Origin of the sequence: Kaistella antarctica, assembly GCF_900109615.1 — a bacterium.
Lineage (GTDB): Bacteria > Bacteroidota > Bacteroidia > Flavobacteriales > Weeksellaceae > Kaistella > Kaistella antarctica.
Map to the genome: position 1 here is coordinate 57,672 of NZ_FOIX01000004.1, position 461,373 is coordinate 519,044.

The 461,373-nt window shown below is 36.2% G+C and carries 386 protein-coding genes, 7 tRNA genes and 4 pseudogenes (2 of these 397 running past the window's edge); 145 read left to right on the forward strand and 252 right to left on the reverse strand.

What is annotated here, in order from left to right:
- A protein-coding gene (locus BMX49_RS11940) for a phage tail-like protein (RefSeq protein WP_051803759.1) crosses the window boundary here: on the reverse strand, nucleotides 1-2,003 show its 5' portion. The gene continues 850 nt to the left of window position 1, outside the view; the window shows 2,003 of its 2,853 coding nt (coding positions 1-2,003); the start codon lies at nucleotides 2,001-2,003; the stop codon falls past the left edge of the window.
- Between the two features lie 390 nt (nucleotides 2,004-2,393).
- Nucleotides 2,394-3,971, reverse strand: a complete 1,578-nt coding sequence (locus BMX49_RS11945) for a helix-turn-helix domain-containing protein (protein ID WP_051803757.1) — start codon at nucleotides 3,969-3,971, stop codon at nucleotides 2,394-2,396.
- A 564-nt stretch (nucleotides 3,972-4,535) separates the two neighbouring features.
- On the opposite strand from BMX49_RS11945, the gene BMX49_RS11950 reads away from it, so the two are divergent.
- From BMX49_RS11950 to BMX49_RS12035, 19 genes are all read left to right on the forward strand, one after another.
- Nucleotides 4,536-5,387 carry a transketolase gene (locus BMX49_RS11950; protein ID WP_034719795.1) on the forward strand — a complete coding sequence of 284 codons (852 nt, stop codon included), beginning with the start codon at nucleotides 4,536-4,538 and terminating at the stop codon, nucleotides 5,385-5,387.
- A 264-nt stretch (nucleotides 5,388-5,651) separates the two neighbouring features.
- A complete protein-coding gene (locus tag BMX49_RS11955; protein ID WP_034719792.1) occupies nucleotides 5,652-6,599 on the forward strand; it encodes a transketolase family protein in 948 nt (315 codons plus the stop codon).
- A gap of 335 nt (nucleotides 6,600-6,934) precedes the next feature.
- Nucleotides 6,935-8,185: a GTP pyrophosphokinase gene (locus BMX49_RS11960; protein ID WP_051803754.1), complete on the forward strand. Its 1,251-nt coding sequence runs from the start codon at nucleotides 6,935-6,937 to the stop codon at nucleotides 8,183-8,185.
- 385 nt (nucleotides 8,186-8,570) lie between these two features.
- Nucleotides 8,571-9,134 carry a CIA30 family protein gene (locus tag BMX49_RS11965; protein WP_051803752.1) on the forward strand — a complete coding sequence of 188 codons (564 nt, stop codon included), beginning with the start codon at nucleotides 8,571-8,573 and terminating at the stop codon, nucleotides 9,132-9,134.
- A gap of 188 nt (nucleotides 9,135-9,322) precedes the next feature.
- A complete protein-coding gene (locus BMX49_RS11970; RefSeq protein ID WP_034719790.1) occupies nucleotides 9,323-10,147 on the forward strand; it encodes a BRO-N domain-containing protein in 825 nt (274 codons plus the stop codon).
- Between the two features lie 296 nt (nucleotides 10,148-10,443).
- The gene (gene betT, locus BMX49_RS11975) at nucleotides 10,444-12,624 is read left to right on the forward strand and encodes a choline BCCT transporter BetT (protein ID WP_051803750.1); all 2,181 of its coding nucleotides are present in this window, start codon (nucleotides 10,444-10,446) and stop codon (nucleotides 12,622-12,624) included.
- A 136-nt stretch (nucleotides 12,625-12,760) separates the two neighbouring features.
- A complete protein-coding gene (locus tag BMX49_RS11980) occupies nucleotides 12,761-13,342 on the forward strand; it encodes a Crp/Fnr family transcriptional regulator (RefSeq protein ID WP_034721343.1) in 582 nt (193 codons plus the stop codon).
- A gap of 77 nt (nucleotides 13,343-13,419) precedes the next feature.
- A complete protein-coding gene (locus BMX49_RS11985) occupies nucleotides 13,420-14,226 on the forward strand; it encodes an SDR family oxidoreductase (protein ID WP_034719788.1) in 807 nt (268 codons plus the stop codon).
- Nucleotides 14,227-14,523: 297 nt separating this feature from the next.
- Complete coding sequence (locus BMX49_RS11990; RefSeq protein ID WP_126337129.1) at nucleotides 14,524-14,928, forward strand: hypothetical protein; 405 nt, start codon at nucleotides 14,524-14,526, stop codon at nucleotides 14,926-14,928.
- Between the two features lie 8 nt (nucleotides 14,929-14,936).
- Nucleotides 14,937-15,488: a hypothetical protein gene (locus BMX49_RS11995; RefSeq protein ID WP_034719785.1), complete on the forward strand. Its 552-nt coding sequence runs from the start codon at nucleotides 14,937-14,939 to the stop codon at nucleotides 15,486-15,488.
- 162 nt (nucleotides 15,489-15,650) lie between these two features.
- Complete coding sequence (locus BMX49_RS12000; RefSeq protein ID WP_034719783.1) at nucleotides 15,651-16,403, forward strand: carboxypeptidase-like regulatory domain-containing protein; 753 nt, start codon at nucleotides 15,651-15,653, stop codon at nucleotides 16,401-16,403.
- A 102-nt stretch (nucleotides 16,404-16,505) separates the two neighbouring features.
- A complete protein-coding gene (locus BMX49_RS14735; protein ID WP_156030684.1) occupies nucleotides 16,506-16,667 on the forward strand; it encodes a hypothetical protein in 162 nt (53 codons plus the stop codon).
- Between the two features lie 415 nt (nucleotides 16,668-17,082).
- Complete coding sequence (locus BMX49_RS12005; RefSeq protein WP_034719780.1) at nucleotides 17,083-18,564, forward strand: potassium/proton antiporter; 1,482 nt, start codon at nucleotides 17,083-17,085, stop codon at nucleotides 18,562-18,564.
- A gap of 5 nt (nucleotides 18,565-18,569) precedes the next feature.
- Nucleotides 18,570-19,388, forward strand: a complete 819-nt coding sequence (locus tag BMX49_RS12010; protein WP_034719777.1) for a universal stress protein — start codon at nucleotides 18,570-18,572, stop codon at nucleotides 19,386-19,388.
- A 170-nt stretch (nucleotides 19,389-19,558) separates the two neighbouring features.
- Nucleotides 19,559-20,104 carry a DUF488 domain-containing protein gene (locus BMX49_RS12015; RefSeq protein ID WP_034719775.1) on the forward strand — a complete coding sequence of 182 codons (546 nt, stop codon included), beginning with the start codon at nucleotides 19,559-19,561 and terminating at the stop codon, nucleotides 20,102-20,104.
- 52 nt (nucleotides 20,105-20,156) lie between these two features.
- Nucleotides 20,157-20,369, forward strand: coding sequence for a hypervirulence associated TUDOR domain-containing protein (locus tag BMX49_RS12020; protein WP_034719773.1), 213 nt, complete (start codon nucleotides 20,157-20,159; stop codon nucleotides 20,367-20,369).
- Nucleotides 20,370-20,553: 184 nt separating this feature from the next.
- On the forward strand, nucleotides 20,554-21,435 hold the full coding sequence (locus BMX49_RS12025) for a LysR substrate-binding domain-containing protein (protein WP_034719769.1): 882 nt from the start codon (nucleotides 20,554-20,556) through the stop codon (nucleotides 21,433-21,435).
- An 80-nt stretch (nucleotides 21,436-21,515) separates the two neighbouring features.
- On the forward strand, nucleotides 21,516-22,451 hold the full coding sequence (locus BMX49_RS12030; RefSeq protein ID WP_034719765.1) for a YeiH family protein: 936 nt from the start codon (nucleotides 21,516-21,518) through the stop codon (nucleotides 22,449-22,451).
- A gap of 175 nt (nucleotides 22,452-22,626) precedes the next feature.
- Nucleotides 22,627-23,907, forward strand: a complete 1,281-nt coding sequence (locus BMX49_RS12035; RefSeq protein ID WP_034719763.1) for a chloride channel protein — start codon at nucleotides 22,627-22,629, stop codon at nucleotides 23,905-23,907.
- A 230-nt stretch (nucleotides 23,908-24,137) separates the two neighbouring features.
- Here BMX49_RS12035 and ric read toward each other — a convergent pair whose 3' ends face one another.
- The 5 genes from ric to BMX49_RS12060 form a co-directional block, all read right to left on the reverse strand.
- Nucleotides 24,138-24,857, reverse strand: a complete 720-nt coding sequence (gene ric / locus BMX49_RS12040) for an iron-sulfur cluster repair di-iron protein (protein WP_034719762.1) — start codon at nucleotides 24,855-24,857, stop codon at nucleotides 24,138-24,140.
- 125 nt (nucleotides 24,858-24,982) lie between these two features.
- Complete coding sequence (locus BMX49_RS12045; protein ID WP_034719760.1) at nucleotides 24,983-25,414, reverse strand: RrF2 family transcriptional regulator; 432 nt, start codon at nucleotides 25,412-25,414, stop codon at nucleotides 24,983-24,985.
- 13 nt (nucleotides 25,415-25,427) lie between these two features.
- Nucleotides 25,428-25,802, reverse strand: a complete 375-nt coding sequence (locus tag BMX49_RS12050) for a hypothetical protein (RefSeq protein ID WP_034719759.1) — start codon at nucleotides 25,800-25,802, stop codon at nucleotides 25,428-25,430.
- A gap of 69 nt (nucleotides 25,803-25,871) precedes the next feature.
- Complete coding sequence (locus BMX49_RS12055) at nucleotides 25,872-26,342, reverse strand: Lrp/AsnC family transcriptional regulator (protein ID WP_034719758.1); 471 nt, start codon at nucleotides 26,340-26,342, stop codon at nucleotides 25,872-25,874.
- Nucleotides 26,343-26,473: 131 nt separating this feature from the next.
- A complete protein-coding gene (locus tag BMX49_RS12060; RefSeq protein ID WP_034719755.1) occupies nucleotides 26,474-31,237 on the reverse strand; it encodes a translocation/assembly module TamB domain-containing protein in 4,764 nt (1,587 codons plus the stop codon).
- Between the two features lie 4 nt (nucleotides 31,238-31,241).
- On the opposite strand from BMX49_RS12060, the gene tsaD reads away from it, so the two are divergent.
- The 3 genes from tsaD (at nucleotide 31,242) to BMX49_RS12075 (ending at nucleotide 33,500) form a co-directional block, all read left to right on the forward strand.
- Complete coding sequence (gene tsaD, locus BMX49_RS12065; protein ID WP_034721330.1) at nucleotides 31,242-32,294, forward strand: tRNA (adenosine(37)-N6)-threonylcarbamoyltransferase complex transferase subunit TsaD; 1,053 nt, start codon at nucleotides 31,242-31,244, stop codon at nucleotides 32,292-32,294.
- 18 nt (nucleotides 32,295-32,312) lie between these two features.
- Nucleotides 32,313-32,711, forward strand: a complete 399-nt coding sequence (locus tag BMX49_RS12070) for a hypothetical protein (RefSeq protein ID WP_034719752.1) — start codon at nucleotides 32,313-32,315, stop codon at nucleotides 32,709-32,711.
- Nucleotides 32,712-32,792: 81 nt separating this feature from the next.
- Nucleotides 32,793-33,500 carry an RsmE family RNA methyltransferase gene (locus tag BMX49_RS12075; RefSeq protein WP_034719750.1) on the forward strand — a complete coding sequence of 236 codons (708 nt, stop codon included), beginning with the start codon at nucleotides 32,793-32,795 and terminating at the stop codon, nucleotides 33,498-33,500.
- 38 nt (nucleotides 33,501-33,538) lie between these two features.
- On the opposite strand, the gene BMX49_RS12080 is transcribed toward BMX49_RS12075, so the two are convergent.
- The gene (locus BMX49_RS12080; protein WP_034719748.1) at nucleotides 33,539-33,895 is read right to left on the reverse strand and encodes an SdpI family protein; all 357 of its coding nucleotides are present in this window, start codon (nucleotides 33,893-33,895) and stop codon (nucleotides 33,539-33,541) included.
- A gap of 25 nt (nucleotides 33,896-33,920) precedes the next feature.
- Nucleotides 33,921-34,586 (reverse strand): TrmH family RNA methyltransferase, encoded by a 666-nt coding sequence (locus tag BMX49_RS12085; protein WP_034719745.1) that lies wholly within the window; start codon nucleotides 34,584-34,586, stop codon nucleotides 33,921-33,923.
- 502 nt (nucleotides 34,587-35,088) lie between these two features.
- Between BMX49_RS12085 and BMX49_RS12090 the strand changes: the two genes are divergently transcribed.
- Both BMX49_RS12090 and BMX49_RS12095 read left to right on the forward strand, forming a co-directional pair.
- Complete coding sequence (locus BMX49_RS12090) at nucleotides 35,089-36,108, forward strand: asparaginase (protein ID WP_034719744.1); 1,020 nt, start codon at nucleotides 35,089-35,091, stop codon at nucleotides 36,106-36,108.
- A gap of 68 nt (nucleotides 36,109-36,176) precedes the next feature.
- Nucleotides 36,177-36,263, forward strand: a tRNA-Ser gene (locus tag BMX49_RS12095).
- 741 nt (nucleotides 36,264-37,004) lie between these two features.
- On the opposite strand, the gene BMX49_RS12100 is transcribed toward BMX49_RS12095, so the two are convergent.
- The 5 genes from BMX49_RS12100 to BMX49_RS12120 form a co-directional block, all read right to left on the reverse strand.
- Entirely contained in the window at nucleotides 37,005-37,346 is a 342-nt protein-coding gene (locus tag BMX49_RS12100) for a hypothetical protein (RefSeq protein ID WP_034719742.1), read from the reverse strand.
- Nucleotides 37,347-37,527: 181 nt separating this feature from the next.
- The gene (locus BMX49_RS14620) at nucleotides 37,528-38,238 is read right to left on the reverse strand and encodes a hypothetical protein (protein WP_051803747.1); all 711 of its coding nucleotides are present in this window, start codon (nucleotides 38,236-38,238) and stop codon (nucleotides 37,528-37,530) included.
- A gap of 237 nt (nucleotides 38,239-38,475) precedes the next feature.
- Nucleotides 38,476-39,018, reverse strand: a complete 543-nt coding sequence (locus tag BMX49_RS12110) for a hypothetical protein (protein ID WP_034719740.1) — start codon at nucleotides 39,016-39,018, stop codon at nucleotides 38,476-38,478.
- An 80-nt stretch (nucleotides 39,019-39,098) separates the two neighbouring features.
- Entirely contained in the window at nucleotides 39,099-39,308 is a 210-nt protein-coding gene (locus BMX49_RS12115) for a LysM peptidoglycan-binding domain-containing protein (protein ID WP_034719739.1), read from the reverse strand.
- A gap of 177 nt (nucleotides 39,309-39,485) precedes the next feature.
- Nucleotides 39,486-40,508, reverse strand: a complete 1,023-nt coding sequence (locus tag BMX49_RS12120; RefSeq protein WP_034719736.1) for a DUF2931 family protein — start codon at nucleotides 40,506-40,508, stop codon at nucleotides 39,486-39,488.
- A 317-nt stretch (nucleotides 40,509-40,825) separates the two neighbouring features.
- On the opposite strand from BMX49_RS12120, the gene BMX49_RS14945 reads away from it, so the two are divergent.
- Nucleotides 40,826-41,188, forward strand: a complete 363-nt coding sequence (locus tag BMX49_RS14945; protein ID WP_375600481.1) for an integrase core domain-containing protein — start codon at nucleotides 40,826-40,828, stop codon at nucleotides 41,186-41,188.
- Here BMX49_RS14945 and BMX49_RS12135 read toward each other — a convergent pair.
- Nucleotides 41,175-41,549, reverse strand: a complete 375-nt coding sequence (locus BMX49_RS12135; RefSeq protein WP_074726736.1) for a hypothetical protein — start codon at nucleotides 41,547-41,549, stop codon at nucleotides 41,175-41,177. The two genes, BMX49_RS14945 and BMX49_RS12135, sit on opposite strands and share 14 nt — an antisense overlap.
- A 601-nt stretch (nucleotides 41,550-42,150) precedes the next feature.
- Here BMX49_RS12135 and BMX49_RS12145 point away from each other — a divergent pair.
- Nucleotides 42,151-42,351, forward strand: coding sequence for a hypothetical protein (locus tag BMX49_RS12145; protein ID WP_126337133.1), 201 nt, complete (start codon nucleotides 42,151-42,153; stop codon nucleotides 42,349-42,351).
- A gap of 61 nt (nucleotides 42,352-42,412) precedes the next feature.
- Here the strand turns inward: BMX49_RS12145 and BMX49_RS12150 are convergent, their stop codons facing one another.
- The 11 genes from BMX49_RS12150 to tssD all read right to left on the reverse strand — a co-directional run bounded on the left by BMX49_RS12150 (nucleotide 42,413) and on the right by tssD (nucleotide 55,303).
- A complete protein-coding gene (locus BMX49_RS12150) occupies nucleotides 42,413-42,907 on the reverse strand; it encodes a hypothetical protein (RefSeq protein ID WP_034719726.1) in 495 nt (164 codons plus the stop codon).
- Between the two features lie 3 nt (nucleotides 42,908-42,910).
- Nucleotides 42,911-43,324, reverse strand: coding sequence for a hypothetical protein (locus BMX49_RS12155; protein ID WP_034719724.1), 414 nt, complete (start codon nucleotides 43,322-43,324; stop codon nucleotides 42,911-42,913).
- Between the two features lie 7 nt (nucleotides 43,325-43,331).
- On the reverse strand, nucleotides 43,332-44,264 hold the full coding sequence (locus BMX49_RS12160) for a hypothetical protein (protein ID WP_126337136.1): 933 nt from the start codon (nucleotides 44,262-44,264) through the stop codon (nucleotides 43,332-43,334).
- The gene (locus tag BMX49_RS12165; protein WP_034719720.1) at nucleotides 44,261-44,650 is read right to left on the reverse strand and encodes a hypothetical protein; all 390 of its coding nucleotides are present in this window, start codon (nucleotides 44,648-44,650) and stop codon (nucleotides 44,261-44,263) included. Before BMX49_RS12165 ends, BMX49_RS12160 begins: the two co-directional genes overlap by 4 nt.
- 1 nt (nucleotide 44,651) lies before the next feature.
- Nucleotides 44,652-45,596, reverse strand: a complete 945-nt coding sequence (locus BMX49_RS12170) for a hypothetical protein (protein WP_034719719.1) — start codon at nucleotides 45,594-45,596, stop codon at nucleotides 44,652-44,654.
- 36 nt (nucleotides 45,597-45,632) lie between these two features.
- On the reverse strand, nucleotides 45,633-48,908 hold the full coding sequence (locus BMX49_RS12175) for a hypothetical protein (protein WP_034719717.1): 3,276 nt from the start codon (nucleotides 48,906-48,908) through the stop codon (nucleotides 45,633-45,635).
- Nucleotides 48,909-48,918: 10 nt separating this feature from the next.
- Nucleotides 48,919-49,404: a DUF4280 domain-containing protein gene (locus BMX49_RS12180; protein WP_034719716.1), complete on the reverse strand. Its 486-nt coding sequence runs from the start codon at nucleotides 49,402-49,404 to the stop codon at nucleotides 48,919-48,921.
- A gap of 30 nt (nucleotides 49,405-49,434) precedes the next feature.
- Nucleotides 49,435-50,415 carry a hypothetical protein gene (locus BMX49_RS12185; RefSeq protein WP_034719715.1) on the reverse strand — a complete coding sequence of 327 codons (981 nt, stop codon included), beginning with the start codon at nucleotides 50,413-50,415 and terminating at the stop codon, nucleotides 49,435-49,437.
- 418 nt (nucleotides 50,416-50,833) lie between these two features.
- Nucleotides 50,834-52,531 carry a lipase family protein gene (locus BMX49_RS12195; protein ID WP_034719711.1) on the reverse strand — a complete coding sequence of 566 codons (1,698 nt, stop codon included), beginning with the start codon at nucleotides 52,529-52,531 and terminating at the stop codon, nucleotides 50,834-50,836.
- Nucleotides 52,532-52,533: 2 nt separating this feature from the next.
- Nucleotides 52,534-54,498 (reverse strand): type VI secretion system Vgr family protein, encoded by a 1,965-nt coding sequence (locus tag BMX49_RS12200; protein ID WP_034719708.1) that lies wholly within the window; start codon nucleotides 54,496-54,498, stop codon nucleotides 52,534-52,536.
- Nucleotides 54,499-54,895: 397 nt separating this feature from the next.
- Nucleotides 54,896-55,303 (reverse strand): type VI secretion system tube protein TssD, encoded by a 408-nt coding sequence (gene tssD, locus BMX49_RS12205; RefSeq protein WP_034716375.1) that lies wholly within the window; start codon nucleotides 55,301-55,303, stop codon nucleotides 54,896-54,898.
- A gap of 322 nt (nucleotides 55,304-55,625) precedes the next feature.
- On the opposite strand from tssD, the gene BMX49_RS12210 reads away from it, so the two are divergent.
- The 9 genes from BMX49_RS12210 (at nucleotide 55,626) to tssR (ending at nucleotide 65,682) form a co-directional block, all read left to right on the forward strand.
- Nucleotides 55,626-57,500 (forward strand): type VI secretion system baseplate subunit TssF, encoded by a 1,875-nt coding sequence (locus BMX49_RS12210; protein WP_034719706.1) that lies wholly within the window; start codon nucleotides 55,626-55,628, stop codon nucleotides 57,498-57,500.
- Nucleotides 57,501-57,511: 11 nt separating this feature from the next.
- Nucleotides 57,512-58,456: a type VI secretion system baseplate subunit TssG gene (locus BMX49_RS12215; protein WP_034719704.1), complete on the forward strand. Its 945-nt coding sequence runs from the start codon at nucleotides 57,512-57,514 to the stop codon at nucleotides 58,454-58,456.
- A gap of 34 nt (nucleotides 58,457-58,490) precedes the next feature.
- Complete coding sequence (locus BMX49_RS12220) at nucleotides 58,491-59,393, forward strand: TssN family type VI secretion system protein (protein ID WP_034719702.1); 903 nt, start codon at nucleotides 58,491-58,493, stop codon at nucleotides 59,391-59,393.
- Between the two features lie 6 nt (nucleotides 59,394-59,399).
- Nucleotides 59,400-60,545 (forward strand): hypothetical protein, encoded by a 1,146-nt coding sequence (locus BMX49_RS12225; protein ID WP_034719700.1) that lies wholly within the window; start codon nucleotides 59,400-59,402, stop codon nucleotides 60,543-60,545.
- Nucleotides 60,546-60,617: 72 nt separating this feature from the next.
- A complete protein-coding gene (locus BMX49_RS12230) occupies nucleotides 60,618-61,289 on the forward strand; it encodes a response regulator transcription factor (RefSeq protein WP_034719697.1) in 672 nt (223 codons plus the stop codon).
- 6 nt (nucleotides 61,290-61,295) lie between these two features.
- Entirely contained in the window at nucleotides 61,296-61,820 is a 525-nt protein-coding gene (gene tssO, locus BMX49_RS12235) for a type VI secretion system TssO (protein ID WP_051803745.1), read from the forward strand.
- Between the two features lie 9 nt (nucleotides 61,821-61,829).
- Entirely contained in the window at nucleotides 61,830-62,357 is a 528-nt protein-coding gene (tssO, locus tag BMX49_RS12240) for a type VI secretion system TssO (RefSeq protein ID WP_034719694.1), read from the forward strand.
- 11 nt (nucleotides 62,358-62,368) lie between these two features.
- A complete protein-coding gene (locus BMX49_RS12245) occupies nucleotides 62,369-63,298 on the forward strand; it encodes a PKD domain-containing protein (RefSeq protein WP_034719692.1) in 930 nt (309 codons plus the stop codon).
- A gap of 14 nt (nucleotides 63,299-63,312) precedes the next feature.
- Nucleotides 63,313-65,682, forward strand: a complete 2,370-nt coding sequence (gene tssR / locus BMX49_RS12250) for a type VI secretion system protein TssR domain-containing protein (RefSeq protein WP_034719690.1) — start codon at nucleotides 63,313-63,315, stop codon at nucleotides 65,680-65,682.
- 659 nt (nucleotides 65,683-66,341) lie between these two features.
- Here the strand turns inward: tssR and BMX49_RS12255 are convergent.
- The 13 genes from BMX49_RS12255 to BMX49_RS12315 all read right to left on the reverse strand — a co-directional run bounded on the left by BMX49_RS12255 (nucleotide 66,342) and on the right by BMX49_RS12315 (nucleotide 80,946).
- Nucleotides 66,342-67,568, reverse strand: coding sequence for a hypothetical protein (locus BMX49_RS12255; protein ID WP_034719688.1), 1,227 nt, complete (start codon nucleotides 67,566-67,568; stop codon nucleotides 66,342-66,344).
- Nucleotides 67,531-67,863 (reverse strand): hypothetical protein, encoded by a 333-nt coding sequence (locus tag BMX49_RS12260; protein ID WP_034719686.1) that lies wholly within the window; start codon nucleotides 67,861-67,863, stop codon nucleotides 67,531-67,533. Before BMX49_RS12260 ends, BMX49_RS12255 begins: the two co-directional genes overlap by 38 nt.
- Nucleotides 67,864-67,905: 42 nt before the next feature.
- Nucleotides 67,906-68,727, reverse strand: coding sequence for a hypothetical protein (locus BMX49_RS12265; protein WP_126337140.1), 822 nt, complete (start codon nucleotides 68,725-68,727; stop codon nucleotides 67,906-67,908).
- Nucleotides 68,727-71,081: a M15 family metallopeptidase gene (locus tag BMX49_RS12270; protein WP_051803740.1), complete on the reverse strand. Its 2,355-nt coding sequence runs from the start codon at nucleotides 71,079-71,081 to the stop codon at nucleotides 68,727-68,729. Before BMX49_RS12270 ends, BMX49_RS12265 begins: the two co-directional genes overlap by 1 nt.
- A 16-nt stretch (nucleotides 71,082-71,097) precedes the next feature.
- A complete protein-coding gene (locus BMX49_RS12275; RefSeq protein ID WP_246005129.1) occupies nucleotides 71,098-71,889 on the reverse strand; it encodes a DUF4280 domain-containing protein in 792 nt (263 codons plus the stop codon).
- Nucleotides 71,890-71,893: 4 nt separating this feature from the next.
- A complete protein-coding gene (locus BMX49_RS12280) occupies nucleotides 71,894-72,925 on the reverse strand; it encodes a hypothetical protein (protein WP_034719684.1) in 1,032 nt (343 codons plus the stop codon).
- Nucleotides 72,926-73,154: 229 nt separating this feature from the next.
- Nucleotides 73,155-73,595: a GPW/gp25 family protein gene (locus BMX49_RS12285; RefSeq protein WP_034719682.1), complete on the reverse strand. Its 441-nt coding sequence runs from the start codon at nucleotides 73,593-73,595 to the stop codon at nucleotides 73,155-73,157.
- A gap of 9 nt (nucleotides 73,596-73,604) precedes the next feature.
- Nucleotides 73,605-74,489 carry a lytic transglycosylase domain-containing protein gene (locus BMX49_RS12290; RefSeq protein ID WP_051803739.1) on the reverse strand — a complete coding sequence of 295 codons (885 nt, stop codon included), beginning with the start codon at nucleotides 74,487-74,489 and terminating at the stop codon, nucleotides 73,605-73,607.
- Nucleotides 74,490-74,513: 24 nt separating this feature from the next.
- Nucleotides 74,514-76,997 carry an ATP-dependent Clp protease ATP-binding subunit gene (locus BMX49_RS12295; RefSeq protein WP_034719680.1) on the reverse strand — a complete coding sequence of 828 codons (2,484 nt, stop codon included), beginning with the start codon at nucleotides 76,995-76,997 and terminating at the stop codon, nucleotides 74,514-74,516.
- Between the two features lie 111 nt (nucleotides 76,998-77,108).
- The gene (locus tag BMX49_RS12300; RefSeq protein WP_034719677.1) at nucleotides 77,109-78,470 is read right to left on the reverse strand and encodes a DUF5458 family protein; all 1,362 of its coding nucleotides are present in this window, start codon (nucleotides 78,468-78,470) and stop codon (nucleotides 77,109-77,111) included.
- 6 nt (nucleotides 78,471-78,476) lie between these two features.
- Nucleotides 78,477-78,929: a type VI secretion system contractile sheath small subunit gene (locus BMX49_RS12305; protein WP_034719675.1), complete on the reverse strand. Its 453-nt coding sequence runs from the start codon at nucleotides 78,927-78,929 to the stop codon at nucleotides 78,477-78,479.
- A gap of 456 nt (nucleotides 78,930-79,385) precedes the next feature.
- Nucleotides 79,386-80,471 (reverse strand): alpha/beta fold hydrolase, encoded by a 1,086-nt coding sequence (locus tag BMX49_RS12310; RefSeq protein WP_198412581.1) that lies wholly within the window; start codon nucleotides 80,469-80,471, stop codon nucleotides 79,386-79,388.
- Nucleotides 80,472-80,511: 40 nt separating this feature from the next.
- Nucleotides 80,512-80,946: a PA2169 family four-helix-bundle protein gene (locus BMX49_RS12315; protein ID WP_034719672.1), complete on the reverse strand. Its 435-nt coding sequence runs from the start codon at nucleotides 80,944-80,946 to the stop codon at nucleotides 80,512-80,514.
- Nucleotides 80,947-81,280: 334 nt separating this feature from the next.
- Here BMX49_RS12315 and BMX49_RS12320 point away from each other — a divergent pair, with 334 nt between their 5' ends.
- Entirely contained in the window at nucleotides 81,281-82,867 is a 1,587-nt protein-coding gene (locus BMX49_RS12320; RefSeq protein ID WP_170166238.1) for a sensor histidine kinase, read from the forward strand.
- Nucleotides 82,864-83,934, forward strand: a complete 1,071-nt coding sequence (locus tag BMX49_RS12325; protein WP_034719669.1) for a response regulator — start codon at nucleotides 82,864-82,866, stop codon at nucleotides 83,932-83,934. Before BMX49_RS12320 ends, BMX49_RS12325 begins: the two co-directional genes overlap by 4 nt.
- Nucleotides 83,935-84,016: 82 nt before the next feature.
- On the opposite strand, the gene BMX49_RS14625 is transcribed toward BMX49_RS12325, so the two are convergent.
- The 3 genes from BMX49_RS14625 to BMX49_RS12335 form a co-directional block, all read right to left on the reverse strand.
- Nucleotides 84,017-84,172, reverse strand: a complete 156-nt coding sequence (locus tag BMX49_RS14625) for an LPXTG cell wall anchor domain-containing protein (RefSeq protein ID WP_126337143.1) — start codon at nucleotides 84,170-84,172, stop codon at nucleotides 84,017-84,019.
- Between the two features lie 141 nt (nucleotides 84,173-84,313).
- Entirely contained in the window at nucleotides 84,314-92,998 is an 8,685-nt protein-coding gene (locus BMX49_RS12330; RefSeq protein ID WP_034719666.1) for a glycoside hydrolase family 94 protein, read from the reverse strand.
- A 156-nt stretch (nucleotides 92,999-93,154) separates the two neighbouring features.
- Nucleotides 93,155-93,532 (reverse strand): hypothetical protein, encoded by a 378-nt coding sequence (locus tag BMX49_RS12335; RefSeq protein ID WP_034719664.1) that lies wholly within the window; start codon nucleotides 93,530-93,532, stop codon nucleotides 93,155-93,157.
- 486 nt (nucleotides 93,533-94,018) lie between these two features.
- Here BMX49_RS12335 and BMX49_RS12340 point away from each other — a divergent pair, with 486 nt between their 5' ends.
- The 4 genes from BMX49_RS12340 to BMX49_RS12355 all read left to right on the forward strand — a co-directional run bounded on the left by BMX49_RS12340 (nucleotide 94,019) and on the right by BMX49_RS12355 (nucleotide 96,106).
- Nucleotides 94,019-94,228, forward strand: a complete 210-nt coding sequence (locus BMX49_RS12340) for a hypothetical protein (protein WP_034719662.1) — start codon at nucleotides 94,019-94,021, stop codon at nucleotides 94,226-94,228.
- 175 nt (nucleotides 94,229-94,403) lie between these two features.
- Nucleotides 94,404-94,586 (forward strand): hypothetical protein, encoded by a 183-nt coding sequence (locus tag BMX49_RS14805; RefSeq protein ID WP_034719661.1) that lies wholly within the window; start codon nucleotides 94,404-94,406, stop codon nucleotides 94,584-94,586.
- 75 nt (nucleotides 94,587-94,661) lie between these two features.
- Nucleotides 94,662-95,198, forward strand: a complete 537-nt coding sequence (locus BMX49_RS12350; protein WP_177169193.1) for a PepSY-like domain-containing protein — start codon at nucleotides 94,662-94,664, stop codon at nucleotides 95,196-95,198.
- A gap of 404 nt (nucleotides 95,199-95,602) precedes the next feature.
- Nucleotides 95,603-96,106, forward strand: coding sequence for a GNAT family N-acetyltransferase (locus BMX49_RS12355; protein WP_081864365.1), 504 nt, complete (start codon nucleotides 95,603-95,605; stop codon nucleotides 96,104-96,106).
- A 222-nt stretch (nucleotides 96,107-96,328) separates the two neighbouring features.
- On the opposite strand, the gene BMX49_RS12360 is transcribed toward BMX49_RS12355, so the two are convergent.
- From BMX49_RS12360 to BMX49_RS12425, 13 genes and pseudogenes are all read right to left on the reverse strand, one after another.
- Nucleotides 96,329-96,583, reverse strand: a complete 255-nt coding sequence (locus tag BMX49_RS12360; RefSeq protein WP_034719658.1) for a hypothetical protein — start codon at nucleotides 96,581-96,583, stop codon at nucleotides 96,329-96,331.
- Nucleotides 96,584-97,069 (reverse strand): hypothetical protein, encoded by a 486-nt coding sequence (locus BMX49_RS12365; protein ID WP_051803737.1) that lies wholly within the window; start codon nucleotides 97,067-97,069, stop codon nucleotides 96,584-96,586.
- 27 nt (nucleotides 97,070-97,096) lie between these two features.
- Entirely contained in the window at nucleotides 97,097-97,885 is a 789-nt protein-coding gene (locus BMX49_RS12370; protein WP_034719656.1) for an META domain-containing protein, read from the reverse strand.
- The gene (locus tag BMX49_RS12375; protein WP_034719653.1) at nucleotides 97,882-98,313 is read right to left on the reverse strand and encodes an META domain-containing protein; all 432 of its coding nucleotides are present in this window, start codon (nucleotides 98,311-98,313) and stop codon (nucleotides 97,882-97,884) included. Before BMX49_RS12375 ends, BMX49_RS12370 begins: the two co-directional genes overlap by 4 nt.
- On the reverse strand, nucleotides 98,310-98,957 hold the full coding sequence (locus tag BMX49_RS12380; RefSeq protein ID WP_034719651.1) for a Pr6Pr family membrane protein: 648 nt from the start codon (nucleotides 98,955-98,957) through the stop codon (nucleotides 98,310-98,312). Before BMX49_RS12380 ends, BMX49_RS12375 begins: the two co-directional genes overlap by 4 nt.
- Nucleotides 98,958-99,001: 44 nt before the next feature.
- The gene (locus BMX49_RS12385; protein ID WP_051803736.1) at nucleotides 99,002-99,766 is read right to left on the reverse strand and encodes a hypothetical protein; all 765 of its coding nucleotides are present in this window, start codon (nucleotides 99,764-99,766) and stop codon (nucleotides 99,002-99,004) included.
- A gap of 483 nt (nucleotides 99,767-100,249) precedes the next feature.
- A complete protein-coding gene (locus BMX49_RS12390; RefSeq protein ID WP_034719648.1) occupies nucleotides 100,250-101,029 on the reverse strand; it encodes a glucose 1-dehydrogenase in 780 nt (259 codons plus the stop codon).
- A gap of 74 nt (nucleotides 101,030-101,103) precedes the next feature.
- Entirely contained in the window at nucleotides 101,104-102,456 is a 1,353-nt protein-coding gene (locus BMX49_RS12395) for a serine hydrolase domain-containing protein (protein WP_246005130.1), read from the reverse strand.
- A gap of 63 nt (nucleotides 102,457-102,519) precedes the next feature.
- Nucleotides 102,520-103,599: pseudogene (locus BMX49_RS12400) on the reverse strand (PCMD domain-containing protein).
- Entirely contained in the window at nucleotides 103,596-104,375 is a 780-nt protein-coding gene (locus BMX49_RS12405) for a hypothetical protein (protein WP_034719644.1), read from the reverse strand. The pseudogene BMX49_RS12400 and the gene BMX49_RS12405 overlap by 4 nt, the downstream one beginning before the upstream one ends.
- Nucleotides 104,376-104,378: 3 nt before the next feature.
- Complete coding sequence (locus tag BMX49_RS12410; RefSeq protein WP_034719642.1) at nucleotides 104,379-104,840, reverse strand: hypothetical protein; 462 nt, start codon at nucleotides 104,838-104,840, stop codon at nucleotides 104,379-104,381.
- Nucleotides 104,841-104,905: 65 nt separating this feature from the next.
- Nucleotides 104,906-105,544: an HdeD family acid-resistance protein gene (locus tag BMX49_RS12415; RefSeq protein WP_034719640.1), complete on the reverse strand. Its 639-nt coding sequence runs from the start codon at nucleotides 105,542-105,544 to the stop codon at nucleotides 104,906-104,908.
- Between the two features lie 332 nt (nucleotides 105,545-105,876).
- Entirely contained in the window at nucleotides 105,877-108,582 is a 2,706-nt protein-coding gene (locus BMX49_RS12425; RefSeq protein WP_034721294.1) for a phosphoenolpyruvate carboxylase, read from the reverse strand.
- A 354-nt stretch (nucleotides 108,583-108,936) separates the two neighbouring features.
- Here BMX49_RS12425 and BMX49_RS12430 point away from each other — a divergent pair, with 354 nt between their 5' ends.
- Together BMX49_RS12430 and BMX49_RS12435 are read left to right on the forward strand one after the other, a co-directional pair.
- On the forward strand, nucleotides 108,937-110,847 hold the full coding sequence (locus BMX49_RS12430) for a fumarate reductase/succinate dehydrogenase flavoprotein subunit (protein ID WP_034719639.1): 1,911 nt from the start codon (nucleotides 108,937-108,939) through the stop codon (nucleotides 110,845-110,847).
- A gap of 85 nt (nucleotides 110,848-110,932) precedes the next feature.
- Nucleotides 110,933-111,676: a succinate dehydrogenase/fumarate reductase iron-sulfur subunit gene (locus BMX49_RS12435; RefSeq protein WP_034719637.1), complete on the forward strand. Its 744-nt coding sequence runs from the start codon at nucleotides 110,933-110,935 to the stop codon at nucleotides 111,674-111,676.
- Between the two features lie 90 nt (nucleotides 111,677-111,766).
- Here the strand turns inward: BMX49_RS12435 and rny are convergent, their stop codons facing one another.
- The 6 genes from rny to BMX49_RS12465 all read right to left on the reverse strand — a co-directional run bounded on the left by rny (nucleotide 111,767) and on the right by BMX49_RS12465 (nucleotide 116,529).
- Nucleotides 111,767-113,341, reverse strand: coding sequence for a ribonuclease Y (rny, locus tag BMX49_RS12440; RefSeq protein WP_034719635.1), 1,575 nt, complete (start codon nucleotides 113,339-113,341; stop codon nucleotides 111,767-111,769).
- A 287-nt stretch (nucleotides 113,342-113,628) separates the two neighbouring features.
- A complete protein-coding gene (locus tag BMX49_RS12445; RefSeq protein ID WP_034719633.1) occupies nucleotides 113,629-113,916 on the reverse strand; it encodes a cell division protein ZapA in 288 nt (95 codons plus the stop codon).
- Nucleotides 113,916-114,218, reverse strand: a complete 303-nt coding sequence (locus tag BMX49_RS12450) for a hypothetical protein (protein ID WP_034719632.1) — start codon at nucleotides 114,216-114,218, stop codon at nucleotides 113,916-113,918. Before BMX49_RS12450 ends, BMX49_RS12445 begins: the two co-directional genes overlap by 1 nt.
- Nucleotides 114,219-114,442: 224 nt before the next feature.
- Nucleotides 114,443-115,228 (reverse strand): type IX secretion/gliding motility protein PorT/SprT, encoded by a 786-nt coding sequence (gene porT, locus BMX49_RS12455; RefSeq protein WP_034719628.1) that lies wholly within the window; start codon nucleotides 115,226-115,228, stop codon nucleotides 114,443-114,445.
- A gap of 1 nt (nucleotide 115,229) precedes the next feature.
- Nucleotides 115,230-115,949, reverse strand: coding sequence for a bifunctional demethylmenaquinone methyltransferase/2-methoxy-6-polyprenyl-1,4-benzoquinol methylase UbiE (ubiE, locus tag BMX49_RS12460; RefSeq protein ID WP_375600478.1), 720 nt, complete (start codon nucleotides 115,947-115,949; stop codon nucleotides 115,230-115,232).
- 10 nt (nucleotides 115,950-115,959) lie between these two features.
- Nucleotides 115,960-116,529: a hypothetical protein gene (locus BMX49_RS12465; RefSeq protein ID WP_034719621.1), complete on the reverse strand. Its 570-nt coding sequence runs from the start codon at nucleotides 116,527-116,529 to the stop codon at nucleotides 115,960-115,962.
- A gap of 102 nt (nucleotides 116,530-116,631) precedes the next feature.
- On the opposite strand from BMX49_RS12465, the gene BMX49_RS12470 reads away from it, so the two are divergent.
- The 4 genes from BMX49_RS12470 to BMX49_RS12485 all read left to right on the forward strand — a co-directional run bounded on the left by BMX49_RS12470 (nucleotide 116,632) and on the right by BMX49_RS12485 (nucleotide 119,816).
- Complete coding sequence (locus tag BMX49_RS12470; protein ID WP_034719618.1) at nucleotides 116,632-117,699, forward strand: 3-oxoacyl-ACP synthase III family protein; 1,068 nt, start codon at nucleotides 116,632-116,634, stop codon at nucleotides 117,697-117,699.
- A gap of 67 nt (nucleotides 117,700-117,766) precedes the next feature.
- The gene (locus BMX49_RS12475; RefSeq protein WP_034719616.1) at nucleotides 117,767-118,972 is read left to right on the forward strand and encodes a metallophosphoesterase; all 1,206 of its coding nucleotides are present in this window, start codon (nucleotides 117,767-117,769) and stop codon (nucleotides 118,970-118,972) included.
- A gap of 17 nt (nucleotides 118,973-118,989) precedes the next feature.
- Nucleotides 118,990-119,484, forward strand: coding sequence for a GNAT family N-acetyltransferase (locus BMX49_RS12480; protein WP_051803735.1), 495 nt, complete (start codon nucleotides 118,990-118,992; stop codon nucleotides 119,482-119,484).
- A gap of 89 nt (nucleotides 119,485-119,573) precedes the next feature.
- Nucleotides 119,574-119,816, forward strand: coding sequence for a hypothetical protein (locus BMX49_RS12485; protein ID WP_034719615.1), 243 nt, complete (start codon nucleotides 119,574-119,576; stop codon nucleotides 119,814-119,816).
- A gap of 80 nt (nucleotides 119,817-119,896) precedes the next feature.
- Here the strand turns inward: BMX49_RS12485 and alaS are convergent, their stop codons facing one another.
- Nucleotides 119,897-122,554 (reverse strand): alanine--tRNA ligase, encoded by a 2,658-nt coding sequence (gene alaS / locus BMX49_RS12490; protein WP_034721290.1) that lies wholly within the window; start codon nucleotides 122,552-122,554, stop codon nucleotides 119,897-119,899.
- 284 nt (nucleotides 122,555-122,838) lie between these two features.
- On the opposite strand from alaS, the gene msrA reads away from it, so the two are divergent.
- Nucleotides 122,839-123,498, forward strand: a complete 660-nt coding sequence (msrA, locus tag BMX49_RS12495) for a peptide-methionine (S)-S-oxide reductase MsrA (RefSeq protein WP_081864389.1) — start codon at nucleotides 122,839-122,841, stop codon at nucleotides 123,496-123,498.
- 90 nt (nucleotides 123,499-123,588) lie between these two features.
- Here the strand turns inward: msrA and BMX49_RS12500 are convergent, their stop codons facing one another.
- Nucleotides 123,589-124,248: a YceI family protein gene (locus BMX49_RS12500; RefSeq protein ID WP_034719613.1), complete on the reverse strand. Its 660-nt coding sequence runs from the start codon at nucleotides 124,246-124,248 to the stop codon at nucleotides 123,589-123,591.
- 78 nt (nucleotides 124,249-124,326) lie between these two features.
- Between BMX49_RS12500 and BMX49_RS12505 the strand changes: the two genes are divergently transcribed.
- Nucleotides 124,327-125,259 carry a sulfate/molybdate ABC transporter ATP-binding protein gene (locus tag BMX49_RS12505; RefSeq protein WP_034719610.1) on the forward strand — a complete coding sequence of 311 codons (933 nt, stop codon included), beginning with the start codon at nucleotides 124,327-124,329 and terminating at the stop codon, nucleotides 125,257-125,259.
- 83 nt (nucleotides 125,260-125,342) lie between these two features.
- Here BMX49_RS12505 and BMX49_RS12510 read toward each other — a convergent pair whose 3' ends face one another.
- Complete coding sequence (locus tag BMX49_RS12510; protein WP_034719608.1) at nucleotides 125,343-125,675, reverse strand: zinc ribbon domain-containing protein YjdM; 333 nt, start codon at nucleotides 125,673-125,675, stop codon at nucleotides 125,343-125,345.
- 162 nt (nucleotides 125,676-125,837) lie between these two features.
- On the opposite strand from BMX49_RS12510, the gene BMX49_RS12515 reads away from it, so the two are divergent.
- Nucleotides 125,838-126,476, forward strand: a complete 639-nt coding sequence (locus BMX49_RS12515; RefSeq protein WP_034719605.1) for an alpha/beta hydrolase — start codon at nucleotides 125,838-125,840, stop codon at nucleotides 126,474-126,476.
- 43 nt (nucleotides 126,477-126,519) lie between these two features.
- Nucleotides 126,520-127,884, forward strand: a complete 1,365-nt coding sequence (locus BMX49_RS12520; RefSeq protein ID WP_051803734.1) for an alpha/beta hydrolase-fold protein — start codon at nucleotides 126,520-126,522, stop codon at nucleotides 127,882-127,884.
- Nucleotides 127,885-127,958: 74 nt separating this feature from the next.
- Here the strand turns inward: BMX49_RS12520 and BMX49_RS12525 are convergent, their stop codons facing one another.
- Complete coding sequence (locus BMX49_RS12525; RefSeq protein ID WP_034719603.1) at nucleotides 127,959-128,414, reverse strand: Lrp/AsnC family transcriptional regulator; 456 nt, start codon at nucleotides 128,412-128,414, stop codon at nucleotides 127,959-127,961.
- 156 nt (nucleotides 128,415-128,570) lie between these two features.
- Here BMX49_RS12525 and BMX49_RS12530 point away from each other — a divergent pair, with 156 nt between their 5' ends.
- Nucleotides 128,571-129,773 carry an aminotransferase class I/II-fold pyridoxal phosphate-dependent enzyme gene (locus tag BMX49_RS12530; RefSeq protein WP_034719601.1) on the forward strand — a complete coding sequence of 401 codons (1,203 nt, stop codon included), beginning with the start codon at nucleotides 128,571-128,573 and terminating at the stop codon, nucleotides 129,771-129,773.
- Nucleotides 129,774-129,847: 74 nt separating this feature from the next.
- Here the strand turns inward: BMX49_RS12530 and purE are convergent, their stop codons facing one another.
- From purE to BMX49_RS12545, 3 genes are all read right to left on the reverse strand, one after another.
- Nucleotides 129,848-130,351, reverse strand: a complete 504-nt coding sequence (purE, locus tag BMX49_RS12535; protein WP_034719599.1) for a 5-(carboxyamino)imidazole ribonucleotide mutase — start codon at nucleotides 130,349-130,351, stop codon at nucleotides 129,848-129,850.
- Nucleotides 130,352-130,482: 131 nt separating this feature from the next.
- Nucleotides 130,483-131,649: a BaiN/RdsA family NAD(P)/FAD-dependent oxidoreductase gene (locus BMX49_RS12540; protein WP_034719598.1), complete on the reverse strand. Its 1,167-nt coding sequence runs from the start codon at nucleotides 131,647-131,649 to the stop codon at nucleotides 130,483-130,485.
- Nucleotides 131,650-131,794: 145 nt separating this feature from the next.
- Nucleotides 131,795-132,265 (reverse strand): CYTH domain-containing protein, encoded by a 471-nt coding sequence (locus BMX49_RS12545; protein ID WP_034719596.1) that lies wholly within the window; start codon nucleotides 132,263-132,265, stop codon nucleotides 131,795-131,797.
- Between the two features lie 204 nt (nucleotides 132,266-132,469).
- Between BMX49_RS12545 and BMX49_RS12550 the strand changes: the two genes are divergently transcribed.
- Nucleotides 132,470-133,369 carry a DMT family transporter gene (locus BMX49_RS12550; protein ID WP_034719594.1) on the forward strand — a complete coding sequence of 300 codons (900 nt, stop codon included), beginning with the start codon at nucleotides 132,470-132,472 and terminating at the stop codon, nucleotides 133,367-133,369.
- Between the two features lie 177 nt (nucleotides 133,370-133,546).
- On the opposite strand, the gene BMX49_RS12555 is transcribed toward BMX49_RS12550, so the two are convergent.
- Nucleotides 133,547-134,269, reverse strand: coding sequence for an ABC transporter substrate-binding protein (locus tag BMX49_RS12555; RefSeq protein ID WP_034719591.1), 723 nt, complete (start codon nucleotides 134,267-134,269; stop codon nucleotides 133,547-133,549).
- Nucleotides 134,270-134,274: 5 nt separating this feature from the next.
- The gene (mgtE, locus tag BMX49_RS12560; protein WP_375600479.1) at nucleotides 134,275-135,594 is read right to left on the reverse strand and encodes a magnesium transporter; all 1,320 of its coding nucleotides are present in this window, start codon (nucleotides 135,592-135,594) and stop codon (nucleotides 134,275-134,277) included.
- A gap of 296 nt (nucleotides 135,595-135,890) precedes the next feature.
- On the opposite strand from mgtE, the gene BMX49_RS12570 reads away from it, so the two are divergent.
- The 16 genes from BMX49_RS12570 to BMX49_RS12645 all read left to right on the forward strand — a co-directional run bounded on the left by BMX49_RS12570 (nucleotide 135,891) and on the right by BMX49_RS12645 (nucleotide 149,358).
- Complete coding sequence (locus tag BMX49_RS12570) at nucleotides 135,891-136,496, forward strand: hypothetical protein (protein ID WP_034719584.1); 606 nt, start codon at nucleotides 135,891-135,893, stop codon at nucleotides 136,494-136,496.
- Nucleotides 136,497-136,577: 81 nt separating this feature from the next.
- On the forward strand, nucleotides 136,578-137,207 hold the full coding sequence (locus BMX49_RS12575) for an NUDIX hydrolase (protein ID WP_034719581.1): 630 nt from the start codon (nucleotides 136,578-136,580) through the stop codon (nucleotides 137,205-137,207).
- Nucleotides 137,208-137,232: 25 nt separating this feature from the next.
- On the forward strand, nucleotides 137,233-138,030 hold the full coding sequence (locus BMX49_RS12580) for a lysophospholipid acyltransferase family protein (protein WP_034719579.1): 798 nt from the start codon (nucleotides 137,233-137,235) through the stop codon (nucleotides 138,028-138,030).
- A gap of 10 nt (nucleotides 138,031-138,040) precedes the next feature.
- The gene (locus BMX49_RS12585; RefSeq protein WP_034721285.1) at nucleotides 138,041-138,478 is read left to right on the forward strand and encodes a hypothetical protein; all 438 of its coding nucleotides are present in this window, start codon (nucleotides 138,041-138,043) and stop codon (nucleotides 138,476-138,478) included.
- Nucleotides 138,479-138,497: 19 nt separating this feature from the next.
- Nucleotides 138,498-139,034, forward strand: a complete 537-nt coding sequence (locus tag BMX49_RS12590) for a hypothetical protein (protein WP_034719578.1) — start codon at nucleotides 138,498-138,500, stop codon at nucleotides 139,032-139,034.
- Nucleotides 139,035-139,118: 84 nt separating this feature from the next.
- On the forward strand, nucleotides 139,119-140,306 hold the full coding sequence (locus tag BMX49_RS12595; protein ID WP_034719575.1) for a homogentisate 1,2-dioxygenase: 1,188 nt from the start codon (nucleotides 139,119-139,121) through the stop codon (nucleotides 140,304-140,306).
- Nucleotides 140,307-140,406: 100 nt separating this feature from the next.
- The gene (locus BMX49_RS12600) at nucleotides 140,407-141,687 is read left to right on the forward strand and encodes an acetyl-CoA hydrolase/transferase family protein (protein ID WP_034719574.1); all 1,281 of its coding nucleotides are present in this window, start codon (nucleotides 140,407-140,409) and stop codon (nucleotides 141,685-141,687) included.
- Nucleotides 141,688-141,863: 176 nt separating this feature from the next.
- On the forward strand, nucleotides 141,864-142,652 hold the full coding sequence (locus BMX49_RS12605; protein ID WP_034721282.1) for a hypothetical protein: 789 nt from the start codon (nucleotides 141,864-141,866) through the stop codon (nucleotides 142,650-142,652).
- A gap of 222 nt (nucleotides 142,653-142,874) precedes the next feature.
- Nucleotides 142,875-143,456, forward strand: coding sequence for a Crp/Fnr family transcriptional regulator (locus BMX49_RS12610; RefSeq protein WP_051803732.1), 582 nt, complete (start codon nucleotides 142,875-142,877; stop codon nucleotides 143,454-143,456).
- Between the two features lie 55 nt (nucleotides 143,457-143,511).
- Nucleotides 143,512-143,910: a hypothetical protein gene (locus BMX49_RS12615; protein ID WP_034719573.1), complete on the forward strand. Its 399-nt coding sequence runs from the start codon at nucleotides 143,512-143,514 to the stop codon at nucleotides 143,908-143,910.
- A gap of 54 nt (nucleotides 143,911-143,964) precedes the next feature.
- Nucleotides 143,965-145,095 carry a 4-hydroxyphenylpyruvate dioxygenase gene (hppD, locus tag BMX49_RS12620; protein WP_034719571.1) on the forward strand — a complete coding sequence of 377 codons (1,131 nt, stop codon included), beginning with the start codon at nucleotides 143,965-143,967 and terminating at the stop codon, nucleotides 145,093-145,095.
- Nucleotides 145,096-145,133: 38 nt separating this feature from the next.
- Nucleotides 145,134-145,592: a hypothetical protein gene (locus BMX49_RS12625; protein WP_034719568.1), complete on the forward strand. Its 459-nt coding sequence runs from the start codon at nucleotides 145,134-145,136 to the stop codon at nucleotides 145,590-145,592.
- Nucleotides 145,593-145,669: 77 nt separating this feature from the next.
- Entirely contained in the window at nucleotides 145,670-146,917 is a 1,248-nt protein-coding gene (gene fahA / locus BMX49_RS12630) for a fumarylacetoacetase (RefSeq protein WP_034719566.1), read from the forward strand.
- Between the two features lie 37 nt (nucleotides 146,918-146,954).
- Nucleotides 146,955-147,158, forward strand: a complete 204-nt coding sequence (locus BMX49_RS12635; protein ID WP_034719563.1) for a hypothetical protein — start codon at nucleotides 146,955-146,957, stop codon at nucleotides 147,156-147,158.
- A 46-nt stretch (nucleotides 147,159-147,204) separates the two neighbouring features.
- Nucleotides 147,205-148,026, forward strand: coding sequence for a flavin reductase family protein (locus tag BMX49_RS12640; RefSeq protein ID WP_034719561.1), 822 nt, complete (start codon nucleotides 147,205-147,207; stop codon nucleotides 148,024-148,026).
- A 252-nt stretch (nucleotides 148,027-148,278) separates the two neighbouring features.
- Nucleotides 148,279-149,358 carry an AOC03_06830 family ribosome hibernation factor gene (locus BMX49_RS12645; protein ID WP_246005131.1) on the forward strand — a complete coding sequence of 360 codons (1,080 nt, stop codon included), beginning with the start codon at nucleotides 148,279-148,281 and terminating at the stop codon, nucleotides 149,356-149,358.
- A gap of 69 nt (nucleotides 149,359-149,427) precedes the next feature.
- On the opposite strand, the gene BMX49_RS12650 is transcribed toward BMX49_RS12645, so the two are convergent.
- On the reverse strand, nucleotides 149,428-150,261 hold the full coding sequence (locus BMX49_RS12650) for a T9SS-dependent choice-of-anchor J family protein (RefSeq protein WP_034719559.1): 834 nt from the start codon (nucleotides 150,259-150,261) through the stop codon (nucleotides 149,428-149,430).
- A 274-nt stretch (nucleotides 150,262-150,535) separates the two neighbouring features.
- On the opposite strand from BMX49_RS12650, the gene BMX49_RS12655 reads away from it, so the two are divergent.
- Nucleotides 150,536-151,450: a T9SS type A sorting domain-containing protein gene (locus BMX49_RS12655; RefSeq protein ID WP_051803731.1), complete on the forward strand. Its 915-nt coding sequence runs from the start codon at nucleotides 150,536-150,538 to the stop codon at nucleotides 151,448-151,450.
- Nucleotides 151,451-151,529: 79 nt separating this feature from the next.
- On the opposite strand, the gene BMX49_RS12660 is transcribed toward BMX49_RS12655, so the two are convergent.
- The 7 genes from BMX49_RS12660 to BMX49_RS12690 all read right to left on the reverse strand — a co-directional run bounded on the left by BMX49_RS12660 (nucleotide 151,530) and on the right by BMX49_RS12690 (nucleotide 162,001).
- Entirely contained in the window at nucleotides 151,530-152,357 is an 828-nt protein-coding gene (locus BMX49_RS12660; protein ID WP_034719557.1) for a TerC family protein, read from the reverse strand.
- A gap of 60 nt (nucleotides 152,358-152,417) precedes the next feature.
- Complete coding sequence (locus BMX49_RS12665; protein WP_034719555.1) at nucleotides 152,418-153,272, reverse strand: alpha/beta hydrolase family protein; 855 nt, start codon at nucleotides 153,270-153,272, stop codon at nucleotides 152,418-152,420.
- Nucleotides 153,273-153,383: 111 nt separating this feature from the next.
- The gene (locus BMX49_RS12670) at nucleotides 153,384-155,612 is read right to left on the reverse strand and encodes a redoxin family protein (protein ID WP_126337148.1); all 2,229 of its coding nucleotides are present in this window, start codon (nucleotides 155,610-155,612) and stop codon (nucleotides 153,384-153,386) included.
- Nucleotides 155,613-155,617: 5 nt separating this feature from the next.
- Complete coding sequence (locus tag BMX49_RS12675) at nucleotides 155,618-156,526, reverse strand: ABC transporter ATP-binding protein (protein ID WP_034719552.1); 909 nt, start codon at nucleotides 156,524-156,526, stop codon at nucleotides 155,618-155,620.
- Nucleotides 156,527-156,690: 164 nt separating this feature from the next.
- Nucleotides 156,691-158,772: a M13 family metallopeptidase gene (locus BMX49_RS12680; RefSeq protein ID WP_034719551.1), complete on the reverse strand. Its 2,082-nt coding sequence runs from the start codon at nucleotides 158,770-158,772 to the stop codon at nucleotides 156,691-156,693.
- A 390-nt stretch (nucleotides 158,773-159,162) separates the two neighbouring features.
- Nucleotides 159,163-161,244, reverse strand: coding sequence for a M13 family metallopeptidase (locus tag BMX49_RS12685; protein ID WP_034719549.1), 2,082 nt, complete (start codon nucleotides 161,242-161,244; stop codon nucleotides 159,163-159,165).
- 94 nt (nucleotides 161,245-161,338) lie between these two features.
- Entirely contained in the window at nucleotides 161,339-162,001 is a 663-nt protein-coding gene (locus BMX49_RS12690) for a head GIN domain-containing protein (protein WP_034719546.1), read from the reverse strand.
- 184 nt (nucleotides 162,002-162,185) lie between these two features.
- On the opposite strand from BMX49_RS12690, the gene BMX49_RS12695 reads away from it, so the two are divergent.
- The 4 genes from BMX49_RS12695 (at nucleotide 162,186) to pdeM (ending at nucleotide 168,031) form a co-directional block, all read left to right on the forward strand.
- Complete coding sequence (locus BMX49_RS12695) at nucleotides 162,186-163,208, forward strand: ligase-associated DNA damage response exonuclease (RefSeq protein ID WP_034719545.1); 1,023 nt, start codon at nucleotides 162,186-162,188, stop codon at nucleotides 163,206-163,208.
- Nucleotides 163,205-164,785 (forward strand): ATP-dependent DNA ligase, encoded by a 1,581-nt coding sequence (locus BMX49_RS12700; protein ID WP_034719544.1) that lies wholly within the window; start codon nucleotides 163,205-163,207, stop codon nucleotides 164,783-164,785. The genes BMX49_RS12695 and BMX49_RS12700 overlap by 4 nt, the downstream gene beginning before the upstream one ends.
- A 151-nt stretch (nucleotides 164,786-164,936) precedes the next feature.
- Nucleotides 164,937-167,390 (forward strand): ligase-associated DNA damage response DEXH box helicase, encoded by a 2,454-nt coding sequence (locus BMX49_RS12705; protein ID WP_034719542.1) that lies wholly within the window; start codon nucleotides 164,937-164,939, stop codon nucleotides 167,388-167,390.
- On the forward strand, nucleotides 167,387-168,031 hold the full coding sequence (gene pdeM, locus BMX49_RS12710) for a ligase-associated DNA damage response endonuclease PdeM (protein ID WP_034719540.1): 645 nt from the start codon (nucleotides 167,387-167,389) through the stop codon (nucleotides 168,029-168,031). The genes BMX49_RS12705 and pdeM overlap by 4 nt, the downstream gene beginning before the upstream one ends.
- Nucleotides 168,032-168,178: 147 nt before the next feature.
- Here the strand turns inward: pdeM and BMX49_RS12715 are convergent, their stop codons facing one another.
- The gene (locus BMX49_RS12715) at nucleotides 168,179-169,432 is read right to left on the reverse strand and encodes a CinA family nicotinamide mononucleotide deamidase-related protein (protein ID WP_034719537.1); all 1,254 of its coding nucleotides are present in this window, start codon (nucleotides 169,430-169,432) and stop codon (nucleotides 168,179-168,181) included.
- Between the two features lie 136 nt (nucleotides 169,433-169,568).
- On the reverse strand, nucleotides 169,569-170,111 hold the full coding sequence (locus BMX49_RS12720) for a lipocalin family protein (protein ID WP_034719534.1): 543 nt from the start codon (nucleotides 170,109-170,111) through the stop codon (nucleotides 169,569-169,571).
- Between the two features lie 263 nt (nucleotides 170,112-170,374).
- Here BMX49_RS12720 and BMX49_RS12725 point away from each other — a divergent pair, with 263 nt between their 5' ends.
- Together BMX49_RS12725 and BMX49_RS12730 are read left to right on the forward strand one after the other, a co-directional pair.
- A complete protein-coding gene (locus BMX49_RS12725; protein WP_034719531.1) occupies nucleotides 170,375-170,884 on the forward strand; it encodes a pyridoxamine 5'-phosphate oxidase family protein in 510 nt (169 codons plus the stop codon).
- 25 nt (nucleotides 170,885-170,909) lie between these two features.
- Entirely contained in the window at nucleotides 170,910-171,386 is a 477-nt protein-coding gene (locus BMX49_RS12730; RefSeq protein ID WP_034719528.1) for a Dps family protein, read from the forward strand.
- 76 nt (nucleotides 171,387-171,462) lie between these two features.
- Here the strand turns inward: BMX49_RS12730 and BMX49_RS12735 are convergent, their stop codons facing one another.
- Together BMX49_RS12735 and lipA are read right to left on the reverse strand one after the other, a co-directional pair.
- Complete coding sequence (locus BMX49_RS12735; protein WP_034719525.1) at nucleotides 171,463-172,299, reverse strand: dienelactone hydrolase family protein; 837 nt, start codon at nucleotides 172,297-172,299, stop codon at nucleotides 171,463-171,465.
- 100 nt (nucleotides 172,300-172,399) lie between these two features.
- Nucleotides 172,400-173,266 carry a lipoyl synthase gene (gene lipA / locus BMX49_RS12740; RefSeq protein WP_034719523.1) on the reverse strand — a complete coding sequence of 289 codons (867 nt, stop codon included), beginning with the start codon at nucleotides 173,264-173,266 and terminating at the stop codon, nucleotides 172,400-172,402.
- A 147-nt stretch (nucleotides 173,267-173,413) separates the two neighbouring features.
- Here lipA and BMX49_RS12745 point away from each other — a divergent pair, with 147 nt between their 5' ends.
- Nucleotides 173,414-176,092 (forward strand): zinc-dependent metalloprotease, encoded by a 2,679-nt coding sequence (locus BMX49_RS12745; RefSeq protein WP_051803730.1) that lies wholly within the window; start codon nucleotides 173,414-173,416, stop codon nucleotides 176,090-176,092.
- Nucleotides 176,093-176,165: 73 nt separating this feature from the next.
- Here BMX49_RS12745 and BMX49_RS12750 read toward each other — a convergent pair whose 3' ends face one another.
- Nucleotides 176,166-176,726, reverse strand: coding sequence for an RNA polymerase sigma factor (locus BMX49_RS12750; RefSeq protein WP_034719521.1), 561 nt, complete (start codon nucleotides 176,724-176,726; stop codon nucleotides 176,166-176,168).
- Nucleotides 176,727-176,844: 118 nt separating this feature from the next.
- Here BMX49_RS12750 and BMX49_RS12755 point away from each other — a divergent pair, with 118 nt between their 5' ends.
- Nucleotides 176,845-177,141, forward strand: coding sequence for a hypothetical protein (locus BMX49_RS12755; protein ID WP_034719520.1), 297 nt, complete (start codon nucleotides 176,845-176,847; stop codon nucleotides 177,139-177,141).
- Between the two features lie 105 nt (nucleotides 177,142-177,246).
- Here BMX49_RS12755 and BMX49_RS12760 read toward each other — a convergent pair whose 3' ends face one another.
- From BMX49_RS12760 to BMX49_RS12810, 10 genes and pseudogenes are all read right to left on the reverse strand, one after another.
- Nucleotides 177,247-177,660, reverse strand: coding sequence for a hypothetical protein (locus BMX49_RS12760; RefSeq protein ID WP_034719518.1), 414 nt, complete (start codon nucleotides 177,658-177,660; stop codon nucleotides 177,247-177,249).
- Between the two features lie 17 nt (nucleotides 177,661-177,677).
- The gene (locus BMX49_RS12765) at nucleotides 177,678-177,938 is read right to left on the reverse strand and encodes a hypothetical protein (RefSeq protein WP_034719517.1); all 261 of its coding nucleotides are present in this window, start codon (nucleotides 177,936-177,938) and stop codon (nucleotides 177,678-177,680) included.
- A 36-nt stretch (nucleotides 177,939-177,974) separates the two neighbouring features.
- Entirely contained in the window at nucleotides 177,975-178,970 is a 996-nt protein-coding gene (locus tag BMX49_RS12770; RefSeq protein ID WP_034719514.1) for a cbb3-type cytochrome c oxidase subunit II, read from the reverse strand.
- Nucleotides 178,971-178,979: 9 nt separating this feature from the next.
- Nucleotides 178,980-180,731 carry a cbb3-type cytochrome c oxidase subunit I gene (locus BMX49_RS12775; protein WP_034719513.1) on the reverse strand — a complete coding sequence of 584 codons (1,752 nt, stop codon included), beginning with the start codon at nucleotides 180,729-180,731 and terminating at the stop codon, nucleotides 178,980-178,982.
- A gap of 47 nt (nucleotides 180,732-180,778) precedes the next feature.
- Nucleotides 180,779-181,213, reverse strand: a complete 435-nt coding sequence (locus tag BMX49_RS12780; protein WP_034719511.1) for an RrF2 family transcriptional regulator — start codon at nucleotides 181,211-181,213, stop codon at nucleotides 180,779-180,781.
- 133 nt (nucleotides 181,214-181,346) lie between these two features.
- Nucleotides 181,347-182,230: pseudogene (locus tag BMX49_RS12785) on the reverse strand (DUF72 domain-containing protein).
- Between the two features lie 115 nt (nucleotides 182,231-182,345).
- Nucleotides 182,346-184,001, reverse strand: a complete 1,656-nt coding sequence (locus BMX49_RS12790) for a ribonucleoside-diphosphate reductase subunit alpha (protein WP_034719509.1) — start codon at nucleotides 183,999-184,001, stop codon at nucleotides 182,346-182,348.
- Nucleotides 184,002-184,400: 399 nt separating this feature from the next.
- Nucleotides 184,401-184,655, reverse strand: a complete 255-nt coding sequence (locus BMX49_RS12800) for a hypothetical protein (protein WP_034719506.1) — start codon at nucleotides 184,653-184,655, stop codon at nucleotides 184,401-184,403.
- Nucleotides 184,656-184,799: 144 nt separating this feature from the next.
- A complete protein-coding gene (locus BMX49_RS12805; RefSeq protein WP_034719504.1) occupies nucleotides 184,800-185,495 on the reverse strand; it encodes a toll/interleukin-1 receptor domain-containing protein in 696 nt (231 codons plus the stop codon).
- A 37-nt stretch (nucleotides 185,496-185,532) separates the two neighbouring features.
- Nucleotides 185,533-186,507 (reverse strand): ribonucleotide-diphosphate reductase subunit beta, encoded by a 975-nt coding sequence (locus BMX49_RS12810; protein ID WP_034719503.1) that lies wholly within the window; start codon nucleotides 186,505-186,507, stop codon nucleotides 185,533-185,535.
- 407 nt (nucleotides 186,508-186,914) lie between these two features.
- Between BMX49_RS12810 and BMX49_RS12815 the strand changes: the two genes are divergently transcribed.
- The 4 genes from BMX49_RS12815 to BMX49_RS12830 all read left to right on the forward strand — a co-directional run bounded on the left by BMX49_RS12815 (nucleotide 186,915) and on the right by BMX49_RS12830 (nucleotide 191,727).
- Nucleotides 186,915-187,607 (forward strand): ABC transporter ATP-binding protein, encoded by a 693-nt coding sequence (locus tag BMX49_RS12815; RefSeq protein ID WP_034719500.1) that lies wholly within the window; start codon nucleotides 186,915-186,917, stop codon nucleotides 187,605-187,607.
- 60 nt (nucleotides 187,608-187,667) lie between these two features.
- Nucleotides 187,668-188,897, forward strand: a complete 1,230-nt coding sequence (locus BMX49_RS12820; RefSeq protein ID WP_034719498.1) for an ABC transporter permease — start codon at nucleotides 187,668-187,670, stop codon at nucleotides 188,895-188,897.
- Nucleotides 188,898-189,053: 156 nt separating this feature from the next.
- Nucleotides 189,054-190,322: an ABC transporter permease gene (locus tag BMX49_RS12825; protein ID WP_034719495.1), complete on the forward strand. Its 1,269-nt coding sequence runs from the start codon at nucleotides 189,054-189,056 to the stop codon at nucleotides 190,320-190,322.
- 208 nt (nucleotides 190,323-190,530) lie between these two features.
- Nucleotides 190,531-191,727: an efflux RND transporter periplasmic adaptor subunit gene (locus BMX49_RS12830; RefSeq protein WP_034719492.1), complete on the forward strand. Its 1,197-nt coding sequence runs from the start codon at nucleotides 190,531-190,533 to the stop codon at nucleotides 191,725-191,727.
- Nucleotides 191,728-191,880: 153 nt separating this feature from the next.
- Here BMX49_RS12830 and BMX49_RS12835 read toward each other — a convergent pair whose 3' ends face one another.
- The 5 genes and pseudogenes from BMX49_RS12835 to lptB all read right to left on the reverse strand — a co-directional run.
- On the reverse strand, nucleotides 191,881-192,492 hold the full coding sequence (locus tag BMX49_RS12835; RefSeq protein ID WP_051803729.1) for a hypothetical protein: 612 nt from the start codon (nucleotides 192,490-192,492) through the stop codon (nucleotides 191,881-191,883).
- Nucleotides 192,493-192,549: 57 nt separating this feature from the next.
- Nucleotides 192,550-193,197: an HD domain-containing protein gene (locus BMX49_RS12840; protein ID WP_034719491.1), complete on the reverse strand. Its 648-nt coding sequence runs from the start codon at nucleotides 193,195-193,197 to the stop codon at nucleotides 192,550-192,552.
- Nucleotide 193,198: 1 nt separating this feature from the next.
- A complete protein-coding gene (locus tag BMX49_RS12845; RefSeq protein ID WP_034719490.1) occupies nucleotides 193,199-193,789 on the reverse strand; it encodes a hypothetical protein in 591 nt (196 codons plus the stop codon).
- A gap of 15 nt (nucleotides 193,790-193,804) precedes the next feature.
- Nucleotides 193,805-195,532, reverse strand: coding sequence for an ABC transporter ATP-binding protein (locus tag BMX49_RS12850; protein ID WP_081864388.1), 1,728 nt, complete (start codon nucleotides 195,530-195,532; stop codon nucleotides 193,805-193,807).
- Nucleotides 195,533-196,049: 517 nt separating this feature from the next.
- Nucleotides 196,050-196,775: pseudogene (lptB, locus tag BMX49_RS12855) on the reverse strand (LPS export ABC transporter ATP-binding protein); the annotation flags it as partial.
- A gap of 139 nt (nucleotides 196,776-196,914) precedes the next feature.
- On the opposite strand from lptB, the gene BMX49_RS12860 reads away from it, so the two are divergent.
- Nucleotides 196,915-197,409: an RNA polymerase sigma factor gene (locus BMX49_RS12860; protein WP_034719488.1), complete on the forward strand. Its 495-nt coding sequence runs from the start codon at nucleotides 196,915-196,917 to the stop codon at nucleotides 197,407-197,409.
- Nucleotides 197,402-198,073: a DUF8845 family protein gene (locus tag BMX49_RS12865; RefSeq protein ID WP_034719486.1), complete on the forward strand. Its 672-nt coding sequence runs from the start codon at nucleotides 197,402-197,404 to the stop codon at nucleotides 198,071-198,073. The genes BMX49_RS12860 and BMX49_RS12865 overlap by 8 nt, the downstream gene beginning before the upstream one ends.
- A 40-nt stretch (nucleotides 198,074-198,113) precedes the next feature.
- Here the strand turns inward: BMX49_RS12865 and rpoN are convergent, their stop codons facing one another.
- From rpoN to BMX49_RS12915, 10 genes and pseudogenes are all read right to left on the reverse strand, one after another.
- Nucleotides 198,114-199,589, reverse strand: a complete 1,476-nt coding sequence (gene rpoN / locus BMX49_RS12870) for an RNA polymerase factor sigma-54 (protein WP_034719485.1) — start codon at nucleotides 199,587-199,589, stop codon at nucleotides 198,114-198,116.
- A gap of 24 nt (nucleotides 199,590-199,613) precedes the next feature.
- Entirely contained in the window at nucleotides 199,614-199,910 is a 297-nt protein-coding gene (locus tag BMX49_RS12875; protein ID WP_034719483.1) for a type II toxin-antitoxin system RelE/ParE family toxin, read from the reverse strand.
- Nucleotides 199,888-200,124: a DUF2683 family protein gene (locus BMX49_RS12880; protein WP_034719482.1), complete on the reverse strand. Its 237-nt coding sequence runs from the start codon at nucleotides 200,122-200,124 to the stop codon at nucleotides 199,888-199,890. The genes BMX49_RS12875 and BMX49_RS12880 overlap by 23 nt, the downstream gene beginning before the upstream one ends.
- A 36-nt stretch (nucleotides 200,125-200,160) precedes the next feature.
- Nucleotides 200,161-201,606, reverse strand: coding sequence for an asparagine--tRNA ligase (gene asnS / locus BMX49_RS12885; RefSeq protein WP_034719480.1), 1,446 nt, complete (start codon nucleotides 201,604-201,606; stop codon nucleotides 200,161-200,163).
- Between the two features lie 272 nt (nucleotides 201,607-201,878).
- Entirely contained in the window at nucleotides 201,879-202,421 is a 543-nt protein-coding gene (gene rimM / locus BMX49_RS12890; RefSeq protein ID WP_034719479.1) for a ribosome maturation factor RimM, read from the reverse strand.
- A gap of 322 nt (nucleotides 202,422-202,743) precedes the next feature.
- Nucleotides 202,744-203,286 (reverse strand): annotated as a pseudogene (locus BMX49_RS12895) (30S ribosomal protein S16); the annotation flags it as partial.
- 369 nt (nucleotides 203,287-203,655) lie between these two features.
- On the reverse strand, nucleotides 203,656-204,174 hold the full coding sequence (locus BMX49_RS12900) for a membrane protein (RefSeq protein WP_034719473.1): 519 nt from the start codon (nucleotides 204,172-204,174) through the stop codon (nucleotides 203,656-203,658).
- 107 nt (nucleotides 204,175-204,281) lie between these two features.
- On the reverse strand, nucleotides 204,282-206,504 hold the full coding sequence (locus BMX49_RS12905) for a TonB-dependent siderophore receptor (protein ID WP_034719471.1): 2,223 nt from the start codon (nucleotides 206,502-206,504) through the stop codon (nucleotides 204,282-204,284).
- A 153-nt stretch (nucleotides 206,505-206,657) separates the two neighbouring features.
- A complete protein-coding gene (locus tag BMX49_RS12910; RefSeq protein WP_034719465.1) occupies nucleotides 206,658-208,034 on the reverse strand; it encodes an APC family permease in 1,377 nt (458 codons plus the stop codon).
- 240 nt (nucleotides 208,035-208,274) lie between these two features.
- Nucleotides 208,275-210,152, reverse strand: a complete 1,878-nt coding sequence (locus BMX49_RS12915) for an ABC-F family ATP-binding cassette domain-containing protein (RefSeq protein WP_034721265.1) — start codon at nucleotides 210,150-210,152, stop codon at nucleotides 208,275-208,277.
- A 230-nt stretch (nucleotides 210,153-210,382) separates the two neighbouring features.
- Here BMX49_RS12915 and BMX49_RS12920 point away from each other — a divergent pair, with 230 nt between their 5' ends.
- Nucleotides 210,383-211,561: a thioredoxin family protein gene (locus BMX49_RS12920; protein ID WP_034719463.1), complete on the forward strand. Its 1,179-nt coding sequence runs from the start codon at nucleotides 210,383-210,385 to the stop codon at nucleotides 211,559-211,561.
- Between the two features lie 50 nt (nucleotides 211,562-211,611).
- Here the strand turns inward: BMX49_RS12920 and BMX49_RS12925 are convergent, their stop codons facing one another.
- Nucleotides 211,612-212,475: a glycoside hydrolase family 25 protein gene (locus BMX49_RS12925; RefSeq protein WP_034719460.1), complete on the reverse strand. Its 864-nt coding sequence runs from the start codon at nucleotides 212,473-212,475 to the stop codon at nucleotides 211,612-211,614.
- A 138-nt stretch (nucleotides 212,476-212,613) separates the two neighbouring features.
- On the opposite strand from BMX49_RS12925, the gene BMX49_RS12930 reads away from it, so the two are divergent.
- Nucleotides 212,614-213,414, forward strand: a complete 801-nt coding sequence (locus tag BMX49_RS12930) for a hypothetical protein (RefSeq protein ID WP_051803727.1) — start codon at nucleotides 212,614-212,616, stop codon at nucleotides 213,412-213,414.
- Between the two features lie 3 nt (nucleotides 213,415-213,417).
- Here the strand turns inward: BMX49_RS12930 and uvrC are convergent, their stop codons facing one another.
- Together uvrC and BMX49_RS12940 are read right to left on the reverse strand one after the other, a co-directional pair.
- The gene (uvrC, locus tag BMX49_RS12935; RefSeq protein WP_034719457.1) at nucleotides 213,418-215,211 is read right to left on the reverse strand and encodes an excinuclease ABC subunit UvrC; all 1,794 of its coding nucleotides are present in this window, start codon (nucleotides 215,209-215,211) and stop codon (nucleotides 213,418-213,420) included.
- A 323-nt stretch (nucleotides 215,212-215,534) separates the two neighbouring features.
- Nucleotides 215,535-217,349, reverse strand: a complete 1,815-nt coding sequence (locus BMX49_RS12940; RefSeq protein ID WP_034719454.1) for a hypothetical protein — start codon at nucleotides 217,347-217,349, stop codon at nucleotides 215,535-215,537.
- A 193-nt stretch (nucleotides 217,350-217,542) separates the two neighbouring features.
- Between BMX49_RS12940 and hutH the strand changes: the two genes are divergently transcribed.
- Nucleotides 217,543-219,033: a histidine ammonia-lyase gene (gene hutH / locus BMX49_RS12945; RefSeq protein WP_034719452.1), complete on the forward strand. Its 1,491-nt coding sequence runs from the start codon at nucleotides 217,543-217,545 to the stop codon at nucleotides 219,031-219,033.
- 95 nt (nucleotides 219,034-219,128) lie between these two features.
- On the opposite strand, the gene BMX49_RS12950 is transcribed toward hutH, so the two are convergent.
- The 9 genes from BMX49_RS12950 to BMX49_RS12990 form a co-directional block, all read right to left on the reverse strand.
- The gene (locus BMX49_RS12950; protein WP_034721260.1) at nucleotides 219,129-219,797 is read right to left on the reverse strand and encodes a porin family protein; all 669 of its coding nucleotides are present in this window, start codon (nucleotides 219,795-219,797) and stop codon (nucleotides 219,129-219,131) included.
- Nucleotides 219,798-219,819: 22 nt separating this feature from the next.
- The gene (gene sucD, locus BMX49_RS12955; RefSeq protein ID WP_034719451.1) at nucleotides 219,820-220,692 is read right to left on the reverse strand and encodes a succinate--CoA ligase subunit alpha; all 873 of its coding nucleotides are present in this window, start codon (nucleotides 220,690-220,692) and stop codon (nucleotides 219,820-219,822) included.
- Nucleotides 220,693-220,714: 22 nt separating this feature from the next.
- The gene (locus tag BMX49_RS12960; protein WP_034719448.1) at nucleotides 220,715-221,308 is read right to left on the reverse strand and encodes a hypothetical protein; all 594 of its coding nucleotides are present in this window, start codon (nucleotides 221,306-221,308) and stop codon (nucleotides 220,715-220,717) included.
- A 45-nt stretch (nucleotides 221,309-221,353) separates the two neighbouring features.
- Complete coding sequence (locus tag BMX49_RS12965) at nucleotides 221,354-222,265, reverse strand: LpxD N-terminal domain-containing protein (protein WP_034719447.1); 912 nt, start codon at nucleotides 222,263-222,265, stop codon at nucleotides 221,354-221,356.
- A gap of 16 nt (nucleotides 222,266-222,281) precedes the next feature.
- Nucleotides 222,282-222,845, reverse strand: a complete 564-nt coding sequence (gene efp, locus BMX49_RS12970) for an elongation factor P (protein WP_034719445.1) — start codon at nucleotides 222,843-222,845, stop codon at nucleotides 222,282-222,284.
- A gap of 64 nt (nucleotides 222,846-222,909) precedes the next feature.
- The gene (lpxA, locus tag BMX49_RS12975) at nucleotides 222,910-223,698 is read right to left on the reverse strand and encodes an acyl-ACP--UDP-N-acetylglucosamine O-acyltransferase (protein WP_034719442.1); all 789 of its coding nucleotides are present in this window, start codon (nucleotides 223,696-223,698) and stop codon (nucleotides 222,910-222,912) included.
- Entirely contained in the window at nucleotides 223,699-225,096 is a 1,398-nt protein-coding gene (locus BMX49_RS12980) for a bifunctional UDP-3-O-[3-hydroxymyristoyl] N-acetylglucosamine deacetylase/3-hydroxyacyl-ACP dehydratase (RefSeq protein ID WP_034719440.1), read from the reverse strand.
- Entirely contained in the window at nucleotides 225,089-226,120 is a 1,032-nt protein-coding gene (lpxD, locus tag BMX49_RS12985) for a UDP-3-O-(3-hydroxymyristoyl)glucosamine N-acyltransferase (RefSeq protein ID WP_034719438.1), read from the reverse strand. The genes BMX49_RS12980 and lpxD overlap by 8 nt, the downstream gene beginning before the upstream one ends.
- A gap of 62 nt (nucleotides 226,121-226,182) precedes the next feature.
- Entirely contained in the window at nucleotides 226,183-227,394 is a 1,212-nt protein-coding gene (locus tag BMX49_RS12990; RefSeq protein ID WP_034719437.1) for an HD domain-containing protein, read from the reverse strand.
- 235 nt (nucleotides 227,395-227,629) lie between these two features.
- Here BMX49_RS12990 and porX point away from each other — a divergent pair, with 235 nt between their 5' ends.
- The gene (gene porX / locus BMX49_RS12995; RefSeq protein WP_034719436.1) at nucleotides 227,630-229,171 is read left to right on the forward strand and encodes a T9SS response regulator signal transducer PorX; all 1,542 of its coding nucleotides are present in this window, start codon (nucleotides 227,630-227,632) and stop codon (nucleotides 229,169-229,171) included.
- 127 nt (nucleotides 229,172-229,298) lie between these two features.
- Nucleotides 229,299-230,060, forward strand: coding sequence for an exodeoxyribonuclease III (locus BMX49_RS13000; protein ID WP_034719434.1), 762 nt, complete (start codon nucleotides 229,299-229,301; stop codon nucleotides 230,058-230,060).
- A gap of 415 nt (nucleotides 230,061-230,475) precedes the next feature.
- Here the strand turns inward: BMX49_RS13000 and BMX49_RS13005 are convergent, their stop codons facing one another.
- From BMX49_RS13005 to BMX49_RS13195, 39 genes are all read right to left on the reverse strand, one after another.
- Nucleotides 230,476-230,853 carry a septal ring lytic transglycosylase RlpA family protein gene (locus tag BMX49_RS13005; RefSeq protein ID WP_034719432.1) on the reverse strand — a complete coding sequence of 126 codons (378 nt, stop codon included), beginning with the start codon at nucleotides 230,851-230,853 and terminating at the stop codon, nucleotides 230,476-230,478.
- 343 nt (nucleotides 230,854-231,196) lie between these two features.
- The gene (rimO, locus tag BMX49_RS13010) at nucleotides 231,197-232,498 is read right to left on the reverse strand and encodes a 30S ribosomal protein S12 methylthiotransferase RimO (RefSeq protein ID WP_034719429.1); all 1,302 of its coding nucleotides are present in this window, start codon (nucleotides 232,496-232,498) and stop codon (nucleotides 231,197-231,199) included.
- Between the two features lie 45 nt (nucleotides 232,499-232,543).
- Nucleotides 232,544-233,761, reverse strand: coding sequence for a cation:proton antiporter (locus tag BMX49_RS13015; protein WP_034719427.1), 1,218 nt, complete (start codon nucleotides 233,759-233,761; stop codon nucleotides 232,544-232,546).
- Between the two features lie 119 nt (nucleotides 233,762-233,880).
- On the reverse strand, nucleotides 233,881-234,738 hold the full coding sequence (gene rfbA, locus BMX49_RS13020; RefSeq protein WP_034719425.1) for a glucose-1-phosphate thymidylyltransferase RfbA: 858 nt from the start codon (nucleotides 234,736-234,738) through the stop codon (nucleotides 233,881-233,883).
- Nucleotide 234,739: 1 nt separating this feature from the next.
- Nucleotides 234,740-235,819, reverse strand: coding sequence for a dTDP-glucose 4,6-dehydratase (rfbB, locus tag BMX49_RS13025; RefSeq protein WP_034719423.1), 1,080 nt, complete (start codon nucleotides 235,817-235,819; stop codon nucleotides 234,740-234,742).
- A 9-nt stretch (nucleotides 235,820-235,828) separates the two neighbouring features.
- Nucleotides 235,829-236,374, reverse strand: a complete 546-nt coding sequence (gene rfbC, locus BMX49_RS13030) for a dTDP-4-dehydrorhamnose 3,5-epimerase (RefSeq protein ID WP_034719420.1) — start codon at nucleotides 236,372-236,374, stop codon at nucleotides 235,829-235,831.
- A 9-nt stretch (nucleotides 236,375-236,383) separates the two neighbouring features.
- Nucleotides 236,384-237,382 carry an MraY family glycosyltransferase gene (locus tag BMX49_RS13035; RefSeq protein WP_034719417.1) on the reverse strand — a complete coding sequence of 333 codons (999 nt, stop codon included), beginning with the start codon at nucleotides 237,380-237,382 and terminating at the stop codon, nucleotides 236,384-236,386.
- On the reverse strand, nucleotides 237,383-238,279 hold the full coding sequence (locus tag BMX49_RS13040; RefSeq protein WP_034721259.1) for an NAD-dependent epimerase/dehydratase family protein: 897 nt from the start codon (nucleotides 238,277-238,279) through the stop codon (nucleotides 237,383-237,385).
- Between the two features lie 26 nt (nucleotides 238,280-238,305).
- The gene (locus BMX49_RS13045; RefSeq protein WP_051803726.1) at nucleotides 238,306-239,562 is read right to left on the reverse strand and encodes a glycosyltransferase family 4 protein; all 1,257 of its coding nucleotides are present in this window, start codon (nucleotides 239,560-239,562) and stop codon (nucleotides 238,306-238,308) included.
- Entirely contained in the window at nucleotides 239,562-240,695 is a 1,134-nt protein-coding gene (wecB, locus tag BMX49_RS13050) for a non-hydrolyzing UDP-N-acetylglucosamine 2-epimerase (RefSeq protein ID WP_034719416.1), read from the reverse strand. The genes BMX49_RS13045 and wecB overlap by 1 nt, the downstream gene beginning before the upstream one ends.
- Before the next feature lie 104 nt (nucleotides 240,696-240,799).
- Complete coding sequence (locus tag BMX49_RS13055) at nucleotides 240,800-241,918, reverse strand: polysaccharide biosynthesis C-terminal domain-containing protein (RefSeq protein WP_034719414.1); 1,119 nt, start codon at nucleotides 241,916-241,918, stop codon at nucleotides 240,800-240,802.
- Between the two features lie 9 nt (nucleotides 241,919-241,927).
- On the reverse strand, nucleotides 241,928-242,341 hold the full coding sequence (locus BMX49_RS13060) for a WxcM-like domain-containing protein (RefSeq protein WP_034719413.1): 414 nt from the start codon (nucleotides 242,339-242,341) through the stop codon (nucleotides 241,928-241,930).
- A gap of 10 nt (nucleotides 242,342-242,351) precedes the next feature.
- Complete coding sequence (locus BMX49_RS13065; RefSeq protein WP_034721256.1) at nucleotides 242,352-243,386, reverse strand: polysaccharide biosynthesis protein; 1,035 nt, start codon at nucleotides 243,384-243,386, stop codon at nucleotides 242,352-242,354.
- Entirely contained in the window at nucleotides 243,376-244,152 is a 777-nt protein-coding gene (locus BMX49_RS14740; protein WP_034719411.1) for an AglZ/HisF2 family acetamidino modification protein, read from the reverse strand. The genes BMX49_RS13065 and BMX49_RS14740 overlap by 11 nt, the downstream gene beginning before the upstream one ends.
- Before the next feature lie 3 nt (nucleotides 244,153-244,155).
- Nucleotides 244,156-244,770, reverse strand: a complete 615-nt coding sequence (gene hisH / locus BMX49_RS14745) for an imidazole glycerol phosphate synthase subunit HisH (RefSeq protein ID WP_034719409.1) — start codon at nucleotides 244,768-244,770, stop codon at nucleotides 244,156-244,158.
- Nucleotides 244,771-245,904 carry an N-acetyl sugar amidotransferase gene (locus tag BMX49_RS13080; protein WP_034719407.1) on the reverse strand — a complete coding sequence of 378 codons (1,134 nt, stop codon included), beginning with the start codon at nucleotides 245,902-245,904 and terminating at the stop codon, nucleotides 244,771-244,773. It lies immediately after the preceding gene.
- Between the two features lie 142 nt (nucleotides 245,905-246,046).
- A complete protein-coding gene (locus BMX49_RS13085) occupies nucleotides 246,047-246,994 on the reverse strand; it encodes an NAD-dependent epimerase/dehydratase family protein (RefSeq protein ID WP_034719404.1) in 948 nt (315 codons plus the stop codon).
- Nucleotides 246,987-248,096 (reverse strand): glycosyltransferase family 4 protein, encoded by a 1,110-nt coding sequence (locus tag BMX49_RS13090; RefSeq protein ID WP_051803725.1) that lies wholly within the window; start codon nucleotides 248,094-248,096, stop codon nucleotides 246,987-246,989. The genes BMX49_RS13085 and BMX49_RS13090 overlap by 8 nt, the downstream gene beginning before the upstream one ends.
- A gap of 10 nt (nucleotides 248,097-248,106) precedes the next feature.
- Nucleotides 248,107-249,435, reverse strand: coding sequence for a hypothetical protein (locus BMX49_RS13095; protein ID WP_034719403.1), 1,329 nt, complete (start codon nucleotides 249,433-249,435; stop codon nucleotides 248,107-248,109).
- 11 nt (nucleotides 249,436-249,446) lie between these two features.
- Nucleotides 249,447-250,655, reverse strand: a complete 1,209-nt coding sequence (locus tag BMX49_RS13100) for a glycosyltransferase (RefSeq protein ID WP_177169195.1) — start codon at nucleotides 250,653-250,655, stop codon at nucleotides 249,447-249,449.
- On the reverse strand, nucleotides 250,652-251,899 hold the full coding sequence (locus BMX49_RS13105) for an O-antigen polymerase (protein ID WP_034719398.1): 1,248 nt from the start codon (nucleotides 251,897-251,899) through the stop codon (nucleotides 250,652-250,654). The genes BMX49_RS13100 and BMX49_RS13105 overlap by 4 nt, the downstream gene beginning before the upstream one ends.
- Nucleotides 251,900-251,904: 5 nt before the next feature.
- A complete protein-coding gene (locus tag BMX49_RS13110) occupies nucleotides 251,905-253,233 on the reverse strand; it encodes a hypothetical protein (protein WP_034719397.1) in 1,329 nt (442 codons plus the stop codon).
- Nucleotides 253,220-254,470 carry an oligosaccharide flippase family protein gene (locus BMX49_RS13115; protein WP_034719395.1) on the reverse strand — a complete coding sequence of 417 codons (1,251 nt, stop codon included), beginning with the start codon at nucleotides 254,468-254,470 and terminating at the stop codon, nucleotides 253,220-253,222. The genes BMX49_RS13110 and BMX49_RS13115 overlap by 14 nt, the downstream gene beginning before the upstream one ends.
- Nucleotides 254,471-254,480: 10 nt before the next feature.
- A complete protein-coding gene (locus BMX49_RS13120; RefSeq protein WP_034719394.1) occupies nucleotides 254,481-255,215 on the reverse strand; it encodes an SDR family oxidoreductase in 735 nt (244 codons plus the stop codon).
- Nucleotides 255,212-256,114 carry a Gfo/Idh/MocA family protein gene (locus BMX49_RS13125; protein WP_034719392.1) on the reverse strand — a complete coding sequence of 301 codons (903 nt, stop codon included), beginning with the start codon at nucleotides 256,112-256,114 and terminating at the stop codon, nucleotides 255,212-255,214. The genes BMX49_RS13120 and BMX49_RS13125 overlap by 4 nt, the downstream gene beginning before the upstream one ends.
- The gene (locus tag BMX49_RS13130; protein WP_034719390.1) at nucleotides 256,114-256,836 is read right to left on the reverse strand and encodes an acylneuraminate cytidylyltransferase family protein; all 723 of its coding nucleotides are present in this window, start codon (nucleotides 256,834-256,836) and stop codon (nucleotides 256,114-256,116) included. The genes BMX49_RS13125 and BMX49_RS13130 overlap by 1 nt, the downstream gene beginning before the upstream one ends.
- 3 nt (nucleotides 256,837-256,839) lie before the next feature.
- Nucleotides 256,840-257,886 carry a nucleotidyltransferase family protein gene (locus BMX49_RS13135; protein ID WP_034719388.1) on the reverse strand — a complete coding sequence of 349 codons (1,047 nt, stop codon included), beginning with the start codon at nucleotides 257,884-257,886 and terminating at the stop codon, nucleotides 256,840-256,842.
- The gene (gene neuC, locus BMX49_RS13140) at nucleotides 257,873-258,982 is read right to left on the reverse strand and encodes a UDP-N-acetylglucosamine 2-epimerase (protein ID WP_034719386.1); all 1,110 of its coding nucleotides are present in this window, start codon (nucleotides 258,980-258,982) and stop codon (nucleotides 257,873-257,875) included. Before neuC ends, BMX49_RS13135 begins: the two co-directional genes overlap by 14 nt.
- Nucleotides 258,979-259,992 carry an N-acetylneuraminate synthase gene (gene neuB, locus BMX49_RS13145; RefSeq protein ID WP_034719384.1) on the reverse strand — a complete coding sequence of 338 codons (1,014 nt, stop codon included), beginning with the start codon at nucleotides 259,990-259,992 and terminating at the stop codon, nucleotides 258,979-258,981. Before neuB ends, neuC begins: the two co-directional genes overlap by 4 nt.
- 8 nt (nucleotides 259,993-260,000) lie before the next feature.
- A complete protein-coding gene (locus BMX49_RS13150; RefSeq protein WP_034719382.1) occupies nucleotides 260,001-260,648 on the reverse strand; it encodes a NeuD/PglB/VioB family sugar acetyltransferase in 648 nt (215 codons plus the stop codon).
- Nucleotides 260,645-261,793 carry a LegC family aminotransferase gene (locus BMX49_RS13155; protein WP_034719381.1) on the reverse strand — a complete coding sequence of 383 codons (1,149 nt, stop codon included), beginning with the start codon at nucleotides 261,791-261,793 and terminating at the stop codon, nucleotides 260,645-260,647. The genes BMX49_RS13150 and BMX49_RS13155 overlap by 4 nt, the downstream gene beginning before the upstream one ends.
- A gap of 4 nt (nucleotides 261,794-261,797) precedes the next feature.
- Complete coding sequence (locus BMX49_RS13160; RefSeq protein WP_198412565.1) at nucleotides 261,798-262,985, reverse strand: UDP-N-acetylglucosamine 4,6-dehydratase; 1,188 nt, start codon at nucleotides 262,983-262,985, stop codon at nucleotides 261,798-261,800.
- A 9-nt stretch (nucleotides 262,986-262,994) separates the two neighbouring features.
- The gene (locus BMX49_RS13165) at nucleotides 262,995-265,352 is read right to left on the reverse strand and encodes a GumC family protein (RefSeq protein ID WP_034719377.1); all 2,358 of its coding nucleotides are present in this window, start codon (nucleotides 265,350-265,352) and stop codon (nucleotides 262,995-262,997) included.
- A 19-nt stretch (nucleotides 265,353-265,371) separates the two neighbouring features.
- Nucleotides 265,372-266,157, reverse strand: a complete 786-nt coding sequence (locus BMX49_RS13170; RefSeq protein ID WP_034719375.1) for a polysaccharide biosynthesis/export family protein — start codon at nucleotides 266,155-266,157, stop codon at nucleotides 265,372-265,374.
- Between the two features lie 43 nt (nucleotides 266,158-266,200).
- Nucleotides 266,201-268,141: a nucleoside-diphosphate sugar epimerase/dehydratase gene (locus BMX49_RS13175; protein WP_034719373.1), complete on the reverse strand. Its 1,941-nt coding sequence runs from the start codon at nucleotides 268,139-268,141 to the stop codon at nucleotides 266,201-266,203.
- Nucleotides 268,142-268,255: 114 nt separating this feature from the next.
- The gene (locus BMX49_RS13180) at nucleotides 268,256-269,386 is read right to left on the reverse strand and encodes a DegT/DnrJ/EryC1/StrS family aminotransferase (protein ID WP_034719372.1); all 1,131 of its coding nucleotides are present in this window, start codon (nucleotides 269,384-269,386) and stop codon (nucleotides 268,256-268,258) included.
- A 352-nt stretch (nucleotides 269,387-269,738) separates the two neighbouring features.
- Nucleotides 269,739-270,011, reverse strand: coding sequence for a hypothetical protein (locus tag BMX49_RS13185; RefSeq protein ID WP_034719370.1), 273 nt, complete (start codon nucleotides 270,009-270,011; stop codon nucleotides 269,739-269,741).
- Between the two features lie 58 nt (nucleotides 270,012-270,069).
- Entirely contained in the window at nucleotides 270,070-274,293 is a 4,224-nt protein-coding gene (locus BMX49_RS13190; protein WP_034719368.1) for a RemA C-terminal-like gliding motility protein, read from the reverse strand.
- A gap of 423 nt (nucleotides 274,294-274,716) precedes the next feature.
- Nucleotides 274,717-277,872, reverse strand: a complete 3,156-nt coding sequence (locus BMX49_RS13195) for a RemA C-terminal-like gliding motility protein (protein ID WP_034719366.1) — start codon at nucleotides 277,870-277,872, stop codon at nucleotides 274,717-274,719.
- A 757-nt stretch (nucleotides 277,873-278,629) separates the two neighbouring features.
- On the opposite strand from BMX49_RS13195, the gene BMX49_RS13200 reads away from it, so the two are divergent.
- Entirely contained in the window at nucleotides 278,630-285,766 is a 7,137-nt protein-coding gene (locus BMX49_RS13200; protein ID WP_034719364.1) for a RemA C-terminal-like gliding motility protein, read from the forward strand.
- Nucleotides 285,767-285,960: 194 nt separating this feature from the next.
- On the opposite strand, the gene BMX49_RS13205 is transcribed toward BMX49_RS13200, so the two are convergent.
- The 4 genes from BMX49_RS13205 to BMX49_RS13220 form a co-directional block, all read right to left on the reverse strand.
- Nucleotides 285,961-290,478, reverse strand: a complete 4,518-nt coding sequence (locus BMX49_RS13205; protein ID WP_034719362.1) for a RemA C-terminal-like gliding motility protein — start codon at nucleotides 290,476-290,478, stop codon at nucleotides 285,961-285,963.
- A 351-nt stretch (nucleotides 290,479-290,829) separates the two neighbouring features.
- Nucleotides 290,830-291,075 carry a T9SS type A sorting domain-containing protein gene (locus BMX49_RS13210; RefSeq protein ID WP_034719360.1) on the reverse strand — a complete coding sequence of 82 codons (246 nt, stop codon included), beginning with the start codon at nucleotides 291,073-291,075 and terminating at the stop codon, nucleotides 290,830-290,832.
- Nucleotides 291,076-291,111: 36 nt separating this feature from the next.
- Nucleotides 291,112-291,435 (reverse strand): DUF8693 domain-containing protein, encoded by a 324-nt coding sequence (locus tag BMX49_RS13215; protein WP_034719358.1) that lies wholly within the window; start codon nucleotides 291,433-291,435, stop codon nucleotides 291,112-291,114.
- A gap of 827 nt (nucleotides 291,436-292,262) precedes the next feature.
- A complete protein-coding gene (locus BMX49_RS13220; protein WP_034719356.1) occupies nucleotides 292,263-292,532 on the reverse strand; it encodes a hypothetical protein in 270 nt (89 codons plus the stop codon).
- Nucleotides 292,533-292,759: 227 nt separating this feature from the next.
- On the opposite strand from BMX49_RS13220, the gene BMX49_RS13225 reads away from it, so the two are divergent.
- The 3 genes from BMX49_RS13225 to BMX49_RS13235 all read left to right on the forward strand — a co-directional run bounded on the left by BMX49_RS13225 (nucleotide 292,760) and on the right by BMX49_RS13235 (nucleotide 304,069).
- Nucleotides 292,760-299,992 (forward strand): RemA C-terminal-like gliding motility protein, encoded by a 7,233-nt coding sequence (locus tag BMX49_RS13225; RefSeq protein WP_034719355.1) that lies wholly within the window; start codon nucleotides 292,760-292,762, stop codon nucleotides 299,990-299,992.
- A gap of 145 nt (nucleotides 299,993-300,137) precedes the next feature.
- A complete protein-coding gene (lplA, locus tag BMX49_RS13230; RefSeq protein WP_034719353.1) occupies nucleotides 300,138-301,121 on the forward strand; it encodes a lipoate--protein ligase in 984 nt (327 codons plus the stop codon).
- 392 nt (nucleotides 301,122-301,513) lie between these two features.
- Nucleotides 301,514-304,069 carry a M4 family metallopeptidase gene (locus BMX49_RS13235; protein WP_034719351.1) on the forward strand — a complete coding sequence of 852 codons (2,556 nt, stop codon included), beginning with the start codon at nucleotides 301,514-301,516 and terminating at the stop codon, nucleotides 304,067-304,069.
- A gap of 264 nt (nucleotides 304,070-304,333) precedes the next feature.
- On the opposite strand, the gene BMX49_RS13240 is transcribed toward BMX49_RS13235, so the two are convergent.
- From BMX49_RS13240 to BMX49_RS13260, 5 genes are all read right to left on the reverse strand, one after another.
- The gene (locus tag BMX49_RS13240) at nucleotides 304,334-304,645 is read right to left on the reverse strand and encodes a GIY-YIG nuclease family protein (RefSeq protein ID WP_034719348.1); all 312 of its coding nucleotides are present in this window, start codon (nucleotides 304,643-304,645) and stop codon (nucleotides 304,334-304,336) included.
- Between the two features lie 1,393 nt (nucleotides 304,646-306,038).
- On the reverse strand, nucleotides 306,039-306,632 hold the full coding sequence (locus tag BMX49_RS13245) for a sugar transferase (protein WP_311316295.1): 594 nt from the start codon (nucleotides 306,630-306,632) through the stop codon (nucleotides 306,039-306,041).
- Nucleotides 306,629-307,246: an acetyltransferase gene (locus BMX49_RS13250; RefSeq protein WP_034719346.1), complete on the reverse strand. Its 618-nt coding sequence runs from the start codon at nucleotides 307,244-307,246 to the stop codon at nucleotides 306,629-306,631. The genes BMX49_RS13245 and BMX49_RS13250 overlap by 4 nt, the downstream gene beginning before the upstream one ends.
- A 3-nt stretch (nucleotides 307,247-307,249) precedes the next feature.
- On the reverse strand, nucleotides 307,250-307,855 hold the full coding sequence (locus tag BMX49_RS13255; protein WP_034719345.1) for a sugar transferase: 606 nt from the start codon (nucleotides 307,853-307,855) through the stop codon (nucleotides 307,250-307,252).
- The gene (locus BMX49_RS13260; protein ID WP_034719342.1) at nucleotides 307,848-308,996 is read right to left on the reverse strand and encodes a glycosyltransferase family 4 protein; all 1,149 of its coding nucleotides are present in this window, start codon (nucleotides 308,994-308,996) and stop codon (nucleotides 307,848-307,850) included. Before BMX49_RS13260 ends, BMX49_RS13255 begins: the two co-directional genes overlap by 8 nt.
- Before the next feature lie 1,341 nt (nucleotides 308,997-310,337).
- On the opposite strand from BMX49_RS13260, the gene BMX49_RS14900 reads away from it, so the two are divergent.
- On the forward strand, nucleotides 310,338-310,463 hold the full coding sequence (locus tag BMX49_RS14900) for a hypothetical protein (protein WP_260242699.1): 126 nt from the start codon (nucleotides 310,338-310,340) through the stop codon (nucleotides 310,461-310,463).
- Between the two features lie 57 nt (nucleotides 310,464-310,520).
- Here BMX49_RS14900 and BMX49_RS13265 read toward each other — a convergent pair whose 3' ends face one another.
- Entirely contained in the window at nucleotides 310,521-311,165 is a 645-nt protein-coding gene (locus BMX49_RS13265) for a DUF6266 family protein (RefSeq protein ID WP_034719340.1), read from the reverse strand.
- A gap of 484 nt (nucleotides 311,166-311,649) precedes the next feature.
- Between BMX49_RS13265 and BMX49_RS13275 the strand changes: the two genes are divergently transcribed.
- Entirely contained in the window at nucleotides 311,650-311,940 is a 291-nt protein-coding gene (locus BMX49_RS13275; protein WP_034719336.1) for a helix-turn-helix domain-containing protein, read from the forward strand.
- A gap of 4 nt (nucleotides 311,941-311,944) precedes the next feature.
- Here the strand turns inward: BMX49_RS13275 and BMX49_RS13280 are convergent, their stop codons facing one another.
- From BMX49_RS13280 to glyA, 28 genes are all read right to left on the reverse strand, one after another.
- Nucleotides 311,945-313,321: a phenylacetate--CoA ligase family protein gene (locus BMX49_RS13280; protein WP_034719333.1), complete on the reverse strand. Its 1,377-nt coding sequence runs from the start codon at nucleotides 313,319-313,321 to the stop codon at nucleotides 311,945-311,947.
- Between the two features lie 74 nt (nucleotides 313,322-313,395).
- Nucleotides 313,396-314,352, reverse strand: coding sequence for a polysaccharide deacetylase family protein (locus BMX49_RS13285; protein WP_034719331.1), 957 nt, complete (start codon nucleotides 314,350-314,352; stop codon nucleotides 313,396-313,398).
- A 3-nt stretch (nucleotides 314,353-314,355) separates the two neighbouring features.
- Nucleotides 314,356-315,390: a GNAT family N-acetyltransferase gene (locus BMX49_RS13290; protein WP_034719329.1), complete on the reverse strand. Its 1,035-nt coding sequence runs from the start codon at nucleotides 315,388-315,390 to the stop codon at nucleotides 314,356-314,358.
- A gap of 109 nt (nucleotides 315,391-315,499) precedes the next feature.
- A complete protein-coding gene (locus BMX49_RS13295) occupies nucleotides 315,500-316,615 on the reverse strand; it encodes a glycosyltransferase family 1 protein (RefSeq protein WP_034719328.1) in 1,116 nt (371 codons plus the stop codon).
- Nucleotides 316,612-317,730 carry a sugar-transfer associated ATP-grasp domain-containing protein gene (locus tag BMX49_RS13300; protein ID WP_034719325.1) on the reverse strand — a complete coding sequence of 373 codons (1,119 nt, stop codon included), beginning with the start codon at nucleotides 317,728-317,730 and terminating at the stop codon, nucleotides 316,612-316,614. Before BMX49_RS13300 ends, BMX49_RS13295 begins: the two co-directional genes overlap by 4 nt.
- On the reverse strand, nucleotides 317,727-318,611 hold the full coding sequence (locus BMX49_RS13305) for a glycosyltransferase family 2 protein (RefSeq protein WP_034719323.1): 885 nt from the start codon (nucleotides 318,609-318,611) through the stop codon (nucleotides 317,727-317,729). The genes BMX49_RS13300 and BMX49_RS13305 overlap by 4 nt, the downstream gene beginning before the upstream one ends.
- On the reverse strand, nucleotides 318,608-319,699 hold the full coding sequence (locus BMX49_RS13310; RefSeq protein WP_034719321.1) for an EpsG family protein: 1,092 nt from the start codon (nucleotides 319,697-319,699) through the stop codon (nucleotides 318,608-318,610). The genes BMX49_RS13305 and BMX49_RS13310 overlap by 4 nt, the downstream gene beginning before the upstream one ends.
- Nucleotides 319,700-319,762: 63 nt before the next feature.
- The gene (locus BMX49_RS13315; RefSeq protein WP_034719319.1) at nucleotides 319,763-320,878 is read right to left on the reverse strand and encodes a glycosyltransferase family 4 protein; all 1,116 of its coding nucleotides are present in this window, start codon (nucleotides 320,876-320,878) and stop codon (nucleotides 319,763-319,765) included.
- Nucleotides 320,875-321,960, reverse strand: coding sequence for a glycosyltransferase family 4 protein (locus BMX49_RS13320; RefSeq protein ID WP_034719316.1), 1,086 nt, complete (start codon nucleotides 321,958-321,960; stop codon nucleotides 320,875-320,877). Before BMX49_RS13320 ends, BMX49_RS13315 begins: the two co-directional genes overlap by 4 nt.
- A gap of 140 nt (nucleotides 321,961-322,100) precedes the next feature.
- Nucleotides 322,101-323,012, reverse strand: a complete 912-nt coding sequence (locus BMX49_RS13325; protein WP_034719313.1) for an acyltransferase family protein — start codon at nucleotides 323,010-323,012, stop codon at nucleotides 322,101-322,103.
- Between the two features lie 36 nt (nucleotides 323,013-323,048).
- Nucleotides 323,049-324,920, reverse strand: coding sequence for an acyltransferase family protein (locus BMX49_RS13330; RefSeq protein ID WP_051803723.1), 1,872 nt, complete (start codon nucleotides 324,918-324,920; stop codon nucleotides 323,049-323,051).
- Nucleotides 324,921-324,997: 77 nt separating this feature from the next.
- Nucleotides 324,998-326,074: an acyltransferase family protein gene (locus BMX49_RS13335; protein ID WP_034719311.1), complete on the reverse strand. Its 1,077-nt coding sequence runs from the start codon at nucleotides 326,072-326,074 to the stop codon at nucleotides 324,998-325,000.
- On the reverse strand, nucleotides 326,074-327,048 hold the full coding sequence (locus BMX49_RS13340) for a glycosyltransferase family 2 protein (protein WP_034719308.1): 975 nt from the start codon (nucleotides 327,046-327,048) through the stop codon (nucleotides 326,074-326,076). The genes BMX49_RS13335 and BMX49_RS13340 overlap by 1 nt, the downstream gene beginning before the upstream one ends.
- A gap of 59 nt (nucleotides 327,049-327,107) precedes the next feature.
- Nucleotides 327,108-328,067 (reverse strand): glycosyltransferase, encoded by a 960-nt coding sequence (locus BMX49_RS13345; RefSeq protein ID WP_034719305.1) that lies wholly within the window; start codon nucleotides 328,065-328,067, stop codon nucleotides 327,108-327,110.
- Nucleotides 328,068-328,073: 6 nt separating this feature from the next.
- Nucleotides 328,074-329,561: an O-antigen translocase gene (locus BMX49_RS13350; RefSeq protein ID WP_034719304.1), complete on the reverse strand. Its 1,488-nt coding sequence runs from the start codon at nucleotides 329,559-329,561 to the stop codon at nucleotides 328,074-328,076.
- Between the two features lie 7 nt (nucleotides 329,562-329,568).
- Nucleotides 329,569-330,669 carry a DegT/DnrJ/EryC1/StrS family aminotransferase gene (locus BMX49_RS13355; protein ID WP_034719301.1) on the reverse strand — a complete coding sequence of 367 codons (1,101 nt, stop codon included), beginning with the start codon at nucleotides 330,667-330,669 and terminating at the stop codon, nucleotides 329,569-329,571.
- The gene (locus BMX49_RS13360; protein WP_034719299.1) at nucleotides 330,666-331,130 is read right to left on the reverse strand and encodes an acyltransferase; all 465 of its coding nucleotides are present in this window, start codon (nucleotides 331,128-331,130) and stop codon (nucleotides 330,666-330,668) included. Before BMX49_RS13360 ends, BMX49_RS13355 begins: the two co-directional genes overlap by 4 nt.
- On the reverse strand, nucleotides 331,123-331,542 hold the full coding sequence (locus BMX49_RS13365) for a sugar 3,4-ketoisomerase (protein ID WP_034719297.1): 420 nt from the start codon (nucleotides 331,540-331,542) through the stop codon (nucleotides 331,123-331,125). Before BMX49_RS13365 ends, BMX49_RS13360 begins: the two co-directional genes overlap by 8 nt.
- Nucleotides 331,532-331,933, reverse strand: coding sequence for a sugar 3,4-ketoisomerase (locus tag BMX49_RS13370; protein WP_034721247.1), 402 nt, complete (start codon nucleotides 331,931-331,933; stop codon nucleotides 331,532-331,534). The genes BMX49_RS13365 and BMX49_RS13370 overlap by 11 nt, the downstream gene beginning before the upstream one ends.
- Nucleotides 331,934-331,943: 10 nt before the next feature.
- A complete protein-coding gene (locus BMX49_RS13375; protein ID WP_034719295.1) occupies nucleotides 331,944-332,960 on the reverse strand; it encodes an NAD-dependent epimerase/dehydratase family protein in 1,017 nt (338 codons plus the stop codon).
- Nucleotides 332,961-333,033: 73 nt separating this feature from the next.
- Complete coding sequence (locus tag BMX49_RS13380; RefSeq protein ID WP_034719293.1) at nucleotides 333,034-334,200, reverse strand: nucleotide sugar dehydrogenase; 1,167 nt, start codon at nucleotides 334,198-334,200, stop codon at nucleotides 333,034-333,036.
- Between the two features lie 7 nt (nucleotides 334,201-334,207).
- Nucleotides 334,208-335,488 carry a nucleotide sugar dehydrogenase gene (locus tag BMX49_RS13385; protein WP_034719290.1) on the reverse strand — a complete coding sequence of 427 codons (1,281 nt, stop codon included), beginning with the start codon at nucleotides 335,486-335,488 and terminating at the stop codon, nucleotides 334,208-334,210.
- A 3,000-nt stretch (nucleotides 335,489-338,488) separates the two neighbouring features.
- Entirely contained in the window at nucleotides 338,489-339,457 is a 969-nt protein-coding gene (locus BMX49_RS13390) for an SDR family oxidoreductase (RefSeq protein ID WP_034719288.1), read from the reverse strand.
- Between the two features lie 2,465 nt (nucleotides 339,458-341,922).
- Nucleotides 341,923-344,244, reverse strand: a complete 2,322-nt coding sequence (locus BMX49_RS13395; protein ID WP_034719286.1) for a GumC family protein — start codon at nucleotides 344,242-344,244, stop codon at nucleotides 341,923-341,925.
- Nucleotides 344,245-344,250: 6 nt separating this feature from the next.
- Nucleotides 344,251-345,054 carry a polysaccharide biosynthesis/export family protein gene (locus BMX49_RS13400; RefSeq protein ID WP_034719284.1) on the reverse strand — a complete coding sequence of 268 codons (804 nt, stop codon included), beginning with the start codon at nucleotides 345,052-345,054 and terminating at the stop codon, nucleotides 344,251-344,253.
- A gap of 61 nt (nucleotides 345,055-345,115) precedes the next feature.
- Nucleotides 345,116-345,751: an outer membrane beta-barrel protein gene (locus tag BMX49_RS13405; RefSeq protein WP_034719283.1), complete on the reverse strand. Its 636-nt coding sequence runs from the start codon at nucleotides 345,749-345,751 to the stop codon at nucleotides 345,116-345,118.
- Nucleotides 345,752-346,254: 503 nt separating this feature from the next.
- On the reverse strand, nucleotides 346,255-346,692 hold the full coding sequence (locus BMX49_RS13410) for a regulatory protein RecX (RefSeq protein ID WP_034721245.1): 438 nt from the start codon (nucleotides 346,690-346,692) through the stop codon (nucleotides 346,255-346,257).
- Between the two features lie 1,508 nt (nucleotides 346,693-348,200).
- Nucleotides 348,201-349,469: a serine hydroxymethyltransferase gene (gene glyA, locus BMX49_RS13415; protein ID WP_311316297.1), complete on the reverse strand. Its 1,269-nt coding sequence runs from the start codon at nucleotides 349,467-349,469 to the stop codon at nucleotides 348,201-348,203.
- Nucleotides 349,470-349,764: 295 nt separating this feature from the next.
- On the opposite strand from glyA, the gene BMX49_RS13420 reads away from it, so the two are divergent.
- Nucleotides 349,765-350,259, forward strand: coding sequence for a DUF8465 domain-containing protein (locus BMX49_RS13420; protein WP_034719279.1), 495 nt, complete (start codon nucleotides 349,765-349,767; stop codon nucleotides 350,257-350,259).
- Nucleotides 350,260-350,372: 113 nt separating this feature from the next.
- Here the strand turns inward: BMX49_RS13420 and BMX49_RS13425 are convergent, their stop codons facing one another.
- Complete coding sequence (locus tag BMX49_RS13425; protein ID WP_034719277.1) at nucleotides 350,373-350,675, reverse strand: DUF6370 family protein; 303 nt, start codon at nucleotides 350,673-350,675, stop codon at nucleotides 350,373-350,375.
- Nucleotides 350,676-350,857: 182 nt separating this feature from the next.
- Here BMX49_RS13425 and BMX49_RS13430 point away from each other — a divergent pair, with 182 nt between their 5' ends.
- Together BMX49_RS13430 and BMX49_RS13435 are read left to right on the forward strand one after the other, a co-directional pair.
- Nucleotides 350,858-351,580, forward strand: coding sequence for a DUF3822 family protein (locus tag BMX49_RS13430; protein ID WP_034719275.1), 723 nt, complete (start codon nucleotides 350,858-350,860; stop codon nucleotides 351,578-351,580).
- A 202-nt stretch (nucleotides 351,581-351,782) separates the two neighbouring features.
- Complete coding sequence (locus BMX49_RS13435; protein WP_034719272.1) at nucleotides 351,783-352,403, forward strand: RsmD family RNA methyltransferase; 621 nt, start codon at nucleotides 351,783-351,785, stop codon at nucleotides 352,401-352,403.
- Between the two features lie 341 nt (nucleotides 352,404-352,744).
- Here BMX49_RS13435 and murI read toward each other — a convergent pair whose 3' ends face one another.
- From murI to BMX49_RS13460, 5 genes are all read right to left on the reverse strand, one after another.
- Nucleotides 352,745-353,575 carry a glutamate racemase gene (murI, locus tag BMX49_RS13440; protein WP_034719270.1) on the reverse strand — a complete coding sequence of 277 codons (831 nt, stop codon included), beginning with the start codon at nucleotides 353,573-353,575 and terminating at the stop codon, nucleotides 352,745-352,747.
- Between the two features lie 141 nt (nucleotides 353,576-353,716).
- On the reverse strand, nucleotides 353,717-354,841 hold the full coding sequence (hemW, locus tag BMX49_RS13445; protein WP_074726741.1) for a radical SAM family heme chaperone HemW: 1,125 nt from the start codon (nucleotides 354,839-354,841) through the stop codon (nucleotides 353,717-353,719).
- Between the two features lie 125 nt (nucleotides 354,842-354,966).
- Nucleotides 354,967-355,911: a PorP/SprF family type IX secretion system membrane protein gene (locus BMX49_RS13450; RefSeq protein ID WP_126337153.1), complete on the reverse strand. Its 945-nt coding sequence runs from the start codon at nucleotides 355,909-355,911 to the stop codon at nucleotides 354,967-354,969.
- Nucleotides 355,912-355,959: 48 nt separating this feature from the next.
- Nucleotides 355,960-357,036, reverse strand: a complete 1,077-nt coding sequence (locus tag BMX49_RS13455; RefSeq protein ID WP_034719268.1) for an RluA family pseudouridine synthase — start codon at nucleotides 357,034-357,036, stop codon at nucleotides 355,960-355,962.
- A gap of 64 nt (nucleotides 357,037-357,100) precedes the next feature.
- On the reverse strand, nucleotides 357,101-358,183 hold the full coding sequence (locus tag BMX49_RS13460; RefSeq protein ID WP_034719266.1) for a PASTA domain-containing protein: 1,083 nt from the start codon (nucleotides 358,181-358,183) through the stop codon (nucleotides 357,101-357,103).
- Between the two features lie 127 nt (nucleotides 358,184-358,310).
- Here BMX49_RS13460 and BMX49_RS13465 point away from each other — a divergent pair, with 127 nt between their 5' ends.
- The 6 genes from BMX49_RS13465 to lnt all read left to right on the forward strand — a co-directional run bounded on the left by BMX49_RS13465 (nucleotide 358,311) and on the right by lnt (nucleotide 364,112).
- Nucleotides 358,311-359,168, forward strand: a complete 858-nt coding sequence (locus tag BMX49_RS13465) for a YicC family protein (protein WP_034719263.1) — start codon at nucleotides 358,311-358,313, stop codon at nucleotides 359,166-359,168.
- 72 nt (nucleotides 359,169-359,240) lie between these two features.
- Nucleotides 359,241-359,804, forward strand: a complete 564-nt coding sequence (gene gmk, locus BMX49_RS13470; RefSeq protein ID WP_034719261.1) for a guanylate kinase — start codon at nucleotides 359,241-359,243, stop codon at nucleotides 359,802-359,804.
- The gene (locus BMX49_RS13475) at nucleotides 359,801-360,520 is read left to right on the forward strand and encodes a Rossmann-fold NAD(P)-binding domain-containing protein (protein WP_034719260.1); all 720 of its coding nucleotides are present in this window, start codon (nucleotides 359,801-359,803) and stop codon (nucleotides 360,518-360,520) included. Before gmk ends, BMX49_RS13475 begins: the two co-directional genes overlap by 4 nt.
- Nucleotides 360,521-360,523: 3 nt before the next feature.
- Nucleotides 360,524-361,543, forward strand: a complete 1,020-nt coding sequence (nadA, locus tag BMX49_RS13480; protein ID WP_034719259.1) for a quinolinate synthase NadA — start codon at nucleotides 360,524-360,526, stop codon at nucleotides 361,541-361,543.
- Between the two features lie 404 nt (nucleotides 361,544-361,947).
- Nucleotides 361,948-362,307, forward strand: coding sequence for a dihydroneopterin aldolase (gene folB / locus BMX49_RS13485; RefSeq protein WP_034719257.1), 360 nt, complete (start codon nucleotides 361,948-361,950; stop codon nucleotides 362,305-362,307).
- Between the two features lie 143 nt (nucleotides 362,308-362,450).
- Entirely contained in the window at nucleotides 362,451-364,112 is a 1,662-nt protein-coding gene (lnt, locus tag BMX49_RS13490) for an apolipoprotein N-acyltransferase (RefSeq protein WP_034719256.1), read from the forward strand.
- 74 nt (nucleotides 364,113-364,186) lie between these two features.
- Here lnt and BMX49_RS13495 read toward each other — a convergent pair whose 3' ends face one another.
- Entirely contained in the window at nucleotides 364,187-366,316 is a 2,130-nt protein-coding gene (locus tag BMX49_RS13495; RefSeq protein ID WP_034719254.1) for a helix-turn-helix domain-containing protein, read from the reverse strand.
- Nucleotides 366,317-366,607: 291 nt separating this feature from the next.
- Between BMX49_RS13495 and BMX49_RS13500 the strand changes: the two genes are divergently transcribed.
- The 3 genes from BMX49_RS13500 (at nucleotide 366,608) to BMX49_RS13510 (ending at nucleotide 369,068) form a co-directional block, all read left to right on the forward strand.
- Nucleotides 366,608-367,342 carry a hypothetical protein gene (locus BMX49_RS13500; RefSeq protein ID WP_034721238.1) on the forward strand — a complete coding sequence of 245 codons (735 nt, stop codon included), beginning with the start codon at nucleotides 366,608-366,610 and terminating at the stop codon, nucleotides 367,340-367,342.
- Between the two features lie 176 nt (nucleotides 367,343-367,518).
- A complete protein-coding gene (locus BMX49_RS13505; protein ID WP_034719251.1) occupies nucleotides 367,519-368,187 on the forward strand; it encodes a hypothetical protein in 669 nt (222 codons plus the stop codon).
- 422 nt (nucleotides 368,188-368,609) lie between these two features.
- On the forward strand, nucleotides 368,610-369,068 hold the full coding sequence (locus BMX49_RS13510; protein WP_034719250.1) for a hypothetical protein: 459 nt from the start codon (nucleotides 368,610-368,612) through the stop codon (nucleotides 369,066-369,068).
- 36 nt (nucleotides 369,069-369,104) lie between these two features.
- Here the strand turns inward: BMX49_RS13510 and BMX49_RS13515 are convergent, their stop codons facing one another.
- Nucleotides 369,105-369,620 carry a gamma carbonic anhydrase family protein gene (locus BMX49_RS13515; RefSeq protein WP_034719248.1) on the reverse strand — a complete coding sequence of 172 codons (516 nt, stop codon included), beginning with the start codon at nucleotides 369,618-369,620 and terminating at the stop codon, nucleotides 369,105-369,107.
- A gap of 210 nt (nucleotides 369,621-369,830) precedes the next feature.
- Here BMX49_RS13515 and BMX49_RS13520 point away from each other — a divergent pair, with 210 nt between their 5' ends.
- The 4 genes from BMX49_RS13520 to BMX49_RS13535 all read left to right on the forward strand — a co-directional run bounded on the left by BMX49_RS13520 (nucleotide 369,831) and on the right by BMX49_RS13535 (nucleotide 372,511).
- Nucleotides 369,831-370,709, forward strand: coding sequence for an iron-sulfur cluster biogenesis protein NfuA (locus tag BMX49_RS13520; protein WP_034719246.1), 879 nt, complete (start codon nucleotides 369,831-369,833; stop codon nucleotides 370,707-370,709).
- A gap of 199 nt (nucleotides 370,710-370,908) precedes the next feature.
- Nucleotides 370,909-371,937, forward strand: coding sequence for a ferrochelatase (gene hemH / locus BMX49_RS13525; RefSeq protein ID WP_034721236.1), 1,029 nt, complete (start codon nucleotides 370,909-370,911; stop codon nucleotides 371,935-371,937).
- 66 nt (nucleotides 371,938-372,003) lie between these two features.
- Nucleotides 372,004-372,240 (forward strand): addiction module protein, encoded by a 237-nt coding sequence (locus BMX49_RS13530; RefSeq protein ID WP_034719244.1) that lies wholly within the window; start codon nucleotides 372,004-372,006, stop codon nucleotides 372,238-372,240.
- Entirely contained in the window at nucleotides 372,230-372,511 is a 282-nt protein-coding gene (locus tag BMX49_RS13535) for a type II toxin-antitoxin system RelE/ParE family toxin (protein WP_034719242.1), read from the forward strand. The genes BMX49_RS13530 and BMX49_RS13535 overlap by 11 nt, the downstream gene beginning before the upstream one ends.
- Before the next feature lie 8 nt (nucleotides 372,512-372,519).
- On the opposite strand, the gene BMX49_RS13540 is transcribed toward BMX49_RS13535, so the two are convergent.
- From BMX49_RS13540 to BMX49_RS13550, 3 genes are all read right to left on the reverse strand, one after another.
- The gene (locus BMX49_RS13540; protein WP_034721234.1) at nucleotides 372,520-373,731 is read right to left on the reverse strand and encodes a type IX secretion system plug protein; all 1,212 of its coding nucleotides are present in this window, start codon (nucleotides 373,729-373,731) and stop codon (nucleotides 372,520-372,522) included.
- A gap of 135 nt (nucleotides 373,732-373,866) precedes the next feature.
- Nucleotides 373,867-374,988, reverse strand: coding sequence for a 3,4-dihydroxy-2-butanone-4-phosphate synthase (gene ribB, locus BMX49_RS13545; RefSeq protein WP_034719240.1), 1,122 nt, complete (start codon nucleotides 374,986-374,988; stop codon nucleotides 373,867-373,869).
- A 213-nt stretch (nucleotides 374,989-375,201) separates the two neighbouring features.
- Nucleotides 375,202-376,218 (reverse strand): LLM class flavin-dependent oxidoreductase, encoded by a 1,017-nt coding sequence (locus BMX49_RS13550; RefSeq protein ID WP_034719239.1) that lies wholly within the window; start codon nucleotides 376,216-376,218, stop codon nucleotides 375,202-375,204.
- Between the two features lie 159 nt (nucleotides 376,219-376,377).
- Here BMX49_RS13550 and BMX49_RS13555 point away from each other — a divergent pair, with 159 nt between their 5' ends.
- The 3 genes from BMX49_RS13555 (at nucleotide 376,378) to BMX49_RS13565 (ending at nucleotide 378,410) form a co-directional block, all read left to right on the forward strand.
- Nucleotides 376,378-377,754, forward strand: a complete 1,377-nt coding sequence (locus BMX49_RS13555) for a DUF4403 family protein (protein WP_034719237.1) — start codon at nucleotides 376,378-376,380, stop codon at nucleotides 377,752-377,754.
- Nucleotides 377,755-377,781: 27 nt separating this feature from the next.
- On the forward strand, nucleotides 377,782-378,291 hold the full coding sequence (locus tag BMX49_RS13560) for an RDD family protein (protein ID WP_034719236.1): 510 nt from the start codon (nucleotides 377,782-377,784) through the stop codon (nucleotides 378,289-378,291).
- Nucleotides 378,292-378,339: 48 nt separating this feature from the next.
- Nucleotides 378,340-378,410, forward strand: a tRNA-Cys gene (locus BMX49_RS13565).
- A gap of 172 nt (nucleotides 378,411-378,582) precedes the next feature.
- On the opposite strand, the gene BMX49_RS13570 is transcribed toward BMX49_RS13565, so the two are convergent.
- Together BMX49_RS13570 and BMX49_RS13575 are read right to left on the reverse strand one after the other, a co-directional pair.
- Nucleotides 378,583-379,005, reverse strand: a complete 423-nt coding sequence (locus tag BMX49_RS13570) for a DUF2141 domain-containing protein (protein WP_051803722.1) — start codon at nucleotides 379,003-379,005, stop codon at nucleotides 378,583-378,585.
- A 5-nt stretch (nucleotides 379,006-379,010) separates the two neighbouring features.
- Nucleotides 379,011-380,042, reverse strand: a complete 1,032-nt coding sequence (locus tag BMX49_RS13575) for an NAD-dependent epimerase/dehydratase family protein (protein WP_246005086.1) — start codon at nucleotides 380,040-380,042, stop codon at nucleotides 379,011-379,013.
- Between the two features lie 345 nt (nucleotides 380,043-380,387).
- Between BMX49_RS13575 and BMX49_RS13580 the strand changes: the two genes are divergently transcribed.
- The 9 genes from BMX49_RS13580 (at nucleotide 380,388) to BMX49_RS13620 (ending at nucleotide 388,747) form a co-directional block, all read left to right on the forward strand.
- Entirely contained in the window at nucleotides 380,388-381,674 is a 1,287-nt protein-coding gene (locus BMX49_RS13580) for a DUF389 domain-containing protein (protein WP_034719234.1), read from the forward strand.
- A gap of 204 nt (nucleotides 381,675-381,878) precedes the next feature.
- The gene (locus tag BMX49_RS13585; RefSeq protein WP_246005087.1) at nucleotides 381,879-382,466 is read left to right on the forward strand and encodes a YMGG-like glycine zipper-containing protein; all 588 of its coding nucleotides are present in this window, start codon (nucleotides 381,879-381,881) and stop codon (nucleotides 382,464-382,466) included.
- A 55-nt stretch (nucleotides 382,467-382,521) separates the two neighbouring features.
- Nucleotides 382,522-384,144 (forward strand): LIC_10190 family membrane protein, encoded by a 1,623-nt coding sequence (locus BMX49_RS13590; RefSeq protein ID WP_034719231.1) that lies wholly within the window; start codon nucleotides 382,522-382,524, stop codon nucleotides 384,142-384,144.
- A 52-nt stretch (nucleotides 384,145-384,196) separates the two neighbouring features.
- Nucleotides 384,197-385,270 (forward strand): chorismate synthase, encoded by a 1,074-nt coding sequence (gene aroC / locus BMX49_RS13595; protein WP_034719228.1) that lies wholly within the window; start codon nucleotides 384,197-384,199, stop codon nucleotides 385,268-385,270.
- Nucleotides 385,271-385,389: 119 nt separating this feature from the next.
- A complete protein-coding gene (locus tag BMX49_RS13600; protein WP_034719227.1) occupies nucleotides 385,390-385,953 on the forward strand; it encodes a thioredoxin family protein in 564 nt (187 codons plus the stop codon).
- A gap of 20 nt (nucleotides 385,954-385,973) precedes the next feature.
- Nucleotides 385,974-386,525 (forward strand): TlpA family protein disulfide reductase, encoded by a 552-nt coding sequence (locus BMX49_RS13605; protein WP_034719225.1) that lies wholly within the window; start codon nucleotides 385,974-385,976, stop codon nucleotides 386,523-386,525.
- Nucleotides 386,526-386,596: 71 nt separating this feature from the next.
- Complete coding sequence (locus BMX49_RS13610) at nucleotides 386,597-386,938, forward strand: YkvA family protein (protein WP_051803721.1); 342 nt, start codon at nucleotides 386,597-386,599, stop codon at nucleotides 386,936-386,938.
- 253 nt (nucleotides 386,939-387,191) lie between these two features.
- A complete protein-coding gene (gene miaA, locus BMX49_RS13615; RefSeq protein ID WP_034719223.1) occupies nucleotides 387,192-388,094 on the forward strand; it encodes a tRNA (adenosine(37)-N6)-dimethylallyltransferase MiaA in 903 nt (300 codons plus the stop codon).
- 92 nt (nucleotides 388,095-388,186) lie between these two features.
- Nucleotides 388,187-388,747: a thioredoxin family protein gene (locus BMX49_RS13620; protein ID WP_034719221.1), complete on the forward strand. Its 561-nt coding sequence runs from the start codon at nucleotides 388,187-388,189 to the stop codon at nucleotides 388,745-388,747.
- 179 nt (nucleotides 388,748-388,926) lie between these two features.
- On the opposite strand, the gene BMX49_RS13625 is transcribed toward BMX49_RS13620, so the two are convergent.
- Both BMX49_RS13625 and BMX49_RS13630 read right to left on the reverse strand, forming a co-directional pair.
- Nucleotides 388,927-389,565, reverse strand: a complete 639-nt coding sequence (locus BMX49_RS13625) for an MBL fold metallo-hydrolase (protein WP_034719219.1) — start codon at nucleotides 389,563-389,565, stop codon at nucleotides 388,927-388,929.
- A 265-nt stretch (nucleotides 389,566-389,830) separates the two neighbouring features.
- Entirely contained in the window at nucleotides 389,831-390,334 is a 504-nt protein-coding gene (locus tag BMX49_RS13630; RefSeq protein ID WP_051803720.1) for a thermonuclease family protein, read from the reverse strand.
- Between the two features lie 356 nt (nucleotides 390,335-390,690).
- On the opposite strand from BMX49_RS13630, the gene BMX49_RS14750 reads away from it, so the two are divergent.
- From BMX49_RS14750 to BMX49_RS13710, 16 genes are all read left to right on the forward strand, one after another.
- The gene (locus BMX49_RS14750) at nucleotides 390,691-390,855 is read left to right on the forward strand and encodes a hypothetical protein (RefSeq protein ID WP_156030681.1); all 165 of its coding nucleotides are present in this window, start codon (nucleotides 390,691-390,693) and stop codon (nucleotides 390,853-390,855) included.
- Between the two features lie 136 nt (nucleotides 390,856-390,991).
- The gene (locus tag BMX49_RS13635) at nucleotides 390,992-391,663 is read left to right on the forward strand and encodes a hypothetical protein (protein ID WP_126337154.1); all 672 of its coding nucleotides are present in this window, start codon (nucleotides 390,992-390,994) and stop codon (nucleotides 391,661-391,663) included.
- A 297-nt stretch (nucleotides 391,664-391,960) separates the two neighbouring features.
- On the forward strand, nucleotides 391,961-392,488 hold the full coding sequence (locus tag BMX49_RS13640; protein WP_034719216.1) for a hypothetical protein: 528 nt from the start codon (nucleotides 391,961-391,963) through the stop codon (nucleotides 392,486-392,488).
- A 717-nt stretch (nucleotides 392,489-393,205) separates the two neighbouring features.
- Nucleotides 393,206-393,883, forward strand: a complete 678-nt coding sequence (locus BMX49_RS13650) for a hypothetical protein (RefSeq protein ID WP_034719213.1) — start codon at nucleotides 393,206-393,208, stop codon at nucleotides 393,881-393,883.
- A 167-nt stretch (nucleotides 393,884-394,050) separates the two neighbouring features.
- The gene (locus tag BMX49_RS13655; protein ID WP_034719211.1) at nucleotides 394,051-394,866 is read left to right on the forward strand and encodes a GLPGLI family protein; all 816 of its coding nucleotides are present in this window, start codon (nucleotides 394,051-394,053) and stop codon (nucleotides 394,864-394,866) included.
- A gap of 161 nt (nucleotides 394,867-395,027) precedes the next feature.
- On the forward strand, nucleotides 395,028-395,435 hold the full coding sequence (locus BMX49_RS13660; RefSeq protein ID WP_034719209.1) for a hypothetical protein: 408 nt from the start codon (nucleotides 395,028-395,030) through the stop codon (nucleotides 395,433-395,435).
- 4 nt (nucleotides 395,436-395,439) lie between these two features.
- Nucleotides 395,440-395,826, forward strand: a complete 387-nt coding sequence (locus tag BMX49_RS13665) for a hypothetical protein (RefSeq protein ID WP_034719208.1) — start codon at nucleotides 395,440-395,442, stop codon at nucleotides 395,824-395,826.
- Nucleotides 395,827-396,005: 179 nt separating this feature from the next.
- Nucleotides 396,006-396,803, forward strand: a complete 798-nt coding sequence (locus BMX49_RS13670) for a CPBP family intramembrane glutamic endopeptidase (RefSeq protein WP_051803719.1) — start codon at nucleotides 396,006-396,008, stop codon at nucleotides 396,801-396,803.
- A 612-nt stretch (nucleotides 396,804-397,415) separates the two neighbouring features.
- Entirely contained in the window at nucleotides 397,416-398,009 is a 594-nt protein-coding gene (locus tag BMX49_RS13675; protein ID WP_034719206.1) for a hypothetical protein, read from the forward strand.
- A 363-nt stretch (nucleotides 398,010-398,372) separates the two neighbouring features.
- Nucleotides 398,373-398,657, forward strand: a complete 285-nt coding sequence (locus BMX49_RS14815) for a hypothetical protein (protein WP_034719204.1) — start codon at nucleotides 398,373-398,375, stop codon at nucleotides 398,655-398,657.
- A gap of 185 nt (nucleotides 398,658-398,842) precedes the next feature.
- The gene (locus tag BMX49_RS13685) at nucleotides 398,843-399,367 is read left to right on the forward strand and encodes a GNAT family N-acetyltransferase (RefSeq protein ID WP_034719201.1); all 525 of its coding nucleotides are present in this window, start codon (nucleotides 398,843-398,845) and stop codon (nucleotides 399,365-399,367) included.
- Nucleotides 399,368-399,552: 185 nt separating this feature from the next.
- Entirely contained in the window at nucleotides 399,553-400,089 is a 537-nt protein-coding gene (locus BMX49_RS13690; protein ID WP_034719198.1) for a hypothetical protein, read from the forward strand.
- A 174-nt stretch (nucleotides 400,090-400,263) separates the two neighbouring features.
- On the forward strand, nucleotides 400,264-401,403 hold the full coding sequence (locus BMX49_RS13695; protein WP_034719195.1) for an FAD-dependent monooxygenase: 1,140 nt from the start codon (nucleotides 400,264-400,266) through the stop codon (nucleotides 401,401-401,403).
- Between the two features lie 573 nt (nucleotides 401,404-401,976).
- Entirely contained in the window at nucleotides 401,977-402,819 is an 843-nt protein-coding gene (locus BMX49_RS13700) for a carboxypeptidase-like regulatory domain-containing protein (protein WP_051803718.1), read from the forward strand.
- Between the two features lie 108 nt (nucleotides 402,820-402,927).
- Nucleotides 402,928-403,386: a GNAT family N-acetyltransferase gene (locus BMX49_RS13705; RefSeq protein ID WP_246005088.1), complete on the forward strand. Its 459-nt coding sequence runs from the start codon at nucleotides 402,928-402,930 to the stop codon at nucleotides 403,384-403,386.
- A gap of 248 nt (nucleotides 403,387-403,634) precedes the next feature.
- On the forward strand, nucleotides 403,635-404,276 hold the full coding sequence (locus BMX49_RS13710) for a class I SAM-dependent methyltransferase (RefSeq protein ID WP_034719190.1): 642 nt from the start codon (nucleotides 403,635-403,637) through the stop codon (nucleotides 404,274-404,276).
- 57 nt (nucleotides 404,277-404,333) lie between these two features.
- Here the strand turns inward: BMX49_RS13710 and BMX49_RS13715 are convergent, their stop codons facing one another.
- From BMX49_RS13715 to rpoB, 4 genes are all read right to left on the reverse strand, one after another.
- Nucleotides 404,334-404,615 (reverse strand): DUF427 domain-containing protein, encoded by a 282-nt coding sequence (locus BMX49_RS13715; protein WP_034719188.1) that lies wholly within the window; start codon nucleotides 404,613-404,615, stop codon nucleotides 404,334-404,336.
- 411 nt (nucleotides 404,616-405,026) lie between these two features.
- On the reverse strand, nucleotides 405,027-405,350 hold the full coding sequence (locus BMX49_RS13720; protein ID WP_034719185.1) for a DUF3467 domain-containing protein: 324 nt from the start codon (nucleotides 405,348-405,350) through the stop codon (nucleotides 405,027-405,029).
- Between the two features lie 87 nt (nucleotides 405,351-405,437).
- Entirely contained in the window at nucleotides 405,438-409,703 is a 4,266-nt protein-coding gene (gene rpoC / locus BMX49_RS13725; RefSeq protein ID WP_034719183.1) for a DNA-directed RNA polymerase subunit beta', read from the reverse strand.
- An 82-nt stretch (nucleotides 409,704-409,785) separates the two neighbouring features.
- Entirely contained in the window at nucleotides 409,786-413,613 is a 3,828-nt protein-coding gene (rpoB, locus tag BMX49_RS13730; protein ID WP_034719180.1) for a DNA-directed RNA polymerase subunit beta, read from the reverse strand.
- Nucleotides 413,614-414,250: 637 nt separating this feature from the next.
- Here rpoB and BMX49_RS13735 point away from each other — a divergent pair.
- Complete coding sequence (locus tag BMX49_RS13735) at nucleotides 414,251-415,510, forward strand: putative DNA modification/repair radical SAM protein (protein ID WP_034719177.1); 1,260 nt, start codon at nucleotides 414,251-414,253, stop codon at nucleotides 415,508-415,510.
- Nucleotides 415,511-416,275 carry a TIGR03915 family putative DNA repair protein gene (locus tag BMX49_RS13740; protein ID WP_034719175.1) on the forward strand — a complete coding sequence of 255 codons (765 nt, stop codon included), beginning with the start codon at nucleotides 415,511-415,513 and terminating at the stop codon, nucleotides 416,273-416,275.
- Between the two features lie 86 nt (nucleotides 416,276-416,361).
- Here BMX49_RS13740 and BMX49_RS13745 read toward each other — a convergent pair whose 3' ends face one another.
- The 21 genes from BMX49_RS13745 to rpsU all read right to left on the reverse strand — a co-directional run bounded on the left by BMX49_RS13745 (nucleotide 416,362) and on the right by rpsU (nucleotide 432,028).
- Nucleotides 416,362-416,919, reverse strand: a complete 558-nt coding sequence (locus tag BMX49_RS13745; protein WP_034719173.1) for a phage tail-like protein — start codon at nucleotides 416,917-416,919, stop codon at nucleotides 416,362-416,364.
- A 64-nt stretch (nucleotides 416,920-416,983) separates the two neighbouring features.
- Entirely contained in the window at nucleotides 416,984-419,827 is a 2,844-nt protein-coding gene (locus BMX49_RS13750; RefSeq protein ID WP_126337155.1) for a phage tail-like protein, read from the reverse strand.
- A 497-nt stretch (nucleotides 419,828-420,324) separates the two neighbouring features.
- Nucleotides 420,325-420,969 carry a hypothetical protein gene (locus BMX49_RS13755; RefSeq protein ID WP_034719169.1) on the reverse strand — a complete coding sequence of 215 codons (645 nt, stop codon included), beginning with the start codon at nucleotides 420,967-420,969 and terminating at the stop codon, nucleotides 420,325-420,327.
- A gap of 122 nt (nucleotides 420,970-421,091) precedes the next feature.
- On the reverse strand, nucleotides 421,092-421,661 hold the full coding sequence (locus BMX49_RS13760; RefSeq protein ID WP_034719167.1) for a phage tail-like protein: 570 nt from the start codon (nucleotides 421,659-421,661) through the stop codon (nucleotides 421,092-421,094).
- Nucleotides 421,662-421,743: 82 nt separating this feature from the next.
- A complete protein-coding gene (locus BMX49_RS13765) occupies nucleotides 421,744-424,080 on the reverse strand; it encodes a phage tail-like protein (RefSeq protein WP_051803717.1) in 2,337 nt (778 codons plus the stop codon).
- A gap of 214 nt (nucleotides 424,081-424,294) precedes the next feature.
- Nucleotides 424,295-424,897, reverse strand: a complete 603-nt coding sequence (locus BMX49_RS13770; protein ID WP_170166239.1) for a hypothetical protein — start codon at nucleotides 424,895-424,897, stop codon at nucleotides 424,295-424,297.
- A gap of 231 nt (nucleotides 424,898-425,128) precedes the next feature.
- Nucleotides 425,129-425,494 (reverse strand): 50S ribosomal protein L7/L12, encoded by a 366-nt coding sequence (gene rplL, locus BMX49_RS13775; protein ID WP_034719163.1) that lies wholly within the window; start codon nucleotides 425,492-425,494, stop codon nucleotides 425,129-425,131.
- A 52-nt stretch (nucleotides 425,495-425,546) separates the two neighbouring features.
- Complete coding sequence (gene rplJ / locus BMX49_RS13780; RefSeq protein WP_034719161.1) at nucleotides 425,547-426,149, reverse strand: 50S ribosomal protein L10; 603 nt, start codon at nucleotides 426,147-426,149, stop codon at nucleotides 425,547-425,549.
- Between the two features lie 14 nt (nucleotides 426,150-426,163).
- On the reverse strand, nucleotides 426,164-426,856 hold the full coding sequence (gene rplA / locus BMX49_RS13785; protein ID WP_034719159.1) for a 50S ribosomal protein L1: 693 nt from the start codon (nucleotides 426,854-426,856) through the stop codon (nucleotides 426,164-426,166).
- Between the two features lie 11 nt (nucleotides 426,857-426,867).
- Nucleotides 426,868-427,311 carry a 50S ribosomal protein L11 gene (gene rplK / locus BMX49_RS13790; protein WP_034719157.1) on the reverse strand — a complete coding sequence of 148 codons (444 nt, stop codon included), beginning with the start codon at nucleotides 427,309-427,311 and terminating at the stop codon, nucleotides 426,868-426,870.
- A gap of 262 nt (nucleotides 427,312-427,573) precedes the next feature.
- Nucleotides 427,574-428,116, reverse strand: a complete 543-nt coding sequence (gene nusG / locus BMX49_RS13795; RefSeq protein WP_034719153.1) for a transcription termination/antitermination protein NusG — start codon at nucleotides 428,114-428,116, stop codon at nucleotides 427,574-427,576.
- A gap of 14 nt (nucleotides 428,117-428,130) precedes the next feature.
- A complete protein-coding gene (gene secE / locus BMX49_RS13800; protein ID WP_034719151.1) occupies nucleotides 428,131-428,334 on the reverse strand; it encodes a preprotein translocase subunit SecE in 204 nt (67 codons plus the stop codon).
- 13 nt (nucleotides 428,335-428,347) lie between these two features.
- Nucleotides 428,348-428,418: transfer RNA gene (locus BMX49_RS13805), tRNA-Trp, on the reverse strand.
- A gap of 54 nt (nucleotides 428,419-428,472) precedes the next feature.
- Nucleotides 428,473-429,660 (reverse strand): elongation factor Tu, encoded by a 1,188-nt coding sequence (gene tuf / locus BMX49_RS13810; RefSeq protein WP_034719150.1) that lies wholly within the window; start codon nucleotides 429,658-429,660, stop codon nucleotides 428,473-428,475.
- A 355-nt stretch (nucleotides 429,661-430,015) separates the two neighbouring features.
- Nucleotides 430,016-430,087: transfer RNA gene (locus BMX49_RS13815), tRNA-Thr, on the reverse strand.
- Between the two features lie 50 nt (nucleotides 430,088-430,137).
- A tRNA-Gly gene (locus BMX49_RS13820) sits at nucleotides 430,138-430,210 on the reverse strand.
- An 85-nt stretch (nucleotides 430,211-430,295) separates the two neighbouring features.
- Nucleotides 430,296-430,378: transfer RNA gene (locus BMX49_RS13825), tRNA-Tyr, on the reverse strand.
- Nucleotides 430,379-430,397: 19 nt separating this feature from the next.
- Nucleotides 430,398-430,471, reverse strand: a tRNA-Thr gene (locus BMX49_RS13830).
- 100 nt (nucleotides 430,472-430,571) lie between these two features.
- Complete coding sequence (locus BMX49_RS13835) at nucleotides 430,572-430,862, reverse strand: HPF/RaiA family ribosome-associated protein (protein WP_034719149.1); 291 nt, start codon at nucleotides 430,860-430,862, stop codon at nucleotides 430,572-430,574.
- The gene (locus BMX49_RS13840) at nucleotides 430,852-431,748 is read right to left on the reverse strand and encodes a tyrosine-type recombinase/integrase (RefSeq protein WP_034719147.1); all 897 of its coding nucleotides are present in this window, start codon (nucleotides 431,746-431,748) and stop codon (nucleotides 430,852-430,854) included. Before BMX49_RS13840 ends, BMX49_RS13835 begins: the two co-directional genes overlap by 11 nt.
- An 82-nt stretch (nucleotides 431,749-431,830) precedes the next feature.
- Nucleotides 431,831-432,028 carry a 30S ribosomal protein S21 gene (rpsU, locus tag BMX49_RS13845; RefSeq protein ID WP_034719145.1) on the reverse strand — a complete coding sequence of 66 codons (198 nt, stop codon included), beginning with the start codon at nucleotides 432,026-432,028 and terminating at the stop codon, nucleotides 431,831-431,833.
- Nucleotides 432,029-432,118: 90 nt separating this feature from the next.
- On the opposite strand from rpsU, the gene BMX49_RS13850 reads away from it, so the two are divergent.
- Nucleotides 432,119-435,274 (forward strand): UvrD-helicase domain-containing protein, encoded by a 3,156-nt coding sequence (locus BMX49_RS13850; protein WP_034719142.1) that lies wholly within the window; start codon nucleotides 432,119-432,121, stop codon nucleotides 435,272-435,274.
- A 66-nt stretch (nucleotides 435,275-435,340) separates the two neighbouring features.
- Here BMX49_RS13850 and BMX49_RS13855 read toward each other — a convergent pair whose 3' ends face one another.
- From BMX49_RS13855 to BMX49_RS13930, 15 genes are all read right to left on the reverse strand, one after another.
- Nucleotides 435,341-435,850, reverse strand: a complete 510-nt coding sequence (locus BMX49_RS13855; RefSeq protein ID WP_034719140.1) for a ferritin — start codon at nucleotides 435,848-435,850, stop codon at nucleotides 435,341-435,343.
- Nucleotides 435,851-435,976: 126 nt separating this feature from the next.
- The gene (locus BMX49_RS13860) at nucleotides 435,977-436,360 is read right to left on the reverse strand and encodes a DUF4890 domain-containing protein (RefSeq protein WP_074726747.1); all 384 of its coding nucleotides are present in this window, start codon (nucleotides 436,358-436,360) and stop codon (nucleotides 435,977-435,979) included.
- Between the two features lie 206 nt (nucleotides 436,361-436,566).
- The gene (locus tag BMX49_RS13865) at nucleotides 436,567-437,538 is read right to left on the reverse strand and encodes a hypothetical protein (protein ID WP_074726744.1); all 972 of its coding nucleotides are present in this window, start codon (nucleotides 437,536-437,538) and stop codon (nucleotides 436,567-436,569) included.
- A gap of 242 nt (nucleotides 437,539-437,780) precedes the next feature.
- Nucleotides 437,781-440,438 (reverse strand): 4-alpha-glucanotransferase, encoded by a 2,658-nt coding sequence (locus tag BMX49_RS13870; RefSeq protein WP_081864359.1) that lies wholly within the window; start codon nucleotides 440,436-440,438, stop codon nucleotides 437,781-437,783.
- Nucleotides 440,439-440,673: 235 nt separating this feature from the next.
- Complete coding sequence (gene cysS, locus BMX49_RS13875; RefSeq protein WP_034719135.1) at nucleotides 440,674-442,140, reverse strand: cysteine--tRNA ligase; 1,467 nt, start codon at nucleotides 442,138-442,140, stop codon at nucleotides 440,674-440,676.
- A 469-nt stretch (nucleotides 442,141-442,609) separates the two neighbouring features.
- Nucleotides 442,610-443,275, reverse strand: coding sequence for a GTP cyclohydrolase I FolE (gene folE, locus BMX49_RS13885; RefSeq protein ID WP_034719129.1), 666 nt, complete (start codon nucleotides 443,273-443,275; stop codon nucleotides 442,610-442,612).
- Between the two features lie 249 nt (nucleotides 443,276-443,524).
- Nucleotides 443,525-450,628: a T9SS outer membrane translocon Sov/SprA gene (gene sov / locus BMX49_RS13890; protein WP_034719127.1), complete on the reverse strand. Its 7,104-nt coding sequence runs from the start codon at nucleotides 450,626-450,628 to the stop codon at nucleotides 443,525-443,527.
- A 3-nt stretch (nucleotides 450,629-450,631) separates the two neighbouring features.
- Nucleotides 450,632-451,216, reverse strand: coding sequence for a Holliday junction branch migration protein RuvA (ruvA, locus tag BMX49_RS13895; RefSeq protein WP_034719125.1), 585 nt, complete (start codon nucleotides 451,214-451,216; stop codon nucleotides 450,632-450,634).
- A 41-nt stretch (nucleotides 451,217-451,257) separates the two neighbouring features.
- Nucleotides 451,258-453,543, reverse strand: coding sequence for an NADP-dependent malic enzyme (locus BMX49_RS13900; protein ID WP_034719123.1), 2,286 nt, complete (start codon nucleotides 453,541-453,543; stop codon nucleotides 451,258-451,260).
- An 88-nt stretch (nucleotides 453,544-453,631) separates the two neighbouring features.
- On the reverse strand, nucleotides 453,632-454,492 hold the full coding sequence (locus tag BMX49_RS13905) for a BadF/BadG/BcrA/BcrD ATPase family protein (RefSeq protein WP_034719121.1): 861 nt from the start codon (nucleotides 454,490-454,492) through the stop codon (nucleotides 453,632-453,634).
- Between the two features lie 151 nt (nucleotides 454,493-454,643).
- The gene (locus BMX49_RS13910) at nucleotides 454,644-454,892 is read right to left on the reverse strand and encodes a NifU family protein (RefSeq protein ID WP_051803714.1); all 249 of its coding nucleotides are present in this window, start codon (nucleotides 454,890-454,892) and stop codon (nucleotides 454,644-454,646) included.
- A gap of 49 nt (nucleotides 454,893-454,941) precedes the next feature.
- Entirely contained in the window at nucleotides 454,942-456,054 is a 1,113-nt protein-coding gene (locus BMX49_RS13915; protein ID WP_034719120.1) for an Mrp/NBP35 family ATP-binding protein, read from the reverse strand.
- Nucleotides 456,055-456,186: 132 nt separating this feature from the next.
- Nucleotides 456,187-457,155, reverse strand: coding sequence for a hypothetical protein (locus tag BMX49_RS13920; protein ID WP_034719119.1), 969 nt, complete (start codon nucleotides 457,153-457,155; stop codon nucleotides 456,187-456,189).
- A gap of 126 nt (nucleotides 457,156-457,281) precedes the next feature.
- Nucleotides 457,282-458,442 carry a GlmU family protein gene (locus tag BMX49_RS13925; protein ID WP_034719117.1) on the reverse strand — a complete coding sequence of 387 codons (1,161 nt, stop codon included), beginning with the start codon at nucleotides 458,440-458,442 and terminating at the stop codon, nucleotides 457,282-457,284.
- 212 nt (nucleotides 458,443-458,654) lie between these two features.
- Nucleotides 458,655-458,906: a type B 50S ribosomal protein L31 gene (locus tag BMX49_RS13930; protein ID WP_034719115.1), complete on the reverse strand. Its 252-nt coding sequence runs from the start codon at nucleotides 458,904-458,906 to the stop codon at nucleotides 458,655-458,657.
- A 184-nt stretch (nucleotides 458,907-459,090) separates the two neighbouring features.
- On the opposite strand from BMX49_RS13930, the gene BMX49_RS13935 reads away from it, so the two are divergent.
- The 3 genes from BMX49_RS13935 to BMX49_RS13945 form a co-directional block, all read left to right on the forward strand.
- A complete protein-coding gene (locus BMX49_RS13935; RefSeq protein ID WP_034719112.1) occupies nucleotides 459,091-460,476 on the forward strand; it encodes a hypothetical protein in 1,386 nt (461 codons plus the stop codon).
- 93 nt (nucleotides 460,477-460,569) lie between these two features.
- Complete coding sequence (locus tag BMX49_RS13940; RefSeq protein ID WP_034719110.1) at nucleotides 460,570-460,896, forward strand: nucleotide pyrophosphohydrolase; 327 nt, start codon at nucleotides 460,570-460,572, stop codon at nucleotides 460,894-460,896.
- Nucleotides 460,897-460,926: 30 nt separating this feature from the next.
- On the forward strand, nucleotides 460,927-461,373 hold the 5' portion of the coding sequence (locus tag BMX49_RS13945) for a 3-phosphoshikimate 1-carboxyvinyltransferase (RefSeq protein WP_034719108.1). 777 nt of this gene lie beyond the right edge of the window; the window shows 447 of its 1,224 coding nt (coding positions 1-447); it begins with the start codon at nucleotides 460,927-460,929; its stop codon lies beyond the right edge, outside the window.

Genomic DNA, 461,373 nt, shown 5'->3' on the forward strand with positions numbered 1-461,373 from the left:
CAAACTCCGCCTAATCCATTATTAGCACACTCAAATGCGGCGTTGGTCGGAGGAACATTGAGATCAGAATTCGTTGCGTCAGGATCTGTAACATCGTTCGGTCTCAAAATAGACGCATTAAAATCTTGATTTCCTGGAGTCACAGCAGAAGTGACAAGGGTGGCGAAGTTGTAGGTGATCTCACAACCGTTCGGCAGATCGAGACTGGAGGAATACGTTCGGGTTGCTGAATTATAAGTAATCGCAAGAGATTCTGTTCCACAACCGTTTCCGATAAAAGAAAGACTTTGCGGATTAAAACCAAGTGGAAGAACGAATTTAAACTGAGCGCCTTCCACACTACTCGGTCCATCATTTTTCACTTTGATGCTGAAGTTCAGAATGTCTCCAGGCACAACTGCAGCTTTACTGGCAATAACATGAGAAATTTTAAGATCAGCAATCTTGGTTTCGATGTTGGTCGGTAAGGTTACTGAAGGTCCAGTTACGAAAGCCCAAGTATCCATGGATTTCTTGTCTCCAAATTGGCCTGCAGTTCCGGTGCCGCCTACTCCCCAAATATGTCCATTCGTATTACTGCTAATTCCGGCACTGCTCGTCGGGGGCAACTGGCTGTTATTTTTCGGATTGGAATTCGTTCCATTGGTTACATCAGGAATGTCGATATCATTCCAGTACACAATATCTGAAACCACATTGTTCAGGTTCGTATCATCTAAAAGCTCGATCACAGTACCAAATTGATTATATTCCATATCAATGTAGGGAAAGTGAACTTCAGCTCCCTGCAATTTTACAGTGGTCGCGACTGGTTCAATTCCGGCGGGTAACAAATTGCCACTTCCATCTTTCCCATCCCAATAAATGCTGTTATCTCCAGTGGCGGCAAAACCAATCAGAACTCTGGCAGGAAAAGCCTCCGGATTCTCGGAACTTTTAATATTAATATTATATTTACCATCACGATTGGAGGTAAATTTCACGTAGCCACCTTTGTTACTCACCTGTCCTTCAACACCTTCAACACCCTGAAAAGTTAAACCTGTTACGACAGGAACTACGGGTGCTTTTTTCAGCCACGTGGAATTTCCGGGAACTGCACCGATCGAAGTCAACGGAAGATCACCAGCAGGTAAATTGTAAAATATTTTATGAGTAACGTGCGTTGGGGTGTCTGCATTCAGAGGATTCTGAACGTCTGAATTGCTTAAATTGCTTTTGTTTAAACTTTTGTAAAGAGGAACGCCACCTGCTCCCAGGAAACCATTATTGTTCACAAAAAAGGTAAAATATAAACCGTTATTTCCATTGTTGTTGATACGATACGTAAAACCGTCATCCGTTAAAGCGTAAACAATTCCCCGAAAACCATTGGCGTTAGAGCTTGTATTCCCATTGGAAAGATTCAGCACATTGGTATAAACCCGACCTTTAATAAAAGCAGTGTTAGCGGTATTAATTACGGAAACATCCCAAGATGGAATACCATTATCTCCCTGTGTCCAACTGGCATTTGCCAAAATCGTCGTACCTGGATCTCCCGTAGTTCTTCCAATAAATTCTACGCGGTAGATCCCAGTGGCTCCGGTAGGAACTTGATAATAGATTGGCGTGTATCGATTGCCGCCAGTTTGTCCAGACAGTTGCGGTCCGGCAAGCTCCGCTACACGATTCGAAATTTGACCTGCGATCGTAGCATCATTCAGAAGTAGGCCTCCGGAAGGACTATAAAGTTTAATTGCTGAAGGGCCTGTTGCCAATTGCGCGCTCGATGCCAGGGTGATTCGTTCTCCCACTTTAGCATAGACGAAATGCGTTCCTTGTGTGGGGAAAGGCCATCGCTCTGCATCAACAGTAGGACTGGAACGCAGAAATGCGCGATAGCCAAGTTTTCCATCTGGATAAAGATCTTTCGAACCGTCCGCCAAAAGTTGATTGCTAAAAAGCAGAAAAAGCCCGATAAATGATATCCGAAGTTTAAAAAAAGTAGTTAGTTTTCTCATATGTCTAGTAAATAATGATGTAAAATCTAATCCTGAGTGTGTTTTTGTAATGGTGACCGGAAAGCTTTAAGTTTTTAAATATTCGGATTTCTACTACTTAAGAATAAGTGTGTAAAATCTTTTATCGTTGTAAAGAGTGCTGTTTCACAATTTCAGACGCGGAGCATAGTAACTCCGCATTCTGTCCTTGCTTTTCATCATTTGCCCCGAAGGGACATTCTTTAGTTTGGATCAAATCCGTATATCGATTTCAACTGTAAGTCTTTTTATTTGTCGGAAGCAAAAGTAAGTGCCGATGAGACATCAACAAAGGACAAGACTTACCACTTTCCCTAAAGTGGTAAAACAAACATTTTTAAAAACTTGACTTTTAGTATTTTAGCGAGATTACTATTTTTCGATCTCTTGTAAATAAGCGATGAAAACAGACGGCGACATCGTCATAATCTTTTTGAAAACCGTAGAAAATTTGTTTTGAGAGGAGAATCCGGCTTCTTCGGAGAGAACTGCCATTTTATATTTACGGTAAATGGGAAAGTCTTTTAATTTTTTAACGATATAATTAATACGCAGCTCATTGATGTAATTATTGAAATCCTTCTTTTGATACGTATTAATAATATAGGAAAGGTATTTTGAATTGGTTTGGCAATAAGTCGACAGACTTGAGAGTGAAATAGTGTTTTCTAAAAATAAAGTGGATGCCTCAAATTCCTGCAATTTCAGTAGGAGCTTACGTTCTGTTTCTTCATTCATCATTGCAGATGATTCTGTTTTCGAACAGTCAGAAACCGCCTCACTCACTTTTATTTTGTCACTATCTAATTGCGAAATATATTTATTTTTTTCGTTGAGTTTTTCGTCCAGATCTTTCAACAGCTTTTTAAAATCTTCAAGATTTCTTTTATGTCTTCTTTTTGAAAGGATAAAATAGACCGCGCCCAAAACAAACAATAAACCACAAACAACGATAATAATTGTTTTAGTATGGTTTTTTTCTTCTGAAATTTTATTGGTTGTTTCTAAAGAATTAAAGGATTTGTTAATAAAATCGGAAGTTTCCAAATTGATTTTTTCTACCACAGAATCCTGCTTTTTCTGCACGATCAATACCTTCTCAACATCATTTGTCAGCGTGTAGAATTTTGTAGAAGTTTCATTGAACTCTTTTTTCAAGGCTAAATAGTCGGACTTATTACAGATTTTCTCTGCTAAAATTAAATACTTTTTTGCTTCCTTTAAATCTTTTCGATCGATGTAAATATTTGCAAAACCATTATAGATTAAACCGACTATAAAGTTTTCAGGGTCGGCTTTGGTAAACTCCAAAGCCTTCTTATAGTGAATCAAGGATTGATCGAGGTCTTCAAGTTTATAATAGCTCAAACCCAGTAACTGCTCATTGTTAGCCGTGAAAAAATCGAGATTTGCCTCTGCTAAATTGAAATGCTTCTGAGCTTGACGAACATTTTGTATCGCGATTTTATATTTCTTCTGATCGATCTGGTTGTATGCTTTCTCCTGGAACATTAACCCTTTTAAATTATTTGCCGATTTTGGATTTTCGATTTTATCGCTTATCTCCAACGCTTTATCTAAATATTTTTTGGAGTAATCATGTAATTGCAAGAGTCGGTACTGGGTGCCCAAAAAACCATAGACCTTCGCTTGCCAGGAATAATTATCGGTCTGCCCGATGATCTCCGCCGATTGCAAAGCGTAGTCGACTGACTTTTTTACTTCTCCGGACTGTTTGTACAAAGAAGCAGAAAGCATTAAACTTCTGGTTTTCAGCAAAGGTGTTTCAGAAATAGTATAAAGCGAATCGGCCGTCTTCAGTGCTGATTTAAAATCAGTGTGAGCCGTTTCTAAATAAGTTTTAGTATAAATTTTATTGTAAATCTCAAGATCCTGAGAAAAAGAAAGGGAGTAAAAAAATAAGCTAACTAATAAAAGAGCGTTCTTCATAATATTTTTTGCTGAGATTTTGCCGTAACCGATTGAGACGTTTAGATATTGAAAATCTAATGAAACTGAAATGGAATAATTTACAATTCAATTACTAAAATTCTTGGTTCAATAATAATCGTAGCGAATTTAAAGCTTTTATTGAACAATCGTTTAACATTATTAACTATTTAATGAAAACTTATTTTTCAACTAAAACCAACTGAAGCGGTACAAAAATTAAATGGCGCAACAAACTTAAAGACCGTCATACAAAGGTATAGACAATGAAATCACCTTCGAATACAAACAACTGCAATCTTTTAATTATCGATAACTAATTTACCGTTTTCCCGAAAACGGTAAAGACAAAAAACCATATCGGCGGCCACTTTCACTAAACTTCGGCTCAAATTAAAATACCTGTGTAACCTTTTACTATAAGATTGCTAGAAGCTAAAAAATAAACAATTAAATGTTTAAAATTAGATCATCACCCTCAAAACGGATTCCCAATAGGTGGTTTATATCATTTCTTTAACCCATCTATAATTCGTAAATTTGCCCACACATAAATCAACAATAATGAGTAAATCTACTGAAGAGCTGAAATCTCTTACCACACAGATTAGAAGAGACATTTTAAGAATGGTTCACGCCGTAAATTCTGGCCACCCCGGCGGAAGTTTGGGCTGTACCGAATACTTCACCGCACTATACGGGAAAGTGATGAACTACAAATTTCCTTTCACCATGGAAGGAAAAAACGAAGATCTTTTCTTCCTTTCCAACGGACACATTTCCCCCGTGTTCTACTCCACTTTAGCGAGATTCGATTTTTTCCCAGTTGCAGAATTGGCAACCTTTAGAAAATTAGGAAGCAGATTGCAAGGTCACCCAACCACGCATGACGATCTACCCGGAATCAGAGTCGCTTCTGGTTCTCTAGGACAAGGTTTATCCGTGGCGATTGGCGCCGCTTTAGGGAAGAAATTAGACGGTGATGACAGTATCATCTACACTTTACAAGGTGATGGCGAACTGCAGGAAGGTCAAAACTGGGAAGCATTTATGTACGCTGCTGCTAAAAAAGTAGACAATATAATTGCAACTATTGATTACAACGGTCGTCAGATCGATGGCGACACCGATGATGTTTTAGATCTTGGAGATTTACACGCAAAAATGGAAGCTTTCGGTTGGACTGTTTTGAACGAGAAAAACGGAAACGATTTAGAAGCCGTCATTGCAATTCTTGAAAGAGCAAAATCGGAGACTGGCAAAGGAAAACCCGTGTGTATTCTATTGCATACCGAAATGGGTTATGGTGTTGATTTTATGACAGGAACGCACGCGTGGCACGGAAAAGCGCCTAGCGATGAGCAGCTGGATACGGCTTTCAAACAATTGTATTTAGAAGCTCCGGCTGATTATTAAAAATGCATTGCGAGGAACGTGGCAATCAGGGCAGACATTTCCGCCTTCCACTCCCGCTTTTTTTATTGCTGGCTTCGACAGGCTCAGCCACCAAGAAAAAAGAGCTCCGTTCAAGTCGGGCTGCAGATTATTTATAATTAGAAAATTCGTTATTAATTCCGAGAGATTCGGAAAATTTAAAATTTATAATTTAGAATTCAAAATTTAAACGTCGTCATGAAACCAGAGGTTCCATGAGTCCATAAAAAAAAATGTAAACTCCTCATGAAATATACATACACAGAACAAAAAGATACAAGAAGCGGATTCGGCGCTGGATTAGCAGAATTGGCAGATACCAACCCCAATGTCGTCGCACTTTGTGCAGACCTTATCGGATCTTTGAAAATGGAGAAATTCATTGAAAAAGCACCGGAACGTTTTTTCCAGATCGGAATCGCAGAAGCCAATATGATGGGAATAGCAGCCGGATTGACCATCAACGGAAAGATTCCTTTCACTGGAACGTTCGCTAACTTTTCCACCGGAAGAGTCTACGATCAGATCCGTCAGTCAATTGCTTACTCCAACAAAAATGTAAAAATTTGTGCTTCTCACGCCGGTTTAACTTTGGGTGAAGATGGCGCCACGCATCAAATTTTAGAAGACATCGGCATGATGAAAATGCTTCCTGGAATGACCGTGATCAACACTTGCGATTACAACCAAACCAAAGCAGCAACACTTGCCATCGCAGATTTCCAAGGGCCAGTTTATTTAAGATTCGGAAGACCAGTTGTTCCAGTTTTCATTCCAGAAGATATGCCGTTTGAGATCGGAAAGGGAATTCTTTTGAAAGAAGGAGCTGACGTAACCATCGTAGCTACCGGACATTTAGTTTGGGAATCTCTTTTGGCTGCAGATACATTAGAAAAGGAAGGAATTTCTTGTGAAGTCATCAACATCCACACCATCAAACCTTTGGACGAAGATATCATTTTAAAATCTGTAGAAAAAACAGGAAGAATTGTAACTGCCGAAGAACACAACTACATCGGAGGTTTAGGAGAATCCGTTGCCGGAATGTTGTCCCGTAAAAGACCAACCATCCAGGAATTCGTAGCCGTAAATGACACTTTCGGAGAATCTGCCACCCCAGCAGAATTAATGAAAAAATACGGAATTGATTCTGACGCTGTTCAGGCAGCAGTAAAGAGAATTATGAAAAGATAATTTTAAAAAGACGAAAAAGATCATAGATCGCTTCGCTTTTAGAAAAAAGACCAATCCACTGTTCATTTCAGTGGATTTTTTCATGAAACTAGATTAAGACTAGAAACAAATTGAGTTGACGATGGTTTTGTGAGGAAGAAGTTATAATTCATATTTTAGACATGAGAAAAGGATTTTGTTTTAAATCGAAGTTCTATTTTGGCTAATTCTATTAATATTTATCTACTTGAATTAAATTCAAATTTTAATCTATTTTCTATTAATATGCTGTAATTCAAAAAAGAATTTAATCTCAAACTTATGTATATTTGGTAATTAATACTATTTAGCAAACTATGGGAATAATTGACAATTTTATTAGGCAATACGAAAAAGAATATGACTTTTACAAGCAACTTGCCCGTTTAGGTCATGAAGTACTAGAGACAGAAATTTTTAATCGTGGTATTAAAGCTATGGTTTCAAGTCGAGCAAAAAGGATTGATAGATTACGAGAAAAAGTTGAAAATAGAAATAAAACAAAAAAGTATAAAAGTAAAGTTTCAATTGAAAAAGATATCGTTGATTTAGCAGGGATAAGGGTTGCTTTGTATTTTCCCGCAGACAGAAAAATTATAGGGGAATTAATTGAGGATTTATTTGAAATAGTAGAAACAAAAAATTTTCCAGAAAAATCACATAAACCAAAATTTGAAAAAAGGTTTTCTGGATACTGGGCAACTCATTATCGAGTCAAATTAAAAAAAACTGATGAAATTGACAAAAGATTTACGGAAACTGTTTTTGAAATCCAAGTTGCTTCAGTTTTAATGCACGCGTGGTCAGAAGTTGAACATGATTTAGTTTATAAACCTTTCTCCGGAGATTTATCAGAGGAAGAGTTATCTATCTTAGACCAAATTAATGGATTAGTTTTAGCTGGAGAAAATGCTTTAGAAAGACTACAAAAAGCAATCACTGAAAGAACCGCAAAACAAGATGAAGTTTCCGACAAATATGAATTAACAAATCTTATTCATTCAAGTTATAATAATAGTATTAGTAATAAAATTTTAAATTTCGGAAATACTGAATTCGTCAACAACTATTTAAAGGCAGTTGAAAAGTTGCAAACATCTGACGTCCTAAATTCTTTAAGTCATATTAATTTAAATATCAAAGATTCATTTTCAGACCAATTTTTTCAAAACATAATAAAAATCAATGATAGTTCAGAAAACTTGAAAAAATACTTTGGACAGTATACAACTGACAAGAGAAAAATATCTGGCTTTGAATCTTTCACAAAAACATGGATAACATTTGAAAAAATTATTTTCCAACTTCTAAAGGAATCAGGTCAAGAAAACAAAAAGAATTATGTTCCGACTCTTGAATTAATAAAAAATGTTTCAAATCTGACCGAAAATGAAATTCAACAAATCAAAGATTTTAGAGAAGTTAGGAATGCGTTATTACATGGACACCAATCTTATTCAAATGATGAGTTAGAGAAATATTTTGAGCAATTAAAATCTTTAGTTACGAAAACGTTAAGTAAGGTTGATAAAAATATGCAAGATCAACTTAGTGAAGAATTGCCATAAACTGCCAATAGAAATTTCTAAGCATTACATTGCGTCGTCAATATTAAGAAATAGCCAACCCGCAATCCCGAAGACTGGCTTTTCTCTCAGAATATTAAAAGCACAATCTACCCTGACCTTTGCCGAAATCCGCATCTTTCACTTCTTTTATTTTAGCACCCAATAATATTCAATCTTTTTTTTTACTTCATCAAAAATATTTACAAAAAATAATATCTAAAAATTCTTGTTTTGCGCTTCAGTCATAGATCACAAATTAAAATCTGCGATTGTGGATGTTTATAAACTCAAGACTCGGCGTAAAAAATTCTTTTATATTTTTTTTAGATTCAACAAAAGCAAAATGCGACTCCTAATCTTTCTATCACTTTTAATAATTTCTTGTATGTCAAATTCAAATAAAAATCCAGCTGACGAAACATCGGATAAAACTGTAGCAAAAGCCGAAAAAAATAGCCAGATGCTTTATGATTTCACGAAACAGGGCAAAGGCAAATGGCGCATCCAAAATGATGTGGTGATGGGTGGCAGATCTGAAAGTCAACTAAAAATGACTGATGAAAATTACGCCCTTTTTACCGGCAGGGTTTCATTGGAAAACAATGGTGGATTCTGCTCGATCCATCAAACTTCCGAGAAAGAGCCTTTTATCATTAATAAAGAATCTGACGCTTTTATATTGAATATAAAGGGAGACGTCAAAGATTACAATTTTAGGATAAGAACTCCGAAAGGCAGACATTCTTATGCTGCTACATTTTCAACGAACAACAATGGAGATTGGGAAACCATCGCGATTCCATTTAAATCGATGCAAGCCACTTACAGAGGCGAAGTTGTGAACGTCCCGAACTACAATGGAGAAGATATCGTCGAAATGCAATTATTGATCGGTAATAAAAAAGAAGAAAAATTTGAAATACTCGTGAAATCAATTTCGGCAAACTAATTTTTAAATCGCTTTTCAATTGTTTTAATCCTTTAAGGAACGAGTCGTCTGTGTTGAGTAATAATTAGAAAATCTGAATTTTAATATTTAAAAATTCTTGTTTTGTGTTTTAATGAAAAGTCACGGATCACACTTCCGCGCCACGGAAAAACTCTTATCTTTAGTAGTCCAAAAAAACACAAATCACCATGGATAACATTAAACTATTTGAAGAAAAAAAAGTTCGTTCGCACTGGAATGAAGTAAATGAAACGTGGTATTTTTCCATTGTTGACGTAATAGCAATTCTTACGGAAAGTGCAAATCCACAGGTTTATTGGAGAGTGATGAAAAAGCGGCTTTTGGCGGAAGGAAATGAAACCGTTACAAATTGTAACGCTTTGAAAATGGAAGCTGCAGATGGAAAAATGCGGACGACTGATGTTGCAGATACAGAGCAATTACTTCGCCTCATCCAATCCATTCCTTCCCCAAAAGCAGAACCCTTCAAACAATGGTTAGCAAAAGTAGGTTATGAAAGGATGCAGGAAATTCAAAATCCAGAAATGGGCTTAGATCGAGCTCGGGAGAACTGGCAAAAATTGGGGAGAAGCGAAAAGTGGATTCAGCAAAGAATGACGGGCCAAGACACGCGAAATAAACTCACCGATTACTGGAAAGAAAATGAAGTTTCAAAATCTGAGGACTTCGCTTTTTTAACGAACGTCATTCATCAAGAATGGACAGGATTAACCGTAAAAAATCACAAAAATTTAAAAAAATTGAAAACCCAAAATCTGCGGGAGCACATGAGTGAAGCGGAATTAATTTTCACGGCCTTAGCTGAACTTTCGACAAGACAAATCGCCGAAGCAGAAATAGCAAAAGGCGTGATAGAAAATGCGAAAGCGGGCAAAAAAGGGGGATCTGTTGCAAAAAATGCCAGAAAAGAATTAGAATCGAAAACAGGCAAAACGGTGATTACCGGCGAAAATTTTTTACCGCCTGTAAAAGATAAAAAGAAATTAAAATAATTTTAGAAGCTCGTTGAACAGTAATGATGCAGGAGTTTCTGAGAATCGATGAGGAAGAGTTGATCACTGCTTTAAAATATTTTGAAACCAATGTATTTTTTTTTGATTTCAAACTTAAAATCTTATTTTAACCATATCATATGAGAGCAGTAACTTAAACACCTTTTATTAAATTAAGGCAATAATCATTATATTTTTCAAAATATAACGGTCTATTGATTCAATGTATTCTATTATATTAGCGTAGCCAATTGAAGAATGAAATCTTTCGCTCGGAGATTATAAATACGATTCCCATGAACCAAAATTCCAATACAGATAATCCGAATGATCGCACCCATTCAGACAAAACGCCGTTTGAACGCAGTCGCTTCGGTGGCAGCATAAAGTCGCCTAAAGTTAAAAGTGAGGTTCCTGTCTCAAAAAGTGATTTGGGGAAAGGCGCTCAAAAACTCTGGCAGAATAAAACCACGCAAATTAACTGGAGCGTTTTAATTATATCATCTTCGGTAATTGCGGCATTTTCATTTTGGGTCATTGCGATGCCTGATCAAGCGAGATCAACAATGAAATTAATCGTTAATTGGATCGCCACCAATTTAGGCTGGTACTACGTTTTGACGATGGCGCTTGTCATTTTCTTTGTCGTCTGGGTAGCAGTATCAAAAGCAGGAAGCCTGCGTTTGGGACCTGATGATTCGCGGCCACAATATGGTCTGGCCACCTGGGCAGCAATGCTTTTTGCGGCAGGAGTCGGAATTGATCTTTTGTTTTTTTCGGTGACGGGACCGGTCGTTCAGTATTTGACGCCACCCTCGGGTGACTCAGCATCTGCCGCTGCTTTACAGGATGCGGTCGTTTGGACCATGTTTCACTATGGTATAGCCGGTTGGGCGGTTTATGCACTACTCGGTATGGCGATGGGATATTTTGCTTATCGATGGAATTTACCTCTTTCAATTAGAGCAGCACTATATCCACTTTTTGGCAAACGCGTAAAAGGTGCATTAGGTGACGCCATCAGCATCATTGCATTGATAGGAACTGTTTTTGGCGTCGCAACCACCATGGGAATTGGCGTGGTGCTGCTTAACGTTGGTTTCGCAAAGTTGTTTGGCTTTAACGAAGGTCTGACATTGCAAATTGCACTGGTTATTGGCGCTGTGATTTTAACTATTGCGGCAACAACATCAGGCGTAGATCGTGGGATCCGCTGGATCTCTGAATTGAATCTGTGGAGCGCCGTGGCCATGATGGCATTTATTCTGATTGCAGGCCATACGGCATTTTTGCTTAACGGCCTGGTAGAAAACATCGGTCAATTTTTGGTGACGCTGCCTTCCAGAATGTTTAAAACTTTTGCCTACGTTCCAGACAGCAGTGACTGGATGGGCAGTTGGACCCTTTTCTTTTGGGCCTTTTGGCTCGCCTGGGGACCATTTGTCGGCGTATTTCTGGCTCGGATTTCTCGGGGCCGAACTTTGCGAGAATTTGTAGTTGCGGCGATTACGGTACCGGTACTTTGTGACTTTATTATCGTGTCCTTTTTTGGCAACTCGGCACTATACGAAGTATTACAAGGCAACACAGAATTTGCCCAATTGGCAATCGAAAGTCCTGAACACGGCTGGTATGCCCTTTTAGGAATGTTCCCGGCACCTATGTTTTTGATTGCTCTTGCCACGTTTTCAGGCTTGTTGTTTTACATTACCAGTGCCAACTCAGGTGCAATGGTAATGTCTAATTTTTCAGCCTCGATTCCTGATCCAAGTGAGGATGGTCCTAAATGGTTGCGAATGTTTTGGGCCATACTAACGGCAGTGTTAACCATTTCTATGCTTTTGGCGGGCGGCGTTATTACCATGGAATATGCTACACTAATTTTTGCGCTTCCGGTAACTGTTATTGCCTATCTGGTCATGTTTTCATTTTATAAAGCGTTACGGATAGAGCGCGCAGAACAAGAAGGAAAAGTGCTTCGCGATCCCACCATTACTCCAAGTGGTGGTCATATTCCGGAGCGTTCCTGGAAGCAGCGACTTGGGCAAATGGTTACTTTCGCTTCAAAAAAAGAAAGCGTGCAGTATTTAGAGCGCGTGATTCGCCCTGCTCTTGATGACGTGGCGGCGGAATTTAGAGGTCAGGGTTATGATGCCGAGCGTCAGAATGCAGACCACGACGAAAAAATCTCAACGATTGATCCTACCCGTCCGTCGGGACCTTTATTAAGGGTGTCGACCGACAGTGTTCATGATTTTTATTATCAGGTGGCTATGGTGGCGACACCAGCACCGACCTTTAGCGGAAAAATGGCGGCAGATACCGATGTTTATTATCGTCTTGAAGTCACCACCCAAACTGGATCAGGTGGCTATGATTTAATGGGATTGAGCCGTCAGCAGGTGATTGATGATGTTCTGGAACAATATGAGGCGTATATCATCTATATCAACGCGGCACCAGAGCGAGAAGAATAAAACCGCAAAACTTTCTCAAGGTTTTAAAAATAGACTCTGTATTTTAAGAAATAAACCCAAACTTGGCTGTTTGAATCATTTTATATAATCTATAAACCAATTGCCAATTCTAGAAAAAGCTTCTTATAATTTAACAATGCAAAACAAACTTGACAATATAAAGAAAGTAATCTCAAATTATATTGAAATTAGCGATGAAGAATGGACATCTTATTCTTCTAAACTTTGTGTAAGAGAAATTCAGAAAAAGGAAATAATCCTTAACCAAGGAGAAATTTGTCGCGACGTATTTTTTGTGGTTGACGGATTGTTACGAGTGTTTTTTGTCGATCAAGACGGAGAAGAAAAGACTTTTCATTTCTCCTTTGAAAATACTTTTTCGGCAGATTATGAAAGTTTTTTGAAAAAGATTCCCTCCAACTACTCTATACAAGCCTTAGAAGACACCACCATCGTTTTAATGTGTTACGAAATGCTGCACGACGGTTATAAAAGTTTGAGGAATGGAGAGCGGCTCGGTCGATTATTGACAGAGGAATATTTCTTTATTTTCAACGATAAAATTCAAGCCATTTACACTCAAAGTCCCATTGAAAGATATCATAATCTCACTGAAAAATTCCCCGATATTCTACAGCGAATTCCGCAGCATTACATTGCTTCTTATCTCAATATCAGTTCCGTGCATCTCAGCCGTTTGAAAAATTCCAAACCATAAACTGATAACATTTGTTATCGTCGTTGGAAAATTGGCTCCTTAACTTTGTCTCTGTAATAAAAGTCAATTATTAAGAGATGAAAAATTTAGAAAATAAAATAGTTTTAATTACTGGAGGAGCCTCCGGTATCGGAAAAATAATGGTTCGTTTGATGTTAGAACGAAAAGCCAAAGTGGTTATCTGGGATATTAATCAAGAAAGTATTTATCAAACTTTAGCCGAATTCTCGACCCAAGGAAGCGTTTTTGGTTATAATATAGATGTTTCTAATGTGGAGCAAATACAAGAAACCGCTAAAAAAGTCAAACAAGAAATTGGCGTAGTTGATGTCGTGATCAATAACGCCGGAATCATTATCGGTAAATATTTCAGCGAGCATTCCATATCAGACATTTCAAAAACAATGGAAATCAACGCCAACGCACCCATGTTCATCACCAAGGTATTTCTAGATGATATGTTGGCTCAAAATTCAGGACACATTTGCAATATTGCTTCCTCTGGCGGACTCGTTTCAAATCCCAAAATGTCTGTTTACGCAGCTAGCAAATGGTCGCTCATCGGTTGGTCAGATAGTTTGCGATTGGAGATGAAACAAATGAATAAAAAAGTAAATGTTACCACCATAATGCCGTACTACATTAATACTGGAATGTTTGATGGCGTACAATCTAATATTCCCATTCTTGAACCTGAAGCCGCCGCATTGACAATCGTAAAAGCCATTGAACAAAACAAAAAGATGTTAAGTATGCCAGGCTATATTTACAGATTTACCCGCTTGGGTCAGGCAGTACTATCAATGAATATTTTTGACTGGTTCGCTGGAGATGTTCTCGGAATTTACAAAACGATGGAGCATTTCACAGGCCGTAAAAAGTAAAGGTTGCTGCGCTTCTACAATAAAAAATTAAAATCCACTGATCATTTCAGTGGATTTTTTGGTTGATACTTTTTTTAGTGCGTTTTATATTAAATAAGAAAATCTTACATCGATTCGACCTTATAAATGATTTCACAACTAAAAAATTGTTTTGATGATTTATAAGTAATTGTTTTTATATTTGTTTGCGAATAAAGTATAACGAATGTGATATTTATCAGCCCAATTTAATTCGCCTAGATATCATTTTGTGAGACTGACAATCGAGTTATCTATAATAAGAAACATATTATGTTTATGAAAGAGAATTCATTAATTCTAATATTTGCAATTTTTTTGGGATTGACCCTTAATTCTTGCGACAGAATTTCCGAGAATTATAGGAAAGAAAAAGAGATTGAAAATTATACTTCTCCCTACAAAGGATTATGGACTGGCAATTATTCAGGAAACGAAAATGGAACTTTAAAAATAGAAGTTTTTAAAGCTGGCAATTTAGAGATTGTTAGAACATTAAATAATTCACAATATTCTGAAACCTTTTACGGCACCATTACAGACTACGGAGCTTTTAATTCTACAAAATCCCAAAGTTCTGGGTTTACAATATTAGGAAACTTACTATCACAAAATAACACTGATCCCTCTGGAACCTGGAATAAAAACAATGAAGCGGGCACCTGGCAATTAAAAAAACAATAAAAAATTATATGCACAAAAAACTTTTATTTATTAGCATTTCTCTAATTACGATTTACGGGAAAGCGCAAAATTCAGATGTTGAAAAAAACATTACGGGAGTTCAATTAGGACTTTTTGGTCTTGATCTTTATAATGAAACAAAACTTGCCAATAAAACAACATTGCGAGCAGAAGCTAGTCTTTTTCCAGCAATTTGGGGCGGTGGTTTATATGCAGAAAAAGGATTTGCATTTTATCCGGCACTGACAGTTCAACCAAAGTATTATTATAACATAGAGCAAAGAGCTGAGAAAGGAAAAAATATAAAAAATAATGCGGGAAATTATTTTGGTTTACAAATTCGGTACATCCCAAATTGGTTTGTGATTTCCAACACAAAAAACTTGAGTCTCTCCAACCAAATTAATTTTATACCAACTTATGGTCTTAGAAGAAATTTTGCTGAAAATTTCAATTATGAAGTCAAAGCTGGCTTTGGCTATGGCACAACTTTCGGAAATAACTTTAACGAATCAGGAGCAGTTCTAGATTTGAGTATAAAAGTTGGATATGATTTCTAAACGATACTCCAGATAGCAAAATATTCTACCAGCGACTATGAAGTTTCCGTCATAACTTTAATGCTACTTGTTCACTTTGTTAAATTTATAAAAAAGTTCTCGCCATCAGAAATATTTAAACGTTCATCATTTGATAAAAACCCACCACCTAAAACATCTTTTATGAAAAACAGTTTACTATTAATCATATTCTTGCTTTCTATTCTAAGTTGTAGAGATGAAGATGACAGCAAGGATAATTGCACCTCTAATTGCACCATTGTTAAAGGGAGAATTTTTTCCGTCAATAACGAGCCGGTCGCAAATGTGAATATTACGGTAGAATATAGAGTTGGCGGAATTGGGTCGACCACTCGAAAGATGGTAGATGTAAAAACCGATAAAGATGGAAATTATTACAAATCTTTTTATGTAAAAGATGCTGAAATGGGCGAAGATGCTGCAGGATATTTTAAACTGAATATCGACGATTCCAAAATTGATATCAACAAATATATTCGAACAAATAATCTGATTGGAAATACATCGAGTGTAATTTCGACCACTTTTCAAATCAGTAAAAGGGACACCATCATTGAAAATAATTTATACATTCCTCAAAAAACTTTTATTAAAGTAAATCTCAAAAACTTTGTATCGCAGCAAGAGGGAGATTTTTTTGAAGTCCAAACTTTATATCCCTTCGGAGGAAATGTGGGTTATAATGCTTTCCTAGATTCACCTTACGATACTGGCTTTAGTGGCTATGGAAACTGGCAGGCAAAAAATGCGAATACCACTCACACTATTTTTGTAGCCGCGGACGAAAAAAATGTTGTTCGTATTTTCAAACGAAAAAATGGAATTAATACCAGTAAAGATTCTCTTTTCTTTATTCCCCGAAACAACAATATTCAGTTGAATTACAATTATTAAAATCAGTCGGTTTTCCCTTCGAAACACTCATTATACTGAGTTAAGAACACCAATTACCTTTTGATTCACCCAGAATTGATCTTGATTCACTAGGATTGCCTTTTGATTCACTGGGATAATCCTTTGATTCACTGGGATAATCCTTTGATTCACTGGGATGAGCCTTTGATTCGTTGGGATGAGCCTTTGATTCACTGGGATGAGGTTTTGATTCACTGGGATGAGGTTTTGATTCACTGGGATGAGCCTTTGATTCACAATTAAGCAATTTTATCGAGATATTGCCCTTCTTAAATTCGCGGAGACTTTTTTGCAAAATGAGGACGCCGGTTGGTAGTTCCTTTTTCTTATTTAATATAATCCTCCACTTTTCCGACCTGAGCAGTGCGTTTTCTTTCTGAAGCACTTTTAATTCTTTCTACTATTACCTTGCTATTTTGCCTCATTTTTTTTATATTGGGGAAACGATATCGTTTGCGCCATTCATCTATTGAACAATGATTGGTGCTGTTCAGGGTTTAGCCACCCAATGTTTTAGAAAACAACACACCGCATTTCTCATTAACCAACTTCCTGCTCCATTCCTGGAGCAGAGAACTGATTTAGGAATAAGGTGAGAAAGCAAATATAAAATGGACTTACCTAAATAGATCTATTTAAAGAAGAAAAGAAAGAACGAATGAATTTAACAACCGAAAACATCCTATTGATCGGGTCTCTGTTACTTTTTATCAGCATTATTGTTGGCAAGACTTCCTACAAATTTGGAGTGCCGACTTTATTGCTCTTTTTATTAATTGGCATGTTGGCGGGTTCCGATGGGATTGGCGGAATCCATTTCGACAACCCCAAAATCGCTCAGTTAATTGGCATCGTCGCCCTCAACTTTATTTTGTTTTCTGGTGGCCTCGATACCGACTGGACTTCGGTAAAACCCATACTGCGCGAGGGAATTGTTTTGTCCACGGTGGGCGTTTTACTCACCGCCTTATCGCTCGGAACGTTTGTTTTTTTCGTTACCGATTTTACCATTTATGAAAGTATGTTGCTGGGTTCCATTGTTTCCTCCACCGATGCCGCCGCGGTATTTTCTATTCTGAGGTCCAAAAGTCTTGCCTTAAAAAGTAATCTACGACCCACTTTAGAACTCGAAAGCGGAAGCAACGATCCCATGGCGTACGTGCTGACCATTGCGTTTTTAACCTTAGTCATTCATCAGGATCAAAGTTTAACTTCTATTATTCCCATGTTTTTACAACAGATGATTCTGGGTGGAATTGCAGGTCTTGGTTTTGGGAAACTTAGCAAATTGATTATCAATCATATCAATCTTGACTTTGAAGGTCTTTACCCTGTTTTAGTAATTGCTTTAATGTTTACCACTTTTTCTGCGACCGATTTCGTGGGTGGTAATGGGTTTCTGGCTATTTACATTTGTGCCGTTTATTTGGGAAGTCAGGAGTTGATTCACAAGAAAACCATTTTGAAAATGTATGACGGTTTGGCTTGGCTGATGCAGATTGTTCTGTTCTTAACTTTAGGTTTACTCGTTTATCCATCGGAAGTTTCACCATTTATAGGAATCGGACTTTTAATTTCTCTGTTCTTGATTATGGTTGCGCGCCCCGTAAGTGTCTTTCTGAGTTTAATGTTTTTCAAAATGAAATTAAGAAGGCGCTTCTACATTTCCTGGGTTGGTCTGCGCGGCGCTGTTCCGATTGTATTTGCTACTTATCCGCTTTTAGCTGGAGTTGACAAAGCGCATATGATTTTTAATATCGTCTTTTTCATCTCAGTTACCTCAGTTCTTATCCAGGGAACTACCCTATCAATCGTTGCGAAATGGCTGAATGTTGCCTTACCCGCCAAAAGTAAAACCATCACCAACTTAGATCAATTTACTTTAGACCTTCCCAAAAAAACATTGAAAGAATTCACGATCCTGTCAGAATATCATTGTGTCAATAAAAGAGTTGTTGATCTGGATTTTCCTAAATGCACTTTTATTGTGATGATCAAAAGAGACGGAGAATATATTCGCCCCGGTGGTTCCACCCAGATAAAAGCTCAGGATGTATTAATGGTTCTTGCAGACGATGACAAAGAATTTAGCATCTTAAATGATTTTCTAAATAAGCCAAAGAAGCTCTTACAATCCTAAAAAAAATGAAAAAAAGATTTATCATTCTTGTCGACTTTTCAGAGTATACCAGCAACTTAATTCGCTACGCTTGTGACTGGAGTAAGCAGGCAAATGCAGACTTAGTCCTGGTACATGAAACGATTGTGATTGCACCATCTCTGGTCGACATTGCGATTAAAGAAAAAATCACGCAACAGGCCAGCAATGCCGCTTTTCAAAAAATGAAAGCCTTGACCGATGAATTTATTCCCGCCTCCATTGAAGTTTCTTTTGTGATTTCAGAAAACCATATCCAAACTACGCTGAACAATCTATTAGCAGAACCGTTTGAAAACTTTATTTTCACGGGACTTTCGGGTACAGGATTGCTGAAGCAACTATTGATCGGAAGTATGGCGCTTCAGATTATTGAAAATGTAAATGATATTGTTATTGCAATGCCCAAAGATCTTTACACCTTTTCGCACGAAAAAATCTTTGTAGCGGTAACCGAACAGCATCCCTTAAATATTTTAGAATTAAATAAAATTCTGAATATTATGGACAAAGCAGAAACTTGTATTACCTTCTTTTATCTAGCCAAACCAAACGAAAAAACGGAAGGAATAGAAAAACTGCTCACCGATTTAGCCAACTTATTCGCCGACCGTTACCAAACGAAAACGGCTATTTACAAAGGACGCAAGCGCATTGAAGATATTAAGAAAGTCATCAATAATAAAGAAGAAGAACTCCTGATTGTGCAAAAAGGCTCCCGACTTTTGACCGACCAATTTTTTAGAAAGTTTTTAATAAACGAATTAGTTTACGAAGGGCAAACCCCTCTAATTGTATTACCGTAACAATTACAAAAGGCTCTATTTTTCAAAAACTGAGAGATTCTTTGACTAAGTCTCTTTTAATTAGATTGCTTCAAAATATTACCGGTGAAATTTTTAAAAAAAATATTTTCTCTTTCTATAAATGATTTAAATTTTTAATTTTACTAATCAAAAGAATTTTAATTTTCAAAATGAAGTCATCAGAAAAACCCACCCTCTACACCATCGGTCATTCTACCAGAACGATTGAAGAATTTCTGGAACTACTGTTTTCATTTGACATTAAAATTTTAGCAGACATCAGAAGATTGCCGGGTTCCAGAAAATATCCCCAGTTCGATCAAGATGCTTTGAAAAAATCGTTAGAAGAAAACGGAATTAAATATGTTTATATCGAAGATTTAGGAGGACGGAGACCCGCAAAAAAAGATTCAAAAAATACGACTTGGCGCAACAAATCCTTTCAAGGATACGCCGATTATATGGAAACTGAACCCTTTGCAAATGGTGCTGCAGAATTGGCAAAGTATGCCCTGGAAAAACCAACGGCAATGATGTGTTCGGAAGCAGTTTGGTGGCGGTGTCACCGTTCGATGGTTTCTGATTATTTTAAAGCAAAGGGTTGGGAAGTTTTGCATATTATGGCGCTCGGAAAAGCTACGGAACATCCGTACACTGCTCCCGCAAGAGTTGTGGGAGATCAAGTTTTATATTCTGCGGCAGAAGATCCGCATTAACCTTGTCAAGGTTAATAAGATGATGTTTCTTTAATTCTTTAAATAAATTACCATGTCAAACAAATTTAAAGTAGGCGATAAAGTCAACTGGAATTCTGAAGCAGGAAAAGTTTCAGGAACGATTATTAAAATTCACACCAAGGATTTCGACTATAAAGGATACACGCATCACTGTTCGGAAGACGATCCGCAATACGAAATCAAAAGCAGCAAGACCGATCATATTGCGGCGCACAAAGGTTCGGCTTTAACCAAAGAAAAATAATCTTAGAATACATTTAACCGCAAAATAGACAATATTTTTAATTTAGCAAATCAAAATTTTGCAAAATGCAAATAGACTAATGCGTTTACTTTTTGCCTTCTTTTGCTTCATCTTTATTTAAATTTGTCTTTTGCCACTTTTGCGGTAAAAAAGAACTTCTCAATAAATCCTTAATTTCAAATTGATGTTCGATTACCGACTGAAAGTTTTCTACACCGTTGCCAACCGTTTGAGTTTTACCAAAGCCGCAAACGAATTGAACATCTCGCAACCTGCGGTGACCAAACACATCAAAGAAATTGAGAATCAACTCAACACCAAACTATTTGATCGAAAGGGAACCACAATTCAACTCACCGAAAGTGGAAAAATACTTTTTGTTTATGCTGAAAAAAGTCGCCAACTCTATCGGGATTTAGAATTTGCGATTGCTCAACTCAATAAACAAGAAAAAGGAAAATTGAAAATCGGTGCGAGTACGACGATTGCACAATATATTCTACCAGAAATTCTAGCCAAATTCAATTCTTATTACAAAAACATCAATATCGAACTTGTCACTCATAATTCGGAAGACATTGCTACTTTACTTAAAAATGGAAAAATTGATTTAGGAATTGTAGAAGGAGAATCAAAGTCTTCTTACTTTGATTATCAAAAATTTAAAAAGGATGAAATTGTATTGGTTTGTAAAGAGGATCATCCTTTGGTCAATAAAAATTTTAAAACCAAAGACTTGTATGATGTTGATTTAATCGTAAGAGAGCAAGGCTCAGGTACGCAGGAATTTATTCAAAATCAGTTAAAAAAATCTGGAGTCGATCTACAAAAATTAAATATTATCATGCAGTTGGGCAACAGCGAAAGCATTAAGAATTATTTACTTCATTCCGAGGCCATGGCTTTTCTATCCATCAGCACCATTTTACCTGAATTGAAAAATAATCAACTCAGCGTCATCGATATTAAAAATTTCAGTATTGAAAGGGATTTTAACTTTATTACTTTGAAAGGAGAACAGTCAGACCTAATCGATCTATTTAGAAAATTCATCAGTTATAACTAATCGTTATACCCAACAACAATATATGATGAAAATCTGAATGATAAAAGATCGAAATTTGTCCTTTCAAAATCAACTGAATCATGCAAACTACTTTAAACAAAGACCTTTTACGAAAAATATTATTTTTCCTTTTAGTCGTATTCTGTGTTTCTCCTTTCGCAAGTTCTCCCCTAGCTTTGGCTTTGGGGATCGGCTTTACCATCATTATAGGAAATCCTTACGAGCAGAAGGTTCACAAATACATTCACTCATTGCTACAAATATCCATTGTCGGATTGGGATTTGGATTACAGTTAGATGAGGCCTTGAAAGCCGGAAGAGAAGGAATTACCTTAACCATCATGAGCATTACAACGGTCATGGTTCTCGGTTATTTCCTCGGGAAATTTCTTAAAATCGAAAGACCTTTATCTTATTTAATTTCCGTTGGAACCGCAATTTGTGGTGGAAGCGCCATCGCGGCTGTAACGCCAATTATTAAACCGACCACGAAACAAATGTCTTTGGCTTTGGCGATTGTGTTCACTTTAAATTCCGTCGCTTTATTTATTTATCCAGCCATCGGCCATTTATTGAATATGACTCAGGAGCAGTTCGGATTGTGGTGCGCCATCGGAATTCACGATACCAGCTCCGTTGTTGGAGCCGCTAATAAATACGGTGATATCGCCTTGAAAGTGGCAACTACCGTTAAATTATCCAGAGCCTTATGGATTATTCCAATGTCTCTTTTAACGATGGTTTTATTTAAAACAAAAGGAGCGAAAATTAAAATCCCCTGGTTCATCGGCTATTTTATCATCGCTATTTTACTCCATACTTATTTTCCAATTTTTGAAGGATTCAGCCACATCGCGACGACTGCTGCAAAATCAGGTTTGAACTTAACTTTATTTTTTATCGGTTCTACGATTTCAATTCAGACTTTAAAAACAATCAGTTGGAAACCTTTATTCCTGGCCATTGTACTTTGGGTCATCATTAGTGTCGGAAGTTTGTTGATGATTTTAAAATAAGATTTTTTACTGAATCTCATCTCTTTAAGATAACAGAAACTTCGCTGAATTCCATTTTAGCGAAAGTTTTTATAAATTTGCACCACCGAATTTTGCCTGTTTTAAGTTCTACTTCTTAGAAAATATTGATATTACAGCAAATTCATTTCGTCGCTACTCATCTTAAAGCAATCCTTTGGAAAGAAAAAAAATCGTTACCCAGCACTATTTCAGACTTGTCGTTGCCTCAATGATGGTTGGGTTGGCAAGTGCTTTACTGGCTTTTACTTTAAAACATCTGACTGAATTTTTTGAACATTATTTCTTCAATTTCGTTCAGAACAAATATGCGGCGCTCTTTATTATTCTACCTTCAATTGGAATTACCGCCATTTACTTTTTAAGGAAATATCTTTTTCAAAACAGAAAAAACAAAGGAATTACCGAGATTTATAAAACCCTGGATCAGCGAAAAGATCATTTGCCTTTATTCAAAATTCCGTCTCACTTTTTCAATGGATTTCTGACCGTTATTTTCGGAGGATCGACTGGAGTTGAAGTTTCAACCGTTGTTGCTACGGCGACCATTGGAAATTACGCGTATGAAAAAGAATTCTCGGCGAGAATGTACAAACGGGAACTCATCTGTGCGGGAGTTGTGGCTGGCGTTGCCATTTTATTTACAAGTCCGCTGGCGGGATTTTTATTTGCCATGGAAGTCATCGCGCGGAAAACAAGAAAATCCTTGATCATCGCCTGTACTGCCTCAGCCTTGATAAGTTGGCTATTTATTGAACTCTTCGATTCTGAAAGAATTCTTTCTACCAAAGTAGAAGATTGGAATTACAATGCGATCCCTTTCTTTGTGGTGCTCAGTATTTTGGGTGGAATACTTTCTGTCTATTTTACGCTTTTAGTCACCAGAATGAAAAAGTTATTTAGCAATATTTCTAATAATTTCATTCGGGTCAATTTGGGAGCCATCGCAGTTGGAACCTTGATTTTCTTTTTCCCCACTTTATATGGCGACAGCTATCACGGCTTACGTGAAGTACTCACCAACCCTTTAGAATCAGCATCTGCAATCCCTGTTTTATTTCTGCTAGCTGTGGCAGTTTTGAAACCATTAGCTTCCTCCTTAACTTTAGGAGCTGGCGGTGATGGCGGAGTATTCGCCCCGAGTATTGTCGCTGGAGCTTTCTTAGGGTTAATGGTCGCCTTTATTGGAAACACCTATTTCGGAATGAAATTAATTCCAGTTAATTTTGCGTTGCTCGGTGCGGCGGTTACTTTATCTGCGTCTTTGTATGCGCCTTTTACATCGGTGATTTTAATTTGCAATCTGTTACCAGATGGATATAATTTGTTTGTCCCTATTTTGGTTTGCTGTTTTATAGCTACTCAGTTTGCGAAGATATTGCTACCGTATAATGTGTATACGTATGACTTTTATCTGAGTTCGAAAGCTTCTTCGTAAAGCACAATTTTCTTAACCGCAAAAGGCATAGAAGCTTCATCCGGACAAGATTAAAACCTTTCTCCTAAACCATAAAAACTTTAAAGATATTTATATTTCAAACTTTTCTGAACTTCTATCCGCTGTTTTTAAAAGTATTCTTTTTTGACTTTTGTGGTTGCAATAAAATAGAAACCCACCTCATTAAAATGAAGTGGATTTCAGTAAAAAAACAGAAAATTTAATTTAGTCTAATTTTGAAAAGTCTTTTCCAACTCGATTGCTTTCGGGAAAAGAATATTGTTTTCTAAGTGAATGTGCGTATGTAAATCTTTTTCAAAATCTTCAAGCATTTTATAAGTCACTTGATACGTTCCACAGGCATCTTCAGGGAACTGATAGTTATTGGTTAAGTCGTCAATCTTTACAAACAGGTCACCAACTACAGTGTGCTCATGTTTCATCATCGCTACTGGACTTTCAACGGTTCCGAATTTTGGAGTTTCTATATTCTCTCCTTTTTGTTTGGCGTTGACCATTTTTTTAATGAAAGGGAAAAGAATTAATTCTTCTTTTTTCATGTGTGCGGCTAATTCTCCAGAAATTTCTGTAAAAATGCTGGTGATTTCAAACAATTCAGGATGTCTGTCGCCGTGAACTTTGCACAATTTGTTTAAATATTGAATGAGTACAGTAGAATTTTCTTCTACATACCGGTGATGCGTTTTCTCAACATAGTCTGCCAATAAATCTAAGGGCCAAGAATTAAAATCGATCTCTCCAGATTTCAAGTTGCCCACATTTGATAATTCGTTATAAATATCTTCTGCCTGGTATTTTTTATTTTCGCAAGCTTCTTCTACCGTTCTGTCGCCCTTGCAACAAAAATCTATTTTATATTTACGGAACACTTGTGCTGCTCTGAAATCTTCTGCTACAAATTCACCGATGGTTTTTTCTTTCGTTAACATGATGTCTTATTTAATATTAGAGTACAAATGTAAACATTATTTTAATTCGGACAAAATTATCTTAATTAAAGTTTCAGAAATTTTTAATCGATATTAATGGAAAAATTTAAAGTGATAAAGTTGCATTACTTTAGCCAGACCAAACCGTTTTCAGTTCTGATCGCTAAGTCATAGAAAGAATATTTTTGCGTCATCGCCACGAGATTATCGCGTACAATTTTAAAATCATCATGAACAGGACAAGGATTTACAGAAGAACACTTGTGCAAACCTAATCCACAATTGGTGAAAATACCGTCGCCATCAATCAGCTGAACCACATCAAAAATCTTAATTTGCTTCTGTTTATCGAGCTGAAAAATAAAACCTCCCTGTTTACCACGAACAGATTCGAGCACATTTGCACGGCAAAGCTGTTGCAGAATTTTAGCGGTAAAAGCTTCGGGAGCATTGACCGATCGCGCCACCTCTTTTACATTCGCTCGGCGGTCCTGATGGCTTTGTTGTGCAATATAAATGGTTGCTTTGATGGCATATTCGCAGGCTTTCGAAAACATATTTGAAAATTAATTATTTAAAAAACTGCCATTTGGGAATAATTGCCAGCAATCCAACACCAACGTACAAAAACATGTTCGTAACATCAGTATAAAGAAAAGTGGAAAGGAAAAAGTTATGCGCCAGGAAGTGAGTTACTAAAGCGGCCGGAAAAATATAAACTCCAATTTTTTTATAAAAAAAGATTAATATCAATGACAAAATCATGAGTGAATCAACCAGAAAAATAAAGTAGAAATATCCTAATGGAATATTTATTTCCTGATGTTGCGAATACTCATCAAAGTCAATCCCAACGCCCATAAGGGAAAATAGCATCAAGGCGGCAAGCGTTAAAACAAATCCGAAATCTTTGTTTGGACTTTCGCCTTCAAAATTATCATTCATAATGGTAAAAATAAAAAAACTTTTGATAGTAAATCAAAAGTTTTAAATTTTGTTGATATAAATCAGTCTTTAAATAGAAACTGCTTGAATCAATCTGTTTTTATCTGAAATATGCTCTTCCATAGAAATCATACTTTCAGTTCTCATGACATCTTGAATGTCGTCAATTTGATAAATAATTCTTTTTGCATCTTCCGTATTCTTGGCTTTTACTTTGCAGAAAATATTATATTTTCCAGAAATTACGCTTGCTTCAATTACGTTAGGAATTACAGCAAGTTCTTTCAATACTTCCTGAGTTCTGTTTGATTTAGTCAAGAGAATTCCGATAAATGCTGTAAAATGGTAGTCTAATTTTGCGTAATCAATATTAAGAGAAGAACCTAAAATAATCCCTGCATCTTCCATTTTCTTTACACGAACGTGGATTGTTCCCGCAGAAACATCCATTTGTTTTGCTATCTCCGTAAAAGGCATTCTGGTATTTTCAACTAAAAAGTCCAGGATCTTTTTATCTATTTCGTCGAGTTGATAGTTCATTTTTATATTTTATAAATTTATTTCTAGTTTGCTGAATAATTTGCAAATCTACAAAAAAAAAATGAATACACGAAAATAATATGAAATATTAATAGATTTTAACTTAAAATTGAGCTTTTACTTAAATATTCTTAATTTTTAACATTGTTTTTAATAGAATCTGTTTTAATTTCTTGCACTTTAGCTTTTTTAGTTTTATTCTTTCTTTTAAAGATGGTGTTAAAACTCTTGCTATACACAACTCCTACCCCATAACTTTGATTGGCTCCGGCATTCCCAGCAGACGCTCCGTTAAGTCCGATATTAGTTGGTTTAGAGTACGCTCGCAACAATCTGGTTCCGTCGTTTTTCTTCGACCAATCATATTCTACAATCCCCTCTCCAGAAAGATAGTCGCTGCCGGCATTCTCTGATTTAGAAATAGGAATCCCTAACCCTGTTTTCACCGTGACTCTGGGTGACAGTTCGAAACTTAAGCTTGCGTTGGCGCGGTCGCCTGTATTCGAGCCGGCATCACCTTTCAGATAATTTAAATCGACCTGAAATTCATTGCTGATTGCATTTAAGACAGAACCTAACTGTTTAAACAACATGCTATATCCTGAAGTTTCTAACGTATTTCCTAAATTTAAATCAAATCCAGAATTGCTTACATTAAAACTGTTGAGCACCAGAACAGATCCGAACTGGATAATCTTCTCGTCTTCATTGCTCATTTTTTCCGCCAGGACATCTTTTAAATTACTCGAAACATCTTGAGCAGAAACGCCCAACTCAATTTTAGGATTGTTTAGAGTTTGGGTGATTTTGGTAGAAAGCAAAACATTAATCGGTTGCAAACTTCCCATATTCAGATATTGACCAGCATTGGTAACAGTTCGTAAGTAAGTGGCATCGATGTTTAACTGCGGCGCGATCGCATCACCATCCCAACGGATTGAGCTGCCTTTTACAATCTGAAATGTTCTGTTGAGAATTGCCTTAGAAACAAAAGTTCCATTATCGACGATGTAATTCCCGTTCATCGAAATGGCGCCAGTTCTGCTCATGGTAAACCTTAATCGTTCAGAATTTCCACGAACAGTAATATCACCAATATCATCACCGACCAAAACATTTACAGTCGTTCCTTTATCAACCTGCAAGTTGAAATCGACGTTCATGTTGGCCGAAGTTTTTTTCTTTTTCTCTGTTGTAACGAGGCCAGTTTCATCTCTTTTTAAGAAACGCAACATTTTAAACTCTTCAACATTGCCAGTGGAATTGGAGTTAAAGGTAAATACCGAATTACTCAATGCACGAATTTCCGGTGTTGAAATATTTAAGCCCGAAACAGGTCCGTCAACATAGACGGTTCCGTTGCCGTAAACTCTTCCCCAGAATAAATCATAATCTTTCTGAGTCGTATTTAATAATAGTAAATTATCAGCACGCATCACCAAGTTGACTCCCATTGATGACAATGTTTCAAACTGAATTGCACCAGAGATTGAACCTTTAGAGTTGCTTCTACCATCCTTTACGCCGATATCATTCAGTATTGCTAAACCTTTAGATAAGGAAACTACGGTATCGTCAAAGGAATAATCAACGCCAGTAAAATCAAGCTTTAAGCCGAATTTTGTTAAGGCAATATCGCCACTGTAGTCAATATCTTTCAATTGTCCGGTAATTCGTAAATCGCCTGAGGCTTTCCCACGGATGTTGGAGAATATTCCCTCTACAAACTGTTGGGCAAAAGCCAAGTCGAAATTATCCATTTTGGCAAGCAGATCCAGCGACGGAGATGAAGTGTTATTGTTAATAGTTCCGGTAAGATGTAAATCATTATTACCAATAATCCCCGTAGAAATCGCCTTTATATCCACATCAAAAACATTAGGAATAGGACTGTTCTTGGTTAGAATTTCAATTCTACCCATCTCCTTGCCATTCATAAAAATATCGGTGATTTTTAAATCGATGAGTGGTTCGAGATTGTTTTTATTCATTTTAATATCAAACGTACCATTGGCAATTCCTTTGATATCCAGATCGTTTTTATTCTTGATCAACGCAAATACTTTTGCAAGATCTACGTTCCGAACTTCGCCTTCTGCAGAAAAATCTTTAGCAGATTTAAAAATGGATTCCTTTAAAAACAATTCACTTTTATCAGAATAAAGCCGGAGATTTTGAATGAAAAAATCACTCGTTTTTTTCCGATACGTAATGGAATGATTTAAAGCAGGATCAGTATCTACACTCCAGGCGACATCATTTAATTTAACTGTTGTTGGCTCGAATCGGAAAACAAAATCGCCAGCACTGTTAGTCGATTGATTGAGATTGATGGCGTATTCTTTTAATTCCTGTTTTATTTCTTCTTCCGGCGAGCCGAGTTTAAAGTTCGCCGCGATATGCAGCAACTGGTTATCTTCATTATTACCACTTAAAGTGATGTCTTTCAGGATATTTTGATTGTACTCAATTCTGTCGATTTTAGCGAAAATCTGTTCATTTTCATTGGCGGTATTAATTCTAATCATCAACTGATCAATCATTGCGCTATCTCGGGAAATTTTAGTTCTTTCATTAATTTTATACGCAGGATTTGCAAGGGCAAGCGCTCGGTCTGCATCGGTAATCTCTTCTTTTTTAGTCATCAGATATTTCAAGACTTCAGCATCCACATTTAAAATGAGATTGTTTGAGTTTCCATCATACGATCCATCCACTTTTGCACCTTTAGGAATATGAAGTTCGGGCATAAAATAATTGACGAGACTTTGCTTCACCTCGAAATCCATATTAAAGTTTTGACCACGATACAATTTTCTAGGTGGCGGGCCCACCAATATTTTACCAAATCCGTTCTCCATCATCCCGACGAGATCTCCCAAATTAAATTTACCCGCAATTTGTCCATTTACGGCACCGGGCGCATCCACAGAAACAATCCGATTTCCATTTTCGAAAAAGGCTTTTACATTTGCAATTGGGATATGAAATTTCTGATCAGCGGTGGCAAAATTCACATTTTGCAAATCAGCATTTAAGGTTAAATCATTAAGATTAGTCATCGAAATTTTTCCATCAACAATCCCGCTTACCGCTTGAGTTCCTTTTGCTCCCGTAAAATAATTGATATTTAAATAATCGACATTGGCATTAACATCGGCAATTAATTTTGGGCTACTAAAATCAATTAAACCTTTGATTTTTGCTTTGGCCTGATCATCATTTACATTAATAATTCCGTTGTATCGCTTATGATCCAGAATTCCTTCCAGATAAACGTTGTTGATGACTTTATCGGTAATTTCGATTTTTGAGATTTGAGATCGGGTTCGGATCACCATCGTATTAACGTCGAAACTACGACCGTCAACATTAAACTTCCCACTGATTAACCCAACTTCTTTACTTTTGGTTATCACTGAGGTGTTCAAATCATTGACTTCAGCAAAACCTCGATATTTAGGAACGTTAGTACTATAATCTTCCAGATAAAACTGATTTATTTTCGCTTGTCCGATCCCAGTAATTAACCTTGCATTCGGGACAAAAACCTGTTTAGGCGTTACGCGTGCTGCGCCATCGAATTTAATTCTACCAAAATCATCTGCAAAATTTTTCATTTTCGCCGAGATAAAAGTGGGCATCATGGCTTTTAAATCTTTGTAGGTAAAGTCGGCTGCGAGCGTATTACTCTCAATTTTAAAGTTTCCATCCAGAAGATTCGTAAACTTCATCGCCTTCGTCTTAATATTGACGGTAGGATTTCTAATAAGGAAATTTTCGAGTACGAATTGATTTAAAGGACCCGTCATTTGCCCAGAAATATTGATAGGTTTATAATTGTCCCAATCGGTGACAAAATAACTAATATCATAGCCGCTGATCTGACTGCCCTGCTTTAAATCTACCACCCATTTTACTTTGTTAGTAAAGTCTTGCCAAGAACCTTCATGAAGTTTAAACTTAATATCACCTTGAAGCAGCGAATTATTGGTATTAAAAGTCAAATCGTCCAGAAATAGAAATTTACGATTTAGAGTAAAGTCTGTGGAGAAAGTATCTACATAATGTTTTTTCCCCCATCTCTCCGTAGAAAAACGCATATTATTAATTTGCGCAGAAACATTAGAACCGTTCACATTTAATTCAGGAACTACCAAGTTCACATCTTTTGCATCCAACCATTTCCCAGCATCGCCTTCCGAATTTTGATTGACTATCGACACTTTTGAATTGGTAATAAAGACTCTCGACTTTAGCTTAAAGGGATCTTTCACGTTGGCCGGAGATCCAGAATCAAACAAATCTACAAACCGAATAAAATTTGAAATACTGTCTCCTTTATAGGTGATCACTTTTAAATCAAGTTGATCAAGCGACAACGATTGAAACTGTAAATTCCGGGAGTTGCTGATGATTGAAAACCAATCGGAATCAGCATATAATTCTTTTGCTTTTAAAAATTTGAAATTTTTGTGATCACGTACCGCAACCTTATGAATATGAATATCGCCGAAGTAGCTCACATCAACACTTTCGAAGGACATTTTAGAATTTAGGTCCTCATTCAGTTTTATAATTACTTTTTGAGCCGCCCAGTTTTTGGTTGCCGGTAAACTTACCACTATGAAAAAAGTAGCCACTAATAAAAGGGTTCCCCAAAATCCAACGAGCAAAAGTTTAGCCCACCACTTATAACTCGTCACATCTTTTGCGGCTTGCTCCCCAAACTCTTTGACTGTTTCTACCGGATGATTAATGGCGTCTGACGCGAGATTTGCCGCCCCTTTCACCGTATCCTGAACACTATCTACGCCTTTCTGAACAGAATCGCCAATGTTTTCCGCAAGCGATTTTTTATTTTCGTTATCGTTATTATTCTCTAAATTTGCCATTGTTATGAGTGACTCAATAATTTTAGGGATAGAATCTTCTTGCGACGACACTTCTGCGGCCGTTCTCAAAGGTAACAAAATCCTCTCCAACATCGCTGCTAATCAAGAAATCCACAACGAATATGGTGGCGTGGTTCCCGAGTTAGCATCCCGCGCGCATCAACAAAATATCATCCCGGTTGTTGCAAAAGCAGTCAAGGAAGCAAATATACATAAAAAAGATATTTCTGCCATTGGTTTTACAAGAGGTCCGGGACTTTTGGGCTCTTTGTTAGTCGGCACTTCCTTCGCAAAATCACTGGCGATGAGTTTAGAAGTTCCGTTGATTGAAGTCAACCATCTTCAAGCGCACATTTTAGCGCATTTCATTGATGATGCCAATCCAGAACCGCCAAATTTTCCCTTTTTATGTTTAACGGTTTCTGGTGGACATACCATGATTGTTTTGGTGAAAGATTATTTCGACATGGAAATCATCGGAAAAACTATTGATGACGCAGCTGGTGAAGCTTTTGATAAGATTGGAAAGATCTTCGGCTTGGATTATCCTGCAGGACCTATCATTGATCAGTTAGCGAAAAATGGTGTAGAAAACTCCTTCAAATTCAATAAGCCGAGAATAGAAAATTTTAATTATTCTTTTAGTGGAATTAAAACTTCCGTTCTTTATTTTATTCAGAAAGAAGTCAGAAAAAATCCAGCTTTCATTAAAGAAAATCTAAACGATTTATGTGCGTCGGTTCAGCAAACGCTTGTTGAAATTTTGATGGATAAGCTTGAAAAAGCAGCTCTAGAATTAAATATTAATGAAATTGCAATTGCGGGAGGCGTTTCTGCTAATTCTGGGTTACGGGAAGCGATGCAGAAAAATGCGGAACGATTGGGTTGGAATATTTACATTCCAAAATTTGAATATACTACCGATAATGCCGCCATGATCGCAATGGTTGCGAAATTGAAATACGATCGTGGCGAATTTGCAGACTTATCGATTTCAGCATCGGCGAGATATGATATTGAGGAAAGTTTTAAGAAAGACGTTACGATCATCGATTAAACAATTACCAATCTACAGATGAAAATATTATTAGAAGAAAAAATACTGGCAACCCATTCCAAAAAAAACTCAAGATATTACTGGGTATTAGAAACTGTTACGGGAAAAGTACTTGCTTCGGAAGAGCCGATAGAATACCTGCCTTCAAGTTCTGAAAACGGCTACCTTCAAGATATCAAAGAGGAAATCTTAGATAAAATCAATGCCGAAAACGTCTTCAGTTTTCCCTTTACGCCAAAAGAGGGAGATTATTTATCGCTGAAAAATAATCTTAGAAAGAGTGAATATTTAAATTTAATTTTCATTAATAATAAATGGATTGAAGAAATTTACACCTGCAGTTACAGAGAATGTGAGACTGACATTTATACAACCATAAAAACTGGCGTGGCTTTCTTAAGCGAAAACATTGTATAAAATCGGATTAATTTGAAATCGCTTTCGTCTAATAAAAATACAGCGATTACATCTGACCTTCAAAAAAATAAATAGATTTAAATGAAATTGTTTTACGGAGAAGTAATTCCTGAAGTTAAAATTAACGAAGAAGAGCAAACGCATATTGTTAAAGTATTGCGGATGAGATCTGGAGAAGAAATTTTCGTGACAGATGGCAAAGGAAATTTAGCAAAAGGAAATCTTCATTTTGAAGGAAAAAAAGTATCACTGGATATTTCAGAAATTAAGGAGAATCTTCCGAATTTTTCTAATCAACTTCACATTGCGATTGCTCCAACCAAGAATATTGACCGAATTGAATTCTTTGTAGAAAAGGCTACGGAAATGGGAATTGCAGAAATTACTTTATTACAAACTGAAAAAACTGAGCGTAAAAATCTGAATATTGATAAGTTGCGAAAGCAAAGTATTGCTGCTTCTAAACAAAGTTTGCGTTTTCATTTTCCGATCATCAATGATCTTACTAAATTTTCTGATTTTATTAAAGAAGTCGATTCAAGAAACACTTTTGTTGCACACTGCAATGAAAACCTAGAGCGGATTGATATAAAGATGCTTCGACAAGCTCAGCATGACAGCGTTAAGAATCTCACTTTTTTGATTGGACCAGAAGGAGATTTTTCTGATAAAGAAATTGCCTTATTAGCAGAAAACGGAGTGAAAGGAGTATCGCTGGGAAGCCAAAGATTGCGTACAGAAACCGCGGGAGTTTTTGTGGCAGCTTGGAACTATGAGATGATGATGTGATGATTTGCTGATGTGATGATGTGATGAATTAGAAATATTTAATTACTAAATTTTCTTTTTATTGCTTTTTCGACTTTTACAAAAAGAAGGGTAAGTCCAATTAGCGTCAAAGAAACTCCGATGATCAAACTAAGAGAGTTAGAAAAGTTGGTAAAAAGTGGTAATAAAGAAGTGAGCATTAAAAATGCTCCTAATTTCAGCATTTCTATTGCAGAAAGTCTTTGGGCAAAATTCCATCTGTCCTGATTTTTCATAGAACTAGTCGTTCGGTAACCGTATAGAGAATTAATCTTTTTTGGGGGCAAGTAAAACATTAACAATCCGGCAAAAATAAATATTAAACCTACTGGAAAGCAGATATTAAATAAAGCGTTTTGCCATAAAGAATTGGTCATGTTTCTTATAATTTGGTTTGAAACATTAAATATAAAAATTTTCTCTTAAATATTTAGCTAAAATCTGTTCGCCACTTTGCAAGGAATTTACCGCCCAGCGAACTTTCATTTCCCAAAGCTTTTCTTCGGAAAGTTTGTAATCCAAATTGGATTTCATCAATTTTTGTTTGAGTTCATACACACAAATTGCAGCCGCGACCGAGACATTAAAGCTCCTTGTAAATCCATACATCGGAATGGCTAAAGTTTCATCCGCAAAATCTAAAATCTCATCAGTGACTCCCGCGGCTTCCGTTCCGAAAACTAAAGCAACAGGATCTGTCAATTGATAATCTGGTAAGAGAGTTGCATTTTTCTCAGGTGAAACCGCAAGAATTTTATATCCTCGACTTTTTATTTCCTTTAAAGAATCGATATTGTGTGGAAGTCGCTCCACTTCTATCCAAGTTTCAGCACCTTTGGTTACTCGCAGGTTGGGAACAAAATCATGCTCACTTTCCATGGCTACGATTTTATGAAAACCACACGCTTCTACCGATCGCACAATCGCCGCCGCATTTCTAAACTGAAAAACATCTTCGATCACTGGCAAAACAAAATCGGAACTTTCGGGCGCAAAATGATTGATTTTTTGAAGTCGTTCCTCCGTTAAAAATTGCTGCAGATATTCGAAGGTTTTCTGATTATTCATGGGTGTAAAAATAAGGATTATTTATTTTTGCCACGAATGCACGAATAATGATGGATGTTGGACGATGAGTAATGAGTAATGAGTAATAATTAAAATTATATTTTCAAACGGCTACTAAAATTTCGGGCGATTAGAAGATACTAGAAAGAAAAAATGAAATTCGGGAATTAGTGGCGAAATGTTTTATGGACTGAGAGACGCGAGCGAAACGAGCTCTGATAAGTCTGATTTTTGCGTAGTTGCTTTCTATGAGCGTCATTAGAGCTTAGAGCTCTAAAAACGCTTTATGCAGCAGAATCGTTGCGATAGGGATCGCGGTGGAAATCCCAGAATAGGCGGAGGGAAAATTAGTGCAGTGATTTCATCAGCGGCTGCATGAGGAATTGCAACGGAGAGCCCGGTTTTTTAAATTTTTTGGGAGGGAATTTGGTGTGGCAAAAATCTAAAAAAATCGCCCAAAGAGGAATTTTTAATATTCTGCGAAATGCTGTATTTTTGAAAGATGAAAAGAAAAGTGCTGCTGATCTACACCGGTGGAACGATCGGCATGGAAAAAAATTATGAAACGGGCAGTTTGCAGGCGTTTGATTTTGGCAATATTTTCGAAAAGTTGCCCGAAATGAAATTGATTGAATGCGAAGTGGAGGTTTATCCTTTCAAAAAACCTTTGGATTCATCAGACATGGGTCCGAAAGAATGGAAAATGATCGCCACTCATATTGGTAAAGAATATGAAAATTACGATGGATTTTTGATTCTGCATGGTACGGATACGATGTCTTACAGTGCTTCGGCTCTGAGTTTTATGTTGAAGAATTTACGGAAACCCGTGATCTTAACAGGTTCCCAATTGCCCATTGGCGATTTGCGAACGGACGCGAAAGAGAATCTTTTGACGAGCTTATATTACGCCAGTTTATATGATCAGGACGAAGCAGTGATTCAGGAAGTCGCGGTTTATTTTGAGTATAAACTGCTGCGTGGAAACAGAACTTTGAAATATTCGGCGGAATTTTTTGACGCCTATCAATCGCCGAATTATCCGGTTTTAGGACAGTCGGGAGTTCATTTAAACGTTGAGAAAGACTTTTTGTGGCGCTCAAAAACTGACCAGCCTTTTACGGTGGACACTCATATTTCGCAAGATGTTTTATTCTGGCGAATTTTCCCTGGAATGCACTTGAACCACTTTACGGAAATTCCGAATATGAAAGTTTTGGTATTGCAGGTTTTTGGGTCGGGCACGATTTTCAACACTGTTCAAACGAAAAAGATTTTGCAAGCACTCAGAAAAAACGGAACTGAAATCGTAGTGATTTCGCAATGTGTCTCGGGTGGAATAAGTTTCGGAAAATATACGAACTCTAATATATTTCGGGAAATCGGCGCCATAAGCGGAAATGACATTACGGCAGAAAGCGCGATTACGAAAGCGATGCATCTGTTAGACAATCCAAATTACGAAGGAAGTTTTGCGGAAAATTTTGTGAAAAATTTGTGTGGTGAAGTATCGGAAAATTAAACTTTAAATTTTTAAGGTTTTCTGTTTTTAGAATTCAATTAATTAAGCTATTTTTGCAGTCTTCAATCAGAGAGGTGTCCGAGTGGTTGAAGGAGCTAGCTTGGAAAGCTAGTGTACGGGCAACTGTACCGTGGGTTCGAATCCCATCCTCTCTACAACAATTACTTTCCGAATGTAATTATAGAAAAACAGGAATAAATATTCCTGTTTTTTTGTTTGGAAGATATTTTTAAAAATATTAAAGTTGTAATCGAAAGTACCGCAATATTTAATAGAATTCCTTCTGCTACACTTTTCACTTTCACCGCGAAGCATTTTATAAAATCGCAGTATGTAACTTTGGAAACTACATGATTTCGAATTCTGTTTTGCCTTTTGGAATATAGAAAGCGACATCCAACATTCGGTCATAAAAATAAGGATTAAAAGCAGGGTTTTCCCCGCAATGAATTCATATGAACTTCTAAGATGCTTTTTGCTACTGATTTTTTTTTCAAGGTCAGCAATAAAACTTGTTACCTTAAAACTGTTCTTTTTGAATTGGGTAATAATAAGATTACTCCTGTTACTACCAAAATTGCTAGCGGAAAGTAAGTAACTATTTTAGAATCAAAGAAATCATAGTTATCCATTAGATACTTACGGGGTAAATGCTCTTTCTAAATGCGAAGCGACAGTTTCTGATAATCCTTCGGATGTTGCTTGATTATCAACAATCTATAGAATAGATGAAATATTTGGCTTTCTATCTGTGTATTCATAATATTGCACGAGTACAGTTCTTTTATTATTTAATTCCCATTGATAAGCTGCATTTCCTAAAATCTGTCCTTCGCGATTCTTTTCAGGAATTTTTGAAATAATTTCAGGATTTTTATATTTTGCTTTTAGATAGGTTAAAATACGATCACTGTTGAAGTGTCTTCGATCTCTATCTTAAGACCTTTGGTTATCCTCTCTGTTGAATTATTAATTAGTACTCCCACAGTAGGACTTTTGGCTGATGTGCTTGCATTGTTTACAAATGAAACAGTACCAAATTTGTAACCTCCAACGTCTTTCGTATATGCAATAGGTAGCGTAGTTACAATTTCTCGCGCATCTGTTTGAAATTTAGTGTTTTTTAAAATTTCTTTATAATCTTTGGTAAATTCAACTTTTTCTAAGTCCATTTTTTGTTGTGAGTTACAACTGTTCATTACCACAAAAGATAAAAGCATTAAAATAACTTTTTTCATAAAATATTAATTATTCAGTATAATAAAGGTTTGTAGAAAGAATCAAATTTTGTAGTGTAGACAACAATAAGAAATGAGTATCATAGATTTACTAACCTTAGATCAGAGCTAAATAATAATTAACCTTCAAATTTATAATAAGTTCATTGTCTACAATATAAGAAATCAAAAAGCGTAAACTTTAATTTTTTATAAAATGGCTATCATGATATAAAGCAAAATCGATATCTCGATCGACTATAGTATTTATAGCGTTTTTTAGGAATGAACTGTCATAAATAGTTAATTTTACGTAAGTACTTTTCTGTTTTGTGGTCTTGCCATCAATCATTGTTTCTTCAACACCTTCCTTGTCATCTTTCACTAATTGTATAATTCTATCATCAGAAAACCACTGATAAACCGTTAAGTCTCCCAACATTCCATTTTTTGTCATTTTCATTGATTTGTTTTCCTTTTTTAAATACTCAACAAAATCATTTATATCTTCCATCTTTCCGTCATAAAAAATAGTTGCGTTGAAAGCAATTATCTTATTTTTCGGATCGGTAAGAATTTGTAAACTGTTAAAATCAAAGTGACCATTATAAGTAAATGGCTTACTTCCTAAAATCAAGTTTTGAGCATTGGCAAAAGAATATTTATATAATTTCGCAACATCCTTTTTTGTTACTTCTTCTTCCGATTTTAATTCATTGTCATCATTTACTATTGCTGATTTCCAAACTTCGGTCTTTGCAGTAAGGTCAGAAATTTTTTCAGTGAATGTGATTTTGCTCAGATCGAAACTACCGCAATCTTTACAGATGTTTTTCGGATTTTCAATTTTTTGACAGCTGTAAAAAGTAATCAGAAGTAAGATTACACTAGTGGTAAATAATTTTATTTTCATTTAATTGGATAATTTGAGGAATTGCTACGTATATACTATTAGTTGATTTAATTTATAGGTAAATATCTAATTAGTGATTATGGTAAGTGGACTTCATTTGTTCTTGATCGGCCAGTGTAGCCACAGACTTCCATTCTCTTCATAATGAGAATAAATAAGAATGTCATTGAGCCAAATTTCTGTATTACAATAAAAGAATTTTACTTCTATTTCATAAATAGGATATTTCATTTTTTTTTATTTCTTTGTTTCTTCTCGAAATCGATTTAACAGTGCATCTTCAAGTTTTGTGTTCCAGTCAAAGATCTTGTAAAAACCAAAGTATTTAAGAGATTTGCCTTCTGTATAATATTGATTGTTGGTTTTTTTTAGATCCTCAACCTTATTTCCAAACTTCATTGAGAGAAAAGATTTCTGGTTTGTATTCGTAATTCCTAAATATTTTTCAATTGCTGGTGCAATGGATTTAAAATCTTTTTGAATATGATCATCTGTCTCATATGTCGGCAGTCCACTTATTTTTACTTTTGGTAATATTTTCCCAATAATTCGATTGAACCAGCTTTGATTTTCATTCTTAACTATTTCAGGCTCCTTATTTAAGAAAAAAGTATATTTAAAATTGTGATAGTCACCATCTCTAGGAGTCTGATTGCTTAAAAATATAGCTTCAACTGATTCCCAGAGTATAACCATGCATTCTTCTGATCCTGGACTGTAGGTTCTAAATTCATTCTCGTTAAACTCACTGTGCCATTTACATTTCCATTGACTTTTCATAACTGGTTAGACTCACTACATCATAGGATGAGTAAATAAACAAAAATATTAATAATAAAATTACCGTAATTATAATCCAATTAAATTGTGTCGAAAAATTCTTCACCATGAATTGCCACACGGCTCCAATGATCAGTGATAAAATGTCGGATATTTATTAAAAGTTCATCATTCTCTTTACTCTGATTATTATGGAACACTAAAAGTTCTTCCACAGGAATTTCGTAGAGAAGGGCAATACTTTTCAATGTTTCGTTTTCTTGGATGGTATGTTTGTTAAAATTTTCCACAGAAATTATTAATTTAAAATCAATTCTTGTTAGTTTTTATTTTCACACCTATTTTCGAAATCTATTTACAAACAAAAAATTCTTTTTCTACCTACTTTACACCTAATCTAGAATTAACGTAGCGATAACTTTAGAATTAATATAAATAAGATAGAACTATAAATAAAATACTTCATTTTACTGTTGAAAAGTTTTTCCTGTAATTTTTCTAATGTTAAAACTTGTGTTTTCCTGCTTTAAGTTAACATTAATTTCTCTGCTGGTAGAAAGATTAAAAATTAATTCTGCAGGATGACCCGGCTTAATTTTTATGAAGTTCTGGTAAATCTCCTCTTTTGTTAAATCTGCAGGATAAGGATTGTCGCTACTTGCTATTGTTGCTTTGTAGATCGTGTTATAATAATTCTCACCTTCTGCAAAAATAATTCTCGATTCATATCTTTTTCCGTTTAAAGTCCAAATTATTTCCGCTTGATATGGTACCGCTCTTTGTGATGGCTGATCAGTGCTGATCTTTAAATAATTTGTCTCGGCTTCCGCATTGATCATTTTTAAATATACTGAATTCACAACTGCATTTTGTGGAACATTCACGCTATAATTCCAAGAAAATTTTTCGCGGTATTTCTCCCATAAATCAATTGGTAAGGTTTTGTTTAAAACTTCTTCTTTAACCTTATTAGTAAAAACCTTTTCAAGATTATACTTAACCTCCTCTTCTCGGGTTCCATTATCAAAAATATCTTCCCAATGATGTTTAACTATTTTCGCGTTATATTTTCCAACTTCTCTTTGTTCACCTTCACCCTTCATCCAAACCACGATCATTCCTCCGAGCGCCACACCGATCTCAATTCTATCATATTTATGCTCATTAATATTCTGCGATTTTACGCCAAAATTTTTAGATTTCTCTTCCAGAAATTTTTCTATTTCCTCACTTGGAAGTTGAAACTCACCTTCGTAAAATTGATCCTCAGTATCTGAATAGTAGCCTATATTAAGGGTCTTGGGTACTGAATTTTCCGACGGCGAATTTTTTATAAAAGTTACTCCGCCATCGCCCCACGGCGAGCGCAAAGAACCTACTCCATCTATCATAATCATTTCGTCACTATCTGAATACATTACCTGTTCATAAGTCGTAATACCGTAATATGACGGACATGAACTCCCTGTGTTGTATTTAAATCTCTTCATGCTATTGTCTTGTTGGCAAGATATGATTGCGAAGTTGAATATGACCAAAACAATCTTTGTAAGATTTAGCAATTTTCTCATCTATTTATAGTTTTTCGTTACCATTTCAAACCAAAAATTTAATCATTAATTTTATTAATGCGCATAAAGTCCACTATTAAAATTACTACACTAAATACAATATATTTTCTTTGTGGTCAAAAAATAAAATTTTAATTTGTATTTTCTATGCTGCTAGACATTATCAAAAATTTTTTTCTGAATTGAAAACTCTATATGAAGTTATTTCGAAGTAATTTTTTGCCTATTAAAAAATCATCTTCCTAAATGCCTATATTTTTGAAAATCTGGATGATGTAAGGAGTGTTACCCAGCAATGGGTTACAGATTACAACCACGAAAGGCCACATGATTCCCCGGGCGGATTATCACCTGTAATGTGGAAAAATAGACAGCAAGCCATCGCTAAAGCCAGTGCTTTTCCTGACCACTTGCCCACAACCGACAACAACAGAATCGAACTATCAAGAAAAGATTCTATTTTTGAACCGTACTTAAAATTGGGACTCTACAGGTTCATAAGCAAATTTTTTTGTTGGATATTATCTTGTGTAATGTTTTTGCTGAAGGAAAAAGTAAATAATAAAACGACAAAATGTAATAATTTCATTTTGATTTGAATAAAGCAACAAAGCCAAAAAAAATAAAAACTACAGAAATAATAGAAAAAACGACATGAACTGCAGAAAAACCGCGACTGATTCCATATTTTTCGCTATAATAAATAGTAAGCAGAACATTTCTTTTATCCTTATCAACGTCACTACTTTTATCCGTAATTTTCCTTAGTTTATTTTTATAAGTAAATTCAATAACAGGATAATATACATATGTAAATCTCTTATTTTTAACCTGTTCCACAGTAGTAATTTTTGCTTTGAGTTTAGTACCGTATACAATCGGTAAAGAGCTTCCGATAACACCATATGTTAAAAAACTCCCCAGCAATATCATAATAATTCCAAATATTCTTATGACCATAACTTAATATATCTTTAAAATTGTACTTCCTTTTGGACGATATAGATATAAAACTAGATAAGTTGTAGTGATCTCACCATCCACTTTTTTCTCAAATGTACCCAAAAGTGCAAATATTCTATTATTAGTTTATTTTAAACGTTCATGCAGATTTTCAACAAACAAAATAAATTCTTATAAAGATTCCAAGAATACATAATAAAGGAATATCCATATATAGATTAGGAGAAGGTGTATTAAATTCCGAATCTCTTTTATAAGTTTTTACGTTCACAGCTTCTCCTAAAATCTTCAATTGTTCAACTAAAAATCACTCGGTAAATTTCGTAAATTTCGATACATATACCAATTCATAATAGCCATAAAACCATACATCAAAAATCCAAAAATATACTTTTCGAATAGGTCAACCTTCAATATTTTCGCAATAACATGAGATAAGAAAAGAATTAAGAAACTCGCAGCAAATAGCACCCAAGTTAATACGTCACCATCGTACGACTTTAACAATAATTTGTTCTTCAACGGTTCCAAGAGCGCAAAAGCAATCAACATGGACAAAGGAGTTTCCCAAAATTTCGCAATTAATGCAAAACAAATTATGAGAAAGAAAATCACAAAAAATCCGGATAAAAGTTTTGTGGTCTTGTTTTCATTCGAAAAAATATTAAGAAAAATTTGGAAAGAAATTGCAATCCCACAAGTAAATGGAAGTAACATAAGTCCATTTACATTAAGTATTTGCGCTTCTGCTCCTAAAGAGAAAAATTGTTTGAAAGAAATTAAACTGAAAACAGCGTAAATAATGATGGAAATTACAATACTACTCTTATCTATGTTTTTCAATTAAAAAGTTTATTTAATTACCTGATTACTTCTAACGGGGTTCCTGGTTTTGGACGATGTAAGAGAATTACATAATAATACAAATTTTCTGAATCATCAGCGTAAAGAGCACTTTTTCCGTCATTTTTTTCTAATGCTATCACTTTCCCATTTCCATACATTTTAACATGGTAATCATTTATCTGCACCATATTATTTTTACTTTTCGAAATTCTTTCTTCTAAATATTGTTTATCTTCTGCTATAACTTCTTTATCATTATAGAAACCTTCATAAACTTCTCTATCTCTTGCTTTATTTTGATTTAGAAATTCTTTTATTTCACCTTTATTAATAATTTCTCGCAGCTCACTATACTTTAACAGAACCTCGTTCTTTAAAACAGTTTGGTTTTCTTTAGATAAATCAACAGACCCTAACCATCCTGTCACTTTATATGGTATATCAATATCCACAAATTCTGATTTCTCAACAACAGGCATTTCCTTTTGATCTTTGAGATTGATTTCCAACGTTCACGAAGATTTACGAAAAACAAAATAAATTCTGGTAAAAATTCCAAGAATGCATAACAATGGAACAGCCATATATAGATTAGGAGAAGGCGTACTAAATTCCGAATCTTTTTTGTACGTTTTTACGTTTACAGCTTCTCCGATTTGATGAGTTTTCTTTTTATAATTACCTTCAGAGATCTTTACTTTCTCTCCATTCTTTAGTCTAATTTTATAATTAAATTGATATTTATAATATCCTTCATGAGTACTATCGACATCTATAACTAACCCTTTAGAATCTACTCCTAAATAATTAATCATGTAAGATTTCTGCGTTAAAAATAGTAAGTTGATAATTATGAAAAATATAATTATCGCTAAAACTATGTTTTTCGCAAATGTATCTTTACCTTTTTTGCTTGAAAATGACATGTATTTTTTACGTGTTATACGATTTTTCTAAATTTTGATATACGATCACTTCGAGCGAATTATTATTTTGCGGCATATAAAAATTAAGATCATCAATATAAACCTTTTCTTGTCCAGATTCTATAAATTTTCTTCTCAAAACACCTTCTACAGTATTATATCCATCTGTTCTTTTTAATGAAACAAGCTTTTCATCACTAGATATTTCTAAAGAATAATTTTCCAAATTTTCTAGAGGAGTAAGTTCTTCATTAATAAAATCTAATTCATCTTTTTTTAATGTTTCATATTCATTTGGTTTTAAATAACCTCCCTGTGCAATGTTAAACATTCCTTTCTCAACAAGCCTTATATAATCTTCGCCTTGTTGATTTTCGTAATGTGATTTAATTTTTCCATACAATTTAAGGACATCTTCTGCTAACATTACACTGTGAATTTTTTTCAAATCTTTTCCATTTTTCCAATCGATAAGTTGATATGAAACTTCAGCCTTAAAAATACTTTTAGTACTGTATAATTTTTTTTGAGAATAATCACCTTCCGGTAATTCGTGTTTATATATTACTCTTGGTTCAGATAGGCTTCCATTTTTCCACGAAGTGCGTTCGACTTCCAATTCAAATGATTTATCATTTCCAATAAATTCCATGTGCTTTAAACCATCAGAGTTCATCTGAGGTGAGATTGTAACTTCAATATCTTGCTTGCCTGATTTCGGAATACAATTATTAATTAGAAACCATCTCGTATTACCAGCGTTTTGATTTTTAATAGCGATGGTAATACCATTTATTTTAATAAGGTATGATAATGAACTTGTTATTTCTAATCGATATATTGGTTCGTAATTAAAGTTTTTTTTAACATATCTATCTTGTGCAGTGTGTTTACTACACGACAAGATAGGTACTAACACGATAAGATATAATAAATTCAATTTGATTTGAATAAAGCAACAAAGCCAAAAAAAATAAAAGCTAAAGAAATAATAGAAAAAACAACCTCTACCGCAGAGAAATCTCTGCTAATACCGTATTTTTCACTATAATATATGTATATGTAAGTGTTTAGATCTTCTGGATTGCTACCAACACTTTTATCTACTTTTTTTATAGTTGTGTTTTTATAATCAAATTGAAGAATGGGGTAATTTGAATATGTTGAGCTTCCAAATTTTTCATAATTATTATTAACTTTCTCAATTGCAACAATTTTTGCTTTTGTCTTCGTCCCTGACATAATTCTTAATAAAGAACCAATCATACCAAAAGCTAAAAAACCGCCAAGTAAAATTAAAATTATGCCAAAAATTTTTACTATCATTTTAGAAGACTTGCAATTTTGTACTTCCGTTTGGTCGATATAGATATACAATTATATAAGTTGTCGTCCCTACATCTTTATCTTTTCTCTTGAAACCTCCCCATAGTGCAGATTTTTTATTATTTATTTTTTCTAAACAAACTAATTTTCCTTCGGCGTAAAAGGTCATTTTGTAATTTTCTACAGGTTTCAAATCAAAAAATTCCAAATTAGAATCCGTTCTAAATTGATAATCATTGTCCCAACCATTTTTAATTTCTTCTTTATTATAATACAACTGTTGAGCAATTCTTTTTTCTTTACCATAATTAATGCTTGCAAGTTCGTCTTTTGTGCCAGTCATATAAATATCCCTTATCTGGTTATATTTCGAAACAGCCTCCTTCTCCAATTGTTTCAATTTTTCAGAATTATCTGTATATAATTTTTGCGCATCATTCAATGTTGATATTTCAAAAGGCACTGCTAAATCAACAAAAATTGTTTCTTCATAATATGTTCTTTCAGGATATAAAAATCCACCACCACCTTTTCCATCAAAATCTTTAAATGGAGTATTAAATTCTAAGATTGTTTCGTCTTCTTGGTTAATTTCTTTTTCAATACTAAATTTTACACCAGCATTTACTCCTAAATTTTTGTCTACTTCTTTTGTATCCGCATTATACTTTGGATACATTTTTATTGTTATTTTCTGCTTACCTGATTTTTCAATATTCCAATTCATGGGTAGAGAAGTTGCCCCAACACCGCCACTTTGTCCAAAAAATTTATATAAAGGTATGTCGTTTACCAATACGTAAAAAGAACACTCACTTGAAGTAAGGATAAGTTTATACATCGGTTCTTCGTTGTATTTTTTTATTTCTTTATAGAGGGAGTAAATGTCTCTGCTTGTTTTCATTGTTTCTTTTTTTTCTTGTGAACATGCTGTTAAATAAATCATTAATAGTATTAAAAAAAATCTCATAACTTAAATATTTTATGTTAAATATAATTGAATTTTTTCTCCTTGTGAGTTTTCAAAACTTCCTTCGTATTCATGCATAAGAACAAGTTCAAAACTACCTTCAATGCTATCAGAAAAATATTCGCCTCCGTCAGAATTTTCAACTTTATATCCCGCTTCTGCAACGCCCGAAACAATTAGACCATGAAAAGTGAAAAGTGGATCTATAAAAAATCCTTTATTATCCGCCTTTATTGCACCTGAAAGTGTTAAACCTGTTTTCACTTCAAAGCCGGCATTGGCGTATGCGGTTACACTGCCAAAAATATAAGAATTTGCTTTCTTGGAAAATTCTATTTTGCCGGTTATTTCGAGTTTTAAAACCCCGCTTACAGTTAGTGGACTGTCATCTTCGGAATCTTGTGATAATGAATTTCTATTAAAATTTGTTGTAGTGCTTGCACTATTATACATAAATTTTCCTTCTATTTCAAGTTCTCCACTTACTTCCATTTCGAGAGTAATTTTAGGACCAACTTCAGCTGCATCAGCAAAATCAATAAGAGTAATAATCCCTCTTGCGATAGGGTGTGCTTTTTGTGCTAAGGCTAAAAAGTCCATTGTAATCGCTGCTCCAATAAAAGGTTTAGCCATAATTTGAATCTCGCCAACGATACCAACTTGATTTATATTTACATCTTTGGGGCTTTCTGCGTACCAAGAACCTAAAAAAGCTAAAGACGGTGGAATAATTTCAACAGACAATAAAGGTCTTCCCTTTAAAGCATCCCCCATATTTTTTAATTTTTCATTGGCATCAACTTCATCTATTTCTTTAAATTTTTTATCTAATTTTTTTTGAGATTTCTTTTTGCCATCTAAAATCAGTTCAATTGTATTTTTTACATCAATTAATTGTTTAACCAGATTTATATACCTCTTATAACTTGCAGAAATTTCAATAGCTTCACCTGGACGATCGTACTCAACATTTAATGATAACACCAAATCGGATAACCCAGAACTTATATTGTCTTTGAAATTAAATAAGTCTGGTCTATCACTTTTATACGTTTTTTTTGCATTACTGCTTTTCTTATTGTATTTTTTTTGCTTTGATTGTTGTTTTGCTTTCTTTTGTTCTAATTTAGAGATTAGCTTTTGTGCATTTTTTTTCTTTTCTTTCTTTGCAGTTTTCGAAGTCTCTCTTGCATTTTCAATATCTACATCAATTCTGGAAATTTTATCCTCTAGCTTTTCTGGTTTATACTTACCTTCTAAATTTTCAATCTTTACCAAGTATTTATCATATTCATCTTTTCGCATTTCCTGAAATTCTTCAGGATCACAGTCATAAGCAAACTGTACGATCCATTTTATATCAGGGTATACAGCAATATTTAGTGTTTTTTCTGGATAAGCACATGTATGTAGTAATATTGGATAGTTTTGTATCACAGTTTCTTTTATAGGCCAAATATAATTTATCAAAGATTTTTTATACTCAAAGCCTACATCTACCACAATTTCAGTATCTGAATTTGGATATTTACCAATTTTTCTTTCATCCTTATATATTGTGGATTTGCTCGTTGCACTTATTCCTACTGGTGATTTTATTTCTGGTTTTATAGTAGTATGTGAAGCGTTTATTTCATTATCATCATTTGTATCTCCGTGTCCCTCTTCTTCTTTGGTAAATTTGATTCTATCATAAATTAAACTAAAGTTTGGTTTATTTATCATTAAATGTTCATCCACTCTATGGCTTTCTTCAATCACAATCGCTTCCTGTATTAATGACAAATCAAAAACTTTGTGTGTATGATCTAAATTTTTATCATCTTCATAAATACATTCTGTAGTAACTGCGTCCGTTTTTATTTTTACATTTCGCCGTGCCTGTTTATTACCCGCAATAACAGGCATTGTAAGAATAGATCTTTCAGAAATTAATTCTGAGTTAAACAACACTATTTCGATGGGTTCATTCTGATCTCTATTATCTAATTTTGCGTATGAACCAGTAATAATATCATACCTACAATGCTGAAATTCCTGAAAATTAGTTTCCACTTTGTCTACATATACCGGCATATTACCCGTTTCTGGTATTCGCATATCAGGGTTTTTATGACCCAATACTTTTAAGGGTGCCGCTAAAGTCTTTATTGTTTCGCCAAAATGTATGGTAGGATTTATTGTTATTTCGGGTACACCAAAACACCATGCAGGATCTATATACAAATCAAGAACTGCTTTCTGTACATTAGGAAGTGACTTAATACTACCGTCCGCAAAATCATCACCAGAAATAAGCAAACTTCCCGTTATGGCACCCGCAGGAGGCTGAATGCTATTAGGATCAGAATAATCATATACCTCTACTTCCGCTAAGAATAACTCTTTCGAATCCATTACTTCGTACTTGGTTTCCGATTCTTTTGGTTTTGTGTTGGGGTTTTTACTTGCGTATAGGTACAGATTATTGCTGTAACTACTAGCTTTCAAGGTTTTTCCGTTTGCCTTCAGCTCTACACCTATATTTTGACCATACATACTTTTGGTATAAATGTGTAATTGCACTTTATCGGTAGGAGCAATTGGCTGATTTAGTTTAACTGGTTTTTTATCTTTGTCATAACCGTACCATTCAGCAGTAACAATTTCACTTGATTTACCAATTGTGTGAACAAAAAGCCCATTTTTGGTGCTACAAGTTGGCTTAGATCCTTCAAAAAAAGGTTCTACCCAAGCAAAACCACCACCTTGCAAATGTTGGTATAACACTAAAGTGATTTCCTTAAGTCCTTTATCGTAAGCAAAATTTCGAGTTGCGGATAATCCACTTCTTGAGTAAGCCAAATTCCAAGCCCAAACTACAGAATCGAAAGAAGTTTCAAATTTTGCTAAATCATCTTTCAGAGTTGTTATCTGTGCATCTTTTTGGGTCTGTAATTTTCCTGCTTTTGCTATAGCTTTTTTAATATTTTCATCCATACTCACTTCTGCATGAGTAACTTCTTTGCCATTGTGATTTTCTAATTTTATCCAATCACCGCCGTCTTTATATCTCCGTGTGGATTGATCAAAAAGACTATTTTTCTCTATCAATAAATCCGAAGCAATGGTCTTTTTTTCGGTTTTTAATATCTCTATTTTTTCTGTTAATTCCTTCTTTCCGTCAATGTACTCTTTTATACCTACCGTAAAACCTTCACCTTCTTGTGTGGTCAACGCTCTATACTGCTCACTATATTCAGCATTTTTTGGTTCTAAAATAATTGCAGTCAGTGTTAAGTTTTCCATTTTCTTTATATTAAGAATCTATTATATCTGATTTCCTGATGTATTTATTAAGATCCACGAAAGGAAATAATTCCATCAAAACCTCTTTATGCGCATTTTCCACATTCTGTGAAGAAACTTCCGCAGTCTGGCCATGATTAATAATCGTAATACAGTCTGGCCCGCCAATTGGGCAAGTGGCTTTGCTGTCTTCCAATAGCGCTTTTCCATTGTTGTCTTGCAAAGTTATTTTTTCATAAAAGCCACTCCACGCTGTTACTACAATTTGGCAAGGTTTAAAGCCACCTCCAGGAATTGGTTGCATTTTGCAGGGTCCAAATGTATTTTTTTCAAAAGTGGAAGCGCCAATATCCATGTTGGTAGCCATCAGTTTATTACTTCCTTCTTTATCGTTGATAAAGTGTTTTGTTTGGGTCAGTACCTTTAATGTATCGGGTGTTGTTCCAAAGTTACACTTGCAAAGTGCACCTTGACAAACTAAATGTTTTTCACTCATATTTCCAGATTTTACTGAATTCTAAATTTACTAAGAATTTTGCATTTCATACAGTTGAAAGACAATTTTGTGCGGAACTCCATCTTCTACCGCAGAAGCAAAACCTGTAATTGAGAAAATTTCTTTGCTTTTTTTATGAAATTTATAAAGCAATTCTATTTCTCCCTTTTCTATATTTTCATTAAATATATTTCCCTCCTCTTTTCCAGAAATACGTAAGGCAATTTTATCCCCTCTTGTAAACTCTCTTTCTAAAGTGCAATCTGCTCCATAACTAATTTCATTGCTAATACTTGAAAAATAGATTTGCAAGCGTTTTTGTTTGAAAAAATCGGGATAGCTTGTGTAAAGTGGTTGAAAAAAAAGTTTGTAAAATAAATTCCTTTCTAGTAATTCTTTTTTTTCATTCACATCTTCGAAAGACTGATCCAACTTACTAATTATATTTTCCGCCGTTTCAGATTTATAATAGTCTTCAAGTTTTGGTTTGCAATCTTTTTCCCATCGTTTCTTGATTTCTTCGCTATTTATAATCTGGAATAATCTACCTTTTTCATCGGTTATAATTTGCAGTGGATAAAGCACTTGTTCGGCTTTTTCAAATAATTGTTCAATAGTCTGATTAATCTCTTCATTATTAATATAAGTTTTTTCTTTAAATATTTCCAGAAAATGTGCGGTGCGTTTTACTTTTATTTTATAATGAATTTTAAGATCTTTCGGCAAAAAATTTATCATAACACCATAAGTTTTATCGCTCAATTCTTCAGGTAGAGTAAGTTTCGTGCTTTTCAAAAGTTTTATATCCCTTTCTAAAAAATTCTTTGTCGGTAAATAAATATATTCCACATATTTTGGTAGTGATAATGGAAGCAATTCATGAATAGCGCAGTATTGATTGTGAAAAGCAACTAATTCTGCAGTCGTCAGGTTAAACTCTTTTGCCGTCTGATTCAGATTAAAAACTCCCTCAGTTTTAACTTTACTATACTTTTCCTCTTTTTTGCTCATTTCAGTTGACGTTTATTGATGCACTGATCCTTCGGTATTAACTTGTAAATCCTGTTACTAGCACCTGATCAGTGTATTGGATGAAATTGAATCATTGGACTGAACTCGTGAAAAGTCATATACATCATAAATCTAATGGCTAAAATTACAGCTAAAGCCGATATCACAACGATTGCCAAAGAGAGCATTACTTTATTTTTATTTGTACGAGTTACTAAATAAAGCGACACGAATAATAGTGCAGGAATTAAGGCGCCAAGTAGACCTAGCTCTAGAAAAATTTTGATAATTGATTGAGCTTGAATCTCTGCCAAATCAGAATGAAGGTGGCTTGCAATATAGAAATAGGTAATTCCCAATGATGAGATTATAAATATCAAAACGCTCGAGATTATTATTTGGGGGCTAGTTTTCATATTTATTTCTTTTTGTAACCAAGGTTTTTTCCGGATCCAAAGGCTTCTTTTAAACCAGTTTCAACTTTTGGCCAAAATTGGGTGTGGCTCAAACTGTGAGATGAGGTCGCTAAGTAAGGAATTGTCCCTGGTCGCTGCATTAATTTTATGCTTTTATCTTTTTCTGCAACCAAATCTGCATGAAATTGATTTACAAGTCTTTGGTAGACAATTATGTTTCTCCCCAATCTTTTAACTTGCGTATCTAAATTACCAGTTACCACATATTCAGCTGCATTTAGACCATTAATGATAGTAACCAAACTAGCAGGAGTAACAAACTGACTAAATAAACGCATTAAGACTTCCTCCAGATTATTATTTTGAGAGGCGATCGCAGCTCCTTTTATAAATCCCTTGCAGATCGCTAGTTTTCCACGGGAGTGATAAGGATCTTTTTCGGTGATTTTCACTGGAATTATGCTCAGACCTTTTGTTTGTTTATCTGGTGACCAAGATGTTTTATCAATACTGTCAGTGATTCCATTTTTTTCTGCAAAAATTTTTGCAAGAAGTGTTAATAAGTAACTGTCTTTAACACCAGACTCAATATGGAATAAGGTATTAAGGACCGTTATACCTTGAGTTAGATTTAAATTTTTCGTCCACGTTATTTTATCGTATTTCTTATTGGCACCAGAGGTAGCATAATTTCCGTGCACGTTTGCCGTCCACGTTTGAAAACTTTTTAGCAGCGCGATGAAGGTGTTTTTTTCTTTCTGCAAACCAGCATTATTCGGCTTAATTGTTTGGATATAACTGATGACTTCAACAGTAATTTGATTCAGTCCCAAGAAAGTTTTAGACATTTCTCTCCAGGCCAAGATGGCTTTTTTCTCCGAATACCACCCTTTGAGATAACTTGTGATGAGATCTGCCTCAACGCTTTTCATTGTGGCAATCCCTTTATCAAACTTTTTCATTTCAAAAGATTTCAATAAACCTTCTAAATTGACTAAACTGAAATCGGCAATAAGCTGTTGCGTTAAATCATATTCATTGTAAACATTGATTATTTTACATTTCGAATGTAGTTTACTGTGATTTAATTGATGCTTTTTTTGAAAAAAAGGAGTAGATAAATAGGTGATGCTTTTCACCTTCCAGGTTTTAGGATACTTTGCATCTTTTGCAATTAATTCTGTAAACTGATTAATTACATTTCCACCGTGGGAATGTCCAATTAGATGGAGATTGACTTCTTGATTTTTCCAGAATTTATAGACCCGTAAAAACAGATCTAATAAACGAGCTGCTGCAATATTGCGCTCTTCCGTATTATTATCTCCAGACCAGCTGAAAAAACTTCCTTCAATATGCAGGTCTAAATATTGTGGTTTTAAATCTTTGACTTTCGCCCAAAAATTAACTTTGCTATCTTGATCCTTTTTGTTTTTATTACGCCAGTAATTGGTATTGGCTTGGTGTTTCTCGCCCGTAGTGTTAACCGGATCTGTTGTTCCTGCTACAAACATGATGATGTCAATAATTCTTTCTGTTTTGGCTGGAGTTTTAGGTTTGGTGTAGAGCAGTCCAGAATCATCACCTTTTTCAGTAATCATTTTTCCCGCAGAACTTATGATGCTTTCTTTGGCAAACATGCTATGGCCTCCTGCGGAAATTTTGGTGTAAGTGCCTTTTACAATTCTTGTTCTACTCATCTTTAGTGTGCTTTTGATTTCTCACCACTATTATTCTGAACTTCCTTTTGAGCATGTTTATGAATAAATTCTTTGGATTGAATATTCATCGTTTTTTCACTGACTTCATTTCTTTCCATTTTCGTTTCACTATGCACATCACCTTCAATAACTTCCATCAATTTGCCCGTAATAAACATACTTGCATCTCCCAAGACAGAAGTCATTTTCATCGCACCAATACTTTGGGTAGTGTTCATGCCTACTGTTTGAGTATTATTCATACCAATCATTTCACTCGCATTCATTCCCACATTTGTAGTCATATTTTCCCCTACATTAATATTCATATTCTTACAATTCAGCGTCATCGTTTCCGGTGCTGTAATATTAATATTACTTCCTGTCGTATCTAAATGAATTTCGTTTCCAGATTTGTCGGTGATAATGATGCTTTCATCTTCTGTGAAAACGATTCGGTGTCCACTTCTGGTTTGGATAGATTTCACGCGGTTATCCGCTCCACCTCCCAATCCAACCTGGCCATGAAACATTCCACCCATCACAAAAGGTCTATCAGGATGATTGTGAACAAAACCAACCATCACTTGATCACCCACTTCCGGAATCGCAACGTAACCACGATTCTGAGAAACCTGATCCGTGCCTCCCGCATCCGGACTCATCATTCTGATAAAATCAGTCGTGTCGTGCAATTGCCAGTCGAATTTTACCGTTACTCTTCCTTGTCCTGAGGGATCGGTGTTGGAAATAACGGTTGCTAACTGTGGTTGTGCAATCGGGATCGTAAACTCCGGTTTTGGTAAAAATCCAGTGTCACTTGCGATAGCCTTGAACGTTCCTTTGTAATGTCCCAAAGTATCGACATCGTGCGTTGTTTCAATGATCATTAATCTTGTAAAGTAAGAAGTCTGATTGCTGTCTTCTTTGCGCATTTCCAGATCTGCTACACAACCTGGATATAAAAACGGGATTGTGGTTGTCCCGCTTACGTTTAAAACTTCCACGGCTTTACTTCCTGCCGCACTAGTTTGAGAATTCACTACATCTTTATCAGTAGTAGCCCGGATTGGTGCTATCTGTAAAGCTGGTGTTTTAAAGATTGCGCTTTCCGAATCATTCTTTTTGTAGGCAATATTAGCCAGATCACTTTTATGTTTTGCTGGAGTTGCACCCGAAGTTAGTTTAGCATTCTGACTGCTGTTGTACCCGTAAAACTGGGGTTTGGTGTGAACTGCTTTTATTTCTATTTTAATGTCATTGACGTTGCTGCCATAAATTAGGGATAAAGGTTGATTTTGAGCAGGTAATTTACCAAAGTGCAAGACTTCGCCGTCATAATAAAACTGCTCGCCGTAGGCTTCAGCCATTCTTGCCAGATAGTTGTAATGGGTTTCATTGTATTGAGAACTATAGATAATTTCTGAATAGTCATTCGCATCAACTCTTACGTCGTAACTGCCGGTATTAATTCCTTCTTTGATCAATTGATTCGCAATGATACTCATGTTCACGGGTTGCGCTCCACCAAAACTTTGGGTATGTGGCGCTGCATCCAATAAAATGGTTGGACTGTAACCCGAAAGCACAATATTTCCAAGTCCACTTTGATCCTGTAAATAACCAACCTCAGTGATTACGCCTACAAATGTTCGCTCTGGACTGTCTGGAATATCTTTATATTTTTGAACAATGGTAATTCTTTTTCCTAAAAACTCGTTGGAGGATTCTAAATTTTGATTCTCGCGGTTTCCCAGAGAATCATAAGCCAAGACGATTTCAAAGCGGTGGTGTTTTCCACTATGTTGACTTAAATTGAAATGCTTGTAATGGGAAATGACTTTTCCTTCGATGACCACCAAAAGTTTCACGAGTCTGTTGATCCCAAAAACCTGACTGGCAGAAATCGATTTCGCACTATTATCAGGCTTGAAAGTAGGTGCTGAAGTTCCGTTTGTTTTTGCCATAATTATTGGGTGTTAGGTGATGGGTGTTTGATGATTGATAGTTGATGGTTGATAGTTGATAGTTGATTACAAATATTGCTTAAATTTTTATTCAATTAATACGTTCCCCATCTTTCTCGTAAAAATTGATGTACTAAAATTAAACCTTTAATCTTAAAAACAGACACTTAAATTGTACTTAATTGAAAGATTTATCAAACATAAAAACTATTCTTTATTAAAATGTTAATCCTTTAATAAAAAAAGGTTGCTTTAAAATAAATAAGTTTTTAAGTCCTGAAAAATGATAGAAATGAAAACGGATTTAAAAAAAATTCCCGATAAAATCTGCATACAGCACCTCTATCAGGAATTTTAATAAAGTTTTAAAATGTATTGTAATATTTACACTTTATCTCTATTTACCAGGCCAAACTCCTTCATAAGCTGATGTACCGTAGTCGATTTTCTCTGCACTTACGACGAAAGAAATCAACATATTGTCTGAATCGATCGCGTCGAAATCAACTTCGTGCTGGATTACGTAACCGTTGTTCCATTTTAGATTGATCAAAGTTCCTTCTTCGTGGGATTTATTGAAAGTAATTTCACCCGTTGTTGGTTTGTATTTACCGTTTAATAAACTTTCCAATACGTGTGCATCTTCGGTCGCCTCGATCGTAATTTTAATTAAAGCATTTGAAGGATCAGAAGCTACCCGTCCGGAAACGTCAGTCGATCTTGATACACTATAGTTCAGTTTTAACACTTTTTGTTCTGCTCCTCCATTGAATTTCAGAACGCCTCTTGAATTGTTTGCTGCCATGATTTCTAAATTTTAAATTGTTATTTGATTGTTAAATTTTTTTTGTTTCATCTAAAGTCTTACGCTTTTGATATCTCAAAGATAAAACCACTTTATTAAAATCTTTGTAGTAATTCTACTACAATTTTGATTTTAATTTCAGGATAAGCCAAAATACCGACAAGATTTTGAATGTCTCAAAATAATAAATTTTATAAAACATTATATTTCAAAGGATTAAAATTTCGAGAAGTTGATTTTCAATTAAAATAATTTTTGTAGATTTAATTTTTGAGAGAAATAAACTATTTTTAGTGAAATGCCGAATATTCAGTAAGTAATTATGAATTTAAATCAACAAATATATTCTAAAGAAGCCATAAAGGCGAGAATGTTGCAAAACGCAACAAAATTATGGGGACTAAAAAATATTCAGTCTCTTGATCCTTTTGTAAAGTTGCTGATTGACGCTTTTAGTACAGAAATTTTTAAAGCGAATAATGAAATTGAAAGCATCAACGGTAGAATTTTAGAAAAATTATCACGGTTATTAACGCCTACTAAATATGCGCACCCCAATCCTGCGCACGCGATTGCTTTCTCTTATCCAGACGAGGATAAGGAAATGATTATGGAACATTCGGAATACTTCCTCAAGAAGCAACTCAATTCCCTTCAGAAAAACCAATCTGACAAACAAGTCGAGATTTCTTTTACACCTATTGACACTGTGGAATTAATTAAAGCTCAGACCGCTTTAATTATTGTAGGAAATACAGCTTATAGTATTGATGAAGAATTAAATAAAATTCCGATTGTTAGGATAGAGGCTAAGGTTGAAGATTACCGAACGATCAAATTAGGAATCGATATCAGTAACTACCACTCAGAAGTTTTCCCGTCTAAAATTGCCTTATTCTGCTCAAATCCGACGTATGAAAATGTTGATTTTGTTTATCGTCTTTTGCCTCACGTGAAAGTTTTCCACAATGATATTCCTCTAGAGGTTTCTTCAGGATTAAGTTATCATGAAGACGTTACGACCGAGGGTTTTGAAAAAATCTTTGAGTTCCAGTCCATTAAACAGAAAATTAAAGAAGATATTAAAAACACCTACCGAGAAAAATTTATCGAAGTTACGGGTCTTTATCCTTCGATGTTCAAAAAAATAGAACCTGGATTGCCACACGATATTGACGATGGAAGCTCAGCTTGGGCGCCTTATCGAGATAAAAAAATTCTTTGGCTAAATCTTGAATTCCCTCCCCAATTTACTGCCGAAATTCTGGAAAATTTTCTTTTTGTATTAAACGCTTTTCCGATCTACAATCGCGGCTGGAAAAAGACCGAATATGCTTTGGATATTATGGGAAATAATATTCCGCTGGAAACAACCGATGACGAATTCTTTCTTTACGTGGATGAAGTTATTGATGGGAAAGGAAAAAAATACCGGGAAATCCCTTTCACCCCCACAGGAAATTTTGACTGTGATCTATATACTTTACGAAAAGGAGGTATGGAAAGATTTACCAAACGCAATGCAACCGATTTAATGGCGCACGTGATGGAATTACTTCGCGATGAAGTTGCAGCATTTTCAATTATCAATCGGGACAAAGTAAAAGATGTTCTGGGAGAAATTTCTGAAAAGATGAAAGGTTTGATGAAGAAAGTAGAAATCGCCAATCAGGAATTAAAGGAAGATGTCAACTATGTCATCATAGAACCAGTCGAAAGCGCAGCGCACACTTACGCTTCTTTCTGGATTTCTCATTGTAATTTGGCTAATAGTATTCGGCCAGGAACGGTATTTAATTCTCAAAAAAGAGCGCAGTCTATAACACTTCTTACCCAAACTTCAGGCGGTGCAGAAGAGCAGAAACAGTCTGATACTATTTTAGCGTATAAATATGCACTCACCACGAAAGACAAAATAATTTCGGTAGAAGACGTAAAAAATTATTGCAAAATGATCCTGAAAGATTCTCTAAAAAAAATAGAGGTCTCCAGAGGAACTATGATCAGTGATCGCCCGCACGAAGGATTTATAAGAACAGTAGATATCGATATTGTGGTACAGGATTATTCGTATTACGGAAGTAAATACTGGAATAACATGGCGACCACCATGAAAAATAATATTAAAAATAAAGCGATAGATGGAATAGAATACAGATTGAAGATCAACGAAGACGCAGCCATTCTACAAGTTTAAAGGGTCCATTTATGAAAAAAGATATTACCTATTTAGCGCGACTCGATTATAACACTTTAGGAACAGACTTTAAGGTAGAAGCTGTCGCAGCCAACCTTTTGAAATACTATAATGAAACTGCCAATATTTTCATCAAACGAATTGGGGTCAATGACAGACCTTATTTAAAAGATTTAAAGAAAGTATACTTCAGTAATTATGGTTTAGATGAAGAAACAATCATCATGGAAACCTATCGGGAAAGTCTCTACGATTACCTTCCAGAAGGACTTTTTCATCCACCAACTCTTGGCAACTTCAACAGAGGAGTAGAAAGTGTCGTAAGAGAAATACGTCGGCAAAAAGAAGTAGAAGAAAATGCACGGAATTTTTTTCAGCCTTTTGAATTAGAAATTTTTCATACCGAAATTCTAGCGCTCTTAAAAGAATCAGAATACTCTATTGCTGACAAGTCGGATGTCTTAACGAAAACTCTAGCAGAGCTTTGGCCTTTAATCAAGGAATTAGATCGCGACACCGCCAATCTTTTTTTCTATATGATCCCGTTCTTACATGAATTCAGAGGAAATATTGAATCGATTGAAAATTTTCTTTCTGCCTTTTTAAAATTAAAAGTAAATATTTCATTTGTTCCAAATACAGTAGAATCCTTTGATGATAAAGACGATATGATGGTTTTAGGAAAAGCAAAACTGGGTATTTCATTAATCCCAAACGGTAAACATATGGATGGAGAACGAAACTGGAAAGTTAATATTGGACCTATCAAATATGACCATATCTTTAAATTTATACCGGGACATCCTTTTCGTGAATTGCTATTGAAAGTGTACGATTATCTTTTTCCCCTTTCTGTTAAAATCTTTGAAAATTTTATAACGGAAAAAGAAGCGAACTCTTTTTATTTAAATGATAACGAAAACACGAGTAGGCTTAGTTATTCGACCTTCATATAATTTACTCATATTTAAAAATTAAAACAAGAATACAATGGAGGTGAGCTCTATTAAAGGAATATTTTTAAGGTACTTGTTGATACCGATTTTTGCAGTCATTATGGTTTTCATAATGGGGCTTATTCGCAAGGGAAAACCAGATATCAAGATCAGGACAATTATCATTTATGTTCTACTAACCTCGCTTTCTTTTGCGCTGCTGGGTTTTTTAGGCTTTTCTGGTAATCTTTTTAATCCTTACTGGTATCTTTTAAGCATGTTAATCAGTTTAGCTTTGGGGATTTTACATGTTAATCTTCTGCACTTCTATTTCAGAAAACATTTTGAAAAAATGTGGAAGGCGATCGTATTTGAATTGGTTTTAACAATTACCTGTTTAATCGTCGGAGGTTATTTTTTCTCTCTGATTTTTAATTTTATTGGTAAAGGTTTAGGCAATGAATATATGGCCGCTACAAGTTTGGTAGTTTTCATCATTCCTTTAGTTTTTTACTACAGTTATCTGCAATTTATAAGTATCCCTTTTGATATTTATAAAACCTGGCAGTTTGATCCAGAGCAGAAAGCCTATAATTTTAAAGGAGTTGATTTTGACCAATTATTGGTTTTAAATGTGGAGCTGAGTAAAAATGTTGATGATGAACAGCGATTTAATATTAAGGCAAAAACGCTTCCGACAGAAATTACTTTTGGCGAATGGTTTTTCCGAGTAGTTGATGATTATAATTTTAAAAACGCCAATTCCAAAATTCAACTTTTTGATGAAACAGGAAAAGCTTTTTACTGGATATTTTATGTGAAGAAATCATTTTTCAGTATGAGAAAATATATTGATTTTGAGAAGGATATCATATCCAATAATCTGACAGAAAACGAGTACGTAATATGCAAGCGGGTGATTAACAACAAAGAAGAAGGCCGCGCATTTGAAAAATAAAATAGTATGATAGAGCCAATAAAACATTACGCAGTCAATTGGGTTGATGGAATGAAGATTTCCAGAGAACATTTGATACAACAGGAAAATTTTATAATTGATTCCATTCGGGACGCTAATTCTGTAAAAATAAATGCGTTTAATTACGGTCTGCTTCCCATTTCAGACAGTTATGGAGATAAAAGAATTTTTGAAATTCAGTCTACGGCGACGAATGATGCCCAGCTCATTATTAAAAAATTGTCCGCAGTCACTTTAGCAGGTCATCGAATCGAAGTGAATGATTTTAAGGTGAACATTCGCAGCCTGGCCAAGGATCTCAATACAGAAGAAAATGACAGTAGTGGAGATTATTATATTCTGGCATCTGTAAATCCGTTTGATAAAATTTCTTTTGGCGAAATTAATTCCGAAGAAATACCCCCGAGACATCCATTTACCCGAGCAAATTCTAAAATAGAACTGGTTGACACCGCACTTTTATTGAGTGGTTATTCCGGCGGAAACTTTATTATTTTAGGTAAAGTCGCTATCAAATCTGGCATCGCGCAGATCGATGAGCATTTTATTCCGCCGTGCACCTCAGTTGAAGCTCATCCAAAATTAGTAGAATATTACAATCAATATTCTCACTCCATGAGTAATTTAAGAGTTTACGCATTTAAAATACTTCAGAAAGTTGCGCATAAAAATCAGAATAATGAGTTGGCCGATAACGTGAAAACAGTCTGTAAAACGATTGTCAACCACGTCAGTGAAAACTATTTTGAATTTAAAAATATGGTGTACAATCAGCCACCAATTTACATGATGAATGTTTTTTCAAAATTAGCCCTGCATCTATATAATGATATGCAGATGATGATTCCGGCAGAATTGGAAGAGATGCTCAACTATAGTTTAGAATGGAGTGAAGTTGCGCCGCATACCCTTTTGAACCAACTTTCAATTGTTGCAGAAATAGATTACGTTCACCACGATACTGGTGAAATATTCCGCAATGCGCAGGTCATGTTAAAGAGTCTGGAGCAGGTTTTAGGAAAACTAAGTGAACTGGATTACATCGGTCAGAGAAAAGAAAATGTAATTGTAAATGAGCAGCAGGTGAAATCTACCAATGATCCTAAGAAAGGCTGGAGCGTACTCGATTAAAAGAGTGTTGCTACAGAGTTTGAAAGTATAAGTGTCTTCGAAAAAATTTAAGGAATAATTAAATGAGTTTTTATGAACAGTAAGTCTACTAATTTAGTTCGTTTTTCTATTGCAGAAAGTGATTATTACTTTAAACAGTTTTTAATTAAAATGCTTTTAGAAAATCCCTTCTACTCCATTGTTAATGATTGCAACAATGGAAATGAACTGATCAACAGACTGTACCGTAAACAGGAAGATATTTTCATTCTCAACCTCTTCATGCCTATTCTTAGCGGTATCGAAGCTATAAAATTCATCAGAGAAACCAATAACACGGCACCAATACTTACTTATTCTGCTACTTATCAAGAAGACATGGCCAATTTATTGGGAGAAATCCCCAATGTTTTCTATTGTCAGAAAAGCAGTATCATCATCAAAGACTTGCTTAGAAACTGCGTTTTTTCGGAGAATGACAATTATGAACATTATAAAAAAGAGTGGGCGTCGCAATCGCAGTCTGTGCAGAATTACATGGACAGACAAAAGCGCGAACAACAAGAAATTTCTGTAACGGAGATCCAGATTATTAAACTTTCCTATGAAGGCTACAGCAATAAAGAAATCGGGGAAAGAATCAACCTCAGCGCCAGAACTATTGACACTTATATAACGCGACTCACAGAAAAACTGGGCTTAAAAAGCAAATTGGATTTGGTGAGATTTTGCGTGGAAAAAGGTTACTATAACTCAAGTATTTAAAAGGTTATGAAATCATACGGACAAAAAAGACTCAATAAAGATGATGTGCAAAAGGGGACAAGAAATTTCATCATTTCTTTCATCCTTTTATGTGCAATGGCTTTCAGTGTCGTTTTTTTATTTTTTAAAAGTGCTGAAATGCAAAACAGGCAAATTCGGTCTGATTTGGATGCTTATCAAGACATGCTTGGTAGAAATGAATTATTGAATATCAAGCTAGATACGATCTACGATAAAATGTCGCTGATGAGTAATGATAAAGTGTCTAATGATTTGTTTCTTAGAAATTCTGTCATTCAAGATATTCAAGTTGCGAACCAGCTTATTGCAAAAGACAGCGTCGCAGATTTAAAACAGATCTCACTTCTCTTAAAACAAATGCAGCCCATGCTCACTTATAAAAATGAGTTGCTCAAGAAAAAAATGGAAAAAAGCAGTATTTCCAGATTGCTAAATGAATGTATGGGAAATGTGGGAAGAGTAAGTGAAGGAATAAAAAAGAAAAATAAGCCTAAAGGAAAACTTTATTAAAAATTGGACATGCAGGTAAATATTACATTATCAAACAAAGAAAAAAGACATTATTTCCTTTACTTACTGGGAATGATGCTTATTACGATATTAATAGTATCGGTGATCACGCTTAGAAAATTCCATTCGCCATTTTCTGATGCTGATCTTCACACTGTCTTAATATTGCAGGAGAAATCTAGATTTGACGAAGCTCAAAAATCAATTCAGAAAACTATTGACAGTACCTTTGCAAAACTGGATAAACTGGATCCTGAAAAATCTGATCCAATGATGGAGAATGCCATAGATATCGGAATAAGTGAAATCGGCAATGCTTTTAAAATCACGGTGGTAACCGATCCCAGACAAAAGGGATATGCACGAATCGCCAATTTTTATAAAATGTATCAGCTTGATAAACAAGACATGCAAAACACCAAAGAAAATGTCGCACTTTTCAAACAACAATATGATAATTGCCTCATCAACGTGAAAGAAAAAGCGCAACAGATGAACCAGAGAGATAACGCACTCCTCATGCATAACGGTAGATAAAACATACAAAAATGAATTACGTACAAAAGAACAGAAGAAACATTTTGCTGATTTCAGGTGGAGTGATTATTCTCGTAGCCTTGCTCATCTGGGCGCTACAAAACAAAGGCTATACCTCTGAAGATATGGTGGGAACAGTTACTCCAAATTCGGTAAATGTGGAGGAACCCGTCAATTTCGAAGACAAAACACCCTTCGGAAAAACCCGAAAATGGGTTTTTGGTGATGGCGCGGAAAGCACTGACCAAAAGGGATTGCATATTTATAAAAAACCTGGCTATTATCAAGTATCACTAATCATCGATAATGAGTTCACCAAAACTTTCAACGTTCTGGTTTCATCAGCAGCGTTAGCAATTTTAAATGATACTGAAGTTCGGGCTTCTACGGTAATCGATGCACCGTCTCAAGCGATGCAGTTGGAAAATGTACTTTTTCGAGCGGTCTCAAATGATGCAAAAATCTATTCCTGGAAGTTTGGCGAGTCCGGCAATATTGACGCCAAGGACAAAATGGTCTCGTACTCCTTTAAAAATCCTGGGAGCTATCTCGTCACTTTATTCACGGATGCTGACACTGATCCCATTATTCATCAGATCAGAATATTACCTTCTTATCCCGTGGAAAGTCAGCAAGAGATTCAGCCAATTGCACCAACTCAAGGTGAAGTCATTAATAAAATAAATGACGATTTCAGATATCACCTTCAACAAATAGCCAATGGAAGCAATTTTAATTTCCATTACTATTATTTATTGAGAACTTACTTGTGTAATAAAGATAATGTCTCAGTTTCTGCAAACGATAAAAACATCTCCTTCTACTATTATTGCACAGGTCTTCAGTTTGATAAAAACAATTTAATACAAGAAGTAACCACTACGGTTGATCCTGGTCAGAACTGCGTAACGAAAGTAGAAGTAAAACAAAGCAAAGAATAATAAAGACAACCATTATGAATCATAAACTATTACAAGCTTCAGCGCTACTTGCCGTAACCTTTATTATTGCCGGTTGCAACGTAAGAATTCCGTCGAACACCACGCCGAAACCTTCGCAATACGGAACGATAGATCAAATGAAAATTACAAATGGATTTCCCTTAGAAAAAGAACCTTGGGTTGTAATTTCTGATAGAAACAGCAATGTCGTTTTTATGAAGAAAGGCGATAAAAAATCACCGAAAGAGATTAAATTCCTAGAGCCACTTCTGGTAGTACAGCACAAAAACACCAAAGGCTTAGTTAAAGTAGCAGAATATAATCCTGATGCACTTTTGCAAAAAGTATCTTCAAAATCTGTGAAAACTTACGGTTGGATTCCAGAAGACCAGCTTTTACTCTGGACCAATTCAGTAAAAAATAATGCTAATGGTTTTACGGTAAAAGCCACGCTCACTCCCAATAAATCTGACGTTTTAAAGTACGGAGAAAAATATTTGAAAAATGATTCTGTGCTTGTCTTCACTTCTCCCGATTTAACAAATCCGGCCAAAATGAAACTGCCGATTGGCGATTTGGTTTATATCTACAAGAAAGCTGAAGATGGCAAACGCTATTTGATCGGAAAATCTCCTTCTGTTAAAATCGATAGCATTGCCGGAAATCTCTATGGCTGGGTCAACTCGAATATCGTAACGCTTTGGGGCGATACGTCTGCACTTCGCGTGTCCCCTGATTACAGATTTACAGACGAAACTGATTTATCGATTGCTAAAGAAAGTTTTGGTAATGATGCAAAAACAATTTTCCCAGTATCAGATGCAATTAGCCGAGATCCGATAGAAAATATAATCAGTACATCGCCCCTGAACCCAGCGATGGAAGGAAAGGGAAAATTCTTTACTAACGGATTAGACTACAGCAAAAATTTCATTAATAACATATTGGGTCAGCCTCTCTACCATTCTCAGTACAAAGAAATCATTTCTAAAAATAAAAATCTAAACATCATTTTAACGGTAGATGCAAGTAATGAAAATGATCAAAATATAGCGGTGGCAAAATCTACCTTGCAGGATTTATCTTTAAAGCTGAAAGACATTAAGTATTTCAGACAAGTTAATTTCGGCGTGGTATTATTTAAAAACAATTCTTGTACTGATAATGTTGTTGCCTCAGAATTAACATCAGATCCAGAAAAAGTTTCACAATATATTGACAAACAGTTGGTCTTAATGAATTGCAGTGGTTACGGCGCACAGCCTATGCAGCAAGGAATGGAAATGGCAGGTCAAGTTTTGGAAGCACATAAAAATGAGACAAACGTGGTAGTTCTCATCGGATCAAACTCTAACCAAAGCAATATGGTGGGAGCAATCTCCTCCCTATCAGCAGCGCGGGCAAGGATCATTTCTTACCAAACTTATTCTGGGATGTCTGAATCAGCAAACAACTTTGTTCTTCTCTCAGAAAACATCATTACCAACTCTGGGAAAAATATTGCAGAACTTGAAAAAGAAAGAATTGCAGATCAGGCGATGGTTTTAAATAAGAATGACTATAGTCTTTTGCAACAGGAAGCCGGACTTTACTCGCTTGATTATCCTAAGAAAAGTATGTGGCAAGGATTTGTGATTTACCCGAAAAAAGGAGATTTCAATTCCAGCGCTTTACTCTCAAAGAGTTTAGACAGTCTTTTGTCTCAGGCAACTACACAGAATAAAATTTTAGAACAATCTTTGACAAAATATTTTCAATCGTCTCTGGCAAATACGAAGACTGAGATCAAACCAGATTTCCGCTCAGAGTATTCTGATGTTCCTGTTCCTTTACCTACAGAAACTTCGGCGCAATTTGTGAAGCACAATTATCCATTTTTAACGAAAGGAGTTTATACAGAAGAATTTAAAAATGCCTTTCCGGTTGTTCAAAAAGGGATCTTAATTTCTGAGCTGGAATATAACCGCCTGAGAAACTTATATGAAGAAATTTATAAAGAAACGCTCTCTTTCAGTACCAACTTTTCACAAGGAAAGGCGGTAAATGCCTATATGAAAGTATTAAAAAGGTATAATCTATCAACAGAAAAATTAAGATCCAGCGATTTGAAAAATAAATCAATGGCTTATTCTGTAGGTTTGAGTACAGGTTTCGACACTTCGGGAGATGAGATTCTTTCAAAATATATGCTTGCCGGCTGGAAGCAATCTAAGATAATGCCTGAAGCTGCCGTGAAAGCGTATTTCAAACAATATCGTTTATTGGCAAACCGTTTACTCGAAAATAAAAGCAATCCAAAAATAACAATTGATCAAAATGGTGAGACCTATTATTGGTTAAGCAATTACTTTGCGCCACTCATTACACCACAAGAAAGTTTATAAAAGTAAGACTGGGATAGAAAATCTCAGTCTTTTTTTTATTTGTTTTTTAAATTGTGGAAGATAGGGGATCAATAATTTTTGAGCTTATGAAAAATTGATCATGACGGTCTTAACAGTTTCATAGATTTAAAACAATTTCTGCGAAACTTTTTATAGTATGCTTTTGTTTCAGGCAAATTGCTTTTTTTCTCTTTATCTTGACCTTTACAATTGGAAAGAAATAAATCGATGTAAATAGAATTAAAAATAAATCTTTCATAATTATACTTTATAAATATTCTTTGATTGCATTGTACACAATCTGACCTTCGCCTTTTTCCTTTGCAGCTAAAAGTTCATGACAATCAATATTACTCTTGTCAAGGCTATAATAATTTAATAAACCTTTTACTAAACAAGCAACATACTTCGCCTACAAATCTGTCACTGCTTCCCATCCTACAACTGGGTTTCGATCTTTCAACCCCAATGTTGGTTTACCATTTTTATCAATTGCCGATCCTACAACTTCGATTCCAATAGATTTTGAAAACTACCACTTTTATGTGTATCCGACCTTTAATTATATTCTATACTGCACTTCAAGTTAGAGGTAGGTATTCAAATATTTAAAATTAAAAAGCATCCTCTCGAATGCTTTTTATATTGAATATTTTTGATTATTCTGCTGGACCAATACCGCCAAATCTTGTATGCTCGTAAATTTCTTTAAAATCAGAAATGTTGTAGTAATTGGCTTTCTTAAATTCTACAGCAAAGTGAGGGTCATTAAGAAGTGGAAAAAAACGATAATAGAATTTTTGATTAGCTTTAGTGGCATGATAAGCAATTAAACCCATTATTTTTGTTCGTTCAGAAAAACTTACAGATTCATCTAATTCTATTTCTTTATAAAGATCAACCAACACATCTTGCACTTTTCCTGAAAAAAGTTGGAAATCCTTATCATCCCATTTTTTCACTATATCAAATACTTCTTTATTTACTTTTATTTTTCCAGCGCAGCTCTCATTCCAAAGAATTGACCTAATATTCATTTTATCTTTATAATTATTTTTTACAACAAAATCTAGAAGATCCAAGTCCGAAGTATATCCAAAGGTTTTTACCAGAGATTCTAAGAAAACTTTATCATTAGCTTTTAACCACACTAAATCTCCTTTGCTGTCATTGAAAAGGTATTTATTACGAGCAGCAATTGTTTGGATATTATAAAAACGTTGTTCTTCTAAATCTTCTACTTCCCGCCATTTCTGTATCTCCACTTTTAAATTATATCTTGTGTTATAAATTACACTATTAGCCGTCTTTTCCGCGTTATAAAGCTTATTATAACTTTTTTCATAATTTAAAACTTCCGGTAAATAGTAAAAATCTGTTATAAAGTTTTTCTTTTTAATGATATAAAAACCATTGTAGTAAATTCCATCAGATTTAAAATTAACAAAATTGTGATCACATTTGTCTTTTAAACTTATATATAAATATTCTTTGTCAGAATTACTTATAATCTGTCTGTCAAAAAATAATTTAATTTTGTCGCCGAATTTTACATTATCCGGAAATTGATATCCTTTTTGCTTTAAAAAAGCTTCTTCTACATTCACCATTGCACGCATTTCTTCACTGTCAAATGAAGGCTTGCCAACGTCGCTCCCATCTGGGGCAAATTGGTAAGCCCCTTCTTCTAATTGTTTTTTTAAAGCGATTTCAGTTTTTGAATCCATACTTTCATTTTGTGGTGTTATGAAAGTATTTTTGCTATTATTTTCACTTTGCCCATTACAACAAATCATTATTATATTACTGATAATTATTACTGATAATTTTCTTTTCATGTTGATAGTATCATCTTGTTGAGTTAAAATCATTTTCACTTTCGACATTGTATGTGGGAAGTTTTTTTTCTTCATCGTCAATTAAATAATCTTTAGGTTTCATAATTGCAAAAATATCTGAACTTTTTTTACTTATTGAAGAAATACTTATGACTTGTGTCCCGGCTGTCTTACCTTCCCAGCCAGTCTGATTTCCGCCAATATACACGTATTTGCTTTTATCTATATTTTCCCCAACGATAAATGCGACGTGTGACCAACTAAAAACAATCACCGCGCCAATGAATGGTGCAGTCTTAGAGCATGAAAAGACTAAAACAGATAGGAAAATCGGATATTTCATATTGATTTATTAGTTGAAATTTTCACTAATATCAGCATGCTATTATTTAGCTTTTACAACCTTAAAATTAATTAGTTTACTATCATTAAAATACATGTTTAAATATGGAGAAGACCACTTGTAGTCTTCCCCCTTTAAGGTTAATGTTCCAAAATTTTTCGTCTTACTTAAAGCCCAACTTTCAGTATTATCCAAAGAATTTTGGTAATGTAAAGTTAAATCACCATTTTTTTCTTCAGCTGAAAGATTAAAATACTGGTATAATTGAAAACCTTTAGCTAAGTAGGTTACAGATTTCGAGGAAATATTTAACTCTATTTCTTTGCTATTTCTCCAATCATCATCATCACCATTTAATGTTAGAGTATATTTCCCAAACCACTTAGAATTTAATTCTTTTTCAGTTTTTAATGCAAAAGCTGGATTTAAAACTTTTTGATAACTATGAAATATAGCAGTGAGTCTTTTTGAAGCTTCAACGGAAGTTGCTAAATCTTCTTTTTTTTCATTCGAAATTATTGGATTAGAATTAATGGAAATTGGCTCTTCATACCGATACGTTATGCAAGACGCTTTCTTGAGAAATTTATTAAAAACAAATTCATAACTAGATTTGCCCATTTCACCGTACATATTGCTTTGTATAACGGAATCATTACTATTAGCAGCTAATAAAAGTTTGACATCTTCACCTTGAGTTGAGTTAATAAATAAAGTAGTGTCCTTCACTAGTAGTAAGCCGTCATCATTTTGTTTATTGTCAACTTCAACTTTTTTGTCGACAGACAATTTCCCTGTGTTTTGTTTACATTGAAAAATAATAAACAATGACGTTATCAAAATCGGTATGTTAAAGTTTTTCATTAAAGTGAAATTTTTGTGTGATCATTTCCGTTTTTTTCATATTCTTTTCTTAATTCTGAAAGAGACTTTCCAAAAGTCATTTCAAAATGAGGTTTATCAATAATGCTTTTCCAATCACCTCCCCAAGAGAATCCCCATTTTTTTCCAATAGGAGCTATTTTTGGCAAAACTTTTTCCTGCTCTTTCCAATCAATCGTTCCATTTTTTATTTCGGCTACATCAATTGCAACTCCGAAATTATGATTACTCTGCCCACCTTTAGCTCTCGTTACTACAGCGCCTTTTTTGGTTCTTCCTTGTGCATACAGTGCATTCTGTTCTGCATAAGTTCTTAATCCTTGTATAACTCTCAATTTGATACCCATCTCACTTTCAACCTCATTAATAAAATTCTTAACAGCACATCTTATTTTTGGATGTAGCTTGGATATCTTGCTGTTAGTATTAGAATCCCAAGTATCTAAACAATCTCCTGATTTTGGTATTTTACTTATAGGACTAACTGATTGTTCACATAAAAATTCTTTTTCTTTAACATCCAACCCTTTTGTATATATTTCTTGTGCTACCAGAGCTATCTCCCATACATATGTTTTTCCATTGGGATCCACAGCTTTTTTATATTTAATCTTTTTTCCCTTTTTATTAAGTTTAGTGGCATACTCCCATTCTCCTTTCTCCTTAAAAAATAAAGGATTGCTGCGGTAAGCATTACCATCTAAAACTATGTATTCTCTTTCAGCTCCATGACCAGAAGCCGATGGATACAAAACTCCAAGATACAGATCTGTTAAAGTTTTATACTTTGTTTTATTTTTTTCTAGAAATTTCTGAACATATTTCATTTGCTCAATAAAATTCATCTTAACTAACGCATTTTGAGTGACGCCTAAATCTTTAGAGGCATCCTTGCCAAATTGAATCAGACCAACATAACCAACTCCATTATCAATGGAAGGGCTGAACGTTTCGGCTGTTTCTAAAGCTATGACAGTCATTAACCAATTAGGATCGACACCAAGATTTTTTGAAACCTCTATCACTTTTAACCTCTCCTTACAACCAATTTTATCACCCCAAACCAAACTATTTTTTTCACAAACACAAGATTCAGAACTGGGCTTTTCTTTTTGTGCAATTGCGGGCGCTTTCCCATTATTTTGTTTTTTCGGTTCGGTATTTAAGGCGACATTAATTACAGAAGACTCAGCAGAAACCTTTTCAAAGATAACCTCTGCAAAAATCTCCTGATAATTTCCTGTGGAGTATTCGCCACTGTCTGGATTCTTGGCATCATTACCAATTTCGCCGATTTTCCTAAACTCATCAACTAAACGGATAGAAACTGACTGTCTGACATTCACTACATTTTTATCATTCTTAAAAGTGTGAACTTTATTATAAAGCAAATCATTTTTGCCCGCATAGTCATGCTCCCAAAGTTTAAGGGTATAATTTAAACCACCAACATTTTTAGCCTCAATTAATAGCTGAATAATATCTCCAAATTGCGGACGGGTTGTAATTTTTTTCAGATCTTTATCGTAGAGTTCGATTTTAGTCACATATCCTTTTGGATCTGCTTGATTGTTTGGAGATGAAGGATTAGTGGAAGTTTTAGGACTATTTTGTTTAGGCTTTGGTGAGGGCAGCGTATACTCTGGATTATTAACATTTGTATTTCGTGAAGCTCTTAATTTTCCATTATACTCGGCGGTTACGTAATATTCATGTTTTTTCTTTTCATCTTCCCTTTTATTTGCTAAATTTATATACGTATTAAAAAGCGTAAAATTCCAGCGTGCATAACCTTTACTATCAACTTTCATCTCTGGTGATTTGGTTATGTATTGATTTTTTGTATTGTGTCCGTCTTTATCTTCATCGTCCTCCCAAAGTGTAAAAACAACTTTTAACCCTTCCAAACCTTGACATTTAGCAACAGCTTTCAAACGATCCATGTAATTGAGAGCTTTGGTAATTTTAGAACCGTCATAATAAGTCAAGCTTACCCCTAGAATATCCTTTTCTACAGCTTTAACTTTTTCATTTTTCTGAGGCTGGACAAAAATTGCCATAGGTTCTTTGCCTTCAGCTGCATGGAGATAGCCTTCTACTTTATAAGAAAACTTGTGTGCATTGGGTCCGAAAGTGAAATGATTTACTCCGCGCTTTTTAATTCCCGTGCTTCTATATCCATTATCTCCTTTTACATACAGTTCCCAAGTTACCAATTCTTCTTTTCTCTGAGCCAACGGCGTGTTTGCATACCAATCTACAACATTGTAGAAAGTTTTTACACCGGTAAGTGGATTCTTATCCCCCTTTATTCTATAAACTCCTCCTTTTGCCATCATTTAAAATTTATATTTACCATGCATGTCGATCGTCAGTTTCTTCAATTTCTTCCTTAAACTTATCATAATCCATCGCGGGATTTAGAATTTCTTGTTCCGTGGAACTAGCGTTGGTAGCATTACTTTTCCCCGCCTCACTCTGCTGCCCGTGTTTCATAATGGTAATTTTTCCACCCACCGCACACATTAATTCAGATATTTCCGTGAGACAACTGTGTCCCATTACTTTTACTTTGTCATAAGGTTTCTGCCACTTTCCGACCGGTGCGTAACTGCAAGGTAAATATCCTCCAGAACTAGGTTTTAATTTACATTGTCCGAAAGGCATTGCAGGTGGATCAAGAGTGAGATCATCTTCAGTTACAGCCAGATAATCCGCTTGTCCCTCGGCATCATTCCAATAATGTTTTTTATGACTCGTAACTTTAAATTTTGGAAATTTGAAACCTTGATCGCATTGGCACATTCCTTTTTGGATGACAAAATATTTTCCGTCGTGCTCGCTAGATTTACTTTCGCTTTCCGCCGCCTTTTCCTCCTCCTTTTTCTCTTCTTCTTTTTCAGAAGCTTTCTCATCTTCGAGATTTTGCGCAGCATTTAGTTCTTCTGAATCTAAATCTGATCCTAGATCTTCACCTCCATCAATTCCATACATGAAATCTTCATTTTCATCTTCACCATCTGATAAGCCGCTGGAAGACTGATCAAATTCGCCTTCAAAATCTGCAGAAAATTCGCTATTTTCCGTGTTTTTTGACGGCATTTTTAAATCTGGTAATTTTCCACTTTTATCTAATTCATCCATCTGTTTAGATTTTTGATAATTTTATTTTCTGCTTTCTGTAAATCTCACCTTCGTGCAACAGTGCAATGCCTGCTTCTGCGGAAAGTAATTGTTTCGTATTTTTCTCTGTCGTATATTTTAATTCTACAACTCCAACTAAAGGCTCATCTGGCTCTTCCTCAAATTTTCTTCCTTTAAGCAATTCCTGCAGACTGATGTTATCTTCAATTTCTCCTTTAATACCTGTTTGAATTTGCTCTTCATCCAAATGGATAAATTCTGCCTTAAAAACACAATTTAGAGGGAAGGAATTTTTAACCAAATAGAATTCATCCTTCCATACATCATACTTGTGAAACCAAGTCATTCTCGGAAATAAAACCTGATAGAGCAATGTCGAACTAAGCTGTTTTTCAAAATATTCTTTATTCGATAAACCTTCTGCAAACTTATCCATGTATTTTTTTGAAACCTCACCGATATAAAAGTCTTCTAAGTCTTTTCTTTTTTCCTCAAAAGTTTTAAGAAGATTTTCAAAGTGAGAAATGCCGGAAACTTTTCCTTCACTTGAAATGTAGAATTGGATTGGTGCGATACTTTGCGCGCAGGCAATAGATAGTTCGCTCATCTTATCATCTGGCTTTTCTCCATTCTTTTGAAAATTATAACAGTGAACAGATGCAGCGAAACTCTTTACCTGATTTTCTTCGATTTTGGTAAGTTGAATATCGAGCGTGTAATTAATCTCCAGTTTATTTTCGAAATCACTTTCATAAGATTCTACAACTTCATAGGTTTCTGCATAAAATTCTGGAGATAAAATCTTAGCAGGAACGGAATCTGTATTTTCTTTTTTAATCTGAACCGCACTTTTATGATTTTTTGGAAGAATTATCTTTTCAATACCAATTAAACTATTAAAATACATCATCCCATGCTGCTCACAATTTGCATTGTGAAAATCCCGCACCTCATCTCCTGTCATGCCAATTCCACTACCTATTTTAGATAGGGTGTCGCTGGCTTTTACCTCATAAATTTCCAATAGATCATTCATATTATTAATTAATGTCAATGAATATATTTCGCTAGTAGTAAATTTAAGTAAAAAACAATACCGATTAAGATATATTGAAAATAATATGAAATTTGTAGTAATTCTACTACAAAAACAAGATACTGTGGATAATAATTAGTAATACTTACATTTAAAAATATGGCATACAACCAAAAAAAAATGCAATAATACTTTATTACATTTAAAAATTTTCACGAATTCAAGCTATTTAATCAATAGACATCGGACTCAAAAATATTTCGGTAGAAAAATTAAAAGCTTCATTGGTCGACTCTAATTTTGCATTGATCACAATTTTTACTTTCTTCTTGACTTCAGTAAAACCTTTTGTTTCGTAGTTGTGTTCTACAAATTTGATGTTTGCCTGAACCCGTGCATTGAGTAAGCGAGGTTCATAATCATCAATCTGTCTTTGCAAACTTTTCACAAATATATTTTCCCACATGGCTGACGTGATTCCATTATCGAATTCTAAATTCCAGACATCATTGCCATAATGCTCATCATATCTATTCTCTCCTTTTTTAGTAATGATCAAAAGCATGATGTTTTGCGCAATACTTTCGCCCACGCCACAAGTGTCGATATGACCACCATTCATCATCATCGATAAAGGATTCAGGGGCAATCTATAATTCTCATTATCCATATTAATCTATTACTTTTTAAGGGATTCCGTTAGAATTTTATATTTGTTAATGGTGAAAATATCCATCAAATTTCGTGGTAAAACTAAAATGGTTTCGCCCTTCTGAATAAGGTTTTTCTCCATTTCCGGATTCCATTTTAAAAATTGAATTCTTTCAACTTTTAAATATTTTAAAATGACATCTAAACGGTAAGCTCCATTAATCGTCGTCTCAAGTAAATCAATTTTAGCGCGATTCTTCAGCGTGTTTTCTTTAAACTTTTTAACATCAACCGTTGGTTTACTAGTCGTTTCTTTTACTTTAAAAGACGTTTTGTAATAATCCTGCAAAACAGCGTTCAATTCTCCGGTTGCATAACAGGCGTTTAAATATTTTTGAACATGATTTTGCGTTTCTACTGGCAAGAACGAATTAAAGTCGGTGTAATTTTTTGAGCCCGCTCTCTGCATCGCTTTATTTACATTTCCTTCCCCACAATTGTAGGCTGCCACTACTGTAACCCAATTCTTATATTTATTGTACAGGTTGATGAGCGAGTTGGTAACCGCTTTTGTACTTTTATACATATCTGCGCGGTTGCTTTCGGTTAGCCCATAATCATTTGCGTGTCCGATCATAAATTGCCAAATCCCTGAGGCACCTGCGGCAGAAATCTGACTTTTATCTAGATTAGATTCTATAATTGCCAGATTTCGCATATGTTTCGGAATGCCTCTTTGGGTAAAACTATATTCTATAAAACGGACCAACTGCTTATTATTATTGATCACATTTTGATATCGCCGAACGCTTTTCTCCGAAGTGTCAGTCGCCGTCAAACGTTGTGCAACGAAATTTTGAGAAAAAATTATAGCAAAAAAGAAAATACAATATTTAACAAAAAGTTGTTTCAAAATAGTTCTAATAAAAATTTTAAGTTAGTTGACGCTCCAAATTAACTCATTTATTTCGGCGTCCCAGTCCACCTTGATATTCTCTCCTGCTTTTACTTCTTCGCGCACAATCCGCTTAGATATAGGTCTCGCAATTTGAGAACGGATCACACCCGTGATTTGTCTTGCGCCATATTTACTACTAAAACCATTTAAAGCCAATTCTTTAACCGCAGCATCGCTAATTTCGAAAGTCATTCCCAATCGCTGCAGTGCATTTCTTAAAGGTTTAAGCTGAATTTTAAAAATGTTTTCCGCCATTGCTTCGGTGATTGGGGAGAACGGAATAATCTCCGTAATTCTGGCTAAAAACTCTGGACGAAACCGACCTGAATCGGTCATAATTTTCAACAACGATTTGATCCCTGGGATTTCGTTCTTCTCAAAATGTTCTACAATTTCTTCACTGCCAATATTTGAAGTAAAAAGAATTAAGGAGTTACTGAAATCCCCTTCTTTTCCTAATTTATCATGTATTTTTCCTTCATCCATTATTTGAAGAAAAACATCGAAAATAGAACTGTGGGCTTTTTCAATTTCATCAAATAAAACCACCGCATAAGGTTGTTGACGAATTTTATTGACCAACATTCCACCTTCTTCATAACCAACATATCCGGGAGGCGCGCCATATAATAAAGCAGCAGAATGTTCTTCTTTAAATTCTGACATGTCAAATCTGATCATTGATTTTTCATCATTGAAAAGCAATTCTGCCATCGATTTTGCCAGTTCTGTTTTCCCCGTTCCAGTTGGTCCAAGTAAGAAAAAGGAACCAATTGGCTGGCCAGGTTTATTAAGACCACTTCTGTTTTCTATAATAGCGTCGGCCAAAGTTTTAAGTGCATGATCTTGTCCAACTACTCTTTTCTTGAGCAGATCTACCATGTTCATGAGTTTCTCTTTTTCACCAGACTGAATTTTACCAATAGGAATCCCAGTTTTGGAAGCCATGACGGCGGCAAGTTCGAGTGTTCCTACTTTTTCCCGCTTTACGGCGGCGTGTTTTAAAAGTTCCTCGAACGTTTCATTGATAATCTTTTTAATTTGAGTAACATCCATTGAGTTATCTAAAACGTGCTGTTCTGATAAGGAACCCCAAAGAATTGGACTCAATTTATTTTGAAGCAATTGGAAATTCCAAAGTAATTCATCAACTAATAAAGGATCATCTTCTGGTATTTCTTTGATGATTTCCTCATAATTCTCTTTCCATTTTTCGAGTTCGCCCTCCGACAGTTCATCCAACATTTTAATGGAAGCCATGGTTCTATCTAATAAATCAATCGCGGAATCTGGCAGTTTTTTTCCTTTAGAATATCTTTTTGCCAATTTTACGCAATCACCCAAACTGTTTTCATCGACATCGACGTTGTGATGTTCCTTATAGCCATCCAATATTTTTTTAATCATTTTCACACACGCCGCTTCATCAGGTTCTTCAACCAATAAAACTTCAAATCTTCGATCAAAAGCGCGTTCAGGTTCAATAATTTTTCGGTATTCTTCCTGCGTCGTTGCCCCAATCACCGTGATTTCTCCTCTTGCAAGTTCAGGTTTTAAAAGATTTGCGACATTTCCCGCACTTCCTTTCGGATCTAAAAGCGCATGAATCTCATCAATAAAAAGGACCGCTTTGTTTATCTTCTTACATTCGGTAATCACCTTTTTAAGCCTGTCTTCGATTTCGCCTTTATAAGAAGTGCCTGCTAATAAAGAACCCGTATTTAATTCTAATAAAGTAGCTTCTTTTAATAATTCTGGGACATTCCCATTAATTATTTCTGAGGCAAAACCTTCTAATAAAGCTGTTTTTCCCACACCTGGCTCTCCAACAATTATTACATTTGGTTTTGTTTTTCTGGAAATAATTTCTACCAACATTCGTAATTCTTTATCACGTCCAACGATGGTTTCAAATTTTCCATCTCTTGCCATTTGCGTCATGTCTGTGCAATAGCTAGAAATAGCCGGAAAAGAAGATTTTTGATCCTGAAATCCTGAAAGAAGATTATTCTCCTGTGACGCTACTTTTTGAGTTTCGCCCTGAAAATAATTTAGAATTTCATGTTCGCGTAGAGGCAGAGATTTTAATTCCTGCGAGGTGTAGGCGATATTTGATTTGGTAATCGCGGCTAAAATGCAAATCGCTGAAATATCATCAAGGCCCAATTTTACTCTGATATCATCAGCTTCTGATAAAATGGTATCGATTTTTTCATCCGGAGTTGGTTCTGTAGGAAGGTTGCCCGTTTTAGCATATTCTTCGATTCGCACTTCCGCCCATTCATAGATATAAGTAGGATCTTTATCAATACTTGTTAGAAATTCCCGCAACCCTGCGTCTTTATGCATCAAAGCCTGCAGAAGATGTGAAGCAGCGTAAGTAGAATTATAGTTTTCCCGTGCAATGGATTGTGCAATATGGATGACCTCCTTTACGGTTTCATTAGTTATTATAACACTCATATTATTAAGCTTTTGAAGATGATATTTATTAAAAACATGAAAATTTTAAAAAAAATAAGACAAGATCACATGAAATTGTCCCATTTTTTATAAGTAGTTTGCTCAACTATTTTATTCCTGCTGGTATTCAGATTCCCACTCATTACCGTCATCACCTTTGTGACCATCTAGTTTTATAACAAAACTTTTGGTAGGAAAATACGGGGTCATTCTGATATCTAACCAAACTCTGTCTTTATTCACTTTATCTTGTTCAAAACGAACAATTTTAAATTTCTCGATTAATTTATCAGCTCCTTTAATACCGTCTAGAAACGTAACAATCTGTTTTCTAAGATCATCTTCATTTTTTGGTGTCCAGTTTTCAAAAGCTCTTCTGTTTAAGAAGTCCAAAAGTACTTTCGTTACATAATCAAAAACGCGAACTACGGAATAAGTCTGAAGACCAATGTTATCTCCAGTAAATAATGTTTTAGCAGAGAATGCCATGATTTTCCCGTACTCGTTCACCATAGGAACTAGGCCCATTTTCTCTAGTTGGGAAATTTCGCTTTTCTTTAAATCAAATTTTACAGCATCTACTTCATTAATGTTACCATGCTTTTTACCGGCCGCAACTTGTGACATCAAAGTTCTATGAATTTTACCTGCCAATGAAGTTGACGGTGGTAAATCTACATTATCTTCCTCACCAACTTCTTCGGCTCTTCCTCGTCCGACCAACCAGTTGGTCGTCATAATTACATTACTTCTGTGTAGTTCTCCACCGGTAAGATTTGCGGAATGGAACATATCGACAACATCATCGGGTTTATCTAAATTTGCGAAATCTGTGACCATCATCACTTTGTTTTCATTACAAATTTTCGCCCATTTTTCTACCACTTTATTGGAGCCTAAATAGCCTGGTAAAGCAAGGATTGAATAGCTGTCCCGAAGATCTAATCGATCATAATTTTGCTTAAATTCGTCTGCGATTGCTTCTACAAAAAGTGGATTATCCAAATCCGTCAGCTGATCCATGGAAGCATTTACGATACTTACATTGTCTACTTTATCAAGTTCTGTATTCTTGTAAAATTGCGCGACCGTTCTATAATTGGTTTCCATCTCGCGAACACTGTCTAAAGTATTTTTGAGATTACTCTTTAAATTCTTTTCAGCAGATAACGCTTTATCTTTGCAAGATTCGGCCATGTTTTCCGCAGTATCACCACTTTCGAGCAGAGAAATCCAGAGATTTAATTTTTGAAGTAAATCTTTTCTTTCAGTGTCCTTATTATTGTCGTTTAGAAAGATTTCTTTCCGTGCTTTCCGAGACGGATTCATATTGGCAACGCCATCTACAACCGTTTCTATAAAATTAAAACCACCAACTTTATTTAATTCATCTAATGAACTTTGCTTTTGCTGTTGATGACCTTGTTGCTGACTTTGTTCTTTTTGACTTTCTTGTTGTTTACTCTTTTCCATCTGTACTTAGTTATCGTTTTTCAATTCTCCGGCCACGTCTTTTAAAACTTCTACGAGCGCATTTCTGGTAGCATCGTCGGTCAAAATCTTTTTCAAAATTTTGTTGCTTTTTAACTGTCTCAATATTTTATTGTACTGCTCTTGCTCAACGCTTAATTTTTTAAGGTATTCTGAATTTTGAGTTAAGCTTTTTGGTGTAAAATCACCAACGGTATTAAATCTAAACTCTTCGTCAACAAAAGTTCCGTCTTCAGTTTCATGCTGAACACCGACGGAAGGTTTAAAATGTCTGAAGACATCTTCTACTGTTTTCAAGCCTTTCACAATTTCCGGAGCAAAGGGTTCTTCTTCCGTAAGTTTACTTACGATTAAAGATCTATTTTCCTGTATATGTGTTATTGCTTCGTTAGCGTCGACTTTTACTTCGCTGCCACCAACACCATAATCAAACATTGCCATAATCTTACTATTTTTTGAATGTTATTACTTAAAGTTTAAAGATAATTATTTTTTCTTAATAATAGCAGATTTTGAAATAAAATAATAAATATCAAAATTGAGGGTAACATTGCGAAAATTTTGAAGCTAATTTCTTGAAATGCAATATTTAGTTTTTTCAATACCTGTTTTATAAATCAGGGTCTACATCGGGGATTGTCTAAAGTGTTTTAGGAATAAATAGTCGCTTAGATTTCACATAGAGAAATTATTTTTAAAATAATGAGTTTTTAAAGTGGTTTATTTTCTTACGTGTAAAGTTGCATCCTCTACACCTCAATTACTCCTTATATATAGTACAAAAAAACAGGAACTAAAATTCCTGTTTTTTGATTTATCGAGATAGCTAAAATGATGCGACTAATTACGTCAACTTAAAATTCAATGCAGTTGAAATAATTGCTGCAAAAAACCTCATTAAAGTGATGTATTTAAAGAATTCACGAATTCCGCAAGATGTTTATTAAACTCATCTGGTTGTTCCAGATTAGAAACGTGTCCCGCATTATCGATGACTTTCAAAATTGAACCTCTGATACGTTCGTGCATCAATTCAGACTGGGCAAGTGGCGTTACTTCATCTTGTCTGCCGCAAATGATCAATGTCGGTACCCGGATCTTTTCTAAAGTTGAACAAGTTTCGGAGCGCTCTGCCAAAGCCATCAGACCTGCACTAATTATTTCGTTGGAGTTGGCAAAAACGATATTTCTTAAACTGTCGACCAATTCTGTTTTGTAGACTAAAGAATCAGGATGAAAAACACTGGTCACAAATTTCTCCTTAAACGCATCTGCGCCTTCCTGGTTAATTTGCTCAATTGTTTCGTTTCGTTTTTCTCGTACTTCAGCACTGTCGGCAATGCATTGTGTATCGCACAAAACTAAGGCTGTAAAGCGCTCAGGGAATCTTTGGATGACATTAAGTGCAATATAACCGCCCATCGATAATCCGCAAATTATTGCTTTTTCAATATTTAATTTATCCAGGAACGCAATTAAATCATCGCCAAATAAGTCCATGCTTAATGGTGATTTTTCATCGGTTGACTTGCCAAAGCCACGAAGGTCAATCGCTATAACTCGGTTCGAATCTTTTAAGCGGTCTATTTGTCCCTTCCACATTGACTTATCAAAGGGAAATCCGTGGAGAAATACGATGGGAACGTCGCCTTTGCCGACATCTTTATAGGATATAGTCGTGTTGTTGACTTCTGTCATAAGGTTTTGATACAAATTTTCTTGTTCCATAATTACAATTTCTGTTAGAGGTATATTTAAAGAATTTTCTGAGGCTGATTTTGCAGGATCATTTTTATGCTCTTCAACCAAAGCTACGAGTGATTCGTAAAACGATGCTAATGTTTTAAGATGTTTTGGCGGATTTTCTTCATAAGGAATCGTCACCGGCATTTCGTCAAGGAACTTCAGCAACTCTGGCTTTTTTTCTCTGATATTTTTCCTGAGGTTTAAGATCAACTCGTTCAATTCCAGTTCTGTTTTCATCCTTTTTATTTAAAATGTTTTATTTAATACTTTAGCAGAATTATCCTTCCATTATTTTCAGATGAGCCAACGCTTCATCAATCGCTCTTTTTTGCTTGGTGATGACTTCTTTTATATCCTGCGGAATAAGATTATCCGAAAGTATTTCGCCAAATTCGCTAGAGAAGGCTTCTTCGATTCTGATGCATTCGGCGTAAATTCCTCTTCCGCCTTTGGTAAAAACATCTATAAGTGCAGTCCAGGTCGGATAAAAACTAGTTCCTTCAGTAGTTCCTTCATGTGGAACTCCTCCGTATTTCGTTACTAACTGTTTCAAATCTTTACCAAAACTGAAACGCATTTCAGCTTGCTCCTTAAAATATGATTTCAGCGTATGAAGGTCAATTTTCGAAGCAGCTTCTCGATACCCTTTTTCAGCATCGTAGTTTTTTGTGAGCAAATCATTTAATAAGGTTACGATCTTTTTATTTTCCATTGGTTTTTATTTTGGGTAATTAAATTTTTTTTAAAAACTACTTCATCAAATTCTTCAACCATTTTAGGGAGAAGTCCCGATGAGTACAATCTACTTCAAAAATAGCAAGATCTGATTTAAAAACAAATGATCTGGGTCAGCCTGCCTTATTAATTAAAGTTTTCCGAGATCGTTAAATCTGTAAAAAAACGCTACATTTAGAAAACGTGGTTTCATCCAATGATTGAAAGATTCCATCAAAAAAATAATGCAAGAAATTCTTAAAGATAACACCAGGGATATTTTAGATTTAATCATCCAGAATAAACCCATAAAAATAATTTGCGTTCAAATTATGAAAACCCTTGAGGCATATTTTAAGGAAGAAACTTTGTCTATAGCGCTTTTGGATCAAGAGAATAAAACCTTCAACCATCTTTCAGGCTCAGAACTGCCAAAATACATTGCTTCCAAAATTAATATTTTCCTTAAAAACGAATATGATGTAGACGATAAAAATGGTTTAGAATCATACAAGATATTTCCCATGATGTCTGCTAATGAAAAGATTTTAGGAGTAATTACAATTAGCAATATATCATCTACGGAACATTCAAAAGAGGAAAAAGATTTCATTGAAGAGATGAGCCAACTTGCAACGATCGCCATAGAAAACAATTACAATAATAAAACTTTACGACAGAATGAAATTAAGCTGACTGAATACGCGCAAAAATTAGAACAAAAAGTACAGCAGCGAACCAAAGAAGTTATGGCTACGGTTCAAAAACTTATAGTCTCCAATTTAAATCTAGAAGATCAAATACGGCTGGCTCAATTGGCAGAAAGTGAAGCGATTTCCAACAAAAATATTGCATCCAAAATTGCGAAAAATTTCCCCAACGGTTTTGTCGCCGTGATGAATAAACATGCACAGGTCATGTTTGCAGAAGGTGACGCTTTAGCACAGTTGGGAATGAAAGCCATTTTTAAAGAGGGAATGAAACTGGATGATATTTCTTTCTTTAGCCAAGGAAGAAAACAAGAGATCAAAGAAAATATAAGAAAAACTTTTTCAGGCGAGCACCTTTCTTTTGAGATTAAATATAAAAAAAGATATTTTGCCGTAAACACCGCGCCACTGGTCGATAAAAACAATATCATTACTAATGTACTTCATGTTTATAACGATATTTCTAAGCAGAAAGATATTGAATTTGCCATACAAAATGCTTTAGAAACTGAACAGGAATTGAATGATTTGAAATCCCGTTTTATTTCTATGGCCTCCCACGAATTCAGGACGCCACTGAGCGCTATCCTTACCTCAGCTATTTTAATTGGTAAACAAAATGGTCAGGGGAAAGAGGAGAAAAGGGAAAAATATCTGGCTCAGATCGAAAGAAATGTAAACAATCTCACAGTAATTCTCAACGATTTTCTTTCCCTAAGCAAACTGGAGGAAGGAAAATTAGTGGCAATTCCCGAGCGATTCGATTTGGTTTCCTATTCGGAAAAATTGGTGAAAGAGATCAATATGAATTTGAAAAAAGGTCAAATCATCAACGTCTCTAGTTTAAGTGTTGACCTTTTTGTGCAGTTAGATGTGAAATTACTTAATCATATTCTAAACAATCTTTTATCTAATGCTATAAAATATTCGCCGGAAGAATCAATTATCAATTTACATATTTCAAAAGACGAAGAAAATGCAGTCATCGAAATAACCGATCCTGGAATCGGAATTCCACTGGAAGAACAAAAGCATTTATTCCTACGTTTTTTCAGAGCGAAAAATGCGGCAAATATTGAAGGCACCGGCTTAGGTTTAAATATCGTGAAACAATATACTGAACTTATGGACGGAACCATTCAATTTAAAAGTGAAATCGACAGCGGAACAACTGTTTGGGTCTCACTACCAATACAAAACAAACAATGAAAAAAATACTAGTGATCGAGGATAATCAGGATGTTCGGGACAATACCGCTGATATTTTAGAACTCGAAGGTTTTGAAGTGACGACTGCCGAAAATGGAAAAATAGGCGTCGAACTGGCAACGGAATTACTTCCCGATGTAATTATCTGCGATATTATGATGCCGGTCCTAGACGGTTATGAAGTATTGGAAGAACTCAACAATCACCCAGAAACTTCAAGTATTCCCTTTATTTTTCTCACGGCTAAAACTGAAAGGACGGATTTGCGAAAAGGCATGAACTTAGGCGCAGATGATTATTTAACCAAACCCTTTACTGATCAAGAATTATTAGAAGCCATAGAAAGTCGCTTAAAAAAGTATGATTTTTTAAAAGAAGAATTTTCACAATCTATTTATGGCGTTTCGCAATTCATGGACGCTGCTGTAAAATATTTGGATCTAGATCACATTTCCAGCGACTACCCTTCGACAACATTCGAAAAGAAAGAGGAAATCTTCAGAGAAGGAGAAACCGCAAATCATTTATATTATATCGAAAGTGGTGTAATAAAAACATTTAAAACCACTGAAAAAGGAAAAGAATTTGTGACGGGTTTGTGCAGCGCAGGGGATTTTGTCGGGCAGTTATCGCTATTGTCTGAGACTGGAACTTACACTGAATCTGCGTCTGTGCTCGAAGATGCCGTAGTTTTTGAAATTCCAAAAATTCACTTTACAAAACTTGTACAGGAAAACCGAATAGTGGCCAATAAATTCATGAGTTTAATTTCTAATAATTTGGTAGAAGCCCAAGACCAGATCGTCAACGTTGCGTATGCAACCGTAAGACAACGCGTTGCTAAAGCACTGCTAGAAATTCACCATCAAGAAATTTTAGTATCCGAGGAAGATCCTGGAATTGGAATTTCCAGAGAAGATTTTGCCAGTTTGATCGGTACCGCTACTGAAACCGCCATTCGGATGCTGACTCAATTTAACGAAGAAGGAATCATCAGTTATGGCCCAGAAAGAAAAATTATAATTGAAGACAAAAAAGCATTAGATCATATTGTTATGTTTGGATAAAAACCTGAACATCTTTATAGATCTAATGCTTTTTTGTCTGCTCTAAATGTTTCCTAAGAAAATAATTTTGGCATTTTACTGATTAATTACTTCCTACTTTGCAATTGCATTTCAGCGCTGACTTCAATTTCTTTCTGCATTTTTTTCCTTTGTAAGGGGCAAAAAGTAAGGCGAGTCCTGCGCTCAACAAACCAACTGCTACAATTGTAATCATTGAATTTCCGGTACACTTTTTCATATTATTTTTATTTTATATTATTTATTCTTTTATAAAGGTCGCTAAAAAAAGCCTTCCTACCAATGACGCAAGTCATTAGTAGATTTAAAAAGATAGAATAATGGACGAATTTTCATTCTTAAAAAAACTCGCCCTTATTCTTTAAATTAAAACATGAACCTCCACCTCATGATGCTTTCCATCATCCAATAATGAGAAAATATTTCCTTTTCCTTTTTCATTATCCATTTTCCACCAAGAATTTTCAATATCGTTTTCCTGATAAACGGTGATGATATAAGTCGCTGTTTTGAAACGGTATTTAATCGTTACTGAAGGCCATTCTTCCGGGAAACACGGCGTCAATTTAATTTGATCAACCATGATTTCCATGCCCAGCAACGAGCCGATAATAAACTGGTTCATCCAACCCGAAGAACCCGTGTACCAAGTCCAGCCACCGCGACCACGATGGGTTTCATTAGCGTAAACATCAGCAGCCATCACATAAGGTTCAACTTTGTAAATTTCTACATCATCCTGATCTAAAGCATGATTAATAGGTTGCACCAGACTAAAAAGTTCATACGCAGTTTTCCGATCTCCAAGGGCAGCAAATGCCATCAGCGTCCAAATCGCCGCGTGAGAATATTGTCCGCCATTTTCTCGCACGCCTGGAACATAGCCTTTAATATAACCTGGATTCAAATCAGATTTGTCAAACGGTGGATCAAGAACCTGAATGATTTTCACATCTCTTTTCACCAGATATTTGTTTAAAGAATTCATCGCCTGATTTCTTCTAGCTTCCGGTGCGGCATTCGTTAAGACCGACCAACTTTGGGAAATGGCATCAATGCTGCATTCTTCATTAATTTTCGAGCCAAGCGGCGTTCCATCATCAAACCAAGCGCGCTTATACCATTCGCCATCCCACGCATTTTTTTCAATGTTGGATTGTAACTGAATGGCCTCTTCTTGACAAGTCTTGGCAAATTCAACATCGCCGTATTCAAGAGCCACGTTTTCAAAATTCGTAAGAATATCAAATAGAAAAAACGCCAGCCAAACGCTTTCGCCTTTTCCTTTATTTCCGACCTGATCCATCCCGTCATTCCAGTCACCCGAACCCATTAATGGTAAACCGTGTTCCCCGAAACGCAGACTATGTTTGATGGCGAGCACACAATGTTGGTACAAATCTGCACTTGCATGTCCATTCATCGGCAAATCATAAAGGGAATCTTCTCCTTCATGCAGCAATCTGGATTCTAAAAATCCTGTTTGCTCTTTCAAAATTTCTACATCGCCCGTCACATTTAAATATTTGTAAAGGACAAACGGTAACCACAAAAGATCATCGGAACAATTGGTTCGAACTCCACGGCCTTCTGGCGGGTGCCACCAATGCTGAACATCGCCTTCTTTAAACTGTCGAGAAGAATTTAAGAGAATTTGCTCCCGTGCGAATTCAGGTTTTGTATTCAGTAAAGAAAGAACATCCTGAATCTGATCTCTGAAACCAAATGCACCGCCCGACTGATAAAAGCCACTTCTACCAAATAACCTGGAGACAATCGTTTGGTAGGTGAGCCAGCCATTCGCCAGAAGATTCAGTGCTTCATCTGGAGTTTCGACCTGTACTGTTTGAACCAAATCATTCCAGTATGTTTTTACCAAATCAAACGATACCTGCACCTCATCTAAATCTGAAAATGTCTGAATCAACTCTATCGCTTGGGCAGTGTTTTCTCCACTTCCAATTAGGAAAACAATTTCCCTTTCTTCTCCCGGAAGTAAATTAAATTTGCCTTGTAAACCAGCGCACGTGTCGTGTCCGGCACCTACTCTTCCTCGCAAATCCTGACGCAGCATCGCTTCTGGATTAGCCAATGTTTTATTTCTGCCTAAGAACTTAGCGCGGTCAGTCGTATAACTATACTTCCCAGCTCCGATGATTTTGAAAAAGGCTACCCGATCAGCAAAAGCATCATTGTATCTATTTCTAAAGAGCAAGGCTCCGTTTTCTACGTCGTATTCCGACAAAATATGCATATTCGTTTTGGAGCGGACATTGCCCAAGACGATTTCAAGATAACCAGTGGAAGATAGTTTTCTCAATCGGTCTGTTTTATTTTTAAGGGTAAGCACGACAAATTTAATGGGTGCTTCTTTGTCCACAAAGACTTTCATTTCCGAAGATATGCCGTTCTCAATATGGTCGTATTTCGTATAACCAAATCCGTGAGTCGCGATAAAATTAGAATCACTTTTTACCGGAAAGGGCGCCGGCGACCAAAACATTCCGGTTTCTTCATCACGCAGATAAAATGCTTCCCCACTTAAATCTAGCACGGGATCATTATGCCAAGGAGTTATGCGGTATTCATGCGCATTCACCGCCCAAGTATAGGCCGAGCCACTTTCTGAAACGACTGTTCCAAGGGTCGGATTCGCAATCACGTTAACCCACGGTGCTGGCGTGGTGGAGTGCTTGCCGATCAGGATTTTATATTCTTTTCCTTCAGTCGTAAAACCACCCGTTCCGTTAAAGAACTTAAGATCTGAAGGTAATTCTAAGTTTTCCGCTTTAATTTTTTCAACTGGTTTTACGTCAATTTCAATTAAAGGTGAGGAGCCAATTTCTCTGATTTGTCCAGCAACCTGATCAGATAAAGATCCATTGCTATCGCTGATGATTATTTTGGCAACACTTTCAAATAAAGTTCGATCCTCAGAAGATATTTGATCGGTTGATTTTACATATATTTCTCCAGGTACATGACCTGTTAAAGTATTAACCGCTGAAATCATTCCCAAGATTTGATCTTGCAACTCGTGTCGGTAAGAACCATGATCTTCATTCCAAATTACCAAATCTACATTCAATCCTTTGAGTTGCCAATAGGAATGCGCCTTGATCATTTGAGAAACCAAATCGAGATTATCCATATCAAAAATCTGCAGCAAGACAATCGGTAAATCACCAGATACAGAATGACTCCAAAGGCCAGATTGACCTCTAAAATTGTTTTCAATAATGGCGGCCGGAGCGCGTAAGGCAGCGTTTGAATAAATAACAGATGAGGCTAGTTTGCCATAAAGTTGCGCCTCCGATTCGCTGGCGTTAATTTGTTTTAATAAAACCTGACTGTGCGTCCAGGAAAGATCAAGGGCACGTCTCTTTAAATTTTTGTCTCTGTATTTATGCATCAGCGCCGTACTTTCATCGCGACTTTCTGAAATTCCATAAATCAAATCAATGGTCGCCGTGCTGTAAGGCTTGATGGTAATTCGACATTTAGTCGACATTATTGGATCTAAAACCGCACCTTTATTTCCAGCTAATTGACCAACTTCCAGTGCCTGCGGATTGGCTAAAGTTCGTCCTCTGCCGATGAATTTCATTCGGTCTGTTTCAAAGGAAACTTCTTTTACTTCCGCGCCATAAGCGTCGACTAAATGGAAAAAATGCGGTGGCAATTCATCTTTAGAGCGAGGTCTTCTGGTTCCAAATATTGCCTGATGCTCTGGCTGAATTTCAGTCTGCACAAATAGATTGCTAAAGGCAGGATGCGCCTCATCAGAAGCCTGGCTTGCCAAAACGAGTTCTGTATAACTGGTAATTTCCAGCGTCTTTTCAACTTGTGAGCGGTTGGTAATCTGAATTTTTCTGATTTCTACATTATCTTCCGGAGAAACTACAATTTGGGTTTTGGTTTCGAAACCGAAATCCCATCGGTAAAACTCAATCGTGCCCAAAGAATAGACGGCCTCATAACTTTTCGATGGTTGAAGCGTAGGTTGATACGTATTTGACCAAAAGTTTCCGCTGTTTACATCTTTGATATAACAGAAAATTCCGTAATTATCTTTGATCGCATCTTCTCGCCAGCGGGTAACTGCAATGTCTTTCCAGCGGCTGTATCCGCCACCTGAATTGGAAACCATCACTTGATAATTTCCGTTACTCAATAACTGTAATTCCGGTATTGGTGTGTTTGGAGTATCGACAATTCTTAACTGTGGATCGGCTTCGGTTGTATTGGTCTCACTAATTTTAGCCGTATGAGCATAAAAAATAGACGTGGTCGGAATGCGCTCCTGCAACAATAATAAGGTCGCCTGAAAACGCAGTTCCGCCGCAAATCGATTTTGCATCGGTTTATTTAATAATACATAAGCGAAAGATAAAAAGCCCATTCCTTGGTGGTGCGCCATGTAGGAATTAAGCACCACATGCTTCTCACCACGAGGGACCCGAGTTTTAGTGTAATCAATGGCTTCGTAAAAACCATATTCTCCCTCAAAACCTTCTTCAGCCAGAAGTTTTAAATTGGAGGTTGCACTTTTTGGAGCCACCATCAAACCGAGCATACTGGCATAGGGCGCAATCACTAAATCATTCTCTAAACCTCTCTTTAATCCTAAGCCTGGAACTCCAAAAGCCTGATATTGGTAGTTGAGACTCCCATCGACACTATTGTAACCCGACTCTGAAATTCCCCAAGGAACATCCCGTGTTTTAGCATATTCTATTTGCCTTTTTACCATCGCGATGTTGGTTGCATGAAGCAAGGTATTTTCGTAAGTCGGCATTACCAACTGTGGCATTAAATATTCGAACATCGATCCGCTCCAGGATAATAGGACTGGTCCATCTTTCGAGTCGGTCAACAAACGACCTAATGAAAACCAACTTTCCTGCGGCAGCAATCCTTGTGCAATTCCAACGAAAATACCCATCCTCGCTTCGGAAGCAAGCATGTCGTAAAAACTGTCATCGCGCCTGAGTTCATCTACATTGTAACCAATCGAAAGGTGACTGGTATCTTTATCCATCAAAAATTGATAATCTACAATGCTCAATTGCTCCATTTCTTCTGCTAATTGCTCGAAAAGTTCAAGTTTTGCCGGGATATAACTTAAACCAGTTAAAAAATAATTTTCTAATTTTAGCAACCAATCCACTTCCTCATCGTCTTTCGTTTCTTCTCTGTACTGATTAATCTGCTCGAGAACTTCGTCTTTCATTTCCAAAAGAGACACATAAGAAGGATTGGTATCTAACTTTGATAAACCTGAAAATGCTTTAGGCAGAGGCAAAAGAGCTAACCAAGGAATTTGAGAATATAATTCTGTACGAATATTTTCAATTTGATTTTTTAATTTCAGAATCCATTTGCCCGATTCTTCATTTTCATCAAACCCAAATAATTGGTCAGTGAAACCGATCAGATCATCTAAATTTCTTTTGATTCCTGATAAAGAATTATTTTTTTCACGATCAGCCTCAAGGAGTAAACTCGCTATGTTTTCAATATTTTCGTTCTTTTCCTCTTTAAAAAAATCCTGTATAATTCCAATTGTGGCTTGCAGACCATTAAAGGTTTCCACATTGAAAAGAGCGTTTGTTTTAAAGGCTAAAATCCCTTGACGTAAAATTAAAAGATGCCCAACCAAGTTTCCACTATCCACGGTTGAAACATACGCAGGTCTAAGGATTGACAAGTCACGCGTATCATACCAGTTATAAAAGTGGCCTTTGAAGCGATCCATTTTATTTAAAGTTTTAAGCGTATTACTTGACCTTAAAAGAACTTCCTTCATGGTAATATATCCGAAATCGTACGCGGTAAGATTCGCCAGCAAATACAAGCCAATATTCGTGGGAGACGTACGGTGAGCGATAATCGGATGTGGGTGATTTTGATAATTATCAGGTGGTAGCCAATTCTCAGTTTCGTTCACAAACAGTTCAAAAAAGCCCCAGGTTTTTCGGGCTGCTTTGTGTAGAAATACTTTATCCTGTACTGAAATATCAGGCGCTTCTTCTTTTTCCGTCAAACTCAATCGCCACGCAATTGCCGGTGAAACAAACCATAAGATAAGGATAGGAATCGCCACAAATAGGGCGGGTGCGTTTCCGTAAATTAATGAAAATAAACAAATTAAGGCCAGCGCAGGGCCAATCCACATTTTTTGAAACAAGTAGGAAATACTATTTTTTGACTGTGGTGAAACTGCGGCCGAGGGCGTCCATTCCAATAATTTTTTACCACTGAAAAGCATTCTCCAGGTAGTTCTTATAATTGCATCTGAAAATCGGTAGGCTTCGTAAGGCAAGACTGCAAGACCAAACATAAAACGCAGCAGCACTTCCTTTACCGTATTACCTACTTCAGAAATATGGGCTTTGTAGTTCAAATCTTCGGGGCGACGGAATAGCTGCAGAAATGCTGCCGCCATTACAGGCAAGGAAATAATTAGCGTAACAGCCAAAGTCCAAAACCAGGGATGAGGTAAAACCGACCACCCCAGAATTAGAATTGATAATAAAGATATCGGCAGTAAACTTCTACGCAGATTGTCAGTTATTTTCCAACGAGCGAGAAGAGACAGTTTATTACGGACGAGCTTGCCAGATTTATTTTTGACAAAGGGTAAAATCCAGGCGGCTATTTGCCAGTCACCTCTGATCCAGCGATGCTGCCTTTTTACATCAGCCTCATAATTCGACGGATCATCTTCATACAAAACAACATCGCTCAGTAAGCCAGACCGCACATAACTTCCCTCCAATAAATCATGGCTAAGGATTCGGTTTTCGGGAAAACGATCACCTAAAACTTTTTCAAAAATATCCACCGCATAAATTCCTTTTCCGATAAAAGATCCTTCTCTAAAAAGGTCTTGATAAACATCGGAAGAAGCGCGGGTATAAGGATCGATCCCGTTCATATCTCCTTGTAAACGGAGGTATAATGAAGTTTTATCTTTAGGAAAATTGGACGCAATTCTCGGTTGTAAAATTCCGTAACCTTCTACTACTCTATTTTTACTTTGGTCGTAAACTGCGCAGTTTAAAGGATGTGCCATCGTCGCGATTAATTTCCAGGCTGCCTCTCTCGGAAGTTGGGTATCAGAATCGAGGGTTATGACATATTTAATATTTTGGAGAATAGTAAAGTCGCCTATAATCCGGCTAAAATCAGCAGTTATCCCTTTTGTAATTAAGGTATTTAAAGCAGAAAGTTTTCCTCTTTTACGCTCGTAGCCGATCCATTTACCTTCTTTTGGATTCCATTTTCTAGGTCGATGGAAAAGGTAAAATAGGTCTGGTTGCCTGGTCTGGGAATATTTATCGTTGAGGTGTTGAATGCTTTCAATCACCAAATCAAGAAATGAATCGTCGGTCGGCATTATTTCCGTCACCGCATCTGTAAAATCGGTTAAGAGACTGAAGTGTAAGTGCTTTTCACGGTTGGCTAAAAATCGTATTTCGAGCGCTTCAACATCTTCTTCAATTCCCTTTTTGCTGGAGAGCATGGTGGGAATCGTGACGAGCGTACGATATTCGGCAGGGATTCCTTTTGAAAAATCTAGCCTTGGTAAAATTTTAGGGGTAACCCAAATTGTGGCAAGCCAGTTGGAGAAAGAAATTGCCAGATGAGCACCGCCAGCAAGAGATAGCAGAACCATCAAAGCAAGAAATTTCCAACTAAAAACTCCTGTCGCTGAGGCTACCGAGAACAGTAGAAAAGCGATTGATAAAGTAAAAATTGAAATCAAAGTCAAGTAAATAAAAACTGGATTTTTCGCCAGGAAACTGGTCAAACTTTGCTTAGCATTAAAGCGAGTCTGCGAAACTTTCTTTAATTGATCGAAACCTTTATCAATCAAATAATAGCCAACATACTGTCTTCTTGGATCACCGGAAGAACTGGATTCTTTAGATAAGTCAACCGCTTTTTCTGCAATTTCAGCTTCGGAGAGTGGGCTGTGCAGGGCAATCGTTTCGATGACGTGTCGATATCGATCACGCGTGGCAAAATCTAATTTAGAATACGTGTTGGTGATATCTTTCTTTAAAATTTGCTCTACGATACTACAGGTCTCAACGAATTTCCGCCAGTCATTGGTGCCACTAAATCTTAAAGTTTCAATAGAATTTTTAACAGAGACTTGATCAGCAGCTTGTTTTTGGTTTTCATTCCAGATCAAATCCTTTCCATTTAATCCGTCTTTAGACAATCTTTGCTCTAACCAACTCAAGGGAAGCGCAAAAGCGGGACCTTTACCTTGAAGTTTGCGCGTAAACTTCGCCACAAAAGCACTATTAAAAATCACATTCGCTCGAGCCATATCAGCAATGATCAACATTAAATCCGCCGGATCCTCGCTCACTGTTTCGATGATTTGCTCGCTCCAGTACACGGCAATATTATTATCAATCATATCAACCGCTGTTTTTTCAGCAATCCTTCTAAGGTTTTCGATAATGGCGAGTTTCATCATGATGGGAATTGCCCACAACTCCCCTAAAGTCAACGTTTTTTCTGATTGATAGGCTAAAGTATAAGCAGTTAAACCGCCCGAATCAATGCGGCCATCACTGTGCGAAATTATTTCTAGAACAAGGTCATAAACACGAGGCATACTCTCAGAATTCCCGTTGGCCAAATAGGGCAAGCCTTCACTGTATTTTTTGGGGAAATGTTTTCTAACGGTAACGATTTGTTCTTCTATCAAATAGAAATTATCCAACAGCCATTCGGCCGCAGGCGTAACCGAGTGACCTGCCCGAATACTTTCTACCAGCAAATCCCTTACTTCCACTAAGATTTTCTGGTTATCATCTAGCCTTTGTAAGAGTTGGTCTTTTCGTTTGCCTTTTAGCAATTGATGAGAACGCGCCACGGTGCCAGCGTGCGTTTTCATTTGATTAAAATTATATAATTCGGAACGTATCGGATCTTCCGACGTCATATTTGAAAAAGAGTTGCTCTTTTGAAAATAGTCACGCATCCGAGATAGCATTTCGAAAACGGTAGTTTTTTTAATCATTATATTTAATTTATAAAATGTTTCTGGATGAAAGAATTACTAATATTTATTTGATAGTTTATATAGTGTCGTTCGATTCAAGTCAAAAGGTTCGTTGTATTTTAAATCGGAAATTAGATTCGTACTTGATGGCAGGGATTATTGAAAGCAATAATCTTACTCCAGAAACCTGAAAATATTTTTTTTGAGCTCGGCGTATACGTCTCTTTGGGTTTCCATGCGATTCCGTAACTCAATATGCTTTTCAGATAAAACTGAATTCTCTCTTAGATCATTTGAGTTATTAAGCGATGATATGCGCATTTCCTTTTGCTCAATGGATTCCAGCAAATCCTCGATGACTCCGCCATGATAAATAAATTGTTTTTGATAATACCCAACTTCTGCTAGTTCTTCCTTATCTGCCCACCGGGTTATCAATTCGCTAAGTTTACTGTTGAATGATTCGAGTTCGTTTTTCCAAAAAGAGATTTCACCTTTCCATCGCTGGTGTTCAAACTCCATATTATCGCTGTTTAAAAATGGTTTTTCCATGATTTCATCTGCTTAGATCAAGCCTTTTTTTTCCACTAATTTTTAGGAGGTCTAATTTCATCTTGTGTATTCTTTTCTGTTTTAAATCAAATGATAGGACAATCACGAGTTATCTTTAGAATTTCACTATTTTCAAAGATATATTGAACTGATCGCATTTCAAATGATCTTAGTCAGTTGCATCGTAATTCTCAGACATTACTATTCGACCATCCTCAAAAAAATGAATTATCCGCGGACTGACGGTGGTCATTTTGATTTAATAAGATTAAGGCTATGTTTGAAGTAATAGAAAATTAATTTTTTAATCACTAATAAATCAAAGTCTTAAGTAACAATCTTATGTTGCTTCCCAATAGCAGTGATGTAAATCTAAAAATCTGTTAACGCAGATGACTTGGTGACAAGTGCCTGGTAAATTATGGAGCCTTGCTATGAATGAAATCATCGACAAAGCTTGTGATCACTTCCAACAGGCGAAGGGAAATGAACTCGGAAGTAATTTCATCAATAAAGTTTGCTGTCAAAATAACGGGTGATGCGGGAACCATTGAAAAAGGTGACTTAGGTAATCATAAGATCGATGACTTACTGGATGATTTGGGAGAAATGGTTACTAAAATGGGCGGCAACGTAATGGTGATTCCACAACATAAGATGCCAACTGAGACTGGTGTTGCCGGAGTGTACCGTTAGTAATCTATTCGTAGGAAAATTTAACATTAAAAAAAGTAAAGAATGGAAATTATTATCAATACAGATAGCAATATTGAGGGAACTGAGGAATTAAGAACGCGCTTGGGCGTTACAATCGCGACTGCTTTGGACCGATTTAGCACTCATTTAACGAGGTTAGAAGTGAAACTCAGCGATGAAGATCGCGATAAGAAAAGTGAAAATGATAAGAGGTGCGTACTCGAAGCGCGCCTTGAAAGGAATGCAACCGTTGGTCGTAACAGGTTCGGGACACTCTGTTGACAATGCGGTTGATGCCGCGATAGGAAAAATGAGATCATCGCTTGATTCCATGAAGGGGCGATTGAAAGACTTTTAGTATCCGACCTTTTAATGATCCGGTGCAAGTATTTAGATTGGAAAAGGTTGATTTTAGTACAACTAAAAAATGAAAATGAGAATAAAAACTTTGGTAACAGTGGCATTCGCAGCAATTGCGGTGATTATGACCTTAATAAGTTGCGATAAACATGAAAATGTTCCTGCTGCTGAATTCCCGGTTGAAATAACTAAATATGTTTCCGCGCACTTTCCGGCCAGTTCAATAACGGAGATTGTTAAAGTGGTTCCCTCGTCTGATTTTCCTAAAATGGTTACAGATTTATTTTCAACTCATGCCAGACCCAGCTCGACTACCCGGCGCATAGCCCGAAAAGATGAGTTGATCGGGATCTACGATGTCAATTTGTCGGGGAATACTGCTTTAAAATTCAATTGCAGAAAAGAGATTATTTGCATTAGCAGCACGTCACAATTACCAGAGGGTGTTACTCCAGAACAAATCAATAATTATGTTTCAGAAAATTTTTCAAATAATTTCATTCTCGATTGGAAACTGACTAAAAAAAATCAAGCTATCAAGCTTAATAACGGACAAATCTTACATTTTAATATGAATGGTGATTTTTTGAAATCTACCGGACAGAAATAGGCGTAGTAGATGGAAATAACTAGGGAGTTTAAGATTTTAAAATTTCACCTTGTACATTAAGATCTTTGAATTGGTATTTAATTATAAAGTCACAAACTGCCGCATCTTTTAATAAATTAAATTTACAATTAAACCATCTACAAAAACCACTTTAAATAACTGAAATTAAAAAGACAGGAACTTTTGGTTCCTGTTTTTATTTTCAATCTTTATCAAAAAAAAAAATTCTCTGATTTTTGTTACATATCCAACGTCTGTTCACCTCCACCATTAATGAAAATCACTTGACCACTGGTCCAGCTGGATATTGGGGCGGCAATATTTTAACACCAAAATAGAATTTAATCATCTAAACTTATTAAAAACAAAGCAAAAAAAACGTTATTTGTAATAACTTAAAAAGGATGGGTGCAGCAGAAAATATTATTATAAAATTAGCCAGCCTACATGATGTAGAGGGAATCGTAAAACTTCAATCTAAAAATCAAAAATCAGAAGGAGGAACTTTGTCAGGCGAATTAGATGCAAATCAAATTCAAGAAATGATGAAAGATATGCCTCAAATTGTGGCTTTGGTAAATGAAGAAATTGTAGGTTTTCTTTTGACAACATCACAAGCTGTACATAAAAAAAGGAAAGTCTCAATTGTTGATGCCATGTTTACATCGTATCCAGGAAATATGGATTCATACATTTACGGTCCTGTTTGCGTTGATAAAACACAACGAGGAAAAGGCTTAGCACAACTTATGTTTCAAGAACTTTTACGTCAAGAACCAAATCGGGAAGGAATTCTCTTTATTCAAAATGATAATGAAGCTTCGTTAAGAGCTCACGAAAAAATGGGGATTAAAAAAGTAAGTAGTTTTAATTTTAATGATAAAGATTATTATGTATTCACCTATTAATTTTCATCGATCGATGGCATAGCTTGTAATACTTAGGATTTCTATAAATCAAAGAGAAGTTCCTTTAGATTTTTTTGACATCAAATTTCGTTTCTGAGAATTATTAAATTTTGTATCTAATCCTTGCCAACAGCTATACTAAATCGTTATTCGTGATGTATAATGGTATTAGGATTATCCTCCAAAAATTGCTTTGCTTTCTTTTTAAAGAACATAGCCTCTTCATGCGATTAAATTATATTCACCGTTACTCCAATTTCCTTCTACGGTCTTTTTTAAAATAATTCCTTTGTCTTGCAAAGGCAGAAAAATTTCGCCATTATTATTTTTATTATCAAATAAAATATAGCAAATATTTCCTTTAGTTGATGCACCATTTTCTAAAGGATTCAGTTGAATGTTTACAGTAGATAGTTCTAAACAGGAATGTTTCAAATTGGAAAAGCTTTGTCCATTTTTAAACAAACAATCTGCCACTCATTTTGCACAATCTACTTTTAATAAAGGTGTTGTAGAGGTATATTTAATCGTATTTACATCTTTAAATTTAGTGCCGCTGTCATCTAAATCTCCATAACCTTCGATTAATTGGTTATCTTTAAGTTCGTAAGCAACTTCTCTGGAACTTGAAGTTCCTTCTGAATCAAAAGTGTAAGTACCAATCAATTTATCGCCATTTAGTTTACCAACGAAAGTTCCTTTGTTAGAATCTTTACCGGAATATGCAGTAGCTAAATTTGCAGTTACCTCGTCTGCAACTTTGGTAATTTCCATTTTCACGTTATTTCCGTCTTTGATATATTCATAACAACCTGGCTCCAGAACCGCAGTTGTAGTTTCGGATATTACGGGGTTTTCTGTTGCAGTTTCTGGTGCAGTCTCTGTTGCAACTTCGGTTTTTTTATCATTCTCACATGCGATCGTAGTAAGCGCAAACAGTGATAGGAACATTAATTTTTTCATAATTATTATTTTTTAAATTGTTTTTTATTAATCTATTTTTTTAAATATTAACATTAATCCTGAAGGATTAGAAAGCCAAAGTCGGTTAACTTCTATTTTGTAAGTTGTTGTACTTTTCAGGGCTTTTAGAAAAGCATTTTCTTGGTTATTCGGATCGCACATCATTTTTGTAGTTGCAACATCTGTAAATCGCAGTAAACCCTTTTCATAAAAAAGTTTGCCGTTCATTGTGTTGCATCCTGAAAATCCAGAAAAGGAATTAGTTGCTGAGTTTATTTCCATAGAAGGCAACTTGTTTTGGAAATTTTTTGATTCCACTTTATTTCCATCAAGTGTTTCTAAAACCCAAATATCGTTTAACCGATAATCGGTAACATAATTGCCACAACCTTTCAGTTTTTGCAGTTTAGCTGCAGCATACTTTTGATACTCGACTGAAACGGAATAAGGTGAATTTTTTCCTGACATCTTATCGGTGCAGTTATTTTGAATAATTTGAATGCTAAGAGTGCTTTCCCCTACTTGTGTTCTATACAATTTCACATTATGATCTGCTGCTCGGATTGCATCAACGGACGGAGTTACAATAGAATCAGTAATTGTTTTTAATTTAATATCTGCATCTGAGATTTCCACATTCCAGAAAGGTTCATTTCCTGATCCTTTAAAGTATATATCTTGAGAAGTACTTACGGAAGTCTCAGAAGATTTTGATTCAGATATTCCCGGATTTTCAGCAGGACTTTTTGTAATGACACTACAGGAAATACTGGAAACCATTAGAATGAAGAAGTTGAAAATGGTGAAGATTTTCATCGGCCAAGTGCTCTTTTAAACCTCATCATGGGAACATCATTCATCATTAAATTTAACTTTCCATTGGCGTCAATACTGTACTTATTGATTTTTTTCATCGTATTTCGGAAAACCTGTTCTCCTTCGCCGCAAAACATCATGGTCGACATTCCTGGTTCGCCAAAAGAAATGGTATTTCCCGCCATTTTATAATCTGCAGAATATCCGTTGCAACCACTGTTTCCAGAAACATTCATCGTTAAAGGATTGAAAGTGATTTCCGGTTTTTTATCCGGATATAATCCTTCAAAAGCGATTCTAGGTCCTGTAATATATTCGAGCTCCCATGGAGTTGTACCCAGTTGATTTTTCACGGGCATAATGGACGACATACAGGAAACAATTACTAATGTTACCGCGACTAGTAGTAAGACACTTAACTTTTTCATAATTTTTTGGTTTTTAGATTAAGGATATAATTTCCTATAATTTTAAGCATTAAGAATATAGAAATAGTAAAAATTAAAATAAATAAACTGTTATATAAAACTTGATCAAATCCAATTTGATCTCTGTTAATAAATGGATACGGATAATAATGAGAAAAATACCCTGTTGTCATTATCAAAATTAGATAAACAACCGGATATAATAGCCATTTAAAAAGAGGTTTCATTTGCAGATTTTCTTTTTGAACGTTCATTAACCAGTATCCCAACATAAAAAGAGGAATAAGGGTATGTAATAATTCATCCACGATCATTTGAAGTCCTGTTGGATGCCATGTTTTTCTTAAGATAAACTGATATACCAAACCAACGATGAGTATGAATGTAGTAACGGCCGTTAGTGAACCTTTAGAGCGAAATAAATTAAAAAAAAATCCTTTTAAATTACAAACCTTTGCAGTGAAAAACAGTGCCACTAAAATATTGGTCAAAATCGTAAAGAAACTAAAAAAGCGAATAATGGTTTCGGAAATATCCGCTTGCCTATTTTGTATCATTAATATAAATTGCGCACCAACACTTATCCATCCCAAAGAAAACCCGATGAATTGAAAGGTTTTTTTTGCACTTGTAGATTTATTCATGTAGAGCATTAAATTTTTAAACGAATACAATATTTAAAAAAACATTAATATTGCCGCCTGTTTAATTTCGCCCTCATTGGTAATAAGACCGAATTTGAATTCTGTGTGAAGATAATTTCATTAGAAGAATTAACCAAAAGCGATCCTTCCGCAACCATATTTCCTCTTTGATCCAAAAACTTCACATACGATCTTGTTCCTTCTACATTTCCCAGGACGGATAACACGCCGGAATTGCTCTGACCATATCCCGCATTATAATTAGCAGTTCCTGAAATTTTACCTAAATTTTCAGTCAATTCCATTGTAAAATTTGAACCGTTTGCATCACCTGTGGTAGAATATTTACCATTGATTTTTATTGGGGCAGTTGGTGGCTGCGGGGAATTGTCTCCATAAGATTTTTGTAAAACACTGGTTTTAGGCAAACGCGAAGATCTTGTGGTTTGTTTAAAAATCATCATTTTGTTAGAATTAAAACTTAAAACACCGTCTGCTACTATATTACCTCGCTGATCTCTAAACCTTATGAAAGCTTTGCCCAGAGCTGTATATCCATTTACGGAAAGTACGCCGGTACTAATTTGTCCATCGAATGTCTTGTAAGTTGCTACACCTTCAATTTTTTTACCGGTATTGGTTAATTCAGAAGTTAAAATGCCTTGCTGGTTGATGTCGCCTTCACTACTGTAATTTCCCGTGAACATGTCCTTCACAGGTTGTGTGGAAGGTCGTTGTGCTACTATATTATTAATACTTAAAAAAGAAAGTTGAAATAAAATCTTTAGAAAAAATGATTTATTAAGCATGATATTTAATAATGAGTGGTTAAGAAATTCTCTTTGATTTTTTGTTTTGCTCAAGTATATTCAACAAATATAGAGATTATCAGAAACATATGGTGATTTAATTTTGAAATTTGCAGGAAAATACTCGGAAAAAAACTAATATCGTAATAATAACAGTTATTACAGAAAAAAAAACATTAATAAAATATCGATGAGGATCGTGAAAAAAAATGAAAAAGCGAATAATAGTTTTGGGATTATCGGCTTGCCTATTTTGTATCGTCAAGACCAATTGTGTGACTAAAACAATAAGTCTTTAAAACACTCTATTGGGTTTCAATAAATGCCCCATACGCTCTACAAAAATCACGCTCAAGCCGGAAAATTAAAAAACAGGAATTTTTAGTTCCTGTTTTTGTTTTCATACAAAAAAGCTGAATTGCTCCTACCCGCTCTAGGTCATATTTTTATTTCCCTCGAAATATAATGAGGTTCTTCTTTCTACTACATATCCAACGTCTGTTCACCTCCACCATTAATGAAAATCACTTGACCACTGGTCCAACTGGAAATTGGTGCAGCGAAATACAAGACCGCTCCAGCGATATCTTCGGCCTCACCTAATCTATTTATTGGAGTATGTTTCAGCATTGCTTTTTCTAATTCTGGAGTCAAGACGGTACTTAAAGCCGCAGTTCTTGTGGCTCCAGGTCCAATTGCATTTACGCGGATATTATTTGGGCCATAATCAAAAGCCAAGTTTCTGGTCATGTGATTAATCGCTGCTTTGGAAGATGCATACGCACTAATTGCCGGACTTTTATTGATGGAAGCCATCGATGACATATTGATGATACTTCCATAACCCGCTTTCCCCATGTGTGGCGCAACCAATTGGCATAGTCTCCACATGCTGAACACGTTCATGTCAAATACTTTTTTGAATTGTGCTACTTCGATATCGTACGGACTTTCCTTTCCTGCACCACCACCGCCAACGTTGTTGACCAAGATTTCAATGCTGCCAAAATGCTCTATTGTTTTATCTACCAAATTCACCAACGCTTCATCCTCCAAGACATTACAATCAATTGCGATTGATTTCCCGCCATTATCATTGATTGATTGCGATGTTTCTTTTGCCGCCTCCAGATTATAATCTGAAACGACCACATTGGCACCGAACGCTGCCAACATTTCGCAACATGCCTGTCCAATTCCTCCGGCACCACCTGTAACGATGGCTGTTTTTCCTGTTAGGTCAAATAACTTTTTTGTATCCATTTTATTAAAATTTATTCTTTATATTTTCTTTTATTGTCTATTATCTATCGGTCTATCATCTATCCGTCTAAACGCTATTTCTTCTTTTTTAAATAATCTGTCACGGCTTGATAAGCCGGCAAAGAAGTCGCATCATTCGCAGCGTTTCCGGCAATCGGATGAGAAGCCATTCTTACCAAAACCATTTCGGCCGCGGGATCGACGTAGATCGTTTGACCGTGAACGCCTCTCGCAGCAAATGCACCGTCTTTATTTTCGGTCATCCACCACATATTTCTGTAAGACCAACCCTTTAATTCCGGATGATCGGATTTCGCAAAAGCCGATTTATCACCGCCTTTTTCAATATCTAAAACTGACTGCGCTGGAATAATCTGTTTACCGTTATACATTCCCCTATTTCGAATCAATTCTCCAAATCTGGCTAAATCACGCAAGCCGGCATTAAAACCTCCACCCGCAAAAGCAATTCCTTTTCCATCAACTTGATAATAAGCGTCCTGCTCCATTCCTATTTTACTCCAGATTTTTTCTGATAATAATTCGGTTACTGATTTATTGGTGGCTTTAGAAATAATCCATCCCAATGCATCAGCATTCACGGTTTTATATCCAAAAATTTCGCCGTGTGTTCCTTCTTTTTTTACGGTTTCTAAATATTCGTAGTATCCAATCGGACCTTTATAATTAGCAGGTTTTTGGGATGGATTTCCAGCATTAGAGAATTTCCAAACGTCTGCATTTGGATCTGCGTAATCTTCAGAATATTGCAGTGCAGTTGTCATGTCCATTACTTGTCGAACTGTTGCATCTGCGTAGGCAGAATTCTTTAATTCAGGAACGTAGAACGTCACTAATTTGTTTTCATCTAAAGTTCCTTCTGCCACTAAAATTGAAGCCAATGTTCCGGTGAAAGATTTTGTCAAGGACATCACCGCATGAACATCATGTTCCGTTAATTCTGAAAAATATCTTTCGTACACTACTTTTCCTTTGTGCATGATGATCATCCCATCGGTATAATTGGCCCAAAGTGATTCTTCCCAAGTCATTTTCTTTTTCGCATTCCAGGGCATAAAAGTTAAACCGTCGATATTCTTATCTAAGTTGTAAGATAACTTTGAAGGTGCTTCTGTTCCTCTGGAAACATTTTGGGTTGGTAACATTTCACGCATGTGAACCACACTCCACCGAATGGCGGGAAAATTAAAAAACGATCCATCCCAAGTATGTAAAACCTTATCTGCGGGTGGTGGAAAACCTTTCATCCAGCCGAAATTGCTGGGTTCGCTTTCTTTAGCGCTGAGAAATTCTGTTTTATTTTGTGCCATACAATTGGTTGTTAGTGATAAAATCATTGCCGCAGAAAAAACCTTAGCGGAATGTTTCAAAATTTGATTTTTTTTCTTCATCAGTATATTTGTCATCTTTGATTTTTTTTAAATATTAATGTTTTAGTGAGATTAAATATTTGCGGTATTATTTTTAATTTAATCATAAATCATTTTCACATCGTCTACGACCAATTTACTTCCGACCGCGCCGGCAAACTGCGCTCCTGCAAAACTGGAAGAGGCAACAAAACTGATACGCGTCGGCAAAATTTAAGCGGCTTCTGCAGCATCGACGTAGAGATTATTTTTAGGTTTCATGTAAGCCGGAAAACTACTGTCTAAAGGTCCGTAAGTGAAAACGACTTCTTTTATAATAAGTTGATTTTGCAAATCTTCACCTCTAAACCAAGCGGTTGCTAGTCTTTTCACAACTCCATCTTTGTGAACTTCTAAAATCGCGTAAATATCACACGCATCACCGTAAGCCAAAACATTCCCTTGTTTATCTTTATTCACGGCACCGGGCTCATAATTATATTTAAACTGAAGTTTCTCTGGCCGTCCGCTAAAGAGCGTTCCAAACTCAATTGCTGCTTCTGGATTTACGGGATCAATTTTGTCCGGATTAAAAAAGCCAGTGAAGATAGAGCCGGCAGAAATAGGCGCGCCGAAGATGTTTCCTAAAGGTCCATTATTTAATGTTTCCATTTGCGCCGCACGGTTTCCAGCACTTAAGTTAATCGGTTTGGTGGCTAATTTATTTAATAATTGAGTTCCACGATTTCTGGTGCCCCAAATGGTATTCGCCGCACTTTCGCCTGGTTCTTCGTAATTAGTTGCGGTCATATACCAGAGATTGAGATCGTAGTTATCCAATTGCGGCGTGGCTGAAGCGACATCTGCTTTAATCGTCCACTGTCTCGATGTTCCATTTTCTGAAATGATATTGATTTTAACCTCTTCATTTAGATTAATGAAATCACCAGTATTGACATCACTTTTTGCAAAAGAAGAAAGTTCCAAAGTTTCGATTTTAATTTTTGAAAGATCCACGCCTGCCGGAATTTCAACTACAACTAAAGCGTTTTCATTATTAATGATCGCATTCCCAGATTGATTGCTGACTACAATATTTTTAATATTGGCGTATTCTGATTCCCCGAAATAATCTTCACGAATACAAGAACTTAGAAACAACGCACCGAAAAAAAGCATCCAAATATATTTTATTTTCATTTTTTCGATTTTTTATTGTTCATAATATAATAAGCCAAGCCCACTTTTACGCTCAAAATATTTAATTTAAAATCCACATTCTGGCGCACATCACGTGATCTTTCTAAATCATTTTTAACCTTTTTCTCTACGTTCAATTCATATCCCAAGACATCTAATTGAACTTCAAGCGCAAAATTTTCCATGGCGAAAAAACTTACGCCTGGACTGATGCCTGCTCGTAGATTATAATTTTCGGTAAAGGATTTTTCAACCTCATCAAAATTCTTTGTTTCCCGTTTCAGCGTATTGCTTTTGCCTAAAGTGACTCCAACCGTGGTGAAAAAACTTAATCTTTCATTGGCTGTCAAAGGAAGTGTTGTTCTATAATTTGGTGTAATGCTAAATCCACGCGTGATGGTTTTCTGTTCTAAATTATCTGGATCTTTAAATAAAACACCTTCAAATCTTTTTTCAAAAACGTTAAAATTCAACCCAATCATGCCATAATCAGTGATGTAGTAGCCACCTTTTAAGGATAAATCAAAATTAACCTTATCACCTTCCAAAGTTTTCTGGAAGATATTTTCGGTGTTTTCAGATTGTCGATCTTCCAGAGACATGGCAAATCCGGTATAGATGGTTCCTTTTTTAAATGGCTTGAAGTCTTTGTTATAATAACTGGACAGCAATTCATAAGGAGTGTATTTTTTTGAAGAAATCGAATCTTCTTCAACCTGAGCCTTTGCAACACCGGTAATGATCAACCCAAGAAAAATTAAGAACTTTATTTTCATATTTTACCTATTTTGTTCTTCCGAAATTACGCTTTCTTTCAATGTAAAATAGTTAACAAAGCCAGAAACCAGCCCTGCAATTACCCCAATAATGATTAAAGCAGCAACAAGTGAAACCTCAACAGTTCCCATATACTTTTGCCAGACAACCGCCAAGGACGTGAGGATACCAAAAGTAACAAAACCATGTTTTAAAGTTAATAAAAATGTGGTGGGAAACAATGCTGCTTTTTTACCTTTAATACCGAAATAGGCAACCAAAGTTAAGATCATTGACAAAGTTATGGCTAACATCACGGCAGTTCCCAAAACTGTTTCGGTCGTATTGGTAATAGAATCCACGGAAATGGGAATACTGCTATGGCCTTTCAAAAAGAAATATTGAATTCCGCCATTGATCACTGCGTTGATGACTCCAGTTAAAGCCGCCCCTTTTAATAATTTAGATTTTTGTTCGCTGTTCATAATTGATATTTAATAGTTGATAAAAGAGCGTTCTGATTTAAACTTTGGTCAAGGCTGCACTTCAATTAATCATCCCATTCATCGTGAATTTCCTCCATCAAATCATCGTAACGTGCTTTTAATGTTGCCGAAATTCCTTTAGATGAGACATGGATTTTTCTTAATTGTAATGCTAAGAAAATACTGAATAAACCGGCAAATAAAATACTGACAGCCATTAAAATAGTGAGTCCTATTCCTGTAAATAAAGGATTCCAGATTAAAAATAACGAAGCTAAGGCACCTAAAATTCCGAAGGCTAAAAGACTTCCCCAATTTTTACTTCCATATTTTTTCACATCGAGCGCAAAACTAATCGACGCGATAGAACGGAAAAGCAACAAAAAGCCAATATAAAATGCAAGAACGCTTATTGATAATCCTGGATGAACAACTAGTGAAAGTCCGATAATCGTTGTTAAAATTCCGAAGGCTAAAGACCAACCCCAGTTGGGAAGCGTATTTCTATTGGCGATAGAGAAAAAGACTTCCGATAAGCCGCCAAATAAAAAGGATAGCGCAAAAAATATAGAGAGTGCTAATAAGGAACTTAAAGGTGAGGTAAAAACCACGATACTCAGGATCACAAATAGAATTCCGACGATTAACGGAATGTACCAATGTTTTACTGAATTCTTGATTGAGTTGAGAAATGATGTTTTCATGTTGATTAATTTTTAATAAATTTAATGTAAGCAATGATTATTGCTATTCCGTATTTCGTAATAAAACCAATCAATTTTAATCTTATTATTTAACAAAAATAGATTTGGTTGTTATTTATTGGGGCAAAATTAGATATTGTAAAACACGTACACCATGACTATAACGAGGGTTGTAATGTTCAAATGTATTATTTTGAAGTTTTGAATTTCGTTGGTAACTCGAATTATCCGCAGTCAGAAATTCAGTCTTTCCTTTTCAATGATTCTCCCAAAAAAATATCGCAAATCAAAACTGATTTGCGATAGATATATAAGGAATGATGCGATGAATTTTATCCTGTGCTTTTTAACCCGCTCGAAATTGCGTTTATTATTCCCAGTAATTTCGTTAATAATTTATCTTTTTCCGTGCTATTTTCATCACTAAGGTTTCTCCACTCATTCAAATACTTGAGATGCAATTGATGAAGTGTTTTCAGTTTGCCCTCACGCCATTTTAGATTGTCGTATTGGCCATTTCTTCTGATGGCTTTTGGGTCGTCAAAAAGACCTTCTATCATTTCAAAACCATTCTGGTGGTCGTTCAATATCTTATCTAAAAATAAGTTTCTTCTATGTGCGTCTTCATCTAGCGTCACATAAAGTTTCATTATTTCCACATTAGAAAGGATTAGGTTAGTTTCAACTTGTATCATTAAGAACTTTAAGAAACTCCAATGCTCCATCGATTTTTTTAAAGAATCATATTCCGTTGGTCTTTCTATTTTCAATGTTTTCAACGCTTCACCCAGTCCGTACCAACCCGTCAAGGCAACTCTGGAAAGGTTCCAACTAAATACCCACGGGATTGCGCGTAAATCATTCAATGTTCTGGTTCCCGTTCTTCGGGCCGGTCTCGACCCAATTTTACTTTTCTCCAAAACATCGATACACGTCGCTTTGCTGTAAAAATCAATAAATCCTGGCGTGTCGATCAAGTCTTTATAATGTTCAAAAGATTTCTGAGCTAAAAACTCCAGCGTATCATAAGGGAAAACATTGTCTTGAGAGTCCGTTGGTTTTTTAATAAGATGTTTAGCAACACCTGAAGACAGAGCATTCAGATTATAAGTCGCCGTCAATGGATTTCCAAAAAGTTGTGCGACCGACTCACCCTGAACGGTTATTTTAATGGTTCCGCTTACCGTATTTTCAGGCATACTTTCTAAAAAACGATGATATTTCCCACCACCTCTACTAATCGTTCCACCAGTTCCGTGGAAAAAGTAAATTTCAACATTATTTTGTGCACCCACGGCTGCGAGTTCCTTTTCAGCTTTGTAAACATTCCATTTGCTGGCGATGGTGCCGCCGTCTTTATTACTATCGCTGTAACCTAACATTACTTCCTGTGTGCGAATCAGTTTTTCACCTCTTTCTTTGGTTATCGAATGTTGCAAGAATTTTTCTAAAATGTCAGGACCATTATTAAGGTCCTGAATGGTTTCTAATAAGGGAACGACTTTAATCGTAGTATTCAGCAACTGAGTTTCTCGCATCAATAAATAAACAACCAATAAATCACTCAGATTTCTAGTCATACTGACGATAAACGAACCGATGCCAGCGGCTCCGAATTGATTGATGTGTTGGCGAACGACGCGGTAACAATCCAAGACATTGTCTGCTTCCAAACCATACGAAACCGTAACATCGGTAAGAAGTGCATTGCTTTCTAACAAATTATTCAAAAGAGTTACGCGCTTGTCTTCGTCCCATTTTTCAAAATCGTAATCTGGCTCACCATTGGCCTTTAAAATCTGCGAAATCGCTTTATCGTGAAAATCACTATTCTGCCGAATATCTAGTGTTGCCAGATGAAAGCCAAAACATTTAACGGTTCTTTCCAAGGGGAAAAGCAAATCTTCCGCAAGACCTTTTAAACCATTTTCAATTAAGATATTTCTCAATAATTTTAAATCTTCCTCTAAAATTAGGCTTGATTTATAATGGGAATGCGAATCAACAGAATTTTCAGAAGAAGTGTTTTCCAGTTGTACCAACATCAAATTTACAAACTGTCTCCAGGGTTCATACGGATTTCGTTCCATTGCTTTCAATCCTCTTTCTCCTAAAGCTTTCGATTTTTTTTCAATGGCTTCAGACAAGGCAAAAGGGACAGGATTGGTGATGGCCGAAACGGAAAGCTTGACAAGTAATTTGGATAATTCTCCTTTGATCAGAGAAAGTGCGGTTTTCCGATGAAGCTGTAAAGTCTCATGCGTTACTGCCGGTGTTACGAACGGATGTCCGTCTCGATCTCCACCAACCCAACTTCCGAAATTAATTTTTGGGAATAAATCGGGATTTTTTATTTTGTCTGGATTTAGGCCTAATTCAATCCAGGAACTTTTTAATTGCTGATCACTTTTCTTTAAAACTGTCGGGAAAACTTTGTTTAAATAATGAATAACATTCGCTCTTTCATCTTTAATGTCGGGCTTTTCTAAATATATTTCGCCGGTGCGCCACCATCTTTCCAACAAATTGATCATCTTTTCCGTCACCTCATTTTGCTCCAACTTGCTTAAAGACGTATTTTCTTTTTTCACCAAAAGCAAATAAAGTTCGCGGTGAATTTCAATAACAGTCACTCTTTTAGCTTCCGTAGGATGCGCGGTCAGAACTGGAATCACGGTAGTTTTAGAAATAGCTTGCACCATATCGTCTTCGCTCACGGCAGCATCTTTCCAGATTTTAAAAGCTTCTGCCCACGATCCGCGAATGGAAGTGAAATCTTCTTCGTTCGCCATTTTTCTCCGGTACTGCGTCGCAGCATTCTCTTCTACCAAAGTCATGAGTTGAAAATAAATACTCAGAGACTGAACTATTTTTTCGCTTAAGATAGGCTGATCTTCCAGGATAAACTCTTTTGAAGTGTTGCTTAGCAGCGCGATAATTTCGGGCTCATTAATCCGACGCAGCATTTCGGTATAACAATCAATAATAAATATTCTATCATCAGAAATTTTCTGAAAAGGACTTTTTTTAAGGGTCATATTTTTAATCATAAAATAAAATTCTAAACTGAAAGTCGGCCACAACAACCGATTTTCCAAGGAAGTAAGATACGGAAAAATCACAGGGAGATCGAAGGATATTCGAAACATATATCACCTTAAAACATCCATTTACATTTAAAGAAAAGAATCAATTTAAAGTATAATCTTTCACCACTGAAAAACAGTTCCACAATTTTTGGCGCTAAAATTTTAGGACAATTCATTTATATTATCCTAAAACTTTCATGTTACATATCAGTGTGCAATACATAGATTATCAGAATTAGTTGCCTACCTTTATTTTTAGTACTAAGAGATTAGTAAATCATTCATTGTTTATTCTAAAGGATTATGAAATTAAATTCAAAAGTTCCAGAAGGAAAGTTAGAAGATAAGTGGAAAAATTATCAGGCTAAATGTAATCTGATTAATCCCGCCAACCGTAAGAAACTAAATATTATCGTTGTCGGTTCTGGATTAGCTGGCGCTGGTGCGGCCGCGACCTTAGCGGAACTTGGTTATGATGTGCAATGTTTTTGCTATCAAGACTCAGCTCGCCGTGCGCACTCCGTTGCCGCTCAAGGTGGAATTAATGCCGCAAAAAACTACCAACATGATGGCGACAGTGTTTACCGTATGTTTTACGACACTTTAAAAGGTGGAGATTTCAGATCGCGCGAAGGAAACACCTACAGACTCGCTGAATTATCGGCTCCTTTGATTGATCACTTTGTACAACAAGGCGTTCCTTTTGCGCGGGAGTATGGCGGCGTTTTAGTGAACCGAAGTTTTGGTGGTGTTCAAGTTCAACGGACTTTCTATGCCAGAGGACAAACCGGACAACAATTATTAATCGCAGCCTATTCACAACTCTATAAAATGATTCGTGCGAAAAAAGTCGAGATGCTGCCGAGACATGAAATCTTAGACCTTGTGCTGATTGATGGGAAAGCAAAAGGCGTGATCGCACGAGATTTAAAAACAGGAGAAATAAAACGCTTTGCCGCTGATGCGGTTGTACTGGCAACAGGCGGATATTCCAGAGTTTTTAGATTATCAACTTTGGCGATTGGCTGTAATGGAAGCGCCATCTGGAAAGCTCATAAACGCGGGGCTTACTTTGCCGCGCCCAGTTTTACGCAAATTCATCCCACTGCTCTTCCGCAGTCCAGTGATGCCCAATCGAAATTAACCTTAATGTCGGAATCCCTTCGAAATGATGGCCGAATCTGGGTACCTAAGAAAGTAAATGATCAAAGAAAGCCAGAAGACATTCCTGAAGAAGAACGCGATTACTATTTAGAAAGAAGATATCCAAGTTTTGGTAATCTTGCGCCACGAGATATTTCGTCCCGTGCTGCAAAAGAACGCATCGATTCTGGACATGGAGTTGGTCCTTTAAAAAATGCCGTCTATCTTGATTTTAAACATGCTATTAAAAACTTTGGAAAAGAAGTCGTTGAAGATCGATACGGAAATCTCTTTTCGATGTACGAGAAAATTACCGGAATCAACGCTTACAAACAACCCATGAAGATTTCGCCGGCAGCTCATTTTTCTATGGGCGGACTTTGGGTTGATTATGAATTAATGACGACGATTCCGGGTTTATATGCGATTGGTGAATGTAATTATTCCGATCACGGAGCAAATCGTCTCGGAGCGAATTCGCTTTTGCAAGCGAGTATCGATGGTTATTTCATCTTGCCGAATACTATCAGTAATTATTTGTCTGGAGAATTAAAAGAGAAACATCCTGGCATCGATCATCCCGAATTTCTTAAAATAGAAAATGAAGTTAAGGAGCAGATTAAAAAGATATTAGATATTAACGGAACTAGAACGGTCGATGATTTTCACCGGGAATTAGGAAAAGTAATGTGGCAAGAATGTGCGATGAGCCGAAATAAAATCGGTTTAGAAAAAGCAATTGTTGAAATAAAAGAAATACGCAAAAAGTTTTGGACTGATGTAAAAGTGACTGGCAATGCAAATGAATTCAATACTGAATTAGAAAAAGCCTTACGTCTGGCAGATTTTATTGATCTGGCAGAACTCATGTGCACGGATGCACTGCAGCGCGACGAATCTTGTGGGGCGCACTTCCGAGAAGAATATCAAACTGCAGACGGAGAAGCGATGAGAAATGATGAAGATTTTGCCTATGTTTCTGCCTGGGAATATAATGAAGGGAACTTTATTCTGCATAAAGAAAAATTAGAATTCGAATTCGAAAAACCAACGGTTCGGAATTACAAATAGCCTTTGCAGCGTTAACTGAAGACTTTAAATAAGATAAAAATAAAATCTGTGACCAACCAGTCGAAAGATTTAAAATAGAATAGCAATGAAAGTAACATTTAAAATTTGGAGACAGGAAAATGTAAATTCAAAAGGCGAGCTTAAGACTTATGAGACCGATGGAATTAATGAGGAGATGTCTTTTTTGGAAGCTTTGGATCATTTGAACGAGAGTCTTGTTTTAAAAAACGAAAAGGTAATTGCTTTTGAACACGATTGCCGCGAAGGAATTTGTGGTCAATGTGGTGTGGTTATCAATGGTAGGGCGCATGGGCCTCACGACAATACAACGACTTGTCAATTGCACATGCGTAGTTTTAAGGAAGGCGACACGATTATTGTGGAACCTTTCCGGGCTGGATCTTTTCCAATTATAAAAGATTTAGTGGTTGATCGGTCTGCCTTTGATCGGATTATCGAACAAGGAGGCTACATCACCGCTAAAACCGGTACGGCGCCAGAAGCGAACTCAATTCTGATTTCAAAAGGAATTTCAGATAGTTCCATGGATGCCGCAGCTTGTATCGGATGTGGCGCGTGTGTCGCAACGTGTAAAAATGCGTCGGCAGTTTTATTTACCTCCGCCAAAATAAATCACCTGAACAAATTACCACAAGGAAAACAGGAAGAGCATCAACGAACGCTGGATATGGTTTTTCAAATGGATCTCGAGCAATTTGGTAGCTGTACTTTCACTGGGGCTTGCGAAGTAGAATGTCCGGCGGGAATCACCATCAGCAATATTTCTGAAATGAATGCGAGATACTTTAAAGCAAAATTATTTAGCTAGTGATTTGCGTATTCTTAGAATTATATTATAAAAACAAAAAACTCCTTTCATCGCTGAAAGGAGTTTTTTTATATCAATTATTCGCAAAATTTATCTCGCAATATTTACGGCTCTAGTTTCCCGAATTACCGTTACCCGAACTTGTCCTGGATAGGTTAATTCATTTTGAATCTTCTCCGAAATATCATAAGAAAGCTGGGCAGACTGGTCGTCAGTCACTTTTCCACTTTCTACCATTACTCTAAGTTCTCTACCAGCTTGAATTGCATATGCACTGGAAACGCCGTCGAAACTTAACGCTGCTGCTTCAAGATCTTTCAACCTTTGGATATAAGACTCCAGAACTTGTCTTCTAGCTCCTGGTCTTGCTCCCGAAATTGCATCGGCAACTTGGATGATTGGTGATAATAAAGTCGTCATTTCTACTTCATCATGGTGAGCTCCGATTGCGTTGACAACCTCTGCATTTTCGCCATATTTTTCAGCCCACTGCATTCCTAAAAGTGCGTGTGGGAGTTCTGATTCCTGCTCTGGAACTTTCCCGATATCGTGAAGTAAACCAGCTCTTTTCGCCAACTTAACATTCAATCCTAATTCTGCTGCCATGGTTCCGGCAATGTTGGCAACTTCTCTCGAGTGTTGCAATAAGTTCTGTCCATAAGAAGAACGGAATTTCATTCGTCCCACGATCTTCACCAATTCTGGGTGAAGTCCGTGAACTCCTAAATCAATCACAGTTCTTTTACCAACTTCGATGATTTCTTCTTCAATATGTTTTTTCGTTTTCTCAACTACTTCTTCAATTCGCGCTGGGTGAATTCTTCCATCAGTTACCAACCGGTGTAGTGATAATCTTGCGATTTCTCTTCTTACAGGATCAAAGCAAGAAAGTAAAATAGCTTCCGGCGTATCATCAACAATGATTTCAACCCCTGTTGCAGCTTCTAGAGCTCGGATGTTCCGACCTTCTCTACCGATAATTCTACCTTTAACTTCATCAGATTCGATATTGAAAACAGAGACTGAATTCTCAATCGCCTGTTCCGTCCCAATTCTTTGAATGGTCTGAATGACGATTTTCTTAGCTTCTTGTTTCGCATTCAAACTGGCTTCCGCCATTATGTTTTGAATGTGCGACTGCGCTTTGGTTTTGGCTTCTGCTTTCAAAGCTTCTACCAATTCGTTCTTAGCATCTTCTGCAGAATATCCTGAAAGTCTTTCCAAGATTTCTACTTTTTGAGCAGTGATAGAATCTAATTCCTGCTGCTTTCTTTCGATCATCTCCTGCTTCTTACCGTAATCAACTATTTGTCGATCGAGATCTTTTTCTAATTTGCCGGCTTTGCTAAGATCATCATTGAGCTTTTGCTCTTTGTCTTTAACTCTCTTTTCAGAATCCTGCATTTTTCGTTCTCTAGACTGAATGTCGGCATCATGCTGAGATTTCAGTTCCATGAACTTTTCTTTTGCTTGAAAATGTTTTTCTTTTTTAATGGATTCTGCCTGTACCGTAGCTTTTTCTATAAGGTTCTCGGCGTTTTTATTTGCATCTTGAACGATGAATTTTGCTTTTGCGTTAAGCGTGCTTTTGGAAAACATCATTCCAATTACCGCACCTACAGCCAAACAAGCAATACCGATAATTATAGCAATTGTTGTTGTCATATATGTTTAGTTTTAATATTAATCTGTTAAAAATCAGAATTTTAAACTTAAAAACCAGTTGGTTTTAAACTCTTTAAATCTGATTATTGGTTAAAAAAAAGCCTACAATAATTCACGGATTTAGAGTAAACTCCTAATCAACACGATTTGAACTGTTTTCTATTTTCTGTAATCCGAGCATGTCGGCACGCCATTAAATAAACTTTCGTTCGGTAATAGTTTTGCGTTGAGTTTACCTGTAATGTGTTAGAACTATTGTAGGCAGTCGTTAATTGGAAAAGAAAAATCTACTTTTCCAACGTTTCCAAAAATTGATTGATATTTTTCAATCGCTCCGTGGAATCTTTAATATTTTTATCGTTATTGATTTGGGCTACTTCTGCATTGGTCCCTAATTTTAAGCAACACATTGCTAAAGCATCTTGTTTATCTCTAACGTCAAAATTCTGTTCAAAATCTTTAATCATCGCCTCAATTTGCTTCCCAACTAATCGCAGCGTTTCTTCTTCTGCGGAGGGCACATTCAGCGGATAACTTCTTCCAGCAATCGTGATGGTAATTCTTCTTACATCCATTACAAACCGTTGTTTTGAAGTTCTGCAATACAATAATCCACTTCTTTCATCAACCTGTTGATATGACTTTTCATCAATCGGTTATGGTCTGGATTTCCTGAAATTGCTGAATAAAGTTTAATATTTTTTTGTTCTTCTGCTAAAACCTGATTTTTCTTCCTCTCCTCTTCATATTTCATCTTCAACTCTTCATGCTCTTGATTCAGTTCTAAATAAGTATCGTTAAGACTTTGGTAATTCTTACTTACCGCTAAAATCTTTTTTTCTAAAAGCGAAAAATTATTTTCTAAATCTTTGAGCATTTTTCAGGTTAATTTATTCTAACTCGTTAGCAAAAATATAAAAAATTAATTTGAAACTGTCACTTATTGCGTAGTAATTTAAGAAACCGCTGAATATTCATATGAAATGAAAATCTCAAAGTGAAAAGAAGAGAATTTTAAGAAAAAATTGTATTCTTTAATGCAAATAAAAAAAGAGAACGTTGTAAAACCTTCTCTTGTAATATTGAAATGTCTATTTAGTTTTATTCAAATTTTAGAACAAACATAAATGCTCTTGTTTTTACACTCGACATTGCAGACGACCAATAAGGCGGCGTTTCAGCGTTGTCAGCGACCGATTCATTGTTAATCATAAAAGTTCCTCTGAAACCTGGCGTTAATTTAAAACGGCTGAAATAAAATTGCATTCCGATTTCTGCAGACCAGGCAAAATTGCTGGCAGTTGTTCGAAAAATTCCTTGTTGATTATCATCCTCAGATTTACTGTTTGACTGTAGGTTCATCATCCAGTTTACTCCTGCAGCTGCGTACGGACGGGAATTATACCAGCGATCGCCATGAACTTCAATCAATAGAGGAATATCAACATAGGTAGATTTTACGGTCCGCAATTTATCCGCGTCTGTTAAAACAATAGGCAAAAAAGGTTCATTGGCAGGCGTTCCTGCCGTATACTGATCGTTAGACTGCGTATTAAAAAATATTTCACGTTCTACAAATTGCAATCCGGGTTCTATTCGTAAATCGAAATAATCATTTAATCTTAATTTACCAATTAAACCTGCGCCGAAACTGTACGCAGATTTAGTTTGAACTAAGTTTTTCTGACCATCCATTCCAAACCGAGGATCGAGTACCAGTTTGTAATCGTAGTTGTTACCGGCAAGAAAAAATCCGTAGCTGAATTTCTGGCCGTCAAATCCTTCCAGATTATCCATTCGGTCTTTGGTTCGGAACAATTGAGCATCAGCAAAACTGCAAAATAAAAATGCTGCAATGAAAGTAATTTTTATAAAAGTGTTCCCCATATTATTTTGTTGCCTTGTAAATGGTTGCGATTCCTAAGCTTAATTTTTTATATTCCACTTTTTTAAACCCAACATCCAACAAGATCGTTTTCATTTTTTCTCCGAATGGAAAGGCATTGACTGAATCTGGTAAGTAGGTGTAAGCACGAGTATCTTTGGAAACCAATTTACCAATCTGCGGCAAAATATTTTTAAAGTAAAACATATAAAAGGGAGCTAAAACTCCTTCCACCTTAGAAAACTCTAAAATATAAACGCTTTTGTCGTCCTTCACCACTCTTTTTAACTCTTCCAAGCCTTTGTTTAAATTTTCAAAATTCCGCACTCCAAAAGCAACGGTAACGGCATCAAATTTATTGCTTTCGAACGGAAGATTTTCTGCATCACCTTTGATCATTTCGATCTGGTTATTCAATTTAATCTTCTTAATTTTCTCAATACCAACGTTCAACATTTGCAGGGAAAGGTCTAATCCAACTATTTTCGCGCCTGTTCCTTTTTGTACGGCAATGGCCAAATCTCCAGTTCCTGTAGCGACATCTAAAACCTCTTTTGGTTGATCGGCATTGAGCCACTTTACCAAAGTATTTCTCCACAAAACATCGATTTTCATCGAGAGTACATGATTTAATAAATCATATTTTGGTGCGATGTTGTCGAACATATCTTCAACTTCTTTTTTCTTGCCGGCTTCGGTATTGTAAGGGGTAACTTGCTTCAAAATGTGTTTATTAAAATTTGTAATATTCTCTGTAATAATTCAAAAAATCGGCTTTCCGAAAAATCTTGGTTCTGGATTCAACTTTCTGAATGTTTTTCACGACACCATCATATTCCTCATCAATATTGTAGTAAAAATCATCAGTGTATAATTTGCTAAAACGAACGGGCATATTCACAAATAATTTGCCATCAATAGTCGTTTGTTTTCTTGTTGCAATCAAAGAATCTTTATTCAAGCCATACCCATAAAACTGCTCATTGATATAATAATCCTGATGCGCGATGTTCAATAAACCACGGTTTTTCTTAACCACGAAGCTAGAATCGAACAACATCTTATTTTTATTATCAAAAACTTTAATATCGTTTTTACCTTTCTTTAAATCAACTTGAAATTTTTGTCCAGCCGTAATGGTCTTTTGTTCACCATTATTAATTTTAAAATAAAAAATATTTTCGGAAGGATTATCGACGAGGTAATAATTTCGTTTGGCTAAAAAGAAATTATAAATCCCAAAAGCAACCAGTACGGTTACGACTGATATTATTAAACCTTTGGTTGATGGACTGATTTTCATATAATAGGGTAGTAAAAAAGCTTTTGCAAATTTAATAATAATTTTGTTTCTCCACGATACAATAATATCCTTAACTTTGTCCTAAATTTTTGACTCAAATATATGCCCAATACAATCATAATCGGCTCAGGAAGTTACATTCCGACAAAAGTGATCGGTAAAGAACATTTCATGGACTCCGTTTTTTATACCGATGAAGGAGACTTAATTGACAAACCTAACGATGAGGTCATTCAAAAATTTATAGAAATTACGGAAATTGAAACCCGTCGTTATTTAGAAGATGATGAATTCAATTCTGATCTCGGTTACAAAGCCGCAAAAGAAGCAATCTATGATGCTAAAATTGACCAGGAAGATTTAGATTATATCATTTACGCCAGTAATTTTGGTGAAGTTAATCAAAATGGAATGACGAATTTCATGCCTTCCATGTCTTCCCGCGTTAAAAACAAACTCGGCATTAAGAATAGGAGAACCGTAAATTATGATATGATTTTTGGTTGTCCAGGCTGGGTAGAAGCGATGATTTTAGCAGACACTCTTATTAAAGCAAAAAAAGCAAAATTGATTTTAGTCGTAGGTTCAGAAACTTTGAGTAGAGTTACCGATACCTTTGACCGCAATAAAATGATTTTTGCTGATGGTGCCGGAGCGGTTGTGGTACAAGCAACTGACGATGAAACCGTCGGAATTATTGCGGATTCTACGATTTGCGATAATGGTCCAGAATTAAATTATCTTGAAAACTCGCCTTCATTAAAAAGAGATGAAGACCGCAGACCTTTATATATTAGAATGCACGGCCGTAAAATTTACGAATACGCTTTGAAAAATGTACCTGACGCGATCAAAGAAACCATTGACAAAGCGAATTTACATATTGACGATATTGATAAAATCTTAATTCATCAAGCAAACGCTAAAATGGATTACGCCATGATTTCTCGATTATTTAAATTATACGGAAAATCCGATTACGACCATGACGTTTCCCCAATGACGATTCAGTTTCTAGGAAACTCTTCTGTGGCTACCATCCCAACAATGTTCGACCTTATTATCAAAGGAGAGATGAAAGGCCAGTCCTTCAAAGAAAAAGGAAATATCGTGTTCACGTCGGTCGGCGCTGGAATGAACATCAATGCGATTGTTTACCGTTTTCCCTAACTAATCACTTTAAAAAAATAGAATAGCACAAAATTTGTTTTGTGCTTTTTTATTGATTAAAACAAACATGCAAAGAAATATTTTAATTATTACAGGACTTCTATTCGCTCTAGAATTTTATGCCTATCAAGCCTTTAAAACGGTTACCAGCAACAACTACCTACGAATCGCCTACTGGACCGTCACCATTTTGGTGTATTTATTTTTTCTTTATGAAGTTTTCAATTTTAAAAGAACCGATCGCGACCATTCTCGGGTCCAGCTAATTTCTTCGGTTTTTATGGTTTTTATGCTTCCTAAACTTCTGGTGGTTTTCTTCCTTTTGATCGGAGATATAGGTCGAGGAATTCAATTTGTATCTCAATCATTTGGCGAAGGTGAAAACCATTTACCAGATCGCCGTAAATTTTTGAGTATCGTAGGAATTGGAAGTGCTGCGGTACTTTCAGGTTTATTTTTAGACGGAATTATTTTTGGAAAATACCGTCATACGGTTAGAAGAGTAAAAGTAAAAATCGCGGGTTTACCAAAGAGTTTCAAAGGTTATAAGATCGTTCAGATTTCAGATGTGCACGCCGGAAGTTTCTTGCATCCAGAACGATTACAAGGTGCTATCAATATGATTAATGAGCAGAAGCCAGACTTGGTTTTGTTTACGGGTGATATGGTTAATAATTACGCTGATGAATTTCAACCATTTGTAGAAATGTTTAAAGGCATTGGCTCCACAGACGGGAAGTTCTCGATTCTCGGAAATCACGATTATGGTGATTATGGAGAGTGGGAATCCATGCAAGAAAAAGCGCAAAACGTGCCTAATTTAATTGAATTGCAAAAACAGGCGGGTTTTGAAATGCTGCGAAATGAGCACCGGATTATCGAGAAAAATGGCGAGCAATTGTATATTCTCGGTGTTGAAAACTGGGGTGAAAAACCGTTTCCACAATATGGTGATTTAGATAAGGCTAGCTTGGGAATCCCTGCTAATGCTGCAAAAATATTAATGAGTCACGATCCAACCCATTTTGATGCAGTTGTGAAAAATCACCCTTCCAATGTTCACCTTACTCTTTCTGGACACACCCATGGAATGCAATTCGGACTTGATTTGAAAAATGTTCGATGGTCTCCGGTGCAGTACCGTTATAAAAAATGGGCAGACTTGTATGAAAGTGCAGGTAAATTGCTTTATGTTAATCGAGGTTTCGGCGTAATCGGATATCCCGGCAGAGTTGGTATTGATCCTGAAATTACCTTATTTGAACTGAGTTAAATTGAAACAAAGAACTGATGGTTGATTTTAAAAAAGCGATTGAAACAGACATTCCACTTCTTCGGGAACTAGCTCAAAAATCCTGGAAGTCAGCATATGCTAATATTCTATCACCGGAGCAAATCGACTACATGTTGGCAGAAATGTACTCCGAGAAAGAAATTTCCAGCCAACTTCAAAACTCAGACTACCATTATTATCTGATTTTAAGTAATGAAATTCCAGCAGGGTTTATGGGCTTTGAATTGAATTATGAAAAAGACACTACGAAACTTCACCGCATCTATCTCTTAGAAGAATTTAAAGGAAAAGGTTTGGGAAAAAAAGGTCTTATTTTTTTAAAAGAAAAAGTTAAGGAAAACGTAAATCATCGGATTATTCTTAACGTTAATAAAAATAATCCCGCCATAAAAATTTACGAATCGCAAGGTTTTAAGGTTTTCTCGGAAGGCATCTTCGACATTGGTAATGACTATGTAATGGACGATTTCCTGATGGAATTCAATTTTTAATTTTACAAATTCACTCCGAAAACATTCTGTTTATTTATTTTGGTACGGTTTTAGAATCATAATTTTTATTAACATTAAAAAAATAAATTATGACACGTTCAAACTTGTTTTCAAAGATTCAGATTTTCGCCTTAGCAGTAATGGCAAACTTTGCAGTAGTTCTAGTAAAAGCTCAAGAAAAAGGAGCCGATTTAAAAGTTGATGTAGACGTTAACAAAGGTAGCGACATGATGGGCGGCGATTGGATGAGCAATCCTTTAGTTTGGGTTGTTGGTGCTTTAGTGATTATCGTAATTATTGCTTTAGTAGCAAGAGGTGGCGGAAATAAATAAGCGCAGTCTATAATATATAAATAAATCCCGAAAATTAATTTTCGGGATTTGTTTTTTGATATAAAAATATGTCGTGTTTTCTACAAGGCAAGCGCTTTCTGATAAGCATTCTCAACACCTTCTAAATTTTTTCCACCAGCGGTTGCAAAGCCAGGGTTTCCACCGCCGCCACCTTGAATTTCTCTGGCTAAATCTTTTACGATATTTCCAGCATGGTATTTCGATTCTAAATCAGCTGAGACGCCAACAGTGATCATTGGTTTTGCATCTGCGTCAGAAATAATAACAATGACAGAGTTCTCAATCTCTTTCTTCAACTGAAAAACAATGTCTTTTACACTTCCGGCATCTAAGGAAACCTTCTTTACCAATAATTTCTTATCGTCTTTTTCTACAAAATCATTCGCCCAATTTGACGTCTCTGATTTTGCTTTTTCTCTTTTCAACGATTCTATTTCTGATTTCAAAGAAGTATTCTCTTCCATCAATTTCTCAACTGATTTTGTTAGATCTTTTGATTTTAATAAGGAAGAAATTTCTTTCAGCTGAGTTTCTAAATTTCTAAAATAAGTAGAAGACTGATCTCCTGAAATGGCTTCAATTCTACGTATTCCTGCAGCGGTTGAGCTTTCAGACTGAATTTTAAAATGACCGATTTCACCCGTGTTTTTCACGTGCGTTCCGCCGCACAATTCCTTGGAAGAACCAAACTGAATCATTCTTACTTTATCGCCATATTTCTCACCGAACAAAGCTAAGGCACCTTTTTCCATTGCTTCCGTGATGGGGATTTCTCTAAATTCTTGAAGGGCTATATTTTCTTTGATTTTCGCATTTACTTTTTCCTCTACCACTTTCAATTGCTCTTCATCCATTTTAGAAAAATGAGAAAAGTCAAAACGCAAATAATCTGGACCAACAAAGGAACCTTTCTGCTCAACATGCGTTCCTAAAACTTCACGTAATGCTTCATGCAACAAATGCGTCACAGAGTGATTTGCTTGGGAATTGTTTCTTTCAGATTCGTTGACCTTCGCGTAAAAAACGGCTCCAGCATCTTTCGGCAATTCTTTAATTAAAGACACGATTAGATTATTTTCTTTTCTTGTTTCCAGAACTTCGATGATCTCAGAACAATCTGTAATTGAAGTAATACTTGGATTGGAAATATCAAAACCTTCCGCATAACTTGGAATTAAAATTCCCTTATCACCAACTTGTCCACCACCTTCAGGATAAAAAGGCGATTTCGATAATACGATCTGATAAAATTCACCATCTTTATTTTCAACTTTTCGATAACGGGTAATAAACGTTTCGGTTTCAGTGTGATCATAACCAACAAAGGTTTCCTCCTTTTCTTCTAAAACAACCCAGTCGTACACTTTCTGGGCGGAGGATTTTTTCGAACGTTGCTTTTGCTTGCTCATTTCTTCCTCAAAACCTTTTTCATCAACAGTTAAATTCTTTTCTTCAGCGATGATGCGGGATAAATCTGCAGGGAATCCATAAGTATCGTATAATTCGAAAACTGCGGTACCAGGAAGTGTTTTTTCGTTTTTAGACAGAGTTTCGTTAATAACCAAATCAATTCGTTTTAAACCAAGTTCGATCGTTTTTAAGAAAGAAGTTTCTTCTTCTCTAATCACTTCTGTCACCAGTTTTTCCTGCTTAACTAGTTCTGGGAAAAAGTCTCCCATTTCGTTTTTTAAAACGCCAACCAATTGGTAAAGGAAAGGTTCTTTCATATTTAAAAATCGGTAAGAATACGAAATCGCTCGTCGCAAAATCCTACGAATTACATAACCAGCTCCTCCATTTGAAGGCAATTGTCCATCGGCAATTGCAAACGAAACCGCACGAATGTGGTCTACCAAAACGCGAATCGCAATATCTTTTTCATCTTCTAGAATTCCCGTATATTTTTTTCCTGAAACCTCCTCCACTTTAGCAATTAAAGGAGTGAAAACATCGGTATCATAATTAGAAGTTTTTCCTTGTAAAGCCATACACAAACGCTCAAAACCCATTCCCGTGTCAACGTGTCGGGAAGGCAATTTTTCTAAGCTTCCATCTGCTTTTCTGTTGAACTCCATGAAAACTAAATTCCAAACTTCCACCACTTGCGGATGATCATTGTTGACTAAATCTAAACCAGAAACAGCTGCTTTTTCGTCTGCAGTCCGCATATCAATATGTATTTCCGAACAAGGGCCACACGGGCCGCTCTCGCCCATTTCCCAGAAATTATCTTTTTTGTTTCCATTAATAATTCGGTCTTCAGAAATATGCGCTTTCCAAAAATTATAGGCGTCTTGATCACGATCTAAATCCTCTGAAGCATCGCCTTCGAAAATGGTTACGTAAAGATTTTCCTTTGGAATTTTGTAAACATCAGTCAATAATTCCCAAGCAAAATCAATTGCTTCCTTTTTAAAATAATCGCCAAAGGACCAGTTTCCAAGCATTTCAAACATCGTGTGATGATAGGTGTCGCGACCAACATCATCCAAATCATTGTGTTTTCCAGATACTCGCAAACATTTCTGAGTGTCTGCGATTCTAACGTTGGACGGAACTTTGTAGCCCAAGAAATAATCCTTAAACTGCGTCATTCCCGAATTAGAGAACATCAAGGTTGGATCGTCCTTTAAAACAATCGGTGCAGAAGGAACAATTTGGTGTCCTTTTTCTTTAAAATAATCAAGAAATTGTTGGCGGATCTGTTGTGAAGTCATAGTTGAAGTGGCTTTAGCTTGCATATAGTTGGCAAATTTAATGATTTTTAATAGGACTCTCGAATAATGTTTTGGTGAATTGAAAAGTATTAACCTTTGAAGTTTTTCTGCTTTAAATTTTTAAAAACAAACCTTACTTGGAAAATACTCGTATATAAAATTGCTGGAATTAAGTTGCTCAATATTTAAATGATAATGATAGATAATTAGGTAAAGTAGCTTCCAATTTCAGCCTCATATTTGCATGTACCCTAAAATTAATTTAAAAAATAATGAACAAAAAAATGAAAAATATTTTAACAGTCGTGGCATTAATATTTGGTGTTGCCGTTTTCGCTGCAACAACCTTTTCTTGCTCGAAAGCACAGGTAAAACCTATTAAAGAAAATAATAAAACAGAAACGAATATGGAAGGAAAAAACATTAAAGAAATCTACTTCGCTGGTGGGTGCTTTTGGGGAACTGAGCATTTATTTCAACTGGTAAGAGGCGTGGTCGCTACTGAAGTTGGATACGCCAATGGAAAAATTAAAAATCCAACTTACGAACAAGTTGTAAGTCATACTACAGGTTTCGCAGAAGCAGTTAAAGTGCAGTATGATGCTGATGAAGTTAACTTGCCACTTTTGATTGAGTTATACTTTAAGTCAATTGATCCTACAACCTTAGATAGACAAGGAAATGATGTTGGTGACAATTACAGAAGCGGAATTTATTCTACTGACGAGGCTACTGCGACAGTTGTAAAAACGGAAGTCGCTAAACTGGCTAAGAATTACCAAAAACCTGTCGTGGTCGAAACGATTCCATTACAGAACTGGTACAAAGCTGAAGATTATCACCAAGATTACTTAGTAAATAATCCAGGTGGATATTGCCACGTGCCGTTATCGGTATTTGAAGAAGCAAAGAATGCTAATCCACTTCCTACAGCGAAGAAATAAGAGAAAAGGTTGTCGAAAGGCAACCTTTTTTTATGAAAAAATCCGTCTCAAAGAATGAGACGGATTTTAGTTTTAAACTTTGTTAAAGTTTTATTTCTTTTCCATGGCTTTAATTAAAATCTGAAGATTCACTTCATCTTTAACTACTCCATTCGCAAGTGGCATTTGAAATTTCACTCCGAAATCTTCTCTCATAATATCTTTAGGCTCTGTCGCAATACTTGCTTCTCCATCTTTTATAGACACATTCGCCTGAAATTGGATTGGCTTTGTAATTCCTTTGATGGTTAAGTTTCCGTCAAGTAAGGTGTTGTAATCGCCCGATTCAGTTGGTGATACTTTGGTAATCTCGAAAGATGCTGTCGGAAATTTATCAGCTTCGAAGAAATCGCCGCTTTTCAAATGACCGTTAAGTTTTCCTAATTGTTCTGCATCATCTTTTAAATCAACAGAAGTCAAAGAGTTCATGTCGGCCACGAATTTTCCGCTTTCTAAAACTCCGTCTTTCACTGTTAAATCTCCACTTTCGAACTTAATCGTGCCGAAATGACTTGATTGTTCAGTTTTTACCACTTTATATCCTTTCCATTCGATTCTACTATTTAAAGTATCCAACTCGTAAGTTGCGCCTTCATTAGTTGTAGAAACTTCAGTTACTTCACTGGTAAGTGGCTTGTCTTTACCACATGATACTAAAACCATTGCTGAAAATAAACCTAAAAACACCGAATTTGTAATTGTTTTGATCATTAAATATCTCTTTATTAATTGTTTCTGCTAAAATAACAAAAATATCCTTAGTATAACTAAATATGTTATTTTTGCAATATGCTATTAGAAATCAAAAATCTATTTTTTTCTCATCGGTCTGACCAAAAGCTTTTCCAAAATTTTAATTTAAAAGTTGAAGAAGGAAAAATCATAGCGTTGGCAGGCGAAAGTGGCTGCGGCAAATCCACGCTCTTAAACTTAATTTATGGGTTATTGGATTGGGACAACGGTGAAATTATTTTTGATGGAAAACCAATTTTAGGTCCGAAACAAAATTTGGTTCCAGGCGAAGAAAATATGAAACTGGTGGCCCAAAATTATGATCTGATGCCCTATTCCACTGTCGCAGATAACGTAGGAAAGTTTATTTCTAATATTAATTTAGACGAGAAAAAAGAAAAAGTTCAGGAACTTCTAAAAGTGGTTGGACTAGAAGAATTCGAGTATACTTTACCAAAATATTTAAGCGGCGGACAAATGCAGCGCGTCGCCATCGCCAGATCACTTTCGGTAATGCCGAAACTTTTACTACTGGATGAACCTTTTAGCAATATTGACTTTTCCAGAAAAATAGAATTGCGGGAACGCCTGTTCAATTACGTTCGTGAAAAGAATATATCACTCATCATCTCTACGCATGAAATTCAAGAAGTGATGCCGTGGCTGGATCAGATTATCGTACTACAGGAAGGCCGATTAATTCAAAATGATAATGCGGAAGAAACGTTTAACAATCCGTACAACCAATATGTAGCTGCTTTGTTTGGTGAAGTAAATGTTTTTACGGACGAAGAAAAATCAAATAACAATCTGTCGAAAAATTTTTGGTATCCGCATGAGATCAAAATTTCGACTGAAGGAAAAGAAGTGGAAGTTTTAGAAAGTCGCTTCGCTGGCAGTTATTATTGGAATAAAATTTCTCTTCAGGGCAAAAACCTGATTATTTATACACCTGAAAAAATACAAGGGAACTTAAAAATCGATATTTAAATAAGGAATAATCAAGATAATTCTAAAACAAATGACACGCAAAATAGGTGTCATTTGTAGTTTTTATGGGTGCTATTTCCAAATTAAGCTTTCTTGACGAATTCAGATTTCAAAGCCATCGACCCAAAACCATCAATTTTACAATCAATATTATGATCGCTATCTGGGCGTAATCGGATGTTCTTAACTTTCGTTCCAGCTTTCACTGGTTTTGGAGCACCTTTTACGGGTAAATCTTTAATCACAACCACTGTATCTCCATTTTGTAACTCATGACCGTGCGCATCTAAAATTTTATCTTCATCGGCTGTTTCACCTGGCGTCCATTCATTGAAACATTGAGAACAAACCATTTTACCATCTTGCTCGTAAGTGAATTCCGATTCGCATTTCGGACAAACTATTGTATCGCTCATAATTATAATTTTTACAAAGATATTATTAAATAGAAGAGATTACAAGTTTGGGGAAAACGGATCAATTTCATCATAAGTTAAATCTTATTTTTATTTCAGATACCGCTCAAATCCTGTAGACCGTGACCTTCAACCCTCATTCTAAATCATTATATTTGTAACATGGATTTACAATACATCGTTCGCGAACCTGAAAACATTACCTCAAAAACTTCTTTACTAATTTTGCTACACGGTTACGGCAGCAATGAACAGGATTTATTTTCTTTCGCGCCGACTTTGCCAGAAGATTGGTTGATTGTAAGTTTCCGAGCACCGTTTAACACTGATTATGAAGGCTATTCCTGGTATGACATTGATTTAATGGATGAAGAAAATCGAATTGATGTTCCACAAGCCAAAGAATCCCAAGAAGCAATTTTAGAAAGTATTTTGAAAATAACGAATCAATACGGTTTAACTGATAATCAAACCCATTTATGCGGTTTTTCGCAAGGTGGAATTTTAAGTTACGCTTTGGCTTTAAACAATCCCGATTTATTTACTAAAATTGCCTGCATGAGTTGTTACGCTGAAGAAAAGCTCTTAACAAACATGGTCAAAGATAAAAAGAAAATCGAAAAGTTGCGGTTCTTTATTTCTCATGGAACAGACGACGCTATTATTCCTTTAGATTGGGGTCGCAAAGCAGCGGATCTTTTATATGAAATGGGAGCATTCTTTTCCTTCCGCGAATATATGAGCGGACACGGCGTCAATCAGAAAAATTATATGGACTTAATGGATTTTTTCAAGAAATAAAATTCGGTTTTAAAATAAACTCACTAATATAAAATAAAATTTAATGAAAAAAGCTTTCCTTTTATTGGTCTTAATTTCAGCATACACTTTTGCTCAAATCACGCTTAAGATCACTTCCCTACCTGCAAATACGCCGGCGGCGTCAACGATTTATGTGGCTGGAAATTTTAACGGCTGGAATCCTGGTTCTACCGCAATGGTTGCTGATGGCTTGGGGAATTATTTCTACACTATTCCTGAAGGCACAGGAGTTTTGGAATATAAATTCACCCGTGGAGCTTGGTCTTCTGTAGAAGCCAACGCTACAGGAAGTGATATCCAAAATCGAACAGCAAATTTCACTGGAGCTGCTCAAAATTTAAGTCTAACAGTTCAGTCCTGGAAAGGTTTAGGCGGAGCAGGAAATCCAAGTACGGCGGCATCTAACGTTCATATTTTAAGCAATAATTTTGCGATTCCACAATTGAATCGCAATAGAAAAATCTGGATTTATTTGCCGCCAGATTATGAAACAAGTACAAAAACCTATCCCGTAATCTATATGCAGGACGGCCAAAATTTATTCGACAACGTCACATCGTTTTCAGGAGAATGGCAAGTTGATGAAACCTTAAATGCACTTTTCGCACAAGGAGATTACGGCGCGATTGTAATCGGAATTGATAATGGCGGCGGAAGCAGAATCGATGAATACACACCTTGGAATAATCCGCAATATGGTGGTGGCGAAGGAGATTTGTATATGCATTTTGTGGCAGAAACATTGAAGCCATATGTGGATTCAAATTATAGAACCAGACCTGGCAAAGAATATAATGCTTTAATCGGAAGTTCTTTAGGAGCCTTAATCTCGAATTATGGCGGTGTAAAATACAGTCAGACTTTTTCAAAAATCGGGTCTTTCAGTCCAGCATACTGGATTGTGAATAATCAATTTAATAATTACATCACCAATTCAACAGCAGATTTATCAGGGACGAGAATTTATTTTGTGGCTGGATCTGGCGAAAGCTCCACCGTTGTTAATGACATTCAAACGGTAAAAAATAATTTACAAACCAAAGGACTAACTGCTACAAACACTTTGGTAAAAATTGATTCTTACGGTCAACATAATGAAAATTACTGGAAAGGTGAATTCAGCGCGGCTTATCAATGGCTGTTTCAAACGACGCCATTAAAAACTCTGAACGTTTCGAAAAAAAAAATAAATGTTGGTTTCGAAAAAAATCAGCTTCACATTAATGGTTTAACAAAAAATTCTTCGGCAACTGTTTACGATCTTTCCGGAAAAATGATTGAAAAACTGGAATTAAAAAACGGGTCGAATCAAGTGACAAATCCCTTAATTAAAGGACCTTATATTCTTCAGATGGAAAATGAATCAGTACGATTTATGGCTAAATAATTCCAAAAAAAAATTGTTATAAATAACGAAGTTGATTGTTTCAGCTTCGTTATTTTGTTTTAACAGACAGTTTCTTAAGGTTCAATGACCGTAGAATTCTTCACTTCTTTAATCATAAATGAACTTTGAGTACTGGCAATATGTTGCAGATTAGTTAGTTTGCTCACCATAAACTCGCGGTATTCCTCAATATCTCGCACACAAATTTTCAGAATATAATCGTAATCACCAGAAACGTGAAAGCATTCTAATACTTCGGAAAACTGGGTAATTTCTTTTTCGAACTGCGAAATGTATTCCTTTTTGTGTTGCACCAATTTCACGTGACACAAAACAATGAAACTCTTCTGCAGTTTCGTCTTATCAACCAAAGCGACATATTTATTAATGATATGTTGACGCTCTAATTTTTTAATCCGTTCAAAAACTGCTGTCACTGATAAATCCAATTCAGAGGCCAATTGTTTGGTGGTTTTCTTGGAATCATTCTGGAGTAAAATCAAGAGTTTCTTATCTTTTAAATCTAACATAAGGTGAAATATTTTCGGTTATATTTTAAATATTGAGTAAATATAAATCTTAAATCTAACTATTATTAAAAAATTAGATTTAAAATCTAAACTTTCCAATAAATATTGTATTTAAGTTTAAAAACCCTGACTTTTATCAAAACAAATCATACCCTTATGGAAAACTTTGATGCAGCAAACAATATTCAGGACTTACAATATTTCGGCGAATTCGGCGGCGTAAATCCCTCAATTTCAGATTCTTCAACCTATACTTTTCTCTCGGCGAAAACGATGTTCGATACGTTTGAAGGCAACACGGAAGGTTGCTATTTATATTCCCGCCATTCCACGCCGAGCAATCTCTACTTAAGCGAAGCTTTGGCTCAAATGGAAGGAACAGAAAGTGCCAATGTGACAGCGTCGGGCATGGGCGCGATTACTTCTACCCTGCTTCAACTCTGTAAAAGTGGTGATGAAATAGTTTCCAGCAGAACCATTTACGGTGGCACTTACGCTTTCATGAAGAATTTTCTTCCCAGCTATCAAATCAAAACTTCCTTTGTAGATATTACCGATTTAGCGCTCGTTGAAAAAGCAATTACCAAGAACACGAAAATACTTTTCTGCGAAACGGTGAGCAATCCACTTTTAGAAATTGCTGATCTTCGGGAGCTTTCTAAAATCGCTAAAAAGCACAATCTCAAACTTATTGTTGACAATACGTTTTCTCCGTTATCGATTTCTCCGCAAATGCTCGGAACCGATATTACCATTCATAGTTTAACGAAATTCATCAACGGGAGCAGCGATGCGGTGGCAGGAGTTGTTTGCGCTTCGACTCAATTTATTAATGATTTAAAAGACGTGAATTCTGGAGCGTGTATGTTACTCGGACCAACCCTTGACAGTTTTCGGGCAGCAAGCATTCTTAAAAACTTGCGAACACTTCATATCAGAATGAAGAAACATAGTGAAAATGCGCAATATTTAGCAGAACAGTTTGAAAAAGACGGCTTGACCGTGAAATATCCTGGCTTAAAAAATCACAAACAGCATGAGCTTTACAAAAGCATGATGAATCCAGAATATGGCTTTGGTGGCTTATTGACTTTAGACGTAAAGACCGTTGGGAAAGCCAATGAACTGATGGAATTAATGCAGCAGGAAAACTTAGGTTATCTGGCAGTAAGTCTTGGTTTTTATAAAACTCTGTTTTCCGCATCGGGAAGTTCGACCTCATCTGAAATCCCAGAAGAAGAGCAAAGAGAAATGGGACTTTCCCAAGGATTGATCCGCATGTCTATTGGCTTAGACCACGACATTAAACGAACGTATGAAAAAATGAAATGGTGTATGAATGAAGTTGGTGTCTTGTAGAGTTTCTAAATGAAATAAATAATTGAAAAAAGACTTCTTAACGAGGTCTTTTTTATTTTTGTAAATGAGTTTCTTTACTGGTCAAAACCATTGGGATGCTTGCTTTTAATCTCCGTTACGGTTCCCAAAACTTTATCTTTCAACGTATTTTGATATGCTTCTAACTTTGCTGAAATTGCTTCATCAGCAGTTCCTAAAATTTTCGCCGCCAAAATCCCAGCATTCATTGCTCCATTGAGTGCCATTGTCGCCACCGGAATTCCCGATGGCATTTGTAGAATTGATAAAACCGAATCCCAGCCATCGATAGAATTCGAGGATAAAATAGGAACACCAATAACGGGTAAAGTCGTGCAACTCGCCACCATTCCAGGTAAATGTGCCGCGCCTCCTGCTCCGGCAATAATTACTTTCAAACCTCGTGACTTTGCCGATTTTGCATAGTCAAACATTCTTTCTGGCGTGCGGTGTGCTGAAACAACCGTCAATTCGTAAGGAATATCCAACGACTTTAAAAAATCTGAAGCTTGTTCCATAATTGCCAAATCACTCTGACTTCCCATTATTATTCCGACCATTTTTTATATGAATTTTAAGGTTTAAAGTTAATAAAATTTCGACGCTTTAAAATAACTGCTTAATAAAGCAAATTTCTCTATCAAAAAAATAAAATTAAATGGTAGATCTGCAGAAAAATTAAAAAAGTGCTCTAAGAATTCGCAATCGATTTCGCCACCCAATAACCTGTACTGAAGCACGCCTGCAAAAGATATCCACCGGTTGGCGCTTCCCAGTCTATCATTTCACCAACACAATATACATTTGGATAATCTTTCAATTCTAGGTTTAGATTTAGGGCGGGGAAAGCAACTCCACCCGCGGTAGAAATAACCTCGTCAATGGGTCTGAAACTCAAAACTTCAATCGGAAATCTTTTGATGGATTTACTTAAGTATTCGATATCGAGATAACTTTCCTTATCCAAAGTTTTCAAAAGATTGATTGCAGGTGTTGATAATTTTAGGTTTCTTTTTAATACGGGACTTATTTTTGATCCAGTATTTAACTGGTCGAAAATATTGCTTTCAGTTAAATTTGGTTTTAAATCAATATAAATAGTTAAGGGAAAATGATGTTTTCTGGTAAACCGATTCAAATAATAAATCGGACTTCCTTCGATTCCATATTTGGTAAAAACGACTTCTCCAATTTTAGAATTTCCTTCAAAAGAAAATTTAATGTTTTTTAAATACTGACCTTGTAACTGATGAAACTTAGAATCGGTATTGTAGCCGGAATTAGCAGATTGCAAGGGAGTAATTTCAATATTCTTAGCAACCAAAGTTTCAACCCATTTTGCATCAGAACCGGTCTTTTTCCACGAACCGCCGCCCATTGCAAAAATTAATTTTGAATAGTTTACGGAAAATTCTTTCCCATTACTTTTAAAATAAACAAAAGATTGATCAAAATCTAAAAAGGTATGCTCGTAATGAATGATGATGCCCAGTTGCTCCAACCGATCCAACCAAGCCTTTAAGACCTGAATAGGTTTAAAATTTTTGGTTGGAAATATCTTACCCGAACTCCCAACATACGTTGTTATGCCTAAATCTTCCAGCCACTGAATTACTTTTTTATTATCAAAACTCTTAACAATATTTTGAATTTCTGAAGCTTCATATTTATCTACAAATGGCTCGATTTCTTCACTGTGTGTCAAATTAAAACCACCATTTCCTGCCACCAAAAACTTACGAGCTGCGGCTTTATTTTGGTCATAAACATGAACTTTAAATCCTTGTTCGGCCAATTGTTGAGCCGCCATTAAGCCAGCTGGACCAGCGCCGATAATGATAATTTGATCTTCTTTCATCTGCTGCAAAAGTAGGCATTTAGTTTTTCGATAGAACTCGATTTATAAACCTTCATCTCAATGTGAATAACCTTGAAGACATTTGATTAACTTCCAAAAATGAATTTATCGAATTAATCGCATCAGTTCGTCAGTCTGTAACTTTCTATTTCCAGTTTTCGTACGGTTCAGTAACCAAGTTTGAATTGTAATATTTTTCCGCTCCCGTCACTTCTCTTCCGATCCAGTCGGGAATTTCGAAATCTTCATCTTCACTTGTCAGCTCGATTTCTGCTACGATTAAACCTTCATTCTTTCCTAAAAATTCGTCGACTTCCCAAACATGATTTCCAACACGAATCTTACATCGGATTTTCGAAAGTTCTGCGACGGCAAATAGATCCAACAATTCTTTGGCCTCTTCCAAAGGAATTTCATATTCATATTCCTTACGAGTCGCGCCAACAGAAATTCCTTTGATGGTCAGAAATCCTCGTTCTGAAGTTTGTCGAACTCGAATTGTTTTGGTCGGATCCGTCAATAAATAACCTTGTCGATAAAATTCGCACACGGGTTTTTCCAGTTGTTCCCATTTTTCTGGATTCATTAAAAACTTTCTTTCTATTTCTATTCCCATTTCGAGCTTATCTATTATTTATTAAATTGAATTTTAATCGGCACAAATTACAACAATTGCAGCGACGGAAAAATAGATTACTAGAAATAATTGGCAGACTCAGTTGGTCATTATCGTCATAAAATCTACCTTTGCAAAATCATAATGATGACCATTTCTATCCTGAATTCCCTCGGAATTCTCAACTAAAATCTTACTTTTTTCATGTTCAAAGATCCCAAATTAGCACTTGCAATCATCACCGTCGCTTTGGTTTGGGGAACCACTTTTCTGGGAATTCGCGTCGCCGTAGAAACCATTCCACCTTGGTTTGTAGCCGGACTTCGTCAGTTTTTAGCTGGATTTATTTTACTGATCGTCCTTATATTTACAAAAAATTTACAATGGATCGGCTGGAAAAACTTAGGCAGTCAAATCGTGCTGGCTTGCTTAATGTTGATCGTCGCAAATGGAATGACCACCGTCGCCGAAAAACATTTAACCAGCAGTTTAGCTTCCCTAATCAGCGCCACTTCACCTCTGGCCGTTTTTATTCTGAGCCTTATATTCAGAATGCAAAAATTCAGCATTCGAGGTTTGGTCGGCGTTCTACTAGGCTTTACGGGGATTCTTCTTATTTTTAAAAATGGCTTGGAAGATTTACTTAATCCCGAATACAGGATGGGAATTCTCTTTATGTTTTGTGCAATCTCGGGCTGGGCTTTCGGTACCATTTTCACTAAGAAAATTAATCATCAACCGCAGAATATTTCGCTCAATCTTTTTTATCAATTTAGCTTTGCCGGACTCATCCAGATTCTATTTGGCTTCATTTCGTCCGATCAAAGCGACGTTTCCACTTGGAGTCTTAAAAGCATCTTAGCTACAGTATATCTAGCAATTTTTGGTTCTGTGATTGCGTTTTTCGCTTTTCATTACGCCTTGAAAAAAATTACACCGATCCAGATTTCCATCCTTTCTTATGTCAATACCATTATCGCGATCTTTTTGGGTTGGCTGATTTTAGATGAACCTATTTCGTTTACTTTTATTACGGCAGCGGTGTTAATTATTTGTGGTGTGTTCATCACCAATTACAAACCGGGAATGTTTAAAAGATCCTGATTTTTTTAATTTGGGCGCCTTCATCCATCTGAATTTATCCTGAACCTGTCGAAGGACTACGCTTCTCCCTTCTAGCGATGGGCGAGAGCTCCGTTCAAGCTGTGGCGCAGATTTGTTTGAGAATTAAATGAAGTTTCTAAAAATAAAGCTAATTATCCCTGAGACAACTGCTAAATTTTAAAATTGTTGCGATAATTTTTTGAAAAAATCACCAGCTTTCATCAAATGCGAACCGAACCAGGAAAACGCTTCTCCATCAACTAAAATAATTTCTTTTTCGGGAAGTTGTAGTTGCAATTCGTCAATATGTTTTTGCTGAAAAGGAAAGGGTTCCGAGGAAAGAAAAATTACGTCGGCAGCTTGTAATTCTTTAACTGAAACTTCAGGATACCTTTTTTGATCCTTGAACAGATTTTCAAATCCGAACTTTTCTAAAACTTGATTGATAAAAGTATCTGAACCGACGGTCATGTAAGGATTTTTCCAAATAAGATAGGCGACGTTTCTTTTTTGAGAAAAATTAACATCGATAAAAACAGAATTGATTTTCTGGTTAATATCAAGCGCTAAAGCTTGTTTATTTAATCGAGCTCCAAGCTCAGAAATAAATTCTTGATTATCTTCTAAAGTTTCAATATCGGTTACCCAAACTTTAAAATCTTTCATTAATTCTTCAACCTGAAGCTTTTCATTTTCCTCTTTATTGGCAATGATCAGATCCGGTTTAAGCGCTTTTATTTTAGCAATATTGAGATTTTTCGTACCTCCAATAACAGCAACATTACCAACTGAATCTGCAGGATGAATGCAAAATTTCGTTCGCCCGATAACCTCATCAGTTGATAACCCGAAATCAAAAAGTGTTTCGGTAATACTGGGAACCAGTGAAATGATTTTCATGTCAATTAGAGAAGTTTACCGGCCAAGAACATTCCAGCGATGGTAAAGTAAATAATTAAGCCCGTAACATCGACTAACGTTGCAACGAAAGGAGCTGAAGAAGTTGCCGGGTCTAATTTGAATCTTTTCAAAACGAAAGGAATCATCGAACCAGAAAGCGTTCCCCAAAGCACGATCATTACAAGTGAAACTGCAATACTTAAAGCGATATAAACCCAGTGAATTCCGTAATCGTATAAACCGGCTTTTTGCCAAACCATAATTCGCACAAAACCAATAGTACCCAGCATTGTTCCCAGGAATACGCCCGAAACGATTTCCTTTTTCATCACATACCACCAATCTCTCAATCGGATTTCCTGAAGTGCCATGGCACGAATAATCAGCGTTGCAGCTTGGGAACCAGAGTTACCACCACTTGAAATAATCAGCGGAACAAAAAGAGCAAGCACGACTGCCTTCTCAATTTCATGTTCAAAAAAGCCCATGGCCGAGGCGGTTAACATTTCCGAAAAGAAAAGGATTACCAACCAAGAACCCCTTTTTTTAATCATATCGGTCCATGAGGTCTGCGTATAAGGCATATCGAGTGCATCTACACCCCCGAATTTCTGAATGTCTTCGGTGTTTTGTGCTTCGATCTGATCTAAAATATCATCAATCGTTACGATCCCAACCAAGACTCCAGCTTCCGTTACAATTGGCAAAGCAGATCGGTCATATTTCTCAAAATATGCGACGGCATCTTCTTTACTGGTCGTTGTTGTAATGGCTACAAAATGATTATCGGTAATTTCGGAAATCAAGGTATCTTCTTCGGCGAGCAATAATGAGCCAATGGCAATATCGTCTACGAGGCGGTTTTTCTCATCAACCACATAAAGATGGTTCATGGTTTCTACCTTCTTGCCGACTTTTTTTATTTGTTGAAAACATCTTTTGACCGTCCATTCTTTACGAATCTGAATATAATAGGGCGTCATCAATCGCGCAATAGAATCAACGTGATAACCCAAAAGCTTCAACGCAATTCTTCTTTCTTGTGGGTTAAGATGATTGATGGAATACCGAATCAATTCATCTGGGAAATCCTCTAAAAGTGCGGTTCTATCATCCGGACTCATTTCGTTCAGAATTTCAGAAACCTCTTCACTCCCAATGCTGCGAATGGTTTCTTCCTGAAAATCGGGATCCAGATGCGAAAAAACATCAGCTTTGTATTGTTTGGGAACTTTTAGAAATGCAATAAGTCGCGCATCCGCTTTAAGCTGGCTGAGCGTTTCTGCAATATCTTGAGGATTAAAAATAAGTTCCTGAGTTTCCAAACTGTTGATTTATAAGAAATGCAAAAGTAGCGAAAATATTAAGGATGGGAAGGTAAAAAAATTTGTAGTTTTGAGAATTGACGGGTCAATTCATCAGTTTAAATTTAAAAATGAAAAAATAAGGAAAAGAGATATCAAATTTTTTCTTTTAGGAGTGTTAACTTTATTTTTAATCGAAAGTGTCTTTAATTGGAAAGAGCACGCCTCTCCATTTAAAGAAGGATTCGATTGTGGTTATCATGGCACTCCGAAACAATCTAAATCCTCTTTAAAATAAACATCCTAAAAACACCACCATGAAAAAGCTAATCATCTTGCTTTCAGTAAATCTGATTTTAAGTTCTTGTAATCAAAACAAAGAAACGATGGTTTCTCAAAGCATCGAGCAAAATAAAAATACACCAGATTCCCTACAGGTAAATGAGGAAGCTTTTGCGCTGCATGAAAATGAGACCTCGATGGAAAATCCTGCTTCAATAGACCCTGCAAAAGAATGGCTGGAAGATTTATTTAAATGTACCAACGGAAACAAATTTTGCTTTTACATGGAAACAGAAGAGCGCGCAACGACGAAAAGATTTTATCAATTTATGGTTGATTCAGAAGAAATTTATGGTGCTTCTGCTTTGTCAGAAGAAGAAATGCCCCTCGCGAAAAAGAAGTACAAAGATAAATGGGCCAAGATTTATAAGTTAAGAAAGGATATGGAACCCTGGCTGTTTGGTCGTGCTCAAGATGATATGGAAAACATTAAAAATGTTACAATAGAAAAGATTTCGGATTTAAAGTATCGCGTATTTGTAGATTACGGCGAATCTTATCAAACCTCAAATGAAGTAACGCTCATCAAAAATAAAAATTCTTATCTCATCGATTATTGTGATACTGAATATTTGGATTGAGCTTAAACGATCACTTATAATTCCAGAAAAATTAACTTATCCTTAAAACAGTTCCACACTCGAATTGCTTAAATTTGAATTATGAAAACCTTTGGCAGAGATTTACTTACAAAAATACAACAGGCAACACTTCAGGGCGAAGCAGCTCACGAAATTTATTCCCCACCGTATCGTCCGCTTTATTCTTACGATGAAATTTTAACTAAAAACCCCAAATTTGCAGCGGTAAATATTTTATTATATCTAAAGGACAACGAGTGGTACTTACCGCTCATTGTTCGAAGTGAACATGAACGCGATCGCCATAGCGGACAAATTTCTCTCCCAGGTGGAAAAAAAGAAAATTTTGATATCAACTTCGCGGCAACGGCAAAACGCGAAACTTCCGAAGAAGTGGGAATCGAGGAGCATTATATTCGGATTATACGGGAACTTTCGCCGATTTACATTCCGCCGAGTAATTTTTATGTCAACGCGTATGTCTCCTACACCAAGAAAAATCCAACTTTTATTTTACAGGAAACAGAAGCGGTAGAGCTCATTGAATTCCCCATTTCCTCTATTTTAAGTTTAGATAATAAACCAGAAATGCGGGTCTTACCTAGTTCAAGAGGTGTGATGGTTCCAGTGATTGATTTCAATGGTTATATCATCTGGGGTGCGACTTCCATGATTTTAAGTGAGTTTAGCGAGTTACTGAAAAATTTGTAAATTCGCGGATTATGTAAATTAGATAATGGCCAAGAAAAATATTTTCACGGATGCCTTTGGTAATCTGTATTTTCTAAAGAGATTAATCATTTTTATCTTAGGAATTATTTCCTATCGAAGATTTAATGGTTTTAACAAACTCATTATTACAGGTACTGAAAACTTGGTCGATCTGCCCGATACCAATGTGCTTTTCGTCTCCAATCATCAAACCTATTTTGCCGATGTTGCAGCGATGTACCAAGCTTTTTGCGCGGTAAATAATGGCTATTTAAATTCCATTAAAAATCCGATTTATCTCTTAAATCCAAAAGTTGATATATACTATGTCGCGGCGGAAGAGACCATGAATAAAGGTTTGATGACCAAAATTTTCAAAGTAGCTGGCGCCGTAACCGTAAAAAGAACATGGCGCGCAGAAGGTCATAACGTGAATCGAATGGTGGATTTAACTGAGGTTGAAAACATCATGAAGGCACTCGATAATGGTTGGGTAATTACCTTTCCACAAGGCACAACTTCTGCATTTGCGCAAGGTCGAAAGGGAACTGCTAAGTTGGTTAAAAACCAAAAACCGATTGTAATTCCAATTAAAATTGACGGTTTCCGACGCGCATTTGACAAACAAGGTTTACGCTTAAAAGTAACTGGCGTAAAGCCGACGATGGAATTTAAACCAGCATTAGACATCGATTATGAAAACGATAATGCCCAAGCCATCATGCACAAAATCATGGTTGCCATAGAACAAACCGAAGATTTTAACGTTCTACATGATTACGATGAAGAGCTTAAATTGCAAAAAGCAGAAGCTAAAGAATAATAAAATTGTTATGAAAAAACTGATTTTCGTCTTTCTAATACTAATCTTAGGTGGATGTACGAGTCAAAAAGCTTACACTGATTTTGATTACAGTTTTGCACGAAGTGGCGGCCGAATCCCGATGTACGAGAATTTACTGATTACGGGAAATAACGTGCATTATTCTTTTGAAGGACAAGGAAAAGACATTAAAAAAAACTTTACTATTTCTACCAAAGTTTTAAGAAATATCGAACATACTCTGGCCGAAAACAATTTCACTAGAATTCAGGAGGATTACAAAAAAATATACGATAATGTTGCGGTAGAAATCAACATTAAAAAGGGAAAGAATGCCGGCAATAAAAGCGACGCTTCTTTAATTATGCCAAAGGATCAGGCACGTTGGGACGAAATTGTTTCTGCCTTTCAGGAGGTAATCGACCGTAATATTAAAACTGAATCTTAAGACTAATTCACCCAGACCAATGGCAAATATTTTTGATGAAGCTAAAAACAAAACCAGAGTTTTAGTCTTCAGTACCCATTCTTCAATCGCAAAACTTTTGCATGAAGTTCTTCATTTTTATGACAAAGATTTCGGTTATTATCTAGAGAATGATGATTTCGAAAATCCGTCTAGCGATTTCGCGATTCTTGAAACTGGTGATATTGAAAAAGCAACTTTATTTCAACCGAGCATCGCTTTAATAACCTCCGAAATTTCTGGTGAAACTGTCATTCCGTTGTTTTCAAAAATTACAGCTGGCGGCGTTTTGATTTATCATTCAAACCTTTCTGAAGCCGTAGAAAAGTCGGAAAACTTCTTTAGAAAATTAGAGTTTGATCATCCTCAATTTCAAAAATCAGTTGCTGGTTTTGTTTTAGAAACCAATATTGGTGCTATTCCTATTTCGAGTTCTGAGGAGGATTTACTTAAAGACATTGAAGGTGCAAAATTACTTTCGCAGCAATTTGGTGTGATGGAAGAGGAATTCTACGAGCCGCTGATGAGTTTCATTTAAAGAGATTTGGTCGATTCAACAGATTTCTCAAATTCTTAGTAAAATAAAATTCATTAAATTTACCTTATCTAAAAATTGTAAGAAATGAGTTACCAGCAATCTGGAAAAATTCCACAGAAAAGACATACGGTATTCAAATCACCGGAAGGTCAATTTTACTATGAACAACTTTTTGGCACCGAAGGATTCCACGGTATTTCATCACTTTTATATCACATTCACCGACCGACCCAAATAAAATCAATCAGCGAACCGAAAGATGTCACGCCGAAAATTGCGGTCGCAAAAAACGTAACGCCACGCATGTTCAAAGGAATGAATGTTGCGGCAGAGGATGATTTCTTAGACAGTCGAAAAGTTTTATTAGTGAACAGCGACTTAAAATTAGGTCTTGCAAAACCGAAAAAATCCACCGATTATTTTTACAAAAATGCCGAATGCGACGAGCTTATTTTCATTCATGAAGGAAGTGGGACTTTAAAAACTTTTCTCGGTAATCTGGACTTTTCCTACGGTGATTATCTCATTATCCCAAGAGGAACGATTTACTCCATTAAATTTAATGACGAAAAAAATACATTACTTTTTATAGAAAGTCATTCCCCAATTTACACTCCGAAACGCTACAGAAACGAATTTGGACAAATGCTGGAACACTCTCCGTTTTGTGAACGAGATATGATTGCACCTACTTTTGTAGAGCCTATCGACGAGAAAGGAGAATTTTTAATTAAAGTAAAAAAAGAAAATCAAATCTGGGATTTCATTTACGCTACGCATCCCTTTGATGTCGTCGGTTGGGATGGGTATTTCTATCCTTATAAATTCAATATTAAAAACTTCGAACCGATTACGGGTCGCGTTCATTTACCACCGCCGATTCATCAGAATTTCGAAGCGCATAATTTTGTGGTTTGTTCTTTTGTGGCGAGAATGTATGATTACCACCCAGAAGCGATTCCAGCTCCATACAATCATTCCAACATCGATTCAGATGAAGTTCTCTTCTATACAGAGGGCGATTTTATGAGTCGCAATCACATTGATTTAATGGATTTCACGCTTCATCCCGGTGGCATTGTTCACGGACCACATCCAGGAGCGATGGAACGCAGCATCGGCAAAAAATCCACCGAAGAATTTGCAGTGATGGTCGATCCTTTCAGACCTTTTCAAATTACGGAAGAAGCCCTAAAAGTTGAAGATCCCTCTTACGTGACATCTTGGTTAGAAACACCAGACAACCATCTGGAAGACCGCAGTCAAGAATAAGTTCCTTATGATTTTTATCAAAAATGATATTCCTCATTTCAAAGTTGAAATGAAAGAATTACTTTTGAGAGATTAACAATAGCAATTAAAAAAATAAAATATGATTCAATATGTTAGTGCCGAAGACGCAATTTCATTAATAAAAAGTGGCGACCGCATTTTTTCTCACGGGAGCGCTTGTACTCCCAATCTGTTGATCACTGAACTGGCTAATCAGGCCGCCAGATTAAGAGATGTGGAGTTCGTTTCCATTACGCAGCAAGGAAATGTAGAAGTAGCAAAACCGCAGTATAAAGATAGTTTCTATATCAATTCCCTTTTTGTTTCTACGCCTGTTCGCGAGGCAGTAAATTCTGATCGTGGCGATTTTGTACCTGTTTTTTTAAGTGAAATTCCCCTTCTTTTTAAAAGAGGAATGCTTCCACTTGATGTTGCGATTGTTACGGTTTCTCCGCCAGATGCACATGGATACTGTACTTTGGGAACTTCAGTTGACGTCGCAAGGAGCGCCGTGGACACTTCAAAAATCGTGATAGCTCAAGTCAATCCAAGAATGCCACGAACGCATGGCGACGGCATGATCCATTTTTCTAAAATTGATAAAATGGTCTGGCATGAAGAAGAATTATTGACTATCGATTATGGGGCGAAAGTTGGCGATTGCGAAATGTTGATTGGTAAAAATGTAGCCGAACTGATTGATGATCGATCTACGATTCAAATGGGTATCGGAACCATTCCAGATGCGGTGTTGAAATGCCTTCAAAACCACAAAGATCTTGGTGTTCACACCGAAATGATTAGTGACGGAATTGTAGATTTGGTAGCCAATGATATCATTACCAATAAATACAAAGGCACGCATATTAACCGAACCATTACCAGTTTCGCTTTCGGAACTAGAAAGCTGTATGATTATATTGATGATAATCCGGCCTTTTCATTTATGGATGTGGAACATGTGAACTATCCGATCAATATTATGAAAAATAATAAAATGGTCGCGATTAACTCCGCTATAGAAATCGATTTAACCGGACAGGTTTGCGCAGATTCTATTGGAACTTATCAATTTAGTGGCATTGGTGGACAAATGGATTTTATGCGTGGTGCAGCACTTTCTGAAGGTGGAAAACCAATCATTGCTATTTCTTCACGAACTAAGAAAGGCATCCCGAGAATTGCTCCTTTCCTGAAACAAGGCGCAGGTGTTGTGACTACCAGAGGTCATATTCATTATGTGGTTACGGAATATGGTGTTGCCTATTTGTACGGAAAAAATTTACGTCAAAGAGCGAAAGCACTCATTGAGATTGCGCATCCTGATGACAGAGAAATGCTTGATGCTGCAGCCTTTGACCGATTCAAAGTCTTGCTTTAAAAAAACATATTCATTCTAAATCCTCAATGTAAGTTGGGGATTTTTGTTTTGTTTTTAGGTTATGATTAATTATTATGTTAAAGTTTGAACAATATATTGAAATAAATAGTTCAATAATCGCATTTATAGTGTTCATTTGTAAAATATACCACTTGTGTAACCCAAAATTAACGAATTTGGAAAAGATCTATAATTCCATCAAAGAAGATATTAAAAATCATCCTGATGTTAAATCCTCTCTATTGGGGATGGTGGAAGACTGGAAGAGAAGCCAGTTTGTTATCTTGGCCGACCTCATTTCTAAAAATTTATCAAATTCTTTATTGTTGACAGACAAGCGGAGAATAAGTTTAGGAACTTCGCTTTCTGCCATTACGTTACAGCGTTTTTACGAAAATGAATATCAGATAAAAATGCACAACGATCTGCGCTTTATAAAAACCTTAGATAAGCTGTGCATTTTTCTGGGCAAAAAAGATTTGAATGAATATATTTACGAAAACCTGCAGGGAAAAAATATTTTAAACAAAAAAGAAGACCTCAATAATCAATTTTCCGAGAAAGAGTTGATCGTAGAATTTTGTCGCCTACAGTTTGAAACTTTGAAATATTTACCCGCCATAAATTTGGGTGAAATTGCAAATACCGTTTGGAAAGAATCACCGTTGGTGGAAAGAATTACCCTTTATTTAAAGGAAAAAAGTAAAAATAATTTAAGATTCGTTACAGAAAATAACCGCTCTAATTATGAGGTTTTCCAAATCGTTAAAATTTCTGATGATGCTGATCTTAAAGTAATTAAAACTCAGGAATTCTGGAATTTAATTTTTGAAGACGAAAATGGAACCGACTTCATCTTACATCACTTAAATACACAGTTTTATTTTATGAAAAAACTGGATGGTGAGTGGAAAATTTGGGACAATTACAATCCCGATTATGGCAAAATTATAAAAATAAACTAAGCTCCAAATTGGGCTTAGTTTATCATTTGTGTTTTTAGAACCATCGTACGTTTCTTTCTGAATTACAAATATAATAAGTAAAGTATTATTAAAATTTAGACTTAAAAAAACTTAAAAATACATATCACATCTATTATTCCACACACCATTTTTAAGCCTTCTTCTGGAAATATAAATAGACCGTATTAAATTTAATTCTTCATATAATCTAAAAATCACTCAATGGCATCACCCGTTTCTTTTACAGATTACCTTAAACAAATTTTTGAGTTGTCAAAAGAGGATGAGGATTTTACGGAAAAACATTTCGAGAGACAGGAGTTTAAAAAAAATGAAATTTTGCTCAATGGTGGCGAGGTTTGTACCAAATTACATTTCGTCTCAGAAGGATTACTGCGTACTTTTCACATCAATAAAAACGGAACCGAATTCACCCGGCTATTTGTGCCAGAAGGAAAGTTTTGCACCGTGCTGTTGAGTTTTCAAGAGAAAATTCCCAGTCCCGCGACCATTCAAGCTATAGAAAACAGCGTCTTGTATTCTATTTCTCATACCAATTTTATAAAAATAATTTCGGGATCTGCCGCGGCTAAAAATATATACACGAGCATTCTAGAAAATTATCAAAATTTTCAAATTACCCGACTGGAGTTTTTAACAACCCTTTCTCCCCAAGAAAAAGTAGAAGAATTTTTGAAAGAGAATACAGACCTAGAGTTGAGAATTTCTGATAAAATCATTGCTTCTTATCTGCAAATCACGCCTGAAACTTATTCGCGGTGTAAAAAGAAAATGAGCTCTTGATTGTAATCAAGATTTTTAAATTTTATTCAACCTAAATTTAACGAAAAATAAACTTATGAGGAATCTAATTTTAGCGTTGATCTTTATCTTACCCTTAACGATCAATGCACAGCAGAACAATGTTCCAGAGATCGATCTTTACATGAACAAAGCAAATAAACAGCGAAAGACAGGAAATATTCTTTTAATTTCTGGTGGTGGTCTAATTGTGACAGGACTTATTGTAGGGACTTCAGGAGATGGCAAGGGTTTTATTGATGCCAATGCATTAGTAGGCAGTGGAATTTTTCTCTTGGGTGGGTTAACTGCACTCACCTCAATTCCATTCTATATTTCTGCGAATAACAACAGAAAAAAATCTCTGAAATTCACACCTGTCATCGGGATCCTCGAAACAAAATCCAGTCTTATTTCTCAGAATTATGCGATGGCAGGAATAAAAATCAATTTCTGAAAATTTTATAATTATTAAATTTTTTGTAATTTGGCGTAACTTAAAAAAAGAAAAATGTCTACACTCACCTTTGCAGAAAAAATCGCGAAAGCCGAAAATTTCTTACCGATCAACGGTACCGATTATATTGAATTTTATGTTGGGAACGCTAAGCAAGCAGCACATTACTACAAGACTGCTTTCGGATTTCAATCTGTGGCTTATGCCGGACCAGAAACTGGAATTCGAGACCGAGCTTCTTACGTTTTGCAACAGGGGAAAATTAGATTGGTACTAACATCAGGTTTGAACTCGGATTCGCCAATTTGTGAGCATCAAAAAAAACATGGCGACGGTGTAAAAATTCTCGCCCTTTGGGTTGACGACGCTTATTCTGCTTTTGAAGAAACGACTAAGAGAGGTGCAAAACCTTATCTGGAACCACAAACTTTAACCGATGAAAACGGTGAAGTAAGAATGTCTGGAGTCTACACTTACGGCGAAACGGTTCACATGTTTGTGGAACGTAAAAATTATACCGGTGAATTTATGCCAGGCTTCCAAAAATGGGAAAGTGATTATGCGCCCGCTGAAGTCGGCCTTCTCTACGTCGATCATTGCGTTGGGAATGTTGGTTGGGATCGAATGATTCCGGTGGTGAAATGGTATGAAGACGTCATGGGATTCGTAAACATTTTAAGTTTTGACGATAAACAAATCAACACCGAATATTCAGCTTTGATGTCGAAAGTGATGAGCAACGGAAACGGTTTTGCAAAATTCCCGATTAATGAACCAGCTGAAGGAAAGAGAAAATCTCAGGTAGAAGAATATTTGGATTATTATGAAGAAGAAGGCGTACAACATATTGCCGTAGCAACGAAAGACATCATTCATACCGTACTAGAACTAAAAGCACGTGGCGTAGAATTTTTGTCGGCTCCACCTGAAGCTTATTACGATATGGTGCCAGAAAGAGTTGGTCATATTGAGGAAGATCTGAAAAAACTTCAGGATTTAGGAATCTTAATTGATCATGATGAAGAAGGTTATCTATTACAAATTTTCACCAAACCAGTGGAAGATCGCCCTACTCTTTTCTTTGAAATTATCGAAAGACACGGCGCGCAAAGTTTCGGCGCGGGTAATTTCAAAGCGTTGTTTGAAGCTTTAGAAAGAGAACAAGCCAAAAGAGGAAATCTTTAAATCTTATTTAAAAATAGATTGCTCTCAAAAAAAACTTTATGAAAAAAATAGTTGCCCTATTCCTTTTCTTTTCAGTTCTCGGGTTGAAAGCTCAATACGGAAGCATTAATGCAATTCTGGATGAGTTGGAAGAAAGAAGAGGCGTTAATAAGAATTTGAAAAACGTCAGCATCGATAATGTCAAATTCGTTTTAATTAAAGAATTCGATGATCATACGGAAAGAAATTTCATCGTTATTAAAGGTAAACAAGCGACGTATGTAGAAGTCTTTGATGACAAACAAACAGGTCAAAGTACTTCAAATGTTTTTTCTGGCGATATCGTTCGTTCAAAAAATGAAATCATTTCTCTTCGCGCAGATAAGCTAGAAGGAAAAAAAATCCCCATCGCGCTCACCAAAACCTTCCTGATGACGAAGCAGAAAAAAATTCTTTATCTCATCGACATTAATACGCAGGAAAGATGGATTGAGGAAGGCTCCATCAACAAAAAATAAATATCAATCTTAAATATCAGGTTCAAAGTGAAACGTAATGACGTTCGCTTTGAACCTTTGTTTTAAATACAATTACTATGAAATCATTTATCAATTATTCTGAAAATTCAGATTTTTCAATTTACAATATACCTTTTGGCGTTGGCGTTTTCAACAAAGAATATATCGCCTGCTGCTCTAGAATTGGCGATATGGTGATTGATTTGGCCACACTTTACGACTATGGATTTTTCGATGACATCGATGGAATTGAGGAGAATGTTTTTGAAGCCTTTACTTTAAATGAATTTATAGAATTAGGAAAACCAGTCACAAAAGCGGTGCGACTAAAACTGCAGGAAATTTTAGGAGAAGATTCAAAATTGGCGGGTGATCAAAAAACCATCGACGAATGTTTTTACGATTGTAATCAAGTTCAAATGATGTTGCCTGTTCATGTTCCTAATTACACCGATTTTTACAGCAGCATCGAGCATGCGACCAATGTTGGAAAAATGTTTCGTGATCCGGAGAATGCTTTGTTACCCAACTGGAAACACATGCCGGTTGGTTATCATGGACGAGCTTCTTCTATCGTAGTTTCTGGCGTAGAATTTCACCGTCCGAAAGGTCAGACCAAACCAGTTGCTGATCAGGATCCTATTTTCGGACCTTGTAAGCAACTTGATTTCGAATTGGAAATGGCGTTTATCGTGAATAAAAATACCGAGATGGGCGACAGCATTTCAACTGCTGAAGCCGAGGATGCAATTTTCGGCCTGGTCCTTTTTAATGATTGGTCCGCGAGAGATATTCAAAGTTGGGAATACGTGCCGCTTGGACCATTTTTAGGCAAGAATTTTTGCTCCACCATTTCACCTTGGGTCGTTACTTTAGAAGCCTTGAAACCTTTTAAAACTGATTCTCCAAAACAGGAACCTGAAGTATTAGATTATCTAAAATTCGAAGGTCAACAAAATTTCGATATTCAGCTTCAAGTCTATCTTCAACCAGAAAATGGCGCCGAAAATTTAATTTCTGAAAGTAATTATAAGTTTATGTATTGGAATATGTTGCAGCAACTGGCTCATCATACGGTTAACGGTTGTAATGTAGAAGTTGGTGATCTGTATGCTTCAGGGACGATCTCTGGCGCTGATAAAAGTTCTTACGGTTCGATGTTGGAATTAACCTGGCGCGGAACCGAACCTTTACAATTATCCGATGGGACGGAGCGTAAATTTATTAATGATAATGACACTGTAATTATGAGAGGTCACGCGCAGAAAGACGGAATGCGCGTTGGTTTCGGTGAAGTAAAAGGGAAAGTGTTGGCAGCAAAGTAATTTTTATAATCACCTTAAAAACCTTGAAAACCTTGAAATGAAGTTAACCATTTTCCAGATTTTTACAATCGTTTCGTTGATTGCATTTTTGATTTACGAATTTTGGTATCTCCCAAAATGGATGGCTGCACTATCAGCAAATGATCCTGTAATACGAACTGATATCATTTTATTTGTTCCCATCTTGGTGATTTTCATCATCATTTCGCTTGTGCAATTTTTCAGAAAAAAGAAGTCATAACTCTTTATAAAAAATCTAAAATTTCTTTCTCTATTTTATTAAAATAATGAAAACAATATCTCCTCAAGACCTCAACAATTTCGAATTACAAACGCTTTTGCAAACCGCCATTGCGCCACGGCCAATTGCCTTGGCTTCAACGATTAATAAAGATGGAAACGTCAATTTAAGTCCATTTAGTTTTTTCAATATGTTCAGTTCGAATCCGCCCATTGTCATTTTTTCACCAGCGCGTAGAGTTCGGGATAACACGACCAAGCATACCTTAGAGAATGTTTTGGAAGTTCCAGAAGTGGTGATTGGAATTGTCAACTACAAAATCGTGCAACAGATTTCGCTAGCTTCCACTGAATATGGAAAAGAAGTGAATGAGTTTGTAAAATCGGGTCTGACGATGAAAGATTCAGAACTAGTAAAACCAAAATTAATTAAGGAATGTCCCGTCAATTTAGAGTGCAAGGTTTTAGAGGTAAAACATTTAGGCACAGAAGGTGGCGCCGGAAATTTGGTGATTTGTGAGGTGATTAATATTCATGTTCGAGAAGAATATCTAAATGATCAGGGAATTTTGGATCAGAAGAAATTAGATCTTGTTGCCCGCTTAGGCGGCAGTTGGTATTCCAGAAATAATGCAGATAATCTATTTGAAGTTCCGAAACCTTTAGTAACAAAAGGAATTGGGTTTGATCGTTTGCCGAACGAAATTAAATTCAGCAAGATCTTTACTGGAAATGACTTGGGCATTCTCGCAAACGTAGAGGAATTACCAAGCGGAAATTTCACTTCAACTGAAACGATACATCAGGAAGCCCAGAAACTTCTTCAGCAAAACAAGATTTCAGAAGCCTGGAATCTTTTACAGAAATAAATTAGAGAGTGATTCAGTCACTCTTTTTTTTGTGCCTAATTCAAGACTGCATCTTCCTAGACAACTTAACCATAAACCATCTCAATCGCCCTGAAATTAGGATTCTTGGTTAATTTTTCGTATGTTATAGTCAGACAGAAAAAGCCCACTTCTATTTAAGTAATGAATAATCTTAATAAAGAATGAAAACTTTACAACCAAAAGGAAGGGGCACTACTAAAATGAATTCCTAAATTTTTAAATAACATCCTCATGAACAAAAAATTAAATGCGCTCAAGAAAGTAAATGCAAAAAATTGCATCTCCATTATTTTGAACACACATCGTACGGCGCCCGATAATCAGAAAGATGTAATCACTTTGAAAAACCTGATTAAAGAAGTTGAAGAAAGGTTGATGAACTCTTTAGATAAAAAAGAAGCGCAATCGATCGTCGAAAGTTTAACGAAACTGGAAGCTTCAGTTGATCACAATTATAATTTAGAATGTTTAATCCTTTTCGTAAATGTTGAGCAGCAAATCGCGGAATATATGCGTTTGCCGATTGCAGTCGTCGATCGGGTAATTATCGATGATACCTTTGCAACACGGGACCTATTGCGTGCGATTCACCTTACGTCAAGTTATTATGTTTTGGTTTTAAGCCAGCAAAAAGTTCGATTAATTCAGGCTATGAATGATGAAGTCATTAAGGAATTTACCAGTCCATTTCCGCTTGAAAACACAGGATTCTACACCAATGCAGGTCGCGAATCTTCTTACGCAGCACGACAAACAAATTTGATGGCTGACTTTTTCAATCTCGTAGACAAAGAAGTGAACACCATTAGAAAAGAAAATCCGCTGCCAGTTTTAATCTGCACTGACGAAGCCAACTTTCATGAGTATCTAAAAATTGCTGATGAAAAAGACAGTATTTTTGAAATGCACCTTAACGGTAATAAACTGGAAGAAAAAGCAGATGCGATTGTGAGAGAAACCTGGCCAATCATTAAAGCGGCGACAGAAAAAAGAAATAGCGATCGAAAGGCAGAGCTCGACAAAGCCGTGGGAACAGGCCGATTTTTGAGTGATGTGAATGAAATCATGAACGCCATTAAAGAAGGAAAAGTTCAGACCCTTTTCGTTCAGCAAGGATTATTTCAACCAGCAGTGATGGAAAATGGATCCATTACGCTTTTGGGAGCAGACGATGAAAAACCGAAGGTTATGGTTGACGATATTTACGACGAAATGATTGAGATGAATATGAATTACGGCGGAGATTCGGTCTTTTTACAAAAAGAAGCTTTAGCAGATTTCAATGGTTTCGGAGCCATAACCAGATATTAATAGAACCACTTATCAAACCAAAAAGCCACAGAAATCTGTGGCTTTTCTCATGATCATTCAAGATGATTACTATTTTTTAATGAATTTAAATGTTTTCAAAACTCCGGCTGACATTGCTTTTACAACATACACTCCTGGTTTTAATTGAGAAACATTCATCTCTAATTTTGCAGATTTGGCAGTTTCTGAGATTACTTGTTTTCCAGTAATATCGAAAATAGTAATTGCTGAAATTTCCTGAGCATCAGAAATCGTTAGAATCTCTTTTACAGGATTTGGATAAAATTTCAAACTTGATTTACTCACATTCTGAGTCGCTAATACACCATCGAAAACTTTGATATTATCTAAGGCTAAGTAGAAAACATCTGCATCTGAAAACACTCGAAATGCAATATAGTAAACGCCGTCCGCAGGAACCGTAAAATTAATGCTAGCCGTGTCATACGGATAATTCCCAATATCTTCGTTAATCCATAACTGAGTGGTTTGCCCCGCAACGGTAGCGGCAGTGCCAATTCTGACTTCCATCTTTTCTGCGAAAAAAGGATCAATGCCTTGATAATCAAACTCTAAAGTGATGTTCTTACCAGCCTGTAAATTCAGACCTCTGGAATAAAGATAAGAATTAGCAGCATCTGTCGGATGATACTGATAAAGCATATAATAGGTTCCTTCTGAAGGATCGGGCGTCGAAGGTGAGGCAGTTGTTCGTTCCCAAACGTTACCGCTACCTTCATTGGTTACCAACCATTCATCCAGATCGGCTGTTTCAAATCCATACGAATACGGAAGGTTGACAGCTGCGGTTGGCTTTGCTGAAGCGGAATTAACAGTCGTATTTTGAGCAATTAAGAAAGAGCCAAAAAACAACGAAATTCCAAATAATAAAGAATTTTTCATATTTATTTTATTTTTAAAGTGAATTCAAATCTACCAAAACTAAGTTTAATAAAAGAATTTATTTTAAAAGTAAATGCTATTTCTGTATATATTAAAACTTATTAGTGCTGTTTTAATATATTTATCCTAGAATTTAGGAGCATTTGATAGAATTTTCTCAATTGCACTAGTCGTGATTATTCCTTTTTTTAAATTGGTTTTTATGTTTAACCAATGACCGCTTCAAAGAAATAAACTAAATTATTTTCCTTATTATTGACTAAAATTATATGATATGAAGAAGATTTATTTTATCGCACTAGGATTCGTATCCCTATTTTGCGCGGCACAACAAACGATTTCTTTCGAAAGTTCGGAGAATTTCACCGTTGGAAACGTTCACAATCAAAATGGTTGGGAAGTCACTTTAGATGCTGACAATCAACCAATTCAAAATCAGACTATTTCAAACGAGTTTGCTTCCAGCGGAACGCAAGCACTAAAAATTGCGGTGGATGAAAATGAGGATTTTGGGTGGTTTCCAATTTTTGGTGCGGCGAAACCATTAACTCCAGCTTTGAATTACAGTAATTTGAATTTGGAATTTGATGTTTATATTTCTGAACTGGACGGCTCTACTTTCGAGTTTGGCACCTACGGAATTGTAGCTGACGAATTTGTACCTGTCTTCGTTTACTCCTTTAATTACACGGGAAATCTGGAACTGGTGAACAGCGCAGATTATGACTATGAAGACGCTAACTTCACTTGGGAAGCGAACAAATGGTATCAACTAAAAGTGGAAATCAGAGAAAATAATATTAAATATTACATTGATGGGAATTTAGTTTCTACTGGAACTAATTTCACGAAAACCAACATCGAGGGTTTAAATTTTGTTCATGATAACTTTGGCGGCGCGGCTTATATCGATAATATTAGAATCAATAATATCAACATGGCCACCCAGTCAGTTGCTAATAAGAAGCTCGCTTTCTATCCCAATCCCGTAAAAGATCAACTGCATGTTGTCATTCCACAAGGTGAAAAAATAACTGCTGTTGAAATCTATAACCCGGTCGGACAAAAGGTTTTGAAATTTGCAGATCAAAAAGAACTGTCTTTAAATTCATTAAAAGCAGGAATTTACATCGTTAAAGTGCTGACGGATCACAATTCGGTTTATTCAGCTAAAATTATTAAAGAGTAAGACTTTAAAAAAAACAGAAATCCTGCTTCAACAATTGACGCAGGATTTTTTTTACATTTTAAAAGAACAATCTTAAATTCTATTCGATATCATCTTTCAAACTTAAATCTGGATTCAAATCAGGATTCAGTTTTAAAGCTTTCTTATTTTGATTATTTCTGAGTTTGATATTCAAAACTTCGACCAGCAAACTGAAGGCAAGACAAGAGTAAATGATATTCTTGCTCACATGTTGATGAATTCCTTCTGAAACCAACATCACTCCAATCACTACTAAGAATGACAACGCAAGCATTTGTAAACTCGGATATTTATTAATAATCGCTGAAATCGGTCCGGCAAAAGCCATCATGATTCCGATGGAAATAACAACGGCGATAATCATTAACATGACATTATCTACCAACCCAATCGCGGTTAAAATAGAATCTAAGGAGAAAACCATATCGATGATAATAATTTGAATAATCACCATGGCCATTAGCGATGAACCTGCTGATTTTGGTTTATGATTCTCATCGTGAACCTGCATTTTCCCATGAATCTCAAAGGTGCTTTTTCCGATTAAGAAAATCCCGCCCAATAATAGAATCAGATCTTTCCAACTTAAGGCGAGTGGCAAATCTGTACCTGGCTCGTCGATAAATGGTAAGGTCATAATAGGTTCTTTCAACCCAATGATCCAGCTGATCATCAGTAATAGAATAATCCGGAAAATCATGGCAAAAGCCAAGCCCAGATTTCTGGCAAACTTCTGTCTTTCCTTGGGTAATTTATCAGAGATAATGGAGATGAAAATGATATTATCGACCCCCAAAATAATCTCTAGAAAAGTAAGCGTTAATAAACTAATCCAGATTTGCGGCTGGGCAAAATCAGGAAATTCAAGCACCGATAAAAGCATCATAAATAAAATTTAGTGCGCAAAACTACCTAAATATTTATTTAATCTAATATTAATTTTTATTTACATTGACTCATTGAATTCGGCAGATAAAAAGTTGATCATATTGGTGGTGGCTATCTCCAGATCAGCAGGAAGTTGTTCTTCTGTCCAAGGCTCTTTCGCGCCAAAAGTATGATTGGCATTCTCCAGCATCACCAAGTCAGATCTTTTGCACCATTCATTTAATAATTGCGCTTCTTTATCTTTTACCGCTTCATCATTCGTTCCCTGAATAATCAGAAGAGGTTTTTCTAAATGTTGGGCCGCATATTGAATATCAAACCGTCTTTCATTTTTTTCAAAGTCTTCGTAAAACTGAAAGTAATGCGGCATTTGCTGGTGCGTTCTTTTATTTTCAGAATACATCACGCCTTCAGTTTTCCACTCTTCGAAACGGTCTTGAGACGGAAATCGATATTTAAAATTACTAACACCTGCCAAAGCGACTATTGCTTTTACGCGGTCATCTTCGAAACCTTTGATCACGGTAATTCCGCCACCACGACTGTGACCGATGATGGCAACTTTATCTTGATCAATTTTCGAATCATTATAAAAGTGATTGAGGACCTCATCATAATCTGACATTTCTTTGGAAAAATTATTGTTTCCAAAAGCTTCCAGATCGGCAAAATCAGTGGGTTGATGTAGCGTGGTTCCATTGTGTGAAAAATTAAATTTAACAAAGAAAAAGCCGGCATCGGCAAATTTCTTCGCCATCAAATCCCAGGCGCCCCAATCCTTATAGCCTTTGTATCCGTGGGCAAAAATAACAAGTGGCAATTTCTGTCGGGTTTCCTGATAATAGGCGTCGGCTAAAAAATCTTGTGTTTCTGCATTCTTAATGATGATATTTCTATCGATATGAAGTTCCATTTGAATTTGATTTATTTTTACTAAAGTTACTGCTTTAAAACAAAAATTCTTTCACCTCTTGAGATGAAAGAATTACTTTAATAAACAAATGCTGATTTTTAGACAATCGCTTTAAAAAACCTGAACCATATAATTAGAAGATTTGCCCGTGATTTTTTCCAGGATGTCAACGAAATTGGTTTCATTCGGTCGTGGCATATTCGCGTTGAAAATTTTACCATCGGGATCCAGCATCATAAACCGTGGAATGCCTTCGATGCCAAGCTGCTTCAAAGCGTTCGGATCAGAAAGCCACCATTGTTTAACATTTGACTGGGTATTCTTTAAATCTAATTTCCACTTACTTTTATCTTCATCAATACTGATGGCAAGAAAAACGATTTGATCATTATTTTTATTTTTCTTGGCTTGATACGCAAAAACGGGCGAAGTTTCTTTGCACGGTCCACACCAGGTTGCCCAAAAATCAATAACCACAAATTTTCCTTTGAACTTTGACAAACTGACTTTCTTGCCATCGGCATCTTCAAAAACCATAATTGGGAAAGCTTTTCCTTTTTGCTGATTGTTTAATATTTCTACTTTCTTCGCAACGTAATTCTTAAACTTTGGATTTTGAATGCCGGCAATATTTTCATTAAAAATTAAATTACGCTTACCTTCATTATTTTCCAACGTGGTCATAGAAATGATATGGGAACTTAATAATTGATCTTTAGAAACTCCAGCAGGCATTGCCTTTAATTTTGCAAACACAATGCTGTCCGAATTTGCATTGCCTTCTTTCGGCAGAAGTTCTTTCAATTTCCAGGATTTGTAAATATCTCTCGAGTACAATAAAGGACTTGGTTTTTGAATTGCACTTTGTAACTCTGTTAGAAATTGAGCTTCTGGCGCAAACTTCTTATCGGTAAAAGAGGTCATTTTTTGGTAATCATAAATTGCAGAAAGCATTTTGGTCGCGTTTTTCTGAATTTGATATTCCTTAAAATCTTCCGCAAAATAGATATTCTCTGCAGTTCTAAACTTATTCAATTCCTTCATTCTATTTTTCCATTCTTTCCGAGCTTCTTTGTAAAACAAACTTGGATTATCCGCATGCATTTTTGTGGCCGCGATAAAATTATAAAAATTAGAATTTTCGCGATTTCTACTTTCGTAAAGATCTTCTGCTTTTCTGGTTCCTTTCATGAAAACTTCTGACAACTTCGCATTCATCTTGATATCAAAATGAACATCGTCACCTTTAGAAAAAAGAAACGGATAAGATTTACCGTCATAGTTAATACTGTACTCCGCAAAGGGAAGATCATCTTTACTGTCCCATCTAAACATCCCATCTGTAACTGGAATTTCGGCTATTTTATCTCCAAACTCTGTAGAGATTACGGTAATGTTTTTAACAGGTTTTGGAGATTGGATGGAACCACTGATGACAGAATGATCTTTAAATTTTTGAGGATAAATGGGTTTTGTAATAAAGAAATACAAACCTACAAAGAAAGCAAGACCTATTACTGAGAATACTTTTGCTTTAGTTGTACTCAAAAAAGCACTCTTAAATCCTCTTCGGCTGTACCAAAAATAGCCGATGGTAAAAAATAAAACCGTCCAAAATAAACTCAAATATTCGGTGTAATTAAAGAAGTGATTTAGCTTAAAAGAATCTTTAAAAGTTAAACCCGTATCTACATTATTGTAGGGAACAAAATCATAAGTCTCTTCTCGTATGGCCGCTACAATATTAATCACAAATCCAACAAACCCAATCGCAAAAGGCCAGATGAAACCAGTGATGATGGTCGATAGCATTAATTGAAAAGAGATGATACACAAACTTAAAACAAAAAGTCGCACGAGTGTTTGAAATAACCAGTACATCTCGACGCCCGTTTGCAATCCTTCTTGAGGGTAAATTAAAATTAGCAGATTAGAAAATAGGATCGAAGATAAAAAGTACACCGCGAACATCATTAACGTCAGTGTTGTTAAGACCAAAAATTTTGCACTGTAAATACTTAATTTTGAAACGGGCTGCGTTTCAAGGAAAGTCCAGCCATTATTTTTATGATCGATTTGGGTGATTCTGGTTGCCGCGATAATGACCAATAACAACATGAAAAAATTACCGAATTGACTTATGGTATCTGTTATTGTTTTCGTAGCAGCGTTGATTGGAAGTCCTTCATAAAGACGTGAGTCTTCACTAAACATATCGATGGTAAATAGCAATGCCGGAATGATGAGTCCAAATATTATTGCAATCGTAAGTAAACCTAAACCTTTTATTTTGAGCCATTCTGCTTTGAAAGCCATGGCTAAAGTAGATCTTTTCTTCATCGTTCTTAATTTTGTTTTGAAATTTCCATAAACCACTCTTCTAAACCACCGGCTGGAGAAATTTGATGAATCTCGGCGCCATTTTCTACTAAGATTTTATTAATCTCAGCAATTTGCTTCTGAGAGCTTGTCACAATTTCACAATCTGTTTCATTCTTGAATTCTACCTGATAGTTGTCTGCAAGAAGTGGTTCAAAACTCTTCGCATTTTTTAAACTAAATTTTGTCTTTTGGAAGCGATACAATTCATTGAGTTCTTCCTTGCTGCCTTGGAATTTAATTTCACCATGAGAAATGATCCCGATGTGCGTTACCATTTTTTCAATTTCTAAAAGCAAGTGGCTCGAAATGAAAACAGTTACTCCATGCTCTTGGTTCAATTTAATAAGGAGTTCGCGAACTTCTTTCATTCCATTAGGATCTAAACCATTTACGGGTTCATCCAACACCAATAATTCTGGATCACTGATCAAAGCCAAACCAATTGCCAGACGTTGCTTCATACCGAGTGAATACTTTTTCATTTTAATATTTCTCGCCTCAGAAAGACCGACCAATTCTAAAACCTCATCAATTTTACCTTCATTTAAATTTCTTAGAATACACACGATTTTTAAATTGTCGTAGCCGGAGAGATGATCGTAAAAAGCGGGATAGTCAATTAGTGATCCGATTTTTTTCAAACCCTCTGGATATAAGTTTGAAACAGAAGTATCAAACACTTTAACAGAATTCTGATCATCATTAAATAAACCCATGATCAGCCGCATGGTCGTGGATTTGCCAGCACCGTTGGAGCCAAGAAAACCGTAGATGGAACCTTTTGGAACATTCAAATTGACATCTTTTAATATCAGTTTGCTTTTATCAAACCCGAAATTCAGATTTTTTATTTCTATAATGTTATCACTCATTTTATATTTTTCTAAATAATTGCCTGAAATAGAATAACTATTTCCGCTTAATCAAATAATTATATAAACAATTAGTGCTAAGATAAGTTAAAGTGTTACAAAAAATAAAAAACCCTTTCAACTATTGAAAGTTGAAAGGGTTTGAATTATTTAATCGTAAAAGTCTACCAAATTTTAATTCTTTCACTTGGCGCTCTGTACAATTTATCACTCGGTTTAAGGTCGAATGCTTTGTAGAATGAATCTTGGTTCACTAAAGGTCCAAACGCTCGGAAATAACCTGGCGAGTGAGGATCGGTCTTCACTTGATTCACCATATATTTCTCCGTTGATTTGGTTCTCCAGACCGTTGCCCAACTCATAAAGAATCTTTGATCTTGCGTAAATCCGCTGATTAAACCTGGATTTCCTTTATCCTTCAGATACATTTGAAGCGCAGTATAAGCTACGGCTACTCCACCTAAATCTCCAATGTTTTCACCACTTGTAAATTTACCGTTAATGAAACTTCCTTTTACTGGTTCGTAAGCATCGTACTGCGTTGCTAAAGCTCCCACCTTCGCATCGAAGTTTTTACGATCCGCTTCAGACCACCAGTTGTTCAAGTTTCCATCACCATCAAATCTTGAACCTGAATCATCAAATCCATGAGAAATTTCGTGACCGATTACAGCACCAATTCCACCAAAGTTCACGGCAGGATCTGCTTTGAAATTAAAGAACGGCGGTTGAAGAATTGCTGCTGGGAAAACGATTTCGTTATTCGATCCACTGTAGTAAGCATTTACAGTTTGTGGCGACATTCCCCATTCAGTTTTGTCTACGGCTTTTCCGACTTTATCTAAATTTTTAGCATAAGCCCACTCTGTAATATTCTGCAAGTTTTTGTAGTACGTTGCACCATCATCCTTACTGTTCAATTGAAGTTTAGAATAATCCTTCCAAGTATCTGGATATGCGATTTTCACGGAGAACTTCGCTAATTTTTCTTGTGCTTTCACTTTCGTTTCTGGCGTCATCCAATCGTTATCGGCAATGTGTTGCTTGAACGATTTTTTGATGTACATAATATACGTTTCCATCTGGCTTTTTGCCTCTGCCGGGAAATATTGATCCACATATAGTTTACCAAAGGCTTCTCCTAAAACACCGTTGATTACACCCAATCCTCTTTTGTTCATCGGTCTTTGCTCTTGCTGACCCTGGAGATATTTCGAATAGAAGTTGAAATTCAAGTCATCTAGTTGTTTGTTTAGATTTCCAGCATTGCCAGAAACCATTCTCGCTTTCATATATTCTTTGATGATTGGCAGATTTTTATCCGTCATCCAAGAATCCATTTTCTGGTAATATTTGATTTCGCTAACAATTACTTTATCAGTGCTCACTCCAGCATCGGCAAAATATTTTGGAAGGTTTACATTCTTAACCAGTTTCCCTAACTCAGGCAATGTTCTCGGATTGTAACGCAAATTCGCATCACGATTTTCCTCATTCGTTAACATGTCTTTAGCTAAACTCTTTTCAAAATTAACAACATGCATCGCACTTTGGTCAGCTTTGGAATCGCCAATAATGCTGAAAAGTTGCGACAGATAATTTTTGTACTCTTCTAAAGTTTTAGTGTTTGATTCACTATCTTTTTGATAATAATCACGACCTAAACCCAGAGAAGCTCCACCAAGATAAACTGCGTTCATCACAGAGTTTTTCATATCTGGACCAACACGCCAAGCGTAGAAAGGATTGTCGTTGGTTTTAGTCGCTTCTGTTAAATACGTTTGTAACTGTGCAACATTTTTAATGTTGTCAATCTTCTGCAGATCTGCTTTAATTGGATTAATTCCATCAGCGTTTCTTTTGTCCCAATCCATATAAGTTCCGTAGAGATTTTGGATTTTTTGACCTTCAGATCCTGTGGTAAATTTATCGGTTAGAATTTTATCTAAAATTCCGAGCGAGGCATTGTCAACATCTTCTCTCAAAGCGTTGAAACTTCCCCAACTTGATTTATCAGATGGTATTTCGGCAGTTTTCATCCAGTTTCCGTTGACATAATTAAAGAAATCATCTTGCGGACGAATATCGGTGTCCATGTAAGCAAGATTGATTCCTTCATCTTTCATCTTTGCTGGTTTTACCTCAGTTGTTTCGGTAGGTTCTGTAGTTGCAACTTTGGTAGTTGAACAAGAATTCAAAAAAACAACGCCTGTAAAAGCAAGGACAGTAATGGTAATTCTTTTCATAAGTAAATTTTATTAATTTTTAAAGGTCTTACGCTATCGTCAATTTCCATTGAGGTTTATTTACCAAACTTCTCAATGACGATTTCATAAGACTATTAGTGATTTTTTATTAAGATTATTGTAAAGATAATAATTATCTGTTGCTCATAAGTCGTCTGATTTCCAGAAATGTTACAACATAGAGGATTGGGGTAGAATTTTTTTGTTGAAGTATCTCACCTTTTAAAAAAGATTTGGGGTCAGCATAAATAAAACGAAGCGGATATCTTGGGCTGAATTGCGTTACAAAGTCGCTCTTCTAAATGGGTGCGACAACGATAAGTCGCCAAGTTTACACAAAAAAAACACTCCAAAAAGTTGGAGTGATTTCTAGAGTTGTTCCCTATTATTTTACCAGATGATTACTCTGTCTGCTGGCTTTTTGTAAAGCTTGTCACCTTCTTTCACATCGAACGCTTTGTAGAAAGCATCGGTATTGATCAATGGTCCGTACGCGCGATACAAACCTGGCGAATGTTCATCTGTTTTGATTTGGTTGATCAAAGCAGCTTCTTTCTGAAGGGTTCTCCAAACGGTTGCCCAACTCATAAAGAATCTTTGATTTTGGGTATAGCCACTGATCAATCCTGGATTCTGGTGGTCTTTCAAATACATTTGAAGCGCGTCATAGGCAATATTCACTCCACCTAAATCAGCGATATTTTCACCATTGGTAAAGGTTCCGTTCACGAAAGTTCCTTTTACCGGCTCGTATTTATCGTATTGTGCAGCAAGTGCTTTGGTCGCTTTTTCGAAGTTGGCTTTATCTTCTGGCGTCCACCAATCAACCAAGTTTCCATCAGCATCAAACTGGGAACCCGAATCATCAAAACCATGCGTAATTTCGTGACCAATCACAGCTCCGATTCCACCGAAATTAATGGCAGCATCTGCATTTGGATTAAAGAAAGGCGGTTGTAAAATCGCGGCTGGGAAAACGATTTCGTTATTTGTCGGATTGTAATAAGCATTTACAGTTTGAGGTGTCATTCCCCATTCTGCACGATCTACTGGCTTTCCGATTTTTTCTAAATCACGATTGTATTGCCAAGCCGTAACATTTTGAAGATTTGAATATAAACTTCCACCTTTATCTTTCGACTCTACCGCAAGTTTTGAGTAATCTTTCCAAGTATCAGGATAGGCTACTTTGACGGTAAATTTATTGAGTTTGTTTAAAGCTTTTTCTTTCGTAACGGGCGACATCCATTTTAAATCCGAGATGTGCTGACCGAAACTTTTCTTTAAATAATCAATCAATTCCACCATCTGCGCTTTGGCTTCTGCCGGGAAATATTTTTCTACATATAGTTTACCGAAAGCTTCACCTAAAGTTCCATTGATTAATTCAAAACCTCTTTTGTCCTGCGCTCTTTGAACATCTTGACCTCTTAAATATTTTCCATAGAAGTTAAATTTCATGTCATCCAGATCTTTCGAAAGGTAACTTGCGCTCCCGGAAAGCAGGTGAAATTTCATGTAATCTTTAATTAAAGGGAGATTTTTCGTATTAATAAATTGATCTAGATTTTGGTAATATTTCAACTCGCCAATGATTGCTTTATCGGTATTGACACCGACAGACGTCAGGTATTTTGGCAAGTTTACATTTTTCACCAACTTAGAAAGTTCTGGCATTGTGCGTGGATTGTACTGCAAAGTGGCATCTCGAATCTGCTCATTGGTTAAAAGATCCTGAGCAATGCTCTTTTCGAAGTTCACAATATTCTTTGCAGTGGCGGCAGAGTTTTTATACCCTAAAACATCCAACATGGAAGAAACATACTTGCTGTATTCCGCTAGAGTTTCAGTGTTTTTCGGATTAGTCTTCTGATAGTAATCACGACCTAAACCTAAATTGGCGTCGCCCAAGTAAATCGCGTTCATTTTCGAATCTTTCAAATCCGAATAAACGTACCAAGAGTAAAATGGATTCTCTCCATTTTTAGTCGCTACTACCAAATAAGTTTGTAAATCTGAAAGTGATTTAATTCCATCAATCTTTGCTAAATCAGCTTTAATTGGAGCAATTCCATCCGCATTTCGCTTACTCATATCCATATAAGTAGCGTATAAATCCTGGATTTTTTTACCTTCACTGCCGGCCGCAAATTTGTCGTTTAGCAATGAATTCAAAATCGTCATTGAATTATTATCGGTGTCTTCAGCTAATTTGTTGAAAGAACCCCAAGTCGATTTATCAGCTGGAATTTTAGCAGTTTTCATCCACGATCCATTAACGAAACTATAAAAATCATCTTGTGGACGAACATCTTTATCAAACGTGGTAAAATCTAAACCATTTTCAACAATTGCTTTCACCGTTTCAAGTGGCGTAGCTTCCGGCTCTGGAGTAGTTGCGACTTTAGAGGCACAAGAATTAAGGGCTATGATTCCAGCAAGTGCTAAAATACCAATATTTATATTTTTCATTAGAAAGTACTTTATTATTTAGTCTACCAAAATTTTTATTTGTTACATACCATTAAAATAAAAAAGCCATTCTCACTGAATGACTTTGCGTTACCTATTTGAAATTGATCTTTCCCCCAATCACATTTTTAAATTTTCGCTCGTCAGGATCACCGTAAACATCGATCACTCCACCAGCTCTTGTTTTTGCATCAACCGATTCGGTGGCGTACACTTCTGCAAGGCCGCCAGCATTTGAAGTTACAGTGGCACTTTGAGATTCTAAATTTTGTCCCTTAAATTTTCCACCAGAATTAATGATGATATCTTGATGGTCGGCTTGACCCGTTAAGACAACTTCTCCGCCCGAGTTAGTTTTTACATTTAATTTTCCAGTTTCAATTTCCAGATTTATTCTGGAACCTTCATTGGCGGTTAAAGTTAACATATTGGCTTTCCAAGTTTCGTTTGAACTAACAGAAGAACCTTGACTCGCCTGAATATCATTTAAATTCTTGTAATACACCTTTACCGTCACCTGATCTCCCTGTAATATTTTAGCTGGCATCATTTTGATTCGCAACTCTCCATTTCTATTGACGGTTTCTACGCTCGAATCGTCGGATTCGCTTTCCACTTTATTTTCGTTGGCGGGAATAATGATGACCGTCAATTTATCATACACCTTCAGAGAAGAAAACTCTCCCACATTTCTGGTAAATTGAGCGAACGAAAATTGAAACCCAACAAGCATTAAACCTACCGCAATTTTTTTCATAAACATTATTTTAATTCAGTATTGATAACGGTTTTATGCGGTCTTTATTTTAAAGTTGTACAGACAAGTTTATCGTCGACATCAATTTTTTCCTTTAAATTAGTTTTAAAGGTCGCTTTTAAGAATTTAAAAAGGTGCAATATTTGAATACCCCTATTCTTTGAAATTTACGTTTGCCCCATCTATGAAATCAAAAACATTTATCAAACTCACCGACAAAGGAATTTACTGCATTCCCGGAAAATTCTATATTGATCCCTGGAAGCCTGTTGACCTTGCAGTTATTTCGCATGGACACGGCGATCATGCGCGTTGGGGAATGAAAAAGTATCTGTGTCACCATTTTACCAAACCTATTTTACAACATCGGATTGGTCCAGATATCGAGATTCAAACCATTGGTTACGCTGAGGAAATTATAATTAATGGCGTTAAAGTTTCCATGTTTCCCGCCGGACATATTATCGGTTCCGCACAGATTAGAATGGAATACAAAGGATATGTCATTGTTTTTTCTGGCGATTATAAAACAGATGATGATGGATTATCAACGCCTTTTGAATTGGTAAAATGCCACGAGTTTATAACAGAAAGTACTTTTGGACTTCCAATTTACCATTGGTTAAAACCTCAGGAATATTCAGAATTAATGCAAGCTTGGGTTCAACAGAATCGCGAAAATGGAAAGACATCAGTTTTTATCGGATATTCTTTAGGTAAAGCCCAACGAATCATGAAATCGGTAGAAGGAAGCGGAAAAATATATGTTCACCGTTCCATCGGGAAACTGAATGAAGGGATGGAATCGGTCGGAATCGATTTGCCAGAATATGAAACATTGGACTTTCAGGAAAGTGTAAAGCACGCTGATGGTGAAATTGTCATTCTGCCGCCAGCATTATTTGATTCCAATATCATTAAAAAAATCCCGAATAAAGCAACCGCAATCTGTTCAGGTTGGATGCAAGTTCGCGGTTCCAGACGTTGGCGTTCGGCGGATGCTGGATTTGCAATCTCTGATCATGCCGACTGGAATGGTTTAATTCAAACCGTTAAAGCCACTGAAGCAGAGAAAGTATATGTAACGCACGGGCAAACCGCAGTTTTCTCCAAATATTTGAATGAAATTGGAATCAATGCCGTAGAATTAAAAACCATTTTTGGCGACGAAGAAATCGCCGAAAAAGAATTGATAGAAAAGGAATGAAAGATTTTGCCCAGCTCATCAACGCGCTCGACAGCACCAACAAAACCACTGCAAAAGTAGAGGCCATGGTTTCCTATCTTCATATTGCAAATGCCAGCGATAAGTTGTGGTTTCTCGCATTGTTTACAGGAAAACGTCCCAAAAGACCTGTTAATACGAATCTTTTGAAACAATGGGCTTTAGAAATCACCCAGCTTCCACAATGGTTATTTATTGAATCCTATTCTTCTGTTGGTGATTTGGGCGAGACGTTATCACTGATTCTTCCGAACGCAGAAAATGAAATCGAGAAATCTTTAACGCAATGGATGACGGAATTAATTGCGTTAAAAGATCAAACCGATGAAGAGAAGAAAAAATACGTGCTCGAATCGTGGAACGGATTAAATCATGTCGAACGTTTCATCTTTAATAAATTAATTGGCGGGAGTTTCCGAATCGGAGTTTCCAAAAAATTATTAATTAACGCGCTTTCTAAATTTTCAGGAGTTGATGGAAATATCCTAATGCATTCCATCATGGGAAAATGGAAAATGGAGGAGGAGAATTTCGATGATTTGATTCAGGGAACCAATATCAATCCTGATGCTTCCAAGCCTTATCCGTTCTGTTTGGCTTATCCTCTAGAAAAGGAAACGCATGATTTGGGTGACCGAAAAAATTGGCAGGCAGAATTTAAATGGGACGGAATTCGTGGACAATTTATCAAACGAAATGACGAAATATTTATCTGGTCTCGTGGTGAGGAATTGGTGACTGAACAGTTTCCTGAAATTGTGACCGCATTAAAAGAAGTCGAAGGAAATTTCGCTATTGATGGTGAAATTCTCGTTGTTAGAGAGGACAAAGTTCTTAATTTTAATGAATTGCAAAAACGCTTGAATAGGAAAACAATTCCGAAGAAAATGTTAGAAGAACTTCCGGTTCATATTTTCGTATATGATATTATGGAATTGGAATTTGAGGATCTGCGTGAAAAACCATTGTCCGAACGAAGATTACTTTTAGAAAATTTGATTGAAAGTTCACCAGTTGAACGAATCAGGATTTCTGAAATTGTTCACGCGGAAACTTGGGAAGGTTTAGCTGAAATTAGAGAAAGTTCAAGAGATAATAATTCCGAAGGTCTGATGTTGAAAGAACTCAATTCTCATTATCACGCTGGACGAAAAAAAGGCGACTGGTGGAAATGGAAAGTAAGTCCGCTGACCATTGATGCGGTTCTGATTTATGCTCAAAAAGGTTCGGGCCGACGCAGTAGTTATTATACCGACTATACTTTCGCCATAAAAAATGAAGATAAATTAGTAACCATCGCGAAAGCCTATTCAGGCTTGACTGATAAAGAAATTATGGAAGTCAGTAAATTCGTTAACAAAAATGCGATTGAGAAATTCGGACCTGTTCGAACCGTAAAACCCGAACTGGTCTTCGAAATTGCCTTTGAAGGAATAGGTTTCAGCAGCCGACACAAAAGCGGAATCGCTTTAAGATTTCCCAGAATTGTCCGCTGGCGTCGAGATAAAACGGTAGACGAAATTGATGAGCTGGAAGAAGTTAAAAAACTAATTACCTAAATTTTTAGTGCAAATAACTCCTATTGGGAAAGTTAGTAAAATCTGAAATGTAGGGTGTTTTTCTTTCAAAAAAAAGATTTTCAATTTATTAATTTGTGTAATTCGTGTAATCATTTGTGATATTTGTGTTTAAAAAAGTTTTAGAATTTACATGACCGAAAAGTTTCGAAATTCAACGGGTTACCAAATCATCAAAAATTGGATGGATGAAAAAGACCGAGAACCCTTTGGTTTTCAGTCAGAAACTTGGTTTAAATTTTCCAATAATTATTCGGGAATGGTAATCGCGCCGACAGGTTTTGGTAAAACATTTTCTGTTTTTTTAGCAGTTGTTATCGATTACATGAATCATCCGGAAAATTACAAACCTGGAATGAAATTGTTGTGGATTACGCCACTTCGCGCTTTGGCAAAAGATATTGCAAAAGCCATGAGTGAGGCCTTAGACGAAATCGGATTAGACTGGGAAGTTGCAGTTAGAAATGGAGATACTTCTACCAAAGACAGAGCGAAACAGACGAAAAAAATGCCAGACATTTTAATTATCACGCCCGAAAGTTTGCATTTACTGCTTGCCCAAAAACAACATCAAAAATTTTTCAATAAACTTCAATGCATCGTCGTTGATGAATGGCATGAGTTGCTCAGTTCAAAACGTGGCGTGATGACGGAACTCGCACTTTCAAGAATTTTTAGTTATCAGAAAAAACTGAGGATCTTTGGAATCACAGCAACCATAGGAAATCTTGAAGAAGCCATGGATGTTCTCATTCCGTATGATATTAAAAAGACGAAGATCGTCGCTAAAGAAAAAAAGAAAATCGAAATCAAATCCGTTTTTCCAGATGATGTGGAAGTTTTGCCCTGGGCGGGACATTTAGGAACCAAACTCGTTGATAAAATTATTCCGATTATTTTGGAAAGTCAAACCACTTTGGTTTTTACGAACACGAGAAGTCAAGCCGAAATGTGGTATCAGGTTTTGCTGAATACACATCCTGATTTTGCCGGACAGATCGCCATTCATCACAGTTCCGTAGATCGAGATATCCGCATTTGGATTGAAGAGAATCTTTCTTCTGGGTATTTAAAAGCCGTGATTTCAACCTCCTCATTGGATTTAGGCGTTGATTTCAAACCTGTTGATACTGTGATTCAAATTGGGTCCAGCAAAGGAATTGCTCGGTTTTTACAACGAGCCGGACGAAGTGGACATTCGCCTTTTGAAACCTCTAAAATACATTTCGTTCCCACGCATTCATTAGAATTAATTGAGGTTGCAGCTTTAAAGGAAGCCGTGAAGCAAAATAAAATTGAACCGCGCGAACCCTTGGTTTTATGTTATGATGTTTTACTTCAATTTGTACTGACCTTGGCTGTTGGCGATGGATTTGATGAGCAGGAAACCTTTAAACAAATTACCTCAACGAATGCATTCAAAGAATTATCTTCGGAAGAATGGACCTGGATTTTGACTTTCATTACAGTTGGAGGGAAACTCAAAAATTACGAAGAATATCACAAGGTCGTAATCGAAAATGGTTTGTACAAAGTGACTTCCCGCAGAATCGCCATGTTGCATCGCATGAATATTGGCGCGATCGTAAGTGATTCGATGTTGAAGGTGAAATTCTTTTCTGGAGGTTATGTTGGTATGATCGAGGAGTATTTCATTTCAAAATTAAAGAAGAACGATAAGTTTATTTTGGCGGGACGAGTGCTTGAAGTTTCGCATGTGAAAGAGATGACCGTATTTGTTCGGAACTCGAGTGGTAAAGGAATTGTGCCGAGTTATCTGGGTGGAAGATTGCCGATGTCTTCGTATTTGAGTGTTTTTTTAAGACAGAAATTATCCGAATCGTTGGATGCAAAATCATCTGAAAAAGAGTTGCGATTTTTACATCCGCTTTTGGTGAGTCAACAAGAGAATTCGCATATTCCAAGAGAGAACGAATTTTTAGTGGAACGCATCAAAACACGAGAAGGTCATCATTTATTTATGTATCCTTTTGAAGGACGATTAATTCATGAAATCATGTCCGCCTTAATTGCCTACCGCATTTCCAGAATTTCTCCGATTTCCTTTTCAATCGCTATGAATGACTATGGGTTTGAATTATTTTCAAAATTAGAAATTCCCTTAACTGAAGAAAATATTCACGAGATCCTATCCAAAGAAGATTTGCTTCGAGACGTAATGGCTTCTGTCAATTCGACGGAAATGGCGCGACGCAAGTTTCGGGATATTGCTGTAATTTCAGGAATGGTGATTCGAACTTATCCTGGACAGATGAAAAACAATAAAAACTTACAGTCTTCTTCCGGTTTAATTTTTAATGTTTTGGAAGATTACGATCCTGAAAATCTATTGTTAAAGCAGGCATATTCCGAAGTATTCTTTCAACAAATTGATGAAGCCAGATTGGTCGCAGCCTTTGATCGAATCCACAAAAGTGATATTATTATGAAATATTCAAATACCTTTACGCCCTTAAGTTTTCCTATTAAAGTCGACAGTTTACGTCAAAGTTTGAGTAGCGAAGATTTGAAAGCCCGAATTCTACGCATGAAAGTAGAAGCCATGAAAAAGAAAATGAAAAAATGACCCTGCACACTTTAGAAAAAACAATCCAAAACCAAACTCTCGTCTTCACCAATCAACGCGCTTTATTTTGGCAAGAACAAAAAGCCGTAATCATCAGTGATTTACACATTGGGAAAACGGCTTATTTTAGAAAAAATGGAATTCCGATTCCATCGGGTATTTTAGAAAAAGACTTGGAAAGATTGCAAAATTTGCTAGACTTATTTTCAGCAGATGAGTTACTGATTGTTGGTGATTTTTTGCACGCTGGAAAAAATAAAGATTTCGAAATTTTTGAGCAGTGGCGTTCGAATAACTGTACTTTAAAAATTACTTTAATTAAAGGAAATCACGATATTCACAAAGCAGCTTTCCTGCAACATTTGGATATTTCGATTGTTGAGGATTTTTTAACAATCGATCCTTTTACTTTCATCCATGAACCTTTGGATTCTGACAAACAGTTTTCAATATCAGGACATCTTCATCCTGGAGTTACAGTGAAATTAGAACGAAGAAAAACCGTGCGATTGCCGTGTTTCAGAGTTTCAGATCATCAATTAATTTTGCCGGCCTTTAGCGAATTTACAGGTTTAGATACAAAATCGTGCGAGGATTTTGACTGTATTGCTTTTACGGACGATCTTATTTTTGAACTTTAGATTTGAAACCACAAAAGTCACAAAAGTTGAAGCTCCAGAAAATATTTTATTAAAGTTCAAAAAAAGTTTAACTCTCAACAAAATTCATTTTACACACTGTTGAAAGACAAAAAAGATTACTCTTGTGACTTTTGTTTTTTAAGACAATTAATATTTTTCCTTTATTAAAATCTCCACTAAATCCTGCAGAACTCTTTGCGAAACGAAATTGACGAAATCGTTTCGTTCGAAATGTGGAAGATGTAATCTGCTTGTTTTCTCAAAATCGTTGACGCGAATTGAAAAATAAGCGACTCCGATTTCGTTATTAAATTCGTCCGGGTTTGGACCTGCAACTCCAGTGGTAGAAAGGGAAATATTTGTTTTAAATAACTGTTGGCTACCTAAACTCATCTCTTGCGCAACCTTTTCCGAGACCGCTGTTTTTTGTTGAATGGTTTTTTCTGAAACACCGAGAATTTCTATTTTTTTCTGATAATCATAAGCCACAATTCCACCTGAAAAATAGGTTGAACTCCCAGAAATAGAGGTCAACAAACGGGATAATTCTCCACCCGTGCAACTTTCAGCCGTGGAAACCGTCAACTTTTTTTCGTCTAAAATTTCCTTTAGAATCTCTTCGATTTTATCGCCGTTCCAGGAAATAACGTTATTGCCGATGAGAGGTTTTAGTTTTTCGACTTCGTTTTCAATATTTTTTTCTAAGTCTTCTTTGGATTTTCCTTGGGCGGTCAAGCGAAGTTTAATTCGGTTTCCGACGGGAAGATAGGAAAGTGAAATCGCTGTCGGTAAAGCCAATTCCCAGGATTCTATTTGGTCAGATAATAAACTTTCAGGAATTCCAACAACTGAAACAGTTTGCGTGACGATGTGATTTAAGCTGAACTGCTCTGCCAGAAAGGGAATTATTTTATCTTTGATTAAAGGTTTCACCTCAAACGGAACGCCGGGAAGGGAGATGATGATCTTGCCATTTTCACGAATCATTTGACAAGGCGCACTTCCATTTTCATTTTGGAAAATAAAGGCTTTGCTTAAAACTTCGGCTTGTGGCTTATTGAGTTCTAGAAGATGTCCGCGATTTCTTTTGTCGAATAATTTCCGAAGATGATCGAATGTTTCCGGATCCAAAATAATTTCATCATTAAAAAATTCTTTGAAAGCCGTTTTGGTTTTATCATCCTTCGTTGGTCCCAATCCACCAGTTGCAATGACTAAATCTCCTAAGTCCAAAGCAGTTTCTAAACCATTCTTTATGGAATTAATTTCGTCTGAAATGGTCAAAATTTGAACGACGGGAATTCCGATTTTTTTGAGTTCGGTGGCGATAAAGTTAGAGTTGGTATCGACGGTATTTCCAGACAGGATTTCGTCGCCGATGGTAATGAGAACTGCTTTCATAAAAGAATTTAGAGTATAAAAATACTGAATTTTATCCCAGAAAGTGAAATAAAATTCAGCATTTGTAAAGTTGCGCGAACTGCAGCCTCTCGTCTTTAAGGACGAGAGAAGTGTCTGGACAAATAAAATTTAAATCTTATTTATCGTGTTCCACCCAAATTAGTTTGCTGGTATCGTAACCAATACTTTCTGCTTTTTCTAAAAACCTTTCTTTATATTCTTGTGGAATTGTTTTTTCCCGCGAAAGAATCCAGAGATAATCTAAATTATTTCCTGCAACCAAAGCATACTTATAGTTTTCATCCATATCAATCACATTATAACCAGCCCAAATTGGTTTAAAAAAAGAGACTTTTAAACGTGCAACATTGTAATTGTCTACAAATTGAGCTTCGCCGATACTTTCGCTCCACTTCTTTTTCTCAAAATTATATCCTTTATTATCTACTTTGATGTTGCCGTTGTCTTTCATCGAATAAGTGGCGGTCACATTATTCAGCCCTCTTTCAAAACGGAAATCGAAACGGGCGATCTCGTACCATTTGCCTAAATACTTTTGGGAGTCAAAATTTTGAACAGCGGTTGCTCCTTTGGGAATTCCAACGGCACAAGAGCTCAAGAAGGCAAGGCCAACAATTCCGACTGCTACGGGAATTGCTATTTTTTTTAGATTAATCATTATTTATTTTTTAGAATTCACATCTGAAATAATGTGTTCATGAAAATTGTTAATACAGCCAAAATCAAAAACCAGACCGCACTATTAAATCAATAAAAAAAAGTCGTAAAAATTACGAATTAATTTGATTTAAGAAAATTTTAACATTTTAAAACTGACATTTGTCCAATGTGGTTTAGTTTTTGAATCTAGATAAATACAAATGATATTTTGATTCCATCTTTTCTGATGAATCATTTTTCTTAACATTAAAATTCAAATTTATGTCAACCGAAAATTTAAGTCAAAAAGAGGCTATTGCAACTTTAAAGAAACTCTCTGAAAGTGCGAGAATCTGTATGTTCTGTACGGATTTGGATTCGCTACCAAACGCTTCAAGGCCGATGAGTCTGAAAGAAACGGATGAAGAAGGAAATCTTTGGTTTTTAAGCAGTGAGCAAAGTCATAAAAATTTCGAAATAAAAGAAGATAACCGCGTTCAGTTGTATTTCATGAACAATGGCGATTCTGAATACTTATCAATTTTAGGGAAAGCCTTCATCTACAAAGATAAAGCGACCATAGAAGATAAATGGACGCCAATGGCCAATGCCTGGTTCGATGGGTCGGAAGATCCGAATGTTTCTGTTATCAGAGTAACTCCCGAGGAAACGTATTACTGGGAGCCAAAAGTTGGGAAGTTCGTATCGATGCTTCACTTTGCGACCGCCGCGATTACAGGACAGAAATCTGACAATGATGATGGAAGAGAAGGAAATTTACACGTAAAATAATATTAATTCATTAAAAAATAAAGTTATGAAACCTGATTTAGGAATAACACAAAAAAACCTTACCGCAGTTCACAAAATTCTGAACACTGTTTTAGCTGATAGCAATATTCTATACATTAAACTGAGAAAATTCCATTGGAATTTATCTGGTGATAATTTTATGGAATTGCATTTATTATTTGAAAATCAATACGATGCAGTTGCAGAAGCGGCGGATGAAGTTGCAGAAAGAATTGCAACTTTGGGTGGAACAGCAATTGGTACTACGACAGAATTTGCGAAAGAATCTCAATTGAAAGAAACTCCAGGAAAATTGCCTGATACGCAAGGAATGTTGAAGGAATTAGTGGGCGATCACGAATCTATCGTAAAATCATTAAGAGAAAATCTTGACAAAGTAGAAGAAGATCATAATGATGCCGGAACTGCAGATTTCTTAAACGGCCTAATGCAGGAACACGAAAAAATGGCTTGGAAATTGAGAAAATATTTTAAAGATTAGCAATATCTTTTCAAAAGAAAATAAAAATTCCCTATCAAAGTTTGATAGGGAATTTTCGTTTCGTCTGGGACTTTCTTTATTTAAAGATGTCTGCTAAAAAAGCTTTCATATCATTCCAAGATTTTCCATCTGCTTCTTTATTATAGGCGACTTTCATTTTAAATTTTTCTCCAATTGCGGTCGCTTCGGGATTAGTAAATGAATGTAAGGCGTTTGGATAATCAATGAATTTGTAATCTATTTTAGCGGAATCCATTTGCTTTTTGAAGGCGGCGATTTCTTCGGCTGGAACAAAAGTATCGGCAGCGCCATTGAGAACTAGGATTTTAACATTGTTATTCTTTGGTTTCAAGCCAGTCATTAAATTTCCGTGGAAAGAAACAACTCCTTTCAGTTCATCCTCTAAACGAGCCATATTCAAAGCTTGTGCTCCGCCGAAACAATATCCTATCACCGCAATTTTATCATAGTTGGCATTCGGGTATTTCAATAACTGTGCTTTTGCTTTGTCGAACATTAACTTTGCATTGATGGGAACTTTGTAAAATTCGCCCGATAATTTCGCTGCTTCTTCTGGATTATCAACGACTTTTCCTTCGCCATAATAATCGACAACCAGCGCAAAATAACCCAACTCTGCCAGCTGTTTCGCTCTGCCTTTTGCATAATCAGTAACGCCCCACCATTCCGGAAGAACCATTACAACTGGCTTTACTACGTCAGCATCACCTTCATAAGCAACATATGACTTATGAGTTTTACCATCAATATCATAACTTAATTCCTCCGTAGTCATTTTGCCCGATGTGGATTTTACCGAGTTTAGATTTGTAATATCTTCTGTTTTTTTCTCCTGACAAGAGAAACTGAGAAGAAGTGACAACACTAAGGTTGATATTTTAAGGATTTTCATAAGTTTTTTTATTTAATTTTTAAAGATAAGAAATTAGAATATAGGTCAACAAAAAAAACGCAACTTGATCGCTGCGTTTATTACTATTTAAATTTAATTTTTAATGAATATGTTTTTCAGCATGATAAGAACTTCTTACCAATGGTGAACTCTCTACATGACGAAATCCTAAACTTCTGGCAAAATCACCGAATTCATTAAATTCTTCGGGAGTGATGAATTTTTTTACAGGTAAATGTTTTTTGGTTGGCTGTAGATATTGACCAATAGTAAGCACATCTACGTTGGCATTTCTAATGTCTTCAATGGTTTGAAAAACCTCGGCATTTTCTTCACCTAACCCGAGCATTAATCCTGTTTTGGTTCTTTTTTGTCCAGCTTCTTTTAAATAAGCTAAGACGCCTAAACTCTTTTCATATTTGGCTTGAATTCTTACTTCTCTGGTCAACCTTTTAACCGTTTCCATATTATGAGAAATAACTTCTGGCGACACTTCAATCAAACGATCGATGTGTTTTGTGATACCTTGAAAATCTGGAATCAAAGTTTCCATAGTGGTTCCGGGAGAAATTCGACGGACGGCATTGACCGTTTCTGCCCAAAGAATGGATCCCATATCTTTTAAATCATCGCGATCCACAGACGTTAAAACTGCATGTTTAATTTTCATTAACTTAATAGAACGTGCTACTTTTTCTGGCTCATCCCAATTTACATCTAAAGGTTTACCCGTTTTTACGCCACAAAAACCACAACTTCTAGTGCAGATATTTCCCAATATCATAAAGGTGGCAGTACCAGCGCCCCAGCATTCGCCCATGTTTGGGCAACTTCCACTTTGGCAAATGGTATTCAATTTATATTTATCAACCAACGTGCGAAGTTCGCGGTAGTTTTTTCCGGTCGGAAGTTTTACGCGAATCCATTTGGGTTTTTGAATGATTGTATCGGTAGCAGTGTTATTCATCTTTAAAAATAAGGTACAAATTTAAGAATATTAATTAATATTTGATTTCAGGATAATTGAACATAATGATTGAATCACAACACATTAACCAAAGAAATGATCGTTTTGCAATTTAATTTGTTTAAATTGCGTAAAAACCAATAAGTTATGAAAAATTTAGTACTTCTATTATTTTTGTCGGTGCCGGTATTCGGATTTTCACAGTGGAGCAAAACATTACTTCAAACCCAACAACGGGTAAATGAAGGACACACCGACACCGCTTCAAAAGAGCTATATACACTTGATGCGAACAAATTAGTAACTACTTTAAAAGGTGCACCTACTAGGAATGCCGGACAAAAAGGAATTATCATGACCTTGCCAAATATGCAGGGAAAGATGGAGAAGTTTGAAGTTTGGGAACTCTCCAATATGGCTCCTGATTTACAGGCAAAATATACTGATATCAAATCATATGTAGGTTCAAGTAAAGATGATTCGACAGCTTATTTACGATTCAGCGTGTCTCCGCAAGGATTTTCATCATTGGTTTTGCGGGCAGGTATTTCAGAATATATTGAACCTTATACCACCGACGCAAAAACGTATGTTGTATTTGATAGCACTATGAAAAAAAAAAGTGCCACTGACCAACCATTTGAATGTGAAGTAAAAGAGAATGCGGAGCATGGAAGCCAAGGAACTATTACCAATAATAAATTGGTGGGTTCTAACACTTTCAGACTTGCCTTATCGTGCACCGGCGAATATTCCCAATATATTTTAACAAGAGCTGGAACTCCAGTCGGCGCGACAGATGCTGAAAAAATTGCTGTCGTTCTAGGTGCGATGAATGCCAGTATGACTCGTCTCAATGGAGTTTACGAAAAAGATTTATCCCTTCATTACAATTTAATTTCTGAAACTGAAGCCCTTATTTTCTTAAACGCTGCAACTGATCCGTATGCCGCTGGTGGCGGACCTGATGTTGCCAATACAGGAATTAATTCAGCTTTGGGACCTAATGCGAGAACGCTTTACGATTTGGGTCATCTTATCGATAAAAAACCTGCAAACGGAGCGGCTTATTTAGGTGTAATCTGCGGCAGTGCAAGTGTTCAGAAAGCTGGCGGATGGACGGCTCATAATATTCCAGTAGGCGCAACTTTTGACATTGATTATGTAGCTCATGAAATGGGCCACCAAATGGGAGCTGGCCACAGCTATACTTTTAGCACCACGCAACAAAGTCAGAAAGTAGAACCAGGAAGCGGCAGCACGATCATGGCTTATACAGGAATTGTAGGAAACCTGGATGTACAATATAATTCGCACGATAACTTTCATTACAGCAGCATCAGCCAAATTAAATCTAAAATTAATTCTGTTGCTTGCGGAACTAATGTTCCTTACACGCTTCTACCTCCGAACTTAGATGCGGGTCCGAATTATGTTATTCCGCATACAACTCCTTACGTTGTAAGAGCGACCACAACAGATACAAACAATGCCTCTTATACTTACACCTTCGAGCAGATTGACCAAGCCGACGCCGCACAAATGGGCGCTTTATCTTATACTTATTTGACGAAACCGAGTGGTCCGAACTTTAGAGCTTTACCACAAACAACACAACCTTACCGATATTTCCCAAATTTCAATACCGTATTGGCAGGAGTTAATACGACACGATGGGAATCTTTGAACAGCAATGCAAGGGACCTAAATTTCGGTGTTGTATTGAGAAACAGCAATCCTTTAGAACCAAATATTGCACAAGATGCGATGAAAGTTACCGTGAACGCTTCGGCAGGACCATTTAAAGTTACGGCGCCAATTTTCGGACAATCGTTATCTTCTGGAAACACATTTACCATCACTTGGGATGTCGCTAACACCACATTGCCACCCGTAAGCACAGCGAATGTAAATATAAAATTATCAAAAGACGGCGGCTTAACATTTACCACACTTCTCGCAAATACTGCTAATGACGGGAGTGAATCTGTAACCTTACCAACAGGTTCCTCTGCCTCGAACGCTTACATTATAATTGAAGCGGTAAATAATATCTATTATGCTGTCAGCCCAAGTTTTGTAATTGACTATGCAGTTAGTGGAGAATCATGTGCAACTTACACTTACAGCGGACCTGCTGTAACTATCACAGACAGTCCTGGTGGTGGCGGTATTTCTTCTCCAAAAATTGAAATTCCACTAAATATTCCAGATTCAGGAGTAATTACAAAACTTACCGTGTCACCAAATATTACACACGGAAATCTAACACAGTTATCATTCGGCATAGAAAGTCCTGTGGGTTCATCAGCATTACTGATGCATCATCAATGCAGTTCATCAGGTATTAATGCAACATTTACTGATGAGGCGGGAACGCTTACTTGTGGAAATCCAGTTTCCGGGAATTCGAAACCATTTGAAACGTTAACGATATTCAAAGGACATGATTCTCAAGGTACTTGGAAGCTATTTGCCTCAGACAATAGTCCTAACGTTGTGGGAACCGTTAATTCTTGGTCGCTAAATGTCTGTACCAGAGATGAAAGTTTTTTAGGAACGACTGAAAATAAAAATTTATTTGAAGACATTAAAATTTACCCGAATCCAAGTAACGGAAATTTCTTCGTTAAGACTAAAAAGTTAACAGGAAAAGTAGAAACTTCGATATTTGACTTATCTGGTAAAAAAGTGTATTCATCGGTCAATAATCAAAGCACAGAACAAACGACCAAAGAATATAATTTGAATCTTCCAAAAGGAGTTTATATTGTTTCCGTAAAAAGTGACAAAGGAGCTTACACTCAGAAATTGATCATCAAATAAGTTTCTTACAATCTTTAAAAATGAAATGGCAATCCGATTGGATTGCCATTTTTCTATCTATTAAATGTAAAAGTTATTCCATTTCAAAATCGTTGTCTTTTAAAAGTCCAGCCAACAGTTTCTTCGCTCTCATAATTCGGACTTTCGTGTTAGCTATCGAGATATTGAGTTCCACTGCAATTTCTTTAATACTTTTCTCTTCAAAAAACCTCAGCTTAATGATATCTTGGTAAGTGGCATCTAAACTTTCAATGATGGATAAAATCTGTTTTTGATCTTCTTCGGAAATTAGAAGTTCTTCAGGAGAAAGCGCCAGGTGATTTTTGAAGCCATCAAAGTTATCCGTAGAATCTTCATTTTCACGTGATTTCTTTCGCCAATAATCAATAATGGTATTTTGGGCAATGGTTAAAATCCAGGTTTTGAATTGAAAATTGGGATCAAATAAATCCAACTTCGCCAATACTTTTGAAAAAACAGAAACGGTAAGTTCATCGGCAACGTGCTCGTCTTGCACTTTCTTCATTACAAAACTGAAGACATCAACCCAAAATAAGTTAATTAACTGGGTTTGAGCTTTTTGATTTTTATTCTTAGCGAAAGCAATCAGCGATAAAAGATCTGTATTTTTCATGAAGGACACAAAGGTAAGGATTTGCTATATCACCTTTAGCCCAAACGGTAACAAATTAGTTTGATAAATTTATTTTAAAATCTTACCTTGCAAGACAAAGTTTAAAAGAATACGTATTATGAAAACGAAGAAAAAATATAAAAAACAGGTTTTAAAATCATTGAAAAAATTAGCGCAATCGGAATATGATTTATTGGAAACAATGACCAACCTAATGCTGTTAAAAGAATTCAAAGAGAACAAGATTGAATTCAAAAAAGGAGATACTTTTTCTTTCGAAGATAATATCTTTGATTACAGTGAAGATGAAAACATTCGAAACATGGCCAAACTTCGCAAGAGAATTATGAGCACCATGCAGAGTCTGGTTGAAAACAGCGATTTCAAAGATAAAGAGATTGAGTTTTTAGCTTAACCTTTTTAGAAAAATAAAAAACGGTTTCAATTATTTGAAACCGTTTTCTTTTTTCACATCATCTTTCCGAAGAAATTTTTCTTTATTTTATATCTAAAATTTTTATTAGTACGGGAAGCCACTGAAATAAGTTATTCCGTAATAAGCACCCCAGCCGACAATCAGGATGATGATGACCCACATCCAAACCGGAACAGTTTGTGGCGTTTCACTTCCTTCGATGACGAAACTTTTCTGGTTTCCTTTGTCGTAAGCATTGATCATTAAGGGAAGAACTCCATCTACAATATCATCTTCACTCAATCCTTCTACACTAATTGAGGGCCCATTTTTTACAATAAAATTTATTTTTCTTATTCCTTCTCTTCCCGTAGGTGACTTGCTGACGATTTTCAACACATGTTCACCATCAGTCAATTTTGAGGTATCAAAATCAAACACGATCGGAGTTTCTAATTCTGCAAGTGGTTTTACCTCATCATCAATAAAAAGGAAAACGGAACTTCTATCTTTAGTCATCTTGTACTTTTTTAGGATTAGTTTAAAATAGAATTCTTAATATGATTCTGATCTTTTTCACCAGGTTTCACCAAATACTTTAACGAATAAATAAAAGTAAAAATCGTAAGCGCTGCGATTACCGCCACGATGATCCAATCGAAATCACCACGCGGTCCTACACCATGGGTAAAATCTCGAGTCACATCAGGTTGCTGTAGTTTGCACGCCTCACAAGCGAAAGCGAAATTCATCAAAAGTAAAAAAAAGATGATTGCGGTATTTTTAAAATTTTTCATAACATAAAATATTGATGAGAAGATTTTTAAGGAAAATTATTTAATATTATCCATTACTGCTTTTACTTCGGCGGCAGTTACAGGTTTCGCATTATTACCCCACGATGAACGTTCATGATTCATTATGGCAGCGATCATTTCGGGTGTGAAATCGGCATTTTTACCCACAGATGGCATTGGTCCATAACCAGGTCTGCCATTATAACCGCCCCAGATAATATTCACATATACTTCGATATCCTCGCTTGCAACGATCGGACTTCCTTTTAAAGGTGGAAAAGCACCTTGTAAGCCTTCCCCATTAGCTTGGTGACAGCTTGCACAATGCGTAGTATATAATTCGGTTCCATCTGGTAAAGCTTCTCCGCCCGCTGCGCCCGCTACTGCTTTCTTCACTTCTTTTTTATAAAGGAATTCCACTGGTTTCACTCCTTCTGGTAATTTGGTTTGTTTTAAACTTTTCAAATAGTCAACAAGCTGAAGAGCCTTTTTGGACGCCACAATTTTTTTAAATTTATGTCTTAAAAACTCTGCTGGAACTTTTACTTCAATATCTCCTTTTGCTAAATATTCTTTCTCTTCAAATAGAAAAGAATAAGACGGCATGATGGATTCTTTCACGACCGCACGAGGTTGATACAAATGCAGCAAATGCCAGTCATCACTTGGTTGGCGCTCGCCAATAGCCGTTAAATCTGGACCAGTTCTTTCGGAGCCCAGCAAATTGGCGGTATTTCTCCACACATCCATCCGGTGATTTCCAGCGTAATCGGCAGGAATACTGGGTCTCGTTCCAAAAACTTTATCCATTTCAACTTCACGAACTTGCTGACTGTGGCAGGCGATACAACCGTTTTCTACATATACAGCTCTACCGGCAGCCTCATCTTTGGTTAATGGTTTTGCATCAGGCAGTGGTTTATAAACTCGTTGATTGGTATACGCGGGCAAAATCGCAATCTGTAAAGTCAGAAACAAAAACAGGATTAAGGCCGACCAGAATAGCGTTTTATGATTATTTAAAAATTCCATTATTCCAATTTATTTTGTAGGGATGAATTCAGTATTTTTCAATTGTCTTTTAGCTTCCAAAATTTCGGCAGGAGTTCTCGGAATGATCACTTCTTGCTTATTGTTAACCATTTTGTAGAAATTGTAAGCAAATACAAAATGGGAAATCCACATCATGGTACCACCGATCGCGCGCCACAACCAATAAGGAGCCATTAAAACGACGCTTTGAATAAATGGTTTATTGTCCATCCACAGTAGACCTTTTTCTGTAGCTCCGATCATTAACGGAACCGTGTAGAACATCAGGCCAATCAAGGCTAACCAAAAGTGAATACCAACTGAAATCTTTGGCGGTTCTTTCCCCGTGATTCTTGGAACCAACGTATAAATAAAGGCCCAGAGCATGAAAGTGATAATTCCATACATCGTTAAATGCGAGTGAGCAACGGTGAAATCTGTGAAATGCCAAATTAAATTAGTAAATCTAAAGGCTTCGACGGTTCCTTGCATCGATCCCGTGAAGTAAAAAATAATACCGATCAGGTAAAATGGAAGCGTGTAACTGGTTTTCAGCTGATACCAAGCTCCATTAAAAGTAAGTAAAAAGTTAGCTGTTCCAGCCACAACTGGAATAACCATTCCGACACTGGCAACGATGGCAACCGTTTGCATCCACCAAGGAATCGCACTAAATATAAAGTGATGACTTCCAATTAAGGTGTAAAATATAATTTGAGTCCAAAAGGCTAAAATTCCTAAACTGTACGAATAGATCGGTTTATTCAGTTGCTGCGGCAGAAAATAATACATCAAACCCAAAACTAAAAACATAAACCACATTCCTACGCCCTGGTGCATATAGTAACCCTGAATAATTGTTTCAGCTAAGCCATCTTGCCAGATTGGAACATATGCCACCACTAAAATGACGACCACATACATCATCGCAGAAATTATATACCAATTGGAAACGTAAATTTCTTTGGTGAGTCGTTTCGCGACAGTTTTTAAAAAATTATAAAGTGACAAAACAATCCCGGCAGCGAAAATTGACATAATCGGCCAGATATACTCGCGGTATTCACCGCCACCATTATTAATCCCAGCCATTAAGGAAATAGTTCCAGCTAACACGGCGACATTCATTAGGATTAAAGTGTACCAGCCGATTTTCAGACTGTGAATCTCAATGTTACTTACTCGTGGAATCACGTAATACGACAGTCCAACCATAGCAAAGGAAGCCCAGCCCCAAAACACCATATTGGTATGAACCGGACGAAGCCGCCCAAAACTTAGCCAACTAACATGATCGGCGTCGGGCGCTACAAACTTGATTCCTAAATATTCGCCAACCGTTGTACCAAACAACAACCAGAAAATGGAGAATCCAATAAAATATAAAATTAGTTTTGCTAATTCTGGTGAGATATAATTTTGCGGGACAAAACTTCTTTTAAAAGGAATAACGCGCAATTCTTCAATCGCGTTAATGTTGTAAATAAGTCCCTTTTCATCCGACGGTGCGACGGAACCAGAAAGCTGATTTTCTGGAAGCTTATATTCTTCTTCTGTTTTTCGTTTTTCGTAGAGATCAAGTTCCTGGGGCGTAAGCTTTTCAATCTTCTTGTTGAAGTCAAAAAGTTTTCGGCGGTTCCGCAGGTTTTTATATGTACTGTAAGTTTTTACAATCGCAATAACCAACCCCACGAGCACTGGTAATAAAATGAGAACCAACGTAATCTGAATGCCCGATTCCCCAAATATTGAATTATTCATATAAAAATATTAAAAGATAAAATTGTCCTTTATTATCGTAAAAAAACTTAGCGTTTCAAAAAAGTGACGCCATCTGAAACGTCTTCCGCTAATGATTTCAAAGTCGTTTGCTCTAAAGTCTCTCTCATGTCGTCCCTAATTTTCACAAAGTTAAAATGAAGCGGACAAGGTTTTTGATCATCACATCTTCGAAGACCTAGTGTGCAGTTTTCAAAAATACCATCTCCATCCATCGCGAGTACAATATTTAAAAGTGAAATCTTTTCTACATTCTCTACGGGAACGAAAAATCCACCAGTCGGTCCTTTTTGTGAAAAGAGAATATCAGTTTTAATTAATTTCTGTAAAATTTTTGCCATAAAAGCAGGTGGAGAATCCGTATGCAAAGCAACTTGCTTTAAACTTACTCTCCTTTTTTTCAAGGAGTGTTTTGCGACATAAATTGAAGCGCGGATTCCATACTCACATGATTTTGAGAACATAAATTTTTTAGTATACACAAATGTAATTAATAAAATAATAAAAGACAACAAAGTCTTTTACTATTTTTAATCAATTTTAACTAATCTCCGATTTTATTAAAAGGAGAAAATGTACTACAGAATTAAGTAGAACTTAAAATTTATTTTTGATTTCTGCCATTTCAGGAATATGAATATCAGTGCCAAATTCCTTGTTTACAGCTTCAATAAAATAGGCAGATAAAAGTGGAGAAGATTTTTCAATATTTTGATGAACGAAGAAATAAAGATTTTTTAAACCCCCTTTTCTCCAAACTTTGATGCGTTTCACCCAGTGATCTAATCTCATATAATCACTGTCTGCATTCGCGCCGACATATCGAATAAAAGCAGTATCAGTGGTGAGTCGCATGTGAAGCAGATCCCGTCTTCCGGCGGTATCAACGATGATATTCGTAATATGATGCTTTTCAAAAAGATCCATTGTTTTATTAGAAACTTCTTCATCGGCAAACCATTCACTGTTTCGTAGTTCTACAGCCAGCGGAACTTCTTTGGGCCAATCCTGAATGAACTTTTCTAAACGCTCATAATCTTTCGGTTTAAAATTATCGTGAAGTTGAAGAAAGACCATTCCTAATTTTTCTCAAAATTTAAAACAGAGCTCGCAAATCCAGTTACGACATCTGTAATATTGATCAACCTTCGATAATGCAAAACCGTATTCGGAACTTTTGGAAAGAACTTGAAATCGGCCGGCGTTTTATCTTTCCAAGTAAAAACCTGGTCTGGTGAAGGCGACTTATAAAAGGTAGCATTCAACTCGATGGAATTAAATTGCGTCGAATAATAAGTCAATTCATCTTTCGTGCCTCTGGGATAAAATCCTTTCAAATCGGTTTTGTTCCATTTCGCACACCCAATGGAGATATTGAAATCTTTGGATTTATTTTTCTTTAAAATTTCTTTCGTTCGTGGATGATCTTTAGGAAGTCTAAAATCAATTTGCGAGGGATCCTCAACTTTTCCGAATTTCATTTTTTTAGATTTTAAGTGGCAGAATTTAGGTCTCAGTCTATCAAAGATAAAAAAAACCGCAGAAAAAATTCCACGGTTTAGTCTATAATCTATTTGTCTCGAATCTTACAGTCTTTTAAGCTTCACAACTCGAACAACTCACAAAGTTCACCATCATTTCTTTTGAAACAGAAGAACTTCTTTGGTAGTACAGAGATTTAACTCCTTTTTTCCAAGCTTCGATGTACAAATAGTTAACATCTTTTACTGGCATGGTTGATGGAATCTGTAAGTTTAAGGATTGTCCCTGATCGATGTATTGTTGTCTTTGCGCAGCTTGAGAGATAATCTCCATTGGAGAAATCTCACGAAACGTTTTAAATACTGCTTTTTCTTCCTCAGATAATTCTGGAATATTCTGAACAGAACCGTGATTCAACATAATTGTTCTCCAAGTATCCTCATTGTCAATTCCTTTTTCTTTCAGTAATACTGCAAGGTATTTATTCTTGCGCATAAAGTTTCCTTTCGCCAATCCTGCTTTGTAATAATTCGATGCAAACGGCTCAATTCCCGGAGAAGTCTGTCCTAAAATCGCAGAACTGGAAGTTGTAGGAGCGATTGCCATGGTGGTGGTATTTCGCATTCCATATCCTTTTAACAATTCTGGTTCGCCGTAAATATTGGCTAATTCCTGAGATGCAATAATAGACTGCTCTTTAATTTGTCTAAAAGCTTTTGCATTAAACTGCGTCGCTTCAAAACTTTCAAACGGAATCATATTTTTCTGCAAATAAGAATGATATCCCAGAACTCCTAAACCAAGAGCTCTATGACGTAAAGCAAAAGTCCGTGCTCCATTTAAATAATAATTACCTTCCGTTTTTTCAATAAATTCTGATAAAACAGCGTCTAAGAAATATATGGCCAATTTCACGGCGTCGGTATCTTTCCACTCGTCATATAACTCTAAGTTCATCGACGACAGACAGCAAATAAATGATTCTGCTTCGTTAGATGGCAACATAATTTCTGAACATAAATTACTTGCATTCACAGGCATTCCCAAGTCTTTATAAACTTGTGGCCTATTTCTGTTCACATTATCAGTGAAGAAAATATACGGCAATCCTTTCTGCGCACGACTTTCTAAAACTCTTGCCCAGATTTTACGTTTGTCCATATCGCCATCGATCATATCCTGCATCCAATAATCTGGGACACAAATTCCGGTAAACAAGTTCTGAATCGGACTTCCAATATCTTTAATCGACAAAAATTCTTCAATATCTCCATGGTCAACATCCAAATAAGCCGCAAAAGCACCACGACGAACGCCACCTTGTGACACAACGTCCATGGCAGTATCATATAATTTCATAAATGAAACGGCACCTGAAGATTTTCCGTTGTCTGTTACGGCAGTTCCACGGTTTCTCAATTCCCCAAAATAGCCAGACGTTCCGCCACCAATTTTGGTCTGCATAATTACTTCTCCTAATTTGTGCGTAATACCTTCAATATTATCCGGAACATGAACATTGAAACAAGAAATCGGCAATCCTCTTTCTGTTCCCATATTCGCCCAAACGGGCGAGGAGAAACTGATCCAACCTTTTCGAATCATTTCTTCGAAGGCCGGTTGTAATTCTGGTTTGTATAATCTTTTGGCTGCGGCTGCGGTAATTCTGGTAATTGCGCCGTCTACGGTTTCGCCTTTTAATAAATAGCCGCGGTTGAGCATTTGCTCTGACTCTTCGTTCAGCCACCATATTTTTTTCTGATCCTCCATATTTTTTTTCTCTAAAATGTACCGCGTACAATGTGTTTTCTATTATTTTTTTTGAAGCTTCAACTGGCTGCTTCTTTTATTTCTCGGTCCCGCTTTCCGTTGCAATCTGTCCTTGCAATTGGAGTAGCGTAATTAATTTAAATTTTTCGATTCGCAAGGCCAGGATTTACACTACAATCGGGGCTATTACTTCTGTCTTTATTCCTTTAGAAAATTTTCCAGCGCTGTTAGAGCTTGAAGCTCTAACAGCGCTTATCTCTTTCAATAGATTTCGGCTAAAGCCAATGGAATTTTCCTTTTTCCCAAACGGACTGAAGCCCGTTCCTATTGATTTTAAAACCTGTTCATAAGTTTCTGTTTAGCGCTCTCATAAATTCTTCTATAAAAGCAGAAAACTCTTTAGTTTTTATATTGCTCAATCGCCTCATCCAAAATTGTGACGAGCGCACTTTCTATTGCTATTGCTTTCTGGTTTTTGTATCTTCTCATATCACCCACGAAATTGGTGTAATAATTACTCATAAAGTCAATCTCCTTCAATATTTCTTCTGTACTAACTAATAGCTCAGTTTTAGTTTCAACGTCATTTGACAATTTAATCTTCTCTCTTAACTTTTCAAGTTGTTCAATCTGGTTTTGCGTTGCTTTTTTCATGTGCTCGATTTCTAAAAAAGATTATTTTATAGGAAATGGTTTTCAAATCCCGATGATAGTAAGTCCCATGTAAGTTTTTTAAACTTTTCTAGTTAAACGATTAAAATAAATTCGTCAAAATGTTATTGCTTATCTTTTTGATTTTCAATTCAATAAAACCTCTGGAGCAACTAATTCTGCTAACTTTGCAGCAACCTCGATCATCGATTCTTCTTTAGTAGATAATCCACTTCTTGAACCAAGTAAAGGGCTCACTTCACGTAATGCCTCATAATTTGTATTATGAATTATGGGAACAAGTAAATCTCGCGCTAGTAAAGCCGAAAGTTCTTTGTCGGCAATTCCTTCATCTTTAACACGTTTTAAAAATGAGGGTGTAACCAATACGATACCGACACGTGATTTCGCCAAACCTTTATCTATTTCACGAAGTAACGAAGATCCCAACAAAACATCTTTTTCACTAAACCAAACAGATACACCTTTAGATTCTAATAAATCGTGTAATTCTTTAGCAGCCTCTTTTCGATCATCCCAAGCATGGCAAAGGAAGACATCTCTTAAGTCAGGTAAATTAGCGCGTTGCTCGACGCTTTCACGAATCGGTGTAAGAGTACGGATTTCTGTAGGAGTGTAAAAGGTAGCTGATCCTATTGAAGACCAACGAGGTTTTAAGCTTCTTGATGAACCGCTGCTAAAACTTCTTGAGTTACTCGATGAAGAGGGATATGTCGGATAAGAATTAGAACTTCGACCGTAACTTCGACTACTGCAAGCTGGGCAGTTTGCTGCTGCACTTGATGAACGGTGACCATTTACTGGTGCTGTACATGTTGCCATAATTTTAATTTGTGTCTTTTTTTATCTTCCCTGCTAGTTAAAATAAATCGTTCGAGGTAATACTCTTATCGTGTTTGGTATAATCAACGGGTCTTTTAGCAAAGAAATCATCCATAGAATTGGCGAAAACTTCTTCCTCAAACCAAACCATCGGACGGTAATCTTCCGGCGTGATGTTGTAACGGGTTTTCATATTAATCTTCTTCAGACTGTCATCCACACGGAACTTCATGAAGTTCAATAAATTCTCTTTTGAAATATTATCAATTTCTCCCATTTCGAAAATCCAATCTAAGATTTCTTCTTCCACTTGAATCGAGTGATCAACCAATGTATAGATATCCTCAATATCAGAATCGGTTAATAAATCAGGCTGCTCTTCACGGATTTTGTTGATTAAATAAATACCAGCATTGGCGTGAATTTGCTCATCAACGGAAGTCCAGGCAATAATGTTAGAAACATTTTTCATGTAACCTTTAAATCTTGTGAACGATAAAATAATCGCAAACTGAGAAAATAAAGAAACGTTTTCAATTAAAATACTGAACAACAACAACGATGAAACATATTCTTTCTGCGAAGTCGAATTGGCGTGTTTCAAAACATTAGACAGAAAATCAATCCTCTTTTTAATGGCAGGAATTTCGATGACTTGATTGAAAGCATCGTTGTACCCTAATACTTCTAACAAACGCGAATAAGCTTCTGAATGACGGAACTCACATTCTGCAAACGTGGCTCCCAAACCATTAAGTTCCGGTTTCGGCATGTGATTGTAAAGATTTCCCCAGAAAGTTTTCACGGAAACTTCAATTTGAGCGATTGCCAATAGCGCATTCTTAATCGCATTCTTTTCATGCGGCTCTAACTGAGAGTGAAAATCTTGAACATCGGCTGTAAAATCCACTTCAGAGTGAACCCAAAACGATTTGTTAATTGCTTCCACAAACTGTAAAATTTCTGGATACTCAAATGGTTTGTATCCTATTCTTTTATCAAAAATCCCCATAGTAAAATTATTATTAAATCGTTTGCTGTTTCTAAAACGAACTAAGTCAACGACATGATTATTAGTTATTTAAATCTTGAACGCATCTCAAAAATAGAAAATTCAGTCTTTGATGCGTTCCGTACAAAAATAGAAAATGAAAGCATATAAAGAAAGGTGTAAATATTAATTCATTGACTACAAGCCGTAAAAGTTTTCCACAATCACACAGACGACGCATCTACAAAGCAATCGCAACGATTAACATCTCGAACTGATGTTTTACAACTGTATTTATTAAACACTACTTTGTAAACTTAATGAAAACAGTCTCATTATCTTAAACGTACCAAAAAAAAATAATTAAAAAGCGATCGTGTAACAATTAATTTTTTTTCGATACTTATTAATAAATTAATCCCTACTTGATGTTAGAAATTAAGGACCTCAACAAATCATACGATACTGGAAAGAGCAAGCTCCATGTTTTGAAAGGAATTAATCTTTCGATTGCGGAAGGCGAATTTGTTTCCATTATGGGAAGTTCTGGATCTGGAAAGTCGACCTTATTAAATATCATTGGGATTTTAGATTCAAAAGATACAGGCACTTATGAGCTTGACGGCATTGCGATCGAGCATCTTTCGGAGATAAAAGCTGCCGAATACCGAAGCAAATTTTTAGGATTTGTCTTCCAGTCTTTTAACTTAATTGGGTACAAAACCGCTTTAGAAAATGTAGCGCTGCCGCTCTATTATCAGAACGTCGGACGAAAAGAAAGGAATCTCAGAGCGATGGAATATCTGGCGAAGGTTGGAATTGCCGACTGGGCAACCCACTTACCTAACGAACTCTCAGGCGGACAAAAACAAAGAGTTGCGATTGCTCGTGCTTTGATTACCGATCCAAAAGTAATTCTTGCCGACGAACCGACAGGAGCTTTAGACTCAGCAACGACCTACGAAATTATGAAACTTTTGCAGGAAATAAACCGCGAAGGAAAAACAATTATTGTGGTTACGCACGAACCCGATGTGGCAGCCGAAACCAAAAGAAATGTAACGCTGAAAGATGGAATTATCGAAAGTGATGAATTCATAACTCAGAGAGTTTTAAAATAAAGTTGATTCGCAGTGAATTGTGAATTTATAAAAAAATGTTTTTAAAGAAAATTACAAATTATGTTTGACCTCGACCGCTGGAGAGAAATATTTGAATCCATTCGCAGTAATATTCTGCGGACGATTCTGTCTGGCTTCACGGTTGCGCTCGGCTTGTATATTTTCATCGTTCTTTTTGGAATTGGATCTGGATTACAAAATGCTTTTACGGAAGGTTTCGCCAGAGATGCTACCAACCTGATCACCATTTTTACAAGAAAAACAACCATTGCTTACGGTGGCTTACAATCAGATCGGCAGATTGTTTTAAAAAATGATGACTACGAACAGATTACCAGCCAAGATACCGAAAAAATAGAAAGTTCTACGCCGCGCTACTCCGCTAACATGACGGTTAAATACGGTCGCGAAAGCGGGAATTATCAAATAAGTGGCGCCAACCCTGAGGAGCAAATTATTGAAAATCGTGATTTGACGGAAGGTCGGTATCTAAGTCCTTTAGATATGAAACGAATGCAAAATGTTGCAGTGATCGGTCGAATGGTTCAGCGGGATTTAATTAAAAACGGAAGTCCGATTGGAAAAGATTTGGATATTAATGGAACCATGTTTAAAGTGGTCGGAGTTTTTTCTGATGATGGAGGTGACTTTGACGAACGCATGATTACTGTTCCGATTACTACTTTACAACAATTAAAGAAAGGATCAGATACCGTAAATACGATTTTCATCACTTACAATCCAGCCATGAAACCCGCTGATGCTATTAAATATGGTGAGCAATTAGAGAAAGAATTAAAATCAAAACATAAAGTTTCCCCCGACGATGAAAATGGGATTGTAGTTAGAAACAATGCTAAAAACATGGGCGAAACATTTCAGTTTCTGTTCATCATCACGCTGATTGTTGGTTTTATCGGCATGGGAACTTTGCTGGCTGGAATTATTGGAATTAGCAACATCATGGTTTACATTGTAAAAGAGCGAACTCAGGAAATTGGTGTGAGAAAAGCTATTGGAGCCAAGCCGAGTAGCATTGTTGGTTTGATTATGCAAGAAAGTATCGTAATCACGGTCGTTTCTGGTTTAATTGGTGTTGGACTAGGGATTTTGACTTTGACCTTAATTGACGATAGTTTAGAAAAATATTTTATTGTGGATCCATCTGTAGGTTGGGGAATTGTGATCGTCGCTTTTACAAGTTTAGTTATTTCTGGCTTGATTGCAGGATTTGTTCCGGCTTATCGAGCCAGTAGGATTAAACCGATTGAAGCGTTGAGGAGCGAGTGATGTCGGTGATGAATGATGGGTGATGGATGATGGATGATGGATGATGGATGATGGTTAACGGATAAAGGAAAATTGCTTTTAAAGATTGACGTAAAAAAAATCACTCGAAGAAATTCACAAGTGTAGTAAATTGACAGAAAAAACAAAGTTTTTTATATGAACATCATTTTCAAAATAGATACCTGGCAAGAAATTTATTATTCCCTCAAGAATAATAAGTTGCGAACGTTTCTGACCATGATTGGCGTGGGTTGGGGAATGTTCCTATTCGTGGCGCTTTTGGGTGCAGCCAAAGGAATGGAAAATGGTTTCGATAAATTGTTCTCTGGTTTTGCGACGAACTCTATTTTCCTTTGGGCGCAGAATACTACAATACCTTACGACGGATTTCCGAAAGGTAGAAAGATGGATTTGCATTTAAGTGATCTCGATTTACTACCAAAAAAAATTCAGCAGATCGATTATATTTCGCCGCAATCTTCCAGAGGAAATTTCGGAACTCCCGGCGAATCTTTTTCCAGAAACGGCAAAAATGCCACCTACACTTTGACGGGTGATTTCCCAGTCGGAAATAAAATTTCAGAAAAGAAATTGGTCTTTGGTCGGTATTTGAACGATGCCGATATTTCAGGAAATAAAAATGTAATTGTGATTGGTGAGGAAATTTATAAAAACTTCTTCGATTCGAAAAAGAATGAAAATCCCCTTGGTCAATCTGTCAATGTGAAAGGGATTTTCTTCAATGTCATCGGTGTTTTTCGCGTGAAAAAAGGCGGCGGCATGGAGAATGATCAATCGTCATTTATTCCCTTCACTACCTTTTCGAAAATGTATAACACGGGTGATAAGGTTGGCTTTTTTGCAATCGTCAGTAAACCCGATGCTGATTTAACCGTTGTTGAAGATCAGGTAAAAGCGCAACTTAAAAAGAAATACCATGTCTCGCCGGAAGACACCAACGCATTTGGTAGTTTTAATCTGGGTAAAATGTTTTTGAAGGTAACTGGATTTTTAACTGGAATGCAGCTACTAACCATCACCGTTGGATCCTTAACAATTTTAGCCGGCGTCATTGCCATCTCGAATATCTTACTGATCACCGTAAAAGAAAGAACCAAAGAAATCGGTATTCGGCGAGCCTTAGGTGCTAAGCCGGCAGAAGTAAGAAATCAAATATTATTAGAAAGTGTGGTCATCACCTTAACGTCTGGAATTCTGGGATTTATGTTAGGAATATTTTTACTCATGATTCTGAATTTTATTACCAAAGATCAAGATGCCTTTCCGTTTTATAATCCGACAGTTAATTATGGACAGGTTTTCGGAGCGATGGCGATTATGGTCGTTTTGGGTCTAATTGTCGGAATGATTCCAGCCCAGAGAGCGGTTAAGATTCGCCCGATTGAAGCTTTGAGATCGGAATAGGTATACATTATTAATCATTGATAAATTATGATTGATAATTGATAATTGATATTAGCTCAGGGATAATTTATAAATGATCTTGAATCTTTAACCGGGTTGCGACCCGACCTGAATGAAGCTCTTTTTGCGAGGAGGCACGACGAACAAAAAAGCGGGAATGGAGGGCGGAAAAGTCGCCCTAAAAAAAATTAAAAAATAAACTAAGTATATGAAAAAGAAGTTCACCTTTAAAAAAGCCCTGTATATCTTTCTAGGTTTGGTCTTTGTCGTGGCGCTGATTTCGGGAATCAGTTATCTGGTTTCTTCGAATTCGAAAGAGAGCGAGGCGTTCCTGACTAAGAAACCTTTCATCCAAAATATGGACGATAAAGTAATGGCAACGGGGAAAATTGTGCCGCGAGAGGAAATTGAAATAAAACCGAATATCTCCGGAATTATCGATAAAATCTTAGTGACGGAAGGCGACAAAGTTATCGCGGGTCAATTGGTGGCGACGATTCGAATTGTGCCGAGTATTCAGAATGTGAATGCGGCGACGCAGGAGATTAGTAATGCCAACCTACAAATCAGTAATGCTCAAATCAATGTTTCGCAGCAACAAAAGCAATTCGCCATGCAACAAAGATTGTTTTCGCAAGGCGTGATCTCTAAACAAGAATATATTTCTGCCCAGCAGCAGTTACAATCTACACAACAACAACTGAGAAATGCGCAACAACAAAGACAAACTGCTCAGAAAAATCTTCAGATCGCGAAGACTGGCGCAACGCCAGAATTAGCTGGTTTGGCGACAACTCAGATTCGGTCGAAAGCCAATGGAACAGTTTTAGAAGTTCCCGTAAAAGTAGGAAGTCAGGTGATTGAGGCCAACTCCTTTAATGCTGGAAGTACGATTTGCTCGATTGCAGATTTGAATTCCCTGATTTTTGAAGGAACGATTGATGAAGCTCAAGCTGGGAAATTAAAAGAAGGAATGGATATGAATGTGGTAATCGGTGCCTTGCAAAACAAATCGTTTCCAGGGCGTGTGACGATGATTGCACCAAAAGGAAAAGATGAAGCAGGAACGATTAAATTTCCGATTGAAGGTGATGTTTTTAATAAAACGAATGAATATATCAGAGCTGGGTTTTCCGCAAATGGCGAAATTATTTTAAGTTCTCAGAAAAATGCTTTGCTGTTGGATGAGTCTTTAATCCAATATGAAAAGGTTAACGGCAAAGATAATTCTTTCGTGGAAGTGAAACAGCCAGATGGTAAATTTAAAAAGGTGAATGTGAAACTAGGCGCTAGTGACGGAATTAACGTTCAGATATTGTCTGGAGTGACTAAAGATTCTGAAGTGAAAGTTTGGAATCCATCAGATAAAGATAAAGAGGCATTGAAAGAAAAGAAAGGTAAATAATTGATCAATTTCTTATTTTCAAAAGACGGGCTTCGGTTCGTCTTTTTTAGTTGAAAATTTCAATCGTGCGATTTCGGTAGAATTAAATCTTATAAAATCTCATCGTAACCGAAACCTTCAAATCAATCGTTAACAGAATCCAAATTGTTGGGCTTACTTTAAAACTTTTACTTTCTCGGTTTTAAATAACAAGGCGATATTTAAAAATAACAAAAGCAGTCCCAAAGTCATCCAAATCGCGGTTTTTATATTATCGAACTTCAGAGCTTCGATGCGAGATTTGGCAATGTCTGCCAACCGTGAACTTTGCACGATGTAATTTTGCACTTCGATAATCTGGTCTTCGTTTTTATTGGGAACAGAATGTTGGGAGAAATAAACCAGGTTTTTTTTACCCATATAAGCGGCAATCCAATATTGATCAGATTTCTCCATTTTCAAATAATCAATTCGGTAATAACTATTTCTAATCATACCGAGGTGGCGCGTTTCAAATCTCAAATCAGGATCAGCATCATCATTAATTTTAATGAGATAAAAATCTAAAGGAAAAGGTAATTTATTAACGACCTGAACGGTCAGAGAATCTTGTACAAACTGATCTAAACTTTTTTGAACGAAATATAAAGTGTATACCACCGCTGAAATCGCCACGATGACAATCCGAAACGCTTTTGCCCAAGATTGAAATCTACCGGTCTTTATCACGGAAAAAAGCAGACAGAAAGAAAGGAATAAAACGAGCAGAAAAAATATATAAAACATGGGGTAAAGATAAATAAAATTAGGATGTGAAAAATCGAAATTTTCACCGCTATCCTCTTATTCTACATTCCATTCCCGATAGAACTGGTCTAAAAATAGAAGCATAAAATCGTGTCGTTCTTCTGCTAGTTTTTTACCCGAATCGGTATTCATTAAATCTTTTAGAAGCAGCAGCTTCTCATAGAAATGATTGACTGTTGTTCCATTTGACTTTTTGTAGTCATCTTTCGATTGATTAATTCTAGGTGGAAGTTCAGGATGATACATCAAATTATTTTTAAAGCCACCAAAATTGAAAGTCCGCGCAATCCCAATGGCGCCAATCGCATCAAGCCGATCTGCATCTTGCACAATTTGCAATTCAATAGGTAAAACAGCTGGAACTTCTCTCCTATTTTTAAAGGAAATATTTTGAATAATGAATAAAACCTGGTCGATAATTTCTGTAGAAACAGATTGACCTTCTAAAAACTCCCGAGAAATTTTTAAAGCTAAAGTTTCGTCACCATCGTGAAATTTTGGATCAGCGATATCATGAAGTAAAGCTGCGAGTTCAACAACCTGAAGATTACACTTTTCTTCTTCGGCAATTTTCTTTGATATTTTCCAAACCCGTTCGATGTGAAACCAATCGTGTCCGGCTTCTACACCATCAAGCTTTTTCTTGACGAAGATGACTGTGTTTTCAATTAAATTCGGAGACATATTAAATTTTCTTGGCAACTTCTACGAACTGAAAAACCTGTTTCGTTTTCGGATTGTAAATAATCGTACTGCTGTTCGGAAATCTTTTCAATTTGTAATATTCTACGTTTTTATCCTTTTTAATGTCTTCTAAAAAACTCATGTCAATCGTATTTGCCGGCAAAAATTTTTGCACAAAACTCAGCTTATCAATGAATGTTTGTCCATCGATTTTCTTGGCAACCTGATCAGATTTCGCTTGATCCAAAGTTTCCTGCTGTTCCAAATAGGGAATCAAAATTTCTTTTTCAGCTTTATATTTAAAAATATACGCTGGTGAACCGTTTGGAAAAGTAAATTTCTTACCAGAAAATTCTGAAATCATGGTTGGTTCTCCATTCGGAAAAACTTCCTGAAACTGTGCATTTTCAGCATTGGTTAAAGAATTTAATGAATTACTCACTGTTTCATTCAAAGTTTCTTTAACTGCATTTTGAGCTTTTTCTTTAACGCTGGTCGTGGTTTTCTCAATCTGCTCGTTGATGGTTTCCTCTATTTTGGTACAAGATGTAACAGCAAATAAAGGTAAAAGGACAAAAATATATTTTTTCATTTTTAAATTTTAGTATTAATTTTCTTTAAAGGAACTCAGTAATTTATCGAGGTTTAAACTTCTCGCCGAGGCATCAAAAATTTCGCGATACGAGCCTTGCAAACTGATCAGTTCATCATGCGTTCCACTCTCAACAACCGTTCCCTTTTTCATCACATAAATACAATTTGAATCTAAAATCTGCGACAAAGAATGCGAAATGATGACGACGGTTCTGCCTTCTTTAATGGCATCAAGCGAGTTTTTAATCTGTTCCGTCGCAATTGCATCTAAACTTGCCGTGGGTTCATCAAGGAAGATAATCGGTGGATCTTTTAAAAACAAACGCGCAATCGCAATCCTTTGTTGTTGACCACCCGATAATTGTGTGGCATCATGCTTATATTGGTCTGGTAACTCGATAATCTGATTGTGCAAATAAGCTTTTTTTGCAGCGGCTTCTATTTCTTCAAAGCTGGCATTCATATTTCCATACCTGATATTGTCCTCAATACTTCCCTGAAAAATATGATTTTTTTGTAGAACCAAACCGATATCGTTTCGCAAAGAAGTGTTATCAAAATCATTCAAGTCAACTTCATCTAATAAAATCTTTCCCGTATCTGGTAAGTAAAATTTGCATAAAAGATTAATGATGGTCGATTTTCCAGCACCACTCAAACCAACCAGCGCCGTAGTTTTTCCATTCTCGAAGGTCATCGAAACATTGTGTAAAGCTTTGGTTCCATTCGGATAAGTGAAATCAATGTTCTTTAATTCAAATTTTCCTTTGATATTTTTTTCAACGAAAGTACCGTTGGGTTCGGTTTGATCTTCCGCATTGATGATATCAAAATAGCCTTCTGCGTAAATCATAGCATCGTTCATATCATCGTAAATCCGGTGAAGTTGACGAATTGGCGCCGAAACATTATTAAACAAAAGAATATGCAACATAATCGCCCCAATCGTCATTTGCTGATCGAGCACCAAATAAACGGTTAAAAGAATAATTAATACAACTCCGATCTGTTCGATAAAAGTTTTTAAACCATCATAAATAAAATTGGTTCTGCGGGTGAACATTTGGCTGTCCATGAGCTGCATTTGTAAATCGTACTGCTTTTTTCCTTCAAATTTTTCACGCACAAAACTTTTAATAACCATAATCGAATTGATTAAATTTAAAAGTCCTGACGTTTTTTGCTCCCGCTGATTTCTCAACTGACGCCGAACGCCAGACAGCTTTTTCGCTTGTAAAGAACTGATGGTGAAATAAATAGGAACAACAATGGTAGAAACTAAACCGACATAAGCATTTTGCATATACATGATTACTAAAGCAATCAAGGCATTTGAAAACAGGGGTAAAATATCGATAAAGAAATTCTGAACAAGTTTGGTTAAACTCTCAATTCCTCGATCAATTCTTTGTTGAAGCTTTCCGGACTCGTGATTTTCGTTGGTGTAGAAAGCGACGCTATACGTTAGGATTTTATCAATCGCCGTTTGCGCCAATACAGAACTGGTGCTGATTCTGATTTTTTCACCATAAAATTTTTGGCCAAACTGAATGAAAATATTCAGTAATTCCTTGCCTAATAAGATGGCTGAGATAACGACCAAGACGTGAATTCCATCTGCCATTGGATCTGGAAGCTGAATCAGTTCAGTAACTTCATCAACCGTATATTTTAAAACCAAAGGATTTACCTGCGCCAGTAAAGCACCAACTAAAGTCAGCGACAAAGTTCCGTAAATCATCAACCGATAAGGTTTAATGAAAGGAATCAGTTGCTGATAAATATGATAAAGGGTAATGGTTCTATTAAATGGTTTCGGCATAGTTTACACTAAAAAAAATGGAATTACTGAACCACAAAAAACTTACTATGATTCTACTTTAAAAAATTGAACCGAAGATGAACGTTTTCAATTATATGCTTTATGATTCAAAGGCAAAGCTGGTTAGATAGCGCAATTCTGGTTTGCTGAGAATATTTGAATTGACCTGTGCAGTTTCTAAAGTATAATTTAAATTGATTTCCTTCTTTTGAAATAGAAATGAATTGTTGGAATTTTTATCAACCACTTCATTAAAGATATGTTCGATTTCAGAATTGGCTAAAGAAGCAAAACTGATATCTTCAAAACCATACATTACCCGCAGACTGTCGCTCTCCTGAAAATGATCATCGACAAAAGACTGAAATTGTCTTTTAGAATCGAAATTTCCAGCCCAGATATTATAGACGAATGATCTTCTCTTCGGCTTGTTCAAAATATCCTGGTACACGAAGTTTTCACCCAGATAAGCATCCCGAACCTGTGGATCATTAGCCAAATCGTGCGGAAGTCCTTCTTTCAAAATCCTACCTTCAAACATAATATAAGTCTTGTGCGTAATCGCTAAAGTCTGTTGGACGTTGTGATCTGTAATTAAAATTCCAATATTTTTATCAACCAAGCTTCGTACAATTTTCTGAATATCTTCGACGGCAATCGGGTCAACTCCCGCAAAAGGTTCATCGAGTAATATAAAATTCGGGCTGGTTGCCAAACAACGTGCAATCTCAGTTCTTCGTCTTTCACCTCCAGACAATAAATCGCCACGGTTTTTTCGAACATGTTCCAGAGAAAACTCTTCGATCAGTTCGTCGCATTTCATTTGTTGTTCGCGCTTTGAAAGCTTAGTCAATTGCAGAACACCCAAAATATTATCCTCTACTGAAAGTTTTCTGAAAACGGATGCTTCCTGCGCCAGATAGCCGATTCCATTCTGAGCACGACGGTACATCGCATCATTGGTTATCTCTTTATTATCTAAAAAAACTTTCCCAGAAGTTGGTTTCACCAAACCGACAATCATATAGAAACAAGTAGTTTTTCCAGCACCGTTCGGACCGAGAAGGCCGACGATTTCGCCCTGTGCAACTTCCACAGAAACGCCTTTTACCACTTTTTTAGGACCGTATTCTTTAATTAAATTTTCTCCGCGTAGAATCATGAGGCAAATATAATAAATTACATGGTAGCTTAAGTGAAAACCTGAAAGCATCCGCGCTGAAATTATAGGATAAATATTGAATTTATATTAATTTCATTTAAAAAAATTTATCTTCGCTCTTTACAAAAATCTTCAAAGTTTGAGTGCCAAAGAAAAAGAATTCGCAAAACTAATTAAAGATAATCAAGGTTTGATTATCAAGGTTTCGCGGCTCTATACCAATACTTTGGAAGATGAGCAAGATCTTTTTCAAGAGATTGTGTTACAACTTTGGCGTTCTTACGACTCATTCAAAGGACAGTCGAAAATTTCTACGTGGATGTACAGAGTTGCTTTGAACACAGCAATTACGCTCTTTCGAAAGAAAACAAAATCACCGCAAACGGACGAATTGATGGATTTTCATCACAGTGAATTTCTGGAAATTGATGATGAAAAACAGCAGCATATTTCAACGCTATATAAAGTGATCAAAATGCTACCGAATGTGGAACGAGCGATTGTCACCATGTATCTGGACGATTTACCGTACCGCGATATTGCAGAAAACTTAGGAATTACCGAGGTTAATGCCAGAGTGAAAATGAATCGATTGAAGAAAACTTTAAAACAATTAATGGAAAAACATGCCTGAATTTGATTTAGATAGTTTCAAAAAAACTTGGCAACAAGAACCTGTTGAACCAAAATACAATACCAGCGAAATTGAATCGATGCTGAATAAATCGTCGCGGAACTATGTGAAATATATTTTATGGATCAGCATCGTAGAATTTTTACTGATTCTGGGCGCCAATTTATACTATACTTTTTTGGGCGAAGACACCACTGATTTGATGAGTGTTTTAGGGAAGTTAGGCATTACAGATTCAGTCAGTTTTGAAAGTACAATTTCTCAACTTTACCTCATATTAAAGATGGTCAGTTTAGCGCTGACGGCAGTTTTCGTTTATTTATTTTATCAAAATTATCGGAAGATTAATATTGAATCAAACCTTAAAAAATTGATTCTGCAAATCATTAAGTTTAAAAAAACCGTACAGTTATTCATACTGGCGAATATTGTTTTGGTGATTTTATTCACTGCGGTTTTGGGAATCTTTATTTCAATGGTTTTGGCGGAACAACATATTCAACTGGATAGTGACACCAAGTTTGGTTTCATCGCCGGATTAATTTTAACTATGGGAATCAGCGTGCTATTAATCTGGTTTTATTACCGCGTTGTTTATGGATTTATCTTAAGACGATTAGGCAGAAATTTACAACAGCTCCAAAATATAGAAGAGGGAAATTAATTAAAATTCCCCTCTTCTTTAAATTTCTATAAAGTATTATTTACAATTCTTTTCTCAAACGCGCTACCGGAATATTCAACTGTTCACGATATTTTGCAATCGTACGTCGGGCAATATTGTAACCTTTTTCTTTTAAAAGACCTACCAATGCGTCATCGGTATACGGTTTTCTTTTGCTCTCCGCATCGATGATATCCATCAAGTGGGTTTTAATTTCTTTGGTAGAAACCTCTTCGCCATCATCGTTGGTCAATGAATCAGAGAATAAACTTTTCAAATAAACAATTCCGTTCGGAGTATCGGCATATTTGCTTTTTACCACTCTAGAAATTGTAGAAATATCAAAACCAGTAATATCTGCAACATCCTTCAAAATCATCGGTTTCAATGATTTGTCATCGGCCGTAATGAAATATTCTTTCTGCAACTTTACAATCGCTGAAATCGTTTGCAACAAAGTGTTCTGACGCTGGTTAATAGCATCGATATACCATTTCGCTGCATCTAATTTCTGCTTAATGAACAAGGCTGCTTGTTTGTGTTCAGCTGATTTTTTGTCGTGAGAATAAGTGGTTAAAATATCTTTGTATTCATCTGAAACTCGCAGCGAAGGTGCATTTTTGCTATTCAAAGAAGGAATTACATCAACGCCTCTTGGACCATTGTCTTTGACGGTGATTAAGAAATCTGGTATAATTTCCTGGTTAATGGTAATTGTTTGGGTATCGAAATTCCCACCAACTCGGGGCGACAGGTTTGAAATTACATCTAATGCGTCTTTCAAATCTTCTTCTTCAATATCGTATTTCTGAATAATCTTGTTGTAATGTTTGTTCGTCAAAGCATCAAACTGATTTCTCAAAATAGTCGCTGCTAAAGTAACCGATTTATCACCACTGACTTTTTTCTCGATCTGTAATAAAAGACATTCTTGTAAACCTCTAGCGCCAACGCCAGACGGATCTAATTTTTGAACGTAGTTTTCTAAGATTTCAGTCACTTTTTCTGGCGTGGTAACCAGCGATTGGGAGAAGGCTAAATCGTCAACCAACTGCTTCACTTCTCTACGAAGATAGCCGTCGTTATCAAGGTTTCCAATAATGTATTCAGCGATTTTTAAATCATCGTTATCAATATTGGCCAAATAAATTTGTTCCAGAAGATAATCGTATAAAGATTGTCCTTCTGTCAAGAGTGCCTGATTATCAAACTCCTCGTCGTCAGCAGAATAATTATTAGCAGATGATTTGTAAGCGGGTTCATCATCAAAAATATAATCGTTTACGTCGAAATCGGTGTCGATACTTTCGTTGCCTTCCTCTTCAAAACTGTCATCGCTTGAAAATTCATCTTCTTTATTTTCTTCCTTCACTTTTTCCAGCGCAGGATTCTCTTCCAGTTCCCGCTCCAATTCTTCTTCAAATTCCAGCGTATGTAGTTGTATCAACTTCATCAATTGAATTTGTTGTGGAGCCAATTTCTGACCGAGGCGCAATTGAAAGTTTTGTTTTAACATCTTTTATATTAACCTATATTTTATTTAAATTTCTAAATTCTCTGGATTTCTTCGGTTGTCCCAAAAGGAAAGTATTTTGATAATATTGCCTTCAATCGTATAAAAAAGAGAGAAGTTTTCTAATATCAAAATTCTTCGAACGGTATCAAATTCTTCCAATTCTTCACCCATCAAGATATTCTTCTTCAGCAGGGATAGTTTTTTAGTGGTTTCCTTACTGATTTTTTTGGAATAAACATTTGATTGATTATGTTTGATCCAAAATTTTAAGATATCTGCATTTTCTCTTTTTGCGTGTTCAGTCCATTTGATTGATAACATCTTCAAAAAATTGATTGGCTTCTTTTTCACTAACTAAGTTTCCTTTTTCCGCATCAACTAATCCTTTTAGAATTGAATTCTTCGCTTGATTTGAAATATTTATTCTCACCATTTCTTTTTGTTCACTTTTGAAACGAATTTTCATTTCTTCTAAAAGTGATTTTAAAATACTTAGCTGTTTTTGATTCTCAGGATATACAATCAAATTTTCCATGGACTGTCATTTCTAACAAAGTTAATATAATTAAATTTAAAACTCCGCACTATGAGGCGTTCTTGGGAAAGGAATTACATCTCTAATATTCGTCATTCCTGTTACGAAAAGAATTAGTCTTTCTAAACCAAGTCCGAAACCTGCGTGTGGCACAGAACCGAATTTACGGGTATCCATGTACCACCAAAGCTCTTCTGCATCAACGTTCATGTCTTTCATTTTGGCTTGCAGAATATCGAATTTATCTTCTCTTTGAGAACCTCCGATGATTTCGCCAATTCCTGGGAATAAAACATCCATGGCAGCAACGGTTTTTCCATCTTCATTAAGTTTCATGTAGAAAGCCTTGATCTCTTTTGGATAATCAAAAAGAACCACTGGACACAGGAAATGTTTTTCAACCAAGAATCGTTCGTGCTCACTTTGTAAATCGGCACCCCATTCTTCAATCGGATACTGAAATTTACCTTTCTTATTTTCTTTGGAATTTTTAAGGATCTCAAATGCTTCCGTATAAGATACTCTTTTAAATCGTTTTTGAAGAACGTTTTGTAATTTCTCCAACAAACCTTCCGAAGCTCTGTCTTTTTCTGGTTTTTGTTTTTGCTCGTCTGCAAATCGTTTATCTAAAAACTCCAAATCATCTTTGCAATTTTCTAAAACATAAGTGATGACGTATTTTAAGAAATCCTCAGCCAGATCGATATTGTCTTCTAAATTATTGAAGGCAACTTCAGGTTCTACCATCCAGAATTCCGCGAGGTGACGCGTAGTGTTGGAGTTTTCTGCCCGGAATGTTGGTCCGAAAGTATACACTCTTCCCAAGCCCATCATCGCAGTTTCTACGTTCAATTGACCAGAAACTGTTAAGTTGGTTTTCTTACCAAAGAAGTCTTGGTTAAAATCAATCGCACCGTTTTCGTCGCGTGGAATTGCATTTAGATCAAAGTTGGTAACGCCAAACATTTCACCAGCTCCTTCTGCATCTGCGCCAGTAATTACGGGCGTGTTCATGTAAAAAAATTGGTTCTGATTGAAGAACTGATGAATCGCAAAACTTACCGAACTTCTCACGCGAAAAATCGCGCTGAATAAATTGGTGCGAAAACGCAAATGCGCTTGCTCACGTAAAATTTCTAAGGAATGCTTCTTGGGTTGAAGTATTGTTTTATCTCTTTCCTCCGTAAAGTTATCGCCTAAAATTGTAATTTTCTTGGCAATGATTTCGATATTTTGACCAGCTCCTTGGCTTTCAACCACTTCGCCAACGATTTTCAGTGAGGCAGCATTGCTGATGTTTTTAAGAATGCTTTCATCAAATTGTTCGAAGTCAACCACAATCTGTAAGTTGTTAATAGTCGAGCCATCATTCAAGGCAATAAAGCGGTTGGAGCGAAATGCCCGAACCCAGCCTTGCACGGTAATGTCGTGATGAATTAGTTTTTTATAATCTCCTAATAATTCTTTAATTGTCGTTCTCATATTTACTTAAAATCAATAGATGCAAACTTACTAAAAATTGGCGTAATTCTTGATGAAAGGAAAAATTTTTAGCAAAGAATTTCTGGAAAATTTGGAACTGATTTTTGAAGAAATACGGAGTTGCGACCCGACTTGAACGGAAATCCTTTTTTCGGCAGGCCTTTGGAAAGGGCGAAAAAAGATTGGGAGTGGAAGGCGGAAATGTTCGCCCAAAAAAATAAGGAAATTAGCTTTTGACTACAGTAAATAGGCAGTTAAAAAAAACACAATTTTTACTCGTCCTTCTTAGACGGAATTAAGAAAACATCCATCAAACCTTCTGGCAGTGACATTTTAATGAATTTCTCCTCACGGTTTAATTCAAGGATCCAATCTCTGATAATAGGAATCACGATTTGTTTCCCGCCTAAATCCAACACGAAATAGTGCTGCCCAGTTTGGTCATTGATCGTCTCGATAATTCCACAAGATTTACCATCTTCTTCGCGGATTTCAAAGCCGACCACTTCATGGTAATAGAATTTATTGCCAGTAAGTTTTGGCAAGCCAGTGAGCGGCAAGTAAACATCTTTACCTACAACTTGATCCACCAAAGCTTCGGTAGAATTTTTGAAAGAAACAATCAGCGTTTCGCCTTTGCTCCAAGATTGTTTTGCAATAAAAAAAGGCACCAATAAGCCGTTGATATCAACGAATATCGAACTTAACTTGGTGTACATTTCAGGTTGATCGGTATCGAGCTTCAGGAATACATTTCCGTGCAATCCGTGTCTGCGGGTAACTTTACCTAAAAAATAGCAATCGTCTTTTTTCATGGTGCAAATATAAAGGGTTTTAAAATAATAAAGGCGTCAAAAAATGACGCCTCCATAATTCTTAATATAAGAAATTTTATTAAGCTTTAGCTTCGTCAGCACCTTCTTCAGTTTCTTTGTCGTCGCTTCCAGTCAATTTTTCAGTTACGTTTGCTACTGTTTCTTTTACAGAATCAACAGCTCCTTCTACTGCAGCTGCAGCTGTACCTAAAGATTCAGCAACAGTTTCTACCACAGTTTTTTCTTCTGTAGCTTCTTCTTTTACTTCTTCAACTGGTGCATTTTTAGCATCTTCAGCCGCTTTTGCTTCTGCATCTTTAGCATCTTGTGCTGCTTTTGCTTCTGCGTCTTTGGCATCTTGAGCCGCTTTTTCTTCAGCTAATTTAGCGTCAGCTTCAGCTTTTGCATCAGATTCAACTTTAGCAGCAGCATCCAATCTTCCTTGGTTTACCTTTGCTTCAGCGTCTAAGGCAGCTTTTTTTGCATCATCTTTCGATTTTGCTAAACCGTCTTTTTTACCAAGAACTTGTTGGTCTTTTCCTTCTAACCAAGTTGCGAATTTGCTGTCTGCTGCTTCCTGATCGAAAGCACCTTTAGCAACTCCACCTTGTAAGTGTCTTTTGTAAAGAACTCCTTTGTAAGAAAGAATAGCACGAGCCGTGTCAGTTGGTTGCGCTCCGTTGTTTAACCATTTTACTGCAGCATCTACGTTAAGTTCGATAACAGCTGGGTTAACAATTGGATTGTAAGTACCGATTTTTTCGATGAATTTACCATCTCTACTTGCTCTTGCATCGGCAATTACGATGTGGTAGAAAGGTTTACCTTTTTTACCGTGTCTTTGTAATCTAATTTTTACTGACATAAATGTTTGATTTTGTGGGAACTCGTCCCGATTAATTAGTGGGAACTCGTCCCGATTATTTATAAGGGTGCAAAGATAACTTTTTTTTCTAAATCGGCAATTGATTAAGACGGATTTCTATCTTGAAATATCTTCAATTTTTAGGAGCCGAGAACCTGCTTTCCGCTGTATCTTTTACTCCACTAAAGTTTCATAAAAGGATGTCGCTGCACTCAGGGCTATCAGATTGGACTGATAAAAGATTTCAGGCTCTAGAATTCACCATGAAGATTTCATTAGAAAGGTAGAAATCATTGAGCTTCAATGAAACTCTTGGTGTGCTTTCTTTTTTGAACTTTTGTGGCTTTTGTGGCTTTTATGATTCAACCATTATTGAAAGAACACCATAATCACCGCCAAAACAAATCCGATTCCGGCGTAAATCATACCGCGACGGAAAGCTTTAGATTTAAAATTAAACATCCAGAAAGAAGAAATTACAAAGAAGAAAAGGGTTAGTCCGAAAACGGTATTCAAGGTGGCGTACCGGTGCGTAGAAGTCGATTTATGCAACTGATTAAATTTCTCTAAAACAAAAGGGAATTGCATTTTAGTATATTTTGCTTCGCCCGTTTTAGCATTATAGGTTCCTTCTTTAAAGGTTTTCAAATCGCCGTCACCTGCTTTAAACTCCACATTTTTCATTTTAATTTCTTTAGCCAATTCCTTTTCAGTCATGTTTAGTTTTAAGACGACATCGTATTTGTTTTCTGACTTTAAAAAATTGGTATCGCGGTAAATTAAAAGAACGCCGCTCAAGGCATAAACGGCCATAATGCCGGCGGCGAAATAGCCTAAATAGCGGTGTGTAATCCGCATGAATGATTTGGTATCTTTAATTGCTGCCATCGTTTTCTGTTTTTTTGATTGATATGTTGACCTCTTTAATAACAGAAGTGGAAACCGAAATTTCCACTGCTCTTATTATAAATATTAAATGATATGAAGTATTTTTATTACAGTTTATAAGTCAAGGTCACGTAAAAGTTTCTTGGCGTGATTGGGTTAACCGAATAATTCTCATGGTAATTATAGTTCACAGAATCAAACAAGTTTCCAACTTTCCCCATTACGGAGAATTTCTTCCAGTCGTATCCAGCAGAGATAGACGCGGTCACATAATCATCAACTTCCAAAAATCTTGAAACTCCGTTTCTTTCTTTATCGGTTTTCTTCGTATCATTCCAACCTGCGATTCTATCGCCGATGAAATAAACGCTGGCGCCTAATTTCAAACCTTTCACATAATTGTTGAAGGTATAGAAAACGGAAGCATTAGCTGTAGTTGCTGGTGTTCGTACCAATCTTTGATTTTCTACATATCCAAAATCAGCTGGCGTATCTAAATAAACCGAATGGTTATAAGAAGCTCCGGCGATAATCGATAAGTTCGGGTAAGGATTTCCGGTGATGTCTAGTTCAACACCTCTACTTCTCATTTTACCGGCAAATTCTTTCACGTCTTTTCCTGGAGTAGAATATTCAACGCTTTGATAAAAATTACGATTTTCTATTTGATAAAGCGATAGATTTAAAGCTACAGCATCATTCCAAAAATTCTTTTTCATTCCTAACTCAAACTGATCAATGATCGATGGCTTAAGCGAAGAATCATTCACATCAACTCCGGTATTTGCAACGAAGGAATTGGTGTAGGTAGCGAAAAGTGATAGGTTCGTATTTGGCATATAAACCAACCCTGCTTTGGGTGAAAACGCTCTATTTACAGAACCTGCAGAATTTTTGCTATCGTTGGTTACAAAATTTTTCTTTTCAGAATCTTTGTTCTCGATATAAGAATATCGCAAACCAGCCAATACTTTAAATTTATCTGAGAGCTCTATAAAATCCTGTGCATAGATTCCAAATCTCTGGGTCGGAATTCTATTTCTGTCATTTTTAATGGATTCTGGCATTGCACCAGCCGCCCAGCTTGAAGGATCATCTAAGTAAATTGTGCCATTTGCAGCTCCATTTGTTCCGTGGAATAATTTACGATCGATTAGTTTACCAGAGGCTTTATCTAAAAAAGTATACGAATCGGTAGTTCCATAATCTCCATCGGAGCCGACTAATATTTTATGATTAACACTTCCGGTTTTGAACTCACCATTCAAATTAACTTGTAACGAGGTGTAATTTTGTTCGGTATAGGATTTACCCAAAGGTCTTTTCCAGTTCAATCGATTGGCATTGTCATATTCCCACTGAACTCTTTCTGTAGCAAAATAATCCTTGGTGTAGTTTTGATAAGAAGCCACAGCATTTAAAGTCCAAACATCATTAAACTGATGATTAAAAGTAATTCCGGTTGTAGCTTGTTGCACATTTTGGTACTGCCAGTCTGCACCGACAAAAGCGTTTCTCGGCAACAAAGTGTTCATGGAGTACGACTCATCTTTATTGGTAATGGACCCAACTCCAAAATCCGGCGTAAAATCATTCTTTAAATAATCTGCTTCTACAATCAACTGAGAATTTTCTCCGATATTGAATAAGATAGAAGGATTGAAGTAATATTTTTCAGACTCCACCACATCTCTGAAGCTATCTGCTTTTTCATAAGCCCCATTTACTCTGAAAGCAATACTTTTTGACAAAGGACCGTATAAATCGACGGTTGGCTTGTAAGAATTCCAGCTACCTCCACTAAAACCGACAGTTCCACCATTGGCAAACCTTGGTTTTTTGGTAATTAAATTCACAACTCCACCTGCAGCAACGTTTCCGTACAACATGGCATTTCCGCCTTTTAAAACCTCTACTCTTTCTAGCCCAGAAACTTCAGGAAAAACTCCGCTGTTCACTCTGGCACCGTTTTTAAAAATGTTATCGTTTCCGAAGTTGAATCCACGTCCACCAAAACTATCTTGAGAGTTTCCTCTCGAGGACGTAATATATAGACCGTTGACATTTTGAAGAACATCGCTCAATTGTTTTGATTGTTGCTGCTCAATAATTTCATGCGTAACAATGGCAACTGGCTGCGGATTTTCCATTATCGTCAAATTTGACTTTGATGACATTGGCTTTGCAATGTTAGGATTACCAGTTTTGTGAAGATTGATATCTTCAATTTGCTGAATTCTAATGGTATCACTTTCTGGCTGAAACTGCATCTGTGCGCTAAGTGACGAGACAATTAGTAAAGCTCCAAGTGAAATAATCTGTTTTTTCATAGGACGTTTTTATTTAGACTGAATTAAAATAACGATGCAAAAGTAAAAAACGATTTGCTAATAGACAAGGCTATTTGTAATTATTCTAAATAAACTTTAAAACAGGTGTTTAATTCATTGAAAATGAGAAAAATAAATGAAGAATGACTTTTATCAGTTTCTGCGCATGAGCACAAAACCTGTCAGAAGAAAGATGAGATTAATGATAAAATAGGTGATTCCATTTTGTGCACTTGCTGTTCCGAAGAGGACAATTACGATTCCAAGAACTGCAATGATGGCCATCACCTTTTTAATTAATGAATTCGTTGAAAATAATTTCTTTTTAAATAATTGAAACAGGCCTAAAAACAAAGCACCGTTAACCAAATAAATAAAGATGATTGGGATTGCAGAAATATCAAAATTTCTTGATGTGAAAAAAGAATGCGTATTGGTGATGTAATAAATGAAAAGATAGAGGATAATAATGACTGTGCCGAAAATCGCACTATTTACAGGCATTTTAGTTTTCTCATCAACTTTACTTAGGTTCAGAAACTTTGTAGATTTTTCCAAATTCGAAAACTGATAAGGAACTCGAATCGTGGCTAGTAATAAACCATTAGAAGTTCCTAGAACAGAAATAATAATGAACAACTGCATTAATAAAGCACCCGAGTTGGAGGCGATTTTTCTCGCAAACTCCGTGATGTAAGTGTCTTTTAACTGAATGATTTCTGCACCACTCATTCGGAACACGATTCCTAAATAATATGCGATATAAATCACCATCACGGAAATGGTTCCTATAATTAATGCTTTCGGTAAGTTCTTACTTGAGTTTTTAATCTCGCCCGAAATCTGCGTCGCGATATACCAACCATCAAAAGCAAAGGAAATCGGAATAAAACTGGCAGCAACCAAGAGGATAAAGGATTGGTTTTGTAGGCCACTTCCAACTTGCGTAAAAGTGTTAACCGCGCCTACATCACCTTTAAATAAACTTAATATTCCGAGAGAGGCAATAAAAATTAGAGGTAAAACTTTCAGCACTGTAGTCATCTGCTGAAAAATGCCGCTACTCTTCGGTCGCAAAATATTGATGAAAAAGAAAATGATAAGATTAACCAAACCAATTAGAGCGAAATGCAAAGGTGTTGGCGAAAAGTTGATGAATTCTGAAATTAAGTGGGCAATATAAATCCCAGACACGGTGAAAAGGACGGCGGTTAAAGCCGGATAAAACAAGCTCATGTACATCCATCCTACAAAATAACTGGCGGTTTGGCCGAATCGATAATTTACATAATTCAAGATTCCGCCACCTTGTGGTAAAAGCTCAGCATAGTTTGCCATTGAAATGCCGGCAAATACAACACTGATCCCAACGATTAGAAAACCTAAAAGTCCAGCGAGGACATTTCCTTGCGTCGCGGATAAAACGTCATCAACTTTAAAGAAAATACCAGATCCAATCACTTGTCCGATCACCATCGAAATGGCGGTAAAGAGTCCGTATTTTGCTTCAAGTTTTTGATCGTTGCTCATTCTAAAAATTATTTGACAGCAAAGAACGCAAAAGCTTTTTAGATATTAAATGAAAAGTGATGACACCTCAATTTAATCTTTTGATATTTTTTACTGAATTTGCTAAAAAAATATTATGAATGTTCCTTTGTTTTTTTAAGTTTTGTCTAGAGCCAACTTCTACCATAAAACAAAAACGGGTTAAAGCCCGTTCCTATTTAATATTTTGAAAAGAAAAATTCGTTAATTCGTGGCTTCTGATTAATCCTGCAGTTCCAACCAACGCATTTCTAACTCCTGAAGTTTATCGGCAATCTTTTCTAATTCGCTGGAGAAAACAGAAATCTTTTCGTACTCCGTTTCATTGTTGAGCTTTTCCAGAATTTCCGCGCGTTGTTTTTCCAACTTAGGCATTTCTTTATCGATGTCTTTCAACTCCTTTTGCTCTTTGAACGATAATTTTTTTACAGGCTCAGCAGAACTGGACTGAACGGTTTCAACTTTCTTGACAGCTTCTACAACTGCAGCAGCCACTTTCTTATTTTGTTCTTGTGATTTTTTTTCGCGATACTCTGAAAAGTTCCCAACAAAATCCTTGATTACTCCGTCGCCTTCAAAAGCTAAAACGTGATCTACAATACGATCCATGAAATATCTATCGTGTGAAACAATAATCAAACTGCCCTGGAACTGCAAAAGGAAATTTTCTAAAACCGTCAAAGTTGGAAGATCCAAATCATTGGTCGGCTCATCGAAAATCAAGAAGTTTGGATTCTGATACAAAACATGCATCAAATGCAGACGACGTTTTTCACCTCCCGAAAGTTTCGAAATAGGCGCATATTGTGTTTGATCATCAAATAAGAAAAGACGCAAAAACTGCGAGGCAGAGATCGTTCTTCCGTTTGCTAACGGGAAATTTTCTGAAATATCTTTAATGAAGTCAATCACTCGTTGATCCTCTTTATACTTTAATCCTTTCTGGGCGAAATAACCGAACTTAATTGTTTCTCCAGTTTCAATTGAGCCGGAATCATAAGGTTCTAAACCTTGAATAATATTTAATAACGTTGATTTTCCAGCGCCATTTTTACCAACAATTCCAACTTTTTCACCACGTTGAAACTGGTAAGAGAAATCTTTCAGTAATAAATTATCTCCGTAGCTTTTGCTGATATCGTGTAATTCTAAAATCTTAGTTCCAAGACGCTTCATTTCAAAATCAAGTTCCAACTTTTCTTTTCGAGTGTCGGTTTTTGCAACTTTTTCAGTTTCATAAAAATCATCTTGTCGTGATTTCGATTTCGTAGTACGTGCTTTAGGTTGACGACGCATCCACTCCAACTCCTTTCTGTAAAGGTTTTGCGCTTTGTCAATCGTAGAGTTCATATTGTCTTCACGAATAATTTTATTCTCCAAATACGTCGCATAACTTCCGTTGTGAACGTATAAATTAAAATCTTCAATCTCCCAAACAATATCACAAACCGCATCCAAGAAATATCTATCGTGAGTTACCAAAAGTAAAGTCACCATCGCTTTAGACAGATAATTTTCTAACCATTCGACCATGTCCACATCCAAATGGTTGGTCGGCTCATCCATGATCAACAAAGTGTGACGGTGCTGAGCGCGTGTTTCAACCAAAAGTTTTGCCAGGGCAACTCTCTTAATCTGACCACCAGAAAGAGTTTTCATTTTGGAAGTTAAGTCCGTAATTTTCAACTGAGTCAAAATCTGACTCATCTCATTTTCCAAATCCCAAGCTTCGTGAATTTCCATTTCATTCAGCGCTTTATCCATATCATCAGGATTCTCAGAAATTAATGCGTGATGATAATTCTTCAACGCCATAATCGGAGCTGAATCCAAAGTCATCATAAATTCCTCCACATTCAGTTCGCCTTCAAAATCAATTTCCTGGTCAAATAAAACCACCTGAATATCTTTATTAATGACGACTGTTCCTGAATCAGCAATTTCCTTGTTCATTAAAATTTTGAGCAAGGTCGATTTCCCGGAACCGTTTTTGGCTACGATGGCAATTTTATCGCCTTCATTAATATGAAAAGTAATGTCTCGGAAAAGGGTCTTTACTCCGTAAGATTTCGTAAGGTTTTCGGCTGAAATGTAATTCATTATGTATTGGGACTGATTGATTTTGAAAGGTGCAAAAGTACGGAAATTAAATGAGTAAGAATTAGAGAAGAGAAGATGCGAAGAGATGTAAAAGAAGAACCATTTTTCTAAAATTTTCAATGAAGAATTAACTTTAGTCGCAATAAGACTCATTTATAAAATAAATGTAAATCCTAAGTCGGTTTTTTGCAGAATTGTTTAGCTTAGCAACTGAATAAATTTAAATAAAAATGAAGAAAATATCATTGTTAGTTGTCCTGTTTTTTAGCCTACTCTCTTTTGGGCAAGGAATGAAGTTCGAGGAAAACAAATCTTTCAAAGAACTTTTGGCCACGGCTAAAAAAGAAAACAAATTACTTTTTCTAGATGCTTACACCACTTGGTGCGGACCTTGTAAACTGATGGCGAAAAACGTTTTCCCACAAACGAATGTAGGAGAATTTTACAACGCCAACTTCGTCAATTCTAAAATTGATATGGAAAAAGGAGAAGGAATTGATATCGCTAAACTTTATAATGTGAGAGCTTATCCAACTTATCTTTTCATTAATGGAGACGGAGAATTAATTCACCGGGTTACTTCTTATTTCCCGCCGGAAGAATTCATTAACGTTGGAAAAGACGCGGTAGATCCTGCCAAACAAATGGGCGCGCTCAAGAAGAAATTTGAATCTGGTAATAAAGATCCAGAATTTTTGAAAAGCTTCATTAAGATCTTCGCTTTTGCCGATGCTGATCTGGCAACAAAGGCTGCGGCAACGTATTTCGCTGGTAAAAAAGCAGAACCGTTGGACCAAGAGGATTTCTCTATTCTTTTCGCCTTAACGAAAGACAGCAACTCGCCTCTTTACGGAGAATTCATTTCGCGCAAAGCGGAATTACTAAAAGTGATGCCTGAAGAATCTTACAATAAAACGCTGAATACCTTCAAAGCAAATGCTTTATTCAATAACTCTTACGACAAAAAAACAAAAGTTTTCGACGAACAAAAATATGTAGCGGAAGCTAAAAAAACCATGTCAGATGCCGAAGTGAAGGCTATGGTTTTAAAATCAAAAATGAGAGTTGCCGCTTTAAATAAGGATAAAAATGAATATCAAAAATTAGCTATCGAATATTATCAAGATGGAACTTCGCCCCAATTTACCTCAGATGAATTGAATTCTATTTCCTGGAACTTTTTCGAAAACGCAACTGATAAAGGGAATTTAGAGAAAGCTTTACTTTGGGTAAAACAATCCGTGAAATTGGCGGCGGGTTATGCAAATACAGATACCGTTGCAAATCTCTATTTCAAGTTAGGCGATAAAGCCAACGCTAAAATTTGGGCAATGAAAGCTATTGAATTAGCCAAAAAAGAAGGTGAAGATTACGCAGAAACGCAAATTTTATTGGATAAAGTTAGCTAATCAATTATATTAAATAGAAGAAAGGATGCCGACAAGCATCCTTTTTTTTGTCAGTCTAAAGTCAGCCTTTTTAATGACCAAAGATTTCCATTAAATACGTTTAAATCAACTTTGGTATTAATTCCATAAACGATTCCATTTTCGGTGAACTGCCAGATCTTCCAATCGGTATCTGGCGCTGGTTGCGGAACGTCATTGTAGTTGGCCAACCAAAGCGGATACTCATCAAACTCGCCTTTCAGAAAATCTTTATGGTAATAGTAATAGGTGTAAATAATCGGTTTCACACCATAAGCTTCTTCCACAATTTTGCACCAAATCTTTAAATCTTCAATTAATTTTTGCGTCGATTTTCTCTTGGGAATTTTTTCAATATCTAAAATAGGTGGTAAATCGCCAGATTCTAATTTTACGTTGGCCAGGAAATTATTGGCTTGCAATACAGGATCTTCATCAGCTCTATAAAAATGATAAGCGCCGCGTACCAGGTTGTGTTTTTTGGAAAGGGTCCAGAATTCATCAAAGTGCTTATCTGCAGATTTATTGCCCATGGTTGCCCGAAGAACGACAAACTCAATAGGAATTGTTCGATGACCAATACTTAAACTGTCCCAATCGATATCTTCTTTTCGTTGGTAATGAGAAACGTCTAGCCCGAAAGTTTTATCGGCATAATCGCCAATAATACGATTAATTCTATTTTCCTCCCTTTCGGAATTCGAGAGTTTTTTATGCTCGAACTTGTTGAAATACATGGCGTAATAAAAAGAGATTTTTTGTTTTAAATAGAAGCCCGTTCCTACTAAAGTCAAAGCTAAAAACAGCAAAAGAATTTCCCGGCGCAAAAGAAAATGTCTCTTGCGTTTTTTATGAATTTTTCGGGTGTTTTTTCTCTTAACAGTTCTTTTGGTCATCAGCCTGCAAAAATAGATTTTTTCCCGACAGAAAGCGACGAAAATTCACACCACTAAATATGAAAAATAGATTATTCAATTAGCGATAAGGTTAAAAATAATTTAGAAAATTTCATAACTTCACTCCAAATTAAATTTATGAAAAAGATTCTGCAGCTTTCGTCCTTGCTTTTTATCACTTTCTACTTCGCACAACAAGTTTCTGATTATCAATATATTTATGTTCCAGAAAAATTCAATGATAAAGGTGTTAATAAGTATGGCTTGAATGAACTCCTTCAACTCAAACTGAAACAAAAGAAATATACTGTTTTGCCCGAAAACAAAGAAAATTGGCCACCTGAGCTCGCTCAAAATCCTTGTGAGGTGCTCACGGCAAATCTATCGGACACCAGTAACATGTTCAAGAATAGGCTTATCCTTGAGTTTAAAGATTGTCAAAATAAATCCCTTTTAATTTTAGAAGGAAAATCTTCCATCAAAGAATTTGAACCTGGAATGCGAGCTGCTCTGGAGGATGCTGGAAAAAATCTCCCGATGTCAATGCCTGTGGAAAAACAATTCGCAGTGATTCTAAGAGAAAATAACAACAATTCTGAACCTGTAAAAAAAGAGGTAGTAGTTATCACAGAAAAGAGCACTGCTCAAGTAGTTCCTGCGCCCAAAACACAAGCTACCGCAGATCAAAAAGCAGAAGTATACAGCAATGGTTCAGTAACATTCAATCGAATTTTTCTGGCCAACGGAGAATTTATTTTAGTCAATCCGAATAACTCTGTTCCCTACGCAACTTTTAAACCTTCTACTAAAAAAGAGGTTTATAGAGTTCAACTGGCTGATGGAACTGCGACGATTGGTTATCTAGAAGAAGGAAATATCGTACTTGAATTAGCTAATTCTGATGGAAGTTTCCGAAAAGAAATTTTATCAAGAAAGTAAAATCTAATTCGGATTAAAATATTCCCAAACTACTTTTCCTTTCGATTTCCCCAAGATTTCTTCTAAGGTTTCTAAATTCGATTCTTTAACCCTTTTCACCGATTTTAGTTTTTGAAGCAACAGTTCAACGGTCTTTTCTCCCACGCCAGGAATTACGTCAAGTTCAGACTTAATGGTTGAATTTGTTCGTCGTGTACGATGATGCTTGACGCCAAAACGGTGTGATTCATCCCGAACTCTTTGCAGAATCTTCAATGTTTCCGATTTTTTATCAAGGTATAAAGGAATCGAATCTTCAGGAAAATAAATTTCTTCCAGACGTTTTGCAATTCCGATAATGGTAATTTTGCCGTACAAACCGAGCAACTTTAAACTTTTCACAGCGGAAGATAATTGCCCCTTCCCACCATCAATCAAAATCAGTTGTGGTAAAGGCTCAGCTTCATCCAACAATCTTTTGTAACGACGATAAATCACTTCTTCCATCGTTTTATAATCATCGGGACCGACAACTGTTTTGGGATGGAAAATTCGGTAATCTCCTTTACTCGGTTTTCCATCTTTAAAAACGACACACGCTGAAACCGGATTGGTGCCCTGAATGTTGGAGTTATCAAAACCTTCGATATGTCGAGGCTCGACGGGCATGTGCAACAGCTTTTGCATTTCTGCCATGATGCGATTCGTATGTCTTTCGGGATCGACAATCTGAACTTGCTTCAATTTTTCAACCCGATATTCTTTGGCGTTTTTTTCAGAAAGTTCAACGATTCTTTTCTTGTCGCCGACTTTAGGAACAATCAGTTTTACATTAGGAATTTCCAAGGTTAAATGAAATGGAATTAAAATCTCTTTTGACTCAGAATTAAATTTCTGACGAATTTCAATCATGGCTTCTTCCAAGATATCTTCATCAGATTCTTCCAGAATTTTCTTTATTTCGGTGGTGAAACTTTGGATGATATTTCCATTCTGAATTTTGAAATAATTAATGTAAGCCGCAGTTTCATCGCTGGTCATTCCGAAAACATCCACATCATCAATATTCGGATTTACAACCGTATGCTTGTGCTGATAATTTTCTAAAGCGTCGATTCGCTCCTTGACCGCCTGAGCATTCTCAAACTCTAAATTTTCGGCAAAAGCTTTCATCTGATTGATCAAATATTCTTTAGCTGTTCGGAAATCACCTTTGATAATTCCACGGATGGCTTCAATCTTCCGATCGTAGCTTTCTTTCATTTCCAGCATTTCGCAGGGACCTTCACAATTTTTAATGTGATATTCCAGACAAACTTTATACTTTCCTTCCGCAATTTTTTTCGGTGCAAGATTCAGATTGCACGTTCTAATTTTATAAAGATGTTTAATGGTATCCAGCAAAACCTTTGCAGGACGAACTTTTGCATAGGGTCCAAAATATTCAGAACCGTCTTTTATTTTGGTTCTGGTTAAAAAGATCCGCGGAAAGTCTTCATTTTTAATGCAGATCCAAGGATAGGTTTTGTCATCTTTGAGCATGACATTATAAAATGGCTGATGCTCTTTAATCAAATTATTCTCCAGCAAAAGCGCATCGTATTCACTATTTACAACGGTCGTTTCAAGGCGGAAAATTTTGGCCACCATAATTCGGGTTCGATAGCCCGCCTGGTTTTTATTGAAATAAGAAAGAACCCTGTTTTTTAAATTCTTCGCCTTACCAACGTATAATAAATTCCCATTTTTATCATAATATCGATAAACTCCAGGATAGGTCGGCAAAGTTTTAAGTTGAAGTTCGAGGTCAGCATTCATGCTACAAAAATAGGGATTTGGTTTGAAAAAAAGAACTGCTAAAAATAAAACCAATCTGCCGAAAATAGACAGACTGGTTTAATATAATGTCTCCAATGAGAATATAATACTAGAAATTTCTAACGCAATGTGAGCAAAGAAATTTTCAAACTTCAAGTGACATTTAGTACGCAAAGGCATTTCATTCAGCCATGGCCAACTGCTAAATTAAACAATCCCTCTGCTAAGCGTAGCGGCTTTGCGACCAAGTGCAACCGTAAAATGCAAAACATTGCGACCATTTCGTTAAAAAACACGCTGATTTACGCATCTTTTTAAAGATTTTATGCTTTCACGTTCTCTGGAATTTCAATATCACTAATTGAACTTTTGTAATCTGCCAATTGAACTTGAACCACCTTCAAATTATTCTTAAAGAAAGAGGTTTCTGCAAATAACTGCTCGTAATAATTGACGCCTTCAATTAAATTGCTTTTAAACGTTCTCCATTTTTTGGATTGCGCATTAGTAAAACCGTCGGAAAATTCTTCGATTTCATTTTTCAGATGATCCACATACATCTTCAATTCATTAACGAAAATATTTGGGCGTTCATTAACATGCATTACATTTTCGTTTCCGTAGATATGTTTAACCATCGTAGAAAGCGAAACTTCTTTGTCGAAATACGCCAGGTTAGGACCTGGACAAACCACTACTCCTTGCTTTTCTCCTTTCACTGGAATTTCACTTTCGAGATAAGATGAGTTCACTAAACCGACACAAAGACACGATTTTTCCTGAATTTTATTTTTTCTTTTATCGTATTCCTTCAAAGTTATTTCCTCTTTCACTTCTTCTAAATCATTCAGTTTTACTGTTTGATATTTTCGGGAAGCCGTACAAATTCCTTCTGGCGAAAACTCTTTACTCAAGGCCAAATATTTTTTCGGACAAGAACTTCCGGCGCGATCTCTATTAATTTTATCCTGTTTGAAAAACTCATTCGTGCTTCCTTTAACGGTGTTAAAAGGAATTCCGAGCGGCGAAATATTGCTTAAATAGAAATCCTCTTCTTTTGATTTAGATAATAATTCACGCGTTTCTTTATCCACAGAAGTCGCTTCAGGAACCAATAGAAACGGGGAACCCCAACCGATGCTGTCGACTTTATAATTCTCTAGTAAGAACTCATGCTCTTCTGCAGTTCCTACTCCACCTTGCACGGTAATTTTCATTTCTAAAGGTTCTGCTGGAACAGGAATTTCCTTTTGAGTTAAAGCATTTACCATCAATTCATGAGCAGACGAAATGAGATCATTTTTCTTTTGTTTGAATTCTTCCATGATTGGTCCGAGCAATAAACCATCGGTGGCGAAGGCGTGACCGCCACAATTCAAACCAGATTCTACGCGGTATTCTGAAACCCAAAGTCCTTTTTTAGCTAAGAAATTTCCCTGAATCATGGCAGATCGAAAATCACTTACTTTCAAAATGATTTTCTTTTTTAATTCTCCTTTTTCATTTGGAAAGAAATCTGGGAAAGATTCAAAATAACTGTACAATCTCGGATTCATGCCGGCAGAAAGTACGATCGAAGAAGACAATTTACTGTTGGCAAACCCTCTCAACGAAACGTGCGCATCATTAAACATCACTGGCAACTGTTCGCCTTTTACGAAGTTATCCTTATCTACTTTAGTCATGACATTCACGTCGATACTTCCTGGTGAAAGATGACTTTCTAAAAAGTTCCGGACGTTTTCGGTAAAGTTTTCTTTTTGGTCAGCCAAGTTTTCCAATCCTTTTTTTAGATCAGATTTGTTAGGAAGCATTTCGATATACTCATTCAAGGCCTCTTTGCTTTTGCTTAACTCTTGTTTAAAGTTTTCAAACTTTACATTAACCACGTCGTGTACCATATCAAGATACGCCGTAATTCGTTTGGCGCGGTAATCCTCAATTTTGTTAGAAATCTCGGTGTAGCTGAAATTGTTTCTTTTGTGATACAGACTGTTCATCTTCTCGATAATCTCATCGTCGATAATTGAAATCACCGATGAAATTCCGTATTGCGCAACTCTGATCGGGCTGTCGATTGTATAAGCCAATCCCATTACTGGAATGTGAAAATTGTGTGCAGGCTTTTTATTGTTCATATTTTGTAAAGGTCTCTATGTTAATAAGAAAATTATAAATAACGATCAAAATTATAATTAAATTTTTAATTATGTATAGAATACAATTCAAATTACATAAAATATATAATGACTTTTGTCAGGAAATAAAAAACATTCTGATCTGTGGCGGCAATTTCTTTAAAAGCCGTAATTTTAAGCAAATTCTTATTTCATGAAAATATACGGAGTCGATACTTTTTCTATCAAAGACATCATGGCGATTTTAAAAAATCCTTCCAACGCAAAACTCAATAAAGAAGCCAAGGAAAGGATTCTGAAATCTCAGAAAAACGTGCAACAAATTGTAGCTTCTGACCGAACAGTTTACGGAATCAACACGGGTTTTGGACCTCTTTGCGATGTCAAAATATCAGAAGCTGAGACGGCTTTACTTCAACATAACTTGATTATCTCTCACGCTGTGGGAGTCGGCAAACCCATTGCGAAAGAATATTCTAAAGTAATGATGATTGCGAAAATTCATGCAATTTCAAAAGGGTTTTCAGGCGTTTCTCTGGAATTGATTGAACGATTAATTTTGATGCTCGAAAAAGACATTATTCCGGTCGTGCCAGAACAAGGTTCGGTTGGTGCTTCGGGAGATCTAGCTCCGTTGGCTCACTTAGTTTTACCTCTTTTAGGTTTGGGAAAAGTTTGGCAGGACGATGAGATTCAGGAAAGTGCAAAAGTTTTACAAAAGCATGGTTTAAAACCTTTACAATTAGGTCCGAAAGAAGGTTTGGGTTTAATTAATGGAACCCAGTTTATTTTGGCTCATTCGATTTTAGGATTAAATAAATTTAAATATGTACTCGATCTAGCCGACTTAACTGCAGCCGTCAGTTTAGAAGCGTATCGAGGTTCAGCTAGCCCATTCAAAAAAGAACTTCATGATATTCGTCCGTTTGATGGCAGCCGAAAAGTAGCCTCGAGAATGCGGAAATTTTTGAAAGATTCTGAAAACTTAAAGAGCCATGAATATTGCGATCGCGTGCAGGATCCGTATTCGATGCGGTGTGTACCGCAAGTTCACGGTGCTAGTAGAAATGCCTATGAACATTTAAAACATTTAACAGAAACGGAACTGAATTCAGTGACCGATAATCCGATTATATTGAGCGCTGAAGAATCGATTTCTGGTGGAAACTTCCACGGACAATTATTGGCTTTACCATTAGACTATGCAACACTTGCTGTTGCAGAATTAGGAAACATTTCAGACCGCAGAAGCTATCTTTTATTAGAAGGAAAATATGGTTTACCAAGATTGTTGACGGAAAGTTCAGGATTAAATTCTGGCTTTATGATTCCGCAATATACCTCGGCAGCTTTGGTTACGGAAAATAAAACGTTGTGTTTCCCGGCGTCGGCAGATTCAATTCCGACGAGTTTGGGACAGGAAGATCATGTTTCGATGGGAAGTATTTCAGGTCGAAAATTCAATCAGGTTTTAGGGAATTTAGAAAATATTCTTTCGGTTGAATTGATGTTTGGCGCACAAGGATTAGAATTTAGACGTCCGGCAAAATGTTCCAAATATGTTGAAAACGCCTATTCTTTAATCCGAACTAGAGTTGCGAAACTGGAAGAAGATCGCTTGATCGGTGAAGATATGTTGGCGATTGCAGACTTGATTAGAGAACGGAAATTTAAAGTGAATTAATCTTAAATAGTACTTTTGTAAAATCATTACAAGTTTATCTCAAAAAAAATTCCATCAAAATTAATTGATGGAATTTTAGTATTATTGAAAAATAATTATTCAAAAATATAACTGAGTCCGACACTTAAGACCTGCTCCGATTTCTTCTTCGCAATATTAGGATCAGTTCCTGGCTCATTCATTAAACCTTTGTAGGTATTGCTTAATCCAAAATCATATCGTACCGCAAGCTCAAGCTTTCTTTGATAAGAATAGCCGATACCCAAACCTACGCCGAAGTTGAAACTGCTTGCTTTTCCGTTGACTCCTGGATAAGCAGATAATTCGTCAACAGCGTAATAAGCTTTGCTCGGATTGGTCACTTTTTGGTCAATCAAAAAACTGAATCTTGGTCCTGCCATTCCAAAAAATTCTGATTCTGCTTCTGAGAAAAATCCTTTAAAATAAATCGGAACGCTGATATAATTATTGGCGTAAACCGCATCGTAACCAAGAGTTCCTTTTGCATTTTTATCTTTCCCAGATTCACCAGCCCCGAAATACTCAACTTGTGGTTGAATATAAAACTGGTCATTGTTATCAACCGGAATTAAAGCAAGCACTCCGCCATAAGCAGAAATCCTTGGTCCAGAAGGATTGTGAGCATTACTTACCCGAGAATAAGTACCACCTGCGGTGATCCCAAATCTCGTGCTGCTGAAATCAATTTGCGCCGAAATGAGCACGGCGGACAAAAGTGCTGAGCTTACCAATAATTTTCCCATAGTCATTTGTGTTTTTTGTGTTTTATCCTAGAACTTTGGCAACGGTAGCACCAATCTCAGCTGGTGAATCTACTACGTTGATTCCGTTTTCTCTCATAATCGCCATCTTAGCTTGAGCAGTATCGTCGTCACCACCAACAATTGCACCTGCGTGACCCATTGTTCTACCTTTTGGCGCAGTTTGGCCAGCGATAAATCCAACAACTGGTTTTTTCGACCCACTTTCTTTATACCATCTTGCAGCTTCAGCTTCTAAATTACCACCGATTTCGCCGATCATTACTACTGCTTCAGTTTCTGGATCGTTGATGAATAATTCTAAAGCTTCTTTCGTAGTTGTTCCAATAATTGGATCACCACCAATACCGATCGCCGTAGAAACTCCGTAACCTGCTTTCACCACTTGGTCAGCAGCTTCATAAGTTAAAGTTCCTGATTTAGAAACGATTCCAACTTTACCTTTTTTGAATACAAACCCTGGCATAATACCAATTTTAGCTTCATCTGGTGTGATAATTCCGGGGCAGTTAGGTCCGATCAATCTGCTATCTTTGTCAGCAAGGTATGCCTTCACTTTCACCATATCATTTATCGGAATTCCTTCCGTAATACAAACGATTACTTTAATTCCAGCTTCTGCAGCTTCCATAATTGCGTCTGCGGCAAATGCTGGTGGAACGAAAATAATGCTTACGTTGGCTCCAGCTTTTTCCACTGCATCGGCAACGGTATTGAAGACTGGTTTTCCTAAATGCTCAGAACCTCCTTTTCCTGGAGTAACGCCACCTACGACATCTGTTCCGTATTCGATCATTTGACTCGCATGGAAAGTTCCTTCATTTCCGGTAAATCCTTGTACGATTACTTTAGAATCTTTGTTTACTAATACTGACATTTGTTATTTATTTAAATTTATTTTAATTACTTTTTAACTTAAGTTCTTCATATTTCAAAAGGATGGATAACATGCCTTCATCAAATATGGCTGCTTCTTTCCCTGCATCTATCACAGCTACCATCGAAGGTTCATCTTTGAAAAATTCTTTTAATTTTTTCTTTGGGATGCCCGTGAAATAAATAAATCCAATCCCTTTATTTGACTTCTTATTGTAGAGAAAATCATTGCTATTTTCACCACCACCCAAATTGGTTGAGTAGTAATTGCGATACCATTCTAAAACTTCTCCATCATAAATCCTTTCCAAAAGACTTTTTTTGTCCTCAGATTTGTTTATGAAATGTCTCATTTTCCCATTCAAGTCGACAAATGAAAGTTCTTTAATTTTAGAAGCTTCCATTTTACTTTTCTTCTCGTTTTCCCCGATAATTTTTACTTTTTCGTTGAAACTTGATCCATAGATAAGAGTAGGAGCAAATAAATTTACCTGTACAATCATTTTAGTATTCAGCGTATCATTCTCTTGAGTAATGATTTTCACATCGACTGTTTTAGTCTGTGAGAAACAAAAAGAGGTAAAGAACACAAGGAAAATAGAGAGATATTTTTTCATATTAAAAATTAAGATGGGTAAAATTAATGTTTTTAAATGATTTCATTATTTCGATTTACTCAAATCTCTGAGGGTAATATCTTTCCTTAAATACTGCTTAAACTCTTCAGCGAGCTGTCCGAAATAGACTCCTTTTTTCAAATCTCTGTTGGCACCACATTTTGCTAAAAGTACCGTTCCGCTTTCGATGCGAACACCAGAAGCCATGCCGACCTGTCCCCAAATCGTCACTTCATCTTCAATGTTGCAACAGCCGGCAATTCCGGTTTGGGAAGCAATCAGACATCTTTTTCCAATCACCGTATCGTGACCGATTTGGATCTGATTATCTAAAACAGAACCTTCGCCAATGATGGTAGAATCTGTAACTCCACGATCAATCGTGCAGCCGTTTCCAATTTGCACGTTATTTTCAATGATGACATTTCCGACTGATATTAAACGGTCATAGTTACCCTCAAGCTTTCTGTAATAAAAGGCATCGCCACCCAAAACAGTGTTAGATTGAATAATGACATTATCACCAATTACGGTTCTATCACCGATAACAACATTAGGAAATATGATGCAATCATTACCAATCTTTACGTTGTTTCCAATGACTACCGAAGAATGAATTTGCGTTCGCTCTCCTACTTCCAACTCGTGCAGCGTTTCACCAAAATTAGTAATCTTGGTAAAATGTGTATTGATTTTATTAAAATCCCTGAAAGGATCGTCGGAAACGAGCAATGCTTTTCCAGGTGGACAATCAACTTCTTTATCAATCAGAATTATAGTCGCCGCCGAATTAAGGGCTTTGTCGTAATATTTTGGATGATTTACAAAAACTATTTCACCACTTTTCACCCGATGAATTTCATTGGTTCCTAAGACCGGAAAATTTTCGTCGCCAATCATTTTAGCGCCGATAATTTCTGAAATAGATTTAAGAGTTTGTGGTTTTGTAAAAGTCATCTCTTTATTTAGTCAATTATTTTACTCTTTCTAAGTAAGAACCGTCTTCAGTATTTACTTTAATTTTATCACCAGCTTCGATGAACAAAGGAACCATTACTCGCGCTCCTGTTTCTACGATCGCATTTTTAAGGGCGTTAGTTGCTGTATTTCCTTTCACTCCTGGGTCTGCTTCTGTAACTTCTAAATAAACCGTTGGTGGGATTTCCGCGGATAAAGGTGATTCATCCTCGTCTTTTAAAATGATGGTTACTTCCTCGCCAGCCTTCATAAACTGAGCGTTTTCAATCATATCTTTATCAAGATAGATTTGCGAAAAATCATCATTATTCATAAAGTGATAACCATTATCGTCTTCATATAAATATTGAAATTTTCTGGTAATCACTTTAACCTCATCGATTTTGTGACCTGCAGAAAATGTATTGTCTAGAACTTTACCGTTGGTAACTGATTTCATTTTAGTTCGTACGAAAGCCGGACCTTTACCTGGTTTAACGTGCATAAATTCAATGACTTTAAATATATCATTGCTAAATTCGATACACATTCCTTTTTTAATATCGTTGCTTGTTGCCATTTATTTTGATAGTTGATAGTTGATAGTTGAAAATTAATTTCTACTCGTTATTTTTTTAATTTATTTATTCTTTTCCTCGGCCGTAACCTTTAACAATTCCGCTCGGAGAATTTTTAATGAATTCTAAAATTTCATCGCGTTCTGCCGTTGGAAGCATTTCTTTTTCGATATAACTCGCGGCCCGGGAAACGTTCATTTTCATTTGAAAAATAGCGCGGTAAATTTTTTGAATTTCGAAGATTTTCTCATTACTGAAACCTCTTCTTCTTAGTCCAACTGAATTGATTCCCGCGTACGAAATAGGATCTCGACCTACTTTTACATAAGGCGGAACATCTTTTCTAATTAAGGAGCCGCCAGCAATCATAGCATGTTTTCCAATTTTACCAAACTGTTGAACTGCTGAAAGTCCGCCCATCACTACCCAATCGCCAATTTCTACATGACCGGCAATGCCGCATCCGTTTGCGATAATTACGTTGTCTCCTAATATGCAATCGTGAGCAACGTGAGAAGTCGCCATAATTAAACAATCTTTTCCAATCTTGGTAAAACCTAGTGCTTTTGTGCCACGGTTTACGGTAACACATTCTCTCAACGTGGTTCCATCGCCGATGATTGCCTGAGTATCTTCGCCGTCAAATTTTAAATCTTGCGGAATTGCAGAAATTACAGTTCCTGGGAAAATCCGACAATTTTTTCCGATTCTGGCTCCATCCATGATGGTCACATTGGACCCAATCCAAGAACCTTCTCCAATTTCTACATCACCTGCAATCGTGGTAAATGGCTCGATGGTAACGTTTCTGCTAATCTTTGCACGCTTATCTACGGCAGCTAATTGATGAATCATTTATTCCGGTTTATTTTTTGCCACCTGCGCCATCAATTCTGCTTCAACTACAACGCTGTCGCCGACATAACCGTACCCTTGCATGTGAACGATTCCTCTCCTGATAGGTGATATCAATTCAATTTTGAAAACCATGGTATCTCCTGGAACTACTTTTTTCTTAAACTTTACTTTATCCATTTTAATAAAGTAAGTTGAGTAATTTTCAGGATCTGGAACGCTCGCCAAGACGAGAATTCCTCCAGTTTGTGCCAAAGCTTCTACTTGTAAAACACCAGGCATTACCGGTTCTTTCGGAAAATGTCCCACGAAAAAGGGTTCGTTCATGGTCACATTTTTCAATCCGACAACATGCGTTTCAGATAGTTCTAAAATTTTATCAATCAATAAAAATGGAGGTCTGTGAGGCATTAACCTCATAATTCCATTAATATCATACACGGGTTCTTTATAAATATCAATGTCCGGAACATTTTTCTTTTTCTGTAATTTCCACTGTCTGTTTAATTTCTTCGCAAACTGCGTATTTACAAAATGTCCAGGTTTATTGGCAATAACTTTTCCTTTAATTTTAACACCAACCAAAGCCAAATCACCGATTACATCTAGTAATTTATGACGAGCCGCTTCATTGGGATAATTTAAAGTAAGGTTGTCTAAAATTCCATTCGGGCGAATAGAAACCTCATCTTTACCAAAGGCTTTCTTCAATTTGTCTGCAATTTCCGGCGTCAATTCTTTGTCAACGTAAACGATGGCATTTGAAATGTCGCCACCTTTTATTAAACCCGCATCCAAAAGCATTTCTAACTCATGTAGAAAACTGAAAGTACGCGCGGCGGAGATCTCGGTTTTAAATTCTGAAATATCTTTTAAAGTAGCATTTTGAGTTCCTAAAACTTTAGTGCCAAAATCAACCATCGTGGTCACTTCATAAGTATCCGATGGAATAATTGTAATTTCTGAACCCGTGGCAGGATCACTGTAGCTGAGGACTTCTTTTACGATCAAATATTCTCTGACCGCTTCTTGTTGCTTAATTCCAGCCTTTTCAATGGCTTCTACGAAAAATTTAGAAGAACCATCCAAAATTGGCGGTTCTGCACTGTCCATTTCCAAGATGGCATTATCAATATCGCATCCTACCAGAGCGGCAAGCAAATGCTCGCACGTATGAATTCTGACTCCCAATTTTTCCAGAGTTGTACCTCTTTCAGTGGTTGTTACATAATTCACATCGGCCTCAATGTGCGGACTTCCCTCCAAATCCGTTCTTACGAAAACGAAACCTGTATTTTCTTTGGCAGGTTTCATGGTTAAGGTTACTTCGCGACCAGTATGCAGTCCGATGCCAGAAAGAGAAATCTCTTCTTTTAAAGTTTTTTGTTTATCACTCATTAGTTTTATCTTTTGAGTTGGTCTCAAGAGTATTTATTCGTTTAACAATATCAGCAAAATTTCTAAAGTGTACATAATTTCTACGGTAATCACTTGCATTTATAGCAGGTGAGCCGTACAGAATCTCGCCGTCTTTGGTGCTGGAGTTGACCCCGCTTTGTGCCTGAACTTTTACTTGATTTCCGATTTTAATATGACCAACAATTCCGACTTGACCACCGATTTGATTCCAGTCGCCAATGACCGTTGATCCCGCTATTCCTGTTTGGGCAGCAATTACATTATGTTCTCCAATTTTCACGTTGTGCGCGATCTGGATTAAGTTATCGATTTTGGTTCCTTTTCCGATGACGGTTGACCCTATGGTTCCACGGTCAATACAACAGTTAGATCCGATTTCGACATTATCTTCAAGAATAACATTACCTAATTGTGGAATTTTTTGAAAGCCATCTTTGGTCGGTTGAAAACCAAAACCATCAGACCCAATAACCGTATTGGAATGCACGATGCAGTTGTCGCCAATGACGCAATAATCGTAAATTCTAACGCCACTATATAGAACGCAGTTCTTACCAATCTTCACATTTTTACCGATAAAAACCTGTGGATAAATTTGAGATCCATCACCGATTTTTACCTTTTCAGATACACAGGTAAAAGCTCCCACATAAACATTTTCGCCTACCGTGGCAGATTCATGAAAAACAGCTCCGTCTTCGATTCCAGATTTTCGACCTTGCATTTCTTGGTACAGATTCATTAAAACCTGAAAAGCTAAATAAGCATCTTCTACCGCAATAATAGTAGGCCGATAAGATTTTTCGGATAAAAGTTTTTCTGAAACAATAAGGACTGAACATTTCGACTCATCGATATGCTCTGCAAATCTTTGTTGAGCAACGAAAGAAAGATGTCCCGTTTCGCCACTTTCTATGGGCGAAACTCCTGTGATTAGCGCGTGCTCATCTCCTATGATTCTTCCGTTAATAAAATTTGCAATCTGCGATGCGGTAAACTCCATATCTGGCAAAGATAACAAATTCCCAAATACGCCAAATCATTTAGGCTACAAAAAAAACGGCTTTAGATTTCCCGTGGGAATGATAAAATGTACTTAGTATTTGGTTGATTGATAAAGGAAGAAAGAATTTGATTCTCCGAATGATCGAGCGTGATTTTGCCCCCGTTTTTTTGAAGCAGATAAATTGGTTGTTCCTCGGCATTGTAAGGAAGGAGATCGCGGGAGATTTGATCGACCAGTTCAGACCCAATATCGACACCAAATTTCAGATTTGTTTTAGCGATTTTATCTTGGATAAATTCCGAATCAAATGGTTTTGATGAAATGATTGTTTTAGGGAACTGCCTTTGAATAACGCACGTACATAAATAGCATAAAATCACATCTTCACTTTTTGTCCAGAATTTTATGGCTTGAATAACATCGTTATCATCTAACTCTGTAAATCTTTGAATATCTTCTTCAGTCGCTTTTTCAAATTCATTCTTATGTAAGAAATAAGACAGGTTTTCGGAGGCAGGAAGAACTTTTCCTGTAGAAACCAGATATTTTGCACGACCTAAAATTTTAACCAACAGATATTCTGCAATTGCAGAAGTCTTATGATAATAGACTTGCCAGTACATGAACATTCTTGCAGTCAGGAAATTTTCGATGGAGTAAATTCCTTTGGCATCAATCACTAATTCATCTTCAGAAACATTCATCATGGAAATGATCCGCTGGGTGTTGACGTTTCCTTCAACAACTCCAGTGTAGAAACTATCGCGTTTTAAATAATCCAGGCGATCGACATCTAACTGAGAGGAAATTAATTGATTGAAGAATTTCCGTTCGTAATTTCCTTTAAACATTTCTATCGCCATTGAAAGTTGACCGTCAAATTCTTCATTCATTTTGTTCATCAACAAAAGCGATAATTTTTCATGATGCCAGTCATGCATCAACATATTTTCTAAAGCATGAGAAAATGGACCGTGACCAATATCGTGAAGCAAAATTGCCAACATTGCTGCTTTCTCCTCTTCTTTAGAAATCTGTGTCCCTTTTAGTTTCAAAGTTTCCAAAGCGGTGAACATTAAATGCATCGCTCCTAACGCATGATGAAATCTGGTATGCGTCGCTCCAGGAAAAATTAAATTTAACAAACCTGTTTGCGAGATTCGCCTTAATCTTTGAAAATAGGGATGTTCGATGACATCAAAAAGAATTTCGTGCGGAATGCTGATAAATCCATGGACAGGATCGTTGATGATTTTAAATTTATTAGTCATAGGATAATCTTCGAGATCACAAATTTACAATTTAGTTTTACGGTATAGGTTGCGAGCGAATTTTACCAAGCGCTCATTTTTATTCATTCTATTTAAATTTAACGGAACTTTAACTTGACCTTACAGAAAAGTTGGCAGTTTTTGGTTGTATTTTTGATGACGCTAAAATTATCAAACATCGAGTATTAATCGATAGTTTCATAGTTTAGCAATAAACCTTAAACAAAAAAAATAGATGGCAAAAGTTATATGGATCGATGATGAAGTAGATTTACTAAAACCACATATTGTATTTTTAGAAAACAAGGGATACCAAGTTTCGCCCGTGAACAATGTAAACGAAGCTTTAGAAATGATTGAAAAAGAAAATTTTCAACTGGCTTTATTGGATGAAAACATGCCTGGAATTTCTGGTCTGGAAGCAATCCCGATGATTAAAAACATCGATTCAGCCATAAAAATCGTGATGGTTACCAAGAATGAAGAGGAACTAATAATGGAACAAGCCATCGGTTCGCAGATTGCGGATTATATTTTGAAACCGGTTAACCCAAATCAAATTTTATTGTCTTTAAAGAAAAATCTTCAAGAAGAAACTTTGGTTGAACAGAAAACAATTTTGGAATATCAACAGGAATTTCGAAATCTTTCGATGGAGCTTTCTTATTTAAGAACCCATAAAGATTGGGCCGAATATTATAAAAAAATCCTGAACTGGGAGATTAAATTCGATAAAGTTTTTGATAATGAATTCTCTGATTTATTGCAATCTCAAAAGGAAGAGGCAAATATTCAATTCTCAAAATTCATTGAAAACAATTACGAAGATTGGTTGAATTCGTCGGATAAACCAATGATGAGTCACACTTTATTTAAAGATAAAATTAAAACTGAAGTTGAGAAAGAAAAGGTTTTGTTATTAATGATCGACAATCTACGGTATGATCAGTGGAAAGTGATTGAACCTTTATTCACTAAATTTTATCAGAAAACTTCTGAAGATTCTTATTACAGTATTTTACCAACAGCGACTCAGTATGCTAGGAATTCATTTTTTGCGGGTTTAATGCCGTCTGAAATTGAAAAAAGATTTCCGCAATATTGGATTAATGATAACGAAGATGGGAACAAAAATGAGCATGAGCGCGACTTCTTGGAAGATCAAATGAAACGTTTGGGACTTTCTCATAAATCGATGAAGTATTTGAAAATTTTGAATGCTGATTTCGAGCGCAAGGTTTTGGATGATTTCAACCAACACAAAAGCAATGACTTGTTGGTGATTGTGTATAATTTCATCGATATTTTATCTCACGCCAAAACGGATAATGTTATTGTTAATCAGTTAATCCGAGATGATAAAACATTTAGATCGTTAACGTACACTTGGTTTGAAAATTCATCGTTATTAAAAATCATCAAACAAGCAGCAGAAAACGGATTCAAACTCGTAATTACCACTGATCATGGAACGATATACGTTAAAAAGCCGAGCAAAGTAGTTGGCGACCGTGAAACGTCGACTAACATTCGATACAAAACAGGCCGTAGTTTAACCTACGAAAAAGGAGATGTGTGGGCGATTTCCAATCCGGAAAAATTATTTTTACCAAAAGGAAATTTGAGTTCCAAATATATCTTTGCAAAAAATAATACGTTTCTAGCCTATCCGAAAAACTACAATCATTTTGTGAATTATTATAAAGAAACTTATCAGCATGGTGGGATTTCTTTGGAGGAATGTATTATTCCGATCAGCATATTAGAACCTAAATAAGTTTTTTCATAGTTTATTTAATTTGGGTTCTAGGGCGGAAAAAATCTTTGGTTTTTTCCGCTTTTTTATGCCCTAAATTTTGATAGAACAAAATCCTAATTTGTATTTTTGATGAAATTGAAAATAAATGAAAATCATCTCTTATAATGTGAATGGAATTCGGGCCGCTTTTACCAAAGATTTTTTAGGTTGGCTGAATGTTGCAAATCCAGATGTCATCTGCATACAAGAAAGTAAAGCAGGCAACGATCAAATCGATATTAAAAGCTTACAAGAAAACGGCTATTTCAGCTACTGGCATTCTGCTCAGAAAAAAGGATATTCTGGTGTTGGGATTGCCTCTAAAGTTCAACCCAATCATGTTGAATATGGATGCGGAATTGAACACTACGATTCTGAAGGCCGAATTATGCGTGCAGATTTCGAGGGATTCTCCGTGATTTCTGTCTATGTTCCGTCGGCTTCCAATATCGAAAGACTGGATTTTAAAATGAAATTTTGCTCTGATTTTCTGAATTACATCAAAGAACTAAAGAAAACGATTCCTAACCTTATTATATGCGGCGATTTTAATATCTGCCACCACCCAATTGATATTCACAATCCAGAAGGTTTAAAGAACACCTCTGGCTTTCTACCGATGGAAAGAGAATGGATGACTCAGTTCATCGAAGAATGCGAATTGATTGACAGTTTCAGATTCTTTAATGATCAACCAGATAATTATTCCTGGTGGAGTTACCGACAAAATTCCCGCGCCAGAAATAAAGGCTGGAGATTGGATTATAATTTCGTGTCGTATTCTTTGAAGGATCAGCTTTCCCGGGCGGCGATATTGAGCGAGGCGGTGCATTCGGATCATTGTCCGGTTATGGTGGAACTATCTTAGTTGTTTTTATAGGATTTATCCTATTTTTTGATTCGATATTCATAGGGCTTCACCCTATGCTATTGACTACGCCACTTCGTGGCTTTATCGTTAGAGTGCATTAGATGCACTATTCGTTTTTTGGAGATAATTCGGTGGTAATTTTTATCTGAAGTATTGAAATGATGCTATTATTGCGACCCGAGTTGAGTGGAGCTCTTTTTTATTGTTGGCTGAGCGTAGTCGAAGCCAACAATAAAAAAAGCGGGAGCGGAACGCGGATTTGTTCGCCCAAATAAATTTAACTAGAAAATCCACTGCCCTGAAATTTAATGATTGCTCTGAAAAAGGTATGATTGTTGTCTCTTCTCTAAAGTTAAGGCCAATAAAAAAGCCGACTCTAGTGAGACGGCTTTGATTGTTTTTAACTTAAATGTTAATCGTTGTCGATAATTTCGTATTCAACAGGCATAGTTCCTTTGGAAGGATTGCCAATCGCTTTGAAGGCAGCTTTGGAAAGGTCGAGTGCTCTGGAAGAATGAAAAGGACCGCGGTCATTTATTTCTACTACTACACTTTTCCCTGATCTCAGGTTGGTTACTTTAACCATCGTTCCGAAAGGAAGCGTTCTGTTGGCTGCAGTTAATTTTTGATTACTGAAAATATCGCCGCTTGCCGTTTTTCTACCGTTAAACTTATCGTGGTAAAACGATGCAAAACTTGTTTTTTTAGCATCTTCGGTATTTGTCTTAAATGAAAACAGACCGAGTGTTGAAATCATCATTATGATTAGGAGTGTTCCTCTTTGAATCATTTTGAATTTATTTTTGTGGGTTTTGACTTTGCAAATGTATTCTGTAATTGACTTATACAACACCCAGATAGTTAAACTCTCATAATGAATTGTTAAATTTTTGTTAACAACTTCCGCATTCTCTTTAATAGTAGTAACTCACAAACATTCTTAAATTATGTTAAAATTAGCTTCAAAATGTTAACGATATTAACTAATCATCGCATAGCAAGTAAGCATTTGTCGTGACAACCTACTGATTACCTTTAGGTTAAATAAAAAATACTTCTAGAAATTCCAGAAGTATTTTTTTGAATAATATTTTTACTGAATTGTCAGAAATTTGACAAATTATTGCAATATCTTAAATCAACTCTCCGTACAAATCGAACTCTTCCGCAGAAGTTATTCTAATTTCGGCAAATTCTCCAATCGATAAATAGGTGTTTTCGGCAGAAACTAAAACTGTATTGTCAACATCTGGTGAATCGAATTCAGTTCGTCCTACGAAATAATTCCCTTCTTTACGATCGAAAATACAACGGTACAATTTTCCGATTCTCTCCTGGTTTTTTTCCCAAGAAATCTGAGACTGTAATTCCATGATCTCTTCTACTCTGGCTTCTTTTACTTCTTGAGGAACATCGTCTTCTAAAACATAAGCCGTCGTGTTTTCTTCATGGGAATAGGTGAAGCAACCTAAACGGTCGAATCTTTGCTCCCGAACCCATTCTTTCATTTCCTGGAATCTTTCTTCGGTCTCGCCTGGGAAACCAACAATCAGCGTCGTTCTGATGGCCATATCTGGAACCATCTGTCTGAATTTGGCTAATAATGCATTTGTTTTTTCATGAGAAGTTCCACGTTTCATAGCTTTCAACAAATCAGAATTGATGTGCTGTAAAGGAATGTCGATATAGTTACAAACTTTTGGTTCATCTCTGATGATCTCTAAAACATCTTCAGGGAAACCTGTAGGGAAAGCATAATGTAAACGAATCCACTCAATTCCTTCTACTTTCACCAAACGCAAAAGTAAATCTCCTAAGGCACGTTTCTTATAGATATCTAAACCGTAATAGGTTAAATCCTGAGCAATTAAGATTAATTCTTTAACTCCTTTCTTGGCTAATTTCTCAGCTTCAATCACTAAGTTTTCAATTGGTGTGGAAATATTTTTTCCTCTCATTAATGGAATTGCACAAAATGAACATGGACGGTCGCAACCTTCAGAAATCTTTAAATAAGCATAATGTCTTGGCGTGGTCACCATTCTTTCACCTACCAATTCGTGTTTATAATCTGCACCTAAATGCTTTAATAATAAAGGTAAGTCCCGTGTCCCGAAATATTGATCAACATCAGGAATCTCTCTGATTAAATCTGGCTTGTATCTCTCGGACAGACAACCTGTAACGAAAACCTGCTCTACTTCGCCTCTATTTTTTGCCTCTACATATTCGAGAATCGTATTGATGCTTTCTTCTTTTGCATTATCGATGAAACCGCACGTATTAATAACCACGATATCGCCTTTATCTTCGTGTACTACTTCTTTTCCGTTGGCTTGTAATTGTCCCATCAAGACTTCAGAATCGTAGACATTTTTGGAACATCCAAGAGTTACGATATTGATTTTCTTTTTTCCTACTGATTTCGTGCGCATTATAAAATTTATTGGGCGCAAAGGTAAGCATATTAATGCGAAAAATTATTCTTCTGGTTGATTGTCTTTATCTAACCTTGCCAATTTTAAACTTTCATCTTTGGCTTTTTTCTCAAATAAAAGTCCGATCATCATTACAAAAGTTGTGAGTAAAATAACTTGAATTACAACGGATTCATTAAGATGTATAAACCGCTGCTCTGGTGTGATACTCAAAAAAAGGAGAATGGTAATTAAGCCACGAGGCGCAATATAGAAGAGCGGTTGCATATCCATTTTTCCTAATTTTAAGAAAATTGCTCTGAAGACAAATATGGCAATCACAATTGAAACTGACCAAACTAAAGAATCAATATTAATAATATCTTCCGTCTTTAAAACAAATCCAAATACAATAAAAAATAATGTTCGAACGATGAAAGTGGCTTCGATAACGACCTCTTTAAACTGCTTGACTTCCCTATTAAATTTAGTAAAGCGGAAATTTCTTAAAAGTTTCAGATTCTTTAATTCATCAATATTCCCTAGTACCAGCCCAAAAAATAGAATGAAAATCAAAGCAGGTAAATGATAAATTTTGGAAATCTGGTATATTAAAATATTCAAAATAATGATTGGACCATATTTGATATGATGGTCAATTTTCGCCAACAGAACTGCTAAAATTAAGGAAGCAACTACAGAAATACCAAGCATTAAAACAAATTGTCCTGCAAAATGAAACGCACCACTTAAGGAAATCACGGTCCCAAAGGTGGCAAAGTTGAAGAATATAACGCCGATGATATCGGACAAGCTGCTTTCATAGGTGATAAACTGTCGTTTGTCTTTTGATAAATTAATTGCGCTGGGGATTGCTATAGAACTGCTGATAATGCAAAAAGGGATAATGTTGATCAAGCTTTGTTTGTAAGTCAAGCCCCATTCATAATGCAAATAAATAGAGAATCCGACCGCGATGATCACTAAAGGAATTAAAGCGATAAGAACTGATTTCTTGACCACCTCTTTTGTTGATCTGTTTAATTCTAACTCAAGCGAACCTTCTAAAACAATTAAAATCAAACCTATGGTTCCTAAAATCGGAAGTACGATATTGAGATTTGGAACGATGATATCATACAAGCCGCCAACTTGATTTAAAACCCATCCTGTGGCGAGCAAAAATATGACTGAGGGAACTTTTGTGAATTTAGTAGTGATATCAAATAGATATGATATGAGAAGGATTACGCAGATTCCGATGATAAAGATTTCAGCCATCTAGTAAATATATAAAAAAATTAAATATATTTTTTCAAACCGAGTTCCATATCTCAAAAAATTTTAACCAAAAAAAGAGAGCCAATATTGACTCTCCTTTATATAGTGACTTAATTTTCTCAAACCAGCCTTTTCAAATAATCTCCGTAGCCGCTTTTACCATACTTCACAGCAGATTCAAGTAATTGGTCTTTATTAATGAATCCCTTGACGTACGCGATTTCTTCGATGCAAGAAATTTTAAATCCCTGTCTTTTTTCCAAAACCTTCACAAATTCTGAGGCTTCATGTAAAGAATCAAAAGTTCCGGTGTCTAACCACGCTGTTCCGCGAGACATTACACCAACTTCTAACTGATCATTTTCAAGATAAATTCTGTTCAGATCGGTAATCTCCAACTCTCCTCTTACGGATGGTTTCAGATTTTTAGCGTATTCAACCACTGAATTATCATAGAAATACAAACCTGGAACTGCGAAATTTGATTTTGGATGTTCTGGTTTTTCTTCAATTGAAATGGCTTTTAGATTTTCATCAAATTCCACGACTCCATATCGCTCTGGATCTGAAACTTGGTAAGCGAAAACACAACCACCATTAACGGTAGTTTTACTTTCTAATAATTTTGCTAAACCTGTTCCGTAAAAGATATTATCTCCCAAAACTAAGGCAACAGAATCGTCACCGATGAATTCTTCGCCCAGAATAAAAGCTTGTGCTAAACCATCGGGGCTTGGTTGAATTTTATATTGAATGTTACACCCAATCGCTGAACCGTCTCCTAGTAGTTTGATAAATCCTTCCTGATCGTGTGGTGTTGTAATAATTAAAATATCTTTAATTCCTGCCAACAATAAAGTGGAAAGCGGATAATAAATCATCGGCTTATCATAAACCGGCATTAACTGCTTGCTCACGGCGATAGTCAGTGGATAAAGTCGCGTTCCAGAACCTCCGGCTAGTATTATTCCTTTCATCTTAAGAGTATTGTTTGTCGTAATATTTCTGATAATCGCCGCTCGTTACATGATCCAACCAATCTTTATTGTCTAAAAACCAGTCGATGGTTTTACCCAATCCTTGTTCGAAAGTCACGCTTGGCATCCAGCCCAACTCTTTGTTGAGTTTGGTTGCATCGATGGCATAACGTAAATCGTGGCCTGGTCTATCTTTGACGTACGTGATTAATTTTTCAGAATGACCTTCTGGATTTCCTAATTTCTGATCCATCTGTTTGATAAGTTCTTTTACCAAATCGATATTCTTCCATTCATTAAAACCACCGATATTATAAGTTTCGCCAGTTTTGGCTTCAAAAAATATTTGATGGATTGCTTTGGCGTGATCGATGACGTACAACCAATCGCGGGTATATTTTCCATCGCCGTAAATTGGAAGTGGCTTTCCATTTAAAATATTAGAAATACAAAGTGGAATTAATTTTTCAGGAAAATGATTGGGACCATAGTTATTAGAACAATTAGAAATAATAAATGGCATTCCATAAGTATTTCCATACGCACGAACCAAGTGGTCAGATGCTGCTTTACTTGCTGAATAAGGTGATTTTGGATCGTAAGCCGTATCTTCTAAAAAGAAACCTGTTTCGCCTAGACTTCCATAAACTTCATCAGTGGAAACATGATAGAATAAATTATTTCTTGTTTCATCACGGAAATTTCCGTGTTGATGATCTGGATTTAAAGTCCAAAATTCTCTGGCTAAATTTAAAAGATTTGCAGTTCCGTTTACATTGGTATTGATGAACGCGCTTGGATCTTCAATACTTCGGTCTACATGACTTTCCGCAGCCAGGTGAACAATAGCATCTGGATTGTATTTTTCAAAAACCTTTCTTAATTCCTCAACATTGGTAATGTCGGCCTTCTCAAAAACGTAATTAGGTTCATTTTCGATGTCTTTTAAATTCTCAAGATTTCCAGCGTAGGTTAGCGCATCAAGATTGATGATCGTAGAATTGGGGTGATTTTTCACGAACTCACGGACAACGTGAGATCCAATAAAACCGGCACCGCCAGTAATGATAATATTTTTCATAAGTATTATTTAAAAATTACGTTGCTCAAAGGTAGGTTGAATTTTATCTTTATCTGAAAGAAGAACCTCTGAAGTTGGCAATTTCCAGTCAATATCCAATTGCTGGTCACTCCACAAAACACCACCTTCTGATTCCTTATTATAAAAATTATCGCATTTATACGCAAAAACTGCCGTTTCTGACAAGACAGAAAAACCATGTCCGAAACCACGAGGAACGTAAAACTGTAATTTATTTTCCGCTGAAAGTTCAATTCCGAACCATTTCCCAAATGTGGGAGATTCTGTTCTAAGATCCACTGCTACATCCCAAACTTTCCCTTCTAAGCAGGAAACCAATTTTGCCTGAGCGTGTTCGCCCTTTTGCAAATGAAGGCCCCGCAAAACGCCGTAAGAAGATTTTGAAATATTATCCTGTACGAAATGACCATTCATTCCTGTAAATTCTTCAAACTTAAGTTCATTGAATTTTTCATAGAAGTAGCCACGATCGTCTTCGATAATCGTTGGCTCGATGATATAGCAGTCTTTGAGTGGAGTTTTTTTAATTTTCATTAAAAGATTTTATTTAGAAAGTGAAAGTTCCTTTTTAACAGATCGTTTAACACCTAAATAGAGCGCAATTGTCGGAAGGGCAATCACTATAAAAGTTACCCATTCTGCAAAATTAGAAAAAATCACAATGGCATTGATTATCAGCTGAACGACAGCATAAATTACACTGACAGTAAGGTGCGAAATTTTCTTATCATTCGCAAATAGCTGATAGAGATGTCTGCGGTGTGCATCGAAAATATTTTCTTTTAGTTTTAATCGCTCCATGATCGTTAAAATAGTTTCTGCGCCATAAACCATTAAAAACAGTACCCATTTTATTTGGCCCGTTTGAAACATCAACAGTGATAAAAGTCCGATAATCCAAAAACCTATCCCCATACTACCGATATCACCCAAAAAACATTTTGCTCTTTTTCGAAAATTAAAAAATAGGAAAACTATAGATGCAAGAAGCGGATAAATAATAAAATCAGCATTAACAAATTCGATTGTATTTTGATTAATGTACAAAAGCGTACCTAACAAAACTGAGCTATAAAGTCCAGACATTCCATTAATTCCGTCCATAAAATTATAAGCATTGAGAATACCAATAATCAAAACATAGGAGATAGGGATTCCCCACCAAGGTAACAACTGAAAAGCATTTAAAAAATAAAGCAATAAAGTCACTGCAACAAAGTGGAAAATTAATCGAATCTTACTCGACAAATCAATCATATCATCAATAAAGCTGATGAGACATATGATCAACAGTCCCGCACCGAAAATCCAAAAGTTAGGTTCTCCCCAATTGTCTAATGAAAATCGGTAATTGTTAAACAATACTTCATAACCCATGAAAAACAAATAAGCTAATGGGAAAATTATCCCACCGCCCCGAAGCGTAATTTCGGTGTGTGCACTTCTATGATTTGGCTTGTCAATAATATTATACTTGTCTGCTATTTTAAAATAAATGAGCATCAATATAAAAAAAACTAAAATGATGATTAGATATTCCATTTACTTTTGAAAACTTTTAATCGTTTTTTCCAGACCTTGCTTTGCTGTGACGGGCAACGCTGAGAGTCCTAAAGACGTTTTAATTTTAGTGTTTGACACCATGTAACTCTCTGTTAATTTTTTTAAACGTTCTGAATTCAGCGGTAATCTTAAAAAGTCACCTGCTTTCGCAATACTTGAAATAAATTTGGAATTTAATTTCCATAACTTCTCTTTTTTTCCACTAACATTAGCAATAATTTGAACCAAATCATTGGTCGACACATGTTCATCATCGGCAAAATTATAAATCCCTGAGTTAATCTGTGGCGTTTGAAGCATTTTTAAAATTAAAAAATTAAGATTATCAATACTCAAAAAAGATCTTTGATTCTTAAACGAAGCTAAAGGCCATGGTAGACCTTTTTCAACAACTTTATAAAGTAAATTCAAATTCCCCTTATTTCCAGGACCATGAATCATACACGGCCTTACAATAAAAAGTCTTTTACCAGCTGGCAAAACTTGCTTTAATAAATAATTCTCTGCTTCTAATTTTGATTTGCCATAAGGCGTATGAGGATTGGCTTGATCATTTTCTTCAAGAATACCATCTACACTATCAGCAGCAGCTTTCACAGAGCTGAAGTAGAAAAAATCTCTAATACCTGTCGCCAAGAAACGGTTAAAAAGCGTGATCGTTAAATCCCTATTAATTACAAAATATGATTCAGCATCAGAGGTATTGCTAGTATCATGAGCTTTCCCAGCTAAATGAATAATTGCATCGGCGCTTTTATCTAAAGTCCAACGGTCGTTTCGAAGTGATAAGCCTTCAATTAAATGTTCTTCACTGATTAAATATTTTGATAGATTTTGACCGACAAATCCAGAAGCACCAGTAATTATAACTTTCATTTTCAATTGTTTAATCTCCATAAAATTTAATTAATATGATGTTTTTGCAATTGCCTTTTAATGAATCGGTCATCTTTATTTAAATTTAGAATACGTTCTAAATTATCGATACAAATCGACAGTTGATAGTTTTCTAGAAAAAACTTTCTACTATTTATTCCCATTTGTTCTAATTCTGCTGACGGTAGCTTAGACATTTTTAAAATCATCGCTGCTAATTTCTTAGAATTTCCAGCAGGAACAGCTAACCCGCAGTTTGCTTCCTCAATAATCTCTGCACCTTCGCCATTCAGCATGGCGACAATTGGTTTTGAAGCACTCATGTACGCTTGAACTTTTGCAGGAACGGTGAGGTTAAAAATTTTATCATCTTTTAAGCTAACTAGCATTACATCGGCTTTAGCAAAAAAACTGGCCATAGCTTCCACAGGAAACCTACCAACCGTTAGCATTGTATCTTCTAAATTATTTTTATGTATAAAATCTTGAACATAAGGCATTTTACGACCATCACCAACGATGATAAACTTTATCGAATTTTGATTCTTCAACTCCAAAGCAGCCTCCATAATTGCTTCGAGGTCTTGGGCTTCACCAACATTACCCGCAAACATCACCTTGAATCCAATAGGTAATTCTGGAATAGGAAAATTCACATCACCTTCCGAAATTGCGTCCTCTGCCCAGTTTGGAAAATATTCGAGCTTATCTGCAAAATCTCCTTTTTCTAAAATTGACTTTCTAAAACCGTTGGAAGTGATGAGAATTTTTTCTGAATTTTCATAAAACCGAATAACCATATTTTTAAAGAACTGGAGAACGAATTTATTTTTAACACCTCCTGCAACCTTTAAACTTTCTGGCCAAAGATCCATTACCCAGAAGTAAACCGGAACATTTTGCAATTTTTTTAATAAAAGAGCGGGATAAAACTGAGTGATTGGCGACGGCTCATGTACAATAACCGCATCATATTTATTACTGAAATTGAGAAAGAATGCTTTTAAAGATGCAAAAAATGCAAAACTAAAATAATTCAAAAATAATCGTATTCCACCTCCTTTGCCACGTAGTAGCAATAATGAGCGAATTACTTTCACACCCTTAATAAGCTGATTCCGATTTTTAAAAATACCATATCCTTCAAATATTTTACCTTCCGGATAATTGGGTAATCCAGTTAATACCGTAACGTCGTGTCCTCGCTTCTGGAGTTCAAAAGAAAGATCGTTACTTTTAAAATTTTCAGGAAAATAATATTGAGTTACAATTAAAATCTTCATTACTTACTCCAGACCACTCTATTGACATAATCGGTATAACTCAAAATAATGCGTACCACTTTTTCGGAAACATTCGGCATTGAATAATCTGAAACGGTTCGGTAGTTTCTTTCTTCGCCGGTTTTTTGCTGCTGCAATTGAGTTAATCCCTGCATGATTCTTTCGGGTGAAAGGCCGACCATTATTACACTGGCTTCTTCCATTGCTTCTGGTCTTTCGTGTGCATCTCGGATATTTAAGGCTCGGAAATTTAGGATGGAGGATTCTTCAGAGATCGTTCCTGAATCTGATAACACTGCATAGCTTCGCATTTGCAAAGCATTGTAATCGTGAAAACCCAGTGGTTTTAAAAATTGAACTTCTGGACGAACTTCGACTTTCATTTTATCAATCATATTTCTGGTTCGCGGATGCGTAGAAACAATAATTGGATAACCAAATTTTACTGCGATTGTATTCAGACTTGCAATTAAACCGGTAAAGTTTTTCTCTGAATTGATGTTTTCTTCACGGTGGGCCGAAACTACAAAATATTTGCCTTCTTCTAAATTCAATCTTTCCAAGACATCCGAATTTTGGATTTCTGGTAAGTAGTGATTCAAAACCTCAAACATAGGCGAGCCCGTTTTAATTATTCGGTCTGCGGGAAGTCCTTCTCTCAAAAGATATTCGCGGGCAATATCACTATAAGTTAGGTTGACATCTGAAACATGATCAACAATCTTACGGTTGGTTTCTTCGGGAACTCTCTGGTCGAAACAGCGGTTTCCGGCTTCCATATGAAAAACGGGAATCTGCCTTTTTTTAGCAGGAATTGCACAAAGACAAGAGTTGGTGTCGCCTAAAACTAAAAAGGCTTCAGGTTGCAGTTCTTCTAAAAGTGGATCTATTTTAATAAGGATATTGCCGATGGTTTCAGTAGCAGTTTTCCCCGCTGCTTCTAAGAAATAATCTGGTTTTCTCAAACCTAAATCTTCGAAAAATATTTGATTGAGTTCGTAATCGTAGTTTTGGCCGGTATGCACCATAATGTGATCGATTGCTTCTGAATTATCTAAAGCCATAAGAACTCTGGATAATCGAATAATTTCTGGGCGGGTTCCTACAACCGTCATCACCTTTAATTTCTTCATATTTTATACAATTTACAAAAATAAGACATTCCCTTAAGGTAAAAAATCTATTTCTAGAATAGTTAAAATTATTTTAATTATTTTCTTAAATATTGGGATAAATTTTAAACTTCCACGAAATAAGTATCCGCATCTTCTGGATTATAAGGCTCATTGATCCAAAAAATGGTTAATAATTCTTCGTCACCGATATTTTTAATATTATGGGTGTACCAAATTGGCATATCAACGTAAGCTGGATCAGTTCCATCTAAATAAAATTCCAGAACTTCATCAGAATCAATTTTTCTTAACTGAATTAGAGCTTTCCCTTTTATGACGGCGAATCTTTCTATTTTTCGAGTATGAAAATGATTGCCTCTGGTAATTCCAGGCACGGTGGTAGAAAAAGAACATTGCCCACCAATTCCTAAACGGATCACTTCCACAAAAGCTCCTCTGGGATCAATATTCTGCGTAAACTTGACAGGGTAATGAGTTGCAATGTCAAAATAAGAGCGGAACGTATTGAAGAGTTGATAATCAAAACTACTGGTCAAGGCTGGAATTTCTCCATTTTGAAAGTAAAGCTTCTTGTAACTTTTGAGTTTTTCTAAAACTGCAGAGACTTTAATGGTTGTTGTGGCTGGAACCTTATACAGTTCTGCCGTTTCGCCTGCTTCTATTTGGTCAATAATTTCTTGTACCAATTCACCCACATAAATTAAGGAGACTTCACTGTCAACGTCAACCGTCGGATTTTCGCCATGGGTCAGTTTGTGGCAAAATGTAGCGATGAAAGAGTTGTAGTTGGGTTTCCCGAAAGGTCCAAAAACATTGGGAATAATCATCCCGGTAAATTTGCCTCCCTTTTCTTTGGCCCAATTTGCCAAAAGTGAACGGCCTTCTTTTTTAGATTTTCCGTAGAGATTATCTCTTTCTTCCTGAGAAGAGGAGGAGAATAAAAGGTGTGCTTTGGAGTTGGTTCTTTCTAAAGATGCTACCATTTTCTTAACCAAATCAACGTTTTGATGATAAATCACTTCGGCATCAGGATGTCGGTTCATGGCTGCTAGATGTACAATAACATCACATTGCTTCACGAATTCATCCAACTGATCTGGATTCTCAAAATAGTTTTTTTGAAAATCGATCCTTTCAAATTTCTCAGGTTCTAAACCTAAAGTATTGTATAGATGGGCGCCAACAAACCCGTTCTGTCCCGTAATTCCTACTTTCTTCATGAATAACTTTTAATTAAAATAATCTACTGGAAATCTAAATTCATCTTGAACTTCACCTAACTCATAATCTGATAAAACAAGCAGTTTTGATTGCTCTTCATTGGCCTGAATTGAGTTTGCATAACCTTTCGGGATATGAACTACATCCATCTTCGAACTGTCCACGACAAATTCTAGAATAGGTAAATTTTTAGAAGGCTTATCCCAACAATCTATTTTGACAATTCTGATTGTAAACGAACCCGCAATTGCCGAGAACCACCGCTGTTCTATTTTATGGCCTTGCCAACCTCTTACAAAATCAGTATTTATATTTACGATGGTGTAAACTCTTTTGATTCCTAAGGTTTTGAAGTCATTATTATAACAAATGGTACCTCTTTCATCTTGATATCGATTTCCTTTAATAATAATTGGTTCCATAAAATACCATTTAATAAGGATACTGCATCACTTCCTCTCCAAAAATTTCTTTACGAATCAGAGGTAAGGTGGAAATGAGTCTCTTCAAGCCTTCAACTCCTTCCTGCTCGGCATTGTGGGAGTGATAATCTTCAATTTTAGCCACTTCTTCTTCTCCTTCAGAAAAGAAAGCCGCGTAGTTCAGATCACGGTTATCAGCAGGTACGCGGTAAAAATCGCCCATATCTTCTGCCTTCACCATTTCTTCTCGTGTACAAAGAGTTTCATATAATTTCTCACCATGTCGCGTGCCAATAATCTTGATTGGAACTGGTTTGCCGGTGAGCTCAATTAAAGCTTGTGCCAAATCGCCAATGGTCCCTGCGGGGGCTTTATTGACAAACAAATCTCCTGCATTTGCATTCTCAAAAGCAAATAAAACGAGATCAACCGCATCATCCAATGACATGAAAAAACGGGACATATTAGGATCAGTAATCGTAATTGGTTCCCCTTTTTGAATTTGATTTAAAAATAATGGAATTACAGATCCACGCGAGGCCATCACATTTCCATAACGGGTAAGGCACACAACGGTTTCTGTTAGATTTCTGGATTCTGCCACGGCGACTTTTTCCATCATCGCTTTGGATATTCCCATAGCATTGATTGGATAGGCTGCTTTATCGGTAGAAAGGCAAATGACCTTCTGTACTTTATTAGCTGCCGCTGCACGAATAACATTTTGGGTTCCTTCAACATTGGTTTTCACCGCCTGCATGGGGAAAAACTCACAAGAGGGAACTTGCTTCAGAGCTGCTGCATGGAAGACATAATCAACGCCTCTGGTAGCGGGCTCTACGCTGGTATAATCTCTGACATCACCGATGTAATATTTAATCTTATCGTTTTTATAAAGGTTCCGCATATCGTCCTGCTTCTTTTCATCGCGCGAGAAAATACGGATTTCTTTGAAGTGATCGGTTGCTAAAAAACGGTTGAGAACTGCGGTGCCGAAGGAACCGGTTCCGCCTGTAATCAAAAGGACTTTATCTTTAATTTCTATACTCATTATAATAAATATTTTCTTTTTCTTCCTTGGTTGGATAATTAATTAAGACGGCTTTATACACTCCTTTGAAAACAAATAAACTCCCAGCAGCAACACCTATAATCTTATGTTTTTCAATTACCTTTGCGATGTCGGCAAGTGAACCCGCACCACCAAGAACAGTTAGTGGAAGTGATATTTTCTCACGGACTTTATCAATTAATGCCAGATCATATCCTTTCATCACTCCATCTTGATCAATTGAATTAATGATAATTTCACCGGCTCCTAATTCCTGTGCTTTCGCTACAAATTCAAAAGGATTTATTCCTGTGGCTTTTTTACCGTTGTGGGTGTAAACTTCGTAACCACCAAATAATTTTTTCTTTACATCTAGAACTACAATTACACTTTGTGCTCCAACACGGTCTGCAATTTCGGTAATCAGTTCTGGATTTTGTAATACCGCAGTACTCAAGGCAATTTTTTCGATGCCAAGACCAAATATTTTCTGTGCCTGTTCTACTGTTTTTACACCGCCACCGTAGCACAAAGGCATTCTTGATTGATTCGCAATTCTCTCGATTAAACTATAGTTGGGTTCCTGTCCTTTTGCCGTCGCATCAATATCAAAAATAGCGAGTTCATCTACTTCCTTCTCATTAAAAATTTTAACAGCATTGATCGGATCGCCCACGTATTTTGGATTTTTAAAATTCACTGTTTTCACTAGCCCATTATCTTGCAACAATAAACTCGGAATTATTCTTGGTCTAAGCATGGGCTAAAGTTTAGCAAAATTATGGAGTAAAATCTCACCATAATGGTGGCTTTTCTCTGGATGGAACTGTATTCCATATTTATTTCCGTGATGTGCTGCGGAGGCGAATTCTATTCCGTAATCAGAAACTGCCATCACATCATTGGGATTATTACATTCAAAATAGTAGGTATGTAAAAAGTAAAAAATTGCATCATTTTCTAATCCTTTAAAAAGTGGCATTTTGCTCACTGGTTTCACATCGTTCCAACCCATGTGTGGAAGACGTGTGACCTGATGGATTTTGGTTTCATCGAATTTCTTGACGGAAGCATCGATCCATTTTAAACCTTCCACTTCTCCTTCATCACTATAATTAGCCATCATCTGCATGCCGACACAAATACCAATTACTGGGATTTTTTTATCGATTACTAAGTGATCTAACTTCTCTCTCATACCAGAGTTATTTAGTTTGGTCATAGCATAATCAAAATGTCCAACTCCAGGAAGAATCAGTTTTTTGGCTTCTTCTAAATCTGCGGCAGTTTTGGCAATCTGTACTGGAACACCTAATCTTTTGTAAACATTCACAAAAGCGTTTATATTCCCGACGCCGTAATCAATAATTGTGATCATTTATCTAAAGAGTCTTTTTTCTAATCCAAGTTTCTGCATCGCCTGAGCTCCTAATTTAATCAGTCCCATTTTATTTTTATAATTCTTGTAGGTTTTATTTTCACCTTCAAAAATCTGTTGCAACTCATCGGTCGTCAAATCTAATTTATGAGCCACATATTCAAATTCTTTCTGTAAAAACCCCTCTGAAAGCTCTGGTTTTGAAACCCTTTCCAATGCTTCTTCACGTGTCATTTGTCCTGTTAAAATTAAACTTGAAAAATGTGCTTTTCTTTTTTGATATCCAAATTTTCTTGGCAACCAATAATCTTCATAGAATCTTGTAAATCTAGATTCATGGTGTTTATGTTGGAATGGCTCCCAACCAAATTTATCCATCAATAATTTCTCGGCATCTTTTTTAATGTAAGGGATTAGATTGAGGGGTTTAAAAACCTCCATTCCATAAACATATTTATAAATAATTTTATAAGATAGAATATCAACTAATGGAAAGGTTTTAAGTGGTTTTTTACCAAATTTATTATGGATGTCTCTAACTAACGTAGTGTCGATCCCAGGGAAGCCACCCCATTCTTCTGGTTCACGACAACATTCTGTGGAAAAATTTCCACCTGTTAAAACGTAATTGATTTTATTTTTTCTGGCAAATTTATAGAGACCTGAAAAGAAGGCGTAATCCTGGGGTAAATCCTGGTCAGCAATTTGAGATTTTAAAAATGAGGTTTGCAGATCTTTCATTTCTTCCCAATTGATTACTTCTGTGTAAAGGTCTAAATCTAAACCATTAATCAACTTCTCGATGTTACCAACTGCTTTATCGGTATTCCAGCCAGCATCAACGTGAAAAATAAGGGGACGTATTCCCATTACTTCTTTGGCAATATATGCGGCGTATGAACTATCTAAACCACCGCTTAATCCAATAATACAATCAAAGTCTTTGTTTTTGCTGGTTTTTTTAATTTTATCAGCAATCTTCATCAGCTCGTCATATCCCTGCTGATCTGTGTGCCAGTTGGGTTCGATATTTTCTTTGTAATTGGTATAATAATCACTCTCTCCTTTTTCATTGAAAACGATATTGGGATCGGTGGTATCCATGATTGTCTTGGTGCAAATTTGATATGGCATAAAATATATTTAATAAATCTAGCAAATTTAAAGTAAACCAACTTATTACATAGTATAAAATTACTTTTTTGCCAAATAAGAACTTTTAAATCTTTTTATTGTATTTTTTTAATTAATAACTTCGAAAAATACCAATTTAGTTTTAATTATTATGTTGTTGCTGAATCCATTCCCATACTAAAACTAATCCTTCTTCTAATTCTACGACTGGCTTCCAACCTACATGATCATGTAATTTTGAAATATCAAGTACATTATAAATGCAATCAAAACTTCTGGCTGGTTTGTGATTTAAATGTATCTCTTTTTGAGTAACCTTCTCTATTAAATTTAAAACCTCAAAAATTGCAGTTGGTTTTTGACTACCAACATTGTAGATTTCAATATTAATATTTTCAGACGGTTGCAAAATTAACGATTTAACAGCACTTGCTAAGTCATCTACATATATAAAATCTCTATAAATCTTACCTTTATCAAATAAGTTAATAGATTTATCAGTCATAACTGCATTCAGCGTAAAACCAATAATTCCTTGAGGCTTAGAAAAGTTCTGAAATTTGCCATATACATTTGATGGTCTTAATATGAGGCATTTAAAATCACTCTTTCTGGAAAAATAATCTATATATTGTTCTGACACAATTTTAGACAACCCATATGCAGAGATAGGTACTTTTGGATCTTGTTCTTTTAAATCTCTAAAATCTCCTGCGTCACCATATATTGTTCCACCAGAAGAAATATATATAAACTTCTCCAATTTTTTAAGTTCTGAACTTTTCTCTAAAAAATGTACTAAAGATGTTGTATTAAAAATAAAGTCATCAACTACGCTATTCATTGTTGCAGCAGGAACCAACTCATTAACAAGCCATACAATATACTCACAATCCTTCACTGAAGAAATAAGTTCATTCGTATTATTGACATTAATTAAGATTTCTTCTATATCGTCATCCTGAAAATTTCGCCTTACAATAGGGCGTTTTGTAATGATTTTTATCTCAAAAGATGAATTTTTTAAATAATTGGCAAGATTGGTTCCTATAAATCCGCCCCCGCCGATTAGAGCTATTTTCTTATTCATTTGTTTTGTTATAGAAATTCAAAAAAATTTTATCAATTTTATCCTGAAATATAGTAGACCTGTATTTAATTTTGGCTTCATTTTTATTTTTTTGTCCAAATAATTTAAGCTTTTCTTTCTCAAATACACTATTTTCAAGCGCTATTCTTAAAGATTCTACGGATTTTTTCTTAGCTAGGAATCCGTTTTCTTTGTCTTTAAAAATATAAGGAATACCGCTATGTTCACTGGATATAACCGCACATCCGGTAGCATAAGCTTCTAAAATACTTATTGGTTGACCTTCAAAGGGATAATAGGTCGGAAGACAGAAGACGTGAGTATTGCAATACAAATCTCTTTTTGCATTTCCATCTATAAATTTACCTAAGTATTTAATTCCATTTTCAGGTTGTATTTTTTTCAAGAATTCTACTTCTGATTTTCTTGACTCGAAGCCCCCTACAAATGTAACTTTAATTTGCTTTTTGTAAAACTCATTTAATTCTAAATAAGCTTCCAAAAGCTCTTCATATCCTTTACCTGGTATGAGATTACTCAAGTATAAAACTTCAATTATTTCAATATTTTCATATTTAAAGTCAATTTCGTTATCGGTAACAAATAAAAAATCTTCCGCAAAATTAGGAACAATATGAATATTAGCAGGCACTACAACTTTTGAGAATGTCTCAAAATTTAAAGGGCCTTCTACAATTACACCACCAATCTTTTTCAGAAAAAATTTATTAAGTATTGTCATTATACCATTACCATTGATGATTGTGGTCATACCAGCACCGCCTAACATATGGATAAAAATTTTATCTAAGTCTCTGTAACAAATTACATAAATAAATAAATCTCTGAGATTTCCAAGGAATGATTCTGCAATAGACACATAAATTAAATCATTCTTCTTTCTATTTTGTAAAACCTGTTTTATTACTGAAAATATATCACTTATTCGTGACAAGGAAATTTTTCCATTCTTTAAATTTTTTTTGCTTAAGTTAACAACAGAAACGTCGTATTTTTTCTTTACCATTTCCAATACCATATTTGATGCTTTTGATTGACCATCAATTGGTGGAGGTATAGGTGCAATAAATAAAATTTTCATGATTATTGTACTATTTGAAATTTACTTTGTTACTATTAACCTTAAATTCTTGCGGTATATGTGACTTATTTATAGTTCTTTTCGTTATGTTAATCGTTGAATTGTGGATTGATTCGCCTTTGTAATTAATGATTTTAACATCAGTATTCGTAGAAGTTCCGGCTATATCAAATGTAAAAAGATTATTCTCAGTTCTGTTTTTTAAGTTAAATGGTTCATCGATACTCCCCACTGCCCCAATCCATATTTTTTCATCTACATTTCCAACGTCACCTATTATGCTAATAGTGGTTTCTTTACTATAGTTGGACAAAAAACCAAAAAGTCTTGTATCATCTATTTTCCACAATTTATTCTTATTGTCCCTTAAACTTTCTATTTTACTATCGCTTTTGCGAACTTTGAAATTATAGACCCCACCAATAACTCTAGAGAACCGGACGAACTGTTGACAATTGGTCAGAGATGCTGAGACATTCATATTTAATTTGGAATTTATATTTATATTTTCGGAAGCATCTCCAAAATCCATTGAAAATCCTTGATAAGCCTTGTTCACAATTAGATTATTAATGACAATATCCATCTTCTCTTTTAGTAAGTCACTTACATGTGCAGCATCAAACCGAAAACCGTAGGCACAATTTTCTACTGTAATATTGGTTGCTTTAAAAGAACCTTTTATGGTTTTTCTATTTGCCGAAAATTGCATGGTTAGACCTTTTCCTCCATCTATATATCCAGTCTTATCAATTCCTGGAAGATCATAGATATAAAGATTCTCCAAATTAATATTATCATAACCATTAGTTACTGACACCCCATTCGATCCTGATTCGATTTCTGACGAGAGTTCTGCACTAATATCAAAATTTTTAATAGTTAGATTCTTTAGCATATTGAGCTGAAGTACATCTGCCCCGCTACTAGAACTAGTAATTAACAAGGTTCCCCTTCCTGCTCCGAAAATTGTGATTCCATTACAGTCCCGCAAGACATTAGTATTCAAATCATCCTCTCTAAATGGGAAATTTCGCTCTCCAACATCATAAATTCCTTTCGGAAAATAAAGATCTGATTTTGTTTTGATGCAATATTCAAAAGCTGTTTTCAATTTTAACCACCGATCAAATTTTACGGTTGCATTCTCACTATGATTTATCCTACCATATATGCCAAACTTTTGAACGTTAATGACAGGATTGTTTTTAGTGCGAATTAATTCGCTTTCAATCTCTATATTTTTTTGTGAAGAATAAACAGAAGTACAATTTGCCAAGACAAGTATAAAAATGAGAACTAGTGTTTTTCCAAAAATAATATCTGTTAACGTACGCATAATTAAATTTTTTACTTTTCCTTAATAAATTTCTGTAAATTCCTTACAATGGAAGCTACTTGTTTTTTATAATTTTTCTCGTTCACAACGAATTCCTTACCTTTCTGACCAAAGCTATAAAGCTCCTCTTTATCTTTATTTAAGCAGAACTCTAAAGCATGTCTAAACCCATCATAATCTTCGTTTTCTATAAAATAAAACTTATTTAAATAATCATCTGGTATTCCAGGCAGTCTTGTCGTGAGAGTTGGAGTTCCCGAAGAAAGATACTCCATAAGTTTCGAAGGAAACGAATATTTTGTATATTCTTCAGACGAAAATCTAGGGTTTACTAACAGTAACGCTTTCTTTTGATATTCCAGAATTTGTTCGTTAGGCAGAGAACCAAAATATTTGATCCTACTATCTTCTAAGGATTGAGCTTTAATAGCAGGGACAGCGTCTCCACTACCGAAAAACCAAATTTCATAATCTCCTTTAATTTTTGAAAAGGAGTTTAATAGTTTGACAACTCCAAATTTTTCAAATAATGCTCCAGAATACATCACAGCATTTTTAACTTCTTTCTGGTTTTCTAATGTTTCATTTACGTTATTAATATCCACCAAACCTTCCATAACAGAAAATGGTTTCTTTGGAAAGATATCTCTCATATATTTCGTGATAAAAACATAATAATCCAGTAAACTAATCAGTTTATTCGCGAGAAAAACATATGTAGGGATAAGTTTTTTTTTGAAATAGCCATCATTATCTGAGTATGAAAATTCATAGGATGGCATGTCTGGAATAAAGGAAACGTATTTCACTTTTGTAAAAACTTTTAAAGGAATCATCGAAAATAAAAATGGTAAATAGAGAAATGTAAACACGACGATTCTATCTTCGTTTCGATATTTAAAAGACCATTTTAAAATGTAGAGTAAAACATATAATGAAATTGTAATTTGTTTGATTAAAATAATATTAATAAATTTTATATAATTAATATTATTTATTTTTCCTTGCGCCCATACGATTTTTTTACAATTTGGAAAAGTACCAATCGGAGCCAAAAACAGATGCTTGGAGTCTTCTCCTATATTCTCTCGAAAACCTTTTGAAATAAGATTAGAATATTTTACCGCTGCAATAGAAATTTTAGAATTAGATTTAGAAACTTTATTAAATTTTTCAATAAGTTCTATTTCGAGGTATGTTCCAATTATTAACACTTTCATATTTTTTCTTTTTTCATATAAAGCCATAACGGAACTAATAAAATAAAAGCAATAAATATTCCTCCAAGCTGATTATAAAATATTGACATTAAAGGAATTTGGATTAGCAATCCGATAAGAAATAAATTTTTCAAATCAATTGCACCATTTTTTGGTCTTATTTTCCGTACTGAGAAAAAGTATACTATACATAATAATATACTGCCGACAATACCGTAATCATAAACAGCATAGGCGGTGAAACCATTAAAACTATATGAATAATGCTTAGGCCAGAGCTTTTGTCGATATTTTATAGCTTCATGATTATCCATAGGACTATTAAAAAAAGATGAAATAGACTGGTAGGTCAGTTTGCCATCGAAACCCTCTCCTTCGTAAATTTCCAAAACCTCATACCCGTTAAAGAATCCCTGTGAAGCATAATCTAAGTAACTGAATGTTACGGGATCTTGTGTTAAAGCGTCATTAGGTATAGTCTTCGAATAAGTTTTAACGGCTTCTCTGTCTTCATCAAATCTTCTTTGTGAAATATCAATGAAATATCCTACAGATATCGTCATAATAACTATCAAAGATATTTTAATAGTTTTCTTAACAGCATTTGTTAAGGCTCCGTAAAGAAGGTATAGCATGCTAAAATAGAGAAACACGAATTGTAAAACAACCGCTCTAGAAAAGAAAGTTAGCCCATATAAAACAATATTTAATGAAAAAACAAAACAAAGTATTGAAAGCCAATATTTTTTTTTATAAAGATAATAAAAATGGAGCGGTAACATAAAGTATGAAAAATAGTAAAAGAGAATTGAGATGTTGAAAAAAACGGTAGGAAAAGGCAACATATTATAATAGAAATCTGTTGAAACTCCTTCTGCATATTTAAATTCATTAACATCTTTAATGGTCGTCATCACGACAATTGTAGTAATTAAAAACACAATAAATACAAAGAAATTAATCACTATTAAAAATTTTGTGATAATATTCAACCTCACTGAATTAATCGATTTAATTTCTTTAATGCCATAATAATATTTCCAAGGAAGGATAATGAGTGAAAGAAGAAGTGACATTATCATGAGCCTTGATAAATCTTCAATAGTGGTGATTTCTATAAATCTACCAATAAAAAACGTTCCCAGTAAGGAGACTAGTTGAATAGCCAACAGTACAATTGCGACTGATTTATTTTTTAACAAGACAAGAAGCAAAAACAAAAAATATATAAAAAGTAAAATCATTTATTTTAGTTAATAGAATTTAATAGATTATCCGAGAAATTTAGTGTAACCGACTTCCCATTATCGTTTAACGAAGATGTATATTTATTTTCTGTCGATAAAATAATTGGAGTACATCCAAATAATTCAGCTTCAAATAAAGTAGTTGAATAAATACCTATCACATACTTAGCTTCTTTCAATAATTTATAGATGGATTCTTCATTTTTCAAAATTATCAAATTATCATATCTGTTAAGATTTTTGGCAAGTTTTGAATCAAAAAAATGATCGAATTCCATAGGATGCAATTTATAATAAAATTGATAATCTGGCATTAAAGGTACATTCTTTAAAATAAATTCCTTAATCTTTTCGGAATGAAAGGGCTGGGAAGCTACTAAAATTGTTTTGCTATTTCTAACAACATCCCTATATTTATTCTTCATATAATCAAGATGATTATGTGGGTTAGATATAATATAATCTTTTCCCAGAGGAAGCTTACCGGTATTATGTTTGAAATCTTTCCATTCATAGAATTTGGAGGGAAAATATTTCATTTTATTCTCTTCAGAATTGGGGAAGTGATACGTCAGCGCTTCTTTAATAATTAAACCATGTTGTAATTCAACAGTTTCGATATTTAAATCTTTAGCCGCTGAAATTAATGCAGCGTAATCGGAATAATTTACCAGAAAAATTTGTTTTGGTAATTTTAACCAAAGTAATTTTAGATAGGTGATCTTTTCAGATTTAAAAATTTTATACTCGGTTGTTATAATTTCTTTCAGGTCAATATTAATTTCTAAATGATCACAAATATCTTTCTCTATTTTTTTAATTAAATCAATATCGTTTTGAGAAAAGACCAATTTAATAAAATTACTAATTCCTTTCGAAATTAATTTTATACCATCAATATGGTGGTATTTAGAGCTTTTCTCATTATTTAAATCATATTTAAAATTTGTTTCAAAACGCTCAAAAGATATGTTTTGTTTTCTAAAATCTTGGCAAAGGAAATAGGTATATATATCAGCATATATATCATCAATCATATATTTTCTTCCACTTTCGAAGATAATAATATCACCTTTAAATCTAGATAAAAAGGGATTTCTCAATATTGCGTTTCTCCAGATTCTTTTTAATTGATTTTCTATTCTTTTTAATGTACTAACTCTAGAAAAATCTCCAAATGATTCATCGGCCATTTTTTCCTGCAAGAGTAGATAAATCTTTAATCTTATGAGTTCCCATACAAAAACACCATTTATTTCCCACTGCAATAAATCGTGTTTTTTTTCAACTTTTAATAAATAATTTGAAATATCTATTTTATTTTCTAACATATTGTGATTTTACTGTTGCAAAATAAACCAGAATGTAACCATTAATCAAATTGATAAAATTGGCAATTAACACTCCGTAAGCGATACCCATAATTTTATTGTCTGAATAATACATAAATACAAAAGGGCAAATAACAAGTAAGAGAGAGAAAATGGTATGATAAATTACAATAAGTTTCCATTTTTTCATACTTAACAGAACATTGACTCCAATAACACTCCCATTAAAAACGCCAGCAAAAAATAAAATCTGCATCACTGGAACCGACTCAATGTAATTTGGAAAGAAAGCCTCAGTAACGTAAGGGATTAATAATGAACCTATAATTGCGAGAATTAGCAAACCCAAAAATATAAGACTAATATTTTTTTTTAAATATATCCACAATTGGACAGCGTTGTTATTTTTTGCAAAATTCTCGGTCATTGTAGGATAGATATAACTTGCAATAGAACCTGAAAACAAGGTGATAGAACTAAAACCCAAGTAAGCAAAAGAATATATACCCATCGCCGAAATATCTAAATATTTCAAAATTAATAATCTATCAAAACTCGTTGCAACTGATTGTACATAAGCCAAAATGAATATCGGCAAACCAGTTTTTATAAGTTTCAGGTACAATTTCTTATCAAAAAAAAATTTAACAGGAAAAGGTCTATAATAATGAAGTAATGCAACATAAATAGCTAGAACAATAATACTCTTTATAAGTAATCCATAATAAGCATAATAAATGATGAATACGATTGTAGTTAAGTTTACTAATGCTTGAACAATATTTATTATTGAAAATCTAAAAAATGATTGCTGTGTTCGAAAAGTTGCTGTAATAAAATCTTGGTAAAATGAAAAAGTAACCAAAACAACTATTGCGATGGCTCCGTAAAAAAACTTGGGAGTATCTGGTGTAAAAAACAATAGATAAAACCCTCCTGCTAACGCTAATAAGGCAATGCATACCGCAATATAAGATTGGGTAGTCTGTACTAATTTTTCCGCCTTTTCATTATCTCCTTTACCTATTGCTAATGGCAGCTCAAGGTTTAAACCATTTACAATACCTAATTGCAGAATTATGGTATAGGTGAGTATCAGATTAAAGGAACTCCAGATTCCGAAATCACCAGGTGTTATAAATTTTGCAATTGCTAATCCAACAAGTAACTGAACTCCCGATTTAAATACTGAACTCGCCGAATAAATTATTGATGTTTTTTTTAGAAATTTTATCATATTTATAGGGCTAAATAGCCGTCCAACCACCGTCAACTATAAGATTTTGTCCTGTAATATATTGTGCTTCATGTGATAATAAAAATGATATCGAAGGAGCTATATCTTTGGGAGACCCCATTCTTCCCATTGGAACTTTATTCTCGTAATTGTTTACAAATATTGGATCTTGATTATCAAAAATACCTCCCGGTGATACACAGTTAAATCTAACTCCCTTGCTCCCATAATAAGCTGATAAATAGCGTGTAAAATTAATAATCCCCCCTTTTATCGCAGTATAAGCAGGAGCTGTTTTTATTTTCGTATTTTCGTACAACGACATGTCGTTCCCAACAACGCCATATATAGATGCCATACTAACTACAGACCCCTTCGATTCAATTAAATAAGGAGCTATTTTCTGTATAAATAAAAAAACTGCATTCATCTGCATGTCAACGTTTTTTTGCCAAGTACTGTATTGAATTTCTTCAAATACAGCTCCCCAATCTTCAGTTCTTGGATAAGCATTATTAACAAGTCCATCAATTTTACCAAAATTTTGGTAAACTAAACTAATGGTTTCTTCGACAGAGATTTCCGAAGTAATATCAGCTTTTATATTTCTATTTTTCAAATTGGTTTCTACGCCGATGTCCACATTTATTGCAATGCCACCTTTAGATGTAATGTCTTTTATAATCTCACGTCCCAATAAACCAGATCCTCCCGTTACAATTATTACTTTTTTATCTAAAATCATAAACACATTTTTAAAATTTGATATGCTTCATTAATATCATTAAAGCTCTTCTTCTTTAATTTGATAACATCTATAAAATAACGAAGCTGACTTTCATAAGTCTCAATTGGATTTTGTTGACTTTGAAAAATTACTTTTCCATTCTCAGAAACTGTATTGTTTAAAAGATCTACTAAAATCGTTTTATCATCAGTTACAATTTCTAACTTTCTTTTAGCATCTTTTCTATAATAGTTTAAAATAACTGAAGAAACAAAGTCGTCATATTCCAAAGTATAATTGGCATAATCAACAGCGTCGATTTTTAAGGAAGAATTGCTTTTAAAAATCTTTGAAATTTTGGTTGGTTTGCCAAAAAGCCAGTACAAATAGTCCAGCTCGTGAATTAAATCCAAATGTACACCTCCACCCATTTTTCTATTGGCACTATAAACCAATCTAAAGTCTGTATCTGGTCTCCAATCGGGTAAATAGGAACCGCAATAACTGTTTACTTCATTAATCTTTTTCCCTTTTACAAAATCTTTTGTAAATAGTAAACAATCAAAAAATCGCAGATTACATGCTACATAAGTTAAAATTCCATTGTCATTTACCGTATTTATAAGATGTTCTTTTTCAAGTTCATTAAACAATGGTTTTTCAATAAAAAGAGGAAAACTAAATTTAATTAAATTATTGATAGCTTCCGCGTGCAATGATGTTGGATTAGAAATAATTGCAAAGTCAAAATTTATTTGCGGAATTTTCGAATAATCATATAGATTATTTACACCATATATTTTTGGTGAAGTCAATGAAGATCTAAGAGCAAATATCTCAAAAGTGCTGTCAATTAATCGCAATGCGTTAATGTGCTTCATTGCTATAGAACCTAGACCAACAATTAATACCTTCATTATATTTCAAAATTGAGTTTGTTGTTTGACAATAAAAATTCCATAAAATCAAAATCAATTGGATGATCTAAGTCAAAACATGGATGGGGAACTTCATAAATTAAAGATTTACCTGTTATTGCACTTTTAAAATTATTAATAAAAAAAGTATTCCTGTAAATATAAAATGATGCGTTTACATCATACACTTTTGGAGCTGACTGTCGAGTTAAAAATGCACCTTTTTTTGAGGTGGTAAAATAACCGAATTCATCTTCTTCTACCATATTAAAATATGGATTTCTGTTTGCAGGACTTACAGAAAATATATTATAGGCATTTATATCATTTCTCAATAAGTCAAAAGCATTTTTAAGATCTCCTAATGTGCGCAACGGAGAGGTAACGTCTAAATCTAAAACATAGTCAAAAATGATGTTGCTTTTTTCTTCAGAGTATTTTTTAACATCTTTAATAGTTTCTATTTTCCCCGCAGTATCAGTTGCTAAAAACTTAGGTCTTTGATATTCTGTATCAATACCTAAATTAAAGTCATCAACTATCATTTTAATCTGGTCATCATCAGTAGAAAGTACGACTTTAGTTTCTTCAAATTCTCTCGCAAATTCAGTTGCAATTCTTATAGAATAATAAATTAAAGGTTTCCCATTAATCATTTTTATATTTTTACCAGGTATCCCTTTTGAACCACCTCTAGCGCAGATAGTAATTAAAATTGCCACTATTTAAAATTTTATTTGTTTAATATCTTCCTGTGCTTTTTTGAAATCCTCATGTTTGCCTATATCTAACCAATAACCTACCAAAGGGTAAGATATGACTTTTAAATTTTCGCTAATTAATTTTGCAATTAAATCGGTGGCATCAAAAAATTTCTCTTTAGGAAGATGTTCCAATACAGATTTTTTCATTAAGTAAATACCTCCATTCGAATAATAGGTATAGGTTGGTTTTTCTTTAAAACTTTTTATTTGTCCTGCATGTGTTTCTAAAACAGCATAAGGAATATTTACTTGGTAAGGAATTGTAACGACAGAAAAATCTGCATCCTTTTCAAAAAAGTCAAGGAATAAGTCCTCGTAATCTATATTTGTTAGAACATCACTATTCGTAACCAAAACATAGTCATGAGCGAAATTATCAATTTTGGAAACGGCTCCTATGGTTCCTAATGCTGTATCTTCCCAAACATAATTAATAGCTAAATTTCTTTCAGACCCGTTACCAAAGAAGCTTTCGATTTGCTCTCCTAAATACTTAACTGCAAACCAAAAATCATCAATACCATATAATGCAAGTCGATCAACATTATGCTCCATAATTGCTTTGCCTCCAACTTTTAAGAGAGGTTTTGGAGTTGTATCCGTAAGTGGCTGCAAACGCTTTCCTCTTCCTCCAGCCATTATTACAACATCTATTGGTAAATAAGATCTAATTTCTCTAAAATTAATTACATTAACGACCTTATCTTCACTATCAATAACAGGTAGTATCCTAAAGTTGCCTTCTCGATATTCGATAATTTTCTGAATATCTTGATCTCCCTTTCTAATAAATTTAGGATTTTCTTGAATTATGGTATCAACTTTTTTTTCAATAGTTACTTCTTTTATAAGAGCTCTTCTCACATCTCCATCGGTTAGAGATCCAATTAATTTGTCATCTTTATCAACTACAAATAAAATGGCATCCTCTGACAGTATATCAAGTCTTATTAAAGCTTCCTTAATAGAACTGCCTGAAAAAACAAGATGCTCTCTAAAGTTTCTCATATTCTTTTTTTAAAATTTCCGTTATTTTTAATGCCGTTTCTCCATCGCCATATATACTTGGAAAAGATACTCCAATTTTATTTTCTACATCTTTTACAGCTTGTAAAATTGCTTTGGATTGGATTGGAATATTAATTATGTTTTGAGTTATTATTCTGCCGTCTTGTCTATTACCAATATTAATCACCCATTTCGGGAAAAAAGATGCTTCCACGAAACCACTTGAAGTATTTCCAAGCATAAATTTGCAGTACTTCATACAGCTTAGATAGCCAATCATTCCAAAAGAATCCACAATTTTTAATCCAAAATTTTCCTCGCCATAATTTATAATAATATCTCTTATCTGATCTCCAATTGTATCTGCATTGGGCAGCGTTATTATAATTTGATATTTCTTAATTAAATCTGAAAATGATGATAATAGCTCGTAAATGTAATCTTCATTCTTTTCGAGATTAACTGTTTCAGGATGAAATGTGCATAAAATAGTAGGTAATGATAAATCAATTTTAAATTTTGATTGAAAATCTTTAATACTTAAATAATTAACTTTTTTTAAATTTTCTATACTTAACGCACCAACATTAAAGGTTTGAGCTTCAGGATTTATATGAATAGCTTTTTGCTTATAAATATTAGTGGAAACAAATAATAGATTGGACATCAAAGAAATAGCATGCCTATATACATTGTCTATTGCACCCAATGTCGTCTCGCCCGCATGCAAATGAGCCACCTTACAATTAAAAGGTGTAGTTGCAGTAACTGCAGCAAACATCTCGTATCTATCGCCCAAAGCAATTATATAATCGAATTCATTAATTGACCAGAAACTTGCAAAAATAGATATAGTCTCACCAATATTTCTTGAAATATCGAATGCGGAACTATTATTTAATGGTGTTTCAATATGGTGAACTGTCTTAAAATTTGATTGATTAATTTCATTTATTGTATAGCCATAGTCTTTTGATAAATGAGTTCCAAAAGCAATAATTTCTAATTCAAAGAAATCATCATTCTTTAAAATATTTAATAAGGGTAGATAAACTCCAAAATCAGCGCGAGAACTTGTTAATACTGCAATTTTCATATTTCAATTTGATCATCTTTATTAAAATCTTTTTTAGCTGCAGTATTTAGAATTTCGTCCCATTTAATTGCAGAAATTCCACTTCCAGGTCTTTTTACCGTTAAATTATTCTCAGTAAAGATATCTCCTTTTTTTATATTCACTTGCGCTACGATACTTTTTCTCGCGATAACTATATTTTTTAATTCAGAATTGGAAGGTCCTTTAATGCCGTTTCCAGCAATTGCCTTTTCGATATTTCTAATTGCAGAAACCATATTTTTTAGTTCCTCGGGTTCCAGAGAAGCAGCATGATCGGGTCCTTCTAAATTTTTGTCTAATGTGAAATGTTTTTCAATTATTTTTGCACCTAAAGCCACAGCAGCAATAGGAACATCTATACCCAAAGTATGATCGGAATAGCCGATTTCTGTAGCAAATTCTCTCTGAATATGCAGCATTGCTAACAAATTCACATCTTCAAAGGGAGTTGGATACTCGGTATTGCAATGCAGTATTGCGATGTTTTTTTTAGGAACTCCTTCTTCTTCGAAAACTGCAACAGCGTCTTTTATTTCTGATAAAGTTGACATCCCTGTAGAAATAATCACTTTTTTAAAAAGTTTAGCAGCTTTCCGTAAGTAAGGTAAATTTGTGATTTCGCCTGAGGGTATTTTCACAATTTCGAGACCGATATCTTTGAGATATTGCAAAGAATCTAAATCAAAAGCGGTTGAAAAAAAATTTATATTTTTTTTAATACAATACTGAATTAATTGCTCATGCTGTTCATGGCTGAGTTCCAATTTTTTCAGCATATCGAACTGAGATTCTTCTGCATTTTTTGTATTCTCAATTTGATAATCTGCTTTTTTTGCATTCTTACCAATTACTAACTCCGTTTTAAAGGTTTGAAATTTAACAAAATCTACACCTGCTTCCACTGCAACATCTACTAATTTGAAAGCTTTTTCTAAGCTACCATTATGATTGACTCCTGCTTCAGCTATGATAATTACTTCCTGATTCATTATTTATATTAATTTTTTTCTTTGGCTGGAATTCCAAAAACTTTTTTATTATCTTCTATATTAGAAACTACCATAGCGCCCGCAGCAATAAGTACATTTTTTCCTATTAGTAATCCAGAAATTACTTTAGAACCCAAAGCAAGTAAAGATCCTGAACCTATTGTTGAGTAAGCACCTATTGTCACTCCTGCAGATACCAATACGTTACTTTCGATTATTGTTTCATGATCAATTGAAGCAGAAGTTGCAATTATCGAATTATCTCCAATTTGAGCTTCAGTATTGATTACTACTCCTGGAAAAATTACTATCCCTTCTCCAAGTCGAACATTTTTAGAAATAATTGCAGTTGGATGAATAGCATTAATAAAATTAATTCCAAAACCTTTAACATAATGAAAAACTTTATCGCGAAGTATATTATCCTTATATCCTCCCAACCCCATTGCAGCTGAAAAGCCGTTGTTGTGAGAATAATTTTTTATAATTTCGTCAGAACCTAAAACTTGATATCCCAAAAAAGTATCTGTTTTGGTGAGGACATTAGATGTAACTCCAAATATTTCTAATTGACTTCCATTTAATATCATCTGTTCAATTATATCAATTACAACTTTCGCATGACCACCGCTTCCAACAATTATCACTTTTTTCATAATCTAGCGCTACTTGGGATATTAACTACTCTGTCTACGAGCCATTTGCTGTTTTCGAGACCATCATTCTGACAATTTTCGAACATGGGCAAACTCGACATCAAATCCCAGATTGGTCTAGTCATTACTCCATTTGCATTAGTTTTCGTCAAGAATTCGTCTCTTTCCATTTCATCGGGCAAGATAAGTGCATTTAACCAATGGTTTGCTGTACTATCTGTACATTCTGTGACAAAATGATAAGGGGTTTCTAAAAAAAAGGATTTATATTTCTCGGCAAGTTCTCTTTTATTTATTAAAATTTTATTTAATTGCTCTAATTGTGCACATGCTAAGGCAGCATTAAGGTTAGGCATTCTGTAATTATAGCCAATTTCGTCATGACTGAATTTCCAGGGATGCGGAATTTTTGCTTGTGTTGTCAAATGTTTTGCTCTCTTGGCAAGTTCCTCATCATCGGTGATTAGCGCTCCACCACCACCACAAGTAATGGTTTTGTTGCCGTTGAAACTAAAAATACCTATTTTTCCGAAAGTTCCGGTATGTTCACCTTTATAAAAGCTTCCTAAAGATTCTGCAGCATCTTCTATCAAGAAGATATTCCACTTTTTACAAATCTCCGCTAATTCTTCAATTCTAAGTGGAAATCCGAAGGTATGCATTGGAACACAGGCTGCTATTTTTTTTCCAGTGGACTTGTTATACGTAAAACCATCCGCTCTTATTTCGCCAAAATTTTCGAGAAATGTCCTTAAAGAGTTGGGAGACATTCCCATCGTATCTTTATCAACATCAACAAATACGCACTTTGCACCGATGTAACTAATCGCATTTGCGGTGGCGATAAAGGTAAGCGCTTGGGATAGCACTTCGTCTTCAGACTTAACTCCAGCTAAAATTAATGCGATGTGAAGCGTATTGGTCCCATTGACACAAGCAATGGCAAACTTGGCGCCAGTATATGCGGCAAAATCTTCTTCAAATTTATTTACAAAAGCACCAACAGAAGAAACAAAAGTAGAATCAATCGTTTCGTTCAGATATTTTTTTTCATTGCCTCCAAAATAGGGAGCATGCAGCGGAATAAAATCTTTGGTTCGGAACACCTCTTGGATAAATGCAATAGTTTGGTCAGTGATATCCATAACTTTACATTTTAGAATCTAAATATTTTCCTGTTTCTTTATGTCCAAAATCTGGAATCATCTTGAAGAAGATATCCACGATTTCTTGTTTATCCCATTTTCGGGCTGCTCTTAGATTACCAATGGTTGTTTCAAATAAGTTAAGTTTCTCTTCCTCAATATTTAACTCATTTTTTATAATTCCCAAGCTTTGGAAACGATCCATATCTAAAGTTTCACTCTCTGTATAAAATTCCTCAAAATCCTTTTCTCCTGTAGTATCACTTGCTGTAAAAAGACAAGGCCATTTTCCTAGTTGAGGTAAAGTGTCGATTAAAAACCTGGCTTGTGCCTCATCTTTACAAAGATAAGGTTCATACCCTACTTCCTTAAGATATTTTACTGCAATTTCTGCAAAGGTAACCAAATGTAAATTTTCACTTAATTTTGGAAAAAAAACGTCTCTATTTTCACCAAAGATGCACGACATTAAACATAATTCTCCTGATTCCTTCGGAGTTACAAAATAACGTTTAATATCATTGGGCGCGACAATCGGTTGCTTTTTTTCGATCCGCTTATTAAAACCATGCAACAACGAACCATCTGAAAACGCAACATTTGCGAAACGTGCGGTGGATATTTCTATTTCTCTACTTTTTCGCATCAGAAACATTTCCATAATACGTTTAGACGCACCCATCATATTTACAGGATTTGCTGCTTTGTCTGTGGATACACAGAAATATTTCTTAACCCCTTTATTGATAGATTGCTGCAATGTTTTATCAGTGTTGAAAACATTTACATCGATCATACGCATTAAAGTGTAGGGATCTTTTTCACTTCTTACGTGTTTTAAAGCAGAAAGGTTCAAGACATAATCAAACTCACCGTCAGCTTCCCAAAACGCCTCATATTCTAAAGATCCAATGTCTAAAGCGAATGTCTGAAAATCGCCCTTAATATAACCGAAAGAGCTACGAATATCCCGGACCAACTCCACCATATTATTTTCACTGATGTCAACAACATGAAGTTTTTTAGGATTGCGCTTAAATATTTCTTTGGTCGTTGCGGCGCCTATAGAGCCTGCTCCCCCAATAACAAGAAATGAAGAGGAAGAAATGATTTCCTGTAGTTTTTTTTCGTGCTTAAAAATATCTTCTTGAAATAATTCCTTGGTTCTACCGATGAGATTGAGAATATTCATTATGATACTTTAAAATTTATCCTTTAATTTTTGAAAAAAGCTCTTTTCTTCAGCAGCATAACCATATCCATATCGATTGCCGTATCCGAAGTTATTTTTACCAACACCGTTCAAAACAAATCCTACATTTTTAATTTTCTTTGCATTCACTTGTTTGTTGGCAAATTCAATCAATGGATTTTCGGTAAATTCAGATCGTAACACATATAAGGTAGCATCTGCCATTTGAGAGATTAAGAAAGTGTCTGTTACTAACAATAAAGGTGCAGTATCCATTATAATATAATCGTACTTAGACTTCAGTTCGTTTATCAACACTTCATACCGTCCGTTCGATAACAAATCAGCTGGATTTGGCGGGATGCTTCCAGAATAAATGACATCACAATGAGGATTAAGAAATGATAAGTGAAGTATATCTTCTATCTGAACACTCTCATCATATAGATATTCTGATAATCCTACTGATCTTTTTTTACTAGTATCGTAACGCTGTAATTGCGGATTTCTAATATCTGATCCGATGATTAATACCTTTCTAGAAATGTTAGCTAAGGTAAGTCCTAAATTGACAGATACAAAGGTTTTACCTTCTCCTTTTATGGTAGAAGTTACAAAGATTATTTTACTAGTTGATTTCTTTGGCAACATGTAATTCATGTTGGTAATAAGGATCCTGAATGCCTCAGCCATTGACGATAAATCATTGTGTGAAACTATATCAGCATCTCCCCTAGCAATTTTCGGCAATTCACCAATAACTGAAATTGTTGATAGTTTCTCAACATCTTTCTTATTACGAATTTTGTTATTAAGTAGTTCCTTTACGTAGATGTAAGAAAAAGGAAGTGCCAGACCCAAAAACATTGATGCCAATAGAGTCATTAACTTTTTCGGAGAAACTGGTCGGTCTGAACTAAATGCATAATCTACAATTTTTGCTTTAGGTGCCGTGACTGCTAAAGCAATAGCGGTTTCTTCTCTCTTCTGAAGCAACAACAGATACAAACTTTCTTTAATTTGCTGCTGTCTTTCAATACTTCTAAATAATTTTTCCTGAGCCGGGATTTTAACAATTTTAGAATTAACAATATTTTCTTTCTGTTGTAGCTGATTTCTTGTTAACACTAGAGCGTCTCTGTTTTTGGTGAGACCATCTGTGATCGATCTTCTTAAAATATTAATCTGCTTAGTAAGATCTTCTACGAGTGGATTTTGCGTGGTTGCATTTTCTAAAAGTCTGTTTCTCTCTAGAACTAACTGATTATAAGTTACGATATTTGACCCAGCAGTCTGATTGCTTAAACCAATATTGGAAGGAAGAGTTTGTCCCATTCCCTGTTTAGAAAGATATCCCGCAAGATCGTTCGTTAGTTGTAACTGAGTTTCAATATCAAGGAGAGCGGAACGGGCACTGGCAGAAGAATTTAAATTGATCGATGCCTCTGCTGCTAGATCAGTAATTTTATTAGCCACCTTAAAACGCTCTTTCTGACCTTCGACTTCGCCTAACTCATTTGCTATAATAGATACTCTGTCATCAATGAATGTTTTTGTTTTCATCGATTCCGAATTTTTATCATTAATTGCATCCGCGTTATACACTTCTACCAGCTTATTGATAATATTCTTAGCCTTTATCCTGTTTGCATAATTCATTGAAAGCTCAATGACTGTTGCATCTTTGTTAACAAGCTTAATATTAATTATTTTTTGAAACGAACTCACGGCAGCTTCCGTAGAGCTATAGCCTAAAGTCAGATCTTCTAATTTTTCTTCCTTCTTAGAAATGAAGTCAGGATTTTTTTGAATGATTATATTAGCGAAGGGTAGATTAACTGTTCTATTATACGAAGTGATGATTGGAGCTTTGAAATTTGCTGAAGTCAAAGTGATTTTATCATTATTAATAACTACTTCAATAGGAAAAATAGGATCTTCAAATAATTTCTCATTAATTACCTGAATTTTCAAAGGAGAAGTTTCCTTATAGAGTTCTTTGTCTTTCAATCCGTCTTTTGCAGAAACACTGGTCTGTAAACCTAACCTCACAACTACTTCACGCATCATTTTTTTTGATTTCAATAACTCTACTTCATTTTCTATGCTGTTCGTCCCCATAGAATTAAGACCGGATAGATCAGATAAAACCGCAAATTCTCCACCAGCTTTTTTGGCATCTGTGATCAAAATAGTGGATTTTATATTGTATACAGATTGAGTTTTTTTGAAATATAGAAATGCTAACGCAATTGATAAGAAAAGTGCTATTACAAACCACAGCCAGCGATGCAAATAAGGTTTAATAATTTCATTAAGACTAACACTTTTAGAAGTTTCCACTTCTGCACTTGAGATTTGGCTCATCGATAATATTATGAAAAAGTTATTTTTTGAAAATCGTAATGAAGATTCCTGCAAGCCCAATTATAGTACCCGCAATGGCGATATAAATACCGGTGTTAGGATCTTGTCTCGAAATTTTTTCCTTAGTTTCATTTGAAGAAACATAAATTACATCACCTTGTTTTAAAGTAAAAAAAGGAGAATTGATAAATTCTGAATCCATTAAATTGATACGCTCTTTCGTAATGTTTCCATTTTCGTTACGCACTAATAAAATATTATCTCTTTTACCGTATATAGACAAATCACCTGCAAGTCCAATTGCATTTAATAGAGTTGTTTGTGCCTCTGGAATAGAATATTGTCCTGGTCTGTTTACCTCACCCAGTATCGTTACCTTAAAGTTAGCTAATGTAACAGTAATAGTCGGATTTTTAACATACGCCGAAACTCTATTATGCAACTCACTCTTCAAATCTTCCAATGTTTTACCACTGGTACTAATGTTACCTATAACAGGAAATGAAAGATAGCCCTCCGAATCAACGAGATAAACCTTTTCTGCATTTGGGGTTGAAACAGAAGTTGGCAACTGATTATTGTAGTAATTTTGATTAAAGGGACGAACGACCTCCATATTCTGTGCAGTAACAAAAATAATTAAGCGGTCACCTTTTTGAATGGTGGAAGGAGTTTGTAATGCAACATCGGTTGCTATTTGCTCCACATTTTGCATATAATTAATCTTACTTGTTTTATCGACTGTCTTACAAGACGTTAGCAAAGTAAGCCAAATCACGAGTAATACAATAATTTTTACTTTCATTATTACTTTTTAATTTCAGATTTTGCAAATATACAATTCTATTCTAGCAGTCCAAAATTTCATAGATGGAATTATTGCTTTTAAATTCTGGCACTATCTGTTTTAAAATTTTCACCACTTCTATTTTTTCTCTACGTATGGCAGCTTTGGTAATTTGGTTACAATATCCCTCGATGTCCTGGAAGTCCATAATCGGATCCTTAGAAATCAGTATTTTCTCATGATGCGTCGGCATTGTTTTCGCATCATCACTTAGTAATTCTTCGTACAGTTTCTCTCCTGGTCTTAAACCGGTGTAAATAATTTTAATATCGACATTCGGTTCAAACCCAGAAAGCTTGATCATCCGATGCGCCAAATCCACGATCTTTACAGGTTGTCCCATGTCAAAAACAAAGATCTCTCCACCTTTACCCATGGCTCCTGCTTCTAAAACCAAATCACAGGCTTCGGGAATGGTCATGAAATAACGCGTAATATCGGGATGGGTAATGGTTACCGGTCCACCGCTTTCAATTTGCTTTTTGAAGTGTGGAATTACAGAACCGTTAGAGCCCAATACGTTTCCGAAACGGGTCGTAATAAATTTGGTTGCATTATTTTCTGTATTCTGCAAAGCTTGTACAAAAAGTTCTGCAGTTCGCTTAGACGCTCCCATTACATTAGTCGGTTTCACTGCTTTATCGGTAGAGACCATTACAAAACGGTTCACTTTATACCAGGAAGCTAAGGTCGCCAGATTTTTCGTTCCCAATATATTGACCAAAATGGCTTCGTGTGGATTTTCTTCAATTAAAGGAACGTGTTTGTAAGCAGCGGCATGATACACCACCGAAAAATGATATTTTTTAAATAAAGGTTCAATACGATGTCTGTTAGAAATATCAGCTAAAACGAATTTAAAAGTAATCAGCGGGAAAGCCGCGCGCATTTCTATTTCGATATCGTAAAGAGGAGTTTCTGCCTGATCCAAAACGACAATTAATGAGGGTTGAAATAGAGCAACCTGACGCACAATTTCACTACCGATTGAACCTGCCCCACCTGTAATTAAAATCGATTTCTCGAAATGTCTTTGTTTCACATCGACGTTTTCCATTTTAATGGGCTTGCGGTTCAGTAGATCTTCAATTTGCAAGGTTTTAATCGTTGCTTCCTGATCGTTACTTTGAAGTTTCTGCAAAGAAGGCGCTTTGAAAATCTGTAAATCTTTTTCTAGGAATAAAGTAACCCAGTTATTGATCTCGTCTTTGGTCATCAATTCCTGTAACAAAAGAACTCCATCGATTTTCAAATCTTCCTTATTGTTTCTTGCGATTTTTTCTTTGGTATAAATATGCTTTCCGAGCAAGCTTGCTCTCTTTGAATCATGACGCTGCGTAAGAAATCCCACGACGTGATAAGGTAGTTCAGGATTATCGCTAATGGCACGGGCCATGGCAACTGACTGCTCATCGATTCCTAAAACCAATATTCTTTTGCGAAGTGTATTGCGGCGAACCTCTCGGGCAAAGTGAAAAAATTCTTTTACAAACAATCTGAAAAGAAACATCAGCATAAAAGAAGCTGCAAAGAAAATTACCAAAAACGGCACCGACATATAAATCATGCGCTCACCTGTGGTAAAATAGTAGGAAAAACTTATGAGGGCAACTGCTACAGTTGTGCTGAAGGTGGCCAGAAATAATTTAAATAAATCGATAAAGGTAGAATGGCGAATAATTCCGGCGTAGGTGCGAAACAGGAACATGAAAATTACGCTCAGGCATAAAATGAGTAAAAACACTGGAATGCCTTTATGAAAAACACGGGTATTATTATAACTCAGTTTCTCGATAAGATAACATGAAAAATAGATGGATATCGCTATAAAAAGAATATCGATAAATAGAATAACCCAACGAGGTAAATATCTGACATCAGAAATGCCCATTAAGTTATCACCGCTATAAATCCTCTTCTTCAAACCTCTACGAACACTCATCTTCTACTAAAATTGGTTAAAATGAATACTCTTGTAACTTCTCTTTAAATTCATTTCAGATTACTTTAGTTTTGGCAAATTTACGAATATAATACGTGATATTAGGAAAATTAGTTATTGAATTATTTCATCAAAAACTAATTTAATACGCTCTCTATCATCATCAGTTAAATTAGAACCTGATGGCAGACACAAGCCATTATTAAATAATTTCTCGGATAAATTAGACCCAAAGTGAGGTGCAGTTTTGAAAACGGGTTGTAAATGCATCGGTTTCCAGATAGGGCGGCTTTCAATATTCTCTTTTGCGAATTTCTGAATGAGTTGCGATTTAGTAATACCAGCTTTGGGATGCAGGCGGACAATACTCAACCAGTGGTTAGAGTAATAGCCGGAATTAGGTTCCTCATGCAAAGTGAAACCTAGATGATCCTGAAATAATTCTTTATAAAACTGGTGATTAGCGCGACGCTGATTTACCCGCTCTAGCAATACTTCCATTTGGCCTCTTCCTATTCCTGCACAAATGTTGCTCATGCGGTAGTTGTATCCAATTTTGGTGTGTTCATAATGTGGAGCATCATCTTTTGCCTGTGTTGACAAAAAGACTGCTTTTTTCTTAAATTCTTTATGTTTCAAAATCAATGCGCCACCACCCGAGGTGGTTATAATTTTATTTCCATTAAAACTGAGGACTCCCAAATCACCGAAGGTGCCACATTTCTGACCTTTGTAGGTGCTACCTAAAGCCTCAGCGCTATCCTCTATAACTGGAATATCATATCTTTTTGAAAGTTCATTGATCTCATCTGCCTTGTAAGGCATCCCGTATAAACTAACCGCGATAATCGCCTTGGGTTTTTTACCTTTCGAGATTCCAAACTTGATGGCATCTTCCACTGCGTTTGGACAAAGATTCCAAGTGTCTTGTTCACTATCTACAAAAATGGGATGAGCGCCGAGATATACAATAGGATTAGCTGAAGCTGAAAAAGTAAGACTTTGACAAATGACATAGTCACCGGCTTCTACATCTAATAGCACGAGAGCCAAATGTATGGCAGCTGTTCCAGAACTTAAGGCTGCAACATGAATATCTTCTTCTAAGAATTTTTGTATATCGTGCTCCAGACCATTTACATTGGGTCCGAGGGGTGCAATCCAGTTCTCTGCAAAAGCCTGCTCAATATATTTCATTTCGCCTCCACCCATGTGCGGATTCGAAAGCCATATTTTTTTATTCATTCGTTTATTTTCCTATGAATTTAAAATTTTTAATTAAATCTTCTGCTTTCTTCAAATGTGTTTTTTAAATGTTTACTTTAATTATTGCTATTTAAACTACAAGTTGCCAAAGACGATTTTTAAAAGCACAAACCCAATTTTATTTACAAAATTGGGGGCACTATAGGGTGCGTATCACGCTACACTGTGTGAGATTCTTCTAAAATAAGATTTGCCAGTATCTATATTAATATAATGATGCGTCATTCGGTTTACTTGTACAACTTCTTTTAAAACGTATTGGTAGATATAAATATTACTATTTTTTTTAGATAAAGACCTATTCTGCAAATTTAGCTAAAAATGATTAAAATTAAGCAAGTCGATTTCTTTTCTTGTGCGAGGTGTATAGAATTATTCCTAAGGCAGTCATCACGAGCAACTGTAAATAATCGTCAATAGGGACTGGAACTGGATCATCGTCATCATTTGGATTTCCAGGTCCAGCATTTGCCGTGTCGAACGCAGGTTTTTCACTTTGACTTGCTTCATTATTTCTTTCAGCACTGGAGAAAGGATTGCTTTCTTGCTGTGCTTGAGCCCAACTTCCGATACAAAAGAAAAATATTAATAAGATGTTTTTCATTTACTAATTTTTTGCAAAGATATAAATCAGTACCTATATCATTGCTGTTTATATATTTTTATTTAATGATCTTTTTGGTGACCACTACACCATTTCTATTCACTTTCACTAGATAGACACCTTTAACTATGGCATTCCCATCAATTCTAACTTCCGTTCGATTAGGGGTAAATCTCACCATAAGTCGACCTGAAGAGTCGTAGACCTCAATTTCAGAAATTTTCTTGGTAGATGATTTGACAACGAAATCGCTACCATCTCTGTAAACGACAACCTCCTCTTTTTTGATTATACTCGTTCCGAGTACAATATCATTTTCATAAACAATTTCAAATCGACCTTCAGTTAAACCTTCATTTGCCGTAAAGGTATAACTTTCTTGGGAGAGGTTTGTAATCGTGTTCGTTTGCTTATCTTTTAAATAAACATTTTGAGCTTCATTAAAAATACCTTCTTTTCCTGCCATTGCAATTTTATAGTTACCTGTTTCAAAACCTTTCATCCCAACTGAAACAACATCTGCTTTATTGAGTGGGAACTGGCGACCTTGAATATTTAGTTTCATATCATCTAATTGAGAATAAAACGAATCGGAGCTTTCACCAAATTGTTTTGCATCTGCATTAGACTCAAAAGCATTGGTTGCTCCTTGCGGATACGCGATTAGAATGGTATTAAAGTTCTGCGCCGGAGTAGTTAAACTTAACCAGAACCTGTCGATAACTGAATCAGACGCACCGGATCCTTTGTTGATAAATTTACTCCCACCTATGCCAGCATCTCGCATTGCATTGGTGAATTTTAGTCGCGTTGCTGCGGTTGCTTTTACTATAAATCCTTGTCCTACTTTAATATATCGTGTTGGAGTTTCTGTTGAAAAAGTTCCATTAGTTGCTGCTGTACCACCAGATAAAGCTGTCAAAGTTGCATAGTTTTCACCATTATAATTTGGACCTTGTTGCCCATAAACAGTTCTGTTGATGTTAGTCCAAAAATAGGCTGTACCATCAATATTGTTAGCGCTCTTTAATTCATAGAAATCAACATTTGATGGATAAGGATTACCTACTAAATTATACCCTTGTCCAGTAATATTCAGTTGAAATTCTTGATCACCATTATGAGGTATTCCCGTGAATGGCCCTTCAAACATCCTATAATCTGTCTCGACTGGGCCAGTAGTACTGTTCCAAACTGGGTAGTAATTGCTGGCTCTGATTGCATATCCTTTAGCTTCAACAAATTCGGTGGCAGCAGGATTACCTACTGCTGTAAATAAGTCAGTGGAGGTATTATATTCTAAGAAACGTGAATCGACCGTGCCTGGTGAGAAAGCTTTTAGCATCTGACCAGCCACTGGACTTCCCCAATAGGTATAATCCAATCGTTTCATTTTTGCATTTCGCTTAACTGTTGCGGACCCAGTACCTGAATTTATACTTCCTTCCGTTTGCACAAAATTACCATCACTTTCTACAACTAAAGTTCCGTTATTAGTAAAATCACCGGTGGTGAAACTGGTTAAAGTTGCAATATTTAAGGTATTTCCTGAATTGATAGTTAGTGTTTTAGAAACTAAACGCTCGGCAGTAATAAAGTTGCCATTGATTACTGCATTTAAATCTATGGTAGGAGTACCATTATCCCAAGCATCGGGTACAGTTCCGTTGTAAGTGGTAATATCTGATCGTGTTTTAACTGGAATAACATTCGAATTAGCTGACGCACAAGTTGCGTAAATTGCACGAATTCTGTAATAATATTGGGTATCTGGTAAGAGACCTGTTACTTCATCTATACTTGTCGAACTATCTGATATAATTTTGGGACCATAGTTCGGCGAAAAGGTTGAAAATGATTCATCATTACTAATTTCTAATTCATAAGACGTTGCTCCGGCGACGGTATCCCAATTTGCCTCAAATGAGGTAAACGTAATATTTGTTGCGGCAAGCGCGATTGGCGCTTCCAGTATTCCGTTTCCACTCACCGCTACATTCTGCGTAACAGCGTTGGCTCCAGACACACTTACGCTGCCACTTGCAGATTCGCAGTAGATCGTAGGTGCGTATCGCACATAAACAATAGTTTCATCAATACCACGATTTGCATAAGGAATTGTGCCGCTTGTACTCCAAGTAATCTGGTTATCTAATGAAATTTGAAAACTTGATGGAGCAGTAACTGTTAAGTCACCACTATCTGGAGACAGATAAGATGCATTAACGTTAAATGACTGACTTGGCGAAATTTCATTAACAAGGATATCACCAAATAACAAAGCCGTTTCCGATACGGTCAAGATTGCACCTGGTGCTGTAACTCTGATTCCAAAATTTCTGGCGGTAGAATTATGATCAATAACCCTCACATAATATTTAGTTCCAGCTAATAGCATTGGCGCCAAAGTTTCAGACAGAGAATTCGTGCTGTTTGCATAAAATTCTCCTACGCCCGAAAGTGGACATTCACTGGTGAAAATTTCAAAATCAATATCTGGTCCAGTGCTGAATTCCACGGAAACCGTATGTGGTCCATCTACAGCGGTAGTGAATTCATACCAAACATCATTCTTTGATGACGCATTTGTCAACCCAGTTGAAGGAGTTGCTCCTCTTAAAGTTCCTGTTAAGCGATTATCATCAATTGTAAGTACAATAGCATTAGCGCAGGAATCATTTCCAGGATTAGAAATCGTAACTGTTCCATTTAAAGAAATAGTTTTATCACTGATTCCTGTAGTAGTAAGTCTTAGGTCGCCATTATAGCTGCCTCCTACTAAACCTGATTTCAACCGTACAAAAACTTCAACAGAAGCTACACTTCCAGATGCAGGTGAAAAGCTGACTGATGATGCAAACCCTGAACCGGCTGTTTTAGAAACCTCATAACCTGCAGGAGCAGTTACAACCAAGTCAGCAGTTAACACAATACCCGAAACTTGATAGCTATTTTCTCCAGATGGACCAAAGCCTTCTAAATAGGTGTAGGTGTTGGTTCCGTTTGCCGTTAGTGCCGTTGCGATTACTTGAGCAGTTACCTTACCAGATAAGGTCACATCAATTCCTAAAACACCGGGTACAGATGAAGTAATGGCAACAATATCATTACTAGCGTTGTTATATATTGCTTCTGTTAAACCTGCTTTCAGTCGTACATATATCGGGGTATTTACACCTGTATAATTTTCAACAGTTAATGGTGCTGAAGTGTAGGTAACCCATATATTTTCATTCGAAGATATTTCCCAATTCTCACCCGGCACCAACAAAGCATTGGTACTTCCAGCGCTCAATCCTTCGCCACTCAGTACGAAAGACTGCGAGGCAGAGGGACCATTGCCCAAAGAATAGGTAAATCCAGATAAGATGATGGGGGTTGCAAGTAATTTCGGTGAAGATACCGTAGCGTTGAGTATTAATTCTTTTGTAATATTATTAGATAAGTTCACATCATAATATTCAAATATGATTTTATCTGTATAAGTACCCGCAACTGTAGTTGCCTTTAATCTAACTTTTAAAATTTCACTTACGGCATTGGCAGCAATTGGTAACTGATCCAAGGTGGTCCAAGTTAACCCGTCGTCACTTGAAAATTCGAAAGGTCCCGCAGTCGTATTATTAGATTCCAAAATAGCATCGATGTACTGTTTTGCTGAATCTGGAGTTAAATTAGCCCCCGTAATCGCAACATCTTGCGCGGGTGAAGCCGCACTATTGGTGAAAGCTGAAAAGGTAAGAGGGCCTGTAGGATTAATAGTAAGAGTTGGCTGTGCGACAGTATAAGTCACTGTAATACCCGTTAATCTAGCCTGTTTTTCTAATCTAAAACTGGCATTTCTTATTGTTATACTTGAAGTTACATTTAGTCCTGAAAGTGTGTAAGGATCTTCTTCTAGTACACGAGTTAAAGCTGGATCAGTAGCGGTAAAAGCTGCGGTTCCGATAGAATATCGCAAAGGAGGTACATGACTTGTTACTGAATATAGTACTATATCAGTTATAGTTACTCCATTTGACGGAGTTAAAGTTAAAGAATTCCCGCTATGAGGATCAATAATAGTTTCTGACGCATATAATCTCAAAGTACCTTTAGTGAATCCAGGCATACTAGTTCCAGTATTCTTCTGTGTTGTAAAAGAAATGTTAGCATCAATTGCCCCTGACGTTGCACTAAATGTTTGTGTAACGGTGGTCGTTTGCCCCCAGCCCGCCGCAGTAATCAGAACGAAAAATAAACTAAAAATCGTGGTTTTAAAGGAAGATAAATTTACATTCATATCGTTTGTGTTTTCTTTTGAGTTAAGTTTGCAAAGTTACATAAATATTTACAATGGTACGTCGGTCAGGTGAAATGACTTTTTTCATTTACACATGTTCTTATTAAGTTCCGTCCTAGGCTTTATATTATCCTTTTAAATTAAGGTTATAGAAAATAAGAATCGAAACAATAAATAGCAACACTGGTGACTTACGGAAATATTTGCGCCAGGTTCGCAGGCAACCTTACTTTCAGGTTCGAAAATACAAAAGGCAATTCCTTCACAAATTATTTAATGAAAATTACTCTAAGAATAATCCGTATTATTTCAAGTCTATATTTACAACCGCCTTTTGAGCCATCAAAACCAGTTTCCTATTTCAGTTTCGCTCCCTTACTAGGAATTCGCACCACTTCGCGTACTGTTTATAGATTAGGAATTTTATTTTCTAATCTTTTTTGAGACAACTTTTCCAGCTTGGGTAATTTTTAAAATATACATGCCAGTCAAGAGTTTGGAGGCGTCAAGTCGAACCTCTTTTTGATTGGGTTGCACCTTGCTCATCAATCTTCCCGAACTATCATAAACTTCAACACCTGAAATATTCTGGGAAGATTTTAAAACAAAATCATTGCCCGCATGGTAAAAAATCAAATTCTCTTTTGCCCCAGTGCCAGTTCCTAAAACGCTTTCTGGTTGGTACACCAATTCAAATCGTCCTTCTGTTACTCCTTCACTGACGCTAAAAGAATAAGCACTGGCCGACAAGTTGATGAAAGCTCCCGTTTGTTTGTCTTTTAAATAAATATTTTGTTGGTCTGCAAAAATACCTTCTGCTTCTTGAAGAGATAGTTTATATTCCCCAGCTAAAAAATGATTACTTCCTACCTCAACCACATCGTTCGGATTTAAAGGATACTTTCTTCCCTGAATGCTTAATCGATGATCATCTAAATTAGAAAAAAGAGCGTCCGAGCTCAACCCTAGTAGAGGAGCATCATAATCGAGTTCAAAATGATCAGTGGCATCTGGAGCATATGCAATGAGCATCGTGTTAAAATCTTGGGAAGGCGTCGTTAACTGAATCCAAAAACGATCTTTAGGTTGCTCTAACTGACGATCGTAGAAAATATCAGTCGTAGCAGCACTCCTATTAGCATTATCAAAGACTAAATTTTTATCTTTTCCTGCGGGTAAAGCTTTTACGATAAAACCCTGTCCGACTTTTACAATACCCGTAGGTTTAATCGTACTCCCAGAGGCAGGAGTTCCACCAGCTTTATTATATACCGCATAATTTTCGCCTGTGTAATTCTGTCCCATTTCTCCTACATTAGCCACTCGGTTATTCCAGAAATAGGCGATTGATGCAATAACTGTCTTATTTTTTTCAAACAGTCCAGGGCTTCCCTCTAGGTTTATATTTGAGGCGTAGGGATTTCCTACCAAATTATAACCAGCACCAGGACCTTCTGTTGGTGTTGTTATTCCAGACTGATACTTTAGCAGAAAATTATTAATACCGTTATTTAATGTGCCTGTAAATATTCCAGGCCATGCCGATGCCAAAGTATTGCTGAAATTATTAGGTGCTCGTATGGCATAACCTTTCGCAGGAATAAAAGTAGCGTTAGCAATATCATTTACCGAAGTGAATTTATCAGTTCCTTCATTATACGTTAAGAATCTAGTTAAAACAGTTTTCGGAGAAAAATCAATAAGCTTTTGATTTTGAACGGAAGAAGACCAATAAACGTATTCCAAGCGTTTGATATTTGAATCGCGGAAAACTGATGAACTACCGGTTCCAGAATTGACACTTGTTGGTGTCTGAACAAAATTCGCCTCACTCTGTACCACTAAATTTCCATTATTGATAAAGTTACCCGTCGTAAAACTAGATCCAGCAGTAATGGTTAGCGTTTGAGTATTATCAATAGTCAGGCTTTTCGAAATGAGTTTATCAGATGGCTTCGTGTTGAAATCTTCAGAAATAACCGCATGCAAATCAGGAGTGGGTAAGCCATTATCCCAAGCTTTATCGTCCCATGTGGTAGTATCAAACTTTGTAACTACTGTAATTCCATTGGAATTTGCGGAGGTCCCATTATTAGAAACTGCTCTTACTCTATAATAATAGGTTGTTTCCGGTAGTAACCCAATTACTTCATAAGTTCCGATATTCCCTACATCTTTGTTATCATATCCTGCAACAAAAGAATTACTTACTGCTGCAGTAGTGACGAGGATGTTATCAATTCTACTGGTACCACCCGACGCGATGTCAGAATTATTAACAGCCTTATTTGAAGCAACTTTCCATCGGACTAAAACTAAGGGTTGATTATTGCAAACTTCTGGTAACATAACATTTGATCTTCCTGAAGTCCAATTGTTCGCGACTTGTACCGTGCCAATATCAACCCAAGAACCAGTGGTCCCAATCTTATATTGCATTTGGAAATCTCGTGGTCCCGTATTAGAGGAACGCTGAATGGACGATATAAGAAGTGGATTGCTAAATCCCATCGAATTAATAGTGATCTGCCAGTATTTATCATTACCTGAATACTGCCACTTAGTTCTTGTTGCTGCTCTTGTTTTGAAACCTGCTACATCTGAAATGGATGTACTCCCATCTGTTGATAATTCTTGATTTAGATTTAAAGAGCTTGCTTTACCAGAATCAGGAGTAAGAATCCTTCCATCTGTAGGGAAAGTCCATTCTGCTAAAGAATTGAGCGCCGTGAAAAAAGGCGATGTACTCACGTCTAACTTGTAGCTTGTTGCGCCAGGCACTGCATTCCAGTTTGCCGTAAATGAATTAGTCGTTATATTAGTAGCCGCTGTGGCGACTGGTGGAACTGCGGATGCTGAAGTTCCCAACACTACATTATCCAGAAACACTCTTCTTGTATCGGAAGCGTTGTTAAAAAATTGAAATAGACCAAAATACGCGGAAGCTTTGATTAAGGCTCCGGAGTCAGTTACTGTACCCGCTGAAGTCGTAGGCGTAGCGCTGAAAGTAAAACCAGTAGAATAAAATAATTCAAATACACCCGTATTACTTCTTGTTACTCTGATATTTAAACCAGCTAATAAAGCGTTTGCGTCAGTAATTGGACTATCGGGAAATGTTCCAACCTTAGCGCCATAGTTGGAATTTCCATCCTTTTTCCAAAGTTCGATTTGATGAGTTTGACTTGCTGATCCAAATCTTAAATAATAACCTTTCCCATTACTCCCATCAATGGTATCTTGGTTATTAGACATTAAAATAATTCCATAAAAATCATTTGATGAAAGAGTAAATGCGGGTGAGCCTATGGAGAACCTCCATTCATTAACTTCAGTAGATGCTGTAGTTAAACTAGCATTTTGTTTTGAGGAGTTTGATGCTAAATAATAACCGTCTGTTGTGGCGCCACCAGTTGCATACGGTGAAGTATTTAAAACTGCGTAATTATCGTTAGAATTATTGCCTGCCCACACCGGATTTGCGGTAAAGTTACCATCTGTAAAATAGTCTGTCTGTCCTAGAGCACATTGGCCAATAAATAATAAGGTGACCGTTATAAATTTGAAAAATGATTTCATAGTTCTGCGATGTATCATATGTATCATATTAGACACAAACATAGCAAAATTATAATGAATAATTTATTAATAAATCATTTTACACTAACTTATATTCAAATAATCGCGCATAAAATTGCAGATTAAACAATATTAAAACGCAAACACTGTCTAAAAAACTAAGGACATGCATAATAATCTGTTTTTCGATAGTATGACGCCCTCTTTTCTAAATGCGTAAAAAAAATAGAGATGCTGAGACAAAATCTCATTCTAACTACTTTTATTTATTCTTAAATATAAATCATTGATAGCTTCCGAGCGATTTAGATGGTTTCAGATATGATGTCACTTTATATTCAAAATTGACCTGATTCTAAAATTCTGGAGAATGAACTTTACGAATTAGAAGTCACATGATAACAATCATTTAAAATCTTTAATTATTGCGATGATGCAGGTGTCATTACAAGCTATTGCGCTGTTTATTGATTCTATCAGGTAGTAATTTTCGTTTATTGATCAACTTTTTTTAACAAAAGTAAAAAATACTATAAAATATTATATTTAACACATAGTAATAATATAAAACCAATTTAGTTGAAAACAGGTGAACCTCATAACTTCAGAAAGAAGATAACAATCATTAAATCAAATGCCTAAAAAATATTTTTAAGCCAAGACCAGCGCTATTCTAGCATGAATTTAACATAATTTATTTTTTAATAGCTAACTTTGCATAAGAATTGGAAAAATTCTTATAATTATATCTCTTATTATGATCAAATATTTACATTCGAAGATCGCTTTATTTCTCTGCCTCGTTTTCATCGTAACGTCAGGTGAGGTAAGCGCCCAAAAAACGGTATTTTCAGACAATTTTAATACTTCTTTCGGAGAAAACTTCACTAAAGGAGGTCAGAGCATCGGAGCTTCAAAGTGGGCAGTTACCTCGTCTGGAAATGGTGGTTATTCAGCTAGAATTCACGTTGGTGTTATGACTATTACCAATAATGGTCTTAGAAATGGAGTTCAAAACGGCTGGGTTCTAGCGAGCACATCTACTGTCAACAATCCGGCTGATCCCACTTCTTATGATCCGACTTACAAAACTACCCTAAATCAAAATGCGGGAATCGTATCGTGGACCTTGAATATTAGACAAAGTCATCCGACTCCTAGGGGTTTTGGAATTGGAAATGATCAATATGGAGTTGCTTACCTATTGGCGGGAACTCTTGGTACAACAAATGCAGTCGGGCAAGGATATGCAATTCAAATTGGAGGCAATTCGGGAAATGAATCATTGCGTTTGGTAAGATATACTAATGGAATGAGTACTGCTACTACGATCCTGTCATCTCAAAGCACTGGACCGGCTAAAGTTGGGTATTCATTTATGAGTGTGCGTGTTGAATACAATCCTCAAACTGAAGAATGGAAATTATTTGCAAGAGTAGATGCTAATACCTCAAATGCAAGTACAAGCAATTTTAAAAATCCTTCAGAAGTATTACCTCTCAAAGCGCAAGGAACTCACACTGATAGTTATACCAACAGACCATTAACTCTTACGGGAGGTTTTTGGAATGGTGGAAATACAAGTAATGATGCATTTATTGATAACGTTGAAGTTAGCATTGCGTTACCGGAAATTACTTCCATCACGCCCAGTTCGAAAACTGCAGCCACTGCTGGTTTTACGATGACCGTAACGGGAAAAAACTTCTCCGGATCCAGTAAAGTAAATTGGAATGGACAAGAACGAACTACAACTTACGTTTCGCCAACACAAATAAACGCTACGATTACCGCAGCAGATATTGCGGTTTCAGGCACTGCAACCGTAACAGTAAAGACGAAGACAGCGATTTCCAACGAGCAAATCTTTACCACCATTCCATCTGGGCAACCAATATTAACGCTGCCAAACACCACTTTAGATCCAATGGAGACCGTTCAAGGGACGGCTTCTACAGCCAAAACATATACCCTGCGTGGTGATAATCTTACCGCAGGTGCCACCGTTACTGCCCCGGCAAATTTTGAACTTTCCAGCAATGGCTCGGTCTGGTCAGATGTTTTAACCTTGCCAAATACGGGTGGAGGATTAACAGGGCAGCCACTAACTTTGCAGGCGAGATTAAAAGCAAACGCACTTGCCGGAGTTTATGGCGGAACTATCTCTCATGCTTCTGCTGGAGCAGCGACTAAATTCGTTACCGTATCTGGTAAAGTATTTGCGTTAAAACCAACTACAAGAGCAACCGATATTAAATTTTCTGATATTACGTCAACCACCTTCAAAATCAACTGGACCAACGGAAATGGAAGTCAGCGTTTGGTAGTGGTGAAAAAAGCAACTGCCGTCAACGTTGATCCTGCGAATGGGACGACGTACGAAGGAAATGCGGTTTATAAAATAGGCTCCAATTTAGGAGCTGAAAACTATGTCGTTTACAAAGGAACTGGAACTTCAGTTTCTTTGAAAGGTTTGGAACCAGATACTGTCTACCATGTTTCGGTGATCGAATTCAATGGCGCAGATGAAGTTGAAAATTATTTAACGCCAGGCACGCCAGCCAGTACAACCACTAAAATTTCCCCTTCCGGATTGCAAGTCAATGCGGTGGATACCTCTTACAAAATTGATTTTGATCAAACCGTAGATGGTGTCAATTCGGAGGCATTTAAAGGAGAAGGTATTAGGCAAGACGTACAGCCAGGCCAACTGGATTCTGATTCTTGGGCTTTTACAGGATTTGCTGCAGGAGACTTAGGGTTCGGCGAAAACAGTGTTGCAGGCACCAGTTATGAAATGGGAAGTTCAATGGGTAATACCCCGGCAAGTGGAATTTACGGTTTCAATATTGGAACCTCTTCAGAGAACTACGCTTTAGGAATACATCCAGGCGGCGCAGATTTTAACTCAGGAACTATTACTTTAAAAGTTCAAAATAAAACTGCCGTTCCAATGACCAGCGTTAATATTGGGTACAAAGTGTACGTTTATAACGATCAGGCGAGCGCGACCAAAATTGAGTTTAGCACTTCGACAACTGAAAACGGAGCATTTACGACAATAACATCCTTGGAGGTCAATTCGCCAGCGACACCAGATCTTAATCCAGACTGGAAAGCGTCATACCGAGTTGCTACTATTTCAGAATTGAGTGTTGCTCCAGGTGAGTACTATTACATCCGCTGGAACGGATCATCAACTGCAGGCAGCGCTGCACAAGATGAATTTGCCATTGATGATATTGAAGTCATTGCAAATCCGACCTCAACATTTGCATCTTTCGCTGGTATTGCAGAAGATTTTGTACTACAGGGAAATGCGCGTTTACCAAGAAATCTACCAGAAGAAGCATCAGGAGATTTAACAGTTAAAACCGAACTTATTTTTAATGGTGGTAAATTATTTATAAATAACAATACTCTTACGATTGCATCTAATGTAACCAACACAAGTGCAGGCGGCCTGTCTGGTGGTTTGATGAGTAAGATTATTATTAGAGGGAATAATAATCCATCCTTAAGTTTTAATCAAGGAACACCGGGAACAACAAATGGATTACAATCTTTAAGTTTGCTTGGTACTACTGCTAATACCGTCATAATACAAGATGATCTATTAGTAAGTAACCTTCTCCATATAGACGGACTGCAAACACTTAACTTTCCGAAGGATGTAAAATTAATGGGAAATTTAAGCACCATTGAAAATAATGGAACAATAACTACACGGAACACCACTATTAATCCTCTTCCATCAAATAAAGACTGGGGAAGTACTGGGGAAGTACATTACAATAATCCCGCAGCAAATGCAAGTCAAACTATAGTTTCAGGGACATATAATAACTTGACCGTATCACCTAAAAAGGGATCAACTGCAAGAGGAAACATTACGGTAAGAGGACAATTGCATTTGCCCAATACAAATGCAAGTGCAACCAAAGGCAGTTTAGATATGTCTACACATACTTTAACAATGGAGGCTGATGCTGTAAATAGTGGAATTGGTGAGGTAACAGGACGTGTGACGAGAAACTCCTTTGTATTTAATAAACTCTACACTTTTGGTCATCCCAATGCTTCAATTACTTTTGCTCCTGCTGGAACTCTGCCAAGCACAATGAGTGCAATATTAACGATTGGTAATGCACCAACTTGGCGTCCTGGAGCAATAAAAAGGTTCTATGATGTTATGCAAACCGGTGCTTCAGGTACTAAAGCAATCATTCGGCAGCATTACTTGGATTCAGAATTGAACGGAAATGCAGAAAACAGATTAGTCAACTGGGGTCATAAAACAACAACTGATCCCGTAACTACTTTTGAGCAAGGAAAATCTAATAATGATAGTACGGACAACTGGGTAGAAATTACCAATGCGGATGTGAGTTTGTATTTTCAAAGTGAACCAGGAAAGGTTTTCATTACGCTTGATGAAACGGAAGCGACTGTCTTAACTTGGAATGGTTCGGTAAGTAATTCATGGACTACTTCGGAAAACTGGACGCCGCTTGGTACTCCTTCAGCACTTACCAAAGTAATTATTCCAAATGTGACAGGATTACCACATCAACCCATTCTAAACCTCACAGGAGAATTAGGTAGTTTGGTGATAGAAGATGGCGGAATTTTAAATTCTCCAGTTGACGCGGAGTTAATTATGATTGGTGGAGCTGGTGCTTGGCAAAATTATGGAAGTGGAAAGTTTAATCCAAGTACGAGTAATGTGATTTTTAAAAATATCGATGCAACAATTTCTGGTTCAACGACATTTAATGACTTAACGATTTTTTCTGGAGCAGGGCTTCGGGCATTGGACGGAAACTTCATGAGTATTGCGGGAGCGTTTGTTAACAATGGAACGATGTTCACAGCGCTAACTCCAAATACAATCCAGTTTATCGGAACGAACCAAAACATTCCAACCCCAGGTGGATTAGCATTTGGTGGCTACCATCATTTAATAATAGGAAATGCTGTGTTAGGTACTGGAGCAGTATTTCCATCTAACTTAAATGTTATAGGAAATTTAGAAATTTTAAAACGGGTAGACTTTTCAGGCACAACGATTAATTTGACAGGTATTACACCGCAGACAATTAGCGGAACAGTAATCGATTTTAATAATTTAGTCGTTAATAAAGATTCGGGTTCAGTCATTCTTGGCTCAAATATAACCATAAGTGGTACCTTGAATTTGCAATCTGGAAATATTGATATTAAAAACCGGACGCTAACTTTAGGCCAAACTCCAGTCGTAGGAAACTTTGATACGAATCACATGATTATTGCTGATGGTACTGGTTCTGTACGTCGTACTTTTAAAACTAAAGAAGCATACCTTTTTCCAATTGGTGATGATAAGAATACTCTTGATTACAGCCCAATTACGGTGAACATCACTTCAGGGACTTTTGCAGATGGTTTAGTAGCAGTGTCGGTATCGGATGAGAAACATCCTGCCAACGCTAGTACAGACCACCATCTTAAACGCTACTGGAATGTATCTCAAACAGGAATTAGCAATGCGGTTGCAACCATCACCGGAACCTATGTGCCCACTGATCTTGTTGGTGATGAATCTAGCCTGGCAGCGGGTCAATTGCAGGGAACTTTCAATGCAGTCACCAATCCTTGGAAGAAATTTGCACCTTTAGCAACTAATACCTTAGTAGCAAAAAATACGCTTTTACCGAGCGGAGAGAACTCCGTGTTCACGGGAATTAAAGGAGGTGAGTTTAGTGTTGAAATTTATGGGTATGGAGGATTCTGTCAAGGATCACAAGCCTTTCTGGAAGCCGTAACAGACGGTGGTGATGCACCTTTTACCTATATTTGGTCTCATGCATTGCCGAATGAAAATGTAGTTAGTGTACCAACAGATGTAGTCGGAACAATCAATTACACGGTAACTGTACGAGATGCCAATGGGTTTGAAGCAACAGAAGTTGTAGGTCCGGTAGAAGTTTTTGCTCCAAGTGTGGGTGGAACGGTCACCATTACCAATCCAGTCAGTTGTTCAACGACCTTAGAATTAAGTGGCAAACTAGGAGAAGTATTATACTGGCAACGTTCTACAACTATTGATTTCACTGAAGAAACGACCCTCAATATTGGTAATACAACGAGCACTTTAACCAATAGAGAAATTGGGATTATAGATGCTCCGATCTATTTCAGAGCAGTAGTTCAAAATGGTCCTTGTGGTCAGGTAGTTTCAGACGTTGTTGCAATTGCTACTAATAGTACTACTTGGAATGGGACAGCATGGACTAACAATGCCCCAACTCCATCGAGTTCTGTTATTTTTGCTGCAAACTATGAAACCTCAGCGGGCGGACTTACCATTTGTAATTTCAGGGTTAACGAAGGCTTTACTTTAACCATTAAAAAAGATTCCCCTATGACCGTTCAAAATGACATCATCAATTATGGAGATATCATTGTTGAAAGTGATGCCAACCTTGTTCAGGTAAGCGATACTGGTGAGTATAGAACGAACCCGTTACTGAATTCCCTACCTACGTTTACCGTTCAACGGGAAGCGACGATAAAGCGTTTGGATTATGTCTACTGGTCATCGCCGGTAGCAGATCAAAATCTTAGAGCCTTCTCCCCTGGGACAATTATTACTCGATTTTTAGCTTATGATGAGTCGGATGATTACTTCAAGGCTATTTTTCCAGCAGAGGGACCGACGGATAATCCTGCTACTAAGGTTTTTTCTCCAGCGAAAGGATATGCCATCCGAGCGAAAAATAATCAAAATGCAACGACCTCCACAGCCTGGCCAGGCCAGTTTGTTGGTAAGCCAAATAATGGCGTCGTGAATTTCAATCTTAAAAAAGATGGAAATGGTTATAATTTAGTAGGAAATCCTTATGCATCAAATATTAAATTAAAAGGTGATAATAGTTTATTTTCACAAAATGCAGCAGTAATTGATCAATTAGCTTATTTCTGGACCAATGTCAGTGCTAATGTAACAGCAGCAGGTTCAGGATATACTCAAAATAACTATGCGATTTTAAATGGTTTAGGATCTATTGCTGCCCCCGGAAATCCAGAAACAGAAGAAGTTGGCACTGAAGAGCCTACAACCACAGCTAAAGTTGGTCAAGGTTTCATTGTAAAAGCTAAAGAAGCTGGTAAGAATCAAAATCTGGTTTTTAAAAATAGCATCAGAAATGCGGGAGAGAGTATATTCTTTGATAAAAAACAAGAGGAAGAAAAAGATCGGTTTTGGTTACGTTTAACAACGCCTAATCAGTATTCGACCACCATGCTTGTTGGTTATGTTCCTACGGCAACAAATGGATTTGAATACAGTTACGATGCTCCATTGATGAGTGTAGGCTCCGATTCGTTTTTCTCTGTATTGGAGGATCGTAAATTAGGAATTCAAGGCCGACAATATCCTTTGAATACGAATGATGTCGTAGCGCTCGGAACCAATCATTATGTTGCTGGAGATCATGTCATCTCACTCCAGAAAGCGGAAGGTATTTTTGCCAACGGACAAAACATCTACTTGAAAGACAAGAAAACCAATACCGTCACGAATCTTTCAGCAGGCAATTATACTTTTGCTGCCGTGGAAGGTTTAACGGAAGGTCGATTTGAAATCATCTATGAAAATGATATCGTGCTCGGAACTGGCAGTTCCAATAAAGATGAATTGATGGTGTATCGAGATGGTACCGATTTCATCATAAAATCAGCCAGTAAGAAAATATCCGAGGTTGAAGTATACGATACGTCTGGTCGATTGATGATCAAACTAAACCCGAATCAAACCGAAGTCAGAATTGAGGGACAAGCCTTGATCAACAGTGTTTATGTTTTGAAAATTTATCAAAACGGAAAAGTGACGACTCGGAAAATTATCAGATAGAACGTAAAATATTTTATAATCGAAAAAAGCCGAACATATGTTTGGCTTTTTTCAATTACAATTGAGTGAGCATTCCTGAAGTATTACCTGAAATAAGCAAGCACCTACACCCTACTCTTCTGAAAACTCAATCACTGATTTGGACTTTTGGGGTTTGCTTTTTTGATGATAAAATAGAACAAGCTCCCCCTACATTATTTCATGATTTTTTTTGTTATTATTGATCCTTCTTGCCCAATTCTCAAAATATAGACGCCGTGAACAAAGTTGCTGGAATCAATCCGAACTTCTTTTCTGTTAGATTTTAAAGTGATAATCAATCGACCAGAAGAATCAAATAGATCGATGTCAGTAATGTTGCTTGTAGAAGATTTAACGACAAACTCAGCGCCGTCCCGATAAACGATTATATTTTCTTTTGTCAATACATTTGTTCCCAAGACCGTTTCATCCTGATAAGCTATTTCAAATCGACCCGCAGTTAAGCCTTGATTCGCCGTAAAAGAATAAGGACTTTCCGAAAGCTTGGTGATAATTCCTGTTTCATGATCTTTGAGATAAATAGATTGTCCATTCGCAAAAACACCTTCCATTTCACCCAGACTAAATACATAAGTTCCCGTCTCGTAATGATTGGTACCAACTTTAACAATATCATTCATACCGAAGGGAATTGATTTTCCTTGAATGCCCAACTTTCTATCGGCCAAGACTGTAAATAAAGCATCGGCGCCGAGTCCGAAGAGGTCAGCATCGTAATCCGCATCATAATCATCAGTAGCTCCGTCAATATATCCGATTAAGGCAGTTGTAGTAACGTCAAGTGGACTCGTTAATTTTAACCAATACCGATCTACTGTAGATTCTGGAGAATCACCTTTATTAAAAAAGACCGAATTGAGCGATTTGGTGCGGATCGCATTGTTGAAACTTAAAGTGCCAGTCTGTTTTGCTTTCACTATAAAGCCCTGCCCTATTTTAATAATATTGGTTGGGATCGAACTGATTGTGGAACTTCCGCCTAAAGTAGCTGGAATCCCACCAGTACCATTCAGGATCGCATAATTGTTATAATATCCCCCATTCGGATAATTATTTCCCTGCATTGCGGGATTAGGATTCAAGTTGGTCCAAAAATAAGCAGTCTTGTCAATCAGCGCTTTATTAGTATCGACCAATTGGTAAAAATCAATGTTGGAGGGATAAGGATTTCCAATTAAATTATAACCATTACCTGTTGGAACAGATTGATAAACCAATGGAAAGGTCACAAGTCCGTTGTTTGGAACTCCTTTAAAAATACCGTTGAAAATTTGCATCGGAGCAGGCGGACCAACTGGATAAGTATTAAAGGCTCGAATAGCGTACCCTTTGGCAAAACTTTCAAACCCAGTTTGGCTGTCTCCAAAATTACGTGTTATGGGATCAATCGCATCAAATAAGTTGGTACCTTCATTATACGTATAGAAACGATTGTTTAAAGTACCCGTTGAAAAAGCTTTCAAATTTTGTCCCGAAACGGGTGAAGCCCAGTAGGTGTAATCCAGACGTTTTAGGTTAGAATTTCTCTTTACAATAAAGTCACCGCTACCCGCATTAGTATCGACTTCGTGAATTTGTACAAAATTGCCGTCGTTTTCTACCGTAATAGTTCCACTATTAATCAACTGATCGGAGACGATTAAGTGGTCATTTGAAGCAATGGTGATGGTTCCATTATTTTCACATTGACACGCCTGCAAACTTCCGCCAGAAGCCGTATCGTAATTTCCATTTAGGATAATTTTATCAGACTTTATTGGTGCCGAAGGCGACCACGTCGACCCAATCCAGACTTTAGGAACGATGCCCGTGCTTAGTAATTGAATATTATCGATAATCCACGATTCAGTCGGAGTATTATTTTGGGCAGTGATTCTGACTTTGAGTTGAGTAACTGCTGGTAAATTGTTTATAAAGATATCATGATAAGGATTTCCTGATACTGATTTAAAATAAGTTAAATTATTATCCGCCACATAGTCTCGCGACCCAGTTTCTGAGGTGCTAGTATTAAATCCCCAAGCAAGATTCTCTTCATCGGAAACAATTTTAGCCTGAGCAAACCAGGTGACTCCGTTATCAGGACTAATTTCTACGAGAACATAGTCGATTTTGTCGTCGTCAATAATAGTAGAAATACCATCAATGTCAAAATCATCCATGCCATCTGTTTTGGACCCTAAAGAAAAAGCAGCGATGTTAAAAAAGAGACTTACTTGGGAATAGACGGAAATATCGGCAGCATTAAAATTGAACGTCACCGAAGTAGGAATTTGTGGAACACTAATAGCGCCGCCTTGAATTCGATATCCTCTTTCTCCCTCAGAATATAGGACATTGGATTTAGGATTATCTCCAGAACCACTTGTGCCAGTTGAAAAACCTGTTTCTGGGCCTTGAGTTCCCGTGCTTGTTACCATATAGGTTAACTCCGAATATTGTGGAATTTCTTCGAATCCCTGCTGAGCAATAATAAACTCATCCGAAGCCCCACAAAAATTAGCATTACCACCAATGGCAAAATCGAACGGATTTTTTAAAGGATCATTATTGGCGATAACCACTGTTGCCTTTTTAAAACCGATGGTTGTAGGCGCAAACTTTATTGAAAAGGCTACTGATTCGTTTTGGAGCAACTCGGTGCCGGGAATCGGTGGATTCACGAAGGAGAAATCAACGGGATTTAAACCTGTCAAACTAAAATCACTTAATATTAAAGAAGCTCCACCGATATTGGAAATGGTGTATGTTTTAATTTGGGAGTCTCCTAAATTTTGTGCAGAGAACAGCGTTCTATTTAAATACAAAGGATTAATACTTCCATCGTTAATTTTATTTGTGCCACCCATTACTTTCATTTCTACTTTTGCGGGAAAAACCTCGCCAGATACTGTTATGGTTCTGGTGACCGCATAAGGTGAAGTAACACTGATAGTTCCAGCGTACGTTCCGACTTGCAAGTCGTTTTTTAATCTAATGTATATCCTTTTATTCGTAACACTATTGAATGAATTTTTAACAAAAGTAACCTGGCTTAAGTTAGGATTAAGAGATCCGCTATAAGTACCGTTGGTAGCAATCTCCCAATTGCCAGAAGACGTTACGATGATATCTCCGATAAGATTACTTCCATCAACTCGGAAATTTTGTGTAGTAGAAGGACCTTGTGCATAATCATAAGTAAACCCCGAAAAGCTAATGTTTTGTTCAATTGAATTGATTTTAATTAAAGGTTTCAAAACTTCACCAGTCAACGAAAGTATTTTATGGTCGGCATTAGGAGAAGAAGCGGTCAAAGTTCCAGCATAAAGCCCAATTGCAAGACCTACTTTTAATCTGACGTAAATCTTATTTGCGTTGGAGTTTACATTACCTCCGATAGGAACATATGAAATAGAATTTCCCCAAGTCGAATTATCTTTAGAAATTTCCCAAATTGAGTTCTCACTGGAAATAATAGTAATATTACCAGTTAGATTAGTACCGCTGACTGTGGCATTTGCAGATACTGAAGGTCCTGTTCCGACGGGATAATTCATTGCATTTGCAGTAAGAGTTCCTAAGACAATTGTTGGTTTGGTGACTAGGCCGCTACATAATACGTTAAAGGAGTTTGCACCACCACCTGAAATTGTAACAGACTCATTATAATTATTGGCTAACAAGCCCGCTTTCAACCGGACATAAATTTTGGTCACTGGTGTTTCAGGTATAGAACCCGAGGAATAAGGAATAGATAAAACGGAAGAAGTAAATGAAAAATTATCGGTTGAAATTTCGTAATTCGGCGGTGAAGAAACTGCTATACTGCCTGACGCATGAGTAAGATTGGTAGCAGCTAAAGTAAAGTACTGTGAGGAAGAAGGTCCGAAATCTTCACTGTAGCTAAATCCGGAAAGAGAGTCAATTCCGCTTGTGGATAAAGTGGGCAAATTGGTAGGGAAAGGATTGATGTGAATATTATCAATGTCGATTGTCGCAGTGCCGACCGAAAAAACAAATTTTAAATTATTTAGGGCTATGCCCGAAGTGGAAACTGCTAAATCATTAAAAACTTGAACGCTCCCAATCCAAACATCAAAAGTATCATTCATCACAGTCTGAGTACTTGCATCTGGAGCGGTATATGATAAAGAGTTACCAGAATTATTAATATACCAAGTCACGGTTTGCATTCCTGAGAAGGTGGCGGAGTTGGTTTCTGAAGCTATATCTCGCAAGGAAAATGTTCCTGGCGTAGATCCTATATTTAAACCTAAACGGGAATGCGTCTTAGCAATGTCTTCAGAACTATTACCTAATCCGAAGCCAGTACCAACCTGCCAACTTGCTGCTGTAGTTGTTGGGCTCGTATTTCCTGAAACGGCAACATCAAATCGGTAGATTAAACTGGTCGGCGTAGGCGCAAAATTCCTTGTTCGGGAGTAAGAACCCGTATTTGTTTCACTTCTGGTAAACCTCAAATGATTGTCGGTAATTGATACCACGGTTCCTGCACCAGTAGAACCAATCGCATTGAATTGCCCGTTGCTGGGCGAAGTAACATTTACATAACTATTGACGTCAGTTGACGAGTCAAAATTCTGAGTCAGTAATTGAGCAAAAAAAAGGGAGGTCATTAATGAAAAAATCAAAAGTGCGCCTTTGGTAAAAATAGAGATTGTTTTCATAATCATTTGGTTTTCAAATCCAAATGTATATAAAAGACGTAGTTTCTAGTTAGTACATTACACCTATTTTGAAAAGGGTGAAATCCGCAATTTCGAAAAGAGCATATATTAAAGGAAAGCAAATACCCTTCTGAAAACTAAAAGTTTTCTATAAAAAAAATTCAACAAATCTTATCATTAGTGCACAATTTGCAAGCTAAAAAAAACATACAATGATTCAGAACTTTAAATTTCTCTAAAACCTCATAACGGTCTTTCTGGTTTTTAATTTTAGAAATTCACCACATGCTTCACAGAAAAAGCCAGACAATCGCCTGGCTTTTTCCTATTTAATTTAAATATTCTACGGTATTACTTGATTATTTTTTTGGTGACTAAGGTTCCCTCTTGATCAATTCTTAAAACATAGGTTCCGTTAACGAAAGCACTGGCGTCGATCCGGGTTTCTTTCTGATTCGGTTTCAATTGAATCAATAGTCTGCCTGAAGCATCATATACCTCTAAACCAGTGATGATTTTGGAATTAGATTTAAGTACAAAGTCGTTTCCATCTCTATAAATAATCAGGTTACTCTTAATAGAGCTGCCGTTGCTCAACACTACTTCCGGTTGATAAATAATTTCAAATCGTCCTTAAGTTAATCCTTGATTTGCGGCAAACGCATAGTCACCTTGCGTCAGATCCGTCACCGTGTTGCTTTCATTGTCTTTTAAATAGATTTTTTGACCTTTGGCGAAGATGCCTTCTTTGACACCAAGACTGATGGTGTAGGTTCCAGCTTCGTATTGACCACTGCCAAGAGCAACCACATCTGTATTAATAAAAGAAGCTTTACCCTGAATCGCTAATTTATGATCATCGAGTATAGAGTAAAATGCATCTGAACCTAAAACCATTAGTGGGGCATCGTAATTCAGTTCGAAACCATTGGAAGCCTGTCGCAAGTAACCGATCATATCAAAGGATTGACTAAAAACCAAAAGAGAAATTTTACCAAATCAGCAAGATTACAAGGTATATTACACCTTAAATTAAATATCGTATTTATAAAATAACTTGACATTAAAAGATAAAATTTAATACAACATCGTAAAAAACTCTCATTAAAACAATATTATGTTAAATACAAAGAAAATTTTGAATAAAATTCAAATTAATCATCACATATAAAATTACGAATAACATATAGTTATGATTTCTATATCCTTAAACATACGAGTGCCATGATAAATATTCACAAAGCGCATAAATTGTTGTAAAAGAGAAATAATAAAGCACAGTCTGTAATTTTGAATTTTGCAATAAGAACAATAATGCAAAGGAACATTAGAAATAGGACCCTTCACTAAAACACTTTACCTTTTCACTCACTGCAAAAATCCTCTTCCTTCTAGCAGTAAGAAAAATCGAACTCGTCCAAAGTTTAAACAAAAAAGCCGTTTCGATAAGTATTGAGACAGTTTTTTTAATTTATTTGGCTATTTTTCTGCTGAAAATTGCGGCATCGTCATCCAGCAGTTCTGCGAGGATACGATTTATAAACAGCGTACGGAGTAGATTTGAAAGAGCAACACTATCATTTAAGATTTCATAGTGCGTCCATATTTTGATGTTAATTTCAAATTTAGAAATCTGGTGCAAAAAAATTTATTGTATAGAATATAAATAGCTTCGCGATTGCAAAATAGAATTAATCATCGAATTGACCTGCCAGTGGTAATTGTTCTAAAAGAAATACCGTACAAATAACAAAGTAGAATTTAAACCTCTGAAGCGGTATAGTTCAAAATCGCAAATCTTGGTTCTTACGCGTTTTATAGATGATGATTCCGAAAGCGGTTATTAGAAGCAAAGGAATATAGCCGTCAATAGGAAGTTCTACATCGTCATCTTCAAAGTCACCGCCTGGGTTAGTTGTGCCTGGCCCGCCTGTTGGTTGATCTGAAGTAGATTCTTTTTGTTCTTCCTCGCTAAAAACATTATCGTGCTGAAGCTGCTGCGCTGAAAGTAAAGATCCAATTAAAATGAATATGATAAAAAATAGGTTTCTCAAAGTGAAATTCTTTTTGCAAATATAGGCATTTCAAACTACTTACTTTTGATAACACTCGTATAAAAGGCTTATATTTGCACCTTCTATACCATTTTATAGTATATTTTAATTATATATTCTCAATTTTTTATAACAAGACGTCGGTTACAACAATGAATAATTATTTACTATTCTGACGCTAGCAAAGATTGTTCATTATGTACAATTATTTCTTTTAAATCTCTCTCATGAAAAAATTTTTACTTTATTTTGCCCTCATTTTCCTTCCTCTTCTCACTTACGCACAGCAAGACCCGTTAGCCGCGCCTCTATCTGGCACGTATATTATTGGCACAGGTCAACCGGCACCTTTTAATACGCTGACTAATGCCGTAAATAAAATCAACACCGTTGGTGTTGCTGGTCCTGTTGTTTTTTTGCTAAATGATGTAGCTTACACCAATACGACAGGTGAAACCTTCCCAATTAAAATCAACCAATTCGTTGGAACGGGTCTCACCAATACATTGACCATTAAGCCGAATACTGGAAAAACAGTTACAATTACCGGTACCAATATTAACGGTTTTACGGGTTTACCAGCAATTATACAAATTGATGGTGGAGATAATATTATCATTAATGGTACAAACAGCACAAAAGGGAACTCAAGAGATCTTACTATTAAAAATAATGATAATGTAACTTACGCTGCGCGAACTGCGGTCTGGATCTCCTCAAACGGTACAAATGCAGCCACCAACATCAGTATTTTAAATACAAAATTACAGATGGTCAACCGCAATAATAGTGGACTGCAGTTATCTGGTATTTTTTCTGGAAGTAACAGCCGAGGCGGTTCTAATGGAATAGGAGGAACCGAAGCAACAGCGCAGAATTTAAAATTAACGATTTCGAACAACGAATTTATAAATGTCCGTCAAGGTATGATCATTAGAAGTAGTTCTGTATCTGCATTACAAAGTAGTAATATCTTATTTTCATCCAATAAAATAGGAGCTACACTCGACAATGAGAAACCTTCCACACCCCTCGATTTTTCGAATGTTAAAAATGTCAACATTTTAAATAATGATATTGTAGGAGTAGGAAATACTACTTCAGCCGATCCTTTTATGGGAATTATAATTAGTAATTCCTCCAATTTGACCTTTAAAGGAAATACTCTCCAAGACATTAAAACTACTGGTCTGTATTCTGGCCAAGCAATATGGATCAAAGGTCTTCATACCAACCTAGAGATTTCAGAAAACAAAATCTCTAATATTAAAAATATCGGTAATGGACCCATCTATGCTCTTTATTTGGATTTAGCTCCTGAATCTTCTGGAGTTTTGCTTACGAATAACTTCGTAGGTGATATTGCCTCACCTGGTACAACAACACAAACCGGCTATGGGATTTATATAACTAATGGCGTTGGAACTCGTATTTACCACAATACCGTAGCACTAAATGCGCCACAGCCAGGAAGATCAGCCGCCATCTACTTTGAGAAGGGTAGTAGTTTTGATGTTAGAAATAATATATTTCTAAACACCAGTAAGTCTAAAGGGAATAACGGAGAAGGGCCATATGCAATCTATGCAGGATCTGATGCAACTTTTATAAATATTGATCATAACAATTACTATGCACCAATGACAGGGTATTTTGGAAGTGACCGACTTACCTTAGAGAATTGGAGAACTGCCACAGGAAAAGATGCAAATTCAAAAAATGTTAATCCAATTTTTGTTTCCCCAACCGATTTAGCAGATTTACATTTAAAATTGCTGCCAGAAAATCCACAACTTAAGGATGCAGGTGCAAACCTTTTGACTATCGTTCCTACAGATATAGATGGTCAGGCACGAACTACAAAACCGGATATAGGTGCTGACGAATTTTCTATTTCTTCAACTGTAGCTATAGAACCAACTGCCCAATCAACACTACTTAAGTTTACTAATATTACGGCAAATAGTTTCAATATCAATTGGACAAAAGGAAATGGCGCTAATAGAATAGTTGTGATCCGTTCTGGAAGTGCTGTTAATGCTGCTCCTGTAGATGGAACTGCTTATACTGCAAATCCTATTTTTGGGTCAGGCTCTCAAATAGGAACAGGAAATTATGTGGTTTATGCAGGAACTGCAAATGCCGTTTCGGTTACAGGATTATCTGGAGCTACCACGTATTATGTTTCTGTTTATGAATATAATGGAACTGGTCCAACTGCAAATTATTTAACAACAAGTCCGCTAAGTAGCAGTCAGTTGACCTTAAATGCTGCTTTAGGTTGGCAAATTACAAACACCAATACTTTAAATACGATCACCTTTGACGCCACGGTACCTGGTGTTAACGTTAACCAATTCCAAGGAAACGGAATTGCTCCTGCACCCATATCAGGTCAACTGAACTCCAATTCTTGGGCAGTTGATGGTTTTGAAGACGGTGCGATTACTTTTGGAGGAATCAATACCAATCCCGGTTTTGGCCGTGGAATTTCTACGGGCAACGCGACTACTGGAGGTCTCTATGCCTTTAATACTTCACCAAATAACTCAGCCCTCGGAATTCAACCGACGGACAAAGATTTCACTCCTGGAACGGTCACTTTGCGTTTTCAAAATCAAACTTCAGCGCCCATCACTTCTATAAGTTTAGGGTACAAAGTGCATATTTACAATGATAAGCCGACTTCCAGCAGTTTTAATTTCAGCCATTCGGCAGATAATGCAACATTTGGAGGAATATCAGAATTAGACGTTATTTCTCCCGCAACAGCAGACGTCTCTCCATCTTGGAAAGCCAGTTACCGCGTAGCAACAATTACAGGACTTAACATTCCAGCAAATGGATTTTACTATCTGAAATGGAGCGGCGATGAAGTCGTGCCTGGAAATGCTTTCGATGAATTTGCCTTAGATGATATCAGTTTATCTGCAAATCCAACAAGCAACTTTGCAGAATTTGAGGGGATTGCTGAAAACTTTTCAGTCCATGGAAACACCAAGCTTTCCAAAGCTACAAAGGTCAATGGTGATTTGAAATTTACCGCTGGAAAACTTATACTCAATGGAAGAACGCTAACAATAGGAGGCACAGTGACCAATACAATTTCTGAGGGACTTCGTGGCGGCGATAATTCTGCTATTATCGTTACCGGCATTGCAGATAAAACCTTAAGTTTTGATCAGACTACACCTGGAACAACCAATTTAATTAATGACTTTTCAATTCCTTTTGCCAGTGCAGCTGCTAAGAAAGTTTTAATTGCGAATGATTTTGTAGTTAGGAAAATATTGACAATCGGTCAAGATCAGATTTTGGACCTAGGAAAAAATCAACTTAGTGGATCTCTTTCGACCATTACAATTGATGGAACTGTTTTAACACAAAATACAACAGCAACTCCTTTCCCGAAGGATAAAATTTGGGAAGGAACAGGTATTCTTCATTTGAATGCAATAACTGAAGCTCAAAAGCTTGTGGCTGGCACCTACAAAAATCTTACTTTGTCCTCAACAGGCGGCACAATTGCCAATGCTAACGTAATTGTTAATGGCATTCTCGATTTACCTTCGGCAAACCCAAGTGATACCGCAGGTAGTTTATCGATGACAGATCCTTATATTTTAACGATGGGTCCTGATGCAACAAATACAGGATTAGGTGATGTTACTGGAATTATACAACGAAACTACCAATTAGTTGCAAATAAACGGTACACTTTTGGGCATCCAGATTCATCAATATTGTTCAATCCTACGGGAGTGCTACCCAAGTCTTTAAGTGCAAAATTAACAATTGGTACAGTACCAACTTGGCGTGCTGGTGCAATTAAACGTCAATTTGATGTTATACAGGATGGCGCTGTTGATACAAAAGCAATAATACGTCAACATTATCTAGATAATGAGTTAAATAATAATGTAGAATCAAGATTGGTGTTTTGGGCTAATAAAGCAATTGAAACAGTACCTACTTTTGAACAAGGACGTTCTAATAATAATGTTAATGACAATTGGGTAGAACTTACAAATGCTGATATCGGTTCGTATTTTGAAAATACATTCGGCAAGGTATTTATAACATTAGATCAAACGGAGGCTGCCGTCTTAACTTGGAATGGTTCTGAAAGTACCGATTGGCTTGCAAGTAAAAATTGGACTCCAAACGATAATCCGTCGTTTGCGAAAAAGATAATTATTCCAAATGTAACCTCTAGCGCAGGCATATCACCGATTATCAATGATATTTCTGCCGTAGAATCTATTTCGATTGAAGCAGGCGGAATAGTAAACACACCAAGTGGCTCCACATTGACCGTACATGGTGGTTCGGGTGCCTGGCAGAATGCAGGCGTATTTAATTCTGAAACAGGTACAGTAATTTTCAACAATGCGCAGGCAACTATAGCAGGAAGTACAACCTTTAATAATCTAACGATTAGTGCTGATGCTAATATACGTGCATTAGAAGGTAATATGATGAAGATTAAGGGAGCATTTGTGAATAATGGAACCATGTCAGTAGCTGTGAGTCCGAATACTATTGAGTTTAGCGGGAATAATCAGACAATCCCAATAGCAGGCGGAAATCCAAAAAACGGATATTATAACTTAACAATTTCAGGAACTAACACTAATTTTCCGACCGACTTAAACGTTAGAGGAAATTTAGAATTAAATCAGCCAGTTACTTTCACAGGAAAAACCGTTAATTTCACAGGTGATGTAGAACAGGCGATTGGTGGAAGTGCGACAATCAAGTTAAATAATTTAGTAGTTGACAAACCCTCGGGAGCCATTACTTTGCGAAAAAGTATTGAAGTTAATGGTACTCTTACACTGACAAACGGCAGACTGGTTATTGGGTCAAATGATTTAACACTTGGAATCATAGCAGTTGCTGGAGCGCCATTTGATGTAAATAGAATGATTGTTGCCGATGGAGGTGGTTTTGTAAAAAGACCATTTGCAGCCGGTGGATCTTACTTCTTCCCAATAGGTGAATTAACAAGTAATCCGGCATATAGCCCAATCTCAGTAAACATGACTTCTGGGTCTTTTGCAGCGAATTCATTTGTTGGAGTTTCTGTTGTAGACGCTATTCATCCCAACAATTATAGTTCACAAAACTATATTAGTCGCTATTGGAATGTGAAACAAACTGGAATCTCTAATGCTATTGCGGAAATCACCACAAAATATGTACTTGCAGAGCTATTATCTCCTCCAATCACGATGGTTGCAGCACAGTTGACAGGAGTTTTTAATGCAGTAATTAATCCGTGGATACGCTTTTCTCCTTTGGACGCATTGACTTTGACTGCAACTGGAGCATCTTTAGCAGAAGGACAAGTATCTGTCTTCACCGGAATTAAAGGAGGTGATTTTACAGCAGAAATAACCGGTGGTGAAAATACTTGTCAGGATGAACCGTTAAAATTATCTGCTGTAGTTACTGGCGGCGACATGCAGTATCGCTATAAATGGTCTGATGAATTAGGAGTCGACTTAGGAACGGAATCAACTCTAAGTCCTGCAGAATTCATTGGAGAGAAAGTTTATACAGTAACTGTAATTGATGCGAATGGAAGAAAAACCACCGCCACAAAAACAATTACTACCGAGGCTAATGCTACAGCAGGAACTCTTTCCGGAACTCAGACTGTTTGTTTTGCTTATAACCCAACAATTACTCTTACAGGAAATTCAGCAGGTGTTAAGTACTGGCAACGTTCTGATGAACCTATGTTTTTAAATCCTCGTCGAATTGCCAATTCAACTACTGAATTAAGTGGTGCTGAAGCGGGTCAAATTACGGGACTTACTTATTTTAGAGCCGCAATTGATAACGGATCTTGTTCCGATGTTTTCACTACTGCAATTGAAATTAATACAAAAACCACTATTTGGGCTGATGGAGTATGGAGCAATGGAATTCCAAACAGTACAACAGCCGCAGTTATCGATGGACCTTATAGAGAGGAAACGGATATAATCGCTTGCAGTTTAACCGTAATCGATTCTGATGTTACTATCCCAGCGGGTTATGACGTTATTATTGATGGTGCATTAATCGTTGATAATGGCACCTTCACTTTAGAGAGCAATACAAATCTCGTTCAAAAAACTGATGAGAAAAATTACGGAGACGTTACGGTTGAGAGAGAAAGTTCAAAACTGTTCAGACTGGATTATACCATGTGGGGATCACCAGTTACTGGAATACAAACGTTAAAGAATTTTTCACCTGATACACAAAATTCCCGTTTTTACACTTACAACAGCTCAAACGATTATTTCGAAGTAATCAATCCGTCGTCCACTTTTATCGCCGGAAAAGGTTACCAGATCAGAATGCGTAATAATCATATCGGCTATGGAGCTGGGCTTGCTGCGTCATGGACTGGATCATTTACGGGAACTCCGACCAACGGACCTGTAACTGTACCATTAGACGCCGCAGGTCAAGGATATAATATGATTTCAAATCCATATGCCTCCATGATTGATGCTACAAAGTTTTTAGAAGGAAATTCGGCAGAAATCGGGTCAACACTTTATTTCTGGAGAAGACGTAACAATGTGCCCACTGCAAGTGCTTACTATGCAACTTATACTACTGCCGGCGGTACAGCATCTGCTTCCGCTCCAACTGAAATTCCAAATGGCACCATTCAGGTAGGACAGGGATTCATTATTCAAAAAAAGGGAGAAACTTCTGGAAATGCATCGTTTAGCAATGCGATGAGAACAGTGAACAACAACGCTAATCAATTCTTTAAAAATGGTCAGGATGAACGCAGCCGCATTTGGTTGAATGTAACCAATGCTGCCGGAGAATTTGGGCAGGTGTTGATCGCGTATATGGCCTCTGCCGATAATGGCGTAGATCGTACGGATGGAAAATATCTTAATGACGGATCAACAGCACTTACGTCGTGGCTAGACAATTCTGAATATATCATTCAAGGACGTGCTCCATTTGTACCTTCAGATATGGTCCCATTAAACTTCAAAACATTGACTGCTGGATCTTATACCATCGCTATTGATAAAGTTGACGGATTGTTTTTAGGAGCTCAGTATATTTACCTTAACGACAAAGTTGTTGGGACTATTCATAATTTAAAAACAGGTGCGTATACTTTCGCTACGACTGCGGGCAGTTTTAATTCCCGTTTCGAACTTGTTTATGAGAATGGCACTTTGGTGGTTGATAATCCTGTCTTCGATTCAAGTTCCGTCGTGCTTTATAAAAAAGAGGGCAACCTTACGGTAAAATCAAAAGGAACTATTTTAGATCAGGTTGACGTCTTCGATTTTGCCGGTCGATTATTAGCAACGGCCCAAAAAATTAAGGCAAGCGAAGTTTCAGTGAAAATAAACAATGTCAACCAAGTGTTGATTGTGAAAATAACTTCAACTGACGGAAGAATAATTAGTAAGAAAATCATTAATTAAACAGGATAGATAATCAAAGGCCGCTTTTATAGCGGTCTTTTTTTATAATTACGTTGCTTAGCAGTTGAACTATTGATTCTTTTTTTAAAGAAATGACAATATTTTTTATGCGGTGAAATGTTTAATTTTGTTAAAAAGAAAACCTATGCTTCTTATCGACTCCTCTTCCAACAACGCCTATTTCAATATCGCCTCTGAAGAATACTTGCTCAAGAAATTTACCACTGAAGACATTTTCCTGCTGTATCTGAATGCACCTTCCATTATTGTGGGTAAGTTTCAAAATACGCTAGCGGAAATTAATTTGGATTACGTCAATGACCACGGTATCAAAGTCGTGCGGCGCATGTCGGGTGGCGGAACGGTCTATCACGATCTGGGAAACCTTAACTTTTCCTTTCATACGCTTTTGGGTCAAAATGATTTTGGCGATTTCTCCTTCTTTACGCAACCCGTGCTGAATATGCTTAATAAACTGGGCGTACCCGCGGTTTTAGAGGGTCGAAATGATTTATTAGTAAACGGTAAGAAATTCAGTGGCAACGCGAAACTCGCCCGTCATGGTAAGATGATTCAGCATGGTACCATTTTGTTGAATTCTGAAATGGAAGTTTTGGGAGATGCCCTAAAAGTGAATCCGCTAAAATTCATTGACAAAGCCATCAAATCGAACCGGTCGCGGGTGACCAACCTCATCGACTATTTGCCTAAAGAAACAACCACCGACCAACTTAAAAAACTGCTCACCGAAGAGATCATCAAAAACAATCCAGAGGCCGAGCATTACGAGTTGACTGAAGAAGATTTGAAAGGCATTCATCAGCTGATGGCCGAAAAGTATGAAACCTGGGATTGGAATTTTGGTTTCTCGCCAAATTATAATTTTAAGAAAGCCATAAAGGTTCCGGCCGGATTTATTGAAGTTCACTTAGATGTTGTTAACGGTCTGATTGACAAAGCGAAAATATTTGGCGACTTCTTTGCCTCGAAGCCGATTGAATTGTTAGAGGAAAAACTAATTGGGCAGAAACATGAACTCGCTAACTTAGATAACCTATTTTCAACGTTGGACTTGACGGAGTTTTTTGGAAAAGTGACGAAGGAGGAGATTTTGGAGGGATTTAAGTGAGAGATGTTGAGGCTGAGTGATGGATGATGGATGATGGATTATGGATTATGGATTATGGATTATTAATGATAAAATTTTATTTTTTACCACAAATCCCACAACTATGTTCACTAATGACACTAATAATTTGTGACATTTGAGCTTTTATTAGTGCCATTAGTGGTTAAGTAATTTTCGATTTTCTTTTAAATTAATCATACACTAATTATTGTACTTCGTTGTTTAATATTTGCCATAAAAAGAAACTCTTTTCTCTCCCCGACCCTAAAGGGTGGAAAAGAGTTTCTTAAGATAAGTACTGGATTTTATCTAAAGTCGATGAGAAACTTTTTAGAAAAACTAAATACTGAACCTGTGAAATACATTATATTTGTGTCAAATCAAATATAGTTATGAAAAGAACATTACTTCTCTCCTTATCTTTGGCTTTTTCTAGTGGTTTCGCTCAGGAATCAAAAGAATTAGCAAAGTTAAAATTCCAAACCAACGCCAGCGTTACCATGAGCAAAAGTACTTCAAATCCCAATTTCATTCGGTTTGAAAATCCGGCGGCACTTCAGTTAAAATCAGTGCAAGCCAAAGCGAAAGTTGATGAGTTTTTGGCCGCCAACTTTAAAGCTTTTAACCTGAATTCTTCAAAAGACCTCGTTTTTGTCGAGGAATTTACGGACAGTTATGGACTCAGTAATGTCGTGTACCGACAGTATTTCCAAGGCGTTCCCGTTTATGATGGGATTTTGAAATTTCACTTTAATGGAAAAGGACAATTATCTTCCCTAAATGGAAATACCTTGGCTAATATTAAAGTAAATGCAAACCCAACCCTTTCCCAAGCAGAAGCAGGTGCGATCGCAAAAAACTTAGTGATTAAACAAGGACTTACCCGCTCAAAAAATCCTTTAGGAATTGGAAAAAACAATCTTTTAATCTTCCCTAAAAACTTGGTACAAGGTGGACAGGCAGTTCCCTATTTGGCGTATGAAGTGGAAGTTACCAATAAAAATGAAGTGCGAGAGTTTTTGTTTATTGATGCCCACACGGGAGATTTGGTGGAGCAATTTACAGGCATCCACCCGATCGATCGAAAACTGTATGAAACCAGTAGAAATCCCAGCAATTTAAAATGGAAAGAAGGCGACGCCTTACCGGGACTTTTAGATCAATGGCAACAAAGTGAAGTAATAACGTCAGAGCATGTTTACAATTTCTTTAAAAATGCCTTTAATTATATTTCATTTAATAACAACGATGCCACCATGATCACGGTGAATAATGATCCTGGCATCAGCTGTCCTAATGCGAACTGGAATGGGGTCACGGCCAATTACTGTACGGGAACTGCGTCTGATGATGTGGTTGCACATGAATGGGGACATGCTTATACCGAATATACGAGTGGCTTGATTTACCAATACCAGTCTGGCGCTTTGAATGAATCATACTCAGATGTTTGGGGAGAAACCATCGACCTGATGAACGGCTATGATGACGAGGGCGAGAACTTAGCGATTAGAACGACGACTACTTGCTCAGGAAGCCAACGCTGGAAAATGGGTGAGAAAGCAACGGCGTTTGGAAGTCCGATCCGGGACCTTTGGAATCCAAACTGTAATAATAATCCAGGACGCGTTTTAGAGAGTATGTACTACTGTGGAACTGGTGATTCGGGTGGCGTGCACCGCAACTCTGGAGTTCCCAACCACCTTTATGCCTTGTTGGTAGACGGCGGAACTTATAACGGATACACGATCAGCAGTGTTGGTTTCGTAAAAGCAGCCCATTTGTGGTGGAGAGCTCAGCGAAACTATCTGACTCGAACAAGTGACTTTGCTGTTTTTGCAGATGCTTTAGAAGCTGCAGCGAACGACCTCGTTGGTGTTGATTTACAAGGTTTATCTACGAGCGTTACGGCAGCGGGATTAAGTGGACAATCCTGGGCGGAAAGTGATATGCAAAATCTTAAAAATGCCATCCTTTCTGTACAGCTGCGATCTTCGCCCAATACGCAGTGTAATTACCTTCCACTTTTGAAACCAACGCCTGCCTTATGTACAGACGCTGTTTCGGGAGCCTTATTTACAGAAACCTGGGAAAACGGCTTAGGAAACTGGACCGTTAGTAATGTACCGACCAATCCTGCTTCTTGGGAAAACAGAAACTGGGTTATTAAAAATACTTTGCCTAAAGGCAGAACCGGCAAAGGTATTTTCGGTGCCGATCCTGTTAATGGAAACTGTACGAACAGCATGCAAAACGGAATCCTTCGTTTAGAAAGTCCAGTCATTAACTTCCCTACTTTTACAGCCGGGAAATACGAAATGGCCTTTAATCATTATGTCGCTACCGAAGCGAAATGGGATGGCGGAAATATCAAATATAGCTTAAATGGCGGTACGTGGACGGTGGTTCCAAAAACAGCTTTTAGTCAAAATGCTTATAATATCAATTTAGATGGCACGTCCCAAAGTGACAATCCCATGAAAGGACAAGGCGCCTTTAGCGGAACTGATGGCGGGTCACTCGGTGGAAGCTGGGGACAAAGCGTCATTGACCTCTCCAAAATCGGAGTTGTTGCAGGCGCAAACCTTCAGTTGCGATTTGAAATGGGTACCGATGGATGCAACGGTAACGACGGTTGGTATTTAGACGAGCTTTATATTTACAACTGTACAGAACCGGTCCTGGCCGTGGAAGCTTCCGCTCTGAAAAATGGGGTGCAGGTTTATCCAAACCCAACCGCTGGTTTGTTAACGATTCAAAATAATAAACAATCGAAATTGAACAGTGTTCAAGTCTATTCAGTAACTGGTCAGTTGGTAACGAGTTTCAAATTAGATCCGTCGGCTAAGAATTCGACCATTGACTTAAGTACTTTTGCAAAAGGAACTTATTTAATTAAAGTAAATTCTGACACCGAAAGCAACACGATAAAAGTAATTAAGAAATAGGTTTGGTGTAGAATACAATAGATTATTGATTATCCAGGGAAGTTTACTTTCCTGGATTTTTATTGACTCGTCAGTGCGAGGAGTGAGGCACGAACGACGAAGCAAGCTGGGCTCATAAGTGCAAGTGTTGTTTAAGTTGACAAACTCAATCGAGATTGCTTTAGCGGCTTTCAAAGTAATAGGAGACTGATAATAACGGGAGCCGCTTCGCAATGACAGGAACCTCGTCATTGCGAGGAGTGAGGAACGAACGACGAAGCAATCTCACGAAAAAGGATTCATAATATCGAGTATACTTTCGTACAAGTCAGTCCACTGCGGATTTAATCTGTTGATTAAATCAAGTTTCTTTTGTCGGGAACCACCTTTGAGTTGCCTTTCGCGCATGATGGCGTCGCCGATTTCTTGAAAGGATTCCCAATAGACAAGTTGATCGACGTTATACCTGCGACTAAAACTATTCTGATATTTCTTTTCTTTGTGCTCCAATATTCTTCGTGGCAAATTGGAAGTCACCCCAACATACAGTACAGTGTGCGTTTTATTAGTCAGAATGTATATAAAACCGGGTTTCATTAATCGAAGTTAGGAATAATTACGGGAGATTGTTTCAGCGACTTGAAGAAATCGGCTTTCAAAATAATAAATCGTTGAAAATGCCTTCCGCCGCTTCGCAATGACAGGAACCTCGTCATTGCGAGGAGTTAGGCACGAACGACGAAGCAATCTGGGCTCATAAGTGCAAGTATAGCTTAAGTTGACCAGCTTAATCGAGATTGCTTCAGCGGCTTTCAAATGCGGTCTAATTGAAAATTCTAGCAGCCGCTTCGCAATGACAGGAACCTCGTCATTGCGAGGAGTGAGGAACGAACGACAGCTTGTCCGCCGCGGCGGAAAGTAATCTGGGTTTATAGGTGCAAGTCTAGAGTAAATGGATCAGCTCAATTGAGATTGCTTCAGCGGCCTCAAAATTACAGATAATTGAAAATAATGGATGCCGCTTCGCAATGACACAACCTCGTCATTGCGAGGAGTGAGGCACAAACGACAGCTTGTCCGCCGCGGCGGAAAGCAGTCTGGGCTTTTGAGTGCAAATGTTGCTTACGGTGACTAGCTTAATCGAGATTGCTTCAGCGGCTTTCAAATGCGATCTAATTGAAAATTCTAGCAGCCGCTTCGCAATGACAGCAACCTCGTCATTGCGAGGAGTGAGGAACGAACGACAACTTGTCCGCCGCGGCGGAAAGCAATCTGGGCTTATAAGTGCAATTGTAGGTTACGTGGCGGAGCCTAATCAAGATTGCTTCACCGGCTTTCACAATGGTGTATAACTGAAAAGGATGGTTGCCGCTTCGCAATGACAGGAACCTCGTCATTGCGAGGAGAGAGGAACGAACGACAGCTTGTCCGCCGCGGCGGAAAGCAATCTGGGCTTTTGAGTGCAAGTGTGGATTAGGTTGACCAACTCAATCGAGATTGCTTCAGCGGCTTTCAAATGCGGTCTAATTGAAAATTTTTGCAGCCGCTTCGCAATGACACAACCTCATCATTACTAGGAGTGAGGAACGAACGACGAAGCAATCTGGGTTTATAAGTGCAAGTGTTGCTTAAGGTGACAAACTCAATCGAGATTGCTTCAGCGGCTTTGAAAATACTAAATAATTAAGAACGTTGAGAGCCGCTTCGCAATGACCTACCTCGTCATTGCGAGGAGTGAGGCACGAGCGAGGAAGCAATCTGGGCTTATGAGTGCAAGTGTAGATTAAGTGGCAAAGCTCAATCGAGATTGCTTCAGCGGCTTCAAAATTATAGATAATAGAAAATAATGGGTGTCGCTTCGCAAAGACAGGAACTTGGTTGCTTCAGCGGTTTTCAAAATAATAGGTGATTGATGAGAATGAGGATGAGAATGCGAGTGCAAATAATGAGAGCCGCTTCGCAATGACAGGACCCAGCCATCACTCATCGCTCACCCACCCCTTTCCGCTATATACTTTTCCGCATCAAAGGAAAGGAAGGGCAAGGCGGTGTAAAACAGGAGGGTTAGATCCATGGTGAAGGTGCGGTGTTGGGCGTACCAGTTGTTCAGACGGACTTTATCTGGCCAGATGATGGTATCGTTGTATTGTAAAGGGTTGGGTTGGGTGGAGAGCAGGTGTTCTTCGTCGCGGTATTTGAGGGAAGCTAAACCGGTAAGGCCAGGTTTTAGATTGAGGAGAAGTCGGTCTTTTTCTGGCAGTACATCAGCATAGCCTGGAATGTCAGGCCGTGGACCTACAAAACTCATTTGACCTAAGATGATGTTGAACAGTTGTGGAAGCTCGTCGAGTTTGGAAGCTCGTAGGAAACAACCAAATGAGGTTACTTTTTGGGTCGTGTCACTGAACGATTTAATTTTATAAATGCGAAAGGTTTTACCGTGCTGACCAATGCGATCCTGAACAAAAAGACCAAAAGACTTGGTATCGATGCTGGCAATCATTAAACAAAGAAGTAAAATACCGCTCAGCAGGAGTAGGCTCAGCAGCGCAAAAAAGAGATCAAAGAAACGTTTGGTTATCACTCAGGTTTATTGAATTTAATAATGCGGCCTGGATTACCCACAACCACTGCGTAATCGGGAACATCTCTGATGATGACTGCACCGGCACCAATGATGGCCCATTTCCCAATCGTAAGGCATTGAATCACACTGGCTCCCATTCCGATCTGACTTCCTTCGCCAATAGTACAGTGTCCTGCAACGGCTGCATTGGGAGAAACGTGAACGTAATCTCCTAGCACACAATCATGTTCTACGATACTGCCAGAATTCATTATACAGTGCTTACCCAGTTTAGTTCCTGCATTGACCACGGCTTTCGGCATAATCATCGTCCCCTCTCCTACTTCAGCAAACTGCGAAACATTAGCGGCAGGTGCGATGGCTTTAAAATAAGAAAAGGCATGGGTTTCGACAATCTTTTTCCGAATCCAGTTATTGCCGATGGCTACGATGAACTGATCATTAGGCGTGGGGACGTAAGATTTTGTAGAAATGATGGGAATATTAAGCAGCGTGCTTTCTGCAGGATGATCATCGAGAACGGTGTGTACGTTGATGTTGCTGGATATTAAAATATCTGCCACTACTTTACCATGACCACTGCCTCCAAATAGATAGTATTTTTCCTTCATATTTTAGAAATTACCTTTAAACGCTTCAATTGTTACCTGCCCCTCCTGTGAAATACCCTCTCGTACCAAAACTTTCTTCAAGGTTAAGAACAGTATTTTGATATCTAAAAGTATACTAATATTTTGGGTGTACCAAACATCATATTCAAATTTCTGCTCCCAGCTGATGGCATTGCGACCATTGACTTGAGCCCAGCCTGTAATGCCAGGTCTGACGTTGTGTCTTTGCTGCTGAAAGGCATTGTATAAAGGAAGATATTGGGGCAACAAGGGGCGAGGACCGATTAAACTCATGTCTCCAGTGAGGACATTAAATAATTGGGGGATTTCATCCAAAGAGGTCTTGCGCACAAAAGACCCGAGCGATGTTAGGCGGTTATGATCTGGCAACAAATTACCTTGAGCATCTCTTTGATCGGTCATGGTTTTAAACTTCAGAATGCTGAAAATCTTGCCCTGCAAACCCGGGCGCTTTTGAACAAAAAAGGGCTTGCCTTGATTGGCAAAGAAGAGTCCGACAGTGACGATTAAAAAGACGGGACTTAGCACCAACAAACCTAAAGCAGCTGCAGTGAAATCAAGAAGTCTTTTAAAGAAAGATTTATACATGGTCTGTTTCTTTTTTATAGGCTGCCAACAAAGCTTCCCAAACGACTTGCTGCTCATAGTTGTCTACTACTTTTTTTCGGGCCTGCTGTTGAAGCTTTTGATATAACGTTTGATCTTCCACTAGGAGGCGCATGGCTTTTTCCAGGGCAACAGGATCTTTTACCGGAATAATCAAACCGTTTTGGCGATCCTGGATTATTTCATTACACCCGTTGATATTGGTGACGATACTGGGTAAACCCATGGCACCCGCCTGCAGAACCCCATTAGGAAAACCTTCGCGGTAACTGGGGAAAACCAAGGCATTGGCAATGGCAAAGTAAGGACGAACATCAGGTTGAAAACCAACGGTTATGATATTAGCAGTAAGGTCAATTTCCTGAAGGGTTGCAGGTTTTAAGGCATCTAAATTTGGTTCATAGTGACCGACTAAGAGTAATTTCACTTGGGGAAGGGCTAAGGATTTAAAAGCCGTGATGAGTTCATTAATCCCTTTATCACCTACCAAGCGCCCAATGAAAATGAAGACAAAGTCATCGGTTTTTAGGTCTAGTGTGTTTCGGAGGTTATCATTGTCAAGGTCGGAGAAATGAAGGGGGCTGAAATAAGCAGTATCGATGCCATTGGAGCTTCCGTTGGCGATGACTTCTAATTTGTTAGGTTTACAAAAATGGTTCTGCGTAATGATTTCTTTTAAACCGAAAGAATTGGGGTAGACTTTGGTGGCAAAGGAATAGGTTAGCTTTTCAACAAAGTTCAAGACCTTTCTTTTGGTTCCCGTAGCTTCTAATAGGGGCAAGCCAGCAACGGTGTGAAAGCGGTGGGGAACTCCGGCTAAAAAAGCAGCCATCATACCGACGATGCCGGCTTTTGGGGTGTGGCTGTGAACAATTTCAGGTTTTTCTTTTTTTAAAAACTGATAGAGCTTAAAAACCGCAGTAAGATCTTTAAGGGGAGAAATGGTCCGGGTCATCTCGAGATGATGGTACTTCACGCCATATTTTTTGGTTACCCTTTGGAGTTCTTTGTCATCAGCGGATATGGCAGTAACGTCATAGAACTGATTCATGTATGTAAGTTGATTACCTAAGAGTTTATCCAGGGAAATTGGAACCGTAGTAATGCGGATAAGTTTTTTCAAGGCTAGGTATTAGATTGGGCAAAGATAAAGTTTTATCTGATTAAAATAAAGGTTAAAGATTGATGGTGCTGGTTGACTGGTGTTGGCGCTTTTCTAGCCGCAGAAGCAATTTCGATTGAATTTTGTTACTTAGTTTATAATGCATTATTTGAGTTGAGATTGCTTGTCCGCCGCGGCGGACAAGCTGTCGTTCGTGCCTCACTCCTCGCAATGACGAGGTTACGTCATTGCGAAGTGGCGGATGGATTTAGCAATTGGCGAGGATTATCTAGCCGCTGAAGCAATCTCGATTTAACTATGTTACTTAGTTTATAATGCATTAGTCGAGTCGAGATTGCTTCGTCGTTCGTGCCTCACTTCGCGCAATGACGTGGACTTGTCATTTCCGAAGTGGCTGACAGACTTATCAATTGGCGAAGTGTTTTCTAGCCGCTGAAGCAATCTCGATTTAAACTTTGCAATTAATCCGCAAATATTATAAAAGATCTGTTGCTACAATGAAAATAGTTATATTAATGTGTTTTAATAATACACAATATTTTTTATTAAGTCCTTTTGCCTTGATGCAAAAGAACGAAAAAATCAAGACTGGATCGTTTTGCTAAAAAACTACAATTTCTTCTAAGAAAATCCCCAAAACTCGGGCGGAATGATTGATTCCATATCAACTCTAAATTTTTGCCGCCACTCAAACAATGGGAATTTTTAGGAGTTGCTAGGTGAGAAAGTCAGTGGGAAGAAATTGCAATTTTTATTAACGCAAAATGCTCCTAAGTCTTTTTGAAGGCACGCTAAGTTGGCGATATTGCTTTAACACATGAGGACAAGCTGTCGTTCGTGCCTCACTCCTCGCAATGACGTGGACCTGTCATTGCGAAGTGGCAGATGGGTTTAGCAATTGGCGAGGATTTTCTAGCCGCTGAAGCAATCTCGATTGAACTTTGTTGCTTAGTTTTATCATGCTTTACTTGAGTTGAGATTGCTTCGTCGTTCGTGCCTCACTCCTCGCAATGACGAGGGGTTGGTCATTGCGAAGTGGTGGGCAGCGTTATTAATTGGCGAGGATTTTCTAGCCGCTGAAGCAATCTCGATTGAACTTTGTTACTTGGTTTATAATGCATTACTCGAGTCTAGATTACTTTCCGCCGGGGCGGACAAGCTGTCGTTCGTGCCTCACTTCTCGCAATGACGAGGGTTTGTCATTGCGAAGCGGCGCTAATCCTTTTCAATTATGTGTTGTTTTGAAAGCCGCTGAAGCAATCTCGATTGAACATTGCTGCTTAGTCTATAATGCATTACTTGAGTTGAGATTGCTTCGTCGTTCGTGCCTCACTCCTCGCAATGACGAGAATTGTCTTACGCCGCGGCGGACAAGCTGTCGTTCGTGCCTCACTGCTCGCAATGACGAGGTTTGGTCTTGCATCAATCATCAATGATCATTCATCATTTATTGGTGCTGGGTGGTGAGTGCTGGAGTTTAATTAATAAAAAACTTCTGACAAGTAGGTCAGAAGTTGGTTAGGGTTAGGTGATGAGGACGGTGCCGGCGTAGGAGGACAGGGAGACCAGCTTGAGGTCGGCGGAGCGGAAGGCGAGCCAGACGTGGAGGGTTTTGCCCTGGAAACTGGGTGCGAGTGGAATCGTCACGGTGGCAGCGAGGCGGACGGCGACGTTTTCCATGAAGGTGGGTTTGGAGTCACCTTCGGCGATGTAGAGCAATTGGACGGCATCGGTTTCGCGGAGAGGATCTGCATTACTGTTTTCAAACCAGGTTAGGTCAAACGTGAGCGGTGTAGCGGCGGTTAGACCGGTCGGCACGGCACCCAGCAACGAGCCACGCGCAAATTCAATTTCAGAATAGGTTGGCGTAATGACGTTGAGGACATAGTCGAGCTTGAAAGCGTAGAGGACATTGGTCATGGCCTGGTTGAAGGGTGACTTCATGCCCGACCGGGTACCGAAATAGATTTTTGCAAATTCTTTGTAGGGCAGCATGAAGTCGTAACTTTTGGTCATGCGCGATTGAATAAGCAGTTGTTTCGCCGTAGCGGCTTTGGTTCTTTTGCGGGGACGTGCGCGCAAAATTTCATTTCCTGAAACATTGGCAACCACCAGGCGGCCAACGGTGCCGGAGGAACCCGACAGCAAGGAATCAATTAGTTTTCCCATAGCGTTAAGTTTTAAAATGTTAAAAAAATTATTTAGTCTGACAAACGTAGACCGCAGGTTGGTAAGTTTTGCCAAGCGTTCCGAAATCTTCCGAAATCTTCCGTTTTACCCCCGGACAAATACCAACTTAGAGGGTGAGCTTGGGGTGGTTAAGGGGCGCGCGAGGGGTGGCGAGGGGGATTGCGGGGGAGATCGAGGTATCGTTCATCGTTGATCATTGATCTTTGATAATTGATGGGTAATGGGTAATGGGTAATGAGTAATGGTAAGCGATCGTTTATGAGTGATCATTGATCATTTATTAATGATACATAGCTTGCTTTGGGGGGATGCGTGTATTCGCCCTAAATGCAGGGTGGTTTCACCCTAATTGAGTTTTGGGGTTTTATGGTTGAGAAATAGTTTTTAACTTCGGTAGCCCAAACCGGCAAATTTAAAATCTAAAACAATAACTCTATAATGTAAAACTATCAACCTTACTATCATGAAAACTCCACCCCTTTTCAGCGAAGCTCAATTATTGCAGTGGCACGAGGAACTCGAGGCGATGCACAAAGAATTAAGAAACGGCGTTGTACCCCTGACCGCGGCTAATGTATTAACAGAGCAAGACGTGTGTGCGCTGCTTAAAGTAACGAACCGCACGGTGAGGAAATACCGAAAGCAGCAATTTATTGGCTATACCAAAATGGCAGGTACGATTATTTACTTTAGAAACCTGCTATATCTGGATTTAGTACGGCTGTATTATTTGAATCGCTCCAAGCAGAAATGATTAGTTATTTTTCCTCGGAAATAAGATGCTTGACATTGTTCTTAACCATTCTGAACTTCCCGCTTTTTTCGGTTGGGATATCCTCTACGTATTGAATATCCAGAATCATTTGGTCTCCTATCCTATCTCGCCAGTTTTGTATCAACTGTTTTTCGACTTTTTCTGAAAATTCTTTATCGTCTTTCATGACTTTGACTACAATTTGGTTGAGGTCATCCTGAATGGCCTGAAATTTTATAATTCCTTCCGTATCTTTCAAAGTATTGGAAATATTGCCTAAATTAATTTTGCCGTTTTCAGGGGAATAAATATAGTCATCAATTCGACCTAATATTTCTTTCACCAAAGGATTATGATTACCGCAAGAACAAGTTTTGGACTCATTTTCCAAGGTGATAGAATCTCCGATGTCATACCGAATCAACGGAGTACCTTCGGTGGTAAAAGAGGTCAGGACTAATTTACCTGATCGAGTTGGATTGTTATTTTCATCTAATACTTCGAAAACGCCACTTTGCAGTTCCAGATGTAAATTACCATTGCTGCATTCAATAATAAATGGTGCGCCTTCGGAAGAGGCATATTGGTTATACATTTTGGTTTTAAAGAACGATTCTATGACCTCGTACATCTCTTCTGTTAATGTTTCTGCCGTGGGGAAAATAGCCTTAACCGTATTCGCTGGAAAGACGATTTTATTTTTCAAGCCAAATTTTGCAATTTCTAAAATGCTGGAGGGAAAACCCACTAAGTATTCAGGTTGAAATTTTATTAAATCTTGAACGTAAGATTGTAGATAGGCGTCTTTGATGTGAAAAGTAGAATAATAACGAACTTTATAAAGAAAATCGGTTTTCCAAAACCGATTTTGCCGAATATCTTTATCTGTTAGTAAATTTTTACCCGAAAACCAGGCCGTTTTTTTGCCTAATTGATAGCCGAAACGATTTCGAAAGTCATCTAACATCGCAAATCTTTCCTGCATATTGTCGTTCGTAAAAAGAACCTCTAAAGATTTTCCGGTTGTACCTCCAGTTTTAGAAACAATGCCTGTTGCTTTAGGCACTGTAAAAATATCGGCGATATTTTTCCTTAAGTCTTCTTTTTTAAGAATCGGCAATTGGTGCAGTTCTGATAAATCGACATCAGGATAATTTTTATAGAAAGCAGAACTGGTTTTTGCGTTCTTTAGGAAAACAGAAAACCGTTCTTTTTGCGTGGCTTTTAATTGCGCCAAAAATAATGTTCTATTTTCTTTAAAAATAGTTCTGAACTTCCGATAAGAGCCACCGTAACGTTTTTTGTAGGCGAGCCAATTAAAAATAGTGATGAGTAATTCCTGGAGAAAAACAGGAGATATGGCATATATTTTATCTTTCATTTTTTACTATATTTTAAAGAAATATTTCATAAAATTTAATCGAAACACAAGAGTTTACTAATCACTAACAACGTCTATCGTTGAAAATCCCCCATATTTTTGGAAGAGAAACCATACTGTTTGTTAAGTATTTTATAATATTCTAAAATCTCCCGTAACTGAATCATATTCTGCTGAGGAAAGGAGCCGAAATTATGGGGATGCCACCATAAGTGGTAATTCTCCCCTTTTTTTGCTGCTACAAGCATTTCTTTTTTAATTCTATTCATCTTTAATTTTTGGATCGATTTTTCTTTTTGTGAATAGGGTCTAAAAAAGCGACTTGCAGGCAACAGAACCACGTCTTGCTCTTCTTTTATGTCTGAATTTTTAAAAGAAAGCTTATTACTAATAGGAAGTAAAGTATCCAATGCTCTCGCTAGTGGAATAAACTTATTATTCATTTTCCAAAACCAGACATCTGGATTGGTTCTTATCACATTATACTCGTTATCCTTTAGTAACTCTAAGTAACTAGTGTTGTATTGGTTACGCGGGAAAACCAAAGAAGTCAATTTCTTGGTAAACTTGCTTTTTGCAATCTTTTGGGTTGCTTGCAAATCTAGGTCGAATTCTTCCTTTGTTTGTCCTTCTTCATTACAATAATAATGGCTAAAAGTATGGCTTGCTAACTCTTGTCCTGGTGTTTTTATAATTTCTTGTATTAATGAATAACCAAAATGAAAAGGATCTGTGCCTTCATCAGGTCCTACTACATTATTTCTAAAAAGATTGAAGTAATTAAGATTTTGATTGAGATAAGAAGGTTCTTTTGGCGGAGAGAAGGACATTACTTCTTCCCGTGATGAAGCAAATAAAAACCCAACTGTAGCCCAAGTCACTCTGATATTATATTCTTGAAACAATTGAAGCATTTCTAAAATGACGGTACGCGTATTTAGGAAATATTCAGATTTCTCTTCTAGGTTCCATACTTCGGCACCACCCCAGTGAAGTTCAAAATCTAATGATATGATTAAACTGCCTGCCATTTTTTATACGGTATCTGAATCTGAATAACTTAAATACCAGTTTTTTCTATCATTAATCATGTGGGCTAAGGATTCATCAAAAGCACGCACGCCAAAATGCAACTCTATTGGTTTGAATTTTTCGGGCATTGTAAAGAACCCTCGTTTACTAAATATTTTATAGTTAGGAGAATGTTCCAGACACCAAACCAATATACAATCTGCGCCAGATTTTCGGATTATATTTAATGCATTTTTTAACAAAAATGAGGCCGCATCCTCGAATTCTAATTGATACACTAACTCCATAATATAGGCTACTTTACCACCGTGTTTCTCTTTGATACAGTAAACGATATACCCTATGTATTTATTACCAGAATAAATATGATCAATCATATAATCTTCTGATGGTTTATTCAAATAACGCCAATCTAAATAAGCTTTATCCCTATGAACTGCAACCTTAATATCTTTTGAAAAATTATTCCAAATCTCATCAACAGCTGCTGGGAAAACTTTTTCATTTTTGATAATATAATTTTTACCCAAACCGTAACTTCTGGATAGACTGATATTAGGCAACCACGATAACATTTTGATTTTATCGGTAAAGTACTTTGTTTTAAGTGGTTTTATTAAAAACGGTACCGGATCTAATACCTGCCATGATAACTTTTTCACAAATCCATGAATAGAACTACCATTAGGAAACCCGTAGACTAATTTCAAACCATCACTATGTGCTTTTTGATAAACATCTGCAGCTAATTTTACAAAAAGCCCTTTACCTCTGTAATCTACATCTGTCATCGTATCTAAAGATTGGCAAGCCAAAACTTTTTTACGATCTATTTGAAAATGTACAGGAAAGACTGCATAGACCGCAGCTACTTTTTCAGTCTCTTTATCAATAGCAATATCAACCAACTGTTTTTTTGAGGGAGTTTCTAAAAACTGCCAAATAATTTTCTCTATAGATTTGGAAGAACCGTTTGCATCAAAACATGATTTGAATAGAGGAGCAGTTTCTTTTGATATATTAAAAATATTATACATGATTTTTAATTTTAAAATTTAATAATAATTTTTCTTGAACGATCTAAATTGACCATCCATTTTTACACTCGTATAAACATAGGAAATCGACATCATCCTTTTAGTAAAATTATGAATTAAGAAGATTAAGATAAAACTCTTCCAGTTTGCAGGCATTTTCTTTTATATCGTAACCTTTTACTTTGATTTTCTCGATATTATCCTTCCGGTCATAAGGAATTGAAAATAAAATACGCGCAGCCCAATATTCTGCAGTTTTGGTGAGCGGTAAAAACTCTAAATCATTTGTCAACAATACTTCATTGGGAATTGTATCAGAAGCAAAAATTTTCAACCCACTTGCTTGCGCTTCAATTAGCGAGATTCCTAAACCTTCATTATGTGAAGGGAATAGAAATACATCCATCACTTGATACATATTATACACATCTGAGCGAAGGCCTGTAAAAATAACAGCATTTTCAATACCAAGAGCTTTAATTCCTTCTTTGACATTTAAGTTATTCTTATAGTCGCCAACCAATAACAGTTTTGCGTCTACTCTTTTTTTTAGTATTTCACTAAATACTTTAAGAATAAAAGGATAATTTTTAGGTTTTGAGAAATTACCAACATGCCCAATTACAAGAGAGTTGTAAATATTTAAACTTGATTTTTGTTGTTCAGCATTTTTCTGATCGTAGCTAAACAGCGAAGTGTCAATTGCATTATTTACAACAGCGAAATCTTTATTTTTGCCAAACAACCATTCACCTGCTTTTGTACTACAAGCAAATCGATGTGTTGTTGGAGAATTAATTATTTGTCTTAGACAATAAATTAAAGGAACGCGGTATAATTTATGATCCCAAATAGAATCATGAGTTTCATGCGAATGCGCTATGCGAGCGGGGATGTTATTTCTTTTTGCAGATTTCAAAATTAAATAACTCCATACCGATATGTGTGAATGTACAATTTTATATTCCTTATGAGTGACAAAGAAATTATTCAATTGCTTTCGGTAAGCAAAGAGCTTAGAAATCGATAATGGCATTATCTTAAAAACTCTACCACCTAACAATAATATTTCATCGTCAAAAAAACCTTTTTCTTCTCGTTGAACTAAGAAATCAAATTGAATTTTACTACGATCAATATTACGATAGATAGTCATTAACATATTTTCTATACCACCTGCACCCATCTGGGTAACTACATGTAAAATTCTAATGGGATCTTTCATTTTAATAAATTTAAAATAGAAGTTATATGATTTCCAAATAGACTTTTTCCAGTTGTTATTTGATTAAACCACGCAGATTGACCTAAATAATTAGCTTCAATTAAAAGAGGTTCATAATCATGATTAATCGTAAAATCCCACGAGATTATTCTAGTATTTGGAGTAAATTCGTGTAATCTTTTTGCAGCCGTAATTACTTTATCAAGGCCGGTTATTTTAAAGTTTTCAAAAATGACATTGGTATCCGGATGTTTTAACATTATTGTCTTCGTATTGGTATAACCTAACTGATACGCTTTTTTCATTAAACAACCATTATCTGTATCGACTCCTACCGTAATCCCACCCGCATGAATATTATCTAAAAAACTTCCACCACAACCAATTCTCAGACTTATTGGCGCTAATTGAACACTATCATTAGCAATAAAGGTAATCACTCTGAAGGTATTGATTGATGTTGGATAAAGTTCATTTAATTCACCTGATTGTTCTATCTTTTTTTGAATAATAAAGTTTTTGTTCTCATCACTAAAAAAATCTAAAATATTGAAATTTTGATTAACATCAAGGCCTTCTTCATCTAAATTTGCTAAAATGATGCCCTTACCCGAATTACCACCTACCGTCGGTTTAATTACAACAACTTGCTGTTTTTGTAATAACTGCTTTGCATCTTCCTGATTGATTATATGTCTATCTGCATTATAAAGAATACCTTCAGAGTTAAGTATAACCGTCTCCGGTAGAAGTGCGCAAGACCTATGTTTATATAAGATATCTAAAAGAGCCTTGTCGCTGAATATTTTGGAGTAGTTATAAGAATTTAATTTTGATTCAATTTTAGTTGCAAATAAAAAATCAGATATATATTCTATGTTAAATTGATCATTAAACGCCTCATAAAATTTATTTCCTTTATTAGTTATTTTTTTATAGTTTGAAATCCAAAAAGTATCGAATGTCGATTGTTGTTCTTTTGTCCACTTTATAGTACTTATAAACTTCTCCTTACCTCTCATTACATAGTGCTCTGCTACCCAAGTTTTAAAATAATGATTATCAGCTGGAAAATTTTCTAGGAATTGTATATATTTTCGATATAATTTTTTCATTTTATTTTTCTTTTGATGTAAAGATTAAGAAGAACAGCAAAAGGGAATGTCAGAAGATTTTGATACACTTTTGATCCTTTTAAAAGTAAAGAATAATCACTTAAAAATATAGCTGAAGAGCCAAGATGAGTAGATTGGATTAAATTCTTAAAAAGACTTGGCGTATATTTCTTTCCAATCATTCTTGCGTAAGCAAAACCTCGTGGCGACTGTCTATATTGTCTAAAAATAGTATTTGAAGAACCCTCTGCTTGATATTCAACAATACAATAAATTTCGTTGCTGTAAATAAAATCATAATCTTGGCCGATCATCATATACAAAATTCCGAGTGGAACTAATTTCTCTCCTTTATACTCCGGGTAGGAAGGATACTGTCGCACTACGTCAGTTCTAATGATCATTTTTTTATCTCCCGTAACCCCATGTTTGAAATACAAATCTGTTATAGAACCTTGCTGTACATTATCAGGAAGGCCTGACCCAATCAATTTGCCGTTTTCTTCAGCATCTAAACCAACTATACCAGCAATTTTCGTTTTGTCTTCTATATTTTCCCATTTTTTCAATATCAATTCTACCGCATTAGCTGGCATATAATCGTCAGAATCTACACACACATTTAATTCGGTGTCTATTTTTTCATAGGCTAAGTTATGACCGGTGTGCATCCCTCCATTTTCTTTATAGAAATATCGAATATCGATGGAAGCTTCTTGCTGCCAGCTTTTAATCAAATTTTCGGTATCGTCCGATGATCCATCGTCGACGATTAACCAACAAAAGTCCTCTGAGGTTTGACGACATAAACTTGCATATAACCGAGGTAATAAATGTGCACGGTTATAGGTTGGAGTAAATATTGTAAGTTTTTTAATCATTTAATAACATTCATAAAATAAGTAAACATAAAATAAGCAAACAGGATAATTCCGAAGACTTTATATTGGTTCTTCCAAATTTTATAACGAAACATTGGATAGGCAATAACTGGTGCGATTAAAAACCAGGATAAATAGGCAAAACGATTGCTGAAAGCAGCCGTAATAACGAGAATCCAAAAAGCGTTCGCTATACAATACACGCCAAAAAGATGGATATAAAAAGAATCGGTAATTCTCTTTTTAAAAATAAAATAATAACCAAAGAATACTCCTGAAGCGCTGTACAATAAGAAATCCCAGCGGAAACCTGTTTGTGAGAACTGCTCGAGATTCCCTTCTGTATTGGTAAGATAACCTGCGGTACGATCTTCAAACCCTAATCCCCCAAAAAAACTTGCCCAGAAACTACCGCCAACCAATGATAAAGGAATTGCGGCTAACCAGATGTACACATAAACTTTAGGATTTTTATAAATTCCTGACAATATAAAAGCTACAATTGGGATAAAAACTGAGGCATGCATAAAATAACCAGCCAAAAACCAAAAATACATCCAATATTTTTTGTCATACACAGCAAGTCCCATGATGAAGAAAGAAGTACCTAAACCATTTCGTAAGCCGTTGGTTCCTGCTGACCAAAACGAATAGGAACCGATGAACATAAACAGAGCAAAGAACCAATACCGACCAAAATATTTACGTGAAAATAATAAATAGGGTATCGTGTATAAAACACTAAGAAATAGAAAATAAACAGGACGGTTCATAAAACTACTACACCACTTGGTTAGATAGTTGAACATGTAATCTTTTTTAATTTGCACCGTTGCCCCCTCTTGCATTCCTTTGAATAACTTTGCATAACTGGAAGAATCACCAAAATAAATCCCGCTTGGTTGTCGTAATCCCATATATATTATTAAAACAAATACTACAGCATAACCTAAAATATTGAAAAGTTGAATACTTTCGTTATCTTTCATGTCAAAATGGTAGGCATGAAATAAGATCAACAAAGCAACCATCAACAGCACATGGTAATGAATAGCAGTATAATATTGTAAAGGAATCCAGTCGAACAATTAAATAGATGTTAGATGTTAGATGTTAGATGTTATAAATATAATATTTACGTTTTTATAGAATCAAGAAAGCAGTGATTTAAACAAATCTTTCCATTGATGCATTACTTTTTCAAGACTGAAACGCTGAACATTTTCAAGGCCTTTTGTGCCCATTTGTTGGCGTAGATTTTCATTTTGCATCAGCTCTTTTAATCTAGCTGCAAAAATAGGTATATTTTTATCAGGGATGAGAATAGAATCTTCACCGTTCGTTAGAATATTTCGAGGGCCATTTGGGCAATCGTAGGAAATGACAGGTAACCCAACGGAAAATGCTTCTAAAAGAACCATGGGAAAACATTCTGTTTCGGAAGTCATGGCGTAAATACTATAATTGGTCATGGTTTCAGTTAGATTATCGACACTTCCTTTAAATTGAACTACAGCTTGCAATTGGAGTTTTTTTACCAATTCCTCCAGTTTTTTTTGAGTATCTAAATAATCCTGCCCATAAAAATGTAATTGCCAATCGGGAAAGTCTTTATTGACCAATGACCAGACTTCAATTAACTGATCAAATGCTTTTACTGGCGAAATACGGCCGGCAGCGATCACCTGTTTCTGTGTTAAATCTGCCCTTAACAATGATAATTCTGTGGGGTTTGGAATAACGACAGTATTATTTGTGTGTACGTAAGATTTCTCATCATTATTAAGAACTACAATACAATCGTATAATCCATCGATATAATCATTAAAAGTGAATTTTAAACGCTTAACGAACGACGCATCTTTTCTCTGTTGGGTCTCAAAAAAGCGTGATCCGTGTCGCTCTTTAAGCACCTTTGCCTTATTTTTAATGAATGGCAGCCAGTAGTGATCAAAATTATAATTGGGAGAAATAATAAAATCAGGATTTAGCTCTTTGAATAATTTTCTTTGTCTTATAAAATGCTGTTTTGCTTTGCCAAGATTTTCCTGCGAGAAATACGATTTGGCGCGGTTATAATTAATACCCAAATCGATCAAAATTATTTTTTGATCTAAAGGATAACAAGGAGGATTGCCAAGTTGTTCGGTCGTAACAATAAAGATTTTAACATCATTTTGGTTGGCCAAATAATTGGCTTTTGTTGCCATCACCTTTTCAATCCCACCGTGAAGAAAAATTTGATCGGTATTGAATACTATTTTCATGCAGTTATTTCTTTAAATAATTGATCCCATTGCGAAACGATAACAGCAGGTGCAAATCTTCGGACATTTACTTTTGCTTTTTTTCCCATTGTCTTTCGCAACTCTTCCCTTTCAATTAATTGATTAATATGATTAGCTAAAGCATCAATTTCACCCTTTTCCACTAATAGACCATCTTCATTGTTTTCGATAATATCGGATGGACCATAATTACAATCAAAAGATATACATGGTACCCCGCAAGCCATCGCTTCAATCAACACCATCCCAAATCCCTCAAAACGAGACGACATCACATAAATGGAACTATTTAGATATTTTTCCAAAATATTTATTTCTGGCGGAAAGTGATAAACGTTTATTCTTTTGAGATCTTCAGTATTCAAAAAGTTTTCGTTAGAAGTCCCATACAATTCCAACTTCCAATCTGGATGTTTATTCCAGACAAGATTCCAAGCCTTCACTAGTACATCCTGTCCTTTTTGATAAGAAATCTTTCCAACACAAATTACTGTTTTCTGCGTAAGCGATGAAGATTCGGTTGGGTAGAAAGATAAAGGATTGGGGATCACTTCTAAATTAGTTAGAGACTTCCATTCGTTTATATTGCCTTCGGTTAAGACAATGAATCTTGAAAAATCTTGTCCAAGTTTTTCCATTAAAAACCACTTACCTCTAGTTAATAGACTTTTAATTAAACCTTGTCCTATTCTAGCCGCAATCAATTTCGACACGTGACGCTCATAAATCCATTTTGCAGTGGTCCGAATCAATCTTGGCAGGAAAAAACCTTTTAAACCATCATCACAAACTAAAATAATATCGGGTTGAATTTGATTTACAATCTTTTGAATTCCATTTTTATATTGTGAGAAATACTGTACAGGGTTCCCGAAAACTGGAAAAGAATGTAGACTTACATTTGTTGAAAAGGTGTAAAAAGATTCTTTATCCATTTCATTTAAAGTCAAAATATTGACTTCATAATCAAAATCGTCAGCAAGCAATGAAGCTTTTACGGATAAGACCCTTTCGAGGCCGCCGGGACCCGTTATTCCGTTGGTAATGTAGAGGAGTTTCATAGATTGAGGTGTAGGAATTTTATTTTATATAGGAATACACTTTATTATAAATAGCATTGATTATGTAAGAAGCTACTATACACAAAAAGACCAACCAAACAAATATTAAAATGGGATATTGAGGTGCATAAATAAGGTCTTTAAAAGTAAATCAAATATAAGAACATATGGACAAGCCATAAATTGGTTGCGTGGGGTGTAAAGAAATCCAAACTATTGTCGACTCGTTGACCAAACTTCAGTTGAAGAAAAAGAAAAATAAATCCGACAGCAGTGAGAGGAGCAATGATAAGGTTAGGCATCAGGCCGTGGAACACAATGAGCAAAATAATTCCGAAAAGTACTATTGCGTTTTTATATTTAACAATAGCAAAAAGGCTTGTTACTTTTTTATGCCAGTTATATTTTAAAGCAAAAGCACCTACCATAAATTGAAACAGGGTACAAAAGTATAAGGCACTTTGCGAATGCAACCAATGTGAATACACATTTTCAAACAGGTTGGATTTATAAACCCTAAAGTAGAAACCGACCAAATACAAGATTAATAATCCAACAAAATATAAATAGGGGTTCGCTCGATCGAGTAATTTAAACCAAAATTTAGAGGTAAAAACAAATAATATATAAGTAGTAAAAAACCACCATGCACCATTGTAAGAAGTTTGTAAACCGGTTAGGTTTAATACAAACTTTTGCCAAGTGCCAGGATAGCCATCTTTGTTTAGTAACCAACCTAAGAAAACCGCGAATAGCAAGAGAATTATCCAATATCTGACATACAATTTTTTCGTTCGTTCGGTATTTTTCTCAAGATAAGTCTCTTTATTATTAGAATAGCTAAAATATAAACCATATCCACTTACAAAGGCAAAAATGGGAACACAGACATCTGAAAATAAAGAAATATAATAGGATAACGGTTGATTTCCAATAAATAATAAAGGTTGAAATAAGCCATGGTAATTTTGATTGAATAGATGCAGACAGAGCATCATTAGGATAGCTATTGATTTGAGTTGATTGGATTTCTGGAGGGTAATTGGGATCAAAATATTTTGATAATTTGGTAATATTCGTACTTTGTTTTACTTTCTTATTTTTTCAATAATTCGCTCTAATACAATTTTATCTAATACTTGGTCAGCACCATATGACGAGAAATGATTACTATCGAACATATATGGCATCTCTTTATTTTGATCAAAATGGATAAGGTTGGATGAGCGATAAATATCAATGTAGTTCTCTGCAGGAACTATCTTTTTTAGAAAGATATTCATTTCTAAACCTTTTTCATTTACAAATTCATTTTCATTTCTACCTAAATTTTTAAGCATTACAATTCGTGGATAGTCCAAAGTATAGTATTCCGTTTGGCCAATAATTAAATATTTTATCTTATTACGATTCAAAAAGGCAGTCGTTTGTAGAAGCTGTTGTTTTATTTCATCTAAAGTGTAATTTAGATTAGCATTGTCTTTCATCAACCAATGAGCTGATATAATAACTAAATCAATTTTCTTACTATTTAGAGGTAAGAACTTTCCGTAAATATAGTTCATCAGTAGCTGTGAGTCTTTCTTACCTCTGGTCTCTATTAATGGGAAAGCATAGCCTGCACTTGCTTCCATAATATTATATTGCTTTAAATGCCGCAGACTTGCAGAAAATTGTGCTGCATGGCTATCTCCAAGCAATAGAACATTTGGCTTATTTGCATTAATTTCTAAACAATTGCTAAAATCGTACTCTTTCAATTCCTGATTATTGGTAATAAAACAATTGCAAGGATTGAACTGCGCATCTTTAGAATTTTTGATATACTCGCCCTTAAAATTACCAATCTCGTAGTTTTTATTATTATATAACGATATCTTTTGTGTTAGAAAATTAGATGGATATTTATAAAGAACTGCACATGTTGCTAATATAGCAACCATAGAAATTGAAATATATTTTAGTGTGGCAATTCTTTTATTATTTTCTACAAATCGGTACGATATAAACGCAGAAAAAACTGATAGTAAGATTAAAATAACTACGTATTTGCCAGAAGCATATCCGAAATTATTTAGCAAGACATACCATACCCAATGCCATAGATAAAGTGAATAGGAGATGTTTCCCAAAAAATTAATGAATTTATTTTGGAAGATTTTAAGATCTGCATTTAATGTTAAGATAGCTACCGTTGCCAATACAGGTATTAATGTGTACCAAGAAGGCCACAATACTTTCTCTGAAATTAAATATACAGCACCTATCAAAATTACGATGGAACCAGCTACTAGATTATTTTTTACCGTTTTTGTTAAATTGATTTTTGAACTCGCTAAATAGGCACAGCCACCTACACTTAGTTCCCAGAAGCGTGTTGGTAACATATAAAAAGTAAAATTATTATCGCTTTTATACAAATACAACATCAAACACAATGAAAATAAGGTAACGCTGACTATTATACTTGAAAACAATTGTCTGCGTGTTTTAAAATAATTTTTCAGTAACAGTAGCAAAAGAGGATACAATAGGTAGAACTGCCATTCGACTCCCAAAGTCCAAGTGTGCAGTAAAATATTATCCCCAGAAGTAAAATAGTTAACATACTTCCAGAAATAAATATTCGAGACAAATACACTTGCTAAAGCACTATATTTAGCATTAAGCGCAATGTCAGGTTGTAAGAGCACAACCATAGATGCCAATAACACAAACCATAATAAGAACTGCAGTGCGGGTATAATTCGTAAAACTCTTTTTTTATAAAATTCCAGCACGGAAAAAGAATCAGTTTCAAATTTTCGTAAAACGATTTGCGTCATCAGAAAACCTGAAATTACGAAAAACACATCAACTCCAAGAAACCCACCTGTAAAAAATGGGATCTTAAAATGAAAGAACATCACTGCGATAACAGAGAATGCTCTTAGAAAACTAATGTCGTATCTGAATTTCATAATTATTTATTGCAGCAATGGCATCGTGTATATGAAAATTGATTTAAATTGAGTAGTATTTCGTAGAGCTCTCTGCATTATCGAAACATAATTTTTTTTAATATCGTACTAATTGGCTTTTCTAAAAATTTATATGAAAATATACCAAATAAGAAGAATAATCCAATTAAGACAACACCAATAATCCAGTTATAGTTACCCAAAATCCATGAAAATTTATTTATCACTAAAACGCCAATGTGCCCATGTATAAGATAAACAGAATAAGAGACTACACCTAATTTACTAATGAATGTATTTCCTAAAAATCTGATTTTATTTGGCTTGTAAATAAATAGCATAAGTAATGAGTATATAAAGACCAAAAAAAGAATATTTTGCACAGTATTTTGAATTAATATTATTTGTAAAACAAATACAATTGTAAAGTAAATATAATATCTTAACAATTTTTTGTGATATAGATTATATAGTATTATTCCTAATAGAAACCAATTAGAATAGGCTACCAAATTCAACAATTTAATTATATTTTTTCCTGCTACAAATAATGACTCACCAATGATAGGACTTATTATATCTCCGCCTAATTTTGAAGTAAATAAGAAGTAAATTAACGTCAACAGTAGAGAAACTATCGAAAAGTTTTGTAGTAATTTATTCTTATTACAGAAATACACTATTCCGATTACAATATAAAAGTTTATTTCTACCCAAAGTGACCAGTAAGCGCCATCTATATAGTTATATTTAGTTTGAAATATATTATTAATTAATTCTGGACTTATGAAAGTGTTTGATAGTAAGAGATTAGAAAAAGAATGAGATTTCGCGAAAAGTAAATTACTATCAAAAGTTCTCATTATTGCAAAAGTGATAATTGAACAGACAAGCATGGCCGGAATCAGTCGTAAAAATCGCTTTTTTAAAAATTCAACAAAATTAGAACACTTGGTTAAAGTTAACGAAATGACAAATCCAGAAATTATAAAGAAGAATTCAACACCTAGTTTTCCAAAAGAAAACAAATTTGTGAAGCCAAAATTGTACAGATATTTGTCATCTTGAAAAAAAGTATAAAAATGAAAGAGAAGTACTACTATAATAGCAATTACTCGAAAGCCATCTAAGATTGTTATTCTTTTATTATCCATTATTTTCGTAAAGTATCAATTATCTTTTTAGTCAGTATCGGAAAATGATTAAGTCCGATTTTTACCGCTTGTAGTTTTGTTGATGGCTTAAATTGCACTGGATAAAAACCATTTTTATTTAAATATGTTACGATAACTTTTAAATCTTTAGAAGAATACTTAAAAAAGACAAGATGATTAAAGATAATCTGGTGTAAAGACTGCTGTTTATCTTGAATAGCTTTTGCTAAATCTGCATTATCATTCCGAATATTATTTTTAAATTGTTCTAATGATTTATTTACAGTTACGATTGATTCAAAATAGCGGAATCGTTTCTTAAAATTGGTAACATTTGTAAAAGAGTTTGGATGCTGAACATAATTATACCCAATAATATCAATATACTTCACCGTAGAAGAATAATAAATAATCCTTGGAAAAATTTCTGAATCCTGCATATTAATCGAGGGCATAAAAAGCAAGTTGTTTTCAATGAAAATTGACTTTTTAAATATATATTGCCACGTGTAACTATTTGCTTTAAATTTTTGGTAATATACTGTTGCAGGATACACCTCGGTATTCTTATCACTTGGATATGCGATGCTTGAAACTATACCGTCTTTGTTTGTAACATTATAGTTCATACACAAAATATCAAAATCATTGGTGTGCAATTCTTTTATTAACAAAGGTAATTTATTTGTGTCTATAAAATCATCGCCATCGATCATCCAAACATAGTCTCCTTTTGCTGCTGCAATTCCTGTGTTACGTGCAGCTCCTAAACCTTCGTTTGTCTTGTTAATGAGATGAAGATTGGGTATTTCTGAAACCAATTGTTCAACTAGAGTTTGGGTGATATCAGTAGAACCGTCATTCACTACAATGATTTCATAGTTAGAAGCTACTGCTTCATCGTAACAGGATTCAATGCATTTCTTTATATACAATTCTACATTGTAAGCGGCGATTAGGATGGATAAACGCATTCTGTTATTTTATATAATTTTAATAAAAAGTAGTGTTTTATAATTTAAGAGATATTCTTTTATTTTACTAAAAATATACCAGCAGACAACTTTGGATATGTAGTTAAAAGTATTCTAAGTTTCATCATTAACTTTTTCGCACCTTTTAACGTATAGTATTGTTGTGCAAGACGGTAAAATTTCATGCTCGATAAACATACTTTTTTAATTTTTCTCTTACTTTTTTTATCTACTAATTTGGAATAATTGGTATCTTTAATTACTTGTGAGAATATTGAGTGTGCATTTTTACATTTAAATAATCTAAACTCAGTTTCATTTGTTATTGAAGAGGTCACACCATTCCCAACTCTATAAAGTACAGTTGGAATATTTAAATATAATATCTCACCTAAAATCTTTGCTCGTATGGCAAGGTTTCTATCCTCTATATTGTTAATTTCTAAAGATGGGAATTCGTTAAATACCTCACGACTGTACGCAAACGTGCATCCTGCTCCACCCATTAAGAATCGGATGAAATAACTCAATTCATTCGTGTCTAAAGAGCTGAGACTTTCATCAAAATCTTGGATTGGAATAGAATCTTTAATAGAATTTAAATTCTCAAATTTAATGAATTTGGTAGTTATTAGTTTTGGTTTTCTTTCATAATGATTCCATGCTTCATAAATAACTTTCACTCTGTTTTTAAGCGCTATATCATCTCCGGCTCCTACAATGATAAGTTCTCCTTTAGAAATATTTTTGACCACATGTTCAACATGTTTAACAAGCCCTAAATTCTTTTCATTTCTATTAAGAATAATTTTATGATTAGCTAGTAATTTATGTGTTGCTACATAATTTTCTATGACTTTAAAAGAGTTATCTGTTGAGCAATCGTCCGAAATAATTATCTCTAAATTAGGATATTCTTGCAGATAAACTCCATCTAAACTTTCTGTAATTAAATCTTGTTGGTTGTAAACAAAAATAATTAACGATAATAACGGATACTTTTTTTCACTACTTGTCAAAACTTCTTATTTTTTAAATTTGGTTTTTAAACTCACTAAAACGGATTGAACATCCATTCTTTTATCCAATTCGTTGAAAGAATACCAAGTTGAGATTACTATCAAAATCGCGCCCACTCCATATGCCCAATATATTGTCAAAAATTGCATACTCAGATAACACATCATAGCAAGAATCACTTGAACACTAAATATTCTTATAAAACCTATGTCAAATGAAAATTCAAACTTCACTTTTGCTACCCAATATACTTGGATAAAATAAAGCAGATAACCCACTAAAAAGGACAAACCTAATCCGGTTAATCCTAACAAATAATACCCTAAAAGATTTAATCCTAATAAATAGATGTTCGCAATCAATTCGTTCCAAAAAAAGAGTTGACTTTTTCCTTTCGCCAAAAATATAAATCCGATGGACCAACTTCCAGCTTTGAAAAGCATTCCCAAAGCCGCCCAGTAAAGCATATCTGTGACAGGTAAAAACTGTTTGGAGTACAACAATATTACTACCCAATTGATAAAAACCAAAAAGACAATTATAATGGGTGCGATAATAAGCAAGGAGATTTCAGCTTGTTGATTAATGACTCCTTTACTGTCTGAATTGCTATTTGAGACCGCAGATAGTCTGGGATAATAATCGGCGGCCATAGCTGTGAAAATCATTCCGACATAAGAATTGATAATCGCAAATCCTGCTGTGTAAAGTCCTACTTGCTCGATGCCACCTTGATTGCTAATGAACACACGTACAATGTAGGACGCACCAACGGTTATTAATCCGCTCAAACTAATCATAAAACCCATTTTAAGCATTCCTTTGCCTTCGGTAAGAGTTTCCGATTTGGAAACGAATATGGGTTTGATATTCAATTTTCTAGCAAAATACCATGTAAGTACTAATGAGGTGATTGCGGAAATAATAATAGCTGGGACAATACCTTTTATTCCATAAATGTAGTATAATGGAATCGTAGTAAATAGACCAATTACACTTCCTATCATGCTTGATTTAGCCATGTAGCCAATCTTTCGCATACCACGTAACATTACGCCTTGTCCCGAACTAATTTGATTTAGTAAGAGTGTAACAGAAATCCAAATGAAAGCAAACGTATATTTTCGGTTTCCAAAAGTAAGTTCACTTAACCACGGAGATAAGGCAGCGGTTAAAATGGCACCGACTAATCCCGTGACCCAAACCCAGCGTTTGAAAACGGTTGAAACGGTACGTAAACGTTCTTCATCTCCAGAATTATGTGCTTCGGCTATGTCTTTTACTGCACTTGTAGAAAGGCCAAAATTAGTTAAAGCAGCTATAAAACCGATGGTTGTTGTTAATAAACCAGCAATTCCCATACCCAAAGGACCTAATAAAACCGCAATGAATTTGGAGCGAATAATTCCAATTATTATTAGAAAAACCTGCGCTCCGCCAAAAATAGAAGTGGCTTTCATTACTTGCCTATAAGATGACTGCTGTTCTTTCATCTACTATTTATAATGAATTTATAGCTTTTACAATTGCAGTTATATCATATTCGTCCATAACCGGGCTTATCGGCAAGCTTAACACTTCGCGATGAATTTCTTCTGTAATAGGAAAATTTAGGTGATTGTAATATTTATAAGCTTTCTGTTTATGTGGAGGAATAGGATAATGAATTAAAGTCTGTACGCCATTTTCTAAAAGATATTTTTGAAGTTCATCTCTTTTTTCTGTTCTGATTACGAAGAGATGCCAAACATGATTTTCTGATTGCTCAGGAAATTTTGGCAAGATGATTTTAGGGTTAGTGATTTCTGAACTATACTTCTCTGCGATTTGCCGTCTTTTGTCATTATCCGCATCAATATATTTTAATTTTACAGCCAATACCGCGCCTTGTATTTCATCTAAACGGCTATTTAATCCTTGATACTTATTGATATATTTTTCTTCTGAACCATAATTGGCTAAGGTTCTAATTGTTTTTGCTAAAAGGGCATCTTTACAAGTTACCGCACCGCCATCTCCTAAGGCTCCTAAGTTTTTACCGGGATAAAAACTAAATCCAGCGGCATCACCAAGATTTCCAGATCTGATACCGTTCCATTCTGCACCGATGGACTGGGCATTATCTTCGATAATTTTCAGATTGTATTTTTTCGCCAAAGCTTCAAGATCTTTAGACCAGCAAATCTGCCCATATAGATGAACCACCATAATAGCTTTGGTTTTTGATGTAATCAAGGCTTCCAATTTAGAAATATCCAAATTGTAATTTCCGATTTCAGGCTCAGCAAAAACGGGTTTTAAGCGATTATCAGTGATGGCTAAAATTGAAGCGATATAGGTATTGGCAGGAACAATTACTTCATCTCCTACTTTTAACTGACCCAACTCTAAGTAAGCTTTGAAAATTAATCGAAGTGCATCCAAACCATTAGCAACTCCGATTGCATTAGGAGAGCCAATATAATTGGCTAGATTGCTTTCAAAATTTTTCACTTCACTACCCAGAAGATACCAACCACTGCGGAAGACTTCAAGTAGTTTCTCTTCAATTTCCTGCTGATGGGCTATATTAATTTTCTGTAAATCTAAAAACTTAATCATTTTTCTATATTTCTAATTTTGCGGGCAGGATTACCCACCCATAATTCATTTGAAGGCACGTCTTTAGTCACAACACTTCCTGCTCCGACAAGCGCATTTTCACCAATTGTTAGTCCACCTAAAATGGTTGCGTTAGCGCCAATACTTGCGCCTTTTTTAATAATTGTTTGTTGAAATTCATCAGGATATTGTTTTGAACGAGGATATCGATCGTTGGTAAAGGTAACATTAGGACCAATAAAAACATGGTCTTCAATTCGTAAACCATCCCAAATCTGCACGCCTGGTTTTACAGTTACGTTATCGCCAATAATGACGTCGTTTTCAATAAAAACCTGACAGTTAATATTGCAATTGCCACCAATCACTGCTTCTTTTAAGATAACGGTGTATTGCCAAACAAAAGTGTCTTTGCCAATATTTTGACTCTGGACATCGGACAAAGGATGAATCTTACTCATTGATATAATTTAAAAAATCATCATATTCTCTAATATAATCCGCTTCATTATAAGTATGAGAAGCTAACACCAAGCAAATTGCACCTGAAGAAAAGTTAACTTCCGAAGCCCACACGCCAGGTGGTATATGCAATCCCATATCTGGTCGGTTCAAAAAAATCTGACGCTTAAATTCACCATCATTCAAAGAAACTTCAAAACTGCCAGACGCGGCAATAAGAAACTGGTGGCATTCTTTATGGGCATGTGCGCCACGGCTTTCACCACCGGCAATATCGTATAAATAAAATACCCGCTTTACCTTAAAAGGAAATTGGGAATTATTTTCAATAACAGTGAGATTACCTTCACTGAAATTTATTTTGCCCAAATCTACGACGGAACATTCAAAAACGTTGGGTTTATTTTTCATTTCTAAGATTTTTAAATTCCTCAAAATCTCTGATATAATCATTACCGTCATAGCTTTTATCAGAAACAATCAATGCTAATGAGTTGGTAGAAAAATTTTCTAAAGTCCTCCACAACATCTTCGGGATATACAAACCGTAGTAAGAACGGTTTAAGGTAAATTTCTGTTCATTTTGGCCATCGTGCAGAACTACATCAAAACTTCCGGAGAGGGCAATAATAAATTCTTGCTGCTCTTTAAAAGCATGACTTCCTCTACGCTCGCCCCCAGGAACATCATAAATCCAGTACGTTCTAGCAATCTCGAAAGGAAGCTGATTGGGATGCTCAAAAAATGACAGATTTCCTCGTGGATCTATTATTTTAGGTAGATTTATTATTTTTGCTCGCATTTCAATATGTTTAATTGATTTTATAAAATTCCTTATACCAGGCAACAAATTCTCTTACACCAACTGTTATATTCGTATTCGGTAAATAGTTGTAATCCCTTTTTAATCCTTCCACATCAGCAAAAGTGTTTTCTACATCGCCTGGCTGCATAGGCATCATTATACGGTCTGCCTGTTTTCCTGTTACCGCTTCTATTTCTGTAATAAAGTCATTTAACTTTACTGGATTACCATTTCCTATATTATAGAGTTTATAAAAAGCATTATCCTTACTTCCTTCTTCAATGGTTTTTACAACTCCATTTACAATATCATGAATATAGGTAAAGTCCCGGGATAAGTTCCCCTCGTTAAATACTTTGATCGGCTTGTCATGTAAGATCGCATCTGTAAATAAAAACATGGCCATATCGGGTCGACCCCAAGGTCCATATACCGTGAAAAATCGTAAACCAATTGTTTCTATGCCGAATAAATGGCTGTAAGTATGCGCCATTAATTCATTGCTTTTTTTGGTGGCTGCATACATGCTGATTGGTTGGTCTACATTGTCACCAGTAGAGAAAGGCACTTTATCATTCAAGCCATAAACACTTGAACTACTGGCATATACTAGTTTTTTTACGTTGTAGTTTCTAGTGCATTCCAGTAAATTAACAAAACCGATAATATTGCTTTCTATATATTTCATTGGTTGCTCGATGCTGTAGCGAACTCCAGCTTGAGCGGCCAAATTGCAAACGACTTCAAAATCATGTGCTGCAAAAAGAAGGGGTAGGTTTTCCTGATCTTCTAAATTCATTTTGATGAATTCGAATTGCTGCCCATGAAGGGAACTTTCAATAACTTTATTATAAGAAATATCGTTCTTTGAGATTCCTAACTTGTTCAGTCGGGCAAACTTCAAATTGACGTCATAATAATCATTAATATTATCTAGTCCTATCACGGTATGTCCTAACGCAATTAATTTTTCACATAAGTGATACCCGATAAAACCTGCTGCACCTGTTACTAATATTTTCATTTTCTTTTTTATGACTTAACTTCCATTAAAACTCTTTCAAGTCTTATTTTCTATTGATAATGGGAAATAATTTTTAATCACTTCCAAATAAATCGCGCGTATATACTTTATCCTTGACCTCTTCTAAATCTGGGGTGGAGCGATTCGTAATAATGATGTCACATTCGCTTTTAAATAATTCCAGATCTTTTTCTACCCTCGACCCAAAGAACAGTTCTTCTTCTAAAACGGGTTCATAAACGACTACTTCTACCCCTTTGGCTTTCAGCCGTTTCATAATTCCCTGCATCGCTGAAGCTCTAAAATTATCTGAGCCCGACTTCATAATGAGTCGGTACACTCCTACTTTCTTCGGATTTTTCGCCAATATCGAATCGGCAATAAAATCTTTCCGGGTACGGTTCGCATCGACAATCGCCCGGATAATATTATTAGGAACGGTATCGTAATTTGCCAATAACTGCTTGGTATCTTTTGGCAAACAATAGCCGCCATAACCAAAAGAAGGGTTATTATAGTGTGAACCTATGCGAGGATCGAGACTTACCCCTTCAATAATTTGCTTACTATCCAATTCATGAATTTGAGCATAAGAATCTAATTCATTAAAATAAGCAACTCGCATGGCCAGATAGGTATTGGAGAAAAGCTTAATGGCTTCCGCTTCCGTAGTATTGGTAAATAAAGTTTCAATATCCTTCTTTATCGCTCCTTCTTTTAATAAGTCGGCAAATACTTCTGCACGTTCGCTTTGTTCGCCAATAATAATTCTGGAAGGATACAAATTGTCGTAAAGTGCTTTTCCCTCTCTTAAAAATTCTGGAGAGAAAATAATATTTTGAAAATTGAATTTCTTTTTCAATGACTCTGTAAATCCAACGGGCACAGTGGATTTAATCACCACCACTGCGTCGGGATTAATCTCCTTGACTGAAAGAACAACAGACTCTACGGTTTCGGTATTAAAATAATTGGTCGTTGGATCATAATCAGTCGGTGTGGCAACAATCACATAAGCTGCATTTCGAAAAGCATTTTGTTGATCAAGAGTCGCTCGAAAGTTTAATTCCTTATGTGCTAAGAAATCAATAATTTCTACATCCTCAATGGGAGATTTTTTTTGGTTAAGCATATTGACCTTTTCAGGTACAATATCCAAGGCAACCACCTCATTGTGTTGTGCCAATAATACTGCATTCGATAATCCGACATATCCAGTTCCAACAATTGCGATTTTCATATTTTAATTATAGTTTAGAATCACTATATTCAAGTATGCCTTTCACGTCGTAAACAATTGCTTGGTCGTTTTTAAGCGGCTCTAAATCCAACTCTAAAAACTCTTTATGCGCAACGCCTAAAACAATGGCGTCAAATTTATCGGTCGGGATCTCTGAAGTGCTTACAATACCATATTCACGATGTACTTCCGAGGTATTTGCCCAGGGATCATAAACCATTACATTCGTCCCATAATCTTCCAAAGCAGAAATCACATCTACAATTTTCGTATTGCGAACATCGGGGCAATTTTCTTTAAAAGTAATTCCCAGCATTAAGATCTTGGCATTATTAACCGCAATGTCTTTTTTAATCATGGTTTTAATCACTTGGGAAGCCACATATTGACCCATCGAATCATTGAGCCTACGCCCAGCCAATATAATTTCGGGATGGTAGCCATATTCCTGGGCTTTTTGAGCCAGATAGTAAGGATCTACGCCGATGCAGTGTCCACCCACCAAACCTGGCTTGAAAGGAAGAAAATTCCATTTCGTACCAGCTGCTTCTAAGACATCGTGGGTATCGATATCCATTAAGTTAAAGATCTTAGCCAGTTCATTCACAAAGGCAATATTGATATCTCGCTGCGAGTTTTCAATGACTTTCGCCGCTTCGGCTACTTTGATGGTTGGCGCTAAATGCGTTCCAGCCGTAATGACGGCTTTATAAATATCGTTCACCACGATTCCAATTTCAGGCGTTGAACCTGAGGTCACTTTTAGAATTTTTTCTACGGTATGTTCTTTATCTCCTGGATTAATTCGTTCGGGGGAATAACCGGCAAAGAAATCAACATTGAATTTTAAGCCTGAAACTTTTTCCACAACGGGAATACAATCTTCCTCAGTAGCTCCCGGATAAACGGTAGATTCGTAAATGACGATATCTCCTTTTTTCAATACTTTCCCAACCGTTTCACTCGCTTTAATTAAAGGAGTCAAAACAGGACGGTTGTTTTTGTCGACTGGTGTAGGTACGGTGATGATGTAGATATTTGAATCTGCAATGTCTTGAAGCTCATAAGAGCAGTACAGCCCTTTCTCCTCTCTGGTAGGATTGGTCGTAACGAGGGCAGATTTTAAGAGGTCATCTGATACTTCTAAGGTATCATCATGTCCGTTTGTTAATTCCTGAACCCGCGCTTGGTTGATATCAAAACCAACGACTGGAAATTGGGTCGCGAATAATCGTGCGAGTGGTAATCCCACATAACCTAATCCTAATACTGTAATTTTATGCTGCATACTATAAAGGCATAGAAGCCTGATTTAAAGGTCTATCTGAAAAGCATAATGATGATTTCTGTTTAGAGTCAGGATTTTATCTTCTGCTTTATTATCGATTTGCAAAAGTACTGAAACTTAATGGGATGGTTTTTATTATTTTGAGTTCTTTTTGGATGGGGGTTATTTTGTTCGGGTTTTAGAGGGGTTTGGGGTGGTTGGTTGGTTGGTTGGTTGAGCTTGAGGATGGTGATTGAGCCTGTCGAAATCACTTTTAGAAAATATTTTCTTTATTCTTTTACTTTTTGTCTTGACACAAAAAGTAACAAAAAGGTCAAGACTGGATCCTTTTGCTAAAAAATGATAATTTCTTCTGAGAAAATCCCCAAACTTGCGCGGAAATGTAGATTACGCTTCGATTATGGATTTTTGCCGCGCTTCAAACACTGGGGATTTTTAGGCGTTGCTAGTTGATAAATTTGGTTGGGAAGAAATAATCATTTTTTTTAACGCAAAAGACTCCTAAGTCATATAAATATATTTAATTATTTAGCTCACTTCAAAAAAAATCTGATTCACTCCCTCTAGGTTTGGGGAATATGAAGCAGATTTTTTTTTAACGCAAAATGCTCCTAAGTCAATAGGTACTTTCACTTTAATTTCCAAAGCGAGCTTGTCGTTGGTGATTGAAATTGATTATTGGCAGTGGAGATGGTGATTGAGCCTGTCGAAATCACGGTTGCATATAATATTCTTTTATTGTGTTTAAGTTCTTTTGCCTTGATGCAAAAGAACCAAAAAATCAAGACTGGATCATTTTGCTAAAAAATGATTATTTCTTCCGAGAAAATCCCCAAAACTCGGGCGGAAATGGAAAGTGGTTATAAGAATATCTGTTTTTGCCGCCACTCAAACAGTGGGGATTTTTAGGAGTCGCTAGTTGGCAACTATGGTTAGGAAGAAATAACCATTTTTCTGAACGCAAAATGCTCCTAAGTCAAAAGTGATTTATTTTTTGATAAATGAAACTGGGTGATTGAGCCTGGAGATGGTGATTGAGAATGGAGATGGTGATTGAGCTTGTCGAAATCACGGGTAGAAATGAAATTCTTTTATTGTGCTTAAGTTCTTTTGCCTTGATGCAAAAGAACCAAAAAATCAAGACTGGATCCTTTTGCTAAAAAATAGTTATTTCTTCTGAGAAAATCCCCAAAACTCGGGCGGAAATGGAAAGTGGTCATAAGAATATCTGTTTTTGCCGCCACTCAAACAGTGGGATTTTTAGGCGTTGCAAGTTGATAAATTTGGCTGGGAAGAAATAATCATTTTTTCTTAGCGCAAAAGGCTCCTAGGTCAAAAGTGATTTCTTTTTTGATAAATGAAGCTGGTTGATTGAGTCTGGAGATGGTGCTTGAGGATGGAGATGGTGATTGAGCCTGTCGAAATCACGGGTACAAATGAAATGCTTGTATTCTTTTAAGTTCTTTTGCCTTGATGCAAAAGAACCAAAAAATCAAGACTGGATCCTTTTGCTAAAAAATGGTTATTTCTTCTGAGAAAATCCCCAGAACTCGGGCGGAATTGGAGATTACTTCGAAGAACAACTATCTTTGCCGCCACTCAAACAGTGGGGATTTTTAAGCGTTGCAAGTTGGTATAGTGGGTTGGGAAGAAATAACCATTTTTCTTAACGCAAAAGGCTCCTAAGTCGAGTGGAATTTCTTTTAGATATTTGATGTCTCAGTGATTGAATCCGTCGATGGTGATTAAGCCTGGGGATGGTGATTGAGGATGGAGATGGTGATTGAGCTTGTCGAAATCACGGTTATAAATGAAAGTCTTTGATTTTGCGTAAGTTCTTTTGCCTTGATGCAAAAGAACCAAAAAATCAAGACTGGATCCTTTCGCTAAAAAATGGTAATTTCTTCTAAGAAAACCCCCAAAACTCGGGCGGAATTATAGGTTGTTTCTGAGAATAACAATTATTGCCGCCACTCAGACAGTGGGGATTTTTAGGCGTTGCAAGTTGATAAATTTGGCTGGGAAGAAATAATCATTTTTCTTAACGCGAAAGGCTCCTAAGTCAAAAGTGATTTCTTTTTTGATAAATGAAGCTGGGTGATTGAGGATGGAGATGGTGCTTGAGGATGGAGATGGTGATTGAGCCTGTCGAAATCACGGGTACAAATGAAATGCTTGTATTCTTTTAAGTTCTTTTGCCTTGATGCAAAAGAACCAAAAAATCAAGACTGGATCCTTTTGCTAAAAAATGGTTATTTCTTCTAAGAAAATCCCCAGAACTCGGGCGGAATTGGAGATTACTTCGAAGAACAACTATCTTTGCCGCCACTCAAACAGTGGGGATTTTTAAGCGTTGCTAGGTGATAAATTTGGCTGGGAAGAAATATCCATTTTTCTTAACGCAAAAGGCTCCTAAGTCGAATAATTTCTTTTAGATAATAGATGCCTTGGTGATTGAGTCTGTCGATGGTAATTGAGTCTGTTGATGGTGATTGAGATTGGCGATGGTGATTGAGCCTGTCGAAATCACTATTAGCAAGACTTTTTTTTATATTTTACTTTTTGTCTTAACACAAAAAGTAACAAAAAGGTCAAGACTGGATCATTTTGCTAAAAAATGGTAATTTCTTCTGAGAAAATCTCCAATTATTTATCTCGTCCTCAAGACGAGACTCGGGCGGAATAATAAATTATTTCTTCGATTCGTTATTTTGGCCGCGCTTCAAACACTGGGGATTTTTCGGAGTGGCAAGTTGATAAATTTGGCTGGGAAGAAATAATCATTTTTTTTAACGCAAAAGGCTCCTAAGTCATATAAATATATTTAATTATTTAGCTCACTTCAAAAAAATCTGATTCACTCCCTTTTTTATGCTGAGCATGTCGAAGTTAGGGTTGGGGAAAATGAAGCAGATTTTCTTGAAGCATGTAGCTTCGACAAGCTCAGCCACCAGGATCATCAAGCTCAGCCACCAGGATTATCAAGTATTCGGCAAGAAGTTATTTCAAATTTGCCCAGTACCATTCGACGGCTTCTTGGAGGCCTTTTTTGATGTCGTGGGAGGGTTTGTAGTTTAAAAGATTTTTTGCCTTATCGATGGAAGCTAAGGAATGAGGAATATCGCCCGATCGTTGAGGGCCGTGAATGATTTCGATATTTTTTATTTCGGGATCGTAATCGGAAAGGTATTCTTTAAGGTATGCTACGAGGAGATTAAGGGTGGTTCGGTCCCCTACGGCCGTATTGTAAACGGTATTGATGGCATCGATATTATCAGAGAGCATTGCCTTTTCGTTCATTTGAAGGACATTGTCGATATAGGTGAAATCGCGAGAGTAATCACCCGTTCCATTGATAATAGGGCTCTCATGATTCATTAACTGAATGACGAATTTCGGAATGACGGCGGCGTAGGCTCCATTGGGCGTTTGTCGTCGGCCGAAGACGTTGAAATACCGCAAACCGATACATTCCAACCCGTACGTTTTACTGAAGACGTCGGCATACAGTTCATTAACGTATTTGGTAATGGCATAGGGTGATAGCGGTTTTCCGATGACCTCTTCTACTTTTGGCAAGGCTGCTGAATCTCCATAGGTTGAGGAGCTGGCAGCATAAATGAATCGTTTGACCTTGGCATCGCGTGCAGCGACAAGCATGTTTAAAAAGCCCCCGACATTAACATCATTGCTGGTAATAGGATCATTAATGGATCGTGGAACGGATCCCAAAGCCGCTTGGTGCAATATATAGTCTTGTCCGTGACAGGCTTGATGACAGGTTTCTAAATCGCGAATATCTCCTTCGATCAGATTGAAGTTGGGATGATTGATCAGGTGGTCGATGTTATGTTTGAAGCCGATGGCAAAATTATCTAAGACTGTGACGTGGTCGCCTTTGTCGATGAAGTGGTCGCAGAGGTTGGAGCCGATAAAGCCTGCGCCGCCGGTTATTAATATTTTGTTCATTTTTTATATTTTAATTGTGAGGTTAGAAGAACATCTTCGTTCGAAAGGGATGGTTTAATCACTTCAGTTGTTTCCTCTAGCTTTTTATAATTATTCAAAAAAAGATTAGCTTTCGCTGTTCTTTTTTATTGGTGCAAAAGTAAGGAAAGTTAACGCCATCGTTTTTCTTTTTTGTAAAATCTTTTGAATTGTTGTTTTGAGTGCTTGCTTATCTTTTATTGGAATGTGAGGGAAGTAGAGATTAATCGAAATTTCTTTAAAGTTGTCTTTAATGAAGGTTACTGATATCAGGTATATTTTTAGTATGGTACAACTATGTGTAGTTTATTAAATTAAGTTCTTTTGCCTTGATGCAAAAGAACCAAAAAATCAAGACTGGATCCTTTCGCTAAAAAATGGTTATTTCTTCTGAGAAAATCCCCCGAATTGACTCCCTGAGGTCGTCGAACCACTACGTTAGGTTTCGGGCGGAAATGGAAAGTGGTTATAAGAATACTGTTTTTGCCGCCACTCAAACAATGGGGATTTTTAGACGTTGCTAGTTGATGAATTCGGTTGGGAAGAAATAGTCATTTTTTTTAACGCAAAAGGCTCCTAAGTCGAATAATTTCTTTTAGATAGTAGATGTCTCGGCGATTGAGACTGGAGATGGTGATTGAGCCTAGAGATGGTGATTGAGCCTGTCGAAATCACGGTTATATTGAAGTTCTTTTATCTAAGTTCTTTTGCCTTGATGCAAAAGAACCAAAAAATCAAGACTGGATCATTTTGCTGAAAAATGGTGATTTCTTCTTAAAAAATCCCCAGAATTGACTCCCTGCGGTCGTCGAACCACTACGTTAGGTTTCGGGCGGAAATGCAAAGTGGTTATAAGAATATCTGTTTTTGCCGCCACTCAAACAGTGGGGATTTATGGATGTTGCAAGTTGAGAAAGATAGTGCGAAGAAATCACCATTTTTCTTTACGCAAAATGCTCCTAAGTCGGATAATTTCTTTTAGATAGTAGATGTCTCGGCGATTGAGAATGGAGATGGTGATTGAGCCTAGAGATGGTGATTGAGCCTGTCGAAATCACGGTTATATTGAAGTTCTTTTGCCTTGATGCAAAAGAACCAAAAAATCAAGACTGGATCATTTTGCTAAAAAATGGTAATTTCTTCTTAGAAAATCCCCAAACTTGCGCGGAAATATAGATTACGCTTCGATTATCGATTTTGGCCGCGCTTCAAACACTGGGGATTTTTAAGCGTTGCAAGTTGATGAATTCGGTTGGGAAGAAATAACCATTTTTCTTTACGCAAAAGGCTCCTAAGTCGAGTTGGATTTCTTTTTTGACAGGTGGTATTGTGGGTGACTGGGTCGATTCGATGGTGATTTCGATAGGCACAATCACCGAGGTGAAAAGTGACGGGTGATTAAGGTTGGCAGTTGTGATTTCGACATGCTCAATCACCGGGTTGCAAGTTGCTAGGTGAAAGGTTACGGGAGACAGGCTTAATCAACGAGGTGGAAAGTGACAGGTGGTTAAGATTAGCTGATGTGATTTCGACAGGCTCAATCACCGGGTTGCAAGTTGCTAGGTGAAAGGTTACAGGAGACAGGCTCAATCACCGAGGTGGAAAGTGATGGGTTATTAAGATTAGCTGATGTGATATAGACAGGCTCAATCACCGAGGAGGAAAATGACGGGTGATTAAGATTAGCTGAGGTAATTTAGACAGGCTCAATCACCGGGTTGCAAGTTGCTAGGTGAGAGGTTACAAGAGACAGGCTCAATCACCGAGGTGGAAAGTGATGGGTTATTAAGATTAGCTGATGTGATTTCGATAGGCTCAATCACCGAGGTGAAAAGTGATGGATGATTAAGATTAGCTGAGGTGATTTCGACAGGCTCAATCACCGGGTTGCAAGTTGCTAGGTGAGAGGTTACAGCAGACAGGCTCAATCACCGAGGTGGAAAGTGATGGGTGATTAAGGTTGGCAAATTGTGATTTCGACAGGCTCAATCACCGAGGTGAAAAGTGATTGGTGATTAAGATTAGCTGATGTGATTTCGACAGGCTCAATCACCGGGTTGCAAGTTGCTAGGTGAAAGGTTACAGGAGACAGGCTCAATCACCGAGGTGAAAGTGACAGGTGATTAAGATTAGCTGAGGTGATTTCGATAGGCTCAATCACCGAGGAGGAAAATGACGGGTGATTAAGGTTGGCTCAGGTGATTTCGACAGGCGCAATCACCGAGGTGGAAAGTGACGGGAGATTATGCTTAGCAAATGTGATTTCGACAGGCTCAATCACCGGGTTGTGCAAGTTGCAAGGTCACAAGTGTAGTGCAAGGTGAGAGTTGTTGGGTGCAAGGGAAAAGGCGCCTGGTAACAGGTAAAGGGTGTACTGAGTGTGGTGCATAGTGCATGGTATATGGTACCTGGTCTCTGGTGCGAGGTAGGATTATCTACTTATTTGATCAAACGAAGCGTTTCCACCATTTGGGTTTTTCGTCGTGGGTGTAGGAGTAGTATCCGTAGCCGTATTTTTTGCCGTAGCGGGTGTTTTCGGGTTTGACGCCGTTGAGAATGAAGGTCATGGTTTTGATGCCGTTTTCCTGTTGGAAGCCAGCGGCGAAATCGATCATTTCTTTTTCAGTAACGTCGGATTTTACAACGTATAACACCACGTCGGCGTTTTCGACTAAATGTAAGGTATCACTGACCAGCATCACGGGAGCAGAATCTAAAACGATATATTCATACTTGGTTTTCAAGTAGGCGATAAGATCATCGAACTTTTGCATATCGAGTAGATCATTTGGGTTAGGTGCAAGTTGACCCCCAAACATAACGTCTAAATTTGGATTGATCTGAGAAGGAATAATAAAAGAATCTGGCAAAGTGTCATCAGAAATTAAATAATCGGTTAAACCAATATTTTTTCCCGTCACAAAACGATGCAACTGTGCGTTGCGAATATCTGCGCCAACAATAATGACTTTATTTTTCCCCGCTAAGGTTAAGGCAGTATTCATGGAGATGGTAGTCTTACCTTCGCCTTTTACAGAGGAAGTGACTAATATCACTCCTCCATGGACAACTTCTTTGGCTTTGAGCAGGTATTTAAGGTTGGAACTTAAAATGCGAAAGGATTCGGCAAAGACGGAAAAATCGCTAGACTGTATCAAGGGAGTCTGATCCTGATTTACTGGAATTTCAGCCAAGACTGAAGCCTCTGGAACCTGAGAAAGAATATGCTGTTTCGTATGTACTTTGGTATCTAAGGTTTGCCAGCCAATAAAGAAAATTAAGGGCAATAAAAAACCAGCAGCCAAAGCGCCGTAAATGACTTGATCTTTGTTGGGTTTTACAACACCTGTGGTGTAGGCTGGATTAATAATTTTTGCTTTGGGCGCTGTAACAGCCAAAGTAATAGCGTTTTCTTCGCGTTTTTGGAGTAGGTATAAATAGAGTTGTTCTTTGAGTGTCTGTTGACGATCAATACTTCGGAACATTTTTTCCTGCGTGGGAAACTTGCTGATATTTCCCTTGGCTACATTCAACTGCCCCGTTGCTTGGGCAACTTGTAGTTGAAGGGTTTCTCGGGATTCCAGTAGATTTTTACGGATTAAGTTCTTCAAAGACGCAATCTGTTTGTTCATTTCAATGACGGCAGGGTTTTCCCCGGTCGCTTGTTTCAGAACCCGGTTTCGAGTTAGCATTAAGCTATTGTATTCGGCAATGGCTGTTTCAGCGCCAGTCGGCAAACCCATGCCACTTGGCAATAACTGATCGGTTGCGCTAGTGGCCAGCACGGAATTCACCAAATTTAACTGCATCGATTGTTTAAGAATGGTTTTGGTATTTTCGTCAGCGTTAGCCAATGATATACTGGCTTGCGCTTCAAGATTGGTTATTTGATTGGTGCGTTTGAATCGTTCTTTCTCGCCTTCAATGCCCGAGAGGTCATCTGTAATAATTTCTAAACGCTCATTGATAAAGTTCTGAGTGTTCTGCGCTTCTAAATTTTTATCATTCACGCCATCGATGAGATATTGTTTCGACAGTTCATCAAGGATATTCTCCGATTTTTTTGGCACGGGACCAACTAAAGACAGATCCATGAGCAAACCTTTTTCTGGAGGCAAGCTTACCTTGATCCGACTCTCTAAGCCTGCAACCACGCTACCTATAGAACGAAAAACCACCTTGACTGGAGATTTTAGGGTCAATCCCGGTTTAGCATCAATCTGTACGGTACCAAAAGGGAATTTAGCTGGAAGTCCAAAACGATGGACCGTTTTTGAGTTTTCTAAAGTATAAGAATTATTACCAGTTGGATTGATAATATACGTTGCAGAGGAAAATCGATCTGAGTTGAAAACTTCGATGATCTTTCCCGTTAATGGAGAGTCAGCATACAGTTCGACTTCTTTTATCGTACCGACACTATAGAAGCTAACGTCTAAATTTAATTTTTTGGCCACCGCTCCTAAGATTGGCTTTGAGACGATGATTTGAGTCTCGCCCTGCAATTCATTATCACCACTAACGCCAACGCCAAGATTTTTTAAATCACTGAGGGCGGCGGAATTGGTACTTTTGGATTCCTGTAGTTTTAGGGAAGTTTTGGTAAAATATTGCGGTTCTGCATAGCGCAAATAAATTCTGGCAGCAGTATAAAACAAAGCCAAACTCAATAAAAACCAAGGCCATTTCTTGAGGTATCTACCGATTTCTTTTTTGAGGTTGACGGGTTGTGCCCTCTTCACCGGCACTGAATTTTCTAACAGTTCCATGCAGGCTTATTTTCGGGTTAAGGTAAAAATTAAGGTCAATAAGCCTAAGCCTACTCCGCCATATTTAATCCATTGATCCACATTGGAATTGGTATTGACGCCAACTTGCTTATTACGGTCGGGCTCTACATACAGAATATCATTCTGTTGGAGGTAATAGTAGGGAGAATTGACAATAGAAGCTTCTGATAAGTCCAAAGAAACTACTTTATCTTTACCCTGTTCGTCGGAATAGCGTATCAGTTTGACACTGGTTTTATTGCCATCGTAGGTGGTATCTCCGGCTAAGGCTAAGGCTTGAAAGAGATTTAATCTTTCGGTCGTACTTGTTTTTTGACCTGGACTTTTAACTTCTCCCAAGACGCTAAAATTAAAATTCGCAAGGGTGACGGTAACCATAGGGTCCGTCAAGTATCGCATTAAACGGCTTTCGATTTCCTTTTTCAGTTGCACTTTCGTCATCCCTTTGCAATAAATACTTCCTAAGACTGGGAAGATGATGGTGCCGTCTGAATTAACAAGATAATCACTGGGAACGGCGGTGGAAATGTTATTTGAACTTGTACTATTATCGCCAGCTGAACCAGTTCGGGCCATGCTGGGTATATTAAAAGGGCGAACCGCAATTTCGTCAAAAGCGGAAACTAAAATCTGCAAACGATCCCCTTCCTGAATATGAAGACCTAGGTATTTGGCTTGGGAGACTTCCTGTTCAAAGTTATTGTTGGATAAGTAAACAACATTGGCCTTTGGTTTACAGGCTAGAAAAGCAAGCGATATAAAAATGAGTAGAAGAATTTTATTTCTCATGATGTTTGATACGGGTTTACTAAATAATGATTTGACATCAATATAGTCCCCCGATTTTGTACTAGAAACTATTAAAATAATAGTTGACCCCAACTGCTAATTGATGGTTATAGGTATTACGCATGGTATTATCGGGATAGACTTTGGTAAAGCCGCGGTCATATCTTAAAAAGCCTTCTAAGTTTTCGCCAACTTTCGCTCCAACTCCTACCGAAACACCAATACCAAAATCATTTAAAGTGCTATCCATATTATATTTATAATACACTAAATCGTAAGCTGGATCTACCTGGCGATCTTCGCGCACCAAAAACTCTACGCGTGGTCCAGCAAATAAAAAGAAGTTAGAGATATCATAATTGCGTTTGAAGAAATACTTTAGGTATAGTTGTGCGGCAACATAATCGTGGTTAAACTTCTGAACACCAAACTTATTTTGTTCCGCTTTGGCATGTTCGCCCTGCATACTGTACTCTACTTGTGGCACCAGAAAAAGCCAACCTGTGCCGGAAATATCGCCTTCCGCGAGTGTAAATTCAGCAAGTGCACCAATAGAGGCACCAAATTTTCCTTTCGAAACATCATGAACTCCCAATATAGATCCCTGATGGAAATTACCAGTTACCCCGTATCTCACTTCCTGACTATTCACCATTGTTAAAAGGAAAATGGCGATAAATGTATTAATTTTCTTCATCTAATTTATAATCGACAGTTATGAATCTTTAGTTTAAAAAGATTATTGTGCAAATTACTTAAAATTATTTCAATTATACCCTATAGTTTTGAAAGTAGTGTGTTTGTGGGCTGGGTGATGGGTGATGGATGATGGGTGATGGATCCTGGATGATGGATGATGGATGATAAAAGATAAGTGATGAGTAATGAGTAATGAGTAATGAGAAATGAGAAATGAGAAATGAGAAATGTAAGTATATTTAAGTTATAGAGATTTATTGGAAGTGCTATGTAGACATTTATTTATTCGTCATTTTTGCCAACAAACTTGCTTTCTACTTAATTCTGACCTTTTACTGTTTATTTTTGCATCCATTTATTTCTTATAAAACCTCCTATGAATTTTTAATAGGTTGACCGAAATTAACCATTGTTTGCTGAGTATTAACCGTCGATAATAAGAAATCGCCCCATTATTACCCATTACTCATTTTTCATTACTCATTAACTCTTAAACCTAATTCATTCTCGCTCTTCTGCAGTGTCTGTGATGACTTGGGTGATTTCTTCATATTCAAATCCCTTGGACAATAAATATTTGATGGTTTTGGAATTTTTCTGATAAAGCTGTAAACCCTTGATTTTTGAAATGTAGTTGTGGTAAAGTTTGGAGAGGGTTTTGTGATAATCTTGGTCATCAATTTCGTCAAAACATCTATTAATCAATTTCTCGGGAACTTCTTTAAATTTTAAGTGATTTCTTATTTTATTTCGTCCCCACGATTTCATGTAGAATTTTCCGCGGATATAGCTTCGGGTAAATCGTTCTTCATTGAGGTAATTTTCCTTCATTAAGAATAGAAGAATTTCGTCTTTGGCTTCCGGAATCAATAAGAAATCCCACATCTTCTGTTCGACCTCTTTATGGCAGCGGTCTTGATAGACGCAGTAATTGGCCATCTTTTGTTTGATTTCGAGAAAGGTATAGGATTTTTTTTGATCCACGACTTGGTAATTTATGATGGGTGAAATATATTAAGAGTACGAATTTAAAAAAATTCAATTAATGTCATGTTTTCTATAAAAGGCTGGTGTCTCTAAATAAATTATTTCTTTTATCTTTTACTTTTGCCTTGATGCAAAAGTAACAAAAGATCAAGACTGGATTTATTTGCTAAAAAAAGAAAATTTCATCTGATAAAATTCCTAAACTTGCGCGGAAATGAAAGTTTCGCTTCGATTATGAAGTTTTGCCGCGCTTCGGACAAAAGGAATTTTTATGTTTGCTAGTTGAAATGCTTGGTTGGAAGAAATTTACTTTTTTCTTAACGCAAATAACTCCTAAGTCAGTTTTGATTGACGTTTCTGTCAATGGCTGCGTAGGTTGTCATTCTGACGAAGGAAGAATCTCATCTTTAAAATAAAATTCGATTTTTCTTTCTTAATTACTTTTGCCTTGATGTCTCTTTCATTGGCTACGGAAGTTGTCATTCTGACGAAGGAAGAATCTCATCTTTTAAATTAAAGTCGATTTTTCTTTCTTAATTACTTTTGCCTTGATGCAAAAGTAACAAAAGATCAAGACTGGATTTATTTACTAAAAAAAGAAAATTTCTTCTAAGAAAATTCCTAAACTTGCGCGGAAATGAAAGTTTCGCTTCGATTATGAAGTTTTGCCGCGCTTCGGACAAAAGGAATTTTTATAATTGCTAGTTGAATGGTTTGGTTGGAAGAAATTTACTTTTTTCTTAACGCAAATAACTCCTAAGTCAGTTTTGATTGATGTTTCTTTCATTGCCTGCTGAGTTGTCATTCTGACGAAGGAAGAATCTCATCTTTAAAATAAAATTTAATTTTTCTTTCTTAATTACTTTTGCCTTGATGTTTCTTTCATTGGCTGCGGAGTTTGTAATTCTGACGAAGGAAGAGTCTCATCCTTAAAATAAACTCTGATATTTTTTTCTTAATTACTTTTTGTCTTGACACAAAAAGTAACAAAAAGGTCAAGACTGGATTTATTTGCTTCATCTCCTTTTATGGGTTTCAGCTGAATCAGCGAAACTCCTTCGTCGTTTTGCTAAAAAAAGAAAATTTCTTCTGACAAAATTGAGTCGCTGCGCTCGTCGAACCACTTCGTTAGGTTCCCTAAACTAGCGCGGAAATGAAAGTATCACTTTGATTATAAAGTTTTGCCGCGCTTCGGACAAAAGGAATTTTTATGTTTGCTGGTTGAAGTTTTTGGTTGGAAGAAATTTACTTTTTTCTTAACGCAAATAACTCCTAAGTCAAGGTCACTTTGAAATTCGTTTTTATTAGGTTATAAATTCATCTTTGATATAAATAACTTCTAATTCAATTTTACAATAATTTTGCGCTTAAATAAGTTCATTTCAAAATTAGCAGAACAAAAAAAACGGGCTGATAAAGCCCATTTTTTAAAGTTTTAAATATTATTTATTGTCGAACCTTTAATAATTAAACAACGCTTTTCCTTCCATCATTTGATTGACTTTTTTGCGGACTGCAGTTAATTTGCTATCATCATTAATGTTAACGACGACATCATTGATTAAGCCAGCAAGAACTTCCATGTCAGCTTCTTTTAAACCTCTAGTGGTGATGGCGGCAGTGCCTAGACGAATACCTGAAGTGGTGAAGGCAGATTTGTCGTCAAAGGGAACCATGTTTTTGTTGCACGTGATATCGGCTTTGACTAAGGCTTTTTCGGTTTCTTTACCATTGACATTTTTGTTGCGAAGATCAACCAACATTAAGTGATTATCGGTGCCACCACTGACGATATCAAATCCTTGGGTCATCATGGCTTTGGCTAAAGCACGGGCATTGGCAATCACTTGCTTGGCATAGACTTCAAATTTTTGATCAATAGCTTCAGCAAAAGCAACGGCTTTTCCAGCAATGACATGCTCTAGTGGTCCACCTTGAATTCCTGGGAAGACAGAACCATTGAGCACTTGACTCATCATTTTAATTTCTCCTTTCAGTGTTTTGTGACCGTAGGTATTTTCGAAATCTTTACCCATCATAATAAGTCCACCTCTTGGTCCACGCAAAGTTTTATGAGTGGTGGTAGAAACAACGTGGCAATGCTCAAAAGGAGAGCTTAATAAACCTTTGGCAATTAATCCTGCTGGATGTGCAATATCTGCCCATAGGGTGGCTCCAACTTCATCAGCCACCTCACGAAACTTTTTAAAATCGATATCTCTTGAATAAGCAGAATAACCAGCGATTAACATTTTAGGTTTTACTTCCAAAGCTTTTTGACGCATCGCTTCATAATCAATGAGGCCACTTTCACGATCCACGCCATAGAAATTGGCATCGTACTGAATCCCCGAAAAGTTGACGAAAGAACCGTGGGTTAAATGTCCGCCCATCGATAAATCCAGGCCTAAGATCTTATCACCTGGCTTTAAAATAGATAGATAAATTGCTGCATTGGCTTGCGATCCTGAATGGGGCTGAACGTTGGCGTAATCTACTCCAAATAATTCTTTGGCGCGGTCGATGGCTAAAGTTTCGACTTCATCTACGACTTCGCAACCGCCGTAATATCTTTTGCCGGGATAGCCTTCTGCATATTTATTGGTCAAGACACTTCCGACCGCTTTCATGACATTGTCTGAAACAAAATTTTCAGAAGCGATGAGTTCGATGCCGTGTGTCTGTCTTTGTCTTTCCTGTTCGATAAGGTCAAAAATTGGATCCATAATGTATATTGATGTTTTTTAATTCAGATAAATAGAGAATTCAAATTTATGGAAATTTTTGGGAAGAGGTTGAGGGTGGGGAGGAAATGTTGGGGGAAGGTTGAGTGATGGATGATTGCCAATGATGATTGATGGATGAAAGTGGGACTGCGGTCTGAAAATTTGTGGACTGTAACAATCGAAATAATAGTATTTAATAAGCTTCTTAGGTATTTATTTTGGTATTTAGAATTTAAACCGTGGGAATATGTAGCACAACTTCTTTCAAATTCCTTATTTTCGCCACATAAGACAGAGCATGAAAATAGGCGATTCAGTATCAGTAATTGATGAGCAACTGAAAGGAACAGTCATTTCAATCAAAGGAAAAAAAGTGACCATTGAAGATGAGCACGGTTTTCCCTATGAATACGACGCCACAGAATTGGTAGTGCAGCAAGCAGAAATTTATGAGCAAATAAAAACGGTGCGGAAAGAAGAATTGGCAAAACCAATTTCAAAAAAGCATGATAAGAAACCTTTTGTGCTGGATTTGCATTTCGAAAAGCTCGTAAAAAACACAAGCGATTACAATTCGTTCGAAAGACTATTTCGCCAAAAAGAGAAACTCATCACCACGATTGATTATTGTCGGAAAAACAATCTGAAGAAACTGGAAATCATCCACGGCATCGGCGATGGCGTTTTACAACAAATGGTACACGACGTTTTAGAAAGTCAGACCAATATTGAGTTTCAAAATAAAGAAATACTGCACCATCAGTCGGGGACGGTTTTGGTTTATTTCAGGTGATAGGTGATAGTTGATTGTTGATAGTTGATAGTTGATAGTTGATAGTTGCTAGTTGCAAAATTAAAAAATTCACTGCTTACTATTTCTTATTGCCTATTACCTATTACCTAAAACTACTCTACATACTTAAAACTGGTTGCGTAGAATTTTCCTTTTTTGATTTCGCCGCTGACGAGGGCTTTTTTCATTATTTTGCAATAGCCATTTGCGGAGTGCATTTCGCCAAATTCTTTTTTATCGATGCCTTCAACGAGGTAGACTTTACTATCAATTTTTACGGCCATGGCGCAACCTTTGTCCGTTTTCATTTTGAATTGACACATAGCGCAAGCGGCGTCTACCGTTTGGTTTTGAATTTTCTGGGCAAAAATACTTATTGAAACTAATAGTACAAAGGCGAATAAGATTCTTTTCATAATGAATAAACTTTAAAATTAGTTGTAAAAGAAATTTCTATTTTGGGTTTAAAATCTTAAATAAATACCAATGTAAAAATAGGAATTACCCCTGAGATCTGCGAATGACTTTGCTCATACGTGGTCAAAAATAAGAAAATTTTAAAAGCCGATTAATTTTAATAAATTTGCGCCTGTAAAGCATGGAACAACTCAAATTACTTTTTACCAAAGACGGCGTACATTATCAGATTTCCAAGAACAAAACTGTTTCGGAGGAAAACTCTTTTTTCGTCACGGACGAATCTCCGGAAAATGAACTTTCTGCAAAGATGGCGACTCTTTTAACCCAAAAGAAATACAAGGAGATTTCGGTTATTTCTGCTTTGAATCATTTTACCTTGATGCCTGAAGGATTTACGAAACACGATTTAGGCTACGACCTCATCGCCTACAATGCTCCTGTTGATGACAATGCGGAGGAGTTAATGCTGTCGGTGAATAAGAAATTTGGCGTTCAGTTTTATTATACTTTTCCAAAATCGACCTATCAAAAAATAAAGGATTTAGCCGTTCCGACGAAGTTCAATTTTTCGGGTGAACAGTTTTTAAATCAAATTTCAGCCAAAAACCAAAAGGAAATTCATATCAATCTCTACCATCAGCAATGTGAGTTTTTTGCCTTAGATCATAAGAAAGTGATTCTTTATAATAACTTAGATGTGACGTCGGAAGTTGATTTCCTCTATTTCATCATGTTTACTTTAAGCAAGATTGGCTTTGGAATCAGCGACACCCAGTTTTTTGTGTACGGAGAAACAACTGAAAATGAAACCTTTATTTCAGAGTTAAAGAAGTTTGTGAAGAATCTGAAAATCGTTTACGATAATATTCCGGGGAAGAACTTTCTTTTGAATGGGAGATGAGGGAGATAAGGGAAATAAGAGCCAAGGAAAAAGTAAAAAGAGCCAAGTTGGTAAACTGTTAAGAAAAGCCTTCACCACAAAAATCAATTACTCATCGACCAAAAGAATAAAAATAAGACAATTAAGACAATTAAGAGCTTAACCTTTCTATTCTCCTGCATAAAAATCTACAGCCTAGCATCCATCACCTAAAACCTACACCATGTACAGAATAATCAGTGGCCAGTGGAAAGCCAAAAGAATTTCCGCTCCGAAAAGTTTCGACGTCAGACCCACGACTGATTTTGCCAAAGAAGCTTTGTTCAGTATTATCGAAAACCGCTACCGATTTGATTACACCTCTATTTCGGTGCTCGATCTGTTCGCTGGAATTGGATCAATTTCCCTAGAGTTCGCATCCCGAGGTTGCAAAGATGTGACGTCCATTGAAATGAATGCCCGCCATGCCGGTTTCATCAACGCTACCGCGACAGAACTTGAAATGAATACCCAAGTGAACGCACAGCGCGGCGATGTTTTTGAATATTTAAAGAAAAATAGAAATCGCAAAACTTATGAGATTATCGTGGCAGATCCGCCCTTTGAGATGGAAGTCGCGAAATATGAGGAATTGATTTCTTTTGTTTTAAAGAATAATTATCTGAAAGAAAATGGCGTCTTTATTTTGGAACATCAAAGCCGGACTAAGCTGCAACATCCGAATATTATCGACACCAGAAAATATGGAAATGTTAGTTTTTCTTTTTTGAAGCCGAATGAGCCAGAAGTTGAAGAGACTGTAGAAGCAGTCGAAGAGGCGGAAGACGAAAAGATAATAGACTGATAGATCATAGACTTAATATTAATAGAATTAGTTGATGGGTAAAATGTCAACTTATTTTTTTTAAGTTTGATCACTTTTATAATAAGGTACAATTAAGTAAAGCGCGGAATCGTTTTTGGTTTTCTGCTATTGTTTAAGTCATCACTGATCAAGTAGAACATTTCTTTAAGGAGAAGGTCTTTGTTTAACCTTGTCAAGGTTCCCAACCTTGACAAGGTTAGTTCGCAACTCATCATTTGTTTTCGAGGTAAATAGTATCTTCCGCTACTTCTAAATTTTCAAAACCTCGTCTGATCATAAAAACTTTTGTGTATTTGATGGTTTGAAGAATTCACAGAAACTTACAGTACTTTCAATTCCAGATCGATGCTTTTCCCAAAGAATTTCTTCGAGATTTTCTCAAAGTTTTTTGTAATATCTGAAAGGTAGAAATGATAAGAAGATTTTGATTTTTGCTCATTGAGTAAATGATGTTTTTCCAAAATCATCTTGAGTTGATTGGCCACAATCGTGGGCGAATCGATGACTCGCACGCGGTTCCCATAATATTGTTTGATTTCATTCAGTAAAAGCGGATAGTGCGTACAACCCAAAATTAAAGTTTCAATATTTTTTAATTTATTGTTGCTCAGATAATGGTAAATAATCGAATTTGTAATCGGATGATTTCTGATACCTTCTTCAATCGCCGGCACGAGAAGCGGCGTTGCCAATTCATCCACCTTGATAAATTTGTTATGTTTTCGTATTGATTTTTTGTAAAGGCCCGAATTCACCGTCGCCTTGGTCGCAATTACTCCCACGTTATTGTGAATCTCATAAGCCACTTTCTCAGCTACTGGATTAATAACATCGATAACGGGAATTTTATGATCGACCAATTCCAAGACTTCTTTTAAAGCATTGGCTGTGGCAGAATTACAGGCAATCACAATCGCCTTGCAATTTTTCTCTAATAAAAATTCGCTGATTTTAAGACAGTAGCCAATAATAGCCTCTCGAGATTTTTCACCGTAGGGAAGGTGTTTCGTATCGCCGAAATAAATTAAATCTTCGTTGGGCAGCAATCTTTTAATCTCTTTCGCAACGGTTAAGCCGCCGACGCCAGAATCGAAAATCCCAATAGGTTGGTTGGCAGAAAGGTGGCTGAAATCAGGTTTTTTATTTTTCAAAGGACTGAATTTGTGCAAAAATACGAATTAGTGGTGAGAAGGTAGATATTAGAAATGGGAAGTTAGACTTTAGAACCTATACGCTACGGTTGCGTTGCGATCGTATTTAAAACCTAAGACCTTTCTCCAAGTACCTACGACCTAAACCATAAACAAGTCCGACGCAATTCCATCTGCCAAAAACCAGTGTTTTTCAGGAATCATTAAATGATTATTTTCAATAATTAATAATCCATCTTCGAGTTTGGTTTTGATTTCCTGGTGAAAATACTCCAGAAGTTCGGTACTGAATTTCTCTTTTAAAGAAGCCAAGTCGACGCCCCAACTGGTACGCAAACCGATCATCAGCATTTCATTGAACTGCTCTTTCTCAGCTAATACTTCGGTTTCTTTAGGTAAAGAATTTTGATTTAAAGAATTGATATACAACTGATTATTGGCAATATTCCAACTGCGCTCATTACGTCCATTGTAGGAATGTGCTGAAGGACCAATGCCTAAATATTCCTGAGCTTTCCAGTAGGCTGAATTGTGTTTCGAATGAAAACCAGGCTTCCCAAAATTAGAAATTTCATAATGATCAAAACCTTTCTCTTTTAAAAAATCAGTCATATAGAAAAACTCTTCACGCTGTTCTGCTTCCTTGGGAGCTGCAATTTTTCCTTGAGAAATCCAGGCGTTTAACATGGTTTTAGGCTCAATGGTTAACGCATAAGAAGAAACATGTGGAACTTGAAGTTCAATTGTTTTATCTAAATTCTCCTTCCAGATTTCGAAGTTGGAACTGGGCGAACCGTAAATTAAATCAATGCTGATATTTTCAAATCCAAAATCCTGAGCCCTTTTGATGGAACTCTCCGCTTCACCCGAATTGTGAGCACGGTTCATCAATTTTAAATCTTCATCAAAAAAACTCTGAGTACCAATGGATAAACGGTTGAAGGGTGTTTTTGATAGTTCCTTTAAAAAAGTTTTATCTAAATCATCAGGATTGGCTTCGAGCGTAATTTCGATATTAGGGTCAAAGGAAAAATGTTTTAAAACCTCATCTAAAATAGATTGAAGTTCGTCAACTTTAAGAATAGAAGGCGTACCACCGCCGAAATAAAGCGATTTTAAAGTCTTGCTTTCCAGTTCATCCTTACGCAAACCAATTTCTTTTTTAATGGCCGAAACCATCTCTTCTTTATATTTTAAAGAAGTCGAAAAATGGAAATTACAGTAACTGCATTTTTGCTTGCAGAAAGGAATATGCAGGTAAATCATTTTAAATAAAAGCTGGGTTTAATAGGCCAAGGTAAAGAGCCAAGGAAAAAGTAAAAAGAGCCAAGGTTAAGAGTGAGGAAGTGCATTCAAAATTCACCATTCACAATTCACCATTCACCAAAATACTAATATCTAAAACCTCGCTGATTGATAAAGTTTTCAATCCGGTAACCGATACTCAGCATAAAACTGCTGCCGGCGTATTCTTGAATATCTGACAGTCCAAAATTGTAAGTCGCACCAAAGGAGAAGTTATTTACAGAAGCTTTTATGACGGGAGAAATTCCTAAATTTTGATTGCCAAACTTGTTGCTGGCCGTTCTTAAACTTGCGCCGGCAGCGAACGAACTTTGTTCTCCAGCAAAGGTTGCCATTAAGTTTAAATCGATTAGTTTCGAGGAATTGGTATTAAAATTCGCCAGCACTGAAGGGGTGACATAAAATTCTTCAGTCACGTAATAATTATATCCTGTATGAAGAATAAACTTAGTCGGCTCTGGCTCAATCCCGTTCACAATAGGAATGTCATTCGTTATCGCAATATCATTGACAGAAACTCCAGCGAAAAAATTACGATACGTTACCGCCATTCCCAGATTTGCATAGACTAAAAATAGGGACTCAGCACTTAGCAACGGATCGCCTGGCTCCTGTGGATTCAGCATCCCCAAGTCGATGTTCATATTATAGAAATTCACATTGGTCCCAAAAGAGAACTGACTTTTTCGCTCGCCGTCATCATCAATGGGAATAAAATACGAAGCTCCAGCTGAGATACCGTTAGAAGAAATCGGCCCGTTTTGATCTCTGAAAAAAGACAAGCCTGCTCCTACCCGATCAAAAATATTGGCATGCAGTCCAATCGACTGAACGTTTGGAGATTGATCGAAATTAGAAAATTGTTTCTGGTAATTCAGATTCAACACCACATCATCCGTACTTCCATACAGCGCGGGGTTAAAAAGAAATTCGCCATCGAGTAAATACTGTTGGTAAAAAGGAAGTGTTTCCTGGCTTTTATAGCTTCCGAGAAAGACCACCACGAAAAATAACGTATATATTCTTCTCATAATTAGAGTTGCGTGAATTTTCAGCAAAGATAAAAAGTTTTTACTGAACTAAGATTCTAAATATTTCCTCCACTTTTTAATAGCTTCGTCCATATCTTTCGGCATTGGACTTTCAAAATACATTTCTTTTTTGGTGGTTGGATGAACAAACCCAATGGTATGTGCATGCAAGGCCTGACGAGGTAATATTTCAAAAACATTTTTAATAAACTGCTTGTACTTCGGCATATTTACCCCTTTTAAAATCTGATTTCCTTCATAGCGCTCATCATTAAATAAAGTATGACCGATATGTTTAAAATGGGCGCGAATCTGATGGGTTCGACCCGTTTCCAATCTGCATTCCACCCAAGTGATGTAACGCAACCGTTCGATGACTTTGTAATGCGTTACGGCATGTTTACCCAAACTTTCATCTTCGAAAACTGCCATCTGCATTCTGTTTTTTAAATGTCTGCCGATATTTCCACGAATCGTTCCAGCTTCCTCTTCTATATTTCCCCAAGCAAAAGCCCAGTATAATCTCTTGGTTTCTCGGTCAAAAAATTGCTTGGCCAGATAACTTAAAGCATATTCGTTTTTCGCAACGACCAGTAGCCCGGAGGTATCTTTATCAATTCGATGCACCAAACCTACGCGATCTAAGTCTGATTTCTGTCCGTTTTTTTCGAAGTGAAAAGCCAAAGCGTTGATTAAAGTTCCATCGTAATTGCCATGACCAGGATGAACAACCATGCCAGCTTCTTTATCAACGACCACCACATCGTCATCTTCATAAACGATGTTAATTGGAATATCTTGCGGAATGATGAGATTTTGTCTGGGCGGTTTTGTGAGCAACACCGAAATTTCGTCACCAGGTTTTACGCGATAATTCTGTTTCACGGGAGCGCCATTCACGACAACATTGCCAGCTCGACAGGTTTGCGAGATTTTATTACGCGTAGAATTCTGGCGGAAATTAAGCAGATACTTGTCGATCCGCAGCAGTTCCTGACCTTTATCTACTTTAATAAAAAAATGTTCAAAAAGCTCCTCCGACTCAGATTCAGTTGAGTCGTGAGATTCGTGAGATTCTTGTTGTAGAAGCTCTTCTTCTGAAAAATTATCGTGTTCGTCTGCCATTCTATTTTTGAAAGATAAAGCTCCAACATTTCGGTTGAAGCTTTAGATTTTTGTTCTTTAAAAACTACTCAACAATGACCCTTTTAGCTTTTGGCTTTTCTTCGGTCTTAGTAGGAGTTGTTTTCGGCGTTACCGTAGTCGGTTTTGGTTTCGTTTCCACGGGTTTTGCTTTTTGCTCAGTCGGCGTCTTCGGCGTTTCCTGCTTTTTTACTTCTGGTTTTGGAGTTTCAACAGATGGAGTTACCGGTCTTGGTACTTCTTCTAGGGGTTCTCTACGACTTGGAGCTGGCTGTCTGTAAACCGGCGGCTCATCTTCATAGTAGGATTGATCTGGAACACTGTAATCCATTTTTATGCGATAAATCGAATTGAGTTGTGAGATTTTCCCACCCATTTCGGCTGGTGTCTTTTTACTGGCCCAAATGTCAATCTGCATTCCTTGATCCCGAACATCAAAGGCTGCTGGATCTTGGTAATAAACGATATCTGATTGATCCGCACCGCCATCTTCATGCTCCACCAAACCAATCTCAAATAGGTTTTGAGCGATAATTAATTTTGCTTCCTGAACGGTTAAGCCGACAAGATTCGGTACGCTGATATTTCTTCTAGGTCCGGCGCCAATTACCAAATCGATGGTGGAGAATCTAGGCAACAAAGCTCCAGGTCTCAGGGTGGCACCATTAAACATCATTCGCAAAACGGCATCACGTTGGATACTCGGTTCAAAAATGGTATCACCAACTTTCAACCCAACTTGCTCGAGTTGTCTAAAAGCTAAACCTTTATATCGATCTAAAACATCCGGAACGGAAACTTGCGCATACGTTCTTGGATTTACGCGTAAAACTATTGTTCTTCCATCTTTCACTCGAGAACCTGGTGAAGGGTAGATTTGTAAAACTTGAAAAGGTTTGAATTTCGGCTCGTATTTACCGCTGTCGACTTCATAACCCAAGCCTGAATCATCTAAAATCTTGATGGCATCGTGGACCGATTTATTCATCACATTGGGTACTGCAATTTCTTTTCCGTGATTCGTATGCATTTCTAACCAACGAAAAGTCAACCAGAGCGCACCAACGAAAACGGCACCCGCTAAAAGTATATTTACTAAAACTTTCCAATGGAAAAGCGATTTAAGCATATTTCTAAATCTTTTATTAAGTGCAAATATATAAAATAATCCTTTCTGTAATTAGCGAAAATTATACTCTTGCTTTTTTAAGCCTAAAAGTTTTTAAATAATTATCTTTGTGAGATAAAGCAAATACATGATTTTATCTATGACCGGCTTCGGAAGAAGCGAAGGAGTTTTCGACGGCAAGAAATTAACCATCGATATTAAATCTCTCAACAGCAAATCATTTGATTTGAACATCAAAATTCCTTTACGATACAAAGAAAAAGAATTTGAGATTCGCAAACTGCTGAATGATCGAGTTTTGCGTGGCAAAGTAGATTGTTATGTGAATTTCGAATCGCTTAACAATGCGAGTGACGTGGCAATAAATCATGATTTGGTAACCGCTTATATGCAGGAACTGAAAAAAGTTTCTGGCGACGGTCCTGACTTCGAATATCTGAAAATGGCGATTAGAATGCCAGACGCGATTTCTACAAAAAGTGATGAACTCGATGAAAATGAATGGATTTTCTTAATCGAATTGCTGGAAGAAACCATCACTAAGTTTGAAAATTTCAGACGTACTGAAGGAGAAATTCTGCAACAGGAACTGAGCCGTAACATTAAAAAAATTGAGTCCTACTTAACTCAGGTAGAACCTTACGAAGAAGTGCGAATGGAAGGTGTGAAAGACCGCTATCGCAAATCGCTAAACGAATTTGATCAAATTGATGAAACCCGTTTCTATCAGGAAATGGCCTATTATACTGAGAAATTAGATATTGCAGAAGAGAAAGTTCGACTGACGCAACATTTAAAATATTATTTGGAAGTGATGGTCAACGAAGACTTTAATGGCAAAAAACTTGGCTTTATCTCTCAGGAAATTGGTCGGGAAATCAATACTTTGGGTTCTAAAGCCAATCACGCCGAAATTCAAAAACTGGTCGTGATGATGAAAGACGACTTGGAAAAAGTGAAGGAACAAACATTGAACGTTTTATAATTAATGGTTGATTATTAATCATTAATTGTATTTGTCATCAATTATAAACCATCATCAATCAACTATCATTTTATGCAAAAAGTTATCATATTCTCAGCGCCTTCCGGAAGTGGAAAAACCACTTTGGTTAAACATTGTTTGGAACATTTCACTGAACTGGAATTTTCGATTTCATGTACGACCAGAAAAGCACGTGGAGCGGAAGTGCATGGAATTGATTATCACTTTATCTCGCCTGAAGAATTTCGTGAAAAGATTTCAAAAGACGGCTTTGTTGAATATGAAGAAGTGTATACAGATAAATATTACGGAACCTTAAAATCCGAGGTCGACCGAATCTGGGCCGCCGGAAAAGTAGTCATATTCGATGTTGATGTTCAGGGTGGAATTGCTTTAAAAAAATATTTCGGCGATCAGGCTTTATCGATTTTTATTATGCCGCCATCTGTGGCTGCTTTAGAATTGCGATTAATTGCCCGAGGAACTGATGATTTGGAAACGATTCACACTCGCGTGGCGAAAGCGACGGAAGAAATTTCCTTTAAAAATGACTTCGACGAAATTGTAGTGAACGATCAACTAGAAGCTGCACAAATAGAAATAGAAACTTTAATTCAAAATTTTTTAAAACCATGAGAGTTGCCATTATCGGTTGCGGTTGGGTCGGTGAAAAATTGTCCAAATATTTACGAAATTTAGACCATCATGTAATCGCTACAACCACTTCACCGGAGAAAATAATTCCTTTGCAAAACGTGGCCTCTGAAGTTCATTTGTTAGATTTTAGCTCAACGATTGATTTTAGTTTTTTAGAAATGGTGGATGTCGCTATCTTCAGCATGCCGATTTCCCGTAATACTTGGCATCAAGGCTTTGAAAAGCTAAAACTCGAATTTCCGAAAACCATCCTTTTTAGCTCAACCGGAGTTTATCCGCAGGAAGATCATATTTTCACGGAAGACGATACCGATAATTTAAGAACGGATATTCTAACTTCAGAAAACTTGGTCAGAAAATCTTATCCGCAAACAAATATTCTGCGGTTCGGCGGTTTGATGGGCGATGACCGTTCTCTCCAGAATATGTTTAAAAACAGAACGCCAGAAAACCCAGGAAAACTAACGAACTATATTCATTATGAAGACATTCTGCCGATTGTTGATTTGTTCCTCAAGTCAGAAATTCAGGCTGAAACTTATAACATCGTGGCGCCCGAACATCCTTCTATTGCCGAAGTTCTCAATTTAAAGGTTGAAAATACGAGCGACCAAAAACAGAGAGTCATTTCTTCCGAGAAACTGATTCGAGATTTTAATTATACCTTTAAACATCCCAATCCTAAAGATTTTTAAAACATGAGCACAGAAAAATTCGATAAAGCAAAATCGAACCTTCCCGTAAGAGGGTTTTTGAAAATAGATGACCTCATCATTCCTCAAGGCGAAGCTTTGGTTCAGGCCATTCTTGATTTGAAAAAAGAAAAAAATGCCGTTATTTTGGCGCATTATTATCAGCCACCAGCCATTCAGGATATCGCAGATTATTTAGGCGATTCCCTACAACTGGCACGGGCTGCAAAAGATACAGATGCTGATATGATCGCTTTTTGTGGCGTTCATTTTATGGCAGAAGCTGCGAAGATTTTGAATCCTTCGAAAAAAGTAGTTCTTCCGGATACTCAAGCTGGCTGCTCCTTGGCAGACGGTTGTAGTGGCGAAGGTTTGCGGGCAATGCGTGCGAAACATCCAGGCGCTTTAATTGCGACCTACATCAACTGTAACGCCGAAACAAAAGCAGAATCTGATATTATCGTGACCAGTTCCAACGCCGAAACAATTATTCGATCTCTGCCAGAAGACCGTCCGATTATCTTTGCACCGGACAAAAATTTAGGAGCTTATTTGATGAAGAAAACCGGACGAGATATGATTCTTTGGGACGGAACCTGTATCGTTCATGAAGCCTTCTCTATGGAAAGAATCGCTCAGCAACTGGCAGCCAATCCTCAGGCAAAACTCATCGCGCATCCCGAAAGTGAAGCGGCTGTTTTGGATCTGGCGCATTATGTGGGATCTACGTCTGGACTTTTAAATTTTGTAGAGAAAGATGACGCTCAAAAATTTATAGTGGCGACTGAAGAAGGAATTTTGCACGAAATGCAAAAACGCGCACCTCATAAAAAGTTAATTCCCGCCTTGGTTTTCGATGAATCTTGCAATTGCTCCGAATGTTTTTACATGAAGAGAAACACGCTGGAAAAATTATACTTGTGTATGAAGTATGAATTACCAGAAATTTTAATGGATGAAGAATTGCGCTTGAAAGCTTTGAAACCGATTGAAGCAATGCTGGAATTATCGACCACGATCAAGTAAAATTTACTTTGTCAAAGATCTGAACTTTGACAAAATTTTAATATTTTTTGGGCAATCTTTTTTGCCAGCGCATTGGCCAAAACAAAAAAAGCCGGGCTGTCCGTTGCAATTCCTCACGCCAATGCTTTGCCAACGCCTGTTCCGGGATTTCCACTTCCATCCCTATTGCGGGAAATGATTTGATGATGTGTTGATGTGATAATGTGACAATTCAGAGAAAGAAAGAAAGAATAAGATTAGAGTAAAGCACATACATCAATAGGAACGGGCTTTAGCCCGTTTAATAAATAAAAAAAATCAGTTGGCTTTAGCCAAAACTTAGATGTACCTTTTTTTAACATTAAGATATTAAGGAGAATTAAGATGTAAATCAATATTATCCTATCCAAAACACGAATAAAATAATGACCTCAAAAATAATTATAGAAGACCTCAAAATCTACGCGTACCACGGGGCTCTTCCCGAAGAAACCCTGATCGGAACCTACTATCTTTTGAATGTAGAAGTTCACACGGATTACTGGAAAGCAGTGGAAACTGATGATTTAAATGACACCATCAACTACGCTGAAATCAATGAAATCATTCATCAAGAAATGAAGATTCCGTCCAAGCTGATGGAAAATGTGGCAGGTAGAATTTTGAAAAGCATCAAACTAAAATTTCCTCAGATTTCTTTTATTAAAATCAGAATCACCAAAACCAGTCCACCCATGACGGGCGAAATGCGCGGGGTAAGTGTGGAAATTGAAAATCAGTTTTAGGGATTTTCCAGAACCATACAATCTTCTTAATTGCGAAATGCCATTGTCTTTCTAAACAGAGAAAAGCGAAGTGAAGAACCTCACCACTAAAACTCAAAGGCAAAATTCTTAACTTTGAAAATTAAATACGTTTTAAACAACCTATGAAATATATTATTCTTTCTTTGCTCTCAGCGGTTTTGTTGAGTATCTCTTGGCCCACGTACGGAATTCCGTTTTTTATATTTTTTGCCCTTGTTCCTCTACTAATTCTCGAACACGACATTTCAAATTTCTCTAAAATTAAAAGAAAAGGTTGGACAATTTTCGGTCTCACCTATCTCTGTTTCGTGATTTGGAATATCGTCACAACCGGTTGGTTATACGGAGCGAGAAATCCAGATGGTTCGCACTCGCTTTTTGCAGTTGTTTTTCCCGTTTTATTTAATTCCTTTTTCTACGCTATTGTTTTCCAATGCTACCATTGGTACAAAAAAGCACAGGGAACTTATTTTGGATTGGTCTTCTTCGTCGCCATTTGGATGGTTTGGGAAAAACTTCATTTAAGTTGGGAATTCACTTGGCCGTGGTTGAATTTAGGAAACGTCTTCGCTGATTACCCGCAATTTATTCAGTGGTATGATACTCTTGGCTCGACTGGCGGTAGTTTCTGGATTTTACTGGTTAATGTTTTCGCTTTCTACACCTTACGAATTTGGGAGGCGGGCAGAAAAAGAAAATCTTTAATCATTAACTCTTCAGTATTAGTGGCTGGCATCGCTTTACCAATGTTGATCTCTGTCGGACAATACAAAAACTTCGATTTGAAACCGACAGGAACAGTTAATGTGTTAATGCTGCAGCCGGAACTCAATCCTTACACCGAAAAATATTCTAAAGACAGTCTGACTATTTTAAATGACTTGCTGACTTTAGCCGAAGAAAATTCAAAAGGTCAAATCGATTATTATATTGGTCCAGAAACTTCACTTCCTGGTTTCGGGTCGATTTCTGAAACGGGGTTTGAAGAAAGTGAACTTTTAAATAAGACGAAAAACTTTTTAAGCAAACACCCGAAATCGGTTTTAGTAACTGGAATTTCTTCGCATCGATTTTATCCGAACGAAAATGAAAAATCGAAAACCGCCTATCAGACGTCGCAAGGTATTTTTGTGGACAGTTATAACTCGGCTGTTCAGATTATACCCAATCAAAAAGTAGAAGTCTATCACAAAGGGAAATTGGTTCCTGGCGTTGAGATTTTTCCGTATATCAGTGTGTTGAAACCACTGCTTGGAAACGCTATGTTGAACCTTGGTGGCACAACTGCTTCGCTGGGCATTGACGAAAAAAGAAAAGTATTCACCAACACTTTCAACAAAGGAAAAATGGCACCCATCATTTGTTATGAAAGTATTTACGGAGAGTTCGTGACCGATTACGTAAAAGAGGGCGCCAACTTTTTAGGAATTATGACCAATGACTCGTGGTGGGGCGTTACGCAAGGTCACAAACAGTTGATGGCTTATGCCAGAATGCGCGCCATAGAAACACGACGCGAAATCGCACGGTCTGCGAACAGTGGAATTTCCGCGCACATTGATGCAAGAGGTGATGTTTTAGGAGATACCTTTTATGGTGATAAAACTACGTTATTCGCGAAAGTTAATCTGTATGAACATCAAACTTTCTATACGCGAACCGGTGATTTATTGTCCCGCATTTCCATCTTCATCTTTGGCTTCTTGGTATTTTATAACTGGATTAAAAAATACCAGAATAGAAAACCTGTTGAACCTATGAAAAAGATTGTGATTAAAAGATAAAGGAGTTTAATCAATAAAGTTAAAAGTCACAAAAGAATCTTTTTGTGACTTTTTTAGTTTCAGGAAGTTAACAATTACTTTTCCGTCTTCGACTTTTTATGATTGAAGTGGTTCAGCAACAAACGGATTTCATTGAATTCAAAATCATTTGGCAATTCTCTTTTCCAATCGTTTAAGGTTTCGTGGGAACTTTTCTTAAATTCTTTTTCGAAGGTTTTAATCTTTTGTTTGTCGAAGATTCTGGCTATATCCAGTAAACCTTGCTCTGCAAATTTTGCCAGATGTCCGAAAATAGTTTCGGAAACCAAACCTCTTTCTTTGGCGATTTCGGGAATGGTTTTACCTTCTTCAAACAATTGAAAACTTAAAATATGAGATGGAATCTTCGCCACCTTGGTCGAAATAGAAATATTATTATCCGTATTGAAAAGCGGAATTTCCAACAGATAAACTTTCTTGAGATCATTCAGATAATCTTCTAAATCATCTAGAAAAACCCGGAAATCTTCGTTGTATTCTTTCAGTCCTTTGGTTCCTTTATTTTCAGCATAGAAATCGAGTAAAGGTTGGAAGACTTCCAAATTTATTTTAGTAAAAAAGAAATTGACCGCCCCTTTGGCTTTGGTTTCAATCTCGCTCCATTCTTCATTTCCATTAATGAATTTATGGGTTTTCTGCAGCATTATTTTTTCAAACTTCTGATAAACCTGACCAAAGTTTTCAATCTTCGGTTTTAAATTTTGATATAAATGCTGCGCTTTATTTTTATCGAGTGCCTTGCTGGTTTTGGTTGAATTAAACCATTTCTCCAGTGAAAATTTGAACCACAGACAATCCAATCGGCTGACGACTTTCTTAATGCTGTAATCGTATTTTTCGACTTCCAGGATTTCATCAATCTTAGCGTTGGCATTGGTTTCATCTTGAAATTTGGAAACGCGTCGATCAGCAAAAATTACATTAGGCGTAATCTTCGATTTTAAAACAATTCCTTCCAAAGTTCGGCACCGGGAAAGCGCCACATAAACCTGTCCGGACGCAAAAGATTTCCCGGCGTCAATAATCAACCGATCAAATGTCAAACCTTGCGATTTATGAATGGTCACCGCCCAAGCCAGGCGAATTGGATACTGCTGAAAACTGCCCAAGACATCTTCGGTAATATTTTTATCGGCATCTAAACCATATCTTTTCTGCTCCCATGTTTCTTTTTTAATTTTAAAAACTTCATCATCACCATCGATGAGCACGGTAATTTCTTTGTCATCCAGATTCATGACTTCAGCAAGTTTACCGTTGAAATATCTTTTCTCGGAACTGGCGTCGTTGCGAATAAACATCACTTGCGCGCCGACTTTCAACTGCAGTTCCTCTTCGTTTGGATATTGATTTTCATTAAAATTACCTACGATATCTGCCGAATAGAAATATGGTTTCCCTTTCAAAGCCGCAATTTTCTTCTGGTTGATTTCGTCGGCCATTCGGTTATGCGACGTTAAATAAACGTAGGCTTCATAAGTTGGTTCAAAGTCTGGAATATATCTTTCGTTCAACGTTTCAAAATCGATATCGCCGACTGCGCCATCCCGAATATCATTCAGAATATCCAGAAATTTCTCATCGGTTTGCCGATAAACCGTCGTGAGTTCAAGCGTAATTAAAGGCATTTCCTTTAAAGCATAACTCTCGAAGAAAAAAGGGGATTTGTAATATTGACCTAAAAAATGTTCATCACGAACAACTGGTGGCAATTGGTACAAATCGCCAATAAATAACATTTGAACGCCGCCGAATTTCTGCTGATTCCGACGAACGAAACGTAAAGAGAAATCCATCATATCTAAAACATCGGCGCGAAGCATGGAAACCTCATCGATGATAATGATTTCAATTTCACGCAATAACTTTAGCTTGTCTTTTCGGTATTTGAAATGCTGCATTAAGTCGGAAATATTATTTCCTAAGTTGCTGTCGATTCTATCTGTTGTGGGGATGAAGGTTCTTAAAGGAAGTCCGAACATGGAGTGAATGGTCACGCCACCAGCGTTGATCGCGGCAATTCCAGTCGGAGCAACCACGATGTGTTTTTTTTTGGTTTTCTTGACGAACTCGTTCAGGAAAGTGGTTTTTCCGGTGCCGGCTTTTCCGGTGAGAAAAATACTGCGGTTGGTATGTTCGGTTAAATTAAAGAGAGATTGGTCCATTGGTCAAATTTAAGGAAATTGAGTTGAATGAAATGAGCGAAATCACCATTCATTGATTTGAGTTGGGATTTTAATCTTTCTCTAAAATGGATTAAGAAAAGCAGTTGGTTATTAAATATGACTAATCTTAACTATTTTGCAGAAAGGAACAGGAAATATTCTTTAAACCAGAAGTAAAGCAAACGCCAAGGAGAGAAATAAATTGGGTTGAAAGGCAGAGTTGCGTATATTTGGGTGGTGTGCGATATGCTAAACCAACATTCGTCAGAAAATGAAACGATAAAAAAACAGATGAAAATAATACTCAAACTTTTAATGCTCTCTTTCGCTTTACAATCTTGTGAGAACAAAACAAGTGAAAGTAAACAAAAAGTTACAATCCAAGACACTTTAAAAAGTACATCAATAAAAGCTGATGAAAATCAAATTAAAGAAAAAACACCTAAAATTTTCACAGATCCCTTTGAATTTGTATACTATAATGATAATGGAGATTATAGGTGGTTGTATGCAAAAAAAGGAAAAGACACCTATAGTTTTGTGAATGACAATAATGATCAAAGAAACTTACGAAGAGGTGACATTTGTGAAATTAAATGGAAAAAAGACACCATATACATTGCTGGAGATGGAGAAACACCACAAATAGAAGATTGGCTAATCGCTATTAAGAAAACTCAAGATGGAAAAGTGTCTAAATTTAGAAAAGAATATAAAAAAGAATTAAAATACCACTATTCTGACGATATTTATTCAAAAAGTGGATTAGATGATTTATATGTTTTAGCTGAATTCTATATAGCAAACTCAAAAAACAAATTAATACAATCCGCTATTCAAAAAAAAGAACAATTAGAGTATTCTATTGAGAGTAGAACAGAAAATAACAAATATTATCAAGTTTTGGGCATTGGCTATACTTTTGAGCACCGATTTACGATCATGCAATGGATTTATATAGATATTGAAACACAAAAAATATATGAGTATGATATAGCAAATGAAAAGTTAATTGAATTTAAATAAAGAGCACCATCGCACAACACCAGTAAGTATTTCTATTAGCGCGTCGGAAGTTCCTATCATTAAGCTTTTCGCTAATTATTCAATTTATTATATTTACAAAAACTTGTAATAAAAGTCCCCACCATGGCAAAGTCCCAAAACGTCACACTTCATATTAAACAAAACTCTCGCTAATAATGAATTTTTTCAAAGACATACTTGGTTCGAATAAAAATGAATCAAACGTAGAATTCTACAAAAATGAAAACGGATTGCATACTTTAGGTGGTACTTTTCCAGCTGATTTTACCGTTCCAGAAAATAAATTTTTAAGCGGATTTCAATATGTTGGATTTATAAATAGTAGTGATAAGTACTTCAATTGGCTTCCATTTGATGTTCATTTAATTTGCCCAATTTATTTAGATATTGAAAATGTATATTTGGATTACTCCAATCCAAATGCACCAAAGATACTTGCACCAGAAGATTCAAGCGAAATAACTTCGGCATTTGATGAATTGAAAAAAGATTCAATTATTCAATTCAAACAAAGTAAACTTTCTCTTCGTGAATTTGAAGGTTTAACAGACGAAAATGAACTTACCATCTTAGGAATTGCCGGAAAACCAAATTTATTACAAGATGATGATGTTCCAATTTGCCCAAAGAGTGGAAAAAAAATGAAATTTCTTTGTCAATTTTCAACGTGGAACCAGATTGAAACAGAATTTACCAACGTAGAATGTGAAGATAAATTCATGCAACAATATTTTGAACGTATGAATTTTTGGTGTGATGGAAGTTTATATGTTTTTATAGAACCTGAAAGTAAAACTGTTTGTTACTATATTCAAAACACGTAATAAAGACGTAGGACACCACCTCTATCTTGTTTATTTAAAGGTATTAATTTTATGATTATAGAGTAAAGACGGTATTTCTATTAGCCTGTCGGAAGTGCCTATCCTTAAAGTTTTTACTAATTGTTTAATTTGTTATATTTACAAAGACTTGTTATAAAAGTCCACCCCGACCTGCAGAAATACCTGAGCGTTACCAGAAAATTTATGAAAAAAACTTCATCTTGAAGCGATCTAACTTTAAAAAGTGTTTACTCGAAAGCTCAGAAGACAAAGTTTTTTTATCTTGATGTTTCTAAATTAAGGTGGTAAAGTTCGCCAGGACATTCGTAATTAAAATGACAAAAAATCCCGATTCAAATGAATGAATCGGGATTTATATTTGAAAAAGGCCGTATTATTGTAAAATAGTAGAAAATATAAAAATGAAACATCTCCTAATTATTTTAATATCCGCTTCAACAGTAGCGTCCTGCTCCTTAAGAAAAGTAAAAATTGATGAAGACACGCTACCGAAAGATATTTCTGAAAAGCCACACAATCATTTCACGCAAGAAGAGGAGCAACTGCAAATGAAGAAATTGATTAAAGAAATTGATTCTATAGTCGCTACCGAATCTTGCACCGATCCAGCCGATTGGAAATTTACGGCTATCGGATCCAAAGCGTGTGGCGGACCAAGTTCTTATATCGCTTATCCCTTAAAACTAGAGGATCAAGTTTTACCAAAAGTAACGCAGTTCACGTCTATGCAAAGTGCTTTTAATACCAAGTACGGTTTAGTGTCGGATTGTGCCTTGGTGATGCCGCCTTTGGAAATTAAATGTGAAAATGGAAAACCAGTTTTGATTGGTGATCGTTTAGAAAAAGAAGTAGTAGAATAAATCCTACTACTTTTGCACGATATATCTAAAAAGCAATTAATCTTTATACCAAGATGAATATTTCACATAATTATTGGCGATTCTATTCACCTCGCCTTCCAGTAGTTCTGCAGAGGTATCTTTAATTTTTCGAGCTGGTGTTCCGGCCCAAACTTCACCAGATTTGATGTGCGTGCCTTGAATCACGACTGAGCCTGCGCCAACAATTGAGTTGCTCTCAACCAAACAATCATCCATCACAATTGCGCCCATTCCAATGAGAACATTGTCTTGAATCGTGCAGCCATGAACAATGGCGTTATGTCCGATCGAGACATTATCACCAATGATTAAAGGGAATTTTTCATACGTACAGTGCAGCATCACATTATCTTGCACATTGACTTTATTTCCTAATTTAATGTAATTCACATCGCCGCGAATCACGGCGTTATACCAAATACTGCATTCTGTGCCCGTCGTAACATCACCAATAATGGTAGCGGTTTCTGCGAGAAAGGTATCGGTTCCGATTTGTGGAGTTTTTCCTAAAAGTTCTTTTATAAGTGCCATAATTTTTATTTAAAGATGATAAGATAATAGAAAAAAGATAAAAGACAAATCCCATTTGCTTCACATTTTTTAATTTTAAAGTCTACAAGTTTTAGTATTTCGAAAATTTTTCTATTTTTTGCTGATTAAACTCATTGATAGGGTCTAAAACGTCCGTAATGAAATCTAAATTGTTATCCGTATTTTTGTACTCAAATTTAGTGAAATAAAATGAGACAAATAATTATAGAGCCAACCGAAAACCCAAAAGTGATGAAGTTCGTAGCCGACTACAACTTGATTCCGGGCTCTTTGGAATTGGATCGAAATTCTGATATTAAAGAAATTCCTCTAGCTCAAGAACTTTTCAAATATCCTTTCGTAGAACGGGTTTTTATTACGGCCAACTTTATTGCCGTAGCAAAACAAGATGGTATCGATTGGGAAAACGTGATTGAACCTTTAAAGGGAATTATCCAAGAAGAATTGTCAGCAAATCCACGAATTTATCTTCAGAAAAAAAATGAAGAACATATGATTTATGCTGAAATGACGCCCAATCCGATGGTGATGAAATTCGTTTCAAATACTTCACTGCTTAATGGGTTTATCGAAGTAAAATCCCGTGAAGAAGCAAGTGATGTTCCTTTAGCTCAAGCGATTTTTGAGGAATATGACTTTGCTAAAGAAGTTTTCATTTCTGACAATTTCGTGGCCGTTACTAAAAATGTGTCTGTAGAATGGCATGAAGTAATGGTGAAGATGCGAACTTTTGTAGCAGACTATTTACAAAATGGCGGTGTTGTTTCTAATGCAACCGCACAGAAACATGAAAGTCCAGCAGCAGCGATCATGAATAGAGAATATACCGAAACGGAACAAAAAATTTCGGATATCTTAACTGAATATGTTGCACCAGCCGTAGAAAGCGATGGCGGAAAAATCTCCTTAATGGAATATGATGCCGAAACGAAAACTGCAAAAATGTTATTGCAAGGTGCGTGTTCAGGTTGCCCAAGTTCAACAGCTACTTTGAAAGGTGGAATTGAAAATCTACTGAAACAGTTTGTGCCAGAATTGGTAGAACATGTGGAAGCGGTGAACGGTTGATAGTTGATAGTTGAAGATAAATGTAATTTTCAATAATTTGCTGTCATTTTAAAAATATAACAGGGTTGCGCCCCGACTTGAACGGAGCTCTTTTTAATTGATGACTGAGCTTGTCTTGGTGGTTGAGCATGCCGAAACTAAGGCAGCAATTAAAAAAGCGGGAGTGGAAGGCGGAAATTGGCGCCCAAATAAAAAATACATGTCGAAAAAAGGAATTTTATTAGTTAATCTCGGGTCACCAAGATCGACGAAAACGGAGGATGTCAGAGAATATCTGGATGAGTTTTTAATGGACGAAAAAGTGATTGATTATCGCTGGTTCTTCCGGTCTTTGCTGGTGCAGGGAATTATCCTCAATACGCGTCCCAAGAAATCTGCAGAAGCGTATAAAACGGTTTGGACTGAGGAAGGTTCGCCCCTTATTTTCATCACGGAAAGAATTAAGACGAAGCTTCAAAAGATCGTTGATGTTCCCGTAGAAATCGGAATGCGGTACGCTGAACCGAGTATCGAAACTGGAATTAGAAAACTGACCGATCAAGGCGTTACGGAAATTGTACTTTTTCCATTGTATCCTCAATATGCGATGAGCACAACGGAAACGGTGATTGACAAAGCAGAAGATGTTCGTAAGAAACATTTCCCAGATATTAAAATTAATTACGTTCAACCGTTCTACAATCGTGAAATTTATATCGACTGTTTGGCTGAAAGTATTCGCGAAAAACTTCCTGAAACGTTTGATGCGTTACAGTTTTCTTATCACGGCGTTCCGGAAAGACACATCTTCAAAACTGATCCGACCAACACTTGTAATTTAAACGATTGCTGCTCAAGAGATGACAATCCGAGTCATCAGTTTTGCTACAGACATCAGTGTTTTAAAGTCACAGAACAGGTTATTAAGAAATTAGGTTTGCCGAAAGAAAAAGTGATGGTGACTTTTCAATCCCGTCTCGGAAACGACAAATGGATGGAACCGTACACGGATACTACTCTGGAGAATTTAGGCAAGAAAGGAATTAAAAATCTTGCGATTGTTTGTCCGGCTTTTGTATCTGATTGTTTAGAAACTTTGGAAGAAATTTCAGTTGAAGGGAAAGAGCAGTTTGAGCATGGCGGTGGAGAAGTCTACAATTACATTCCTTGTTTGAATGATGAGGACCGCTGGATTGACGTGGTCAAGATTTTGTGCGAAGAGAAGTTGCACGAATTTTATTTGATTTAAAAATATTGACCTTCAGAGAAATCTGAAGGTCTTTTTTTATTAATTGTTTTTATTAACTTTGATTCTATGAATGTCACTATTGAACAACTTACTGAAAAACTACAAGCGCTTCCTGAAAATTTATTAGAAAGAGTTTGGGATTATATTGATGGTCTATCAGAAGATAAAATCGATCTCGAAATTCCAGAGTGGCAGAAGAATGAAGTGAGAGAAAGGATAGAAGAATACAAGAGAAATCCCGATTGTCTCATAGATATAGATGATGTCTTTTCTGAAATTGATAGAGAATTGGATGAAAATTAAATTTTCATTTAGAGCAAACGAGGAATTTCTAGATTCTGCAAAATTCTACGAAGGTAGAGTTGTTGGTTTGGGAAAGAGATTTAAAAAAGAAATTAGAAAGCAAGTCGATTTAATTCAAACCCATCCAAAATCAGCACCGTTAAAATATAAAGATATTAGAGTTTTAGCAATTAAAACTTTCCCGTTCACCATACATTACAAAATTGAAAAAGAATTTATTGTAATTGTGGCAATTTTTCATACTTCTCAAAATCCTGACAAACTAGGATAAAATAAAATCTATCTCACCGGCGTTCTAAACTCGCCATAACCCAACAATCCATCGTAACTTCTACCAAAAGGCTGGTAGTATAAAAATGCCTGATACAGATTTTCGGTCTGCCAAAAATTACCGTTTATTTCACCGAGATTCAATGTTCCGTCTGGATTTTTAGTAGCTAAAATATAGTTGTAAAAACCTTGTTTCAAATAAATATTTGCGATGTACTTTTTTAATGTTTCATCGTAGATCATTTGATTTTCTTTGGTTGCTAGAAAATCGTTAAAACCACCAACGACATAAATTTCTTTATTGGTTTCTTCAGAATCTAAAGCGAAGTAAACCCAGGAATAATCAGCTTCACGCTCTGAATTTCTTTCTATTCCTAAATCATTTCTCCGGAAATAAAAAGCACCATTCACATCTGGTTGGTATTGATAATTGAGCGGAAAAGCCCAAACTGAATGCAGATAAGTGTAATTAATGCCATCGATATTTTCTGCCTGCGCAACCATATCAAAGGGCTGATTCATATTTTTATTATCGAAATAATAAAATTCATTGTTCCCTGGAAACACCAGATTCATTTGTTGGAAAAGAATTTTATTTCCCAGCGACGAACTCTGTTTTTGATTGTAAACTCCTAGATTCCAGTTGTTATTTTGAATGACATTTAAAGTCAACGAATTAAGATTGGAACTCATGGTCGACCCGTTGCCAATCGCCTGCACTTCTACTCTTTGATTAATTTGTGGATTTCTTGCATCCGAAGTTCTGGAAACATTCACAGCCACATTTGCACCGTCTTCAACCACGGCAAATCTCCTAGTAAAAAGTGGTTTGCTGGCAGAATCCTGATAAACAACAATCTCGAAATTCCCAGAAATCTTGGGTTGAATTTTATCGTTGGGGAAAGTTAAAGTATAATTAGTGTACGCTTGCAAAGTATTGAAGGAATACTGAAATCGATCAATCATTCCAGTCAAACTACCGTTCGCATATTCGGTAAAAAACAAACCATCGTCATTCCAATTCCGATCAAAATGTTTCAGTGTGTAACGGTAAATCGTACTGGAATTCGACAAATCATCGAAGCGCAAAATCAGCTGTTCATTAAAACCAATCACCGGCGTTTCATCATTGGTTTGTGGATTGAACAATTGTACGCTGCGAATATCTTGTGAAAAGAAAAACGCACTGAAAAATAAAAGAAAAGTTTGTAAATATTTCATTGAGACGAAGATAACAATTTTTGGTGAGGTGATGTTTTGCTTTACCATTTTAAACAAAAATTGTCAGCATGATATTATGCTGACAACTATTTTTATAACGAATTTATCGAGGTTGAAAACTCGCTTTCATTAATACTAAAGTGCAACCATTTCGGTCACCTCAACATCATAACCGCCTACGACAGGTTTTAGGCTCGTATCCTGCGTAATAACTCTGAATTTATTAATACCTAAATTTTTCAAAATCTGGGTTCCAATGCCGTAATCATGGAAGTTCGAAGATAAAGTCGCCCGTTTTTCCTGACCATCTTGGAAATCTAAAAACTGCTGCAATTTTCGCATTGTATTTTCAGAATTCGAAACATTATTAATAAAAATAATCGCTCCTTTTCCTTCTTCATTGATCATTTTGGTTACTTTTTCGAGCAATGGTTTTTCACCAGTGGTCAATCTACTCAAAACATCGAAATAAGAATTCGACGCCTGAACTCTTACCAAAATAGGTTCGTTGGTAGACCAATGTCCTTTCGTTAAAGCAAAATGAATTTGGTCAGTACTGGTTTCTTTAAAAGCGAAAAAATCATAATCTCCGTAGTGAGTCTTAACTTTTCTTTCTTCCAATCGTTCGATCAAATCTCCTTTTCGTAATTGGTACTCAATTAAATCTTCAATCGAAATTAACTTTAAATCATGTTTCTTTGCTAACAGATACAACTCAGGAAGTCGCGCCATCGAACCGTCATCATTCATGATTTCGCAAATTACACCACCTTCTTGCAAGCCCGCCAATTTAGTTAAATCGATTGCCGCTTCAGTATGTCCAGCTCTTTTCAAAACACCACCTTTCTTCGCTCTCAACGGAAAAATATGGCCCGGACGCATGAAATCTGCGGGTTTGGTATTTTTATCCATCAAAGCCAAAATCGTTTTGCTTCGATCGCTCGCCGAAATTCCGGTAGAAACGCCTTCGCCTAAAAGATCAATGGAAACCGTAAAAGCTGTTTCTTTCGGATCGCTGCTTCGGGTAACCATAATATCAAGTCCTAATTCGTCGCAACGTTTTTCAGGAAGTGGCGTACAAATCAAGCCACGACCGTGAATGGTCATAAAATTAATAATTTCCGGCGTAGTTAATTCCGCCGCAGAAAGAAAATCTCCCTCATTTTCCCGATTTTCATCATCAACTACGATGATTACTTTTCCGTTTTTAAGATCCTCAATCGCTTCAGGAATCGTATTAAGTTGAATATCTGACATTTTACTTTTAGATTTTTGCAAAGGTACTGAGATTTAGAGGAACAGACAATTCTTATTTGGAAGTCTACTTCCGTTCGAATTTATCCTGAGCTTGTCGAAGGGCTACCGCTTTTTTTGATTTCCTGCCTCGGCCCGCCCATTTCTACGCAAACCAAAAAAGAGCTCCGTTCAAGCCGGGACACAAGTCAGGATACGATTTAAGTTTCAGAATAACTAAGCCACTGTACTAATCATATTCAATTCGTCAACTGCTTTTCTTATAATGGCATACGAATTAATTCTTGCTTCCTGCTCGTAAATGGGCGAAGTGATCATCATTTCATTCACTTGAAACCTTTTATGAAATTCTTTCATTTGATTTTTGACTGTTTCTTCACTTCCGACAAAACTGTATTTGAGCATCTTCTCCACATGCGCCTTTTCCATTGGGTTCCAGATTTCATCCATATCATCAACTGGTGGAGCATAAAATTTCCTGTCGTTTCTAATCAGATTCACGAACGCTTGATAAAGTGTAGTTGAAAGTTTTTTTGCTTCTTGATCGGTTTCTGCGGCAATTCCATTCACACAAGCAATCGTATACGGTTCTGGAAATCCTTTGCTCGGTTGATAATTTTGATGGTAAATTTCAAATGCAGTTTCCATCATTTGAGGCGCAAAATGTCCGGCGAAAGCATAAGGCAATCCCATTTCTGCCGCGAGCCAAGCACTATCTGTACTAGAACCTAATATATAAATGGGAATGTCGCAACCTTCACCTGGAATTGCTCTAACCAAACTTCCGGAATTTTCTATGGAGAAATATCTTTGTAATTCTTGAATCTGCTGCGGGAAATGCTGATTGATATTCATAGGATTTCTTCCCAACGCTTTCGCAGTTACGCCATCAGTTCCGGGAGCTCGGCCAACTCCTAAATCAATTCTGTTGGGAAATAAACTTTCTAAGGTTCCAAACTGTTCAGCGATGACGAGCGAGCTGTGATTAGGTAACATTATTCCGCCAGAACCAACTCGGATATTTTCAGTTCCATTGGCAATAAATCCGATTAAAACTGAAGTTGCCGAACTTGCGATGCTGGCAATATTATGATGTTCGGCCAGCCAAAATCTCTTGTAATCTAATTTTTCTACAGCTCTAGCTAATTCTAAACTGTCAATAAAAGTATCGTGAATGGTTTTATTTTGTTTAACTGGCGCTAAATCCAGGACTGAAATTTCAAATTTTTTCATGTCAACAAGTTACGAAAATGAGTGCTAATTTTCTCGAGATTATACCTATCGATGCAATTGCTTGTTGTAGTAAAATATTTTTAATAGCAATTTTTCATCTTACTTATAATTTGGTTATCTAAATTTTATGCAAATTTGCGTTAGATAGAAAATTAAAAAATGCGACACCTACTTTTGCTCATCACGCTACTTTTTGGATTGAACTTATTTTCGCAGCATGCTGGGGAATTCTCATCAGTACCCATTTATAATTTTCCCAAGATAAAATCATCGATCACGATGCCTGTGAAAATCCCGTTGGCTGAAATCGGAAATATCATCAATAATTCGGTGCCGACTTTAATTTTTGAAGACAATTCTTTTACTGATAACGACAATGACCAGTTTAAAGTAAAGGTTTGGAAAACGCGTCCGATCCGATTAGTTGGTGGAACAAAGCAGAATCTCCTCATCGAAGTTCCTTTAAAAATATGGGCCGAAAAAGGAATTGGAACTCTGGGTCTTTACAATTATCAGAACACCACATTCGAGACCGTGATGTATTTTAACACCCAACTCCTCTTTAATAATAATTGGACGATGGTAACAAAAACATCGCCGATGGGTTACAAATGGGTAACCAAGCCAGTGCTCGATTACGGCCGAATTAAAGTTCCCATAACCTCTCTCATTGAATCGAATTTAAAAAAACAACAAGCCGATTTTAGTAAGAAAATCGATGATATGATGTTGGAGCAACTCAATTTTCAGCAGTACGCGATTATGGCGTGGAATCAGTTTTCGGAACCACTCCAAGTTTCTGAAGAATACAATACCTGGTTGAAAATAACCCCGATAAGCGTCAACATCACGCCTCTTATTTTTCATGGAAATCGAATTGATGCGAATATTGGAATCGAGACCTATTCCGAAACTTTCACTGGAAGAAAACCCACTTCTTCCCCTTTAATAAAGACCATTACCAATTTTAATTATGTGCAGCAACTTCCGCAAACCTTTTTATTACAAACGACAGTTAACATCCCATTTACGGAAGCAACTAGCATTGCGGAAAGAACATTTCTAGGAAAAGAATTTGATTTCCGGGAAGGGAAATCAAAAGTGAAAATCACTTCAATAAAGGTGTATGGAGAAGAGGATCGAATTATGATTGCAGCCGAAACTGAAGGAGCGATCGAAGGAACCTCTTACATCACGGGAATTCCAGTTTATGATGAAGTTAAGAGAAAAATCGTTTTAACAGACACCAAATTTAAATTAAAAACGAAAAATATTTTATACAAAACTGCGACGTTTTTATTTCAGGGAAAAATCGTCAAGATGATTGAAGACGAATATGGAATTCCGCTTGCCGATCTGGAAAACGCGTCGAAGAAAAGTATTGAAGAAACCTTTAACAAAGAATATTATAAAGGTTTGAAAATGAATGGAAAAGTCTTTAAATTGAAACCTTCGAAAATAGTTTTAAATCCGGTCGGAATTACAGCAATCATCGATACGCAGGCACAATTAGAACTTTTGATAAAAGGAATGTAATTAAAACAATAAATTGAATTAAAAAATATGGCAAGAATTTTACAAGTGGTCGAGCGAAACAAAGCAGAAAAAGGTTACCGATTCCTTAATTACCTCATCGATTTTGGATTTTCGGTGGTGGTGATTGTGGTTTTAGCATTCATTTATGTTATCGCACAATATTTTATAACGGGCAAAGATATGGATGAAGCAATCGATGAAATCACAAATATGAATCCGTTACTCGATCGCATCGGAACCTTATTATTGTACGGATTGATCATGTTTTTAATGGAAAAATTCAGCAACGGAAGAAGTCTCGGCAAATTAATAACTGGAACCAAGGTGGTAAAAGCTGATGGCAGCGAGCTGACAACGGATGATTTGCTAAAGCGAAACTTTACGCGCGCGGTTCCTTTTGATCAACTTACATTTCTCGGGAACACTGGCTGGCACGATGGCTGGTCGAACACCAGAGTGGTAAGAGTTAAGGATTATGATCGGGCTCGAGCGGCACAAAATGATATCGAAAGCTTGGGTGCAAAAGAAAATCTTTAATTAAATTTTTTCCAAAAAATAAAAAGGCCTATATTTGCAAACCGAAATGGTTCTTTGGCCGAGTGGTTAGGCAGTGGTCTGCAACACCATCTACAGCGGTTCGAATCCGCTAGGAACCTCATAGCAAACCCTTAATTTATTAGTTACTAATACTTTAAGGGTTTTTTGATTGTGTTTTGTCCGATTTCGCGCCTCGTGAAAAGCTGAATTATCGAGAAAAGCCACTCATTATTGATAGATTGTATACAAATATAAACTAGCTTCATCAAAAAATAAAGTGACTATTCGCTGCTAATTGATCAATTCAATTACTACAGACGTATTTTTCTGCGTGTTAATTTTGCAATCTTCGAAAGTTGGTTTACTTAATTTTGGCTTGAAATTTTTTGAAAATCCATAAGGCTCTCGCGGAATTCCGAGAAAATTTAAATTGCATTCGTTATCGGAGTTTTTATCATGATAAACGGATATGGCATAATAATCTTTAGGGACATCCTTCAAAGTAAAGGTGACCACGTTGCCAGTCACTTTTGCAGTGTAACTTTTATAGGCTTTGCCTTTCTGAAGAAAAGTTTTCGATTGGTTGAAAACACCAACTTCAACCTTTCCGGTAACGGTTTTAATATTGGTAACTACAATCGTTAAATCAACAGTCTCTTTGGGGTCAGAGTTGCCCCAGATAATTCCGAACAGGAATAGAAATAAAATACGCATGATTTTTATTTTAAATTGTTAGTGATGAAATAGTGTTCCATCAGTTTCAGATCGTTATCGATATAAGCTTGTAAAGGCTCAGATCTTTTCTCTAAATATTTTTTGATGGGCACTTTAAAGACAGAAATAAGTGCTTTCGTAAAACCTGAAATTTTGTTTTGCTGGTTTTCAAAATAATCTTCCAGCGTATCCTTCCTGAAATTGAGTAAATCATTAAGCACATCACCGTCCGCATAATAACCACAGTGAAAATTTTTATCTGCAAAACTTTTTGGCAGGAAATTAAGTTTCCCTAAACCGAAAATTTCGAAGGATCTGGATAAAAAATCGTCATACTTAATTCTACAATTTTCGCCGCCACCTAAATTGAATATTTTTTTAGAGAGTTGCATTTGGTGATTTACTGCATTTACAAACGCTGTGGCCGTATCTCTGGGCGTTGCTATTTCCAAGGAGGTTTTTAAAGGTTGATGAAACATAAGTTTAGAAATTTTGTGTCCGCCCATTATGGCTGTGAGTCTAAATATACTCCAGTCCAGGTTACAATTTCTGATCGTCTCCTCAGCTAAAATTTTAGTTTTCGCATATTCATCACCTTCGCTAGGATTTAAGGGATCGGTGACGGTAATCATTGGATTATTTAACCGATCTCCATAAACTGAAATGGAGGAACTGTACACGAAAAATGCACTGGACGAATGAAGCTCTAAAAGCCGTATTAAAATTTGGGTGCCCACGGTATTTACCTGATGCGATAAAGCAGGTTTATCATCTGCCAAAGGTGGAATTATGGCAGCTAGATGAATAACAACATCCTGATTGTAGCAAGCTTTAAGCACATCACTTTCATTAGTGATATCCCCGTAAATTATATTGACTGATCCTTTGTAAGGACTAAACTTTTTAATGTTTTTGGCCGTCTTTACATCAAAAATGGTAATTTCATATTTATCACCGATGGCGCATAACTGCTTCAACACTTCAAATCCAAGCGTGCCTGAAGCTCCTGTCAATAATATCTTTTTTTGAATTCCCACTTGTAAATTTTTACGATGAAGCCTTGGTCAAAATCTTAGCCTCCAATTTTTAAAATAATTTTAAGCCTCAATTACCCATTAATATCTACATTAAAGAAATAATTGTAAACACCAATTTTCTATGGTTTAGACTCATTTAGAGTTAGGCATTAACTGTACCAATTCATTAGAAAAACTCACTAAGTTAAGGCAGTTGCATAGTGAATCTTTAAAGGAAACTCACCCCAAAAATAGATTTTTGCCTAAACTCTATAAACACGAATTAGCTGGATAAAATTGCACCCGTTTGTTTACTACTTACTTCTGCTTTTATTTTCTACATTTGTTTTCTTATTAATTTATGGAATGAAGAATTACTTTAACCTGACCATCGGCGAGGAAGAAAAAGAGAAAGTGCTAACCAATATACAAGGCAGTATTTCTTTCTCTGGGGCAAATGTTTGGATTTTAGCGTGTGCGATCATGATTGCTTCGGTGGGACTAAATGTGAATTCTACGGCAGTCGTAATTGGGGCAATGCTTATTTCTCCTTTAATGGCTCCAATTGTTGGGGCAGGTTTTGCCTTAGCGATGTTCGATTTTGCACTTCTGCGCAAGTCACTGAAAAACCTCCTTATTTCGACTTTGATTGGGTTGATTGTTTCTTTTCTTTATTTCCTGCTAACTCCTTTTAAAGAAGCACAGTCTGAAATTCTAGCCAGAACTTCACCCAATATCTATGATGTATTGATTGCTTTCTTCGGTGGTTTAGTTGGTGTAATTGCCGTGACAAGAGTCGAAAAAGGGAATCCCATTCCGGGAGTTGCCATCGCAACGGCGCTGATGCCACCACTTTGTACGGCAGGTTATGGATTGGCAACCGGAAATTTATCCTTTTTCGGTGGCGCACTTTTTTTGTATGCAATTAATTGTGTCTTCATTTGTATTGCGACGTACTTTGTAGTGAAAATCCTAAAGTATCCTCCGGTAGGGTTTGTAGATGCGAAACGTGAAAAAGAGGTGAGAAACTGGATTACCATTATCACGGTTTTAATGATTGTACCCAGTGTGTTTTTTGCGTATCAATTTATACAGCAGCAGCGATTTCAAGAAAAAGTCAATCTCTACGTCCAACAGGAATTTGAATCAAAAGGAAATACGATTGTCTATCAAAGAACCAATTACACCTCTCCTACTGCACCAAGAACCATTGAATTAGCCTTTTTGAGTAAGAAGTTCACCGGTAAGCAAATTGAGGAAGAAAATCAAAAACTTAAACGTTTAGGTCTGCTCAATACCAAATTGATTATCAGACAGGACAGTACTTTTTTAGCAGATGTTTCTTCAAAAAAGATTGCCAATAATGAAATTGATAATACCAATACAAAGTTGATTTCTGACCTTACCTCAAAAATAGACAGATACTCTTTTCAAACTGAAAATCTGTACAAAGAAGCTTCTTCCATCTTTCCTGAACTGAGGTCAATATCAGTCGCGAAACAAGAAATATTTTCGACAACAGATTCTACTAATATTATTCCTGTTGGCTTTTATCAAATTGAAAAACCTTTAACCAAGGAAAGTGAAGAAACATTGAGAAAATGGTTACAAGCAAAGTTAAAGGTTGATACAATTGAAATTTATCGACGATAGATTGAGGCGCATTAATTTTTATTATTTAATACAATAAATTCATACTTCACAACACGCTGACCGTCAACGGAAGATTACTTTCTATCGACGTTCTCGAAAGTTTTAACATTTCATTAACACTAGATTGGTTTCAATTTTGGAGATTGGGTGTTTAGAATGATTACTTGGTAGTCTAATTATCAAATCGTATTAAAATTTATCATTATGAAATCAACTAATTTAATATCTCAACCGAACAGAAAGAATTTTATTATTAAAAATATCTTCTTGACAGGAGCAATGTCAGTACTTATGTTGACTGCTTGTAAAAAGGAAAATACCGTAGTTGAAAAATCTCTAGATCAACAAAAAATAGAGTTTGCACAAAGACAACTTGAAATTGAGCAACAAAAGTTAGCTATTGAAAAAGAGAAAATGGCTTACGAAACTCAAAAGAAAGTTGACAGTATTGCAGAAAGAAAGCAAGCTATTGCAGCAGCTCCAAAACCGCAAGTTATCAGAGAAACTAAAACTGTTTATGTAAACAATACTCCTAGACAAAATTCATCATCTGGATCTAATTCAGGAAACACGCAAGGATCAAACCAGGGAACTACGCAGAAACAAGGAATGAGTCAAGCAGCTAAAGGAACCATTATCGGTACCGTAGGTGGTGCTGCAGCTGGTGCGATTATCAATAAGAAAAACAGAGGTTTAGGTGCTGTAGTTGGTGGTGTCGTTGGTGGCGCAACTGGGTACACAATCGGTAGAGCTGGAGATAGAAAATCTGGTCGAGTTCAGCCAAGAAATTAATAAATCACTTCATATATTATAGAAAAGATTGCTTATTTTTAAGCAATCTTTTTTTATGCTGTATATCCTGTTCATGCTGATTTTGCTTTTGCCCACCTTGCTGGGTTTCGGAGCAATCTTGAGGAATATTTTTGGCGATTATGCCAAAGGTATTGCGATGCAAATTGTGACAGGAATATTTTTTATCACAATCGTTTATACGGTGTTGGCATTCTTTATTCCCTTGAATTTTTATTTAGAAATCGCTACTTTGATAATTGGAATATCGGCATTTTTTTATTTTAAAACCTATTTGCAGATTTGGGACTTCATTAGAGTGAACTCTCTTCTTTTCATCAGCATATCACTTCTTATTATTTTTTTCGGTGCTTACTATCCATTTATTTTAGATCATTTCGGATACTATGTTCCAACCATCAAATGGCTTTCGGAAGTCGGTTTAGTTAAAGGAATTTCAAACTTAGATTTGCTGTTGGGACAAAATTCGCTCTGGCATATTTTCCAGGCTGGACTCTCACACTTTTCTGATCCTTTCTTAAGAATAAATGTTTTAATCCTCATTGTCTATTTAATCTATGTTTTAGAAAAGAAATCGTGGATTCACTTCATTTTCTTTCCGATCTTATTTCTATTTATCCAATCTCCCTCGCCAGATTTACCAGTAATTGTTTTATCATTGATATTATTAAATGAGGTTTTTAACGACAATAAAAAGGCAGGATTTTTATTTGCCCTTTCGATTTTTATTTTTGCCATAAAACCAACAATGGTCTGGATGCCGATTTTTATCTTTCTCTACAATTTGTTTATTTTAAAGAGTAATTTGAAATTTACATTTTTAGGGATTTCTATCTTACTTCTTTTTCTATTCAAAAACATCTGGACTTTTGGGTTTCCAATATTCCCAGTTCAATTTTTAGACTTAGGATTTTCCTGGAATCCTAATCCAATTTTGTTGCAGAACTCTTCCGAAATGGCCATCATGAAAACCTACGATATGCAATATTCTTTTGCGGAAATTCAGCAGTTTTCACGTTTTGATTATGTGAAGAACTGGTTGTTTCTGCAGGGAATTAAAAGTAAAATTCATCTAGCATTTCTGCTCAGCTTAATTATCTTTTTTGTTTTCGCAATCATTAAGAAATCTAAATTAATTTGGATTCTCTTTCTTTCAATTTTCATTAAAAGTGTTTTGGTGCTATTGTTTTCAGCGCAATACCGATTTTTCTTCGAGGTCTTTTTCATCCTCATCTTTGTCCTCTTTTATCAACTTTTATCTAAAAGATTTTCGCTGCTAATTTTCTCAACAGCAACCATTTTTTTTGCTGCGTTTCTTTCCTTCCCTAATTTGGTTAAAGTATATTTGCCCAGCTTCAAACTTGGTAATTTCATGTCGGGCTTTAGTAAAAATCAGTTCATAAAGCCCTCTTATTTTGAATATGAGAAGTACAAAACCCATCAACTTGGAAATTTAAAATTTAATATGGTTAAGGATTATATTTTCAGTTTCGACACGCCACTTCCTGCTATTTCTCCGCAATTCATTCAAGAAGATTTAGATGCTGGCATTTTTCCACAATTAAAAGGAACAACTTTAAAAGAAGGTTTTATCTGGCGGAAAATTTCAGACCAAGAAAAAGAGCAACTTAAAATTATCTTAAAAGATTACTCCCCTTAAATATTATTAAATCAATTAAGCGCTAATCAACAAATACCTATAACTTTGTAACATGTTCAATTTAGGAAATTTTCTTACCCTCTCTACCTTTGGCGAAAGTCATGGTGCGGCTTATGGCGGAATTGTTACCAATTTTCCCGCCGGTTTAAATATTAATTTTGAAGAAGTTCAAAACCAACTCGATCGCCGAAAACCTGGTCAAAGTTCGATCGTAACTCAAAGAAAAGAAAGTGATACCGTGAAGTTCCTTTCTGGAATTTTTGAGTGTCAAACAACGGGAACACCGATTGGATTTATGATTGAAAATGAAAATCAAAAATCAAAAGATTACGATCATATTTCAAAATCTTACCGGCCAAGTCACGCAGATTTTACCTACGACCAAAAATTCGGAATCCGCGATTATCGCGGCGGCGGCAAGTCTTCTGCGCGCGAAACGGTCAATTGGGTCGTAGCTGGAAGTATGGCCAAACAAATTTTACCAACCAATGTAGAAATCAACGCCTATGTTTCCTCGGTGGGAGAAATTTTCTGCGAGAAACCTTATCAGGATTTAGACTTTTCTAAAATCGAATCCAATGATGTTCGGTGTCCGGATCAGGAAACCGCTGAAAAAATGATTTCGAAAATCAAAGAAATTAAGAAAGAAGGGAATACCATCGGCGGTACGATTACGTGCGTCATTAAAAATTTACCCATCGGAATTGGCGAACCCGTTTTTGGAAAACTTCAGGCAGAGCTTGGAAAAGCAATGCTCAACATTAATGCCTGCAAAGGTTTCGAATATGGAAGTGGATTTTGCGGTGCGAAGATGACTGGCAAAGACCACAATGATTTGTTCAATGAAGACTTCTCCACCAAAACCAATCTCTCTGGCGGAATCCAAGGTGGAATCTCCAACGGAATGGATATTTATTTTCGGGTAGCTTTCAAACCAGTCGCGACGATTTTGCGCCCGCAAGATAGTTTTGACAGCGAAGGAAATCCAATTATTGTGGAAGGAAAAGGCCGACACGACCCTTGCGTTGTACCGCGCGCAGTTCCGATTGTAGAAAATTTAGCAGCCTTTGTTTTGGCGGATTTATACTTGATTAATAAACTTCGTAAATTTGCAGAATCCGTTTAATTCAATTAAAAATTCTATCTGTTCCGTTTAAAAGATGGAGTGATAGATATTTTCTCAATGTGATTTAGGTCACCTAATAACTCGACATTTATACCGAAATTTGTACAAAATAAAAAAGAATGAATAATTACTGGCAAAACGCCATCAGCTTTGATGAATACTTAAAAATAGCAGAAGAACGTTTTCACAACAATCCCGATAAAAATGATGAGTATCAGGAATATTACGAATTGGGTTTAACAAGAACCAACCGAACCGTAAAAACATTTAAAGTTGACGCCGATCAATTAGAAAAACTAAAAGCTAAAAACTTTAATGGTAAAATTTTAATTATTTCAGAACCTTGGTGTGGCGATGCAAGTGCCACGGTTCCTGCAGTTTCGAAGTTTTTCGAAGCTGCCGGAATTGAAGTTAGAGTTTTCATGCGGGACAGCGATCTTTCACTCATCGATCAATTTCAAACCAATGGAACGCAGTCGATCCCAAAAGTGATCATCATTAATGAAGATTTCTCTGTAAAAGCAGATTGGGGTCCTCGGCCACAACATGGAAATGATCTTTTGAAGAAATTCAAGGAAAATCCTGAAACCTATCCGAAAGATGATTTCTACAATGACTTACAAGTTTATTACGCGAAGAATCGTGGGAAAGACGCCATTGAAGAAATTATCGATTTACTTTAATTAAACCAAAAAAATTATTCATGGAATTTCTCAGGAAGAATGGCTTTTTTATCTTGGCTTTGGCTTTTATAGCCGTGCTTTATCTATTTCCATCGGTGAAATTGAAATTGAAAGATCTCTTCTTTCCAGTTGCCGCGATTGAAAACGCGATTACTTTGAACGATGAAGATTATAATATCGAGTTAAAAGGAATAAACGTTCCGAACACCAACCTAAAAGCCTTGAAAGGAAACAAACTCGTGCTGCTCAACTTTTGGGGAACTTGGTGTCCGCCATGTCGCGAAGAGTGGCCAACCATCGAGAAATTGTATGAAGGCCGGAAAGATAAAATTGATTTCGTCCTTATTGCGATGCAGGATAAAGAAGAAGACGTGATTGCCTTTATAAAAAAAAACAATTACACCGCGCCAGTTTATATTGCCGAAAGTCCCATCACCAAAAACGTGCTACCAAAGGTTTTTCCGACGACTTTCTTATTAGACAAAAATGGGAGAATTCTCTTAAAAGAAGAAGGCACCAAAGACTGGAACTCCAAATCTGTCAATGCGTTTATCGACAACGTCACGCAGTAATTTAACAGACTTTACGAAATCATGGTATAGAATTTGCGAATTGCACAGTGTTTTAAAAATCGAGATACAAAATGAAAGTTTCAAAAATTCAATTAGCCAAAGAAGCATTTAAGCATAAAGGATTCATCGGAAAAATCCCTGTGATTATTCGAATGATGAAATCGGCAAGTAAAAAAGGTGGGTACAAGCCGCATTTCAAAGACGTTATTGTACCAGCTCTCGTGTTGGTCTATTTAATTTCACCGATCGACTTGATTCCAGATTGGATTCCTGGCATCGGTATTTTAGATGATTTGGCTTTACTAACATTTGCGATTCCCCTCTTAGTAAAGGAGGCAGAGAAATTTATCGCCTGGGAAATCTCTTCAAAATCGAATGACATCATGATTGAAGAAGCCGAAATCATCGGATAAAATTCATCAATTAGTACAAAACCGTTTCTGCAAAGAAGCGGTTTTTTTATGAGGAGCAACGAGATTTTCGCTTCTTACAAGATCACACCTGCTTTCCGCTCTATCTTTTTTTCGTCGTTCCTCCTCAAAAAAGGATGCCGCTGCAATCAGGGCTAGGTGCACTTTCCTATTCTATTTTCAAAACAGTCACTGCTCCTTTTATTATCCGAGCTGCAAATTACTTTTATTCAAAAAAATTCAGGAAATTTACCGCGTGAAAAAACTCATCTCCATTATTGGTACCACCGGAATCGGTAAGACAAAACTCGCCCTCGAAATTGCAAAAAATTTCGAGACTGAAATTATTTCCTGCGATTCCCGGCAATTCTTCAGAGAAATGAATATCGGAACCGCCACGCCTTCTGCAGGAGAACTGGCGCAAGTTCCCCACCATTTCATCGGCAATCTTTCTGTACAAGACTATTATTCCATCGGACAATATGAAAGAGAGGCGATTCAAAAAATTGAAGATCTTTTTCAGAAACACGACGTTGTTGTTTTGGTTGGCGGAAGCATGATGTATGAAAAAGCGGTCATCGAAGGACTGCACGATTTACCCGAAGCCGACGAAGAAAACCAGCGAAAACTGGAACAGATTTTAAAAGAAGACGGTATTGAAAAACTCCAAAACATGCTACAGGATTTAGATCCAGAATATTTTAAAAAAGTTGACCAAGACAATCCCAGAAGATTATTCCGCGCAATCGACATTATATGGCAAACCGGAAAAACCTACACTGAAAATATTTCAGAACAAATCAATGTTCGAAACTTTGAAGTCATTAGAATTGGGATTGAAGCGCCGCGTGAAATCATTTACGACCGAATTAATCAGCGCGTAGATTTGATGGTGGAAAATGGTTTACTGCAAGAGGCAGAATCTTTAATTCCGTTTAAAAGCAATCTGGCGTTACAAACCGTTGGTTATGCAGAACTCTTCAAGTTCTTTGATGGAACCTGGACTTTGGATTTTGCTTTAGAGGAAATCAAGAAAAACTCCCGCCGATTTGCAAAACGCCAGCTGACCTGGTACCGGAAAGAAGAAAACATCGCCTGGGTAAATTTCGAAAACTCGGTAGAAGAATCGCTAACTCTTTTAAATGCAATGATCCGCTGATTCTTTAATATGTTGATTGTAGTTTCCTTTGCAATAGTTTATCGTTATATTTGTATCATCAAATTAACACATTAACTCATCAATAAATCATTATGGCAAATACTCCTTCAAATATGCTCGAGCTGGGTACCAAAGCACCTTTCTTTGAACTTCCAAACCCTTCTGAAAGCAACGAAATGCAATCGTTAGAAGATCTGAAAGGCGAAAAAGGAACGCTCGTTTTCTTCATGTGTAATCATTGTCCGTTTGTGCTTCACGTGATTGACAAGCTTACCGAATTACACGAAGATTACCAAGAGCAAGGAATTGAATTCATCGCCATTAATGCGAATGATGTCGAGAAATATCCCGCTGATGCGCCCGATAAAATGGTTGAATTTCAGGTAGAAAGAAAATTTGATTTCCCGTATTTATATGACGAAAGCCAAGCGATTGCAAAAGCGTATAACGCTGCTTGCACGCCAGATTTTTTCTTCTTTGATGAAAAACTCGATTTAATCTACCGTGGACAAATGGATGATTCCCGACCTGGTAACCAGCATGAAATCACAGGTGAAGATTTAGTTATCGCCTTCGAAAATCAGTTAGCCGGTGGGCCGCAAGAGGAAATTCAAAAACCAAGTATGGGTTGTAATATTAAGTGGAAAGCTTAGAAAAAGAGCCAAGTAAAAAGTAAAAAGAGCCAAGTGTGATACCAGTCTACTTGGCTCTTAATATTTAGTGGAAGGCTAAAAAAGAGCCAAGTAAAAAGTAAAAAGAGCCAAGTGTGATACCAATCTACTTGGCTCTTTTCATTCTGCACTTTGTCAAAGTTGGAATCTTTGACAAAGTTTTATTTAAAATAAGGACTGTAGTTTTTCTCAAAGCCAATCGTGGTTGGGTTTCCGTGTCCGTTGTAAACTTTGGTTTCCTCGTGCAGCACCAAAAGTTTCGTCTTGATATTGGTAATGAGTTGGTCGTGATTCCCCTTGTATAAATCTGTTCTGCCGATGCTTCCTTCAAATAAAACATCACCCGAAATCATAAATTTCTGGGCTTCGTTATAAAATGCAATGCTTCCTGGCGAATGCCCCGGCACGTGAATGATTTTAAATTCATGGTTTCCCAGCGTTACCGTTTCGTTTTCGTTGATGTAGGATATTTTACCCGCAAAAGGTTTAAAGAAAAAGCCAAACCGATTCGCATCCATCGGGTTTCTATCCAGCATTTCTTGTTCTAAAGGATGGATTAAAACTGGCACTTGATATTGATCATAAACTTTCTGCAAACCCAACACATGGTCGATATGAGCGTGCGTTAAGAGGATGTTTTGAACCTTCAAGCCGTTATCTGAAATGAACTTGATTAAGGTTGCGGTTTCTTCTTCAGAGAAATTTCCGGGATCGATAATGAAAGCGTCTTTGTCTTCATTAAAAACAACATAGGTATTTTCCGAAAACGGATTGAACGCAAAAGACTGTATCTGCAACATTGATTTTTTTTTATAAATTTAATAGCTAATTTTTAATTAAGAAAGCGATTGTGACCTCGTTTTAAAACCAGAAGGTTTTTATCGCTACGATCGCAAAGATTTTAAGGTATGAGTGTTTGATTAATTACGATCGTAAAGGCGTTCCACTCAGCAACGAACGCTATAATTGCAAAAGTTGTAACCATTCTGGATTAGGGATTTATTTAAAAATAAATTGGAACGGGCTTTAGAAAAAGGTATAGGCTTTAGCCGAAACTTATCACCTTTACCTTCTAAAATTCCAAGGGGCCACGGGGTTTTTATCAGTCCAAAGGCCTACTCTATTTTTCCGAGCCGCATTTTCTAACTGCGCGTACACTTCACTTTTCGAATATTTTTTATAATGCCAGGCTAAGCCAGATTTCAACATTTCTTTGTTCAGGCAGACTTTATTTTCCAAATAAATTTCAGCGACCAAGCGACCTCGCGCATCGTAGGAGCCTTTTTTTCCTTTGCTAATCAAAGTCACTGTTTTTCCAAAAGACAAATCAGACAATTTTTGTTTCGATACGGTACCGAACGCTTGCTTCTTTTCGGGCGCATCAATATGTTCCAGCCGCACCACCATTGGCAATTGATAATACAAAACCTCAACGGTATCGCCATCTTTAATGCCGATGACTTTTACTTTTAAAACAAGCTGATTGGGTTGTTGGGGAATTTGAAAGGAGGCAGGAATAAAAAAATTACTGAGGAAAAGAAAGACGAGCAGGAAGATTGATTTTTGCATGAATTAATGGAAAATTTCTTTTAAAAAGAACTCGTCGTGTTCTACTTTTTTTGGGTTGGTGAGATTGCTTTTTTCCATTGGTGATTCGCTGTGTTTTCTTTTATGATACATGTTGAATTTCAAATATAAGACTTAAAAAAACAAGATAGAAGATTGTGGGGTGATGGATGGTCGGTGACTGAGAAACTTTGTCAAAGTTCAGAACTTTGACAAAGTTGAGTTTGCCTTTAAAACCCTACCCGTTAACCAGCTGTATTTTTTAAGATAGTATGCTACAAAACTCCTTTAACCGTCTGAAGACCTTCGTTTACATTCTGTTTAACTCCGAGGTGAGCTTGTTTCAGTAGGCTATAGTTTTGATTCATTGGGATGAGCCTTTGATTCACTGGGATGAGCCTTTGATTCACTGGGATAGGGTTTTGATTCACTGGGATGAGCCTTTGATTCACTGGGATGAGGTTTTGATTCACTGGGATGAGCCTTTGATTCACTGGGATGAGGTTTTGAGGCAGTCGCAGTAAGGGTGTAGGTGAAATCACTGTTTTTTCAATCAGTCGAGACCGTGTTTTAACCCAATTTTCGCCATTGGTAGATTTTTGATGTAAAATAGTAATAATTTAGGGACTAATTTAAAAACACATTCTCATGAAAAAAACAATGGTTACGCGCACCTTCAAATTTGTAGATGCCGTTCTAAAACAAAAAGCTGATGAATTTATCAATCTGCTCGACCGAGATTCGGTAGAATTTGCAGAACGCGGCTATGATGCCGCCGCCAAAACGAGTTTCGAAAATGCACGCGATGCCGTAGCTGGTTTTCCGTCTGATGAAACGTTGGAAGCGCAGAAAATACAGTTGACTGCCGCCAAAGATGCCGCACGAAGCGTCCTAGAAAAAACGATGCGAACCATTTTCAACATGGCCAGTAATCATTTTGGCGCCCAATCTGCGCAATACCGCGCGTTTGGGCCGGCTGATATCGCGCGACAACCCGATGCAGAATTGGCACGAACCTACAAAATTATGGTGCCAGCAGCGACGGCAAATTTAGCGGCAATGGCTGCCGAAGGACTTTCGCAAACGATAATCGACACGCTTACGACCCAAGGTATTGCGCTTGATGATCGTATTGATGCCGTGGCAAAAGGAATTTCTGACCGGGATGTTGCCACGGAAGGTCGCATAGAAACCTTGAACACCCTGTACAGCTATGTTACCAAATATGCAGGAATTGGGCAGGATATTTTCTATGAAATTAACGAAGCCAAATACAATGATTATGTGCTTTATGATACACCGAGCGGTATGCCGGATGTACCGCCGATTTAATCGAAGATGAAAAATAAATCTGTAAGTTTTACAGATCAAAAAAATCCTAATTCAAAAGAATTGGGATTTTATGTTTTCAATCAAAATAGCTGTCGATACAGATTGCGTATTTTGAATAGTTATTCTTGCGTATTATATTTCATTGTAGTGTTTTGATTTTTCTAATTGCCTGTACCAAAGATCTTCAAGAGAGAAATAACTATTTGGTAATTTATTAAACTTGCGTATATTTGAGAGTTGTGCGTCATTTTGGCGGAACGAAACGGAAACGAAGAATTTAACATTAAAACCTGAATTTTGAAATATCAACTAACCCGAACTTGTAAAGATTGTAAAAATGAGGATGTATTTGAATTCACAAAAATTCAATCTGCATTTGAACTTTATGACTCAAATGAAATTTGGGAAAAAAATTGTTCAAAGTGTAATTCGCAAAATTGCTCTTCATTACATCATCCTTTTGTGAAATTGGACAAAGAAATTTTAGACATTTGGGGAAATGACGAAAAACTATATTTGAATCCTCAAGACGAAGAAATAATTCTTGCAGAAATGCATTATTTGCCATTGATTTTGACATCTATAAATGAAGGCAAATATTTGAAACGTAAAATTGAAATACTTCTTGAATCGATATGTATTCTATTATATGATAATACTGCAAACTCAGAAGAATATGACGATGATGTAAATCACAATCGACAAAAAAATGCGGAAATTATTCTTCCTGAATTAATTAAATTAAAGGACAAAATAATAGAATCCGAAAAAAACATAATGGAATATATAAAAGTCGTAGTTTTTCCTCAAATTGGAGTTGAATAAAAACGAACGCACAACAGCGGTTTTGCGTAATGGCGGGTTTAGTGCTAAATTCAAGTTCAGTTTTTCAACTGAACTTTAGTGCAAAATTGAAAGTTTCGTCTTCGAAATCCGCCACTACGCAAAGCCACAAAACGTTACCTGCAATCTTAAAACAAACCGTTGCTAAAAGAAAATTAAAGAAATGCTGTCGACAATTATTCTTACGATTCTGCTTTTCATACTTCCAATCATTTTCGTTGTAATCTCGGAAAGAGTTTTAAGGAATTTTAATTTAAAGAATATTGTAAAAACTCTAAATAAATCCTTTCTTGTTCAATTTAGTCTGTGTTTACTTTTATTTCTAATTGTTTGGTCGCTTAATCTAAAATATTCAAGTCAAGATTCTAATATTCTTGAAAACACTCTTATTGAAACTTTGTATTATTTTTCTGTAATAGGAATTTTTTATTATTTACCTCCACTAATAATTCTTAACTTGATTACTAAATCGTGGAAAAAACCAGCAGGATAAAAATTTGAATTAATTGAGAAACACAGAAAAAGACTGCAGGTAACAAGGTATTTCTATTAGCGGGTCTGAAGTTCCTATCTTGAAGATTTTAGTTAATTGTTTAGTTTTTTATATTTACAAAGAGTTGTTATAACAAGCCCGCCTGCACAAATACCCGGACGTTACCAGAAAATTATTATCACGCTATTAATTCTTATAACTTTTATATGAAACATACATTACTGCTTTTATCACTTCTTATCTCAATCTTTACTTTTGGGCAGCAAACGCAACCTGAAAAAATAAAAATTAATGCTGGATTAGAATTTAGAATTGTCCCCTATTTCTTCACTAAAACAGATGGAGCCTACATTAGTAATTATGCATATACGAAAAATGTTTCTAAACATCTTTCTGGGAATAGTGTTAATGTTGAGATTGAATACTTTTTTTTGAAAAGCACTACTATAGGAATCGCACAGAGCTTTAGATATGATCAATTATATACGGACTTACCAATTAATAATCGGCCGGATTATTCCGTTACAAGTCCTAAGATGCGATTTATTGCCGATACGGATATACAGTTGAAACATTATTTTCCGTTAAAAAAACCAAATCAGTACATCATTGCTAATTTGGGTTATAGTTTTATGAATAACAATACCTCATTTACAGTTAATGAAGTATTGGAAAGAGATATTAATGGCTACCCAATTTTTGGGAGATCAGGCGAAATTGATTGGCAGTTTCAGGCATATAAAATAGGAATTGGTTATAAATATAAAAAAATAGAGGCAACTGTTGGTGCATATTTAGCGGAAAAGCACAGTTTTGAAGGTTACACTTCTAGTGGTTTTGCCGTTCCTTTCTTGAAATTAAATTATAACATCACCAAATTTTAAACATCTTCTGCTAACAAGGTATTTATATTAGCGGGTTTGAAGTTCCTATCATCAAGATTTTTGCTAATTGTTCAATTTGTTATATTTACAAAGACTTGTTATAAAAAGTCCCCGCCTGCATAAATACCCAACCGTTATCTGCAATGTCACAAAAATGACCGTAAACAATGAAAAAATTAAAATATTTCCTTTTCCTTACTCTAGCAAATATTGCTTTTGCACAAAATAAATTATTTTTATACGAATATAAATTCATTTCTGATTCAACAAATAATCAAAATTTGAAAGATGAAATAATGGTTTTGAATATTCAAAAAGATAGATCTGAATTTTATAGTTCCGAAAGATATGCTTCTGATTCAACGCAGTTAGCAGAAAGTAAGAAAGGAATTATGTCGATGGGATTTAATAAAGAAATGATTAGTGATAGAGTAATAAAGTATCCTAATTCAAATCTCATCAACTATATAACTTTTATGTCTTGGGATAAATTTTTTGTTAAGCAAGACATTGATTTAAAATGGAATTTAGAAAATGAATTCTCAAAAATATTAAATTATGATGTCCAAAAAGCAACAACCGAATTTGCTGGTAGAAAATGGATTGCATGGTTTACTAATGAAATCCCAATTCAAGATGGGCCATATAAATTCAAAAACCTTCCAGGTTTAATTCTGAAAGTTGAAGATTCCAATAAAAATCACAGTTTTGAACTAATAGGAATAAAAAGTGCGACTACCGAATTTGAGTATCCAAATTTGAATAATTATACAGAATATTATTTGAGTTATGACCAATATGTAAAAAAAATAAAGAATTATCGACAAAATCCAACAGCTGATTTAGTTGGTAAAATACCAGACCAAAGAGATTCAAATGGAAATTTTAGAACTTCTACACAAATAATAAAAGAATTAAATAATCAGTGGTTAGAACGTTTAAAAAAAGATAATAATATAATCGAAATTGACCTGCTAAAATAAGACACAGCAGATAACAAAGTATTTCTATTAGCGGGTCGAAAGTTCCTATCGTCGACATTTTGTTAATTGTTCAATTTGCTATATTTACAAAGACTTGTTATAAAAGTCCCCGCCAACAGAAATACCCAATCGTTGTACGACATTTTAAATAAAAACCGATTATGAAAAAACTAATATTGATTTTTGGAATTTTAACTTTTTCACTAATTTTAACAGATTGTTCCCGTGAAAATGAAAGCAGTAACAGTGCAGAAATTAAAATTAATCCGCCGAATTGGATTCAAGGAACTTGGCTTCTTGAAAATCCTAATACAAATATTGGCTTCCGATTTACTACAAACGACGTAGTGATAATCCAATCGGGCGCTGAGTTAAGTCAAAGAGGACAATTAGAATTATTTAAAAATTCTGGACAAAGTGTTTCTGCAAGTAATGAATCTTCTGAAAATATTTATAAACTTATTTCAAATTTTCCTGGAGGTCAAACTACAATCTACTCTTTCACAAAAATTTCAAATACTAAAATTAAATGGGATGCAGTAACTAATTCTGTTTATACAAAACAATAAAATAATGCTTAAAAAAATACTATTTTTTACGATTGCTATATTATTAATTGGTTGTGGGAGAGATGAGAATCAAACTAATCAGACCAGTGAAAATAATGAGACAAAATTAGAAGGCGTTTGGTTCTTACAAAACAATAGTAATGGTTCAAAATTAACTTTTGAAAAAAGCAATTTTACAATAAAATCTGGAACTGTAACAATAAATGGAACTTTTCATATATTAAATAATAAGATTACTGGCCAAACAATCAGTCGTAGTGGAGCGAACAGCAATGGACTTCAACCTGATAATTTTACTGGTAACTTTGAAATTTCAAACAACAGAGTAACATTTACAAATTTTGATGGTAATTGGAGGGCAGTATTTTCGACTTGGTATGGTAAACAATAGCCTATAAAAAAAACATCCTACAACACTGTATTTCTATTACGGGTCGGAAGTCCCTATCATAAAGGTTTTCGCTAATTGATCAATTTGTTATATTTACAAAGACTTGTTATAAGAAAACCCCCCAACATAAATACCCAACCGTCAGCTGTAATAAAAATCAAATCGTCCCCAAAAAATTAATGAGTATAATTAAAGCATTTTTATATACAGTTTTAGCGTTTGTATTTTGGACAACAATTCAACTCGCAATACTTCTTCCGATTAAATATTTGATTGGAGAACCAGATGATTTCACTCATCTATTTGGAATAACTAAAATTGTATCTGTTGTTGGAGCATTTTTACTCATTTATTTTTTCTTTTGGAAACCAAATTTTGATTTTAAAAAAGCTCTTAAAGTTCAGAATTATAATCCTCGAATATATTTGTATTTACCTCTAATTGGAATTGGTTTGTTACTAATAAATAAACCTTTTTGGGATTTCAATAAAATAATGGAATATTTTCAAGGAATTTCTACAAATGATAACTTTGTTAGTTCTAACAATAATATTGCTTTAATCTACAGTCTGATTTCCACATTATTAATAGCACCAATAGTAGAGGAACTATTTTACAGAAAATTTTTATTAGATAGATTGTTAGAAAAGAATAAACCGATTTTAGCAATAATTGTTTCAAGTATCTGCTTTTCAATAATGCATATTGAAACACCAAATAATTTAACACCGACTTTCATAAGCGGAATTATACTCGGAATAATATATTTTAAAACTAAAAAAACCGGTTATTGTATAATGCTTCATTTCATTGTAAACTTAATTATAGTTACGACAAACAATATTGGAATCTCTGATGAAAATTGGCTGATTGGTTATAATTTTGACATTTATTATTGGCTATCATTTGGAGTTGGAATTATTATAACAGTAATCGGAATGAAGATAATTACTACAGCTAACACCGTATATAATTAATGGCTAGTTTTATATTACTTACGCAAATCCTCGCGGATTTTCTATCTAGTGTTTATTTACTAAATTAGGTGCTTGAACACGCCACTAATCATATACATGAACGTTATGGCCTAGTCGCCCCCTACTTTCCTGCTTCTCACACGCAAAAAATCGCAATGCAAAATTCCCGTTTCCTAAGTTTCTAGAAAATGGATTTTAGGTTCCAAAAGATGTTTAGAATTAAAACTTCCAGTTGAAAACTGAGCGCAAATTTTTCCCTTTTCTGAACTTTAAATCTATGTTTTGGAATGCATATTTCCGAATGATGATTAACTAAAAGTTTGCACCAACAACACGTTTTCGCTTTTCCACTTTCTCTGAGAAACTTGCGGCAGAACTTCCGCGGATCATTGCGATTTTTTTGCGAAGACGATTTGGTTGTTTAAGATATAAAGTCCCTTTTAGATGCGTAGCGACCTAGCCATAACATGCGTTTGGCGCGATTGGGAGTTTGTGCTGGAGTTGAAAATTATTTTGTTTTTGGAATCTTATTGCTGTATTGAGAATTTAGTTTAATTTAGTTCCCAACCTCGCCAAGCCGCAAACCGTTATGCGACATTGTAAAAAAAAGTTATGAATACAAAAAATCTCGTATTAATGTTAATCCTGTTTTCTACTTATGGCTTTTCTCAAAAAAGCGATACCGTATTTATAAAAAAGGAAAACGGACACAAGATTTATAAAATACAAAATCGCACTTCCGATCTTTATAATGACATTTCAAATTTTAAAGAGTTTGAAAAAGATAATAACGAAAAAATATCGCAGATTGGATTAAATTCAAGATGGATACGTATACATAAATACAATGGTAAATATTTTTTATATGGACCTTGTGATTGGTGCAATGATACTAAATTTCAGCTAGGAGATAATTCTATACAAATTCGCGGTTGTGAATTAAAAACTTATAAAATAATTTCTGCAAAAAAAATAAATCAGAGAGAATATAAGATTGCTTACGTTCCCTTGTCGGCTAAGAAAAGGAAAACAGTTTTAAAAATTAAAGAAATTGATTCTCAATATAACATTTACGAATTTTCATATCGTGATGGAATTGACCGATCCAAAATGCTCTTTATTAGAGACTCTGATTACAAGAGTTTTGACATAATAAACAACGAATGTAAATATGAAAAATCGCCAGAATTAAAATTTGAAGATTGAAACAATGTCGCATAGCAACGTATTTCTATGTCGGAAGTTCCTATCATCAAGATTTTGCTAATTGTTCAATTTGGTATATTTACAGAGACTTGTTATAAAAGGCCCCGCCAACAGAAATACCCAACCGTTATGCGTTATTTTATGAAAACGATGCGCCAACAAATATTAGTATTGATTTTACCAATCATTTTCTTGCTTGTATTTTTTAATACATCTACAAATACAATTTTGACTTTCGTGTTAGGATTAACATATTTTACTATACTCTTATTGATTTCTTTTCTATTATTATTAATCGACTTAATACGTAAAACTAATTATAGAATACTACCATCTAAAATATTACTGACAAGTTTAGCCGCAATGATTTTAGGAATATTTGCAATAAAATTCCAAAAACAACTTAACAAGGGAAATGCTGAAAAATTAATAAGCGAAATTGAATATTACAAAAAAGAAAATGGAAAATATCCAAATAAATATCAGGTGAAAATTCCCAAATCGATCAATGGAATTAAAATTACGGATATGGAATATATTCTTAATTCAAAGGTTTATAAGAATGATTACGTCATAAAATATTTTGATGGTTATATGTATGAAAAATTATACTTTTCAAACAGCAAAAAATGGCATGTTGATGACTGAAAAAAACACCACATAGCAAGATATTTCTATTAGCAAGTCGGAATTTATATCATAAAGATTCTCGCTAATTGTTCAATTTGGTATATTTACAAAAACCTGTTATAAAAGGCACCGCCAAGAGAAATACCCAACCGTTAGCGGTCATTGTAAAACGGCATCAAGAATTTTAAAAACAAAAGAAATAAATGCCTAAAAATATTGAAACACAAAATCTGCATCTTATTTGTTGCGACAAACAAACATTGGAATTTGCTCTTGCAGGTGATTCGGAATTAGCGGAGCATTTAAATGTTATTGTTTCTGAAAACTGGACTGAGTTTGGTTCGAGAGCGCTCCAATACTCATTAGACAAGTTAAATTCGGCAGAAAGCGAAAAAGGATGGTGGTCGTATTTGCCTATACACAAATTAGATAACAAACTGATAGGACTTTGTGGATATAAAGGACAGCCCAACGTAGAAGGGCAAGTTGAAATTGGATATGAAATTAAAGTTGAATATAGGAATAAAGGCTTTGCCACTGAATTAGCAAAAGCACTTATTGAAAATGCTTTTAATTTCGAAACTGTGCATTCAATTCAAGCGCATACCTTAGGACATTTCAATTCTTCTACCAAAGTTCTCTCAAATTGTGGATTTAAGAAGATAGACGAAGCTGACGGAAAGGAACTTGGAATTTTATGGAAGTGGGAATTAAAAAGGAACAATTAACGAGAAGAAAGCAACGTACCGCGAACAGCTTTTTGGCAAAAGTGGCGGTTCAGAACTCAGCATATACATTTGTGGTCAATTAAATTTTGGTTCTGCGCGTCAACATTTGTGGTAAAATTGCCAACTTAGTAAAGCCACAAATGGTTAGCTGGAATTTTGTCCTAACTCACGTATAGAAACTAGTAATGACAATTATTTTAATTTTTTTATTGATTTTTATTTTAATTCCGACAGTATTATTTTTCATTTTTGTGAAGAAATTTAATGGAATTAAAACAGTATCAATAATTTTATTAGCAACTGTCACAATTTCTATCGGATGTCTTTACATCTTTAAAAAATCAGATGCAGAAGTTATCATTGAAAAGCTCAATGAATCAAAGCTTCCATTAATCAGTAATTACAAAATAAATAAATCTGTAACTGAAGAAAATTGGGACTATTATTACGAATATGAATTAAAAATTTCAAATATTGATAAGGAGAAAATAATTAATGAAATTTCCAAGGCAAAGAAGTTTCAAAAATTAAAGGAAAATCAATTTGATGATTATATTAAAAATGAATATTTAAAGGAGATTATTAATAATCAAATCCAGCAAAATTATAATATTGATGATCTTTATATTAGAAAAATTTCATTTCCAAATAGTTCTCGTGAATTTGAAATTACAATTGATTCAAGAACAAATGAATTAAAAATACTTGATCATTACTTTTAATAAAATATACGGCTAACAAATGATTTCTATAGCAGATCGTAAGCTCCTACCATCAAGATTTTCGCTAATTGCTCAATTTGTTATACGTACAAAGACCTGTTATAAAAAGACCGCAAAAGAATACCCAACCGTTACCAGTCAGCTCAAATGAAGACATTACGTAAAAAAACGATAATGAAAAAAAAGAAAAAGATAGCAATAATTGGAGGTGGAATAGCGGGTTTAACATTTGCCCGAAGTTTGACCACCAAAGATTATGAAATTCATATTTTCGAGAAAAAAGAAAATTTCAGTGAAATAGGAGCAGCAATCAGCGTATTCCCAAATGCTCTTTGTGTAATGGATGATTTGGACTTGTTAGAGGAAATCTTGCAAAATGGCGGACAGTTTAAAACTGTTTATTTAAAGACTAGTAATGGAAAAGTTTTAAGTAAATCCGAGCCTAAAAGCGACTACCCTGTAATTTGCATCCACCGGGCAGACTTACACCGTATTCTTTTAAAAAATATTGAAGCTCATCTTTACAATAATTACTCTTTAAAAAATATCGCTCACTTAGATAATGGACAAATTACCATTCAATTTGAAAATGGAGAAGACCGAGTGTTTGATGCTGTAATAGGGGCAGACGGAATTCATTCCGAAGTTAGGAAACAAATCATCAATGATGGAGAACCAATTTTTAGAGGATACAATATTTGGCGCGGAGTTGTAAAAACGAATTTTGACATAGGCTATGGTAGCGAAACTTACGGAAAAGGGAAAAGAGTAGGAATTGTCCCCATCAAAGACGGTGTTTATGGTTGGTGGGCGACGTGTAATGAAGCTTATATGCAGGATGACAGCCCTGAAGACACAAAGAATAAATTAAACCGTTTATTTGGAGATTGGCATTACCCTATTCCAGACTTAATGAATAATACCGAAGTCATTTTGAAAAACAGTTTAATTGACAGAAAACCACATAAAGGATGGTCTAAGGGAAATGCAATTTTACTCGGCGATGCCTCACACCCTACAACACCCAACTTGGGACAAGGTGGTTGTATGGCTATTGAAGGTGCATACATTTTAGCTAAATCAATTCAGAAATATGGATTGACCAAAAAAGCTTTTAACAGATATGAAGAACTTCAATATCCTCGGTCTGAAAACATTGTAAATGAAAGTTTGAAATTGGGTAAAATAGGACAAATTACGAACCCAGTATTAATAATATTAAGGAATTTTGCCCTTAGAGCAATGCCTTCTAGTGTGGCAATGAAAATGATAGACAAATATTTTTCATACAGAGTTACAAACATTGAAATATAAAACCGACCTTCTAGCAATGTGTATAAATGATACGTGAAATTGTACTAAATTGAAGACTTTAAGCTCGACTCACAGTTTCAGTATGTCTTTAATCAAAAGCTTAACGCTTCGTACTCGCCCACTTTTATATACTAATCGTTAGCTATAATTCGACGTATTGACAGAAAGAAATTAAAGAAATCTCACAAATTTTCTGAATGAAAATTTAAATGTAATTTTAATTATAATATCTTTTGTACTTTTATTTGCGGGTCAATTTTTAACGGTCTGACATTAAGTTGAAAAATTAGACGTAAAAAAATTAGCCATAAAAAAGAAGGAATTATCGCCCGTAAAAATTACAGGAGTGAAAACACACTAATAAGCTTAATGGTAATTGTGGGCCATTTTTTAAAGAAAATATTTTAAAAAAGTACTGCAGCTACAAAGTATTTCTATTAGCCAGTCGGAAGTTCCTATCATCAATATTTTTGCTAATTGTTAAACTTATTATATTTAGAAACAGCATTTATAGAAATTCCCGTCAACAGAAATGCTCAACCATTGTAAAACATTTTGATAAAAACTATACTTATGAAAACAAAACTTATCTTTTTTTTACTCCTAATTTTTAGCATCTCAAATTCTCAAATCATTTCTGGTAGAATTATTTCGAGTGAAGGTAATCAAGCGATTCCCTATGCAAGAATCGGAGTTATAGGCCAAAATATCGGTGAAGTTTCAAATGAAACTGGTCATTTTAAAATTGATTTGACAACGATTGATAAAACTAAAAAAATAACGGTACAGTTGGGAGGATTTACTTCTTATGAACAGAATATCAAAGATTTCATTAGTTCTAACGATCATACTATTGTAATGAAAGAAAAGGTTTCTGAAATCGCTGAAGTGATCATCAATCCAAAAAAGTATGAAAACAAAAATTTAGGTGTCAATTCAAAAAAGATGTATTACGGCTTTGGCTCCAACGGAATTACTGCAAATAAATATAGAGAATTCGCAATTCCATTCTCTAATAAAAAGAAATTAAAAATAGAAAAAATAAAAATTAACATTGCTGAATTTGAAACTGATCAACCTATCATTTTAAATTTTAATATTTACTCAAATAAAAATAAACAGCCGGGCGAATCAATTTTAGTAGAAAACCTAACTGCGGAATTGACAAAAGATAAAATTGTAGATGGAACATTTACTTTTGATTTAAAAGACAAATCAATTTGGGTCGATAAAGAAGATTTTTATGTTTCGGTACAAGTCATGAGTGGGTTCAAAGGTCGTTTTGGATTTAATGCTGCATTACTGAAAACAGTTTTTGAAAGATCTTTTTATAATAATTGGGAAAAAGTCTCAATTGGAAGTCCAGCAATTAACATTGATGTGAAAATTGAAAGAGAAAAACGTAGTAAGACATAGTATTTCTATTAGCGGGTCTGAAGTTTCTATTGTTAAGATTTAGCCTATCGATTCTACTTCCAAAACTCATTAATAAAAAGTCCCACCAAAATAATTACAAAGACGCTAATGGTTACTTTAAAACAATATCATTCTAATAGTGGGATAACAGATAACATTGAAATAATCATGGAGATTACATACAATTTTCAAGTTACTCCTACTGTAGAACAAATAATTGAACTTTATCAAAATTCAGGATTGCCTCGTCCCATAACAGATAAAGCCAGGATTCAAAAAATATATGATCATTCAATCCTCATTGTTACCGCTTGGCACGATGACAGATTGGTTGGCATTTCGCGTTCTATTACAGACTGGGCTTGGAGTTGTTATCTGGCAGATTTAGCCATTCACACCGACTATCAAAAATTTGGAATTGGTAAAAAATTGGTGCAATTAACTAAGGAAAAAGTGGGCGAAGAGACTATGGTTTTATTGCTTTCAGTGCCAACCGCAATGGATTATTATCCTAAAATTGGATTTACAAAAGAAGATAGAGCATTTACAATACTTAGAGAAAAGTAGAAGCAGCGTTTTTGAAGTAAAAAATAATAGGAGAACAAAGATTAAATTTAAAAATTTCGCAAAGAATCTAAACCAACTGGGATAAACAGTAACCAACTCCTAACGGGAATTTCTACAAGCTGAAAAGAGTTTATAATGGAAAATATTTTAGATGCTTCGCTATCTTAGCAAGTAGAAAGATTTGACTTTTTCAGCACACCTGCAGAAATACCTGACGATGAGGAATTATTGTACAAAACCACCTCAAAATGGATCGATACAAAGAAACATTTGAAACTTGGAACAAAGTGGCTTCCTTATATCAAAACAAGTTTATGAACTTAGACTTGTATAATGAAACTTATGATTTTATTTGTAACGCAATCACTAAAGAAAAAGCGAAAATTTTAGAGATTGGGTGTGGTCCTGGAAATATTGCAAAATATATTTTATCGCGCAGACCCGAATTTGATCTATTCGGAATTGACATTGCACCCAATATGATTGAGCTTGCAAAAATAAATAATCCGACCGCAAGTTTCGCAGTAATGGACTGTCGAGCAATTGACCGTATTAAAACAAAATTTGATGCAATAGTTTGTGGGTTCTGTTTGCCTTATCTATCGCAGACTGGCAGCCAAAAACTCATTACCGATAGCTACCATTTACTGAATGAAAGTGGCCTGATTTATATAAGTTTTGTTGAAGGTGATCCCAGAAAATCTGGTTTTCAAATTAGTAGCAGTGGGGACAGAAGCTATTTCTATTTTCATGATCTAGATGACTTGAAAACACAACTGATGAAAAATAAATTAGAAGTAATAAAAATTTTTAAAGTGGAGTTTAAAAAGACCGAAATTGAAATTGAAACGCACACCATCGTTATAGGAAAGAAAAGAACGACCTCATAATACAAATCCCGACTCATAAGAATCGGGATTTGTATTAGATAAAGTAATCCATCTGTATCAGTCTGTAATCTGAACCCCTTTCCAGAAAGCGACGTGGTTTTTGATATTGTCCGCAGCGTCTTTTGGACTGGGATAAAACCAGGCGGCATTTTCATTCTTCTTACCATCAACCTCAATATTGCAATAGGAGGCTTGCCCTTTCCAGGGACAAGAGGTGTGGTGATTGGTGAGTATCAAATAGTCTTTGTTAATACTGTTTTCGGGAAAGTAATGGTTGCTTTCTACGACCACCGTGTTATTACTTTCTGCGATTGTTTGTCCGTTCCAAATTGCTTTCATATCTGTTGATTTTAATTGAGATTAAAGATAGATATTTTTATAACCGTTGGTTTGAAAACACAACTGAAATTATCAATCATCATCTATCATTAATCGTTGATGAATGATGAATGATGAATGATGGATGATCATTAAAAATGATTTGGCAGTTTAGGTTTTAGTTTTTTAAGTTAGAAAAAGATGGTGAACCTAGCCGTGATGGGAGCGGCATCCTTCTTTTTCTCGTCGCTAGACGAGATAAAAAAGATAAAGCGGACAGCGCGTACGGTGGTCTGAGATTGCTGAAATGGTGAAGCTTCTAATTTTACACGTTAAAGAAAATCCCGATTCAAATAAATGAATCGGGATTTTTGTATTGATAAAACTTTGTCAAAGATTTGAACTTTGACAAAGTAAAAAACGAGTTGCTAATTAAGCTTGTACGTTATTTTGACCTACTACAAATGGTTCCATTTCTTTGATTTCGCCGAATTGTTGTTCGTAGTTGGTGATGTTTTGTTGCAATGCAGCCATTACTCTTTTCGCGTGAAGAGGAGCAAGAATTACTCTTGATCTTACGTTCGCTTGCTGAACTCCTGGCATCATTTGGATAAAATCCACAACGAATTCTGAAGGGGAATGGTTTACTAAAGCTAAGTTACAGTAAACTCCGCCCGCAACCATTTCACTTAATTGAATGTTGATGTTGTTTGGATCTTGATTTTGATTTTGGTTTTGGTTCTGATTGTTGTCCATTTTAAATTTTGGATTTTTAAGTTAAAAATTATAGACTACGAATATAAATTAATTAAAAGTTAAATCCGTAATCTACAATCAAATTATTTAGTTGATATCTTCGAATTCTTTTTTAGAACCGACGATGATATTCTGATAGTCTTTCAGACCCGTTCCGGCAGGTATTCTGTGTCCTACAATTACGTTTTCTTTCAGACCGCTCAAGTAATCTACTTTTCCTGAAACCGCTGCCTCGTTCAATACTTTCGTCGTTTCCTGGAAAGATGCTGCAGACATGAATGATTTGGTTTGTAGCGCTGCTCTGGTAATACCTTGCAACACCGGTGTTGCGGTTGCAGATAAAGCTTCGCGAACTTCTACTAACGCTAAATCTTCACGTTTCAGTTTAGAATTTTCGTCTCTAAGATCTTTGGTCGTAATCATTTGACCAGGTTTGAAATCTTTCGAATCTCCAGCTTCTACAACTACTTTCAGACCGAACACTCTGTTGTTTTCTAATAAGAAATCACCTTTGTGTTCTAGAGCACCTTCTAAGAAATGAGTATCTCCACCATCCACAATTGAAACTTTGGTCATCATCTGACGAACAATAATTTCGAAGTGTTTGTCATCGATTTTCACCCCTTGCAAACGATATACTTCCTGAATTTCATTAACCAAATATTCCTGTACGGCAGTTGGTCCTTTAATTTTCAAGATATCATCTGGTGTGGTAGATCCGTTTGATAACGGTGATCCAGCTCTAACGAAGTCATTTTCCTGAACCAAAATCTGGTTGGATAATTTCACCAAATATTTAGTGATTTCTCCAGTTTTTGCTTCAACGATTAACTCACGGTTTCCTCTTTTGATTTTTCCGTAAGATACTACTCCATCGATTTCTGTTACTACCGCTGGGTTGGAAGGATTTCTCGCTTCGAACAATTCAGTAACTCTTGGTAGACCCCCTGTAATATCTCCAGATTTTGCAGATTTACGTGGGATCTTAATCATTACTTTACCAGACTTAATTTTCTCACCATCGTTTACCATGATGTGTGCTCCTACCGGTAAGTTATAAGCTTTTTGTTCTACTCCTTTAGAATCCACAACTTTCAAGGTTGGTACGGCTTTCTTGTTTCTAGATTCAGAAATTACTTTCTCCTCGAAACCAGTCTGCTCATCAATCTCCAATGAGAATGAAACCCCTTGGATAATGTCTTCATACTCAATCTTACCTGCAGATTCAGCGATGATTACCGCATTATACGGATCCCACTTACAGATTAGATCTCCTTTCATTACTTTATCACCTGGCTTAACAGTTAATTCAGAACCATAAGGAATATTGGCAACCATCAATGGTGTTCTCGCAGCATTATCTGCTACCAAACGGAATTCCGTAGAACGGGAAACCACGATTTCTGCTTTTTTACCTGCTTCGTTTTCTGAAGTTACGGTTCTAATCTCATCCATTTCTACGATACCATCACGTCTAGCAATGATCGATGGAGTTTCTGAGATATTACTTGCAGTTCCCCCCTGGTGGAAAGTTCTCAATGTTAACTGAGTTCCTGGCTCACCAATAGATTGTGCTGCAATTACTCCAACAGCTTCACCCATATGAATAGGTTTACCAGTTGCTAAGTTACGACCGTAACATGCGGCACAGATTCCTTTTTTCGCTTCACAAGTCAGTGGAGAACGAACTTCTACGCTATCAATACCAGCTGCTTCAATGGTTTTTGCTAAAGCTTCGTCAATTAATTGATCTGCTTCTACAATTACCTCATCGGTTTCTGGATCGTAAACGTTATGTAAAGAAACTCTACCTAAGACTCTTTCAGAAATACGTTCAACGATCTCATCATTTTTCTTTAGTGGTGTAATTTCTGTTCCTCTTAAAGTTCCACAGTCGTTTTCAGTGATGATCACATCTTGTGCAACGTCAACCAATCTTCTGGTCAAGTAACCAGCATCGGCAGTTTTCAATGCGGTATCCGCAAGACCTTTACGAGCACCGTGAGTAGAGATAAAGTATTCTAAAATAGATAGACCTTCTTTAAAGTTCGCTACAATCGGGTTTTCAATAATTTCCGCTCCCGAAGAACCGGCTTTTTGTGGTTTTGCCATCAATCCCCTCATTCCTGAAAGCTGACGGATTTGTTCTTTCGAACCCCTTGCTCCAGAATCAAGCATCATGTAAACAGAGTTGAACCCACCTTGATCGGTTTTCATTCTGCTCATAATCATCTCGGTTAATCCAGCGTTGGTATTCGTCCAAACGTCAATTACCTGGTTATATCTTTCTGTATCGGTGATTAATCCCATGTTATAGTTAGCCTTGATCTCATCTACTGTTTCAACAGCCGTTGCAATCATGTCTTTCTTTTCAGCAGGAATTACGATATCACCTAAACTAAACGAAAGTCCTCCACGGAAGGCGTGAGAGTAACCTAAGTCTTTCATATCATCTAAGAATTCAACCGTTGTTGGGAAGTCGGTGTCTGCTAAGATTCTACCAATCACATTTCGCAATGATTTCTTGGTTAAAAGCTCATTAACAAATCCTACTCCTTCTGGAACGATTTGGTTGAATAGTACTCTACCAACAGTTGTATCAACTAATCGGGTTACCAATTCACCATCTTCTTTCATCGGAACTCTACATCTTACTTTTGCATTCAAAGAAACTTTCTCTTCTGCATAAGCAATTTCTACTTCTTCCGCTGAATAGAAAGCAAGACCTTCACCTTGAACTTTCATATCGTCAGTTGACGCTAATTCTTTGGTCATATAATAAAGACCCAAAACCATATCCTGAGAAGGTACTGTAATCGGAGAACCATTTGCAGGGTTCAAGATATTCTGAGAACCTAACATTAGAAGTTGTGCTTCTAAGATAGCTTCAGGTCCTAACGGTAAATGCACGGCCATCTGGTCACCATCGAAATCGGCATTAAATGCTGTTGTACACAATGGGTGAAGTTGAATTGCTTTTCCTTCAATCATTTTTGGTTGGAACGCCTGAATACCTAATCTGTGAAGCGTAGGTGCTCTGTTCAAAAGAACTGGGTGTCCTTTGATGATTCCTTCCAAGATGTCATAAACAACTGGCTCTTTTCTATCGATGATTCTTTTGGCAGATTTCACTGTTTTTACAATTCCTCTTTCAATCAGTTTTCTGATGATAAACGGTTTGTAAAGCTCAGCTGCCATATCTTTTGGAATCCCACATTCGTGCAATTTCAAGTTTGGACCTACGACAATTACGGAACGGGCAGAATAATCCACACGTTTCCCCAGTAAGTTTTGACGGAAACGACCTTGTTTACCTTTCAATGAATCAGAAAGTGATTTCAATGGTCTGTTAGATTCCGACTTAACAGCAGAAGATTTTCTAGTGTTATCGAATAATGAATCTACAGATTCCTGTAACATTCTTTTCTCGTTTCTAAGGATTACTTCAGGAGCTTTAATTTCCAAAAGTCTCTTCAAACGATTATTTCTAATGATCACTCTACGGTAAAGGTCATTTAAATCTGAAGTCGCAAAACGACCACCATCCAATGGAACCAACGGTCTCAATTCTGGTGGAATTACAGGAAGCACTCTCATGATCATCCATTCTGGACGGTTGATCATTCTTGTGTTTGCTCCTCTGATCGCTTCAACAACATTCAGTCTTTTTAAAGCCTCAGTTCTTCTTTGTTTAGAAGATTCGTTGTGCGCTTTGTGACGCAAGTCGAATGATAAAGTATCTAAATCAATTCTACTCAATAACTGCTCAACCGCTTCAGCACCCATCTTAGCGATGAATTTGTTCGGATCAGCATCATCAAGATATTGGTTATCAGCAGGAAGCGTTTCTAGAATGTCTAGGTATTCTTCTTCTGTTAAAAACTCTTTATCTTCGAAATCAGCACCATCAGCTTTTTTAGCAATCCCTTGTTGAATCACGACATATCTTTCATAATAAATGATCATGTCGAGTTTCTTGGAAGGCAATCCTAACATGTAACCAATTTTGTTCGGTAGGGAACGGAAGTACCAAATGTGCGCAACAGGAACAACCAGACCAATATGTCCGATTCTTTCTCTACGTACTTTTTTCTCGGTAACCTCTACTCCACAACGGTCACAAACGATTCCTTTGTATCGGATTCTTTTGTATTTCCCACACGCACATTCGTAATCCTTCACAGGACCGAAAATCTTCTCGCAGAAAAGACCATCTCTTTCCGGCTTGTGCGTACGGTAGTTTATTGTTTCGGGCTTTAAAACCTCACCTCTTGAATCTTGTAAAATAGATTCCGGTGAAGAAAGTCCAATCGTAATTTTAGTAAAATTACTTGTTTTATTTTTGTTTGACATCTGTTAGATTTTAATTTAGATTTTAGATTTTAAGTGAATGCATTGAATATTTCTATTCAAAAAGTATCAATAAAATTTAAAATTATTCTTCCAGTCTTACATCTAGACCAAGTCCTTTCAACTCATGAAGTAATACGTTGAAAGATTCTGGAATACCTGGTTCAGGCATTGCTTCTCCTTTCGCAATCGCTTCGTAAGTTTTTGCTCTACCAATCACGTCATCAGACTTCACCGTCAAGATTTCTCTAAGGATATTCGAAGCACCAAATGCTTCTAGTGCCCAAACCTCCATCTCACCGAATCTTTGTCCACCAAACTGCGCTTTACCACCTAATGGCTGTTGCGTAATCAATGAATAAGGTCCGATTGAACGTGCGTGCATTTTGTCGTCTACCATGTGACCAAGTTTCAACATGTAAATAATTCCAACCGTTGCTGGCTGTGCGAATTTTTCACCTGTTCCACCGTCATATAAGTAAGTGCTACCATATTTTGGTAAACCTGCTTGCTCTGTATATTCTGTAATCTGCTCTAAACTTGCACCGTCGAAAATTGGAGTTGCAAATTTCAACCCTAATTTTTGTCCAGCCCAACCAAGAACGGTTTCATAGATCTGACCGATGTTCATACGAGAAGGTACACCAAGTGGATTCAATACGATATCTACTGGAGTTCCATCTTCTAGGAATGGCATGTCTTCTTCACGTACGATTCTCGATACAATACCTTTGTTACCGTGACGTCCCGCCATTTTATCACCTACGTTTAGTTTACGTTTTTTCGCAACATAAACTTTCGCTAATTTGATGATACCTGCAGGAAGTTCGTCTCCAATTGAGATGGCAAATTTCTCACGGTTTTTAACACCGTTCATGTCGTTGTACTTGATTTTGTAATTGTGAATTAATTGTTTAACCAATTCGTTACGTTCAGCATCAACCGTCCAGTCTGCACCGCTTACGTTTACATAATCTTCAACTGATTGAAGAAGTTTGGTTGTAAACTTCACGCTTTTCCCGATAATCTCTTCAGCTAAATCGTTATTAACTCCCTGCGAAGTTTTACCGTTTACTAAAGTTCCTAATTTTTCAAGAAGTGTTCCTCTTAAGTCATCGAATTTCGCTTTATACGTGTTTTCGATTTCCTCCAATTTCAATTTCTCTTCAGATCTTTTCTTTTTGTCTTTGATATTTCTTGAGAATAACTTCTTGTTAATAACAACTCCTCTTAATGAAGAATCTGCTTTTAACGAAGCATCTTTTACATCTCCAGCTTTGTCACCGAAGATTGCTCTCAATAATTTCTCTTCCGGCGTTGGATCTGATTCTCCTTTTGGAGTAATTTTTCCAATCATGATATCACCAGGCTTCACATCAGCACCGATTCTAATCATACCGTTTTCGTCTAGGTCTTTAGTTGCTTCTTCAGAAATGTTAGGAATATCTGCGGTCAATTCTTCCATACCTAATTTGGTATCACGAACTTCAAGCGTATATTCATCCACGTGAATTGAAGTAAACCAGTCCTCACGAACTACTTTTTCATTAATTACAATTGCATCCTCAAAATTGTACCCTTTCCATGGCATAAATGCTACAGTAAGGTTTCTACCGATGGCTAATTCTCCATTTTCAGTCGCATAACCGTCGCAAAGAACCTGACCAAATTCTACTTTGTCACCTACTCTTACGTTTGGTCTTAAAGTAATGGTCGTACTCTGGTTGGTTTTACGGAATTTGGTTAATTTATATGATTTGGTTCCTGAATCGAAAGACACCAAGTTTTGGTCGTCTGTTCTGTCATATTTAATGGTGATTTTATCAGCATCAACATATTCTACGATTCCTGTTCCTTCAGCATTGATCAAAACTCTTGAGTCAGAAGCAACTTGTTTTTCTAAACCTGTTCCTACAATCGGAGCTTCTGGTTTCAATAATGGAACTGCCTGACGCATCATATTCGATCCCATCAACGCTCTGTTCGCATCATCATGCTCCAAGAAAGGAATTAATGACGCAGAAATACCAGAAATCTGGTTTGGTGCAACATCAATTAAATCAACTTGTTTTGGTTCAACTACAGGATAATCACCGTCTAAACGAGCAATAACTCTTTCAGTAAGAATTGTCCCATCTTCTTTCATTTCGATATTTGCCTGAGCAATCGTTCTGTCTTCTTCATCTTCAGCATTCAAATAAATTTGAGCACCTTTTAAGTCAACTTTACCGTTCTCTACTTTTCTATATGGAGTTTCGATGAAACCTAGCGTATTTATTTTCGCATAAATACCTAAAGATGAAATCAAACCAATGTTTGGTCCCTCTGGAGTTTCAATCGGACAAATACGACCGTAGTGAGTATGGTGAACGTCACGTACCTCAAATCCTGCTCTCTCTCTTGAAAGTCCACCAGGTCCTAGGGCAGAAAGTCTACGCTTGTGCGTGATTTCTGAGAGTGGATTGGTTTGATCCATGAACTGAGACAACTGGTTGGTTCCGAAGAACGAGTTGATTACTGAGGTTAAAGTTTTCGCGTTAACCAAGTCAATCGGAGTAAAGATCTCGTTATCTCTAACGTTCATTCTCTCACGGATTGTTCTGGCGATTCTCGAAAGACCTACTCCGAACTGCCCTGATAATTGCTCACCAACAGTTTTAATACGTCTGTTTGATAAGTGATCAATATCATCAACTTCAGTTTTAGAGTTGACCAATTGAATCAAATGTCTTACGATCGCAATGATATCATCTTTGGTTAAAACTTCAGTTTTTTCAGGAATATTTAATCCTAATTTTTTGTTCAATCGGTAACGACCAACTTCTCCTAATGAATAACGTTGCTCCGAGAAGAATAATTTTTCAATAATTCCACGTGCAGTTTCTTCATCGGGCGGATCTGCGTTACGCAACTGACGATAAATATATTCCACCGCTTCTTTTTCAGAGTTGGTTGGATCTTTTTGTAAAGTGTTTTGGATAATTGAAAATTCATGAGAATTTTCTTTGTGAATCAAAATAGATTTCACACCAGAATCAATAATCATTTCAACATGCTCTTTTTCAAGAACAGTTTCTCTATCTAAGATGATTTCATTTCTTTCAATAGAAACTACTTCACCTGTATCTTCATCAACGAAATCTTCGAACCAAGTGTTCAAAACTCTCGCTGCAAGAACTCTTCCTTCTACTTTTTTCAAAGCTGCTTTAGAAACTTTAATTTCTTCAGCAAGGTCGAATATTTGTAAAATGTCTTTATCAGATTCGTATCCAATCGCTCTTAACAAGGTTGTTAAAGGCAATTTTTTCTTACGATCGATATACGCAAACATCACATTATTAATGTCGGTCGTAAATTCCATCCAAGATCCTTTGAAAGGGATAATTCTAGAATAATACAACTTTGTTCCGTTGGCATGGTACGTTTGACCAAAGAAAACCCCTGGTGAACGGTGTAACTGAGTTACGATAACACGCTCAGCACCATTAATAATAAATGATCCAGACGGCGTCATATAAGGAACTGGTCCTAAATAAACGTCTTGAACTACGGTTTGAAAATCTTCATGTTCCGGGTCGGTACAGTATAATTTCAAACGTGCTTTTAAAGGAACCGAATAGGTTAAACCTCTTTCTACACACTCGTCTCTCGAGTATCGTGGCGAATCTACCAAATAGTCTAAAAATTCTAAAACGAAATTGTTTCTTGAATCAGTAATTGGGAAATTTTCTTCAAAGGTTTTGTACAAAGATTCTTTGAGTCTCTGCTCCGGAAGGGTATCCAACTGGAAAAATTCTTTGAAAGATTGGATCTGAATGTCCAAAAAGTCAGGGGTAATAATTTTTCCTTTTGCTTCAGAAAAATTAATCCTTTGATTAGCCTGAGTTTTAGCGACTGCTTTAGATTTACTCATAAAAAAATTAAAGAATGAGGGTTAAAAAATATTTTGTTTTCAAAATATCAGAAAGAAACTGAAGAAGAAATTAGAGGTTAGACGGTTGATTTTTGGCGCAATCAGGAGAAGTCTTGGCTCTTGGCTCTTTATTCTTGGCTCTTTCTAATTGCAACATCGGTATATCTTTTCACGACGTAGTGCAAAATATTTTCACTGTAATTCTGGCGGTAAATATTATTTGGCTTGATTATAAAAACGAAAAATGCCCTTTCAAAAAATGAAAGAGTTGATAGTCAATATTTTAAAGTCAAGTAAACAATTATATGCGCCAAAATTGACTGCAAAGGTAAGGTATTAATTTGGTTTTCACAAATAACACTCTGATTTTGAACCGTAACCAAATTTCCTGCTGAGGAAAAATAATTTAATTTTTACAGAGAATAAAAATTAACTGGCTAATCGAATTCAAATCTAAAAAATTATTTTCAATAATCATTTAAATGATAATAATATTAACTAAACATTCTTTTTTTTGCTCAAGCAAGACAATTAAAACACTTCATTATTAATGATTTACACCTACTGTTAAACTTCAATAAATTTTTGTTCACTCTCTTCAAAGTTTGTACTTTTGACTCCCTTAATACTATAATTAATGAACTTTCCCCGCCTTCAAGAAAAACTCGAAATCTTAGCTGACGCAGCGAAATATGATGTGTCGTGCTCTTCTAGCGGTGGAAATCGTAAGAATAAAAATGGCGGTTTAGGAGATAGTCACGCTTCAGGAATTTGTCATTCCTATACCGAAGATGGCCGATGTGTTTCTTTGCTGAAAATTCTATTAACCAATCACTGTATTTTTGACTGTGCGTATTGCGTCTCCAGAAAATCGAACGATATTAAAAGAGCTGCGTTCACGGTGGAGGAAGTTGTTGATTTAACGATTAATTTTTATCGTCGTAATTATATTGAAGGTTTATTCTTAAGCTCTGGAATTTTTAAAGATGCTGATACAACCATGGAGCGATTGGTTCGGGTGGCAAAAAAACTTCGAACCGAACATAAATTCAATGGCTACATTCATTTGAAATCGATTCCTGGTGCGAGTGATGAAATAATGAAGGAAGCTGGGTTGTATGCTGATCGACTTTCCATTAATTTAGAAATCCCAACCACGGCAGGATTAAAACTTTTGGCTCCGGAGAAATCACATGATGAAATGATTAAGCCAATGGGTTTTATTAAAAATGAATTGATCTTATATAAAGAGGAAAAGAAAATCTTTAAAAATGTTCCAAAGTTCGCACCAGCCGGACAATCGACCCAAGTTATTGTAGGAGCAACTAATGAAACTGATTTGAAAATTATAAAAGTCGCTGATCATTTCTACAAGAATTTCAATTTAAAAAGAGTTTACTATTCCGGTTACGTGCCGATGTTGGAAGATAAAAGATTACCGTCAATTGATTCACAAGTTCCGATGCTTCGTGAAAACCGCTTATATCAAGCAGATTGGCTGATGCGGTTTTATGGTTTTAAAGCGGATGAGATTTTAGATCAAAGCAATCCGTTTCTGGATTTAGAAGTAGATCCAAAATTGGCTTGGGCGTTAAGGCACCGTGAACAATTTCCGGTCAACATTAATACCGCTACGAAAGAAATGATTTTTAGAATTCCAGGAATTGGCGGAAAATCTGTAAATAAAATTTTACATGCTCGAAAATTCCAAAAACTCAATTTAGAACATCTTAAAAAAATGGGCGTGGCGACGAATCGTGCGAAATATTTTGTTGAATTCGAATCGCAGAATGTATTTACAAAGTATATCGATGATTTTAATTTTAGAAAAATTATTCTTCAAGGAATGAAATTAAAATTCCAAAATCCACATTCTCAACAACTGACGCTTTTTTAAATGACCACGCTTCTTTACGATGGAACTTTTGAAGGTTTAATGACCGCTGTTTTCGAAGTATACGAATATCGTTTTGAACCAGCGACAATTATCGCAACAGAAAATTACCAAAGTGAATCTATTTTTACCGAGCATCATGAAGTAATTACGGATCAACAAAAGGCAGATCGAGTTTTAAAAAAGCTTGAAATCAATTTAGGTAAGAAAGGCGTTTCGCAGTTGCTTCGAGTTTATTTATCCGAAAGTGAACATGCCGAGCGGTTGATTCTTTCCGCAGTTTCTTCATCTATTCAACATCCAAAAGAAAATATCTTAAACAATTTTGCCGCGATTGACATCATGGATATTGCAAAAATCACGAAATCAATCAGTCGGGAAGTTCACCGAATGCATGCGTTCGTTCGTTTTGAAAAATTACAAGATGAAGTTTATTTTTCAAAAATCGAACCCGATTTTAATGTCCTTCCTTTAATTGTAAGCCATTTCAAAAATCGATATCGGGATCAGAAATGGATGATCTATGATTTGAAACGACATTACGGAATTTTTTATGATCTGACTGATGTTCAATTTTTTGAACCTGCCCTAGAACAGACTCAACAGTTGAAAAAAACAGAAAACATCCTTCACGAAGAAGAAATTCAATATCAGAAATTGTGGCAACGATATTTTTTTAAAACGAATATCCCAGAACGAAAAAATTTAAAACTTCATGTTCAGTCTTTGCCGAAAAGGTATTGGAAATATTTAACGGAGAAATTATAATGATAATATGAATTTTATATATCTAAAATTTTGAAGAAATAAAAAAGTCACTCCTTTCGAAGTGACTTCCCTATGATTAGTATCTATTATGGTTTCCAGAAAGACCATTTTGCGCCATTAAAAACGGCTAATCTTTTCTTTCCAGTTTTATTAACATAAACCATCATGCCTGGCGAAGGTTTTGGGATTTTCTGCACATCTGAAACGATTGGTAAGATCATCGCCTTAGTATCAGACTCCAAAACTAAAACTCCATCTGCTACTGAACTTTTCGCTCCGATTATCGCTTTTGCAATTAGTGATTCAGGCGCAGCTAAAATTGATGGTTGAACTGCTAGGTGATCGATTGGGTTAACAAGATTAGCATCTTGTCCGCTAAGATCGACCCACGAACTTCCGTTGTAAAATTTAACCCTTGCCGAGGTGGGTCTCGTTGCATCTAAAATAATAGCACCTTCGGTTAGAGCATTTGATGTAGGCAGTTCTCGTACATAGGGAAGAATTAAACCTTTGTTTTGGCCAGCTGCAAAATCAAGTAAAACAGAAGTTTTATCGGTTGTAGTTCCCAATGCATCGCCGATAATTACTTGGGCCTTAATGCCCGTTATCATTCCAAGCAATATAATTGTGATTATATTTTTCATTTATTGTTTTTTGAGATTATTTTAATTAAGAAGGGAAATCTAGTATCGCTTCTAAAGTTTTTATTTACGGACAGGTTGCGGTACTAAAACAGTTCCATGCCGTTCCATTATAAATTTTCAAACATTTGGAGAAGGTGTCGTAAATCATCATACCTTCAACTGGATTTGTAACATTTGCGATATAATTCACTGCTGCTGACTGGGCCGGATCACTCGTCATTCTTGTAATAACCAATCCTTTTTGATTGGATTCTAAAACAGTATGCGCAGAAGTTCTGACCATTGGCCAATTACCATTATTGGAACCTGCGCGTTGCAGCAAAGTAATACCATGGTTACTAGGAATTCCCTTGTCGGTCATATTCGGATCATTGTAGCATACACATTCAGTAACAGTTACCAAAATAGGATCTGAAATCTTAGGAACAGTCGCACAACCCAAGGTTGATTTTAAAGTATAGGTAACCGTGTAAGTTTCATTTGCTATTGGGGATACGATAATGCTGTTAGCGTTATCACCAACTGTATTGCCACCACTATCTTTCCAAATAAAATCATACAAATTTTCTGGAATTGCAATAGATAAAGTTGTAGCATCTTCTACACAAATGTTTGCTGGATTTGCGTAAGGTTCGGGGAAAATAGTTACGCCCTGTCTTAAATCTACTGTTTGTTCTGTGAAACCACAATCTGTTATCACACGTACTTTATAAGTGCCAGAACTAAGATTTTCAAATAAAAACTCTACTGCTGTTGGAGCCAAAACACCACTTGTTTGCGTTGGCGTATCAGTATCTGGATTTAAAGTATCTGCCCATATGCTGTATGTAATTCCACCTATGGGAATTCCTGTCGCTTCGATACTGAGAATGCCTGAGTCATTATTATTGGTATCGCAAAATGAAGAGGTTGTTGAAAAAGCCACTTGCTCATAAGGTGGTACTGTAACAGCAACTTTGTATTCTCGATTTAACTTTAATTGCTTAATATCCGATTGCCAGTTATTTTGATCAAAATCGCCTTTGTCTCGAAGTGGTGCTCTAAAGCGCGCGTTGGAAAATTTAATAAAATATTCTCCAGGTGGGATCGCGCTAAATTGACCACTATATTTGTTAGTAGGATTCTCAGCGGCATTCCGGACTAAGGCTCCAAGTGATCCATTGTTATTCTTGTAAAGTTCAGTAAAAACAAAATCTGCAACACCAGTTTCATTTAAATCAAACATTATATCGGATTTGTCACAACCAGTATTAAATGTTATGCTTGGATTATAGGTAGCAGGCGCTTTTAATTCTATAGTTCTTGTAACAAAATAATCACAGGCATCAGTTAACGTAACAACATAATTCCCTAAAGGCAAATTTCCAATGTTAGGATGATTAGACCATGTATGTGCCGGAACTAGTGATTTTGGATAAATGACATCAAATGGAAAAGTGTAATTAAATGTTCCACCTAATTCATATGGGTGAGCTGCGACAATTGTAGTATTCCCTTCTTCTCTATTGATCGTCGCAGTGATGGGAAAATTGAGCGGCTCTGTACTACCCCAAGTGCCACCATTTTCACCCCTAATCTCAATAGTAGAAGTTCCTTGTAGCAGTGAATTTGCTTCTCTTAAAGTTGATTTAGTTAATGGGTTATTATACACCCCATCTGCAAGAAATATTTTTTCTACCGTATGGCAATCATCCATTGCAACCAACTTATATCGTTCATTTAAATCTAAACCACGTATAATGAATCCACCACCAGTAACACTTAGCTGGGTAACATTTGTAAATTGTTGGGTTTGTACATAGGTCCCAGAATTAAAAGGACTCTCTTTTAATAAGGTCAGTGAATTATTTGTTTGGAATGCAAATGAAAATGGGGCACCAGGAGGACGTTCAGTGATTAAGCCAGAAACTAAAACATCATTTGTAGACACGCAGTTCGTTTGAGATCCGATTAAATTAACACTTAAGAAATCATCAAATTGTGGTGAGATACTTGGTACTGTAAAATCACTTCTACTCACTGTGTTGCAACCATCAGTAACTCGAATATCAGTAATTAAATCGCCCGGAGATAATTCTGTAAAATTAAACGCTCCACCCCCACTGCTGCTGCTGCTAATCGGAACACCATTTTTCTTAGCTGTTGCCGCACCTGTTTTTTTAAGACCTGGTGAATAACCATTTATAACAGCAAATCTATATGTTACTTTACCGCAAGTAGTTTCATCTGGTCTAAATCTATCATAATAAAAATTTAGTGGATTAGAAATAGTTGAGGCTACTGTTGCACTTTGTGTCACCGCACTTGGGCATCCTGTACTATTGTCGGTAACTCGAACGTTATATTCGCCGGCAGATAAATTATTGAAAGTAAAACTTCTTGTTGTAATACTGCCTGAAGTAGCTTTTATAGCACCATTTAAAATTAAATCATAAACAAATGGCCCTGTCCCCCCAGTGTGACTTGCGACAACAGATCCGTCGGGAGGATTCATTGTATCAGTACTGGCGCAAGATGTATTAGTTCTAGATGTACTTATAACCATAGGATTGTATCTTGTAGTAACCATAATGTTATCAACTGTCGTTGCAACCATACCAGTTCTCATTACTCGGACAGAATATTTACCTGGTAATAGGTTCAGGAACGTCATGTTACCAGAATTATTTAATGGCAGAAATTCAATGGTATTGCCAGCAGCATCTTGTAAAGTGGCAAAAGCCTGTGGCCCCGTGCAATTAGTGGCACCTGTAACAGATACATTAATCTTACCATCTTGTGTACAAGTTCCCTGTATAGGGGTGGCTGTAAAATTGGTTATATCGCATTGGGCTTTTAATGTTCCGAAAGAAACAAAGATCGCAAGTGCAAATAGAAGTGAAAAGGTCTTTGAAATTATTCTATTCATTATCGTGTTTGTGATGGTACTGATAAACAAATTATCAGAATCGTTTAAGGTTTTTTTAAGTAAATTTTGTACAGCCAATAGGTAAAACCAAAAATTATATCAACAATTTTATGGTCAGTTTTAATTGAATGCTTGTTAAGAAAATGGTGGTCGCACTCTCTAAAATTTAAATTTGGAACTCATTCCTTCTAAAGTTTATCATTATGAAGAACTGTAAATTTGAATCCGAAATTTAATTGGAGAATCACCATTTGGTGCAGCACTACTATATCTTTAATTATTTATTATGTATTAACTAATTTTTATCGTAGGTGCAAAATTTTTGCTGATATATTTTTTACAGTAGATATTTTTTTTTCAAAATATAATTTTATTGATTAATTTAGAAACTTTCAACACCACATACCATCTATAATTTCAATAAAATTTGAGATGTTTTTAAGGGTGTCAAATAAAATTATAACATTAAAGAGGACGATTTAAGTTCTTATCCGATTTTAAATCATAACATGTTCTAATTGCGATTTGTAATAAATCTGTGGAGGTCCGCGTAGGGAAGAACTGCGGTATTTGCCAAATTGCAAATAAGAAAGTGAAGTATAATATTTTTGTTCGACTAATTGGTTTTTAAAAAATATTATAGGTTGAGATATCGTAATTCCAAGAATCAGCCCACGAAAGGAATAGTGAGACGAGGAAATTAAAACCATACTAAATTTCATCCCTAAAGATCCCTTTATGTTTTCTTTAGTTGGAACATTTGAGTAGCGCTTTGTTACGCTGATATTGGGTCGTATTTTGTTTGTTCGTTCTTTCTGCTCTTTTTTTATTTTCGCAGCCTGTTTAGAAATAGAAGAAATTTTTATTTCATCAAGCTCATCTTTAGACACCGTCTTTTTTAAAGTTATTTTTTTAATCTCTTCGGTGTGAATATAGGAAGTACCAAAAACTACTGCACCACCAATCACATAAAGAACTTCTTTATGATTTTCCTCTTGCACCGCTGTTGTAATTTCTGTCGAAAAAAACAATGCTGGCTTCAGTAAAAACGAAAATAGGCCTATAAAAAAAAAGAATCTAATGGTAGACTCTCTTTGATCTAAGGTTGATTTGGAATCGGCAACGAAAAGTCTGTTTAACAAAATTCAGTAATTACTTCGTAATCATTAATTAAATAATAATTATTTGCAATAATACTTTAAATATTTCACTATAACAATTAAAAATCACTCCTAAGGAGTGATTTTTATCAATAATATTTTTTCTATGGTTTCCAGAAAGACCATTTTGCGCCATTAAAAACGGCAAGTCGTTTTTTAAAATTGGGCGTCACACCTTTAACGTAAACCATCATTCCTGGAGAAGGACTTAGAATATTTTGCACATCATCAACAATGGGTAAAATCATTGCTTTGGTAGTGGATTCTAAAACCAACACACCATCTGCGTTTGAGCTTACCGCGCCAATAATTGCTTTGGAACTGATTTCTAGAACGCCGGTTGGTTGACTTATTAAAGCCCCACTTACATCCGCGTCTTGTCCACTCAAATCCAGCCATCCGTTTGTTCCAGGATCGGTGTTCGCGTTGTAAAGTTTCATTCTTGCGTTAGTCGCAACACTTGCATCCAACAAAATAGTACCTTCTACACGTGTTGGTAGAGTGGTTGGAAGTGTTCTTACATAAGGAACAATGATCCCTTTATCTTGATTAGCTGCGAAATCTAATAAGACGGAGGTTTTTGATCCTGGTGTTCCGACAGCGTCTCCAATAATTACCTGTGCGTTAACACCTATTATTAGTGTAAATAATACACTTGTGAGTATCTTTTTCATCTTGTTTTATAATTTTGAGTTATTGAAAGGAGGAATATATTATAAACTCAATTTAAATATCTTCCTCGGTAATTAATTTAAATTAAGGACAACCAGGTTTATTAAAGCAACTCCAAATGCCGTCTGCATAAATTTTTAGACAGTGCATATTTGTATCGTACGTCATCATTCCTTCTCGTGGCGCAGTAATTCCGGCAATCTGTGATGTTGTCATTCTGGTGATTACAAATCCCTTGGAGTTGGATTCTAATACAGTGAACGCTGAAGTTCTGATCATCGGCCAATTACCATTATCGGAACCAGCTCGCTGTAGCAAAGTGATGCCATGCTCTGCAGGACTTCCTAAATTCAAAGTATTCTGAGGATTAAAACAAGCAAGTGTTACTACTACGATATTGTTTTTCTTAATATTATTACATGAACCACCCAAGCCATTGTTTGCACATTCATAATAAGGATCAGTGGGAGGAATTGTAATATTTGGATTTGTAGCGTCTGGATCGGTAACATCATTGGTGCGTAAAATTGCAGCTTCTACCTGTTGGTTACCTGCGACAGCTACATTCGAAACCGTTACGTTGATGATATAGGTAATTTCGCACCCACTTATAAGATTTAGCTTTGATGAGTACGTACTGGTACCTGCATTGTAAGTCATAGCAACACTTTCTGTACCACATCCTGCGACAAACTGAATATTCTGTGGTGACAAACCGGCGGGAACTTTAAATAGGAAAGGAGCACCGACCACATCGCTCGGTCCACCGTTTTTTACTTTAATGGTATACGAAACTTGGTCGCCTACTAAAACGCTTGTTTGGTTTGGGGTAATGGAGTTAACCATTAGATCGGCACTTTTCACCATAACACTGGTTATAACGGTCGCCTCTTCGGCTTTTATAAAAGTCCAGGTGTCAATCGCTTTTTCATCGCCAAACAAACCGCTTGAACCACCATTTGAACTACTTCCCCATTTGTGACCATTCGTAACACTAGATATACCAGCACTGTTATTTATAGGCGTAGGTACACTACCTGTAGTTGTACCTGTAATCCCAGTATCATTCCAATATACAATATCCGAAACTGGGAAGACTACTGGATTGGGGAGCGTATTTAATTGAACATGATCAAGTAATTGCACAATAGTTCCCCTTTTATTGTATTCCATATCAATGTAAGGGAAATGGACTTCAGCACCTTGTAAGCGTGTTGTAATTTTTACAGGATAAGTACCAACTGGCGATGCTGCACCACTTCCATCTTTTCCATCCCAAAAAATTTGATTTGTACCAGCAGATGATGGGCCATTTAATACTCGAGGAACAAAAGCAGGATTTGCTGGTGTAGCTTGTACGGTAATGCTGTAAGTGCCTTGTACATCTGCATCAAACTTTATGTAACCCCCCTTCTTACTCACTTGTCCCACAACACCTTCCACACCGACAATTGAGACCTGTGTAACATGTGGAGTGACCACTGGATTTTTAAGCCATGTACTAGGGACAGACAGTAAACTGGGAACGGCGCCAACAGATGAGGTGGGAAGATCGTTACTTGGCAAGGTATAAAACATTTTATGCGTAATGTTTTTTGCCGTATCTGCTGTATTAGGATTATGTACTTTACCAGCTAAAAAACCTGGTGAAGAACCGTTTAAACTTTTATAAATTGGATTTTGCATAGAGTCAATAAAACCGTTGTTATTGACAAAAAAGGTAAAGTAAATTCCATTATTCCCGTTGTTATTAACGCGATAAGTATACCCATCTTTTGTTAGCGCATAAATTAGTCCGTAAAAACCGTCAGTACTAACGTTACTTAGACCGTTGCTTAAATTTAATATATTAGTGTAAACTCTACCAGGAATAAAAGCAGAATTGCCCGCATTGATTACTGAAACATCCCAAGCCATTATACCGACGCTATTATCTTGGACCCAATTGCTGTTCGCTAGGACCGTATAATCCGGATTGGTTGTACCTCTTGCAACAAATTCTACGCGGTAAATTCCTGCCTTTACAACTTTGTAATAAATAGGAGTATACCTTCCTGATACAATTCCTCCAAACAACTGTGGACCAGCTTTTTCTTCACTTCTATTCGAAATTAAACCTGCTACGGTATTGTTGTTGACAACTATAGCTCCATCTGGCGCGATTAGTCTGATTCTGGAAGTTGCGCCAGCATCCTGCGCACTGGATGCTAAAGTAATTCGCTCGCCTACTTCTGCATAGACATAATGAACTCCTTGATTTGGAAAAGGCCAGTTCTCGGTCGCAGTTAAGCTTGATCGAAGATAAGCTCGTAAACCTGTGGCTCCATTAGGATAAAGATCTTTCGACCCATCCGCATATATAAAACTACTGCTGAGTACGGATACGAAGAGCAGTATCTTTAAAAAGATATTTTTTTTCATTTTGTGTGTGTTTGTGTTTGCTAAATGTCAAGAGTTCCTACTATTCACTAATTAAACTCTTTGAGTTTTTGATAGTTCATCTCATGATCATTCAAGGTCACATAAAAGTATTTCTTTCGAAAATTTCACCAACTTGAGATAAGTAATCAAATTAATGCCTATATGAAATCTTATGCGATTTATTCCTCGAAATGGATCTGAATTGAAAGTGAAATTATACAAAAAAGGCTGGCGGTGCACGCAGAGAAGAACTTCGGAAGTTTCCGAATTGCAAATAAGAAAGGGAAATGAATAATTTCTGCTTTTCTATGTATAACGGTAACAAACGCGCAAACTCAATGGTAGATGTAAAATCCCCCAAAAATTTAAAAGAATATGCTGCGAGCGCCATTTCTCCCGAATAACTGTCGGAAGAATTTATTAAAAAAAAATATGATTGATCAGCAAGAAAATAATTAAAATTAATTCGCGAATTAACTTGCTCCTGAATTTTTTTAATTCTTTGATCTCTCGAGATATGATGATCTTTAATTTGCGCTGATATTGTTGCAATCTTCTCTTCGTTATTGCCGTTTTTTGGTTTTGGAGAAGCAGTAAGTTTTGCTACGCGCTCGCTAGACTGCTGCACCTCGCCATACAGTATAGCGTTGCCTTCAATATAAATAAAATCGTGACTGGTAGTAGAAATTACGGGAAGTTGTTCCGTCCCAAAATAAAATAAGGGAGTGGAACATAAAAATAGCAGGATGACTCGCATTTTAAAAAAGCGCTGCCAAATACTATATTTCCATGATGGAATATATATATTTTTTTTCAAAATTGTGTTTGTGTTTGTGTTTGTGTTTTCGAATTGCCCTTCCGAAAAAGATTAATTCTAAAACAAAACTACAATACGCATCCCAAGAAAAAAAATTTTTTCTTATTTAATAATCTTAAAATCAAAAATAGGGTGATTTAACCCTAAGTGAAAAAACTGTATGTGATCTAAAAAAGATTCAAAAAAAGCCGCTTCCCAAAGGAACCGGCTTAATTAAAAGGTCGAGTAGAATTATTTAACTTCTACTTCAGCACCAGCTTCTTCTAATTGTTTTTTCAAAGCTTCAGCTTCGTCTTTAGAGATACCTTCTTTGATTGCAGTCGGAGCTGAATCAACCATATCTTTCGCTTCTTTCAAACCTGCACCAGTTAAATCTTTAACTAATTTTACAACTGCTAATTTAGAAGCACCTGCAGCTTTCAAGATTACATCGAATTCAGTTTTTTCTTCTACTGCTTCTCCACCACCTGCAACAGCAGCAACAGCTACAGCAGCTGGTTCGATTCCGTACTCATCCTTAAGGATAGTAGCTAATTCATTTACGTCTTTGACGGTTAAGTTTACAAGCGTTTCCGCTAAGTTTTTTAAATCTGACATTTTGATAATGTTTTAATTGTTGAACGATTTATTTTGAGTTTTTTGAGTCTAATTACTCTGCACTTGGTGCGTCTTTAGCTTCAGTGCTTGCTTCTGGAGCAGCTTCTGCAGCTGGAATTTCTTCCGCTTTAACTTCTTCAGCTTCTGGAGTAGCTTCTTCAGCATTTTCCTTAGCTTCGTCTTTATTTTGAAGTGCAGATAGAACATTTCTAAGTGGAGATTGAAGCAATGTGATGATTTCACCAATCATTTCTTCTCTAGACTTGATGCTAACTAAAGCAGCCAAGTTTTCGTCGCCAACATAGAACGTTTCTTGTAAGTAAGCAGATTTCAAAGCTGGAACTTCTGCTTTTTTTCTGAATCCTTGAATCAACTTTGCCGGAGCATTAGCTGTTTCCGAAATCATAATAGCCGAGTTACCTTTGAAAGTTGGGAACATCTCTGAGTAATCTACTCCTTCGATTTGTTCCAATGCTTTTTGTAACAAAGTGTTTTTTACAACTTTTAGTGTGATATTTTGTTTAAATGCTTGTCTTCTAAAATCTGAAGTCGCAGCAGCATTCATTCCTTCTAGACTTGCTACATAAACCACTTTCGCGTCTTGTAACACTTCCTTTAATTCTTGTATTACTAATACTTTAGCTTCTTTTGTCATTGTCTTACAGATTATTAGTTTACAGATTTAGCATCAATTGCAATACCCGGACTCATGGTAGAAGACAAATAAATGCTTCTTACATAAATACCTTTAGAGGCAGTTGGTTTCAATTTCATCAATGTCTGAATTAATTCAGCAGCATTTTCTTTAATTTGAGCAGCATCAAAAGATACCTTACCGATTCCAGCATGGATAATACCATATTTATCAACTTTAAAATCAATCTTACCTGATTTCACTTCAGATACTGCTTTACCGATATCCATCGTTACAGTTCCTGATTTAGGGTTAGGCATTAGACCTCTTGGACCTAAAATTCTACCCAATGGACCTAATTTACCCATAACAGCTGGCATGGTAACGATCACGTCAACATCTGTCCAACCATCTTTAATTTTCTGTAAATATTCGTCAAGACCTACATAATCAGCACCAGCTTCTTTTGCTTCTGCTTCTTTATCAGGTGTTACTAAAGCCAAAACTTTAACATCCTTACCAGTTCCGTGTGGAAGAGAAACTACTCCTCTTACCATTTGATTCGCTTTTCTAGGATCAACTCCTAATCGAACAGCGATGTCTACGGAAGCATCGAATTTTGCTGTGTTTACTTCTTTCACCAAAGCCGAAGCTTCGTCAAGTGTGTAAACTTTATTTTTTTCTATTTTGCTTAAAGCTTCTTTCTGCTTTTTTGTCAATTTTGCCATTTCTATTAGTTTTAAGCGTTAGTTGGTTTAGTTCCTGTTACTCTCAATCCCATAGATCTTGCAGTTCCTGCAACCATAGTAAGGGCGCCATCGATAGTAAAGCAATTAAGATCTACCATTTTATCTTCGGCAATTTTTTTAACTTGTTCCCAAGATACACCACCAACTTTAAGTCGGTTTGGCTCTCCTGAACCTTTTTTCTGCTTAGAAGCTTCTAAAAGTTGGATTGCTACGGGTGGAGTTTTAATAACGAATTCAAATGATTTGTCTTCGAATACTGTAATTACTACAGGTAAAACTTGTCCCGGCTTGTCTTGAGTTCTTCCGTTAAATTGCTTACAAAACTCCATAATGTTCACCCCGGCAGAACCCAAAGCTGGACCTACTGGTGGAGATGGATTTGCTGCTCCTCCTTTTACTTGGAGCTTAACCATTTTAAAGACTTTTTTAGCCATTTTGATTTTTTAAAAATTAATAATTTATGAATGTGGAAGCATTTATAAATCTGCAAAGAAGTGATCTTATCTCACCACTCTACATTTCGGATTGCAAAATTAAGATTTTTTTTCGATTACACAAGAATTAATTTGATGAAATCCTAAACAAATCACATAATAGTTTCCTACAATCCAATCGCTTAGAAGAAGCGCATCATTATTTAAATAAAAATCCATCTTAATTTGATTAAGATGGATTTTCGATATTTTTAAAAGTAATTTAAACTTTCTCTACTTGCATAAAACTTAATTCCATCGGAGTTTTACGTCCGAAGATCATTACTGAAACTTCTATTTTCTTTTTTTCCTCATGTAATTTCTCAACAGTACCGTTGAAACCATTAAAAGGTCCATCGATTACTTTTACGTTCTCACCCACTACGAAAGGAATGGCGGTTTCGTGTGCGAACTCAGAAAGCTCATCCATTCTACCTAACATTCTATTCACTTCAGATTTACGCATTGGTACAGGATCACCACCTTTGGTTGAACTCAAAAAAGAAATAACTCCTGGAATATTTTTGATGATGTGAGGAATTTCTCCTACAAGATTTGCCTCAACCATTAAGTATCCTGGGTAATATGGTTTTTCTTTGGGAACCTTTTTACCATTTCTAATCTGGATTACTTTTTCCATAGGAATGACCACCTGAGTTACGAAATCTTCGAAACCGTAATGCTTCATTTCGTTCTCAATATAAGTTTTCACTTTATTTTCCTGTCCACTGATGGATTTCAGAACATACCACTTCAAGTCACTCATTTTGGAAAATAATTTTAATTGAACAGATTGATAAAGAGCGAAATTATATTCGCAATAGATTTACTGAACAATGAATCAACACCAAAAACAAAAAGCGCTAAAATCACTGTACCAATAGTTACAACTACGGTTGATGACTGTAGCTCTGGCCACTTCGGCCATTCTACTTTATCTTTGAATTCAAAATAAGAACCTTTAATAAAATCTACTAAACTCATTATCATTTATTTGCACGGGCACAAGGACTCGAACCCTGATCAACGGTTTTGGAGACCGGTATCCTACCATTGGACGATGCCCGTAGATTAAAAAAAGTTCCGTGGTTTCCCTACGGAACTTTAATATTTATTTAGAAATTAATCTAAGATTTCAGTTACCTGACCAGCACCAACTGTTCTACCTCCTTCTCTGATCGCAAATCTAAGACCTACGTTAAGAGCGATTGGCTGTAACAATTCTACTGTAATTGTTAAGTTGTCTCCTGGCATTACCATTTCTACACCTTCTGGTAAGAAGATTTCACCTGTAACGTCAGTAGTTCTTACGTAGAACTGTGGACGGTATTTGTTGTGGAACGGAGTGTGACGACCACCTTCTTCTTTTGAAAGAACATAAACCTCAGCTTTGAAGTGTTTGTGTGGTTTCACTGAACCAGACTTAACGATAACCATACCTCTTTTGATGTCGGTTTTTTCAATACCTCTTAATAAGATACCTACGTTATCTCCCGCTTCACCTCTGTCTAGAATTTTACGGAACATTTCTACTCCAGTTACAGTTGATGTTAATTTTTCATCACCCATACCTACGATATCTACACCATCTCCAGTGTTGATAACTCCTGCTTCAATTCTACCAGTTGCAACTGTACCACGACCTGTGATAGAGAATACATCTTCGATAGGCATCAAGAATGGTTTGTCAACGTCTCTAGTTGGAAGTTCAATCCAAGTATCAACCGCTTCCATTAATTCTTCGATTTTTTCTACCCATTTCGGCTCACCGTTAAGTCCACCTAAAGCAGAACCTTGAATTACTGGTGTGTTATCACCATCATAGTCATATGAAGAAAGAAGTTCTCTTACTTCCATTTCTACTAGTTCTAATAATTCCGCATCGTCAACCATGTCAACTTTGTTCATAAATACAAGTACGTTAGGAACGTTTACTTGACGACAAAGAAGGATATGCTCTCTAGTTTGAGGCATTGGTCCGTCTGTAGAAGCAACTACCAAGATAGCACCATCCATTTGAGCAGCACCTGTAACCATGTTTTTCACATAGTCGGCGTGACCTGGACAGTCTACGTGAGCGTAGTGTCTGTTTGCAGTTTCATATTCAATGTGTGAAGTATTGATTGTAATACCTCTTTCTTTTTCTTCTGGTGCAGAATCGATTGTAGAGAAATCTCTAGCAGTTCCGAATCCTTTGTCAGATAACACCTTGCTGATTGCAGCAGTAAGTGTAGTTTTACCATGGTCTACGTGACCGATGGTACCAATGTTCAAGTGTGGTTTGTTACGATTAAACGTTTCCTTTGCCATGATATAAATTATTTATTAATTATTATTCCTTTTTTCAGTGCGCAAATATAGTCATTTTTTGAATATTGAAAACCTTTTTAAATAAAAAGTTCAAAATTCAAAAGAATTATTTGCACATTACTGCATATAAGGGAAATACAGGACTGCAAATTTAGGGAAAAAATTTTATTTGAGAAAATCCTAAACTGTATTTATAAAAACTTTATGTTTTCAGAGAGAAATAAAACTAAAAATTGAAGAAAAGGAATGGAGAATAAATCTAAAACTGCTTATTCGTAAATTATCCATTCTCGCAAAATTTACAGAGCTGCTCTTAAATAAAAAAAATCTCTCTTAATAAGAGAGATTAAATTAGAGCCAACTATGAGATTTGAACTCACGACCTCTTCCTTACCAAGGAAGCACTCTACCCCTGAGCTAAGTCGGCAAGACTTTAAAAAAAAATCACAAGCCGATGTGTTGGTTGTGATTTTTTAGAGCGGAAGACGAGGGTCGAACTCGCGACATTCAGCTTGGAAGGCTGACGCTCTACCAACTGAGCTACTTCCGCATTTTTGTTTCCAAAAATTGTTGGTAAACGATTTGCAAACTTAAATTAAATTTACAATTATACAAAACCTTTTAAAGAAAAAATGTGGGGAGAGTAGGATTCGAACCTACGAAGTCGTAAGACAGCAGAGTTACAGTCTGATCCATTTGGCCACTCTGGAACCTCCCCAATTTTTATTTTTTCTAAGAGCCTCCAGAGGGACTCGAACCCACGACCTGCTGATTACAAATCAGCTGCTCTAGCCAGCTGAGCTACGGAGGCAAAGATTTTAAAGAACTACTTATCTGTTTTTGCGAGTGCAAATATAGCGTAGTTTTTTTGAATCCTACAAATATTTATTGAACTTTTTCAATAATTTTTTTTAAGCAAGTTCTTTCTTCTTGATTAACAGTTTTTTAGCGGCATCAGCACACAGGTCAATACTCTCTTCAAAAGAGGCAGAAGTCTTTTTTACAACGATATCATCACCTGGAACCTCCAACTTGATCTCTGCGGTCTTATTATCTTTTCCTCCACCGTTTTCTACTTTTAGAAAAACTTGGCAACCATGGATCTTATCATAAAAAGTTTCTAACTTATTCAATTTCTTTTCCAAATACTCTTCAAGTGGTGCATGTGGAGTTAAACCAATTGACTGAACTTTAATTTTCATAATCTAAATTTTTTTTCGCTCTAGGATGAGCATTGTTAAACACTTTCTTTAGTTGTTCAATATTCGCCGTGGTGTAAACTTGTGTGGATGCCAACGACGAATGACCCATTAATTTCTTCACTTTAGAAATTTCAGCCCCATTTTCTAAAACATGCGTTGCAAAACTATGTCTTAAAATATGAGGGCTTCTTTTGGTCTTTGAAGTGACAAGACCAAGGTAGGAATTTACCGCAGAGTAGACAAATTTATCATTTAGTTTTTTACCCTTTTCACTAAGGAAGAAGTACATCTCACTAAGTTCTAGCGCGTTTCTTTTTGTCAGATAGTAAGAAAATTTTTCAAGTAGTTTATCTGAAATAGGAATAATCCGGGATTTGTTTCCTTTACCAATTACCTTAATTTCTTTTTTGCTGAAATCTACATTATTCAATAAAAGATTGGTAAGTTCCGCTTTCCGCATTCCTGTTTGATATAAGGTCTCGATAATCAGTTCTTTGAGGAAATTTCCGTTTTTCGGCTTTCCGCCCATAGATTGCAACTCGTCCATCTCTTCTTTAGAAAAAGGAATTTGTTTCTCAGCGTAGAATTTAAGGGATTGTATGTTTTCCAAAGGCGAGACTTGAACGGAATCAACCTTTAATAAAAAGAGGAAAAAACTTCGCAGGGACGATAGCTTGCGATTAATGCTGCGTTTAGAAATTTGCGACTCACTTAGGTCAACCATAAAATTTCTAATAATTTTTTTATCGACTATCGCGAAATCCTGATGCGATTCTGTTTTCAACAGAAAGGTGGAGAAATCGGATAAATCTTTACGGTAACTCGTCACAGTGTGTGGCGAATAGCGTTTTTCTACTTCAATATATTCTAAAAATCTTTCTATCATGTCGTTATATACAACAAAAAATCACTTTCCAAATATAAGTATTTGAAAAGTGATTTAGGTATGTTCTTAAAGAAAACTTACTTTAAGATTGCTCTTCGATGCTCAAGTTTCTTTGTTTGTAGGCGGCTTTTGTATTCGCTGCTCTCTTCACAACTGAAGGCTTATTGAATTGTTGACGACTTCTTAGAGCTCTAATAGTTCCAGTTTTATCAAACTTTCTTTTGTACTTTTTTAATGCTCTGTCGATGGATTCACCATCTTTTACGGGGATTATTAACATAATTTACATCTCATTTTGGATTGCAAAAGTAAGATTTATTTCTGAATTAACAAATTAATTTCCTATTTTTAAACTCAATAAAATAAAAACATGCAACCCGACTATAAAGTAATCAATGCTTCTGCTGGCTCTGGAAAAACTTATGCGCTGGTTCAGAATCTGTTAGCTATTTGTTTAAAGTATCCTTCCCAAGCTGATAAAATCAGAACTATTTTGGCGCTCACCTTTACCAACAAAGCCGCTAATGAGATGAAGCACCGGATTATAGACTGGCTGAAAAAGTTTTCACTGGAGACCTATGAGACCAATAATGATCTTATAAATATTCAAGAAAAGCTAAAAAATGAAGGCTTCAATATTCCGTTAAAAGATTTACATGAGCGTTCTAAGAAAATGCTGGATTATGTTCTCCACCACTACTCTACTTTAAATATCGGGACCATAGATAAGTTTAACGCGAAATTAGTCCGAAGTTTTGCCCAGGAATTAGGTCTTGCCCAAAACTTTAATTTAGAAATTAATCCTGAACCTTTTCTTATTGAAGCTGTCGATAAAATGCTGGAAGACATTGGTGAAGATAATATAATCTCTGAAGCCTTCATGGATTTTGTGAATTATACTTTAGATAATAATGATCGTATCGACCTTAACAAGACCCTTTATTATTCGGCAAAGGAATATGTTCAGGACAAACATTATTTTCAATTAAACACCAATAAAGATTTCGACTGGGAAGTTTATGAACGGACCAAAAAGACGCTGCGAAAAAGCATCAAAGATCTGCGGGAAGATTCCATTAAAACTGCAGAAGAAGTAATGAACTTATTGCAGGAAAAAGATTTAGAAGTGGGAGATTTCTTTAGCGGAGCTAATGGAATTGGTGGTTTCTTTGAAAAATTTCTAAAGACAAAACTTCCTAAACTATACTTAACTCAAGATGAGGAAGATAAAAGAGACGAAAAAAATTGTAAAGGTTGTTCGTCAAAAGCGAAGCATAAACAGTCGGAGATTTTAGAGATTTTGGATTATCTGCGAGACCATCGCAAAAGAATAATCACTAATCACGTTGAGGCCGAAAAGAAAGAAAAAATTCTCAATGCACTTTTACCTTTAAAGGTAAATAAAGACATTCAGGATAAACTGGCGGAAATTGAACAGGAAAACGATTTGGTCTTACTGTCAAAATTCAATATCATGATTCACGAGAATCTTCGGGAGGAGCCAACTGCTTTCATTTATGAAAAGATCGGAACCAAATTCTCGCATTATTTCTTTGATGAATTTCAAGATACTTCTTTATTGCAATGGCAAAATTTTTTACCGTTGAGAGATCACGCCATTTCCCAGGAACATATGAGTTTTACTTTGGTTGGTGATCCTAAACAAAGCATCTATCGTTTTCGCGGTGGCAATTCTCAATTGATGCTGGATATCATTAATCATAAGGGACAATCTTCAATTCCTGCTAAAGTAGAAAATCTCGGAAATAACTATCGGAGTGCGAAAAATATCGTTGATTTCAACAATCAGTTGTATGAATATATGTCGCAATTTACGGAGGAAGAACATCAGGAAATTTTCGGAAAAGGCTCTCATCAGACGGCAAAATCAGAAATGGAAGGTCGGGTTCGAATTAATCTAATTGAAAATGCCAGCAAGAAAAGTTTGTACTATGAAAACGCTTCCACTAAAATGCGTGACGACATTGAAAGTTGTTTAGCAAACGGATTTCGCTTTTCGGATATTACCATTCTTTGTCGTGGCAACTTTGATATTTTTACTTTTTCTCAGTTGTTAGGGAATTTAAAAGTCAATTACAGAGGGGAAGAAGTTTACATCAAAACGATTTCTGAATCTGGTTTAACCTTGAACTTATCGCTGACATTATTAGCCCTGACAGAGTTTTTGAAGTGGGAAGAAAACCCTAAAAACTTACAGTTTCCAGTTAAAATGCTTTACTATTTAAAGGTCTTAGGACGAATAGAAATGGAAGATTTCAGCAATGAAATTATGGAACTGCTGACTTTGAAGACAAAATCAGAAATAGAAGTTTCCATTGCAGAAAAGTATGGACTTCAGCTGCAATCCAAAGATTTACTTCAACTAAACCTTTATAATTTTATAGAACATTTCTTACACGAGTTTGCAGTAAAAGATAAAGAAACCGATTTTCTCTTTAATTATCTAGAAATGATTTATGCCTATTCTCAAAATGCTGGTTCTACTTTAAAAGAATTTTTAAAATATTGGGCTGAAGAAGCCAATAAGAAAACCATCCAGGCTTCTGAAAACGTTGATGCGATACAGATTATGACGATTCACAAATCAAAAGGGTTAGAGTTTCCAGTGGTTCTTTTGCCCATGAAAAACGCGGCCGGTTCTAAGAAAAGCAGTTATTGGTTTGGTACAAATACGGAGGAACAGCTTAATTCTGTGAATGTCAATTTTTTCGATACGAGTTTAGAAATTTATGATCCAGAAATTGCAGGCTTTAATTCTGAGAATTCTTACCAAGAAAAAATCGATCAATTCTGTTTGCAATATGTGGCGACGACCAGAGCCGCAGAGCAGCTTTTCTTCTATATTGAAATGCCTAATAAAACAAGCAACCATTTAGAAATCTATGATTATTTAGAACCTAAAATTCCACGTGATGAAACGGGAGAACCGAATTTATCTTTTGATTTATATGAAGTCACCGCATACGATTTGAAGAAAAAGAGTAAAATTAAAAGCACAGAATTCACGACAAAAGCTATTTATCTAACCTCTGAAAAAGATAAATATCCCAACGCGATTAAAATTGCAACGCCGACGAAAAGCTATCAAAATCGGGTAGAAAAAGTGAGAATGGGAATTTTTACCCACGAAATATTAGCTAGAATTAATACGGCAAAAGATGTAGAAAAAGTTTTAGAAAGTTATCTTTTGGAAGGAACCATTACCAACGATGAGCAACTTCAAATCAGCGATCGCATATTTGATATCATTAATAATGAAAATTATTCGAAGTATTTCACAGAAAATCAAGTCGTTATCAATGAAAAAGACATTATGATTTCCGAAAACGGAACCTCATCAATCTATCGTCCAGACCGATTAATCGAAACTGAAGATGGAATTATCATCATCGATTTTAAAACAGGTGATGAGCAGGAAAAGCATCAACGTCAACTCGATGAATACCAATCGGTTTTAGAAAAGCTTGGTAAAAAAGTGATAGAATCTCAGATCGTTTATGTTTAAAAAAAACCTGTATCATTGCGGAGACAGGTTTTTTTAGAGCAGAATGTATTTATTTACTCCTAAAATTTAATTCGCCGCTAACGGAACTAAAACCCGCTGTGCCAATTCCTGATCGAAAAGATAGAGAGCAGATGGATTTTCGGAAACCATTTTAATTTTGGTGAGTAATTGCGAGGCATTCGCTTCTTCCTCGACCTGTTCGTTGACAAACCATTGCAAAAATGAAACGGTCGCAAAATCACCTTCATCATTAGAGTTTTTAAGAATATTGAAAATACCTCTTGTTACTAATTTTTCGTGTGCTAAGGCTTTTTCGAATATATCGATCGCATTTGCAAATTCATGTGGCGGTTGCTCTATAGCACCCATTCTGATATCTGCACCTACATCGTTTAAAAAATCAAACATTTTATCGGCATGCATTAATTCTTCTTTGCTTTGAATGCGGAAGTAATTAGCAATTCCATCTAAATCTCTAGCAGAAAACCAAGCTGACATTGATAAATAATATTGTGCTGCAAATTGTTCATCTGTTATTTGGCTATTGAGCAAACCTGCTATTTTCGTACTAATCATATTTTTATTGTCTTTAAAACAAATATAATTAAAATTAGGACATAAAAAAGCGGAACTTACATTCCGCTTAACATTAAAAAAATAAAATTATGAACTGATTATGTCGTTTTTTTCATCTGCATCATTTTAACCTTTCATTACTGGTTGTCTCTTCTGCATTTTTTGCTGCATATTTTTTTTCCAATTTTGGTACTGCTCAGGAGTTAAGATTTGTTTCATTTCAACATCGTGTTGGGTGCGTTTGGCCTGCATCATTTCCATTCTCGCTTTTCTTTCGGCTTGTATTTGAGGGGCGTTTTGTTGTCTTTCCGACATTCTTTTATCTTGCAAAGCTTTGATCTTAATGACTTGCGCGTCAGTTAGATTTAAATCCATCTTCATCTGCTTCATATGATCAGCTTGTCTCTGCTCCATTTTCGCGGGATCCATTTTCTGCATTCTTTGATTTTGTTGCGCCATTGCAAAAGTTCCTAATGTTAAGAACGCTGCACCTAAAACTAATTTTTTCATTGCGTAATATTTTATATGGTTAATGATCATCTGCCTATTTGATACTTATCCCGCTTGATAGTTAAAACCCTCAGTCATAAAGTTTTGTTAAATCAAATTCTTCTAAGCGTCGATTATTAAAGGGAAAACTGTTTTGCTCTAATCAAAAAAAGAGCAGTCTTTTTTATAAAACTGCTCTCCATCATTATTAACATTAAAATCTAAAATTATCGGGTGGTAAAACTTTGACCCGAGTTTCTTGAACTAGAACTTGGCGTTCTGGATTCAGTGTTTTGTCTTGTGCTATTTCTCGGCGCACTTTCTACTTTTCTGGCAGGTGCCGTGGTACGCAAACTCTCATTTCTACTTCCTGTATCATTTCTAAAACCTCCATTAACTGTGGGAGCTTGCGACTGAGTTCTTATACTGTTGTTTCTAGTATTGCTACTTTCAGTTCTCATCGTATTACTTCTTTGACTGTCATTACTGGATCTGATAGAATTACTTCTTGAGGTATTGTCTGTTTTCAGACCGTCATTCCTAAATCCATTGTCACGAGATCCATTGTTATTTACAGTTTGTCCAGTTCGTTGCGTTTCATTGAAACCTATATTCTGTCTCGGATTCGTCTGGTGATACTGAACTTTATTTACTCTATAAACATTAATATTCGTCTGTCTATATCGAGGGATTACGTAGATATTTCTCGCATAATGATTTCTATTATAATTTTGATAGTAAATCACTGGATTATATCCGTTGTAATAATTATTTTGAAATACAATAAATAAGTTTGGTCCTAAAATCCTTTGCATCGCATAAAATCGGTCGTAATACCATCTGTCCGGATTATATCGGTAAGCCGAGTTCCAGGCAGAGTAAGAAGAGAAACTGTCATTCAACATCATGATTTGCTGCACTTGCCATGGAGACAATCGGTGTGAGGCAAAAAAACGATTCCAATTTACATCGTAAATACTTTGGCGATAATCATCGTAATAACCTCTGTATAAATCGTTGCTGTAGTAATCAGAAGGATATTCGTAGTAGTAATCATCTGGAAAGTAAAACTGATCATCAGCATCTCCATAATAATTTCCATTTCCGTAGTTATTATTATTTTGAGAATAATCTGGATAATTTTGGGCGGAGACCAATGCCATTAAAAACACTGAGAAACCAAGTAGTATTTTTTTCATTATAATTTTCTTTGTTTGGTTAATTATTTAACTATTATCGAAATAACGTGCCAAATTTTTAACTGAACTCGCAAATAGATGAGATATTTTCATTCATTTCTGGCGAGGACTATTCTTTTGATAGTTAAAACAAAAAGAAGTTAAAACCTAAGTCTTAACTTCTTATTTACTCCACTGATTATCAGTATCTAAAATTTTTTATTAATTTCTTTAAATCTAGTAAAAGTTTTTAAAAATTATTTTCAAATTCTATTTGAATCCGAAACCCAATGTGCGATTTTCTGATTAAATTCTTCATGGTTTAATAATTCCTCCACATTTAAATGCATCCTATATCTCCAATAATGTGGAAATTCTGCTGGATTATTAATTCTTTCGTCATCCATATTTGGATTGGTTAATTCTCTATCGGTCGCTAAAAATTCCTGGATTGGAAAAATCGCCAACATAGCATCATTATAAAGGTGTTGCTTCATAATCATTTCTGCCAACTGCGGTTCTAAATCCCATGGCGCCGTTCCAGACTGACCAAGCTGCTGCTGAAAATAGCGATAACTCACATCACGATCTTCGTGCCACCACTGTCGCAGGGTAGAGCTGTCGTGCGAACTCGCAGTAACGACATTCATATAACCGGCGTGTTTCGGATCATACCAGGCAATATTATCCGATGGCATTCTTTGAACTTTCAAGGCCGTAATTCCTAAACGATCCATGACTTGTGGAACAGATTCTGGAACCAAGCCTAAATCTTCACCACAAATTAGCATATCCGTAGCATTTAAAATTACCGGAAGTTTTTCCATAGCTTTTTGATACCACAAACCATCTTGTCTTTTGAAGAAATAATCAACATACAATTCTGACAATTTTCTTTTCTCATCCTCATTCAAATACCTGTAAGAATCTGTCTTTTCAATATTAAATCTTGGGTGATAAACTGAATCCTCCCCAGCTACTTCCTCTTCCAGGAAAAGAACATTTGCCGCCAATGATATCAACTTATCTTCTGCCCAACCTTGCGGATTGGCTTTAAAATAATCGGCTAATTTTCTTTGAGTATCAAACTCTTCTTTAAAAGAATACGTCCCATCAAAATGATTATTCATAAATTGATTATGAATTGTATCTCTTTCTTCCCCGAAATAATCCCACAGGATTTGATCATTAATAAAAGGTTTGCAATATCGATCGTTATCAAAATAAATTCCTCTCGCTTCAAACTCTTCTAATCTTACTGGAATCGCTGGATAAAAATAACCAAGAATTCCCTGCGTCGAACTCATCGGCATTCTCCAAATTCTAAAGAAACCAAGAATGTGATCAATCCGCATGGCATCGAAATATTGCTCCAACGCTTTGAAACGGTTTTTCCACCAACGGTAACCATCTTCTTTCATGGCTTCCCAGTTATAAGTCGGGAATTCCCAATTCTGACCTAAATCGGTGAACTGATCTGGTGGTGCTCCTGCTTGAAAATCCATTCCAAATAATTCAGGTTCTGTCCAGGCTTCTACCGAATACCTATAAATTCCAATTGGCAAATCTCCTTTCACCGAAATTCCTAAATCGTGCGTATAATCAATCGCGTCTTTTAATTGTAAATGAAGTTGATATTGAACCCAAGCATGAAGCATGGACATTTCATAATCTTTACTTTTCGCCGTAAAGAACGGAGCAATCTTTCCGGCAATATATTTTTTATGCGTTTTCCAATCATTAAAGTTGGGCGTTTTGTACTTATCTCTCAACACACAAAACGCTGAATAGGGAAGCAACCATTCTTCATTTTCTTTAATAAATTTTTTAAAGTTTCGATTCTTTAAAATTTGATCTTTATTGGTTTCAAAAATTGCTTTAATGTATTTCCATTTTCCGGCAATCATTTTTTCGTAATCAATCAAACTTAAATCATTCAACTCGGCTTTTTCAGTATTGAATTCTTCAAGAAAATCTTTTGATAACGAATATTCCAGTTTTTCAATCGATAAATATTGCGGGTGAAGTGCATAAACCGAAATCGCAGCGTAAGGATAGGAATCCGTCCAGGTATAATTGGCCGTTGTATCGTTAATAGGAAGAATCTGCAAAACCGAAAGGTTTGTTTTCGCTGCCCAATCAGCTAGATTTTTCAAGTCAGGAAATTCACCAACACCAAAACCATTTTCTGTTCTTAACGCAAAAACAGGAACAGCAACTCCGGCGGCGTGATACATTTCGAAAGATTTGAATTTGAAAAAGTGATCCGCTTTTATTTGAAGTACATTTTTCTCAGCATTTGGAAGCGCCCAGCGATTATCACCATACTCAACATCGAAAACTTCTCCAGAATCAATCTTCATCAATCCATATTTGTACTGAATCATCTGATTGTTTGGAAGTTCAACGGCAGCCTCCCAAATTCCAAAATCAGTTTGAGACATGGGAACGGTATTTAAATATTGCCAGTTCCCCAAAGCCCCACAATTTCCTAAAACAACCATCTTCCAGTTCGGATTATAGATAGGAGCTTCTAATCTGAAAAGATGCGTGTGTTTTTTCAAGACGGAAACTTTCTCCGGTTTGAAACCGCGAAGTTTGTTTTTTAAAATTTTATTATTGAGATAATTTTCCGGGAAATTTTTGGCATTCCAGAAATCGTGGATGACAAATTCATCGTAGTTGTGTGGGAAATTTAGTTGATGCAAAGAAAACTCTTCATCAAGAATAAACCCTTGCTCATTCACCAGCTGATATTTGTAAGAAATTGATTTCGAGAAATAATCAACTTCTGCAATCCAGTTTCCGTTATCGGTATATTTTAAGGCATGAACTTTTTCAACAGTTCCGTCTTCAAAAACGCAAACTTGCACATTCTCACCGACTTTCGTCCGGAAATTAATATTAAGATATAGTTTCATAATAGTTATTCTTTAATGATTGCAATTTAAGGAATTTTCGCTGGATTCAGGTAAGGAACTGGATAGTTTATCTTTTGCCATAATGAGCTTATAGCTATCAGATCAATCACTTACGTCACCAACCCACAAACATGCGATAAATCATTAGATATAAGGGAAATGTGTTTCTACAAAGTAAAAACCTTCCGAATAATCGAAAGGTTAACTGTTTAAATTATGTTAGTAATAAAATTCACTACGAAATTGAGTAACTCGTTCCTTCTCTGCCATCTTTCAGCTCAATTCCTTCGGCGAGCAGACGATCGCGAATTTGGTCAGAAAGTTCAAAGTTTTTGGATTGGCGGGCTTGGTTTCTTAAGTCGATTAAGACCTGTAAAGTCTGGTCTAATTTCTCATTATTATTTTCTTCAATGTCTTGTAAACCCAGAACATCAAAAACGAAGTCATTAAGCAAGACTTTTAAATCCTTTAAATCATTTTCAGTAATGGTTTCTTTATTATCCTTTAATTTAAAGATAAAATTCACTGCCTCAAAAAGATGAGCGATTAGAATGGGAGAATTGAAATCATCAGTTAAAGCAGAATAGCACTTTTCTTTCCACGTCCCAACATCAAAACTTGAAACATCAGAATTTGGAAAATCATTATTAAATAATATTTTCATGGCTTCCATCAAACGCTGGAATCCTTTTTCACTAGCAACCATGGCGTCATTAGATATATCTAAAACGCTTCTGTAATGCGCCTGCATAAAATTGAAACGCACAATCGTGGGATGAAAAGCTTTTTCAAAAAAGTCATTACTTCCAGAAACGAGTTCCATCGGTAGAATATAATTTCCAGTGGATTTACTCATTCGCTGCCCGTTCATGGTGAGCATATTGGCGTGCATCCAGTAATTGACGGGAGCGACACCGTTACATGCTTTTCCCTGGGCAACTTCACATTCGTGATGCGGAAATTTCAAATCCATGCCACCACCGTGAATATCGAATCGTTCGCCTAAATATTTGGTAGACATGGCGGTACATTCTAAATGCCACCCTGGAAAACCTTCGCCCCACGGAGAATTCCAACGCATAATATGGGCCGGAGAAGCAGATTTCCAAAGCGCGAAATCAGGCGCATTTTTCTTTTCACTTTGACCATCTAAATCTCTGGTATTGGCAAAAAGTTCGTCAATATTCCGGCGGGAAAGTTCACCATAATTTAAACCACGGCTATTATATTCTAAAACATCAAAATAAACCGATCCATTACTTTCATATGCAAAACCTTTGTCAATTAATTTTTGAGTTAATTCAATCTGTTCTAAGATATGACCGGTGGCGGTTGGTTCAATGGTTGGAGGAAGCAAATTAAATACTTCTAAAACTTTATGAAAATCGACGGTATATTTCTGAACGATTTCCATCGGCTCCAATTTCTCCAAACGGGATTGTTTAACGAAACGATCATTGTTTACATCACCATCATCAGTTAAATGTCCGGCGTCAGTAATATTCCGAACGTAGCGAACTTTGTAACCCAAGTGAACTAAAGAGCGGTAAATAAAATCAAAAGACATGAAGGTTCGAACATTACCCAAATGCACATTGCTGTAAACGGTTGGTCCACAAACGTACATTCCAATGCTGTTGTCATGAATTGGGGTGAATATTTCTTTTTCGCCCGAGAGCGAATTGTATATCTTAAGTTTCATTTAATTGATGATTAATAGATGATTAATAATTGTAAACAATTGCAGTTCTCATATTAAATTTTATGATTTTTTTTTTTGAAATAAATATCATAACTGAAAAAGAGAATAATTCCACTTAAAAGTAAGTTTTCAACAATTGTTTTATTTTGCCAGAAATAAATTAGAAATGAGATTAATAAAATAGGAAAAATAAATTTAAATTTTTCCAAATAAGTCCGAATGGAATAAAAGAAAGACCTTATTTTAATCGGTATTAATTGACTAATTTCATTTAATAAGAATATAAATGTTCCTGCTAAGAAAAATATAATTATTATTAAAATTAATAAAGAGCCTAAAAATTTAGATACCTTAACTAATTCTGTGAAATTTAGAACTACAATTATAGTAATAATCAGAAACAAAAGTACTTTCAAATATTTATTATAAAATAGTATCATAAAATCTTTCCGATTCATAAGACTTTATTTTATTCCAAACTAGAGCGACTTCCTACATAATGTAAGAATTCTTGTCGCGTAATTGGATTGGTTCTGAAAAGGCCGCTAAGTTCGGCTGTCGTGGTGGAACTCGCAGTGTCTTTTATCCCGCGACAATTGACGCAAAGATGTTTTGCTTCGATGATGCAGGCAACATCATTCGTCCCGAGTGCGCCTTTTAAAGCTTCTACAATTTGCATCGTTAAACGCTCTTGAACTTGTGGGCGTTTTGCGTAATAATCAACTACTCTGTTGATTTTCGAAAGTCCAATTACTTCACCGTTTGAAATGTAGGCGACATGCGCTCTACCAATAATTGGCAGAAAGTGATGTTCGCAAAATGAGTAAACAGTAATGTCTTTTTCCACCAACATCTGGCGGTATTTATATTTGTTTGAAAAGGTTGAAATTCGTGGTGTATTTTCTGGGAGTAATCCGCCGAAAATTTCATTTACGTACATTTTAGCCACACGCTTTGGTGAATCTTTAAGCGAATCATCAGTCATATCCATCCCCAAAGTTTCCATGATTTCGTGAAAATGTTTCTGGATAATTTCTATTTTTTCTGCGGGAGATTTTTCAAAAGCATCGGGTCGCAAAGGAGTATGTTCCTTCCCAGTGAATACATCGTCATCGTTATCTAAATTTTCATTCATAGGTTTAATATATAAAACAAAATTAAGGATTTAATTTTTGTTTTCGTGAGGTTGTAAAAATCTTAAATTGGAAATTGTTAAATATCCAATATTGGATAATTCTATTTTAAAGCAAAGTCACAAAACAAAATAGCTTAATAAAAATACGGTTGTGACAACACTCCACTAGCAAAGAATACTTTAATGTAAAAACACTGTAAACATAAAACTCAGAATCGAAATTCTGAGTTTAACTTATTTAAAAACTGCTTAGAAACCGCCCGTTCCGCCGAAAGTAAACGTGGCTGTTAAACCTGCGCGAACTGTTGAAAGTGGGAAGGCAGTTGAGATTTTATATTTCGTCATCAACTGATCATAGAAGAATCTTACGTTGAAGTTCTGCGACATATTATAATCTGCAGATAGTTTGAAACTCATCATTCTTTGCCCACCAGTTACCTGCGAATCGTCTTGTAAAATATTGGTGATTCTGGTTTGGCTGTCTCTTAAGGAGAAATCACCACGAATATTTAAATCACTTTTAATGGTTCTTTCTTTTCCTTTGAAGTTCAGTTTCATCTTCAAATCTTTCAAGATATAGCCGAATCCTACAATATATTCTTTACCACTATCTTCTGTTAACGTATGGTTAACCAAACCTAGCATGAACAGTCTATCGATGTTATACTGAGCCCGGAACTGCATATTATTACGCATAGTAACATCAGCGCCAATAAGTGGCGCGAAAGCTTCTACGTAACCGACTTGAGAAAAAGTATAAGGATTATACAAATCGCCAAAAGCGTCAACTTTCGGTGCAGTAGCATTATTCTCTTTATTATAAAAATCAACACTCGACTGAATTCCCGATGCGGTATAGGTTGACGTATAACCGTGAAGAATATCAAATTTAGAGAATTGACTATTCACCAAAGGAATATTTTTCAAACCTGAATAGATCACGCGCCAATTTGGTAACGGGAAGCCAGATTTTTTCGCATCGGTGATGGCTCCATTAGGAGATTTTCCTTCCACTGCTGCCTGAAAAGCCGGAATCAAAACGTAAGCATTTGCTAAGGAATAGCCCTCAACGTAGCCATCGGCGTTGACGACTCCTGGCATTTGCTGCGAAATTGTTTTTGCATTTGCAATAATGTTATCATAAATCGTTCTGCCATCTACAAAAGTAGTCCCAAATGTCCAGGCTGTCCTGGAATAGGTGACCATGTCGGTTCCAAAGGAGAACTGGAATCCATTGGCAGCATTAGAATCGGCATCAACATTATAACCACCCTGCGTAAAATTGCTGGTGTAATTTTTCATGAAGTTAATATCAATCCTAAATTCATTCACCGGCATGATCTGAACATTCGCCAAGAAGTTTTGATTCTTCATCTGGATGTACGGATCGTTCATGTAATTCGAGTTAGAAATCCAACCATTTTCAATGACCGTTCTTCTGATATCTGCTTGGGAACCTAAGAGGAAACCATAAGTCGGTCCACCCAAAGTTTGCCCGTAACCAAACCAGTTTGGTGCAGAAAGTAAGCCTGGTAAAACGGTTCCATTATTTTCATTATACGTGATATCCAATTGTTTAATTGAGGTTAATGCATACGCGACGCTTTGCATTGGATTCAATTTATTTTTGAATTTATAACTCTTGAAACCTTTCTTCTTACTTTTATTATTAGTCGTTTTTTGCCAAGCCAAATTGTAAACATTGTTGAGGGAATCAACTTCTTGTTTACGCTTTTGCATGGTGGTATTAATTTTCTGGAAATATTTAAACTTACCAAAGAATTTCGGAACATCAACGGTTGAAGTCGCGATGATATTATTGGTGTTTTGACCGATGCTTCCTAAACTTTCTGGAGTATTGGTTTCTGGGTTTACAAAACTGGTCAATACGGTACTTCGAGCATTCCAGTTATAATTAAAGCCGTAACCTACCTCAGCATTAATAAAATCTAAATAAGGCAAATATTCAAATGGGAATCGGTAATTCAACTGAACACGATGATTGTATAAAACTGGTCGACCAGCTCGGAAAGGATCCGCGAAAATCGATTTGTTGTTCATATCATACACACTCAAATTATCATTTAAAGTTCGCATGGAAGAATTAATTTCCAACTTCAAAGATTTGGTGAAATTGAATCCTAATCCATATTGCCAACCGAAGTAGAAGTTCCTGTTTCTAATGACATCAAACTCCTGACCTGCATTTCCACCAAGAATAGCGTCGATATTTCTAAACTCTAATTCATTATAATTACGATCGATTTCTGTTCTAAATGATAATCTGGTCGGAACTGGATTAAAGTTGACTTCTTTCAACCATCTTAAATATTTATAAGATTTCGCCGTGTCGCTCACCATTTTATTGAATGGACGAATAACATACGGTTTGAAAGAATAGTTATAATCAACATACCCTTTCAGATATTGTCTGTAATCTTTTTTGGTGTAAACATCTCGGTAATAATCGTCGTTATAAATCGCAGTGACCGACAAGTTTTCTACATCGTAGAATTTGGCTTTTCGGTTCGGATTCATTCGATCTTTTCGCATATTCACCACACCTAAACTTCGTTGCTGCGTGTAAGTTCTGGCGACCTTTTTCAGTTCTTCCCGGTTCGGAGCTTCCTCAAAAGTAACATCATTATCCAGTGGATTGTATTTCGGATCTTCAATGGTTTGGGTATACGAATAGTTGACAGGAATTTTTAAACCAACTTTTTCCGGTAAGAATTTATCAACATTCACGGTAGTGTTAATGCTATACGCAGACTGAGTTGCCTGTGATCTTTCGGAAGGTTTCTCCGTAATTCCACCAAAACCAATTGTTGAATAAGAGGCGTTGGCATTCACCAAAGCAAAATCTCCCAGGTTAAAGTTGACGCTGGCATTTCCGGCGTAACCACCTTTATTTTCGATTTCAGATAGGCGAATCTCATTCACCCATAAAACGATTTCTTTGCTAATGAGTGAGTTTTTATTTCGAACTCCCAACATAATCGTGGTGACGTTTCCTAAACTTGGGCGACCTTTAATAAAAATCTTTTTACTAGGATCAAGCGTACCGTACTCCACATCTTCACGGCGAAGTTCTATACCTGTTGGGAAATCTTTATCTCTTCTAATTTTCGCATCCACAAAATTCTGAATCGCCAAATTGACCGTGTTTTCGGATGGCCAAATTTCTAGCGGTGATCTTGCGTTTTTTGACGTATATTTTAATGACGCTTCGTATTCATAGTAGTTATCGGTTGCATCGCTTCCGAAACGGATAAAGAATTTCGCATCATCATCATACTTTGTAGATGCAACATCTTTCAGATCTTCAGCGTGAACGAATAATTCTAAGTTCTTGTAACGACGCATATCTAAAGCCACATTTTTGAAAACTCCACGAGAAGAATTTTTCTCTAACGGCGCTGCTTTCATATACAATGACGCTTCATTTTGTCTTTGCGCTCCAGCATTTCCACTCAAAACCTGACGATCAATTCCTGGAGGAAGAACGTATGGAGGTTGGTTCAAACCGTTCTCTTCTAAGTTTACGCTTCCCACATCTAAATTTTGATCGGTTACGAAATTCGTTCCTTCATCGGTATCTGCAATATTGGTTGCAATGTTCTTAGTATATTTTCTCCAGTCGCTGCGAACTAAATCTAAAGTCCCAAAACGAATCGTTGCTGCTTGATCAAATCCTGTTAGCAACATTCTAGCATACCGAACATTATTTAAAATAGAAGCATCTGCTAACCCACCTAGAATTGAAGGATCGTACTGCGCCACAGGAACCCGGAATAAATACCATTTATTCGTGCCCGTTTGTCCATTTTGGAATTTCGCTTCCACTTCTTTTACATCGACAATATTATTTTGCCCCAGGACCATTTTACTTGGAGTAAGGTCAATGGTATATTGATTATAATCTTCATTTTGATCCAGATTATAATCGCGGTTGATATCTTCCGCATCAGGAGTTTGTGTGGCAACTTCCAGCGTATTACTTTGGGAATTCCCTTCTGGGCCGCGGAAATACTTATATCTTTCTGTTAAAGACGATGCCTGATTTCCTTGGAATTTATCTGATAAATAAAATACGAAATCATCAGAAGCAGGGTCGGAAACATTGGTCACTGGATTCACAAAATCAGTTCCAAATCTCGCCGATTCTCCTTGAGCATCTAATCCATCGTAGCCTAAATCCTGCGCTGTTCTATCTTCATTTTCCGAGGAGAAAGCGTAAAGGACAGGAAACTGACTTGGCTGAACGCCCCAATTAGTGGTCGTAGTATTTGCAGGAGCGCTCGCCGTCGGCATTCCGTTTTCGTACATTAACTTACCATCTTTAAGAACATCTTCGGAGACATTCCCTAAATGCAAAAGTAATTTTGGATTTGCTCCTAGCGGATTCCCATCGGCATAAGGATCCATCATCCAGAATTCTACGTACTCAATATTTGAATTGACAAAGTTAGAAACCGAGATCGGTCTCATTAAACCAGCCCATCTTTCTTGGGTAGTTTCAAAGTTTTTATTAACGTTATAAGGACCTCTTTCATTCGGGAAATAAGTAAGGTCAAAAGTGTTCGTGTATAATTGTTCGCCCGCCACAAAATCTCTACTGTTGTAGAGTTCAGAAGTTTGAACTCGTCGTGAAGCGTGTTTGGAAACCGCCGCAGCATTAATTCCATTTGGTGCTTTTCCACCAATTCCGTAAAATCTTGGGTCGATATTGTACCAGGACAATAATCCTCTTCCGTTTCCAGAAGCAAGATTATCGGTCAGCGTTCCATTTAAGAAAAAGGATTCAGGATTTCTTTCTGGTTTTGAAGCTAAACTCCACATGGCAGGTTCTTTCAAGGAAATCTTGGAAGTGGTCTGTTCAAAATCGTCAATGTAAGATTGGTCGCCGATTCCTTTATTTTGTCCTGGAATTAAATAAGCGCCTTCAGCCATAAAGCTCAAATTAGATGGAGCTTCGGTATTTACAAATGGAATTTTATCGGTTAATCTCGTTAAGAAAGGCAATTCATTATTGTATAAAATATTGAAACCAGCCATAGTATTATTCACGGCTTCCTGCCCAAAGTTTACTTTTTGTGTTAAAGGTGTTTCGGCGTAATTAACAACGGTTGCACCAACGGTAAGGTGTTCATTGAATTTTCTTTCTAAGTTCAACCCTAAAAATCTTTTTCGCTGCGTATTAAAAGTCAATTGATTTTCGAGGGAAATATTAATGGCTTGTCCTGACTGTTTCACGGTTTCATTAATGATATTCACCGAGCCCAACATGTAATCTACCGTATAATCAACGCCTTCCGTTAATTGAACGCCATTGGCAGAAACCTTCACCGATCCTTGCGGAACGTTAATGGCACCAAGCGAAATCCCAGTTCCCTGAGTTCCTTTATAGCGGCCTTCCATGGTGTAGCGCAAAGCCAGATTACTTTGAGACGCGACCTGTTTCTGTTGATCGTATAATTCATTAAACACGAATTTCGGATCACTCGTTCCTAAAGCATTTTGTAAAAAAGCGCCGAACGGTTTGGCCTTGGTAAAAATTACTTTTCCATTTTCAGGATCAACGGTAATTCCGGGAACAAAGTCAAAAATTCCGTCGCCAGTTTCTCCGTTTCCTTGCTGTAAATCGTTATTCATATTCAACCGATCCCAGTTGAATAATTTTAAAAGATTGGGATTAGTCTGTGTTGCTGGATTGTTAACGGTAGTTGGTAAGTAGTTTACTTTTCCACCGTTTTGAGGATCACGGTAATAGACATTTAATAAAAATCCGTCTGGATTAATCTGGTTGGTATTTAAGGGATAAATATTCTTCATCATCAAATCCCACATTGGAGAAGTTGTTCGTACCGTACTGTTTGGTTTCAAAACTTTGGTAATTAAGACGGGACTTTCTTCTGAAAACTCACCGACTTTATAAACCTTGTTATCACCATTCAACGTAAAACTATAAGCAACCGATAGAAGTTGGTTGTCATTTAATCTTTGATTAAGAGACATGTAACCCAATTGCGGATTGAATGTAAATTCGTTTTGATTTAACTTACGCGCTTTTCGGTTGAAAATATATTGTTCGCCATCGGTATAGGCTTCAGGTGAACCATTGGCATTTGGGAATAATTGCCCTTTAATGACATTTCCATAATCAGTTCCGGAATTTCTGGGGGTTCCAATTGCGGTGGCTATATTTTGATAAAGACCATTTTGCGTATTATCAGGATAACCAGAAATCCCTTCACCCAAATCACGAATTCCTAAAATCCCTTTTTGATCTTGAAGATTGCCAGAACCTTGATCTAAAACCCAAGCTTCAATTCTGGTAATACTGATTCGGGAATTGATCTGCGGATAATTTAAAAGTGCCTTATCGTAGTTGTTTAAGAAATAATGATCTAAATAATAATGTTGATTATCTTCGTAATCAATCGCATTTAATTTAAAACTATTCATGACTCCACCGCCCTGTGCAACGATGGTTCGGGCTTCACCCTGTTGTTGAGAAAACACTAAAGTTCCATAAGTCTTCCCTAACTGAAATTCGGTTTTCAAACCAAACAAAGATTCTGAACCTCTAATTAAATTGGTAGAAAGCGGCATATTCACATTTCCGAATTCTACTCTTTTAATAATTTTATCTTCGCCGCCGGTGGTTTTGTCGTTCAAACCTTTAGACTGTAAATCCTTCCAAGTTCCTTTTGCTTGCCAAACTAAGTTCATTCGGTTTTCAAAAGCGAATCCACTTTGGGTATCGTAGTTGGCTTTCAGTTGCAGGTTCTCGCCTACTTTCCCCAGTAATCCCATTTGAATTCTCTGTTGAATATCAATGGCAAAATTGGTTCTGTTTTGTGGTAAAATTAAAGGATTATCGATTTTCTGGTACAATCCACCAATATCGAAAGAGGCGAAACCTTGTGGTATAATTTCAATTTTATTACCTCCGAAAATAGATTCGAATATTTTATTTTTAATATTAACCGTAGGAAGTAAGCCTTTTTTGATGGCTTCGGTTTGATCTTTCCGGTAACCCAAAGCATTGTTTGAAGCTTTTTCTTTATAGTACGCGCTCAATTCTTTGTTGAGCATATATGCATTGTATTCCGAAGAAGTCATGGAAATAGGATTCCCTACAACGGTGTTCCCAATTTTAGGATAGAGAATATACATTCCGCTCGACACATCATAAAAGGCATCGTAGCGCATCGGGTTTGGCAAAGAAAAATCTTTGCGCACTGATGAACTATCGGCGGGTTTCTCTTGTGCAAAACTGAATGCAAACGAAAAACACGTCAGAATAAATATTAGAAATCTATGCTGAAAAAAACTATTCTTCTCCAAATGTTAAATATTTTTTAAAATTTGCTTCACCAAGTCTTCAACACGAAGGTCTGGATTCTGCTTCAAAATTCGGTCTGCAATCTTCTCACTCATCTTCTTGGAAATTCCCAAAACCTCTAATGCAGATAACGATTCTTCTTTTACTTTATTATGTGCAAATGTAGAAATATTTTCCTCAGAAACATTGAATCTTTGGACTTTATCCCGTAAATCAACAATGATTCTCTCGGCAGTTTTTGCGCCGATTCCCTTCACCTTTTGCAACATTGCACTGTTATTGGAAAGAATGCCGGTTGCGATTTCGTTCAGTGACAAAGAAGAAAGCATAATTAGCGCAGAAACAGGCCCAACTCCGTTAACACTTATTAACAGATTAAACATTTCTTTTTCTAAAATTGTGTTAAAACCGAAAAGCAAATTGGCATCTTCACGCAGGATTTGCTGAATATTTAAAAAGGTTTCTTTTCCTAAAATTAATTTCTCGGAGGTTTGCAAACTAACGCCAACCAAATACCCAACGCCCTGCACGTCAATAACGACAGAGGTTGGATGAAGTTGTTGTACAATTCCTTTTAAAGAATAAATCATTTTGTGTTTTTTATAAGACGTTTTTAATTTAAATAAGAAAACTATCCTTGTTCTCGCCGCTGAGCATCAAGCACAGCAATTGTTGCTAGATTCACGATTTCATCAACACTTGCGCGCATTTGCAGAACGTGAACGGGTTGTTTCAAGCCCATTAAAATTGGACCTACGACTTGCGCAACTTTCAAACCTCTAATAATTTTATAAGAGATGTTGGCACTTTCAAGATTCGGGAAAACAAAAACATTTGCTGGCGTTGTCCCTAATTTGGAGAAAGGATAATCTGAAAGGTGATCGCTGTTTAGCGCAAAATCAGGTTGAATCTCTCCATCGACAATCATTTTCGGATATTTCTCGTGGAGAATAGAAACTGCAGCGGCTACTTTTCTTGAGGTCTCAGAAATTCCCGCAAAGTTTTCAAAAGATAACATGGCGATTCTTGGTTCAATGGCAAAAGTCTTTACAGTCATTTCTGCCATTCTTGCAATATTTACTAAATCTTCAGAAGTTGGATTTTGCGTTACAGAAGTATCTGCGAAAAATAAAGGTTTTTTCTCGGTCATAATCATCATCATGGATGAGATTTTGTCTACTCCTTTTTCTTTTTCTATAATTTTTAAAATCGGCTTCAGTGTGGAAGAATAATTTTTGGAGAATCCAACAATTAGAGCATCGGTATCACCATGATGCAACATCAACGGACCAAAATAATCTCTTTGACGAACATACCTTTTGGCTTTGTATTCGTTCATGCCTTTTCTTTCGCGGAGTTTCCAAAGCGTTTCGCGGTATTTCAGTCTGTTATCTTCCTGATCATCATCCATAGGATCAACAATCGGAACATTCATTTCAATACCAAATTTCTTCATTTGTTCTTGAACGTATTTTTTCTCTCCCAATAAAATCGGTTGCGCTATTCCTTCTTCATAAAGAATTTGAGCCGCCTTTAAAACATTGTATTCTTCAGCATTTCCAAGCGTTACTCTTTTTGGATTGGAGCGGGCACGATTCTGCATCATTCTGATGAGTTTTTCATCGTGACCCATTCGGTCTAGTAAAGCGTTTTCGTAATCTTCAAAATTTTCGATCGGCTTATTAGCAATACCACTATCCATAGCTGCCTTTGCAACGGCTACAGAAACTCTTGTCAATAAACGATTGTCGAACGGTTTCGGAATAAAATATTCTCGTCCAAAATTGAGCGTTTTCAGATTATAAGCTAAGATCACCGATTCGGGAACCGGTTCTTTTGCGATATCAGCAATAGCACGAACTGCTGCTAATTTCATCGCTTCATTAATTCCAGTTGCCTGCACATCCAGCGCTCCACGGAAAATGTAAGGAAATCCTAAAACATTATTAACCTGATTAGGATAATCACTTCTTCCAGTCGCCATAATGGTGTCTGGTCGGGTTTCCATCGCCACTTCATATTCAATTTCGGGATCTGGATTTGCCAACCCAAAAACGACCGGATTTTCTGCCATTGACAATAGCATTTCTGGCGTCATTACATTTCCTTTAGAAAGACCCACAAATACGTCAGCGCCTTGCAAAGCATCTGCTAAAGTTTTCAGTTCTGTATTTGCGACAAAGTCTAATTTCTCAGGCGTCAAATTTTCCCGATGATGACTAATGACTCCTTTGGAATCACACATCAGTACATTTTCTATTTTTAAACCTAACTGAAGATAGAGTTTGGTACACGCGATGGCTGCAGCGCCGGCACCATTCACGACCATTTTTACGTCGCCAATTTTCTTACCAGCAATTTCTAGTGCATTGATCAAAGCGGCAGCCGAAATAATCGCTGTTCCGTGTTGATCGTCGTGCATCAAAGGGATTTTCAATTCTTCTTTCAGTCGCTGTTCAATATAAAATGCTTCAGGCGCTTTGATGTCTTCTAGATTTATTCCACCAAAAGTTGGCGCAATTCCTTTTACAATTTCAATAAATTTATCAGGATCTTTTTCATCAATCTCAATATCAAAAACATTGATGTCGGCAAAGATTTTAAATAAAAGTCCTTTTCCTTCCATAACAGGTTTCGAGGCTTCTGCACCAATATCTCCTAACCCAAGAACCGCGGTCCCGTTGGTAATTACGGCTACTAAATTTCCTTTTCCAGTATATTCGTAGGCTAACTTAGGATCTTTTTCAATCGCTAAACAGGGAATAGCAACTCCCGGAGAATATGCCAATGATAAATCTCTCTGTGAAGAGTGTGGTTTCGAAGGAATGACTTCGATTTTTCCTTTCGGTTCAATACTATGATAATCAAGGGCTGCTTGGTTAAAATTTTTCTCGTCTCTATTATTTTTTTTGGACATAAAATAGGGGTTTTAATAAACGCATCAAGGTACGAAAACCTCTTGCGTTGTATTCAGTGAATAATATCAGTGAAATATTTGGATAATGCTAGTCGAGGTTCAAAATGTATTTCTTATGATAGTCGACTAAACTTTCGATGGGTTTTTGAACCACTTTTCCGATGGTTAAATTGAGCTCAGCAGCGGCAGACCGCAAAATATCTTCATAAATGTAAGCGATATAGCCTATGAAATTAATTTCGATCTCGCCTGCTTCAGGATAAGGTAAAACTTGATAGTCGAGAAAGTTTTTCATCTCATCGAAAACCATATTTTGAAAATAAGAATGGCTTTTATTTTCCGCAATAAATTTATTAAACTCACCTAAATAGGCGTTGGCTCTAGGATTATGATACATGTTCTTAATCGCATCCTCAATGGTCAAATTATATTTGTGAATGAATGCCCGTTCTAAATCTGCGGGAAGCTTTTTCATAAAGAAACGTCGAAGTAGATTTTTTCCTAAAGCACTACCACTTCCTTCATCACCGATTAAAAAACCAAGTGAAGGCAAATCGATTCTGATTTTTTCACCATCGAAGAAACAAGAGTTAGAACCAGTTCCTAAAATACAAACGATGGCGGGTTTACCGTTGTAAGCGGCATAAGCAGCAGCTGTCATATCTTCTTTAATCCGAATTTCTGCTTGCGGGAAAGATTTAATAAATTCGGTTTCCACTTTTTTCGCATTGGCTGCGGTTCCGCAACCTGAACCATAAAAGAACACTTTTTCGATGTGATTTTTAAGGAAAAATAAGTCTTCATTTCTATCAATTTCCTGTCCGATAAAATCGACGTTAATGATATTGGGATTAAAACCCAAAGTGGTTGTTTTCAAATGAGGTTTCCCTGAGTTGTCGAGGATCACCCAATCACATTTGGTCGAACCGCCGTCTATTATGGCAATCATATAATAATCGTTTAATCTGCTAAAATATTAATTTAATTTCAATCCATTTTAGATTTTGAAAAATAATTGAAATTACGGCTGTTAAAAGCACTTCAAATAAAAAACGGACAAAAGCCCGTTTCCTAAATATCTAAAATTTCGAAATTTAAAACTACTCTACCGCCAACACTTCCAAAATTTCTGGAGCGAATTGTTTTACGGTGGTTTCTACGCCTAATTTCATGGTAGAGAAACTCATCGGGCAACCGTTACAGTTTCCATGTAGTTTCACTAAAACAGTCTGACCTTGCACATCGATGAGTTCGATATCACCACCATCTTTTTTCAAAAAAGGGCGGATACTTTCGAGCGCATCTAGCACTTTGGTAACTGTTTCTTCGTGTTTTATTTCTTTGTTCATCTTTTTAATTCAAGCTTATTGGTATAGTTTCCCGTCAAAAGGAAAGGAATTATACTTTCTTATTTTTAGGCGCACAACCTGCCATAGTGGTAATTTTTACCGCTTCCGTCGCTGGAAGTTGTTTGTTTCTTTCTACCAAACTTTCAATCATATTCTGGGTGGTTTTGGTATAAATGTCGGCGATCACAGAACCTTCCTGTAAAGCGGCAGGTCTTCCGACATCGCCAGCTTCCCGAACACTCTGAATTAATGGAATTTCACCCAAGACTGGAATACCCAAATCCTCAGCTAAATACTGTGCACCTTGATTTCCGAAAATATAATATTTGTTATCCGGCAATTCTGCAGGGGTAAAGTACGACATGTTTTCGATTAATCCTAAGACTGGAATGTTGATACTTTCCATTTGGAACATCGCAATTCCTTTTCTAACATCGGCAAGGGCAACGTGTTGTGGCGTACTTACGATTACCGCTCCTGTTACCGGAACTTCCTGAATAATGGATAAGTGAATATCTCCTGTTCCTGGTGGCAAATCGATTAATAAGAAATCTAATTCTCCCCACGCTGCGTCACGAATCATTTGATTTAAAGCTTTCGAAGCCATTGGTCCACGCCACACGACCGCTTGATTGGATCCAGAAAAATAGCCGATAGACAGCATTTTTACGCCATAATTCTCGATTGGTTTCATCAAACTTTTACCTTCAACTTCTACGGTGATTGGTTTCGCCTCTACGGTATCAAACATCGTTGGAATAGAAGGGCCATAAATATCGGCATCTAAAATACCCACTTTGAAACCCATTTTGGCTAAAGTCACTGCCATGTTTGCAGCAACGGTAGATTTACCTACACCACCTTTACCAGAGGCAATAGCGATGATATTTTGAATTCCTTTAATCTGTTTTCCTTTGATTTGACTTTGCTGAACTTCTGATGGTTCTGGCGAAGCGATCTTTAATTTTAAAACGACTTCTTCACCAAACTCCGAAGCGAACGCCTGTTTCATCGCAGCTTCCAGCTTTTTCTTTTCGTGCATTGCTGGTGAATGTGCGGTCATATCGATGTACACGTCATTTCCCATCACCTGGAAATTGTGAACCAAATCAGCTACTTCTATTTCTGTCAGAAAGGCCTGAACTTTATCTTTTGTCAACATAATTTTTTATAATAAATTGAGTGTCAAATTTACGCAAATTTTTGTTATTTAGAATGAGTAAAATCTATGATAAATATTACATCAAAAAATTAAGATTGTAATATTGAACAACTTCTGATTTAGAAATGAAGCCTAATCTGCATAAGGTGAAATAAAAACAGGTACTTCATCAATTTTAATAGCATTATTTGTCTTCTTAAAATCTTCTACTTTGGTATATTCAAATACAATATTGGTTTTGTTATAATCATAATCAGGGGACAACTCTTCATCTTGCTCATAATTTAGAATATTCAACCAAGCATTCTTTTGCTCATTAAATTTAAAGTTTAAAAGTAACTCCTCTGAACCCGCATCATAAAAATTATAGAGCGGCGTCGAATACATTTTCTTAGGTGAAAAGTCTGTACTATTTGATTCGGAAACCAATGTTTTAAAATCTGCTTCTATTTCCTCGAGCGCGTTTGCTAAATCATTTTTCTGACTGTAAGTGTCTTCATCAGAGTAAAGCCTGTCATTTTTAAACTGATAATAAAACGGTTGGTTATCATTTTTAACTCGCCAGTAAAAGCCAATAAAATCATTGAATTTTTCTTTGTTGACAAAGGTATAAATCTCTGGCTGTTTTGTTCTCTTGCCATCATATTCGTAAGGGAAATAAGTAAACGATACTTCATCGGAATTCCCTTTAACGCGATACACATAAGGAAAAGAAATATGACGATGGCCTGGTTTGAATACTCTTTTAAATTCAGGGACAGGTTTTTTCAAAGGTCCAAAATGCAGAAGCGTTTCATCATCATAGAATCCATAAGATAGCATTATTTTCGTGCTGTCAGTAGCGTTTTTGTTATGCCGTCCGTACAGCGTAAATTTTTCTTTTTCGTAATCGGGTATAAAGTGAACCAATCCTTTTTCTTTCAATTCCCACTTTCCCGTAATTAAAGTAGCATAACCCACCAATACAAAAGTTTGGTCTGGTTTCAAAAAATGAGTTCCACCTCGCAGATTATAAACTCCAACAATATCTTTTACAGACTGCGCATTGACTGAATTTAGAAAACTGAAAGTGATTAAATATAGAATAAATATTTTTTTCATTGAGTTTATTTTAGAAATAGTCTAATAATGTAAATCTAAACTTTTCTTTTAATTTAGAAAATAGGTTCTCTGAAAACAGAAAAGCCAACTTCGGAAAAAGTTGGCTTTATTATCTAATACCGAAACCTAATAATTCTCGTAAATGGTTTTTAAAATACTCTGATCGACTTCCGTAAAAGGAACTTTCCTTCTTCCCATAGCTAATTCTGCGACTTCGAACGCTTTCTCTAATTTGAATTTTTCATCGCCTTTCATTCCGCCCCAGGAGAAATTATCAATCAGATTTGGTGGAAATCCACTTTTGAAAATATTGGCTGCAACTCCCACAACAGTTCCGGTATTGAATTGAGTGTTGATCGCTGCTTTTGAATGATCGCCCATTATTAAACCAGCAAATTGCAATCCTGTACTGACGAATTTTTTCGATTTATAATTCCACAATTTTACGATAGCGTAATTGTTTTTAAGATTAGAAGAATTGGTATCTGCACCGATATTGCACCATTCGCCAATCACGGAATTTCCGATAAATCCATCATGACCTTTATTGGTATAACCGAAAATGACGATATTATTCGCTTCACCACCAACTTTACAATGCGGACCAATGGTCGTTGCACCGTAAATTTTAGCACCTAAATTGAATTTAGAATCATTGCAAAGTGCGATTGGACCACGAAGATTACAACCTTCCATCACTTCGGCATTTTTACCGATATAGATTTTCCCTGTTTTTGTATTCAAGGTTGAAAATTCGATTTCGGCTCCTTCTTCAATGAACAAATCTTTTTCATCTCCGAGAAAACCATTGCTGGAAGAAAGCTCTGCAGATGTTCTTCCGTTCGTAAGCAATGCAAAATCGAAATCGATCGCCTTTTCATTGTAAGTAAAAAGATCAGTTGGTTGAATAAAAAACAAAACCTCTTCTTCAACATCAGTCATTTTACTGATTTGATTTAAAGAGAAGTTTTCCATATTAATTCTGACCGCGATGAGTTCATCTTTGTAAACCAACGCTTCACCTAACTGCAAATCTTTAATTTGATTTAAAAGATTTTCGCTGGGTAAAAAATTAGGAACAATGAACAAACTTTCCTTGAGTTCGTATTTTTTAAATTTCTCTTGCAAATAATCTTCGGTGAGATAAGAAACCTCTGAAGAATCCAACAACTTTTGCCATCTTTCGGAAAAGGTTAAAATTCCGCAACGCACTTCTGCGACAGGTCTGGTAAAAGTAAGTGGTAAGAAATCTTCCCAAAACTGGGCATCGGAAAATACGAGTTGCATAGGTTATAATTGATGGTTGATAGATGATAATAGACTTAAATCCCAGTAATTACTAAATTTCTAAAAATTACTTTTTAAAAAAGTCGTGATTGCTGGCATTTTCAAAAACTTTGTCAAACATTTTAACTTTGACAAGGCGACTGAATTCAAATTTACAATAAAAAAGTCTTTCAATATTTTGAAAGACTTTAATTATCATTAAAATTCAAGAATTACTTCGCGAATTTCTTGTACTTGTTCATGAATTTGTCAACTCTACCTGCTGTATCAACTAATTTCACTTTTCCGGTATAGAAAGGGTGAGAAGTTGAAGAGATTTCCATTTTGATTAATGGGTAAGTTGATCCTTCATAGTCAATTGTGTCTTTGGTATCTGCAGTAGATTTGCAAAGAAACACCTCGTCGTTACTCATATCTTTGAAAACAACAAGTCTATAATTTTCTGGGTGGATTCCGTTTTTCATAACTTATTTTATTATTAGTAATTAAAGATTTGCTTTCGAAATAGTAATGGTATCTCTCTGCTAAATTTTAGACCGCAAAAGTACAAATATTTTTCTAATCGCCAAACACTATATCAACTAAATTAATAATTTTTCCATTCAACAATTTTAATTAAATTTGAAACCTATATCTATTCCTAAAAAAATGAACAAATTTAAACTCATACTTGCTTTCGCTTTTTGGACGCTTTTAACTGCAGTAAGCTGTAACAGAGACGATATCAACTTTGAAAGTCCGACCCAATTATTGCGTTTTTCGCAAGACACGCTTTTCCTGGATACCGTTTATAATCAAGTACGTTCTGAAACTTACGCCGTAAAGATTTACAACAACGAAGATAAAGATGTTTTGATTCCAAAAATTTCTCTGGAAAAAGGGGCGAGTTCTCTGTATAGAATCAATGTTGATGGAAAAGCAGGCACAGATTTCACGGATATTCCCTTGAGAAAAAAAGACAGTCTTTATATTTTTGTAGAAATAGCACCGATTGCCAATGCGCCAGAAGCGATTGCAGAAGATCGAATTCAGTTTCAAACTCCAGCGGGAAATCAACACGTCACTTTATTCTCGGTGGTACAGGATGCTGAGTTCTATATCGAAAGTAAAACAAACCCAAATATTTTAACCTCAAATACAAACTGGACTAGTAATAAAGCGAAAATTATTTTCGGTAATCTAACTCTTGACGAAGGAAAAACATTGGACATTCAAAAAGGAACCAAAATTTACTTTCATAAAAACAGTGGCTTGAAAATTTCTAAAAATGCCAAACTGAATGTTAATGGAAATTTAGGAAGTGAAGTCATTTTTCGTGGTGATCGTAATGATACGCGCTACGACACGATTCCGAAAAACTGGCAGGGAATTATGATGGACGCCAACTCTATTTTAAATATGAATTATGCGAAAGTTTTCGGCGGAACCGTTGGTTTGGAAATGAATCAAACCACGGCAACAATTGAAAATTCAATTTTTCATACACATCAAGAATTTGGCATCTTAGCGATTAACTCTAATGTTACAGCCAAAAACTTAGTGATGAATAATTCTGGAGAAGCCAATTTTGGTATTTTTAAAGGTGGGACGTATAATATCACCCACTCCACTTTAGCCAATTATTGGACTTTGAATTCTGCACTTCCAGGACTTGGATTGTATGCGACCAATGAATTTGTGAATGGAACAAATACTGAACAAGGTGCTTTAACTTTGAATGTTAGAAACTCAATTATTTACACGGGCAATGACAATGGAGTTCTGTTTAAACCAACAACTGGACAAACTTTTAATTACAGTTTCCAAAATTCACTATTAAAATTGGGAAGTACCTCGAATTACACTATAGATGCAGGTTCAATTAAAAATGAAGATCCAAAATTTCAGAATTATTTTACGCATAATATGAATTTGAGATTGAAAGATGATTCTCCGGCCAAAGGAAAAGGAAACACTGGTGTTGCAGCAACGGTTCCATTCGATATTGTGAAAGTTTCAAGAACGGCGAATCCAAGTATGGGAGCGTATCAATAAAACAATTGATGGATGATCATTCATGATTGATTAATCCCGAATTCTCTTTTTGTATCAATAATCAACCATAATTTATCATTTATTACAGAAAATATGGAAATAACTAAACTTCAACAAGAGGTTGATGAATGGATTAAAAATATAGGGGTTCGGTATTTTAACGAACTAACTAATATGGCGATGCTTACGGAAGAGGTTGGAGAAGTTGCCCGAATCATCGCCCGTAGATATGGTGAACAAAGTGAGAAGGAATCTGACAAAACGAAAGATCTGGGTGAAGAACTAGCCGATGTTTTATTTGTCACTTTATGTTTAGCGAATCAAACTGGAACCAACTTACAGGAGGCGTTTGACCGAAAAATGAAAGTGAAAACTGCTCGCGATAAAGACCGTCACCAGAATAACGAAAAACTTAAATAAAATTAAAAACTGATCATTAATTGTATAAAAATGAGGCTTGAAAAATCAACTTTAAAAGATAATGAAACCATTGAGATAAGCGGTTCGAAGAGTATTTCGAATCGTCTTTTGATTTTAAGCGCTCTTTTTGAAAATCTGACGATTGAGAATCTTTCTAATGCTCAGGATACGGAACTTTTGGATAAGGCTTTGAAAAGCAATGCAGAAATTATCGACATTCATCATGCCGGGACCGCGATGCGCTTTCTGACTTCTTACCTTTCGATTCAGGAAGGCAGAACAACAATTTTGACTGGCTCAGACCGAATGAAACAAAGACCGATTCAGTATTTGGTTGATGCTTTGCGAGATTTGGGAGCCGATATTTCTTATGTTGAAAAAGAAGGTTTTCCCCCTCTGAAAATCTTAGGTAAAAAATTAGAAAAAAGTTCGGTGAGCATTCCGGCAAATATTTCGAGTCAGTTTATTTCTTCCTTA

Coding starts and splice junctions, on each gene's coding strand:
- BMX49_RS13250 (WP_034719346.1), bottom strand. CDS start 307,246: ATGAAGGAAAAATACTATCTATTTGGAGGCAGTGGTCATGGTAAAGTA.
- BMX49_RS13300 (WP_034719325.1), bottom strand. CDS start 317,730: ATGAAAAAATTATATCGAAAATATATACAATTCCTAGAAAATTTTCCA.
- BMX49_RS12680 (WP_034719551.1), bottom strand. CDS start 158,772: ATGAAAAGAATTACCATTACTGTCCTTGCTTTTACAGGCGTTGTTTTT.
- BMX49_RS13520 (WP_034719246.1), top strand. CDS start 369,831: ATGAGACAAATAATTATAGAGCCAACCGAAAACCCAAAAGTGATGAAG.
- neuC (WP_034719386.1), bottom strand. CDS start 258,982: ATGAAAATTGCAGTATTAACAAGTTCTCGCGCTGATTTTGGAGTTTAT.
- BMX49_RS11985 (WP_034719788.1), top strand. CDS start 13,420: ATGAAAAATTTAGAAAATAAAATAGTTTTAATTACTGGAGGAGCCTCC.
- BMX49_RS13610 (WP_051803721.1), top strand. CDS start 386,597: ATGAAAGTTTCAAAAATTCAATTAGCCAAAGAAGCATTTAAGCATAAA.
- BMX49_RS12435 (WP_034719637.1), top strand. CDS start 110,933: ATGAAAGTAACATTTAAAATTTGGAGACAGGAAAATGTAAATTCAAAA.
- BMX49_RS12010 (WP_034719777.1), top strand. CDS start 18,570: ATGAAAAAAAGATTTATCATTCTTGTCGACTTTTCAGAGTATACCAGC.
- BMX49_RS12690 (WP_034719546.1), bottom strand. CDS start 162,001: ATGAAAAAAATTGCGGTAGGTTTAATGCTTGTTGGGTTTCAATTTTCG.
- BMX49_RS13745 (WP_034719173.1), bottom strand. CDS start 416,919: ATGAAAAATATAATCACAATTATATTGCTTGGAATGATAACGGGCATT.
- BMX49_RS14620 (WP_051803747.1), bottom strand. CDS start 38,238: ATGAAAATAAAATTATTTACCACTAGTGTAATCTTACTTCTGATTACT.
- BMX49_RS13305 (WP_034719323.1), bottom strand. CDS start 318,611: ATGATTAAAAAACTTACAATATTTACTCCAACCTATAACCGTGCACAT.
- BMX49_RS12595 (WP_034719575.1), top strand. CDS start 139,119: ATGAGTTACCAGCAATCTGGAAAAATTCCACAGAAAAGACATACGGTA.
- BMX49_RS13390 (WP_034719288.1), bottom strand. CDS start 339,457: ATGAACAAAATATTAATAACCGGCGGCGCAGGCTTTATCGGCTCCAAC.
- purE (WP_034719599.1), bottom strand. CDS start 130,351: ATGGTCGGAATAATAATGGGAAGTCAGAGTGATTTGGCAATTATGGAA.
- sucD (WP_034719451.1), bottom strand. CDS start 220,692: ATGTCAGTATTAGTAAACAAAGATTCTAAAGTAATCGTACAAGGATTT.
- BMX49_RS13080 (WP_034719407.1), bottom strand. CDS start 245,904: ATGCCATATCAAATTTGCACCAAGACAATCATGGATACCACCGATCCC.
- BMX49_RS12395 (WP_246005130.1), bottom strand. CDS start 102,456: ATGACAAATATACTGATGAAGAAAAAAAATCAAATTTTGAAACATTCC.
- BMX49_RS13625 (WP_034719219.1), bottom strand. CDS start 389,565: ATGTTGCAGATACAGTCTTTTGCGTTCAATCCGTTTTCGGAAAATACC.
- BMX49_RS12310 (WP_198412581.1), bottom strand. CDS start 80,471: ATGAAAACAGAACTGGAATTGAACGAGTTGATCTTAAACCTCAGGAAA.
- BMX49_RS13365 (WP_034719297.1), bottom strand. CDS start 331,542: ATGAAAAATAAACCCAACGTTTTTGAATGTTCCGTCGTAGATTTGGGC.
- BMX49_RS12220 (WP_034719702.1), top strand. CDS start 58,491: ATGGAGGTGAGCTCTATTAAAGGAATATTTTTAAGGTACTTGTTGATA.
- BMX49_RS13685 (WP_034719201.1), top strand. CDS start 398,843: ATGCCTAAAAATATTGAAACACAAAATCTGCATCTTATTTGTTGCGAC.
- BMX49_RS12365 (WP_051803737.1), bottom strand. CDS start 97,069: ATGAAAAAATTAATGTTCCTATCACTGTTTGCGCTTACTACGATCGCA.
- betT (WP_051803750.1), top strand. CDS start 10,444: ATGAACCAAAATTCCAATACAGATAATCCGAATGATCGCACCCATTCA.
- BMX49_RS11960 (WP_051803754.1), top strand. CDS start 6,935: ATGGGAATAATTGACAATTTTATTAGGCAATACGAAAAAGAATATGAC.
- BMX49_RS13055 (WP_034719414.1), bottom strand. CDS start 241,918: ATGAAGAAAGTAGGAATTACGGGACAGAACGGGTTTGTTGGCGCCCAT.
- BMX49_RS12660 (WP_034719557.1), bottom strand. CDS start 152,357: ATGATGCTTTTATCGGTGCTTGAATTTCCTGATTTTGCCCAGCCGCAA.
- BMX49_RS13930 (WP_034719115.1), bottom strand. CDS start 458,906: ATGAAAAACGGAATCCACCCAGAAAATTATAGACTTGTTGTTTTCAAA.
- BMX49_RS13760 (WP_034719167.1), bottom strand. CDS start 421,661: ATGAAAAAGATACTCACAAGTGTATTATTTACACTAATAATAGGTGTT.
- BMX49_RS12700 (WP_034719544.1), top strand. CDS start 163,205: ATGAAAGATTTTGCCCAGCTCATCAACGCGCTCGACAGCACCAACAAA.
- BMX49_RS13535 (WP_034719242.1), top strand. CDS start 372,230: ATGAAAATTAAATTTTCATTTAGAGCAAACGAGGAATTTCTAGATTCT.
- BMX49_RS12880 (WP_034719482.1), bottom strand. CDS start 200,124: ATGGAAAATTTGATTGTATATCCTGAGAATCAAAAACAGCTAAGTATT.
- BMX49_RS13900 (WP_034719123.1), bottom strand. CDS start 453,543: ATGTCCAAAAAAAATAATAGAGACGAGAAAAATTTTAACCAAGCAGCC.
- BMX49_RS13380 (WP_034719293.1), bottom strand. CDS start 334,200: ATGAAAATCGCAATTGTTGGAACTGGATATGTCGGATTATCGAATGCA.
- BMX49_RS12635 (WP_034719563.1), top strand. CDS start 146,955: ATGAAGTTAACCATTTTCCAGATTTTTACAATCGTTTCGTTGATTGCA.
- hisH (WP_034719409.1), bottom strand. CDS start 244,770: ATGATCACAATTATTGATTACGGCGTCGGGAATATAAACGCTTTTGTG.
- BMX49_RS13905 (WP_034719121.1), bottom strand. CDS start 454,492: ATGATTGCCATAATAGACGGCGGTTCGACCAAATGTGATTGGGTGATC.
- BMX49_RS13555 (WP_034719237.1), top strand. CDS start 376,378: ATGCGACACCTACTTTTGCTCATCACGCTACTTTTTGGATTGAACTTA.
- BMX49_RS12590 (WP_034719578.1), top strand. CDS start 138,498: ATGGCAAATATTTTTGATGAAGCTAAAAACAAAACCAGAGTTTTAGTC.
- alaS (WP_034721290.1), bottom strand. CDS start 122,554: ATGACTTCACAACAGATCCGCCAACAATTTCTTGATTATTTTAAAGAA.
- BMX49_RS12265 (WP_126337140.1), bottom strand. CDS start 68,727: ATGAAAAACTTTAACATACCGATTTTGATAACGTCATTGTTTATTATT.
- BMX49_RS12835 (WP_051803729.1), bottom strand. CDS start 192,492: ATGTTTTATATATTTTTTCTGCTCGTTTTATTCCTTTCTTTCTGTCTG.
- BMX49_RS13360 (WP_034719299.1), bottom strand. CDS start 331,130: ATGAGTAAGATTCATCCTTTGTCCGATGTCCAGAGTCAAAATATTGGC.
- rfbB (WP_034719423.1), bottom strand. CDS start 235,819: ATGAAAAATATTATCATTACTGGCGGTGCCGGTTTTATTGGATCTCAC.
- asnS (WP_034719480.1), bottom strand. CDS start 201,606: ATGAGAACGACAATTAAAGAATTATTAGGAGATTATAAAAAACTAATT.
- BMX49_RS12530 (WP_034719601.1), top strand. CDS start 128,571: ATGGAAAACTTTGATGCAGCAAACAATATTCAGGACTTACAATATTTC.
- BMX49_RS12905 (WP_034719471.1), bottom strand. CDS start 206,504: ATGAAAAAACAGATTATTTCACTTGGAGCTTTACTAATTGTCTCGTCA.
- BMX49_RS12430 (WP_034719639.1), top strand. CDS start 108,937: ATGAAATTAAATTCAAAAGTTCCAGAAGGAAAGTTAGAAGATAAGTGG.
- BMX49_RS12185 (WP_034719715.1), bottom strand. CDS start 50,415: ATGAGCAAAAAAGAGGAAAAGTATAGTAAAGTTAAAACTGAGGGAGTT.
- BMX49_RS12900 (WP_034719473.1), bottom strand. CDS start 204,174: ATGGCAGCAATTAAAGATACCAAATCATTCATGCGGATTACACACCGC.
- lpxA (WP_034719442.1), bottom strand. CDS start 223,698: ATGATTCATCAATTAGCTGCCGTAGATAAGCGTGCAAAGATTAGCAGA.
- BMX49_RS12090 (WP_034719744.1), top strand. CDS start 35,089: ATGAAAAGAAAAGTGCTGCTGATCTACACCGGTGGAACGATCGGCATG.
- BMX49_RS13690 (WP_034719198.1), top strand. CDS start 399,553: ATGACAATTATTTTAATTTTTTTATTGATTTTTATTTTAATTCCGACA.
- BMX49_RS13915 (WP_034719120.1), bottom strand. CDS start 456,054: ATGTTGACAAAAGATAAAGTTCAGGCCTTTCTGACAGAAATAGAAGTA.
- BMX49_RS12180 (WP_034719716.1), bottom strand. CDS start 49,404: ATGAGTGAAAAACATTTAGTTTGTCAAGGTGCACTTTGCAAGTGTAAC.
- BMX49_RS12260 (WP_034719686.1), bottom strand. CDS start 67,863: ATGAAATATCCGATTTTCCTATCTGTTTTAGTCTTTTCATGCTCTAAG.
- BMX49_RS12655 (WP_051803731.1), top strand. CDS start 150,536: ATGAAGAAGATTTATTTTATCGCACTAGGATTCGTATCCCTATTTTGC.
- BMX49_RS13190 (WP_034719368.1), bottom strand. CDS start 274,293: ATGAATGTAAATTTATCTTCCTTTAAAACCACGATTTTTAGTTTATTT.
- BMX49_RS12230 (WP_034719697.1), top strand. CDS start 60,618: ATGAACAGTAAGTCTACTAATTTAGTTCGTTTTTCTATTGCAGAAAGT.
- BMX49_RS12775 (WP_034719513.1), bottom strand. CDS start 180,731: ATGAATAATTCAATATTTGGGGAATCGGGCATTCAGATTACGTTGGTT.
- BMX49_RS13405 (WP_034719283.1), bottom strand. CDS start 345,751: ATGAAGAAAATTAATACATTTATCGCCATTTTCCTTTTAACAATGGTG.
- BMX49_RS13630 (WP_051803720.1), bottom strand. CDS start 390,334: ATGCAAAAATCAATCTTCCTGCTCGTCTTTCTTTTCCTCAGTAATTTT.
- BMX49_RS12445 (WP_034719633.1), bottom strand. CDS start 113,916: ATGGATGTAAGAAGAATTACCATCACGATTGCTGGAAGAAGTTATCCG.
- BMX49_RS12330 (WP_034719666.1), bottom strand. CDS start 92,998: ATGATTAAAAAAACTACCGTTTTCGAAATGCTATCTCGGATGCGTGAC.
- BMX49_RS13580 (WP_034719234.1), top strand. CDS start 380,388: ATGAAGAATTACTTTAACCTGACCATCGGCGAGGAAGAAAAAGAGAAA.
- BMX49_RS13495 (WP_034719254.1), bottom strand. CDS start 366,316: ATGGACCAATCTCTCTTTAATTTAACCGAACATACCAACCGCAGTATT.
- BMX49_RS12610 (WP_051803732.1), top strand. CDS start 142,875: ATGGCATCACCCGTTTCTTTTACAGATTACCTTAAACAAATTTTTGAG.
- BMX49_RS12110 (WP_034719740.1), bottom strand. CDS start 39,018: ATGAAAAGTCAATGGAAATGTAAATGGCACAGTGAGTTTAACGAGAAT.
- BMX49_RS13395 (WP_034719286.1), bottom strand. CDS start 344,244: ATGGAACTGTTAGAAAATTCAGTGCCGGTGAAGAGGGCACAACCCGTC.
- BMX49_RS12470 (WP_034719618.1), top strand. CDS start 116,632: ATGCCCAATACAATCATAATCGGCTCAGGAAGTTACATTCCGACAAAA.
- BMX49_RS12275 (WP_246005129.1), bottom strand. CDS start 71,889: ATGGATGAATTAGATAAAAGTGGAAAATTACCAGATTTAAAAATGCCG.
- pdeM (WP_034719540.1), top strand. CDS start 167,387: ATGACCCTGCACACTTTAGAAAAAACAATCCAAAACCAAACTCTCGTC.
- BMX49_RS12675 (WP_034719552.1), bottom strand. CDS start 156,526: ATGAGTGATAACATTATAGAAATAAAAAATCTGAATTTCGGGTTTGAT.
- tssO (WP_034719694.1), top strand. CDS start 61,830: ATGCAGGTAAATATTACATTATCAAACAAAGAAAAAAGACATTATTTC.
- BMX49_RS12285 (WP_034719682.1), bottom strand. CDS start 73,595: ATGGATAATGAGAATTATAGATTGCCCCTGAATCCTTTATCGATGATG.
- BMX49_RS12520 (WP_051803734.1), top strand. CDS start 126,520: ATGAAAAAAGCTTTCCTTTTATTGGTCTTAATTTCAGCATACACTTTT.
- BMX49_RS13550 (WP_034719239.1), bottom strand. CDS start 376,218: ATGAAAAAATTTGAAATTTCAGTCCTGGATTTAGCGCCAGTTAAACAA.
- BMX49_RS12910 (WP_034719465.1), bottom strand. CDS start 208,034: ATGAGCAACGATCAAAAACTTGAAGCAAAATACGGACTCTTTACCGCC.
- BMX49_RS13435 (WP_034719272.1), top strand. CDS start 351,783: ATGTACAGAATAATCAGTGGCCAGTGGAAAGCCAAAAGAATTTCCGCT.
- lnt (WP_034719256.1), top strand. CDS start 362,451: ATGAAATATATTATTCTTTCTTTGCTCTCAGCGGTTTTGTTGAGTATC.
- folB (WP_034719257.1), top strand. CDS start 361,948: ATGACCTCAAAAATAATTATAGAAGACCTCAAAATCTACGCGTACCAC.
- secE (WP_034719151.1), bottom strand. CDS start 428,334: ATGAGTTTAGTAGATTTTATTAAAGGTTCTTATTTTGAATTCAAAGAT.
- BMX49_RS12225 (WP_034719700.1), top strand. CDS start 59,400: ATGATAGAGCCAATAAAACATTACGCAGTCAATTGGGTTGATGGAATG.
- hutH (WP_034719452.1), top strand. CDS start 217,543: ATGAAAATATACGGAGTCGATACTTTTTCTATCAAAGACATCATGGCG.
- BMX49_RS12080 (WP_034719748.1), bottom strand. CDS start 33,895: ATGACCAATTCTTTATGGCAAAACGCTTTATTTAATATCTGCTTTCCA.
- BMX49_RS13420 (WP_034719279.1), top strand. CDS start 349,765: ATGAAAATAGGCGATTCAGTATCAGTAATTGATGAGCAACTGAAAGGA.
- BMX49_RS13500 (WP_034721238.1), top strand. CDS start 366,608: ATGAAAATAATACTCAAACTTTTAATGCTCTCTTTCGCTTTACAATCT.
- BMX49_RS12540 (WP_034719598.1), bottom strand. CDS start 131,649: ATGAAAGAAGATCAAATTATCATTATCGGCGCTGGTCCAGCTGGCTTA.
- neuB (WP_034719384.1), bottom strand. CDS start 259,992: ATGAATCAGGAAGTAATTATCATAGCTGAAGCAGGAGTCAATCATAAT.
- BMX49_RS12665 (WP_034719555.1), bottom strand. CDS start 153,272: ATGGAACTTCATATCGATAGAAATATCATCATTAAGAATGCAGAAACA.
- BMX49_RS12720 (WP_034719534.1), bottom strand. CDS start 170,111: ATGATTAATCTAAAAAAAATAGCAATTCCCGTAGCAGTCGGAATTGTT.
- BMX49_RS12020 (WP_034719773.1), top strand. CDS start 20,157: ATGTCAAACAAATTTAAAGTAGGCGATAAAGTCAACTGGAATTCTGAA.
- BMX49_RS13560 (WP_034719236.1), top strand. CDS start 377,782: ATGGCAAGAATTTTACAAGTGGTCGAGCGAAACAAAGCAGAAAAAGGT.
- BMX49_RS11945 (WP_051803757.1), bottom strand. CDS start 3,971: ATGAAGAACGCTCTTTTATTAGTTAGCTTATTTTTTTACTCCCTTTCT.
- BMX49_RS13850 (WP_034719142.1), top strand. CDS start 432,119: ATGCAACCCGACTATAAAGTAATCAATGCTTCTGCTGGCTCTGGAAAA.
- BMX49_RS12480 (WP_051803735.1), top strand. CDS start 118,990: ATGGTTGATTTTAAAAAAGCGATTGAAACAGACATTCCACTTCTTCGG.
- BMX49_RS13865 (WP_074726744.1), bottom strand. CDS start 437,538: ATGAAAAAAATACTACTTGGTTTCTCAGTGTTTTTAATGGCATTGGTC.
- BMX49_RS12340 (WP_034719662.1), top strand. CDS start 94,019: ATGAACTCGGAAGTAATTTCATCAATAAAGTTTGCTGTCAAAATAACG.
- BMX49_RS12745 (WP_051803730.1), top strand. CDS start 173,414: ATGAAAAATTTAGTACTTCTATTATTTTTGTCGGTGCCGGTATTCGGA.
- rplL (WP_034719163.1), bottom strand. CDS start 425,494: ATGTCAGATTTAAAAAACTTAGCGGAAACGCTTGTAAACTTAACCGTC.
- BMX49_RS12485 (WP_034719615.1), top strand. CDS start 119,574: ATGACACGTTCAAACTTGTTTTCAAAGATTCAGATTTTCGCCTTAGCA.
- folE (WP_034719129.1), bottom strand. CDS start 443,275: ATGAATGAAAATTTAGATAACGATGACGATGTATTCACTGGGAAGGAA.
- BMX49_RS12765 (WP_034719517.1), bottom strand. CDS start 177,938: ATGAAAAATTTTAAAAATACCGCAATCATCTTTTTTTTACTTTTGATG.
- BMX49_RS12280 (WP_034719684.1), bottom strand. CDS start 72,925: ATGAATGATCTATTGGAAATTTATGAGGTAAAAGCCAGCGACACCCTA.
- BMX49_RS13920 (WP_034719119.1), bottom strand. CDS start 457,155: ATGAAAAAAATATTTATTCTATATTTAATCACTTTCAGTTTTCTAAAT.
- BMX49_RS12915 (WP_034721265.1), bottom strand. CDS start 210,152: ATGAATTACATTTCAGCCGAAAACCTTACGAAATCTTACGGAGTAAAG.
- BMX49_RS13675 (WP_034719206.1), top strand. CDS start 397,416: ATGAATACAAAAAATCTCGTATTAATGTTAATCCTGTTTTCTACTTAT.
- rpoC (WP_034719183.1), bottom strand. CDS start 409,703: ATGTCAAACAAAAATAAAACAAGTAATTTTACTAAAATTACGATTGGA.
- BMX49_RS13585 (WP_246005087.1), top strand. CDS start 381,879: ATGAAATCAACTAATTTAATATCTCAACCGAACAGAAAGAATTTTATT.
- BMX49_RS12000 (WP_034719783.1), top strand. CDS start 15,651: ATGAAAAACAGTTTACTATTAATCATATTCTTGCTTTCTATTCTAAGT.
- BMX49_RS13860 (WP_074726747.1), bottom strand. CDS start 436,360: ATGAAAAAATTAGTTTTAGGTGCAGCGTTCTTAACATTAGGAACTTTT.
- BMX49_RS14900 (WP_260242699.1), top strand. CDS start 310,338: ATGACGAGAATTGTCTTACGCCGCGGCGGACAAGCTGTCGTTCGTGCC.
- BMX49_RS13175 (WP_034719373.1), bottom strand. CDS start 268,141: ATGAGTGTTCGTAGAGGTTTGAAGAAGAGGATTTATAGCGGTGATAAC.
- tssO (WP_051803745.1), top strand. CDS start 61,296: ATGAAATCATACGGACAAAAAAGACTCAATAAAGATGATGTGCAAAAG.
- ribB (WP_034719240.1), bottom strand. CDS start 374,988: ATGTCAGATATTCAACTTAATACGATTCCTGAAGCGATTGAGGATCTT.
- BMX49_RS13315 (WP_034719319.1), bottom strand. CDS start 320,878: ATGAAAATAGTATTCAATACCGATCAAATTTTTCTTCACGGTGGGATT.
- BMX49_RS13170 (WP_034719375.1), bottom strand. CDS start 266,157: ATGAAAGTAAAAATTATTGTATTACTCGTGATTTGGCTTACTTTGCTA.
- BMX49_RS13910 (WP_051803714.1), bottom strand. CDS start 454,892: ATGAACAAAGAAATAAAACACGAAGAAACAGTTACCAAAGTGCTAGAT.
- hemW (WP_074726741.1), bottom strand. CDS start 354,841: ATGATTTACCTGCATATTCCTTTCTGCAAGCAAAAATGCAGTTACTGT.
- BMX49_RS12350 (WP_177169193.1), top strand. CDS start 94,662: ATGAGAATAAAAACTTTGGTAACAGTGGCATTCGCAGCAATTGCGGTG.
- BMX49_RS12830 (WP_034719492.1), top strand. CDS start 190,531: ATGAAAAAGAAGTTCACCTTTAAAAAAGCCCTGTATATCTTTCTAGGT.
- BMX49_RS12715 (WP_034719537.1), bottom strand. CDS start 169,432: ATGAAAGCAGTTCTCATTACCATCGGCGACGAAATCCTGTCTGGAAAT.
- BMX49_RS12600 (WP_034719574.1), top strand. CDS start 140,407: ATGATTCAATATGTTAGTGCCGAAGACGCAATTTCATTAATAAAAAGT.
- BMX49_RS13700 (WP_051803718.1), top strand. CDS start 401,977: ATGAAAACAAAACTTATCTTTTTTTTACTCCTAATTTTTAGCATCTCA.
- BMX49_RS13765 (WP_051803717.1), bottom strand. CDS start 424,080: ATGAAAAAAAATATCTTTTTAAAGATACTGCTCTTCGTATCCGTACTC.
- BMX49_RS12005 (WP_034719780.1), top strand. CDS start 17,083: ATGAATTTAACAACCGAAAACATCCTATTGATCGGGTCTCTGTTACTT.
- BMX49_RS12300 (WP_034719677.1), bottom strand. CDS start 78,470: ATGGAAAAGAGTAAACAACAAGAAAGTCAAAAAGAACAAAGTCAGCAA.
- BMX49_RS12770 (WP_034719514.1), bottom strand. CDS start 178,970: ATGGAATTTTTAAATAATCATAAAACGCTATTCTGGTCGGCCTTAATC.
- BMX49_RS12875 (WP_034719483.1), bottom strand. CDS start 199,910: ATGTTATCAATCAAATGGACTGAACACGCAAAAAGAGAAAATGCAGAT.
- BMX49_RS12920 (WP_034719463.1), top strand. CDS start 210,383: ATGAAGAAAATATCATTGTTAGTTGTCCTGTTTTTTAGCCTACTCTCT.
- BMX49_RS13160 (WP_198412565.1), bottom strand. CDS start 262,985: ATGAATATTCTCAATCTCATCGGTAGAACCAAGGAATTATTTCAAGAA.
- BMX49_RS11970 (WP_034719790.1), top strand. CDS start 9,323: ATGGATAACATTAAACTATTTGAAGAAAAAAAAGTTCGTTCGCACTGG.
- BMX49_RS12060 (WP_034719755.1), bottom strand. CDS start 31,237: ATGGCAAATTTAGAGAATAATAACGATAACGAAAATAAAAAATCGCTT.
- BMX49_RS12165 (WP_034719720.1), bottom strand. CDS start 44,650: ATGATAGTAAAAATTTTTGGCATAATTTTAATTTTACTTGGCGGTTTT.
- BMX49_RS13670 (WP_051803719.1), top strand. CDS start 396,006: ATGAGTATAATTAAAGCATTTTTATATACAGTTTTAGCGTTTGTATTT.
- BMX49_RS13060 (WP_034719413.1), bottom strand. CDS start 242,341: ATGGAACCAATTATTATTAAAGGAAATCGATATCAAGATGAAAGAGGT.
- BMX49_RS12335 (WP_034719664.1), bottom strand. CDS start 93,532: ATGGAAAAACCATTTTTAAACAGCGATAATATGGAGTTTGAACACCAG.
- lpxD (WP_034719438.1), bottom strand. CDS start 226,120: ATGGAGTTTACCGCATCGCAGATTGCAAATTTTATTAACGGAAGAATC.
- BMX49_RS12960 (WP_034719448.1), bottom strand. CDS start 221,308: ATGAAAAAATATCTCTCTATTTTCCTTGTGTTCTTTACCTCTTTTTGT.
- BMX49_RS13180 (WP_034719372.1), bottom strand. CDS start 269,386: ATGAATAAAAAAATATGGCTTTCGAATCCGCACATGGGTGGAGGCGAA.
- BMX49_RS13355 (WP_034719301.1), bottom strand. CDS start 330,669: ATGATTAAGTTTTTAGATTTACAGAAAATTAATATAGCCCATCAGCAG.
- BMX49_RS13150 (WP_034719382.1), bottom strand. CDS start 260,648: ATGAAAAAAGTGATAATTGTTGGAAGCGGTGGTCATGCGAAAGTTGTA.
- BMX49_RS13045 (WP_051803726.1), bottom strand. CDS start 239,562: ATGAAGATTTTAATTGTAACTCAATATTATTTTCCTGAAAATTTTAAA.
- ruvA (WP_034719125.1), bottom strand. CDS start 451,216: ATGATTTATTCTTTAAAAGGAATTGTACAACAACTTCATCCAACCTCT.
- BMX49_RS12245 (WP_034719692.1), top strand. CDS start 62,369: ATGAATTACGTACAAAAGAACAGAAGAAACATTTTGCTGATTTCAGGT.
- BMX49_RS13165 (WP_034719377.1), bottom strand. CDS start 265,352: ATGAGCCAAATCTCAAGTGCAGAAGTGGAAACTTCTAAAAGTGTTAGT.
- BMX49_RS13455 (WP_034719268.1), bottom strand. CDS start 357,036: ATGGCAGACGAACACGATAATTTTTCAGAAGAAGAGCTTCTACAACAA.
- BMX49_RS13255 (WP_034719345.1), bottom strand. CDS start 307,855: ATGTATAAATCTTTCTTTAAAAGACTTCTTGATTTCACTGCAGCTGCT.
- BMX49_RS12950 (WP_034721260.1), bottom strand. CDS start 219,797: ATGGGAAAATTATTGGTAAGCTCAGCACTTTTGTCCGCCGTGCTCATT.
- BMX49_RS13185 (WP_034719370.1), bottom strand. CDS start 270,011: ATGAAAAACATCTTATTAATATTTTTCTTTTGTATCGGAAGTTGGGCT.
- rpoB (WP_034719180.1), bottom strand. CDS start 413,613: ATGAGTAAATCTAAAGCAGTCGCTAAAACTCAGGCTAATCAAAGGATT.
- BMX49_RS13510 (WP_034719250.1), top strand. CDS start 368,610: ATGAAACATCTCCTAATTATTTTAATATCCGCTTCAACAGTAGCGTCC.
- uvrC (WP_034719457.1), bottom strand. CDS start 215,211: ATGAATGCTGACCTCGAACTTCAACTTAAAACTTTGCCGACCTATCCT.
- tssR (WP_034719690.1), top strand. CDS start 63,313: ATGAATCATAAACTATTACAAGCTTCAGCGCTACTTGCCGTAACCTTT.
- BMX49_RS13655 (WP_034719211.1), top strand. CDS start 394,051: ATGAAAAAATTAAAATATTTCCTTTTCCTTACTCTAGCAAATATTGCT.
- BMX49_RS11980 (WP_034721343.1), top strand. CDS start 12,761: ATGCAAAACAAACTTGACAATATAAAGAAAGTAATCTCAAATTATATT.
- BMX49_RS12670 (WP_126337148.1), bottom strand. CDS start 155,612: ATGAAGAAAAGATCTACTTTAGCCATGGCTTTCAAAGCAGAATGGCTC.
- BMX49_RS12385 (WP_051803736.1), bottom strand. CDS start 99,766: ATGCTTAATAAATCATTTTTTCTAAAGATTTTATTTCAACTTTCTTTT.
- BMX49_RS13225 (WP_034719355.1), top strand. CDS start 292,760: ATGAAAAAATTTTTACTTTATTTTGCCCTCATTTTCCTTCCTCTTCTC.
- BMX49_RS12640 (WP_034719561.1), top strand. CDS start 147,205: ATGAAAACAATATCTCCTCAAGACCTCAACAATTTCGAATTACAAACG.
- BMX49_RS13705 (WP_246005088.1), top strand. CDS start 402,928: ATGGTTACTTTAAAACAATATCATTCTAATAGTGGGATAACAGATAAC.
- BMX49_RS12100 (WP_034719742.1), bottom strand. CDS start 37,346: ATGAAAAAAGTTATTTTAATGCTTTTATCTTTTGTGGTAATGAACAGT.
- BMX49_RS13335 (WP_034719311.1), bottom strand. CDS start 326,074: ATGGATAATAAAAGAATAACAATCTTAGATGGCTTTCGAGTAATTGCT.
- BMX49_RS12990 (WP_034719437.1), bottom strand. CDS start 227,394: ATGACTAATAAATTTAAAATCATCAACGATCCTGTCCATGGATTTATC.
- BMX49_RS12650 (WP_034719559.1), bottom strand. CDS start 150,261: ATGAAAAATTCTTTATTATTTGGAATTTCGTTGTTTTTTGGCTCTTTC.
- BMX49_RS13720 (WP_034719185.1), bottom strand. CDS start 405,350: ATGGACAACAATCAGAACCAAAACCAAAATCAAAATCAAGATCCAAAC.
- cysS (WP_034719135.1), bottom strand. CDS start 442,140: ATGAAACTTAAGATATACAATTCGCTCTCGGGCGAAAAAGAAATATTC.
- BMX49_RS13740 (WP_034719175.1), top strand. CDS start 415,511: ATGACCACGCTTCTTTACGATGGAACTTTTGAAGGTTTAATGACCGCT.
- BMX49_RS14625 (WP_126337143.1), bottom strand. CDS start 84,172: ATGAAAAAGTGTACCGGAAATTCAATGATTACAATTGTAGCAGTTGGT.
- nadA (WP_034719259.1), top strand. CDS start 360,524: ATGAGCACAGAAAAATTCGATAAAGCAAAATCGAACCTTCCCGTAAGA.
- BMX49_RS13540 (WP_034721234.1), bottom strand. CDS start 373,731: ATGAAATATTTACAAACTTTTCTTTTATTTTTCAGTGCGTTTTTCTTT.
- tsaD (WP_034721330.1), top strand. CDS start 31,242: ATGAGTGACTCAATAATTTTAGGGATAGAATCTTCTTGCGACGACACT.
- BMX49_RS13295 (WP_034719328.1), bottom strand. CDS start 316,615: ATGAAAGATCCCATTAGAATTTTACATGTAGTTACCCAGATGGGTGCA.
- BMX49_RS13660 (WP_034719209.1), top strand. CDS start 395,028: ATGAAAAAACTAATATTGATTTTTGGAATTTTAACTTTTTCACTAATT.
- BMX49_RS12215 (WP_034719704.1), top strand. CDS start 57,512: ATGAAAAAAGATATTACCTATTTAGCGCGACTCGATTATAACACTTTA.
- BMX49_RS12865 (WP_034719486.1), top strand. CDS start 197,402: ATGCCTGAATTTGATTTAGATAGTTTCAAAAAAACTTGGCAACAAGAA.
- BMX49_RS13105 (WP_034719398.1), bottom strand. CDS start 251,899: ATGATTTTACTTTTTATATATTTTTTGTTTTTGCTTCTTGTCTTGTTA.
- BMX49_RS13385 (WP_034719290.1), bottom strand. CDS start 335,488: ATGCAGCATAAAATTACAGTATTAGGATTAGGTTATGTGGGATTACCA.
- BMX49_RS11990 (WP_126337129.1), top strand. CDS start 14,524: ATGAAAGAGAATTCATTAATTCTAATATTTGCAATTTTTTTGGGATTG.
- BMX49_RS12045 (WP_034719760.1), bottom strand. CDS start 25,414: ATGTTTTCGAAAGCCTGCGAATATGCCATCAAAGCAACCATTTATATT.
- BMX49_RS12510 (WP_034719608.1), bottom strand. CDS start 125,675: ATGAGCGATACAATAGTTTGTCCGAAATGCGAATCGGAATTCACTTAC.
- BMX49_RS13855 (WP_034719140.1), bottom strand. CDS start 435,850: ATGATTAGTACGAAAATAGCAGGTTTGCTCAATAGCCAAATAACAGAT.
- BMX49_RS12550 (WP_034719594.1), top strand. CDS start 132,470: ATGTTCAAAGATCCCAAATTAGCACTTGCAATCATCACCGTCGCTTTG.
- BMX49_RS12575 (WP_034719581.1), top strand. CDS start 136,578: ATGAAAACCTTTGGCAGAGATTTACTTACAAAAATACAACAGGCAACA.
- BMX49_RS12270 (WP_051803740.1), bottom strand. CDS start 71,081: ATGGCAAAAGGAGGAGTTTATAGAATAAAGGGGGATAAGAATCCACTT.
- BMX49_RS13290 (WP_034719329.1), bottom strand. CDS start 315,390: ATGTATAATATTTTTAATATATCAAAAGAAACTGCTCCTCTATTCAAA.
- BMX49_RS12025 (WP_034719769.1), top strand. CDS start 20,554: ATGTTCGATTACCGACTGAAAGTTTTCTACACCGTTGCCAACCGTTTG.
- BMX49_RS12645 (WP_246005131.1), top strand. CDS start 148,279: ATGAACAAAAAATTAAATGCGCTCAAGAAAGTAAATGCAAAAAATTGC.
- fahA (WP_034719566.1), top strand. CDS start 145,670: ATGAAATCATTTATCAATTATTCTGAAAATTCAGATTTTTCAATTTAC.
- BMX49_RS12320 (WP_170166238.1), top strand. CDS start 81,281: ATGAAAACCCTTGAGGCATATTTTAAGGAAGAAACTTTGTCTATAGCG.
- BMX49_RS12325 (WP_034719669.1), top strand. CDS start 82,864: ATGAAAAAAATACTAGTGATCGAGGATAATCAGGATGTTCGGGACAAT.
- BMX49_RS13425 (WP_034719277.1), bottom strand. CDS start 350,675: ATGAAAAGAATCTTATTCGCCTTTGTACTATTAGTTTCAATAAGTATT.
- rpsU (WP_034719145.1), bottom strand. CDS start 432,028: ATGTTAATAATCCCCGTAAAAGATGGTGAATCCATCGACAGAGCATTA.
- BMX49_RS12135 (WP_074726736.1), bottom strand. CDS start 41,549: ATGGTCATAAGAATATTTGGAATTATTATGATATTGCTGGGGAGTTTT.
- BMX49_RS12305 (WP_034719675.1), bottom strand. CDS start 78,929: ATGGCAATGTTTGATTATGGTGTTGGTGGCAGCGAAGTAAAAGTCGAC.
- BMX49_RS13135 (WP_034719388.1), bottom strand. CDS start 257,886: ATGAGAAACTTTAGAGAGCATCTTGTTTTTTCAGGCAGTTCTATTAAG.
- BMX49_RS12750 (WP_034719521.1), bottom strand. CDS start 176,726: ATGAAAAATACAGATCTTTTATCGCTGATTGCTTTCGCTAAGAATAAA.
- BMX49_RS13735 (WP_034719177.1), top strand. CDS start 414,251: ATGAACTTTCCCCGCCTTCAAGAAAAACTCGAAATCTTAGCTGACGCA.
- BMX49_RS13695 (WP_034719195.1), top strand. CDS start 400,264: ATGAAAAAAAAGAAAAAGATAGCAATAATTGGAGGTGGAATAGCGGGT.
- BMX49_RS12015 (WP_034719775.1), top strand. CDS start 19,559: ATGAAGTCATCAGAAAAACCCACCCTCTACACCATCGGTCATTCTACC.
- BMX49_RS12805 (WP_034719504.1), bottom strand. CDS start 185,495: ATGGCAACATGTACAGCACCAGTAAATGGTCACCGTTCATCAAGTGCA.
- BMX49_RS12780 (WP_034719511.1), bottom strand. CDS start 181,213: ATGTTCTCAAAATCATGTGAGTATGGAATCCGCGCTTCAATTTATGTC.
- BMX49_RS13200 (WP_034719364.1), top strand. CDS start 278,630: ATGATCAAATATTTACATTCGAAGATCGCTTTATTTCTCTGCCTCGTT.
- rimM (WP_034719479.1), bottom strand. CDS start 202,421: ATGAAAAAAGACGATTGCTATTTTTTAGGTAAAGTTACCCGCAGACAC.
- BMX49_RS11950 (WP_034719795.1), top strand. CDS start 4,536: ATGAGTAAATCTACTGAAGAGCTGAAATCTCTTACCACACAGATTAGA.
- BMX49_RS13515 (WP_034719248.1), bottom strand. CDS start 369,620: ATGGCACTTATAAAAGAACTTTTAGGAAAAACTCCACAAATCGGAACC.
- BMX49_RS12500 (WP_034719613.1), bottom strand. CDS start 124,248: ATGATCAAAACAATTACAAATTCGGTGTTTTTAGGTTTATTTTCAGCA.
- hppD (WP_034719571.1), top strand. CDS start 143,965: ATGTCTACACTCACCTTTGCAGAAAAAATCGCGAAAGCCGAAAATTTC.
- BMX49_RS12030 (WP_034719765.1), top strand. CDS start 21,516: ATGCAAACTACTTTAAACAAAGACCTTTTACGAAAAATATTATTTTTC.
- BMX49_RS12705 (WP_034719542.1), top strand. CDS start 164,937: ATGACCGAAAAGTTTCGAAATTCAACGGGTTACCAAATCATCAAAAAT.
- BMX49_RS12390 (WP_034719648.1), bottom strand. CDS start 101,029: ATGGATACAAAAAAGTTATTTGACCTAACAGGAAAAACAGCCATCGTT.
- BMX49_RS13925 (WP_034719117.1), bottom strand. CDS start 458,442: ATGCAACTCGTATTTTCCGATGCCCAGTTTTGGGAAGATTTCTTACCA.
- BMX49_RS12295 (WP_034719680.1), bottom strand. CDS start 76,997: ATGAGTGTTATAATAACTAATGAAACCGTAAAGGAGGTCATCCATATT.
- BMX49_RS13100 (WP_177169195.1), bottom strand. CDS start 250,655: ATGAAAGTGTTAATAATTGGAACATACCTCGAAATAGAACTTATTGAA.
- BMX49_RS12580 (WP_034719579.1), top strand. CDS start 137,233: ATGGCCAAGAAAAATATTTTCACGGATGCCTTTGGTAATCTGTATTTT.
- rimO (WP_034719429.1), bottom strand. CDS start 232,498: ATGCGCACGAAATCAGTAGGAAAAAAGAAAATCAATATCGTAACTCTT.
- BMX49_RS13265 (WP_034719340.1), bottom strand. CDS start 311,165: ATGGGAAAACTAATTGATTCCTTGCTGTCGGGTTCCTCCGGCACCGTT.
- BMX49_RS12155 (WP_034719724.1), bottom strand. CDS start 43,324: ATGTCATTTTCAAGCAAAAAAGGTAAAGATACATTTGCGAAAAACATA.
- BMX49_RS12355 (WP_081864365.1), top strand. CDS start 95,603: ATGGGTGCAGCAGAAAATATTATTATAAAATTAGCCAGCCTACATGAT.
- BMX49_RS13340 (WP_034719308.1), bottom strand. CDS start 327,048: ATGCGTTTATCCATCCTAATCGCCGCTTACAATGTAGAATTGTATATA.
- BMX49_RS13450 (WP_126337153.1), bottom strand. CDS start 355,911: ATGAGAAGAATATATACGTTATTTTTCGTGGTGGTCTTTCTCGGAAGC.
- porT (WP_034719628.1), bottom strand. CDS start 115,228: ATGGGGAACACTTTTATAAAAATTACTTTCATTGCAGCATTTTTATTT.
- BMX49_RS12380 (WP_034719651.1), bottom strand. CDS start 98,957: ATGAATAAATCTACAAGTGCAAAAAAAACCTTTCAATTCATCGGGTTT.
- BMX49_RS12730 (WP_034719528.1), top strand. CDS start 170,910: ATGAAACCTGATTTAGGAATAACACAAAAAAACCTTACCGCAGTTCAC.
- BMX49_RS12840 (WP_034719491.1), bottom strand. CDS start 193,197: ATGTCTCCGAATTTAATTGAAAACACAGTCATCTTCGTCAAGAAAAAG.
- BMX49_RS13005 (WP_034719432.1), bottom strand. CDS start 230,853: ATGATTCAAAGAGGAACACTCCTAATCATAATGATGATTTCAACACTC.
- BMX49_RS13330 (WP_051803723.1), bottom strand. CDS start 324,920: ATGAAATTCAGATACGACATTAGTTTTCTAAGAGCATTCTCTGTTATC.
- BMX49_RS13035 (WP_034719417.1), bottom strand. CDS start 237,382: ATGGAATATCTAATCATCATTTTAGTTTTTTTTATATTGATGCTCATT.
- BMX49_RS13000 (WP_034719434.1), top strand. CDS start 229,299: ATGAAAATCATCTCTTATAATGTGAATGGAATTCGGGCCGCTTTTACC.
- BMX49_RS12810 (WP_034719503.1), bottom strand. CDS start 186,507: ATGGGGATTTTTGATAAAAGAATAGGATACAAACCATTTGAGTATCCA.
- BMX49_RS13370 (WP_034721247.1), bottom strand. CDS start 331,933: ATGCGAGCAAAAATAATAAATCTACCTAAAATAATAGATCCACGAGGA.
- BMX49_RS12820 (WP_034719498.1), top strand. CDS start 187,668: ATGTTTGACCTCGACCGCTGGAGAGAAATATTTGAATCCATTCGCAGT.
- BMX49_RS13650 (WP_034719213.1), top strand. CDS start 393,206: ATGAAACATACATTACTGCTTTTATCACTTCTTATCTCAATCTTTACT.
- BMX49_RS12555 (WP_034719591.1), bottom strand. CDS start 134,269: ATGAAAATCATTTCACTGGTTCCCAGTATTACCGAAACACTTTTTGAT.
- BMX49_RS13155 (WP_034719381.1), bottom strand. CDS start 261,793: ATGGATATCACTGACCAAACTATTGCATTTATCCAAGAGGTGTTCCGA.
- lipA (WP_034719523.1), bottom strand. CDS start 173,266: ATGAATAACACTGCTACCGATACAATCATTCAAAAACCCAAATGGATT.
- BMX49_RS12930 (WP_051803727.1), top strand. CDS start 212,614: ATGAAAAAGATTCTGCAGCTTTCGTCCTTGCTTTTTATCACTTTCTAC.
- BMX49_RS12965 (WP_034719447.1), bottom strand. CDS start 222,265: ATGACTTTTACAAAACCACAAACTCTTAAATCTATTTCAGAAATTATC.
- BMX49_RS12505 (WP_034719610.1), top strand. CDS start 124,327: ATGCTATTAGAAATCAAAAATCTATTTTTTTCTCATCGGTCTGACCAA.
- BMX49_RS11965 (WP_051803752.1), top strand. CDS start 8,571: ATGTCAAATTCAAATAAAAATCCAGCTGACGAAACATCGGATAAAACT.
- BMX49_RS13195 (WP_034719366.1), bottom strand. CDS start 277,872: ATGAAATCATTTTTCAAATTTATAACGGTCACCTTATTATTTATTGGC.
- BMX49_RS13600 (WP_034719227.1), top strand. CDS start 385,390: ATGAATAATTACTGGCAAAACGCCATCAGCTTTGATGAATACTTAAAA.
- ric (WP_034719762.1), bottom strand. CDS start 24,857: ATGTTAACGAAAGAAAAAACCATCGGTGAATTTGTAGCAGAAGATTTC.
- rplK (WP_034719157.1), bottom strand. CDS start 427,311: ATGGCTAAAAAAGTCTTTAAAATGGTTAAGCTCCAAGTAAAAGGAGGA.
- BMX49_RS12980 (WP_034719440.1), bottom strand. CDS start 225,096: ATGAGTGATAAACAAAAAACTTTAAAAGAAGAGATTTCTCTTTCTGGC.
- BMX49_RS12085 (WP_034719745.1), bottom strand. CDS start 34,586: ATGAATAATCAGAAAACCTTCGAATATCTGCAGCAATTTTTAACGGAG.
- BMX49_RS12725 (WP_034719531.1), top strand. CDS start 170,375: ATGTCAACCGAAAATTTAAGTCAAAAAGAGGCTATTGCAACTTTAAAG.
- BMX49_RS13605 (WP_034719225.1), top strand. CDS start 385,974: ATGGAATTTCTCAGGAAGAATGGCTTTTTTATCTTGGCTTTGGCTTTT.
- BMX49_RS13240 (WP_034719348.1), bottom strand. CDS start 304,645: ATGAAACCCGGTTTTATATACATTCTGACTAATAAAACGCACACTGTA.
- BMX49_RS12815 (WP_034719500.1), top strand. CDS start 186,915: ATGTTAGAAATTAAGGACCTCAACAAATCATACGATACTGGAAAGAGC.
- BMX49_RS12925 (WP_034719460.1), bottom strand. CDS start 212,475: ATGACCAAAAGAACTGTTAAGAGAAAAAACACCCGAAAAATTCATAAA.
- BMX49_RS13410 (WP_034721245.1), bottom strand. CDS start 346,692: ATGGCCAATTACTGCGTCTATCAAGACCGCTGCCATAAAGAGGTCGAA.
- BMX49_RS13110 (WP_034719397.1), bottom strand. CDS start 253,233: ATGTTAGAAAATAAAATAGATATTTCAAATTATTTATTAAAAGTTGAA.
- BMX49_RS12375 (WP_034719653.1), bottom strand. CDS start 98,313: ATGAAAAAGTTAAGTGTCTTACTACTAGTCGCGGTAACATTAGTAATT.
- BMX49_RS13665 (WP_034719208.1), top strand. CDS start 395,440: ATGCTTAAAAAAATACTATTTTTTACGATTGCTATATTATTAATTGGT.
- BMX49_RS12450 (WP_034719632.1), bottom strand. CDS start 114,218: ATGCTCAAAGATTTAGAAAATAATTTTTCGCTTTTAGAAAAAAAGATT.
- BMX49_RS13430 (WP_034719275.1), top strand. CDS start 350,858: ATGGAACAACTCAAATTACTTTTTACCAAAGACGGCGTACATTATCAG.
- BMX49_RS12410 (WP_034719642.1), bottom strand. CDS start 104,840: ATGAACAGCGAACAAAAATCTAAATTATTAAAAGGGGCGGCTTTAACT.
- BMX49_RS13465 (WP_034719263.1), top strand. CDS start 358,311: ATGATTTTATCTATGACCGGCTTCGGAAGAAGCGAAGGAGTTTTCGAC.
- BMX49_RS12425 (WP_034721294.1), bottom strand. CDS start 108,582: ATGACCCTTAAAAAAAGTCCTTTTCAGAAAATTTCTGATGATAGAATA.
- BMX49_RS12845 (WP_034719490.1), bottom strand. CDS start 193,789: ATGAAAAAATATATTTTTGTCCTTTTACCTTTATTTGCTGTTACATCT.
- efp (WP_034719445.1), bottom strand. CDS start 222,845: ATGGCAACAAGCAACGATATTAAAAAAGGAATGTGTATCGAATTTAGC.
- BMX49_RS12545 (WP_034719596.1), bottom strand. CDS start 132,265: ATGGGAATAGAAATAGAAAGAAAGTTTTTAATGAATCCAGAAAAATGG.
- BMX49_RS12755 (WP_034719520.1), top strand. CDS start 176,845: ATGAAAACGAAGAAAAAATATAAAAAACAGGTTTTAAAATCATTGAAA.
- BMX49_RS12570 (WP_034719584.1), top strand. CDS start 135,891: ATGAAAAAGCTAATCATCTTGCTTTCAGTAAATCTGATTTTAAGTTCT.
- BMX49_RS12120 (WP_034719736.1), bottom strand. CDS start 40,508: ATGAAGAGATTTAAATACAACACAGGGAGTTCATGTCCGTCATATTAC.
- BMX49_RS12850 (WP_081864388.1), bottom strand. CDS start 195,532: ATGATTTACGGAACTTTGTCGCTGACTTTAGTTGGTGCTTTACTGGCG.
- BMX49_RS14815 (WP_034719204.1), top strand. CDS start 398,373: ATGATTTTAGGAATATTTGCAATAAAATTCCAAAAACAACTTAACAAG.
- BMX49_RS12210 (WP_034719706.1), top strand. CDS start 55,626: ATGAATTTAAATCAACAAATATATTCTAAAGAAGCCATAAAGGCGAGA.
- BMX49_RS12825 (WP_034719495.1), top strand. CDS start 189,054: ATGAACATCATTTTCAAAATAGATACCTGGCAAGAAATTTATTATTCC.
- BMX49_RS12760 (WP_034719518.1), bottom strand. CDS start 177,660: ATGACTAAAGATAGAAGTTCCGTTTTCCTTTTTATTGATGATGAGGTA.
- BMX49_RS12625 (WP_034719568.1), top strand. CDS start 145,134: ATGAAAAAAATAGTTGCCCTATTCCTTTTCTTTTCAGTTCTCGGGTTG.
- BMX49_RS13205 (WP_034719362.1), bottom strand. CDS start 290,478: ATGAAAACAATCTCTATTTTTACCAAAGGCGCACTTTTGATTTTTTCA.
- BMX49_RS13275 (WP_034719336.1), top strand. CDS start 311,650: ATGAAAACTCCACCCCTTTTCAGCGAAGCTCAATTATTGCAGTGGCAC.
- BMX49_RS13320 (WP_034719316.1), bottom strand. CDS start 321,960: ATGAAACTCCTCTACATTACCAACGGAATAACGGGTCCCGGCGGCCTC.
- BMX49_RS13040 (WP_034721259.1), bottom strand. CDS start 238,279: ATGAAAGTTATAATTACTGGTGCTTCTGGATTTGTCGGTCAAAATCTA.
- BMX49_RS11995 (WP_034719785.1), top strand. CDS start 14,937: ATGCACAAAAAACTTTTATTTATTAGCATTTCTCTAATTACGATTTAC.
- BMX49_RS13460 (WP_034719266.1), bottom strand. CDS start 358,183: ATGCTTAAATCGCTTTTCCATTGGAAAGTTTTAGTAAATATACTTTTA.
- BMX49_RS13940 (WP_034719110.1), top strand. CDS start 460,570: ATGGAAATAACTAAACTTCAACAAGAGGTTGATGAATGGATTAAAAAT.
- msrA (WP_081864389.1), top strand. CDS start 122,839: ATGAAAAATATTTTAACAGTCGTGGCATTAATATTTGGTGTTGCCGTT.
- rplJ (WP_034719161.1), bottom strand. CDS start 426,149: ATGACAAAAGAAGCTAAAGTATTAGTAATACAAGAATTAAAGGAAGTG.
- BMX49_RS12055 (WP_034719758.1), bottom strand. CDS start 26,342: ATGAACTATCAACTCGACGAAATAGATAAAAAGATCCTGGACTTTTTA.
- BMX49_RS13375 (WP_034719295.1), bottom strand. CDS start 332,960: ATGAAAATATTAGTAACAGGTGCAGCAGGTTTTATCGGGTATCACTTA.
- BMX49_RS13590 (WP_034719231.1), top strand. CDS start 382,522: ATGCTGTATATCCTGTTCATGCTGATTTTGCTTTTGCCCACCTTGCTG.
- BMX49_RS13400 (WP_034719284.1), bottom strand. CDS start 345,054: ATGAGAAATAAAATTCTTCTACTCATTTTTATATCGCTTGCTTTTCTA.
- BMX49_RS12050 (WP_034719759.1), bottom strand. CDS start 25,802: ATGAATGATAATTTTGAAGGCGAAAGTCCAAACAAAGATTTCGGATTT.
- BMX49_RS13215 (WP_034719358.1), bottom strand. CDS start 291,435: ATGATCGGTTACTTGCGACAGGCTTCCAATGGTTTCGAACTGAATTAC.
- BMX49_RS12585 (WP_034721285.1), top strand. CDS start 138,041: ATGAAAAAACTGATTTTCGTCTTTCTAATACTAATCTTAGGTGGATGT.
- BMX49_RS12515 (WP_034719605.1), top strand. CDS start 125,838: ATGGATTTACAATACATCGTTCGCGAACCTGAAAACATTACCTCAAAA.
- BMX49_RS12800 (WP_034719506.1), bottom strand. CDS start 184,655: ATGAAAAAAGCAACGCAAAACCAGATTGAACAACTTGAAAAGTTAAGA.
- rpoN (WP_034719485.1), bottom strand. CDS start 199,589: ATGTTAAAACAAAACTTTCAATTGCGCCTCGGTCAGAAATTGGCTCCA.
- BMX49_RS12615 (WP_034719573.1), top strand. CDS start 143,512: ATGAGGAATCTAATTTTAGCGTTGATCTTTATCTTACCCTTAACGATC.
- BMX49_RS13870 (WP_081864359.1), bottom strand. CDS start 440,438: ATGAAACTATATCTTAATATTAATTTCCGGACGAAAGTCGGTGAGAAT.
- BMX49_RS13015 (WP_034719427.1), bottom strand. CDS start 233,761: ATGGCTGAAATCTTTATCATCGGAATCTGCGTAATCCTTCTCATATCA.
- BMX49_RS13235 (WP_034719351.1), top strand. CDS start 301,514: ATGAAAAGAACATTACTTCTCTCCTTATCTTTGGCTTTTTCTAGTGGT.
- BMX49_RS13125 (WP_034719392.1), bottom strand. CDS start 256,114: ATGAAGGTATTAATTGTTGGTCTAGGTTCTATAGCAATGAAGCACATT.
- BMX49_RS12735 (WP_034719525.1), bottom strand. CDS start 172,299: ATGAAAATCCTTAAAATATCAACCTTAGTGTTGTCACTTCTTCTCAGT.
- tssD (WP_034716375.1), bottom strand. CDS start 55,303: ATGGCAGCAAACAATTCAAGAGGCGTTCTGAAATTCAATGGAGGAGCA.
- BMX49_RS13835 (WP_034719149.1), bottom strand. CDS start 430,862: ATGAAAATTAAAGTTCAGTCAATTGGTTTAACTCCACATGCACCACTT.
- BMX49_RS13505 (WP_034719251.1), top strand. CDS start 367,519: ATGAATTTTTTCAAAGACATACTTGGTTCGAATAAAAATGAATCAAAC.
- BMX49_RS12315 (WP_034719672.1), bottom strand. CDS start 80,946: ATGGAAAATAAAAAGATCGTAACCTTATTAAATGATTTGCTCACAAAA.
- BMX49_RS13095 (WP_034719403.1), bottom strand. CDS start 249,435: ATGCGTACGTTAACAGATATTATTTTTGGAAAAACACTAGTTCTCATT.
- rplA (WP_034719159.1), bottom strand. CDS start 426,856: ATGGCAAAATTGACAAAAAAGCAGAAAGAAGCTTTAAGCAAAATAGAA.
- BMX49_RS11955 (WP_034719792.1), top strand. CDS start 5,652: ATGAAATATACATACACAGAACAAAAAGATACAAGAAGCGGATTCGGC.
- BMX49_RS14740 (WP_034719411.1), bottom strand. CDS start 244,152: ATGCTTAGACCAAGAATAATTCCGAGTTTATTGTTGCAAGATAATGGG.
- aroC (WP_034719228.1), top strand. CDS start 384,197: ATGTTCAATTTAGGAAATTTTCTTACCCTCTCTACCTTTGGCGAAAGT.
- BMX49_RS12200 (WP_034719708.1), bottom strand. CDS start 54,498: ATGGCAAAAACAAACGGAACTTCAGCACCTACTTTCAAGCCTGATAAT.
- BMX49_RS12145 (WP_126337133.1), top strand. CDS start 42,151: ATGAGAAAGAAAATCACAAAAAATCCGGATAAAAGTTTTGTGGTCTTG.
- BMX49_RS13570 (WP_051803722.1), bottom strand. CDS start 379,005: ATGCGTATTTTATTTCTATTCCTGTTCGGAATTATCTGGGGCAACTCT.
- BMX49_RS12695 (WP_034719545.1), top strand. CDS start 162,186: ATGAAATCAAAAACATTTATCAAACTCACCGACAAAGGAATTTACTGC.
- BMX49_RS13090 (WP_051803725.1), bottom strand. CDS start 248,096: ATGAAAATTTTATTTATTGCACCTATACCTCCACCAATTGATGGTCAA.
- rny (WP_034719635.1), bottom strand. CDS start 113,341: ATGACAACAACAATTGCTATAATTATCGGTATTGCTTGTTTGGCTGTA.
- BMX49_RS13475 (WP_034719260.1), top strand. CDS start 359,801: ATGAGAGTTGCCATTATCGGTTGCGGTTGGGTCGGTGAAAAATTGTCC.
- BMX49_RS12195 (WP_034719711.1), bottom strand. CDS start 52,531: ATGAGTAGAACAAGAATTGTAAAAGGCACTTACACCAAAATTTCCGCA.
- BMX49_RS12525 (WP_034719603.1), bottom strand. CDS start 128,414: ATGTTAGATTTAAAAGATAAGAAACTCTTGATTTTACTCCAGAATGAT.
- hemH (WP_034721236.1), top strand. CDS start 370,909: ATGTCGAAAAAAGGAATTTTATTAGTTAATCTCGGGTCACCAAGATCG.
- BMX49_RS12685 (WP_034719549.1), bottom strand. CDS start 161,244: ATGAAAAATATAAATATTGGTATTTTAGCACTTGCTGGAATCATAGCC.
- BMX49_RS12405 (WP_034719644.1), bottom strand. CDS start 104,375: ATGAAAATAAAGTTCTTAATTTTTCTTGGGTTGATCATTACCGGTGTT.
- lplA (WP_034719353.1), top strand. CDS start 300,138: ATGCTTCTTATCGACTCCTCTTCCAACAACGCCTATTTCAATATCGCC.
- BMX49_RS12170 (WP_034719719.1), bottom strand. CDS start 45,596: ATGATTTATTTAACAGCATGTTCACAAGAAAAAAAAGAAACAATGAAA.
- BMX49_RS13285 (WP_034719331.1), bottom strand. CDS start 314,352: ATGGCAGGCAGTTTAATCATATCATTAGATTTTGAACTTCACTGGGGT.
- BMX49_RS14805 (WP_034719661.1), top strand. CDS start 94,404: ATGAAGATCGCGATAAGAAAAGTGAAAATGATAAGAGGTGCGTACTCG.
- rfbA (WP_034719425.1), bottom strand. CDS start 234,738: ATGAAAGGAATAATACTAGCCGGAGGTTCTGGAACGCGACTTTATCCA.
- BMX49_RS13120 (WP_034719394.1), bottom strand. CDS start 255,215: ATGATTTTAGATAAAAAAGTAATAATTGTAACGGGAGGATCTGGTTTA.
- BMX49_RS13635 (WP_126337154.1), top strand. CDS start 390,992: ATGGTTACGCGCACCTTCAAATTTGTAGATGCCGTTCTAAAACAAAAA.
- nusG (WP_034719153.1), bottom strand. CDS start 428,116: ATGAGTGACTTGAAGTGGTATGTTCTGAAATCCATCAGTGGACAGGAA.
- wecB (WP_034719416.1), bottom strand. CDS start 240,695: ATGAAGAAATTAAAGGTGATGACGGTTGTAGGAACCCGCCCAGAAATT.
- BMX49_RS12255 (WP_034719688.1), bottom strand. CDS start 67,568: ATGTCGAAAGTGAAAATGATTTTAACTCAACAAGATGATACTATCAAC.
- BMX49_RS12790 (WP_034719509.1), bottom strand. CDS start 184,001: ATGGAGGATCAGAAAAAAATATGGTGGCTGAACGAAGAGTCAGAGCAA.
- gmk (WP_034719261.1), top strand. CDS start 359,241: ATGCAAAAAGTTATCATATTCTCAGCGCCTTCCGGAAGTGGAAAAACC.
- BMX49_RS13530 (WP_034719244.1), top strand. CDS start 372,004: ATGAATGTCACTATTGAACAACTTACTGAAAAACTACAAGCGCTTCCT.
- BMX49_RS12475 (WP_034719616.1), top strand. CDS start 117,767: ATGCAAAGAAATATTTTAATTATTACAGGACTTCTATTCGCTCTAGAA.
- BMX49_RS13840 (WP_034719147.1), bottom strand. CDS start 431,748: ATGATAGAAAGATTTTTAGAATATATTGAAGTAGAAAAACGCTATTCG.
- BMX49_RS13350 (WP_034719304.1), bottom strand. CDS start 329,561: ATGAAAGAACAGCAGTCATCTTATAGGCAAGTAATGAAAGCCACTTCT.
- BMX49_RS13280 (WP_034719333.1), bottom strand. CDS start 313,321: ATGAAAGATAAAATATATGCCATATCTCCTGTTTTTCTCCAGGAATTA.
- porX (WP_034719436.1), top strand. CDS start 227,630: ATGGCAAAAGTTATATGGATCGATGATGAAGTAGATTTACTAAAACCA.
- BMX49_RS12415 (WP_034719640.1), bottom strand. CDS start 105,544: ATGAAAACATCATTTCTCAACTCAATCAAGAATTCAGTAAAACATTGG.
- BMX49_RS13620 (WP_034719221.1), top strand. CDS start 388,187: ATGGCAAATACTCCTTCAAATATGCTCGAGCTGGGTACCAAAGCACCT.
- BMX49_RS13750 (WP_126337155.1), bottom strand. CDS start 419,827: ATGAATAGAATAATTTCAAAGACCTTTTCACTTCTATTTGCACTTGCG.
- BMX49_RS13935 (WP_034719112.1), top strand. CDS start 459,091: ATGAACAAATTTAAACTCATACTTGCTTTCGCTTTTTGGACGCTTTTA.
- BMX49_RS12465 (WP_034719621.1), bottom strand. CDS start 116,529: ATGAAAATCAGTCCATCAACCAAAGGTTTAATAATATCAGTCGTAACC.
- BMX49_RS12370 (WP_034719656.1), bottom strand. CDS start 97,885: ATGAAAATCTTCACCATTTTCAACTTCTTCATTCTAATGGTTTCCAGT.
- BMX49_RS12940 (WP_034719454.1), bottom strand. CDS start 217,349: ATGAACAATAAAAAGCCTGCACACAATTTTCACATTCCAGTAATGGGA.
- BMX49_RS12070 (WP_034719752.1), top strand. CDS start 32,313: ATGAAAATATTATTAGAAGAAAAAATACTGGCAACCCATTCCAAAAAA.
- BMX49_RS13115 (WP_034719395.1), bottom strand. CDS start 254,470: ATGATAAAATTTCTAAAAAAAACATCAATAATTTATTCGGCGAGTTCA.
- BMX49_RS13710 (WP_034719190.1), top strand. CDS start 403,635: ATGGATCGATACAAAGAAACATTTGAAACTTGGAACAAAGTGGCTTCC.
- BMX49_RS12075 (WP_034719750.1), top strand. CDS start 32,793: ATGAAATTGTTTTACGGAGAAGTAATTCCTGAAGTTAAAATTAACGAA.
- rfbC (WP_034719420.1), bottom strand. CDS start 236,374: ATGAAAATTAAAAAAACTCCACTCAAAGACTGCTATATCATCGAGCCA.
- BMX49_RS13715 (WP_034719188.1), bottom strand. CDS start 404,615: ATGAAAGCAATTTGGAACGGACAAACAATCGCAGAAAGTAATAACACG.
- BMX49_RS13085 (WP_034719404.1), bottom strand. CDS start 246,994: ATGAATAAGAAAATAGCTCTAATCGGCGGGGGCGGATTTATAGGAACC.
- tuf (WP_034719150.1), bottom strand. CDS start 429,660: ATGGCAAAGGAAACGTTTAATCGTAACAAACCACACTTGAACATTGGT.
- BMX49_RS12175 (WP_034719717.1), bottom strand. CDS start 48,908: ATGGAAAACTTAACACTGACTGCAATTATTTTAGAACCAAAAAATGCT.